This is a genomic window from Gordonia sp. JH63, from assembly GCF_009856645.1.
Taxonomy (GTDB): Bacteria; Actinomycetota; Actinomycetes; order Mycobacteriales; family Mycobacteriaceae; genus Gordonia; species Gordonia hongkongensis.
Window position 1 is genome coordinate 2,411,696 of record NZ_CP047235.1, and the last position, 461,373, is coordinate 2,873,068.

387 protein-coding genes, 1 tRNA gene, 12 pseudogenes and 3 riboswitches (1 of these 403 running past the window's edge) are annotated in these 461,373 nt (G+C 67.0%); of the genes and pseudogenes, 223 read left to right on the forward strand and 177 right to left on the reverse strand.

Annotated features, from left to right (window positions below; genetic code table 11):
- Positions 1 to 486, forward strand: the 3' portion of a protein-coding gene (locus tag GR168_RS10925) for an adenine phosphoribosyltransferase (protein ID WP_159371898.1). It extends 90 nt beyond the left edge of the window; 486 of the gene's 576 nt are visible here — the last part of the coding sequence; its start codon lies off the left edge, out of view; it ends in the stop codon at positions 484 to 486.
- A gap of 107 nt (positions 487 to 593) precedes the next feature.
- Positions 594 to 2,978, forward strand: coding sequence for a RelA/SpoT family protein (locus GR168_RS10930; RefSeq protein WP_159370715.1), 2,385 nt, complete (start codon positions 594 to 596; stop codon positions 2,976 to 2,978).
- A gap of 186 nt (positions 2,979 to 3,164) precedes the next feature.
- Here the strand turns inward: GR168_RS10930 and GR168_RS10935 are convergent, their stop codons facing one another.
- Positions 3,165 to 4,085 carry a peptidylprolyl isomerase gene (locus tag GR168_RS10935; protein WP_058250323.1) on the reverse strand — a complete coding sequence of 307 codons (921 nt, stop codon included), beginning with the start codon at positions 4,083 to 4,085 and terminating at the stop codon, positions 3,165 to 3,167.
- 186 nt (positions 4,086 to 4,271) lie between these two features.
- On the opposite strand from GR168_RS10935, the gene GR168_RS10940 reads away from it, so the two are divergent.
- Together GR168_RS10940 and hisS are read left to right on the forward strand one after the other, a co-directional pair.
- A complete protein-coding gene (locus GR168_RS10940) occupies positions 4,272 to 5,012 on the forward strand; it encodes an MBL fold metallo-hydrolase (protein WP_068972466.1) in 741 nt (246 codons plus the stop codon).
- Positions 5,009 to 6,274, forward strand: a complete 1,266-nt coding sequence (gene hisS / locus GR168_RS10945; RefSeq protein WP_159370716.1) for a histidine--tRNA ligase — start codon at positions 5,009 to 5,011, stop codon at positions 6,272 to 6,274. The genes GR168_RS10940 and hisS overlap by 4 nt, the downstream gene beginning before the upstream one ends.
- 111 nt (positions 6,275 to 6,385) lie before the next feature.
- On the opposite strand, the gene GR168_RS10950 is transcribed toward hisS, so the two are convergent.
- Together GR168_RS10950 and GR168_RS10955 are read right to left on the reverse strand one after the other, a co-directional pair.
- Entirely contained in the window at positions 6,386 to 8,065 is a 1,680-nt protein-coding gene (locus GR168_RS10950; RefSeq protein ID WP_159370717.1) for a DUF885 domain-containing protein, read from the reverse strand.
- Entirely contained in the window at positions 8,062 to 8,919 is an 858-nt protein-coding gene (locus GR168_RS10955; RefSeq protein WP_058250327.1) for a neutral zinc metallopeptidase, read from the reverse strand. The genes GR168_RS10950 and GR168_RS10955 overlap by 4 nt, the downstream gene beginning before the upstream one ends.
- A gap of 141 nt (positions 8,920 to 9,060) precedes the next feature.
- On the opposite strand from GR168_RS10955, the gene aspS reads away from it, so the two are divergent.
- The 14 genes from aspS (at position 9,061) to aroB (ending at position 30,424) form a co-directional block, all read left to right on the forward strand.
- Positions 9,061 to 10,893 carry an aspartate--tRNA ligase gene (gene aspS, locus GR168_RS10960; RefSeq protein ID WP_159370718.1) on the forward strand — a complete coding sequence of 611 codons (1,833 nt, stop codon included), beginning with the start codon at positions 9,061 to 9,063 and terminating at the stop codon, positions 10,891 to 10,893.
- 169 nt (positions 10,894 to 11,062) lie between these two features.
- Positions 11,063 to 14,563, forward strand: coding sequence for a transglutaminase family protein (locus GR168_RS10965; RefSeq protein WP_159370719.1), 3,501 nt, complete (start codon positions 11,063 to 11,065; stop codon positions 14,561 to 14,563).
- Complete coding sequence (locus GR168_RS10970; protein ID WP_159370720.1) at positions 14,560 to 17,295, forward strand: circularly permuted type 2 ATP-grasp protein; 2,736 nt, start codon at positions 14,560 to 14,562, stop codon at positions 17,293 to 17,295. The genes GR168_RS10965 and GR168_RS10970 overlap by 4 nt, the downstream gene beginning before the upstream one ends.
- Positions 17,292 to 18,197, forward strand: coding sequence for a transglutaminase family protein (locus GR168_RS10975; RefSeq protein WP_068971406.1), 906 nt, complete (start codon positions 17,292 to 17,294; stop codon positions 18,195 to 18,197). The genes GR168_RS10970 and GR168_RS10975 overlap by 4 nt, the downstream gene beginning before the upstream one ends.
- A 147-nt stretch (positions 18,198 to 18,344) precedes the next feature.
- Positions 18,345 to 19,538 carry a hypothetical protein gene (locus tag GR168_RS10980; RefSeq protein ID WP_068971407.1) on the forward strand — a complete coding sequence of 398 codons (1,194 nt, stop codon included), beginning with the start codon at positions 18,345 to 18,347 and terminating at the stop codon, positions 19,536 to 19,538.
- 7 nt (positions 19,539 to 19,545) lie between these two features.
- On the forward strand, positions 19,546 to 20,931 hold the full coding sequence (locus GR168_RS10985; RefSeq protein WP_058250333.1) for a replication-associated recombination protein A: 1,386 nt from the start codon (positions 19,546 to 19,548) through the stop codon (positions 20,929 to 20,931).
- A 137-nt stretch (positions 20,932 to 21,068) separates the two neighbouring features.
- The gene (alaS, locus tag GR168_RS10990) at positions 21,069 to 23,744 is read left to right on the forward strand and encodes an alanine--tRNA ligase (protein ID WP_065632122.1); all 2,676 of its coding nucleotides are present in this window, start codon (positions 21,069 to 21,071) and stop codon (positions 23,742 to 23,744) included.
- Positions 23,744 to 24,205 (forward strand): Holliday junction resolvase RuvX, encoded by a 462-nt coding sequence (ruvX, locus tag GR168_RS10995; RefSeq protein ID WP_065632123.1) that lies wholly within the window; start codon positions 23,744 to 23,746, stop codon positions 24,203 to 24,205. Before alaS ends, ruvX begins: the two co-directional genes overlap by 1 nt.
- A complete protein-coding gene (gene mltG / locus GR168_RS11000) occupies positions 24,192 to 26,087 on the forward strand; it encodes an endolytic transglycosylase MltG (RefSeq protein WP_159370721.1) in 1,896 nt (631 codons plus the stop codon). Before ruvX ends, mltG begins: the two co-directional genes overlap by 14 nt.
- A gap of 17 nt (positions 26,088 to 26,104) precedes the next feature.
- The gene (locus GR168_RS11005; protein ID WP_159370722.1) at positions 26,105 to 26,974 is read left to right on the forward strand and encodes a shikimate dehydrogenase; all 870 of its coding nucleotides are present in this window, start codon (positions 26,105 to 26,107) and stop codon (positions 26,972 to 26,974) included.
- Positions 26,975 to 27,063: 89 nt separating this feature from the next.
- Positions 27,064 to 27,468, forward strand: coding sequence for an A24 family peptidase (locus tag GR168_RS11010; protein ID WP_159370723.1), 405 nt, complete (start codon positions 27,064 to 27,066; stop codon positions 27,466 to 27,468).
- Positions 27,469 to 27,519: 51 nt separating this feature from the next.
- Positions 27,520 to 28,728, forward strand: coding sequence for a chorismate synthase (gene aroC, locus GR168_RS11015; protein WP_065632127.1), 1,209 nt, complete (start codon positions 27,520 to 27,522; stop codon positions 28,726 to 28,728).
- The gene (locus GR168_RS11020) at positions 28,725 to 29,282 is read left to right on the forward strand and encodes a shikimate kinase (protein ID WP_058250340.1); all 558 of its coding nucleotides are present in this window, start codon (positions 28,725 to 28,727) and stop codon (positions 29,280 to 29,282) included. Before aroC ends, GR168_RS11020 begins: the two co-directional genes overlap by 4 nt.
- Before the next feature lie 17 nt (positions 29,283 to 29,299).
- On the forward strand, positions 29,300 to 30,424 hold the full coding sequence (gene aroB / locus GR168_RS11025) for a 3-dehydroquinate synthase (protein ID WP_159370724.1): 1,125 nt from the start codon (positions 29,300 to 29,302) through the stop codon (positions 30,422 to 30,424).
- A gap of 108 nt (positions 30,425 to 30,532) precedes the next feature.
- Here the strand turns inward: aroB and GR168_RS11030 are convergent, their stop codons facing one another.
- Positions 30,533 to 31,039 (reverse strand): B-4DMT family transporter, encoded by a 507-nt coding sequence (locus GR168_RS11030; protein WP_137808793.1) that lies wholly within the window; start codon positions 31,037 to 31,039, stop codon positions 30,533 to 30,535.
- A gap of 114 nt (positions 31,040 to 31,153) precedes the next feature.
- Here GR168_RS11030 and GR168_RS11035 point away from each other — a divergent pair, with 114 nt between their 5' ends.
- The 10 genes from GR168_RS11035 (at position 31,154) to pyrF (ending at position 42,289) form a co-directional block, all read left to right on the forward strand.
- Positions 31,154 to 32,263: an aminopeptidase P family protein gene (locus GR168_RS11035; RefSeq protein WP_159370725.1), complete on the forward strand. Its 1,110-nt coding sequence runs from the start codon at positions 31,154 to 31,156 to the stop codon at positions 32,261 to 32,263.
- A gap of 21 nt (positions 32,264 to 32,284) precedes the next feature.
- On the forward strand, positions 32,285 to 32,848 hold the full coding sequence (gene efp / locus GR168_RS11040; protein WP_058250342.1) for an elongation factor P: 564 nt from the start codon (positions 32,285 to 32,287) through the stop codon (positions 32,846 to 32,848).
- Between the two features lie 3 nt (positions 32,849 to 32,851).
- The gene (gene nusB, locus GR168_RS11045; protein ID WP_058250343.1) at positions 32,852 to 33,337 is read left to right on the forward strand and encodes a transcription antitermination factor NusB; all 486 of its coding nucleotides are present in this window, start codon (positions 32,852 to 32,854) and stop codon (positions 33,335 to 33,337) included.
- 118 nt (positions 33,338 to 33,455) lie between these two features.
- The gene (pyrR, locus tag GR168_RS11050; RefSeq protein ID WP_058250344.1) at positions 33,456 to 34,040 is read left to right on the forward strand and encodes a bifunctional pyr operon transcriptional regulator/uracil phosphoribosyltransferase PyrR; all 585 of its coding nucleotides are present in this window, start codon (positions 33,456 to 33,458) and stop codon (positions 34,038 to 34,040) included.
- Entirely contained in the window at positions 34,040 to 34,990 is a 951-nt protein-coding gene (locus tag GR168_RS11055; protein WP_159371899.1) for an aspartate carbamoyltransferase catalytic subunit, read from the forward strand. Before pyrR ends, GR168_RS11055 begins: the two co-directional genes overlap by 1 nt.
- Positions 34,991 to 35,021: 31 nt before the next feature.
- Positions 35,022 to 36,329 carry a dihydroorotase gene (locus GR168_RS11060; RefSeq protein WP_137808796.1) on the forward strand — a complete coding sequence of 436 codons (1,308 nt, stop codon included), beginning with the start codon at positions 35,022 to 35,024 and terminating at the stop codon, positions 36,327 to 36,329.
- Positions 36,326 to 36,961 carry a hypothetical protein gene (locus GR168_RS11065; RefSeq protein ID WP_137808797.1) on the forward strand — a complete coding sequence of 212 codons (636 nt, stop codon included), beginning with the start codon at positions 36,326 to 36,328 and terminating at the stop codon, positions 36,959 to 36,961. The genes GR168_RS11060 and GR168_RS11065 overlap by 4 nt, the downstream gene beginning before the upstream one ends.
- Positions 36,958 to 38,127: a glutamine-hydrolyzing carbamoyl-phosphate synthase small subunit gene (gene carA, locus GR168_RS11070; protein ID WP_137808798.1), complete on the forward strand. Its 1,170-nt coding sequence runs from the start codon at positions 36,958 to 36,960 to the stop codon at positions 38,125 to 38,127. Before GR168_RS11065 ends, carA begins: the two co-directional genes overlap by 4 nt.
- Positions 38,127 to 41,462 carry a carbamoyl-phosphate synthase large subunit gene (carB, locus tag GR168_RS11075; RefSeq protein WP_159370726.1) on the forward strand — a complete coding sequence of 1,112 codons (3,336 nt, stop codon included), beginning with the start codon at positions 38,127 to 38,129 and terminating at the stop codon, positions 41,460 to 41,462. The genes carA and carB overlap by 1 nt, the downstream gene beginning before the upstream one ends.
- The gene (pyrF, locus tag GR168_RS11080; RefSeq protein WP_159370727.1) at positions 41,459 to 42,289 is read left to right on the forward strand and encodes an orotidine-5'-phosphate decarboxylase; all 831 of its coding nucleotides are present in this window, start codon (positions 41,459 to 41,461) and stop codon (positions 42,287 to 42,289) included. The genes carB and pyrF overlap by 4 nt, the downstream gene beginning before the upstream one ends.
- A 105-nt stretch (positions 42,290 to 42,394) precedes the next feature.
- On the opposite strand, the gene GR168_RS11085 is transcribed toward pyrF, so the two are convergent.
- From GR168_RS11085 to GR168_RS11105, 5 genes are all read right to left on the reverse strand, one after another.
- Entirely contained in the window at positions 42,395 to 42,970 is a 576-nt protein-coding gene (locus GR168_RS11085; protein ID WP_159370728.1) for a hypothetical protein, read from the reverse strand.
- Complete coding sequence (locus GR168_RS11090) at positions 42,967 to 43,185, reverse strand: hypothetical protein (protein ID WP_159370729.1); 219 nt, start codon at positions 43,183 to 43,185, stop codon at positions 42,967 to 42,969. Before GR168_RS11090 ends, GR168_RS11085 begins: the two co-directional genes overlap by 4 nt.
- A 140-nt stretch (positions 43,186 to 43,325) precedes the next feature.
- Positions 43,326 to 44,930, reverse strand: a complete 1,605-nt coding sequence (locus tag GR168_RS11095; protein ID WP_159371900.1) for an IS1182 family transposase — start codon at positions 44,928 to 44,930, stop codon at positions 43,326 to 43,328.
- 65 nt (positions 44,931 to 44,995) lie between these two features.
- Positions 44,996 to 45,751, reverse strand: a complete 756-nt coding sequence (locus tag GR168_RS11100) for a hypothetical protein (RefSeq protein WP_159370730.1) — start codon at positions 45,749 to 45,751, stop codon at positions 44,996 to 44,998.
- Between the two features lie 64 nt (positions 45,752 to 45,815).
- Positions 45,816 to 45,980: a hypothetical protein gene (locus tag GR168_RS11105; protein WP_159370731.1), complete on the reverse strand. Its 165-nt coding sequence runs from the start codon at positions 45,978 to 45,980 to the stop codon at positions 45,816 to 45,818.
- A gap of 615 nt (positions 45,981 to 46,595) precedes the next feature.
- Here GR168_RS11105 and mihF point away from each other — a divergent pair.
- The 8 genes from mihF to GR168_RS11145 all read left to right on the forward strand — a co-directional run bounded on the left by mihF (position 46,596) and on the right by GR168_RS11145 (position 54,859).
- Complete coding sequence (gene mihF / locus GR168_RS11110; protein ID WP_004021989.1) at positions 46,596 to 46,910, forward strand: integration host factor, actinobacterial type; 315 nt, start codon at positions 46,596 to 46,598, stop codon at positions 46,908 to 46,910.
- A gap of 40 nt (positions 46,911 to 46,950) precedes the next feature.
- Positions 46,951 to 47,580 carry a guanylate kinase gene (gene gmk, locus GR168_RS11115; RefSeq protein ID WP_137808803.1) on the forward strand — a complete coding sequence of 210 codons (630 nt, stop codon included), beginning with the start codon at positions 46,951 to 46,953 and terminating at the stop codon, positions 47,578 to 47,580.
- 41 nt (positions 47,581 to 47,621) lie between these two features.
- Positions 47,622 to 47,921: a DNA-directed RNA polymerase subunit omega gene (rpoZ, locus tag GR168_RS11120; protein WP_159370732.1), complete on the forward strand. Its 300-nt coding sequence runs from the start codon at positions 47,622 to 47,624 to the stop codon at positions 47,919 to 47,921.
- Positions 47,922 to 47,933: 12 nt separating this feature from the next.
- Positions 47,934 to 49,205 (forward strand): bifunctional phosphopantothenoylcysteine decarboxylase/phosphopantothenate--cysteine ligase CoaBC, encoded by a 1,272-nt coding sequence (gene coaBC, locus GR168_RS11125; RefSeq protein WP_068971593.1) that lies wholly within the window; start codon positions 47,934 to 47,936, stop codon positions 49,203 to 49,205.
- An 83-nt stretch (positions 49,206 to 49,288) separates the two neighbouring features.
- Entirely contained in the window at positions 49,289 to 50,500 is a 1,212-nt protein-coding gene (gene metK / locus GR168_RS11130; RefSeq protein ID WP_226514223.1) for a methionine adenosyltransferase, read from the forward strand.
- Between the two features lie 64 nt (positions 50,501 to 50,564).
- Positions 50,565 to 52,529 carry a primosomal protein N' gene (locus GR168_RS11135; RefSeq protein WP_159370734.1) on the forward strand — a complete coding sequence of 655 codons (1,965 nt, stop codon included), beginning with the start codon at positions 50,565 to 50,567 and terminating at the stop codon, positions 52,527 to 52,529.
- Positions 52,530 to 53,489: a methionyl-tRNA formyltransferase gene (fmt, locus tag GR168_RS11140; protein ID WP_159370735.1), complete on the forward strand. Its 960-nt coding sequence runs from the start codon at positions 52,530 to 52,532 to the stop codon at positions 53,487 to 53,489.
- Complete coding sequence (locus GR168_RS11145) at positions 53,486 to 54,859, forward strand: transcription antitermination factor NusB (protein WP_159370736.1); 1,374 nt, start codon at positions 53,486 to 53,488, stop codon at positions 54,857 to 54,859. Before fmt ends, GR168_RS11145 begins: the two co-directional genes overlap by 4 nt.
- Positions 54,860 to 54,866: 7 nt before the next feature.
- Here the strand turns inward: GR168_RS11145 and GR168_RS11150 are convergent, their stop codons facing one another.
- Both GR168_RS11150 and GR168_RS11155 read right to left on the reverse strand, forming a co-directional pair.
- Positions 54,867 to 55,343, reverse strand: coding sequence for an SRPBCC domain-containing protein (locus GR168_RS11150; RefSeq protein ID WP_159370737.1), 477 nt, complete (start codon positions 55,341 to 55,343; stop codon positions 54,867 to 54,869).
- A complete protein-coding gene (locus tag GR168_RS11155) occupies positions 55,340 to 55,675 on the reverse strand; it encodes a metalloregulator ArsR/SmtB family transcription factor (protein WP_159370738.1) in 336 nt (111 codons plus the stop codon). Before GR168_RS11155 ends, GR168_RS11150 begins: the two co-directional genes overlap by 4 nt.
- A 190-nt stretch (positions 55,676 to 55,865) precedes the next feature.
- Between GR168_RS11155 and GR168_RS11160 the strand changes: the two genes are divergently transcribed.
- From GR168_RS11160 to ppc, 18 genes are all read left to right on the forward strand, one after another.
- Positions 55,866 to 57,125 (forward strand): DUF222 domain-containing protein, encoded by a 1,260-nt coding sequence (locus GR168_RS11160; RefSeq protein ID WP_238995088.1) that lies wholly within the window; start codon positions 55,866 to 55,868, stop codon positions 57,123 to 57,125.
- Between the two features lie 95 nt (positions 57,126 to 57,220).
- On the forward strand, positions 57,221 to 57,529 hold the full coding sequence (locus GR168_RS11165; RefSeq protein WP_159370739.1) for a hypothetical protein: 309 nt from the start codon (positions 57,221 to 57,223) through the stop codon (positions 57,527 to 57,529).
- Positions 57,529 to 60,054 carry a hypothetical protein gene (locus tag GR168_RS11170; RefSeq protein ID WP_159370740.1) on the forward strand — a complete coding sequence of 842 codons (2,526 nt, stop codon included), beginning with the start codon at positions 57,529 to 57,531 and terminating at the stop codon, positions 60,052 to 60,054. The genes GR168_RS11165 and GR168_RS11170 overlap by 1 nt, the downstream gene beginning before the upstream one ends.
- An 808-nt stretch (positions 60,055 to 60,862) precedes the next feature.
- Positions 60,863 to 61,567, forward strand: a complete 705-nt coding sequence (gene rpe, locus GR168_RS11175; protein ID WP_068971586.1) for a ribulose-phosphate 3-epimerase — start codon at positions 60,863 to 60,865, stop codon at positions 61,565 to 61,567.
- A gap of 5 nt (positions 61,568 to 61,572) precedes the next feature.
- Positions 61,573 to 62,598: a bifunctional diaminohydroxyphosphoribosylaminopyrimidine deaminase/5-amino-6-(5-phosphoribosylamino)uracil reductase RibD gene (gene ribD / locus GR168_RS11180; RefSeq protein WP_159370741.1), complete on the forward strand. Its 1,026-nt coding sequence runs from the start codon at positions 61,573 to 61,575 to the stop codon at positions 62,596 to 62,598.
- An 82-nt stretch (positions 62,599 to 62,680) separates the two neighbouring features.
- Positions 62,681 to 62,837, forward strand: a riboswitch (FMN riboswitch).
- Between the two features lie 44 nt (positions 62,838 to 62,881).
- Positions 62,882 to 63,520 (forward strand): riboflavin synthase, encoded by a 639-nt coding sequence (locus tag GR168_RS11185; protein WP_058250564.1) that lies wholly within the window; start codon positions 62,882 to 62,884, stop codon positions 63,518 to 63,520.
- Between the two features lie 20 nt (positions 63,521 to 63,540).
- Entirely contained in the window at positions 63,541 to 64,869 is a 1,329-nt protein-coding gene (locus GR168_RS11190) for a bifunctional 3,4-dihydroxy-2-butanone-4-phosphate synthase/GTP cyclohydrolase II (protein WP_058250565.1), read from the forward strand.
- Positions 64,866 to 65,378: a 6,7-dimethyl-8-ribityllumazine synthase gene (ribH, locus tag GR168_RS11195; RefSeq protein WP_058250361.1), complete on the forward strand. Its 513-nt coding sequence runs from the start codon at positions 64,866 to 64,868 to the stop codon at positions 65,376 to 65,378. The genes GR168_RS11190 and ribH overlap by 4 nt, the downstream gene beginning before the upstream one ends.
- Positions 65,375 to 65,863, forward strand: a complete 489-nt coding sequence (locus GR168_RS11200; protein ID WP_058250362.1) for a PH domain-containing protein — start codon at positions 65,375 to 65,377, stop codon at positions 65,861 to 65,863. Before ribH ends, GR168_RS11200 begins: the two co-directional genes overlap by 4 nt.
- Positions 65,864 to 65,873: 10 nt before the next feature.
- Positions 65,874 to 67,931, forward strand: a complete 2,058-nt coding sequence (uvrC, locus tag GR168_RS11205; RefSeq protein WP_065632150.1) for an excinuclease ABC subunit UvrC — start codon at positions 65,874 to 65,876, stop codon at positions 67,929 to 67,931.
- Positions 67,924 to 68,856: an RNase adapter RapZ gene (gene rapZ, locus GR168_RS11210; RefSeq protein ID WP_065632222.1), complete on the forward strand. Its 933-nt coding sequence runs from the start codon at positions 67,924 to 67,926 to the stop codon at positions 68,854 to 68,856. Before uvrC ends, rapZ begins: the two co-directional genes overlap by 8 nt.
- Positions 68,853 to 69,881 carry a uridine diphosphate-N-acetylglucosamine-binding protein YvcK gene (gene yvcK / locus GR168_RS11215; RefSeq protein ID WP_058250364.1) on the forward strand — a complete coding sequence of 343 codons (1,029 nt, stop codon included), beginning with the start codon at positions 68,853 to 68,855 and terminating at the stop codon, positions 69,879 to 69,881. The genes rapZ and yvcK overlap by 4 nt, the downstream gene beginning before the upstream one ends.
- Before the next feature lie 73 nt (positions 69,882 to 69,954).
- Entirely contained in the window at positions 69,955 to 70,932 is a 978-nt protein-coding gene (gene whiA / locus GR168_RS11220) for a DNA-binding protein WhiA (protein ID WP_174316851.1), read from the forward strand.
- 159 nt (positions 70,933 to 71,091) lie between these two features.
- Positions 71,092 to 72,111 carry a type I glyceraldehyde-3-phosphate dehydrogenase gene (gene gap, locus GR168_RS11225; protein WP_058250365.1) on the forward strand — a complete coding sequence of 340 codons (1,020 nt, stop codon included), beginning with the start codon at positions 71,092 to 71,094 and terminating at the stop codon, positions 72,109 to 72,111.
- Positions 72,112 to 72,144: 33 nt separating this feature from the next.
- On the forward strand, positions 72,145 to 73,356 hold the full coding sequence (locus GR168_RS11230; RefSeq protein WP_058250366.1) for a phosphoglycerate kinase: 1,212 nt from the start codon (positions 72,145 to 72,147) through the stop codon (positions 73,354 to 73,356).
- Between the two features lie 3 nt (positions 73,357 to 73,359).
- Positions 73,360 to 74,148 (forward strand): triose-phosphate isomerase, encoded by a 789-nt coding sequence (tpiA, locus tag GR168_RS11235; protein ID WP_065632152.1) that lies wholly within the window; start codon positions 73,360 to 73,362, stop codon positions 74,146 to 74,148.
- A 106-nt stretch (positions 74,149 to 74,254) separates the two neighbouring features.
- Positions 74,255 to 74,491, forward strand: coding sequence for a preprotein translocase subunit SecG (secG, locus tag GR168_RS11240; RefSeq protein WP_010841002.1), 237 nt, complete (start codon positions 74,255 to 74,257; stop codon positions 74,489 to 74,491).
- Between the two features lie 55 nt (positions 74,492 to 74,546).
- A complete protein-coding gene (gene ppc / locus GR168_RS11245) occupies positions 74,547 to 77,378 on the forward strand; it encodes a phosphoenolpyruvate carboxylase (protein WP_065632153.1) in 2,832 nt (943 codons plus the stop codon).
- Positions 77,379 to 77,385: 7 nt separating this feature from the next.
- Here the strand turns inward: ppc and pgl are convergent, their stop codons facing one another.
- From pgl to tkt, 5 genes are read right to left on the reverse strand one after another with little or no spacing between them, the layout of a single operon-like run.
- The gene (gene pgl / locus GR168_RS11250; protein WP_058250369.1) at positions 77,386 to 78,123 is read right to left on the reverse strand and encodes a 6-phosphogluconolactonase; all 738 of its coding nucleotides are present in this window, start codon (positions 78,121 to 78,123) and stop codon (positions 77,386 to 77,388) included.
- A complete protein-coding gene (locus GR168_RS11255) occupies positions 78,120 to 79,052 on the reverse strand; it encodes a glucose-6-phosphate dehydrogenase assembly protein OpcA (protein WP_065632154.1) in 933 nt (310 codons plus the stop codon). Before GR168_RS11255 ends, pgl begins: the two co-directional genes overlap by 4 nt.
- Positions 79,053 to 79,101: 49 nt before the next feature.
- On the reverse strand, positions 79,102 to 80,655 hold the full coding sequence (zwf, locus tag GR168_RS11260) for a glucose-6-phosphate dehydrogenase (protein ID WP_065632155.1): 1,554 nt from the start codon (positions 80,653 to 80,655) through the stop codon (positions 79,102 to 79,104).
- A 6-nt stretch (positions 80,656 to 80,661) separates the two neighbouring features.
- Positions 80,662 to 81,783, reverse strand: coding sequence for a transaldolase (tal, locus tag GR168_RS11265; RefSeq protein WP_065632156.1), 1,122 nt, complete (start codon positions 81,781 to 81,783; stop codon positions 80,662 to 80,664).
- A 27-nt stretch (positions 81,784 to 81,810) separates the two neighbouring features.
- The gene (tkt, locus tag GR168_RS11270) at positions 81,811 to 83,889 is read right to left on the reverse strand and encodes a transketolase (protein WP_159371902.1); all 2,079 of its coding nucleotides are present in this window, start codon (positions 83,887 to 83,889) and stop codon (positions 81,811 to 81,813) included.
- A 371-nt stretch (positions 83,890 to 84,260) separates the two neighbouring features.
- Between tkt and GR168_RS11275 the strand changes: the two genes are divergently transcribed.
- Complete coding sequence (locus tag GR168_RS11275) at positions 84,261 to 85,256, forward strand: heme o synthase (protein WP_065632157.1); 996 nt, start codon at positions 84,261 to 84,263, stop codon at positions 85,254 to 85,256.
- 7 nt (positions 85,257 to 85,263) lie between these two features.
- On the opposite strand, the gene GR168_RS11280 is transcribed toward GR168_RS11275, so the two are convergent.
- Complete coding sequence (locus GR168_RS11280) at positions 85,264 to 86,238, reverse strand: quinone oxidoreductase (protein WP_159370742.1); 975 nt, start codon at positions 86,236 to 86,238, stop codon at positions 85,264 to 85,266.
- 32 nt (positions 86,239 to 86,270) lie between these two features.
- Here GR168_RS11280 and GR168_RS11285 point away from each other — a divergent pair, with 32 nt between their 5' ends.
- Positions 86,271 to 86,657 (forward strand): hypothetical protein, encoded by a 387-nt coding sequence (locus tag GR168_RS11285; protein ID WP_065632159.1) that lies wholly within the window; start codon positions 86,271 to 86,273, stop codon positions 86,655 to 86,657.
- Positions 86,658 to 86,670: 13 nt separating this feature from the next.
- Here GR168_RS11285 and GR168_RS11290 read toward each other — a convergent pair whose 3' ends face one another.
- The 4 genes from GR168_RS11290 to mptB form a co-directional block, all read right to left on the reverse strand.
- Positions 86,671 to 87,729 (reverse strand): COX15/CtaA family protein, encoded by a 1,059-nt coding sequence (locus tag GR168_RS11290; RefSeq protein ID WP_065632224.1) that lies wholly within the window; start codon positions 87,727 to 87,729, stop codon positions 86,671 to 86,673.
- Positions 87,726 to 88,487 (reverse strand): ABC transporter permease, encoded by a 762-nt coding sequence (locus GR168_RS11295; protein ID WP_238995089.1) that lies wholly within the window; start codon positions 88,485 to 88,487, stop codon positions 87,726 to 87,728. Before GR168_RS11295 ends, GR168_RS11290 begins: the two co-directional genes overlap by 4 nt.
- 65 nt (positions 88,488 to 88,552) lie before the next feature.
- Positions 88,553 to 89,575 carry an ABC transporter ATP-binding protein gene (locus GR168_RS11300; RefSeq protein WP_065632161.1) on the reverse strand — a complete coding sequence of 341 codons (1,023 nt, stop codon included), beginning with the start codon at positions 89,573 to 89,575 and terminating at the stop codon, positions 88,553 to 88,555.
- Positions 89,576 to 89,641: 66 nt separating this feature from the next.
- On the reverse strand, positions 89,642 to 91,462 hold the full coding sequence (mptB, locus tag GR168_RS11305; protein WP_065632162.1) for a polyprenol phosphomannose-dependent alpha 1,6 mannosyltransferase MptB: 1,821 nt from the start codon (positions 91,460 to 91,462) through the stop codon (positions 89,642 to 89,644).
- 133 nt (positions 91,463 to 91,595) lie between these two features.
- Here mptB and GR168_RS11310 point away from each other — a divergent pair, with 133 nt between their 5' ends.
- The 8 genes from GR168_RS11310 (at position 91,596) to GR168_RS11345 (ending at position 98,588) form a co-directional block, all read left to right on the forward strand.
- A complete protein-coding gene (locus tag GR168_RS11310) occupies positions 91,596 to 92,438 on the forward strand; it encodes a metalloregulator ArsR/SmtB family transcription factor (protein WP_058250378.1) in 843 nt (280 codons plus the stop codon).
- Complete coding sequence (gene sufB, locus GR168_RS11315) at positions 92,435 to 93,883, forward strand: Fe-S cluster assembly protein SufB (protein ID WP_058250379.1); 1,449 nt, start codon at positions 92,435 to 92,437, stop codon at positions 93,881 to 93,883. The genes GR168_RS11310 and sufB overlap by 4 nt, the downstream gene beginning before the upstream one ends.
- Positions 93,883 to 95,070, forward strand: coding sequence for a Fe-S cluster assembly protein SufD (sufD, locus tag GR168_RS11320; protein ID WP_065632164.1), 1,188 nt, complete (start codon positions 93,883 to 93,885; stop codon positions 95,068 to 95,070). The genes sufB and sufD overlap by 1 nt, the downstream gene beginning before the upstream one ends.
- A gap of 55 nt (positions 95,071 to 95,125) precedes the next feature.
- Positions 95,126 to 95,899: a Fe-S cluster assembly ATPase SufC gene (gene sufC, locus GR168_RS11325; RefSeq protein ID WP_065632165.1), complete on the forward strand. Its 774-nt coding sequence runs from the start codon at positions 95,126 to 95,128 to the stop codon at positions 95,897 to 95,899.
- A gap of 45 nt (positions 95,900 to 95,944) precedes the next feature.
- Complete coding sequence (locus GR168_RS11330; RefSeq protein ID WP_065632225.1) at positions 95,945 to 97,222, forward strand: cysteine desulfurase; 1,278 nt, start codon at positions 95,945 to 95,947, stop codon at positions 97,220 to 97,222.
- A gap of 3 nt (positions 97,223 to 97,225) precedes the next feature.
- Positions 97,226 to 97,693, forward strand: a complete 468-nt coding sequence (sufU, locus tag GR168_RS11335; protein ID WP_058250382.1) for a Fe-S cluster assembly sulfur transfer protein SufU — start codon at positions 97,226 to 97,228, stop codon at positions 97,691 to 97,693.
- Positions 97,690 to 98,094, forward strand: coding sequence for a metal-sulfur cluster assembly factor (locus GR168_RS11340; RefSeq protein ID WP_082652858.1), 405 nt, complete (start codon positions 97,690 to 97,692; stop codon positions 98,092 to 98,094). The genes sufU and GR168_RS11340 overlap by 4 nt, the downstream gene beginning before the upstream one ends.
- A gap of 101 nt (positions 98,095 to 98,195) precedes the next feature.
- Positions 98,196 to 98,588 carry a DUF1992 domain-containing protein gene (locus GR168_RS11345; protein WP_159370743.1) on the forward strand — a complete coding sequence of 131 codons (393 nt, stop codon included), beginning with the start codon at positions 98,196 to 98,198 and terminating at the stop codon, positions 98,586 to 98,588.
- On the opposite strand, the gene GR168_RS11350 is transcribed toward GR168_RS11345, so the two are convergent.
- Positions 98,589 to 99,716 carry a lycopene cyclase family protein gene (locus GR168_RS11350; protein WP_159370744.1) on the reverse strand — a complete coding sequence of 376 codons (1,128 nt, stop codon included), beginning with the start codon at positions 99,714 to 99,716 and terminating at the stop codon, positions 98,589 to 98,591.
- Between the two features lie 58 nt (positions 99,717 to 99,774).
- Positions 99,775 to 100,587 (reverse strand): SDR family oxidoreductase, encoded by an 813-nt coding sequence (locus GR168_RS11355; protein ID WP_159370745.1) that lies wholly within the window; start codon positions 100,585 to 100,587, stop codon positions 99,775 to 99,777.
- Positions 100,588 to 100,687: 100 nt separating this feature from the next.
- Here GR168_RS11355 and GR168_RS11360 point away from each other — a divergent pair, with 100 nt between their 5' ends.
- Positions 100,688 to 102,316, forward strand: a complete 1,629-nt coding sequence (locus GR168_RS11360; protein WP_068971572.1) for an ABC-F family ATP-binding cassette domain-containing protein — start codon at positions 100,688 to 100,690, stop codon at positions 102,314 to 102,316.
- Here the strand turns inward: GR168_RS11360 and GR168_RS11365 are convergent.
- The 6 genes and pseudogenes from GR168_RS11365 to GR168_RS11390 form a co-directional block, all read right to left on the reverse strand.
- A complete protein-coding gene (locus GR168_RS11365) occupies positions 102,300 to 103,361 on the reverse strand; it encodes an aminotransferase class I/II-fold pyridoxal phosphate-dependent enzyme (RefSeq protein WP_068971603.1) in 1,062 nt (353 codons plus the stop codon). The two genes, GR168_RS11360 and GR168_RS11365, sit on opposite strands and share 17 nt — an antisense overlap.
- Complete coding sequence (locus GR168_RS11370; protein WP_159370746.1) at positions 103,358 to 104,386, reverse strand: 3-oxoacyl-[acyl-carrier-protein] synthase III C-terminal domain-containing protein; 1,029 nt, start codon at positions 104,384 to 104,386, stop codon at positions 103,358 to 103,360. The genes GR168_RS11365 and GR168_RS11370 overlap by 4 nt, the downstream gene beginning before the upstream one ends.
- Positions 104,383 to 105,047: pseudogene (locus tag GR168_RS11375) on the reverse strand (SRPBCC family protein). Before GR168_RS11375 ends, GR168_RS11370 begins: the two are co-directional and overlap by 4 nt.
- Positions 105,044 to 106,761, reverse strand: a pseudogene (locus GR168_RS11380) (thiamine pyrophosphate-binding protein). The pseudogenes GR168_RS11375 and GR168_RS11380 overlap by 4 nt, the downstream one beginning before the upstream one ends.
- 218 nt (positions 106,762 to 106,979) lie before the next feature.
- Entirely contained in the window at positions 106,980 to 108,542 is a 1,563-nt protein-coding gene (locus GR168_RS11385) for an AMP-binding protein (protein ID WP_159370747.1), read from the reverse strand.
- Between the two features lie 113 nt (positions 108,543 to 108,655).
- Positions 108,656 to 110,220 (reverse strand): annotated as a pseudogene (locus tag GR168_RS11390) (GMC oxidoreductase).
- A gap of 191 nt (positions 110,221 to 110,411) precedes the next feature.
- On the opposite strand from GR168_RS11390, the gene GR168_RS11395 reads away from it, so the two are divergent.
- Positions 110,412 to 111,284, forward strand: a complete 873-nt coding sequence (locus tag GR168_RS11395; protein WP_065632171.1) for a hypothetical protein — start codon at positions 110,412 to 110,414, stop codon at positions 111,282 to 111,284.
- Positions 111,285 to 111,286: 2 nt separating this feature from the next.
- Here GR168_RS11395 and GR168_RS11400 read toward each other — a convergent pair whose 3' ends face one another.
- Together GR168_RS11400 and GR168_RS11405 are read right to left on the reverse strand one after the other, a co-directional pair.
- Positions 111,287 to 111,853 carry a TetR/AcrR family transcriptional regulator gene (locus tag GR168_RS11400; protein ID WP_058250388.1) on the reverse strand — a complete coding sequence of 189 codons (567 nt, stop codon included), beginning with the start codon at positions 111,851 to 111,853 and terminating at the stop codon, positions 111,287 to 111,289.
- 15 nt (positions 111,854 to 111,868) lie between these two features.
- The gene (locus GR168_RS11405) at positions 111,869 to 114,670 is read right to left on the reverse strand and encodes an aconitate hydratase (RefSeq protein ID WP_058250389.1); all 2,802 of its coding nucleotides are present in this window, start codon (positions 114,668 to 114,670) and stop codon (positions 111,869 to 111,871) included.
- 382 nt (positions 114,671 to 115,052) lie between these two features.
- Here GR168_RS11405 and GR168_RS11410 point away from each other — a divergent pair, with 382 nt between their 5' ends.
- From GR168_RS11410 to GR168_RS24250, 9 genes are all read left to right on the forward strand, one after another.
- Positions 115,053 to 115,664, forward strand: coding sequence for a DUF6676 family protein (locus tag GR168_RS11410; protein ID WP_065632173.1), 612 nt, complete (start codon positions 115,053 to 115,055; stop codon positions 115,662 to 115,664).
- A 372-nt stretch (positions 115,665 to 116,036) separates the two neighbouring features.
- Positions 116,037 to 117,551 (forward strand): NlpC/P60 family protein, encoded by a 1,515-nt coding sequence (locus tag GR168_RS11415; RefSeq protein ID WP_065632228.1) that lies wholly within the window; start codon positions 116,037 to 116,039, stop codon positions 117,549 to 117,551.
- 185 nt (positions 117,552 to 117,736) lie between these two features.
- Positions 117,737 to 118,936: a MoxR family ATPase gene (locus tag GR168_RS11420; RefSeq protein WP_065632174.1), complete on the forward strand. Its 1,200-nt coding sequence runs from the start codon at positions 117,737 to 117,739 to the stop codon at positions 118,934 to 118,936.
- A complete protein-coding gene (locus tag GR168_RS11425; RefSeq protein WP_058250392.1) occupies positions 118,926 to 119,864 on the forward strand; it encodes a DUF58 domain-containing protein in 939 nt (312 codons plus the stop codon). Before GR168_RS11420 ends, GR168_RS11425 begins: the two co-directional genes overlap by 11 nt.
- A gap of 4 nt (positions 119,865 to 119,868) precedes the next feature.
- Positions 119,869 to 120,837, forward strand: coding sequence for a VWA domain-containing protein (locus GR168_RS11430; protein WP_068971571.1), 969 nt, complete (start codon positions 119,869 to 119,871; stop codon positions 120,835 to 120,837).
- Positions 120,838 to 120,924: 87 nt separating this feature from the next.
- Positions 120,925 to 121,659 carry a 3-oxoacyl-ACP reductase FabG1 gene (gene fabG1 / locus GR168_RS11435; RefSeq protein WP_065632177.1) on the forward strand — a complete coding sequence of 245 codons (735 nt, stop codon included), beginning with the start codon at positions 120,925 to 120,927 and terminating at the stop codon, positions 121,657 to 121,659.
- Positions 121,660 to 121,747: 88 nt separating this feature from the next.
- Positions 121,748 to 122,587 (forward strand): NADH-dependent enoyl-ACP reductase InhA, encoded by an 840-nt coding sequence (inhA, locus tag GR168_RS11440; protein WP_065632178.1) that lies wholly within the window; start codon positions 121,748 to 121,750, stop codon positions 122,585 to 122,587.
- On the forward strand, positions 122,584 to 123,708 hold the full coding sequence (locus GR168_RS11445) for a ferrochelatase (protein ID WP_065632179.1): 1,125 nt from the start codon (positions 122,584 to 122,586) through the stop codon (positions 123,706 to 123,708). Before inhA ends, GR168_RS11445 begins: the two co-directional genes overlap by 4 nt.
- Before the next feature lie 413 nt (positions 123,709 to 124,121).
- A complete protein-coding gene (locus GR168_RS24250) occupies positions 124,122 to 124,505 on the forward strand; it encodes a hypothetical protein (protein ID WP_343213056.1) in 384 nt (127 codons plus the stop codon).
- Between the two features lie 163 nt (positions 124,506 to 124,668).
- Here the strand turns inward: GR168_RS24250 and GR168_RS11455 are convergent, their stop codons facing one another.
- Entirely contained in the window at positions 124,669 to 125,523 is an 855-nt protein-coding gene (locus GR168_RS11455; RefSeq protein WP_159370748.1) for a serine/threonine protein kinase, read from the reverse strand.
- A gap of 149 nt (positions 125,524 to 125,672) precedes the next feature.
- Here GR168_RS11455 and GR168_RS11460 point away from each other — a divergent pair, with 149 nt between their 5' ends.
- The 3 genes from GR168_RS11460 (at position 125,673) to GR168_RS11470 (ending at position 128,289) form a co-directional block, all read left to right on the forward strand.
- Complete coding sequence (locus GR168_RS11460; protein WP_159370749.1) at positions 125,673 to 126,500, forward strand: DUF3097 domain-containing protein; 828 nt, start codon at positions 125,673 to 125,675, stop codon at positions 126,498 to 126,500.
- A gap of 82 nt (positions 126,501 to 126,582) precedes the next feature.
- Positions 126,583 to 127,011 (forward strand): NfeD family protein, encoded by a 429-nt coding sequence (locus GR168_RS11465; protein ID WP_065632182.1) that lies wholly within the window; start codon positions 126,583 to 126,585, stop codon positions 127,009 to 127,011.
- Between the two features lie 45 nt (positions 127,012 to 127,056).
- Positions 127,057 to 128,289 carry an SPFH domain-containing protein gene (locus tag GR168_RS11470; RefSeq protein ID WP_065632229.1) on the forward strand — a complete coding sequence of 411 codons (1,233 nt, stop codon included), beginning with the start codon at positions 127,057 to 127,059 and terminating at the stop codon, positions 128,287 to 128,289.
- 7 nt (positions 128,290 to 128,296) lie between these two features.
- Here GR168_RS11470 and GR168_RS11475 read toward each other — a convergent pair whose 3' ends face one another.
- The 3 genes from GR168_RS11475 to GR168_RS11485 form a co-directional block, all read right to left on the reverse strand.
- Complete coding sequence (locus GR168_RS11475) at positions 128,297 to 128,935, reverse strand: hypothetical protein (protein ID WP_159370750.1); 639 nt, start codon at positions 128,933 to 128,935, stop codon at positions 128,297 to 128,299.
- Positions 128,932 to 129,537 carry a hypothetical protein gene (locus GR168_RS11480; RefSeq protein WP_159370751.1) on the reverse strand — a complete coding sequence of 202 codons (606 nt, stop codon included), beginning with the start codon at positions 129,535 to 129,537 and terminating at the stop codon, positions 128,932 to 128,934. Before GR168_RS11480 ends, GR168_RS11475 begins: the two co-directional genes overlap by 4 nt.
- Before the next feature lie 82 nt (positions 129,538 to 129,619).
- Positions 129,620 to 130,402, reverse strand: a complete 783-nt coding sequence (locus tag GR168_RS11485; protein WP_159370752.1) for a TVP38/TMEM64 family protein — start codon at positions 130,400 to 130,402, stop codon at positions 129,620 to 129,622.
- Positions 130,403 to 130,547: 145 nt separating this feature from the next.
- Here GR168_RS11485 and GR168_RS11490 point away from each other — a divergent pair, with 145 nt between their 5' ends.
- Genes GR168_RS11490 through meaB form a run of 3 tightly spaced genes read left to right on the forward strand, consistent with a single transcriptional unit; the run spans position 130,548 to position 135,774 of the window.
- Entirely contained in the window at positions 130,548 to 132,494 is a 1,947-nt protein-coding gene (locus GR168_RS11490) for a methylmalonyl-CoA mutase family protein (protein ID WP_065632186.1), read from the forward strand.
- Complete coding sequence (gene scpA, locus GR168_RS11495) at positions 132,491 to 134,761, forward strand: methylmalonyl-CoA mutase (RefSeq protein ID WP_159370753.1); 2,271 nt, start codon at positions 132,491 to 132,493, stop codon at positions 134,759 to 134,761. The genes GR168_RS11490 and scpA overlap by 4 nt, the downstream gene beginning before the upstream one ends.
- Positions 134,761 to 135,774 carry a methylmalonyl Co-A mutase-associated GTPase MeaB gene (gene meaB, locus GR168_RS11500; RefSeq protein ID WP_159370754.1) on the forward strand — a complete coding sequence of 338 codons (1,014 nt, stop codon included), beginning with the start codon at positions 134,761 to 134,763 and terminating at the stop codon, positions 135,772 to 135,774. Before scpA ends, meaB begins: the two co-directional genes overlap by 1 nt.
- A 157-nt stretch (positions 135,775 to 135,931) precedes the next feature.
- Here the strand turns inward: meaB and GR168_RS11505 are convergent, their stop codons facing one another.
- On the reverse strand, positions 135,932 to 136,882 hold the full coding sequence (locus GR168_RS11505; RefSeq protein WP_159370755.1) for an LLM class F420-dependent oxidoreductase: 951 nt from the start codon (positions 136,880 to 136,882) through the stop codon (positions 135,932 to 135,934).
- A 4-nt stretch (positions 136,883 to 136,886) separates the two neighbouring features.
- On the reverse strand, positions 136,887 to 137,957 hold the full coding sequence (locus GR168_RS11510; protein WP_159370756.1) for a nucleoside hydrolase: 1,071 nt from the start codon (positions 137,955 to 137,957) through the stop codon (positions 136,887 to 136,889).
- Between the two features lie 112 nt (positions 137,958 to 138,069).
- Here GR168_RS11510 and GR168_RS11515 point away from each other — a divergent pair, with 112 nt between their 5' ends.
- Together GR168_RS11515 and GR168_RS11520 are read left to right on the forward strand one after the other, a co-directional pair.
- The gene (locus tag GR168_RS11515; protein WP_159370757.1) at positions 138,070 to 139,332 is read left to right on the forward strand and encodes a M23 family metallopeptidase; all 1,263 of its coding nucleotides are present in this window, start codon (positions 138,070 to 138,072) and stop codon (positions 139,330 to 139,332) included.
- 93 nt (positions 139,333 to 139,425) lie between these two features.
- A complete protein-coding gene (locus tag GR168_RS11520; protein WP_065632191.1) occupies positions 139,426 to 140,355 on the forward strand; it encodes a mechanosensitive ion channel domain-containing protein in 930 nt (309 codons plus the stop codon).
- A gap of 66 nt (positions 140,356 to 140,421) precedes the next feature.
- Here the strand turns inward: GR168_RS11520 and GR168_RS11525 are convergent.
- Positions 140,422 to 140,510, reverse strand: a tRNA-Leu gene (locus GR168_RS11525).
- 120 nt (positions 140,511 to 140,630) lie between these two features.
- Here GR168_RS11525 and GR168_RS11530 point away from each other — a divergent pair.
- On the forward strand, positions 140,631 to 141,965 hold the full coding sequence (locus GR168_RS11530) for a M20/M25/M40 family metallo-hydrolase (protein WP_137810570.1): 1,335 nt from the start codon (positions 140,631 to 140,633) through the stop codon (positions 141,963 to 141,965).
- Positions 141,966 to 142,071: 106 nt separating this feature from the next.
- Positions 142,072 to 142,617: a YbhB/YbcL family Raf kinase inhibitor-like protein gene (locus GR168_RS11535; RefSeq protein ID WP_137810571.1), complete on the forward strand. Its 546-nt coding sequence runs from the start codon at positions 142,072 to 142,074 to the stop codon at positions 142,615 to 142,617.
- 54 nt (positions 142,618 to 142,671) lie between these two features.
- On the opposite strand, the gene GR168_RS11540 is transcribed toward GR168_RS11535, so the two are convergent.
- The 3 genes from GR168_RS11540 to GR168_RS11550 all read right to left on the reverse strand — a co-directional run bounded on the left by GR168_RS11540 (position 142,672) and on the right by GR168_RS11550 (position 145,299).
- A complete protein-coding gene (locus GR168_RS11540) occupies positions 142,672 to 143,808 on the reverse strand; it encodes a quinone-dependent dihydroorotate dehydrogenase (RefSeq protein WP_159370758.1) in 1,137 nt (378 codons plus the stop codon).
- On the reverse strand, positions 143,802 to 144,149 hold the full coding sequence (locus GR168_RS11545) for a DUF5703 family protein (RefSeq protein WP_159370759.1): 348 nt from the start codon (positions 144,147 to 144,149) through the stop codon (positions 143,802 to 143,804). The genes GR168_RS11540 and GR168_RS11545 overlap by 7 nt, the downstream gene beginning before the upstream one ends.
- A 70-nt stretch (positions 144,150 to 144,219) precedes the next feature.
- Complete coding sequence (locus GR168_RS11550; protein WP_159370760.1) at positions 144,220 to 145,299, reverse strand: hypothetical protein; 1,080 nt, start codon at positions 145,297 to 145,299, stop codon at positions 144,220 to 144,222.
- A gap of 101 nt (positions 145,300 to 145,400) precedes the next feature.
- Between GR168_RS11550 and GR168_RS11555 the strand changes: the two genes are divergently transcribed.
- The 6 genes from GR168_RS11555 (at position 145,401) to GR168_RS11580 (ending at position 150,341) form a co-directional block, all read left to right on the forward strand.
- The gene (locus GR168_RS11555; RefSeq protein WP_058250412.1) at positions 145,401 to 146,243 is read left to right on the forward strand and encodes an undecaprenyl-diphosphate phosphatase; all 843 of its coding nucleotides are present in this window, start codon (positions 145,401 to 145,403) and stop codon (positions 146,241 to 146,243) included.
- A 67-nt stretch (positions 146,244 to 146,310) separates the two neighbouring features.
- Complete coding sequence (locus tag GR168_RS11560; RefSeq protein ID WP_058250413.1) at positions 146,311 to 147,072, forward strand: MSMEG_4193 family putative phosphomutase; 762 nt, start codon at positions 146,311 to 146,313, stop codon at positions 147,070 to 147,072.
- Positions 147,073 to 147,097: 25 nt separating this feature from the next.
- On the forward strand, positions 147,098 to 147,832 hold the full coding sequence (locus tag GR168_RS11565; protein ID WP_058250414.1) for a DUF3090 domain-containing protein: 735 nt from the start codon (positions 147,098 to 147,100) through the stop codon (positions 147,830 to 147,832).
- Positions 147,804 to 148,658 (forward strand): SCO1664 family protein, encoded by an 855-nt coding sequence (locus GR168_RS11570; protein ID WP_058250415.1) that lies wholly within the window; start codon positions 147,804 to 147,806, stop codon positions 148,656 to 148,658. The genes GR168_RS11565 and GR168_RS11570 overlap by 29 nt, the downstream gene beginning before the upstream one ends.
- A gap of 66 nt (positions 148,659 to 148,724) precedes the next feature.
- Positions 148,725 to 149,978 (forward strand): cysteine--1-D-myo-inosityl 2-amino-2-deoxy-alpha-D-glucopyranoside ligase, encoded by a 1,254-nt coding sequence (gene mshC, locus GR168_RS11575; RefSeq protein WP_159370761.1) that lies wholly within the window; start codon positions 148,725 to 148,727, stop codon positions 149,976 to 149,978.
- Positions 149,979 to 150,032: 54 nt separating this feature from the next.
- Positions 150,033 to 150,341 (forward strand): hypothetical protein, encoded by a 309-nt coding sequence (locus GR168_RS11580; protein WP_058250417.1) that lies wholly within the window; start codon positions 150,033 to 150,035, stop codon positions 150,339 to 150,341.
- A 28-nt stretch (positions 150,342 to 150,369) separates the two neighbouring features.
- On the opposite strand, the gene GR168_RS11585 is transcribed toward GR168_RS11580, so the two are convergent.
- Complete coding sequence (locus GR168_RS11585; RefSeq protein WP_058250418.1) at positions 150,370 to 151,248, reverse strand: PAC2 family protein; 879 nt, start codon at positions 151,246 to 151,248, stop codon at positions 150,370 to 150,372.
- Between the two features lie 51 nt (positions 151,249 to 151,299).
- Between GR168_RS11585 and metH the strand changes: the two genes are divergently transcribed.
- The gene (gene metH, locus GR168_RS11590; RefSeq protein ID WP_159370762.1) at positions 151,300 to 154,890 is read left to right on the forward strand and encodes a methionine synthase; all 3,591 of its coding nucleotides are present in this window, start codon (positions 151,300 to 151,302) and stop codon (positions 154,888 to 154,890) included.
- A gap of 38 nt (positions 154,891 to 154,928) precedes the next feature.
- Positions 154,929 to 155,696, forward strand: coding sequence for a crotonase/enoyl-CoA hydratase family protein (locus GR168_RS11595; protein ID WP_159370763.1), 768 nt, complete (start codon positions 154,929 to 154,931; stop codon positions 155,694 to 155,696).
- A 465-nt stretch (positions 155,697 to 156,161) separates the two neighbouring features.
- On the opposite strand, the gene GR168_RS11600 is transcribed toward GR168_RS11595, so the two are convergent.
- The 3 genes from GR168_RS11600 to GR168_RS11610 all read right to left on the reverse strand — a co-directional run bounded on the left by GR168_RS11600 (position 156,162) and on the right by GR168_RS11610 (position 160,370).
- Positions 156,162 to 157,517 carry an IS110 family transposase gene (locus tag GR168_RS11600; protein ID WP_203235919.1) on the reverse strand — a complete coding sequence of 452 codons (1,356 nt, stop codon included), beginning with the start codon at positions 157,515 to 157,517 and terminating at the stop codon, positions 156,162 to 156,164.
- A 65-nt stretch (positions 157,518 to 157,582) separates the two neighbouring features.
- Positions 157,583 to 159,229, reverse strand: a complete 1,647-nt coding sequence (locus GR168_RS11605) for an HNH endonuclease signature motif containing protein (protein ID WP_159370765.1) — start codon at positions 159,227 to 159,229, stop codon at positions 157,583 to 157,585.
- Between the two features lie 217 nt (positions 159,230 to 159,446).
- Positions 159,447 to 160,370, reverse strand: coding sequence for a manganese-dependent inorganic pyrophosphatase (locus GR168_RS11610; protein WP_159370766.1), 924 nt, complete (start codon positions 160,368 to 160,370; stop codon positions 159,447 to 159,449).
- A gap of 137 nt (positions 160,371 to 160,507) precedes the next feature.
- Here GR168_RS11610 and GR168_RS11615 point away from each other — a divergent pair, with 137 nt between their 5' ends.
- Positions 160,508 to 161,938: an MFS transporter gene (locus GR168_RS11615; protein ID WP_159370767.1), complete on the forward strand. Its 1,431-nt coding sequence runs from the start codon at positions 160,508 to 160,510 to the stop codon at positions 161,936 to 161,938.
- Here the strand turns inward: GR168_RS11615 and GR168_RS11620 are convergent.
- Positions 161,851 to 162,705 carry an alpha/beta fold hydrolase gene (locus tag GR168_RS11620; RefSeq protein ID WP_068970058.1) on the reverse strand — a complete coding sequence of 285 codons (855 nt, stop codon included), beginning with the start codon at positions 162,703 to 162,705 and terminating at the stop codon, positions 161,851 to 161,853. The genes GR168_RS11615 and GR168_RS11620 overlap by 88 nt on opposite strands.
- A gap of 118 nt (positions 162,706 to 162,823) precedes the next feature.
- On the opposite strand from GR168_RS11620, the gene GR168_RS11625 reads away from it, so the two are divergent.
- The 5 genes from GR168_RS11625 (at position 162,824) to hisG (ending at position 166,106) form a co-directional block, all read left to right on the forward strand.
- Positions 162,824 to 163,294 (forward strand): CinA family protein, encoded by a 471-nt coding sequence (locus GR168_RS11625; protein WP_068970059.1) that lies wholly within the window; start codon positions 162,824 to 162,826, stop codon positions 163,292 to 163,294.
- A 64-nt stretch (positions 163,295 to 163,358) separates the two neighbouring features.
- Positions 163,359 to 164,159 (forward strand): helix-turn-helix transcriptional regulator, encoded by an 801-nt coding sequence (locus tag GR168_RS11630; RefSeq protein WP_159370768.1) that lies wholly within the window; start codon positions 163,359 to 163,361, stop codon positions 164,157 to 164,159.
- Positions 164,160 to 164,239: 80 nt separating this feature from the next.
- Positions 164,240 to 164,911, forward strand: coding sequence for an HAD family phosphatase (locus GR168_RS11635; protein ID WP_159371903.1), 672 nt, complete (start codon positions 164,240 to 164,242; stop codon positions 164,909 to 164,911).
- Complete coding sequence (locus tag GR168_RS11640; protein WP_014926729.1) at positions 164,908 to 165,171, forward strand: phosphoribosyl-ATP diphosphatase; 264 nt, start codon at positions 164,908 to 164,910, stop codon at positions 165,169 to 165,171. The genes GR168_RS11635 and GR168_RS11640 overlap by 4 nt, the downstream gene beginning before the upstream one ends.
- An 89-nt stretch (positions 165,172 to 165,260) precedes the next feature.
- On the forward strand, positions 165,261 to 166,106 hold the full coding sequence (gene hisG / locus GR168_RS11645; RefSeq protein ID WP_065632205.1) for an ATP phosphoribosyltransferase: 846 nt from the start codon (positions 165,261 to 165,263) through the stop codon (positions 166,104 to 166,106).
- Between the two features lie 78 nt (positions 166,107 to 166,184).
- Here the strand turns inward: hisG and GR168_RS11650 are convergent, their stop codons facing one another.
- A complete protein-coding gene (locus GR168_RS11650; RefSeq protein WP_159370769.1) occupies positions 166,185 to 167,030 on the reverse strand; it encodes a thioesterase family protein in 846 nt (281 codons plus the stop codon).
- A gap of 67 nt (positions 167,031 to 167,097) precedes the next feature.
- Positions 167,098 to 167,982 carry a RecB family exonuclease gene (locus GR168_RS11655; RefSeq protein ID WP_159370770.1) on the reverse strand — a complete coding sequence of 295 codons (885 nt, stop codon included), beginning with the start codon at positions 167,980 to 167,982 and terminating at the stop codon, positions 167,098 to 167,100.
- Positions 167,983 to 168,185: 203 nt separating this feature from the next.
- Between GR168_RS11655 and GR168_RS11660 the strand changes: the two genes are divergently transcribed.
- From GR168_RS11660 to GR168_RS11670, 3 genes are all read left to right on the forward strand, one after another.
- The gene (locus GR168_RS11660; protein ID WP_159370771.1) at positions 168,186 to 169,016 is read left to right on the forward strand and encodes a tRNA (adenine-N1)-methyltransferase; all 831 of its coding nucleotides are present in this window, start codon (positions 168,186 to 168,188) and stop codon (positions 169,014 to 169,016) included.
- A gap of 201 nt (positions 169,017 to 169,217) precedes the next feature.
- Complete coding sequence (arc, locus tag GR168_RS11665; RefSeq protein WP_058250428.1) at positions 169,218 to 171,035, forward strand: proteasome ATPase; 1,818 nt, start codon at positions 169,218 to 169,220, stop codon at positions 171,033 to 171,035.
- A 117-nt stretch (positions 171,036 to 171,152) separates the two neighbouring features.
- On the forward strand, positions 171,153 to 173,687 hold the full coding sequence (locus GR168_RS11670; RefSeq protein WP_068970066.1) for an FHA domain-containing protein: 2,535 nt from the start codon (positions 171,153 to 171,155) through the stop codon (positions 173,685 to 173,687).
- Between the two features lie 151 nt (positions 173,688 to 173,838).
- Here the strand turns inward: GR168_RS11670 and GR168_RS11675 are convergent, their stop codons facing one another.
- Positions 173,839 to 174,153, reverse strand: a complete 315-nt coding sequence (locus tag GR168_RS11675; RefSeq protein WP_238995073.1) for a nitroreductase family deazaflavin-dependent oxidoreductase — start codon at positions 174,151 to 174,153, stop codon at positions 173,839 to 173,841.
- 102 nt (positions 174,154 to 174,255) lie between these two features.
- Entirely contained in the window at positions 174,256 to 176,850 is a 2,595-nt protein-coding gene (gene glgP / locus GR168_RS11680) for an alpha-glucan family phosphorylase (RefSeq protein WP_159370772.1), read from the reverse strand.
- Between the two features lie 67 nt (positions 176,851 to 176,917).
- Between glgP and dop the strand changes: the two genes are divergently transcribed.
- From dop to GR168_RS11735, 11 genes are all read left to right on the forward strand, one after another.
- A complete protein-coding gene (gene dop / locus GR168_RS11685; RefSeq protein WP_058250430.1) occupies positions 176,918 to 178,417 on the forward strand; it encodes a depupylase/deamidase Dop in 1,500 nt (499 codons plus the stop codon).
- 194 nt (positions 178,418 to 178,611) lie between these two features.
- Entirely contained in the window at positions 178,612 to 178,803 is a 192-nt protein-coding gene (locus GR168_RS11690) for a ubiquitin-like protein Pup (RefSeq protein WP_004019064.1), read from the forward strand.
- Positions 178,800 to 179,681: a proteasome subunit beta gene (gene prcB / locus GR168_RS11695; RefSeq protein ID WP_159370773.1), complete on the forward strand. Its 882-nt coding sequence runs from the start codon at positions 178,800 to 178,802 to the stop codon at positions 179,679 to 179,681. The genes GR168_RS11690 and prcB overlap by 4 nt, the downstream gene beginning before the upstream one ends.
- Positions 179,678 to 180,469 carry a proteasome subunit alpha gene (prcA, locus tag GR168_RS11700; protein WP_159370774.1) on the forward strand — a complete coding sequence of 264 codons (792 nt, stop codon included), beginning with the start codon at positions 179,678 to 179,680 and terminating at the stop codon, positions 180,467 to 180,469. Before prcB ends, prcA begins: the two co-directional genes overlap by 4 nt.
- A 75-nt stretch (positions 180,470 to 180,544) precedes the next feature.
- The gene (gene pafA / locus GR168_RS11705; protein WP_004019052.1) at positions 180,545 to 181,903 is read left to right on the forward strand and encodes a Pup--protein ligase; all 1,359 of its coding nucleotides are present in this window, start codon (positions 180,545 to 180,547) and stop codon (positions 181,901 to 181,903) included.
- Positions 181,904 to 181,971: 68 nt separating this feature from the next.
- On the forward strand, positions 181,972 to 182,964 hold the full coding sequence (locus GR168_RS11710; protein ID WP_159370775.1) for a WYL domain-containing protein: 993 nt from the start codon (positions 181,972 to 181,974) through the stop codon (positions 182,962 to 182,964).
- Positions 182,964 to 183,935, forward strand: coding sequence for a WYL domain-containing protein (locus GR168_RS11715; protein ID WP_065632213.1), 972 nt, complete (start codon positions 182,964 to 182,966; stop codon positions 183,933 to 183,935). The genes GR168_RS11710 and GR168_RS11715 overlap by 1 nt, the downstream gene beginning before the upstream one ends.
- Positions 183,936 to 184,018: 83 nt before the next feature.
- Entirely contained in the window at positions 184,019 to 184,291 is a 273-nt protein-coding gene (tatA, locus tag GR168_RS11720) for a Sec-independent protein translocase subunit TatA (protein ID WP_065632214.1), read from the forward strand.
- 93 nt (positions 184,292 to 184,384) lie between these two features.
- Entirely contained in the window at positions 184,385 to 185,302 is a 918-nt protein-coding gene (tatC, locus tag GR168_RS11725) for a twin-arginine translocase subunit TatC (protein ID WP_091344258.1), read from the forward strand.
- Positions 185,299 to 188,109 carry a DEAD/DEAH box helicase gene (locus tag GR168_RS11730; RefSeq protein ID WP_159370776.1) on the forward strand — a complete coding sequence of 937 codons (2,811 nt, stop codon included), beginning with the start codon at positions 185,299 to 185,301 and terminating at the stop codon, positions 188,107 to 188,109. The genes tatC and GR168_RS11730 overlap by 4 nt, the downstream gene beginning before the upstream one ends.
- Positions 188,110 to 188,320: 211 nt before the next feature.
- Positions 188,321 to 189,223 carry a DUF4333 domain-containing protein gene (locus tag GR168_RS11735; protein WP_159370777.1) on the forward strand — a complete coding sequence of 301 codons (903 nt, stop codon included), beginning with the start codon at positions 188,321 to 188,323 and terminating at the stop codon, positions 189,221 to 189,223.
- Positions 189,224 to 189,293: 70 nt separating this feature from the next.
- Here the strand turns inward: GR168_RS11735 and GR168_RS11740 are convergent, their stop codons facing one another.
- Entirely contained in the window at positions 189,294 to 190,250 is a 957-nt protein-coding gene (locus GR168_RS11740; protein ID WP_159371904.1) for a 5'-3' exonuclease, read from the reverse strand.
- 54 nt (positions 190,251 to 190,304) lie between these two features.
- On the opposite strand from GR168_RS11740, the gene GR168_RS11745 reads away from it, so the two are divergent.
- Positions 190,305 to 191,471 carry a Xaa-Pro peptidase family protein gene (locus GR168_RS11745; protein ID WP_159370778.1) on the forward strand — a complete coding sequence of 389 codons (1,167 nt, stop codon included), beginning with the start codon at positions 190,305 to 190,307 and terminating at the stop codon, positions 191,469 to 191,471.
- Between the two features lie 21 nt (positions 191,472 to 191,492).
- Here the strand turns inward: GR168_RS11745 and GR168_RS23920 are convergent.
- A pseudogene (locus GR168_RS23920) lies at positions 191,493 to 191,798 on the reverse strand (HNH endonuclease); the annotation flags it as partial.
- Between the two features lie 46 nt (positions 191,799 to 191,844).
- Positions 191,845 to 192,246, reverse strand: a complete 402-nt coding sequence (locus GR168_RS11750) for a PPOX class F420-dependent oxidoreductase (protein WP_078112421.1) — start codon at positions 192,244 to 192,246, stop codon at positions 191,845 to 191,847.
- A gap of 63 nt (positions 192,247 to 192,309) precedes the next feature.
- Here GR168_RS11750 and GR168_RS11755 point away from each other — a divergent pair, with 63 nt between their 5' ends.
- Genes GR168_RS11755 through GR168_RS11770 form a run of 4 tightly spaced genes read left to right on the forward strand, consistent with a single transcriptional unit; the run spans position 192,310 to position 195,924 of the window.
- Positions 192,310 to 193,107 (forward strand): SDR family NAD(P)-dependent oxidoreductase, encoded by a 798-nt coding sequence (locus tag GR168_RS11755; protein WP_159370779.1) that lies wholly within the window; start codon positions 192,310 to 192,312, stop codon positions 193,105 to 193,107.
- A complete protein-coding gene (gene cbiE / locus GR168_RS11760) occupies positions 193,104 to 194,390 on the forward strand; it encodes a precorrin-6y C5,15-methyltransferase (decarboxylating) subunit CbiE (RefSeq protein WP_159370780.1) in 1,287 nt (428 codons plus the stop codon). The genes GR168_RS11755 and cbiE overlap by 4 nt, the downstream gene beginning before the upstream one ends.
- Positions 194,387 to 195,163 (forward strand): precorrin-4 C(11)-methyltransferase, encoded by a 777-nt coding sequence (gene cobM, locus GR168_RS11765; protein ID WP_159370781.1) that lies wholly within the window; start codon positions 194,387 to 194,389, stop codon positions 195,161 to 195,163. Before cbiE ends, cobM begins: the two co-directional genes overlap by 4 nt.
- On the forward strand, positions 195,160 to 195,924 hold the full coding sequence (locus tag GR168_RS11770) for a cobalt-precorrin-6A reductase (RefSeq protein WP_238994884.1): 765 nt from the start codon (positions 195,160 to 195,162) through the stop codon (positions 195,922 to 195,924). Before cobM ends, GR168_RS11770 begins: the two co-directional genes overlap by 4 nt.
- Here the strand turns inward: GR168_RS11770 and GR168_RS11775 are convergent.
- From GR168_RS11775 to cobG, 3 genes are read right to left on the reverse strand one after another with little or no spacing between them, the layout of a single operon-like run.
- On the reverse strand, positions 195,877 to 197,475 hold the full coding sequence (locus GR168_RS11775) for a precorrin-2 C(20)-methyltransferase (protein WP_159370782.1): 1,599 nt from the start codon (positions 197,473 to 197,475) through the stop codon (positions 195,877 to 195,879). The two genes, GR168_RS11770 and GR168_RS11775, sit on opposite strands and share 48 nt — an antisense overlap.
- Before the next feature lie 11 nt (positions 197,476 to 197,486).
- The gene (locus GR168_RS11780; RefSeq protein ID WP_159370783.1) at positions 197,487 to 198,110 is read right to left on the reverse strand and encodes a precorrin-8X methylmutase; all 624 of its coding nucleotides are present in this window, start codon (positions 198,108 to 198,110) and stop codon (positions 197,487 to 197,489) included.
- Between the two features lie 13 nt (positions 198,111 to 198,123).
- On the reverse strand, positions 198,124 to 199,284 hold the full coding sequence (gene cobG, locus GR168_RS11785; RefSeq protein ID WP_159370784.1) for a precorrin-3B synthase: 1,161 nt from the start codon (positions 199,282 to 199,284) through the stop codon (positions 198,124 to 198,126).
- 60 nt (positions 199,285 to 199,344) lie between these two features.
- Positions 199,345 to 199,422, forward strand: a riboswitch (cobalamin riboswitch).
- 71 nt (positions 199,423 to 199,493) lie between these two features.
- Here cobG and cobN point away from each other — a divergent pair.
- The 5 genes from cobN to GR168_RS11810 all read left to right on the forward strand — a co-directional run bounded on the left by cobN (position 199,494) and on the right by GR168_RS11810 (position 208,212).
- A complete protein-coding gene (gene cobN, locus GR168_RS11790) occupies positions 199,494 to 203,303 on the forward strand; it encodes a cobaltochelatase subunit CobN (protein WP_159370785.1) in 3,810 nt (1,269 codons plus the stop codon).
- A gap of 163 nt (positions 203,304 to 203,466) precedes the next feature.
- Entirely contained in the window at positions 203,467 to 203,976 is a 510-nt protein-coding gene (locus tag GR168_RS11795; RefSeq protein WP_058250590.1) for an FxsA family protein, read from the forward strand.
- A gap of 108 nt (positions 203,977 to 204,084) precedes the next feature.
- A complete protein-coding gene (locus GR168_RS11800) occupies positions 204,085 to 205,719 on the forward strand; it encodes an amidohydrolase (protein ID WP_159370786.1) in 1,635 nt (544 codons plus the stop codon).
- The gene (gene lnt / locus GR168_RS11805) at positions 205,716 to 207,410 is read left to right on the forward strand and encodes an apolipoprotein N-acyltransferase (protein ID WP_159370787.1); all 1,695 of its coding nucleotides are present in this window, start codon (positions 205,716 to 205,718) and stop codon (positions 207,408 to 207,410) included. The genes GR168_RS11800 and lnt (GR168_RS11805) overlap by 4 nt, the downstream gene beginning before the upstream one ends.
- A complete protein-coding gene (locus GR168_RS11810) occupies positions 207,394 to 208,212 on the forward strand; it encodes a polyprenol monophosphomannose synthase (RefSeq protein WP_058250447.1) in 819 nt (272 codons plus the stop codon). The genes lnt (GR168_RS11805) and GR168_RS11810 overlap by 17 nt, the downstream gene beginning before the upstream one ends.
- Before the next feature lie 80 nt (positions 208,213 to 208,292).
- Here GR168_RS11810 and GR168_RS11815 read toward each other — a convergent pair whose 3' ends face one another.
- Positions 208,293 to 208,637: an RNA polymerase-binding protein RbpA gene (locus GR168_RS11815; protein WP_058250448.1), complete on the reverse strand. Its 345-nt coding sequence runs from the start codon at positions 208,635 to 208,637 to the stop codon at positions 208,293 to 208,295.
- Between the two features lie 391 nt (positions 208,638 to 209,028).
- On the opposite strand from GR168_RS11815, the gene GR168_RS11820 reads away from it, so the two are divergent.
- The 6 genes from GR168_RS11820 to GR168_RS11845 all read left to right on the forward strand — a co-directional run bounded on the left by GR168_RS11820 (position 209,029) and on the right by GR168_RS11845 (position 213,075).
- Complete coding sequence (locus tag GR168_RS11820; RefSeq protein WP_058250449.1) at positions 209,029 to 209,310, forward strand: hypothetical protein; 282 nt, start codon at positions 209,029 to 209,031, stop codon at positions 209,308 to 209,310.
- Positions 209,307 to 210,443 (forward strand): DUF475 domain-containing protein, encoded by a 1,137-nt coding sequence (locus GR168_RS11825; protein ID WP_159370788.1) that lies wholly within the window; start codon positions 209,307 to 209,309, stop codon positions 210,441 to 210,443. The genes GR168_RS11820 and GR168_RS11825 overlap by 4 nt, the downstream gene beginning before the upstream one ends.
- A gap of 200 nt (positions 210,444 to 210,643) precedes the next feature.
- Positions 210,644 to 210,865 (forward strand): DUF3263 domain-containing protein, encoded by a 222-nt coding sequence (locus GR168_RS11830; protein WP_065632045.1) that lies wholly within the window; start codon positions 210,644 to 210,646, stop codon positions 210,863 to 210,865.
- Between the two features lie 36 nt (positions 210,866 to 210,901).
- On the forward strand, positions 210,902 to 211,225 hold the full coding sequence (locus tag GR168_RS11835) for a hypothetical protein (protein WP_137810802.1): 324 nt from the start codon (positions 210,902 to 210,904) through the stop codon (positions 211,223 to 211,225).
- Positions 211,222 to 211,968: a VOC family protein gene (locus GR168_RS11840; protein WP_159370789.1), complete on the forward strand. Its 747-nt coding sequence runs from the start codon at positions 211,222 to 211,224 to the stop codon at positions 211,966 to 211,968. The genes GR168_RS11835 and GR168_RS11840 overlap by 4 nt, the downstream gene beginning before the upstream one ends.
- A gap of 99 nt (positions 211,969 to 212,067) precedes the next feature.
- Positions 212,068 to 213,075 carry an oxygenase MpaB family protein gene (locus GR168_RS11845; RefSeq protein WP_058250453.1) on the forward strand — a complete coding sequence of 336 codons (1,008 nt, stop codon included), beginning with the start codon at positions 212,068 to 212,070 and terminating at the stop codon, positions 213,073 to 213,075.
- A gap of 19 nt (positions 213,076 to 213,094) precedes the next feature.
- On the opposite strand, the gene GR168_RS11850 is transcribed toward GR168_RS11845, so the two are convergent.
- Positions 213,095 to 214,327, reverse strand: a complete 1,233-nt coding sequence (locus GR168_RS11850; RefSeq protein WP_159370790.1) for an NAD(P)/FAD-dependent oxidoreductase — start codon at positions 214,325 to 214,327, stop codon at positions 213,095 to 213,097.
- Positions 214,328 to 214,355: 28 nt separating this feature from the next.
- Between GR168_RS11850 and GR168_RS11855 the strand changes: the two genes are divergently transcribed.
- From GR168_RS11855 to GR168_RS11880, 6 genes are all read left to right on the forward strand, one after another.
- Complete coding sequence (locus GR168_RS11855; protein WP_068970052.1) at positions 214,356 to 215,585, forward strand: sugar phosphate nucleotidyltransferase; 1,230 nt, start codon at positions 214,356 to 214,358, stop codon at positions 215,583 to 215,585.
- A gap of 11 nt (positions 215,586 to 215,596) precedes the next feature.
- The gene (locus tag GR168_RS11860; RefSeq protein ID WP_159371906.1) at positions 215,597 to 217,261 is read left to right on the forward strand and encodes a phospho-sugar mutase; all 1,665 of its coding nucleotides are present in this window, start codon (positions 215,597 to 215,599) and stop codon (positions 217,259 to 217,261) included.
- Between the two features lie 18 nt (positions 217,262 to 217,279).
- The gene (locus GR168_RS11865; RefSeq protein ID WP_058250457.1) at positions 217,280 to 217,711 is read left to right on the forward strand and encodes a helix-turn-helix transcriptional regulator; all 432 of its coding nucleotides are present in this window, start codon (positions 217,280 to 217,282) and stop codon (positions 217,709 to 217,711) included.
- A gap of 19 nt (positions 217,712 to 217,730) precedes the next feature.
- Positions 217,731 to 218,141, forward strand: a complete 411-nt coding sequence (locus GR168_RS11870) for a VOC family protein (RefSeq protein WP_058250458.1) — start codon at positions 217,731 to 217,733, stop codon at positions 218,139 to 218,141.
- A gap of 206 nt (positions 218,142 to 218,347) precedes the next feature.
- The gene (locus GR168_RS11875; protein WP_238994885.1) at positions 218,348 to 220,756 is read left to right on the forward strand and encodes an excinuclease ABC subunit UvrA; all 2,409 of its coding nucleotides are present in this window, start codon (positions 218,348 to 218,350) and stop codon (positions 220,754 to 220,756) included.
- Positions 220,757 to 221,057: 301 nt separating this feature from the next.
- Positions 221,058 to 222,434 (forward strand): IS1380 family transposase, encoded by a 1,377-nt coding sequence (locus tag GR168_RS11880; RefSeq protein WP_343213061.1) that lies wholly within the window; start codon positions 221,058 to 221,060, stop codon positions 222,432 to 222,434.
- A gap of 541 nt (positions 222,435 to 222,975) precedes the next feature.
- Here GR168_RS11880 and GR168_RS23925 read toward each other — a convergent pair.
- Positions 222,976 to 223,398 (reverse strand): GNAT family N-acetyltransferase, encoded by a 423-nt coding sequence (locus GR168_RS23925; protein ID WP_275406223.1) that lies wholly within the window; start codon positions 223,396 to 223,398, stop codon positions 222,976 to 222,978.
- Positions 223,399 to 223,791: 393 nt separating this feature from the next.
- Between GR168_RS23925 and GR168_RS11890 the strand changes: the two genes are divergently transcribed.
- The 4 genes from GR168_RS11890 (at position 223,792) to GR168_RS11905 (ending at position 228,649) form a co-directional block, all read left to right on the forward strand.
- Positions 223,792 to 225,063, forward strand: a complete 1,272-nt coding sequence (locus GR168_RS11890) for a reverse transcriptase family protein (RefSeq protein WP_159370791.1) — start codon at positions 223,792 to 223,794, stop codon at positions 225,061 to 225,063.
- A 134-nt stretch (positions 225,064 to 225,197) separates the two neighbouring features.
- Positions 225,198 to 225,647: a globin domain-containing protein gene (locus tag GR168_RS11895; protein WP_159370792.1), complete on the forward strand. Its 450-nt coding sequence runs from the start codon at positions 225,198 to 225,200 to the stop codon at positions 225,645 to 225,647.
- Between the two features lie 211 nt (positions 225,648 to 225,858).
- Positions 225,859 to 227,133 (forward strand): glycosyltransferase 87 family protein, encoded by a 1,275-nt coding sequence (locus GR168_RS11900; protein WP_159370793.1) that lies wholly within the window; start codon positions 225,859 to 225,861, stop codon positions 227,131 to 227,133.
- 100 nt (positions 227,134 to 227,233) lie between these two features.
- Complete coding sequence (locus tag GR168_RS11905; RefSeq protein ID WP_203235846.1) at positions 227,234 to 228,649, forward strand: cytochrome P450; 1,416 nt, start codon at positions 227,234 to 227,236, stop codon at positions 228,647 to 228,649.
- 628 nt (positions 228,650 to 229,277) lie between these two features.
- Here the strand turns inward: GR168_RS11905 and GR168_RS11910 are convergent.
- The 13 genes from GR168_RS11910 to GR168_RS11970 form a co-directional block, all read right to left on the reverse strand.
- Positions 229,278 to 229,886: an FKBP-type peptidyl-prolyl cis-trans isomerase gene (locus tag GR168_RS11910; RefSeq protein ID WP_159370794.1), complete on the reverse strand. Its 609-nt coding sequence runs from the start codon at positions 229,884 to 229,886 to the stop codon at positions 229,278 to 229,280.
- Positions 229,887 to 229,915: 29 nt separating this feature from the next.
- The gene (locus GR168_RS11915; RefSeq protein ID WP_203235847.1) at positions 229,916 to 230,380 is read right to left on the reverse strand and encodes an SRPBCC family protein; all 465 of its coding nucleotides are present in this window, start codon (positions 230,378 to 230,380) and stop codon (positions 229,916 to 229,918) included.
- Positions 230,380 to 231,414: an LLM class F420-dependent oxidoreductase gene (locus GR168_RS11920; protein ID WP_159370795.1), complete on the reverse strand. Its 1,035-nt coding sequence runs from the start codon at positions 231,412 to 231,414 to the stop codon at positions 230,380 to 230,382. The genes GR168_RS11915 and GR168_RS11920 overlap by 1 nt, the downstream gene beginning before the upstream one ends.
- Positions 231,411 to 231,821, reverse strand: a complete 411-nt coding sequence (locus tag GR168_RS11925) for a nuclear transport factor 2 family protein (protein WP_159370796.1) — start codon at positions 231,819 to 231,821, stop codon at positions 231,411 to 231,413. The genes GR168_RS11920 and GR168_RS11925 overlap by 4 nt, the downstream gene beginning before the upstream one ends.
- Positions 231,787 to 232,788 carry an EamA family transporter gene (locus GR168_RS11930; protein WP_159370797.1) on the reverse strand — a complete coding sequence of 334 codons (1,002 nt, stop codon included), beginning with the start codon at positions 232,786 to 232,788 and terminating at the stop codon, positions 231,787 to 231,789. The genes GR168_RS11925 and GR168_RS11930 overlap by 35 nt, the downstream gene beginning before the upstream one ends.
- The gene (locus tag GR168_RS11935) at positions 232,785 to 233,921 is read right to left on the reverse strand and encodes an MSMEG_0565 family glycosyltransferase (RefSeq protein ID WP_159370798.1); all 1,137 of its coding nucleotides are present in this window, start codon (positions 233,919 to 233,921) and stop codon (positions 232,785 to 232,787) included. The genes GR168_RS11930 and GR168_RS11935 overlap by 4 nt, the downstream gene beginning before the upstream one ends.
- Positions 233,918 to 234,766 carry a carbon-nitrogen hydrolase family protein gene (locus tag GR168_RS11940; RefSeq protein ID WP_159370799.1) on the reverse strand — a complete coding sequence of 283 codons (849 nt, stop codon included), beginning with the start codon at positions 234,764 to 234,766 and terminating at the stop codon, positions 233,918 to 233,920. Before GR168_RS11940 ends, GR168_RS11935 begins: the two co-directional genes overlap by 4 nt.
- Before the next feature lie 52 nt (positions 234,767 to 234,818).
- Positions 234,819 to 236,249: an MSMEG_0567/sll0787 family protein gene (locus tag GR168_RS11945; RefSeq protein ID WP_159370800.1), complete on the reverse strand. Its 1,431-nt coding sequence runs from the start codon at positions 236,247 to 236,249 to the stop codon at positions 234,819 to 234,821.
- 1 nt (position 236,250) lies between these two features.
- Positions 236,251 to 237,306, reverse strand: a complete 1,056-nt coding sequence (locus tag GR168_RS11950; protein ID WP_159370801.1) for an MSMEG_0568 family radical SAM protein — start codon at positions 237,304 to 237,306, stop codon at positions 236,251 to 236,253.
- A 376-nt stretch (positions 237,307 to 237,682) separates the two neighbouring features.
- On the reverse strand, positions 237,683 to 238,954 hold the full coding sequence (locus tag GR168_RS11955) for an MSMEG_0569 family flavin-dependent oxidoreductase (protein WP_159370802.1): 1,272 nt from the start codon (positions 238,952 to 238,954) through the stop codon (positions 237,683 to 237,685).
- A complete protein-coding gene (locus GR168_RS11960) occupies positions 238,951 to 239,331 on the reverse strand; it encodes an MSMEG_0570 family nitrogen starvation response protein (protein ID WP_159370803.1) in 381 nt (126 codons plus the stop codon). Before GR168_RS11960 ends, GR168_RS11955 begins: the two co-directional genes overlap by 4 nt.
- The gene (locus tag GR168_RS11965) at positions 239,324 to 240,235 is read right to left on the reverse strand and encodes a carbon-nitrogen hydrolase family protein (RefSeq protein WP_159370804.1); all 912 of its coding nucleotides are present in this window, start codon (positions 240,233 to 240,235) and stop codon (positions 239,324 to 239,326) included. The genes GR168_RS11960 and GR168_RS11965 overlap by 8 nt, the downstream gene beginning before the upstream one ends.
- A gap of 54 nt (positions 240,236 to 240,289) precedes the next feature.
- Complete coding sequence (locus GR168_RS11970; protein ID WP_004019804.1) at positions 240,290 to 240,814, reverse strand: MSMEG_0572/Sll0783 family nitrogen starvation response protein; 525 nt, start codon at positions 240,812 to 240,814, stop codon at positions 240,290 to 240,292.
- 642 nt (positions 240,815 to 241,456) lie between these two features.
- On the opposite strand from GR168_RS11970, the gene GR168_RS11975 reads away from it, so the two are divergent.
- On the forward strand, positions 241,457 to 242,143 hold the full coding sequence (locus GR168_RS11975) for a ZIP family metal transporter (RefSeq protein ID WP_159370805.1): 687 nt from the start codon (positions 241,457 to 241,459) through the stop codon (positions 242,141 to 242,143).
- A gap of 257 nt (positions 242,144 to 242,400) precedes the next feature.
- On the opposite strand, the gene GR168_RS11980 is transcribed toward GR168_RS11975, so the two are convergent.
- Positions 242,401 to 243,516: an alpha/beta hydrolase gene (locus tag GR168_RS11980; protein WP_159370806.1), complete on the reverse strand. Its 1,116-nt coding sequence runs from the start codon at positions 243,514 to 243,516 to the stop codon at positions 242,401 to 242,403.
- 124 nt (positions 243,517 to 243,640) lie between these two features.
- On the opposite strand from GR168_RS11980, the gene GR168_RS11985 reads away from it, so the two are divergent.
- The 5 genes from GR168_RS11985 to GR168_RS12005 all read left to right on the forward strand — a co-directional run bounded on the left by GR168_RS11985 (position 243,641) and on the right by GR168_RS12005 (position 252,332).
- The gene (locus GR168_RS11985) at positions 243,641 to 245,155 is read left to right on the forward strand and encodes a DUF3375 domain-containing protein (protein ID WP_159370807.1); all 1,515 of its coding nucleotides are present in this window, start codon (positions 243,641 to 243,643) and stop codon (positions 245,153 to 245,155) included.
- Positions 245,152 to 246,042, forward strand: coding sequence for a DUF4194 domain-containing protein (locus GR168_RS11990; RefSeq protein ID WP_159370808.1), 891 nt, complete (start codon positions 245,152 to 245,154; stop codon positions 246,040 to 246,042). Before GR168_RS11985 ends, GR168_RS11990 begins: the two co-directional genes overlap by 4 nt.
- A complete protein-coding gene (locus tag GR168_RS11995; protein WP_159370809.1) occupies positions 246,039 to 249,383 on the forward strand; it encodes an SbcC/MukB-like Walker B domain-containing protein in 3,345 nt (1,114 codons plus the stop codon). Before GR168_RS11990 ends, GR168_RS11995 begins: the two co-directional genes overlap by 4 nt.
- A 273-nt stretch (positions 249,384 to 249,656) precedes the next feature.
- Entirely contained in the window at positions 249,657 to 250,214 is a 558-nt protein-coding gene (locus GR168_RS12000; protein WP_159370810.1) for a hypothetical protein, read from the forward strand.
- Positions 250,215 to 250,355: 141 nt separating this feature from the next.
- Positions 250,356 to 252,332 carry an SIR2 family protein gene (locus tag GR168_RS12005; protein ID WP_159370811.1) on the forward strand — a complete coding sequence of 659 codons (1,977 nt, stop codon included), beginning with the start codon at positions 250,356 to 250,358 and terminating at the stop codon, positions 252,330 to 252,332.
- 156 nt (positions 252,333 to 252,488) lie between these two features.
- Here the strand turns inward: GR168_RS12005 and GR168_RS12010 are convergent, their stop codons facing one another.
- The 4 genes from GR168_RS12010 to GR168_RS12025 all read right to left on the reverse strand — a co-directional run bounded on the left by GR168_RS12010 (position 252,489) and on the right by GR168_RS12025 (position 260,588).
- Complete coding sequence (locus GR168_RS12010; RefSeq protein WP_238994886.1) at positions 252,489 to 255,725, reverse strand: UvrD-helicase domain-containing protein; 3,237 nt, start codon at positions 255,723 to 255,725, stop codon at positions 252,489 to 252,491.
- The gene (locus GR168_RS12015; RefSeq protein ID WP_159370812.1) at positions 255,722 to 258,535 is read right to left on the reverse strand and encodes a PD-(D/E)XK nuclease family protein; all 2,814 of its coding nucleotides are present in this window, start codon (positions 258,533 to 258,535) and stop codon (positions 255,722 to 255,724) included. Before GR168_RS12015 ends, GR168_RS12010 begins: the two co-directional genes overlap by 4 nt.
- 449 nt (positions 258,536 to 258,984) lie before the next feature.
- Positions 258,985 to 259,096, reverse strand: a riboswitch (SAM riboswitch).
- Between the two features lie 31 nt (positions 259,097 to 259,127).
- Positions 259,128 to 259,631 carry a DUF3293 domain-containing protein gene (locus GR168_RS12020; RefSeq protein ID WP_159370813.1) on the reverse strand — a complete coding sequence of 168 codons (504 nt, stop codon included), beginning with the start codon at positions 259,629 to 259,631 and terminating at the stop codon, positions 259,128 to 259,130.
- Between the two features lie 3 nt (positions 259,632 to 259,634).
- Complete coding sequence (locus GR168_RS12025; protein ID WP_159370814.1) at positions 259,635 to 260,588, reverse strand: hypothetical protein; 954 nt, start codon at positions 260,586 to 260,588, stop codon at positions 259,635 to 259,637.
- Between the two features lie 292 nt (positions 260,589 to 260,880).
- Here GR168_RS12025 and GR168_RS12030 point away from each other — a divergent pair, with 292 nt between their 5' ends.
- A complete protein-coding gene (locus GR168_RS12030; RefSeq protein WP_159370815.1) occupies positions 260,881 to 261,921 on the forward strand; it encodes a hypothetical protein in 1,041 nt (346 codons plus the stop codon).
- 383 nt (positions 261,922 to 262,304) lie between these two features.
- Here the strand turns inward: GR168_RS12030 and GR168_RS12035 are convergent, their stop codons facing one another.
- The 6 genes from GR168_RS12035 to GR168_RS24255 all read right to left on the reverse strand — a co-directional run bounded on the left by GR168_RS12035 (position 262,305) and on the right by GR168_RS24255 (position 275,196).
- A complete protein-coding gene (locus GR168_RS12035) occupies positions 262,305 to 263,669 on the reverse strand; it encodes a hypothetical protein (protein WP_159370816.1) in 1,365 nt (454 codons plus the stop codon).
- 177 nt (positions 263,670 to 263,846) lie between these two features.
- Positions 263,847 to 269,345, reverse strand: a complete 5,499-nt coding sequence (locus GR168_RS12040) for a DUF3320 domain-containing protein (protein WP_159370817.1) — start codon at positions 269,343 to 269,345, stop codon at positions 263,847 to 263,849.
- A gap of 478 nt (positions 269,346 to 269,823) precedes the next feature.
- Positions 269,824 to 272,517, reverse strand: coding sequence for an AAA domain-containing protein (locus GR168_RS12045; RefSeq protein ID WP_238994887.1), 2,694 nt, complete (start codon positions 272,515 to 272,517; stop codon positions 269,824 to 269,826).
- A 636-nt stretch (positions 272,518 to 273,153) separates the two neighbouring features.
- The gene (locus GR168_RS12050; RefSeq protein ID WP_159370819.1) at positions 273,154 to 273,594 is read right to left on the reverse strand and encodes a hypothetical protein; all 441 of its coding nucleotides are present in this window, start codon (positions 273,592 to 273,594) and stop codon (positions 273,154 to 273,156) included.
- Positions 273,587 to 274,648, reverse strand: coding sequence for a hypothetical protein (locus GR168_RS12055; RefSeq protein WP_159370820.1), 1,062 nt, complete (start codon positions 274,646 to 274,648; stop codon positions 273,587 to 273,589). The genes GR168_RS12050 and GR168_RS12055 overlap by 8 nt, the downstream gene beginning before the upstream one ends.
- Before the next feature lie 95 nt (positions 274,649 to 274,743).
- Positions 274,744 to 275,196, reverse strand: a complete 453-nt coding sequence (locus GR168_RS24255) for a hypothetical protein (RefSeq protein ID WP_343212987.1) — start codon at positions 275,194 to 275,196, stop codon at positions 274,744 to 274,746.
- A 504-nt stretch (positions 275,197 to 275,700) separates the two neighbouring features.
- On the opposite strand from GR168_RS24255, the gene GR168_RS12065 reads away from it, so the two are divergent.
- From GR168_RS12065 to GR168_RS12075, 3 genes are read left to right on the forward strand one after another with little or no spacing between them, the layout of a single operon-like run.
- On the forward strand, positions 275,701 to 276,843 hold the full coding sequence (locus GR168_RS12065) for a DUF6361 family protein (protein WP_159370822.1): 1,143 nt from the start codon (positions 275,701 to 275,703) through the stop codon (positions 276,841 to 276,843).
- Positions 276,830 to 278,608, forward strand: coding sequence for a phospholipase D family protein (locus GR168_RS12070; RefSeq protein ID WP_159370823.1), 1,779 nt, complete (start codon positions 276,830 to 276,832; stop codon positions 278,606 to 278,608). The genes GR168_RS12065 and GR168_RS12070 overlap by 14 nt, the downstream gene beginning before the upstream one ends.
- Complete coding sequence (locus GR168_RS12075) at positions 278,601 to 281,849, forward strand: helicase-related protein (RefSeq protein ID WP_159370824.1); 3,249 nt, start codon at positions 278,601 to 278,603, stop codon at positions 281,847 to 281,849. The genes GR168_RS12070 and GR168_RS12075 overlap by 8 nt, the downstream gene beginning before the upstream one ends.
- A gap of 181 nt (positions 281,850 to 282,030) precedes the next feature.
- Here the strand turns inward: GR168_RS12075 and brxL are convergent, their stop codons facing one another.
- The 10 genes from brxL to GR168_RS12125 all read right to left on the reverse strand — a co-directional run bounded on the left by brxL (position 282,031) and on the right by GR168_RS12125 (position 299,579).
- Positions 282,031 to 284,178: a BREX system Lon protease-like protein BrxL gene (brxL, locus tag GR168_RS12080; protein WP_159370825.1), complete on the reverse strand. Its 2,148-nt coding sequence runs from the start codon at positions 284,176 to 284,178 to the stop codon at positions 282,031 to 282,033.
- Positions 284,178 to 286,682: a BREX-1 system phosphatase PglZ type A gene (gene pglZ / locus GR168_RS12085; protein ID WP_159370826.1), complete on the reverse strand. Its 2,505-nt coding sequence runs from the start codon at positions 286,680 to 286,682 to the stop codon at positions 284,178 to 284,180. The genes brxL and pglZ overlap by 1 nt, the downstream gene beginning before the upstream one ends.
- Positions 286,683 to 286,726: 44 nt before the next feature.
- The gene (gene pglX / locus GR168_RS12090) at positions 286,727 to 290,170 is read right to left on the reverse strand and encodes a BREX-1 system adenine-specific DNA-methyltransferase PglX (RefSeq protein WP_159370827.1); all 3,444 of its coding nucleotides are present in this window, start codon (positions 290,168 to 290,170) and stop codon (positions 286,727 to 286,729) included.
- Positions 290,171 to 290,213: 43 nt separating this feature from the next.
- Positions 290,214 to 293,738: a BREX system P-loop protein BrxC gene (gene brxC, locus GR168_RS12095; RefSeq protein ID WP_159370828.1), complete on the reverse strand. Its 3,525-nt coding sequence runs from the start codon at positions 293,736 to 293,738 to the stop codon at positions 290,214 to 290,216.
- Positions 293,739 to 293,740: 2 nt separating this feature from the next.
- A complete protein-coding gene (locus GR168_RS12100) occupies positions 293,741 to 294,364 on the reverse strand; it encodes a DUF1788 domain-containing protein (protein ID WP_159370829.1) in 624 nt (207 codons plus the stop codon).
- Positions 294,361 to 294,993, reverse strand: a complete 633-nt coding sequence (locus GR168_RS12105) for a DUF1819 family protein (protein ID WP_159370830.1) — start codon at positions 294,991 to 294,993, stop codon at positions 294,361 to 294,363. The genes GR168_RS12100 and GR168_RS12105 overlap by 4 nt, the downstream gene beginning before the upstream one ends.
- 468 nt (positions 294,994 to 295,461) lie before the next feature.
- The gene (locus GR168_RS12110; protein WP_159370831.1) at positions 295,462 to 295,839 is read right to left on the reverse strand and encodes a hypothetical protein; all 378 of its coding nucleotides are present in this window, start codon (positions 295,837 to 295,839) and stop codon (positions 295,462 to 295,464) included.
- A gap of 113 nt (positions 295,840 to 295,952) precedes the next feature.
- A complete protein-coding gene (locus tag GR168_RS12115) occupies positions 295,953 to 296,681 on the reverse strand; it encodes a hypothetical protein (protein WP_159370832.1) in 729 nt (242 codons plus the stop codon).
- Between the two features lie 57 nt (positions 296,682 to 296,738).
- A complete protein-coding gene (locus GR168_RS12120; RefSeq protein ID WP_159370833.1) occupies positions 296,739 to 298,214 on the reverse strand; it encodes an ADP-ribosylglycohydrolase family protein in 1,476 nt (491 codons plus the stop codon).
- A 93-nt stretch (positions 298,215 to 298,307) separates the two neighbouring features.
- A complete protein-coding gene (locus GR168_RS12125; RefSeq protein WP_159370834.1) occupies positions 298,308 to 299,579 on the reverse strand; it encodes a VWA domain-containing protein in 1,272 nt (423 codons plus the stop codon).
- Positions 299,580 to 299,979: 400 nt separating this feature from the next.
- On the opposite strand from GR168_RS12125, the gene GR168_RS12130 reads away from it, so the two are divergent.
- The gene (locus GR168_RS12130; RefSeq protein WP_159371913.1) at positions 299,980 to 300,471 is read left to right on the forward strand and encodes a nuclear transport factor 2 family protein; all 492 of its coding nucleotides are present in this window, start codon (positions 299,980 to 299,982) and stop codon (positions 300,469 to 300,471) included.
- 59 nt (positions 300,472 to 300,530) lie between these two features.
- On the opposite strand, the gene GR168_RS12135 is transcribed toward GR168_RS12130, so the two are convergent.
- The 5 genes from GR168_RS12135 to GR168_RS12155 all read right to left on the reverse strand — a co-directional run bounded on the left by GR168_RS12135 (position 300,531) and on the right by GR168_RS12155 (position 304,641).
- The gene (locus tag GR168_RS12135; protein WP_159370835.1) at positions 300,531 to 301,136 is read right to left on the reverse strand and encodes a class I SAM-dependent methyltransferase; all 606 of its coding nucleotides are present in this window, start codon (positions 301,134 to 301,136) and stop codon (positions 300,531 to 300,533) included.
- A 72-nt stretch (positions 301,137 to 301,208) separates the two neighbouring features.
- Complete coding sequence (locus GR168_RS12140; protein ID WP_159370836.1) at positions 301,209 to 301,640, reverse strand: hypothetical protein; 432 nt, start codon at positions 301,638 to 301,640, stop codon at positions 301,209 to 301,211.
- A 238-nt stretch (positions 301,641 to 301,878) separates the two neighbouring features.
- Positions 301,879 to 302,508 carry a uracil-DNA glycosylase gene (locus GR168_RS12145; RefSeq protein WP_159370837.1) on the reverse strand — a complete coding sequence of 210 codons (630 nt, stop codon included), beginning with the start codon at positions 302,506 to 302,508 and terminating at the stop codon, positions 301,879 to 301,881.
- Positions 302,509 to 302,517: 9 nt separating this feature from the next.
- A complete protein-coding gene (locus tag GR168_RS12150) occupies positions 302,518 to 303,771 on the reverse strand; it encodes a hypothetical protein (RefSeq protein ID WP_159370838.1) in 1,254 nt (417 codons plus the stop codon).
- Positions 303,772 to 303,993: 222 nt separating this feature from the next.
- Complete coding sequence (locus GR168_RS12155) at positions 303,994 to 304,641, reverse strand: DUF3558 family protein (RefSeq protein WP_238994889.1); 648 nt, start codon at positions 304,639 to 304,641, stop codon at positions 303,994 to 303,996.
- A gap of 691 nt (positions 304,642 to 305,332) precedes the next feature.
- Here GR168_RS12155 and GR168_RS12160 point away from each other — a divergent pair.
- The 11 genes and pseudogenes from GR168_RS12160 to GR168_RS12200 all read left to right on the forward strand — a co-directional run bounded on the left by GR168_RS12160 (position 305,333) and on the right by GR168_RS12200 (position 316,839).
- Positions 305,333 to 305,725 carry an SseB family protein gene (locus GR168_RS12160; RefSeq protein ID WP_159370839.1) on the forward strand — a complete coding sequence of 131 codons (393 nt, stop codon included), beginning with the start codon at positions 305,333 to 305,335 and terminating at the stop codon, positions 305,723 to 305,725.
- Positions 305,722 to 306,366, forward strand: coding sequence for a hypothetical protein (locus GR168_RS12165; RefSeq protein WP_159370840.1), 645 nt, complete (start codon positions 305,722 to 305,724; stop codon positions 306,364 to 306,366). The genes GR168_RS12160 and GR168_RS12165 overlap by 4 nt, the downstream gene beginning before the upstream one ends.
- Positions 306,367 to 312,015 carry a putative T7SS-secreted protein gene (locus tag GR168_RS12170; RefSeq protein WP_343212988.1) on the forward strand — a complete coding sequence of 1,883 codons (5,649 nt, stop codon included), beginning with the start codon at positions 306,367 to 306,369 and terminating at the stop codon, positions 312,013 to 312,015.
- Positions 312,016 to 312,232: 217 nt separating this feature from the next.
- Positions 312,233 to 312,367 (forward strand): annotated as a pseudogene (locus tag GR168_RS24260) (RHS repeat-associated core domain-containing protein); the annotation flags it as partial.
- A gap of 129 nt (positions 312,368 to 312,496) precedes the next feature.
- Positions 312,497 to 312,835, forward strand: a complete 339-nt coding sequence (locus GR168_RS23930) for a hypothetical protein (RefSeq protein WP_238995115.1) — start codon at positions 312,497 to 312,499, stop codon at positions 312,833 to 312,835.
- Between the two features lie 11 nt (positions 312,836 to 312,846).
- The gene (locus GR168_RS12175; RefSeq protein WP_159370841.1) at positions 312,847 to 313,278 is read left to right on the forward strand and encodes a hypothetical protein; all 432 of its coding nucleotides are present in this window, start codon (positions 312,847 to 312,849) and stop codon (positions 313,276 to 313,278) included.
- Positions 313,279 to 313,408: 130 nt separating this feature from the next.
- Positions 313,409 to 314,173, forward strand: a complete 765-nt coding sequence (locus GR168_RS12180; RefSeq protein ID WP_159370842.1) for a hypothetical protein — start codon at positions 313,409 to 313,411, stop codon at positions 314,171 to 314,173.
- Positions 314,166 to 314,459 carry a hypothetical protein gene (locus GR168_RS12185; protein WP_159370843.1) on the forward strand — a complete coding sequence of 98 codons (294 nt, stop codon included), beginning with the start codon at positions 314,166 to 314,168 and terminating at the stop codon, positions 314,457 to 314,459. Before GR168_RS12180 ends, GR168_RS12185 begins: the two co-directional genes overlap by 8 nt.
- A 130-nt stretch (positions 314,460 to 314,589) precedes the next feature.
- Complete coding sequence (locus GR168_RS12190; RefSeq protein ID WP_159370844.1) at positions 314,590 to 315,129, forward strand: hypothetical protein; 540 nt, start codon at positions 314,590 to 314,592, stop codon at positions 315,127 to 315,129.
- Positions 315,130 to 315,902: 773 nt separating this feature from the next.
- Entirely contained in the window at positions 315,903 to 316,334 is a 432-nt protein-coding gene (locus GR168_RS12195) for a hypothetical protein (protein ID WP_159370845.1), read from the forward strand.
- Positions 316,321 to 316,839 carry a hypothetical protein gene (locus tag GR168_RS12200; RefSeq protein ID WP_159370846.1) on the forward strand — a complete coding sequence of 173 codons (519 nt, stop codon included), beginning with the start codon at positions 316,321 to 316,323 and terminating at the stop codon, positions 316,837 to 316,839. Before GR168_RS12195 ends, GR168_RS12200 begins: the two co-directional genes overlap by 14 nt.
- A 181-nt stretch (positions 316,840 to 317,020) precedes the next feature.
- On the opposite strand, the gene GR168_RS12205 is transcribed toward GR168_RS12200, so the two are convergent.
- The 4 genes from GR168_RS12205 to GR168_RS12220 form a co-directional block, all read right to left on the reverse strand.
- A complete protein-coding gene (locus GR168_RS12205; protein WP_343212989.1) occupies positions 317,021 to 317,734 on the reverse strand; it encodes an MFS transporter in 714 nt (237 codons plus the stop codon).
- A 286-nt stretch (positions 317,735 to 318,020) separates the two neighbouring features.
- The gene (locus GR168_RS12210; protein ID WP_159370847.1) at positions 318,021 to 318,506 is read right to left on the reverse strand and encodes an SRPBCC family protein; all 486 of its coding nucleotides are present in this window, start codon (positions 318,504 to 318,506) and stop codon (positions 318,021 to 318,023) included.
- Between the two features lie 33 nt (positions 318,507 to 318,539).
- The gene (locus GR168_RS12215; RefSeq protein WP_159370848.1) at positions 318,540 to 319,163 is read right to left on the reverse strand and encodes a TetR/AcrR family transcriptional regulator; all 624 of its coding nucleotides are present in this window, start codon (positions 319,161 to 319,163) and stop codon (positions 318,540 to 318,542) included.
- A gap of 146 nt (positions 319,164 to 319,309) precedes the next feature.
- A complete protein-coding gene (locus GR168_RS12220) occupies positions 319,310 to 320,065 on the reverse strand; it encodes a M23 family metallopeptidase (protein WP_159370849.1) in 756 nt (251 codons plus the stop codon).
- A gap of 166 nt (positions 320,066 to 320,231) precedes the next feature.
- Here GR168_RS12220 and GR168_RS12225 point away from each other — a divergent pair, with 166 nt between their 5' ends.
- The gene (locus GR168_RS12225) at positions 320,232 to 320,525 is read left to right on the forward strand and encodes a hypothetical protein (RefSeq protein ID WP_159370850.1); all 294 of its coding nucleotides are present in this window, start codon (positions 320,232 to 320,234) and stop codon (positions 320,523 to 320,525) included.
- Positions 320,526 to 320,528: 3 nt separating this feature from the next.
- Here GR168_RS12225 and GR168_RS12230 read toward each other — a convergent pair whose 3' ends face one another.
- Entirely contained in the window at positions 320,529 to 321,134 is a 606-nt protein-coding gene (locus GR168_RS12230; protein WP_159370851.1) for a TetR/AcrR family transcriptional regulator, read from the reverse strand.
- A 356-nt stretch (positions 321,135 to 321,490) separates the two neighbouring features.
- On the opposite strand from GR168_RS12230, the gene GR168_RS12235 reads away from it, so the two are divergent.
- From GR168_RS12235 to GR168_RS12255, 5 genes are all read left to right on the forward strand, one after another.
- Positions 321,491 to 322,726 (forward strand): ABC transporter substrate-binding protein, encoded by a 1,236-nt coding sequence (locus tag GR168_RS12235; protein ID WP_159370852.1) that lies wholly within the window; start codon positions 321,491 to 321,493, stop codon positions 322,724 to 322,726.
- A gap of 66 nt (positions 322,727 to 322,792) precedes the next feature.
- Positions 322,793 to 325,576 (forward strand): branched-chain amino acid ABC transporter permease/ATP-binding protein, encoded by a 2,784-nt coding sequence (locus GR168_RS12240; RefSeq protein ID WP_159370853.1) that lies wholly within the window; start codon positions 322,793 to 322,795, stop codon positions 325,574 to 325,576.
- Positions 325,573 to 326,295: an ATP-binding cassette domain-containing protein gene (locus tag GR168_RS12245; RefSeq protein WP_159370854.1), complete on the forward strand. Its 723-nt coding sequence runs from the start codon at positions 325,573 to 325,575 to the stop codon at positions 326,293 to 326,295. The genes GR168_RS12240 and GR168_RS12245 overlap by 4 nt, the downstream gene beginning before the upstream one ends.
- A gap of 225 nt (positions 326,296 to 326,520) precedes the next feature.
- Positions 326,521 to 326,835, forward strand: a complete 315-nt coding sequence (locus tag GR168_RS12250) for a helix-turn-helix domain-containing protein (protein ID WP_203235849.1) — start codon at positions 326,521 to 326,523, stop codon at positions 326,833 to 326,835.
- Entirely contained in the window at positions 326,832 to 327,236 is a 405-nt protein-coding gene (locus GR168_RS12255; RefSeq protein WP_159370856.1) for a VOC family protein, read from the forward strand. The genes GR168_RS12250 and GR168_RS12255 overlap by 4 nt, the downstream gene beginning before the upstream one ends.
- On the opposite strand, the gene GR168_RS12260 is transcribed toward GR168_RS12255, so the two are convergent.
- The gene (locus GR168_RS12260) at positions 327,237 to 328,412 is read right to left on the reverse strand and encodes a DUF2235 domain-containing protein (RefSeq protein ID WP_159371914.1); all 1,176 of its coding nucleotides are present in this window, start codon (positions 328,410 to 328,412) and stop codon (positions 327,237 to 327,239) included. It lies immediately after the preceding gene.
- A 103-nt stretch (positions 328,413 to 328,515) separates the two neighbouring features.
- Between GR168_RS12260 and GR168_RS12265 the strand changes: the two genes are divergently transcribed.
- The 4 genes from GR168_RS12265 to fadD5 all read left to right on the forward strand — a co-directional run bounded on the left by GR168_RS12265 (position 328,516) and on the right by fadD5 (position 332,977).
- Complete coding sequence (locus GR168_RS12265) at positions 328,516 to 329,022, forward strand: M15 family metallopeptidase (protein ID WP_065630008.1); 507 nt, start codon at positions 328,516 to 328,518, stop codon at positions 329,020 to 329,022.
- Between the two features lie 544 nt (positions 329,023 to 329,566).
- Positions 329,567 to 329,944 (forward strand): YciI family protein, encoded by a 378-nt coding sequence (locus GR168_RS12270; RefSeq protein ID WP_065630007.1) that lies wholly within the window; start codon positions 329,567 to 329,569, stop codon positions 329,942 to 329,944.
- Complete coding sequence (locus GR168_RS12275; protein WP_159370857.1) at positions 329,941 to 331,176, forward strand: DUF6596 domain-containing protein; 1,236 nt, start codon at positions 329,941 to 329,943, stop codon at positions 331,174 to 331,176. Before GR168_RS12270 ends, GR168_RS12275 begins: the two co-directional genes overlap by 4 nt.
- A gap of 190 nt (positions 331,177 to 331,366) precedes the next feature.
- Positions 331,367 to 332,977 (forward strand): fatty-acid--CoA ligase FadD5, encoded by a 1,611-nt coding sequence (gene fadD5, locus GR168_RS12280; RefSeq protein ID WP_159370858.1) that lies wholly within the window; start codon positions 331,367 to 331,369, stop codon positions 332,975 to 332,977.
- Between the two features lie 42 nt (positions 332,978 to 333,019).
- Here the strand turns inward: fadD5 and GR168_RS12285 are convergent, their stop codons facing one another.
- The 10 genes from GR168_RS12285 to GR168_RS12330 form a co-directional block, all read right to left on the reverse strand.
- Positions 333,020 to 333,820 (reverse strand): crotonase/enoyl-CoA hydratase family protein, encoded by an 801-nt coding sequence (locus GR168_RS12285; RefSeq protein WP_159370859.1) that lies wholly within the window; start codon positions 333,818 to 333,820, stop codon positions 333,020 to 333,022.
- Between the two features lie 4 nt (positions 333,821 to 333,824).
- Entirely contained in the window at positions 333,825 to 334,550 is a 726-nt protein-coding gene (locus GR168_RS12290) for a hypothetical protein (protein ID WP_159370860.1), read from the reverse strand.
- A gap of 55 nt (positions 334,551 to 334,605) precedes the next feature.
- The gene (locus GR168_RS12295) at positions 334,606 to 335,724 is read right to left on the reverse strand and encodes an FAD-dependent oxidoreductase (protein ID WP_159370861.1); all 1,119 of its coding nucleotides are present in this window, start codon (positions 335,722 to 335,724) and stop codon (positions 334,606 to 334,608) included.
- Positions 335,721 to 336,653: a DUF1295 domain-containing protein gene (locus GR168_RS12300; protein WP_159370862.1), complete on the reverse strand. Its 933-nt coding sequence runs from the start codon at positions 336,651 to 336,653 to the stop codon at positions 335,721 to 335,723. The genes GR168_RS12295 and GR168_RS12300 overlap by 4 nt, the downstream gene beginning before the upstream one ends.
- Positions 336,653 to 337,129 (reverse strand): glutathione peroxidase, encoded by a 477-nt coding sequence (locus GR168_RS12305; RefSeq protein WP_159370863.1) that lies wholly within the window; start codon positions 337,127 to 337,129, stop codon positions 336,653 to 336,655. Before GR168_RS12305 ends, GR168_RS12300 begins: the two co-directional genes overlap by 1 nt.
- Positions 337,130 to 337,189: 60 nt before the next feature.
- Entirely contained in the window at positions 337,190 to 337,906 is a 717-nt protein-coding gene (locus GR168_RS12310) for a ferredoxin reductase (RefSeq protein ID WP_068971369.1), read from the reverse strand.
- Positions 337,903 to 338,499: a sulfite oxidase-like oxidoreductase gene (locus GR168_RS12315; protein WP_058250515.1), complete on the reverse strand. Its 597-nt coding sequence runs from the start codon at positions 338,497 to 338,499 to the stop codon at positions 337,903 to 337,905. Before GR168_RS12315 ends, GR168_RS12310 begins: the two co-directional genes overlap by 4 nt.
- Positions 338,500 to 338,677: 178 nt before the next feature.
- Entirely contained in the window at positions 338,678 to 340,021 is a 1,344-nt protein-coding gene (locus GR168_RS12320; protein WP_058250516.1) for a permease prefix domain 1-containing protein, read from the reverse strand.
- Positions 340,018 to 340,377 (reverse strand): helix-turn-helix transcriptional regulator, encoded by a 360-nt coding sequence (locus tag GR168_RS12325; RefSeq protein WP_137810621.1) that lies wholly within the window; start codon positions 340,375 to 340,377, stop codon positions 340,018 to 340,020. Before GR168_RS12325 ends, GR168_RS12320 begins: the two co-directional genes overlap by 4 nt.
- Before the next feature lie 74 nt (positions 340,378 to 340,451).
- A complete protein-coding gene (locus tag GR168_RS12330) occupies positions 340,452 to 340,655 on the reverse strand; it encodes a DUF2945 domain-containing protein (protein ID WP_004018570.1) in 204 nt (67 codons plus the stop codon).
- 97 nt (positions 340,656 to 340,752) lie between these two features.
- Here GR168_RS12330 and GR168_RS12335 point away from each other — a divergent pair, with 97 nt between their 5' ends.
- Entirely contained in the window at positions 340,753 to 341,718 is a 966-nt protein-coding gene (locus GR168_RS12335) for an ABC transporter ATP-binding protein (protein WP_159370864.1), read from the forward strand.
- A gap of 4 nt (positions 341,719 to 341,722) precedes the next feature.
- Positions 341,723 to 343,312, forward strand: coding sequence for a multidrug ABC transporter permease (locus tag GR168_RS12340; protein WP_159370865.1), 1,590 nt, complete (start codon positions 341,723 to 341,725; stop codon positions 343,310 to 343,312).
- Between the two features lie 293 nt (positions 343,313 to 343,605).
- Here GR168_RS12340 and GR168_RS12345 read toward each other — a convergent pair whose 3' ends face one another.
- The 3 genes from GR168_RS12345 to GR168_RS12355 form a co-directional block, all read right to left on the reverse strand.
- Positions 343,606 to 344,466 carry an LLM class F420-dependent oxidoreductase gene (locus GR168_RS12345; protein ID WP_159370866.1) on the reverse strand — a complete coding sequence of 287 codons (861 nt, stop codon included), beginning with the start codon at positions 344,464 to 344,466 and terminating at the stop codon, positions 343,606 to 343,608.
- Positions 344,467 to 344,520: 54 nt separating this feature from the next.
- Complete coding sequence (locus GR168_RS12350; protein WP_238994890.1) at positions 344,521 to 345,408, reverse strand: hypothetical protein; 888 nt, start codon at positions 345,406 to 345,408, stop codon at positions 344,521 to 344,523.
- A gap of 104 nt (positions 345,409 to 345,512) precedes the next feature.
- A complete protein-coding gene (locus GR168_RS12355; protein ID WP_159370867.1) occupies positions 345,513 to 346,706 on the reverse strand; it encodes a beta-ketoacyl synthase N-terminal-like domain-containing protein in 1,194 nt (397 codons plus the stop codon).
- A 292-nt stretch (positions 346,707 to 346,998) separates the two neighbouring features.
- Here GR168_RS12355 and GR168_RS12360 point away from each other — a divergent pair, with 292 nt between their 5' ends.
- The 3 genes from GR168_RS12360 (at position 346,999) to GR168_RS12370 (ending at position 352,101) form a co-directional block, all read left to right on the forward strand.
- The gene (locus GR168_RS12360; RefSeq protein ID WP_238995091.1) at positions 346,999 to 349,398 is read left to right on the forward strand and encodes an EAL domain-containing protein; all 2,400 of its coding nucleotides are present in this window, start codon (positions 346,999 to 347,001) and stop codon (positions 349,396 to 349,398) included.
- 222 nt (positions 349,399 to 349,620) lie between these two features.
- Complete coding sequence (locus GR168_RS12365) at positions 349,621 to 351,087, forward strand: sugar porter family MFS transporter (protein ID WP_065630031.1); 1,467 nt, start codon at positions 349,621 to 349,623, stop codon at positions 351,085 to 351,087.
- The gene (locus GR168_RS12370) at positions 351,088 to 352,101 is read left to right on the forward strand and encodes a nitronate monooxygenase (protein ID WP_159370868.1); all 1,014 of its coding nucleotides are present in this window, start codon (positions 351,088 to 351,090) and stop codon (positions 352,099 to 352,101) included.
- 31 nt (positions 352,102 to 352,132) lie between these two features.
- On the opposite strand, the gene GR168_RS12375 is transcribed toward GR168_RS12370, so the two are convergent.
- Positions 352,133 to 352,891 carry an SDR family NAD(P)-dependent oxidoreductase gene (locus tag GR168_RS12375; RefSeq protein ID WP_065629993.1) on the reverse strand — a complete coding sequence of 253 codons (759 nt, stop codon included), beginning with the start codon at positions 352,889 to 352,891 and terminating at the stop codon, positions 352,133 to 352,135.
- Positions 352,892 to 352,992: 101 nt separating this feature from the next.
- On the opposite strand from GR168_RS12375, the gene GR168_RS12380 reads away from it, so the two are divergent.
- The gene (locus GR168_RS12380; protein WP_137809429.1) at positions 352,993 to 353,844 is read left to right on the forward strand and encodes a helix-turn-helix transcriptional regulator; all 852 of its coding nucleotides are present in this window, start codon (positions 352,993 to 352,995) and stop codon (positions 353,842 to 353,844) included.
- Positions 353,845 to 353,862: 18 nt separating this feature from the next.
- Here GR168_RS12380 and GR168_RS12385 read toward each other — a convergent pair whose 3' ends face one another.
- The gene (locus GR168_RS12385) at positions 353,863 to 354,333 is read right to left on the reverse strand and encodes a MarR family transcriptional regulator (RefSeq protein WP_159370869.1); all 471 of its coding nucleotides are present in this window, start codon (positions 354,331 to 354,333) and stop codon (positions 353,863 to 353,865) included.
- Positions 354,334 to 354,447: 114 nt separating this feature from the next.
- Here GR168_RS12385 and GR168_RS12390 point away from each other — a divergent pair, with 114 nt between their 5' ends.
- From GR168_RS12390 to GR168_RS12400, 3 genes are all read left to right on the forward strand, one after another.
- Complete coding sequence (locus tag GR168_RS12390; RefSeq protein ID WP_137809427.1) at positions 354,448 to 354,912, forward strand: DoxX family protein; 465 nt, start codon at positions 354,448 to 354,450, stop codon at positions 354,910 to 354,912.
- 121 nt (positions 354,913 to 355,033) lie between these two features.
- Positions 355,034 to 355,390, forward strand: a complete 357-nt coding sequence (locus tag GR168_RS12395; protein WP_065629989.1) for an SMR family transporter — start codon at positions 355,034 to 355,036, stop codon at positions 355,388 to 355,390.
- Between the two features lie 2 nt (positions 355,391 to 355,392).
- A complete protein-coding gene (locus tag GR168_RS12400; RefSeq protein ID WP_137809426.1) occupies positions 355,393 to 355,713 on the forward strand; it encodes an SMR family transporter in 321 nt (106 codons plus the stop codon).
- A 39-nt stretch (positions 355,714 to 355,752) separates the two neighbouring features.
- On the opposite strand, the gene GR168_RS12405 is transcribed toward GR168_RS12400, so the two are convergent.
- From GR168_RS12405 to GR168_RS12430, 6 genes and pseudogenes are all read right to left on the reverse strand, one after another.
- On the reverse strand, positions 355,753 to 356,766 hold the full coding sequence (locus GR168_RS12405; RefSeq protein ID WP_065630030.1) for a YihY/virulence factor BrkB family protein: 1,014 nt from the start codon (positions 356,764 to 356,766) through the stop codon (positions 355,753 to 355,755).
- A gap of 135 nt (positions 356,767 to 356,901) precedes the next feature.
- Positions 356,902 to 358,236, reverse strand: coding sequence for an NAD(P)H-binding protein (locus tag GR168_RS12410; protein WP_159370870.1), 1,335 nt, complete (start codon positions 358,234 to 358,236; stop codon positions 356,902 to 356,904).
- Between the two features lie 206 nt (positions 358,237 to 358,442).
- Positions 358,443 to 358,880 carry a nuclear transport factor 2 family protein gene (locus GR168_RS12415; protein ID WP_068972504.1) on the reverse strand — a complete coding sequence of 146 codons (438 nt, stop codon included), beginning with the start codon at positions 358,878 to 358,880 and terminating at the stop codon, positions 358,443 to 358,445.
- A gap of 129 nt (positions 358,881 to 359,009) precedes the next feature.
- Positions 359,010 to 359,352, reverse strand: a pseudogene (locus GR168_RS12420) (uracil-DNA glycosylase family protein).
- Between the two features lie 8 nt (positions 359,353 to 359,360).
- Positions 359,361 to 359,849 (reverse strand): annotated as a pseudogene (locus GR168_RS12425) (hypothetical protein); the annotation flags it as partial.
- Positions 359,850 to 359,905: 56 nt separating this feature from the next.
- Positions 359,906 to 360,222, reverse strand: a pseudogene (locus tag GR168_RS12430) (glutathione-dependent formaldehyde dehydrogenase); the annotation flags it as partial.
- A gap of 190 nt (positions 360,223 to 360,412) precedes the next feature.
- Between GR168_RS12430 and GR168_RS12435 the strand changes: the two are divergent.
- The 4 genes and pseudogenes from GR168_RS12435 to GR168_RS12450 all read left to right on the forward strand — a co-directional run bounded on the left by GR168_RS12435 (position 360,413) and on the right by GR168_RS12450 (position 364,916).
- A complete protein-coding gene (locus tag GR168_RS12435; protein WP_078113858.1) occupies positions 360,413 to 361,207 on the forward strand; it encodes a PfkB family carbohydrate kinase in 795 nt (264 codons plus the stop codon).
- Positions 361,208 to 361,327: 120 nt separating this feature from the next.
- Positions 361,328 to 362,861 (forward strand): annotated as a pseudogene (locus GR168_RS12440) (thiamine pyrophosphate-dependent enzyme).
- A gap of 45 nt (positions 362,862 to 362,906) precedes the next feature.
- The gene (locus GR168_RS12445; protein ID WP_159370871.1) at positions 362,907 to 363,347 is read left to right on the forward strand and encodes a DUF1622 domain-containing protein; all 441 of its coding nucleotides are present in this window, start codon (positions 362,907 to 362,909) and stop codon (positions 363,345 to 363,347) included.
- An 84-nt stretch (positions 363,348 to 363,431) separates the two neighbouring features.
- Positions 363,432 to 364,916 (forward strand): NAD(P)/FAD-dependent oxidoreductase, encoded by a 1,485-nt coding sequence (locus tag GR168_RS12450; protein WP_159370872.1) that lies wholly within the window; start codon positions 363,432 to 363,434, stop codon positions 364,914 to 364,916.
- Positions 364,917 to 364,945: 29 nt separating this feature from the next.
- Here the strand turns inward: GR168_RS12450 and GR168_RS12455 are convergent, their stop codons facing one another.
- From GR168_RS12455 to GR168_RS12490, 8 genes are all read right to left on the reverse strand, one after another.
- A complete protein-coding gene (locus GR168_RS12455; RefSeq protein ID WP_078113861.1) occupies positions 364,946 to 365,764 on the reverse strand; it encodes a DUF1206 domain-containing protein in 819 nt (272 codons plus the stop codon).
- Between the two features lie 79 nt (positions 365,765 to 365,843).
- Positions 365,844 to 366,935, reverse strand: coding sequence for a YihY/virulence factor BrkB family protein (locus tag GR168_RS12460; protein WP_137809410.1), 1,092 nt, complete (start codon positions 366,933 to 366,935; stop codon positions 365,844 to 365,846).
- 69 nt (positions 366,936 to 367,004) lie between these two features.
- Positions 367,005 to 367,730: a 1-acyl-sn-glycerol-3-phosphate acyltransferase gene (locus GR168_RS12465; RefSeq protein ID WP_159370873.1), complete on the reverse strand. Its 726-nt coding sequence runs from the start codon at positions 367,728 to 367,730 to the stop codon at positions 367,005 to 367,007.
- Between the two features lie 77 nt (positions 367,731 to 367,807).
- Positions 367,808 to 368,851, reverse strand: coding sequence for an NAD(P)-dependent alcohol dehydrogenase (locus tag GR168_RS12470; protein ID WP_159370874.1), 1,044 nt, complete (start codon positions 368,849 to 368,851; stop codon positions 367,808 to 367,810).
- Between the two features lie 305 nt (positions 368,852 to 369,156).
- On the reverse strand, positions 369,157 to 369,528 hold the full coding sequence (locus tag GR168_RS12475) for a TraR/DksA C4-type zinc finger protein (RefSeq protein WP_159370875.1): 372 nt from the start codon (positions 369,526 to 369,528) through the stop codon (positions 369,157 to 369,159).
- 25 nt (positions 369,529 to 369,553) lie between these two features.
- A complete protein-coding gene (locus tag GR168_RS12480) occupies positions 369,554 to 371,131 on the reverse strand; it encodes a YdiU family protein (protein ID WP_159370876.1) in 1,578 nt (525 codons plus the stop codon).
- Positions 371,132 to 371,152: 21 nt separating this feature from the next.
- A complete protein-coding gene (locus GR168_RS12485) occupies positions 371,153 to 371,356 on the reverse strand; it encodes a zinc-ribbon domain-containing protein (protein WP_078113866.1) in 204 nt (67 codons plus the stop codon).
- A gap of 56 nt (positions 371,357 to 371,412) precedes the next feature.
- On the reverse strand, positions 371,413 to 372,123 hold the full coding sequence (locus GR168_RS12490; RefSeq protein ID WP_343212990.1) for a GNAT family N-acetyltransferase: 711 nt from the start codon (positions 372,121 to 372,123) through the stop codon (positions 371,413 to 371,415).
- Here GR168_RS12490 and GR168_RS12495 point away from each other — a divergent pair.
- On the forward strand, positions 372,095 to 372,886 hold the full coding sequence (locus tag GR168_RS12495; RefSeq protein ID WP_159370877.1) for a DUF1542 domain-containing protein: 792 nt from the start codon (positions 372,095 to 372,097) through the stop codon (positions 372,884 to 372,886). The genes GR168_RS12490 and GR168_RS12495 overlap by 29 nt on opposite strands.
- Positions 372,887 to 372,926: 40 nt before the next feature.
- Here the strand turns inward: GR168_RS12495 and GR168_RS12500 are convergent, their stop codons facing one another.
- Entirely contained in the window at positions 372,927 to 373,766 is an 840-nt protein-coding gene (locus GR168_RS12500) for a helix-turn-helix transcriptional regulator (protein ID WP_159370878.1), read from the reverse strand.
- Between the two features lie 116 nt (positions 373,767 to 373,882).
- Between GR168_RS12500 and GR168_RS12505 the strand changes: the two genes are divergently transcribed.
- Positions 373,883 to 374,824, forward strand: coding sequence for an SDR family oxidoreductase (locus tag GR168_RS12505; RefSeq protein ID WP_159370879.1), 942 nt, complete (start codon positions 373,883 to 373,885; stop codon positions 374,822 to 374,824).
- A 132-nt stretch (positions 374,825 to 374,956) separates the two neighbouring features.
- Here GR168_RS12505 and GR168_RS12510 read toward each other — a convergent pair whose 3' ends face one another.
- A complete protein-coding gene (locus tag GR168_RS12510) occupies positions 374,957 to 375,100 on the reverse strand; it encodes a hypothetical protein (protein WP_159370880.1) in 144 nt (47 codons plus the stop codon).
- A gap of 202 nt (positions 375,101 to 375,302) precedes the next feature.
- On the opposite strand from GR168_RS12510, the gene GR168_RS12515 reads away from it, so the two are divergent.
- Positions 375,303 to 376,073 (forward strand): DUF6319 family protein, encoded by a 771-nt coding sequence (locus GR168_RS12515; RefSeq protein WP_159370881.1) that lies wholly within the window; start codon positions 375,303 to 375,305, stop codon positions 376,071 to 376,073.
- Between the two features lie 349 nt (positions 376,074 to 376,422).
- Here GR168_RS12515 and GR168_RS12520 read toward each other — a convergent pair whose 3' ends face one another.
- From GR168_RS12520 to GR168_RS12530, 3 genes are all read right to left on the reverse strand, one after another.
- Positions 376,423 to 377,754: an IS110 family transposase gene (locus GR168_RS12520; RefSeq protein ID WP_159370882.1), complete on the reverse strand. Its 1,332-nt coding sequence runs from the start codon at positions 377,752 to 377,754 to the stop codon at positions 376,423 to 376,425.
- A 149-nt stretch (positions 377,755 to 377,903) separates the two neighbouring features.
- Positions 377,904 to 378,989 (reverse strand): ribosome small subunit-dependent GTPase A, encoded by a 1,086-nt coding sequence (rsgA, locus tag GR168_RS12525; protein WP_058250546.1) that lies wholly within the window; start codon positions 378,987 to 378,989, stop codon positions 377,904 to 377,906.
- A gap of 256 nt (positions 378,990 to 379,245) precedes the next feature.
- A complete protein-coding gene (locus tag GR168_RS12530; protein ID WP_238994891.1) occupies positions 379,246 to 381,729 on the reverse strand; it encodes a LuxR family transcriptional regulator in 2,484 nt (827 codons plus the stop codon).
- A gap of 188 nt (positions 381,730 to 381,917) precedes the next feature.
- Here GR168_RS12530 and GR168_RS12535 point away from each other — a divergent pair, with 188 nt between their 5' ends.
- On the forward strand, positions 381,918 to 382,736 hold the full coding sequence (locus GR168_RS12535) for a methyltransferase domain-containing protein (protein ID WP_159370883.1): 819 nt from the start codon (positions 381,918 to 381,920) through the stop codon (positions 382,734 to 382,736).
- Positions 382,733 to 383,257 carry a hypothetical protein gene (locus GR168_RS12540; protein WP_159370884.1) on the forward strand — a complete coding sequence of 175 codons (525 nt, stop codon included), beginning with the start codon at positions 382,733 to 382,735 and terminating at the stop codon, positions 383,255 to 383,257. The genes GR168_RS12535 and GR168_RS12540 overlap by 4 nt, the downstream gene beginning before the upstream one ends.
- Positions 383,258 to 383,316: 59 nt before the next feature.
- Here the strand turns inward: GR168_RS12540 and GR168_RS12545 are convergent, their stop codons facing one another.
- A complete protein-coding gene (locus tag GR168_RS12545) occupies positions 383,317 to 385,119 on the reverse strand; it encodes an ABC transporter ATP-binding protein (protein ID WP_159370885.1) in 1,803 nt (600 codons plus the stop codon).
- A gap of 110 nt (positions 385,120 to 385,229) precedes the next feature.
- On the opposite strand from GR168_RS12545, the gene GR168_RS12550 reads away from it, so the two are divergent.
- Together GR168_RS12550 and GR168_RS12555 are read left to right on the forward strand one after the other, a co-directional pair.
- On the forward strand, positions 385,230 to 385,805 hold the full coding sequence (locus tag GR168_RS12550) for a TetR/AcrR family transcriptional regulator (RefSeq protein ID WP_058250550.1): 576 nt from the start codon (positions 385,230 to 385,232) through the stop codon (positions 385,803 to 385,805).
- 114 nt (positions 385,806 to 385,919) lie between these two features.
- Positions 385,920 to 386,279, forward strand: a complete 360-nt coding sequence (locus GR168_RS12555; RefSeq protein ID WP_223258902.1) for a hypothetical protein — start codon at positions 385,920 to 385,922, stop codon at positions 386,277 to 386,279.
- A 106-nt stretch (positions 386,280 to 386,385) separates the two neighbouring features.
- On the opposite strand, the gene GR168_RS12560 is transcribed toward GR168_RS12555, so the two are convergent.
- Positions 386,386 to 386,973, reverse strand: coding sequence for a hypothetical protein (locus GR168_RS12560; protein WP_175401093.1), 588 nt, complete (start codon positions 386,971 to 386,973; stop codon positions 386,386 to 386,388).
- Positions 386,974 to 387,211: 238 nt separating this feature from the next.
- Here GR168_RS12560 and GR168_RS12565 point away from each other — a divergent pair, with 238 nt between their 5' ends.
- A complete protein-coding gene (locus GR168_RS12565; RefSeq protein WP_065629966.1) occupies positions 387,212 to 388,153 on the forward strand; it encodes an NADP-dependent oxidoreductase in 942 nt (313 codons plus the stop codon).
- A 137-nt stretch (positions 388,154 to 388,290) separates the two neighbouring features.
- Here GR168_RS12565 and GR168_RS12570 read toward each other — a convergent pair whose 3' ends face one another.
- Positions 388,291 to 388,752: a hypothetical protein gene (locus GR168_RS12570; RefSeq protein ID WP_238994892.1), complete on the reverse strand. Its 462-nt coding sequence runs from the start codon at positions 388,750 to 388,752 to the stop codon at positions 388,291 to 388,293.
- Positions 388,753 to 389,182: 430 nt separating this feature from the next.
- On the opposite strand from GR168_RS12570, the pseudogene GR168_RS23935 reads away from it, so the two are divergent.
- Positions 389,183 to 389,696, forward strand: a pseudogene (locus GR168_RS23935) (transposase); the annotation flags it as partial.
- A 119-nt stretch (positions 389,697 to 389,815) separates the two neighbouring features.
- Here the strand turns inward: GR168_RS23935 and merB are convergent.
- From merB to merA, 3 genes are read right to left on the reverse strand one after another with little or no spacing between them, the layout of a single operon-like run.
- Positions 389,816 to 390,457 (reverse strand): organomercurial lyase MerB, encoded by a 642-nt coding sequence (gene merB / locus GR168_RS12575; protein WP_005179592.1) that lies wholly within the window; start codon positions 390,455 to 390,457, stop codon positions 389,816 to 389,818.
- Complete coding sequence (locus tag GR168_RS12580) at positions 390,399 to 390,950, reverse strand: MerR family transcriptional regulator (protein ID WP_005179589.1); 552 nt, start codon at positions 390,948 to 390,950, stop codon at positions 390,399 to 390,401. The genes merB and GR168_RS12580 overlap by 59 nt, the downstream gene beginning before the upstream one ends.
- Before the next feature lie 24 nt (positions 390,951 to 390,974).
- The gene (gene merA / locus GR168_RS12585; RefSeq protein WP_007240196.1) at positions 390,975 to 392,411 is read right to left on the reverse strand and encodes a mercury(II) reductase; all 1,437 of its coding nucleotides are present in this window, start codon (positions 392,409 to 392,411) and stop codon (positions 390,975 to 390,977) included.
- Positions 392,412 to 392,535: 124 nt separating this feature from the next.
- Between merA and GR168_RS12590 the strand changes: the two genes are divergently transcribed.
- Positions 392,536 to 392,913 (forward strand): metalloregulator ArsR/SmtB family transcription factor, encoded by a 378-nt coding sequence (locus tag GR168_RS12590; protein WP_159370887.1) that lies wholly within the window; start codon positions 392,536 to 392,538, stop codon positions 392,911 to 392,913.
- A gap of 612 nt (positions 392,914 to 393,525) precedes the next feature.
- On the opposite strand, the gene GR168_RS12595 is transcribed toward GR168_RS12590, so the two are convergent.
- Together GR168_RS12595 and GR168_RS12600 are read right to left on the reverse strand one after the other, a co-directional pair.
- Positions 393,526 to 393,750, reverse strand: a complete 225-nt coding sequence (locus tag GR168_RS12595) for a hypothetical protein (protein WP_223374213.1) — start codon at positions 393,748 to 393,750, stop codon at positions 393,526 to 393,528.
- Positions 393,751 to 393,882: 132 nt separating this feature from the next.
- Positions 393,883 to 396,138: an MMPL family transporter gene (locus GR168_RS12600; protein ID WP_039994351.1), complete on the reverse strand. Its 2,256-nt coding sequence runs from the start codon at positions 396,136 to 396,138 to the stop codon at positions 393,883 to 393,885.
- A 115-nt stretch (positions 396,139 to 396,253) separates the two neighbouring features.
- Here GR168_RS12600 and GR168_RS12605 point away from each other — a divergent pair, with 115 nt between their 5' ends.
- The 6 genes and pseudogenes from GR168_RS12605 to GR168_RS12630 all read left to right on the forward strand — a co-directional run.
- Positions 396,254 to 396,643: a metalloregulator ArsR/SmtB family transcription factor gene (locus tag GR168_RS12605; RefSeq protein WP_005179570.1), complete on the forward strand. Its 390-nt coding sequence runs from the start codon at positions 396,254 to 396,256 to the stop codon at positions 396,641 to 396,643.
- Complete coding sequence (locus GR168_RS12610) at positions 396,640 to 398,604, forward strand: cation-translocating P-type ATPase (protein WP_159370888.1); 1,965 nt, start codon at positions 396,640 to 396,642, stop codon at positions 398,602 to 398,604. Before GR168_RS12605 ends, GR168_RS12610 begins: the two co-directional genes overlap by 4 nt.
- Entirely contained in the window at positions 398,601 to 399,131 is a 531-nt protein-coding gene (gene lspA / locus GR168_RS12615) for a signal peptidase II (RefSeq protein WP_005179567.1), read from the forward strand. Before GR168_RS12610 ends, lspA (GR168_RS12615) begins: the two co-directional genes overlap by 4 nt.
- The gene (locus GR168_RS12620; RefSeq protein WP_005179563.1) at positions 399,082 to 400,659 is read left to right on the forward strand and encodes a DHA2 family efflux MFS transporter permease subunit; all 1,578 of its coding nucleotides are present in this window, start codon (positions 399,082 to 399,084) and stop codon (positions 400,657 to 400,659) included. The genes lspA (GR168_RS12615) and GR168_RS12620 overlap by 50 nt, the downstream gene beginning before the upstream one ends.
- 93 nt (positions 400,660 to 400,752) lie before the next feature.
- Positions 400,753 to 401,343 carry a cadmium resistance transporter gene (locus tag GR168_RS12625; protein ID WP_005179560.1) on the forward strand — a complete coding sequence of 197 codons (591 nt, stop codon included), beginning with the start codon at positions 400,753 to 400,755 and terminating at the stop codon, positions 401,341 to 401,343.
- Positions 401,344 to 402,674: 1,331 nt separating this feature from the next.
- Positions 402,675 to 403,886 (forward strand): annotated as a pseudogene (locus tag GR168_RS12630) (IS1380 family transposase); the annotation flags it as partial.
- Positions 403,887 to 403,949: 63 nt separating this feature from the next.
- Here the strand turns inward: GR168_RS12630 and GR168_RS12635 are convergent.
- Positions 403,950 to 405,335 (reverse strand): IS256 family transposase, encoded by a 1,386-nt coding sequence (locus tag GR168_RS12635; RefSeq protein WP_159370889.1) that lies wholly within the window; start codon positions 405,333 to 405,335, stop codon positions 403,950 to 403,952.
- A gap of 53 nt (positions 405,336 to 405,388) precedes the next feature.
- Here GR168_RS12635 and GR168_RS12640 point away from each other — a divergent pair.
- Positions 405,389 to 405,580: pseudogene (locus GR168_RS12640) on the forward strand (transposase); the annotation flags it as partial.
- 157 nt (positions 405,581 to 405,737) lie between these two features.
- Here the strand turns inward: GR168_RS12640 and GR168_RS12645 are convergent.
- The 4 genes from GR168_RS12645 to GR168_RS12660 all read right to left on the reverse strand — a co-directional run bounded on the left by GR168_RS12645 (position 405,738) and on the right by GR168_RS12660 (position 410,542).
- Positions 405,738 to 406,868, reverse strand: a complete 1,131-nt coding sequence (locus tag GR168_RS12645) for a PIN-like domain-containing protein (protein ID WP_137809386.1) — start codon at positions 406,866 to 406,868, stop codon at positions 405,738 to 405,740.
- A gap of 58 nt (positions 406,869 to 406,926) precedes the next feature.
- Complete coding sequence (locus tag GR168_RS12650) at positions 406,927 to 407,958, reverse strand: nucleotidyl transferase AbiEii/AbiGii toxin family protein (RefSeq protein WP_159370890.1); 1,032 nt, start codon at positions 407,956 to 407,958, stop codon at positions 406,927 to 406,929.
- The gene (locus GR168_RS12655; protein WP_159370891.1) at positions 407,958 to 408,626 is read right to left on the reverse strand and encodes a type IV toxin-antitoxin system AbiEi family antitoxin domain-containing protein; all 669 of its coding nucleotides are present in this window, start codon (positions 408,624 to 408,626) and stop codon (positions 407,958 to 407,960) included. The genes GR168_RS12650 and GR168_RS12655 overlap by 1 nt, the downstream gene beginning before the upstream one ends.
- Positions 408,627 to 408,751: 125 nt before the next feature.
- Entirely contained in the window at positions 408,752 to 410,542 is a 1,791-nt protein-coding gene (locus GR168_RS12660) for a DNA cytosine methyltransferase (RefSeq protein ID WP_231381006.1), read from the reverse strand.
- Positions 410,543 to 410,626: 84 nt separating this feature from the next.
- Here GR168_RS12660 and GR168_RS12665 point away from each other — a divergent pair, with 84 nt between their 5' ends.
- From GR168_RS12665 to GR168_RS12675, 3 genes are all read left to right on the forward strand, one after another.
- A complete protein-coding gene (locus GR168_RS12665) occupies positions 410,627 to 411,004 on the forward strand; it encodes a hypothetical protein (protein ID WP_137809384.1) in 378 nt (125 codons plus the stop codon).
- A 125-nt stretch (positions 411,005 to 411,129) separates the two neighbouring features.
- Positions 411,130 to 411,366: a helix-turn-helix transcriptional regulator gene (locus GR168_RS12670; protein WP_035755500.1), complete on the forward strand. Its 237-nt coding sequence runs from the start codon at positions 411,130 to 411,132 to the stop codon at positions 411,364 to 411,366.
- 1,118 nt (positions 411,367 to 412,484) lie between these two features.
- A complete protein-coding gene (locus tag GR168_RS12675) occupies positions 412,485 to 413,441 on the forward strand; it encodes a M56 family metallopeptidase (RefSeq protein WP_035755572.1) in 957 nt (318 codons plus the stop codon).
- Positions 413,442 to 413,497: 56 nt separating this feature from the next.
- Here GR168_RS12675 and GR168_RS12680 read toward each other — a convergent pair whose 3' ends face one another.
- Positions 413,498 to 414,166 carry a DUF305 domain-containing protein gene (locus GR168_RS12680; RefSeq protein ID WP_035755501.1) on the reverse strand — a complete coding sequence of 223 codons (669 nt, stop codon included), beginning with the start codon at positions 414,164 to 414,166 and terminating at the stop codon, positions 413,498 to 413,500.
- A gap of 252 nt (positions 414,167 to 414,418) precedes the next feature.
- On the opposite strand from GR168_RS12680, the gene GR168_RS12685 reads away from it, so the two are divergent.
- The gene (locus tag GR168_RS12685; protein ID WP_343213062.1) at positions 414,419 to 415,288 is read left to right on the forward strand and encodes a M23 family metallopeptidase; all 870 of its coding nucleotides are present in this window, start codon (positions 414,419 to 414,421) and stop codon (positions 415,286 to 415,288) included.
- Between the two features lie 51 nt (positions 415,289 to 415,339).
- On the opposite strand, the gene GR168_RS12690 is transcribed toward GR168_RS12685, so the two are convergent.
- The 5 genes from GR168_RS12690 to GR168_RS12710 form a co-directional block, all read right to left on the reverse strand.
- Positions 415,340 to 415,663 carry a metal-sensitive transcriptional regulator gene (locus GR168_RS12690; RefSeq protein ID WP_035755503.1) on the reverse strand — a complete coding sequence of 108 codons (324 nt, stop codon included), beginning with the start codon at positions 415,661 to 415,663 and terminating at the stop codon, positions 415,340 to 415,342.
- Positions 415,664 to 415,697: 34 nt separating this feature from the next.
- Positions 415,698 to 417,917, reverse strand: coding sequence for a heavy metal translocating P-type ATPase (locus tag GR168_RS12695; RefSeq protein WP_035755504.1), 2,220 nt, complete (start codon positions 417,915 to 417,917; stop codon positions 415,698 to 415,700).
- Entirely contained in the window at positions 417,914 to 420,259 is a 2,346-nt protein-coding gene (locus GR168_RS12700) for a heavy metal translocating P-type ATPase (RefSeq protein ID WP_035755513.1), read from the reverse strand. The genes GR168_RS12695 and GR168_RS12700 overlap by 4 nt, the downstream gene beginning before the upstream one ends.
- A 47-nt stretch (positions 420,260 to 420,306) precedes the next feature.
- On the reverse strand, positions 420,307 to 421,275 hold the full coding sequence (locus tag GR168_RS12705) for a hypothetical protein (RefSeq protein WP_035755515.1): 969 nt from the start codon (positions 421,273 to 421,275) through the stop codon (positions 420,307 to 420,309).
- Positions 421,276 to 421,365: 90 nt separating this feature from the next.
- Positions 421,366 to 421,572 (reverse strand): heavy-metal-associated domain-containing protein, encoded by a 207-nt coding sequence (locus GR168_RS12710; protein WP_035755517.1) that lies wholly within the window; start codon positions 421,570 to 421,572, stop codon positions 421,366 to 421,368.
- A gap of 434 nt (positions 421,573 to 422,006) precedes the next feature.
- On the opposite strand from GR168_RS12710, the gene GR168_RS12715 reads away from it, so the two are divergent.
- The gene (locus GR168_RS12715) at positions 422,007 to 423,986 is read left to right on the forward strand and encodes a cytochrome c oxidase assembly protein (RefSeq protein ID WP_238994893.1); all 1,980 of its coding nucleotides are present in this window, start codon (positions 422,007 to 422,009) and stop codon (positions 423,984 to 423,986) included.
- Here the strand turns inward: GR168_RS12715 and GR168_RS12720 are convergent.
- A complete protein-coding gene (locus tag GR168_RS12720; RefSeq protein WP_127963960.1) occupies positions 423,924 to 426,173 on the reverse strand; it encodes a heavy metal translocating P-type ATPase in 2,250 nt (749 codons plus the stop codon). The two genes, GR168_RS12715 and GR168_RS12720, sit on opposite strands and share 63 nt — an antisense overlap.
- A 162-nt stretch (positions 426,174 to 426,335) precedes the next feature.
- Between GR168_RS12720 and GR168_RS12725 the strand changes: the two genes are divergently transcribed.
- Together GR168_RS12725 and GR168_RS12730 are read left to right on the forward strand one after the other, a co-directional pair.
- A complete protein-coding gene (locus tag GR168_RS12725; RefSeq protein ID WP_005199796.1) occupies positions 426,336 to 426,707 on the forward strand; it encodes a BlaI/MecI/CopY family transcriptional regulator in 372 nt (123 codons plus the stop codon).
- 4 nt (positions 426,708 to 426,711) lie between these two features.
- Positions 426,712 to 427,644, forward strand: coding sequence for a M56 family metallopeptidase (locus GR168_RS12730; RefSeq protein ID WP_127963958.1), 933 nt, complete (start codon positions 426,712 to 426,714; stop codon positions 427,642 to 427,644).
- Between the two features lie 384 nt (positions 427,645 to 428,028).
- Here the strand turns inward: GR168_RS12730 and GR168_RS12735 are convergent, their stop codons facing one another.
- From GR168_RS12735 to GR168_RS12745, 3 genes are all read right to left on the reverse strand, one after another.
- Entirely contained in the window at positions 428,029 to 428,304 is a 276-nt protein-coding gene (locus GR168_RS12735; RefSeq protein WP_159370892.1) for a hypothetical protein, read from the reverse strand.
- Entirely contained in the window at positions 428,301 to 430,091 is a 1,791-nt protein-coding gene (gene ctaD, locus GR168_RS12740; RefSeq protein WP_055476897.1) for a cytochrome c oxidase subunit I, read from the reverse strand. The genes GR168_RS12735 and ctaD overlap by 4 nt, the downstream gene beginning before the upstream one ends.
- A gap of 229 nt (positions 430,092 to 430,320) precedes the next feature.
- Entirely contained in the window at positions 430,321 to 431,184 is an 864-nt protein-coding gene (locus GR168_RS12745; protein ID WP_223258965.1) for a M23 family metallopeptidase, read from the reverse strand.
- A 323-nt stretch (positions 431,185 to 431,507) separates the two neighbouring features.
- Here GR168_RS12745 and GR168_RS12750 point away from each other — a divergent pair, with 323 nt between their 5' ends.
- The 3 genes from GR168_RS12750 (at position 431,508) to GR168_RS12760 (ending at position 434,261) form a co-directional block, all read left to right on the forward strand.
- Positions 431,508 to 432,263: a TlpA disulfide reductase family protein gene (locus tag GR168_RS12750; protein WP_343212993.1), complete on the forward strand. Its 756-nt coding sequence runs from the start codon at positions 431,508 to 431,510 to the stop codon at positions 432,261 to 432,263.
- Positions 432,260 to 433,072 carry a cytochrome c biogenesis CcdA family protein gene (locus tag GR168_RS12755; RefSeq protein ID WP_127964027.1) on the forward strand — a complete coding sequence of 271 codons (813 nt, stop codon included), beginning with the start codon at positions 432,260 to 432,262 and terminating at the stop codon, positions 433,070 to 433,072. Before GR168_RS12750 ends, GR168_RS12755 begins: the two co-directional genes overlap by 4 nt.
- A gap of 247 nt (positions 433,073 to 433,319) precedes the next feature.
- The gene (locus GR168_RS12760) at positions 433,320 to 434,261 is read left to right on the forward strand and encodes a cation diffusion facilitator family transporter (RefSeq protein WP_127964025.1); all 942 of its coding nucleotides are present in this window, start codon (positions 433,320 to 433,322) and stop codon (positions 434,259 to 434,261) included.
- 98 nt (positions 434,262 to 434,359) lie between these two features.
- On the opposite strand, the gene GR168_RS12765 is transcribed toward GR168_RS12760, so the two are convergent.
- Both GR168_RS12765 and GR168_RS12770 read right to left on the reverse strand, forming a co-directional pair.
- A complete protein-coding gene (locus GR168_RS12765) occupies positions 434,360 to 434,932 on the reverse strand; it encodes a vitamin K epoxide reductase family protein (protein ID WP_159371922.1) in 573 nt (190 codons plus the stop codon).
- Positions 434,933 to 434,997: 65 nt separating this feature from the next.
- Positions 434,998 to 435,642, reverse strand: coding sequence for a thioredoxin domain-containing protein (locus GR168_RS12770; RefSeq protein WP_127964021.1), 645 nt, complete (start codon positions 435,640 to 435,642; stop codon positions 434,998 to 435,000).
- A 217-nt stretch (positions 435,643 to 435,859) separates the two neighbouring features.
- Here GR168_RS12770 and lnt (GR168_RS12775) point away from each other — a divergent pair, with 217 nt between their 5' ends.
- On the forward strand, positions 435,860 to 437,362 hold the full coding sequence (gene lnt, locus GR168_RS12775) for an apolipoprotein N-acyltransferase (protein ID WP_159370893.1): 1,503 nt from the start codon (positions 435,860 to 435,862) through the stop codon (positions 437,360 to 437,362).
- 16 nt (positions 437,363 to 437,378) lie between these two features.
- On the opposite strand, the gene GR168_RS12780 is transcribed toward lnt (GR168_RS12775), so the two are convergent.
- The 4 genes from GR168_RS12780 to GR168_RS12795 all read right to left on the reverse strand — a co-directional run bounded on the left by GR168_RS12780 (position 437,379) and on the right by GR168_RS12795 (position 442,146).
- Positions 437,379 to 439,571: a cation-translocating P-type ATPase gene (locus GR168_RS12780; RefSeq protein WP_159370894.1), complete on the reverse strand. Its 2,193-nt coding sequence runs from the start codon at positions 439,569 to 439,571 to the stop codon at positions 437,379 to 437,381.
- The gene (locus GR168_RS12785; protein WP_011161129.1) at positions 439,564 to 439,983 is read right to left on the reverse strand and encodes a metalloregulator ArsR/SmtB family transcription factor; all 420 of its coding nucleotides are present in this window, start codon (positions 439,981 to 439,983) and stop codon (positions 439,564 to 439,566) included. Before GR168_RS12785 ends, GR168_RS12780 begins: the two co-directional genes overlap by 8 nt.
- A gap of 115 nt (positions 439,984 to 440,098) precedes the next feature.
- Positions 440,099 to 441,271 carry an Ig-like domain-containing protein gene (locus GR168_RS12790; RefSeq protein ID WP_011161128.1) on the reverse strand — a complete coding sequence of 391 codons (1,173 nt, stop codon included), beginning with the start codon at positions 441,269 to 441,271 and terminating at the stop codon, positions 440,099 to 440,101.
- A 284-nt stretch (positions 441,272 to 441,555) separates the two neighbouring features.
- Positions 441,556 to 442,146 carry a class I SAM-dependent methyltransferase gene (locus tag GR168_RS12795; RefSeq protein ID WP_311199297.1) on the reverse strand — a complete coding sequence of 197 codons (591 nt, stop codon included), beginning with the start codon at positions 442,144 to 442,146 and terminating at the stop codon, positions 441,556 to 441,558.
- An 80-nt stretch (positions 442,147 to 442,226) separates the two neighbouring features.
- On the opposite strand from GR168_RS12795, the gene GR168_RS12800 reads away from it, so the two are divergent.
- Both GR168_RS12800 and lspA (GR168_RS12805) read left to right on the forward strand, forming a co-directional pair.
- Positions 442,227 to 442,631, forward strand: coding sequence for a metalloregulator ArsR/SmtB family transcription factor (locus GR168_RS12800; RefSeq protein ID WP_074848398.1), 405 nt, complete (start codon positions 442,227 to 442,229; stop codon positions 442,629 to 442,631).
- Positions 442,562 to 443,125: a signal peptidase II gene (gene lspA / locus GR168_RS12805; RefSeq protein WP_238994894.1), complete on the forward strand. Its 564-nt coding sequence runs from the start codon at positions 442,562 to 442,564 to the stop codon at positions 443,123 to 443,125. Before GR168_RS12800 ends, lspA (GR168_RS12805) begins: the two co-directional genes overlap by 70 nt.
- Positions 443,126 to 443,151: 26 nt before the next feature.
- Here the strand turns inward: lspA (GR168_RS12805) and GR168_RS12810 are convergent, their stop codons facing one another.
- Positions 443,152 to 444,384: an Nramp family divalent metal transporter gene (locus tag GR168_RS12810; protein WP_137809380.1), complete on the reverse strand. Its 1,233-nt coding sequence runs from the start codon at positions 444,382 to 444,384 to the stop codon at positions 443,152 to 443,154.
- Positions 444,385 to 444,777: 393 nt separating this feature from the next.
- Between GR168_RS12810 and GR168_RS12815 the strand changes: the two genes are divergently transcribed.
- Complete coding sequence (locus GR168_RS12815) at positions 444,778 to 446,427, forward strand: cytochrome c biogenesis protein ResB (RefSeq protein WP_074848417.1); 1,650 nt, start codon at positions 444,778 to 444,780, stop codon at positions 446,425 to 446,427.
- A gap of 123 nt (positions 446,428 to 446,550) precedes the next feature.
- Entirely contained in the window at positions 446,551 to 446,865 is a 315-nt protein-coding gene (locus GR168_RS12820) for a DUF4229 domain-containing protein (RefSeq protein ID WP_011161122.1), read from the forward strand.
- A gap of 275 nt (positions 446,866 to 447,140) precedes the next feature.
- Here GR168_RS12820 and GR168_RS12825 read toward each other — a convergent pair whose 3' ends face one another.
- Positions 447,141 to 447,806, reverse strand: a complete 666-nt coding sequence (locus GR168_RS12825; RefSeq protein WP_099047831.1) for a M23 family metallopeptidase — start codon at positions 447,804 to 447,806, stop codon at positions 447,141 to 447,143.
- Positions 447,807 to 448,707: 901 nt separating this feature from the next.
- Here GR168_RS12825 and GR168_RS12830 point away from each other — a divergent pair.
- Positions 448,708 to 449,676, forward strand: coding sequence for an endonuclease/exonuclease/phosphatase family protein (locus GR168_RS12830; protein WP_011161120.1), 969 nt, complete (start codon positions 448,708 to 448,710; stop codon positions 449,674 to 449,676).
- A 129-nt stretch (positions 449,677 to 449,805) separates the two neighbouring features.
- On the opposite strand, the gene GR168_RS12835 is transcribed toward GR168_RS12830, so the two are convergent.
- The 3 genes from GR168_RS12835 to GR168_RS12845 all read right to left on the reverse strand — a co-directional run bounded on the left by GR168_RS12835 (position 449,806) and on the right by GR168_RS12845 (position 451,871).
- Entirely contained in the window at positions 449,806 to 450,465 is a 660-nt protein-coding gene (locus GR168_RS12835; protein ID WP_011161119.1) for a hypothetical protein, read from the reverse strand.
- Positions 450,466 to 450,726: 261 nt separating this feature from the next.
- Positions 450,727 to 451,347 (reverse strand): TetR/AcrR family transcriptional regulator, encoded by a 621-nt coding sequence (locus tag GR168_RS12840; protein WP_223258858.1) that lies wholly within the window; start codon positions 451,345 to 451,347, stop codon positions 450,727 to 450,729.
- Positions 451,344 to 451,871, reverse strand: a complete 528-nt coding sequence (locus GR168_RS12845) for a GNAT family N-acetyltransferase (RefSeq protein WP_065631669.1) — start codon at positions 451,869 to 451,871, stop codon at positions 451,344 to 451,346. Before GR168_RS12845 ends, GR168_RS12840 begins: the two co-directional genes overlap by 4 nt.
- Positions 451,872 to 452,278: 407 nt before the next feature.
- Between GR168_RS12845 and GR168_RS12850 the strand changes: the two genes are divergently transcribed.
- Both GR168_RS12850 and GR168_RS12855 read left to right on the forward strand, forming a co-directional pair.
- A complete protein-coding gene (locus GR168_RS12850) occupies positions 452,279 to 453,040 on the forward strand; it encodes a hypothetical protein (protein WP_139104661.1) in 762 nt (253 codons plus the stop codon).
- Between the two features lie 54 nt (positions 453,041 to 453,094).
- Positions 453,095 to 453,400 (forward strand): hypothetical protein, encoded by a 306-nt coding sequence (locus GR168_RS12855; protein WP_068970442.1) that lies wholly within the window; start codon positions 453,095 to 453,097, stop codon positions 453,398 to 453,400.
- A 51-nt stretch (positions 453,401 to 453,451) separates the two neighbouring features.
- On the opposite strand, the gene GR168_RS12860 is transcribed toward GR168_RS12855, so the two are convergent.
- The 3 genes from GR168_RS12860 to GR168_RS12870 all read right to left on the reverse strand — a co-directional run bounded on the left by GR168_RS12860 (position 453,452) and on the right by GR168_RS12870 (position 456,130).
- On the reverse strand, positions 453,452 to 453,832 hold the full coding sequence (locus GR168_RS12860) for an SRPBCC family protein (RefSeq protein ID WP_065631666.1): 381 nt from the start codon (positions 453,830 to 453,832) through the stop codon (positions 453,452 to 453,454).
- 148 nt (positions 453,833 to 453,980) lie between these two features.
- Positions 453,981 to 454,886: an RNA polymerase sigma-70 factor gene (locus GR168_RS12865; RefSeq protein ID WP_065631665.1), complete on the reverse strand. Its 906-nt coding sequence runs from the start codon at positions 454,884 to 454,886 to the stop codon at positions 453,981 to 453,983.
- A 29-nt stretch (positions 454,887 to 454,915) separates the two neighbouring features.
- Complete coding sequence (locus GR168_RS12870; protein WP_065631664.1) at positions 454,916 to 456,130, reverse strand: FAD-dependent oxidoreductase; 1,215 nt, start codon at positions 456,128 to 456,130, stop codon at positions 454,916 to 454,918.
- Between the two features lie 461 nt (positions 456,131 to 456,591).
- On the opposite strand from GR168_RS12870, the gene GR168_RS12880 reads away from it, so the two are divergent.
- The 3 genes from GR168_RS12880 to GR168_RS12890 all read left to right on the forward strand — a co-directional run bounded on the left by GR168_RS12880 (position 456,592) and on the right by GR168_RS12890 (position 459,101).
- Positions 456,592 to 457,032 carry an SRPBCC domain-containing protein gene (locus tag GR168_RS12880; protein ID WP_068970444.1) on the forward strand — a complete coding sequence of 147 codons (441 nt, stop codon included), beginning with the start codon at positions 456,592 to 456,594 and terminating at the stop codon, positions 457,030 to 457,032.
- Between the two features lie 189 nt (positions 457,033 to 457,221).
- Positions 457,222 to 457,812: a dihydrofolate reductase family protein gene (locus GR168_RS12885; protein WP_065631663.1), complete on the forward strand. Its 591-nt coding sequence runs from the start codon at positions 457,222 to 457,224 to the stop codon at positions 457,810 to 457,812.
- 986 nt (positions 457,813 to 458,798) lie between these two features.
- The gene (locus GR168_RS12890; protein WP_068970445.1) at positions 458,799 to 459,101 is read left to right on the forward strand and encodes a hypothetical protein; all 303 of its coding nucleotides are present in this window, start codon (positions 458,799 to 458,801) and stop codon (positions 459,099 to 459,101) included.
- 25 nt (positions 459,102 to 459,126) lie between these two features.
- Here GR168_RS12890 and GR168_RS12895 read toward each other — a convergent pair whose 3' ends face one another.
- Positions 459,127 to 459,531: a DUF1801 domain-containing protein gene (locus GR168_RS12895; protein ID WP_068970457.1), complete on the reverse strand. Its 405-nt coding sequence runs from the start codon at positions 459,529 to 459,531 to the stop codon at positions 459,127 to 459,129.
- A 276-nt stretch (positions 459,532 to 459,807) separates the two neighbouring features.
- Here GR168_RS12895 and GR168_RS12900 point away from each other — a divergent pair, with 276 nt between their 5' ends.
- Complete coding sequence (locus GR168_RS12900; RefSeq protein WP_065631660.1) at positions 459,808 to 460,248, forward strand: SRPBCC domain-containing protein; 441 nt, start codon at positions 459,808 to 459,810, stop codon at positions 460,246 to 460,248.
- A gap of 113 nt (positions 460,249 to 460,361) precedes the next feature.
- On the opposite strand, the gene GR168_RS12905 is transcribed toward GR168_RS12900, so the two are convergent.
- Entirely contained in the window at positions 460,362 to 461,249 is an 888-nt protein-coding gene (locus GR168_RS12905; protein ID WP_065631659.1) for a DUF5996 family protein, read from the reverse strand.
- Positions 461,250 to 461,373: the final 124 nt, after the last annotated feature.

Here is a 461,373-nt window from a genome sequence, read left to right on the forward strand (position 1 = left end):
CCGGCTCCCGGAATCGCTTTCAAGGACCTGACACCGGTCCTCGCGGACCCGGAAGGGCTGTCGACGATCGTCACCGCGCTCACGCACGGCTGTTCGTCGATTGACCTCGTGGCCGGTATCGACGCGCGCGGGTTCCTGCTGGGCGGCGCGGTCGCGCGTGAGCTCCAGGTCGGGGTGCTGGCGGTCCGCAAGGGCGGCAAGCTGCCGCCGCCGGTCCTCGCCATCGACTACAGCCTCGAATACGGACAGGCCACGCTCGAGATCCCGGCCGACGGCCTCGACCTCACCGGCCGGCGTGTCCTGCTCGTCGACGATGTGCTCGCCACCGGCGGGACGGCGGTCGCCGCAGCCGAACTGCTCCATCGTGCGGGTGCGCACGTCGTCGGGGTCGCGGTGATCATGGAACTCGCGGGTCTCGGCGGCCGGGACACGATCGCCCGCGGCCTCGGACCGGACGTTCCCGTCCATGCGGTCGCACTGGACTGACGGCGTCGACCCGGTCGTGGGCGGGCCGCGACTAGAATCGGCTGAGCCCGCCCGGTAGGCCGGACGGGTCACCGTATGCCGACAGACAACCGTGAGGAGGACCGCTGATGCCCGATGAATCCGACACGGCGCAGCGTGGCGTGACCCCCGCGGGTACCCCGGACGCCGGAGCGACGTCGGCCGAGACCGCCGACCGGCCGAACGCACCGGCCGCCGTCGGCTCCATCCAGCCGGGTGCGTCGGCCTCACGCCGGGTGCGCGCCCGCCTCGCGCGCCGCATGACCGCGACCCGCAGTCAGGTCCGGCCGGTCCTCGAACCGCTGGTCACTCTGCACCGCGAGATCTACCCGAAGGCCGACGTGGCGTTGCTGCAGCGCGCCTACGACGTCGCCGACGAGCGGCACAGCGGCCAGAAGCGCAAGTCCGGCGATCCCTACATCACCCATCCGCTGGCGGTCGCGACGATCCTCGCCGATCTGGGCATGGACACCACGACCCTCATCGCGGCGCTGCTGCACGACACGGTCGAGGACACCGGCTACTCCCTGCAGGCGCTGGAGAAGGACTTCGGACCCGAGGTCGCACACCTCGTCGACGGCGTGACCAAGCTCGACAAGGTCGCCCTCGGCAGCGCCGCGGAGGCCGAGACCATCCGCAAGATGATCATCGCGATGGCGCGCGATCCGCGCGTTCTCGTCATCAAGGTCGCCGACCGGTTGCACAACATGCGCACGATGCGCTTCCTGCCGCCGGAGAAGCAGGCGCGCAAGGCCCGCGAGACCCTGGAAGTCATTGCGCCACTTGCTCATCGACTCGGCATGGCGACGGTCAAATGGGAACTCGAGGACCTGTCGTTCGCGATCCTGCACCCCAAGCGCTACGAGGAGATCGTGCGGCTCGTCGCCGACCGCGCGCCGTCCCGCGACACCTACCTCGCCCGGGTGCGCGCCGACATCAACAACGCGCTGGCCGGTGCACGAATCAACGCGACCGTCGAGGGCCGGCCCAAGCACTACTGGTCGATCTATCAGAAGATGATCGTCAAGGGGCGCGACTTCGACGACATCCACGACCTCGTCGGGATGCGCATCCTCTGCGAGGAGGACCGCGACTGCTACGCCGCCGTCGGTGTCGTGCACTCGCTGTGGCAACCCATGGCCGGGCGCTTCAAGGACTACATCGCCCAGCCGCGGTTCGGCGTCTACATGTCGTTGCACACCACCGTGATCGGACCCGAGGGCAAACCGCTCGAGGTGCAGATTCGCACGCACGAGATGCACCGCACGGCCGAGTTCGGGATCGCCGCGCACTGGCGCTACAAGGAGAACGGCTACCGCAAGTCGGGCAAGAAGTCCGACACCGCCGAGATCGACGACATGGCCTGGATGCGCCAGCTGCTCGACTGGCAGCGGGAGGCCGCGGACCCGGGTGAGTTCCTGGAGTCGCTGCGCTACGACCTCGCCGTGCGCGAGATCTTCGTGTTCACCCCGAAGGGCGACGTCATCACGCTGCCCGCCGGGTCGACCCCGGTCGACTTCGCCTACGCGGTCCACACCGAGGTCGGGCACCGTTGTATCGGCGCGCGCGTCAACGGCCGGCTGGTCGCGCTCGAGCGCACGCTCGAGAACGGCGAGGTGGTGGAGGTGTTCACCTCCAAGGCGCCGACCGCGGGTCCGTCGAAGGACTGGCAGACGTTCGTGGTCTCGCCGCGCGCCAAGGCCAAGATCCGGCAGTGGTTCGCCAAGGAGCGACGCGAGGAGGCCCTCGAGGCCGGCAAGGACGCGATCGCCAAGGAGGTCCGCCGCGGCGGGCTCCCGCTCCAGCGGCTCCTCAGCGCGGAATCGATGTCGGCGATCGCCCGCGAGTTGCGCTACACCGACGTCACCGCGCTCTACACCGCGGTCGGTGAGAACCATGTCTCCGCACGGCATGTCGTCAACCGGCTGGTCGCCTCACTGGGTGGCATCGAGGACGCCGAAGAGGCGATCGCCGAGCGGTCGACGCCGTCGACGATGCCCACCCGGGCACGCCAGGGCGGCGACGTGGGCGTCATGGTCGACGGCATCGACAACGTCGTGATCAAACTCGCCAAGTGCTGCACCCCGGTGCCCGGCGACGACATCCTCGGTTTCGTCACCCGCGGCGGCGGGATCAGCGTGCACCGCACCGACTGCACCAACGCCGAATCGCTTCGGCAGCAAGAGGAACGAATTCTCGACGTGTCCTGGGCCCCGTCGCCGGAATCGGTGTTCCTGGTGGCGATCCAGGTGGAGGCGCTCGACCGGCACCGGCTGCTGTCGGACGTGACCAAGGTGCTCGCCGACGAACGCGTCAACATCCTGTCCGCGTCGGTGACGACGAGCCGGGACCGGGTGGCCATCAGCAAGTTCACCTTCGAGATGGGCGACCCGAAGCATCTCGGGCACGTGCTCAACGTGGTGCGCAACGTCGAAGGAGTCTACGACGTCTACCGGGTGACCTCGGCGGCGTGATCGGGAGGCTCTGTTCTGATTCGCCAGCCCACTCCCTCTGCTCCCTGAGGTGCGAGCGAAGCGAGCCACGAAGGGCCGGGTGAGCTGCCTCGCCAGGCCCTTCGTGGCTCGTCGCTCGCGCTCCTCGCACCTCAGGGATCACGGGTTTCGAGGTTCTTTTGCATTAGGGATTAGAGTTCCCGGCGCCTAGTTGATCGTGGCCGTCTCGATGGTCACCGGGAGCTTCGGCTCGCCGTCCCCGGGCTGACTGCCGATCGGTCCGGGGTTGATGCCGCCGGCGTAGACCTTGTCGAGCACCGCGAGTCCGGGTTCGTCGACCTTGCCGACGATCGAGTAGTCCGGGCCCAACTGGCTGTCGTTGATCACGATGAAGAGCTGGCTGGACCCGGTGTTCGGGTTCTGCCCGCCCTGGCTGCTGTTGGCGATCGCGATGGTGCCGCGCGGGTAGATGACGGGCTGCGAACCGGTCGTCGGATCCGGCTGCCCGACCGTCTGCAGATCGGTCGGCGGCTCGTCGGGGCTGGTCCAGCCGGGCCCGCTCATGCCGGTGCCGGTGGGGTCGCCGCACTGCAGGATCTTCAGCGTCTCGCTGGTGGTCATGCGGTGGCAGGTGGAGTCGTCGTAGAACTTGTTCTCGATCAACGAGGTCACCGCCGCGGTGTTGCACGGCGCGCCATCGCGTTCGAGCGTGATCGGCAGGGTGCCCTGGGAGGTGACGAACGTGGCCTTCTCGGTGCCCGACTTGAGGACGCGCTCATCGGGCTTGGGCGAGGTCCGCTCGTTCTCCGCGGCCGCCTTCAGCTCGTCGAGTTCGGCTTGGTATTGCGCTCGCTGATCGGCCGGGACGTTGTCGGGCACCTGATCGGGCAGCTGGTCGAAGCGGCTCGGGGAGTCCTCGTAGGCGCAGGTCGTCCAGCGTGCGGCCTCGCGGTCGTCCATGATCTTCTTGACCACGACGGCGGTCACGCCCGCGACCACGGCGACCACGACGGCGGTCGAGACGGAGGCGATGACGATCTTCCGCTTGCGCCGGGCGAGGCGCTCGGTCTCGAGGCGTTCTTCGAGCTTCCGCTTCGCCGCCTCGCGGCGCTCCTCATTGGTGGACACGCGGGTGGATCCTCCTGAAACCTCGGCATGGCTGTGCCGACATCGTCGTGGATGTCACTTACTCGGGGGCAAGTGTGCCAGTTGTACCTGAGAACGGGGTGCGGCGGGTCGCGAGCCCTGGCGCCTACGCAACAATGGAGACCGACGTGTGTGCGTCGTCCTGTCCGCGCCGACCCGAGGAGCAGCATGCTCATCACCGGATTCCCCGCCGGGATGTTCCAGACGAACTGCTACATCGTCGCCGCCGAGGCGGGATCGGAGGCGGTGATCATCGATCCGGGCCAGGATGCGGCGCCGCGGGTGCGGGAACTGCTCGCCGAACACGACCTCACCCCGGTGGCGGTGCTGCTCACGCACGGTCATCTCGACCACACCTGGAACGCGACGGAACTCTGCGACGAGTACTCGATCCCGGCCTACATCCATCCCGCGGATCGTCCGATGCTCGCCGATCCCGGTCTCGGCATCGGACGGGCGTTGGGCGCGATGATCGGCGACCAGGTGTTCACCGAGCCGGAGAAGGTGGTCGAGTTCGCCGACGGCGAGTCGGTGGAACTCGCCGGGGTCGCGTTCTCTGTCGATCTCGCGCCCGGGCACACACAGGGCTCGGTGCTGCTCGGGGTCGACGTCGACGTGCCGGACGAGGCCCGGGATCAGGCCGGGCCCGACACGCCGTCGGTGGTCGGGGTCTGCTTCTCCGGTGACGTATTGTTTGCCGGTTCGATCGGCCGGACGGATCTCCCCGGGGGCAACCATCAGCAGTTGCTCGACTCGATAGCGGCGAAACTCCTGCCGCTGCCCGCGGAGACGCTGGTCCTGCCCGGCCACGGACCCCAGACCACCATCGGCCAGGAGAGTGCGAGCAATCCCTTCCTGGCCGGCCTCGAACGCCAGAGCACTCGACCGAAGGGACGACACGGACTGTGAGCGGAGCATTTCAGGCCCCCCGGGGCATCCCGGACTACCTCCCGCCGAACTCGGCGGACTTCCGGAGGGTCCGGGACACGCTCACCAACGCGGCGCGTCGTGCCGGCTACGGCCACATCGAACTGCCGGTGTTCGAGGACACCGCGCTGTTCGCACGCGGGGTCGGGGAGTCGACCGATGTCGTGAGCAAGGAGATGTACACCTTCGCCGACCGCGGCGACCGCTCGGTGACGCTGCGTCCCGAGGGCACCGCGGGCGTGGTGCGCGCGGTGATCCAGCACGGTCTCGACCGCGGCCAGCTGCCGGTGAAGGTCTGCTACGCCGGGCCGTTCTTCCGCTATGAGAAGCCGCAGACCGGCCGGTATCGCCAGCTGCAGCAGGTCGGCGTCGAGGCGATCGGTGTCGACGACCCGGCGCTGGACGCCGAGGTCATCGCGATCGCCGACGAGGGTTATCGCCGCCTCGGCCTGACGGGGTTCCGGCTGGAGATCACCTCGCTGGGTGACGACGAGAGCCGTCCGCGCTATCGAGAGGCGTTGCAGGAGTTCCTGTTCGGGCTAGACCTCGACGAGGCCACCCGGATGCGCGCCGAGATCAACCCGCTGCGTGTCCTCGACGACAAGCGGCCGGAGATCAAGGCGGCGACCGCAGGCGCACCGCTGCTCATCGACTATCTGTCCGACGACGCGAAGGCGCACTTCGACCTCGTCCTGGCGCACCTGGACCGGCTGGGTGTCGTCTACGAGATCAACCCGCGTCTGGTGCGCGGCCTGGACTACTACACGAAGACCACGTTCGAATTCGTCCACGACGGTCTCGGTGCGCAGTCGGGCATCGGCGGCGGCGGGCGCTACGACGGTCTGATGCGGCAGCTGGGCGCCAAGCAGGATCTGTCGGGCATCGGGTTCGGGATCGGCGTCGACCGGACGATGCTGGCGCTGGAGGCCGAGGGCGTCGCGGGCACCGAGGCGGCCCGCTGCCAGGTCTTCGGAGTGCCGCTGGGCTCGGCGGCCAAAGCTGAACTCGTCGGTGTCGCAGGCGCTCTGCGCGCCGCCGGGATCAATGTCGACCTGGCCTACGGCGATCGTGGCCTCAAGGGTGCGATGAAGGCAGCCGACCGTTCGGGGGCGCGGCTGGCGCTGGTGCTCGGGGAGAACGAACTCGCCGAGCGCCGGCTGGAGATCAAGGACCTGAGCAACGGCGAACAGCACCGGGTCGCCCTGGACGACGTGGTCGCCGAGGTCCGTCGCCTCCTGGGCTGAGCCCGCCGCACATTCCGCCGCTGAGAACCGCCCCGCACAGCTCGACCGACGACGATGTGCGGCCGGCGGACCTGTAATGGGCGGTTTTCGGCGCCCGCCCTCGGGGAGATCTCACCCGGAGGGCGGGCCGGCGACCTCGGCCACGAGGACGTCCAGCGAGACACCGCCGAGAGCCAGTGCGCGCGAATGGAAGTCCTTGAGCGTCCAGTCCGGGTGCCGGCGGAGGGCGGCGGTGCGCGTCTGCTCCCACACGCGCTGGCCGAGCGCATACGAGGGCGCCTGGCCGGGCCAGCCCAGATAGCGGTCGAGTTCGAAACGCAACACGGCGTGGTCCATCGCGACCGACGAGGTCAGGAACGTCCAGGCCTTGTCGGCGTCCCAGATCCCGCCGCCGAGGGACTCCGGCGCGGGCAGGCGGCAGTGGACGCCGATGTCGACCACGACCCGCGCGGCCCGCAGCCGCTGCGAGTCGAGCATCCCCATGCGGTCGCCCGGGTCCTCGAGCCAGCCGAGCTCGTCCATCAGGCGTTCGGCGTAGAGCGCCCAGCCCTCGCCGTGTCCGGAGGTGAACGACGCGAGCTTGCGCCAGGCGTTGAGGTCGGGGTCGACGATCGCCGATCCGAGCTGGAGATGATGCCCGGGCACGCCCTCGTGGTAGACCGTCGTCTTCTCCTGCCAGGTGTGGAAGACGGTCTGGTCGTCGGGCACCGCCCACCACATCCGGCCCGGGCGGGACAGATCCTCGCTGGGCTGGGTGTAGTAGATGATGCCGGTCGACGACGGGGCGAGCCGGCACTCCAGCCGGGACAACCGGGCCGGGAGGTCGAAGTGCGTGCCCGCCAGACCGGCGACCGCCGCGTCGGACGTCGCCTGCATCCAGTCGACGAATTCCGCGCGATCGTGGATCTGGTACTGCGGCTGACGATCCAGCCATGCGAGCGTCGCCGCGACCCCCTGTCCGGGGAGCAGACCCTCCGCGATCTCCTGCTGCTCGGCGACGATCTGCCGCAACCGGGTCATCGCCCAGGCATAGGCGTCGTCGGGATCGGCGTCGGCGCCCAGGTAGGCCGGCAGGTGCAGCAGGTAGCGGTCGCGGCCGACCGCGTCGTCGTCGACGGCCTGAGCGAGAACGCCGGTGCGCAGGTAGTGGGCGAAGGTCCCGAACGAGGTCCGCGCCGCGTCGAGCGCGGTGGCAAGGGTGCCGGCCAGCGCCGGGTCGGCCGCGATCGGTGCGGTGTTGCCGGCGATGGCGTCGGCCGCGGTGTCGGCCTGCCGGGCGACCGCCGCCACCTGTCGACGGGCCGGCGGCGGACCGTGACGAAGCCGGTGGGCGAGGCCGTCGACGACGTCGGTGAGCGACGCCGGGATCGCGGTGAGGCGGGACAAGAAGGTCTCCCGCTGCTCGCGGGTGTCGGTGGGCATGAGGTCGAAGACGTCGCGCAGCGCCTGCAACGGTGACGCGATGACGTTGCAGTCGCCGATGTGCTCGCCCGCGTCGGTGAGTGCGAGCTCGCGACGCAGCGAGGCGCTCATGGTCGCGACGGTGACGCGGTCGATGGCATCGACGACGTCGGCGCCGCCCAGGGCGGAGAGGGTGCCGGCGGCGACCTCGGCGCGTTCGGCGCACCCCTGCGCGGAGAAGTCGGTCAGCCGGTCGTCGTGCCCTCCGCGTCCGATCTCGGTGGCGAACAGCGGATCGAGCGCGCACAACCGGTCCAGGTGCGCCTCGGCGATCGCGTCGACGGCGGTGGGCCTGCGGGGTCCGGTCCCGCCCGAGTCGGTGGCGTTCACAGGTCGTCGGTGGCGAAGGTGTCGCAGCGATCCGGATCGCCCGACTGGTAGCCGACGGTGAACCACCGCGTGCGTTGGGCGGCCGAACCATGAGTCCAGCCCTCGGGATTGGAGCCCGCGCCCTGGATGGTGTCGTCGCCGATGGCCTTCGCGGTCTGGATGACCGTCGCTATCTGCTCCTCGGTGATGGGCGCTAGGAGGGCGTCTGGGCCGTCGTCGGCGTGATGGGCCCACACCCCGGCGAGGCAGTCGGCCTGCAATTCGACCCGCACCGAACCCGATCGCGGTCCCTGCGAACCCATCCGCTGACCCTTGGCGAGGGCGCCGGTGAGGTTCTGCACGTGGTGTCCGTACTCGTGGGCCACGACGTACTCCTGCGCGAGGGGCCCGTCGCTGCCGCCCATGCGACGCAGCTGGGCGAAGAACGTCGGATCGAAGTACGCCGTCGAATCGGCGGGACAGTAGAACGGGCCGGTCGCCGAACTCGCCGCGCCGCACCCGGTGTTCACCGCGTCGGAGAAGATGACCGTCTGCGGTGGCTCGTACTCGGGCCACAGATCCGACCACACCGTGTCGACGCTGACGGTGGTCGCCTTGATCCGGCAGATCGTGTTCTCGTTGGCCATCTCATAGGTGCACTCGTCCAGTTGCTGCTGGATCTGCGCGGCGTCCGACGAGGTGCCGGGAGCGGGGCCGCCGGCGCCGAGCAGATCGCCGGGGTTCACCCCGAAGAACAGCGCGACGATCGTGATGAGGAGTCCCGCGCCGCCGCCCAGCGCGATCCGGCCCCCACCGCCTCCACCGCCGCCGGAGACGCTGCCGGTGTCGATCGATCCGCTGCCTTGGAAGGTCACGCGGCCATTCTGGCACGATCGGCACCCGCCCTCGGCGCAGTCGCGGAGGTATGCGATTGACGCCCCGGGGCGTGGATACGGCACCATGGACACCTGGTCTGCGTTTCCGCCGACCGATTTCGACTCCTGGAAGGATTCTCAGTGCTCCGCACGCATTCCGCAGGTTCGCTGCGCCGCGCCGACGCGTCGCAGACCGTCACCGTCGCCGGGTGGGTCGCACGCCGACGCGACCACGGTGGCGTGGTCTTCATCGACCTGCGCGACGCCACCGGACTGGTCCAGGTGGTCTTCCGCGACGAGTCGGTCGCGCCGGCCGCCCACCGTCTGCGCGCCGAGTACTGCGTCACCGTGACCGGCGTCGTCGAGGTGCGTCCCGAGGGCAGCGAGAACCCCAACCTGAGCTCCGGCGAGATCGAGATCAACGCCGTCGAGCTCGAGGTCCTCAACGAGTCCGCGCCGCTGCCGTTCCAGCTCGACGAGTCGCCGGGCGAGGAGGCGCGCCTGCGTCACCGCTACCTCGACCTGCGGCGTGCGGGGCCCAGCGCGGCGCTCCGCCTGCGGTCCAAGGCGAACGCGGCGGCGCGCGGCGTGCTCGCCGCCCACGACTTCACCGAGATCGAGACGCCCACGCTGACCCGGTCGACGCCGGAGGGGGCACGTGACTTCCTGGTTCCGGCGCGCCTGCAGCCCGGCACCTTCTACGCCTTGCCGCAGAGCCCGCAGCTGTTCAAGCAGCTGCTGATGGTCGCGGGCATGGAGCGGTACTACCAGATCGCGCGCTGCTACCGCGACGAGGACTTCCGCGCCGACCGGCAGCCGGAGTTCACCCAGCTCGACATCGAGATGAGCTTCGTCGACCAGGACGACGTCATCGCCGTCGCCGAGGAGATCCTCGTCGCGCTGTGGAAGCTCATCGGCGTCGACATCACCACCCCGATCCCGCGGATGACCTACGCCGATGCGATGCGCCGATTCGGTTCGGACAAGCCGGATCTGCGCTTCGGTATCGAACTCGTCGAGTGTGCCGACTACTTCAAGGACACCCCGTTTCGCGTGTTCCAGGCACCGTACGTCGGAGCGGTCGTCATGCCCGGCGGTGCGTCGCAGCCGCGCCGCCAGCTCGACTCATGGCAGGAATGGGCGAAGCAGCGCGGGGCACGCGGTCTGGCGTACGTCCTCATCGCCGAAGACGGGACCCTCAGCGGGCCGGTCGCAAAGAACCTCTCCGAGGAGGAGCGCTCCGGTCTGGCCGCCCATGTCGGCGCGGAGCCGGGTGACTGCGTGTTCTTCGGTGCGGGAGAGGTGAAGTCGACCCGCGCCCTGCTCGGTGCCGCGCGCGGTGAGATCGCCTCGAAGCTCGGGCTCATCAAGGACGGGGACTGGGCGTTCACCTGGGTGGTGGACGCGCCGATGTTCGAGCCGGTTGCCGACGCGACGGCGTCCGGCGATGTCGCACTGGGACATTCGGCCTGGACCGCGGTGCACCATGCGTTCACCTCGCCCAAGCCGGAGTCGATCGACGCCTTGGAGTCCGATCCGGGTTCGGCCCTGGCCTACGCCTACGACATCGTGTGCAACGGCAACGAGATCGGCGGCGGATCGATCCGTATCCATCGGCGGGACGTGCAGGAGCGCGTCTTCGAGATCATGGGCATCGGCCACGACGAGGCGCAGGAGAAGTTCGGCTTCCTGCTCGACGCCTTCGCCTACGGCGCTCCGCCTCACGGCGGCATCGCCTTCGGTTGGGACCGCATCACCGCCCTGCTCGCCGGCGAGTCGTCCATCCGTGAGGTCATCGCCTTCCCGAAGTCGGGTGGCGGCGTCGACCCGCTGACCGACGCCCCCGCGGCGATCACCCCGCAGCAGCGCAAGGAATCGGGGATCGACGCCAAGCCCGCACCGCGGGGCGGCGCCGACCAGAAGGACGCCGAGCAGAAGGGCGCCGACCAGAAGGACGCCGGGAGCACTGCCTGAGCCGAAAAGCGGTGGACCGAAGTGAGTTCGGCCACCGTGTTCCCGGCGCGGTGCTCGTCACCCGGCGCCTGGAGGTCATCTGTGATGAGATCTCCACCATGGCGCACAGCGGTGGGATCGAGTCGGCTGCCGGAATAGTGGTGACGGGCCCGGGCGGGGAGTTCCGCCGGTGACGATCAAGGTTGCCCTCGAGCATCGGACGGTGTACTCGTTCGACCGGCCGACCAAGATCTACCCCCACGTCGTCCGCCTGCGTCCGGCGCCGCACTCGCGCACACCGATCGAGGCGTACTCGCTCACCGTCGACCCCGGTGAGCACTTCCTGAACTGGCAGCAGGACGCGTTCAGCAACTATCTGGCGCGCCTGGTGTTCCCGGAACCCTCGACCACCCTCGGGATCACCGTCAGTCTGGTCGCGGACCTCACCGCGATCAATCCGTTCGACTTCTTCATCGAGGAGTGGGCCGAGTTCTACGGGTTCGACTATCCGGCCGAGCTGCGGCGCGACCTCGAGATCTTCCTCCGGCCGGCCGGGGTCACCGACGGTGAATTCGCCGGTGCGCCGGTGCATCCGGAGATCGCGAGGTTCGCGGCGAAGCACCGGCCGGCCGGCCGCACGCGGGTCATCGACTTCCTGGTGCGCCTCAACGCCGCGGTGCGCGACGCCGTCGGCTATACCGTCCGCCTCGAGGCCGGCGTGCAGTCGCCGGAGTACACGCTCTCCAGTGCCATCGGTTCCTGCCGGGACTCGGCCTGGTTGCTGGTCGCCCTCCTCCGCGAACTCGGGTTCGCGGCACGCTTCGTGTCCGGATACCTCGTCCAGCTGACCTCGGACGTGAAGTCGCTCGACGGTCCGTCGGGTCCCGACGCCGATTTCACCGACCTGCACGCGTGGACCGAGGTGTACCTCCCCGGGGCCGGTTGGGTTGGACTGGATCCGACGTCGGGTCTGTTCGCCGGCGAGGGGCACATCCCCTTGGCGGCCACCCCGCATCCGGTCGGCGCCGCACCGATCACCGGTTCGACCGGCCCGTGCCACGCCACTCTGGATTTCACCAACACGGTCACGCGGTTCCACGAGGACCCACGCGTCACGCTGCCCTACACCGCGGAGCAGTGGGGCCGGGTCACCGATCTCGGCGCGCTGGTCGACGAACGGATGGAACGCAACGACGTACGCCTGACGATGGGCGGCGAGCCGACGTTCGTGTCCATCGACAACCAGACGGACCCGGAGTGGCGCACCGCCGCGGACGGTCCGCACAAACGGTTGCTGGCCGGGCGGCTGGCCGACCGCCTCATGACGGCGTACGCGCCGGGCGGCCTGATGCGGCGCAGCCAGGGCAAGTGGTATCCCGGTGAACCGCTGCCGCGGTGGCAGCTCGAACTGATGTGGCGCGCCGACGGTCTGCCGATCTGGCGGAATCCGAATTTGCTCGCCGACCCGTGGGCGACGCCCGACGATTGTGCCGCGGCGATCGACCGCGAGACCCACGGCCCGAACCCCGACGACCTCGGCGACGCCGGCCCGGCACGGGAACTGCTCACCGCCTTCGCGACGCGACTGGGACTCCCGGTCGGTCAGGTCGTGCCGGCCTATGAGGACCCGCTGGTCCGGATGCGGGAACTCGCCGCGATGCCGCCCGGTGACCCCGGAACCGACCCCACCCTGCCCGCCGCACGGTCGTTCACGCAGGCCGAGATCGCCGTCGACGCCGATTCGGCGGACGGCGACGACGACGAGAGCCTCGCTCCGACAACGGATTCCGTCCGACGCAGACGAGCCCTGATCGAGCGGCTCGACGCCGCCGTCACCCAGCCGAGTGCGCACGTGTTGCCGCTGAGCCGCTCGGAGGACCGGACCGCGTGGCAGAGCGCGGTGTGGACGACCCGGCGGGGACGGATCGTGCTGACCCCCGGCACCTCGCCGGCCGGCTTGCGGCTGCCGCTCAACTCGCTGTCGTGGGGTCCGGCCCCGACGCTGTTCGAAGCCGATCCGTCCGCACGCCACGACGACCTGCCGACCGACCCGTCGGCGGCGCTGGGGCACACCGTCCGCGAGGTGGACCCCGCGCAATTCCTGCCCCGGACCGCCCTCGTCGCCGAGGTCCGCGGCGGCGTGCTCCACGTGTTCATGCCGCCGACCTCGACCCTGGAGGAGTATCTCGCGATCGTCGAACTCGTCGAGGACGCCGCCGCCACGGTGTCAACGCCGGTCGTCGTCGAGGGGTACGGACCGCCCGCCGACCCGCGACTCGTCTCGTTGTCGGTGACCCCGGACCCGGGGGTTGTCGAGGTCAACATCCAGCCGACCGGGAGTTTCGCCGAGCAGTCCGAGCTGCTCGAATCGCTCTACGACCATGCCCGACAGGTGCGGCTGGGCACCGAGAGCTTCGACCTCGACGGGAGCCACGGTGGCACGGGCGGCGGCAACCACATCACCCTCGGCGGCGTCACGCCCGCCGATTCGCCGATGCTGCGCCGCCCCGACCTGCTGGTGTCGATGCTGACCTACTGGCAACGTCATCCCGCGCTGTCGTACCTGTTCTCCGGCCGGTTCATCGGCACCACCTCGCAGGCGCCGCGTGTCGACGAGGGTCGGGAGTCCTCGCTCTACGAGCTGGAGATCGCCTTCGCCGAGATCGACCGGCTCGCGGTCAAGAATTGTGGCGACGGTGCCCGGGCCGGCGGACGCTTCGACGGCGCGCCCCCGAACCCCTGGGTCACCGACCGGGCGCTGCGGCATCTGCTCACCGACATCACCGGCAACACGCACCGGGCCGAGTTCTGCATCGACAAGCTCTACAGTCCCGACTCGGTGCGCGGCCGGCTGGGCCTGCTGGAGCTGCGGGCTTTCGAGATGCCGCCCCACCACCGGATGGCTATGGTGCAGTCGCTGCTGGTGCGGAGCCTGGTGTCGTGGTTCTGGGAGAAGCCCTACCGGGCCCGGTTGATCCGCCACGGCGGCGACCTACACGGCAAACACCTGTTGCCGCACTACGTCATCGCCGACATCGCGCTGGTCGCCGAGGAACTCCGCGAGGCCGGCTATCCGTTCGAGACCGCCTGGCTGGACCCGTTCACCGAATTCCGCTTCCCGCGTCTGGGGACCGTGCAGATCCGGGACCAGGAGATCGAGCTGCGCGGTGCCATCGAGCCGTGGAACACGTTGGGGGAGGAGGCAACCGGAACGGGAACGGCCCGGTACGTCGACTCCTCTGTCGAGCGCGTGCAGGTGCGCGTCCTGGGTGGTGAGGACGATCGTTACCTGTTGACCTGCAACGGTTTCCCGATTCCACTGCGCGCCACCGGTCGCACCGGTGAACGCGTCGCCGGCATCCGGTTCCGGGCCTGGCAGCCGCCGAGCTCGCTGCACCCGACGATCACCATCGACACCCCGCTCACCTTCGACCTGATCGACACGGTCAACGGCCGGTCGGTGGGCGGTGCCACCTACCACGTCGTGCATCCCGGAGGACGTGCCTACGATCGGCCGCCGGTGAACGCGGTCGAGGCCGAGTCCCGGCGCAACGGGCGGTTCGAGGCGGCCGGTCACACGACCGGCACCGTCGACGTCGGGCTGTTGCGCGAACGACAGTCCCGGCAGGCCACCGACTTCGGGGTGCCCGGGATCCTCGACCTCCGGCGGGCACGTACAGTTCTTCGGTGACCTCTTCGCCGGGCAACGCTTCCGCGGTGTTCGACCGCTACCGCGCCGAGGGCCACACTCTCTTCGATCCCGACCGTCTGACCCGTCTGGCCGCATCCGCGGACCGGCCGGCCGACTCCTACGACGAGCTCCTGGAAGCCGACGGCGCGATCCGTCCGGCGTGGGCCGACCTGGCCCGCATCTACCAGCTGCGCGGTCCGGACCGCCTCCGCGACTCCGCGGCCCGGCTGGCCGCAGCCGTCAGCGACGACGGCGTGGTCTACAACGAGTTCGACGGTCAGCACACCGTGACCCGCGACTGGGATGTCGACGCGGTGCCGCTGGTGATCGACGGCGTCGAATGGGCCGAACTCGAGAAGGCCATCACGCAGCGGTCGATGCTGCTCGACCTGCTCCTGCGTGACCTCTACCGCGATCAGAAGACGATCGCGGCCGGACTCGTCGCGCCCGAGATGGTCTTCGGCCATCCCGGTTACATCCGCAAGGCCGCCCGACTGGAGGTCGCCGGGCCGCACGCGCTGTTCCTGCACGCGGTCGACATCTCGCGTACCGCCGACGGCCGGTTCGTCGCCTACCGGGACCGCACCCAGGCGCCGTCGGGGATCGGTTATGCGATCGTCGGGCGGCGGCTGATGTCGAAGACCTTCCCCCAGCTGTTCCAGGCGTGCGCACCGCGGCCGATGACCACCTTCGCCGGCACGATGCGGCTGGCACTCACCGAGTACGCGCCGCCCGGGGTCGACGACCCGACGGTGGCGGTCCTCAGTCCCGGCAGCATGTCCGAGACCGCCTTCGACCAGGCCTACCTCGCGTCGGTGCTCGGCTTCCCCCTCGTCGAGGGCGCCGACCTCACCGTCCGGGACGGCGCGGTCTACATGCGCTCGCTGGGTCGCTACAAGCGGGTGGACGTCCTGCTGCGACGGGTCGACGCCGCCTACTCCGATCCACTGGACCTGCGGACAGACTCCCAGCTCGGCGTCGCCGGGCTGGTCGAGGCGATCTCGCGCGGCACGGTGACGGTCCTCAACACCCTCGGCTCGGGGGTGCTGGAGAACCCGGCGCTGCACACCGTGCTGGAGCGTCTCGCACCCGTCCTCCTCGACGAGGACCTGCGGCTGGGCTCGGTCACCACGTACTGGTCCGGAGATCCGTTGCAGCGCAGTCTGATCCGTGATCGACTGGACACCCTGGTCCTGACGAACACGAGTACGGGGGAGGAGTTCATCGGCCCGTTGCTCGCGGCGTCCGATCGCGCCGACCTCGCCGCCCGGATCGAGGCCCAGACGTGGCAGTGGGTGGCCCGCGAGCTCGAGGCGTTCTCGGTGGCCCCGACGATCACCCCCGGCAGCGGTCCCGTTGAATCGATCGCGACGCTGCGGGCGGCGCCGGTGTCGGTGCGCGCGTTCAGCGTGGCGCAGGGTCCCGGGTACGCGGTCATGCCGGGCGGCCTGGGGGCCGTTCTCGCCGACGGGGTCGCCGGCGCCGCCCACCACGTGGTGGCCGCCAAGGACGTGTGGGTCACCAGCACCGAGGTGGGCGGGCACGTGTCGCGGCGTTCGGAGACACGCGGTGAGCCGGCCGGGGAGGTCGTGGCGGGCACGTCGGCGGGTCGCCCGGTGACCCGGGAGTACTCCGACGTCGCGGCCGCGGCCAGTCCGCGCGTCCTGGCGGACCTGTTCTGGCTGGGCCGCTACGGGGAGCGCACCGAGCTCGTGACCCGCCTGGCCAAGGTGTCCCGCGAGCGTTATCAGGACTTCCAGTACCGGCCGTGGATGTCGGGCACGCCGGCGGTGCCGCTGCTGTTGCACGCGGTCGCCACGGTGACGGGCACCGCGCGCTATCTGGACACCGCCGACCTGCTGTTGCCGGGTTCGGACCGACCGCCGTCACCCGATCAGGTCAATGAGGCGATCGAGAAGATCGCCGACCTGACCGTGTCGCGATCGGTGCCCGGGACCATCGCCTACTCGGTCGACCGGCTGATCAGTACGGTCCGGGCGGTCCGTGACCAGATGTCCACGAGCACCTGGATGGTGCTTGCGCCGGTCGAACGGATCATGGCGAGCACGACCCGGCTGGTCCTCCGGTCGCGCGCGGACGCCGGGGCGGGCGACGCCGCGCTGGACCTAGGACCCGATCTGGCCCGCGCGCACGACGAGATCTTGCACGGCGTCCTGGCGCTGACCGGGCTGCAGGCCGAGTCGATGGTGCACGATCCGGCCTGGATGTTCATGGACGTCGGCCGACGCATCGAACGGGCCGTCACCCTCGCCGACCTCACGCTCGCGATGTTCGCCGACGCGCAGGACACCGACGTCGAGCAGGCGCTGCTGGAGTCGTACCTGGTGGCCAACGAATCGTCGGTGATCTACCGTCGCCGCAACCGCGGGCTGTATCAGGCGGCCAGTGTCGCCGAGCTGCTGCTGTTCGACCCGACCAATCCCCGGTCGATGATCTTCTGCCTCGACAAGATGAACGCCGACCTGTCGTCCGTACCGGAGACCCTGCGGTCGGCCGGCGCCGAACGGGCCGTGCAGGACATGATCGCCGAACTGCGCCGCGGCGACCCCGCCGACCTCGTGCGGGTCGACGCCGACCGGAGGCGCCCGGAACTCGTCGAACTGATGACAACCCTGCGCACCGGGGCGCGCGAACTCTCCGATCTGCTCACCCGGACCCGCTTCGCCACCCCGCGCCAGGCGCGACCGATCTGGGCCGGTGGGGAATCGTGAGCACGCGCGTCTATCGTGTGCTGCACCGGACCAGCTACACCTACGACGACGACGTGTCGTCCTCGTACGGGCGCTGCCATCTGACCCCGCGCGACCTGCCCGGCCAGCGCGTGCACTCGACGTCGGTCGAGATCGACCCCGAACCCGACGACCGGTCGACGGGGCTCGACGTCTACGGCAACCACGACAGCTATTTCCACGTCCGGACCGCGCACCGCGAGCTGACCGTGACCGCGCAGTCGGTCGTCGAGGTGGATCCCGTGGACCCGGGCGTCCTCCTGAGTCCGGCGGCCCGGGGTCCGTGGGAACAGGCGCGACCGTGTGTGGTCGACGGGCGGGACAGCGCCCTGGCCGCCGAGTTCGTCCTCGATCTCGACCCGCCGGAGATCACCCCCGCGGTGCGCGACTACGCCGCCGGCATCTTCACCCCCGGTCGGCCGCTGGCGGAGGCGGTCATCGATCTGACGTCGCGGATCTTCACTGACTTCACCTACCGGTCCGGGTCGACGGCCATCTCCACCCGGGTCGACACCGTCCTGCAGCGTCGCGAGGGCGTCTGCCAGGACTTCGCCCGGATCGCGATCGCCTGTCTGCGGTCACAGGGTCTCGCCGCGCGGTACGAGTCGGGATATCTCGCGACCGAGCCGCCGCCCGGCAAGGAAAAGGTCTTCGGTGCCGACGCCAGTCACGCCTGGGCGGCCGTCTGGATGCCCGACGGCCGCTGGCTGTCGTTCGATCCGACCAACGACAAGCTGGTCGACGAACGCCACGTCACACTGGCGTGGGGGCGGGATTACGACGACGTGCCGCCTCTCCGAGGGGTCATCTACACCGATTCCACGAAGAGCCGGATCGACGTGTCGGTCGACGTCCGGCCGACAGATGACCTCACCGCGGGCTGAACCGGGCACATCGGACTCGCCTGCTCGGTAAGTCGCTGTGCCACAGTGTTTTCGGCGCGCGTTTTCGGGCTATACCGGTAACGACGTGGTACAGATGGACGAACGCGCTGTTGCGACAACGTTGCAACGGGTAGGTTGGTTGGCGACATGACGGTCATTACGGAAAGCCGCATCACCAGCGTGGTGCGGGCGGCAGAGGCGCTGCTGTCACACCGCGCCGGATCAGCAGTGGTTCTCGACGATCCCGAGGACCTCGGCGGCAGCGGACGCACCACGGTCGTTCGGGTCCGCGTCGCCCAGAACCCCCTCAGCCTGGACCGCTCACTGGTGATCAAGGCCCTTCCCGAACACGAGGACCCACAGGCCTTCCACCGGGAGATCGCGTCGTACAAGTACGCGACCGCCCTGCCGAACGAATCGCGCCCGGGGCCGCAACTGATCGCCTCCGACACCGATCTCCGCATCATGGTGCTCTCCGACCTCGGCCACGGCCGGACGATGCTCGAGTACCTGGCCGGCGTCGACCCGGTCGAGACCTCACGTGCTGTCAGTGCCTGGGGCCAGGCACTCGGCCGGATGCACGCGGCGACGGTCGGCGGCGAGGGCGACTTCCTCGCGCTGCTGCGGCGCGGACCGTCGGGTATGCAGGGACGCGACATCCTGCGCGACGAGGCGTTGCGGTCGATCGACTCGGTGGTGGGGCACGCGGCCGCGCTCGACGTCGAGGTCCCCGAGCAGGTGGTGGAGTCGTTGCGTACCGCGGCGACGCTGTTCGACGAGGGCGATCACCGCGCATTCAGTCCGTCGGATGTCGGGCCCGAGAACATCCTGCTCAACGACGACGGCGTGCAGTTCATGGACTACGAGTGGGGCGGCTTCCGCGACGCCACCCTCGACATCGCCTACGCGCTCGTGACCATCACCGCGCAGCTTCCGCCCCGGACCACTGCCCGGGCCACCGACCTCGAGGTCTCGATGGTCGACGCCTGGCGCTCGGAGGTGCACTCGATCTGGCCGGCGCTCGCCCATGAGCGGGAGATGCAGCGCAAGGTGCTGCTCGCCCGTCAGCTGTGGGTGTGGCTGTCGACGGTGTGGATGCTGCCGAGCGACCCGCTGGCTCCCACCGGCCCGGACGCGGACGTCGAAGCGCCCGACTTCGAGCCGGCCGACGTCACTGCCGCCGGCTTCACGCATGACTGGGCGCTGCACACGAACGACCCCCGCGTGATCGTCAGCCGCTGGACCGACCTCGCCGCCGCCGCGGGACGCGCGGGCGACGAGGAGATCGCGGTGTTCGCGACCGCGATGGGCGTCGCGCTGCAGCGCATCTGGCTGGCCTGACACGCTCGTGGACGGACTGTTCGACCCACCCGACGATCCTCGGGCCGGCTCCGACGGGCATGGCAACGCCGGTGGTCTCACCGCACCACCGGCCCCGACCGCACCCCTGGCGGTCCGCATGCGGCCGCAGACCCTCGACGAGATCGTCGGACAGCAGCACCTGCTTGGTACCGGTTCGCCGCTGCGCAGGCTGATCAGTGGCTCGGGCGCGGCGTCGGTGCTGCTCTACGGGCCGCCCGGAACCGGCAAGACCACCATGGCCTCGCTCATCGCGCGCGCCACCGGCGGCCGCTTCGAGGCCCTGTCCGCGCTGTCGGCGGGGGTCAAGGAGGTGCGCGCAGTCATCGACGTGGCCCGGCGCCGGCTCATCGGTGACGGCAAGAACGGCGGTCAGCAGACGGTCCTGTTCATCGACGAGGTCCATCGGTTCTCGAAGACCCAGCAGGACGCGTTGCTCGACGCCGTGGAGAACCGGATCGTGCTGCTCGTCGCGGCCACGACCGAGAACCCGTCGTTCTCGGTGGTCGCGCCGCTGCTGTCGCGGTCGCTGGTCCTGCAGCTGCGGTCGCTGACCGATGCCGACATCCGGGAGGTGCTGACTCGTGCGGTCGCCGACCCGCGTGGGCTCGACGGCAAGGTCGAGGTGACCGACGCCGCCTACGACCACCTCGTCGCGGTGTCCGGTGGGGACGCGCGCCGGGCGCTGACCGCGCTGGAGGCCAGCGCCGACGCCACCGACCGGATCGACCTCGCCGATGTGGAGACCGCGATCGACCGCGCCGCCGTCCGGTACGACCGGGACGGCGACCAGCACTACGACGTGACGAGTGCTTTCATCAAGTCCATCCGGGGTTCCGACGTCGACGCCGCCGTCCACTATCTCGCCCGCATGATCGCGGCCGGGGAGGACCCGCGGTTCATCGCGCGGCGCCTCATGATCCACGCCAGCGAGGACATCGGCATGGCCGACCCGACGGCCCTGCAGACCGCGGTCGCGGCCGCTCAGGTCGTGAACCTCGTCGGGATGCCGGAGGCCAAACTCGCGCTCACACAGGCCACCATCCACCTCGCGACGGCACCGAAGTCGGCGGGCGTGGTGTCGGCGATCGGCGCGGCCCTCGCCGATGTCGGGTCGGGCAAGGCCGGCGCGGTTCCGGCCCATCTGCGTGACAGTCACTATCCGGGGGCCAAGAAGCTCGGTAGCGGTGTCGCATACCGATATCCGCACGATGATCCCGACGGGGTTGTGCCGCAACAGTATCCGCCCGACGACCTGGTCGGCCGGGACTACTACGAGCCCACCGACCATGGGCTGGAACGCGAAATCGGGCCGCGGGTCGCGAAGTTGCGATCGATCGTGCGTGGCGCGGTGTCGCGGCGCCGGTCGCGCTGACCGTCCGTGGGGCGTTTCCCCAGTGCAGAGTCCCTGCGCCCCCGGCGACTCGCCGACGGTAGGCTGGGATGTCGCGACAAACAACGGCCGCTACCACCGAACGGCTGGGACCACCAACGGCTAGGACGAAACCCACAGTGCAGACGCATGACATCCGGAAGCGCTTTCTGGACCACTTCATCAAAGCCGGGCACACCGAGGTGCCGAGCGCTTCGCTGCTCCTCGACGACCCCAATCTGTTGTTCGTCAATGCCGGCATGGTCCCGTTCAAGCCGTTCTTCCTGGGTGAGCAGACGCCCCCGTACTCGCGGGCGACCAGCGTGCAGAAGTGCGTCCGCACCCTCGACATCGACGAGGTCGGCATCACCACCCGCCACAACACCTTCTTCCAGATGGCGGGCAACTTCTCCTTCGGCGACTACTTCAAGCGCGAGGCCATCACCTTCGCCTGGACGCTGCTGACCAACAGCGTCGACGACGGCGGTTTCGGTATCGACCCGCAGAAGCTGTGGCCGACGGTCTATCTCGACGACGACGAGGCCGAGGCCATCTGGCGCGACGAGATCGGCGTGCCGGCCGAGCGCATCCAGCGACGGGGCATGAAGGACAACTACTGGTCGATGGGCGTCCCGGGTCCCTGCGGGCCGTGCTCGGAGATCTTCTACGACCGCGGACCCGAGTACGGCGTCGAGGGTGGGCCGGAGGCCGACGAGGACCGCTACATCGAGATCTGGAATCTCGTCTTCATGCAGAACGTCCGCGGTCCCGGGGGCGGCAAGGACAACTACGAGATCCTGGGCCCGCTGCCCAAGCAGAACATCGACACCGGCATGGGCGTCGAGCGCGTGGCCTGCATCCTGCAGGGCGTCGACAACGTGTACGAGACCGACCTGTGCAAGCCGATCATCGACCTCGCCGCGGAACTGTCCGGACGTGCATACGCCGCCGGTTCGCATGCCGACGACGTCCGGTTCCGCGTCGTCGCCGACCACGCGCGGACCTCGGCGATGCTGATCGGCGACGGCGTGCTGCCCGGCAATGACGGCCGCGGTTACGTCCTGCGCCGCCTGCTGCGTCGGGTCGTCCGGTCGATGAGGTTGCTCGGCGCCGGTGACAATCAGCCGACCATGGGCACGATCATCGGCAAGGTCATCGACCTGATGTCACCGTCATACCCCGAGCTGGAGACGCAGCGCCGGCACATCGTCGACGTGGCCGTGGGCGAGGAGACCTCCTTCTCCAAGACCCTGGCCGCGGGGTCGAAGCTGTTCGCCGACGCGGCGACCGCCACCAAGAGTGCGTCGCGTACGACCATCACCGGTTCCGACGCGTTCACGCTGCACGACACCTACGGCTTCCCGATCGACCTCACCCTGGAGATGGCCGCCGAGGCCGGTCTCTCGGTGGATCAGGAGGGCTTCACCGCCCTGATGGCCGAGCAGAAGCAACGCGCCAAGGCCGACGCGACCGCCCGCAAGACCGGGCACGCCGACCTGAGCGTCTACCGGGACTTCCTCGATCGCGGGCCGACCGAGTTCACCGGCTTCGACGAGCTGGTGTCGGAGGCACGGGTGCTCGGCCTCGTCGCCGACGGCGCACGGCTGCCGGCGGCGTCGGCCGGCCAGGAACTGACGGTCGTCCTCGACCGCACCCCGCTCTACGCCGAATCCGGTGGGCAGATGGCCGACGTCGGCACCATCACGACCGGGTCGGGAGTGCGCATGTCGGTGACCGACGTGCAGAAGGTCGGCAAGTCGGTGTGGCTGCACAAGGTCCGCATCGACGAGGGGGAGATCGAGGAGGGCGACGAGGTCCTCGCGGCGGTCGACACCGCGTGGCGTCACGGCGCCACGCAGGGCCATTCCGGCACCCACATGGTCCACGCCGCGCTGCGCGAGGTCCTCGGCCCCGGCGCGACGCAGGCCGGTTCGCTGAACCGTCCCGGTTATCTGCGCTTCGACTTCAACGCCAGCGGCCCGGTGACCGAGGCCCAGCGTCGGGAGATCGAGGAGATCAGCAACGCCGCGGTCGAGGCGAACTATCAGGTCAACACGTTCGAGACGGGTCTGTCCGAGGCCAAGGCGATGGGCGCGATGGCGCTCTTCGGCGAGAACTACGGTGACGTCGTCCGCGTCGTGGAGATCGGCGGGCCGTTCTCCATGGAGCTGTGCGGCGGCACGCACGTGGCGTCGTCGTCGCAGATCGGACCCATCACGCTGATCGGGGAGTCCTCGGTCGGTTCGGGTGTCCGGCGCGTCGAGGCTTACGTCGGCATGGACTCGTTCCGGTTCCTGTCGAAGGAGCGTGCGTTGCTGGCCGGCCTGGCGTCGTCGCTCAAGGTCCCGTCGGAAGAGGTGCCCGGCCGCGTCGAGCAGCTCGTCACCAAGCTGCGTGACGCGGAGAAGGAACTCGAGCGGGTACGTGCCGAGGCGGCCCGGGCCGCGGTGTCCGGTCTCCTCGACACGGCGACGACCGTCGGTGCCACCCTCGTCGTCGAGGGACGGGTGCCGGGCCTCGACGCCAACGGGTTGCGCTCGGTGGTGACCGACCTCCGCGGCCGGGTCGCCGACCGCCAGGCGGTGATCGCGCTGTTCTCGCCGAACGGTGACGGACCGGATGCCAAGGTGCCGTTCGTGATCGCCACCACGGCGGCTGCCCGTGACGCCGGGGTCAAGGCCGGTGACCTCGTCAAGGAGGTCGCGCCGTTGGTGGGCGGTCGTGGCGGTGGCAAGCCGGATCTGGCCCAGGGCGCGGGCACCGATCCCGCGGGGATCGACGCGGCACTGACGCGAATCCGCGAGTTCGTCGCCTGATGCCGCATCCGCACACCCGGGCCGACGGTCACCAGCGGACCCGCGGGCGACTCCTCGGGATCGACGTCGGGAGCGTCCGGATCGGCGTCGCCGTGTGCGACCCCGACGGCATCCTCGCCACACCGGTCGAAACGGTGCGTCGAACCCCTTCGCGCACAGACGATCTCGACCGCATCGCGGCGCTGGTCGTGGAGTACGAGGCTGTCGGCGTCGTCGTGGGGCTGCCGAAGACGCTCAAGAACACCGCGGGGGCGGCGGCCGAGACCGCACAGGAATTCGGGGACCGTCTCGCGACCCGGATCGACCCGGTGGCCGTGCACTGGCACGACGAACGTTTCACGACGGTGACCGCACAGCAGGCACTGCACGCCAGCGGCCGGACGGTGAAGTCCTCGCGCGCGGTCATCGACCAGGCCGCGGCGGTCGCTATTCTGCAGGGGTGGTTGGATGCGCGACGGTGAGTCAGGGGAGCCTCCGGTGACCGATGATCGGCGTCGCACCCGGCACCGAGACGGCCAGGGACGCCGTGCCGAGGGCATGGATCCCGAGCGTCTGCGGTACTTCACGCAGTCGGCCGACGGGTCGCCCCACACGCGGCACCGCCGCCGGCGCGCCGGTGGCGAGAATGCCGAACCGGCTCCCCGGCGCCCGGCCCCGCCGAATGTCCCGCCCGCCGAACAGGCGCGGCCGGTATCCGGCACGCCCGGCCCCCGCGCGACGCCGGTCCGCATCCCGCCGGGGCAGCCGCCCACCCCGCCGCCGCCGGTGGCACCACCGCGGCCCGGTCCGCCGCAGCCCGGTCCATCAACGGCTGCCGGGGGTCCGGTCGAAGACGACGTCGACACCGACTTCACCATGGCCCGTCCGGCCGCTCCGGCGCCTCCGGACCGGGGTCCTCGCCCCGACGAATCTCGTTCTTTCCCGGACGATCACGCCGCGGAGGAGTTCACCGCTGCCGACTACGAGCCGGCGGGTCACGCGGCAGAACGCCACGACGCCGAGCTGTACGACACCGGTGGCCACGAGACCGGGCGTTACGAGACGCCGGGCACCGCACGCCCGATCCGCGACGACGATCGCGTCGCCCGACGAGGCCGGCGGATCGACGAGCACGACGAGCACGACGACTGGTGGCCCGGCGCCGACGACACCGAGCCCGACCAGCAACAGCGCCGTACGCCGCGCCGCAAGCGCAGCCGGGGCAAGCGTCGTGCGGTCCTCGCCGTCGCGATCGTCTTCATGCTCGCGCTGATCACCGGGGTCGGCTACTACGGTGTGCGCGCCACCGGCCTGCTCGAGTCGCGCAAGGACTACACCAACGCCGCCGGTTCCGGCGATGTCGTCGTCGACATCCCGGACAACTCCACGCTCGCCGACTTCGGCCGCATCCTCGTCGACGCCGACGTGGTGGGCAGCGTGCGGGCGTTCGTCGACGCCGCCGGTGGACAGCCGATGTCCGGCGGCCTCTACAAGATGCGCACCCAGATCCCGGCCACCACGGCCGTGGAGATGCTGACCGCCGACGGCGCAGTGCACCGCGTCGGGCGGGTGGTGATCCCGCCGGGGCTGCAGCTCGATTCGAAGACCGGTATCGATGGCAAGGTCACCCCGGGCATCTTCCAGCTCATCGAGAACGCCACGTCGTTCTCGTTCAACGGGCAGCAGGAGGGGGTGACGGTCGCCGACCTCGAGAAGGCCGCCGCCGAGACCACCCCGGCCGAGCTCGGTGTGCCCGAGTGGGCCGAACAGAACGTCGCCGAGATGACGGGCGATCACCGCCGGATCGAGGGGCTCATCGCGCCGACCACCTGGGAGCGCATCGAACCCGATCACACCGCCACGCAGATCCTGCGGGAGATGATCTCCAGCAGCGCGACGATGTTCGAACAATGGGGACTGCTCGACCGCAACAACTCCGGACTCGAGCCGTACGAGACCCTGATCGCGGCGTCGATCGTCGAGCGCGAGGTCCGGCATGTCGAGGATGCGCCGAAGGTGGCGCGGGTCATCCGTAACCGCCTCGACCGCGACCAGCTGCTGCAGATGGACTCGACGCAGAACTACACCGCGGACATCACGAACATCGATGTCCACGGCGAGGCGTACAAGAACGACAACGAGTGGAACACCTACCGGTACAAGGGGTTGCCGCCCACGCCCATCGCGGCGGTCGGGGTGCCCGCCCTGGAGGCGATGCTCGACCCGGCACCGGGCGGATGGCTGTACTTCGTCACCGTCGACACCGCCGGGACCACGTTGTTCGCGAACACCTTCGAAGATCACATCCGCAACCGCCAGGTCGCCTGCCGCAACAAGCTGGTGGCCACCGGCTGCAGCCAGTGAGCAGCAGCGGACCCGCCATGAACACCGTGCCCGCCGGCATCCGCTCACCGCACGGTGACCGCCGTCGGGCCGCGGTTCTGGGGTCGCCGATCACGCACTCGCGCTCGCCGCGCGTCCATCTGGCCGCCTACCGGGCACTCGGGCTGGTCGACTGGCGGTACGACCGGATCGAGTGCACCGCCGACCGTCTGCCCGAGATCGTCTCGGGAGCCGACGTCGACTTCATCGGGTTCTCGGTCACCATGCCCAACAAACGCGCTGCCCTCGAGTTCGCCACCGAACGCACCGAACGCGCCGAACTGGTCGGGTCGGCGAACACCCTGGTGCGCGTGGCGACCGGTTGGCGCGCGGACTGCACCGACATCGACGGCGTGTCGGGAGCGCTCACCGACCTCGCGGTCGACGCGGACCTCGCCGCCGGGACCTCACCGGTCGCCGTGGTCGTCGGAGCGGGTGGCACGGCACTTCCGACCATCATGGCGCTCGCCGAGACGGGCATCACCGACGTCACGGTGGTCGCCCGCGACGCCGGCCGGGCCGCGCCCGTCCTCGAACTGTGTGAGCGGTTGGGGATGAACGGAGACGTCGTGCCCTTCGAACCCGCCGAGGCGCTGGCCCGAAGGTGTCGCGAGTCCGCGGTCGTCGTGTCGACGGTGCCGGCCGACGCGGCCGCGGTCCTGACGCCCGCCGTGGCGCGGGCACGCAAGGTCGTGGACGTGATCTACGACCCCTGGCCGACTCCGCTCGCGTCCGCGGTCGACGCGGCCGGTGGAACCGTGGTCGGTGGTCTGGTCATGCTCGTCAACCAGGCATTCCGGCAGGTCGAGCAGTTCACCGGGCTGCCCGCACCCCGCGACGTGATGGTCGCGGCACTCACCGCCGACTGATTCCCGGGGGAGCTCCGAGTCCGTCCACAGGACGTGCCGGTTGTGGACAGGCGAACAGTACCGATCAACCACCCCGACATGCTCGACGGATGGCCGAGTGCGTGATCCTGATCTGGCTGTCGGTCGTCGCGATGACCGACGCCGACACCCGCCGGATCCCGAACGTGCTCGTCTGGCCCGGTATCTGCGGTGCGGTGGGCGCGTGCGCAGTCCACCCCGGCGCGGCGGTGGCCGCGCTCGTCGCCGCGGCCCCGTACGCGCTCGCCTTCGGGATGCGATGGTGCGGCGGTGGGGACGTCAAGCTCGCCATCGCGTGCGGTGCGCTCGCCGTACGGTGGGACGCCGCCCTGCTCGTGGTGGCGCTCGCCTCGGTCATCGCGGTGGGCACGGTGGTCGGGCATCGCGTCGGTCGCCGGGACCCCGCCGGCCGCGGGTCTCATCCGCACGGACCCGCGCTCGTCGCCGCCTCGATCGTGGTCGCCGATCTCTTGTGACGCGTGCTACGCGTGGTTCGGCGGCGCCGCCGTCGGTCCGGGCTCGGCAGCATGGAACAATCGATCACTGTGTTGCGCTGGATAACTGCCGGAGAATCTCACGGTCCCGCCCTGGTCGCCATCGTCGAGGGCATGGTGGCCGGTGTCGAGGTCACCTCGTCCGACATCGCCGGGCAACTGGCACGCCGCCGGCTCGGCTACGGCCGCGGTGCGCGGATGAAGTTCGAGGCCGACCAGGTCACCGTGCTCGGCGGGGTTCGTCACGGCCAGACCATGGGCGGCCCGGTCGCGATCGAGATCGGCAACACCGAGTGGCCCAAGTGGGAGACGGTGATGGCGGCCGATCCCGTGGACGCGGCCGAACTCGAGGGGAGTGCCCGTAACGCACCGCTGACGCGTCCCCGCCCCGGGCACGCGGACTACTCGGGAATGCTCAAGTACGGCTTCGACGACGCCCGTCCGGTGCTGGAGCGCGCGAGCGCCCGGGAGACCGCGGCGCGTGTCGCCGCGGGCACGGTCGCTCGCAACTTCCTCCGCCAGGTACTGGGCGTCGACGTCATCTCCCATGTCATCTCCATCGGCGCGAGCGATCCCTACGTCGGCCCGCCGCCGCGCATCTCCGACCTCGAGGCCATCGACGCCAGTCCGGTCCGGGCGTTCGACGCCGATGCCGAGACGTCCATGATCGCCGAGATCGAGGCGGCGAAGAAGGACGGCGACACCCTCGGCGGCGTGGTCGAGATCGTCGCCACGGGGGTGCCCGTCGGCCTCGGCTCGCACGTCAGCGGCGACACCCGCCTGGACGCCAAGCTGGCGGCCGCCCTGATGGGCATCCAGGCGATCAAGGGCGTCGAGGTCGGCGACGGCTTCACCACCGCCCGCCGGCGTGGCAGTGAGGCCCACGACGAGATGGTGCCCGGTGCCGACGGTGTCCTGCGATCGACCAACCGCGCGGGCGGACTCGAGGGCGGCATGACCAACGGCGAGGACCTGCGCGTCCGCATCGCGATGAAGCCGATCTCGACGGTGCCGCGAGCGCTGTCCACGATCGACATGTCGACCGGGGAGACGGCCAGCGCCATCCATCAGCGTTCCGACGTCTGTGCCGTGCCGGCGGCGGGCGTCGTCGCCGAGGCGATGGTCGCGCTCGTCGTGGCCCAGGCCGCTCTCGAGAAGTTCGGCGGCGACTCGGTGACCGAGACCGGCGCGAACCTCGCCGCCTACCGGGCTGCCGTCGACGCGCGTCCGCCCCGGGCATGACCCAGCCCCCGGCACCCCCGACCCCGACGCGTCCGACGACCGGTCGCCGCCCGGCGGCCGTACTGATCGGTTTCATGGGAGCCGGGAAGTCCACCGTCGGTCGCATGCTCGCCGACCGGCTCGGCGTCGACTTCATCGACACCGACATCGAACTCGTCCGGCGCACCGGCCGCAGCATCCCGGAGATCTTCGAATCCGACGGTCTCGAGGGATTCCGGACGATCGAGGCCAACGTCGTCACCGATGTCCTGGACAACCATGGCGGGGTGGTGTCGCTCGGCGGCGGGGCGGTGACGACCGCCGGGATCCGCGAGGCACTGGCCGACCAGCGCGTCGTGTACCTGCGGGTGTCGGCCGAGCGCGGGTACGAGCGCGTGTCGGGTACCGACCGTCCGCTCCTGGCGACAGCCGACCCTGCCGCTCGGTACGCCGAACTGCTCGCCGAGCGGACACCCGTCTACGAGGCGGTGTGCACCTTCGACGTCGACGCCGACCCCGACCCCGACGCGGTGGCCGACGCCGTGGTCGTCCAACTCGCCCGTGAACTGATGTGAGGAAGCCGAGTATCACCGTGAACGAACAGGCAGCGAACGAACCCATCGCCATCCGGGTCAACGCCGGCGCACCGTACGACGTGACCATCGGCCGGGGACTCCTCGGTGAGGTGGCCGCGGCCGCGCAGGGCGCCGACCGCATCGCGATCCTGTATCAGCCGCCGCTGGCCAAGACTGCCGAACAGATCCGAGAGTATTTGGCGGAGAAGGGGTTCGACGCCCATCGCGTCGAGATCCCCGACGCCGAGGCCGGCAAGGACCTGTCGGTCGCGTCGTTCTGCTGGGAGGTGTTCGGCCGGATCGGCCTCAAACGCAACGACAAGGTCATCAGCCTCGGCGGGGGAGCCGCCACCGACCTCGCCGGGTTCGTCGCGGCGACCTGGATGCGCGGCATCGGGGTCATCCACATCCCGACGACCCTGCTGGCGATGGTCGACGCCGCCGTGGGCGGCAAGACCGGCATCAACACCGAGGCGGGCAAGAACCTCGTTGGTTCGTTCCACGAACCCGACGCCGTCCTGATCGACACCGGCACGCTGGAGACCGTCCCGCGCAACGAGATCGTCGCCGGACTCGCCGAGGTCATCAAGACCGGGTTCATCGCCGATCCGACGATCCTCGACATCATCGAGGCCGACCCCGAGGCCGCCCTCGACCCGACGTCGCCGGTACTGCCCGATCTCATCCGGCGCTCGGTGCAGGTCAAGGCCGACGTGGTGTCGGCCGACCTCAAGGAGTCGTCGCTGCGCGAGATCCTCAACTACGGGCACACGCTCGGCCACGCGATCGAGCGCCGCGAGCGTTACCGCTGGCGTCACGGCGCGGCGGTGTCGGTGGGTCTCGTGTTCGCTGCCGAACTCTCGCGCCTGGCCGGCCGCCTCGACGACGCCACGGCGGATCGGCACAAGGCGATCCTGGATCTCGTGGGGTTGCCGACGACCTATGACCCGGATGCGTTCGCCGATCTCCTGCAGGGGATGGCGGGGGACAAGAAGAACCGTTCCGGCGTACTGCGTTTCGTCGTGCTCGACGGACTCGCCAAGCCGGGCCGGCTCGAAGGGCCCGACCCCGGTCTGATCGCCGCTGCCTACTCGGCAGTGGCGGGCGGCCCGGCAGCGAAGAGTACGTCGGTGCTGCTCTAGTCAGCGCTGCACAAACCCACCCCTTTTCCACAAACCCAGCCCAGTCCGAGCGTGGTGACTTTGTGGAAAGGGGGTGGGTTTGCGGGTAGACGGCCGGTCAAGACAACGTCAGCGGATCTCCCGAGTCGGGGCATCCGTGTCGGCATGACGATCCTCGTGCACCGACCAGTCGTCGTCGGCTGCGCCCTTGTTCTGGTCGCGCCGGACGAGGAAACGGCCGATCGCCGCGCCGACGAAGGCCGGGACGAAGACGAGCAGTGCGGTGAACGACGCCCCGGCGATCAGCTCGATGAACAGGCTGGCCTGCCCGATGCCGGCCAGGACGACCGTGCCGAGGATCCAGGAGATCAACCCGGCGACGACGCCGGCGAGGACACCGGCCTGCAGCCAGCGCACGGTCAGATCCTCGTAGTCATCGGGATCCGGGTTGGCGCGGGCGTCGCGGATGCCGTCGTAACCACCCCACACCAGGGCGATGAGCACGACGACCGCGATCGCGATGGTGCGCCAGATCGTCGAGTTCAGCGGCGCCTGCACCACGGCGAATCCCAGCAAGACGCGGGCGAGGACGTGAACTGCGGTCATCGTCAGACCGCGCACCAACCACGAAGACATGCGCGTCATCTTACGCACGGGGGTGGAGACAGCGGACACACCTGGTCGAAGTGGCCGGGTTTCGCGGGTCGGGCGGGTTCGCGCGGCTGGGGCGCCGGCCGTAGCGTGGCCAGGGTGCCGATCAACCATGACACCGCAGGCCGCCGCGCCCGGCTGCGTGCCGAGCTGCGTACCGCGGACGACCCGGTCTCGTTCCTCGTCGTCTCCGACCTCGTCAACGTCCGCTACCTGACCGGGTTCACCGGCTCCAACGCCGCCGTGCTGATCGACGTCGACGATCCGGCCGGCGACCGGATCGCCACCGACGGCCGGTATCTCACCCAGGTCGCCGAACAGGTGCCCGACGTCGAGCCGATCATCGAACGCTCGGCGGCGCGTGCCCTCGTCGACCACGCCCGGGCCGCCGGGGCGGGTCGCGTCGGCTTCGAAGCCGACACCGAGACCGTGGCCGGGCACCGAGCGCTGTCCGCGGCTGTCGGGGACTCCGGGATCGAACTCGTCAGCACGACCGGTGTCGTGCGGAACCTGCGCGCGGTCAAGGAACCGGGGGAGATCGAGCTGCTCCGGGCGGCGTGCGCGATCGGGGATGCGGCCCTGGCGCAGATCATCGCCGACGGCGTCCTGCGGGCCGGGACGACCGAGCGGCAGGTCGCGCGAGCGCTCGAGTGGGAGATGTACCGCCTCGGGGCCGACGGGATCGCGTTCGAGACCATCGTGGCCGCCGGCGCGCACTCGGCGATCCCGCATCACCGGCCCACCCACACGGCTCTGGCGGACGGCGATCTGGTCAAGATCGACTTCGGCTCGGTGGTCGGCGGGTATCACTCCGACATGACCAGGACCTTCGTCCTGAGGCGCGCGGCGTCGTGGCAGCGGGACCTCTACGAACTCGTCGCCACCGCGCAGGCCGCCGGCCGCCGGGCCCTCACGCCCGGGGCCGACCTGCGGGCGGTCGACGCCGCGGCCCGCGACGTGATCGCCGACGCCGGCCACGGCGAGAACTACGTGCACGGTCTCGGTCACGGAGTGGGACTGGAGATCCACGAAGCGCCGGGAAGCGGCAAACTCGCGGCGGGTACACTGCCATGCGGTGCTGCGGTCACCGTGGAGCCCGGTGTCTACCTACCCGGATGGGGTGGGGTCCGGATCGAGGACACATTGGTGGTCACCGACGGCGACCCCGACCTGCTGACCGCCACCGACAAGACATTCACCGTCATCTGACTGCAAGGGAACGAAAACCACATGGCATCCACCGCCGACTTCAAGAACGGCCTCGTGCTGCGCATGGACGACCAGCTCTGGCAGATCATGGAGTTCCAGCACGTCAAGCCGGGCAAGGGTCCCGCGTTCGTGCGCACCAAGATCAAGAACGTGCTGAGCGGCAAGACTGTCGACAAGACCTTCAACGCGGGCGTCAAGGTCGAGACCGCGACGGTCGACCGTCGCGACATGACCTTCCTCTACAACGACGGCACCGACTACGTGTTCATGGACGCGCAGGACTACGAGCAGTTCTCCCTGCCCCCGGCCACCGTCGGCGACGGCGCCCGCTTCCTGCTGGAGAACATGACCGTGCAGGTCTCGCTGAACGAGGGCAACCCGTTGTTCGTCGAACTGCCGGTCACGGTCGAGCTGATCGTCGCCCAGACCGATCCCGGACTCCAGGGCGACCGTTCCACCGGCGGCACCAAGCCCGCCACGCTCGAGACCGGCGCCGAGATCCAGGTTCCGCTGTTCATCAACACCGGTGACAAGCTCAAGGTCGATTCGCGCGACGGCAGCTATCTCGGCCGCGTCAACTCCTGACCTGTGAAACAACCCGGAACCCGACACAAGGCGCGGCGGCGCGCGGTGGACCTGCTCTTCGAGGCCGAGGCCAAGAAGGTCAGTCCCGCGCAGCTCGTCGCCGAACGTCGTGAATACGTCCGCTCGGACGAGAGCGTCGGCTCGATCCACGACTACACCGCGACCGTGATCCAGGGACTCGCCGAGGACCAGGGTCAGGTCGACGCGGTCATCTCGTCGTATCTGCGCGACTGGACCCTCGAACGTCTCCCGGCCGTCGATCGCGCCATCATGCGACTGGCGACGTGGGAGCTGTTCAACTCTCTCGACGTCGACACGATCGTCGTCGTCGACGAGGCGGTCGAACTCGCCAAAGAACTTTCGACCGACGACTCGCCGGCCTTCGTGAACGGCGTGCTGGCCAAGATCGCCGAGCTCGCGCCGCAGGTCCGCGCAGCCGCTTCCGCCGAACCCGGTGGGGCCGCACCCGGACGGCCGGAGCCCAACTGATCCGCACCGGGTGTGGCGTACGTCGCGGGAATTCGTCGGCGTCGCCGCCCGGTGTAGAGTGTCGCGAGACAGACATCCTTTAACGATCCGTCCTGCGAGGCGGAGAAGGAGGTCGGCCTTGGCCAGCCCCGCTCCCAGGGTGCTGCTCGATGCCGCCGACGTGTCGCGCACGATTGCCCGTGTCGCACATCAGGTCATCGAGAAGACTGCTCTGGACTCGCCCGACGCACCTCGCGTCGTCCTCATCGGAATCCCCACTCGCGGAACATCTCTCGCCACCCGGCTGGGTGCCAAGATCAGCGAGTTCGCGGGGGTCGACGTGCCGGTGGGTTATCTCGACATCACGCTCTACCGCGATGATCTGCGCGGCAAGCCACACCGCCCGCTCGAGCGGACGATGGTGCCGGCCGGTGGCGTCGACAGCGCCATCGTCATCCTCGTCGACGATGTCCTCTACTCCGGACGGACGGTCCGTGCCGCGCTCGATGCACTGCGTGATCTCGGTCGTCCTGCGGCCGTGCAACTCGCGGTCCTCGTCGACCGTGGCCATCGCGAACTCCCGTTGCGCGCAGACTATGTCGGCAAGAACATCCCGACGGCCCGCGACGAGCAGGTCTCGGTTCACCTCGTCGAACACGACGGCATCGACGAGGTCGTCCTCGCTTCCGCGTCGAGTTCGGTTGCCGCGGAGAGTGATTCATGATGCGGCATCTGCTGTCTACGCAAGACCTCAGCCGTGACGATGCCACCGCCCTCCTCGACGACGCCGAACGTTTCGAGCAGGCCCTGACCGGGCGTGAGGTTCGCAAACTGCCGACGCTGCGCGGTCGGACTGTGATGACCGTGTTCTACGAGAACTCCACCCGCACCCGGGTCTCCTTCGAAGTCGCGGGCAAGTGGATGAGTGCCGACGTCATCAACGTCAGTGCCTCCAGTTCCTCTGCGGGCAAAGGGGAGTCGTTGCGCGACACGGCCAAGACCCTGCACGCGGCGGGCGCCGACGCGCTGATCGTCCGGCATCCGGCGTCGGGTGCGCCGGCCCAGATCGCCGACTGGACGACCACGCCCGACGGTGACGGTCCCGCGGTGATCAACGCCGGCGACGGAACGCACGAGCATCCCACGCAGGCGCTCCTCGACGCGCTGACCCTGCGACAGCGGCTCGGTTCGCTCGAGGGCAGGCGGATCGCGATCGTCGGCGACATCATCCACTCCCGCGTCGCTCGGTCGAACGCCCACCTGCTCTCGACGCTCGGCGCCGAGGTCGTACTGGTGGCGCCCCCGACGCTGCTGCCGGTCGGGGTGGACCAGTGGCCGGTGAGCGTCTCGGGAAGTCTGGACGCCGAACTGCCGGCCGTCGACGCCGTCATGATGCTCCGCGTCCAGGCCGAACGCATGAACGGCGGGTTCTTCCCGAGTGCCCGCGAGTACTCGGTCCGCTTCGGGCTCAACGACCGGCGACTGGGATTGCTGCACGACGACGCCGTGGTCCTGCATCCCGGACCGATGTTGCGCGGTATGGAGATCGGCTACTCGGTGGCCGATTCGCCGAAGGCGACCGTGCTGGAGCAGGTCCGCAACGGCGTTCACGTCCGCATGGCGGTTCTGTTCCGGCTGCTGGTCGGTTCCGATTCCGCGGGTGCCCACCTATGACCGCCCATGACATCGTGTCAGGAGATGTGAAGTGACCGCCCGCACCGGATCCGTTCTTCTCCGCGCCGTTCGTCCATACGGCGAGGGTGACCCGATCGACGTCCTCGTAGTCGACGGCATCATCAGCGAGATCGGCCATCAGGTCACCGCACCCGAGGACACCGACGTCCTCGACGGCAAAGGTGGCGTGCTGCTGCCGGGGTTCGTCGACCTCCACACCCACCTGCGGGAGCCGGGCCGCGAGGACACCGAGACCATCCGGTCGGGTTCGGCGGCCGCCGCGCTCGGCGGTTACACCGCGGTCTTCGCGATGGCCAACACCAGCCCGGTGGCCGACAACTCGACCGTCACCGACAACGTGTGGCGGTCCGGACGTGAGGTCGGACTCGTCGACGTGTACCCGGTCGGCGCCGTGACCGTGGGTCTGGCCGGCAAGCAGCTCGCCGAGATGGGCATGATGGCCGCCGGTGCCGCGGGCGTACGGATGTTCAGCGACGACGGCAAGTGCGTCGACGATCCGCTCCTGATGCGCCGCGCGCTCGAGTACGCAACCGGGCTCGGCGTCCTCATCGCACAGCACGCCGAGGAGCCGCGACTGACCGTCGGAGCCGTCGCCAACGAGGGGCCCACGGCCTCGCGCCTCGGGCTGGCGGGCTGGCCGCGTGCGGCCGAGGAGTCGATCGTCATCCGCGACGCCCTGCTCGCACGCGACGCGGGTGCGCGCATCCACATCTGTCACGCCTCGACCGAGGGCACCGTCGAACTGCTGCGCTGGGCCAAGGACCAGGGGATTGCGATCACCGCCGAAGTGACCCCGCATCACCTGCTGCTCGACGACTCGCGGCTCGAGACGTACGACCCGGTCAACAAGGTGAATCCGCCGCTGCGCGAGGTCCGCGACAAGCAGGCATTGCGACAGGCGCTGGCCGAGGGGATCGTCGACTGTGTGGCCACCGACCACGCCCCGCACGCCGCGCAGGAGAAGTGCTGCGAGTTCGCCCAGGCCAAGCCCGGGATGCTCGGCCTGCAGACCGCATTGCCGATCATCGTCGAGACCCTCGTGAAGCCCGGCCTGCTCGACTGGCGCGGCGTCGCGCGTGTGATGAGCGAGCGGCCCGCGCAGATCGTCGAACTGACTGATCAGGGCCGTCCGATCGAGGTCGGCGAGCCGGCGAACCTGGCCGTCGTCGATCCGGACACGTCCTGGGTGGTGCACGGTCCCGAGCTGGCAAGCCTCTCGGACAACACCCCGTTCGAGTCGATGACCATGCCCGCCACCGTCACCGCGACCGTGCTGCGTGGCGTGGTGACGGCCCACGACGGGCAGGTGACCCCATGACCGCGAGACCCAGGCGTGGACTGGTACCGGCGATCCTCGCGGTGCTGGTGGTCGCCTCGGTGGTCGCGTCGCTGCTCGGATACGGCAAAATCGTCTTCAACGCCTGGTTCATCGGCGTGGTCGCACTGCTCGCCCTCGGGGTGGCGTCGGTGTTCTACCTGCTGGCAACCGGGAATCGGAAGAAGACCGCGGCGCAGGCCGACGTGATCGGCACGCTTCCGACGATCCCCACCGAGCCGGGCGCGGTACTCAGAGGTCCAGATACCGGCCTCTACCTCGGCAGCACCATCGCGCCGAGCTGGCAGAACCGGGTGACCGTCGGCGACATCGGCGACCGGGCGTCCTCGGTGCTGACCGAGTTCGAGAGGGGCATCCTCATTGCGCGTCAGGGAGCCAGTGACCTCTGGATTCCCCGGGAATCGATCACCGCGGTCCGGACCGAACGCGGCATCGCGGGCAAGGTGATGACCGCCGACGGCGTCCTCGCCATCCGCTGGGTCCTGCCCAGCGGCACCGAGATCGACTCCGGGGTGCGCGCCGACGACAAAACGATCTACCCCGGCTGGGTGAGCGCCTTCGCCGGGACGCATGACAGTGGCCACGGGCCACAGGGACAAGGGGCACAGGAATGAACACAGCGGTCTTGGTGCTGGAGAACGGCCAGGTGTTCACCGGCCGGAGCTTCGGCGCAGTCGGCGAGACCCTTGGCGAGGCGGTGTTCTGCACCGCGATGACCGGCTATCAGGAAACCCTGACCGATCCGAGCTACCACCGGCAGATCGTGGTCGCCACGGCGCCGCAGATCGGCAACACCGGCTGGAACACCGAGGACGGCGAGAGCACGGGCAGCGCCGGGAGCACCGGAGTCGACGGTGACTCGGGCAAGATCTGGGTCGCGGGGTATGCGGTTCGCAACCCCACCCGACGCGTCTCCAACTGGCGCGCGACGACCTCTCTCGAAGAGGAGCTGGACCGTCAGGGCATCGTCGGGATCGGCGGTATCGACACCCGCACCGTGGTGCGCATCCTCCGCGACCACGGGTCGATGAAGGCCGGGATCTTCTCCGGCCCGGCGCTCGCCGACACCGACGAACTCGTCGCCCGCGTGCGCAACCAGCCGGACATGAAGGGCGCCCGGCTGGCCGACGAGGTCACCACCGACAGCGGTTACGTGGTCGAACCCCTCGACCAGCATCGGTTCACGGTGGCCGCCATCGACCTGGGCATCAAGACCAACACGCCGCGGATGTTCGCCGAACGCGGCGTCCGCACCCACGTGCTGCCCGCGACCGTCGCGCTCGACGCCATCGCCGACCTCAAACCCGACGGGGTGTTCCTCTCGAACGGTCCCGGCGACCCGGCCACGGCCGACGACATCGTCGAACTCACCCGCGGGGTGCTCGGCCAGGACATCCCGCTCTTCGGCATCTGCTTCGGCAACCAGATCCTGGGCCGCGCGCTCGGCCGGTCGACCTACAAGATGAAGTTCGGCCACCGGGGCATCAACATCCCGGTCGTCGACCACGCCACCGGCAAGGTCTCGATCACCTCGCAGAACCACGGCTTCGCGCTCGAAGGCGAGGCGGGCGAGGAGTTCGACTCCGACTTCGGCCGCGCCCGGGTCAGCCATGTCTGCGCCAACGACGGCACCGTGGAGGGCGTCGAGCTGCTCTCCGGTCGCGCCTACTCGGTGCAGTACCACCCCGAGGCGGCCGCCGGTCCCCACGACGCCGCGTATCTGTTCGACAAGTTCGTCACCCTGCTCGAAGGGGACAAGTCCCAAGGAGCGAGTGCCTGATGCCGCGCCGCGAAGACATCAACCACGTCCTGGTCATCGGGTCCGGGCCGATCGTGATCGGTCAGGCCTGCGAGTTCGACTACTCCGGCACGCAGGCCTGCCGGGTCCTCAAGGCCGAGGGCCTGCGGGTCAGCCTGGTCAACTCGAACCCGGCCACGATCATGACCGATCCGGAGTTCGCCGACGCCACCTACATCGAGCCGATCACGGCCGAGTACGTGGAGAAGGTCATCGAGGCCGAGCGCGACGCCGGGCATCCCATCGACGCCGTGCTGGCGACCCTCGGCGGTCAGACCGCGCTCAACACCGCTGTCGCACTGCACGATCGCGGCTCGCTGGAGAAGTACGGCATCGAGCTGATCGGCGCCGACTTCGACGCCATCCAGCGCGGCGAGGACCGGCAGATGTTCAAGGACATCGTCGAGAAGGTCGGCGGGGAGAGCGCGCGGTCCCGCGTCTGCCACACGATGGACGAGGTGCGGGACACCGTCGCCGAGCTCGGGTTCCCGGTCGTCGTCCGGCCGTCGTTCACCATGGGCGGTCTCGGCTCGGGCATGGCCTACGACGACGAGGACCTCGACCGGATCGCGGGCGGCGGTCTCGCCGCCTCCCCGACGGCGAACGTCCTCATCGAGGAGTCGATCCTCGGGTGGAAGGAGTACGAGCTCGAGCTCATGCGCGACAACCGCGACAACGTGGTGGTCGTCTGCTCGATCGAGAACCTCGACCCGGTCGGCGTCCACACCGGTGACTCGGTGACCGTCGCCCCGGCGATGACGCTCACCGACCGCGAGTACCAGATCATGCGCGACCTCTCCATCGACATCCTGCGCGAGGTCGGCGTCGACACCGGCGGTTGCAACATCCAGTTCGCCCAGGACCCCCGCGACGGCCGCCTCGTCGTCATCGAGATGAACCCGCGCGTGTCGCGGTCGTCGGCGCTCGCGTCGAAGGCCACCGGCTTCCCGATCGCCAAGATCGCCGCGAAGCTCGCCATCGGGTACAGCCTCGACGAGATCGTCAACGACATCACCAAGGAGACGCCGGCCTGTTTCGAGCCGACGCTCGACTACGTCGTGGTGAAGGCTCCGCGGTTCGCGTTCGAGAAGTTCCCGGGCGCCGATGACACGCTGACCACCACGATGAAGTCGGTGGGCGAGGCCATGAGCCTCGGCCGCAGCTTCGCCGAGGCGCTCGGCAAGGTCATGCGGTCGCTGGAGACGAAGGCCGGCGGCTTCTGGGCCGAGCCCAACCGCCCTGACCCGGCGACCGTCGACCTGCCCGCACTGCTCGAGGACATCAAGACCCCGCGCGACGGCCGGTTGTACAAGCTGATGCTCGCCTTCGAGGCCGGCGCGACGATCGAGGACCTCTACGAGGCCACTGCGATCGATCCCTGGTTCCTCGCCGAGATCGGCGGGATCGCCGCGCTCGGAGCGGAGATCCGCGACGCCGACACACTGGACGAGCCGTTGCTGCGCGAGGCCAAGTCCACCGGCTTCTCCGACCGTCAGATCGCCGCTCTGCGTTCGGATTTCGCCGACGAGGCAGCCGTTCGCGCCCACCGGATCGGGCTGGGCGTACGGCCGGTCTACAAGACCGTCGACACCTGCGCGGCCGAGTTCGAGGCGAAGACGCCGTACCACTACTCGAGCTACGAACTCGACCCCGGGGCGACCAGTGAGATCGCGCCCCAGACGGAGCGCCCCAAGGTCCTGATCCTCGGTTCGGGCCCCAACCGCATCGGTCAGGGCATCGAGTTCGACTACTCGTGCGTGCACGCCGCATTGACCCTGTCGGACGCCGGATACGAGACCGTCATGGTCAACTGCAACCCGGAGACGGTGTCCACCGACTACGACACCGCCGACCGTCTCTACTTCGAGCCGCTGACGTTCGAGGACGTCCTCGAGGTCTACCACGCCGAATCGGAGTCGGGCACCGTCGAAGGTGTCATCGTCCAGCTCGGCGGCCAGACGCCGCTCGGTCTCGCGCACCGTTTGGAGGAGGCCGGGGTGCCGATCGTCGGCACCAGCCCGGCGGCCATCGACCTCGCCGAGGATCGCGGCGAGTTCGGCAAGGTGCTGACCGCCGCCGGACTACCGGCCCCGGCGTTCGGTACCGCGACGAGCTTCGACGAGGCCCGCGACACCGCCGCCCGGATCGGGTACCCGGTGCTCGTCCGGCCGTCGTACGTCCTCGGTGGACGCGGCATGGAGATCGTCTACGACGAGAAGTCCCTGGAGGACTACATCTCTCGCGCGACCGAGCTGACCCCGGACCACCCGGTACTGGTCGACCGGTTCCTCGAAGACGCGGTGGAGATCGACGTCGACGCCCTCTGCGACGGCGACGAGGTCTACATCGGCGGCGTGATGGAACACATCGAAGAGGCCGGAATCCACTCCGGAGACTCGGCGTGCGCGTTGCCGCCGGTCACTCTCGGCCGCGCCGACCTCGAGATGGTGCGGACCTCGACCGAGGCGCTGGCCAGGGGCATCGGCGTCAAGGGTCTGCTCAACGTCCAGTACGCGCTCAAGGACGACATCCTCTACGTGCTCGAGGCCAACCCGCGTGCGAGCCGGACGGTCCCGTTCGTCTCCAAGGCCACCGCGGTGCCCCTGGCCAAGGCGTGTGCGCGCGTCATGCTCGGCGCGTCGATCGCCGATCTGCGGGAGCAGGGCATCCTGCCCGCCACCGGCGACGGCGGAGAGGCTCCGGCGACGGCGCCGATCTCGGTGAAGGAAGCGGTCCTGCCGTTCAATCGGTTCCGTCGCCATGACGGCAGCGGGGTCGACAACCTGCTGAGCCCCGAGATGAAGTCGACCGGCGAGGTCATGGGCATCGACGCCGACTTCGGTCGCGCATTCGCCAAGTCGCAGACCGCCGCCTACGGCTCGCTCCCGACCAGCGGCAAGATCTTCGTGTCGGTGGCCAACAAGGACAAGCGGGCGCTGATCTTCCCGGTGAAGCACCTCGCCGACCTGGGGTTCGACATCCTGGCCACCGAGGGGACCGCGGACGTGTTGCGCCGCAACGGGATCAAGTGCGAGACGGTGCGCAAGCACTTCGAGGCCGCCGAGGGTCAGCGCACGATCGTCGACATCATCCGCGCCGGCGAGGTGACGATGGTGATCAACACCCCGTATGGCAACTCGGGGCCCCGCGTCGACGGCTACGAGATCCGGAGCGCCGCGGTGTCGGTGAACATCCCGTGTATCACCACGGTGCAGGGTGCCTCGGCCGCCGTGCAGGGCATCGAGGCCGCGTTGACCGGCGACATCGGGGTGCGGTCGCTGCAGAACCGGCACGCCGACCTGGCCGGCCGCTCGTGACGGACGCGTCCGGGTTCGGCGGCCGCTACACGAAGGCGGTCGCCGAGCGCGGGCGTCTGTGCGCCGGGATCGATCCCCACGCCGCGTTGCTCGAGGAGTGGGGCCTCTCGGTGGACATCGACGGCCTGTCGGCGTTCGCCGACATCTGCGTCGAGGCGCTGGGTCCGGTGGCCGCCGTCATCAAACCTCAGGTCGCGTTCTTCGAGCCGTTCGGTTCCGCGGGTTTCGCGGTACTGGAACGCGTCATCGCGGGCTGCCGCGAGGCGGGCGCCCTCGTCATCGCCGACGCCAAGCGCGGTGACATCGGTTCGACGATGGCCGCCTACGCGCAGGCCTGGTTGTCCGAGTCGTCGCCGCTGTGCGCCGACTCGGTCACCGCGTCTCCCTACCTGGGATACGAATCCCTGCGCCCTGCACTGGATCTCGCGCGGTCCGGCGAGCGCGGCGTCTTCGTGCTGGCGCGGACGTCGAACCCGGAGGGCGGCGAGCTCCAGCGGGCGCAGGTGGGGGAGCGGACGGTCGCGCAATCGATCGTCGACGCCGCGGCCGCCGAGAATACGGACGGGACCGCGACCGTCGGTCTGGTCGTCGGGGCGACACGTGAGCACGGGCTCGATCTCGCCGGCCTCCGCGGCCCGATCCTGGCCCCCGGGCTGGGTGCCCAGGGTGCGACGGCCGCCGACCTGCCGATTGTGTTCGAGGGGGCCGACCCGGCCTGGGTGCTGCCCGCCAGTTCGCGCGGCGTGCTCCGAGCCGGGCCCGATCCCATCGCCCTGCGCGACGCTTTCGTCCGCGCCCGGGACGAGGTCGAGGCCGCGCTGGGCTGAGGTGCGGTCAGGAGTCGCGGGTTCGGGAGACAACCGGCGGTCGCCACGGCGAGGCCCGCTCCGGCGACCGCCAGTATCGACGACGATCGAATCGATCGATGCGGATCACTGCCCACCGGCGATAACTCTCCGCAGCACCGGCCGTTTGATCGACGTATCCGAATAGAGGGTTTCGTCACGACCGAGCGCTGCGATCTCATCGGGCGCGATGACAGGCTGGGATCCCGCACCTGCCGTTTGTACCGGATTCGGTCCGTTGAAGAAGACGTAGTAGCCGTCCGAGCCGCGGTCGGGATCGCTCGTACTGAACCCTCGGTAGCAGATGTTGGTCGTACCGGCCGCGGCGTTGAGCACTGAGCTGTCACTGGACATTGCGATGTAGATGAGGCGGTCCCAACGTCCGGATGGGGACCAGCCCGCGCGTCGGGCTATGTCGTCCAGACTTGTCGTGATGCCGGCGGTCGCTGCGAGTTCGTCAGCCACCCTGAAGAAGTCGGCCGACGGACCCAATGGGGCATCGTTGCTCCACAGGAAGAACTCGCGCGAGCACTCCTCCTGGGGCTTTTCGCCGAGCCTCGGGATCGGAAGGCACGCGGCCGCACCCAGGGCGGTCATCACAATGACGACGACGAGTGTCACACTGCGGATGCGTTGTGCAGTGAGCGTAATCTGCCCGGTCACGTGGTCGGCGCCGGCAACGGGATGTCTGTCTTCAACGCAATTCCTGTCTCATGTTTCGCGACCTTGTCGCTCCACTCGATCTCTCCGTTCTCGTCCAAGACGACCGTGCGGCCTTCGGTTATGGCTTTGTCCACCAGCTCGGCGAGCCTTTGCGGGTCTGCGTCCGGATTCTCGGTCGCGATCCGTCGTCCCACCTCGTTGTTGTAGAGATCCATGGCCTCACGGCTGGCTGGGTTTCCGCCTAGGAGCCTGCTGAATTAGGGTCCAGCCTGGGTTGAGGTTCCTGCTGCGGGGATGTGTCGGTTCCGGGGTGTGGTCGTGGTGATCGATCTAGGTGGGGCGGCGGTGCCGCGGTTCAGGCGGTGGCCAGTGTCCAGGTGCCGTTGGTGGTAGTCAGTCCGAGGGTGATCAGGCGGCGTAGGTTGATCGCGGCGGCGCGGTGGTGCAGCCAGTTGTTGTTGCGTTCGATTCCACGGTAGGGCACCCGCCGGTTACCGCGGGTGAGCCAGGCAATCGTCCGTTCGACCATGGGTCGATGCTGGCGGTAGGTGTCGGCAATAGTGTTGTCAGAGAAGTGTTGTCGGTGTTCGCGCTGGAGTTGGTGGTGTTCGCCGAAACTGATTTTGCGTCCACGAACCGCGGTGGTGCACCGTGCCCGAAGTGGGCAGTCTTGGCAGGCCGCACCGTAGGTGACGTGGCCTTTCGCGCTGACCGGTCGGGTCAGGTTGTTGGGGCAGGTCAATGTGTTCGAGTCGGCGTCGAAGGTGAAATCGTCGACGACGAAACCACCAGCAACCGCCGGCATGTGTGGCTTGGGTTTGATCACCGCGTTCCATCGTGTCCGCGCCAGCGTGGCCAGCATGTCACCGGAGGCATACGCTGAATCACCCAGCACCTCACGATCGTCGGCGTCGTCGGCGACGGTCGGATCGCTCAGCAACAACCGTGCCCCGACTGCTCCGTCGGAAGTGTCCGGACCAGCGGCTTTGGTCATCTCGATCGCGGTGACCAACCCGGTCTCCGGTTCATTGACGATGTGGCCCTTGAACCCGTCCTGCTGGCGTGCCCGGGTTTTGTGGGCGTGCCGGGTGTCGGTATCGACGGTGGAGATCACCCGGTCCGGGGCGGTCCGGGGCGCGATGCGCCAGCGTCCGTCGGTGCCATCAGAACCTGGTGCCGGTTCCACATCCTGGCCGGTCACCAATGCCAGCAATGCCACCGCCTGCGCCTGGGCCTGGTTACTCGGTTCCTTGTCGATGGCCTCGAGGTCCAGACCGTCGAGCACGGCCAACCCATCTTCGACAAGGGCGCTGATCAGGTCCTGTTGAGCACACTCATCATCCCAGGCGATCCGCGGCTTGCCGGGCCGGTCATAGCCGCCGCCGGTCAACGCGGCCAGACGAGTCGCGTGCTGCTCGACCACCACCGCACCACCGTCGACCTCTCGGGCGACCCGCCGGATCGCCGCGATCACCTGGGTGATGGCGTCCTGGCGGGCCACCGCGTCATCGAAGATCGTCGAATCCAGCGCTCGACGACTCTTACCCGCGAGCACCCCGGTGGTGGTGATGACCTCGCGTACCACCTCGAAAATGCGGTGCGGCCGATCGCTGGCTGCCAGTCGCCGACGCCAGTACGTCAGAGTCGACGGATGAAAACCTTTGTTACCCAACACGAATCCACACGCCGCTTTCCACCGCAGATCGAAAGTGACCGCATCAGCGGCTTCGCGATCGGACAAACCCTGCAGCGTTTGCAGCACGATCACCGACGCCATCGTGGCCGGCGGGATCGACGGACGGCCCCGGCCGCTGGGAAACAGGTCCGCGAACATCTCCGCAGGAAACAACTGCTCGCGATGAGCAGCCAAAAACGCGAACACACTGCCCTCGGCCAGCAAATGCCCGACGACCGAGTTCACATCCAGAAACTCACCCTGACGATCCGGCTCACCCTGCATACCCACCAGGATCCCAGCCCACCAGGCAAACCCGCTCACCCCACACCGAAACGACACCGACTATTTCAGCAGTCTCCTAGGCCTTCATGAGCAGTCGCGAACCTCGTCGTCCACTCCTGACCGAAACGGTCGGTCATGAGCGCGTTCCAATACGTGTGGCGGAACGCGTCACCGTGGCCGTCTGCCAGTGAGTTCTCCCGCCTGTCACGATTCGGATGCCGTGCGGTGGCAACGGCATCCGCCTTCCACTGGATCTGGAAGAAGTCGTAGACGGCTCGCCAGCCCGTCACCGGTGTCGCCCCCATCTCGGCGAGCATGGTGACTTCCTCGGGCGTCATGAGGGTGGGCTTGCACGTCGGATCGAACCTGCGGATCGTGTCGAGCAGGTCGCCCGAGGGCCACAGTCGCGCTCCGCCCTTGGACGCGTCGACCTGATACTCGCGCAGGATCTCGGCGAGCCGGGGATCGGAGTGGTGACCCGCCGCTCCTGCTTTCATGGAGTCGGGGAGTTTCTCGAGGATCCGTCGCAGCCCTTCGGACCCGACCTTGTCGATCTCGTCGATGCGCCGCAGAGAACCGCGGATCTCCTTAATGAGGTAGCTCTCCAGTGACTCCTTCTGCACGATCTTGACCTGGTAGGCCAACTTCCAGGTCTTCAGCCATTCGAGGTTCGACTTCGTCGAGTAGACCTCCCCGTCACCGGCGACGGCGAGTTCGAACTCCGAGCCGAGTGCCTCGGCCTTCTTCGACCTCACGTTGGCGATCTCGCCCTCCATCGACGCCAAGAGGGAATCGAACTTCCCGGCCAGCGACTCGATCACGGTGGCACTGCGATCGGCAGCGTCCGCGTGCGCGTTCGACGACTCCCGGGCGTCCCGTCCGCCGTCACTGCGCCAGGTACTCCAGTGAGCCGTCGAAGGTCGTTGCAGCTGCTCTGGCCGTACCCCTCAAGTCGGCGGACTTCGACGTCAACCGGCCACTGACCGTCTTCGCGCTGCCGAAGTCCCACGCCAGCACCTTCTCGACGGTGTACGCGACTTCATCCGACACCGCTCAGCCTCCCGCACGCATCTTCTCGCCCAGTTCGCGCACCCGCGCCGGAACCACCTTCATCAACCGCCCCCGATCAGCTACTTCCCCGAAAGTCAGATCATGCTAGCCGCGTGCACCGACGACGGCGGGCAGCTCTCCCCAGGGATGCCGTGGGACCGCCCGCGACACGCGCGGTGCCTCGGCCCAATCCCAGAATTTCCGGCCACATCACTGGTGTCACACGCGTCTCAGTCGAGGGACGTCCGGGCGAGAGGTCGTTCGCTTTGCTATCGACCACCTTGTCGCACGATGTTGCCCTGACCTGCGAGAATGTCACGAAACACGTAGTCAGCGCGGTGGGGGAGGCACTGAATCGGTGCTGTGCTCCCGTAAACGCACACGAGGCCCTACAACATGAGAAAACGCTCCGAAAACGGGGGGTCGCACTCGCAAATGCCTGCTCACGTGGGTACGGTCGCATTCGCCGCCAACATTTTGATGGCGTCGGCCGGGTGCAGACCCGGCTGACAGGCCGGCGATGGCGATCCAGCCGCGGTCGCACGGCAACAGAGCCTCGGACGCCCCCGGGCGAACGATGCAGTCCCACTCGAGAACGAAAGACGGAGGAACCCCGTGGCCCTTCCCCAGTTGACCGATGAGCAGCGCGCCGCTGCGTTGGAGAAGGCAGCTGCCGCTCGTCGCGTCCGCGCGGAGCTCAAGGAGCGCCTCAAGCGCGGTGGCACCGATCTCCAGCAGGTGCTCAAGGATGCCGAGAACGACGAGATCCTGGGCAAGATGAAGGTCTCGGCCCTGCTCGAGGCCCTGCCCAAGGTCGGCAAGGTCAAGGCGCAGGAGATCATGACCGAGCTCGAGATCGCCCCGACCCGCCGCCTGCGTGGTCTCGGCGACCGTCAGCGCAAGGCTCTGCTCGAGAAGTTCAGCTCCTGAGCGTGAGCAACCGAACCGGATACGGCAGCGGAACGAACCCGTGGACGCGGCGGTGAACCACCGCCCGGACCACGAGGGAACCGGACGCACGAGGGGTCGACTGATCGTTTTGGTCGGCCCCTCGGCCGTCGGCAAGTCCACCGTGGTCGCGAGGGTCTGCGCCGCGGTACCCGATGTCTACTTCAGCGTCTCGGCGACAACCCGGGACCCACGGCCCGGCGAGGTCGACGGCCGCGACTACCACTTCGTGTCCGCGGGCGACTTCGACAAGATGATCGCCGCCGACGAACTCCTGGAATGGGCCGAGATCCACGGCGGGCTGCAGCGCTCGGGCACCCCCATCGCCCCTGTGCTCGCCGCTCTGGAAGCCGGCAAACCGGTTCTGGTCGAGGTCGACCTGGTCGGTGCGCGCAACGTGGTGGCCCGGCTCCCCGAGGCGATCACCGTCTTTCTCGCGCCGCCCAGCTGGGACGAACTCGTCGCCCGCCTGACCGGGCGGGCCACCGAGACGCCCGAGGCGATCGAGCGCCGACTCGCCACCGCGCGCACCGAGATGGCCGCGCAGGACGAGTTCGACCACGTCATCGTGAACAGCGAAGTCGACCGCGCCGTCGATGAGTTGGTATCCTTGCTGGTCGGACCTGAACAGCCGGCCGCATCCGCGACCTGACCGGCCCTTTCCGACACCCAGACCTCGACGCAGGAGTTCGTGTGAGCACCCCGACCAATTTCGACATCACCGAGATCGCCGACGCACCGGCCTACGACACGCCGCTGGGGATCACCAATCCGCCGATCGATGATCTCCTCGACCGCGCGTCGTCGAAGTACGCACTCGTCATCTACGCAGCCAAGCGTGCGCGCCAGATCAACGACTACTACAACCAGCTCGGCGACGGCATCCTCGGGTATGTCGGCCCGCTGGTCGAGCCCGGCCTCCAGGAGAAGCCGCTGTCGATCGCGATGCGTGAGATCCACTCCGACCTGCTCGAGCACACCGAGGGCGAATAGTCGTCGTCGGTGATGACCAAACCGACCGGAACCCGGCGACGCATCCTGATCGGCGTCGGCGGCGGGATCGCGGCCTACAAGGTCTGCTCGGTGATCCGACACTTCACCGAGTCCGGCCATGACGTCCGCGTCGTGCCGACCCCGGCTGCGCTCGAGTTCGTCGGCAAGGCGACCTTCGAGGCGCTGAGCGGTAACCCCGTCTCCACGACCGTGTTCGACGACGTCGACGAGGTCGCGCACGTCCGGCTCGGGCAGGGGGCGGACCTCGTGGTCATCGCCCCGGCCACCGCCGACCTCATGGCCCGCGCCGCACAGGGGCGTGCCGACGACCTGCTGACCGCGTCGCTGCTGACTGTGCGGTGCCCGGTGCTGTTCGTGCCCGCGATGCACACCGAGATGTGGGAGCACCCCGCCACGCAGGCCAACATCGCAACGCTGCGGTCGCACGGCTCGGTCGTGATGACACCCGCGTCGGGCCGTCTCACCGGCACCGACTCGGGCCGCGGTCGTCTACCGGATCCTCAGGAGATCGCCCTGGTGGGCGAGCTGTTGCTCGATCGCGCCGACGCACTCCCGTACGACCTTGCCGGCGTCCGCGTGCTCATCAGCGCCGGCGGCACCCGGGAACCGCTCGACCCGGTCCGGTATCTCGGCAATCACAGCTCCGGCAAGCAGGGCTTCGCGCTGGCCCGCGCCGCGGCCCAACGCGGCGCGAGCGTCACCGTCGTCGCCGGGTCCACCGCCGACCCGGGCGACCCGGCCGGGGTCACCATCGTGCGGATCTCGACCGCCGAGCAACTCGCCGACGAGATGACCAAGCGCGCCGCCGACGCCGATGTCGTGATCATGGCCGCCGCGGTCGCCGACTTCCGACCGGTTGCGGTCGCCGAGTCGAAGATCAAGAAGGGCGACGAGGGGCCGGCGCCGATCCACCTCACCACCAATCCCGACATCCTGCGCGGACTCGTCACCGCACGCGACGAGGGCCGCATTCCCACTGCCACCGTGATCGTCGGGTTCGCCGCCGAGACCGGCGACGAGACCGGCGGTGTCCTCGACCACGGCCGCGCCAAGCTCGCCCGCAAGGGCTGCGACCTCCTCGTCGTCAACGCCGTCGGCGACGGCAAGGCCTTCGGGACCGAGGACAACACCGGCTGGTTGCTCGCCGCCAACGGCGACGAGACCGCCTTGCCCTTCGGGTCGAAAACACTCATGTCGAGTCGGATACTTGACGAAGTGCGGCAACTGGTGCCTGATGGTCGAGGAGCTCGACCGACCGATTAGGTTGGAAACATCCCCGGCCAGTCGGACTGGCCGACACCGCCAGCGGCGCGGCGACCATCGACGCGCGTAGATCTCGAGAGGATCTGATGACCACCTCGTCACGCCTGTTCACGAGCGAATCCGTCACCGAGGGACACCCCGACAAGATCTGTGACGCGATCAGCGACTCGATTCTCGACGCCATCCTCACCGACGATCCGAAGGCGCGTGTCGCAGTCGAGACCCTCGTGACCACCGGACAGGTGCACGTCGCCGGCGAGGTCACGACCACCGCCTACGCCGACATCCCCAAGATCGTTCGCGACAAGGTCCTGGAGATCGGGTACGACTCGTCGACGAAGGGCTTCGACGGCGCATCGTGCGGCGTGAACGTCGCCATCGGTGCGCAGTCCCCGGACATCGCGGGTGGCGTCTTCAACTCGCACGAGAGCCGCAGCGGCATCTCGGAGGACGAGATCGACAGCCAGGGTGCCGGCGATCAGGGCCTCATGTTCGGCTACGCCACAAACGAGACCCCGGAACTCATGCCGGTTCCCATCGCGCTGGCCCACCGCCTGTCGCGGCGCCTCACCGAGGTGCGCAAGAACGGCACGCTCCCGTACCTGCGCCCCGACGGCAAGACGCAGGTCACCATCGAATACGACGGTGACACCCCGGTCCGCCTCGACACCGTGGTCCTGTCGACGCAGCATGCCGCCGACATCGACCTCGACAATCTCCTCGCGCCGGACATCAAGAAGCAGGTCGTCGACGCGGTGCTCGCCGAGATCGATCTGCCGACCCTCGACACCACCGACTACCGTCTGCTGGTCAACCCGACCGGCAAGTTCGTCCTCGGCGGCCCGATGGGTGACGCCGGCCTGACCGGCCGCAAGATCATCGTCGACACCTACGGCGGCATGGCCCGTCACGGCGGCGGCGCGTTCTCCGGCAAGGACCCGTCGAAGGTCGACCGCAGCGCGGCCTACGCGATGCGCTGGGTGGCCAAGAACGCCGTGGCCGCGGGACTGGCGAACCGCATCGAGGTCCAGGTCGCCTACGCGATCGGCAAGGCCGCACCGGTCGGCCTGTTCGTCGAGACGTTCGGCACCGAGAACGTCGATCCGACTGTCATCGAGCGGGTCATCACCGAGAACTTCGACCTGCGTCCGCTCGCGATCATCCGCGACCTCGACCTGCTGCGCCCGATCTACGCACCGACCGCCGCGTACGGCCACTTCGGTCGCACCGACGTCGACCTGCCGTGGGAGCGGACCGACCGCGCGGAGAAGCTGCGGGCCGCCGCGGGTCTGTAGACCCTCTGCGGAAGTACTCTCACTGACACCCAAAGGAGCACGGGTCCCGGCCGCCGAGCTGCCGGTGGCCCGTGTTCTTCCTGTTCTGGGGCTCGCTCACCTCGACCGTCCCTTCGATTACCTGATCGACGTCGACCAGGACGAGGACGCGCAGCCCGGTGTTCGTGTCCGCGTGCGATTCTCGGGTCGGCTCGTCGACGGCTACCTCCTCGAGCGCATCGAGAAGAGCGATCATCCCGGCAAGCTGGGCTGGCTCGACCGGGTCGTGTCCGCCGAGCCGGTACTGACCCGGCAGCTGGCGACGCTGTGCCGTGCGGTGGCCGATCGGTACGCGGGCACGATGGGCGACGTCGTGCGCCTGGCCATACCGCCGCGGCATGCGCGCACCGAGAAGGAGACGACGCCCGACCCGGCCGCTGTCGTCGAATCGCCCGGCCTCGCCGACTGGCATCGGTATGCCCTGGCCGACTCCTACGTGGAGAACCTGGCCGACAGTCATCCGCGGGCCGTCTGGCAGGCCCTACCGGGGGAGGACTGGCCGCGCCGTCTCGCCGAACTCGCCGCGGCGACCCTCGCAGGGGGACGCGGGTGCATCCTCGTCGTTCCCGATCAGCGTGATCTCGATCGGGTGTGGGCCGAGTGTGAGCCGTTGATCGGCGACCGTGGGGTCGCGCTGTCCGCCGGACTCGGACCCACCGCGCGCTACCGCCGATGGCTGGCCGTGCGCCGCGGTGCCGCGCAGCTGGTGATCGGTACCCGAAGCGCGGTGTTCGCGCCGGTCAAGGACCTGGGCCTGGTCGTCGTGTGGGATGACGGCGACGACAGCATGGCCGACCCACGGGCGCCCTACCCGCATCCCCGCGAGGTGGCGGTGCTGCGGTCGCACCACGAGCGGTGCGGCCTGCTGCTCGGCGGGTTCGCCCGGACCGCCGAGGCGCAGGCGCTGGTGGTCTCGGGCTGGGCGCACGACCTCGTCGCCGACCGCACGACGGTCCGCACCCGCAGCCCCCGTGTCCAGGCGATCTCCGACGACGACCGGCAGATCGCACGCGACCCCATGGCCCGGTCGGCGCGCATCCCCGAAGTCGCGTTCGACGCGGCGCGGTCGGCGTTCGCCGCCGATCGTCCGGTGATCTTCAGCGTCCCGCGCCGGGGTTACGTGCCGTCGCTCGCATGCACCCGCTGCCGCGAACACGCGCGGTGCCGGGCCTGTCACGGACCGTTGCAGCTCGATGCCGACCAACGACTGAGCTGCCGCTGGTGCGGACGGCCCGAACGGTCCTTCCGGTGCCCGGAGTGCGGCAACACCTCGGTGCGCGCGACGGTGACCGGTGCACGCCGGACCGCCGAGGAGCTGGGACGAGCCTTCGCCGGCGTGCCGGTGCTGACCAGCGGCGGCAATACGATCCTCGACGAGATCGAACCCGGCGCACGGCTCGTCGTCGCGACGCCCGGCGCGGAACCGGTGGCCCCGGGCGGATACGGCGCCGCGATCGTCGTCGACACTTGGGCACAGCTCGACCGGGCCGACCTGCGTGCCGAAGAGCACGCGGTCCGGCGGTGGATGGCGCTCGCCGCGATGGTGACCCCGCACGGTGACGGTGGGCGAGTGGTGATCGTCGCCGATTCGGCGCTCGCACCCGTGCAAGCCCTGATCCGTTGGGACCCGGTGGGTTTCGCCTCGATCCAGTTGCAACAGCGCGTGGAACTCGGATTCCCCCCGGCGGTGACGATGGCCTCGGTCGACGGGCCGACCGGGGTGATCACCGACTTCGTCGAGCACCTCGAGTTACCCTCCGACGCCGATGTTCTCGGCCCGGTGCCGTTGCCGCCCGGCGTCCGCCCACCGGCCGGCAGTGCCGAGTGGGAGGCCGCCGCGGACGACGAGATGGATCGCATCCTGGTGCGGTTGCCGCGCAAGCACGGACGGCTCCTCGCCGAGGCGCTCGTCGCGGGCCAGGTGCGCCGCAACACACATCGACAGACCGGGCCGATCCGGGTGCAGATCGACCCGCCTACGATCGGATGAATGCGCATCGTTTTCGCCGGGACCCCCGAGGTCGCCGTGCCGTCGTTGCAGGCCCTCATCGACTCGCCATCGCATGAGGTGGTCGGGGTCATCACCCGGCCCGACGCCGTGTCCGGCCGCGGCCGCAAGGTGATGCGGTCACCGGTCGGACAACTCGCCGACGAGCGTGCGCTCGAGGTGATCACCCCGCGCCGGTTGTCGGAGCCGGAGGTCGACGACGTGCTCCGGCGCTGGGCTCCCGACTGCGGTGCCGTCGTGGCCTACGGCGGGCTCGTACCGCCCGGACTGCTGGACCTGCCATCCCACGGTTGGATCAATCTGCACTTCTCGGTGCTGCCCGCCTGGCGGGGTGCCGCTCCGGTCCAGGCCGCCATCGCCGCCGGCGACGAGGTGACCGGGGCCAGCACGTTCCGGCTCGAGAAGGGTCTCGACACCGGTCCGGTCTTCGGGGTGCTCACCGAGACCATCCGACCCACCGACACCAGCGGTGATCTACTCGGGCGTCTTGCCGATGCCGGGTCGGGACTGTTGCTGTCCACGCTCGACGGCCTCGAGGCCGGTGAACTCGCCCCCGAACCGCAGCCGACCACGGGGGTGAGCCACGCGCCCAAGGTCGAGGTCGAGGACGCGCGGATCCGCTGGGAACTGCCGGCACACATCATCGATCGCCTGGTTCGCGCGTACACACCAGCACCCGGACCGTGGACCAGCCTCGACGACGCGCGGATCAAGGTCGGGCCGGTGTCGGTCGCGTCGGCCGACGATCCCGGTCTGCCCGATGCGGCGCGGGACGGCGGCCTGGCGCCCGGTGCACTCGCCGTCACGAAGAAGGCGGTGTTCGTCGGAACCGGTTCGCAGCCGGTCAAACTCGGCACCGTACAGCCGCCGGGGAAGAAGCCCATGCCCGCCGCCGACTGGGCTCGTGGCGCGCGCCTGACCGACGGGACGGTCCTGGGATGAGCGGCAAGTTCCGGCAGAAGGACCTCGATCCCGCGCGCGTGGCCGCCCGCGACACCCTCCGCGCAGTGCGCGAACGCGACGCGTATGCCAACCTCGTCCTGCCGAAGATGCTGCGCGACAGAAAGATCGAGGGACGAGACGCTGCCTTCGCCACCGAGCTGGCCTACGGGGCCGCGCGGGCCCAGGGTCTACTCGACGCGGTGATCTCCTCCGCCGCGAAACGGCCGGTCGCCGACATCGACGGCACGGTGCTCGACGTCCTGCGGCTCGGCACCTATCAGCTGTTGCGGACGAGGGTCGGCGCACATGCGGCGGTCTCCACGTCGGTTGACCTGGTGCGCGCCGAGAACGGGATGGGGCCTTCGGGTTTCGTGAACGCGGTGCTGCGCAAGGTCTCCCAGAAGGACGAGGACATGTGGGTGGAGGAGCTCGCACCGTCGCCCGCGGACGATCTCGTCGGCTATCTCGCCTTCCAGTACGCACATCCGCGCTGGATCGCGGAGGTGTTCCGCGACGCTCTCGGTGGTTCGGCGGGACAGCTGCAGGCGGCACTCGCCGCCGACGACGAGCGGCCGCCTGTGCATGTCGTCGCTCGTCCGGGGTTCATGACCGCCGAGGAACTCGCCCTCACCAGCGAGGGGGAGGTCGGCGACTACTCCCCGTACTGCGTGTACCTGCCTGGTGGCGATCCCGGCGACGTCGCCGCAATCCGTGAGGGGTACGCGGGTGTCCAGGACGAGGGCAGTCAGCTGATCGCCCGTGCGGTGACCGTGGCCGAGGTCGCCGACGACGGTGGGCGGTGGCTCGACATGTGCGCCGGCCCCGGCGGGAAGGCCGCCCTCATCGGTTCGCTCGCCGAGATCGACGGTGCCCGACTCGATGCGATCGAGGTGTCCGAGCATCGCGCCGGCCTGATCCGCAAGGTCGTGTCCGACCTCCCGGTCACCATCCATGTCGCCGACGCCCGGTCGAGTGGGCTCGACGCCGGTTATGACCGCATCCTGCTCGACGCCCCGTGCTCGGGGCTGGGCTCGCTGCGCCGACGTCCCGAATCCCGCTGGCGCCGGACCACTGCCGACGTCGACGAACTCGTCGTCCTGCAGAAGGAGCTCCTCGCCGAAGCGCTGCGCCTGGTGAAACCCGGTGGCATCGTGGTCTATTCGACGTGTTCACCGCACCCGGCGGAGACGACGGCGGTGGTGGCCGACGTCCTGGCGTCGACGGACGGTGTGCGCCAACTCGATGCCCGCCCCTTGGTGACGGTGGGCAAGCTCGGCCCGGACCTGTTGGGCGACGGACCCCACGTTCAACTCTGGCCGCATGTCCACGGCACCGACGCCATGTTCCTGGCGGCGTTGACGCGGGACTAGTTCCGGGTCAGGACGTTCTGCTTTCCACGAGGGTGGCGAGCGCAGCGGTGACCGAACCCCAGCCGTCGTAGAACCCGAGCTCCTCATGGCGGTCACGATCGGACGGACTCCGATGGCGCACGACGACGCTGTACTCGGTTCCGTCTGCGTGCTCGGCCACAGAGATCTCGGCGGTCATGGGGACCGGAGCCGGTTCGGCAGGGCGCCACGAACTGTCGACGGCATTCGTGAACACCAGGCGCTCGTGGAGATCGACGACGAGGAAGACGGCATCCATGTGTGGTACGAAAGTGGTTCCGTCGTCGCTCATCCGGGTCACGAGCCCACCGCCCGGTTCGGGCTCGAGGCGGTCGACGCGGGTGACCGTCGGAGCCGGCGTCCACCATTTGGCGAATTTCTCCGGCTGGGTCCACGCCTCCCAGATGCGTTGTCGCGGAGCACCGATCACCCGGTGCAGGGTCAGGTCGAGTTCTGGGTCGATCATGGTGTCTCCTCGGTGTCGGTCACGAAGTCTTCGAGACGGTCGGTGCGTTCGGTCCACACGGTGCGCTGATGTTCGAGCCACGTCGACAGACGGCGCATACGGCGCCTGTCGAGGGTGCACATCCGTGTGCGTCCGACCTTTCTGGTCAAGACGAGCCCGCTGTCCTCGAGCACGCGCAGGTGCTTCATGAACGACGGCAGGGTGATGGGGAAGGGTTCGGCGAGCTCGCCGACGCTGGCCGGCCCACGCCCCAGGCGTTCGACGACGGCGCGACGCGTGGGATCGGCGAGCGCGCCGAAGATCTCGTCGAGTGCGACCGAACTGTATGCCATGTGGCTAAGTGTTGCAGGTCCCATCGCTTAACTCAATGGCTAAGTGCAAATCTGGCGTCCGCCTTGTGGAAAGTGCACCATCATGTGCTGCTTTTCCGGTACCATCGAATGTATGTACGACGTCGCTTCAGACGCAACTGGCCTCTTGGCTACCGAGCATCTACGGTCCATCGTGGGTGGGCTGTCGGCAATGCCCGTGGGTCTCGAGGAGGCGGAGTCGGTGGATCGGCTCACTCTGCTCGAGGAGATCAAGTCGGCATGCACGGCGGCCCAGGTGCGTGAGACCGCGAATCTCGACGCGCTGCGCGCAGCCGACGAAGCAGCACGGAACGTACCGGAGCGCCGGCGCGGTCGCGGACTCGCCGCCGAGATCGGTCTGGCGCGCAAGGTCTCGCCCCGAAAGGGAAGCCAGTGCCTCGGATTCGCCCGCGCCCTGGCGCACGAGATGCCCCATACGATGGCGGCACTGACTTCCGGTGTGCTCACCGAGTGGCGGGCCACGATCCTGGTACGCGAAACCGCTTATCTGACACGTGAAGCGCGTGAGGAGATCGACCGCCGGATCTGCGCCGATCCCGCAGCTCTGGTGGGGGTGTCCGACCGCGAGATCGAAGCATCGGCCAAGCGCCATGCGTACGAACTCGATTCCGAAGCGGTGGTGGCACGTAAATCGAAGGCCGAGAAGGACCGCCGCGTCAGTGTGCGACCCGCGCCGGATCTGATGACGAAACTGTCGGTGCTGCTGCCGATGGCGGACGGGATCGCGGTGTACGCCGCGTTGAAGAAGCACGCCGACTCAGTTGTCGGACAGGACGACCGAAATCATGCACAGGTCATGACCGACACCCTGGTCGAACGTGTCACCGGACGCGCTGTCGCAGAGCCGACACCGATCGCGCTCAATGTCGTTCTGTCCGACCGGTCCTTGTTCGGCCTAGACGATTCGGCCGCCGACGTCCACGGATACGGACCGATCCCGGCGACGATCGCGCGGCTGCTGGTGGCCGATTCGGTGTCGCCCGAGGGGGAGACCGCCTCGACGATGCGGAAGTTGTACGCGAGACCGTCCGATGGCGCGCTGGTGGCGATGGAGTCACGGGCACGAGCTTTCCCAACCGCTCTCGCCCACTTCATCCGGATGCGTGACCAACGGTGTCGGACTCCCTACTGCGGTGCACCGATCGTCGAGATCGACCACGCCACACCGCATCGGCGCCACGGCCCGACGAGCGCGGTAAACGCTGATGGAACCTGCGTCCTGCACAACCGCGCCAAGGAGGCCCCCGGTTGGTTCTACGACGTGAAGATGGTCGACGGCGTCCGCGTCATCGACGTGATCACCCCGACCGCGCTACGACACCGCAGTGTCGCTCCACCCGCGATGGGGCATCAACCGCCAGGACGCAGCGGCGTCGAAACCAGCCTGATCCAGATACTCGCAGCGTCGTGATTGTGGATGGCGAACGCATAGTCCGGTGATGCTGTACTAGGTTGTTCGTCGTGGCGGTCCGCCACGTCGTTGTCGGTGCAAACTCGGGGGTTTGTATGGCTGAGCGGTTCGGTGTCGAGGAGCTGGGTGTCATCACCGGCGTGGGCGATGCGCTGGCTCGATGCTCATCGGAGACACGAGCTCTGTGGACCGGGAAGTCCGCCTTCGACGATGCGTCGGCCGCGATGCCGGCGTCGGCGATCGGCGCTGCGTGCGCCGGCAAAGACGGCACCGTCCGTTCACTGCTGGGCCGCGCGGCGGCGAGGATGGACCAGGTGTCGCAGACCTGCTACCAGGCCGCCGGTGACGTCGCTGATACCGAGGAGTCCCTGGCCAGCGGCTTCCGTGCCATCAGCGAGTTCTGATGTCGCGACCATCGCGGTCTGTCGTCAACGGCTGGGACCTGATGTCTCTGGATGCGGCCGCGTCTGCGCTCGACGCGGCCGTGGATGACCTGAGCGATCTCACCCAGAGGATGGCCGAGGCGCCGATGAAAGCGGGCGACTCCAAAGGGTGGGTGGGGGACTCCCAACGCGGTTGCGAGACTCGCACCGACTCCGATCGGACCGAGATCAACAAACTGGGGTCCGACCTCACCCGCGCCGCCACTGTCCTGCGGGATACGTCATCTGCAATCAGTCCGGATCGCACCACCGCGCTGATCCGAGCGCTCGGACTGGAACGGGACGAGTTCAGCGTCGGCGACGATTGGACGGTACGAGACACCCGAGACTATGCGGCCGAGCTCACGGGCGTGGAGGCCGGAAGCGCGACGGAGCGCTCGATTCTCGACGCTCAGGCCGCCCGGGCGGAGGAGGCGAAGACGGCGACCCTCTCGTTGCACTCCCTGGCCGATCAGATGGGGGAGGACGATCGCAACGGGGCCAGAGTTCTCGCGGCAACCTTTGGTGATGCCGAAGGTAATGCGCCTCTCGCGTCGAGCTACTCGCCCGGCCAGGCGAGCATCGATGTCCAGGCCATCATGAGTGGTAGTGCCACGAAGGAGCAGAGAGATCGGTTCTTCCGTGCGACCAGCCTGACCGCGGAACAGCGGGTCGCGTTGGCCCGCGGGGACTTCGCGGAGATCTCTAAGGAGCAGTTCGATTACCTGAAAGCGATCTACACACCGAGTTGGGGTGGCGGACCCGAGGGGCAGCCGCTGTCTCTTGATGCGCTGAAGTCGTTCGGCGACAGATACAACGGCGCAGAGCGAGAGAACCTCAAACGAGGCCTCGGCGACGGCGTCTATCTGTTGGGGAACCCGAACCTGCGGACCAGACAGGCCGATTCGAATTCGATCGCCGAAGTCTTGGGAACGAATACGCCAGTCGTCACAGGAGGATTGAACCAACTCCCAGCGCCGATACGGGACCTTCTGAGTGGTCCGGCAGCTACGAAGGCGAGCATCTCCAACGATCCGTATGGCGTAGACGGAAGCCGGATGATCGATGTCACACGGCTCGATTCTGTTGACGACTTCAACGACCTCATAGATGTCCTGGAACACCGCTCAGAGGACTCTGGTCTCGCCTCGTACGGGTCGCAATCTGTTCAGCTGGGGAGCGACGTCGACAGGGCGATCATTGCTCGTGCGAGCGAGATTGCCGGCGGGGACGTAAACGAGCGTTACGTCACCGACCGGAACGAAACCATCTCGCACCCGTCCGTCGAGAGGCTGCTCGACAGAATGCTGGGAGTCGCTGGGTCCGACCACATTGCCGTCCACGATGCGGTGGTGGGGGCCACAGGCGGCTCGCACTCGTCGATGCCGGCAGTTCACAGTCTTGATGGGGGCGAGAAGCCCTACGACCCATCGCTGGCAATGAAAGAGCTATTCCAGTTCGACTGGGCAGACAAGGCAGGACGTGAACACGACGGGATCAACCGGTTGTTCAATTGGATGCCCGAGGTCGCCAGCACCCCAGATGGTGTGTCTGCCGAGCGCATGGCCGACGGCGTCAGATCCGGTCAGATCGCGAGCGAGCTGGCAAGGATCATCGCCGAGAACAAGAGTGACTTCGAAGACATGAACGGCGGGTCCGCTTCATTGGGTGAGGTCAACCCCGAACTGACGAGAACGCTTGCGCGAGCAGTCAGTCCGTATCTGGCCGAACTGGCCGAGGTGGACCCGACGCTGTTCGACACTCGCGGTGTAACCGCCCTCGGCGAGGCGAATCAGTTCAAGTCGTTGTTCCAAATCCTCACCTCGGACCCGGAAGCCGGGCGCGTGATGAACACAAGCGCGCTCTGGCAAGCCAATGTGCTTGAACAGGTGTTCGGTAGCGACCCAGAGCGGACTGATCTCGGGGAAAAGGTGGCTCGACTACACGGTGGAATGACCGCCGGTATGAACGCGATGCTAGACGAAGATACTGCCGACCGGCGTTATGACGCGGCGCGCGACTACGCCCTGCACGGCGCCGCGTTCGATTCCGTGAAGTCGCTCGCAACAGGTATTCCCGGCTTGAGCCCGGCTATCAAGGGTGCGATTGACATAGCGGCTCCCTCGCTCAAGCTCGATGTCACCGGCTTACCGCCGAATCCTGAGGATGTTGGTTCAGCGACTGAATTCGCTTCTTTGCGCGCTAGCTTGTACAAGAACACAGACCTGGACCTGGTGTACCGAGAGATGCTCGAGGGCTACATATCCAGTCATCCGGAGTTTCTCGAGACGGATTCGTTCCGGTCCATCTATGGATCTCAAGCCTATGATCAGGATTTTCTGGACTCAGTTGCAAAGGACGGCCTACCGCCAGGCTGGGACGGAATCGCTCTCAAAGCGGTTGTTCAGGAGCTTGTCGGAGCCCGCGGCAGCTATTTCTTCACCGACTACAACAACCAACTGGCAAGGATGAACGATAAAAACTTCGCGGACGGCGCGGGCTGGTGAGGCGATCCGCGCCACCCGCTGCAGTTGGCATGGCCGTGATGATGGCCCTCGCAATCTCGTCTTGCGGTTCGAGCGACAGTCCGGATGTGGGCGTGACCACGCCCGCGCATAGCGCTGTTCGGCCACCCGGATTCGATGTCACCTTCCGCTGGGTGGGGAACGACGAGTTCGATCCACTCTCTGCTGAAGGAACCTTCGTGCGCGCGTACGTGGAGTCGTTCTACCTTGCGCGAGAGGGGCAGTCCACGAAGTGGGCGTATCCGGGGTTCGTGAACGCATCGGCACCGGGGATTGAGCAACGAGTTCGCGCGATCCCGAGTGAAAGCGCTGAGGGCGGTCTCGTGGGGACGTCCGTATTCGTCGCGTCCAGGCGGGAGCGACTGGGTCAGCAAGACGAGATCGTTCTGTGCGAGTACGGTTACGCCTCTAGTGACAACTCAGGCGGGGCGGGAGCCTGGACCACTTACCCAAAAAGTGCAGTCCCATCCGTGATCACCTTCACTCGGTCGGGACAGGCGCCGCCCGCTCGGCAGCGTGGCGCCGCTCGTGAGGCACGACTGGACGTATTCGGGGGGTGGCGAGCCGACCACTTCGAATTCGCAGCCGTCGGGCGCGACAACTCTGCGGAACTGGAGATCTGTCGAACGCACCCGGTCCCCGAAGGTGTGCTGCCTGAAGACGCGGTTAGGGGAACCGGCCCAACCCCGCGCCCGCCTGAGCCGCCGTCTCCCGGCTGGCCGGCCAACGGTCTCTGAGACTCCCGAGCGCTTTCGTCCGTAGTGGAACCCGCGCCCTACACTTGTCGACCATGTGCACCGCCGGTACCGCGCCCATGATCGCCCCGTCCATCCTGTCCGCGGACTTCGCGAATCTCGCGGCCGAGGCCGCTGCGGTGGCGCAGCCGGGGGAGACCCGCGCCGACTGGCTGCACGTCGACGTGATGGACGCACACTTCGTGCCGAACCTGACCCTCGGACTCCCGATCGTCGAGAGCCTGTTGAAGGCCACCGACATCCCGCTCGACTGCCATCTGATGATCGAGAACCCGGAGCGGTGGGCACCGCCATACGCCGAGGCCGGAGCACACAACGTCACCTTCCATGCCGAGGCCACCGAGAACCCGATCGGCGTCGCCCGTGACATCCGCGCCGCCGGGGCCAAGGCGGGCCTGTCGATCAAGCCCGGTACGGCGCTCGAGCCGTACCTGGAGATCCTGCGCGACTTCGACACCTTGCTGATCATGAGCGTCGAACCGGGCTTCGGCGGTCAGAAGTTCATCCCCGAGGTCCTCGAGAAGGCCCGCGCCATCCGGAAGTTCATCGACGCCGAAGACCTGCGGCTCCTCGTCGAGATCGACGGCGGCATCAACGCCGACACCATCGAGGAGGCCGCCGAGGCCGGCATCGACTGCTTCGTCGCCGGTTCGGCCGTCTACGGCGCGGACGATCCCGGACAGGCCGTCGCCGCACTCCGCGAGTCGGCCGCCGCCGCACGGGCGCAGATCCAGGCCTGACCCCGATGGACATCGCCGCCGCCATGGAACGCGCCATCGGCGCGTCCCGGGAGGCGATGGGAATCAGTTCGCCCAACCCGCCCGTCGGCGCGGTCATCCTCGCGGCCGACGGCACCGTCGCCGGCGTCGGGGCGACGCAACCACCCGGCGGGCCGCACGCCGAGGTCATGGCGCTCCGAGCCGCAGGCCGGGCCGCGCGAGGCGGCACCGCGATCGTCACCCTCGAACCGTGCAACCACATCGGCCGGACCGGCCCGTGCGCCCAGGCACTCATCGAGGCCGGGATCGCCGAAGTCCAGTACGCGGTGAGTGACCCGAACCCGGTCGCCGCCGGTGGTGCCGAGACGCTGCGGGCTGCGGGGGTCCGGGTGACCGGGGGAGTCGCGGCCGGCGCTGTCGAGGACGGGCCGCTACGGCCATGGCTGACCCGCCAGCGTCTCGGTCGTCCGCACGTCACCGCCAAGATCGCGTCTGGCATTGACGGCCGGATTGCGGCGCCCGACGGCACCAGTCAGTGGATCACCGGCCCGGAGGCCCGCGAGCACGCGCACACACAGCGCGCCCGGATCGACGCCATCGTCATCGGTACCGGTACTGCGCTGGCCGACAACCCCACGCTCACCGCGCGCACCGCCGCCGGCGCACTGCACCCGCACCAGCCCGCACGCGTGGTCCTCGGTCACCGCGACATCCCGGCCGACGCCCGGCTCCGGGATCCGGCCGGCGGACCGCTGGTCCGCATCGACTCCCACGACCCCGCCGACGTCCTCGCCGCGCTGCCCGACGCGCTGTGGGTGCTGGTCGAAGGCGGGCCACACATCCTCGGCGCGTTCTTCGCGGCGGGCCTCGTCGACGAGGTGCACGCCTACGTCGCCCCGCTGGTGCTGGGTGCCGGTCGCAGTTCGGTCGAGATCCCGGGCGTGACCACCCTCGACGACGGCCAGCGGTTCAGCACGAGATCGGTGACCCGACTCGGGGAGGACGTCCTCGTCACACTGTCGCGACCGTCGACCACCCCGCGCGACAGCTGAGCGGGACGACATGCCCCCGATGCATTTCGCTCACCGGAATCGCAATGCGACTGACATCGCCGACCGTGCTAGCGTCGATGTCACCAGTTCTCGGGGCGGGGTGGAAATCCCCACCGGCGGTGATGAGGATGCGGTGGATCCGCATCGTCCAGCCCGCGAGCGCCTGCCACCAGGCAGGGACAGCAGATTCGGTGCGAATCCGAAGCCGACGGTCACAGTCCGGATGCGAGAGAACAGGCGACACGAGGCCGCCCTGTCTGCTCCGAGCGAGCAGGAGGAGTGCGTGTTCACCGGAATCGTGGAAGAACTCGGCGTCATCGCCGACCGCGAGGATCTTTCCGACGCCGCCCGATTCACCGTCCGCGGGCCCGTGGTCACCGCCGACGCCGGTCACGGCGACTCCATCGCCGTCAACGGCGTGTGTTTGACGGTCGTCGACCTCCGTCCCGGTGAGTTCACCGTCGACGTGATGGGCGAGACCCTGCGCCGGAGTTCGCTGTCGGATCTCGCCGCCGGAAGCACCGTCAACCTCGAACGCGCAATGCCCGCGAACGGTCGCTTCGGCGGCCACATCGTGCAGGGGCACGTCGACGGCACCGGCACGATCGCCGCGGTCAACCCGTCGGAGAACTGGACGGTCGTACGGATCGCCGTGCCCGCGGCGCTCACCCGGTATCTCGTCGAGAAGGGTTCTATCACCGTGGACGGGGTGTCCCTCACCGTGTCCGCGGTCGGCGGGTCCGGCGACGACTCCTGGTTCGAGATCTCCCTGATCCCGACGACCCTCAACGAGACCAACCTCGGCGCCGCCCGACCCGGCACCGTGGTCAACCTCGAAGTCGACGTCATCGCCAAATACGTCGAGCGCCTTCACCTGGGTTCGGACACGACTGGTACTCCTGATGTAGCGGGGGCGAAATGAGCACAACGAGTGAGGTTCTGATGAGCGAGTCACCGCGCGAGGGGAACGACGCGACGGCAACCGAGGGTGGCGGCGCCGTCGCCTTCGACACGATCGAGCGCGCCATCGCCGACATCGCCGCCGGCAAGGCGGTCGTCGTGGTCGACGACGAGGATCGTGAGAACGAGGGCGACCTGATCTTCGCGGCGGAGAAGGCGACCCCCGAACTGGTGGCGTTCATGGTGCGCTACACCTCCGGCTACCTGTGTGTCCCGCTCGACGGCGACGCCTGCGACCGGCTCGGCCTGCCGCCGATGTACTCGATGAACCAGGACAAGCACGGCACCGCCTACACCGTGACCGTCGATGCCCGGGAGGGCATCGGTACCGGTATCAGCGCCGCCGACCGCGCCACCACCATGCGTCTGCTGGCCGACCCCGACGCCGCGGCGGCCGACTTCACCCGACCCGGCCACGTCGTCCCGCTGCGAGCCAAGGAGGGCGGCGTGCTGCGTCGTCCCGGGCACACCGAGGCCGCGGTCGACCTCGCCCGCCTGGCCGACCTCGCCCCGGCCGGCGTGATCTGCGAGATCGTCAGCCAGAAGGACGTCGGCTCGATGGCGCAGACCGACGAGTTGCGTGTGTTCGCCGACGAGCACGATCTCGCACTGATCTCGATCGCCGACCTCATCGCGTGGCGACGCCGTCACGAGAAGCACGTGGTCCGCGTCGCCGACGCCCGGATCCCCACCCGGCACGGCGACTTCCGTGCCGTCGGCTACTCCAGCGTCTACGACGACGTCGAACACGTCGCGCTCGTCAAGGGAGACGTCACCGGCGAGGACGGCGAGGGCCACGACGTCCTCGTCCGGGTGCACTCGGAGTGCCTGACGGGCGACGTCTTCGGGTCGCTGCGCTGCGACTGCGGCCCGCAGTTGGACGCCGCGATGGAGATGGTGGCCGACGAGGGCCGCGGGATCATCCTGTACATGCGCGGGCACGAGGGTCGCGGGATCGGGCTGTTGCACAAACTGCAGGCCTACCAGCTGCAGGACGCGGGGTCCGACACCGTCGACGCCAACCTGGAACTGGGCCTGCCCGCCGATTCGCGGGACTACGGACTCGGTGCCCAGATCCTCGTCGACCTCGGCGTACGGTCGATGCGTCTGCTGACCAACAACCCCGCCAAGCGCGTGGGGCTCGACGGATACGGTCTGCACATCGTCGACCGGGTCCCGATGCCGGTGCGCGCCAACGCCGAGAACCTGCGGTACCTGCGTACCAAGCGCGACCGGATGGGCCACGATCTGATCGGGCTCGACGATCACGTCCAGCCCACCGACGGCGCGTCCGAAGGAGCACCTGCATGAGCGGCCACGGAGAGCCGACCCTCGAACTCGCCGACGCCGGTTCGCTGCGCCTGGCGATCGTCTCGTCGCAGTGGCACGAGGTCGTCTGCGGCGCGCTCCTCGACGGCGCCATCCGGGCCGCGCGCGACAACGGCGTCGTCGACCCGACCATCGTGCAGGTGGCCGGCGCCATCGAGCTGCCCGTCATCGTGCAGGCACTGGCGCGGACGCACGACGCGGTCGTCGCGCTGGGCGTCGTGATCAAGGGTGAGACACCGCATTTCGAGTATGTGTGTGACGCGGTGACCGCCGGCCTGACACGGGTGTCGCTCGACGAGTCGACCCCGGTCGGCAACGGAGTCCTGACCGTGCTCACCGAGGACCAGGCGATCGCGCGGGCCGGACTCCCGGGCTCGACGGAGGACAAGGGCGCACAGGCGACGGTCGCCGCGCTGGCGTCGGCGCTGACCCTGCGCGCGCTCGCGCGTGGCGAAACCCTCCCGGTGGCGGTCGGAGGAGCATCGGCGTGAGTCCCGCGGACACCCCGCCGACCGACTCCACCGGCTGGGACCTGGTCTACCGGCCCCGCAACCTACCGCGGTGGGCCATCGCCGCCGCCGTCGTGGTGATGGCCATCCACATCACGTTCGGTCTGCTGCTCACGATCGACGACGTCGGAGTCCGCAATCTCGGCGGTTCCGACCAGATTGCGATCATCCTCATCGGCGTGCTCATCTCGGCAGCCATCCTGCTGTTCACCCGCCCGCGACTGCGCGTCGGAGCCGCCGGCGTCGAGGTGCGCAACCTGGTGTCGGCGCGGCTCTTCGAATGGGACCGTGTTCTCGGCCTCACCTACCCGGAGCAGGGTTTCGGGGCGTGGCTGCTCTTCCCGGCCGACGAACACATCACCGTCCTGGCCGTTCAGGCCGGTGACGGTCAGCGCGCCATCGACGCGATGGGTCGATTCCGCGAGCTCGAGGAGCGCTACCGCGGGACTGTCCGGCCCGGACACTAGCCTGGAACACGTGGCCGACCCGACTACCTACCGACCCGCCCCGGGGTCCATCCCGACCGATCCCGGGGTGTACAAGTTCCGCGACGAGCATCGTCGTGTCATCTACGTGGGCAAGGCCAAGAACCTCCGGTCGAGGCTGACGTCGTACTTCGCCGACATCGCCTCGCTGCACCCCCGCACCCGTCAGATGGTGACGACGGCCGCCTCCGTCGAGTGGACGGTGGTCGGCACCGAGGTCGAGGCGCTGCAGCTCGAATACAACTGGATCAAGGAATTCGACCCGCGCTTCAACGTCCGCTACCGCGACGACAAGAGCTACCCGATGCTCGCGGTCACCCTGAACGAGGAGTACCCGCGCCTGTTCGTGTACCGGGGTCCGCGCCGGCGCGGCGTGCGCTACTTCGGTCCGTACGCGCATGCGTGGGCGATCCGCGAGACGGTCGACCTGCTGACCCGGGTCTTCCCGGCCCGGACCTGCTCGGCCGGTGTGTTCAAACGGCATCGGCAGATCGACCGCCCGTGTCTGCTCGGCTACATCGACAAGTGTTCCGCCCCCTGCGTCGGGCGGGTGGATGCCGAGGAACACCGGGAGATCGTCGAGGACTTCTGCGATTTCCTCGCGGGCCGCACCGACCTGATGATCCGCAAGATGGAACGGGACATGAACGTCGCGGCCGAGGAGCTCGACTTCGAGCGTGCCGCGCGGTTGCGTGACGACATCGGTGCGATGCGACGCGCCATGGAGAAGCAGGCGGTCGTGCTCGGCGACGGCACCACCGCCGACGTGATCGCGCTCGCCGGCGATCAGCTCGAGGTGTCGGTCCAGGTCTTCCACGTCCGCGACGGACGGGTGCGCGGCCAGCGCGGATGGGTGGTCGAGCGCAGCGACAACGGCACCGACGGCGATGTGGTGGGGGAGTTCATCACCCAGTTCTACGGCGCCCAGGTCGATTTCGACGCCACCGTCGACGTCGGGACCGATCGGGCACACGGGGAGTCGATCCCCCGTGAGGTGCTGGTGCCGGAGTTGCCGTCCGACGCCGAGGAGCTCGAGGAGTGGCTGTCCGGTCTCCGCGGCAGCCGGGTGCGGTTGCGGGTGCCGCAGCGCGGCGACAAGAAGGCGCTGTTCGAGACCGTCGCCCGCAATGCCGGCGAAGCCCTTGCGCAGCACAAACTCCGACGCGCGGGCGATCTCACGACCCGATCGGCGGCGCTCACCGAGCTGCAGGAGTCGCTACTGCTCGATCAGGCGCCGCTGCGCATCGAGTGCGTCGACATCTCGCACGTGCAGGGCACCGATGTGGTCGCCTCCCTCGTGGTCTTCGAAGACGGTCTGCCGCGTAAGTCCGACTATCGGCACTACTCGATCCGGCACGCCGCCGGCGAGGGCCGATCCGACGACGTCGCGTCCATCGCCGAGGTCACTCGACGCCGGTTCCTGCGCCACCGCACCGACCGCGATGCGCCGCCACCGGTGTCCGGCGAGATCAGCGCGGCGGCCGACACCACGGCGCAACCGCGGAAGTTCGCCTACCCGCCGAACCTCTTCGTCGTCGACGGCGGTGCGCCCCAGGTGCACGCCGCCGCGGCGGTCCTCGACGAACTCGGCATCACCGACGTCTCGGTGATCGGGCTCGCCAAACGCCTCGAGGAGGTGTGGGTGCCCGGCGACGACGACCCGATGATCCTGCCGCGCAACAGCCAGGCACTGTTCCTGCTGCAACGGGTGCGCGACGAGGCCCATCGGTTCGCCATCACGTTCCACCGCAGCAAGCGCAGCAAGCGCATGACCGAGTCGGTGCTCGACGGGGTCCCCGGCCTCGGCCGAACCCGCCGCACCGCGCTGGTGACCCACTTCGGTTCGGTTGCGCGCCTGCGCGAGGCATCGTTGGATGAGATATCCCAGGTGCCCGGGATCGGCCTCACCACGGCGCGTGCGGTCCAGACCGCGCTCTCCGGCGAGGTGGCGGCGCCCGACCAGACCCCGAACCCGGCCCCGATCCCGGAGCGGGCCGAGAAGGAGATGACGGTGGCGACCGGTGACGCGGGACGAGGTGCCGATGAGTGACCACACCGAAGTGCAGAGCGCGGCGATCGCCGAGGCGAACGACACCGACTTCACCGTCCTGTTCGTGACGGGGATGTCCGGCGCGGGACGCTCCACCGCGGCGAACGTGCTCGAGGACGACGGCTGGTACGTCGCCGACAACGTGCCTCCCTCGCTGATCTCGACGATGGTCGGGATGGTCCGCGAAGACGATCCGGCGATCACCCGGCTCGCCATGGTCTTGCGCGCGTCCGACGCCAACCTGGCCCATCAGCTCGAACAGCTGCGGGACCGTCTCGAAGAGTCCGGGATCCGGACCCGGCTCCTCTACCTCGACGCCAGCGACCAGGTGCTGGTTCGCCGTTTCGAGCAGGTTCGTCGCCGACATCCGTTGCAGGGCAAGGAAACCCTCGTCGAGGGGATCGCCCGCGAACGGGCGATCCTCGCCCCGATCAAGAACGTGGCCGATCTGGTGGTGGAGACGTCGGCGCTGACCGCGGCCAAACTACGCGCGATCGTCGAGGGCGTCGCGCCGGGCGACACCGAACCGCGGCTGTCGATCGCGGTGCAGTCGTTCGGCTTCAAGTACGGTCTGCCCATCGATTCCGATCTCGTCGCCGACGTCCGCTTCCTGCCCAATCCGCACTGGATCGACGAACTGCGCGATCACAACGGCCGGGAGGCGCCGGTCCGCGACTATGTCCTCGGCCAGCCGGACGCCGACGGATTCCTCGACCTCTACACCGGCCTGGTCTCGATCGTCGGCCGCGGTTACCTGCGGGAAGGCAAGCGCTACATGACCATCAGCGTCGGCTGCACCGGCGGCAAGCACCGCAGTGTCGCCATCGCCGAGGAACTGTCGGCTCGGTTGCGCCGCGCCGTCGACGACGCCGGCCACGCGTCCTATGACGTCCGGGTCATGCATCGTGATCTGGGGCGCGAATGAGTTCCCGGGAGCCCCGGATCGTCGCGCTCGGCGGCGGTCACGGCCTGTACGCGACGCTGACCGCGATGCGCTATCTGAGCGCCGACATCACCGCGGTGGTCACCGTCGCCGACGACGGGGGGTCGTCGGGACGGTTGCGCGCCGAACTCGGACTCATTCCACCCGGTGACCTGCGAATGGCGCTCGCCGCCTTAATGAGTACGCCCGACGGCTTGCCGGACGCACAGGCCGCCGACGGCCCGGCGGCCCGCCGCCGGCACGAACTGTGGGCCGAGGTGCTCCAGCACCGCTTCGGCGGCCGTGGGGCGCTCGCCGGGCATCCGATCGGCAATCTGCTCCTCGCCGGACTCACCGAGGTGCTCGGCGACACCGTGGGGGCCCTCGCCGAGTTGCGGGAGATCTTCGGCATCACGGGGCACGTGCTGCCGATGTCGACCGTGCCCCTCGACATCGAGGCCGACGTGTCGGGACTCGAGGCCGATCCACGCATCAGTCGCGAGATCCGGGGACAGGTCGCGGTGGCCACCACGCCCGGCAAGGTGCGCCGCGTCCGGCTGTTGCCCGGCGACCCGCCGGCCTGCGAATCGGCGCTGACCGCAATAGAATCGGCCGACCTGCTGATGCTGGGGCCGGGCTCCTGGTTCTCGAGCGTGATCCCGCACGTGCTCGTGCCCGAACAGTTGAAGGCCTTGCAGCGCAGCAGCGCTCGCAAGGTGCTCGTGGTCAATCTGGCCCCCGAGCCGGGGGAGACCCCGGGGTTCTCGGTCGAGCGTCACCTCCATGTGCTGCACGCCCATGCGAACACCTTCCGCGTCGACCACGTCCTCGTGGACGCGTCGTCGGTGCCCGCGGGACGGGAGCGCGATCACCTCGTGCGTGCGGCCGGATTGTTCGGCGCGGAGCTGAATGTCGGAGACGTCGCGGTGCCGGGCCGGCAGGTCCATGACCCGGCGAAAGTCGCCGCCGTGGTGAACGAACTGTGCGAAGGTGAACTGACCCGTTACTCTGACCGAGCGGACGCCTGATTCGGGCGATGTCTCCGCGATTTTCACTCGAGGGACGTGTGGTCTGTTGACAGGAGGACAGGTACCGGTGGCGATGACGGCGGCGGTGAAGGACGAACTCAGTCGCCTGTCGGTGACTCAGGTGAGTTGCCGGAGAGCCGAGGTGTCCGCGCTGCTGCGTTTCGCCGGCGGTCTGCACATCGTCGCGGGTCGCGTGGTGGTCGAGGCCGAGGTGGACATGGGCAACGTGGCGCGCCGGTTGCGCCGCGAGATCCACGACCTCTACGGCTACGCCTCGGATGTCCACGTCCTGCGCGGTGGCGGGCTGCGGAAGTCGGCGCGCTACATCGTGCGGATCACCAAGGACGGCGAAGGCCTGGCACGACAGACCGGGCTGCTCGACCTGCGCGGCCGCCCGGTGCGCGGCCTGCCCGCCCAGGTCGTCGGCGGTAGTGTCGCCGACGCCGAGGCCGCCTGGCGCGGAGCATTTCTCGCGCACGGCTCGCTCACCGAACCAGGCCGGTCGTCGGCCCTGGAGGTCAGCTGTCCCGGGCCGGAGGCGGCGCTCGCCCTCGTCGGCGCGGCCCGACGCCTCGGTGTCACGGCGAAGGCCCGCGAGGTCCGCGGAGCCGACCGCGTCGTCATCCGCGACGGCGAGGCCATCGGGGCGTTGCTGACCCGGATGGGGGCCCACGACACGAGGCTCGTGTGGGAGGAACGCCGGATGCGGCGCGAGGTGCGCGCCACCGCCAACCGCCTGGCCAACTTCGACGACGCCAATCTGCGTCGATCGGCGCGTGCGGCGGTCGCCGCCGCGGCCCGCGTGGAACGCGCGCTGGACATCCTCGGCGACGAGGTGCCCGACCATCTGATCGCGGCCGGTCAGCTCCGGATCACCCACCGGCAGGCGTCGCTGGAGGAGCTCGGTCAGCTCGCCGACCCGCCGATGACCAAGGACGCCGTCGCCGGGCGCATCCGCCGCCTGCTGTCGATGGCCGACAAGAAGGCCCGCCAAGACGGCATCCCCGACACCGAATCCGCGGTGACCTCCGAGCTGCTCGACGAGGCCTGACACGGACCTGCGGTGTGCCGAGCAGAGGGTCGCCTACTAGGCTGGTGGCGACGTGGGCGGAGGCGTGACCACTCAGGTGTGCTTCGCTGACCGCTCACGCGCGGCCAGACCGGGCTTGACCACCAGGCCCGACCATGAATACCGCTAAGGAGCACAACTGTGACTGTTCGGGTAGGCGTCAACGGATTCGGCCGGATCGGCCGCAACTTCTTCCGTGCCGTCGAAGCGCAAAAAGCTTTGGGCACCACCGACATCGAGATCGTCGCGGTCAACGACCTGACCGACAACGCGACCCTCGCGCACCTGCTGAAGTTCGACTCCATCCTCGGTCGCCTGTCCGACGACGTCACCCTCGAGGGCGACGACACCATCGTCGTCGGTGAGCAGAAGATCAAGGCCCTCGAGGTCAAGGAAGGTCCGGCCGCCATCCCGTGGGGCGACCTGGGCGTCGACGTGGTCGTCGAGTCGACCGGCATCTTCACCGCCCGCGCCAAGGCTCAGGGACACCTCGATGCCGGCGCCAAGAAGGTCATCATCTCCGCCCCCGCCTCGGACGAGGACATCACCATCGTGATGGGCGTCAACGACGACAAGTACGACGGCAGCCAGAACATCATCTCGAACGCCTCGTGCACCACCAACTGCCTCGGCCCGCTGGCCAAGGTCCTCAACGACGAGTTCGGCATCGTCAAGGGCCTCATGACCACGATCCACGCCTACACCCAGGACCAGAACCTGCAGGACGGCCCGCACAAGGACCTGCGTCGCGCCCGCGCCGCCGCCATCAACATCGTGCCGACCTCGACCGGTGCCGCCAAGGCCATCGGCCTGGTGCTCCCGGAGCTGAAGGGCAAGCTCGACGGCTACGCGCTGCGTGTCCCGATCCCCACCGGTTCGGTCACCGACCTCACCGCCCAGCTGTCGAAGACCGCCACCGCCGAGCAGATCAACGCCGCGCTCAAGGCCGCTGCCGACGGTCCGCTCAAGGGCATCCTGAAGTACTACGACGCACCGATCGTCTCGTCCGACATCGTCACCGACCCGCACAGCTCGCTGTTCGACGCCGGCCTGACCAAGGTGATCGACGACCAGGCCAAGGTCGTGTCCTGGTACGACAACGAGTGGGGCTACTCCAACCGCCTCGTCGACCTCATCGGTCTCGTCGGCAAGTCGCTCTGACCCACCCCCAACGACCTTAGGAGTAAACGCCTCATGGGTGTTCCCACTCTGAAAGACCTTCTGGACGAAGGTGTTTCGGGCAGGGGTGTGCTGGTCCGGTCGGATTTCAACGTCCCGCTCGACGGGTCGACGATCACCGATCCGGGTCGCATCCTCGCGTCCCTGCCGACGCTCAACGCGCTCATCGACGCCGGTGCCAAGGTGATCATCACCGCGCACCTGGGTCGTCCGAAGGGCGAGCCGGATCCGAAGTTCTCGCTGGCACCGGTGGCCGCCCGCCTCGGTGAGGAACTCGGCCGCAACGTGCAGCTCGCCGGTGACGTTGTCGGCACCGACGCGCTGGCCCGCGCGGAAGGACTCACCGACGGCGACGTCCTGCTGCTGGAGAACATCCGCTTCGATCCGCGGGAGACCGCCAAGGACGACGCCGAGCGCGAGGCGCTCGCCAAGGCGCTGGTCGAGCTCGTCGGCGACGACGGCGCGTTCGTCTCCGACGGCTTCGGAGTGGTGCATCGCAAGCAGGCCTCGGTCTACGACGTCGCCAAGCTGCTCCCGCACTACGCGGGCGAGCTGGTGGCGGCCGAGGTCGACGTGCTGTCCAAGCTCACCGAAGAGGTGACGCGACCCTACGCCGTCGTCCTCGGCGGATCGAAGGTGTCGGACAAGCTCGGTGTCATCGAGGCGTTGGCCCCCAAGGTCGACACGCTGGTCATCGGCGGCGGTATGGCGTTCACCTTCCTTGCCGCACAAGGGCATTCGGTGGGGTCCTCGCTGCTGCAGGAAGATCAGATCGACGTCTGCAAGAGCCTGCTCGAGCGGTTCGGTGACGTCATCCACCTGCCGGTCGACGTCGTGGTGGCCGACAAGTTCGCCGCCGACGCCGAATCGGACACGGTGGCCTCGGACGCCATTCCCGACGGCTGGATGGGTCTGGACATCGGGCCGGAATCGGTGAAGCGGTTTGCCGCGGTCCTCTCCGGCGCCAAGACCATCTTCTGGAACGGCCCGTCGGGTGTGTTCGAGTTCGAGAAGTTCTCGGCGGGCACCCGCGGTGTCGCCGAGGCGATCGCCGGTGCGACGGGCAACGGTGCGTTCACCGTGGTCGGTGGCGGCGACTCGGCGGCCGCGGTCCGCACTCTGGGTCTGCCCGACTCCGATTTCTCGCACATCTCCACCGGAGGTGGCGCATCGCTGGAGTACCTCGAGGGCAAGGAACTCCCCGGACTGAAGGTTCTGGAGAGCTGATCCATGGCGACTCGTAAACCGCTCATCGCGGGCAACTGGAAGATGAATCTGAACCATCTCGAGGCCATCGCGCTGGTTCAGAAGATCGCCTTCGCCCTCCCGGCGAAGTACTTCGACAAGGTCGACGTGACGGTCATCCCGCCGTTCACCGACATCCGCAGCGTGCAGACGGTCGTCGACGGCGACAAGCTCCTGCTCACCTACGGTGCGCAAGACCTGTCGGCGCACGACTCGGGCGCCTACACCGGCGAGATCAGCGGTGCGTTCCTCGCGAAGCTCGGCTGCACCTTCGTGGTGGTCGGGCACTCCGAGCGGCGCACCCTGCACAACGAGACCGATGAGGTCGTGCTGGCCAAGACCAAGGCCGCGCTCAAGCACGAACTCACCCCGATCGTGTGCATCGGTGAGGGGCTCGACGTCCGCGAGGCCGGCGACCACGTGGCCTACAACGTGGCGCAGCTCAAGGGATCGCTCGCCGGTCTGTCCGCGGCCGAGATCGCTCAGACCGTCATCGCGTACGAGCCGGTCTGGGCGATCGGCACCGGCCGGGTGGCGAGTGCGGACGACGCCCAGGAGGTGTGCAAGGCGATCCGTGAGGCGCTGGTCGAGATCGCCGACGCCGAGACCGCGGCATCGGTGCGGATCCTCTACGGCGGATCGGTCAACGCCAAGAACGTCGGCGACATCGTCGGACGTCCCGACGTCGACGGCGCCCTGGTCGGCGGCGCATCGCTGAAGTCCGACGAGTTCGCGACGCTGTCGGCGATCGCCGCGGGTGGCCCCTTGCCCTGACGGGTCGCACCCACGCGTACACTGTGGCAGGTTGGCCTCTTTTCGGGGGTTGACCTGCCACAGCTGTATGTAGGGGCTTTACGGAAGGGCGTTGCGACTCGTGACTGTGCAAGGTGCACTCGACATCGGATTGATCGTGACCAGCGTGTTGCTGATCGTGCTCATCCTGCTGCACCGCGGCAAGGGTGGCGGTCTGTCGTCGCTGTTCGGCGGCGGTGTCCAGTCCAGCCTCTCGGGCTCGAGCGTCGTCGAACGCAACCTGGACCGGTTGACGATCTTCGTCGGGCTCATCTGGGTGATCTTCATCGTCGGCGTGGGCGTCGACATCAAACTGTCCGGCTAGCCACCGTACGCGCCTCGGGATGCCGCGCCCGTGAGTTGCCGGGATACTTGACGGCATGAGTGAAACCGTTCCCGCGCGGGGAGTCCCGGACTGGCGCCCATCGATCTCCATCGTCGACCACATCGTCGTCGACGACGAGGGCCGAGCACTCACCGAACCCCTACGGGAGGACATCCGCCTTCTCGGCGGGATCCTGGGTGACGTCGTCCGCGAGCACTCCGGCAGCGACGTCTTCGATCTCGTCGAAGCCGCCCGCGTGGCCGCATTCCGGGTGCGCCGCAACGAGATCGACCGCACCGAGCTCGCCGACATGTTCGTCGATCTGGACATCTCCACCGCGGTCCCGGTCATCCGCGCGTTCAGCCACTTCGCCCTGCTGGCGAACCTGGCCGAGGACATCCACCGTGAGCGGCGCCGCGCCATCCACGTCCGGGCCGGAGACCCGCCCCAGGACAGCAGCCTCGCCGCCACCTACCGCAAGCTCGCCGAGGCGGGACTCGGCGACGACGAGGTCGGCCGGGCGCTGGCCGATGCCGCCGTGGTGCCGGTCATCACCGCTCACCCCACCGAGACCCGCCGACGCACCGTCTTCGAGGCCCAGAACCGCATCACCGAGCTGATGCGGTTCCGCGGCCGGACCGAGCTGATGCCGGACGAGGACGCGGCGGTCACCGAGTCGATCCGGCGGCAGATCCTGACGCTCTGGCAGACCGCCCTCATCCGGCTCGAACGTCTCACGATCCAGGACGAGATCCGTTCCGGGCTCCGCTATTACGACGCCTCGTTCTTCGAGGTCGTGCCCGCCATCAACACCGCGGTACGCACCGCGCTGCGCTCGGCGTACCCCGACGCCGGACTCGCCGACGAACCGATGATCCGGATGGGGTCCTGGATCGGCGGCGACCGCGACGGCAATCCGTTCGTGAACTCCGAGGTGGTGACCCTAGCCACCACGCTCGCCGCGCAGACCGCAGTCGGACATCACCTGGCCGAACTCGAGAGTCTCGCACAGGAACTCAGCATGTCGGCCCGGCTCATCGACGCCAGCGACACCCTGTTCGACCTCGCCGGGGCCGACGCCGACGACCCGGGGGCCGACGAACCCTTCCGGCTCGCCCTGCGCGCCATCCGGTCCCGTCTGGTGGCGACCGCCCGGGAGATGTTCGACGACGACTTCCTCACCTCGAGCGACCTCTTCCTCATCGACGGGAAACAGCCGTACGGCGACGCCGCCGAACTCCTCGCCGACCTCGATGTGATCGACGGCGCGCTGCGCGCGAACAACGACGACACGATCGCCGACGACCGGTTGCTCGCCCTGCGAGAAGCCGTGCGCACCTTCGGGTTCCACCTGTCCGGACTGGACATGCGGCAGAACTCCGACATGCACGAGGAAGTGGTCGCCGAGCTGCTCGCGTGGGCGGGTGTGCATCCGGACTATGCGTCGCTCGACGAGTCCGAGCGCGTCGAGATCCTCTCCGCGGAACTGCGTGCGCGTCGACCGTTGACCAGTCCCGACGCCGAGCTGAGCGAGCTGGCCACCAAGGAACTCGGAATCGTCCGGGCCGCCGCCAGGGCGGTCGCGACCTTCGGTCCCGCGGCCGTGCCCAACTATGTGATCAGCATGTGCACGTCGGTCAGTGACATGCTCGAGGCGCTGATCCTGCTCAAGGAGGCAGGCCTCTACGACGCGAATGACGGTTCTCCACGCTGTACGGTCCGCGTGGTTCCGCTGTTCGAGACGATCGAGGATCTCCAGCAGGGCGCAGCGACCCTCCTCGCCGTTCTCGACGTCCCGTTCTATCGGGCGATGGTCGAGTCCCAGAACGGGATTCAGGAGATCATGCTCGGCTACTCGGACTCGAACAAGGACGGCGGCTACATGGCCGCGAACTGGGCGCTCTACCGCGCCGAGCTCGATCTGGTCGACGTGGCGTCGCGGTCGGGCATCAGGTTGCGTCTGTTCCATGGGCGCGGCGGGACCGTCGGGCGCGGCGGTGGTCCCAGTTACGACGCCATCCTGGCCCAGCCGCCCGGCGCGGTTCAGGGCTCGCTGCGCATCACCGAGCAGGGCGAGATCATCGCCGCGAAGTACGCCGAACCGGTCACGGCGCGGCGCAACCTGGAGACGCTGCTCGCCGCGACCATCGAGTCCTCACTCCTGGACACCGAAGGCCTCGGCGACGAATCCGACTCGGCCTACGAAATCATGGACGACATCGCGGCGAAAGCGCGAGCCGCATACAGCCGGCTGGTTCACGAGACACCGGGATTCGTCGAGTACTTCACCACCTCGACGCCCCTGTCGGAGATCGGTGCCCTCAACATCGGCAGCCGGCCGGCGTCGCGCAAGCAGACCGAGAAGATCTCCGATCTGCGGGCGATCCCGTGGGTGCTCTCGTGGACGCAGTCGCGCGTGATGCTGCCCGGCTGGTACGGCACGGGCTCGGCGTTCGAGGAATGGGTCGGGGACGATCCGGAGCGGCTGGAGACGTTGCGGCGGTACTACGCCAAGTGGCCGTTCTTCCGCACCGTGATGTCGAACATGGCTCAGGTACTGGCGAAGTCGGACATGGGCCTGGCCCACCGGTACGCGCAGCTGGTGCCCGACGAGGAGCTGCGCGAGCGGGTGTTCGGCATGATCGTCGACGAACACGAGCGGACGATCGCGATGTGCGCGAAGATCACCGGCACCGACGACCTGCTCCACGACAACGCCGCGCTGAAGCGGTCGGTCTACAACCGCTTCCCGTATCTCGAGCCGCTCAACCTGCTGCAGGTCGAGCTGCTGCGGCGCTTCCGCGCGGGGGAGGACACCCCGATCGTGCGGCGCGGGATCCAGCTCACCATGAACGGCCTCGCCACCGCGCTGCGGAACTCGGGCTAGCGGACGGTCACCGGATGTCGGCGGCGGCCGCGTCGTCGAGGAACCAGATGGTCTCCTCGGTGCCGCGCGCCCCGGCGGCGGGCCAGTCGGCCGGGTCCGCGCCACCGTGTGCGGCACCGACCGCCTCGGCCTTGTCGGCGCCGGCGACCAGGAACCACACCTGCCGGGAACGGTTGACGACGGGCAGGGTCAGGGTGATCCGGCGCGGCGGCGGCTTCGGCGAATCCTCGACGGCGACCACCGACTTCGTGGTCTCCGCGGTGGCCGCAGTGTGCGGGAACAACGAGTTGATGTGTCCCTCACCGCCCATGCCGAGCAGATGGAGATCGAACTCCGGCGCCACGCCGTCGCTCGACCGGCCGGCGAGAATCGCGGCGTAATCCGCGGCGGCGGCCTCGATGTCGTCGCCGAGCGGTCCGTCCGACGGCGCCATCGGGAACACCCGCGACGGGTCGACGGGCACGGTGTCGAGCAGCGCCTCGCGCGCCTGACCCGAATTGCGTTCCGGATCGTCGGCGGGGACGAAACGGTCGTCGCCCCAGTAGATGTCGACCTTGGACCAGTCGATGGTGCCGCTGTCGGCGGCGAGCGCCGACAGCAGGCCGATCCCGTTGCTGCCGCCGGTCAGCACCACACTCGCGACGCCGCGTTCGGCTTGGGCTCGGGTCACGAGATCCACGAACCGGGTCGCGGCGGTCTCGACGAGTTCCTGCTTGGAGTCGAAGACGAGGGTCTCGGTGGTCATCGGGCGGCAACTCCTTCGGTGTCATCTGTGAACTCGACCTCGGGGACACCCTTGAGTGCTTCGAAGTACACCTCGTCGGTGTCGAGTCGTCGTAGCTCCTCCGCGATACACGCGGGAAGTTCACGCCGGCCCATGGCGACGCGTCCATCGGGTTTGCCGGGCATCGTCAGCACGGCGTTGTTCTCCTCGTCGACGGCGAGGATGGTCGGACCCTCGTCGCGGTGGAGTCGGATCTCGAAACTGCCGCGGCGGCGTCGCGTCGGGACGTTCAGGGTGGACCGCAGCCAACCGGCGATCAGGTCCACCGAGGGCGAGTTCTGCGACCCGGTGACCACGACCTCGGTGATCGGGGTGTGCGGCGGTCGGTCGACCGCGGACGCGAGGATCGCGCGCCAGTGGGTGATGTGGGTCCAGGCGAGGTCGGTGTCGCCGGGGGAGTAGGTCTCGAGGCGCTGCGCCAGCACCGTGAGCGAGTCGCCCGCCTTGCTCGCGTCGACGATGCGCCGGTGCCCGAGTTTGCCGAGCGGATCGTCGGCGGGGCGTCGTGGTCCCTTGCCCGGCCACCAGGTGACGACCGGGGTGTCGGGGAGGAGGAAGGGGGTCACCACGCTGTCCGGATGGTCGGCGAGTTCGCCCTGCAGCGACAGCACGACCACCTCGGAGGCGCCGGCATCGCCGCCCACGCGGATCTGCGCATCGAGCCGTGAGTCGCCTTCACGCACACCGCGATACACGACGATGACGCGGCTGGGGTGCTCGCGGCTCGCGCCGACCGCCGCCTCGATGGCCCCTTCCATCGGCTCACCGAGTTCGACGCACACGACCAGGGTGAGCACGCGACCCAGACTCAGCGCGCCGCCTGCGGCGCGCACCTCGATGATCTTCTTGGCGACCTTTCCGGTCGACGTGTCGGGCAGTTCGACGATCATCGGGAGGCCTCCTGAACGGATCGGACGGTGCGGGCGTACGGACGTCTCGTCACGGCCGGCGCCACGCGCGACCGGTGCGGGCCATCATCTCCTCGGCCGAACGCGGCCCCCACGTCCCGGACTCGTAGGTGTCGGGCGACCCCGACTCGGCCCAATGGTCGAGCACCGGATCGAGGATGCGCCACGACAATTCGACTTCCTCGTTGACGGGGAACAGCGAGGGTTCACCCAGCAGGACGTCGAGGATGAGACGCTCGTACGCTTCCGGCGAGGCCTCGGTGAAGGCGGTGCCGTAGCTGAAGTCCATGTTGACGTCCCGGACCTCCATGCTCGACCCGGGGACCTTCGACCCGAATCGGAGGGTGATGCCCTCGTCCGGCTGGACCCGGATCACGAGCGCGTTCTGGCTCAGTTCCTCGGTCATGGTCTGGTCGAACGGCAGGTGCGGAGCGCGCTTGAAGACGAGTGCGATCTCGGTGACGCGACGGCCCAGGCGCTTTCCGGTGCGCAGATAGAACGGGACCCCTGCCCAGCGGCGGGAGTCGACCTCGAGGGCGATGGCGGCGAAGGTCTCGGTCTTCGAGTCCTTCGCGAAACCCTCCTCCTCCTTGAGGCCCGGCACCTTCTCGCTGCCCTGCCAACCCGGTCCGTACTGACCGCGGGCGGTGTTCTCGTCGATCGGCAGGACGTTGCGCGTCGCGGCGAGGACCTTGATCTTCTCGGCCTGTAACTGCTTGGGCTCGAAGGAGATCGGCTCCTCCATCGCGACCAGGGCCATGAGCTGCAGCAGGTGGTTCTGGATGACGTCGCGCGCCGCGCCGATCCCGTCGTAGTAACCCGCCCGGCCGCCGAGTCCGATGTCCTCGGCCATGGTGATCTGGACGTGGTCGACGTAATGCGAGCTCCACAGCGGGTCGAAGAGCTGATTGGCGAACCGCAGGGCCAGGATGTTCTGGACGGTCTCCTTGCCCAGATAGTGGTCGATCCGGAACACCGACGACTCGGGGAAGACGTTGTTGACGATCGCGTTGAGTTCACGCGCGGACTCGAGATCGTGGCCGAACGGCTTCTCGATCACCACCCGTCGCCAGCTGTCGCCAGTCGGCGTGGCGAGACCGCTGCGCTCGAGCTGCTCGCAGACCGTCGGGAAGGCCCCCGGCGGAATCGACAGGTAGAACGCGTGATTGCCGTCGGTCCCGCGTTCGACGTCGAGTGACTTGAGCGTGTCGCGCAGCCTGTCGAAGGCGGCGTCGTCGTCGAATGCGCCCTGCACGAACCGGAATCCCTCGGCGAGGCGTTCCCACACCTCTTCGCGGAATCCGGTCCGTGCGTGTTCGCGGACGGCGTCGTGGACGATGGCGCCGAAGTCCTCGTCGGTCCAGTCGCGCCGAGCGAAGCCGACGAGGGCGAACGACGGTGGCAGGAGGCCGCGGTTGGCGAGGTCGTAGACCGCCGGCATCAACTTCTTGCGGGCGAGGTCGCCGGTGACCCCGAAGATGACCAGGCTGCACGGTCCCGCGATGCGCGGCAGCCGTTTGTCCTGCGGGTCACGGAGCGGATTGGTCCACGAACCGGTCCCGGTTGACTCCTCGCCTCCCGCCACCTGCGGTCAGCCCTTGTTCGCCGCGGACAGTTGCTCGGCGGTCGCGCTGAGCAGATCGTTCCACGCGTCCTCGAACTTGCTGACGCCCTCGTTCTCCAGGACCAGGAAGACGTCGGTCAGGTCGACGCCCACCGCGACGAGCTTGTCGAAGATCTCCTGCGACTCGGCCGCGAGACCGATGATCGACTCGGTGTTGACCCAGCCGTGGTCGGCGAAGGCGTCCATCGTCTTGCCCGGCATCGTGTTGACCGTGTTGGGCGCGACGAGCTCGCTCACATACAGGGTGTCCGGGTAGTCGGGGTTCTTGACGCCCGTCGACGCCCAGAGTGCGCGTTGCGGGCGGGCGCCCTTGGCGAGCAGCTCGGGGAACCGCGACTCGACCTCGAAGACCTGCTGGTAGGCCGAGTAGGCGAGACGTGCATTGGCCAGTGCGGCCTTGCCCTTGAGCTCGGTGGCCTCCGGGGTGCCGATGGCGTCGAGTCGCTTGTCGATCTCGGTGTCCACCCGCGACACGAAGAACGAGGCGACGGAGTGGATGCGGGAGAGGTCGTGGCCGGCCTGGGCGGCGGCGTCGAGGCCGTCGAGGTAGGCGGCGATGACCTTCTCGTAGCGCTCGACCGAGAAGATCAGCGTCACGTTCACGCTGATGCCCTCGGCGATGACCTTGCTGATCGCGGGGAGCCCGGCCTCGGTGGCCGGGATCTTGATGAGCAGGTTCGGCCGGTCGACGATCTTCCACAGCTCGACGGCCTGTGCCACCGTGGCGTCGGTGTCGTGGGCGAGGCGCGGATCGACCTCGATCGACACGCGTCCGTCGACGCCGTCGGTCGACTCGTAGGTCGCGGCGAGGACGTCACAGGCGTTGCGCACGTCGTCGGTGGTGACCGTCCGGATGGTGGCGTCGACGTCGGCGCCCCGTGCGGCCAGTTCGTTGACCTGGTCGTCGTAGGCATGGCCCGACGACAGCGCGGCCTGGAAGATCGACGGGTTGGTGGTCACCCCGACGACCGACTTGGTGCTGATGAGTTCGGCAAGGTCACCTGAGCTGATCAGGTCCCGGGACAGGTCGTCCAGCCACACCGAAACTCCGGCGGCGGACAGTTCGGCGAGCTTCTCGTTCTGGGTCACGATTCTCTCCTTGTGGGTTGTTGGCGCTCAGCCCGCGACGACGCGCTCGGCGGCCGCGGTCACGGCCTCGGCGGTGATGCCGAACTTGGTGAACAGCACCTTGTAGTCGGCGGAGGCCCCGAAGTGTTCGATCGACACGATCTCGCCACCGGCGCCGACGATGCGGTACCACGGCATGGCGATACCGGCTTCGACGGCGACGCGCGGAACCGACGGCGGCAGCACGTGGTCGCGGTACCCCTGCGGTTGCTCATCGAACCACTCGACACAGGGCATCGAAACGACTCGCGCCTTGATTCCCTTCTCCGCCAGCGCCTTCTGTGCATCGACGGCGAGGTACACCTCGGAGCCGGTGCCGATGAGCACGACGTGGGGATCACCCTCGGAGTCGCTCAGGACGTATCCGCCGTTGGCGACGCCCTGCGCCGAGGTGCCCTCCAGGATCGGGATGTTCTGGCGGGTGAGCGCCAGGCCGACCGGATGGTTCCGGCGGGTGAGCAGGTGCTGCCAGGCGTATGCGGTCTCGTTGGCGTCGGCCGGCCGGACGACGTCGAGGTTCGGGATCGCGCGCAGCGCGGCCAGGTGCTCGATCGGCTGATGGGTCGGGCCGTCCTCACCCAGACCGATCGAGTCGTGGGTCCAGACGTAGATCGGATCGATCTCCATCAGCGCCGCGAGGCGGACCGCGGGACGCATGTAGTCGGCGAACTGCAGGAAGGTACCGCCGTAGGCGCGGGTCGGCCCGTGCAGCGCGATGCCCGACAGGATCGATCCCATGGCGTGCTCACGGACACCGAAGTGCAGGGTGCGGCCGTAGGGGTTGGCCGACCACTTCTTGGTGCTGATCGAGGTCGGTCCGAACGACGGCTCGCCGTCCATGGTGGTGTTGTTGGAGCCGGCCAGGTCGGCCGAGCCGCCCCACAGCTCGGGCAGCACGGGCGCGAGCGCGCCGAGCACCTTGCCCGATGCGCTGCGGGTCGCGACATCCTTGTCGCCGACGTTCCAGCTGGGCAGCACGTCGGTCCAGCCCTCGGGCAGTTCGTGGGCGGTGAGCCGATCGAACAGCTTCTTGGCGTCGGGGTTCTTCTCCGCCCAGGCATCGAACGACGACGTCCACGCCGTGCGTTCCTCGGCACCGCGGTCGATGAGCTTGCGGGTGTGGCCGATCACCTCGTCGGTGACCTCGAAGTTCTTCTCCGGGTCGAAACCGAGGACCTTCTTCGTCGCCGCGACCTCGTCTTCGCCGAGCGCCGCGCCGTGGGCCATGCCGGTGTTCATCATGTTGGGGGCGGGGTAGCCGATGATGGTGCGCAGGCAGATGATCGACGGCCGGTCGATGACCTGCTGGGCCGCCTCGATCGCCGCCTCGATGGCGACGATGTCCTCGCCGCCCTCCACGGTCTGCACGTGCCAGCCGTAGGCCTCGTAGCGCTTCGCGACATCCTCCGACAACGCGATGTCGGTGTCGTCCTCGATCGAGATCTGGTTCTGGTCGTAGAACACGATCAGGTTGCCGAGCTGCTGGGTGCCTGCCAGCGAGCTGGCCTCCGACGTCACGCCCTCTTCGATGTCGCCGTCGGAGGCGACGACGTAGATGTAGTGGTCGAATGGGCTCTGTCCGGGCGCCGCATCGGGGTCGAACAGGCCGCGTTCGCGTCGGGCGGCCATCGCCATGCCGACCGACGAGGCGAGGCCCTGACCCAGCGGGCCGGTGGTGATCTCGACGCCGCGGGTGTGGCGGAACTCGGGGTGGCCCGGCGTGAGAGAGTCCCAGGTCCGCAGCGCCTCGATGTCGGACAGCTCGAGACCGAACCCGCCGAGGTAGAGCTGGATGTAGAGCGTCAGGCTCGAGTGTCCGCACGAGAGGACGAAGCGGTCGCGCCCGGCCCAGTCGGTGTCGGTCGGGTCGTGACGCATGACTCGCTGGAACAAGGTGTAGGCGAGCGGAGCAAGGCTCATCGCGGTACCGGGGTGTCCGCTTCCGCACTTCTGCACTGCGTCGGCCGCCAGGATCCGGGCCGTGTCGACGGCGCGGGTGTCGAGGTCGGTCCAGTCGTCCGGGTGGCGGGGGGTGGTCAAAGCGCGGATCTCGTCTGTGTCGGCCACGATGCTGAAGGTCTCCTGTGCCTGCTCGGTGCGATTCGTACTCGGTCGGAGGTCGTAGAAGGGGCGATGGGTACCAGGGCGACCGGTACCAGCGTGATCGGTGTAGGCGTTGATCGGTATCGGCGCTGACCGGTGTCGGCCACCGACGATCGTCGGCGCGTACGCGTCCAGAGTAATCGGCGCCGGCCGCGCGTTGCGCGCCGACCGATGGTTACCGGCGAGTTCTGGCGTCATCGCCGGTCGAGAGCTCGCGCATGGCGGTGCCATGCCTCGATTCACGGTTCGCAGAGGCAAACGTCTACCATGCTCCGTAGTAGCCCGCGGGCGTCTGTGCGGGCGGACGAGGAGTGTTCGTGAGGATAGGGGAGCGTGTGAGCGGGAACAGTTCCGCCGCATCTCACTCGACCGACACCGCATCGAATCCGCAGGTATCGACCGAAACGGTCGCACCGGCCGATCAATCGTGGGCCGGGCGTGTGCGTGCGACGGTGCTCGCCTACATCGCGCTGACCAAGCCGCGTGTCATCGAGTTGCTTCTCGTCGCCACGATCCCGGTCATGCTGCAGGCCGACCGCGGCCACGTCGACATCGCGGTCATCGCCTTCACCCTCATCGGTGGCTGGCTCGGCGCCGGCAGCGCCAACACCCTCAACATGGTGGCCGACGCCGACATCGACAAGAAGATGAAGCGCACGGCTCGGCGTCCGCTGGCCCGCCGCGCGGTCGCGCCGCGGAGCGCGCTCATCTTCGGTCTCGCGTTGTGGGCGGCGTCCTTCGCGGTCCTGTACTTCGCCGCCAACCTCCTCTCGGCGCTGCTGGTCTCGGCGACGATCCTCTTCTACGTCGGCGTCTACACGCTGATCCTCAAGCGTCGGACCTGGCAGAACGTGGTCTGGGGCGGCGCCGCGGGTTGTATGCCGACCCTGGTGGGTTGGGCCGCGGTCACCGGGTCGCTGAGCTGGCAGCCGATCGTCCTCTTCGCGGTCATCTTCTTCTGGACGCCGCCGCACACCTGGGCGCTGGCGATGCGCTACAAGGAGGACTACAAGGCGGCCGGTGTGCCGATGCTCCCGGTCATCGCGACCGAAGAACGCGTCACCCGCCAGATGCTGATCTACACGGTCCTCACCGTGGTGACCTCACTGCTGCTGATCCCGGCGACGAGCTGGATCTACACCGTGATCGCGCTGACCGCCGGTGGCTGGTTCCTGGAGCGGGTGACCAAGCTGTACCGCGACACCAAGCGCGGTGCCGAGGTGGCACCGCTGAAGGTGTTCCTGCAGTCCAACGAGTACCTCGCCATCGTGTTCTGCGGACTCGCGATCGACGCGGTCGTCGGACTGCAGACCATCTCGTCCTACTTCTGAGCGCGGCTCACGTCCCGGCCGGCAACAGCACCGTCGAACCCGTGGTGACACGTGCCTCCAGGTCGGTGTGTGCGGCAGCCGCATCGGCCAATCGGTAACGCTGGCCGACGCGCACCTCGACACTGCCGTCGACGATCGCCTCGAAGTACTCGCCGGCCCGGCGGTTCAGTTCCTCGGCCGTGTCGGTGAAGTGCGCCAGTGTCGGCCGCGTCACCGACAGCGATCCCGCCGCGTTCAAACGTTGGAGGTCGAACGGCGGAACCGGCCCGCTCGCCGCCCCGAAGAGCACGATGATCCCCCGGACCGCGGTCGAGGCCAGTGACTGCTCGAACGTGTCGGCGCCGACGCCGTCGTAGACCACCGGCACGCCGCGTCCGTCGGTGAGGTCACGGACGCGGGAACTCAGGTCCTCCCCGTAGCGCAGGACGTGATCCGCCCCCGCGGCGCGCGAGAGTTCCGCCTTCTCGTCGGACGAGACCGTCGTGATGACCGTCAGTCCGCGGCGCTTGGCGAGCTGGGTGAGGATCAGGCCGACACCACCGCCACCGGCGTGCACCAGGATCGTGTTGCCGGCTTGGGGATGAGCACTCCCGTCGAGGAGGTAGTGCGCGGTGAGACCGCGGAGAAGCGACGACCCGGCCACCGCGTCGTCGACCGCGTCGGGTACCGGGACCGCTTTCGAGGCCGGGACCGCGACAAGCTCCGCATACGAACCGGGGGCCGCACACCACGCCACCCGCTGACCTTCCTGCAGCGACGTCACATCCGAGCCGGTCGCGACGACGATGCCCGCGCCCTCGGTGCCGGGGATGTAGGGCGGTGTGGAGGGATAGAGGCCCCGGCGCAGATAGGTGTCGATGAAGTTCACGCCCACCGCTGCGGTCCGGACGATCACCTCGTCGGAGGCGGGGATGGGATCGTCGACGCTGCCGAAGGTCAGGACGTCGGGTCCGCCGTGGCGGGTCACCTGGATAGCTCGCACGACACCGTTCTACACGCCGGAATCGCCCCGGTATGCTGACCCCCATGACGAACACCACCGACGGCGAGAACTCGGGCACGCAGCAGAAGGTCGAGGCACCCACCGAGGTCGTCGCCTCGGTACGCAAGTTCGTCGAGCGCGAAGGTGGCAGCGCGAAGGTCGTCCTCCAGGCGATCGGGGACGCCGGTGTGCGGATCACGCTCGTCGGCGACGCCAACGGCATCCTCGGGGACCGGGTTGTGCCCGATCTCGCGACCGCGCAGGCCGTGGTCGACGCCGTCGACGGTCTCGAGATCGCCGAATGGGACCGTGACCTCACCTCGGAGACCACGGTGTCGACGTCGCACTACCGCAAGATGGCGGGTTGGGTCGCGCGGCAGAAGCGCTTCCCGCGTGCGCGCAACCGCGCCATCCTCTGAGGCCGGAGTTCGATCAGGCAGACTCGCGCAGCGGGTCTGCCTTTTTCGTCGCCGGATCCTTGACGATCGGGTTCCGCGCGATCAGGAGCTGCCAGGTGGCGCCGATGAGCAGGACCGCACTGCCGAACATGTGCGCGATGACGAGGGCGATGGGCAGATCGGTGGCGAACTGCACGAACCCGATCAGGCCCTGGAGCAGCAGGAGCAGCATGAACACCACTGCCGAGCGCTGTTGCGGCCGCGCGAACACCCGTGCGTAGACGAGGGCCGCGATCGCGAGCCCGACGAGGGTGAAGACGGCGTCGGCGTGCAGCTGTGTCGCGTTGCCGGGGTCGAGACCGTTCCGCGGGGCGTCCACATCGCCGGCGTGCGGGCCGGAGCCGGTCACGACCGTGCCGAGGTAGATCGTGCCCCAGGTGACGAGATAGACCAGCCAGGCGAGGTAGATGCCGAGTCGGCGTGTGGCGGTCGAGGGAGCGTCGGCGTCGTGCGATCCGGGCGCGGTCGGCGTCGGATACGGACGCATCCGGTAGACGAGCACGGTGGATGCGGAGACCAATGCCATGGACAGCAGGAAATGCAGCGCGACGACCCACGGGTTGAGCTGGGTCAGGACCGTGATCCCGCCGATCACCCCCTGGAACGGGATGCCGAGCGCGATGAGGGTGACCAGCCACTTGTCCCGGCGCGCCGCTCCGGCCAACCGCAGGACGGCGACCCAGGTCGCGATGGCGATGACGATCAGCACGAAGGTGAGCAGACGGTTGCCGAACTCGATCGCGCCGTGCATGCCCAGTTCGCCGTGCGGCACGAACGACTCGTCGGTGCACCGCGGCCAGGTCGGGCAACCGAGGCCCGAGGCGGTCACGCGCACGGCGCCGCCGGTGGCCACGATGCCCACGTTCGAGACGAGCAGGGCGATGGCCCAGCGATGCACGAATCGTGCCGTCGGCCGGCCGAAGCCGGGGACGAACCGCCACGGACCGGTCAGCGGCCGGCGCGCGTCGCCGGCGGCCGCGGGATGATCGCCCGACCGGGCCGTCGCCGGGGCGTTCGAAGTATCGGATGTCATCGGAATCGGAACCACCTCACCGCCAAGGTGCCGGCCACCGCGGCCCACACCAGCAAGACACCCACCCCGAAGGCGTCGAACGAACCTTCCGAGGCCATCTCGAGCGCCTCGCTCAATGCCCCCGACGGGATGCACCGCGCGATCCAGTGCACGGCGTCGGGGATGTTGGAGTCGACGACGACCAGACTGCCGAGGCCGATGAACGCAAACCACAGCAGGTTCGCCAGTGCCAGCACGACCTCGGCCTTCAAGGTGCCGCCGAGCAGCAGCCCGAGAGCCGCGAAGCACGCGGTGCCGACCGCGAGGACCACCGCACCGATGAGCAGACCGAGGGGGCTCGGTCGCCAGCCGAACGCGGCGCCGATTCCACCGAGGATCACCGACTGCAGCGCGACCACCACGAGGACCGCGATCGACTTGCCGGCGATGATGCCCCAGCGCGGTATCGGCGTCGCGCCGAGGCGTTTCAGCGCGCCGTAGCGACGGTCGAACCCGACGGCGATCGCCTGTCCGGTGAACGCCGTCGACATCACCGCGACGGTCAGGATCGCCGGGACGAACAGCGCCGCCCGCTCGGCGGGGCCGTCGCCGAACCCGGTGTCGATCGGCAGCAGGCACAGACCGACGAGCAGCGTGATCGGGATGAACATCGTGAGGAGCAACTGCTCGCCGTTGCGCAGCAGGAGCTTGAGTTCGAGGCCGCTCTGCGCGGCGATCATCGCCGGCAGCGACGCCGCCCGGGGAGCGGGGCGGAACAGACCGTCGGGGAATGTTCCGGCAGCACGGTCGGCGGGGCGGGGGAGCCCGGTGGGTGCGGATGAGGTCACGGTCGAAGGGTCCGTCCGGTGAGATCGAGGAAGACGTCTTCGAGGCTGCGGGTCTCCACGCGCAGATCGGTCGCGAGGACGTTGATCTTGGCGCACCAGGCGGTCACCGTGGCCAGCACCTGCGGCGTCATCGGACCGATGACCAGATACGAGCCGGGGGTGGCCTCCGTGCAGTGGTAGTCCTCGGGCAGGGCCAGCACCAGCATCGACAGGTCGAGTCCACGTGGTGCGGTGAAGCGCAGTTCGTTCTCGGCGCCGGTGCTGGTGAGATCGGCGGGTGTCCCGTCGGCGACGACGCGGCCGTGATCGATGATCGCGACGTGGTCGGCGAGTTCCTCGGCCTCGTCCATCAGATGAGTCGTGAGCAGGACGGATGCTCCGTCGGCCCGGAGCCGGTCGATGAGTTCCCACACGACGAGGCGGGCGTGGGCATCGAGGCCGGCGGTCGGTTCGTCGAGGAAGACCAGTTCGGGGCGGCTGACGACCGCGCAGGCGAGGGCTAGGCGCTGCTGCTGGCCACCGGACAGACGTCGGTAGGACGTACGACGCACCTCGGTCAGGCCGAGAGCGTCGAGCAGGAATTCGGGATCGATGGGATCGGCCGAATACGCGGCCACCAGGCGCAGCATCTCCTCGGCCCGGGCTCCCGGGTAGGCGCCACCGCCTTGCAGCATGACGCCGATGCGGCGCCGGAGCGCGTCGTTGTCGGCGATGGGATCGAGACCCAGGACGCGGACGCTGCCGGCGTCGGGTGCGGTGAAGCCCTCGCAGATCTCGACGGTGGTGGTCTTGCCCGCGCCGTTGGGACCGAGCAGGGCGAGGATCTCGCCGCGTTCGAGGGTGAGATCGAGCCGATCGACCGCGGTGCGGTCACCGAAGCGCTTGACCAGACCGCGGACCTCGACGGCCGCCGCAGTGGCGGCCGGGGTGCCGGCGGAGGCGGCTGACCCGGGATCGCGGAGCCGACGATCGTTCACCCGATCGTCGTCGTTGATCTGCCGAGAGGTCGTGCTGCGCACACTGGTCAGACTAGGCGCTCGGAGCCCAGGGACGAAAAGCGGTGACCGGGCACACGGCGCATGCGCTCATCGTCGTGCCGACGCCGACCCGGCCGTGGCCTCGTCGTCGTCCGACACGGGCTCGCGGCGGCGTCGACGACGGGGCGCGCGGTCCTCGAAGAACAGGGCGGTGAGAACCGCGACCATGATCACGCCGGCCAGAAGTCCTTGTGCCAGAACCACTCCGCTCGTGTTCGAACTCGTGGGCATCACCACGATGGCGATGATCGCCGACGCCGCGATGGTGGAGATCCGGAACCAGGCGCCGGTGGCCCACGCGGCCAGCGGGATCACGGCCCACAGGAGGTACCAGGCCTGCACGAACGGGAAGAACAGCACGACTGTGGCCATCGACACACCGAGTGCGCCGAGTGGGTGGAGCCGGCCGCCGAGGGTGGCGAGCATCCACCGGACGATGAACAGGGCGGCGACGAGCTGGCCGATGGGACGGGCCACCTCGAGGATCGCCTGCGTGTGCTCGCCGAGGCCGAGGGTGACGCCGATCCGGCCGGTGGTCACCGACAACAGGGTCGGCATCGACATCCACGAGCGGACAATCTCGCCCGTCGACAACGTGCCCGTCCAGCCGAAGCCGAGCCCGGTGCCGAGGGAGATCCCCATCATCACGATGCCCAGGACCACCACGTAGAAGGCCGCCGACGCGCTCAGCATGTACACCGACCACCGGGAGCGACCCCACCATTCCCGGATCGGCGTGTGCCGGAGCACGGGCAGGGTGGCGCCCCACCGCATGGCCAGGGCGATGCCGACGAAGCCCAGGGCGAGCATCGAGGTGACCTTGATCATCGCCGAGGCTGCGAGCACCGCACCGCCGCCGATGAGCAACCAGCCCGCTCGGGTGGGGACGAGGGTCCCGGGTCGGCGGAGTCGTTCGGCGCCGTAGATGGCGCGGAAACTCAACTCGAGACCGACCAGCATCAGGCCGAGCATGAGGGCCTCGTTGTGGATGCCCCCGACGAGATGCAGGATGACCAGCGGGTTCATCGCGCCCAGCCAGAGTGCGGCCACCGACGAGACCCCGCAGCGGCGGGCCAGGCGGGGGAGTGCCCAGACGATGAGCGCGACGCCGATCAGTGCGACGACGCGGTGCAGGAAGATCGCGGCGGTGATGTTGTCGCCGGTGACCTTGGTGATGCCCTCGCCGATCCACAGGAAGAAGGGGCCGTAGGGCGCGGGGGTGTCGCGCCAGAGGTTGGGCACCGACCTGGTCAAAATGTGGTCCACGCCGAGTCCGCGGACCGGACTGACCGAGTACGGATCCATGCCCCGGAAGGCGATGGCGCTCTGCGCGAGATACGAGTAGATGTCCTTGCTCAGCAGCGGCGGCGCCACGATGATCGGGGCGATCCACAGCATGAGGGTCCGGTCGGCCTGGCGGCGGCTCATGCGGCGCTCCGGGCTCCGGCCGTGGCGGACCTCGACGCTGAACCGGCCGACTGCGAACCGGCCGAGCAACAACCACGCGACGACCAGGGTGATCGCGCCGCCGATGGAAAGCGCGAGGGCGGTGCCGAACATGCGTGACGGCAACGACAGGACGCGCATCCCGGCAACGGGGTTCTGCAGTACGGGTACCGCACCGGTCCCGAGGGCGCCGATGAGGATCAGTACCGAGCCGGTGGCGCCGAAGAGCTTGATCCGGCGGAGCCGGCGGGTCTCCTCGGCGTTGAGCGGGCCGACCTCGCGCTCGTCGTCGTGCAGGCGGGCCACGGTCTTGCCGTAGTCGCCGGGTTCGGCGCCGGCAGCCGCAGGGCGCTGTTTGCGCAGTCCGAGATAGTCGAGCAGGGCGACCAAGCGGGTCCACACGAGTCCGAAGTAGTCCGGCACGCGGCGCGGAGCTGTGGTTTCGGGCACACGACGACTGTAATCGCCGGACGTGGTGGCCTCACGACCCCCTGCGATAAGGGCACCCTTGCTGGCAGCAGGGAAGTAATTACGTCACACTCGTGTTGTGAAAACCATGCGGAACGATGTTGTGCTGCCTTCTGGCAGTGCCGGCGCCGTGCCCTCCGCTGGTACGGGTGCCGGAGTGACCGGAGGTGTCGACGCGCACCACGACGGTCAGACCCGGGAGGCCGTGGTCACCCTGCTCGTCGAAGACGGCCCGCTCACCGCCGGCGACATCGGCGAGCGGCTCGGCATCTCGGCGGCCGGCGTCCGTCGCCATCTCGACGCCCTGACCGGCGCCGGGGACATCGAGGTCGCCTCGCCGGGGTTCGGCCAACGCGGCCGGGGCCGACCCGCCAAGTACTTCCAGCTCACCGCTTCCGGACGCGGCAAGATGCGCCACGCCTACGACGACCTGGCCGGTGCGGCGATGCGTAAGCTGCGTGATCTCGGCGGCACCGACGCGGTCGCCGAGTTCGCGCGCGAGCGCGTCGAACGCATCGTGGCCGGTGTCCGTCCCAGCACCGGTCCGGTGACCGTCGCCGACACGGTCGACGAGATCGCCGACGCGCTCACCAGCGCGGGGTACTCGACCAACACGCGTCAGGTCGGGACCGGCATGCAGATCTGCCAGCACCATTGCCCGGTGGCGCACGTCGCCACCGAGTTCCCGGAGCTGTGTGAGGCGGAGACCGCGGTCTTCACCGAACTGCTCGGCACGCACGTGCAGCGTCTGGCGACCATCGCCAACGGTGACTGCGCCTGCACCACCCATGTGCCGATCCACCCACCGCCGGGTGGGACCACCGAAGACCGACCCGGGGCCGTCGCGGACCCCGATACGCAGCCCGTATCGCCCCGCGCCACCCCGAACCAGACACCGACCGCCACGACAACCCGAAAGGCCACGCGATGACTGTCACCGATCCGGCCACCCCGACCCCAGCGGCGCCCCTCACCCAGGAGGAGACGATCGCCGCCCTCGGCAAGTACGGCTACGGCTGGGCCGATTCCGACGTCGCGGGCGCGAGCGCCAAGCGCGGACTGTCTCCGGCGGTCGTCGCCGACATCTCGGCGAAGAAGAGCGAGCCCGAGTGGATGCTCGAGCAGCGCCTCAAGGCCCTCAAGATCTTCGACAAGAAGCCCATGCCCGGCTGGGGTGCGGGGCTCGAGGGCATCGACTTCGACAACATCAAGTACTTCGTGCGCTCCAGCGAGAAGCAGGCCGCCACGTGGGACGACCTGCCCGAGGACATCAAGAACACCTACGACAAGCTCGGCATCCCCGAGGCGGAGAAGCAGCGTCTCGTCTCCGGTGTCGCGGCGCAGTACGAGTCCGAGGTCGTCTACCACTCGATCCGTGAGGACCTCGAGAAGCAGGGCGTGATCTTCCTCGACACCGACACCGCGCTCAAGGAGCACCCGGAGATCTTCCAGCAGTACTTCGGGACCGTCATCCCGGCGGGCGACAACAAGTTCTCCGCGCTCAACACCGCGGTGTGGTCGGGTGGGTCCTTCATCTACGTGCCGCCGGGTGTCCACGTCGACATCCCGCTGCAGGCCTACTTCCGGATCAACACCGAGAACATGGGCCAGTTCGAGCGCACGCTGATCATCGTCGACGAGGGTGCCTATGTGCACTACGTCGAGGGCTGTACCGCGCCGATCTACAAGACGGACTCGCTGCACTCCGCGGTCGTCGAGATCATCGTGAAGAAGGGCGGCCGCTGCCGCTACACGACCATCCAGAACTGGTCGAACAACGTCTACAACCTGGTGACCAAGCGCGCGAAGGCCGAGGCCGGCGCGACCATGGAGTGGATCGACGGCAACATCGGTTCCAAGGTCACCATGAAGTACCCGGCGGTCTGGCTGACCGGCGAGCACGCCAAGGGCGAGGTCCTCTCGGTCGCGTTCGCGGGTGAGGGCCAGCACCAGGACACCGGCTCCAAGATGGTCCACCTCGCGCCGAACACCTCGAGCAACATCGTCTCGAAGTCGGTGGCCCGTGGCGGTGGCCGGGCGTCGTACCGCGGTCTGATCAAGATCAACAACGGTGCGCACGGCAGCCGGTCGACGGTGAAATGCGATGCGCTGCTGGTGGACACCATCTCGCGCAGCGACACCTACCCGTACGTCGACATCCGCGAGGACGACGTGACGATGGGTCACGAGGCGACCGTCTCGAAGGTCAGCGACGACCAGCTCTTCTACCTGATGAGTCGCGGTCTGACCGAGGACGAGGCGATGGCCATGGTGGTCCGCGGCTTCGTCGAGCCGATCGCCAAAGAACTGCCGATGGAATACGCGCTCGAGCTCAACCGCCTGATCGAGCTCCAGATGGAAGGAGCTGTCGGCTGATGGCCGATCCCACATTGCCCGTGACCACTCCCGGCTCGGCGGCGCCCGTCGTCAACAAGGGTGAGATGTTCACCTCGTTCGACGTCGACGCCTTCGAGGTGCCGAGTCCCCGCGAGGAGGCGTGGCGGTTCACCCCGTTCCGTCGTCTCCGCGGGTTGCACGACGGGTCCGCGCAGCGGTCCGGCGAGGCGACCGTGGAAGTGACCGGAGCGTCCGAGGGCGTCGAGGTCGAGACCATCGGTCGCGACGACAAGCGCCTCGGCGAGGGCGGCGTGCCGTTCGACCGTGTTGCCGCGCAGGCGTATTCGTCGTTCACGCAGGCGACCGTGGTGACCGTCGGCCGCGAGGTCGAGCTCGCCGAGCCGGTCACCGTCACGGTCACCGGCCCCGGCGAGGGCGAGACCGCCTTCGGCCACACCCAGATCCGGCTCGAGGCGTTCGCGCGCGCCGTCGTCGTCCTCGATCAGAAGGGCAGCGGCACGTTCGCGGAGAACGTCGAATTCGTCGTCGGCGACAGTGCCGCACTGACCGTCGTGAACATCCACGACTGGGAGGACGACGCCGTCCACGTCGCGACGCATCACGTGCGCGCCGGCCGTGACTCCGTGGTCCGCCACTTCGCGATCAGCTTCGGCGGCAACCTGGTTCGGCTGTCGCCGATCGTCCATTACGACGCGCCCGGCGGCGACGTCGAGATGTGGGGTCTGTACTTCGCCGACGCCGGTCAGCATCTCGAGCAGCGCCTCCTCGTCGACCACAGCCAGCCGCACTGCCGCTCGAACGTCGTCTACAAGGGCGCGCTGCAGGGCGACGTCTCCGGCGATCGCAGCCGTGAGGCCCACACCGTGTGGGTCGGCGACGTGCTGATCCGCGCCGAGGCCGAGGGCACCGACACCTTCGAGCTCAACCGCAACCTGGTGCTCACCGACAACGCGCGCGCCGACTCGGTGCCCAACCTCGAGATCGAGACCGGCGAGATCGTCGGCGCCGGACACGCCAGTGCCACTGGACGTTTCGACGACGAGCAGCTGTTCTACCTGCAGGCCCGCGGTATCCCGGAGGATCAGGCCCGCCGCCTGGTTATCCGCGGCTTCTTCGGCGAGGTGATCGCGAAGATCGGTGTGCCCGAACTGCGCGAGCGTCTGTCCGCCGCGGTCGAGCAGGAACTCGAACTCGCCGGCGCCTGACCGCCGGACATCAGCCACACGAACTTCCCCAGCCCGGAGAAAGAATTCTAAGACTATGACCACACTGGAAATCCGCGATCTGCACGTCGACGTCGCGCAGACCGACACCGACGCCGAGCCCATCCACATCCTCAAGGGTGTCGACCTGACCGTGAAGTCGGGGGAGACCCACGCGATCATGGGCCCCAACGGTTCCGGCAAGTCGACGCTGTCGTACGCCATCGCCGGCCACCCCAAATACGAGGTGACCTCGGGCTCGATCACCCTCGACGGTGAGGACGTCCTGGAGATGAGCGTCGACGAGCGCGCCCGCGCCGGGCTGTTCCTCGCCATGCAGTACCCCGTCGAGGTGCCCGGCGTCTCGATGTCGAACTTCCTGCGGACCGCCGCCACCGCCGTGCGCGGTGAGGCGCCGAAGTTGCGCCACTGGGTCAAGGAGACCAAGGAGGCGATGACCTCGCTCGACATCGATCCGTCGTTCTCCGAGCGCAGCGTCAACGAGGGTTTCTCCGGCGGTGAGAAGAAGCGTCACGAGATCCTCCAGCTCGATCTGCTCAAGCCGCGGATCGCGATCCTCGACGAGACCGACTCGGGACTCGACGTCGACGCCCTGCGGGTGGTCAGCGAGGGCGTGAACCGGTACAAGGAGCGCGACAACGGCGGGATCCTGCTGATCACGCACTACACGCGCATCCTCCGCTACATCAAGCCGGAGTTCGTGCACGTCTTCGTCAACGGTCGCGTCGTCGAATCCGCCGGTCCCGAACTCGCCGATGAGCTCGAGGAGAAGGGTTACGAGCGTTTCACCTCGGCTGCCAAGGCCGGCTGAGACCGCCCGACCGATCCGAGCCGACCAGCACAGGAGGTGTATCAGGTGACACTCTCGACAGAGGTTTCCACCGCCCTGGACGTCGATTCGCTGCGCGCCGACTTCCCGATCCTCTCGCGCACCGTCCGCGACGGAAAGCCGCTGGTGTACCTGGATTCCGGGGCGACCTCGCAGCGTCCGGTCCAGGTGCTCGACGCCGAACGGTACTTCCTCACGCACCACAACGCCGCGGTGCATCGCGGCGCGCATCAGCTCGCCGAGGAGGCGACCGACGCGTATGAGGACGCCCGGGAGGTCATCGCGGCGTTCGTGGGGGCGTCCGCCGACGAGCTCGTGTTCACCAAGAACGCAACTGAGGCACTCAACCTCGTGACCTACACCCTCGGCGACCCGCGGTCTGCGGATCTCCTCGGGGGTTCGGCGCTCGGCCCCGGCGACACCGTCGTCATCACCGAGCTGGAGCATCACGCCAATCTCGTTCCGTGGCAGGAGCTCTGCGGCCGCACGGGCGCGACGCTCCGCTGGTTCGGGGTGACCGACGAAGGTCGAATCGACCTGGATTCGCTGACCCTCGACGAGTCGGTGAAGGTCGTGTCCTTCACACACCAGTCGAATGTGACCGGGGCGGTCGCCGACGTGGCCGAGCTGGTCTCCCGCGCACGCGCGGTCGGCGCACTCGTCGTGCTCGACGCCTGCCAGTCGGTGCCGCACATGCCGGTCGACTTCCGTGCTCTCGACGTCGACTTCGCCGCCTTCTCCGGGCACAAGATGTTCGGACCCAGTGGCGTCGGAGCGCTGTACGGCAAGTCCGATCTGTTGAATGCGTTGCCGCCGTTCATCACCGGCGGCTCGATGATCGAGACCGTGACCATGGAGGGGTCGACGTACGCTCCGCCGCCGCAACGGTTCGAGGCGGGCGTGCCGATGACCTCGCAGGTCGTCGGACTCGGTGCCGCGGTGCGTTACCTGACCGTTCTCGGCATGGACGCCGTCGCCGCGCATGAGCATGCGCTGACCGCGCGGGCGCTGGAGCAGCTCGGCGACATCGAGGGTGTGCGGATCATCGGGCCGTCGACCCCGGAGAGCCGCGGCGGCGCCGTGGCCTTCCTCGTCGACGGCATCCACGCCCACGATCTCGGGCAGATCCTCGACGACGAGGGCGTGGCCATTCGGGTGGGTCACCACTGCACGTGGCCGCTGCACCGGCGCTTCGGCGTCGCCGCCACCGCACGTGCGTCGTTCGCCGCGTACAACACGTTCGCCGAGGTCGATGCGCTCGCCGCCGCGATCGTCACGGCGCAGAAGTTCTTCGGGACGGTCTGAGCCATGCGGATGGAACAGATGTACCAGGAAGTGATCCTGGACCACTACAAACACCCACACGGGCGCGGACTCCGTGAACCGTTCGGTGCCGAGGTCCACCACGTCAACCCGACCTGTGGTGACGAGGTCACCCTGCGCGTGGCGGTCTCCGACGACGGTTCGAGCATCGACGACGTGTCCTACGACGGGCAGGGATGCTCGATCTCGCAGGCGTCGACGTCGGTGTTGCACGACCTCATCGTCGGCCGGCCGGTCGGGGAAGCACTGGCCACCGTCGAGTCGTTCAACGCGATGATGACCTCCCGCGGCAAGGACGCCGGTGACGAGGACGTCATCGGCGACGGGATCGCCTTCGCCGGGGTGAGCAAATACCCGGCACGCGTCAAATGCGCGCTCCTGGGCTGGATGGCCTTCAAGGACGCACTCGCGCAGACGATGGACAGCCACGAGACACGAGCGGAGACAGCATGAGTGACGACACTGCCACCACGGACACACCGACGACCGCGGCCACCGACACCGGCGTGACGGGGACACCCGCCGCGCCCGCGACGTCGCTGCCGGCCATCGAGGACGTCGAGGAGGCGATGCGCGACGTGGTCGACCCCGAACTGGGGATCAACGTCGTCGACCTCGGTTTGGTCTACGGCATCGAGGTGACCGACGACGCGGTCGCGAAGATCGACATGACCCTCACCTCGGCGGCCTGTCCGCTGACCGACGTGATCGAGGACCAGTCGCGCGGTGCGCTGGTCTCCAGCGGTCTGTGCACCGACATGGAGATCAACTGGGTCTGGCTGCCGCCGTGGGGCCCCGACAAGATCACCGACGACGGTCGCGAGCAGCTCCGCGCCCTCGGCTTCACCGTCTGACCGACGATCGGACACACCACTGCGCCGGCCCCGGTCATGATCGACGACCGGGTCCGGCGCTTGTTCGCCGGTAGGGCACTTCCGTGCGGGGAGTTGATCGCATGAGGCGTTTCGAGTCGCGGGTCGAGCGGATGATCCGAGAGGCCACCGAACGCGGCGAATTCGACAACCTACCGGGCGCGGGGAAGCCGTTGGATCTGACCGACAGCGACGATCCCGACTGGTGGGTCAAGCGCAAGATCCGCGAGGAGAACCTCGACTCGTCGGCGTTGCTCCCCGCGCCGCTGCTGTTGCGCCGGGAGGCACAGGATTTCCCGGAGTCGCTGCGCCAGATCGCCGACGAGGACGCGGTCCGCGACATCCTCGTCGACTTCAATCGCCGTGTGCGCGAGGCACATCTCGCCGCCCGCCAGATGGCGCTGCCGCACAGCGTCGTCGCGCACACCGTCGACGTCGATGACGTGATCCGACGCTGGCGGGCTCTGCGGCGGTGATCAGCCGGCGTCGCCGACCCACGCCGGGGTGGACATCGCACCCCGCGCCACCACGACGCGAGTACGCATGTCGACCGCGGCGATGACCCTGGTCATCGCGCTCATCGTGCCGGTGAGATCGTCCCGCTTGCTCAGGTAACTGCGTTGTGCGGTAAGGGGCATCGTGAAGAACGCCTCGAAGAACGCGACCGTTTGCGACGGACTGAGCCCCAGCAGGGCGCTGAGCCCACGGAGGCGCAGGTTGTGTACCGCACGGGTGGACGGCGGCCACAGATCCGCGGCGGGGTCTCGACCCGCGGCGAGAGCGGCCACCACGGCGTCGGTGCACATCAACGATGTCGCGACGCTGTAGCCGGTCGTCGGGTTCTTGAATCCGCCCGCGGCGCCGAACCGGAAAACCGGATCGCGCCAGGGGTGTGGTGACGAACCGGTCAGCGGGAAGTCGACGTGCTCGACCCGCCGGATCCCCGACGGCATCCCACCGAGCCGCGCGGCCAGGCGGCGCTCGAGTTCGTCGAGACCGAGGGCGGGATGCCCGGCGAGGCAGGTCTCCTCGAGGAGGTACTCGCCCCCGCCGAGCGGCACGACATACAGAAAGGACGGCAGCGCCCGGCGGTCTGTCGCGCCACCCCGCCAGTCCATGAGCAGTGCCTCGTGCCCGTCCAGCACGGGTGCGGCCACCTCCGCGTCGACGACGATCCCGTACGCCGTCTGTCGAGGTGCGTCGTGGGGGAGCGCACCGCGACAGTCGACCACGGCATCGCCGGTCAGGACCGAACCGTCATCGAGATGCACACGCGCGCCGTCGATCTCGACCACCCGAGCGGAACGGGTCGGAACCCCGTCGAGGGTCAGTGACCGTTGCAGGCCGGGGGTGTCGAAGACGGTGTACCCGCGGGCCACCTCCTCGAGTTCGCGGCCCGCGATCCCGATGCGCGCGGTCCGGGCGGCGACGGCGGACTGCTCGACCCACTCGGGCAACTCGTCGGACCAGCATGCGAACGTGGACCGCCAGACCCGGTCGGGGGACGGATCGACCAGGGTGACCGGTACGCCGGCACGGGCCAGGCGGTGGACGAGGGCGCGGCCGGCCGGCCCGGCCCCCGCGACGATGACTCCGGAACTCACATCCTGTCCTTCGGCGCGGGCGGCGATCCGGACGGTGACGTGTCGTCGGGCAGGGACGTCACGAACCGCCGGTGGCGAGCATGCCACCGTCGACGGCCAGGGTCTCGCCGGTGATCCACGCCGACTCGTCGCTCGCGAGGAAGGCGACCGCCCGGGCGACGTCCTCGGGTTCCCCGATCCGCTTCATCGGGTACGAGTTCGCCGCGCGGGCCTCGTTGTCGCCCTCGGTGAACACGGATGCGAACTTGGTCCGCACGATGGAGGGGGCGATCGCGTTGACGCGGATCGCCGGACCGAGTTCCCAGGCGAGTTCGGCGGTGAGACGGATCAGCGCCGCCTTCGACGTGCCGTACGCCGCGATCACGCCCGTCGACCGCAGGCCCGCGACCGAGGAGATGTTGACGACCGACCCGCCGGTGTCCTTCATGCCCGCCCGGTAGGCCTCCTGGACGAACCCGAGCGCGGCGACGACGTTGGTGTCGAACGTCTTGCGGTACGCGGCGAGGTCGGCCCCCATCAGTGGGCCGGCCAGCGGCGCGATCCCGGTGTTGTTGACCATGATGTGGATGCCGCCGCCCTGTGCGACGGCCGCGTCCACGGCGGCCGCCCGGTCGTCGGCGTCGCCGGTGTTGCCCGCACACGCCGAGACCGTCGCTCCGGGCACCGCCGTCCGGATCCGGCCGGCCGCCTCCTCGAGTGGCTCGGCCTTCCGGCTCGTGATGACGACCGAGGCGCCGCGACGGGCCAGTTCCGTCGCGATCGCCTCACCGATGCCGCGACTGGCACCGGTGACGAGCGCGGACCGGCCGGTCAGGTCGGAGGACTGCGGGAAGTTCTGCGGAATCGTTGTGGAGTGCGTCACGTCCCACACCGTATCGGTCCACCGTGACGGGGGTGGTCGACTCGGCCGCACGGCGCCGGGGTCCGCACGTGGAAAAAGCAGTGGCGTGGCACCGGTAGAATCGACCGTCGTGATCACCGCGACCGACCTGGAGGTACGAGCGGGCGCTCGGACCCTGTTGGCGGCGCCCGGCGACGCCTTACGCATCCAGCCCGGCGACCGGATCGGCCTCGTGGGCCGCAACGGTGCCGGCAAGACCACCACGCTGCGCATCCTGGCCGGCGAGACCGAACCCTACGGGGGATCGATCCGCCGGTCCGGTGAACTCGGTTACCTCCCGCAGGACCCCAAAGAGGGCGACCTCGACGTCCTGGCCAAGGACCGGGTGCTCTCCGCGCGCGGTCTCGACGAGATCCTGCGCGACATGGAGAAGCAGCAGGCGCAGATGGCCGAGGCCGCCGACGACAAGCTGCGGGACAAGGCCGTGGCGCGGTACGGCCGCCTCGAAGAGCGCTTCGCCGCCCTCGGCGGATACGTCGCCGAATCCGAGGCCGCGCGGATCTGCAACAGCCTGGGTCTGCCCGATCGGGTTCTCGAGCAGCCGCTGCGGACACTCTCCGGCGGTCAGCGCCGACGGATCGAGCTCGCACGCATCCTGTTCGCGGCGTCCGACGGCTCGGGGAAATCCGACACCACCCTCCTGCTCGACGAACCGACCAACCACCTCGACGCCGACTCGATCGCCTGGCTCCGTAGCTTCCTGCAGAACCACGAGGGGGGTCTCGTCGTGATCAGTCACGACGTCGACCTGCTGGCCGACGTGGTGAACCGGGTGTGGTTCCTCGACGCGGTGCGCGGTGAGGCCGACATCTACAATATGAGCTGGAAGCGGTACCTCGATGCCCGGGCGACCGACGAGCAGCGCCGTCGTCGCGAACGGGCCAATGCCGAGAAGAAGGCGTCCGCCCTGCGCGCGCAGGCCGCGAAGCTCGGTGCCAAGGCCACCAAGGCGACCGCCGCGCAGAACATGCTCAAGCGCGCGGAGCGGATGATCGACGCCCTCGACGAGGAACGGGTGGCCGACCGCACCGCGCGGATCAGGTTCCCCGAACCGGCCGCATGCGGCAAGACACCGTTGATGACGTCCGGACTCTCGAAGAGCTACGGCTCGCTGGAGATCTTCACCGGGGTGGACCTCGCGATCGACAAGGGCAGTCGCGTCGTCGTCCTCGGCCTCAACGGCGCGGGCAAGACGACGCTGCTGAGAATGCTTGCCGGAGTGGAGAAGCCGGACACAGGGTCGATCGAGCCGGGATTCGGTCTGAAGATCGGCTACTTCGCGCAGGAACACGACACCCTCGACGACCGGGCGTCGGTGTGGGAGAACATCCGGCACGCTGCACCCGACGCGGGCGAGCAGGACCTCCGAGGCCTGTTGGGCGCGTTCATGTTCAGCGGCGCCCAGCTCGATCAGCCGGCCGGCACGCTGTCCGGCGGTGAGAAGACCCGGCTCACGCTGGCCGGGCTGGTGTCCTCGGCGGCGAACGTCTTGCTCCTCGACGAGCCGACCAACAACCTCGACCCGATCTCGCGCGAACAGGTCCTCGACGCCCTGCGCAGCTACACCGGGGCCGTCGTCCTGGTGACGCACGATCCGGGCGCCGCCGCCGCGCTCGATCCGCAGCGTGTGATCCTGTTGCCCGACGGCACCGAGGACCACTGGAGCGAGGAGTATCAGGAGCTCATCGAGCTCGCCTGATCGCCTCGATGAGCCGATCGGTGCCGGCGCGGTCGGGCACCGTCAGCGGGTGACCGTGTCCGGCGAACTCCCGGCCGACGACCCCCGCGTCCCGCAGTCGCCGCCCGAACTCGATGCCGTCGGGGCCCGGCACGAACACGAAATTCGCCTCGCTCGGCAGCGCCGGGTGGCCCGAGTCGCGCAGCGCGTCGGCGATTCGATCGCGTTCGCGGCGCATCGCCGTGACCCGTCCGGCCAGCTCGTCGGACGCGGCAAGTGCCACTGGCGCAGCGTGTTCGGCGCCCGCGGTGATCGAGAAGGGGACCTCGTGACGGCGGGCACCGCCGACGGACGTCGCCGACCCGATCGCATATCCGACCCGCAGTCCCGCGAGACCGTGGGCCTTGGAGAGGCTTCGCACCGCGATCAGGTTGGGGTACTCGTCGACCAGCGTCCGGACATCGGGTGCGTTCCGGCAGTACTCGACGTACGCCTGGTCGAGGATCACCGGGATCGCCGGGTCGACAGCCGTGAGCAGTTCACGAATCTCCGCGTCGGAGAGGACCGATCCGGTCGGGTTGTGCGGGCTGCAGACGATGACGGCCGCGGTGTCCGGACCCGCGGCCGCGGCGAGCGCACCGACATCGGGACGCCCGTCGTCGAACAGCGGGGTCGTGTCGATCCCGAGCCCGATCATCTCGGCGAGCAGCGCGAAACCCTCGAATGTCGGTGCAGGGGTGACAATCCGAGGTCCGGTACGACCCCTGGCCCGGGCCCGTGCAGCCGAGTCCTGCAGGATCGCGGAGAGTACGGCCGTCGCCCCGGCGCCGACGCTGATGTGCGCTGCCTCGACACCGGTGTGCTCGGCGATCGTCGCGCGCAGACCGTCGGGACGAAACGACGGGTAGCGGTGGGCCGATGCCGCCGTGTCGCGCAGCGCGGACACGACCGCGGGCAACGGGGGATAGGCGGACTCGTTCCGGTCGCATCGCACGACGACGTCGGTGCGCACGCCGGCGAGGTCCGTGGCGCGCTCGGAGACCGGAGCCGGCAGCAGAACCGTCACGAACGCCCACTCCACCGGATCGCTCCGGCAGCGGCGAAGTCGCCGGCATGGGCGAACGCCGACATCATCACGATGTCACCGGGACGCACGCGCCCGTCGTCGATCGCCGCGTCCAGAGTCATCGGAATCCCGACCGCAAACAGGTTCCCGCAGTCGTCGAACGTGTCCGGGTGTCGCGACTCGGGCAGTTCGAAGGCCTCGCGCCAGTTGCGCAGGAATATCCGGTTGGGCTGGTTGGTGACGAGCAGGTCCAGGTCGGACGGACGTACCCCGATTCGATGAGCAAGCGCCGCAGCCACTTCCGGGACCATCCGGTTCCCGCGTGCGAGTACTTTCGCGATCTTGGCCTCGGTGAAGCCGACATGGATCTGACCCGGGCCCGCCTCCCAGTACTTGCGTTCCGGCTGTGCGACGGCGGTCATGTCCGCCGAGAACTGGCCGAAGGACCGGCATTCGGTCCCGAGCACCGGGTTACCCGCGTCGCCGAGAGTCAGGATCGCCACGGCCGCGCCGTCACCGGGTATCGCGGCCTGCGCCTTCATCCGTACCTGCTCCTGGGTGAAGATCTGTCCGGCGCTGTTCTGCGCCAGCGCGATCAGGGCCTTGCGGCCTCCGTTCGCGCGCAGTAGCGCTCCGGCGATCTCGATGAGGTGGACGAAGGCCGCACAGCCGCCGTTGTGCACGTCGAGCACGGTTCGCGGGGCGAGGCCGAGGCGGTGTGCGACCTCGCCGACACACCCGCGGACCGGGACCTCCGGCAGCTGGCTGTGGGTGAGCACGACGTCCACGTCGTCGAGATATCCGTCGCCGTGGCGCTCGACGAGACGCCGTGCGGCGGCGACGATCATGTCCGCCGACGTCTCACCGTCGGCCGCGTGGTGGCGGAAGGACGGAGCCCGGAACATGACGTTGCCGGCGAGTTCGTCGTCCTCGGCGTACTGCGCGAAGAACTCCGCCGGCACCCGGGCGGCCGGGCGGTAGGTGGCGAGGTCGGCGAGCGAGACGGCGGGGGCGTCGGCGGTCATGAGCGCATCCATTCGGGGGTCAGCGGAAGTCCGTGGCGATGGCGGTGTTCGGCGATGGCGGTGAGGTTGTCGAGTTCGATCTGATGTCCGGCACCGAACATGTCCCACAGGTCGCCGACCCACTCCTCCCGACCGGCCGGTGCGGTCTCGGGAAAGGGGTTCTCGTCGTAGAACGGGTGGTGGCAGTTGTTCCACAGACCACCGAACCCGGACGGTCGAGAACGAGTTGCGCGTCGACGACGCGCATCAGGTAGATCATCCAGAGGTGCTTTCCCTGATCCCAGGCACAGTGGTAGTCGACGGTCATCGCGTCGGCGTTCGCCACGGTCCGGACGTAGATCTTGGTGTCCTCGTTCAGGCGGTCGTATCCGACCCACAGGTCCGGCTCCCCGGCCGGCTCGAAACCGCGTGTGCTGTAGGTCCATTCCTCGAGCGAGCGCGTGTCGGCCAGCCATTCGTACAGTTCGCGCGGCGGTGCGTCGACGTAGCCCTGCACGGGGCAGAAGTCGCCGAACACCTGGTGATGGGGATACACCGAGCGGACCTTGTCGACGACGAGTGCCGTGTTGGCGGAACGGGGGTGGGTCTCCACCCGGACCACGCCGTCGAGCGTGGCCGCGGTGTCCCCGAGATCGGACAGCGCGGAGGTGTGCGTGGTCATGGGGTACCTCTCGAGATCAGTGGGGCGAACGGGGGTTCTTCGTCGGGATCCACTTCCACGATGAGGCAATTCGGTCCGGTGTGTGAGAACAGTTCGTCGCATGCCGAGCGCAGGGTGAGGAGATCGCCGGCGGTGCGCACCGGGAGGCCGGTGAACATCGCGGCCAGCCCGCCCGCGATGTCGGTGTGGCGGAACCGGTTGACGCTCGGCGCGCCGGGGAAGAATCGCGCCTCACGTGTGACACACATGCCGTGCGCGTCGTTGTTGAGCACGATGAGGGTGATCGGCGCATCGTGTTCGATCGCGGTGTGGAACTCCATGCCGTGCATGAGGAACGAGCCGTCACCGGCGATGACGACGACCCGACCGTCCGGAAGGGTGTCCTGCGCGGTGATCGCGGACCCGATCCCCGCCGCGATGGCCCATCCCATCCCGCCCATGCCCAATGCGACGACGAACCGCCCGTCGCCGAACGGGAGATGGTGGATCGCCGCCGCGCCGGTGTTCCCGGCGTCGGCGAACACCGCGCACCCCGCGGGCAGGGCGGCGCCGATGGTGACGAGCACGTCGCGCATTCCGAGGGCGTGAGCCGAGGGTGCGACGGACAGGTGGTCGAGCGGGTGGACCCGGGGTGGGCGGCGTCCGGGGAGCCGGTCGGCGAGTGACCGCTGGAGCGCCCCGAGGGTCTCGGTGAGACGTGCCGTCCCGATGTGCTCGACGTCGGCCGCGGGGTGCGCGGCGGCGCGCTGCCGAGATGCACGACCGGGATCGCTGCGAGGGCGTCGTCGAGGCCGGCGCGATCGGTCATCGACATGCGGCAGCCGATCACCAGGATCAGCTGTGATTCCCGCACGGCCCGATGGGCCGACGGGTGCCCCATCACCCCGGTGACCCCGGAGCAGGACCCGCGGCCGATGTCGCGACCGCCCGGTGAGACCACGACCCCGGCGCCGAGGAGGTCCGCGAGATCCTCGACGGCACTGTGCAATCCGAGCCGCGATGCCTCCTCGCCCGCCCAGATGCACACCGACCCGCCGTCGCGCGCCACCCCGACGAGTCAGTCGGCGAGTCCGTCGACGACCGCCGGGGGCACCGACCGGAGTTCGGTCGGTGCCCCCGACCGCGACGGTGTGGCGTACCCGGGTGAGGACTGCACGTCTTTGGGCAGGATCACCGCGGCCGGCAGACCTCGTGCGAGGGTGGCGAACGCCTCGTCGAGGACCTGATCGAGACGAGCCGACTCGTCGACGAGCCCGCAGAATCCGACGACGCCGGACATCACGGCACGCAGGTCCACGGTGTCCGGCGGGTCGAGCATGTCCTGGAAGCCACCGCGCCCCACCGCGGCGGTCGGCGCCGAACCGATCACGGCGAGCACGGGTACGCGGCTGTCATAGGCCTCGCCCAGCGCCGGGATGACGTTCAGCGCACCGCCACCCGACGTCGTCAGGACCGCGGTCGGCTCGGCGGTGAGCCGTGCGTGCCCATCGGCCATCGCGCCGGCCCCGAACTCGTGTTTCGCGACGACCGGGGTGAGCAGCGGGTGCCGCACCGCCGCGTCGAAGACGTCTTCGATGTTGGCCCCGTGAACGCCGAAGACGGTCCGCACCCCGGCGTCGACGAGTCGCGCGACGAGGAGGTCGGCCACCGGCACGGCCGCCCGTCCCGGATCGTCATCGGGCACAAGCCCGCCTACCGCGTCCAAACCCTGCATTCCCCAGCTCCGAACAGCGGTGCGGCGCCGGCCGATTCGCCGGTGTCCGTAACCGGACCAACTCAGTGTGAGTTAGCTTAGCGTAAGCTAACGTTCGGCGGCAGGGGGTGGTGGTCTGGGCAAGCGGTCGGGTCACCAGGTGGCTTCGACTCGGCTCCTCGCTCCGCTCGGTGCCGGCTCAACCAGCGGTGGGGCGGCTCGACCAGCGGTGGGGCGGCTCAACCAGCTGACGGGCTCGGTGTCTCCGGCCAATACCGCTTGCGCAGATCGCCTTTCACGAGCTTCCCGGTGGGCGTGCGCGGCAGGTCGTCGACGAAGTCGACCGACCGGGGCGCCTTGTAGGCCGCGATGTTCTCGGTGGTGAACGCGATCAGCTGCTCGGCGAGCCGATCGGTGGGTTCGTGGCCGTCGGCCAGCTGCACGCAGGCCTTCGCGACCTCGCCGAGGTCGGGGTCGGGGACACCGATCACCGCGACGTCGAACACCGCCGGGTGATTGATGAGGACGTTCTCGGCCTCCTGCGGGTAGATGTTGACGCCGCCGGAGATGATCATGAACGCCTTGCGGTCGGTCAGATACAGATAACCCTCGTCGTCGACGTATCCGACATCCCCTGTGGTGGACCAGTTCTCGTGTTCGGGGTGCTGGGCCTTGCGGGTCTTGTCGGGGTCGTTGTGGTACTGGAACGCCACGTCCTCGCGTTCGAAGAAGACCTGGCCGACCTCGCCGGTCGGGAGTTCCTTGCCGTCCTCGTCGCAGATGTGGACCACGCCGAGCAGCGGTTTGCCCACCGAGCCGGGATGATCGAGCGCCTCCTGCGGGCCGATGAACGTCGCGCCGGCGGCCTCGGTCGATGCGTAGTACTCGTGGATGACCGGGCCCCACCACTCGATCATCGCCCGCTTCACCTCGACCGGGCAGGGCGCGGCGGCGTGGACGGCGATCTTCATGCTGCTGACGTCGTACTTCGAGCGGACGTCCGCGGGCAGCTTCAGCATCCGGATGAACATGGTGGGCACCCACTGGCTGTGGGTCACGCGGTACTTCTCGATAGCGGCGAGGGCCGCTTCGGGATCGAACCGGTCCATCATGACGACGGTCCCGCCGACCGAGTTGGTCATCCCGCAATAGCGCAGCGGCGCCGCGTGATACAGCGGCGCGGGGGAGAGGTAGACCGCGGAGTCGTCGTAGCCGTACATGGGTGCGAAGATCGCGGTGTAGGCGTCGGGCACCTGGTCGACCTGCCCTTCGGGCATCGGTGTCTTGATGCCCTTCGGACGGCCGGTGGTCCCGGAGGAGTAGAGCATGTCGGTGCCGCGCGGCTGGTCGGTGCGGGGCTCTGCCGACGCATTGGCCAGGACCTTGTCGTAATTCTCGAAGCCGTCGAGATCGCCACCCCACACGATGCGGCGACCCGGGCCGGCAAGGGCCTCGATCTCGCCGGCGGCCGACACGGCCTCGACGACCGAGGCGCCGGCGAACAGGACCTGCGCGTTGCAGTCGGAGAGAATGTAGTTGGTCTCCGCCGCGGTGAGGTGGTGGTTGACCGCGGTCACGTACAGACCGCTGCGCAGGGCCGCCCAGTACACCTCGAAGACGTGGAAGTCGTTGGCGGAGACCACGGCGATGTTGTCGCCGCGTCGGAGTCCGAGGGAGTCGAGGTAGTTGGCGAGCCGGGTCGAGTTCTCGTCCAGTTGTCGGTAGGTCAGTACCTCGCCGGTAGCGGCCCGGATGACGGCCGGCTTGTCGGGGGTGTATTTCGCGAAGACTCCAGGAAACAAGAGTGACGCTCCTCGTGACGAAGGGGATGGCCACCCCGAACGATCGTATCTAACGCTCGTTCGGGGTGTTGCGAGTCACAGTACCCTAGCGTCGTGTCCGATTTCGCAGTTCCTCAGTGCGTCGAGAGAAACCTGTCCATGGTTCGCTCCGCGAGCGCGGTGATCGTCAGCGCGGGATTCACCAGGCCGACTGCGCCGGGGACGAAGGAACCGTCGACGACCCACAGGTTGTCGTAGCCCCGGATTCCGCCGTCAGCGTCGGCCGCGGCACCCATGACGACGCCGCCGAGCCCGTGATAGGTACTCGCGGAACCGAATCCGAGCGCGCGAGACGACACGTGGGTTCCGTTGGCGGCGAAGCCGAAACGGCCCTCGGTGCGTTCGTGGAAACGCTTGATGAAGGCGTTGCTGCGGCGGTCGAGGTCGTTGCGGTCGGCGGGGTGGGGATAGTTCAGTTGCGCCCGCCGGGTGCGATGGTCGTAGTCGATCGTGCCGCGTTCGTCGGTGTGGGCCTGCACGAGGTGGGTGGTCGCGGCCTTGCCGAGCGGTGCCGGCAGCGGGGTGGCCTGATAGACCATCGAGACCCGTCCGCCGGGCAGGTTGTCCTCGTAGATCCGTGCGTAACCCGGTCCGCCCTGGACGGCGCCGAAATCCTCGCGGGGGTTCGCCCGGATGGTGAGGAAGTCGCCGTTCACGCCGAAGCCGTCGCCGATTCGCGGTGACAGTCGCGGCAGGCGCCCCTGCGCGCGCGCTTCGACGAGCAGCCGGGTGGTGTGGAAGGAGCCCGCGGCCATGAAGAGGTGATCGGCCTCGGTGGTCACGGTGCGTACCGTGCGGCCCTGCTCGTCGAGAACCCGTGCGGTGACGACGAATCCGGCGCGGCGCGAGCGAGGCCGGATGTCGAAGACCTCGTGCATCGGCTTGACGGTGACGTTTCCGGTCCGTTCGGCGGCGAGGAGGTAGCTGCGGTCGAGAGACTTCTTGGCGCCGCTGTTGACGCCGTAGCTCAGTTCGCCCGCGGTCACCGACGGGGTGGCTCGGCCGGCCAGTTCGTCGCGGACGATGTCCCAGTCGATGGCGAAGTCGAAGAAGTGCGGTGACGCGCCGTAGCGCTCGATCACCTTCAGCCGGGACCGGGCCCCGACGTACTCGGGGTGCGCGAGGATGTCCGCGGGCAGCGGCAAGACGCCGAGCCCGGCCTTCGCGCGCGGGAAGTTGGTCTGGGCGAGCTGCGCGTAGTCGGCGGCCGCCGGGACATGTGCTCGAAGTCCTGTCGGCGGGGGACGGGCGTGAAGGAGCCGAACACGAGCGACCCGCCGCCGACGCCTGCGCCGTACACGGCCTCGACGCCGTTGCCCATCACATGGTCGAGCACGCCGGGATACGGCTCCACCGGGAGGCCGCTCGCCGCACTCGCGCCGGCGGGGCTGCCGAACCACGCGGCGCGCTTGTCCGGGGTGGTCGTCGTGGCGAAGGTGTTGCCGTCCGGCCGGATCGGCCACCGGCGCCCGTGCTCGAAAACCGTTGTCGTGTAGCCGGCCTCGCCGAGGCGACGTGCCGCCACCGCGCCGCCGAAGCCGGTGCCGATGACGATCGCGGTCTGCCCCGGTGCCGCCTGCGCCGGGGTGACGGTCGCGCCGAGCGCGGCGAGGGCGCCGACGCCGGCCGCAGAGCGCATGAGGGTCCGGCGAGAGACGGCGGGACCGGGTTTGTCGAGTCTCACCCGGGAACCTTAGCGTGAGCTAAGTAAGGTTAGGCCTTAGCGGCAGCAACTATGTGGGATGGATCACGGCCGGCTTGATCCGGCCCGGCAGCCGCGGTGCGCGATCGGCGAGTCGGCCGGGGCCGCGGGACGTTAGGCTCCGGGGTGTGACGGCTGCGCTGCAGATCGAGGTGGACCGCGACAGCGTGGCGATGGGGGATGACGTCGCTTCCCACGCACACTCACTCCTTGTGGAGCCGGGTACGGCGCTGAGTGTCGTCCTCGCCGCGGCGGCGCCCGAGATCCGTTCTCGGGGCTGGTCCTGGGTGGCCGACGTCGACGGCCGGGTCGCCGCCGTCTGGTCGGCCGACCACGGTGTGCAGATGCTCGTCGGGGACGGACCGGTGACCGCGGACGACGTGCCGTGCCGGATTCATTACCGGTATTTCCTGCAGATCGACCCGGCGTGGCTGCATCGGCGCCTCGCCGAGGGGGCCGCGGCGGACCGGGGCGCCCTCGAACGCGAGTACCGCCCGATCGGTGATCGGCGACGCGAGGAGGACGAGCGTCGCCGCGAACGCGATTCGGCGACAAGGTATCTGACCGGCGAGTGCACCGCGGCGCTGCGCGGCTTCGGTGCGGAGTTCGATCTGCACAACGACCGGATGGCACGGTTCGACCTGGTCGGCTCGATGTGGCGGGTACAGCGCGCCGACACCATGACCATGACCTTCGACGGTGCGAATCAGGTCCTGTCGTCGATCCGACCCGTCGGCGTCGCCGAGTGCTGGCTGGTCGCGGCCGTCGGAATGCGTATGCGACAGGTGCAGGGACTCACGCCGGTCCCGAACGACCCCCGTTTGCCGGTGCCGGAGCTGCGGCCGATGGGATCAGGGGTGGCCGGATCGCCACGCTGGACGACGAGAGGTACGAGAGGCGATCCCGTCGTCCAGCTGACCGGCGATGAGGCGGTGCGGGCCTACCGGTTGTCGGCGAATCGTTCGATCGACGAGGTCGTGTCCCTGCTGGCCCCGGACTGAGGTCAGTCGTGTGCGCGCACGGACTCCTCGACGAGGTCGAGCACCGCGTGCAGATCGTCGGTGGGCTGGCCGGTGGCCAGCCGGGTGATCAGACCGTCGAGCACGAGGTCGAGGTAGTTGAGCAGAACGTCGGTCGGGACGTCGTCGCGCAGGCGCCCCGCCTGCCGACCCCGCTCCAGCCGACTGAGTGTCGCCTGCTCGACCTCGGCCGCGTAGGACACCCACTCCGCGCGGAAGCCGTTGTCCGTCCGTAGTTTCCGCGCGATCTCCAGGCGCGTGCCGAGCCAGTCGAAATCCTGAGGCCGCGTGAGCATGTCGCGCATGACCTGCACCAGGCCCTGCTCGGCCGCCACGTCGGCCATGCGCTCGGCATCTTCCCGCGCGAGCGCGAGGAACAGCGCCTCTTTGTCCCGGTAATGGTGGAAGATCGCACCCCGGGACAAGCCGGTGGACTCTTCGATCCGTTTGACGGTCGCGCCGTCGTATCCGTACTCCGCGAAGCAATGCCGCGCGCCGTCGAGAATCTCCCGACGACGCGCGGCAAGCCGGTCATCGCTGACCTTGGGCACGTCGAGTGCCTCCTGTCAGCTCTTGATCATGTTGCGCAGCACGTACTGCAGGATGCCTCCGTTGCGGTAGTAGTCGGCCTCACCCGGGGTGTCGATGCGGACCTTGGCGTCGAACTCCACCGTCGAGCCGTCTTCCTTGGTGGCGGTGACGTGCACGGTCGACGGCGTCGTCCCGTTGTTGAGCTCCTCGATGCCCGCGATGTCGTAGGTCTCGGTGCCGTCGAGGCCCAGCGACTTGTGCGACTCGCCCTCGGGGAACTGCAGCGGGATGACGCCCATGCCGATGAGGTTCGAGCGGTGGATGCGCTCGAAGCTCTCGGTGATGACGGCCTTCACGCCGAGGAGGCTGGTGCCCTTGGCCGCCCAGTCACGCGACGATCCGGTGCCGTACTCCTTGCCGCCGAGCACGACGAGCGGGATGTTCTGCTCGGCGTAGTTCTGCGCGGCGTCGTAGATGAACGACTGCGGTGCACCCTCCTGGGTGAAGTCGCGGGTGTAACCGCCGGTCACACCGTCCAGCAGCTGGTTCTGCAGGCGGATGTTGCCGAAGGTCGACCGGATCATCACCTCGTGGTTGCCGCGGCGGGCGCCCAGCGAGTTGTAGTCCTTGCGGGCCACCCCGTTGGCATCGAGGTACTGCGCGGCGGGGGTGCCGGGCTTGATCGTCGACGCGGGGGAGATGTGGTCGGTGGTCACCGAGTCGCCGAGCTTCGCGAGCACGCGTGCGCCCTTGATGTCGGAGACGGGCGACGGCTCACGCTGCATGCCCTCGAAGTACGGAGGCTTGCGGACGTAGGTGGACTCGTCGTCCCACTCGAAGGTCTTGCCCGACGGGGTCGGCAGGTTCTGCCAGCGCTCGTCACCCTTGAAGACGTCGGCGTAGTCCGAGGCGTACTGCTCCGGCGAGATCGACGAGGCGATGGTCGCCTCGATCTCCTCGTTGGTCGGCCAGATGTCCTTGAGGAACACGTCGTTGCCGTCGGTGTCCTTGCCCAGCGCGTCGGTCTCGAAGTCGAAGTCCATCGTGCCGGCCAGGGCATAGGCGATGACCAGCGGCGGCGACGCGAGGTAGTTCATCTTCACGTCGGGGTTGATGCGACCCTCGAAGTTGCGGTTGCCCGACAGCACCGCGGTGGCGGTGAGGTCGTTGTCGTTGATCGCCTTCGAGATCTCCTCCGGCAGCGGGCCGGAATTGCCGATGCACGTGGTGCAGCCGTAGCCGACGAGGTAGAAGCCGAGCTTCTCCAGGTACGGCCAGAGACCGGACTTGTCGTAGTAGCCGGTGACGACCTGCGAGCCCGGTGCCATCGACGTCTTGACCCACGGCTTGGACGACAGGCCCTTCTCCACGGCCTTCTTGGCCAGGAGCGCCGCGCCGAGCATGACCGACGGGTTGGAGGTGTTGGTGCAGCTGGTGATCGAAGCGATGGTCACGATCCCGTGGTCGAGGATCATCGATCCTCGTTCCTCGGAATCCACCCGGACCGGATTGGTCGGCCGGCCCTCGGCGCCGTTGGCGGCCGAGTGCAGCGGCTCGGCGTCGTCGTCGGCGAAGGACAGGGTCGCGGGGTCGGACGCCGGGAAGGTTTCCTCGACCGCCTCGTCCAGCTTGGTCTGCGGAGCGGAGTTGCCGTTCTCGACGTAGTTGTGGATGTCCTTGCGGAACGCGTTCTTCGCGTCCCACAGCTCGATGCGGTCCTGCGGACGCTTCGGGCCGGCGATCGACGGGACGACGTCGGCCAGGTCGAGCTCGAGGTACTCCGAGTACACGGCCTCCTCGGCGTCCTTCTCCAGCCACATGCCCTGTTCCTTGGCATAGGCCTCGACGAGCGCGAGCGTCTCCTCGCTGCGCCCGGTGAGTCGGAGGTAGTTGACGGTCTCGCCGTCGATCGGGAACATCGCGCAGGTCGAGCCGAACTCGGGGCTCATGTTGCCGATGGTGGCGCGGTTGGCGAGCGGGACCTCGCCGACACCGTTGCCGTAGAACTCGACGAACTTGCCGACCACGCCGTGCTTGCGCAGCATCTCGGTGATGGTGAGGACCACGTCGGTCGCGGTGACGCCCGGCTTGGTCGCGCCGGTGAGCTTGAAGCCGACGACGCGGGGGATGAGCATGGAGACCGGCTGACCGAGCATCGCGGCCTCGGCCTCGATGCCGCCGACGCCCCAGCCCAGGACGCCGAGGCCGTTCTCCATCGTGGTGTGCGAGTCGGTGCCGATGCAGGTGTCGGGGTAGGCGACGCCGTCACGGACCATCACCGAGCGCGCGAGGTGCTCGATGTTGACCTGGTGCACGATGCCGGTGCCCGGCGGCACGACGCGGAAGTCGTCGAAGGCGCCCTGACCCCAGCGGAGGAACTTGTAGCGCTCCTCGTTGCGCTGGTACTCGATCTCGACGTTGCGCTCGAACGCCTGGGCATTGCCGAAAGCCTCGATGATGACGGAGTGGTCGATGACCATCTCGGCCGGCGCGAGCGGGTTGACCTTGTCCGGGTCGCCGCCGAGTTCCTTGACGGCGTCGCGCATGGTCGTGAGGTCGACGATGCAGGGCACGCCGGTGAAGTCCTGCATGATCACGCGGGCAGGCGTGAACTGGATCTCGACGCTCGGTTCGGCGTTCGGGTCCCAGTTCGCCAGGGCCTCGATGTGCTCCTTGGTGATGTTCGCGCCGTCCTCGGTGCGCAGGAGGTTCTCGGCGAGGACCTTCAGAGCGTAGGGGAGCTTGGCGGTGCCCTCGACAGCGTTCAGACGGTAGATCTCGTAGCTGTTGTCACCGACGTCCAGCGTGCCGCGGGCGCCGAAGGAATTGATACTCACGTCTAAATCCACTCTCCTCGTGTGCCGGCGGGCTGCGCCGGCGATTACTCGATGATCCACTTGCGGTCGGGCGGGGCTGGTCGATCCGGCGCAGTCGTGCCGCACCGGCTGACGTTCTGCACCGGCGGGCTGCGCCGGCACCATCGGATGTCCGCGAGGGCCACCCGCGACAACGTCGTCCAGTCTAACAGTACGAGCGTACTGTTACCAAGCTCGGGCCGGGACACGCCGGATCGGACCTGCCGACACCGGAATACCCAGACGAGTCCATTGTGTCGTACGGTGCAGGGCGGGGTTCGGCGAGGAGACACTCGACGCCGGCGCGATACCGCCCGTCAACGTGCACGCAACCCCGGGTGATCTCGAGAGGCAGGGGTGGCGGATGGGTCCGCAGGCGACGACGCTGGTGCTGGCAGCTCCCGCGGAGAACAACGAACTCACCGGACTCGTCGGGGTCGACATGGGTGAGCTGTCGCGGGACATCGCCGACGACGGCGTGGCGGGGGCGACGCCCGAACAGTTGCCCGGCATGCTCGAGGTCGTCGAATACGCCCAGTCGAAGGGCCATGACGTCAGCTTCGTGGTCATCGACCAGGTTCAGCCCCGGTTCACTCTCTACCGCGACGTCGCGAACCAGTTGCAGGAACAGGTCGGCGGCACCGTCATCGTGCTCGGCCCCAACTCGGTCGGCAGCTCGTCGCCCGAATTCAGCCGGGTGGTGCAGGAACAGGCCACCGACGGCCTGACCCTCACCGACCCCGCGGGTGCGGCGCGACAGATGATCGACACGATGACCGGTCCCAACGTGGACTGGACGATCGTGGGCCTCCTGCTGATCCTGGTCGTCGCGGGCGGAGCCGTGCTCGCCCGGCTCCGGCAGGTCCGCACCCGCAAGAACCTGGCCGCCGGTCCGCTGGGACCCGTGCGGGCCACCGCCGCGGAGTCGGATGACTCGTCGGCACCACGTCGCGAGCCGACCGCTTCCGGCCGGTAGTACGCAGGCCAGGGCCGCCTCGGCCGGCCGGCGATGCGGCGGGCGGGCCCGGCTCCTGGCACCTCGTTCTCGCGCGGCGGGGACCCTTCACGGCGTGTCTTCCGGTCTGTTGCCAATTCGAGACCTTGACGACCGTTCGATCTTTCGCCAGTTCACGGCATTTTCGCAGGTAATCACGCCTTTGTAATTCGCGAACACGGTTTTCTCGTGTGGTTGATGTGACGTACGGTTCTGATGTCGCGTGTGATGCCTGTGTTCTCTACAGGGTCCGATGTGGCGGAAGTGCAGTGCGTGATCGCCGCGGGTTCAGACACCCCGGACGGTCGCCGGACCGGGGATCGGAAGATCCCCGCGAATCGCGAGGAGTTCCAGGTGAGGCGAGGAAGAACTGGTGCGTCATGGCCGGCGCGCGTCTCGGCGGCCCTTGCTGTCGCACTCGTCTGCGCGGTCGGCGCGGGTCATGCCGACGCGGCGCCCAAGAAGACGCCCGAGTCGCCCATCTCCGGTCTGATCAACCGGATCGCGACGGTCAACCAGGACATCGCCGACCTCGACCAGGCGCTCGCGTCCCGCCAGGAGAACGTGAACCGATCGATCGTCGACTTCCAGAACTCGCTCGCGCAGCAGCGCCTCGCCACGGTGGCCGCGCGTGGAGCACGCACCGAACTCGACCGATCGAGCAAGGCCGTCGTCGACGCGCAGAAGGAGTTCGACCGGTTCGCCCGCCTGGCGTACCAGCAGGGGCCCGAGCAGGGTTCGATGTCGAACTACGTTGCCTCCGAAGACCCGCAGGGCGTCCTCGACCGCATGAAGCTGATCGATCAGGTCGGCAAGAAGCAGCAGGAGATGATTCGACGGCTGCAGGTGGCCCGCAACCAGAAGGCCAACCGACTCGCCGCCGTCGAGGCCACCCGCCGGCAGGCGTCGTTCGCGGCCAAGAGCGCCGAACAGCGCAAGACCGACGCCATGGCGGCGGTCACCGAGGCGAAGGCCGCCATCGCTTCGCAGCAGAAGCGCAAGGCCACCCTGATCGGGGAACGCGACCGGGTCCAGAAGCGCCTCAACACGATTCGCGGATACGTGCCGAAGAAGACGGTCGAGGGGCCGTCGGCGAGCGATCTGCTCTCGAACCTGTTCCCGACGGAACCGTCGGCCGAGGGGGCGCTCAAGGCGCTACCCGCCACGCCCGCCACCGACAACCAGGCACTGGCCGTCGCGGCGGAGGCCGCCGCGCGCCTCGCCATCGACGTCGGTTCGTCGATCCTCGCCGGTCTGGTCGGGCAGCAGCAGTTGCCCCAGTCCGAGTTGCTGAACGAGCTCGGCATCGGTGGTGCGGACATCACCGGCAGCAGCGGTGGCGACACCCTCAGTGCGCGACTCGGTTCGGGAAGCCTCGGCTCTCTGTTCGGCAGTTCCTCCGGCGGCGGCGGGGGCGGGGGCGGCGTCGTCCGACCCGGGCTGCGCGGTCCGCAAGCCGTCGAGATCGCCGTCAACCGTGCGCTCTCGCAGCTGAACGTGCCCTACGCCTGGGGCGGTGGCGACGCGAACGGCCCGACGCAGGGAATCCGCGACGGCGGTGTGGCCGACAGCTACGGCGACTACAACAAGATCGGTTTCGACTGCTCCGGCCTGATGATCTACGCGTTCGCCGGCGTCGGGATCGAACTGCCGCACTACACCGGTTACCAGTACACCTCGGGACCGCAGTTCCCGCTGTCACAGATGCGACGCGGCGACATGATCTTCTACGGCCCCAACGCGAGTGCGCACGTCGCGCTGTACCTCGGCGACAACAAGATGGTCGAGGCACCGCAGTCGGGTGACGTGGTCAAGGTGTCCCCGCTGCGCACCAACGGTGCGATGCCGAACGTGGTCCGTCTGCTCTGAGGCGTGGTGGTTCCGGCGGCAGCTGTGAACGACCGACACCCGTCGAGTCTTCTTGGCACCTTTTCAGCCGGCACGGCTAGGCTGGCACAGACACGCGGGGTCGACGCCTGCGCGCTGCGCGTTCGCGCCGCCCGTGGGCCCTCGCGGTTCGACGGAACAGCAGTTCAGAGGAACAGGAGCACGGGTTGACCGAATCGCACTCCCTCGGCAAGGCGGCCACGGGGGATCCCGCGGCGGCAGGAGCGGACGGCTCGGTGCTGAGCGACGCCGACGTCGCCCTGCTCGAGCGGGCCATCTACGAGGTCAAGCGCGTCATCGTCGGCCAGGATCAGCTCGTCGAGCGCATTCTCGTCGGTCTCCTCGCGCGCGGACACATCTTGCTCGAGGGCGTGCCGGGTGTCGCGAAGACGCTCGCTGTCGAGACGTTCGCCCGCGTCGTCGGCGGGTCGTTCTCGCGAGTGCAGTTCACCCCTGACCTCGTGCCCACCGACCTGATCGGTACGCGTATCTACCGTCAGGGCCGCGAGGAGTTCGACACCGAGCTCGGCCCGGTGGTCGCGAACTTCCTGCTCGCCGACGAGATCAACCGCGCACCCGCGAAGGTGCAGTCGGCACTGCTCGAGGTGATGGCCGAGCGGCACGTCTCGATCGGCGGCAAGACGTACTCGATGCCGGATCCGTTCCTGGTCATGGCGACGCAGAACCCGATCGAGAACGAGGGTGTCTACCCGCTGCCCGAGGCGCAGCGGGACCGCTTCCTGTTCAAGGTCCTCGTCGACTACCCGTCAGTGGAGGAGGAGCGCGAGATCGTCTATCGGATGGGCAACGTCCCGCCGACCGCCTCCCAGGTTCTCGACCCCGCCGCGATGCTGCGCCTGCAGCGGACCGCGGCGAACGTCTTCGTCCATCACGCGCTCGTGGACTACGTCGTCCGGGTCATCAACGCCACCCGCCGGCCGGCCGAGCTGGGCCTGAACGACGTCGCGTCGTGGCTGTCCTACGGCGCGTCGCCTCGTGCGACGCTGGGCATCGTGGCCGCGGCCCGCGCCCTGGCGCTGGTCCGCGGACGCGACTACGTGATCCCGCAGGACGTCGTCGAGATCATGCCCGACGTGCTGCGGCACCGCCTCGTGCTGTCCTACGACGCACTGGCCGACGAGATCGATGCCGACCAGGTCATCGCCCGCGTCCTGCAGACCGTCGGACTGCCGCAGGTCGGCGCGCAACCGGTGCCGCAGGGGCAGTACCCGCCCGGACAGCAGCACGCGCCCAATCCCGGACACGGGCCGAATGGGTATGCGGGACAGCAGGTCCCGCAGTCCGCCGGTCCGATGGACCCGAATTCGGCCCCGGCGAACCGGAATTCACCTCAGTATGGCGGCTAATCGGGACCTACCGCGTCTCGGCGCCGGGCTGCTCGACGAGGCGCAGCTGACGGCGGCGCTGAAGATGCTCGAGCTCACCGTGCGGCGCAAACTCGACGGCGTGCTCCAGGGCGAGCACCTGGGTCTGATCCCCGGACCGGGTTCGGAGCCGGGGGAGGCGCGGGCCTATCAGCCGGGCGACGACGTCCGGCGGATGGAGTGGTCGGTCACCGCACGCACGACCCAGCCGCATGTCCGGCAGATGATCGCCGACCGGGAACTCGAGACCTGGCTCGTCGTCGACGCCTCGGCCAGCCTCGACTTCGGCACCGTCGACTGCACCAAGCGCGACCTGGCCGTCGCCGCGGCCGCGGCTCTGGTCCACCTCACGACCGGCGGCGGCAACCGGCACGGCGCGCTGGTGGTGACCGGTGACGACGTGGTGCGGGTACCGGCCCGTGCCGGGCGCGCGCACGCCCAGAACCTCCTCAAGACCATCGCCACCACGCGACGCAGCTCGCCCGGCGTCCGGGGTGACCTGAAGGCGGGGATCGAGGCGCTCCGACGGCCCCAGCGCCGTCGCGGCCTCGCGGTCGTCATCAGTGACTTCCTCGGCCCGATCGACTGGGAGCGCTCGCTGCGCGCCATCGGCGCACACCACGAACTCCTCGCGGTCGAGGTCCTCGACCCCCGCGATCTCGACCTCCCGGCGATCGGGGAGGTCACCCTGGCCGACGCGGAGTCCGGGGAGATCCACGACGTGACGATCACCGACGACCTCCGGCGCGACTTCGCGGCCGCGGCGCGCGCACACCAGCAGCGGGTCCACCGCACTCTGCGCAGCTGTGGCGGCGCGATCCTGACGTTGCGCACGGATCGGGAGTGGATCGCCGACACCGTCAAGTTCGTCGCACAACGCCGCCGCGGTCTCGCGGCGGGGGTGGGGTAGGTCGATGCTGTCCAGTCCCTGGTGGTTGCTCCTGCTCCTGGTCGTGGCGCTGCTCGGCGCCGCGTACGTCTACATGCTGCGCCGGCGGCGGCAGCGTGCGCTGACCTTCGCGAACCTGGACCTGCTGAAGTCGGTCGCGCCCGCGGACCGTAGTCGTCTGCGGCACCTGCCGATCGCACTGCTGATCGTCTCGCTGATCCTGTTGACGGTCGCGCTGTCCGGGCCGCAGGCCGATCGCAAGGTGCCGCGCAACAAGGCGACCGTCGTCCTGGTGATGGACGTGTCGCGGTCGATGAACGCCACCGACGTGTCGCCGTCGCGGATCCGCGCGGCGCAGGAGGCGGCGAAGAAGTTCGCCGACGAGCTGACCGAGGGCATCAACCTCGGACTGATCTCCTTCGCCGGTACCGCCGCCAGCCTTGTGTCGCCGACGCCGGATCACAACGCCACCAAGGTCGCGGTGGACAAACTGCGGCTCGACGACAAGACGGCAACCGGGGAGGGCATCTTCGCGGCCCTGCAGCAGATCAGCACGTTGAACGCGGTGCTCGGCGGGACCGAGGGCGCACCACCTGCGCGGATCGTACTGCTCTCCGATGGTAAGGAGACCGTCCCGGACGACCCCGACGACCCGCGGGGTGCCTTCACCGCGGCCCGGAAGGCCAAGGAGGAGAAGATCCCGGTCTCCACGATCTCCTTCGGTACCCGGACCGGCACCGTCGAACTCGAGGGCGACCGGGTGCCGGTGCCGGTCGACGACGACTCGCTGCGCAAGATCGCCAACCTGTCCGGTGGCGACTTCTTCACCGCGGCCAGCCTCGACGAGTTGAACAAGGTCTACGAGCAGCTCCAGGACGAGATCGGTTACGAAACCCGTCGAGGGGACAATTCGAAGCCGTGGCTGGTCGCCGGTACGTTGTTCGCGCTGGTGTCGGCGTTCGCCGCGCTGGCCATCAACCGCCGGCTGCCCTGACGCGGACGTGTCCGGGGTGTGCCGCCGTGCGCCCCGCCCCCCGACCGCGTGTCACCCCCGCAACGAGAACGGATAAGTTGAACACCCATGACGGCAGCTAGCAACGAAGCGCAGAATCCCTCCCGCTCGGTCCTGGTGACCGGCGGCAACCGCGGAATCGGCCTGGCCGTGGCCCAGCGACTGGCAGCCGACGGTCACCGGGTGGCGGTGACGCACCGCGGTTCCGGAGCCCCGGACGGACTGTTCGGCGTCAAGTGCGATGTCACCGACTCGGAGTCGGTCGACCGCGCCTTCGCCGAGGTCGAGGCGCATCAGGGTCCCGTGGAGATCCTCGTCGCCAACGCGGGGATCACCGAGAACATGCTCCTCATGCGACTGTCCGAGGAATCCTTCGAGAAGGTCCTCGACGCGAACCTCACCGGCGCGTTCCGGTGCGCCAAGCGCGCCACCAAGGGGATGCAGCGCGCCAAGTGGGGCCGGATGATCTTCCTCGGCTCGGTGGTCGCGATGTCCGGCATCCCCGGCCAGGTGAACTACGCGGCCTCGAAGGCGGGCCTGATCGGGATGGCGCGCTCGATTGCGCGTGAGATCGGCTCGCGCAACATCACCGCGAACGTCGTGGCGCCCGGGTTCATCGAGACGGACATGACCGCGTCGATGGAGGACCGCTACATCGAGATGGCCAAGCAGGCGATCCCGCTCGGCCGAACCGGCAAGCCCGAGGACGTCGCGGCGGCCATCAGCTTCCTCGCCTCCGACGAGGGCGGTTACATCTCCGGTGCGGTCCTGCCCGTCGACGGCGGGATGGGCATGGGGCACTGAAACTGCCGAGCGCGGTCGCACGGCTACTGACCCGCACAGCGCAGTCGTAAGGCACGTCAATCAACGTCGAACTCAGGAGCACATCTTCGTGAGCGGAATCCTGGACGGGAAGACCGTCCTCATCACGGGCATCATCACCGATGCGTCGATCGCCTTCCACGCCGCCGCCATGGCGCAGGAGCAGGGCGCCACGGTCCTCATCACCGGCATCCCGGAACGGCTCCGGTTGATCGACCGGATCGCCAAGCGGTTGCCGAAGGAGGTGCCGCCGGCCATCGGGCTCGACGTCACCAACGAGGGCGATCTCGGCGCGCTCGCCGGGAAGCTCGCCGAGCTGGCGCCGCAGGGCATCGACGGCGTCATGCACTCGATCGCCTTCGCGCCGCGCACCTTGATGGGTCCCGAGGCCAAGCCGTTCCTGGAGGGGCCGGGCCCCGACGCCGCCAAGGCCTTCGAGATCTCGGCGTGGAGCTACGCCTCGCTCGCCCGCGCCGTGCTCCCCGCCATGAACGAGGGCGGCTCCATCGTGGGCATGGACTTCGATCCCCGCACCGCGATGCCGTACTACAACTGGATGGGTGTGGCGAAGGCCGCGCTCGAGTCGGTGAACCGGTACGTGGCGCGCGAAGTGGGCAACGCGAAGAACATCCGGTCGAACCTGGTGGCCGCCGGCCCGATCAAGACCCTGGCCGCGAAGGCGATCGCGGGTACCGCGACCGATGACGCCAAGCAGCTCAACATGCTCAACGAGTACTGGGACGGCGCGTCCCCGATCGGCTGGGACGTCGACGATCCCACCGTCGTCGCGAAGTCGGTGTGTGCGCTCCTCAGCGACTGGCTGCCGGCGACCACCGGTTCCATCGTCTACGTCGACGGTGGCGCCAGCCACAACACCTGGTTCCCGGAGGGCATGACCACCGGCTCATGAGTTCGCCAGCACCGGGGGACACCGCGCCCGTCGATCCCGCTCCGTTCGATGCCGTCCTGTTCCTGTCGTTCGGCGGACCGGACGGGCCCGAGGACGTGATGCCGTTCCTGGAGAACGTCACTCGCGGTCGGGGAATCCCGCGCGAACGGCTCGAGTCGGTGGCCGAGCACTACCTGCACTTCGGCGGCGTCTCACCGATCAACCGGCTCAACCTCGAGATGATCGATGCCCTGCGTGCCGAGCTCGACCGACGTGGTGTCGACCTCCCGGTGTATTTCGGCAACCGCAACTGGCACCCGATGGTCGAGGACACCCTGGCCGAGATGTACCGCGCCGGTCATCGCCGGATCCTCGTGTTCCCGACCTCGGCGTGGGGCGGCTACTCGGGGTGCCGGCAGTATCACGAGGACATCGACCGGGCGGTGACGGCGCTTGCCGACCGTGAACCGACGAGCCGCGAACCCGACGGTGCGGTGGTGCTCCGCAAGCTCCCGCAGTACTGGTCGCATCCGGCGTTCGTCGCGGCCGGGGCCGACGCGGTGAGCCGCGCTCTGGACGCACTCGGGCCCGGCGAGGAGCCGCCACGGCTGGTGTTCACCGCCCATTCGGTCCCGACCTCGGCCGATGAGGCGTCGGGTCCGGCGGCCGACGGCGGGAAGCTGTACTCGCGCCAGGTGCTGGCGGCGTCGCAGGCGGTCGCCGACGAGCTCGGCGTCGCCGACTTCGATCAGGTCTGGCAGTCACGGTCGGGTCCACCGCAGATCCCGTGGCTGGAGCCGGACATCTGTGACCATCTGGAGAGCCTTGCCGCGGAGGGTGTTCGACGGGTGGTCGTCTACCCGGTCGGGTTCATCTCCGACCATCTCGAGGTGATCTGGGATCTCGACAACGAGGCCGCGGAGGTCGCCGAGCGCCTCGGCCTGGACTATGTCCGCGCCGACACCGTGGGTCCCGATCCGCGGTTCATCTCGATGATCGGCGAATTCGTGGAGGCCTACGCCGGGGGCTTGGGCGACCTGTCGGCGATGGGATGCGGAGACAACGGCAGCACCTGTCGAGACCGGTGCTGTGTGCCCGCGGCGCGGCCTAGATCTGCGGCGAGGCCATCTGACCGCGCGTAGATTCACTGGCTTTGTTTGCCTTCATAACGATTTGATATAGGAACGGTCCATAATGTGATCTGCGCCTCAGTCGAAATGAAACTCTCGTGGCACGCGCATCTGAATCGGGGTGCGAACGTGAGAGAGAAATTTCCATGGCAGAAGGACCACTGAGGCTCGAGATCGATTTCCTCGGACCGATTCTGAAGACACTTTCCACCGGCTCCGCGGACGGTAGCAGCGAGCCCGTCAACTGAGATCCGTTTCCGCTGTGGGCTGCGTTGACGACGTAGCCCACAGCGGCGTGATCTCTCCTTTGTGCGCGTGTATCAACAGTGTTGACCGCGGAACGACTACTCATCCCAGTTGATCTCCGACCTGCTACGCAGCTACTCGCACGAGCGGTCGAGGACATTCCGTTGTATCGATGGGTGTTGGGTGACCACCTCCCGGATCTCACGCTGCGGGAATGGTTGGCCGAGATCTTGGTGCGGCCTTATCTCAACGCCGGCTGCGTATTGGGTTCCTTCCAGAACGAGCATCTCGTCGGAATTCTGATCTGGCATCCCCACGATGTCGAATTGTCGCCCGACGGCGAACCGCCGCTCGGCCCGGCTGATTTTGTCCGGGTCGCGGCCATTCCCGGACTCCGCGAACGGCTGATCGAGTTCCTCACCAGCCCACAATTGCCCTCCCCGGCATCGGATGCCGTCGATGTGCGGATCGCGGCGATTGTTCCCGAAGCTCGTGGTGGCGACGCTCTCGTTCGCATGATGCGCGAAGTGGAACGGTTCTGTGTCTCTGCGGCCCGGCCGTAGTACGCCTGGACCGGCTCCGCTCGGCTGCGGGACTGGTTCGTCCACGAATGGGGGGCGACGTTGTTCGCCACCGAACAGCGGAACGGACTCGATCTGTACGGCGTCGTGTCCGACCGTCCGCCGCGGCTCCGGGAGTGACCTTCCGGCGGTGGCGGCCCGGGTCCTAGCGTCGCAGTAGCTCGAGGATCGTGTGATTGACCGCCGCCGCCCGTGCGGTCCGCGTCAGCGCCTGGAGGCCCCGGAGCGTCGCGTCGCCGGAATCCCATTGTCCGGCACTGTCGCCGATCTCCACATTGCGCGCTCCGGCGAGGTCGACGATCGCCTCGACCTGTGCCGCCGTGTCGATCAGGCGGGTGGAGCGCGCGTCGAGGAGGTGCGGGGGCAGGGCGACCCGATGCCTCGAGGTGAGCGCCGCGAGTTCCGTACGGAGGTCGCTCGCGTCGGCCGACCGGCGTCCGCCGAGCCCGCCGATGATCGTGGTCGCCTCTCGAACTGCTTGCCGCAGCTCGTATTCCAGATCACCGGCACTGGGTCCCGCGGATACGAGATGACCGAGGTCGAGGGTCGCGTCGTAGCGGTAGGCCGACCACGTGCACGTGACGAACGGTGGATCGGCGGTGTCGGCGGCGAACTCCGGTACGAGCGCGAGCGTGCCGGCGCCCGCCGCGTCGTCGACGAGCAGCACCTCGCCCGCGCCGAGTGCGGCCGACGTCGCGACATGCGGTGGGAGTCCCTGCGGATCACCCGTGGAGGGCAGGCGGACGACGAGGCGTCGAGCGGGTCGCAGCAGCGCGAGCAGATCGAGCACCCCGTTCGCCGAACCCGTTGCGGGCGAATTCTGTTCGGCCCCGGCGACCCCGCCGTCGGGCCAGTGCAGGAGGTGCCGGTCGGCGGATTCCGCCAGGGCTTCGATCACGTCGTCGGGGGAGCACCGGCCGGTGATCCAGGCGGCCGACCACGCGCCGAGGGCGCACGTCGGCCACGCGACGGTGGCGGAGAGCAGGCGGCTGCGTTTCATCAAGAAGCCAGGATACCGGCGAGGCCGGTGGGAGCCGGGCGTGGCAACCCCGCGGGCGGGCCCGCGGGGCATACGGTGTGTGCGCCGCCCGACCTGTCCATCGCGGCGGCGTGATCACGAGATGACCGATCGAGAGATGGTGGTGTGCGATGGATGACCGCTACGGACGCGATGTGCTCTCCCAGCCCCGTCGGGCGAAGCCGCGTCCCGCGGAGGTCGCCGCGGATCGCGATCTGGTCGTCGAGGACGCCGCCACCGGCTTCTGCGGTGCGGTCGTCGGGCTCGAGAAGAGCTACGCCGGCGATCTCGTCCGGCTGGAGGACCGGCGAGGTCAGACGCGGGTGTTCCTGATGCACCCCGGCGCGTTCCTCATCGACGGTCGGCCGGTGACGCTCGTACGGCCGCGCACCAGGGGCCCGCAGCAGCCGGCCATGACGGCTTCGGGATCGCGAGCCGCACCTCGCGCCCGCGCGCGGACCGCGCGCGCCAGCCGGCTCTTCGTCGAGGGCGTGCACGACGCGACACTCCTCGAGCGCGTGTGGGGTGACGACCTCCGCGCGGAGGGCGTGGTCGTCGTCAGCCTCGACGGCCTCGACAACCTCGAGGCGGCACTCGACGAATTCCAGCCGGCACCGCATCGCCGGGCCGGTGTCCTCGTCGACCATCTGGTGGCGGGTTCCAAAGAAGCACAACTCACCGCCGAGGTCGGGGAGCACGTCCTCGTGTGCGGGCATCCCTACATCGACGTCTGGGAGGCGGTGAAGCCGGCGTCGGTGAAGATCCCGGCGTGGCCGCACATCCCGCGGGGCACCGACTGGAAGACCGGGGTGTGTGCCGAGCTCGGCTGGGGGGACCCTCGTGACGGCTGGCGCCGGGTGTTGGGCGGGGTGAGCAGTTTCCGGGATCTCGAGGTCGATCTGCTGCGGTCGGTGGAAGAACTCATCGATTTCGTGACCGCGGCCGAAGAGCCCAGGTGACGCACACGGCCTGACGCCCACCGGGGCCCACCCGCGTCGTGAGCGCCGAAGGCGGTTCGGACATCTCTGGCAGACTGGACCCATGAGCGCCCTGCTGTGGTTGGCGGCCGCGATCGTCCTGGTGGTCGCGGAGATGTTCGGTGGCGAACTCGTCCTGCTCATGCTCGCCGGGGGCGCATTCGCGGCCGCCGGTGTCGATTTCGCGTTCGAGACGCCGCTGTGGGTCGAGGGGCTGGTCTTCGCGCTCGTCTCGGTGCTGCTGCTGGTTGCGGTCCGTCCGATCGCCCGTAAGCACATGCTGAACCGTCCGGCGGTCCTGATGAACACCGAGGCGCTCGAGGGTCGGCCGGCGGTGGTGACCGAACAGGTCGACGCCCGTGACGGACGCGTCAAGATCGGCGGCGACGTGTGGTCGGCCCGCACGATGGACCCGACCCAGGTGCTCGAACCCGGAACCCACGTGACCGTCGTGGAGATCGACGGCGCGACCGCGGTGGTGTGGCGCGCCTGAGTGTGCCGCCGCGACACCGCCGAACGACAACGCTGGAAGGTGACCATGGAGTACGAGATCTTCGGCCTGACCGTCATCGTTTTGCTCGTGTTGCTCGTGGTGGTGATGCTGGTCAAGTCCGTCGCCCTCATCCCGCAGGCGGAGGCCGCGGTCATCGAGCGACTGGGCCGCTACACCCGCACCGTGTCCGGCCAGCTCACCCTGCTGTTGCCGTTCATCGACCGCATCCGCGCCCGCGTCGACGTCCGTGAACGAGTGGTGTCGTTCCCGCCGCAGCCGGTCATCACCGAGGACAACCTGACGCTGTCCATCGACACCGTCGTCTACTTCCAGGTCACCAATCCCCGCGCCGCCGTGTACGAGATCGACGACTACATCGCCGGCGTCGAGCAGCTGACGATCACGACGCTGCGCAACGTGGTCGGCGGGATGACGCTCGAGGAGACCCTGACCTCCCGCGATTCCATCAACGGCCAGCTACGCGGAGTCCTCGACGAGGCGACCGGCCGCTGGGGCCTCCGGGTCGCGCGCGTCGAGCTGAAGTCGATCATGCCGCCGCCGTCGATCCAGGAGTCGATGGAGAAGCAGATGAAGGCCGACCGCGAGAAGCGGGCGACGATCCTCTCGGCCGAGGGCCAGCGCGAGTCGGCGATCAAGACCGCCGAGGGAAACAAGCAGTCGCAGATCCTCGCCGCCGAGGGTGCCAAGCAGGCCGCGATCCTTGCGGCCGAGGCGGATCGGCAGTCGCGCATCCTGCGGGCGCAGGGCGACCGCGCCGCGTCGTACCTCAACGCCCAGGGTGAGGCGAAGGCGATCGAGAAGACCTTCGCGGCGATCAAGGCGGCCAAGCCGACCCCGGAACTCCTGGCCTACCAGTATCTGCAGCAGTTGCCCGAGATGGCCAAGGGCGAGGGCAGCAAGGTGTGGGTGGTGCCGTCCGACTTCGGTTCGGCCCTCCAGGGTTTCGCGAAATCCTTCGGTGTCCAGGGAGACGACGGCGTGTTCCGGTACGAGCCGGCCGACTCGCCGCCCTCGCCGATCGACGACTCGGAGACCGAGGACTGGTTCTCGATGGCCTCCGATCCCAAGGTCGCCCAGGCCGTCGCCGAGGCGGAGGCGGTGGCCCGCACCCCGGTCGCGCCCGAGATCACCGCTCGTGCGTCGCGCGCGTCGCGCCATGCGTCGCCGGTGGGGTCCGAGCCGGCCGAGCTCACCGATGGTGCGTGGTCCCAGCCCGTACAGCCCGAGGAGCCGGGGCCGGCCGAGCCCACGACCTGAGAACGGCTCAGCGGATGAGGTGCTCGACGCCCGCCATGCCGACCGCCCACATCACCGAGGCGAAGGTGCCCATGATGAACTGCTCGGCCGCATGCGGGGCGCGCAGCTCGGGGTAGCGGGCGAGGCTTTTCACGGCCAGGATGATCGCGAGGCCTTCGGGCCACCCCGCCATCAACGTGGTGACGACCGCGAGGCGTTCGAGGTATCCGATCACCCGGCCGCCGCGCAACGGCCCGGCTTCGGCTGGGTCGGCCGGGTCGGCCGGGGCGGGCGCCGGGGAGTCGGGCGCGTCGGTGTCGTCCCCGGATCCGTCATCCGGCGACCCCTCCGGATCGGGTCCGAGCCCCGTGCGCTGGCCGACCCCGCCGGCGACGAGGACCGTCCGGACCACGGGTCCGCCGCCGGTGACCGCCGCGAGCGCGGCGACGACCGGGACGGCCGAGGCGAGGAAGCCCGTGGCGGGCGCGGCCACGGCGGCGAGGACGGCGGTCACCCCGGCCAGGACCAGCAGGACGACGGCTCCGATGACGTCGAGTCTGCGTACGACGGACACCGGCGCGTGGTTGCGCTTCTTCCGCGTCGCGAGCGCCCAGGTCGGCGTCGCCAGCGCGGTCAGGAGAAGAAGGGTGATCGCTGCGGTGGTCATGCCGATCCTCCGGACGGGCTGTGTCGGTCGGCCTCGGCGAGCGCGTCGGCGACGAGGCCGAGGGAATCGGATTCCAGATCCCACGCCGCGGTCCGCAGCCGCTGACTCATGGCCTGTGGCGTGATGTCGAGTTCGGCGGCGGCCTCGACCTGGGTGAGGCCGCGGCGCATCAGCTCCACCGCCTCCCGGCCGGCGGCACTGCGCGCGGTGATCACATCGGCGATGAGACGGCCGGCCGTCTGGGCGTGACGGGACCAGCGAGTCTCCGGGCCGCGGACACAGAGGGGGACCCGCTGCCGCTTGGCGGCCTCGACGGCGTCGCGAGCGTGGACGAAGGCGGGCCCGCGCCCGGCCCGGGTGGACGGGGGGAGAGGCTCGTCGACCGGTCCGGCGCCGATGCCGACACTCCAGTGACCCTCGGCGGTGAGTTCGACGGCCAGTCGGGCGGCCGTCACCGGATCGGCGAGGACTCCCTGGATCTCGTCGCCCGCGGTACGTTCGAAGGCCCGTACGGTCTGGACCGTTGCGAGAGCGGTGAGGATGGCGTCCACCCGGTCGATGTCGCGGCGACTTCCGCGTTGGTCGACGGTGAGTACGAACATCACTCAAGGCTATGCACTTGATCGCTGTGAATCAAGTCCCCTGACTGGATGGGATCGCGCTGGGTGGCTTGATCCCCACGGATCAAGTCGCTGCGCTTGTTGCGTTCGACGACGAGACCGGCAGGCGGGAGTCGAGCACCAGACCGGCGATGCCGATCGCAAAGAGGCCACCGGTGACCGCGAGCTGGAGGGGATGCGTGTCACCGGTCAGGGAATCGCCCAGCATGACCACCGCTGCGGTGCCGGGGGCCATACCGAGGATGCTGGCAATCGCGTACGGCGCGAGAAGCACCGAGGACAGAGCCGAGCAGTAGTTCGCCACCGAGAACGGGCATGCCGCGATGAACCGCAGCGACCCGACCGCCAACCAGCCACGACGCTCGAGCCGGTACTCGACGGCACGGACCACCGGTGCCTTCAGATACGGCTGCACGCGGTCGCGTCCGACGCGGCGGACCAGGACGAAGGCTGCCACCGCCGCCACCGACGAGGCGATCATCGCCCCCGCGAAACCGACCAGCGGTCCGAAGAAGATCCCGGACATGACCGTGAACGTCGACCGCGGGATCGGGGCGATGGTGACGACCGCGTAGGCGAGGAAGAACAACCACACGAAGGCCGGTCCCAGATCCGCGCCCCAGTCGCGGACGCTCGAGATCGAGGGCAGCGGGACGAAGTAGGACGCGGCCAGGACGGCGGCGAGGAGCACGGCGGCGACGAGAGCCCGGCGCAGGATCCGTCGATCGGCCCGACGACGGCCCGACATCGGCGGGTGACCGTCTCCGGCGCTCGCCGCGTCCGCGATCTCCGCGTCGGCCGCGGTCGGGCCGGCGACATCCTCGCTGACAGTGGATCGATCGGGCACCCGGACACTCTACGCTGGGCCCAGCGGTGTATCGGGTCCCCGAGTGCGCCACGTCACGCCGACCTCGACGCCGAGCCGAGCGAGCGATCGGCTAGTGTCGTGTACGCGCTCATCACAGTGCATTCACGGAGGTGTGCTTCCCCACATGCCACAGCAAACTGACCAGCCCAAACCCGAGTCAGAACTCGACGACGCCTACCAGGCGTGGTCGACGGCCGCCGCGGCCGTTCTGGCGAAGTCGCGACGCGTCGACGTCGACGAGCTGCCCGACACACCCGAGGCGCTGCTCTCGACCGACACCGCCGACGGGCTGACCATCCGGCCGCTCTACACACGTCGCGACGAACTCGCCGAGCCCGGTGTCCCCGGTCGCTTCCCGTTCGTCCGCGGCGCCGACCCCGCGCGTGACGTCACCACCGGCTGGCGCGTCACGGAACGGTTCGGCGACGACGCGACGCCGGCGGCGGACCTCAACGAGCTCATCCTGGAGGCGATGGCCAACGGGACGAGCGGTCTCTGGCTCTCGGTGAGCAGGCCCGGTGACGGGCTGGGGGTTGCCGACCTCGCGACGGCGCTGCGCGGCGTCTACCTCGATCTGGTGCCGGTGACCCTCGATGCGGGCACCGAGGGTATCGCGGCGGCCCGCGAACTGCTCGGCCTGAAGGAAAAGGCCCAGGCCGCTCCGGTCGCCGCCGCTCCGACGGCGGCCACCGTCCACTCCTTCGGCCTGTCGCCGCTGACGGCCGCGTTCTCGGGCCGGGCGACCGTCGATCCCGACGAGGCCACGGCCCTCGCCGCATCCGGGCTGCCCGACGGGGTCCGTACCTTCCGGGTGGACGGCAGCGACTTCGCCACCGCCGGTGCCGACAACGGCCTCGAACTCGCACTCACGGTGGCGGCCGCGGTCGCCCACCTCCGTGATCTCACCGCGGCCGGCCTCTTACCCGAGGCCGCGCTGCGTCAGATCACCTTCGGCGTCTCCGCCGACGACGACCAATTCGCCACGATCGCGAAATTCCGTGCGCTGCGCAAGATCTGGGCTCGGGTGGCCGAGGTCGTCGGCGCACCCGAGGTCGGCGGAGCGCTGACCCACGGCGTGACCGATCTGTCGATGTACTCCCAGCGGGACCCGTGGGTCAACATGCTGCGCAGCACCATCGCGGCATTCGGCGCCGGGGTCGGCGGCGCCGACCAGCTGACCGTCCTGGGCTACGACGCGACCATCCCGGCGGACAAGCGCACCTCGAGCGCGTCCTTCTCGCGACGCATCGCCCGTAACACCCAGCTGCTGCTGCTCGAGGAGTCCAACATCGGACGCGTCCTCGATCCGGCCGGCGGCTCGTGGTTCGTCGAGTCCCTGACCGACGATCTCGCCACGAACGCCTGGACGGTGTTCACCGAGGTCGAGGCCGCCGGCGGTTACCGTGTCGCGCTCGACACGGGCTGGATCGCCGAGAAGGTCGACGCCTCCCTCGCTCGCCGCGACACCGAGGTCGCGCATCGCCGCATCTCGGTCACCGGCGTCAACGAGTTCCCCAACATCGACGAGCGCGCACTGTCGGAGACGACGGGGGCCCCGGCTTCCGCGGTCACCGACGTTGTCACCGGTACGCCGCGCCTCGCGCGGATCGGACGCGCCTTCGAGGAACTGCGGGACCGGTCCGATGTCGTGCTCGCCGAGCACGGTGCACGGCCGTCGATCCTGCTCATCCCGCTCGGCAGCGTCGCCGAACACAACGGCCGCACCACCTTCGTCGCGAACTTCCTGGGTGCCGGCGGCATCACCGTCGTCAACCCCGGTCCGCTGACCGCGGACAAGGTCGGCGACGCGGTGGCCGGGGCGAACACCCCGATCGCGGTCCTCTGCGGAACCAAGGCGCGCTATGCCGAAGAGGGGCCCGCCGCACTCGCGGCCGCTCGCGCGGCCGGTCTGTCGACAGTGCTCCTCGCCGGACCGGACAAGGAATGGCCCGAGGGCGACGATCGTCCCGACGGTTCGCTGCGCGTCGGCATCGATGCGGTGAGCACCCTCGGCGACCTTCTCGACCAGCTGGTCTCGACATCCCCGAAGACGGCGGGAGCAACGGCATGACCCAGACCGAACCCGATCTGACACAGACGATTCCGAACTTCGCCGGAATCGGTCTGACATCGGACGACGCCGGTGCGACGACCGCTGATGGTGCCGCGGTCACCGAGGAACTCGCCTCGGCGCACGGCTACTCGGTGGACCAGGTCACCTGGAGCACCCCGGAGCAGATCGACGTCACGCCGGTGTACACGCGCGCCGAGCGCGACGCCGTCCTCGACGATGCCGAACATCCGTACCCGCTCGACTCCGTTCCCGGTGCCGCACCGTTCATCCGGGGCCCGTACCCGACGATGTACGTCAACCAGCCGTGGACCATCCGCCAGTACGCCGGCTTCTCGACCGCGGCCGAATCCAACGCCTTCTACCGCCGCAACCTCGCGGCCGGCCAGAAGGGACTGTCGGTCGCATTCGACCTCGCGACCCACCGCGGCTACGACTCCGACCATCCGCGCGTCGCCGGTGACGTCGGCATGGCCGGTGTGGCGATCGACTCGATCCTCGACATGCGTCAGCTCTTCGACGGGATCGACCTCGGCAGCGTGTCGGTGTCGATGACGATGAACGGCGCGGTGCTGCCGATCCTCGCGCTCTACGTCGTGGCCGCCGAGGAGCAGGGTGTGCCGCCGGAGAAACTGGCCGGGACCATCCAGAACGACATCCTCAAAGAGTTCATGGTCCGCAACACCTACATCTATCCGCCGAAGCCGTCGATGCGGATCATCTCCAACATCTTCGAGTACACCAGCCAGAAGATGCCGAAGTTCAACTCGATCTCGATCTCCGGCTATCACATCCAGGAGGCCGGGGCGACGGCCGATCTGGAGCTGGCCTACACGCTCGCCGACGGCGTCGAGTACATCCGCGCCGGACTCGAGGCCGGCCTGGACATCGACAAGTTCGCCCCGCGACTGTCGTTCTTCTGGGGCATCGGCATGAACTTCTTCATGGAGGTCGCGAAGCTGCGTGCGGCGCGTCTGCTGTGGAGCGAGCTCGTCGCCGAGTTCGGTCCGAAGAACGCGAAATCGCTGTCGCTGCGCACACATTCGCAGACCTCCGGCTGGTCGCTGACCGCCCAGGACGTGTTCAACAACGTGGCCCGCACCTGCGTCGAGGCGATGGCCGCCACGCAGGGCCACACCCAGTCGCTGCACACCAACGCCCTCGACGAGGCCATCGCGCTGCCGACCGACTTCTCGGCCCGCATCGCGCGCAACACCCAGCTGCTCCTGCAGCAGGAGTCGGGAACCACTCGTCCGATCGATCCGTGGGCCGGTTCGAACTACGTCGAGTGGCTCACGCATCAGCTGGCGCAGAAGGCGCGCAAGCACATCCGCGAGGTCGAGGAGGCCGGCGGCATGACGCAGGCCATCAACGAGGGCCTGCCGAAGCTGCGCATCGAGGAGGCCGCGGCGCGCACCCAGGCGCGTATCGACTCCGGCCAGCAGCCGTTGGTGGGCGTGAACAAGTACCAGGTCGCCGACGACGAGGAGATCGAGGTCCTCAAGGTCGAGAACTCGAAGGTGCGCGCCGAGCAGCTCGAGAAGCTGGACCGTCTTCGCGGACAACGCGATTCGGCTGCGGTCGAGGCGGCCCTGGCCGATCTCACCCGCGCCGCCGCGTCGTCGGAGGGCGGCCTGGAGAACAACCTGATGGCGCTGGCCATCGAGGCAGCACGGCATCAGGCGACGGTCGGTGAGATCTCCGAGGCACTCGAGAAGGTCTATGGTCGCCATCAGGCGGAGATCAAGACGATCAGCGGGGTGTACCGACATGAGGCGGGCGAGGTGAGCAACATCGACGCGGCGATCGAGGCCGTGCGCCAGTTCGCCGAGGCGGAGGGCCGCCAGCCGCGTGTCCTGGTCGCGAAGATGGGCCAGGACGGTCACGACCGCGGCCAGAAGGTGATCGCGACCGCGTTCGCCGACCTCGGCTTCGACGTCGACGTGGGCCCGCTGTTCGCCACGCCGGAGGAGGTGGCCGCGCAGGCCGCCGACAACGACGTGCACGTGGTGGGTGTGTCGTCGCTGGCCGCCGGGCACCTGACGCTGGTCCCGGCCCTGCGTGAGGCGCTGCGCGAGGTCGGCCGCGAGGACATCATGGTGGTCGTCGGCGGCGTGATCCCGCCCGGCGACTTCGCCGAACTGTACGAGGCCGGCGCCGCCGCGATCTTCCCGCCCGGATCGGTCATCGCCGACTCGGCCGTGGAACTCATCGGCAAGCTCGCCGACACCCTCGGCCTGGAACTGCCCGGGGCGACCGCGAACTGATGGCGGTCCAACCGCGACGTCCCATCGACGTCGACGCGCTGGCCGACGCTGTCCTGGCCGATCGCCGCGCCGATCTGGCGCGTGCGATCACGCTCGTCGAGTCCAAGCGCGCCGATCACCGGGCCGCCGCCCAGGAGTTGTTGCTGAAGCTGACGCCGCACGCGGGCAAGTCGTTCCGCGTCGGCATCACCGGCGTCCCCGGCGTGGGCAAGTCGACGACGATCGAGGCGCTCGGCATGCACCTGCTGGAGCTGGGCCACAAGGTGGCGGTGCTCGCCGTCGACCCCAGTTCGACGCGCACGCGGGGCTCGATCCTGGGCGACAAGACCCGAATGGGCCAGCTGTCGACGGCCGAGAACGCCTACATCCGGCCGTCGCCGACGTCGGGCACGCTCGGCGGCGTGGCCAAGGCCACCCGCGAGAGCATCGTGCTCGTCGAGGCGGCCGGCTTCGACGTCGTGCTGGTCGAGACGGTGGGCGTCGGGCAGTCCGAGGTGACGGTCGCGAACATGGTCGACACGTTCACGTTCCTCACCCTGGCCCGCACCGGGGATTCGTTGCAGGGCATCAAGAAGGGTGTCCTCGAACTGGCCGACGTGGTCGTGGTGAACAAGGCCGACGGCAAACACCTCAACGAGGCGAAGAGCGCGGCACGCGAGTTGAAGAACGCGCTGAAGCTGATCTATCCGCACGACGCGCTGTGGATGCCGCCGGTGCTGACCATGAGCGCGATCGAGAACACCGGCGTCGACGAGTTCTGGAAGACCGTGGTACGCCACAACGAGACACTCACCGCGGCAGGGGAGTTCACCGCCCGCCGCAACCAGCAACAGATCGACTGGACCTGGGCGATGGTCAACGACATCGTGTTGTCCCGGCTCGGTGACTCACCCGCCGTGCGCGGGATCCGCGGCGACGTGGAGCAGCAACTGCGGGACGGGTCGCTGACCCCGGCCCTCGCCGCGCAACGGATCGTGGACGCGTTCGACGAGCGCTCTCACTCTGCTCCCTAAACCGCAAGAACGACCTACTCCTGCTCCCTGAGGTGTGAGCGAAGCGAGCCACGAAGGGCTCGCAAGGTGCCTCACCAGGCCCTTCGTGGCTCGTCGCTATCGCTCCTCGCATCTCAGGGACCAGTGCTTGTGCGGTTCTTCGGATGAGGGGGAGGGATCAGCCGATCAGCGGTGCCAGTGTCTCGCCGAGTAGCGAGACCCGCCCCGGCACATGGCCGTTGGCGGGAGCGTTCACCGTGACACCGTCGACACCGGTTGCGAGCAGCTCGGCGTAGCGGGCGGCCACCTCGTCGGGATCCCCGACGATCGTCGACCCGCGGCGTGACTCGGCCGCCGGTGTGCGCTCCAGGTAGGCCTCCAGCTCCGCGGTCGCCTCGGCTGCGGTCGGCGCCACGCAGGCCGACGTCTGCACGGTCACGGTGATCTCCGAGCGGTCCCGGCCGAGTCGTTCGCAGTGTTCGGCGAGGGCGTCGAGTTTGCGGGGGATGTCGGCGGGTGTGCACAGCAGGTTCGATTCGTCGGCGTACTGCGCGACCATCCGCAACGTCTTGCGCTCGCCGCCGCCGCCGATCATCACCGGAATCTTCGACAGCGGCGCAGGCACATTGAGAGCCTTGGTGACCCGATAGCGGTCACCGTCGAGGCTGGGTGCCTCGCCGGCGAGCATGCCGAGGATGATCTGCAGCGCCTCCTCGAGGCGCTCGAACCGATCGGTGAACGTCCCGAACTCATACCCGAGCGAATCATGTTCCAGCTCATACCATCCCGCACCGATGCCGAGCTGGGCCCGACCACCCGACACCACGTCGAGGGCCGTGACCGTCTTCGCGAGCAGCGTCGGGTTGCGGTAGGTGTTGCCGGTGACGAGCGACGACAGACGGACCTTCGAGGTGTGCTGGGCGAGTGCCGCGAGCAGGGTGTAGCACTCGATCATCGGGTCGTCGGGCTCACCGAGCATCGGCAACTGATAGAAGTGGTCCATCACGAGGACGGTGTCGAAACCGGAGTTCTCGGCTTCTTGCGCCTGCGCGACCACGGTGGGGAACAACTGGTCTGCGGCGACGCCGGGGTAGGTGAAGTTCGGGATCTGGTAACCGAGTCGAGTCACCCGTTCAGAGTAGTCCGGTGGACTCCTCCGGCGCGGTGCCGACGATTTCGGGTGCGCGACTGCGTGCGAACGCGCCGATCGTCTCGATCAATTCGTCGAACACGGCGTCGACGTCGGTGGAGGTCGCGATGCGGGCGTTAGGTCCGGGTGCGGTCATCGCGCGTTCGTCGGCCACGGTCATGCCCCGCGTCAGCGTCCCGGCGAGTTCGACGTCGACGCGCGCCGGGCGGGTCTCGACCGTGTCGGGGGCCAGCGCGACCAGTGCGGCGAACGGGTCGTGCAGGTGGGCGATGTAACCCTCGTCGTGATCGTCGTGGAACTCGAAATAGAACCGCAGCGCGTCGACGAGATGCCGGATGATCTCGTTGTCGGCGACCGAACGGAGTCCGCGTTCGTCGGTCGGGTCCGGGCACTCGACGGGTGTGCTGCCGGCCGCGGCGGCGAGCCGGACCACGTGGTCGGGTGTCAGGACGACCGACTCGGTGAGGTCGAGCGCGCAGACGATCGGTTCCGGGGCGCCCGCGGTGCCGAAGGCGGTGAACACCTCGGCGGCCGCCTCCGGGTCGACGGCCACATTCCACTCCGAGGTGGGCGTCGTGTTGCCGTGGGTGTGGAAGGCGCCCCCCATGATGACCAGGCGCCGCAGGCGCGCCGGCAGGTCCGGGTCGCGTCGGATCGCGGTCGCCAGGGACGTGAGGGGGCCGGTCACCAGGCCGACGAGTTCGCCGGCGTGCGCCTGCGACGCCTCGATCCAGGCGTCGGCGGCGTCGAGATGGCTCGGCGTCGTGGTCGGGGCCGGCAGTTCGGCGTGTCCGACGCCCAGCGGACCGTGGGTGTCCTCGGTGGTCATCAGCGCGGCGACGAGGGGAGTGGCCGGGCCGGTGTGGACGGGCACCTCGGGGCGTCCGCACAGCTCCAGCCACGAGAGATTGTTGGCCGTCACGACATCGACGGGCACATTGCCGGCCGTGGAGGCCACTCCGACGAGGTCGACGTCGGTGCGCGCGAGCAGATAGATCAGCGCGAGTGAGTCGTCGATGCCGGTGTCGCAGTCGAAGAACAGGCGCTGGGTCACCGCACAATTGTGCCGGGTCCGCTGCGAACGCGGGTCCACCACCCCGTCGGGACCCTAGGCTCACGGCAGCCGGGGCGGACCGTCGTCGGCCCGATGAGCCCCGGAGGAACCGATGGCCCCGACACGACACACGCTGGCCGCCCTGGGTGCCGGTGCGGTCCTCCTGGTGAGCGCGTGCGGCGCGAACAGCGCCGAGCCCGAGGCTTCCTCGACGAGTGGTTCGGCCGGCGCGAGCGGTACGCCGTCGGCTCCCGTCGTCACACCGGTGGTCGGGTCGGTGATGTTCGCGCCGACACCGTTCGCCGGTTCCGACGGCGACAACCACCTCGTCTATGAGATCTCGCTGACCAACTACATGCGCACACCGGTGACGGTCGCCGGAGTCGAGGTGCTCGACGCCACCACCGACCGCGAACCGCTGCTCACACTCGACGACAACGGGGTCCGCGACCGGCTCAAGCCCACCGGCGCCCCGTCGGTGCCGCCCGGTCCGGGCGCACCCGAGGGGTACTCCGACGTGCTGGCGCCGGGACAGAACGGCGTCCTCTTCCTCCACGTGACCTTCTCCGGGAATGCGCCGAAGCAGCTGATCCACGAGATCTCCGTGCGTGCCGACGCGGCGCCACCGGGTATGCGGGATGTCGACGAACGCCTCGCGCCCGTCACGGTGGGCGATTCAACTGTCCCGGTCCTGGGACCACCCCTGCTCGGTGAGCACTACATCGCCGCCGACGCGTGCTGCGACGCCGTCCGGCACACACGCGCGCTTCTCCCACTGAACGGATCACCGGTCCTCGCCCAGCGGTACGCGGTGGACTGGGAGCAGGCCGGTGCCGATGGTCGGATCTTCGTCGGCGACGCGAAGAATCCGGCGAGCTACCGGATCTTCGGCGATGACGTGCTCGCCGTCGCCGACGGCACGGTCGTCGCGAGCCGCAACGATCTGCCGGAGCAGACACCGGGGACGTTCCCGCCGGATCTGGCCATCGGCGACGCCGACGGCAACAACCTCGTCCTCGACATCGGCGACGGCTTCTACGTGAACTATGCGCACATGCAACCCGGGTCGGTCCGCTTCGCCCCTGGCGACCGGGTGCGCCGGGGTGAGGTCATCGGCAAGGTCGGCAACACCGGGAACTCGGTGGCGCCGCACCTGCACGTCCACGTCATGAACGGGCCGGAGTTCCTCGGCTCGCAGGGTGTGCCCAGCGTGACCGAGGAGTTCACGATCACCGGCCGGGTGGTCGACACCGCGGCGTTCGACGCCTCGGAGGCCACCGGGGTGCCGTTGCGGCTCGCCCCCGGCGTGACGGAGAGCACACACGAGAAGCAGATGATCCTCGATCAGAACATCGTCACGTTCACCGCAGGCTGACAACGGTTTCCGGCGTCACCACCTCCCAACCGGCACCCAACACGGGGTCGGTCACGACTGGACAACGATCTCATCATCCGTACGGTCGGACCCATGTCGATTCAGGACTCTGCCTTCGAATGGACGGAAACGAACCGCGAATGGCTGATCGAGAATCCCGCTCGCATCGTCGCCTACGTAGCCGTGGCGTTGATCGTCCGCTTCGTGATCCACCGTGCCATCGACCGCGCCACCCGGCCACGGACCGCCGGCGGGGAGCCGGGCCGCGGCTCCGCTCTCATGCGCGGACTGCGGTCGAAGTCGGCCTCCACCGAGCGCAACGCCCAGATCGCCGCACGCCGTGCACAGCGGGCCGCGACGATCGGGTCGGTGCTCAAGTCGACGGTGTCGATCGTGCTGCTCGTCTGGGTGGTGCTGTCGGTCCTGAGCGTCCTCGGCGTCAACATCGCGCCGTTCATCGCCTCGGCCGGCATCGTCGGCCTCGCCATCGGTTTCGGTGCGCAGAACCTGGTGCGCGACTTCGTGACCGGCGTCTTCATGCTGCTCGAGGACCAGTACGGCGTGGGTGACATCGTCGATCTCGGCGAGGCCGTGGGCGAGGTCGAATCGGTGGGGCTGCGCGTCACCACCCTGCGCGACATCGACGGCACTCTCTGGTACGTCCGCAACGGCGAGATCGCCCGCGTGGGCAACATGAGCCAGGAGTTCGCGGTCGCGCGCGTCGACGTCCCGGTGGCGCCCGGCGCCGACATCGACAAGGCGCAGCAGGTGGCCGACGAGGCGGCCCGCACCGCGGTGGAGGAGGACTCGACTGACATCCTCGGCCAGATCGAGATGCTCGGCGTCCAGGAGGTGTCGTCGGATCAGGTCGTCCTGCGTCTGACGGTGAAGACCAAACCGAACGGCCAGTGGGCGGTGCAGCGGCGACTGCGTCGGGCGATCCTGCGGGCCTTCGTGGAGAACTCGATCGATCTGCCGTACTCGCGGGCGTGGGCGGCGCTCGCGGATTCGGTCGCACCCTGACGCGGAGATCGCCTGCGGCACAACGAGAAGAACCCCGGCGGTGAGCCGGGGTTCTTCTCGTTGTTCTGGTGTCCGAGGGGGGACTTGAACCCCCACGTCCGTTAATAGGACACTAGCACCTCAAGCTAGCGCGTCTGCCATTCCGCCACTCGGACCTGCGTGCCGCGGTGAGCGTCCGGCGATCTCCCGCCGGTGGTCTCTCGACCCCGTCTCGCTGCAGCGGGATAACCCTAACCGAGGTTGCCCGAGTATCCCAAATCCCGTAGGAGTGAGGGGTGTCTTCACAGTCTGCGACCGACGAAGTGGTCGATCTGGTCAGCCAATTGATCCGTTTCGACACCTCCAACACGGGCGAGCCCGAGACCACCAAGGGCGAGGAGGAGTGCGCCAAGTGGGTGGCCCAGCAGCTCGAGGAGGTGGGCTACACCACGCAGTACGTCGAGTCCGGCCGTCCCGGCCGCGGCAACGTGTTCGCGCGCCTTGCCGGCCCGCCCGACTCCGATCGCGGCGCGCTGCTGATCCACGCCCACCTCGACGTCGTGCCCGCCGAACCGGCCGACTGGAGCGTGCATCCGTTCTCCGGTGCCATCAAGGACGGCTACATCTGGGGCCGCGGCGCGGTCGACATGAAAGACATGGCCGGAATGGCCCTGGCGCTCGCGCGTCAGTTCAAACGAGACGGCACCGTGCCGCCCCGGGAGCTGGTGTTCGCGTTCCTCGCCGACGAGGAGGCCGGCGGGGCGTGGGGCGCGCACTGGCTCGTCGAGAACCGGCCCGACCTGTTCGAGGGCATCACCGAGGCCGTCGGCGAGGTCGGCGGCTTCTCGCTCACCGTCGACCGGCCCGACGGCACGCAGAAACGTCTCTATCTGGTCGAGACGGCCGAGAAGGGGCTCGCGTGGATGCGGCTCACCGCCGAGGCGCGGGCCGGGCACGGATCGTTCCTGCACGACGAGAACGCCGTCACCGAGGTCGCCGAGGCGGTCGCCCGGATCGGTCGGCACACGTTCCCCCTGGTGATGACGGAATCGGTCAGCCAGTTCCTGGCCGAGGTCAGTGCGGAGACGGGCCTGGACCTGAGTCCCGAGGCCCCCGACCTGGAGACGTCGCTGTTCAAGCTGGGCAACCTCGCGCGGATCATCGGCGCGACCCTGCGTGACACCGCCAATCCCACGATGCTCAAGGCCGGCTACAAGGCCAACGTCATCCCGCAGAAGGCCGAGGCGGTCATCGACTGCCGCGTGCTCCCCGGGCGGCAGGCCGCGTTCGAGAAGGAGATCGACGAACTCATCGGCCCCAACGTGCGGCGGGAGTGGATCACCCATCTCGATTCCTACGAGACGACCTTCGACGGTGACCTGGTGGATGCGATGAACGCCGCCGTCCTCGAGCACGATCCGCAGGGAAAGACGGTGCCGTACATGCTCTCCGGCGGCACCGACGCCAAGGCGTTCGCGAAGCTGGGCATCCGGTGCTTCGGGTTCGCGCCGTTGCGGTTGCCGCCCGAACTCGACTTCGCGGCCCTGTTCCACGGCGTCGACGAGCGAGTGCCCGTCGATTCGGTTTTGTTCGGCACCAAGGTCTTCGAGCACTTTCTGCGGCACAGCTGAGCACACCACTACAGTGGGCGGCACGGCCTTCCCGCCGATCCGGGCGCACCGGTTCGGAGGGTGACCGGCACTCTTCCGACGCGCGAAACGTGAGAAAGGTGAACACATGTCGTCATTCGACCCGTACTCCCCGCTGCCGAGCCTTCCCGGTTTCACCCTGACCTCGGAGAGCTTCACCGACGGGGCCGCACTCGCCAACGGGCAGGTGAGCGGGATCATGGGTGCGGGTGGCGAGGACCTCTCCCCGCAGCTGAGCTGGTCCGGCTTCCCCGCCGAGACCAAGAGTTTCGCCGTCACCGTCTATGACCCCGACGCTCCGACCGCCGCCGGGTTCTGGCACTGGGCCGTCGCCGACATCCCCGCCTCGGTCACGAGCCTGCCCGAGGGCGCCGGCGACGACGACGGGTCCGGGCTCCCCGACGGCGCGGTCACCCTCACCAACGACGCTTCGCTACGCCGCTACATCGGTGCCGCACCGCCTCCCGGACACGGAGCGCACCGCTATTTCGTCGTCGTGCACGCCGTGGACACCGAATCGCTCGGGCTGCCGGAGAACGCGACACCGGCCTACCTGGGTTTCAACCTGTTCTCGCATGCGATCGCGCGTGCGACCCTCGTCGGCACCTACGAGCAACCAGCCGAGAACGTCTGAGTTCACGCACGGCCGATCGCCCGGTGCGCCTGCGTGCGGGGCGATCGGTGGCCGTCAGGGCTGGTTGCGGGCCGCGCAACCGACCGCGTCGGAGATCGAGGCGAAGCCACCGTCCCGGGCGCGCCGGGCGAGTCCGGCATGGAGTTCGGCGAGCCACACCGGGCCGCCGTAGATGAAGCCGGTGTAGACCTGCAACAGGTCGGCACCGGCGCAGATCCGCTCCCAGGCCTGGTCGACGGTCTCGATGCCGCCCACGCTGACGAGCGCGACACGTCCGCCGACGCGGTCGTAGAGGCGACGCAGCACCGTCAGCGACCGAGCGGCGACCGGCGGCCCGGACAGCCCACCGGCACCGATCTCGTCGACCTCGTGCGACGCGGTGCGCAGACCCTCGCGGCCGATCGTGGTGTTGGTGGCGACGATCCCGGCCAGGCCGAGCTCCACGGCCAGGTCCGCCACGGCGTCGACGTCGTCGTCGACGAGGTCGGGGGCGATCTTCACCAGCACCGGGACGTCCACGGCGGCGAGTACCGCGGCCAGGATCGGTCGCAGTGAGTCGACGGCCTGCAGATCACGCAGTCCCGGGGTGTTCGGCGAACTCACGTTGACCACGACGAAATCCGCGAGCGGTCCGAGCAGTTCCGCCGAACGCCGGTAGTCGTCGATGGCGTCCTCGACCGGGACGACCTTGGTCTTGCCGATGTTGGCTCCGATGGGGACCGACACCGGCCCCCGTCGTACCTCGGTCAGGTGCTGCGCGGCCACCTCGGCACCGGGATTGTTGAAGCCCATCCGATTGATCAGCGCACGGTCCGCGGGCAGCCGGAACAATCGCGGCGTCGGATTCCCGGGCTGCACCTGGCCGGTGATCGTGCCGATCTCGGCGAACCCGAAGCCGAGCTGACCCCAGGTGTTCACCGCGCCGGCCGTCTTGTCGAACCCGGCCGCCAGACCGATCGGGGCGGGGAAGTCGACGCCGAACACCCGCGTCCGCAGGATCGGATCATGCCGGGCCAACAGCCTCGCGGTCAGGAACGCCAACGGCGAAAACCGCCCGACGACGCGCAGCACCGAGAACACGATGTGATGGATTCGCTCCGGATCGACGCGGAACATGATCGAGCGCAGCAGGGGATAGCACCACCGGTTGAGCACGGGAAGTACTCGGGTGGTGCTGCGGGACATCAGCATGCGCGGACGCTCCGTGGGTCGTTGTCGTCGAATCCGGTGGACCGGTCGCCGGTCGGGTCGGCGGTGTCGGGCCCGCGTGAACCTCGCGGCGGCCGGCGCCGTTTGAGCAGCACCTTGCGGGTTCCGTCGGAGTAGAGCCGCACCCGGGACAGCTCCCAACCGCCGAACTCCGCCTCGAGGGCCAACCGCATCGAGGCGGTCACCCGGGTGACGTCAGGGGGAAGACGCAGCAGGATGCACTCGACATCCTCCGAGGTGACCTCCCACCCGTCGGGATAGCGCGAACCGAGGCGCGCAGCAGTACGCGCACTACGAGCGTGCGGACGCCGGTCAGTATTCATTCGGCCCGCTCGCTTCGCTCCCGGCGCCGGGATTCATTCGGCCCGCTCGCTTCGCTCTCGGCGCCGGGGTTCATTCGGCCCGCCCGTCGTCGGGAACCACCTGGAGTCCGCCGTTCCGCGCCGAGAGCACGTAGACGGTGCCCGATCCGTCGACCACGATGCGGTCGGGCTGTACGACCGAAGCGAACCGCCGGACCTCGGTGGGTTCACCGTCTGCCAGGTCAAATGCCACCACCTCGTTGTCGCCGGTCGTCGAGACCCAGAGCAGGTCTCGGGTGTCGTCGTAGTCTACGGCGTACGGTCCGCCGGCCACCGGGTAGCGAAAGCGCATCACCAGCGGTGATCCGAAGAAGCCGAGGATCTCGCCGTCACGGGTGTTGGCGACCAGCACGCGTCCGAACTCGTCGACGGTCGAGTTGGTGGCCCCGTTGCCCGCACGCAGCGCCGGCCCCAGTTCACCGGATTCGGGGTCGACGGGGGTCACCGACGACTGCGCCCGATCCAGGACGACGACCTGGCCGTCGAGGCCTTCCGCAGACTCGGGCGCGGCCGTCACCGAGTCCACCCGTACGAAGCGATCGACGTCGTGCTTCTTCGCGAAATCGTTGTCGTACACGAGGACTCGTCCATCGGCCGTGCCGACGACGAGCAGCCCGGCCGTGGTCCGGGCGATCGCCGTCGGCTGGTCGGACTCGAGGTCGCCCGTGCGGACCCGCCCGTCGGCATCGACGACGACGAGCGCACCCGGGCCCGCGCCGACGAACTCGCCGTCGTCGCCGGCGGCCAGGGCGGTGAGGCCCGGGACCGCGATCGTCTGCGGCGGGGTCGTCGGCGCCCCGGCGTCGAATCGGAGGATCTGGTTGCCGTCGGCCGAGAGGACGGCGACGCTGCCACCCGACGCGGCCAGCGCACGCGCCCCGGCCGGGGCGGGCACGACGGTGCCCGCGGGAGCCGTCGTCGAATTCGCCGGCGCCTCCGGCGCGGTCGCGGGCACGACGGTCGGTACGTCGGGGGTGCCGTCGTCGGAGCCGCACGCGGTGATCATGCCCACACCGATGACCAGTGCCACCGTGGCCGCGATCGGACCCCGTAGCCGCGACACGCCCGTGTGGGGCTGGTGACTTGGGCGTGAAGGTCGCGGGAAGTGCATGTCCCCATCTTGCGCGACCGCTTCCGCGCGCCGCTCAGGCGGGTCGGGGCCGTGTCGTCGTGTCGGGTCGGCTGCGGCGGTCCCAAGTAGCATCGGGCGCCGTGACCGACACCATGACGTGGACCCAGTCGATCGTCCTCGGGGCGTTGCAGGGCCTCACCGAGTTCCTGCCGATCTCGTCGTCCGGGCATCTCCGGATCGCCTCCGAACTGATGTTCGGCGAGGACGCCGGGGCCTCCTTCACCGCGGTCACGCAGCTCGGCACCGAGGCCGCGGTCCTCGTCTTCTTCGCCCGCGACATCGTCCGCATCATCACCGCGTGGTTCCGCGGGCTCCGTCATGCCGACGAGCGGAACGTCGACTACCGGATCGGCTGGTACGTGATCTTCGCGACCATCCCGATCGGCCTGATCGGCTTCCTGTTCAAGGACGAGATCCGCACCACCGGACGCAATCTGTGGCTCGTCGCCATCATGCTGATCGTGTTCGCCGGCGTGTTCTGGCTGGCCGAGCGCTACGGGCAGAAGCAGCGGAACCTCGAACAGCTCACCCTGCGGGACGGCCTCGTGATGGGTGGCGCCCAATGTCTGGCGCTGATCCCGGGCGTGTCGCGCTCCGGTGCGACCGCGAGTGCCGGCCTGTTCCTCGGACTCGAACGCGAAGCCGCCTTCCGCTTCTCGTTCCTGCTGGCCATCCCCGCGGTCACCGCATCCGGCCTGTTCAGCCTCCCGGACGCGTTCAACCCGAGCGGGGAGGGCATGGAGGCCAGCGGACCCCAGCTGCTCGTCGCGACGCTGGTCGCGTTCGTCGTCGGTTATGCCGCGATCGCCTGGCTGCTCAAGTTCGTCAGCGCGCACTCCATGAACTGGTTCGGCGCCTATCGCATCGTGCTGGGCGTCACGCTGATCATCCTGTTGTCGACCGGCGTCGTCTCGGCGACCTGATGCCACGGCCGCGGCGCCGGGCGGTCGCGCCGTGCGGTCCCGCCGGGCCGGTGCCTATGGTTGTGGGATGACCGTGATCCTTCTCCGGCACGGCCGTTCGACGGCGAACACCTCAGGGGTGCTCGCCGGTCGCAGCGCCGGCGTCCACCTCGACGACCGCGGGCGCGCCCAGGCCGATGATCTGGTTCGTCGTCTCGGCGACCATCTCGGGTCCATTCGCGCGGTGGCGCGTTCGCCGCTCGATCGGTGCGCCGAGACCGTCCAGCCACTGCTGGCGGCGCTGGCCGCGGACGGGCAGGCGCCACCCGAGATCGTCGTCGACGATCTCGCCGAGGTCGATTACGGCGGGTGGACCGGGCGTCCGATCTCGGAATTGTTGACCGAACCGCTGTGGAAGGTCGTGCAGCGGCAGCCGTCGGCCGCGATCTTCCCCGACGGGGAGGGACTCGCCGACGTGCAGGCACGGGCCGTACGCGCCATCCGCGAACTGGACCGCGTCCACGGCGGCCCGGACGGTTCCGGGGTGTGGATCGCGTGCTCGCACGGTGACGTGATCAAGTCGATCATCGCCGACGCCATGGGCAGCCACCTCGACGCCTTCCAGCGCATCGTCGTCGAACCGGCGTCGATCAGCGTGATCCGCTACACGCCGTCGCGTCCTTATGTCCATACGGTGAATGCGACCGAGTTGCTGTCCATCCCGAAGCCCCCGCCGCCGGCGCAGGACGGGCAACGACCGTCCGACGACGCGGTGGTGGGCGGCGACACGGGCGCGGATGTAGCGCCGTCCGCCAATGGTGCCGCTACGATCCCGGCGACATCGGGATAATGAACCAGACGACGAAGGAGGTGTGATGTCTCGAGCGATACACGTGTTCCGGAGCCCGGACCGCTTCGTGGCGGGCACGATCGGGCAGCCCGGTGACCGCACGTTCTACCTCCAGGCGGTCCACGAGGCCCGCATCATCAGCGTGATGCTGGAGAAGCAGCAGGTCCAGATCCTCGCCGACCGGATCGGTGCCCTGCTCGACGAGATCCACCGACGCTTCGGCACGCCGATCCCGCCGGAGACCGACCGGGTCGGTGACCTGAGTCCGCTGGTGATGCCGGTCGACGCCGAGTTCCGGGTCGGCACCATGGGTCTCGGCTGGGACGCCGAATCCGAGGCGGTGGTGGTCGAGTTGCTAGCCATCACCGAGGGGGAGTTCGACGAAAGCGTGGTCCTCGACGACACCGACGAGGGCCCGGACGCGGTGCGGGTCTTCCTGACGACCGCGGCGGCCCGCGAGTTCGCCGCCCGCTCGTCGAGGGTGATATCCGCGGGACGACAGCCGTGCCCGTTGTGCAGCGAACCGCTCGACCCCGAAGGTCACCTGTGTATCCGGACCAACGGATACAAACGGGATGCGGAGTTGAGCAAATCCCTCGACTTCATCGACCCCGATGTCTTCAACAGCCTTGCCGCACAGAGTGATCCGGGCCTGGCGGCCGATGACGACCCCTTCGGCCAGGCGGGGGACACCCCGCCGTCCGGTGACCCGGACGACCCCGACGAGCCCGGTGACGCCGGCTCTTCCGCACGTGACTGACGAGCCCGCGGTCGACCACGTCCTCCGCGACGGCGAACTCACCATCCTCGGCCGGATCCCCTCGGCCAGCAACGCGACGCTCGTGTGCGATGCGGTGCTCGACGACCGGACCTCGGTGCGTTGTGTCTACAAACCGGTGCGCGGTGAGGTCCCGCTGTGGGACTTCCCCGACGGCACGCTCGCCGGACGGGAAGTGGCGTCGTACCTGATCTCGGAGGCGCTGGGGTGGGACACGATCCCGACCACAGTGCACCGCGACGGCCCGCTCGGGCCCGGGATGGTGCAGCGCTGGGTCGAGACACCGGACAACACCGATCACCCGATCCCGGCGACCGAACCGCGGGTCGACCTGGTCGACCTGTGCCCGGTGGGCGCGGTACCCGCCGGCTATCTCGCGGTCCTGCAGGCCTACGACCCGTACGGCGACCCCGTCGTGCTGGTGCACGCCGACGACCCGCGGTTGCAGCGCATGTCGGTGCTCGACGTCATCCTCAACAACGCCGACCGCAAGGGCGGTCACGTCCTGGAAGGTCTGGACGGCACCGTCTACGGGATCGACCACGGCATCTGTCTGCACGAGGAGGACAAACTGCGGACGGTGCTGTGGGGCTGGGCGGGCGAACCGGTACCCGGGCACCTCGTCGCCGATGTCGCCGAACTCGCGGAGCGGTTGGAGACCGACGGCTCGGCCCTGCGCGCACAGCTCGCCGAACACATCACGCCCGACGAGATCGAGTCGCTCGCGATCCGCGCGATCGTGGTCGCCGAGAGCGCGACCATGCCGCACCCGCCCGGTCACCGGCCCATCCCGTGGCCGCCGTTCTGAGCGAATGCGCTCCGTCCCGGACGAGGCCGTGAAGGGCCTGCGCGCGGTGGGCAATACAGTGGACGCATGCAGTCGTGGCCCGATCTCGAACTCCCCGCCGTACCGGGCAGTGGACCCGCCCTCCGTCTCTACGACACCGCCGACCGTGCGGTCCGTCCCGTCGCCCCCGGGGCCACCGCGACCATGTACGTGTGCGGCATCACCCCCTACGACGCGACCCACCTGGGGCACGCCGCCACCTATGTGACCTTCGACCAGGTCAACCGGATCCTGCGCGATCAGGGCCACGAGGTCCATTACGTGCAGAACGTCACCGACGTCGACGACCCGCTGTTCGAACGGGCGGACCGGGACGGCGTCGACTGGCGTGATCTCGGGGCGCGGGAGACGCAGCTGTTCCGCGACGACATGACCGCTCTGCGCGTCCTGCCCCCGCGCGATTACATCGGCGCGGTCGAGTCGGTCAACGAGGTCGTCGAGGTCGTCGGCAAGCTGCTGGCCTCCGGGGCCGCCTACACCGTCGATGACGCGCAGTTCCCGGACGTCTATTTCCGCACCGATGCCACCGAACAGTTCGGCTACGAGTCGGGGTACGACCGCGAGACCATGGAACGGTTCTTCGCCGAGCGCGGCGGCGATCCCGATCGTCCCGGCAAGCGAGATCCGCTCGACGCGCTGCTGTGGCGCGCCGAACGTCCGGGCGAGCCGTCGTGGGAGTCGCCGTTCGGTCCGGGCCGGCCGGGCTGGCACATCGAGTGTTCGGCGATCGCGCTGAACCGGCTCGGGATCGAGTTCGACATCCAGGGCGGCGGCAACGACCTCATCTATCCGCACCACGAGTACTCGGCGGCCCACGGGGAGGCCCTCACCGGTTCGCGGCGGTTCGCCCGGCACTACGTGCACACCGGAATGGTCGGGCTCGACGGCGAGAAGATGTCGAAGAGTCGTGGCAATCTCGTGTTCGTGTCGGTCCTGCGACGCGAGGGCGTCGACCCCGCGGCCATCCGACTCGCACTGCTCGCCGACCACTACCGCGGTGACCGGATGTGGACGGACGCGGTCCTGGACACGGCCGTCGAACGCCTCGGTCGCTGGCGTGCGGCGCTCGGCGCGAGTACCGGACCCGACGCCGAACCGGTCATCGCACGGCTCCGCCAGCATCTCGCCGACGATCTCGACACCCCCAAAGCGCTTGCCGCAGTGGACGGTTGGTGCGCGGATGTCCGCAACGGAATCGGTTCGTCGACGAGGGCGCCCGCCGAACTCGCGGCCGCGGTCGACGCGCTGCTGGGAATCCCGCTCGTCCCCGACGTCCGATAGGCGTTGTCCCCACACCCGGATGTCCGCGCGCCGACGTCTGGGTAGAGTGCTGACGTGGCGCGCGTGCAAGAGATCCGACCCGAGACCGACGCCGGGGTGTACACCGTCGTCACCCGGACGTCGACCTACCTGCTGGATTTCACCGAGATGACGCTGCTCCGGGCCCCCGGGGTCGGCGGCACCGAGAACGAGGACTGGACGGTCAGCAGGCTCCGACGCGACTCCGAGGACATCCCGCTGCTCGGGGTGAAGTCCTGTCGCCTGGGGGAGTCCGCGCAGTTCTGGGTGCGCGCCGCCGACGATCCCGACGTCCGCACGTGGCGGATCACCACCCCGGTGGTGTCCATCGAGAAGATCGGCTGACGACCCGGATTCCGGCCGGACGCCTGGTTCAGGGTCCGAACGGTCCCTGGCCGCGACGTTTGAGATACCGCTCGAACTCCGCGGCCAGCGCGTCGCCGTCGATCTTCGCCATGACCTCGTCGGTGTCGACCTCGGCGTCCCCGCGCTCCTCGAGCCCGCGCACGTAGTCGGCGATCTCCTCGTCGTCCTCGGTCATCTCGGTGACCGCGCGTTCCCATTCCTCCGCCTGCTCGGGGAGGGTGCCGAGCGGCACCTCTATGTCGAGGACCTCCTCGACCCGGGTCAGCAGCGCCACCGTGGCCTTCGGGTTCGGCGGCGTCGACACGTAGTGGGGGACGGCCGCCCAGAACGAGACGGCCGGCAGACCCGCCTGGACGAAGAGATCCTGGAGGACGCCGGTGATGCCGGTCGGTCCCTCGTAGCGACTCTCCGCGAGGTTGTACCGGGCCGCGGACTCGCTGCTGTAGGCCGCGCCGGTCACCGGCACCGGGCGGGTGTGCGGGGTGTCGGCGAGCAATGCGCCCAGCATCACCGTGGTCTCGACACCGAGCTCTTGCGCGAGGTCGACGATCTCGGCGCAGAACGCCCGCCACCGCATGTTGGGTTCGATGCCGCGGACCAGCACGATGTCGCGGTCGGCGCCCCGCGGGCTGCAGTACGAGATCGACGTCGTCGGCCAGTCGATCCGGCGCGTGACCCCGTCGATCTGATTCACGGTGGGGCGATTGACCTGGAAGTCGTAGTATTCATCGGAGTCGATGTCGGCGAGGGGTCGGGCGTCCCATTCGAGTGCCAGGTGCTCGACAGCGCTGCTGGCGGCGTCCCCGGCGTCGTTCCACCCCTCGAAGGCCGCGAGCAGAATGGGTCTGCGCAGCTGGGGAAGGTTCGACGTCTGCTCAGCGTTCACCGATCCAGCCTACGACCGAACACGCAGAGAGGGCGAACTACGCTGTCAACCATGTCCCCTGACTTCTCCGGAACCGATCCACGCGATTTCGACACGACATTTCTGTCGGCGATGTCGCGTCGGGTACTGATCGGCGACGGGGCGATGGGCACCATGCTGCAGGCCGCGGATCTGACGCTCGACGACTTCCGTGGCCTCGAGGGTTGCAACGAAATCCTCAACGACACCCGGCCCGACGTCCTCGAGGGCATCCACCGTGCGTACTTCGAGGCCGGCGCCGACGCTGTGGAAACCAACACCTTCGGGTGCAACCTGTCGAATCTGGGCGATTACGACATCGCGGACAGGATCCGGGAGCTGTCGTACAAGGGAACGGCGATCGCGCGCGGCGTCGCCGACGAGATGGGTCCCTCGACCGACGGCACCGACCGTTTCGTCCTGGGTTCGATCGGGCCGGGCACCAAGCTGCCCAGCCTCGGCCACACCACGTACGCGGTCATCCGCGACGCCTACCTGGAATGCGTCATCGGCATGCTCGAGGGCGGTGCCGACGCGATCCTGATCGAGACCTCGCAGGATCTGCTGCAGGTGAAATCGGCGGTGGTGGCCGCCCGCCGTGCGATGGAGCGGGTGGGCCGCAAGATCCCGATCATCTCCCACGTCACGGTCGAGACGACCGGCACGATGCTCCTCGGCTCGGAGATCGGTGCCGCGCTGACAGCGCTGGAGCCGCTCGGTATCGATCTGATCGGCCTGAACTGCGCCACCGGTCCCGCCGAGATGAGCGAGCACCTGCGGTACCTCTCCAAGCACGCGCGCATCCCCGTGTCGGTGATGCCCAACGCCGGTCTGCCGGTCCTCGGAGCCAACGGTGCCGAGTACCCGCTGACGCCCGAGGAACTCGCGCAGGCCATGTCGCAGTTCGTGGGGGAGTTCGGTCTGCAGTTCGTCGGCGGTTGCTGCGGCACGACACCCGAACACATCCGGCAGGTAGCGGACGCGGTGTCCGAGGTGACCCCGGCGACCCGGACCCCGGAACACGAGTCGGAGACGTCGTCGCTGTACTCTGCGGTGCCCTTCGACCAGGATGCCAGCTTCCTGGTGATCGGTGAGCGCACGAACACCAACGGCTCGAAGGCCTTCCGCGAGGCGATGATCGCCGAGGACTACCAGAAGTGCCTCGACATCGCGAAGGACCAGACCCGCGACGGCGCCCACATGCTCGACCTCAACGTCGACTACGTCGGTCGCGACGGGGCCGCCGACATGACCGCTCTCGCCAGCCGGTTCGCGACCTCGTCGACGCTGCCGATCATGCTCGACTCCACCGAGCCGGAGGTCATCCGAGCCGGTCTGGAGTCGCTGGGCGGGCGCTGCGCGGTGAACTCGGTCAACTACGAGGACGGCGACGGACCGGACTCGCGGTTCACCAAGATCATGCAGCTGGTCGTCGAGCACGGGGCGGCGGTCGTCGCGCTCACCATCGACGAGGAGGGGCAGGCGCGTACCGCGGACTGGAAGGTCCGGGTGGCCGAGCGGCTGATCGCCGACATCACCGGCAACTGGGGACTCGCCGAAGAGGACATCATCCTCGACACGCTGACCTTCCCGATCTCGACGGGTCAGGAAGAGGTCCGACGCGACGGCATCGAGACCATCGAGGCCATCCGCCGGCTGCACGAGGCCCACCCCGACGTGCACTTCACGCTGGGCATCTCGAACATCTCCTTCGGGCTCAATCCCGCTGCGCGACAGGTGCTCAACTCGGTCTTCCTGCACGAGTGCGTACAGGCCGGCCTCGACACCGCGATCGTGCACGCGTCGAAGATCCTGCCGATGGCCCGGATCCCGGAGGAGCACCGCGAGGTCGCCCTCGACCTCGTCTACGACCGGCGACGCGAGGGCTACGACCCGCTGCAGAAGCTCATGGAGCTGTTCGAGGGTGTCTCGGCGGCCTCGGCGCGTGAGTCGCGGGCCCAGGAACTGGCGAAGCTGCCGCTGTTCGAGCGCCTGGAGCGCCGGATCGTCGACGGCGAGCGCAACGGTCTGACCGACGACCTCGACGAGGCGATGACCCAGGTCCCGCCGCTGTCGATCATCAACGACACGCTGCTGGCCGGGATGAAGACCGTCGGCGAACTCTTCGGTTCGGGCCAGATGCAGCTGCCGTTCGTGCTGCAGTCCGCCGAGGTGATGAAAACCGCGGTGGCGCATCTCGAGCCGCACATGGAGGCCACCGGCGAGGACGGCAAGGGACGCATCGTCCTCGCCACCGTCAAGGGCGACGTGCACGACATCGGCAAGAACCTCGTCGACATCATCCTGTCCAACAACGGCTACGAGGTCGTCAACATCGGCATCAAGCAGCCGATCGCGACCATCCTCGACGTCGCCGCGGACAAGCGGGCGGACGTCATCGGGATGTCCGGGCTGCTGGTGAAGTCGACCGTGGTGATGAAGGAGAACCTCGAGGAGATCAACTCCCGCGGGCTCGCCGACGAGTACCCGGTCCTCCTCGGCGGCGCCGCGCTCACCCGCTCCTACGTCGAGAACGACCTCTCCGAGACCTACGAGGGCGACGTGCACTATGCGCGTGACGCTTTCGAGGGGCTGCGCCTGATGGATGACATCATGGCGACCAAGCGGGGCGGGGGACCCGACCCGGACAGCGACGAGGCGAAGGCCGCGGCGGAGAAGGCGGCCGAACGCAAGGCTCGGCACGAGCGATCGAAGCGCATCGCGGCCAAGCGCAAGGCCGCCGAGGAACCCGTCGAGGTGCCGGCCCGCTCGGATGTGGCTGCCGACAACGAGATCCCGACCCCGCCGTTCTGGGGGTCGCGGATCGTCAAGGGCGTCCCGATCGCGGACTACATGCAGCTCCTCGACGAGCGCGCGCTGTTCCTGGGTCAGTGGGGTCTTCGGGGCGCCCGCGGTGGTGACGGGCCGTCGTATGAGGATCTCGTCGAGACCGAGGGTCGTCCGCGACTGCGGTATTGGATCGATCGCCTGTCGACCGAGAACATCCTGCAGCACGCCGCGGTGGTCTACGGGTACTACCCGGCGGTCAGCGAGGGCGACACCGTCCACGTGCTCACCGAGCCGGAACCGGATGCGCCGGTGCGGTTCAGCTTCACGTTCCCGCGTCAGCAGCGGTCGCGGTTCCTGTGCATCGCGGACTTCATCCGGTCCCGCGCCGACGCGAAGGCGGCCGGCAAGGTCGACGTGCTGCCGTTCCAGCTCGTCACCATGGGACAGCCGATCGCCGACTTCGCCAACAAGCTGTTCGCCGACAACGCCTACCGCGACTACCTCGAGGTGCACGGCATCGGCGTGCAGCTGACCGAGGCGCTCGCCGAATACTGGCACCAGCGGGTGCGCAGCGAACTCGCGTTCGGCGACCGCACGATGGCCAGCGAGGACCCGGAGAACGCCCAGGGCTTCTTCGATCTCGAATACCGCGGCGCGCGTTTCTCGTTCGGTTACGGCGCCTGCCCCGACCTCGAGGACCGCGCGAAGATGATGGAGTTGCTCGAGCCAGGGCGGATCGGCGTCGAACTGTCCGAGGAGTTGCAGTTGCATCCCGAGCAGTCGACCGACGCGTTCGTGTTGCACCATCCGGAGGCGAAGTACTTCAACACCTGACGTACTTCGCCACCGGATCGAGGGACGGGGGACAGGCGATGACGGTTCTGGAGCGGTCCGAGGGGCCGGTGCGGATCATCGGGATCGACCGGCCGGATCGGCGCAACGCCGTCGACCGCGCGACCGCCGATGCGCTGGCGGATGCCTTCCGGCGGTTCGACGCCGACGACTCGGTGTCGGTCGCGGTGCTCTACGGCGAAGGCGGGACCTTCTGCGCCGGAGCCGATCTCAAGGCCATCTCGGACGGTGACCCGAATCGGGTGGCACCCGACGGTGACGGCCCCATGGGTCCGACCCGGATGACGTTGTCCAAGCCGGTCATCGCGGCGATCTCCGGGCACGCCGTGGCCGGCGGACTGGAGCTGGCGCTGTGGGCGGACCTGCGTGTGGTCGGCGACGACGCCGTCTTCGGGGTGTTCTGCCGGCGCTGGGGCGTCCCGCTGATCGACGGCGGCACGGTCCGTTTGCCCCGTCTGATCGGCGAGAGCCGGGCCATGGATCTCGTGCTGACCGGCCGGGCGGTACCCGCCGATGAGGCCCTGTCGATCGGGCTCGCCAATCGCGTCGTGCCGTCGGGGACTGCGCTACCGGCCGCGATCACGCTGGCCACCGAGATCGCCGCGTTCCCGCAGACGTGTGTGCGGCAGGACCGGTTGTCGGTCCTCGAGCAGGACGGCCTGAGCGCGGATGCGGCCATCGCCAACGAACTCCGACACGGCATGGTCTCGCTGGCGTCCGACACCCTGGCCGGCGCAAGCAGATTCGCCGGCGGCGCGGGCCGCCACGGTGAGGGCGTGGGGAGCTAGACGATCCGAAGAATGCGGAACGTCTCGACGCGCCAAGCTACTCACCAGCCCCTGCTCCCGGATCCGAAAGAACGCCCTGCCCCTGCTCCCTGAGGAGCGCCCGGAGCTTGCGGAGGGCGACGGCCGACCAACCCCGCTCCCTGAGGAGCGCCCGGAGCTTGCGGAGGGCGACCAACCCCGCTCCCTGAGCAGCCTATGAGGGTTTGTGTCAACAGGGTCCTGTGATGGGTGTGGGCGTGGGGGTGTGGCCCGGCGGCCGGTGGTGGCTGCGGGATGGATGATGGTGGGGTTTTGGATGGCCGGGGTCGTTGCCTGGCGCGGGCTCTACCTAGCGGTCAAACGGGTTGGTACCCAACAGCCTTCATTCGAGCTTGGTTCGCGCCGGGGTGGGACTGCTCAGGCTCAGGGTCGGGCTTATGTGCCCAAGGAGCAGCGAGCTTGTCCCGGCCGGAAGGGGTTTAGGGGTCAGGCGGCGGTCCTTTCTACGGGTCGGGTACGGCCGGCAGCGATGTCAGGGTTCCACGGCGTGGCGGTGGTGATGACGACGTATAGCTGCCGCAACAGAGCCGCGGCGATCGCTACCCGGGCCTGGTTGGGGTTGAGGCGGTTTGCTTCTCGGCTGGTCAGGTGCCGATAGCGGGCGGCGTATACCTCGTTGTGGGTCAACGCCGCGAACGCCGCTCGCCAGGCGGCGACCCGCAACAGCGGCCGGCCACGACCACTGATGCGGGTGGCGCCGCGGTAGGCGCCGGAGGAGTTCTCCCGGGGGCATAGTCCGGCATGTTTGACTACCGCCCGCGCCGAGTCGAAGCGGGTCAGGTCACCGGTTTCGGCGAGGATCGCCGCCACCGAGACCGCCGATACTCCGGGAATGGATCCGGCGAGTTCGTGCAGGCCCAGCCCGGTGAGGACCTCGATCATGGCCGCCTCGACCTGCTCGCAGGCGGTGCGGGCGTGGTGAAAGTCGGCCAAGGCGTAGCGGGCCCGTTCCAGCGCACCGGCCTCGGCGGTGATCGTGGTCTCGGTCTGGACGGCGAAAGCGGCATCGACGATCGCGACCAGGATGCGGGTAGTGACCCGACGCCCACCCCAGCAGGGCAGTTCGGCGCGTACGTGTTCGCGGAGCCACGCCACCGCCTGTTCCCGGCTGCCCTGGGCGGTCAGGGGTGTCGGGTCAGCGCCGATGACGGCCATCGCGGCCAGCCAGGTCACCGATTTGAACGGTTGCCCGGCGCAGTCAAGGGCGTGGGGCCAGGCGCCTTCGAGGAGGTCGCGGGCTTGTTGCTGCGCCGCACCACGGCGGGTGAGTTGCTGGGATCGGCGTACGCCGAGGTGACGTAGCCGGGTCCATTGCTCGTCGGCGTGTTCGGGCAGATAGATATGAAGTTGGGTGGTCAGCCGTGCGATCAGCAGGGCGTCTTTGTCATCGGATTTGTCGTGGGTGAAGTCTTCGGTCTCTCGGGCCCGTGCCACCGCGATCGGCTGCACACACACCATCTGCACCCCGACCGCCGCGGTCAGGTCTCGGACCGTTTTCCAGCGATGCCCGGTCGGTTCACACGCGATGACGATGCCGGCAAACCCGGCAGCAGCAGCGGCGGTACGGCTCCACTCGATCGCGGTGGCCAACTGTGGTGGCGCGCAGTGAAACGTGCGGCGCGCCACGATGCGGGAGTCGTGATCGACCACCGCGACGACTTGTTTGTTCGATGCCAGATCGATCGCTGCGACCGCGTGGTCGCGGCGCACGATGCCCCGGAACCGGGTCAACCGATCGTTCCGACGCTTGTCTCCACGACTCAAACGACTAGCCTTAGACATTGACATCCTCCTTTTGTGGTTGGGATAACCAAGCCCCTTATGACCACATCAGGAGGATGTCCCAGTTACCAGCCCTTCCAGCTATTACTAGCAGCGCCCGGAGCTTGCGGAGGGCGACCAACCCCGCTCCCTGAGGGTTGGAGCTGTCGTTGGCCGGGTCGGGTTGGTCTCACGTCGATGACGTGGCTGGTTCTCGACCATGAGCGACGCGCGTCGTCGTGGTGCCGGTTGTTCGGGCGCGCGTGATCACCGGACCGCGTTGGTGGTCCGTGGATCTGTTCGCGCACGGTGTTCAGGTGTTGTGTGAATCGCCGGGGTATGTCGGGTCGGCGGTTGAGGCGTTCGGGGTTGGGTGGTGCGCCGGGTTCGGCGTTGAGTCGCCAGAGGCAGCGGCCTTCGTCGGGTCCGGACCGGGCGATGCGGGTGGTGTACTGCCCGGGTTGGTCACCGACCATGCGGTTATGACGGGGACAGGCTGGGGCGAGGTCGTCGATGTCGGTGAGACCACCCTTGGCCCAGTCCTTCTGGGCGTGATGAAGCTCGACGTGGGTGGCGGGCTGATCACACCCGGGCGTCGAGCACACCTCGCCGTCGGGGCGGGCGAAGGAGACGAGGCGTTGTTCGCGGGTGGCGAGTCGTTTCCCGCGCCCGAAGTGCAGCGGGACGGCGGTGGCGTTTTTGAAGATCGCCAACCACGGTTGGACCTCACCGGCCATCGCGATCAGGTCCGGGATGGGCAGCACGGTGCCGGTGGCGGTGGTCGCGAGTCCGGCTTCGCGGATGAGGTCGTTGAGGTCGGCTTTGACGATCAGTTGCACGGGCAATCCGCGGTGCGACTTTCCAAGGGTCCCGTCGGCGAAACCTGCGGCCAGGGCGGCGTCGAGCGCGTCGTGATTGATCTGCGCGGGAGTACGGCTGTCACGGTCGGCTGCGGTGGTCAGGGCGTCGGGGTCAGCGGTCCCGGCGGGTCCGGACGGTGAGTGGGGGTCGTCGGGGTTGTTGAGTCCGGGTTTACCCCAGACCGCGAACATCATCGTCAACCGGGCGGCGAGTTCGGGGGTGAGGGTGCCCGAGATCTTGGCGGTGCCATCGGCGCGTTGCCGACCGATCCACAGGTTGCGGCGTCGTTTCTGGTCGGTGTCATCAGCCAATGTGCCGTCGGGATCGAGGTGTGCCAGCAGCCGGGCACCGAGTTGGGTGATGTCGGCGGGTGTGTGGTCGGTGGCGATCTCGGCCATCTGTCGCTCGGCCGCGACTTTCACGTCGTGGTCGATTCCGTGGGGAATCTGGTCGAGGACATCGAGGGCGGCCTGCACGTGCGCGGAACCGACCGCTCCTGCGGCGAAAGCCTCAGCCAGGGTCGGGTTTTCGGGTTCCAGTATGTCGCCGCCGAGGCTGGTGCGGGTCGCGGTGGCGTCCATTTGCTTACGGCGTCGCATCGGGTTCGACACTCGTAGCCGGTGGGTCATGTACTGCATGAGTGTTCGGCACCCGGCTTTGCGGGGCAGGTCGCGGGCCTCGACCTGATCGATCTGCCGGTCACCGGCAACAGTCAACCGTGCGATCGCTTTCTCGGTATCGGCTGCCACTTCGGCCAACTCGGCATCGGTGCACGGCCCCAGGTTGACCGTCTGCAACTCGTCCACGATGCGGTGGAGGTCGGCAATCAACTCGACGGCACGCGGCTGCGGCGTCGCTGATCCGTCAGACATGGCCACCCCCCAAGTACCGTAGCTGCGAATGTACGTTCGAGTTTACACCACAGCCGGCATCTCGCAACCCGAAAGTTTCTGTTGTGCAACGGTATTCGTCGGGACAACTTGTCGGTGCTGTGTGGTAGATGGGGGGCGCCTGTTTGCGTTGTCCTCGAATTATGTTGTTACGAGTCCTCTCTCGACAGCGGATGTGCGCGGGGAGGCCAGAGACCGCTCAGACGTCCAGCACTTCGGTCAACTGCGGGACGATCTGCTTCTTGCGCGAGACGACGCCTTTGCCGAAGGCATGGCCGTCCGCCACGGTGACCCCGAGTGCCTGTTCGACCGCCGAGGCGGGTTCGCCGACCACCAGCAGATCCGAGTCGGCCTTGATCACATCGGTGATGAGCAGGAGGTAGAGGTCGTAGCCGGCTGCCTCCTTCTCGGCGGCCATCGCCGTCAGGAACTCGTCGCGGCGTGCGAGCACCTCGGCGGAGTCGACCGTGGTGATCTGCGAGACCCGCACCGTCTTCGGCCCCATTTCGAAGCTCTTGGAGTCCCGTCCGATGATCGCCGACACCGGCTCGTCGCCGAGCGCGGTCCCGGCCCGTAGAAGCGCGTCGCCGTACTCGTCGACGTCGACGCCCGCGATCGCGGCGAGCTCCGCGGCGGCGGCACGGTCAGCGTCGGTGCAGGTGGGGGAGTTGAACAACAGGGTGTCGGAGATGATCGCCGACAGCATGATGCCCGCCTCTGGGCGCGGGATCTCGACCCCGTTCTCCGCATACATCCGGGTGAGGATCGTGCAGGTGCATCCGACCGGTTCGACGCGCATGTACAGCGGCGCAGCCGTCTCGAAATTGGCGATCCGATGGTGGTCGATGACTTTCAGGACGGTCACGTCGGTGATGTCGGCGACGCTCTGCTGGCGCTCGTTGTGGTCGACGAGCATGACCTCCGCCGGCGCGGCCGTTTCGATGACGCGCGGTGCGTCGAGTCCGAAATGGTCCAAGGCGAAGGCGGTTTCGAGACTCGGCCGGCCCAGGGCGACGGCCTCGACATCGCTGCCCAGCGCGGCTTCGAGGTGGGCGAGGCCGATCGCAGCCCCGATGGCATCGGTGTCGGGGTTGCGGTGTCCGAACACCAGGATCTTCGACATGGGACCTCGGCTTTCTCCTCGGCGGTGCGCGTGGGCCCAGACTACGACGATCCCGGCGCCTCGCGGTCTCGTTCCCGGTGGGCATGATCCTCACCGGGTCGGCGCCTGCCCCGGGGTCGGCGTTCTACATTGGCTCCATGTCCACGACCGGGCGTCGATGCGTCATCCTGGTCGTCTGCTGTCTGAGCATGTTCCTCGTCGGCCTCGACATCTCCGCGGTCAACGTGGCGCTGCCGTCGATCGGTGCCGATCTCGACGCCACGCCGTCTCAGCTCCAGTGGGTGGTCGACTCGTACACGCTGGTCGTCGCGAGCCTGCTCATCCTCGGCGGCACCACCGGCGACCGGCTTGGTCGCAGACGCATCTTCGGGGTCGGCCTCGCGATTTTCGGAACCGGGTCGGTGCTCTGCGCGGTGTCGCCGACACCGGAGGTGCTCATCACGGCCCGGGCCGTCCAGGCGGTCGGTGGCTCGATGCTGAACCCGGTGGCCCTGTCGATCGTGACCACTGTGTTCACCGAGCCGAAGGCGCGTGCGCGGGCGATCGGGTTGTGGGGAAGTGCATTCGGGGCGAGTCTGGCCTTCGGCCCGGTCGTCGGTGGTGCGCTGGTCTCCGGCCTGGGCTGGCAGGCGATCTTCGTGCTCAATGTCCCGGTGTGCGTGCTCGCCCTCGTTCTCAGCCGGCGGTACGTCCCCGAGTCGAGGGCGCCACAGCCTCGACGGGCCGATGTGGTGGGTCAGCTGTTGATCCTCGTGCTGTTGGGAACCGTGACGTTCGGGATCATCGAAGGGCATGTGCTGGGCTGGGGGTCCGGCGTCATCGTCGGCTGTTTTGCGGTCGCTGCGTGCTCGTCTGTGGTTCTCGTCTGGTACGAGTTGCGCCGCGACGAGCCGCTCCTGGACCCGCGGTTCTTCGGCAGTGTGCCGTTCACCGTCGCGGTCGTGTGCGCAGTCATCGCGTTCGCGGCGACCGGCGGGTTCCTGTTCCTCAACACCCTGTACCTGCAAGAGGTACGCGGACTGAGTCCGCTCGGCGCGGGTCTGAGGCTGATCCCGATGGCTCTGGCCGCCGCGTGCTGCGCGCCGGTCTCGGGACGCCTCGTCGCCGCGCGGGGGTCCCGGCCGCCACTGTTCGCGGGCGGGATCGGGATGGCCGCGGGCGGAGTGCTTCTCCTCGGCGTCGGACCGGATACCCCGTTCACCTACCTCGGCTCGGCCTACCTCGTGTTCGGCATCGGCTTCGGACTGGTCAACGCGCCCATCACGAATGCCGCGGTGTCGGGCATGCCGCGGACCCAGGCGGGACTCGCCTCCGCGATGGCCTCCACCGGGCGCCAGGTCGGGACGGCGCTGGGCGTGGCGGTGTCCGGTGCCATCGCGTTCTCTGGACGGGTGGGAACGGTGGCCGACGACCTGAGCGCCACCGCACGACCGTTCTGGATGGTGGTGTCACTGTGCGGCATGGCGATCGCCGTGCTGGCCTATCTCGCCACCGGCGCCTGGGCGGAACGAACCGCCGTGCGCACACGCGACCGCGTCGAGTCCCGATCGGGCTCCTGGACGGCGTGAGATTCCCACCATCGCGCGATCAGCTCGACGATCCCGTCAGGCGTCCGCGTCCATCCGAGGTGCGTCGCGACGCCCCCGGCCGGACCGTCGGAGGCCCGGTAACACAGTGTCGACATCGCGTCCTTGTCGAACGCCGCGTCGTAGGCGTCCGCGGCGCGGCCGGACACCACCTCGTCGTCGTGCAACCGGATCGACAACGCTCGCACCGCGATTCGGGAGTCGAGTGCGAACGGCGCCCACCCGGTCAGCACCATGCGCGCCCATTCCCGCATCAGCGTGCGCGGCGTCGGACCGCCGAAGCCGCGTCGTGGCCACCGGCCGAGCACCGCCGCGACCGGCGTCACCGACGCGGCCAGTGCGGCGAGCGGGATTCCGCGTGCGCCGTAGTGTCGGAAGTGGGGGACCGAGGCGCCGATCGCCACGATCCCGTCGGGAGCACGATCGGTCCGTGACGTCACGATCGCTGCCAGCTGTGCACCCAGGCTGTGACCGAGCACCAGGACCCTCGTCTCCGGGGTTTCGGTCCGGGCGGCGGTCACGGCGTCGGCCAGGTCGTCCGCCTCGTCGGCATAGGACCAGTCGGAACGTCGAGACGGTGGCTCGCTTCCCTCCTCGATCCCTCGCCGAGGGACGATCACGACGTCGAATCCGGCTCTGCTCAGGGCCTCCGTCAAGCGCCGGTACACACGCGCCGGCACTCCCATCGCCGGCGAGATCAACACCGTCGTGTGCCGTGTGCGAACGGGGTCGTTCTCGATGCGGGTCATGTCCCCAACGTCTCGCACCCGCGCCGCCGGCACCACTACCTACCAGGTAGTCGTTTCACGGCGCGGCCCTGTGGATACCAACCAGGGATGGTCGACGCGGACACGGAGGGAGCGACAGATGTCGGATGTGAGTGACTTCTCGGAGACCTGCAAGCGCGTGGCGGACGCCGCGATGGAAGCGGGCGTTCGGATCGCGGTCGCCGAATCGCTGACCGGCGGGAACCTGGCAACCGAACTGAGCAAGGCGCCGAACGCGGGTACGTGGTTCCGCGGCGGGGTCGTGGCCTACCACAAGGACGTCAAGTACGACCTGCTCGACGTGCCCGAGGGGCCGGTCGTGAGCGAGACCGCGGCGCGCGCGATGGTGGCGTCGACCGCCCGGTTGTTCGACGCCGACCTCGTCGTCGCGGTGACCGGTGAGGCCGGTCCCGAACCCGACGAGGCGGCACCGGGAACGGTGTGGTTCGGACTGGATCACCGCGGCCGCGTCAGCGCCTCCCGGGAAGTGTTCGACGGTGAACCCGAAGAGGTCCTCGCCCAGACGATCGGACACTCGTTGGAGTTGCTCGAGTCCTGTCTGCGGTCTTGATCGCCGGACGACCGTTACCCGTGAGGTAGTCGCCGCGCTCCCGCCCGGGACCTACCATGACCCCATGACCGTCGAGGTGGGAAGCATGCTGCGGCAGTGGCGCTCTCGCCGCTCGCTGAGCCAGCTGGATCTCGCCTACGAGGTCGGTGTCTCGCCGCGTCACCTCAGTTTTGTCGAGACCGGCCGGTCACGCCCGAGTCCGGCGCTGCTCGAGGCGCTCTCCGAGCGGCTCGATGTTCCACTGCGAGAACGAAATTCGCTGCTCCTCGCTGCGGGGCACGCACCCCGCTACAGCGAGGAACCGCTCGACTCGGACACGATGGCCCACGTCCGGTCGTCTGTCCAGCGATTGCTCGACGCCCACAACCCGAACATGGGCATGGCGCTCGACCGGACCTGGAACGTCGTGCTGGCCAACGACACCGCGCTCACCCTTCTCGAGTTGTTGCCGCCCGAACTGCAGACCGGACCGGTCAACCTGTTCCGGGTGTCGCTGCATCCGAACGGATTCGCGCGGGCCACGCACAACTTCGACGAGTGGGCGACCTACCTGCTCGAGTTGCTCCGGCGGATGGCGCGGATCACCGGCGATCCGCGCCTCGCCGACCTCGAACGGGAGGTCTCGGGGTATCCGACCGTCGCCGCACTCGACGGACGCCTCGCCCGCGACCGTGCCGGAGTCGGGGGACAACCGCAGTTGCTGGTGCCGTTCCGGCTCACCCTCGGCGACCAGGTGCTGTCGTTCTTCAGCACCCTCACGACGTTCGGCTCCCCACGCGATGTCACCCTCGAGGAGCTGACCATCGAGCTGTTCTACCCCGCCGACGAGCCCACCGAGCGGTGGGTTGCGATGATGCAGGGGTGACCGACACCGCCCCCGACGTCTCCACCGCCGGCCCCACCTCACCCTCGGGTGCGCGCCTCCCCGCTGCCGTGCTGTGGGACATGGACGGCACGCTGCTCGACTCCGAACCGATCTGGGACGTCGCGATGGCGGAACTGGCCGCACGGCACGGCATCGTCATGTCACCGGAACTCCGCGAATCCACTCTCGGGAACTCGCTGCCGGACGCATTGGCGAAGGTGCACGACGCGGCCGGTCTGTCCGCCGCGGAGCGCGATCCGGAGGCCGACGGACGCTGGACCCTCGATCGGGTCGCCGAACTGTTCGCCGACGACCTGCCATGGCGTCCCGGTGCACCCGAAGCACTCGACCTGGTGGCCGGGGCAGGGATCCCGATGGTGCTGGTGACGAACACGGTGCGGGAGCTGACCGAGGTGGCCCTGGAGACCATCGGGCGTGAACGCTTCACCACGACGGTCTGCGGCGACGAGGTGGCGGTGGGCAAACCCGCGCCCGACCCCTACCTGCGCGCGGCGGAACTGCTCGGTGTCCCGTCGGCCGACTGTCTGGCCGTCGAGGACTCGCCGACCGGCGCCCAGGCGGCATCGGCGGCCGGATGTCCGACGCTCGTCGTCGAGTCCGCGGCACCGGTCGAGCCGGGTCGGCTGCGCGTCTTCCGGACCAGTCTGGTCGGGCTGGACCTCGACGATGTCGCCGGTGCATGGACCGGCGGTCTCGCGCGCATCTCGACATGCAAAAATGAGGAATCGTGAAGACTTTCGAGGAGCTGTTCGCCGAACTCAGCGACAAGGCGCAGAGCCGTCCCGAGGGTTCGGGTACCGTCGCCGCCCTCGACTCCGGTGTCCACACCCTGGGCAAGAAGATCATCGAAGAGGCTGGTGAGGTCTGGCTCGCCGCCGAACACGAATCCGACGAGTCGCTCGGCGAGGAGATCTCGCAGCTCGTCTACTGGCTGCAGGTGATGATGATCAAACGGGGACTGACGCTGCAGGACGTGTACCGACATCTGTGACCGGTTGACCCGGTCCGGACTCAGTCCACACGACACAGTTCTGCTCCATCCCCGCGCCCGCAGGCGCACTCCACGAAAAGGACAACGAGATGCTGAGAGTGGCCGTACCCAACAAGGGTGCGCTCTCCGAATCCGCGTCGGCCATCCTCTCCGAGGCCGGCTATCGCCGCCGGACCGACGCCAAGGACCTCACGGTCCTCGACAACAACAACGACGTCGAGTTCTTCTTCCTGCGTCCCAAGGACATCGCGATCTACGTCGCCTCCGGCCGGCTCGACCTGGGCATCACCGGACGTGACCTCGCCCGCGACTCCGGTGCCGAGGTCGGCGAACAGCTGGCCATGGGCTTCGGCTCGTCGACCTTCCGTTACGCGGCTCCGGCCGACCAGCAGTGGGCAGTGGCCGATCTCGCGGGCAAACGCATCGCCACGTCGTACCCGAACCTCGTGCGCGAGGACCTGGCCGGTCATGGCATCACCGCCGACATCATCCGGCTCGACGGTGCGGTCGAGATCTCGATCCAGCTCGGTGTCGCCGACGCGATCGCCGACGTCGTCGGTTCCGGTCGCACGTTGCGTCAGCACGGCCTGGTGGCGTTCGGTGAATCGCTGTGCGACTCCGAGGCGGTCCTGATCTCCCGACGCGACGCCGACCTCACCAAGGCCGAACGGCAGTTCGTCGCCCGAGTGCAGGGCGTGGTGTTCGGACAGCAGTACGTGATGATCGACTACGACTGCCCCCGTTCGCTTCTCGATCAGGCGTCGGCGCTCACGCCGGGCCTCGAGTCGCCGACCGTGGCGCCCATGGCCGACCCGGACTGGGTCGCGGTCCGCGCAATGGTGCCCCGCAAGGACCACCAGAACCTCATGGACGAGCTGTCCGAGCTCGGCGCCAAGGCCATCCTGGCGACGGACATCCGGTCCTGCCGGTTCTAGCGGAGGCAGATCCACCCATTTTCGGCAAACCCACCAGCTGCGAGCTGGTGGGTTTGCCGATTAGTGGTGGGTTTGTGGCTATTGCACCGCGCTGAGCATCACCGTCTGGGCCGACCGGCCGATGTGGCCGGAGGCGTCGTAGAGGTCGGCGAAGGTGCTGCCGAACCCGTCCGGACCGGCGATCATGTGGGCGTCGATGCCGACCCACGGTCCGCTCGGGACGCGCGTCAGGTGCACGGTGGTGTCGGTGTTCATCCACGTCCACCGATTCGGGCGGAGTCGGGTGCCCAACCCGTTGGCGACGTCGATGACGGTGAACATCGACTCCAGGTCCTCGGTCTTCTCGTCGGCGACGAGCGGGATCGCCGGCCGCAGCCACACCGCGGGAGTCGAGCCGTTGCGCCCCTCGGCCCGGACCGACTCGATGGTGCCGATGAACCCGAGGGTGCCCCAGTCGACCGCCTCGCCGTTGTCGTCGGAGAAGCCGATCACCGCCTTCGACTCGTCCGGTCCGGGCGTCAGGGGATCGGGACCGTTCGCGATCTCGGCGGTGTCGGCGACGCGGAGCCGCCACCCCACCGAGCGGGCGGCGGCGCGGAACGTCCCGTCGGCCTGCTGCACCTGCAGTTCGGTCTCGACGAGGCTGATCTGGCGGCCCGGCCGCACGACCCGGGCGACGACCCGGTTGACGCCCAGCCCGACCGGGCCGAGGATCTCGGTGGTCACGCGTGTGAAGTGCTGCGCCGGGTCGGGCTGGCACCGCAGCAACGACCGCATCAGGAGGGCCGACGGGGGACCACCGTGCTGCATCGTCGGCGACCACACGCTCAGCGTCGCCTCGGTCGGGCGGAAGTACTCGAAGTCGCCCTCGTCACGGGCAGCATCCGACGGGGCATCGATGGGTTCGTAGTACGAGTTCTCCACCCGAGTCACTCTATGACTGCCGACATAATGGGTCGGGGCGGGGGCGTCCCGCGGACGTCGGGGCTGCTCAGGCCGCGAAACCCGCCGGGGGACCGGGGTACGGCGGGATGACGCCCCCGAACTCCGGACACCGGGCGCGGTGCTCACAGAACTTGCACGACCACGACTTCTTCGGCCGGAAGTCGCCCGAGGCCACGGCCGTGCGGATCGCCTGCCAGATCGCGCGCAGGGTGCGCTCGAAGCGGAGCAGCTCGTCACGGTCCGGGCGATAGATCAGCTGTTGCCCGTCGGAGAGGTACATCAGCTGCAACCGGGCGGGAACGACTCCGCGGGTGCGCAGGATCGCGAGCGCGTAGAACTTCATCTGGAACAACGCCTTGGCCTCGTACGCCTCACCCGGCGACCGCCCGGTCTTGTAGTCGACGACGCGTATCTCGCCGGTCGGCGCGACGTCGATGCGGTCGATGAACCCCCGCATGAGCATGTCGTCGGCGTCGATCTCGACGTGTTCCTCCACCGCGTCGGCGTCGAAGGCGGTCGGGTTCTCCATCGTGTAGTAGGTGGCGATCAGCTTGTGCGCATCGGCGAGGAACGCGGCCTGGCCGCCTTCGCCGATGACCTTCGCAAGCTCGGGGTCGCCCTCGCACATCGCGGCCCAGGCGCCTTCGACCAGCAACTCGGCCGAGTCCTGCGTGCGGAGCTCGGCCGGGAGGTCGAACAGATTCTCCAGCGCGGCATGGACGACGGTGCCCCTGGTCTGCGCGGTGGTGGGGGTCTCCGGGAAGCGGTCGATCGCACGGTAGCGGTAGAGCAGCGGGCACTGCTTGAAGTCCGCGGCGCGGGACGGCGACAGCGCCAGCGGGCGCCCGACGATCCCTCGCGCATCCGCGTCGGGGCCGTCCGGGGTCCCTGTCGGGGTCGTGCTGGGGGAGGCGTCTCCGACTCCGGTCATCGTGCTCACCCTTCGCAGGGTAGGCGCCGGGCCCGACAGTCCGAGGTCCCGACACTCGGGTCCGCTCGCCGGCCACCCGGGCGGCGCCCTCCCCGCAGCGACACGAGGCAGGACCGGGCCACCTCGTCGGGTAACGTCCACACGGCCCACGAACCCCTGCGCCGAGTCGCGCGGGTTCGGATCGTTCACGAGAGGAAGCACCAGTGCCCACCACCGGACCGTTCGTCGTCGGCGACCGGGTTCAGCTGACCGATGCCAAGGGGCGCAAGTTCACGGTGCTGCTCGACGAGGGAAAGCAGTTCCACACCCACCGCGGTGCCATCTCCCATGACGACCTCATCGGTTCGCCCGAGGGCAGCATCGTCTCCGCGACCAGCGGTACCCAGTATCTGGCGCTGCGCCCGCTGCTCGTCGACTACGTGCTCTCGATGCCGCGCGGGGCCCAGGTCATCTATCCCAAGGACGCCGCCCAGATCGTCCTCGAGGGCGACATCTTCCCGGGCGCCCGCGTCCTCGAAGCCGGTGCCGGCTCCGGCGCGCTGACGTGTTCGCTGCTGCGCGCGGTCGGTGCCGACGGAGAGGTCGTCTCCTTCGAGATCCGGGATGACCACGCCGAGCACGCGATCCGCAACGTCGAGACCTTCTTCGGGGGACGGCCGGACAACTGGCACCTCACCGTCGACGATCTGGCGAACGTGGATCGGAACGAACGGTTCGATCGCGTCATCCTGGACATGCTCGCGCCCTGGGAACCGCTCGACGTCGTGCGGACCGTGTTGAAACCAGGCGGGGTCTTGACGGTCTACGTGGCGACCGTCACCCAGTTGTCCCGGGTGATGGAGGCCCTGCGCGAGCAGGAGTGCTGGACCGAGCCCCGGGCCTGGGAGACGCTCCTCCGCGAGTGGAGCGCGGTGGGCCTCGCGGTGCGTCCCGAGCACAAAATGCAAGGCCACACGGCTTTTCTGATCACGGCCCGGCGCCTTGCCGACGGCACCACCACACTGCGTCCGCAGCGCCGTCCGAGCAAGGGCTGAGCCCGGTCGCGGAGCAACGGCCCGTCGCCGAGCTGTGCGGTGAAACATCGCGAATACGTTGCGAAGACGCACATTTAACACACCGTCAACACCGGCGATTGCGCGGTGGACGGCGATTCGCCGTCTCGGCCGGTAGCGTAGGGATACGGCGCGAGCATTCCGATCGAGGGATCGGGTGATTGCCGGCGAGAGGAGTCAGCAATGACCGAATCTGACCGCCACGACGCACTGGGGGACCGCGCGGTTCCCGAGGGCGCCAGTGCATCCGACGAGGGCTTCGTCCCCGCCTACACTCCGCCCCCGCCGCGGAGCGGCACCGAGTCGCCGCTGTCGCGGAGCGGCCCGGACTCGTCTGCGCGCGGCGCAGCCGGCCGGCCGGCCGGGGATCTACAAGAGCGGGTGGACAGCCTCACCGCACGCAACGCGAAGCTGCTCGACACCCTCAAAGAAGCCCGACAGCAACTCGTCGCTCTCCGCGAGGAGGTCGACCGTCTGGGTCAGCCGCCGAGCGGGTACGGCGTCCTGCTGGACGTGCACCCCGACGCCACCGTCGATGTGTTCACCTCGGGCCGCAAGATGCGCCTCACCTGTTCGCCCAACATCGACACCGACCTGCTGACCAAGGGTCAGACCCTGCGTCTGAACGAGGCCCTGACCATCGTCGAGGCCTGTGAATTCGACACCGTCGGCGAGATCAGCACGCTGCGCGAGGTGCTCGGTGACGGCAAACGCGCCCTGGTCGTCGGTCACGCCGACGAGGAGCGGGTGGTCTGGCTGGCCGAACCGCTGCTCGGCGAGGTCGACGGTGAGGACGGTTTGCGTCGCAAGCTGCGTCCCGGCGACTCGCTGCTCATCGACACCAAGGCCGGGTTCGCGTTCGAGCGGGTGCCCAAGGCCGAGGTCGAGGATCTCGTCCTGGAGGAGGTCCCGGACGTCGGTTACGAGGACATCGGTGGCCTGGGCCGCCAGATCGAGCAGATCCGCGACGCCGTCGAACTCCCGTTCCTGCACAAGGACCTGTTCCGCGACTACCAGCTGCGTCCCCCGAAGGGCGTGCTGCTCTACGGTCCGCCCGGCTGTGGCAAGACGCTCATCGCCAAGGCCGTGGCCAACTCCCTGGCGAAGAAGATCGCGCAGGTGCGGGGCGACGACGCCAAGGAGGCGAAGTCGTACTTCCTGAACATCAAGGGCCCCGAGCTGCTCAACAAGTTCGTCGGTGAGACCGAGCGGCACATCCGGCTGATCTTCCAGCGGGCGCGCGAGAAGGCTTCGGAGGGCACGCCGGTCATCGTCTTCTTCGACGAGATGGACTCGATCTTCCGCACGCGCGGATCGGGCGTCTCCTCGGACGTGGAGACCACCGTCGTCCCGCAGCTGCTCAGTGAGATCGACGGCGTCGAGGGCCTCGAGAACGTCATCGTGATCGGTGCGTCGAATCGCGAGGACATGATCGACCCCGCGATCCTGCGCCCGGGGCGCCTCGACGTGAAGATCAAGATCGAGCGTCCCGACGCCGAATCCGCGATCGACATCTTCTCCAAGTACCTCACCGAGGAGCTGCCCATCCACGCCGACGACATCGGCGAATTCGGGGGCGATCGCACGGCCTGTGTCAACGCGATGATCGAGAAGGTCGTCGAGCGGATGTACGCCGAGAGCGAGGACAACCGGTTCCTCGAGGTCACCTACGCCAACGGCGACAAAGAGATCATGTACTTCAAGGACTTCAACTCCGGCGCGATGATCCAGAACGTCGTCGACCGGGCCAAGAAGTACGCGATCAAGTCGCAACTGGACACGGGTGCACCGGGTCTGCGCGTCCAGCATCTCTTCGACTCCATCCTCGACGAGTTCGCGGAGAACGAGGACCTGCCCAACACGACCAACCCCGACGACTGGGCTCGGATCTCGGGCAAGAAGGGCGAGCGGATCGTGTACATCCGCACGCTGGTCACGGGCAAGAGTGCGGGCGCGAGCCGGGCCATCGACACCGAGACGAACACGGGTCAGTACCTGTAGCGACAGTGGTCTCGACCGAGCAGACAGCCGACTCCCACGGGGTCGGCTGTCTGCTCGACAGAACCGCGTGAACAGCGCCGTCAAGCACTAGAGTTGTCGGCGATGAACAGCACATCGATGGCGCGTGGACGAGTGATCGTCGACGGTGGGGCGCCGCATCCACTGGGCGGCGCTCAGCGCATCACCCTGGGGCGTGAGCCCGACAACGACATCGTGATCAACCATCCGATGGTGTCGCGTCGGCATCTCGCCATCGAGTGGCGCGGTACGGCCTGGTGTCTCGTCGACATCGGCAGCACCAACGGCTTCTTCGTCAACGGCCTGCGGATGGCCGAGTTCATGGTGCCCGGTACGACCCAGGTACGCCTCGGCGACGTGAACACGGGTCCGGTCGTCGACCTCGTGGTCGACGTGCCCGCATCCGGCGGCCGACCGCCCTCGAGTGGTCCCGGACGCAGTGTGCCGTCCCGGCCGGGTCCGCCGGTCTCGCGTCCGATGCAGTCGGGCTACCCGCCGTCAGGTCCTCGCTCGGCGGGGTTCCCGGGCGCGCCTGTCCCGGCCTCAGGCCAGATGCCGGCCCATGCACCGGGCGGGCGACAGTACCGAGTGGACCCGATGCCGCAGGAAGTCCTGAGCGCGCCGCATCTGCAAGCGCTGCAGCAGAACGTGTCGGCGGTCTACCGCCTGCCCGGCGCGCCGACACCGCCCGAGCGCGAGTCGATCTCGCTCCGCGGAGTCCAGCGGATCGGACGCACGCCCGACAACGACATCGTCGTCAGCGACGTCCTGGCGTCCCGGCACCACGCACAGGTGTCCAGCCGCGGGGCGGCCCTCGTGATCGAGGACCTCGGCAGCGTCAACGGAACCTTCGTCAACGGCCGGCGGGTGTCGAGCGCGCAACTGACCGACGGCGACGTCGTCACCATCGGCAACAGCGACTTCGTGGTGTCCGGCGGCACGCTGATGCGCGGGCAGGAGAGCGCCGCGGTCGCCGACGGCCTCCACGTCCACGGTGTGAGTCTCGTCGTGGACGGCGGGAAGCGTCTGCTCGCCGACGTGGACTTCAGTGCCAGTCCGGGCACGCTGACCGCGGTGATCGGCCCCTCGGGCGCGGGTAAGTCGACGGTGTCGAAGATCGCGGCCGGACTCAACTCACCGACGAGCGGCCTGGTCACATTCGAGAGCCGCAACGTCCACGCCGAATACGACGCTCTGCGCACCCGCATCGGTATGGTGCCGCAGAAGGACGTCCTGCACCACAAGCTCACGCTCCGGCAGGCATTGCGCTACGCCGCGGAACTGCGCCTGCCACCCGACCTCTCGAAGGCCGATCGGGACCGGGTCATCGACGGGGTGCTCAGCGAGCTGCAGCTGACCGAGCACGTCGACACCCGCGTGGAGAAGCTGTCCGGCGGGCAGCAGAAGCGCGCATCGGTCGCGATGGAGTTGCTGACAGGTCCGTCACTGCTCATCCTCGACGAACCGACCTCCGGTCTCGACCCCGCACTCGACCGGCAGGTGATGGCCACCCTCCGCCGGCTCGCCGACGCCGGGCGTGTGGTCCTCGTGGTCACGCACTCGCTGACCTATCTGTCCATGTGCGACCAGGTGCTGCTGCTGGCGCCCGGCGGCAAGACGTCCTTCTGCGGCCCGCCCGGACAGGTCGAGGGGGAGATGGGCACCTCCGACTGGGCAGAGATCTTCGCGTACGTCGCCGATCAGCCGGACACCGCTCACATGCGGTACCTGGACCGGCACCGCCGAGCGCCGAATCCGCCGCCGCCCCAGCGTCCTCCCGGTCCACCGATACCGGTGCCGCACACGAGCTTCACCCGCCAGTCGTCGACCATCGCCCGACGCCAGGTACGGCTCATCTTCGCCGACGTCGGCTATCTCGTCTTCCTCGTGCTGCTACCCGTCGTGCTCGGCCTGCTCACCTTGGTGATCCCGGGTTCGAGCGGGTTCGCCCGCCTCGAGGTGATCCCGAACGCGCCGCCACCGAAGGACGGCGCGGAGGCGATCCAGATCCTCGTCGTGCTCGTCGTCGGGGCCGCGTTCATGGGGGCCGCGCTGACCGTGCGCGATCTCGTCGGGGAGCGCGACATCTTCGAACGCGAGCGCGCCGTCGGGTTGCGGCCCGGCGCATACCTTTTCGCCAAGATCGTGGTGTTCTTCGTCGCCGCGGTGCTGCAGACGATCATCATGGTCGGCATCACCTTCGCCGGTCGGGGGCTGCCCGACTTCGGCGGTCCGATCCTCCCGCCGCCGCTGGCGTTGCTCGTCGCGGTGGCCGTCCTCGCCTGCGTGAGCACGCTCGTCGGTCTCGCGATCTCGTCGGCGGTCAAATCCAACGAGCAGGTCATGCCGCCGCTGGTCATCGTCGTGATGGTCCAGTTGGTGTTCTGCGGCGGCCTGTTCAAACTCGACGGCATCGGACTCGAACAGCTGTCGTGGATCTTCCCGTCGTTCTGGGGGTATGTCGCCGCGGCCGGCAGCGTGGACCTCTACAACATCAATGTGGCCGCGCCGCAGCGCATCACGCTGTGGGAGACATCGGTCGCGCACACCGCACTCGCCTACGGGGTGCTCGCGGTGATCAGCGCGCTGCTGCTCGCCTTCACCTATTCGCGGCTGCGATTGAAGAAGCGGTGACGCGCGGCGGCTGACCAGCACTGACGGGCGGTCCGCTCCGTCAGACGTCTCGCATGACGGCGCACAGCACCTTCCGGTCGTCGACGAGGCTGTCGGGGAGGGGTGCGCCGCTCCGCGACGCCGGCAGCACGCGGACGTCCCCGATCTGCCATCAACGACCGCGGTGTCGGATCGAGGCCCCCTGCGCCGCGAGCACGTTCGCCACCCAGTCCGACCCGGCGCCATAGTTCAGGACGACCCAGAAATCGCGACCCGACGCCAGCGCCATGACCGGCGTCCGGTAGCGGCGGCCACTGCGTCGACCATCGTGTTCGACGACTGCCATACCCGGGACGCGCCCGGCCCACAGCAGCACGATCCGGTTGGTCACGTGCTTGTTGAGCACCGCCACCAACCGCATGCGTCGCTCACCCAGCATCGAAGCGATCTGCGACGCCGTCCTCGCGACCGTCGACGACACGGTCATCCGGTCCTCCCGTCACTGGCTCTGTTCGACCAGTGTGACGTGGCGAGGGTGGCGACGGCATCCGGGAAGACCCTGAATCACCCTCGGGGATGGACGGAATAGTCAACCGGTCGTCGCCGGAAAGCGTACGAACCCGAGTTCGGACTCCGACGACAACTGCGGATGGCGGGGCAGGACCCGGACGGTGTAGCCGAGATGACCAGAGGCCGACGGCGGCACCAGTGCGGTGAACACCACTCGGCCCGACGCATCGCGGTCGGGACCGGGGGTCATGTCGGTGAACGTCGGTGCCAGGATCTCGCCGTCGTCGCCGACCCGGCCGAGTACCACCTGCACCGCGACCGACTCGGGCGCGAGGTCTCCCAAGGCCACATGGGCGGTGATCCAGAGTCCGTCCTCGCGACGCTCGTCCTCCACACCGGCCACCAGTACCGACGACCATCCGGTCTCCAGTGTGCGCCGATAAACCGCGAGGTCGCGTGCGCCTGCGTAGGAGTCGGCGCATGCGGATTCGTAGGCGCGGGCGGCCGGGCAGTAGAGGTCGGTCGTGTAGTCGCGGACCATCCGCGAGGCGAGTACCTGCGGGCCGAGCCGGGTGAGCGTGTGCCGCATCATCTGCACCCACCGGCTGGGCACACCGTCGTCCGCCCGGCGATAGAAGAGCGGGATCACCGTCTCCTCGAGGAGCGTGTACAGCGCCTGCGCCTCCAGATCGTCGCGACGATGTTCGTCGGTGATTCCCTCCGCGGACGGGATCGCCCACCCGTTGTCGCCGTCGGCCATCTCGTCCCACCAGCCGTCCAGGATCGACAGATTGAGTCCGCCGTTGAGCGCCGATTTCATCCCCGAGGTCCCGCAGGCCTCCATGGGACGGACCGGATTGTTCAGCCACACATCGCAACCGGCGTAGATGAAACGCGCCATCGAGATGTCGTAGTCGGGGAGGAACACGATGCGATCGCGCAGTTCCGGTTCCTCGGTGAACCGGACGACCTGCTGGATCAGGGACTTGCCTCCCTCGTCGGCCGGGTGGGCCTTGCCCGCGATGACCAGCTGCACCGGCCGGTCGGGATCGGTGAGGATGGTGCGCATGCGATCGGGATTGCGGAGCATCAGCGTCAGGCGCTTGTAGGTCGCCGCTCGCCGTGCGAATCCGATGGTCAGCACGTGCGGGTCGAACAGGTCGGCGGTCCATGCCAGTTCGGCGTGGGTGAAGCCGCGGTCGAGGCCGCTGGCTAGTGCTCGCCGCCGCACCTCGTCGACGAGTTCCGCGCGCAGCTTCTCGTGTGTTCGCCAGATCGTCTCGTCGGACAGGTCCGCGTACACCTCGGGCGCGGAGTCCTCGTCCCCGTCGGCGAAGTCGCGCCACGCCGGGGCCACCCAGGTCGGTCCGTGCACGCCGTTCGTGACCGCGCCGATGGGCACATCGGCGGCGTCGAAACCCGGCCACAAGTCGGCGAACATCTCCCGACTCACCGCACCGTGCAGCTGCGACACCCCGTTGCTGCGTTGCCCGAGCCGAAATCCCATGTGCGCCATGTTGAAGACGCCGGAGTCCGCCTCGTCGCCGAGTTCGGCCACCGTCGCCGCGGCCAGCCCGGGCAGCAGGCGGGATTTGCCGTCGGAGTCGGCGTCGAGGTAACGGGCGACGAGGTCGGCGGGGAAACGGTCGATACCGGCCGGGACCGGGGTGTGGGTGGTGAACACGTTCGAGGCGCGGACCACCGCCTCCGCGGTGTCGAAGTCGAGCCCGCCGGCCACCAGCTCGCGGATGCGTTCCACGCCGAGGAAGCCCGCGTGTCCCTCGTTCATGTGGAACACCGTCGGCTCGGGCCGGCCGGTGATCCGGACGTACTCGCGGAGCGCGCGGACACCGCCGATGCCGAGCAGGATCTCCTGTGCGATCCGGTGTTCCTGATCCCCGCCGTAGAGCCGGTCGGTCACCGCGCGCAGGGCGGCGCCCTCGGGCTCGACATCGTTGCGATCGATGTCGGAGTCGAGGAGCAGCAACGGGATTCGGCCCACCGACGCCACCCACACCTGGGCCGACAGGGTCGCCCCGCCGGGCATCGCGACCTCGACGATCACCGGCTCCGCGCCGTCGCCCGGGGCGAGGAGCGTGAGGGGCAGGTCGGCGGGATCGTTCACGGGATACCGCTCGATCTGCCAGCCGTCGTGATCGAGGCCCTGGCGAAAATACCCGGAGCGGTACAGCAATCCGACGCCGATCAGCGGCAGCCCGAGGTCGGAGGCCGCCTTGAGATGGTCACCGGCGAGGATGCCGAGGCCGCCGGAGTAGATCGGCAGGACCTCCGAGACGCCGAACTCCATCGAGAAGTACGCGATTCCCGAGGGCACCACCCGGTCGTGCGCCGAACCGTCCTGTACGGATGACTCGGCCGCATACCTCTGGAACCACTGCGGTGCATCGAGATACTGCTCGAGGTCGGCGTGTGCCTCGGCGACCCGTGCCACGAAGTCCTCATCGTCGGCCAGCTCGACCAGACGGGTGGGGTCGGTGTCGGCGAGAACCCGGACCGGATCGCCGGTCGACGACCACAGGCGCGGGTCGATGGTGGCGAACAGCTCCTGGGTGGGGGTGTGCCAGGCCCAGCGCAGGTTGTGCGACAACGGCGCGAGGTCGGCGATCCGGTCGGGCAGCGGCACTCGAACGGTGAACCGGCGGAATGCTTTCACGGCGTCGACCGTACTCAGCACGTGCGGTGGTTGCGACCGGTGCCAAGTGAACATCTACCCTCGAAGGATGCAGCGAATCATCGGGACCGAGGTCGAGTACGGAATCTCCGCGCCCGGCGACCCGACCGCGAACCCGATCATGACGTCCACCCAGGCGGTTCTCGCCTACGCCGCGGCCGCCGGTGTGCCGCGCGCGAAGCGGACACGCTGGGACTACGAGGTGGAGTCACCGCTTCGCGACGCCCGAGGTTTCGACCTCGGCCGCGGGGCCGGACCCGCACCGATCATCGACGCCGACGAGATCGGCGCGGCCAACATGATCCTCACCAACGGGGCGCGGCTGTACGTCGACCACGCCCACCCCGAGTACTCCGCACCCGAGGTCACCGACCCGATGGACGCGGTCATCTGGGACAAGGCCGGGGAGCGCGTGATGGAGGCCGCGGCCCGTCACGTGGCGAGCGTCCCGGGTGCTCCGAAACTGCAGCTGTACAAGAACAACATCGACGGCAAGGGCGCTTCCTACGGCACCCACGAGAACTACCTGATGGCGCGGGAGACCCCGTTCACCGCCGTCATCGCCGGGCTCACGACCTTCTTCGCGTCCCGGCAGGTGATCACCGGTTCGGGACGCGTGGGTATCGGCCAGTCCGGCGACGAGGCGGGCTATCAGCTGTCGCAGCGGTCGGACTACATCGAGGTCGAGGTCGGGCTGGAGACCACGCTCAAGCGGGGCATCATCAACACCCGCGACGAGCCGCACGCCGACCCCGAGCGATACCGCAGACTCCACGTCATCATCGGCGACGCCAACCTCGCCGAGACCTCGACCTACCTGAAGGTCGGGACCACCGCGCTCGTCCTCGACCTCATCGAGGCCGGTGTCGACTTCTCCGACATCGAGCTCGCGCGGCCGGTGCAGGCCGTCCACACGATCAGTCACGACCCGTCGCTGACGGCCACGGTCGCACTCACCGACGGTCGCGAGCTCACCGGCCTCGCTCTGCAGCGCGAGTATCTGGAGCGTTGTCAGAAGTTCCACGACCAGGAGCACTCCGACGACCAGCGCGCCGCACACGTCCTGCAGACATGGGCGGACGTGCTCGACCGCCTTGAGCGCGACCCGATGGAGTGCGCCGACATCCTCGACTGGCCCGCGAAACTGCGCATCCTGGAGGGCTTCCGCCAGCGCGAGAACCTGTCGTGGTCGGCGCCGCGTCTGCAGCTAATCGACCTGCAGTACTCCGACGTCCGGCTCGACAAGGGGCTGTACAACCGGCTCGTCGCGCGCGGGTCGATGAAGCGTCTGACCGACGAGAACGACGTGCTCGCCGCGATCAGCGAGCCGCCGCGGAACACGCGCGCCTACTTCCGCGGCGAGTGCCTGCGCCGGTTCGGCGCCGACGTCGCGGCGGCGAGCTGGGACTCGGTCATCTTCGATCTGGGCGGGGACTCGCTGGTCCGTATCCCCACCCTCGAACCGCTACGCGGCACCGCGGCGCACGTCGGCAAGCTCCTCGACTCGGTGGACTCGGCCGCCGAACTGGTGGATCAGCTCACCACCTGACCGGCCGCGGCGCCTCGCCGTCTCCGACGGCATGTGCTTCGTTCCGCCACAGTTGTCGTCCCCACAGGTAGTGTGGGAGCACACGATTCCGCAAGGTCGAGACACCGGATCAGCGCCGCGACAGCGACACCCGATCCCGACTCCCTCGACTGCGGTAGCCCGCCAAGGGGCGATCGGTTTCAAGGAGGCAGCAGATGGCGCAGGAACAGACCAAGCGTGGTGGCGGCGGCGACGACGAGGGCGTGGGCCCCGATTCCGGCGCCGGACAGGAACGTCGCGAGAAGCTGGCCGAGGACACCGACGACCTGCTCGACGAGATCGACGACGTGCTGGAGGAGAACGCCGAGGACTTCGTGCGCGCCTACGTCCAGAAGGGCGGCCAGTGAGCGACAGGTTCGGTTCACTGCCCCCGCTGTCCCAGTTCCGCCCCGGCGCGTTCGCCGGCGCCGACATCTCGTCGTTCACCGAATTCCTCCGGACGCATGCGCCGGAACAACTCCCGCAGGCCCAGGTCGACCGGGTGGGGTCGTTCGCCGGCGGCGCCGACGGCGCTGGTGACATCCCGCACGGCACGACGATCGTGGCCGTGTCATACCCGGGTGGGGTCGTCCTCGCCGGGGACCGCCGGGCCACCATGGGCAACCTCATCGCCACGCGCGACGTCAAGAAGGTCTACATCACCGACGAGTACTCGGCGGCCGGGATCGCCGGCACCGCCGGGATCGCGATCGAGATGGTCCGGCTGTTCACCGTCGAACTCGAGCACTACGAGAAAATCGAAGGCGTCCCGCTGACCCTCGACGGCAAGGTCAGCCGGCTGGCCTCGATGGTGCGGGGCAACCTCGGCGCGGCCCTGCAGGGTCTGGCGGCCATTCCGCTGCTCGTGGGCTACGACATCGACCACGACGATCCGAACGAACGTGGACGCATCTTCAGCTTCGACGTCGCGGGCGACCGGCACGAGGAGTTCGGTGGCTACACCGCCATCGGCTCGGGGTCGGTGTTCGCCAAGTCCTCGCTCAAGAAGCTCTACCGACCCGATCTGACCGCCGACGAGGCGCTCGCGATCGCCGTCGAATCGCTGTACGACGCCGCCGACGACGACTCGGCGACCGGCGGGCCCGATCTGGTCCGCAAGATCTTCCCGATGGCCGCCATCGTCGGCGCCGACGGGGCCCGGGAGGTGGACGCGACCGACATCGAGGCGGCGGCACGTGCCGTCGTCGAACGCCGGAGCGCCGAGCACGAGGGGGGTGCCCGATGACCTTCCCGTACTACGCCAGTGCCGAGCAGATCATGCGCGATCGCTCGGAGCTCGCCCGGAAGGGCATCGCCCGGGGTCGCAGCGTCGTGATCCTCACGTTCGCCGACGGTGTGCTGTTCGTCGCGGAGAACCCGTCGAACACGCTCCGCAAGACCAGCGAGATCTACGACCGGATCGGTTTCGCGGCGGTGGGCAAGTACAACGAGTTCGAGAGCCTGCGCAAGGCCGGCATCCAGATCGCGGACATGCGCGGCTACAGCTACGACCGTGCCGACGTGTCCGGGCTGTCGCTGGCCAACACCTACGCCAACGCGCTGGGCAGCGTCTTCACCGAGCAGGCGAAGCCGTTCGAGGTCGAGCTCTGCGTCGCCGAGGTCGCCCGTCCGGGCAAGCCGAAACGGTCGCAGCTGTACCGGATCTCCTACGACGGGTCGATCACCGACGAGACCCGCTTCCTGGTGATGGGCGGGGCAACCGAGCCGATCGCGGCGGCCCTCAAGGACAGCTACGAGCCCGACATGGAGCTCGGCCGGGCGATCGGCGTCGCGGTCACCGCCCTGACGGCGCCGGCCGACAACGGTGGCGGGACCCCGACCGAACGCCGGGTGCTCGCCGCGGGCGATCTCGAGGTCGCGGTCCTCGACCACAACCGTCCGCGGCGCGCGTTCCGGCGCCTCACGACGTCCACGGTCGAAGGGCTCCTCCCGCAGGCTGCGGCGGCCCAGTCCACGGATACACCGTCCGAGGCGGACGAAGCCCCTGGTGAGACGCCATCCTCCGAACAGTGACGAGAACGCCGCGGCGCGCGGCGGCCGGTGCGTGTCGACCGGTCCGCCGCGGTCCGCGCGAGTAGGGTTGGTCAAGTGCAGCGACGAATCATGGGCATCGAGACCGAGTTCGGTGTCACGTGCACCTTCCACGGCCACCGCCGCCTGAGTCCGGACGAGGTCGCGCGGTACCTCTTCCGCCGGGTCGTGTCGTGGGGCCGGTCCTCGAACGTCTTCCTGCAGAACGGCGCTCGCCTCTATCTCGACGTCGGATCGCATCCCGAATACGCCACCGCGGAGTGCGACAGCCTCATCCAGCTGATCAACCACGACCGCGCGGGCGAACTGGTTCTCGAGGACCTGCTCGTCGATGCCGAACAACGCCTGGCCGACGAGGGCATCGGCGGCGACATCTATCTGTTCAAGAACAACACCGACTCGGCCGGCAACTCCTATGGATGCCACGAGAATTATCTCGTCGTGCGGGCGGGCGAGTTCTCCCGCATCTCCGACGTCCTGTTGCCGTTCCTCGTGACGCGCCAGCTGATCTGTGGTGCGGGCAAGGTTCTGCAGACCCCCAAGGCCGCGACCTTCTGCCTGTCCCAGCGCGCCGAGCACATCTGGGAGGGCGTCTCCTCGGCGACCACCCGGTCGCGCCCGATCATCAACACACGCGACGAGCCGCATGCCGACGCCGAGAAGTACCGCAGGCTGCACGTCATCGTCGGCGACTCGAACATGTCGGAGATGACCACCCTCCTCAAGGTCGGTTCGGCGGCTCTCGTCCTGGAGATGATCGAGGCCGGTGTCGCGTTCCGGGACTTCGCGCTCGACAATCCGATCCGCGCCATCCGCGAGGTCAGCCATGACCCGACGGGGCGACGCCCGGTGCGCCTCGCCGGCGGTCGGCAGGCCAGCGCCCTCGACATCCAGCGCGAGTATCACGCACGCGCCGTCGAGCACCTCACCAACCGCCGGCCCGACCCCGAGATGGACATGGTCGTGGACCTGTGGGGACGGATGCTCGACGCCGTGGAGAGCGACGACTTCGCCAAGGTCGACACCGAGGTCGACTGGGTCATCAAGCGCAAGCTGTTCCAGCGCTACCAGGACCGGTATTCGATGGAGCTCTCGGATCCGAAGATCGCGCAGCTCGACCTGGCGTTCCACGACATCAAACGCGGCCGCGGCGTGTTCGACGTCCTGATGCGCAAGGGGTTGGTTGCCCGGGCGACCACCGACGAGGCCATCAAGACCGCGGTCAACGAGCCGCCGCAGACCACCCGCGCCAAGCTCCGGGGCGACTTCATCTCGGCCGCGCAGAAAGCCGGGCGTGACTTCACCGTCGACTGGGTTCACCTCAAGCTCAACGACCAGGCCCAGCGGACGGTGCTGTGCAAGGACCCGTTCCGCAGTGTCGACGAGCGCGTCGATCGCCTCATCGCCTCGATGTGAGCGCCGGGTCACCGGCGAACCCAGCGTGCCTCCGCACGCGGTGAACGGCCACGTTCTAACCTGACTCGGTGGCAACCCCCAAAGTCGAGCGTCTGCTCAACCTCGTGATCTGCCTGCTGTGGACGCGGCAGTACGTCACCGCCGACTACATCCGCCGCAACGTCGCGGGTTATTCGGACGACGGGCAGTCCGACGAGGCGTTCAACCGGATGTTCGAGCGGGACAAGAACGAGCTGCGAGATCTCGGGATCCCCCTCGTGACGGGCCGGTCGCCGATGGCGGCCGGCGCCGAGGGATACCGCATCGACCGCGACTCCTACGAGTTGCCGGAGATCTCGCTGGAGTCCGACGAGGCCGCGGCGATTGCCATGGCCGCCGCGCTGTGGGACACCCCCGAGGTCTCGACGCTGTCACAGACGGCGATCCTCAAGCTCCGGGCCGCCGGGCTCGATGTCCGCTCCGAGGACGATCTGGGGATCACCTCGGGCGGGTCATCACGATCGCTCGGTTCCGAAGAGGTCATCGCCGGCCTGCTCGCCGCGGTCCAGGACCGCCGTGCCGTCGAGTTCCAGCATCGATCGTCTGCCGCGGCCGCCCCGACCACCCGACGCGTCGAACCGTGGGGGGTCGTGTCGCATCGGGGCCGCTGGTACGTCGTCGGCCACGATCGCGACCGCGACGCCACCCGGACCTTCCGGCTGTCGCGGATCACGGCGGTCGCCGCGGTCGGTGCCGCCGACGCGGTCGTGGTCCCGGCCGGCACCGATCTCCAGCAGATCGTCTCCGCGGCGGTCGATTCCGCTGCCGGTTCGGACGGACGGACCGCGCGGATCTGGGTCGCGGCCGACCGCGCATTCGGCCTCCGCCGGGCCGCGACGACGACCGATCCCGCCGACTTCGACGGCGAACCCGGCGACATCGTGACCCTCGACGTCCACTCGCTGACGGCGGTGGCACGGATGGTGCTGGGTGTGGGCCCAGATGCGGTCGTCCTCGACCCACCCGAGCTGCGCGAGCTCGTCATCGCGAGCCTCGACCGTCTGATGGGGGTGAACGTCTGATGGCCGCGGCAGCGCCGTCGAGACTCAACCGGCTGCTGGCGATGGTCCCGTACTTCCAGGCGCGGCGGGGCATTTCGGTTGCTCAGGCCGCCGACGAACTCGGGGTCACGCAAGCGCAGCTCACGAAGGACCTCGAGCTGCTCTTCGTCTGCGGGCTTCCGGGCTATTACCCCGACGACCTGATCGAGCTCGAGTTCAGCGAGGGTTACGTCACGGTCGGGTTCACCGCGGGCATGGACCGGCCACTGCGGCTGACGACCGTGGAGGCGAGTACGCTCCTCGTCGCACTGCGGGCGCTGGTCGAGACCCCGGGCGTCGTCGACGTCGCGGCGGCCAGGCGGGCGATCGCCAAGATCGAGCAGGCGGTGGGTGCGACGGTGCCGGGGCTCGCAGGCGCGTCCGACACACCCGCCGGCCCGTCGGGGGAGAACCCCACGTACACGACGATCCGGGAGGCCACCAAGAAAGCGCGGGCATTGCGGCTGCGCTACTACTCGGCCGGACGCGACAGCGTCACCGACCGCGTGGTCGACCCCATCCGCCTGCAGGTCATGGACCAGCACACCTATCTCGAGGCCTGGTGCCGGATGGCCGAAGGCGTGCGGTTGTTCCGGTTCGACCGCGTCGACACCGCGACCGCCCTCGACGAGCCGAGTCGTCCGCCGGCCGAGGCGGCGGCGTCGAATCAGTCGGTGCTCGTCGCCGAGGACCCCGACCTCCCGGCCGTCGAGATCGAGATCGACGCCGATCACCTGTGGATTCTCGATTACTACCCGCTCGAACCCCTCGAGACCGTCGAGGACCGGCCCGATCCAGGTCTCCCCGTCCGCGCCCGGTTGGTCTACGGCTCGCCGGAATGGCTCACCCGATTCCTGCTCGGATTCGCCGGCGCCGTGCGGGTCGTCGATGACCCGGCGGTCGCCGCCGCGGTCGCCGACACCGCGGCGGCCGCCCGCGGACGTTATCGCTGAGACCGGCCACGGCTGGGCCCCTCCGGCTCGGCGTGTGTCGGGTAGCATTGGACACTGTCTGCTCCGAACTGAAGGGTGATCTCATGGGCTTCACGTCATGGTGGCACTGGGCGATCGTCGCCATCGTGCTGCTGATCCTGTTCGGCTCGAAGAAGCTGCCGGACGCCGCCCGTGGTCTGGGACAGTCGCTGCGCATCTTCAAGAGCGAGGTCAAGGAGATGCAGAAGGACGACGACAAGGACGCGCCGGCCACCACCGACGCGGCAGCGAACGATCCGGCACGACGCGAGCTGCCCGTGGGTGACTCGACCCAGCCGGCCACGCAGCGCGACGCCGACGCCAAGAAATCGGCTTAGGGGCGCGTCGGAGCATCGCCAGTGCGCACTCTCCCGATTCCCCGACGCCTCGACCCGCGGCAACGCAAGCGAAAACTCAATCCCGACGGCACCATGTCGTTGGTCGAGCACCTGTACGAGTTGCGCACTCGTATGGTCATCTCGCTGCTGGCCATCATCGCCACCACCATCTTCGGGTTCGTCTGGTACAGCCACGGCTTCCTGGGCATCCCGTCGCTCGGCGACGTGCTGCGCGGGCCGTACTGCGATCTGCCCGCGTCGTCGCGCGCGACGCTGACCCCGGATGATTCGTGTCGCCTTCTGGCGACCGGTCCGTTCGACCAGTTCATGCTCCGGTTGAAGGTCGCGCTGACCGCGGGTGTGGTTCTCGCCTGTCCGGTGTGGATCTACCAGATCTGGCAGTTCATCACGCCGGGTCTGCACGCCCACGAACGTCGCTACGGCATCATGTTCGTCGCTATGGCGACGACCCTGTTCGTCAGCGGCGCGGTGCTTGCCTATCTGGTGGTGGCCAAGGCCTTCGACTTCCTGCTCACGGTCGGCAACGAGGTCCAGGTCACGGCACTCGCGGGTGACCAGTACTTCGGCTTCATGCTCAACGTCCTGGTGATCTTCGGCGTCAGCTTCGAACTCCCGCTCCTGATCATCGCGCTGAACGTCGTCGGCGTGCTGACCTACGCCCGGTTGAAGAGCTGGCGCCGCGGGCTCATCTTCGCGGTCTTCGTCTTCGCCGCCATCGCGACACCGGGCCAGGATCCGTTCACGATGCTCGCACTGGCCCTCGCGCTCACCGTGCTGCTCGAGTTCGCGATCCAGTTCGCGCGGATCTTCGACCGACGCAAGGCGAAGAAGGCGCCCGCATGGGCGGGCCTCTCCGATGACGAGGCCAGCCCACTGCCGCCGACGAAACCGATCGCCCCGGCATCGCCGATCCCGGCGCCGGCGAACGCGGTCGCCAACGCCACCCGTACGTCGACGCGGGCACGCGAGACCTTCGACGACGTCCTGTGACCCAACTCGACTCGTTCACGTCGAGACTCGCTTTCCGCCTCGACGACTTCCAGCGCCGCGCGTGTGAGGCGCTCGAGGGCGGCCACGGTGTGCTGGTGTGCGCACCGACCGGCGCGGGTAAGACCATCGTCGGCGAGTTCGGCGTCCATCTGGCCCTGGCCGGTGGCTCGAAGTGCTTCTACACCACGCCGATCAAGGCGCTCAGCAACCAGAAGTACAACGATCTCGTGGCCGTCCATGGGCACGAGTCGGTCGGGCTGCTGACCGGCGACAGTTCGATCAATCCCGATGCCCCGGTCGTCGTCATGACGACCGAGGTCGTCCGCAACATGATCTACGCCGAATCACGGGCCCTGGACGGTCTGTCCCACGTCGTCATGGACGAGGTCCACTTCCTGGCGGACCGGTTCCGCGGGGCGGTGTGGGAAGAGGTGATCCTGCACCTCGAACCGTCGGTGCGGGTCGTCAGTCTGTCGGCGACGGTGAGCAACGCCGAGGAGTTCGGCGACTGGATCCAGACGGTTCGCGGTGACACCTCGGTGATCGTCGACGAACACCGTCCGGTGCCGCTGTCCCAGCACATGCTCGTCGGGCAGCGACTGTTCGACCTGTTCGATCCGGCCGACACCGGTCCGGCCCGCAAGGCCGGAACGCGACCGCGCGTCAATCCGGAGCTCAAACGCCAGATCCGGCACCGGATCCTGATGGCCGACGACGAGCGGGAGTCGTCGCGCGGCCGTGGCCGAGGACGTGGCGGCGCGCCCCGTCGACGCGACGGACGGGGACCCGCGCTCTCCCGGCCGAACCTCGTCACGCGACTCGACCGCGAGGGGCTGCTCCCCGCGATCGGTTTCATCTTCTCCCGTGTCGGTTGCGACGCCGCCCTGGCGCAGTGTCTGCGATCCGGGATCTCGCTTCTGACTCCCGCAGAGATCGGCGAGGTCGACGCGATCGTCGACCGCCACCTCACCGAACTGGCGCCGGCCGACCTCGACGTGCTCGGGGTGCATGAGTGGCGTGAGGGGCTGCGACGCGGACTGGCCTCGCACCATGCGGGGATGCTCCCGACCTTCCGGCACACGGTCGAGGAACTTTTCGTGCGCGGCCTGGTCCGGATGGTGTTCGCCACCGAGACGCTCGCGCTCGGCATCAACATGCCCGCTCGCTCGGTGGTTCTCGAGCGTCTCGTGAAGTACAACGGCGAATCGCACGTCGACCTGACGCCCGGCGAGTTCACGCAGCTGACCGGTCGCGCCGGCCGTCGCGGGATCGACGTCGAGGGTCACGCCGTCGTGGTGTGGACACCCGAGGTGGTGCCGGAGGAGGTCGCCGGCCTCGCCGGCGCGCGGACGTTCCCGCTGCGGAGTTCGTTCTCCCCGGAATACAACATGGCGGTCAACCTGCTCGGCCGATTGGGCCTGGACGGCGCGCGTGAGCTGCTCCATCGGTCGTTCGCCCAGTTCCAGGCCGATCGATCGGTCGTCGGTCAGGCGCGGAAGCTGGACGAGGCGCAACGGGCGCTGCGCAAGCTCGACGGCGAGCTGGCCCGCGCCGCACAGGCGCGGGGGGTGGAACCTGGTGGCGCCGAATCGGATTCGGACGACGGTCCGTACGCGGGCTTCCTCGGTTACATCACTTTGCGCGAGGACATCCGCCGCCGCGAACGAGATCTGAAGTACCGCAAGCGGGTCAATACACACGACGCCATCACCGCTGACCTGGCCGCACTCAAACGCGGTCATGTCATCGGCGTACCCGTCGGCCGGCACCGCGGTCTGGCTGTCATCATCGAACCGGCCACGCAAGCGCAGGATCCGAAGCCGCTCGTACTGACCGAGGACGCCTGGTGCGGACGCGTCGGTACCCGCGATTTCGTCAACCCGCCCGAGGTGCTGGGCAACATGCGGATGCCGAAGAACGCCGACCGACGCAGCGGGCGCGGTCGCCGCGACCTGGCGTCGGCGTTGCGATCGACCGGCATCGAGATGCCGCGCGGACGTCAGAAGAAGCGCGCCGACGCCGCCGACGACACCGAACTCGCGAACCTTCGGCGAACCCTGCGCGCGCACCCGGCACATCAGCTGTCCAACGGTGACGAGCTGTTCCGGCTCGCCGAACGCCGTAACCGGCTGGTGCGCGACATCGTCAACGCCGAGCGGAGCATCGGGGAGCGGACGTCCACCCTCGGGGTCACCTTCGATCACATCGTCGGCGTCCTCAGCGAGCTGGGATATCTCGAGCGCGTCGCCGAGTCGACCGAGTCCACCGGGCACACGATGATGGTGACCGATTCGGGCAAGCTCCTCGGCCGTATCTACAGCGAGAGCGACCTGGTCGTGACCGAGTGCATCCGAGCCGGGGTCTGGGACGAGTTGTCACCCGCCGACCTCGCCGCAGTCGTCGCCGCACTCGTCTACGAGAGCCGGCGCGACAGTTACAGCGGGGTCGACGCCCTGCCCGGCAGCAGCTCGATGCGTGCGGCGATGGCCGCGACCGTCGAGATCTGGTCGCGGGTCACCGCGGTCGAGCAGCGTCATCGGGTCAGTCCGACACGCGAACCGGACACCGGTTTCTCGGTCGCCGTGGCCACGTGGGCGTCGGGTCGTTCGCTCGGCGAGGCCCTGTTGCTGGCGGGCGAACGCGGACAGCTGCTCTCTCCGGGCGACTTCGTGCGATGGAACCGGCAGGTCGTGGACCTGCTCGAACAGATCCGACTCGGGGTGGGCTCCGACACGCGCCTCGGTGGGACGGCGCGGGCAGCGGTCAAGGCCATCCGCCGCGGCGTGGTCGCCGCCGAGCTCGGCTGAACCGCGCCGTCGACCTCCGCCGACGAGTGTGGGCCGGTGTCGGTTCACCGGACGACGCGACGCCGGGCCACGCGCGATGTTCGCTGATAGTCCCAGGCCGCTGAGGTAACGTTCATCCCGCATTCGGTGTCGGCGTGTCCTGCCCCGATACTGCCGCGACGTCACAGTTCGCCGGCACCCGTCCGGGTGAACGGCCGAGTGGGAGGGACTCATGACCGACCCGTACAACCCCAACCCGTCCCAGCCGAATCCCTCCGGTGATCAGTCCGGTCCCGACGGCAAGACCGAGATCGTGAACCTCCCCGGCGCCACTCCGACGGGCGCCCCGCAGGCCGACCCGACCACGATGGCCCCCAACCCGGGCTCCGCCAACCCCGGGTCACAGAACCCGGGTTATGGTCAGCCGCAACAGAATCCGTACCAACAGAATCCCTACCAGCAAAACCCGTACCAGCAGCCGGGTGGGCCGACGGGCCAGCCGCCCCAGTCGGCCCCGTCTCAGTCCCAGCCGACTCAGGTCGGTCATCCCGGCGGACAACCGGGGCAGTACGGACAACCGGCCGGTCAGCCCTACGGGCAGCCCGGCGGTCAGTATGGCGCCGAGCAATATGGAGCCGGTCAGTACGGGAGACCGGGTCAGTACGGGGCGGGTCAGTACGGGGCACCCGGACAGTACGGCCAGCAGCCCGCCGGCCAGGACCCGTACGCCCAGAACCAATACGGGCAGAACCAATACGGGCAGAACCAGTACGGGGGCGGCGACCAGTTCAGCGGGATGGCGACCGGGAAGTCGAACAAGACCGCCCGGACGCTGATGTTCGTCGGCGGCGGGGCGCTGCTCCTCATCGCCGCGATCGTGCTGATCACCGCATTCCTCTTCCCCGGATGGGCACCGAAGAACCTCGATCAGCAGGCGGCGCAGGACGGCGTGCAGAAGATCCTCACCGAGGACTACCAGGCCAGCGACGTCTCCGACGTCCAGTGCCCGTCGGGGCAGCGGGTGGAGACCGGAGCGTCGTTCACGTGCTCGGTCACCGTCGGCGGGCAGCAGCAGCAGGTCACCGTCACGTTCATCGACGACGACGGCCGCTACGAGGTCTCGCGCCCCAGCTGACTCGACCGGCTGTGACGTCCGGCCTCAGCAGGCTGTCACGTCCGGCCTCAGCCGGCTGCTACATGCGGCCTCAGCCGGCCTGGGGCCAGCCGAGAGCCTTGGCCAGCCTCCCCACCGACGCTCCGATACCCAGCTCCTCGACGAGTTCCGCGAGGGCCGCGGGGTCGGCGGGCTCGGCCGGGAGGATGTCCGAACCGCTGTCGATCGTCTCGGCGTCGGTGCGCACGGAGACGACGGTCCGCGCCGCCTGCAGGTACTCGACCGAGGCGAGCAGTGCTTTGCGGCTCCGCGTCGGAACCGACGACGACGGGTCGGCGGCAGCCGTCTCCAGGGCGTCGAGGCTGCCGTACTCGGTGATCAGTTTCGCCGCGGTCTTCTCGCCGATACCGGCCACGCCCGGCAGACCGTCCGAGGGATCTCCGCGCAACATCGACATCTCCGCGTAGCCGATACCCGCGCGCTCGACCGGCACGCCGTATTTCTCGGCGACCTCCACCGGGCCCATCATCTCGGCCTTCGCCAGACCGCGGCCGACGTACAGGATGCGCACCGGGACGGGATCGTCGGCGACCACCTGCAGCAGGTCCCGGTCACCGCTGACCACGATCACCGGATCGTTCGCCTCGTCGTAGGCGAGCGTGCCGATCACGTCGTCGGCCTCACAACCGACGGCGCCCGAGGTGGCGATGCCCGCTGCCGCGAGAACGGCCATGATCATGTCGACCTGCGGGGTGAGGGTGTCGGGTACCTCTTCGACGTCGATGTCCCGGCCCTCGACGTCGGTCCCACCGTCGGGGACCGCGACGCGATGGGCCTTGTAGGTGGGGATCAGGTCGGTGCGGAACTCGGGGCGCCAGTCGAGATCGAGGCACACCACCAAGCGTGTGGGGCGTTCGCGCACCACGAGATTGGCGATCGTGTCGACGAAACCGCGTACGGCGTTGACCGGTCGCCCATCCGGGCTGGTCATCTTCTCCGGCAGCGCGAAGAACGATCGGAACCACAGGCTGGCGCCGTCGAGCAGCATCAACGAATCCGTCACCCCCACACTCTGTCATGAGTCGGCGGTAGTGTTCGTCGCATGGCATATGGGAGTGGGGCAGCACGGGTCGCGACGGCGGGCGAGGGGACCGGAGCCGGGCCACTCTTCGAGGCGCAGGTCTATCGCGACCGGGTCCGCCGCGCCGCCGAACTCACCCGCGCCGCGGAGTTGGACGCGCTGGTCGTCGCCCCCGGGCCGGACCTGCGGTACCTCATCGGTTCCCGGGCGGAGACCTTCGAACGGCTCACGGCGCTCGTGATCCCCGCGACCAGTGATCCCCGATTGGTGATCGCGCGGCTCGAGGTCCCGTCGCTGTCGTCCTCCGCGGTCGGTGATCTCGACATCGAGGTGGCCGACTGGGTCGACGGCGACGACGCCCACGCTCTCTCATTGGCCGGATTGCCGTCGCAGCCGCGGATCGCGGTCTCCGACTCCATGCCCGCCCTCCACGTCATCCCGCTGGCCCGACACACCGGCGCCACACCGCAATTGGCGACCGACGTGCTCCGCGAACTGCGAATGATCAAAGACGCCGCGGAGGTCGACGCGCTCCGCCGCGCGGGTGCCGCGATCGACCGGGTGCACTCGCGGATGGGGGACTGGCTGATCCCCGGCCGCACCGAACGCGAGGTCGCCGCCGACATCGCCGCCGCGATCCTCGAGGAGGGACACACCGAGGCGGCCTTCATCATCGTCGGGTCGGGACCGAATGGAGCCGATCCCCACCACGAATTCTCCGACCGGGTCATCGAGCGGTCCGACATCGTCGTGATCGACATCGGCGGCCCGGTAGAGCCGGGCTACAACTCCGATTCCACGCGCACCTACTGCTTCGACGATCCGCCCGCCGACATCGCCGACGCCTACGCCGCCCTGCTCGCGGCCCAACGCGCGGCGGTGGCCGCCGTCCGGCCGGGGGTGAGCGCGTCCTCGATCGATGCGGCGGCGCGTGATCTTCTCGCCGAGCGCGGCCTGGCCGATCGGTTCATTCACCGGACGGGCCACGGGATCGGGCTGTCGGTACACGAGGAGCCGTACATCGTCGGCGGCAACGACATCCCGTTGCGCACCGGCATGGCGTTCAGCGTCGAGCCGGGGGTGTACGTGCCCGGTCACTGGGGTGCCCGCATCGAGGACATCGTCGTCGTGACTGATGACGGCTGCGAGTCGCTGAACAACCGCCCGCACGAACTCGTCCGGTTGTAGGCGAAATTCGACCGGTGAACCTCATTTCGACTGCTGGACTTCGATCGAGGTCCAGCAGTCGAGTTGAAGTTCGCTGGTTGGCGGGTTTGAATCCGGGGGCGCGTCACGAAGGGTCCGGCGACCGAGCCTGCCAAACCGTCGGGTGGTAGGTCCGTGGATCTCATCGCGCCCGGTGTTCAGATGTTCTGCGAACCGTCGGAGTATGTCGGGTCGGCGGTTGATGTGTTCGGGGTTGGGTGGTGCGCCGGGTTCAGGGTTGAGTCGCCAGGCGCAGCGGCCTTCGTCGGGTCCGTTGCGGACCACCCGGGTGGTGTATTGGCCGGGCCGGTGCCGGACGGCTCCGCAAGAAGCATCCGACTTCCGACGCGCGTCACTAGCTGAACAGCGACGCCGAACCCAGCACCCGGCTCACGCTGATCTCGATCACGACGCGGCGCGGGTTCGGCCTGGGCTCCCGGTATCGCTGCGCGTAGCGCTGCTCGGCCTCGCGCACGCGCTCGGGCTCACGACTCACCGTCGCGGGTCCCTCCAGGGTCAGCCATCGCGGGCCGTCGACGTTGGTGACAGCCGCGTAGCCACCACGCTCGGTGTTGCGGACCTTCTGATTGCCGTCCGAGGTGATGACCCTCGCCAGGCCGGCGTCGGGATCCCAGGTGAAGCCGACGGCCACGGCGTGGGGGGTGCCGTCGGCGCGCAGCGTGGTGAGGGTCCCGAGGTGGCGTTCGACGAGGAAGGCGAGCGCATCGGGCCCGAGATCGGCGGCGGTACGAGGCATGACACCAAACTAGCCGCGACGCCGCACACGGTCGGTCGCGGGGCCGATGCGATACTGGCAGCCATGGCGTCACGCAGCAGAGGGGCATCAGCGCGTCCGGACACCGACCCGTCCGGTGCCCTCGTGCTGTTCGGCGGCCGCAGCGAGATCGGCGTCGCCACGGCGGCGCGCCTCGCACCCGGGCGGACCGTCGTCCTGGCGGCCCGCCGTCCCGACGACCTCGTGGTCGAGTCCGCACGACTGCTTGATGCCGGTGCAACCGAGGTACACACCGTCGCCTTCGACGCGAACGACACCGACAGCCATCCAACGCTGGTCGCGTCGCTGGCCGAACGACACGGGCCGATCGGGATCGCGATCATCGCGTTCGGCATCCTCGGCGACCAGGCCCGCGCCGAAACCGATGTGGCGCATGCACTTCAGATCGCCCACACCGACTACTACGCCCACATCAGCGTGCTGACCCCGCTCGCTTCGGTACTGCGCACGCAGGGCTCCGGAACCATCATCGTCTTCTCCTCGGTCGCCGGTGTCCGGGTGCGCCGCGCCAACTACGTCTACGGGTCGACCAAGGCGGGCCTCGACGGATTCGCGAGCGGACTCGCGGATGCGCTGCACGGCACCGGCGCTCGCCTGCTGCTGGCCCGCCCGGGCTTCGTGATCGGCGCGATGACCCGCGACCTGATGGCGTCCGGGGTGAAGCCGGCCCCGCTGTCGCGGGATGCCGAGCAGGTCGCCGACGCGGTGGCTCATGCCTTTCGCAAGGGCCGCGGCGAGGTCTGGATCCCGGGGACCTTGCGTCCGTTGTTCTTCGGGATGCGACTGCTGCCGCGTGCCGTGTGGCGGAGACTGCCCCGATGACCTCCGCGGAATCCACTGCGGTGGCGTCCGCATTCGTCGTGGTGGGTATCGGCGCCGACGGTTGGTCCGGTCTGGGCGAGACCGTCCGCAACGAACTTCGGCGCGCTCGCGTGATCTACGGCGCTGCGCGGCAGTTGGCGCTCCTCGACGGCGCGGTGCCCGAACTGGACGCCGAACTGCGACCGTGGCGGTCGCCGATGTCGGAGCACCTCGCAGAAGTGGTCGAGAGCGAGGACGCGGACGCCGTTCACCCGGACACGATCCACATCCTGGCGAGCGGCGACCCGATGTTCCACGGCGTCGGTGCGAGCATCATCGCGCGCGTCGGTGCCGACCGGGTACGGGTGTATCCGGCCGTGTCGAGCGCGAGCCTCGCCTGTGCGCGTCTGGGCTGGGACCTCGCCACGACCCGGATCGTCAGTGCGGTGCGCGCCGAGCCGGGCGTGGTGCTCGGCGAGGTCACCGATGGGGCTCGCGTACTGGTCTTGAGCCGCGACGAGACCACACCCGCCGCACTCGCCGGCATCCTGGTCGACGCCGGTTTCGGCGCGTCGACGATGACCGTCCTCGAGCAGCTCGGTGGGCCGGCCGAACAGATCGCCACCGGTACGGCCGAGACCTGGCGCCGCCGGGCCGGCGACCCGCTCAACATCGTCGCCGTCGACTGCGTCGGACCCCGCCGGTCCCGGCTCCCGGGCCGGCCGGACGACACCTATGAACACGACGGCCAGATCACCAAGTCGACGATCCGTGCCCTCTCCGTGTGCGCGTTGGAACCGGCCGGCGCGCAGCTCCTCTGGGACATCGGGGCCGGGGCGGGCAGTGTGACGATCGAGTGGTTGCGCGCGGACGACCGGGGAGTCGTCGTCGCCTTCGAACGCGATCCCGATCGCGCTGATCGGTTGCAACGCAACGCCGCCCGGCACGGGGTGGCGCATCGGCTCTCGGTGCGGGGCCCGGCTCCCGACGGCCTGTCCGACGCACCGCAACCGGATGCCGTCTTCATCGGTGGCGGACTGGACGAGGAGATCCTCTCGCTCGTCTGGACCAGGCTGCCGGACTCGGGGCGGCTCGTCGTGAACGCGGTGACCGTGGAGAACCAGACGCTTGTCACGCGCTGGCACGCCCGACACGGCGGTGACCTACGACGCCTGTCGGTCGAAACCGTGGCACCGCTCGGCACGATGCACACCTGGCGCCCGGCTCTGCCGATCGTGCAGTGGGCCGTCGCGAAGACGGCACCCCACGCTGCCGCCGCGGATTCGACGGAGGCGCTCCGTTGACCGTCTACTTCATCGGGGCCGGCCCGGGTTCGCCCGATCTCATCACGGTGCGCGGAGCGCGGCTGCTGGGGGAGTGTCAGACCTGTGTCTATGCCGGGTCACTGGTGCCCCCGGAACTGCTCGACCTGTGTCCCGACGGTGCCGAACTGGTCGACACGGCCCGGATGCCGTTGTCGGACATCATCGATGTCATCGCGGCGGCCGTCGGTAAGGGGCACGACGTGGCCCGCCTCCACTCGGGTGACCTCTCGGTGTACTCGGCGATGTCCGAGCAACAGCGTGAGCTGACCGCGCGCGGAATCGATCATGAGATCGTGCCCGGTGTCCCGGCGTTCGCGGCTGCCGCGGCGGCACTCGACACCGAACTCACCATCCCCGGTGTCGGCCAGAGCCTGCTGATCACGAGGGTCTCCACCCTGTCGACGGACATGCCTCCGGGGGAGGACCTCGCGACCCTGGCGCGGACGGGGGTGACGCTTGCGCTGCATCTCGCAGCCCATCGGGCCGAGGAGATCGTGGCGGCGCTCACCCCGCACTACGGCAATGACTGCCCTACCGCCACAGTCGCTTTCGCCAGTCGGGAGAACGAGCAGATCGTGCGGTGTCCGCTCAACCGGTTGCCCGAGGCCCTCGACGCCGCCGTCATCCGGAGGACCGCGGTCATCTTCGTCGGTCACGTGCTCGGCCCGCGCCGGTCGGACGTCACCGACAGCTATCTGTACTCGCATGCGCGAATGACCAAACTGCGCGCTGATCGCCACTCGACGTCGTGACCGACCAAATCCCTCCGGATCCAGTCCCGCACGTCCTGATCCTCGGCGGGACCGGGGAGGCGCGAGCGCTCGCGTCGACCCTCGCCGGCACCGACATCGCGTTCATCAGTTCCCTCGCCGGCCGGGTGAAACACCCCCGCCTACCGGTCGGTCCGGTGCGCATCGGCGGGTTCGGCGGACCCGCCGGGCTCCGGGAATGGTTGCAGAGCAACCGCATTCAGGCAGTGGTCGACGCGACCCATCCGTTTGCCGCGACGATCACCCGTAGCGCGGCGCGGGCCGCAGCCGATGCGGGTGTGCCGCTGTTGCGCCTGCGCCGGGACCCCTGGGTGCCCGGCGACACCGACACCTGGATCTGTGTGCCCGACCTGCCCGCTGCCGCTCGTGAAGTGGCCGCCCGCGGCAGACGTGTCTTCCTGACCACCGGGCGCCAGGACGTCGGTGTCTTCGCGGGGATCGATTCGGCGTGGTTCCTGATCCGGGTCGTCGACGCCCCGACCGGAGCGCTTCCGCCGCATCACGAGGTGCTGCGCTCGCGGGGTCCCTATGACCACCCGTCGGAGCGAGAGCTGCTGCGGAACAACGACATCGATCTGCTGGTCACGAAGAACAGCGGCGGAACGCTGACCTCGGCCAAGCTGGCGGCCGCGTCCGAACTCGGGATCGAGGTCATCATGGTCGACCGGCCCGCCGAACCCGACACGCCGGTCGTCTCAGATGTCGGTGCCGCCCGGAACTGGCTCGAGGAGCTGTCCGGCTGAGTGGTCGGCGGTGTGATCGTCGCTGTCGACCGGGTGGTGACTGCGCGGCGTGAACACCAACGTTCCGGCCGCGCGCGACACGACCTTTGTCGCCGACGACCCGATGATGATCATCGTGCGCATGTCGACGACCGCGGGATCGAAGTCCGCGACCGTGGTGGTGGTGAGTTGCTGCTCCGGACCACCGACGTCCCGTCCGAGGACGACGACGCGATCGGGCGACACCGTCTGGGAGAGAGTGTGTTTGAGGGCTCCGACCTGCCAGGTGCGGCTCGCCGAGCCCGGGTTGTAGATGGCGATCACCAGGTCGGCGCCGAGTGCGGCTCGGATGCGCCGTTCGATGACCGACCACGGCTTGAGCCGGTCGGAGAGCGAGATGATCGCGAAGTCATGCCCGAGGGGCGCTCCCACGGCTGCGGCAACCGCGGTCGCCGCCGTGACACCGGGCACGACGCGGACGGGCACTTCGTGCCACCGGGGCTGCGCGGCGACCTCGGCAACCGCGGCGGCCATCGCGAACACACCGGGATCACCGGACGAGACGACGACGACGCGAGCGCCGCGTCGAGCCAGGTCGAGCGCGAACTCGGCCCGCTCGGCCTCGACCCGGTTGTCGCTGGCGTGTACTCGCTGCCCCGGCCGCGGGGTGACGCGCTTGAGATAGGTGGTGTAACCGACGAGATCGGTGGCCGTGACCAGCTCGGCGCGGACCTCCGGGGTGGTCCAGCTGTCGTGACCCGGTCCGAGGCCCACGACGACGAGCTCACCGGGGACGGGCTCAGGTTCGAACCTCGGATTGTTTCGGCGTCCGGGGACGACGAGGATCGAGAAGTACGGCACCTCCGCGGGATTCACGTCGGCGGCCGGCAGCACCCGCTCGACGGTCGTCGACGCGCGTTCGACGTAGAAGGCCTCGTCGAGGCGCCCGGCCTCGCGGAGAGCGTCGCGCACCCGCTCGAAGGTCCGACCGAGTTTCATGACCACGATCGCGTCCGCGGACCGGAAGCGGAAGAGCAACTCCGAGGTCGACGCGGTACCGGGCACGACGGTCAGCGTCTCCTCGCCCTCGACGAGCGGGACCCCGGTCGCCGCGGACGCCGCGCTGACCGAGGTGACGCCGGGCACGATCTCGGCGTCGAAGTGCGGCGCCAGGCGCTTGTGCATGTGCATGTAGGAGCTGTAGAAAAGCGGATCGCCCTCGGCGAGCAGGACGACATCGCGGCCCGCGCGCAGGTGCACCGCAAGACGTTCGGCACTCTCGGCGTAGAAGTCGTCGAGCGCGCCCTGATACCCGCCGGGGTGGTCGGTCGTCTCGGTGGTGACCGGGTACATGAGACGTTCCTCGGTCTGGCCGTCGCGCAGGTAGGGTGCGGCCACCGATCGCGCGATGCTGTTGCCGTGTCGCGCAGAGTGATACGCGATCACGTCCGCGGTGCTGATCAGGCGGGCGGCCTTGACGGTCATCAGCTCGCTGTCACCCGGGCCGAGTCCGATGCCGTAGAGCGTGCCCGGCCCTGACTTCTGTTCGGCCGTGGTGCTGTCAGAGTGCATGGAGTCCACCATCATTCCTGCGGGGTCGCGAGCGCGTTGACCGCAGCCGCGGTGATCGCCGATCCGCCGCGCCGGCCCGTGACCGTGATGAATTCGAGGTCGTCGCGTTCGGCCAGTGCCGCGCAGGATTCGACCGCGCCGACGAAACCGACGGGTGCCCCGACGATGGCGGCGGGACGCGGTGCGCCGTCGTCGATCATGTCCAGGAGCGCGAACAGTGCGGTCGGCGCGTTGCCGATCGCGACCACCGCACCTTCCATGCGCGGCCGCCAGAACTCCAGGGCCGCAGCGGTCCTCGTGGTTCCCATCTTCTCGGCAAGAGCCGGGAGAGTGGGTTCCGACAGGTAGCACAGCACCTCGTTGTCCGCGGGGAGACGCTTACGCGTGATCCCGGACGCCACCATGTTCGCGTCGCAGAGGATCGGGGCGCCGGCTTCGAGGGCTCCGCGCGCGGCGGTCACGACGCCGGGCGTCGCGACCACGTCGCGCGTCAGGTCGGTCTGGCCGCACGCGTGGATCATGCGGACGACCACGGTCGCGACGTCGGGCGCGAAGGCGGAGAGGTCGGACTCGGCGCGGATCGTGGCGAAGGACTGGCGGTAGATCGCGGCGCCGTCACGCAGGTACTCGGTCATGGTGGGAACGAGCCTAACGGCGCCGCCGTTCGTATCCGCCGTCGGGCGTGGCCTGCACCGACAGGTGCGATTCGGCCGGCGACCCGCAGCCACGGGCGCAGCCCACCCAGTGTTCACGCTCCTCGACGGGGTCGCCGTCCTGCACCCGGGCCATCAGGTCGTCCCGGACCGGCGCGTGCGCGGACGAGCAACCCGGGGCTCCGGCACAGCAGCTGACCTGCGCCCATGGCGAAGCGGCGTCGAAGATCAGACCCATCGGTGCGAGCACGCGGACGACGGTCTCGGCCACCCCTTCGCCGAGGTCGCACAAGAGGATCTCGCGGTCGGGGGTGAACACGACCGGCGCCTGCACGGCCGCGATGAATTCCGCCAGCCGGGCCGGCAAGCGTCCGAGCTCGACGACCGCGCCGAGCAGCACCGCGCCGTCGTCCTGGTCGAACCAGCCGACGATCGGTTCCCCCGAGGCGACCGGTGCCGCGTCCGGGTCGGCCCCGAGGACGGGATCCAGCGTCGGGGCGATGAGTTCCGCGAGCCGGAGCCGGGAGTCGTCGTCGAGGTCGCGGACCCGCCAGGCGCCGGGCGAGACCTCGCCCAGACCCGCGGCCACCGCGATGAGCGCGCGTACGATCGCCTCCGTACCGGTGGCCGATCCGACGGCCGTCCCGCCGGTGAGCACATCCGCGGCCAGGGGAGTGCCGCCCCGGATCTCCGCGCACGCGTCGGGTCGTCGTCCGGCGATGTCACCGCGCCCGTCGTCGATGCCGAACAGGAACCGGCCGGACAGGGTGGCCGCGGCCGGGTCGGCCCGCAGGGCGTCGTCGAGGGCCGCGGCGAGCGGACGCGCATCGGCGACGCCGCCGATGCGGCCGGTCAGAGGGCTGAGCTCGATGTTGCGCACCTTGTCGTGGCTGCTGCTCGGCGCGAGCCCGGCGGCGACGACGGCCTGCGCGACGGCTTCGACGTCGGTGATCCCGCGCAGCTGAAGGTTGCCGCGCACCGTCAGTTCCAGGTGCCCGTCGGCGTGGTCGGCGGCTGCCCGGGCGAGCATCTCCAGCTGGTCCGGACGGATCCGTCCGCCCGGCAGCCGGACGCGGGCCAGCGCGCCGTCGGCCGCCGGGTGCGTGTCGAAGACGCCTGGGCAACGGTCGGTGGCGGCCCGGGCTCGCTGGTTCATCCCACCAGCCTACGACCGGCGGGCGCGGTGGCCGTAGGCTGAACGCACCGCGAGCGGGCTGAAGCCGGTGCGATTCCGGCGCGGTCGCGCCACTGTGACCGGGGGTCGGCATCGGCCGCACATCCGGAAGTCAGACCAGACCCTCGCACTGCACCCGCCACCCACGGCACCGACACGCACCGGGCGCGACAACCCGGCGAGGAGACACGATGATCCTGCTGCTCTCGACCTCGGACACCGACCTGCTCACGGCCTCGGCGGCCGACGAGGGCAACGCGTCGCCCGACGCGTCGGTGTCCTACCGCGGCGCGAATCCCTCTCGCATCCTGATCGAGGACATCCCGCGTCTCGCCGCCGACGCCGACCTCATCGTCGTCCGCATCCTGGGCGGCGTACGCGCCTGGGAGGACGGGCTGGCTGCGGTCGAGGCGACCGGCAAGCCGCTCGTCGTCTGTTCCGGTGAGCAGCAGCCCGACCCCGATCTGATGGCGCACTCCACGGTGCCCTCCGGCGTCGCCGCCCAGGCCCACGACTATCTCGCCGCGGGCGGCGTCGCCAACCTCGTGAACCTGCACCACTTCCTGTCCGACACCATCCTGCTCACCGGCAACGGTTTCGAACTCCCGCAGCAGACGCCCGCGTGGGGCGTGCTCGAACGTTCTCCGGCCGCCTCCTCTCCGCTCCCTGAGGAGGCCCGGAGCTTGCAGACGGCCGCCTCCTCTCCGCTCCCTGAGGAGGCCCGGAGCTTGCAGACGGCCGCCTCCTCTCCGCTCCCTGAGGAGGCCCGGAGCTTGCGGAGGGCCGTCACGAAGGGTCACGCCAGCCATCCAAACGACGACGCCCCGACCATCGCGGTCCTCTACTACCGCGCCCAGCACCTGGCGGGCAACACGCGGTACATCGCCGCGCTGTGCGATGCGATCGAGGACCGCGGGGCCCGCGCGCTGCCGATCTTCTGCGCGTCGCTGCGGACCGCCCCCGACGACCTGCTCGAGCTGCTCGGTACCGCCGACGCCCTCGTGGTCACGGTGCTGGCCGCCGGTGGCGCCACCCCGGCCACCGCTTCGGCCGGCGGCGACGACGAGGCGTGGAACATCGAACGGCTCGCCGCCCTCGACATCCCGATCCTGCAAGGTCTCTGCCTCACCGGGTCCCGCGCGGACTGGGAGGACAGTGATGACGGCCTGTCGCCACTCGACGTCGCCACCCAGGTGGCGGTGCCCGAGTTCGACGGCCGCATCATCACCGTGCCGTTCTCCTTCAAGGAGTTCGACGACGACGGATTGCCCTGGTACCAGCCGGATCTCGAGCGCTGCGCACGGGTGGCGGGGATCGCCACCGCGCACGCCCGGCTGCGTCGGACCCCGGCCGCCGACAAGCGGATCGCGGTCATGCTGTCGGCCTACCCGACCAAGCACGCGCGGATCGGCAACGCCGTCGGTCTCGACACGCCGCGAAGCCTGCTGCGCCTGCTCGCCGCGATGCGCGACGCCGGCTACGACATCGGCCCGGAGTCCGGTCCGGACGCGATTCCCGGTCTCGCCGACGATGATTCGGATGCGCTGATCCACCAGATCATCGCCACCGGTGGCCAGGATGCGGACTGGCTCACCGAGGAGACCCTCGCCGCCAACCCGATCCGGCTGTCGGCGCGCGATTACCGCGAGTGGTTCGACACCCTGCCCGAAGGGTTACGCTCGGCGGTCACCGAACACTGGGGTCCCGCACCGGGCGACCTGTTCGTCGACCGCACGCACAACCCCGACGGCGACATCGTCATCGCGGCATTGACCTTCGGCAACATCGCGATCATGGTGCAGCCGCCGCGCGGGTTCGGCGAGAACCCGGTCGCGATCTACCACGATCCGGATCTGCCGCCGTCGCACCACTATCTGGCCTCGTACCGGTGGATCGCGGCGCACGACACCGGCTTCGGCGCCGACGCCATCGTGCATGTCGGCAAACACGGCAACCTGGAGTGGCTGCCCGGTAAGAACCTCGGCATGTCGGCGGACTGCGGGACCGACGCCGCCCTCGGCGACCTCCCGCTCGTCTACCCGTTCCTGGTGAACGACCCGGGCGAGGGGACGCAGGCCAAGCGCCGCGCTCATGCGGTTCTCGTCGACCATCTGATCCCGCCGATGGCACGCGCCGAGTCCTACGGCGACATCGCCCGGCTGGAACAGCTTCTCGACGAGCACGCCAACATCTCCGCCCTCGACCCGGCGAAGCTGCCCGCGATCCGCCAGCAGATCTGGACACTGCTGACCGCGGCGAAGATGGACTCCGATCTCGGGCTCACCGAACGGCCCGACGAAGAGGTCTTCGACGACATGCTGCTGCACGTCGACGGGTGGCTGTGCGAGATCAAGGACGTGCAGATCCGTGACGGGCTGCACGTGCTCGGCGAGCCCCCGCGCGACGACGCCGAGGTCGACCTGGTCCTCGCCATGCTGCGTGCGCGCCAGCTCTGGGGCGGCACGTCGGCCCTGCCCGGCCTGCGCGAGGCCCTCGGACTCGTCGAAGACGGCTCGGCCGAACGCGGTTCTGTCGACGCCGTCGAAGCGCAGGCCCGCGAACTCGTCGCCGCCTGCGCCAAGGACGACTGGTCGACCGAAGCAGTTGCCGCGGCCACCGTGGGACTGCCCACCGCGGTCGGGGATGTGCTCACCTTCGCGGCGACCGAGGTCGTCCCGCGCCTGCGTCAGACGACCGGCGAGGTTCCGCGGGTGCTGCACGCACTGGACGGCGGGTTCATCCCGGCCGGACCGAGCGGGTCACCGCTGCGCGGGCTGATCAACGTGCTGCCGACCGGACGCAACTTCTACTCGGTCGACCCGAAGGCCGTGCCCTCGCGGCTGGCGTGGGAGACCGGCCGCGCGATGGCCGACTCCCTGATCGAGCGCTACCTGACCGACCACGGCGAATACCCGGCGTCGGTGGGGCTGTCGGTGTGGGGGACCAGCGCCATGCGCACCTCGGGTGACGACGTCGCCGAGGTGCTCGCGCTGCTCGGGGTCATGCCGGTGTGGGACGAGATGTCGCGGCGGGTCTCCTCGCTCGAGCTCATCGGCCTCGAGGAACTCGGACGTCCCCGCATCGATGTCACCGTCCGCATCTCCGGCTTCTTCCGGGATGCCTTCCCGCACGTCGTCACGATGCTCGACGACGCGGTCGCGCTCGCCGCGGCCGCTGACGACGAGTCCGACGAGCAGAACTTCGTTGCGGCACACGTGCGCGCCGCGATGTCCGAGCACGGCGACCGGCGTCGGGCCGTGACACGTGTCTTCGGTTCCAAGCCCGGCACCTACGGCGCCGGCATCCTGCAACTCATCGACTCACGGGACTGGCGCAGCGATGAGGACCTGGCCCGCGTCTACACCGAGTGGGGCGGTTACGCCTACGGACGCGACCTCGACGGGGTGCCCGCGGTCGACGACATGCGCGCCGCGTACAAGCGGATCGCCGTGGCGGCCAAGAACACCGACACCCGCGAACACGACATCGCCGACTCCGACGACTACTTCCAGTACCACGGCGGCATGGTCGCGACCGTTCGCGCTTTGACTGGTTCCTCGCCGGAGGCCTACATCGGCGACAGCACCCGCCCCGACTCCGTCCGCACCCGCACGCTGTCGGAGGAGACCAGCCGGGTGTTCCGCGCCCGCGTCGTCAATCCGCGCTGGATCTCGGCCATGCAGCGCCACGGATACAAGGGGGCCTTCGAGATGGCTGCCACCGTCGACTACCTCTTCGGTTACGACGCCACCACCGACGTCGTCGCCGACTGGATGTACGAGAAGCTCACCGAGTCCTATGTCCTCGACGAGACGAACCAGCAGTTCATGCAGCAGTCCAACCCCTGGGCGTTGCACGGCATCGCCGAACGTCTCCTCGAGGCCGTCGAACGCGACATGTGGCGCGAACCGCCGGCCGAGCTCCTCGACGCCCTCCGCACCGTCTACCTCCAGACCGAGGGCGACATCGAGGGCCGCGGCGAGGACGCCTCTGCCGGCTGAGCCGCCCGCCGCCGGCTGAGCCGCCCACCGCCGGCTGAGCCGCCCAGCGCTGGTTGAGCTTGTCGAAACCACCCCCCGGGACAAAACCGCGTCGTCGTTCGTTGTCCACGCAGACCCTGACGTCAACGGGTGCCGAAGGGCACCGAAGGACAGGTGAAGCATGATGGCTCTCCGCTGGTTCGCGGCCTATGCCGTGCTGGAGATCGCCGCATTCGTCGCGATGGTCATGACCCTCGGATTCGGCTGGGCGGTGTTGATCAGCCTCGCCGCAGTGGTCCTCGGATTCGTCGTCCTGCGCTGGCAGGGCGGCAAGGTCTTCGACGAGCTGCGCCGCGCGTCGAGAAACGAGGTCGACGCCCGCGCCCCGCTGGCCGACACCGCGCTCGTCGCCGTGTCGACCATCCTTTTGGTCGTTCCGGGCGTCGTGTCGACCGTGGCCGGGACCCTGCTGCTGTTCCCGCCCACCCGTCGGGTGATGCGTCCGGCCGTCGCCGCGGTGGGTGCCCGCCGTGTGGCGACCGCGATGGACCGGGCCGGGATGTACGCCACCGGTGTCTACGGCGCAGGACGTGGCGGAACCGTCGTCGAGGGCACGGTCGTGGAGTCCGACACGCCCGAGCCGGGATCTTCGTCGTCCCCGTACGGGACCCGAGGTCTGCCGCAGGGCCACTGAACAGGTCCTGATCTGCGCCCGAGCGCAGCACAACCCACCGCGGTCCCGGAACACACGCACCCGGACCCCTCGCCACCCTCCTCCGACGGCAAGGCACACTGAACGATCGTGGCAACCCAACTGCTTCTCGGCGGCGCCGTGTACTCGCCGGCGGCCCCCGACGCGACCGCGATGGCCGTGACCGACGGAATCGTCGTCTGGGTCGGGACCGACGACGTCGGCCGCGCACTCCATCCCGACGCCGAGGTCATCGACCTCGCCGGACACTTCGTCAGTCCCGGGTTCGTCGACTCCCACGTCCACCTGACGTCCACCGGGCTCGGACTCGACGGCCTCACCCTGAACGAGGCGTCGAGCCGCACGCACTGCCTGCGGCTGGTGGAGAAGGCCGTGGCCGCCGAATCCGCCCATGACGGAGGCGACCTCATCTGGGGTCTCGGCTGGGACGACTCGACCTGGGCGGGCGCCGAACCCGACGACGGTCGCTTCCCGACGACCACCGAGCTCGACGCCGTCGTCGGGACCAGGCCGGTCTACCTCGCCCGGATCGACGAGCACTCCGCGGTGGCTTCCACCGCGCTGCGACGCCTGATCCCGGACCTGGCCGACGCCGTCGGGTATCACCCGGAGGAGCCGCTGGTCGCCGAGGCCCACCATCTCGTCCGCGGCGCGGCCCGCCTGCTGGTCACCGCGGCGCATCGTGAGCGTGCACAACGCCGCGCGCTCGACGGGGCCGCCGCCCACGGGGTGGTGGCCGTGCACGAGAACGGCGGACCGGACATCAGCGGCATGGACGACTTCCTCGCGCTCGCCGAACTCGACCATCCCGTCGAGATCCGGCGCTACTGGGGCCAGGCCGTCACCGACGCCGACCACGCCCGCGAACTGATGTCGATCACCCGGGCCGATGCCCTGGGCGGTGACCTGTTCATCGACGGTGCCATCGGCTCCCACACCGCGTGGCTCTCGGAGCCCTACACCGACGATCCGCACACCAGCGGTATCAGCTACCTCGACGCCGAGGCGATCCGCGATCACCTGCGCGCCTGCACGATCGCAGGCATCCAGGCGGGCTTCCACGTCATCGGCGACGCCGCGACCGGTGTGGTCGTCGGCGCACTCGCCGAACTCGCCGACGAACTCGGCACGCCCGCGCTCGCCCGCTGTGCGCACCGGCTCGAACACGCCGAGATGGTCACCGCCGCCGACGCCGAGGTCCTCGCCCGCTGCGGCGTCATCGCCAGCATGCAACCGTTGTTCGACGCCGAATGGGGCGGTCCCGGCGACCTGTACGACGCCCGTCTCGGGGCGAGCCGCGCGGCCACCCTCAACGACTTCGCGATGCTGGCCAAAACCGGTGTCGCCCTGGCGTTCTCGTCAGACGCGCCGGTGACGGCCATCGACCCGTGGTCGACCATCCGGGCCGCTGTGCACCATCATCAGCCGACCAACGCGATCTCGGCGCGCGGCGCGTTCGCCGCGACGACCCGCGGCGGCTGGCGGGCCGGGGGAGTCAACGACGGTGTCGCCGGGACCCTGACGCCCGGCGCCCCGGCGAGTTACGCGGTGTGGGAGGTCGACGAGCTCGTCGTCGCCGGATCCCACGAGAAGGTCCAGCGCTGGTCGACCGATCCGCGGTCGCGGGTGCCCGCGCTGCCGGACGTCTCACCGGGGGCCGCGCTGCCGCGCTGCGTACGCACCGTGCACCGGGGCCGGACCCTGTACGACCGGGACGCCGGGTGAGTCCCCCGCGGGTCTCCCGATCCCGGATCTCACGGTCCTGGCTCGCACGTACCGGGACCGTCGCCGCCGCGGGTGTCGCGATGTGGGCCGCGTTCCCACCCCGCAACTGGTGGTTCCTCGCGGTCCTCGGCCTCGGCCTGTTGTTCGCCGCACTCTTCGTCGGGTCGCCCCGGGTGCGCACCGGCGCGTGGATCGGCTTCGTCTTCGGGCTGGCGTTTTTCGTGCCGCTGTTGCCGTGGATCGGCGTGTACGTCGGTCCACTCCCGTGGCTCGCCCTGGCCGCGGTGCTCGCCGTCTATCTCGCGCTGTTCGGCGCGATCGCCACCCTGACGATGCGGCTTCCGGTGCCTCCGGTGTGGTTCACGCTGTCGTGGGTGCTCGTCGAAGCGCTCCGTTCTGCCTTTCCGTTCGGCGGGTTTCCTTGGGGGAGAACCGCATTCAGTCAGGTCGACGGACCGCTGCTGCCGCTGGCCTCGGTGCTCGGCGCGCCGGGGTTGTCAGCAGGTGTCGCGCTGTTCGGCTCCGCGGTCGCCTGGCTGCTCGTGATCCTCACCCGGGCGTACCGGCGCACGACGACCGTCTCCGACCCCGAGCACGCCGACGGCCCGGGGCCGTCCACCGAACGTTCCTCGGGCGTGGTGCGCATCGCGACCGCCGCGGTGGCCATCGCGCTGCTCGCACCGATCGCGGCCATCGCGGCGACCCCCGCCAGCCTCGACCGCAACATCGCGACGTCCTCGGCCCGGATCGGTGCCATCCAGGGCAATGTCCCGCGACTGGGTCTGGATTTCAACGCCCAGCGGCGCGCTGTCCTCGACAATCATGTCCGCACCACGATGTCCTACGGCCGGGCGATCGACACCGGGCAGACAGAGCAGCCCGACTTCGTCCTGTGGCCGGAGAACGCCTCGGACATCTCGCCGCTGGACAACGCAGACGCGGCCGCCGGGATCACCGCGGCCTCCGAGGCCGTCGACGCGCCGATCCTGGTCGGCACGCTCATCCGCAACCCCGATGGCCGACCCACCAATTCGGTCCTGGTCTGGGACGGCGCGCAGGGCCCGGTCGACCGCTACGACAAGCACATCGTCCAGCCGTTCGGCGAGTACCTCCCGTGGCGGCCGTTCTTCCGCCTCTTCTCGTCGTATGCGGACATGGCCGGAGACTTCCGCCCCGGCACCGGACCCACGGTGGTCGATGTGCCCGGTCGCTCGGGGACGGTGACCGTCGGTGTCGCGACCTGCTGGGAGGTCGCCTTCGATCGGGCCGCTCGGCAATCCGTCCGGGACGGCGCGCAGATGCTGTTCGTTCCCACCAACAACGCGACCTTCGGCCGGACCGAGATGACGTATCAGCAGTTGGCCATGTCACAGGTCCGGGCCGTCGAACACGGGCGGTCCGTGGTCGTCGCGGCCACCAGTGGGGTGAGCGCCGTCATCGAGCCGGACGGATCCATCAGCCAGCAGTCCGGCATATTCACCGCGGACGTGCTGACCGGGCGTCTGCCACTCCATGAGGACATGACCCTCGCGACCCGCCTGGGCCCCTGGCCGGAGGTGATCGCGATCATCGCGGCGGTGGCCGGGCTTTTGTTTGCGCTGCGCTCGCGTACTAGGTTCTCACTCAGGCCACGCAGGGTCGCCGCACGGGCGACCGGTGACACGAAGGAGCTCGATGGCATCGGGGATTGACGCCACGGCAGGGCAGCGGCGGCCCGACGACGCGCCGCAACGCGTGGTCGGCGCCGACGGCACGGGCGCACTCGTCGTCGTGCCGACGTTCAACGAGCGCGACAACCTGCCGCTCATCATCGGACGTCTACAGGACGTGCTGCCGGGAGCGCATGTCCTCGTGGTCGACGACTCGAGCCCGGACGGCACGGGCGACGTCGCCGACGACCTCGCCCGGGCCGACGCGGCGACCCGGGTCCATGTCATGCACCGCGTCGACAAGGATGGCCTGGGCAAGGCGTACCTCGCCGGATTCGCGTGGGGACTCGACCGCGACTATGCGGTCATCGTCGAGATGGACGCGGACGGCAGCCACGCGCCTGAGCAGCTGCACCGCCTGTTCGACGCCGTCAACGACGGCGCGGATCTCGTGATCGGGTCCCGTTATGTCCCGGGCGGCAAGCTGGTGAACTGGCCGAAGCGCCGGGAGTTCCTCTCCCGCGGTGCCAACACCTATGCCCGTCTGGCTCTCGGTGCGGGCGTCCACGACATCACCGCCGGGTTCCGCGCCTATCGCCGCATCGTGCTGGAGAAGATCCAGCTCGACACCGTCGAGTCCGCGGGTTACTGCTTCCAGATCGACCTGGCGTGGCGCACGGTGCGTGCCGGCTTCGACGTCCGGGAGGTACCGATCACCTTCACCGAACGTGAGATCGGGGTGTCCAAGATGAGTGGCGGCGTGATGTCCGAGGCGTTCACGATGGTCGCCCGCTGGGGAGTCCAGAGCCGCCTCGAGCGCTGGGGACTCGTCCGGACGCGATGATCCGCTGAGCAGACGAACAGACCCGGCAGGGATGTCCTGCCGGGTCTGTTCGGTTCCGGGCGTCGGGCGCCCGGCGGGTGTCAGTTGGTGATGCCCTTGCGCCGCTGCTTGAGCAGGTCGAGGCGCTCGTTGAGCAGCACTTCGAGCTCTTCCTCGCTGCGACGCTCGAGCAGCATGTCCCAGTGCGTACGCGGCGGCTTGGTCTTCTTCTCCTCGGGCTCGGCGCCCTCGAGGATGGTGCCTTCCATGCCGTTCTTGCACGGCCACTTCGACGGGACCTCCGCGTCGTCGGCGAACGGCACGTCGAAGATCTCGCCGTTGTCGGTGCGGTACTGGACGATGCGTCGTGGCGCGAGGTCGTGGTCACGATCGGTCTCGTAGCTCACCGCGCCGAGGCGGCTACCCCGAAGTACTCGATCTGCCATGAAGGGTTCCTCTCAACTTCGTCGGATCTCCCGGTCTGCCGGGAGATCTCTGTTGCATTCCAGGGTCGCGCGCAACGCTGCGCACGACTTTCGGGTCGTCAACAGGAACATTCTACGCGCATTCCTGCGTGGGTTCGCCACCGGCGACGACCCGTGTTGTCCACCGCGGTCCGCGGGGCCGCCGCCGGGAGCGCAGCGAGCGGGGCGAGTGTGTGCCGCCGCCGGGAGCGCAGCGAGCGGGGCGAGTGTGTGCCGCCGCCGGGAGCGCAGCGAGCGGGGCCGGTCGTGACAGCGGTACGGTCTCGGTGTGGAACCAGGCACTACGCACGGCGTACAAACGGGCGCATCGCGTCGGCGTCGGCCGTACGCCTGCGCCTGGTGCGGCCGCACGATGGTGGACTCCGAGATGGGGCGTCGGCGGAAGTACTGCAAGCGATCGTGCAGGCAGCGTGCTTACGAGCAGAGAACGCTGCTGGAGGGCACATCCATTCCCGACGACGCGGTGATCCTCTCCTCGGCCGAGGCCGCCGACTTCGGCGACCGGATGTTCGCGCTGCGGTGCGCCGCGGAGGACCTCGGCACCGCGGTGGCCGAAGGTGCCGGACACGACGTGCTGGCCGACCTCACCGACACGCTGCTCGAACTCGCGCGGGAAGCCGAGAAGCTGCGGTGACCGCGCGCATCTTCGCGCCCTCGCTCGTCGTCACGCTCGTGGCGCTGGTCGTCGCCTACCTCTACCTCGGCTGGACCGGCCTCGCCCTGTGCGCCATCCTCGGCGTGCTCGAGGTGTCCCTGTCGTTCGACAACGCGGTCATCAATGCAACGATCCTCGAACGGATGAGCGCGTTCTGGCAGAAGATGTTCCTCACCGTCGGCGTGCTCATCGCCGTGTTCGGCATGCGTCTCCTGTTCCCGCTGGTCATCGTGTGGATCACCGGAGGTCTCAACCCCGTCGAGGCGCTCGACCTGGCGATGAACCCGCCGCCCGAAGGGCAGACGCATTTCGCCGATGGTCAACCCAGCTACGAAACGATCCTCACCGAGGCCCACCCGCAGATCGCGGCGTTCGGCGGCATGTTCCTCCTGCTCCTGTTCCTCAACTTCGTGCTCACCGAGCGCCCACAGACCTGGCTCACGTGGCTCGAGAAGCCGCTCGCCACGCTCGGCAAGCTCGACCAGCTCGCGGTCGTACTGGCCGCCCTCGCGCTGGTTCTTACCGCCGAGTTGCTGGCGCCGGACGAGAGCCGCGCGACCGTCCTGATCGCCGGGATCCTGGGCATGGTCACCTACATCACCGTCGACGGGCTCAGCTCGCTGTTCATGGCCGAGCCGGAATCTGACGGGCCGGAATCAGACGGGCCCGACTCACACAGGTCCGGATCGAACGGCTCCGGTCCGCACCCGGTCACCGTGGCCGCCGGCAAGGCCGGGTTCTTCCTGTTCCTCTATCTCGAGCTCCTGGACGCGTCGTTCTCCTTCGACGGGGTGATCGGCGCCTTCGCCATCACCTCCGACCCGATCATCATCGCGTTGGGGCTCGGATTCATCGGCGCGATGTTCGTGCGGTCCATCACGATCTACCTTGTCCGCAAGCGCACGCTGGGGGAGTACCGCTACCTCGAACACGGTGCGCACTGGGCCATCGGCGCGCTGGCCGCAATCCTGTTGATCAGCATCGAGATCGAGATCAACGAGGTGATCACGGGGCTCGTCGGCGTGGCGTTCATCGGCGCGTCGCTCGCCAGCAGCATCCGCGCGAACCGGCGCGAAGCGCGTGCCGGGACCGGCGATCGACTGGCGGTCTGAGCTTCTCCGCGGCCGTCCTCGAACGTGCGATGAACATCTGCGGGACCTTTGGAATCAGCATGGGCCGCCTGCTGTCTTCTGTCGGTCGACAGGTGTAGAAATGACGACGTCGGTGACGTGTGTCACGCAGGAGCCGAAGCCGAGTGGCTCCGCGGCACAAGTCCGGGTTTCAGGTCGAAAACGCAGATTCGGTGGTCTTCATGGACAGCAAACAGCAGCAGATGATCCAGTTCGAGACGGACTGGTACTCCCTGGGCGGGGGCTCCTCCCGGCAGATCGTCGAGGAGTTCGGCCTCACCGATCGGGACTTCTTCTCCCAGGTCGACCGCCTCGTCGACACCGACCCGCCGTCGGGATTGACCGCTGCGGAGCTGCGCCGCATGCGCCAGGTCATCCGCCGTCGGCTGTGGATGGCCCGCTGATCCCAGCCCGCGCGCGGCTCGGGGGATAATCGACGGGTGCCCTTCTCCGATGACGATCTCGAAGCGTTCTATCGCGATGTCGAGGCACGCACGGCGTTCCGCGAGCAACCTCGACGGCGGCGCCGCGCCGGTGTCGACTATCCGGCCTGCCCGACGCCTGACAAACTGCCGTTCGCCTCGCCGGCCGACGCTCGCGAGGGCATCGATCGACTCCGGCGCCACCTCGTCGGTACCGCTCCGGAGCTGCGCTACTACGAGTGCTCCTGTCGCGCTTGGCATATCACCAGCTCGGCGCAACTGATCCATCGACGGGTGCCGCCGGCGCCGGCTCGTCGTCGGAAGGGTAAGAAGAAGCGGTGACGATTCCGCCCGCCGGCCCGCACGCACTCGTCGACCTCGCGAGCGACGACCCGTCGATGACCGCCGAGACCTACCAGCGGTTGCTCGGACACAAGGTCGGTACGGGCGCCGACGGCCGGCGAGTGGTGAACCTCGGCAACGTCGCCCTCTCGATCCGGCCGTCGGGCGGCGAGCCCGACACCCACGACGTGTACTTCACGGTCGACGACGTCGCCGCGTCCCGGCGTCTACTCGGCCGGCGCGGGTATCCGCTCGCGGACACCGTCCTCGGAGCGCTGGGTGAGACCAGTCCGGTCGGGATCGCCGAACGACACGAATCCGGAGTCGCCGCCGACGGCGATCTGACCGGCCTCGACCATCTGGTCTTCACCTGCGACAACCGCGATGTCGCCGTCGCGCTGTTCGCCGGTACCTTCGGCCTCGATTTCCGTCTCGACCAGCCGATCGGGCAGGACGCCCGTCAGCTGTTCTTCCGGCGCGACGACCTGATCGTCGAGGTCGTCGCCGCGCCCCGCCCGCCGGCCGACCCGGTGCCGTCGTCGCCGGTCTTGCTCTGGGGTGTGGCATGGCGGTCGACCGATGTGGACACGACCCACGCGCGTCTGACGGCCGACGGACTCGATCTCAGCGAGGTCCGCAGCGGACGCAAGAAGGGCACGCGGATCTTCACGGTTCGCCACCGCGAACTCGCCACGCGGACCGTGGTCATCGGCCCCGACGCCCGAGCCGACTCGCTTCAGTAGCCGAAATCCGACAAAAGGTGGGTTTTCGGGAACGCCTGCGCTAATCTGACTACGAATGTTGTCGAATTAGTAGTATCCGAGACCGATGTTGGGGGCACCATGACCGCGGTACACGAAGAACGGACAGCGTCCGAACCCGCAGCGAGTGACTTCGTGGCGGGCGAGCCGCTGCTCAACCACCGCGACGACGAGATCGAACTGATCCCGCCGGACTCGCTGACCGCCAAGCTCACCGGCATGTACACGTTCCTCCCGATCAACGGGGCGGCGTTCGTGATGCAGGTGATGCACCCCGTCATCGGCGATGTCGTCGACAAGTATTCAGTCTTCCGCACCGATCCCGTGGGACGTGCGATCCGCTCCGCCGACTCGGTGCTGCGCTGGACCTACGGCGGTCAGGAGGCTCTCGAGGAGGGCAAGCGTCTCCGCAAGCTGCACCAGCCGCTGCAGATGCGCAACTCGGAGGGCAAGCACATCAGTGCACTCAACCCGGAGGCGTACGCCTGGGTGATCGCCACCGCGCTACCCACGATCGAGACCGCCGCGCCGCTGGTGCTGGGCCGGCACTTCACCCTCGAGGAGCGCAAAGAACTCCTGCGGGACAACCGCCGCATCGCCAAGATCGTCCAGGTACCGATGAAGAACTACCCCGAGACCCTCGAGGAGTTCGACGAGTACTTCGACGATTTCATCGAGAACAAGCTCGTCCGGCACCCGGTCGCGCTGGAACTGATCGGTCAGATGCGCGCCGCGCCCGTCGTCCCGAAGTCGGTGCCCAAGGCGTTGCGCCCCGCCGTGAAGAAGGCCGCTGCCACCGCGTCGGTGCCGTTCCAGAACTTCAACTACCTGACCACCGTCGGCGTCATGGATCCGCGCGTGCGGGAGATCCTGGGCCTGAGCTGGTCCGACGCCGAGCAGCGTCACCTCGAGCGGATTCATCGCAATCTACGATTCGCCTACCGCACCCTGCCGGAGCGGCTGACGTACTTCCCGCTGGCCTATCACGCCCGGCGTCATCACGACGCGATCCAGGCCATGAAGGTTCGCGAGAAGGCAAGCGCTGCCTACCAGTACCACCCCAAAGAGGGTGCGGCGCACCAGGGCTGAGCGCTCCCGGTCGGTCTGGTCACGTCGTCGGGGGCGTGACCAGACCGACGACATGGTCGGCAATCGCCAACGATGACGTGATGCCCGGCGACTCGATACCGAAGAGGTTGACCAGGCCCGCGATGCCGTGTGACCGCGGCCCCTGGATCACGAAGTCACCGGCACCGGCACCCGGCCCGGCGACCTTAAGCCGGATCCCGGCGTAGGCGGGCACCAGGGCGTTGGCCGGCAAGTGCGGCCAGTACGTGCGGATGGCTCGTTCGAATGCGTCGGCGCGCGCCTCGTCGACGGCGTAGTCGAGTACCTCTCCGGCAATCGTCTCGTCGGGGGACGAGTTCAGCCATTCGACGTCGGGGCCGAATCGGGCCTCGCCGGCGAGATCCATCGTGAAGTGCACGCCCAATCCGCCGTCGGCGGGGATCGGGTAGACGAGGTGACGGAACGGCGCCCGGACGCCGGACAACCCGAAGTAGTTCCCCTTGGCGAGGAAGCGCGGCGGGATCCGGCCGCCGAAGCCGGCCAGCGCCCGGGCCACCTCCCACGCGCCGATCCCGGCACAGTTGACGAGCGTCCGGGCGGAGGCCGATTCGCCGTCCGATGTCTGCACGGTGACGCCGTGTGCGTTGATCTGTCCGCCGATCACTCTGCTGCGCAACGCGATCGCGCCACCGTGTGCCTCCAGGTCACGCACCAGTGCACGCACCACACCGTCGACGTCGACGATCCCGGTCGACGGTGAGAACAGTGCCGCGACGCCTTCGACCGCCGGTTCCCGGTCGCGCAGTTCGTCCACTCCGATCCGTCGAAGGTCGGAAACGCCGTTGGCCAGACCGTGTCGGAGCAAGACGTCGAGGCGTTCGCTCTGGGTGCCGTCGGTGGCGACGATGAGTTTGCCCGGCCGCGCCCACGAGACGCCGTGCTCGTCGCAGAATCGGGTCAACTGCTCGCGACCGCGGACGCACAGTTCCGCCTTCAGGCTGCCCTCGGGGTAGTAGATGCCGGCGTGGATCACCTCCGAGCTCCGCGAGGTCGTCTGCGCGCCAACCGAATCGGTGGCCTCGAGAACGACGACGTCGCGTCCTCGCCGGGCGAATGCCCGCGCCACCGCCAGCCCGACGATGCCGCCGCCGATCACGAGGCAGTCGACCTCCACACGCTCCGTCGTCGCGTGCTCGGCCCGGTGGATGTGCGTCACTGCTCGTACCTCCTCGTCGCTTGTCGTCGAGTTCCGTCGGCCACGGTATCCGGGCAAACCCGGCGGCGTGGGGCAGACTGGGGTGATGCGGTATTCGGAGGTTCTTGCGATCGTGCAGGCCGGTGGACGTGGTTCGCGGATGGAGGTGCTGACCGATCGGCGGGCGAAACCCGCGTTGCCGTTCGCGGGCAACTATCAGCTCATCGACTTCCCGCTCTCCAACCTGCACCACAGTCACATCGACGACGTGTGGTTGTGCGTGCAGTACGAGGCCGAGACCATCACCCAGATCGTGGCGGGTGGCCGTCCCTGGGATCTGGACCGTACGAGCGGCGGGTTGCGCGTGGTGATGCCGGAGCAGACCGACGCCCCGGAAACCGAAGACGGCTTCGCGACCGGCAACGCCGACCTGCTGTATCGCATCCGCGGCCGCATCGCCGCCCACGCACCGGCCGAGGTCATCGTCATGAGCGCCGACCACGTCTACGACTTCGACTTCCGCGACGCCATCGAGACCCACCGCCGCCATGGCGCCGAATGCACTGTGGTCACCACGACGTGTCCTCTCGAAGAGGCTGCGCAGCACGCCACCGTGAAAGCCCGCCGCGACGGGACCGTCCGCGAGTTCCGCTACAAACCCGAACGCGCCACGACGCGCACGATCGCCACCGAGATCTTCGTCTACGACCCGGCCGTGCTCATCGAGGGCCTCGAGTACCTGGAGAGCCGGACGACCGAGGGGTCCCCGAAGGACGACACCGGCCTGGGCGACTTCGGCGAACACCTGGTGCCCTGGTTCGTCGACCGCGGCAAGACGGTGGCCCACGCGATGCCGGGGTACTGGATCGACGCCGGCCGTCCTGAGACCTACCTGCAGGCGCACCGCGACCTCATCTCCGGGTCCCTCGACGTCTTCCGCGCCGACCGGCCGATCCTCACCAATCAGCCGCAGCGCCCGGCCGCGCGTATCGAGAGCGGGGCGGTCGTCGAGGACAGTCTCGTCAGCAGCGGCGTTCACGTGCACGGAACGGTCCGACGCAGCGTTCTCGGACCGGGGGTGGTCGTCGAAAAGGGTGCGGTCGTGGCCGATTCGGTGATCTTCGGTGACGTTGTCATCGGCGCCGGCGCGTCGGTCGCATGGTCTGTCCTCGACGAACGGGTGCGCGTCGGCCCGAACGCGGTGATCGGCGGGCACCCGCGGACACGCCCGGTCCCGACCGAGAAGATCACGTTGGTCGGGATGGATACGCAGATCCTGCGCGGTGCCCGGGTGGCATTGGGAGACCGCGTCGAGCCGGGTCGCCGCATCCGGTGACCCGGGCCGACCTGTTCGCGACCGCGCGGCACTGGCGGGACCACGATCCGGACCCGTCGACCCGAGCCGTGCTGACCGATCTGATCGACGCGGCCGTGACCGGTGACGTCGCCGCCGCCGACGATCTCGCGGCCCGCTTCCACGGACCGCTGACCTTCGGCACCGCCGGCCTGCGCGGCGAGGTCGGTGCGGGCGAGTCACGGATGAACGTCGCCGTGGTCACCCGCGCCACGGCCGGTGTCGCGCGGTATCTGCTCGACACGGTCGGTCCCGACGCGCGCGTCGTGGTCGGGTGCGACGCCCGGCACGGATCGGCCGAGTTCTTCGATGCGGCAACCGAAGTGCTTGCGGCGCAAGGGCTCACGGTGTTCGCGCTGCCACCCCGGTTGCCGACGCCGGTCACCGCTCATGCGACGCGTGCGCTCGACTGCGACGCCGGGGTGATGATCACCGCCTCGCACAACCCACCGGCCGACAACGGTTACAAGGTGTATCTCGGCGGGCGTGTCACCGACGATGCGGGCAGGGGAGTGCAGATCATCTCGCCGGCCGACGCCGACATCGCGGACCGGATCGCGCAGGCGCCGCCCGCCGACGAGGTGCCCCGCGACTCCGCGGCAGTCATCCACCTCGATGACGAGACGGTCCGTACCTATGTCGAGCGCACCGCGCGGCTACGACCCGTCGGCGGTCCGTCGCCGGTGCGCGTCGTACTGACGCCGATGCACGGGGTCGGGGGTGCGGTCGCCCGAGACGTGTTGCGGGCCGCGGGAATCGGCGACGTCCACGTGGTGGCGGCGCAGTCCGCTCCCGATCCGGACTTCCCGACGGTGCCGTTCCCGAACCCGGAGGAGCCCGGTGCCCTCGACCTCGCACTCGATCTCGCACGCGACGTCGACGCGGACGTCGTGATCGCCCTCGACCCCGACGCCGACCGCTGCTCGGTGGCGACGGTCGGTCCCGATGGGCAGTGGCGACAGCTCACCGGCGACGAGATCGGCGCGCTGCTGGGGGAGCAGGCGGCACGGGATGCGACGCGCCCCGGTGACACCCTGGCGTGTTCGATCGTGTCGAGCCGGCTGCTCGGCCGGATCGCCGCGGACCACGGGCTACGGTTCGCGGCGACGCTCACCGGATTCAAGTGGATCGCCCGGACTTCCGGCCTGCGTTTCGGTTACGAGGAGGCGATCGGCTACTGCACTGACCCCGACACCGTCCGCGACAAGGACGGCATCGGTGCGATGGTCCGGGTCATCTCCCTCGTCGAGGAACTCGGGAGGGATGGCCGCACGTTGACCGACGAGCTCGACCGGCTCGCCCGTCGCCACGGCCTGCATGCCACCGCACCGTTGACGATCCGCGTCGAGGACCCCGCGCTGATCGGCGAGATGATGCAGCGCCTGCGTTCGTCACCGATCGAACGACTGGCCGGCTCGCCGGTGGTGGAGAACCGCGACCTGGCACATGGATCCGCTGATCTCCCGCCGACCGACGGCGTCCTGGTGCGGACGGCCGCCGACGACCGCGTCGTCGTGCGTCCCTCCGGCACCGAGCCGAAGCTGAAGTGCTATCTCGAAGTCGTCCTCGACTGCTCGGACGGCGCCGTACCGCGGGACGAGGCCGCACGCCGTCTCGACGCCCTCGGTGCGGACATCTCGGCGGTGCTCCGGGTCTGAGCGCACTACGATCAATCCGTGCCGCGAACCGATTCCGATCAGCGCCTGCGCGACCTGACCCTGCTGCGTCAGGTCCGCGACCGGATCGACCGCGAGTACGCGCAGCCGCTCGACGTCGAGGCGCTCGCGCGCGGGGTGAACATGTCGGCCGGTCACCTGAGCCGCAAGTTTCGCCAGACCTACGGCGAATCGCCCTACTCGTACTTGATGACTCGCCGCATCGAACGGGCGATGACGCTGCTGCGGCGCGGCGACCTGACCGTCACCGAGGTCTGCTTCGAGGTGGGCTGCTCGTCGTTGGGCACCTTCAGCACCCGGTTCACCGAACTCGTCGGGGTACCGCCGACGGTCTATCGCGAACAGTCGGCCGACGCGACGGACGGCATACCGGCGTGCCTGGCGAAGAACATCACGAGACCGATCAGGAATCGAGAAGCACAGCGCGGGTGAGACTGCCTAGCCTGATCCCATGAACATCACGATCCAGTACACCTTCCTCCCACACACCGATGGCGACGCCGCCTTGGGCTTCTACCGTGACCTCCTCGGTTTCGAACTCCGCAAGGATGTCGGCTACGAGGGCATGCGGTGGCTGACCGTCGGCCCGCCCGGACAGCCGGGCACGTCGATCGTCCTGCATCCGCCGGCTGCCGATCCCGGTATCTCCGAGGAGGAACGCCAGACGATCCTCGAGCTGATCGCCAAGGGGAGTTACGGCGCGCTGACGCTGGCGACCGACGACCTCGACGGGCTGTTCGACAAGTTGCAGTCAAGCGGCGTCGACATCGTGCAGGAGCCGATGGATCAGCCGTACGGCGTTCGCGACGCCGCCGTTCGTGACCCGGCGGGCAACCTCATCCGTATCGACCAGGCCGGCTGAGAGATGTGCGGCCCCGGTCGATACCCGCCCCCGGAAGCACTCGGCGCGGTCATCGACCGACAACACCCCGCGCCGGCGCCCGCCACCCTGGTTAGATCGACCGGGAGTCCGCGCACCGACCTCGCGGCAACGGACCTCCGGAATGACACGAGCACCCCGAACGCCGACGACCGCCCGCCCGCGGTCGCCACATTGATGGAGAGACGATGAGCCGAACCGCCACCCGTCCCGCACGGAAGGTCGACGCCGTGCGGGCCGACGGCATCCACCCCGCCGACACGCACGACATCATCCGCGTCCACGGCGCCCGGGAGAACAACCTCAAGGACGTCAGCGTCGATCTGCCGAAGCGTCGGCTGACGGTCTTCACCGGGGTGTCGGGTTCCGGGAAGAGTTCACTGGTCTTCAGCACCATCGCGGCGGAATCCCAGCGCCTCATCAACGAGACGTACAGTGCGTTCGTCCAGGGATTCATGCCGTCGATGGCTCGTCCGGACGTCGACATCCTGGAGGGTCTGACGACGGCGATCATCGTCGACCAGGAGCGGATGGGTGCCAACGTTCGGTCGACCGTCGGCACGGCCACCGACGCGAACGCGATGCTGCGTATCCTGTTCAGTCGCTTGGGAACTCCGCATATCGGTTCGCCTCAGGCCTTCTCGTTCAACGTCGCCTCGATCAGCGGGGCGGGTGCGGTGACCATCGAGAAGGGCGGGCAGAAGGTCAAGGAGCGTCGGAGCTTCTCCATCACCGGCGGGATGTGCCCACGATGCGAGGGCCGCGGCGACGTCTCCGACTTCGACCTCACCGCGCTGTACGACTCGTCGAAGTCGCTCAACGAGGGCGCGCTGACGATCCCCGGCTACTCGATGGACGGCTGGTACGGCCGGATCTACCGCGGCTGCGGCTTCTTCGACCCCGACAAGCCGATCACGAAGTACACCAAGAAGCAGCTCAACGACCTGCTCTACAAAGAGCCCACCAAGATCAAGGTCGAGGGCATCAACATCACCTACGAGGGTCTGATCCCGAAGATCCAGAAGTCGATGTTGAGCAAGGACCGTGAGGCGATGCAGCCGCACATCCGTGCCTTCGTCGACCGGGCGATCACCTTCGCGAAGTGCCCGGACTGTGAGGGCACCCGCCTCACCGCCGAGACCCGTTCGTCGAAGATCAAGGGCATCAGCATCGCCGACGCATGCGCGATGCAGATCAGCGATCTCGCCCAGTGGGTGGCCGAACTCGACGATCCGTCCGCGGCCCCGCTGATCACCGCGCTGCGAGACCACCTCAACGCGTTCGTCGACATCGGACTCGGCTACCTGTCCCTGGAACGCCCGGCCGGCACTCTGTCCGGCGGAGAGGCGCAGCGCACCAAGCTGATCCGGCATCTCGGTTCGTCGCTGACCGACGTGACCTATGTGTTCGACGAGCCGTCGATCGGTCTGCACCCGCACGACATCACCCGGATGAACGATCTGCTGCGCGCATTGCGGGACAAGGGCAACACGGTGCTGGTGGTCGAGCACAAGCCGGAGGTGATCGCGATCGCCGACCGCGTCGTCGACATCGGCCCGGGAGCGGGCACCGACGGCGGCACGATCGTGTTCGAAGGGACCGTCGACGAACTGCGGGCCGCGGACACGCTCACCGGGCGCCACCTGGAGGACCGCGCCGCCGTCAAGGACGAGGTCCGCACGCCCAGTGGCCATCTCGAGGTCCGCGGGGCCGACGCCAACAATCTGCGCGACGTCGACGTCGACATCCCGCTCGGTGTGCTGGTCGTGCTCACCGGCGTCGCGGGCTCGGGCAAGAGTTCGTTGATCAACTCGACGGTCGCCAAGGAGGACGGGGTCGTCTCCATCGACCAGAGCGCCATCAAGGGGTCGCGGCGTTCCAATCCGGCGACCTACACCGGTCTGCTCGAACCGATCCGCAAGGCGTTCGCCAAGGCCAACGGCGTGAAACCGGCCTTGTTCAGCGCTAACTCGGAGGGCGCCTGCCCCAACTGCAACGGTGCGGGTGTCGTCTACTCCGACCTCGCGATGATGGCCGGCGTCGCCGCACCCTGCGAGGTGTGCGAGGGCAAGCGTTTCCAGGCCGAGGTGCTCGACTACACCTTCGGCGGCAGAAATATCAGCGAAGTCCTCGAGATGTCGGTCGCCCAGGCGGAGGCCTTCTTCGCCGACGGCGACGCGAAACTCCCGGCAGCGCACAAGATCCTGCACCGGATGGTCGACGTCGGGCTCGGTTACATCAAGGTCGGTCAGCCGCTGACCACCCTGTCCGGCGGCGAACGCCAGCGCCTGAAGTTGGCCAGTCACATGGGGGAGAAGGGCGACGTCTACATCCTCGACGAGCCCACCACGGGCCTCCACCTCGCCGACGTGGAACAGCTCCTCGGGCTGCTCGACCGTCTCGTCGACTCCGGGAAGTCGGTGATCGTCATCGAGCACCATCAGGCCGTGATGGCCCACGCCGACTGGATCATCGACCTCGGCCCGGGCGCCGGCCACGACGGCGGCCGGATCGTCTTCGAGGGCACGCCCGCCGACATCGTCGCCAACCGATCGACCCTCACCGGTGAGCACCTCGCCGAGTACGTCGGTGCCTGACCCTGGGGTGCGGGCGAGAAGCGGCGCCTCCCACTGCTCCCTATCCGAAGGAGCGCCCCCGCTGCTCCCTGAGGTGCGTAGAGCGGTAGCGACGGCCTTCCAACGCTCCCTGAGGTGCGAGGAGCGATAGCGATGGCCTCCCAACCGCTCCCTGAGTCTGGATATTTCACTGATGTTGCTGGTGTTCGGCGTGTGATACGCGAAAGTGCCTGTCTGCCTTGTGATTATTGATTCACCACAAACAAATAGTCACAAGAAGAAAGGCACCTCGCAGGTGAAGAATAACGTGTATCCCGAGTTGATGGTGGACCCCACGCGCACTGAGTCGGTGCTGACAACCTCGGGAGCGGTGTTGCTGACGAAAACCGTGCAGGTCTCGAGCCTGGGAGCAGACCTGACCGCGGCGATGGCGCCGTGGCGGACCGCGGCCACGGTCCATGATCCGGCCAAGATCGTGCTGGATCTGGCGCTCACCTTGGCGACCGGTGGTGACTGTGTGGCCGATGTGGCCACAGTCCGGGCTCAACCACAGTTGTACGGGCAGGTGGCCTCTGATCCCACGATCTCGCGGGTGATCAGCCGGCTGGCTACCGATATCGAGGCGGTCAGTACCGCGATCAGCGCGGCTCGCGCCGCGGCGCGGGAACGGGTGTGGGGCATCGCCCGCCCGTTGGAGGGCACCGCGGGCAGCATCGATGGCGGGCTGGTGATCGTTGATCTCGATGCCACGACCGTGACCGCAGGATCGGCCAAAGAACAGGCCCAGACAACGTATAAACGGGTGTTCGGGCATTCCCCGATGTGTTCGTTCATCGACCACGGCGCCTTCGGCACCGGGGAAACACTGAACCTGGACCTGCGGCGTGGAGGTGCCTCACCCAAAGGTGCGGACATGCACATCGCGGCCACCGACTCGGCGTTGGCCCAGCTGCCCGCCGCTGAACGCCCCCAGGTGCTCATACGTACCGATTCGGCCGGGTGTGCCAAAAAGTTCCTGGCCCACCTGACCGAGCAGAATCTGCAGTACTCGGTCGGGTTCACCATCTCCGAGCTGGTCAAAGACGCATTGGACGTGCTGCCTGAGGCTGCCTGGGTGACCGCGATCAACACCGACGACGCCGATCCACGAGCTGATGCCCAGGTCGCCGAGATCACCGACCACATGCCGCGCTCGGTCCGTGACACCGAAACCGCCTACGAGCCCTGGCCACCCGGGATGCGGCTGATCGCGCGCCGCGAATATCCCCACAACGGAGCCCAACACCTCATCACCGACATCGAGGGCCGCCGCTACACCGTGTTCGCCACCAACACCCGCGGCCGCGGCTGGACACTGCCGATCCTGGAACTGCGTCACCGTCAACGTGCCCGCGCCGAAGACCGTATCCGCTGCCTCAAAGACACCGGCATGGCCAACCTACCGTTCGACTCATTCGCCAAAAACCAACTGTGGCTCGATATCGTCGCCCTGGCCTCCGACCTGCTCGTCTGGACTCAAACCCTCGGCTACCACCGCCACGACCCCATCCGCCGCTGGGAACCCAAACGCTTGCGCCACCGCCTGTTCACCGTCGGCGGCAAGATCATCACCCACGCCCGCACCACCACCCTGCGACTACCCACCGACTGGCCCTACAACCACCACATACGCCACGGCTGGCAACGCCTCACCGCCTAACCAGCCCCTCGGTCACCGCGCCCCGTCACCGCCGCCCACCCCACCTCAGAACCCGAACAACCAGCGAACCCAACGCTGGCGATCCACCCTGCCCACACACCAGCACCAACCATCAAAAGGCGACACCGACAACCGATCGGCGAAACCCTACCCACCCGTGAAAGATTCAGGCTGAGGTGCGAGGAGCGATAGCGATGGCCTCCCAACCGCTCCCTGAGGTGCGAGGAGCGATAGCGACGAGCCACGAAGGGTCCGGCGACCGAGGCTCCCAAACCCTAAGTGACGAGCCCCGTTCCGCTCCCTGAGGTGCGAGGAGCGCAAGCCGCCGGGCCGAGCAAGCGACGAAGGAGCGCGTCGAGGTCGACGAGCCTCGAAGGGTCTAGCAACCAGCCCCCGCGACCGACAGACTTCAACTCGACCTATGGACTTCGATCGAGGTCTACCGGTCGAGTTGCAGTCTGTCGGTCAACAAGCGAGCAGGATCGCGCGAGCAGTACCGGGGTTCAGGTGCGCCAGTAGGTGGCTGTTGGTCGGGCGGTCATCACTGTGCGTTGTTCATGCGTACTTCGTGACAATCCCAGCCGGAGTCGTGACGTGTGGCCCCGTCGGGTTCGAATCCGTGTTTGCGATAGAAGGCCACCGCCCGCGCGTTGTCGCGTGCAACCCAGAGGTAGGCCGGGATATCCGTTCCGCCGAGCACTGCGGTCATCAAGTCCACCGCCACACCGGTGCCGTGATGGCGGAGAACGACATTCAGAGACCACAATTCGGTCGGTGCGGGAGCGTCGTGGTCGCGAGCCGGGCCGCTTGCTGCAAAACCGACCATCTCCTGCGTGTCGAGTGAGGTCGCGCACCGGATGCGGATGCCGTGCCCAGCATGGCCTGCGAGGTCTCCGACAGTCTGTCGCCAGCGTGAGGCCGACTCCGCAGGAGTGAGCGCATCGAGCCGGTCGTGAGCTACCATTCCCGCATACGTGGCCTTCCAGATGGCGGTGTGCAGGCTCGAGATCTGATCGATGTCGCCTGCAACCACCGGCCGAATCTCATAGCTACCCACAGACACCGGGTCTACCAGACCTCGACCTCAGTGCGAGCGACGTCGGTGAACCCGCGCAGATCTGCGTCCTCGCCTCGGCTGTCTCACCGCCGTGGCACCATGTCGGTTGATGAACGACGGGCAAGGTGAGAGTGGATCGTCGCGATCCGTCTCAGGGGTAACCCCTGGGTGCACTTCACAGCTGGTCCCTGCGTCCGACGCCGGCGCGCACGCTGCACGTGCCACACGGCGCCGCTGCACAGTTCTGGTCACCCCATCCGTCGTTCATCACCACGACAGCCCACGACGCGACACGGCGCCGTGACCGAACCGTTCCTGCAACCGCATGAGGCAGCGGAAGTCGCTGCGGCCTTCTCGCGCACGTATACCGCCTGGACGTGGCCGGAGATCCTGGCGGCAGTGAGAGCGGTCCTGCCCGCTGAGGTCACCTCCGAAGTCGCCGCCCGCATCATCGAACTCTCGCCTCACGAACCGCGACATCCCGCGACCGTGATGATCCAGGCCCTCGCGCCGTGGACCCACCCGGCACACGTAGCCGCTCAACCCGTCATCGTGCACGAACCACGTTCCGCGGGAACGGTGTCCGACGCTCTGCCCGATCTCTACGATGTCGAGCAGTTCGCGCACTGGCTCGACTTCACCGTGCCCGAGCTCGAATGGTTCGCCGACCGCGGCCAATGGCTACGAACGGCGCGCCCGCCGTTGCGTCACTACCGAATCTGGCGGCGTGAGAAGCGGGACGGTGTCCGGGTCATCGAAGCTCCGAAACCCCGTATGCGCGAGACGCAACGGCGCCTGCTGCGACGGTTGATTGAGCGCATTCCGGCCCATCCCGCGGCGCGCGGCTTCATACCCGGGTCGTCACCGGCTGCTTTCGCCTGGCCGCACACGGACCGTCCCGTGGTACTGCGCGTCGACCTCCGGCATTGCTTCGAGACGATCACCGTACCGCGCGTCCGAGCAGTGTTCCGGCAGGCCGGCTACCCGCCGCACATCGCCCGCCTGCTCGCCGAATTGTGCACCACAGCAACGCCTGTGGACGAACTCCGCGGTATCGATCACACGCACGCGGCACTCCTTCGGGAACGACACCTGCCGCAAGGTGCGCCGACCTCGCCGCATCTGGCGAATCTCGTGATGCGGCCGCTCGATCGGCGGCTCGACGGGTACGCCCGCCGTCACGGCCTCCGATACACCCGCTACGGCGACGACCTCGCGATCTCGGGCGACGCGATGAACGCCGACCGCGTGCTGTGGACGGTGCTCCGCATCGTCGAAGACGAGCGATTCACCGTGCACCCGGAGAAGGTCCGGATCATGCACAGCCATCAGCGCCAACACCTCGCCGGTCTCGTCGTCAACGACCGTCCGCAGGTCGCCCGATCCGACTACGACAACCTGCGAGCCCTGCTCCACAACGCCCGCCGGCACGGGGCGTCGTCGCAGAATCGCGACGAGCACCCGGATTTCCGTTCACACGTCTACGGGCTCATCGCGTGGATGGGTGCGACGGGGGAGACGCGCCGACGCCGGTTGTTGGACATGGCCCGCACGGTCGACTGGGACAGCTGAAAACCTCTGAGAACGGACCAAACGCCCGAACAATCCCGAACCTCACACCGGCTGCGGTTCGCTGTGAGACCACTGTTACCTCGGCCTTCCCCGCAGCGCGCCCAGTCGCAATGCCGGTGGACCAAGGTCCGTGCATGGACAAACAACTGCTCGAACGCAGCCTGGCACTCGTCGACCTTCCCGACGCGGGCCTCACCGTTCGCTTCTACGAGATCCTGTTCGACCGCTATCCCACCGTTCGCGCCATGTTCGGCCGCGACACCAGGGCCCAGGCCGAGATGTTGCGCAGCGCCGTCGCCTCGGTCGTGGAGCATCTCGACGACGCCGAGTGGCTGACGACGACTCTGCACGCGTTGGGGCGGCGACACGCCGGTCTCGGCGTCACCAGACCGATGTACACGGCGGTCGCGGAATGCATGATCGCCGCGATGAGCGAGATCGGCGGCGAGTCCTGGACCCCGGCCATGACGCTGGCCTGGGACCGCGCACTCGGCGCGGTCGCGACGATCATGCTCGACGGCTATCCGGACGACGGCGTTGTCGACATCATGCCGGCCGATCGACGCAAACCCGGAGCCGCCTGACCCGCCCTTCGCCCGATCCCGGCGACGCCCGATCACTTCGACTCGCCACGGTCCCATCGACCGACCCCACCGGAGAATGCTCGACCAGCCTTCGACTGTCGACGACCGACGAGTCCACGTGCGACCCGCACCGCCCGACTACACGGCCACGGCCCGGCCACCCTGAATCGCACGCCCTCCGCGATACGATCCCGCTCGGAAGTGAGGGCTCGTGACTGCTGCTGTAAACCCGCGACGTGCGCTGGATCGATACCTGGGATCAGCCCGGGCCCGGTGGGCGACACTCGCCGTCTTCCTCATCAGTTCGGCGGTCGCCATCGTCGTGCTGCCGAACCAACCGCCTGCCCCGTATCGCATCGATTTCGACGTCTACCGCATGGGCGGACAGGTCCTGCTCGACGGCGGCGACCTGTACGGCATCCTGCCCCGGCTCGCGGAAGGCTCGTACCTCCCGTTCACATATCCACCGCTTGCCGCAGCGCTGTTCTCGATCTTCACGGTCGTCCCACTCGGCCTCGGTCAGGCCCTGTTCACCGCGATCTCCATCGGCTGCCTGCTGGTGGTGTGCCGCATCGTCCTGTCCTGCCTCGTCGAGCGGCCTGCTCACCAGTTGTGGTGGCTCGCAACGACCGCCGCGACGGTCGGCCTCTGGCTCGAACCCGTCCGCGACACCCTCAACTTCGGACAGATCAACATCGTGCTGATGACGCTCGTCGTCATCGACGTCCTGCTCGGCCGCGGTAAGTGGTGGAACGGGCTGCTCGTCGGACTCGCCATCTCGATCAAGCTCACCCCCGCGGTGTTCCTGCTGTTCTTCTTCGTCCGCCGGGACTGGCGCGCACTCGGCGTGGCCGCGGCGTCAGCGGTCGCCTACGCCGCCCTCGGCCATCTCCTGACACCGAACGACTCGCGCACCTACTGGACATCGACCCTCTTCGACACCGACCGCATCGGGAGCCCACACTTCGCGAACAACCAGTCGATCAAGGGTGAGCTCGGCAGGCTCGGCATCGAGTCCGACGTCGCGTGGTTCCTCGTCTCGCTGATCGTCGGCCTGTTCATCGCCTGGGTCGCGTGGCGTCTGCTGTCGGTTGCACCGGCAGGTCCACAGCCTTCCGGGCCGCGCGACGTCGCGGCACTGATGGCAGTCGCGTTCGCCGCGCTGTACTGCTCGCCGGTCGCGTGGGACCACAGCTGGGTCTGGGTGGTCCCGCTGCTGATCCTGTTGACCTTCCTCGCGACCAGGCCCGCAGCGTCGGCGATGTGGTGGTGGCTCGTCGGTTCCGGGCTCGTCATCTGCGCCGTCGCGCCGCATCAGCGAATCCCGCAGCGGTACGACGCCGAGTTGTCCTGGGTCTGGTGGCAGCATCTCGTCGGGTCGTCGTACCTGCTCTGGGGTCTGGCGGTGCTGGTCGCGCTGGGGGTCTCGGCTCCCCGCGTGCTGACGTCCCGACGGTCGGCCGACACGCTCGCACAACCTGCGTGAACACCCCGTCTGCAGACCCCCCTTGAAACAGACGCTAAAATCCGTTCCAATGGTGCATAGTGATGTAACGCACATCGGAACAACGGGGAGTGGCAGGTTCATGACGAGTCGGAAAAAGCAGATCCAGAGCGTGCTGGCGAAGGCGAGCAGCATGTACCCGAGCTCGGAGCGTCCGCTGGCCGAGCCGCCCGCCGGATCCGATCTCAAGCCGGTGATGGGTGACCCAGGGGTTCCGTGGCTCGGCAACACCCTCGAAGCGCTCGTCGACCCGCTCAAGTCGGCCATGGAACGGTTCGAACGCTACGGACAGGTCTCCTGGTCGGGTGCGCTGGGCATGAACATGGTCACCCTCGTCGGTCCGGACGCGATCGAAGCGGTGTGGATGAACCGCAAGAAGGCGTTCTCGAGCGAACTCGGCTGGGAACCGATGATCGGCCCGTTCTTCCGCCGGGGCGTGATGCTGATGGACTTCGACGAGCACATGCAGCACCGCCGCATCATGCAGCAGGCGTTCAGCCGGCCCCGCCTCACCGGCTACCTCGACATCATGACCCCGCACATCGAGAAGACCCTCGCCAACTGGGAGGTGGGCAACGGCTTCAAGATGTACTCCCGCACCAAGGACCTCACCCTGTCGCTGGCGACCGAGGTCTTCATGGGTGCCCACGTCAGCGAGGCCGAGGCCCACCGACTGGAGCACGCCTTCGAGGCGGCGGTTCGCGGCGGTCAGGCGATCGTGCGCAAGGACGTCGGCAACTGGACCTGGGCCAAGGGGCTCCGGGGTCGCGAGGTGCTGCAGGAGTACTTCCGCTCCGAGATCCCGCTGCGACGAGGCAACGACGCCGACGACCTGTTCAGCGTGCTCTGCAACGCCGAGAGCGACGAGGGCGAGACGTTCTCCGACGAGGACATCGTCAACCACATGATCTTCGTGATGATGGCTGCGCACGACACCAGCACCATCGCGCTGTCGATGATGACCTACTTCCTCGGCAAGCACCCCGAGTGGCAGCAGCGTCTGCGCGAGGAGTCCCTCGCCCTCGACAAGCCGACTATCGACTACGACGACGTCGACAAGCTCCCCAGCATGGAGCTGGCCTTCAAGGAGACGCTGCGCCTCAACGCCCCGGTCGGGATGCTCTTCCGAATGGCGATCGAGGACACCGAGGTCTGCGGCCATTACATCCCGAAGGGCACGCTGCTCGGCATCCACCCGTGGGCGACGATGCTGCGCAAGGAATGGTGGCCCAACCCCACCCACTTCGACCCCGAACGCTTCTCGCCGGAGCGCCGCGAGGACAAGGTCCACCGCTTCGCATGGGCACCCTTCGGCGGCGGCGCACACAAGTGCATCGGCCTGTATTTCGGTGGCATGGAAGTGAAGTCGATCCTGCACCAGATGCTGCAGCGCTTCGAATGGGACGTCCCGGCCGGCTACCGCCCGGAACTCACCTACGGCACCGGTCCGACCCCCGCCGACGGCCTCCCGATCAACCTGCGGCACCGCAAGATCTGACGATTCCTTCACACCCGAGGAGCGAGCCGCTTCACCGCTCCCCGGGTGCGAGTAGCGCAAGTACCAGCCCACCGCTCTCCGGGGTGCGAGCAGCGCAAGCACCACCCACCGCTCTCCGGGGTGCGAGCAGCGCAAGTACCAGCCCACTGCTCACGGGGGTGCATGTAGCGCAAGTACCAGCCCACTGCTCACGGGGGTGCATGTAGCGCAAGTACCAGCCCAACGCTCCCTGAGGTGCGAGGAGCGATAGCCGCCGGGCCGAGCAAGCGACGAAGGAGCGCGTCGAGGTCGACGAGCCACGAAGGGTCCCAGTCGATCTCACGGCTGGGGCCTTCGCGGTTCGCTGCTCTTGCAACTCAAGGTCAGGAGTAGACAGGCGCAAGAAAATTCTCGTCCCCCTGAGCACGATCGAAGGGAAGTATGCCCTTCGATCACGCTGAGAGGGACGCGTTTTGGCACGCCAGAGGTCCAGCTGTATGCAACCGCAGACCCCAACGGGTGAAGAGCGACGGCGACGACCTCAGCAGAGCCCCTCCCCGCTGATTGAGCCGGCACCGAGCGGAGCGAGGAGCCGTGTCGAAATCACCTGGTGACCCGAAGTCACCAGGTGATTCCGCGCTACAACCTCCTACGACGCCCCGAGAATGCTGATCTCGAAGACGAGGGTGTCGCCGACCTCGATGTTCGCCTGCGGATTGCCCTGCGCGTAACCGTCGGCCGACGTCATCGCGACGCCCACCTTCGACCCGACCTTCTGTCCCGCGATGGCCTTGCTGAACCCGGGGATCACGCCGTCGAGCGGGAAGGTCACGGGGGAGCCGTTCGCGTAGGCGCTGTCGAAGGTCTCGCCGGTGCGGCCGTTCACGCCGACGTAGCAGACCGACACAGACGCGGTGTCCGGCACGACGGCGCCGTCACCCTCGACGAGCGTCTTGACCTGGGTCTCGTCGACGCTGAACGGGTTCTCGACGGTGATGTTCGGGGCCTCGGTCGCGGTGGACGCGACCATCTGCAATCCACCGGTGGTGCCCTGCTCGGTCCACTGCGGCGTGGCATCGGCGTTCGCCGGGGCGGTCGGGCAGCTCTCAGCTGCTGCTGCGGGTGTCTCGCTCGCGCCGGTCGCTGCAGTCGCCGTGGGTTCGGTTGTGTCCGAACCGGAATCGGAGTCGGAGCTGCAACCGGCGACAGCCAGGACGAGAGCGGTGCCGAGGGCGAGGGTCACGTTCTTGATGTTCACCCTCGGAACGCTACCCGAGGCGCGGCCCCTCACCGAGAGCCTCGACCGGCCAACAGTCGAGCAGCGCGCTCGAGATCGGCCCGCACGGCTTGCGCGGCCGGCCACCGCGTCGCGGTCAGCACCAGCCCACCGATCGCGGGCACCGTCAGCACCGCCTCGGCGTGCACGTCGGTGCGGGCCTCGCGTTCAGCGAACGTCAACGTCAGGACCGCGTCAACGGACCGCCACCGTCCGATCTCCTGCCACCGTCGACGAGACTCGCAGGCGGTCACCTCCATCCGCGGTGACACCCCGGGTACGACGGTGACGTCGGTCCAGCTGGTGCCGACGTCACCCGCCCGGTCACCGATCGGCCGCAGGTCGTCGATGCGGCGCAGGCTCGACTGCCATTCCGGTCGGTTCGCCGGGTCGGCGAGGTAGTCGAAGGTGACCTCGATCGGGGCGTCGAACGAGACCACCGTGTCGATGACGGTGACGCGGGCGGGGGAGAGCATCAGTGGATGAGCCCCGCGAGCTGCTCGACCTCGGCGACGCTGCCCGGCGACACGAGCATCATCGTCACCCCGCACGACTCCCAGACCTTGATCTGTTCACGCACGTGGTCCAGGTCGCCGACGATCGCCGAGTCGTCCACGACGGCGTCGGGAATGATCTGTGCCGCCTCGTCTTTACGGTTGCTGCGGAAGAGTGCAGTCACCTCGTCGACGACATCGGAATACCCCATCCGGCGGTATACCTCGGCGTGGAAGTTGGTGTCCTCGCTGCCCATTCCGCCCATGTACAGCGCCAGGAACGGTTTGATCGCGGCGTAGGTGCCCTCGCGGTCATCGGTGACGACGATCTGGGCGGTTGCGCACACCTCGAAGTCTTCGCGACTGCGTCGTGCACCCGGGCGGGCGAATCCCTCGTCGAGCCACTCGTTGTAGGTGTCGGCCATCCGCGGCGTGTAGAACAGCGGCAGCCAGCCGTCGGCGATCTCGGCGGCCAGCGCGACGTTCTTCGGCCCCTCGGCACCGAGCATGACGGGGATGTCGCTGCGCAGCGGGTGTGTGATCGGCTTGAGCGTCTTGCCCAGTCCCGATGCGCCCTCCCCGTCGAACGGCAGGGGATAGTGCGGTCCGGCGCTGTTGACCGGCGCCTCGCGCGCCCACACCTGCCGCATGATGTCGATGTACTCGCGGGTCCGGGCCAGCGGCTTGGCGAACTTCTGCCCGTACCAGCCTTCGACGACCTGCGGACCCGAGACGCCGAGCCCGACGATGTGCCGACCGCCGGACAGGTGGTCGAGAGTCAGCGCGGCCATCGCGCAGGCGGTGGGGGTGCGGGCCGAGAGCTGCAGCACCGAGGTCCCGAGACGGACGCGTTCGGTCGACGACCCGAGCCAGGCCAGCGGGGTGTAGGCGTCGGATCCCCAGGCCTCGGCGGTGAAGATGCTGTCGAAGCCGGACGCCTCGGCCGCCGCGACGGTCTCGGCGTGGTGGGTCGGCGGTTGCGCGCCCCAGTAGCCCAGTTGCAGACCGAGTTTCACTGGCTGACCCCCTCGGACTCCGCAGCGGCCTCGGCGGCGATCTGATCGAACTGCGCCCCCATCGCCGCGGCGACGGCCTGCGCTCCCGACAGCGGCCGGACCATGACCATGAGGTCGTCGATCTTGCCGTCGTCGTTGACGTGGATGAAGTCGCAACCGGTGATCTTCTTGCCGCCGACCACGGCCTCGAAGACGAGCGCCGAGTCGTGCCCGTCGGCGTCGTTGATCTCTCGGATGTACCGGAAGTCCTCGAAGACCCGCAGCACGCCCCGCAGGATGGCCGACGTGATCGCCTTGCCCGGATACGGCTTGAACGCGACCGGACTGGTGAAGACCACATCGTCGGCGAGCAGCGCCCTCATCGCCTGCTCGTCACGCGCCTCGACGGCCTCTCGGAACTGCTTCATGCGTCGACCTCCCTGTCGATGATTCTGCTTCGACGCTAGTGGATGCCGGGCCGGTTGCGGACGGAAGGCGAGGAGCCAGCAGGACGACCAGCGCCGTCGCCAGCATCGCGATACCCACCCAACCGATCGCGGTGATGGATTCGGAGAGCACTCCGACGGCCAGCGCGGTCGCGACAGCGGGCTCGATCAGGGTGATGGTGGTGGCGGTCGAGCTGTCGATCCGACCGAGTCCGCGACTGAACAGGACATACCCGAGGAACTGCGGAACAAGGACGAGGTAGGCGAGAACGCCGAGGGTCTCGGGGTGCGCGACCACGGCCGGTACCCCGACCGCGACGACCGGCAGTAGGAACACCCCGCCCAAGCCCATGACCGTCCCGGCCGCGGCGCCGCGCGGCACCGACCTGTTCATAAGCCGACGCATCGCCCACGACAACCCGGCGTAGGTGATGCCCGCGAGCAGGCCGAGGCCGACACCGAGCGCCGACGACGAACTCCCGCCGAGTGCGTCCGCATGCGACGACTCGCTCCGCGACACGGCCAACGCCGCACTGCCGACGATGCCGAGCGCGCACGCGATGGTCCACTGCAGGGTGAGCCTCCGCCCGTCGGCCACGCGCTCGATGACCGCCGACACCAGCGGAGCCGACGCCAACGACACGACTGTTCCGAGCGCGACGCCGCCGACGCGCATCGACCCGAAGAAACAGAGGGGGTAGATCAGCACGCAGACCCCACCGAGAAGAGCGACCCGCCACTGTGCCGTCACCGACGACCACGCGGCTCGAATCCCGCGGGCGTTGACCGCCGCCTGCAACAGGCCGCCACCGCACATGGCTACGGCGCCGACGGTCACTGCACTGAGCTCGGGCGCCATCGCCGCGGCGGTACCCGAGGTGCCCCACAGGATCGCGGTGAGGGCGACCGCCAGCATCCCGATGCGTTCGGTCCGGCGGGACTCGCTCATCCGTGGGTGCCGACCGGCGACGCCGGATGGGGGTGTCGCGCATAGAACTCGAGGTGCCGACGTGCCGCGTCGTCCCACGTGAGAGACGCGGCCAGGGCACGCCCGGACGCAGTGCGATCGGGGTCGGGCACGAGAGAGGCGTCGAGGGAGTCGGCCAGTTCGGTGACGGTCGAGGCGTAGGCGACGGTCTCGCCGAACACCTCACGCAGGATGGGGAGGTCTCGCGCGACGACGGGACGCCCCGCGGCGAGGGCTTCCATGGCGGCCAGGCCGAAGCCCTCCTTCACCGATGGGAAGGCGAACACGTGGCAGGCGGCGACCAGTGACGGCAGGTCGTCGTCCGGCACGTTGCCCAGCACGACCGGTTCGACGTCGAGTTCGGCTCGCCGACGGTCGAAGTCGGCACGGTAGTCACGGTAGTCGAACAGGGTCTCGCCGCCCGCCAAGACGAGCGTCAGGCCCGGGTGGCGTTCGCGCAATACGGCATACGCCTCCAGGAGGTCGATGCTGCCCTTGCGCGGTTCGATCCCCCCGACGGCGAGCACGTAGTCGCCCAGCTGACCCGACCAGCGTCGTCGTGCCTCGAGGGACTCAGGGGAGTCCGACGCCGCGCCGGCGAAGCGTTCGTACGCAACCCCATTCGGGATCACCGTCGGATGTAAGTCCCAGCGCTGCTCGACCTCGTCGGCCACGGCACGCGACACGCAGATCCGGGCGTAGGGGTTGACGACGGCCTTCTCGTGGCACTCGACGAGGATCGGCGTCGTGAACTGGTCGAGATGGTGGATCGTGCGGATGCACGTCCCGACGGCGTTGGCGCTGATGCAGTCCTGGGCGTGCACGATGTCGAAGTCTGCCGGGTCGAAGGCGGCCCGCAAGGTGTCGATGGACCGCACGATGCGTTGGGTGATCGTCTCGTTCTCCCGGTCGGGGAACGGGACGAGCCGCACCCGCACAGTCGGATCCACCGCGCGGAAGAAGCCCTCGTCGCCACCGCGGGCGAGCGACCACACCGTGACGTCGGCGCCGAGCCGGGCCATCGCCTCGGCCAGGTTCAACGTATGGACCACGCCGCCACGGGGTTTCGTCGAATAGGTCAGGAGAGCGATGCGCAGACTCGGCGCGCCGCTCATCGCTGGTCCGCCGGCGTCGTCGACCGGTAGGTGTCCGGCCGGAGTTCCGCGAGGTGACTCAGGACGCGCCGCGCCCGGTCGACTTCGGCATCGACATCGACTGTCACCGTGGCCATTCCGCCTTTCGATCGGGTGGTCGCCAGAATGTCACCGCCGGGTCCGACGACCTTCGCCTGACCGAGGAAGCGTAGCGACCCCATCACTCCGGTCTGGTTCGACGACACGACGAACACCTGGTTCTCCGCGGCGCGGGCGCAGTCGTACAGGTCGAACAGGCGGGACTGGCGGTCGGCGGGCAGGCGAGCGGCGCGATCGGTGACGCTGGCGGGCCACGCGGACAGTGCCGCGATGATCCGCGCGCCGTCGAGGGCGAGCGTGCGCGCCGACTCCGGGAACGTCTTGTCGTAGTCGATCAGCATGCCCAGACGGCCGACCGGGGTGTCGAAGGAGCCGAACTGATCGCCCGCCGCGTAGGCGAGCGCCTCGCCGGCGGGTTGATGGACCTTGCGGTGCGTGCCCAGGACCCCGTCCCCCGTGACACAGACGGCCGTGTTGAACCGCTGGTCGTCGACGGCTTCGGTGTACCCGATGCACACGGTCATGTCACCGGCGGCGGCCGCGATCGCCGCGAGTTCCGGACCGTCCGGTTGCAGCGCCGGCGGCAGTTCGGCCGGGTCGGGATGTCGAAGATCGCCGAGGTAACCGCCCAGTGAGGCGTCCGGGAAGACGAGAAGGTCGACGCCGTCGCGCGCCGCGGATTCGACGATGCCGACCGCTTTGGCGACACCGCGTTCCACGTCGCGTCCGAAGTGCGCGGCGAGGGCGCCGAGGGTGACCGTCCTCATGGGCGAAGGGTACCGGTCGGATCCGTGGGCGAGTCGGGTCGCTCGAGATCTCTCATGCGATACCCAGCCCGGTCACCGTCGACGCGACGGCGACAGTCGTCTCGCCGTCGGGCCACCGCAGCCGCACGCCCGGCTCCGCGGTCAGCCGGCCGCAGTCGGCGGTCGTCACCGGCTCGGGTGCAGGAACGTCGCGTCGAGCACCTGCACGGTCGGTGCTGAGCATCGCGTATCCCGGGAAGCAGGTGAGCCAGGCACCCATCGACGCGTCGTCGGGCCGCGGCACTGCTGTCACGTCCACCTCTCCACCGGTTCCCGACGCTTCGGCGAGCATGCCGAGCGTGCCGACGATCCCGGCCATGCTGACGTCTTTGGCCGACTCTGGGCGAACGTTCGCGAGGTGTGATGCCATGGCGCACAGTTCGTCACTGCTGCGTGAACTCGTCGAGTCCCACTGACGGTCGTGATAGCCGGGTCGCCAGGAGCCGCCGAGGTCGGCGTGCAGGGTGACGGTGTCGCCGACCCGGCCACCGCCGGCGGGCAGGGGACTGGGCGTCGTGCCCAGCGCAGTCACCGACAGAGCCGACGGCACACCCACCTGGGTGTGACCGCCGAGCACGGGTGTCCGCCACGCCGCTGCGGCCGAGCTGATCCCGCGGATGATGCGGGTGAGATGCGATGTCGTGGGCGCGCCGACGGCGTCGAGCAGGCCGAGCGGTCGGGCACCCATCGCGCTGAGGTCGTTGAGGTTGACGAGCACCGAACACCAACCGGCCCACTCGGGATCGCGTTCGATCATCGACGGGATGATCGCGTCACAGGCCGCGATCACGTCGGTGCCGGGCAGCGGTACGCCGTCGTCGCCACGGAATCCGGTAGCACCGAGACCGCCCGGTTGGTCTGCGAACGGCGCGAGTGCCTCGGCGAGAACTGCTTTCGTCCCGTCGACTGTGCGTTGAATTCGGTTGAGTGGGTAGCCCATCTCCCGATGCGACCGCTCATTGATCACCGGGCCTGGCCCGCGGTCCTGCCAGCCGAGCCTCGAGAACATCGGTACGAACCGATCCTGGACGGTGGCGTCGAACCGCAGAGCACCCAGTTGTTCGACGTGCGCGCACGCCGCCCGCACGAGCGCCGGCCCGATCCCGGCTGCGTTGCCCGGATCGCCGACGACGAGCCGCGACCCGAACCACCATCCGATGTCGGTATGCGCGGACCCCGCCCACGGCGTGGGGGCGATTCGCACCCCACCCGCGATCGTCCCGTCGGGCAGTGTCGCGACTAGGACGGTGGTGCGCGGGTCGTCGTCGATGTCATCGACGTCGGAGCGGTCGAAAAGCGCCTGCCGCTCAACGAATTCGCGGTACCGCAGCACGCGATACGCCGCATGCTCCCGCGGGCTGTCCGCGACGGTGATCAGGAACTCCGACCGCGGCGTCGTGCGCGGAAGCCCGGACAGGATCGATAGTTCGCCCCGTGACAACACGTCAGCCCCCGACCGTCGGCAGGACGCTACAGGCACCGCAAGCCGCGCATCCCGCACGCTGCTCCGACCCGGACATCCCGATGAAGCTCAGATGACCGGCCACCTCGCGAGTGATCTTCTCGACGATCGTGGGGTCGGGTGCCGGGGCGTTGTCGACGTCGACGGCGAGGGTCCCCGCGTGACGCCGGAACGGCACGATGAAGGGATACACGCCCATGTCGGCGAGTTCTTTGGCGCCGGCGATCATCTCGTCGGTGTCCTCGCCGAGCCCGACGAGCAGGTAGGTCGACACCTGGTTGCGCCCGAACACCCGGACCGCCTCGGCCCACGCCGCCCGGTACTCCGACATCGGTACCGTCGATTTGCCCGGCATCCAGCGCCGCCGCACCTCGTCGTCGAGGGATTCGACGTGGATGCCGATGGCGTCCGCACCGGCCTCGCGGAGTTCGCTCAGGACGGCCAGATCGGCGGGCGGTTCGCACTGGACCTGGATCGGCAGTTCTGGCACCGCCGTCTTGACCGCCCGGACGCACCGGGCGAGGTGACGAGCCCCTCGATCGCGTCCACCGCTGGTGCCGGTGGTCATGACCATGTTGGTGACGCCGTCGAGATCGACAGCCGCACGGGCGACTTCGGCGAGTTGCTCGGGCTTCTTCACCGCGATCGTCGAGTCGGACTTCAGCGACTCCTCGATCGAACAGAACCGGCACCGCTGGTCCTCGGCGTAGCGGATGCAGGTCTGCAGGACCGTCGTCGCCAGCACATTCCGGCCGTGGAGGCGGGCGATCTTCTCGTAGCTCACCCCGTCCGCGGTCTGCAGGTCGTAGAACCGGGGACGTCCGATCGCGCTGACCTCGACACCGATGTCGACGCCGTCGTACAGCACACGATCACCGTCGAAGACGAACGGACTCTGCGGGTTACGCGGGATCGCGGCATGCAACCCGTCGACCATGAGGTGGCCGTCGTCGCTGGGTCCCGCCCCGCCGGTGCGCTGCACCGGCGGCTCCCCGCGAATACCGAGCAACGCCAGATCAACTCGTGTGGATACCGTCATGGGTACTCCTTATCCTTTGCTCCCTGAGGTGCGAGGAGCGATAGCGACGAGCCTCGAAGGGCTCGCAAGTTCCACTGCTGGTTGAGCCGACCCCGAGCGAAGCGAGGCGTCGTGTCGAAGCCACCTGGCGACCCGCCCCGTGGTTGACCTGACACCCGACCCCGACCCCCGCTGGTTGAGCCGACCCCGAGCGAAGCGAGGCGTCGAGTCGAAGCCACCCGGTGACCCGGCCGCATCAACGCAACCCACCGCTGGTTGAGCCGACACCCGACCCCCGCTGGTTGAGCCGACCCCGAGCGAAGCGAGGCGTCGTGTCGAAGCCACCTGGTGACCCGACCTCCACAATGCAACCGCGCTCCACATCGAAACCCGACACCTACTGCGCAACAACCAACTGCGCGCGTCCACCACAAACCGCTTCAACTACGTGCTCAGCCACATACCTCGCGTCGCGGTCGATACCGAGAAACCGCCCCGACCCCCACGTATGCATCCACGGCAACCCCACGAAGCTGAGCCCGGGGACTTCGGTGATCCCGCGCGTCTGCATCGGCCGGCCACCGCCGTCGAAGGCGCTGGCCTCGATCCACCGATAGTCGGGTCGGTAGCCGATGGCCCAGATGATCGAGGTGACGCCTTCGGCCGCGAGATCGAGTTCGGTCGGATCGACCTCGGGCGCCCACACCGGTTCGTACCGCGATGCCTCCGGCGCCTCGATACCCAGTTTCTCGATGTGTCGGTCGATGTCACCGCAGATCGAGTTGTACACGGCGTCGGCCCGGTCGAGGGCGGCCGTCAGCGTCGGCGCGAACCGCAGCGTCGAGTCCTTACCGTCGCTGAGCACGCCGTACAGCTTCATCCCCTCGACGGCAAAGCGCCGGAGGTCGATGTCGCGGCCGCCGTCGCGGCCGGTGACGTAGTGATTCGTCTTCTCCTGCGCGGCACGGCCACCGGGGTACTCCTGGGTCGGTGTGTCGTAGAGACCCATGTCCGACAGCCACGTCATGCAGTCGCGGCCGCGATAGAACCGAGCGACTCTCGGCGCGTTGCCGATCGCGAGATGCACCTGCCGGCCGGCGAGGTGCAAGTCCTCGGCAATCTGCGTGCCCGACTGTCCCGACCCGACGACCAGAACCGCACCGTCGGGTAGTTGCTCGGGGTTGAAGTACTCCTCGGAGTGCACCTGGTGCACGGCCGGATCCAACGACGATGCGAACGGTGGCACCACCGGCAGGGGATACCCGCCGGTTGCGATGACGGCCTGGTCGCAGGTGAGCGACCGCATTCCGTCGGGGCCGTCGAGGGTCAGCTCGAACCGATCACCGGACAGACGTTGCAGACGGGTGACTTTAGTGTGCTCGACCAACGGTGGCTCAAAGGTCTTGAGCCACCCGTGCAGCCACTCCACGACCTCGTCGCGCGTCATGAATCCGTCCGGATCCGGGCCGTCGTAGGAGTATCCGGGGAGCTTGCAATGCCAGTTGGGCGTCACCAGCGTGAAGTTGTCCCACCGCTTGTCGGCCCACGCATGGACCGCGGTGTCGGCTTCGACGACGAGATGTTCGACGCCCGCCTGCCCGAGGTACCAGCTGACCGAGAGGCCGGCTTGTCCGCCGCCGATGACGACGACAGGCACGTGTGTGTTCATGACAGCTCCTCGCTGCTGGTTGAAGCGCCCCCACTGCTGGTTGAGCCGGGCCGGAGCGAAGCGACGCCCCGAGTCGAAGCCACCTCAGCACCCGGTAACGGCGGGTACATCGACACCACCTCGACCTCAGCCGAATCCGAATGCCGCGCAGCGTCGATGGCGATCTCCTCCGCCGACGCCGCGGCCGAGGTACAGGCGAACCCGTACTTGGCACGGACACGCGCGCTGGCCTCGTCGAGCGCCGTGGTGGCCCGCGACCGGAAGTCGTCGACGCGGTACGTACCCGGCGCGAGGTGGTCGTGCAGTACGAGGCTGGGGGAGTAGTACTGGCGAAGCAGGCCGTCGGGCCAGCGCACCTGGACGGTCATCTCAGGCATGGGCGAGGTCCCGCCATGCGAAGGCCGCCGAGGCATCGGGATCGGTATCGGCCTCGACGAGCATCCCGTATACCTCAGGCCGACGGTCCCTCAGATGGAACATGCCGGCCCGCATGGCGGTGAAGCTCTCCGCGATGTCCACCTCGGCGACGGCCAGGCCGCTCCCGAGAAGTGTTGTGTCGAGGATGTTCCCACCGGGATCGACGATCTTGGCATTGCCGACGTAGCGCAGCGACCCGAAGGTACCGCTCTGATTGGCCGCGACCCAGAACACCTGATTCTCCAGCGCACGGGCGGTGTCGAAGAGGTTGAACCGGTAGGTCCAGCGGTCTTCTTGCAGGTTCTCCGCCGTCGCGGTGCGGGCCGCCGGCCAGGCGGAGAGGCTGGCGATGATCTCGGCGCCCTGGAGCGCCATGATCCGGGCGGCCTCGGGAAACGCCTTGTCGTAACAGATCTGGAGGCCGATCCGGCCGACGGGCGTGTCGAAGACGTCGTACCCGGTGCCCGACGAGTACGACATGTTCTCGCCGAGCGGCTGATGCACCTTGCGGTAGCTGCCGTAGATGGTGTTGCCGTCGAGGACGGCGGCCGCGTTGTAGCGGGTCTCGCCGTCCTCGCCGAGTTCGCAGAACCCGATCGCCACCACGAGATCTCCCACGATGGACTGCACCCGGGCGATCTCGGGTCCGTCGAGGGAGATCGCCGGCGGCAACGACCGGGCGCTGTTCTTTTGGGTGTCGCCGTGATTACCCAGGGACGACAGGTATCCGCCGATCGCCGCCTCCGGGAACACCAGGAAGTCGACGCCCCGCGTCCGTGCTTCGGCGACGTACTGTTCGATCGTCGCGTAGTTCTGCTCGAGATCGCGGGTGAAGTTCGCCGCGACGGTTCCGATGGTGGTCATATGTGTCCCGGATTCGGTGGTCGGAAGATGCTAAGAGGGATGGTGATTGGTGCGTCAGACCATGTAGGTCGAGTTGATGATCGCTCCCTTGCGTGCGTAGTGGATGAGTGCGTCCTGGACGTCGAGCGGGTGTGCCGGGATGACGCCTTCGATCAGGTCCTCTTCACGTCCGCCGTGCAGCGCGAGGCCGAAGCGGCAGCAGAACACGGTGCCGCCTTCGGAGATGAAGGTCTCGAGCGAGTTGTTGATGTTCTGCTCGCCCGGGAATCCCGAGTCACCCGTCGTCGGGAAGCCCCGTGTGGCAAGGCAATTGATGGCACCGGGTCCGTAGAAGTACATGGCCGATTCGAAGCCCTTACGGAGCGCGCGAGTGGCCTGCAGAACGGCGACGAACGACACCGACGACTCGTGGGCGATGCCGTGCACGAGCGTGAAGTACGACTCACCGTTCTCGGCCTGATAGTCCGGGAAGATCTTGGTGCCGCCATAGATGTTGGAGCCCTTGGGAAGTGAGGGGTGCGGGATCTCCGCCAGCGACGCGGCGATGTTCTCGGTGATGGTTTCGTCGAAAGAAGGCACAAGAACTCCTGGGATGGCGAGACGAGACAGTGTCTGTGAGTGATCGGCCGCATGGCGGCTCGACGTGCGGGAGGTGGATCGGGCATCATTGCCCAGAGTGGTTCGACCGGAGATCCGGTCTCATCGAGTAGCTATTGCTTGCTACGACACTCAGTTCACTCGCCATCGATTACCGAATGGTTTCCGGCGGAATAAAGAAAACCCGGATTCGCGTAACACGACCCTGGTCGGTCGACCGACTCGACCAGACATGCCCGCATATGAAAAATCCGACGAACCGGTCGGGTCGGGGGTCTGACCGGTTCGTCGGACGAGACCCAGTGTATCCCTCGCCCCTGACGACGGTCCATCGAGGTATCCGCAATTCTGTGACCTGTCGGATTGCAGATACTTCAGCGTGCTCGCTGCCTGAGGAGCGAAGCGACCCCCACTGATCCCCTGGCGAGGCCCGGAGCTTGCGGAGGGCCATGCACCCCCCGCTCCCTGCGGAGGCCCGGAGCGTGCGGAGGGCCATGCACCCCCTGCTCCCTGAGGAGGCCCGGAGCTTGCGGAGGGCCGTCACGAAGGGTCTCCCCAACCCACCCACCACACCTCTGCGCGCCACACTCGCCATCGCCCGCGACACGTAGCAACCTTGTCCATATGCTCACCGCGGTTCTGTACGGCCTCGCGACTGCCATCCCGATCGCAGTCGGTGCTGCGATCGGTCTGCGCTGGAATCTGCCGAATCCGATTCTGGCGACGCTGATGGCGTTCGGCGCGGGCACGATGATCGCCGCCGTCTCCACGGAACTGTTCGACCCCGCCTTCACCCAGGCCGGCCCGGGGGTGGCGGCGCTCGCGTTGTTCTCCGGGACCGCGGTCTACGTCGTGGCCGACCGGCTCGTCGAGACCAAGCTCGGATCCACGGCGATCGGTCCCGCACTGATGATCGGCGTCTTCCTCGACGGCGTGCCGGAGAATACCGCGCTCGGTGTCTCGCTGACCGCGGGTGGTTCGCTCGTGCTGGTGGTGGCCATTGCCGTCGGCAACGTCCCGGAAGCGGTGAGCGGCGCGTCGTTGATGCGCCGCGAGCACGACGCTTCGGGCCGCTCGGCGCTCGCGATGTGGACGTTCACCGCCGTCGTCCTGGTCGCGGTCACGGTGGGCGGTTACGCGATGGCCGACGCCATCCCGGCGACCGCGATCAGCGTCGTCCAGGCATTCGCCGGCGGTGCGACGCTCGGCGTCCTCGCCAATTCGCTGATGCCGGAGGCGTACCGCGAAGGTGGCTGGTGGGTTGGCCTCGCGACCGCGGGCGGGTTCCTGCTCGCCTTCGTCCTCGGCTGACCGCCTTCTGCTCCCCGATGATGGCGTACCTCATGCTCCCTGAGGTGCGAGGAGCGCAAGCGACGAGCCACGAAGGGCGCCCGCACCCCACCGCTCCCTGAGTCTGAGGAGGCCCGGAGCTTGCGGAGGGCCGTTAACCCCCTGCTCCCTGAGGAGGGCCGGAGCTTGCGGAGGGCCCTCACCCCCTGCTCCCTGAGGAGGCCCGGAGCTTGCGGAGGGCCGTCACTAAGGGTCCCGCCCACACCGAGCCGAACCAATCAGTGCGTCTGCGCAGCCTCCGGGTCTCCTTCGACATGCCCATCTGCCAACTCCGACAACGCCCGGAACACGCGTTTCGACGCTTCAGCCCACGGCATGAGGATGGGGAAGACGTGGAACATGCCGTCTTCTTCGATGGCGTGCGTCGGCACCTCCGACGCCTCGAGCCTCGCCGCGAAGTCGCGTATGCCATCACGGAACATCTCGCACCCGCCCCAGCACACGAACGTCGGCGGGAACCAAGACGGATCGGGTTCGGCGTTGACCGGCGACACCCGGGCGTCGTTCGGCTGGACGCCATGCAGGTACGGCGTGACCGGAATGCTCCACGGGAGGATGTCGTACGGGGCGTTCTCGGTGATCGACGGATGGTCGAGGTCGAGGTCGATCTCGGGGGAGAACAACGCCAACGCGCCCGGGCGCGGTAGGTCGTGGTCCCGAAGGTAGGCCACCAGCGACGCCGCGAGCCCACCACCGCCGGAGTCGCCGGCGACGATGATGTGGTCGGGGTCGACGCCGCGTCCCAACAGCCCGCGGTAAACATCCGCGGCGTCGTGAACGCCTGCGGGGAAGGGAAACTCGGGCGCCATCCGGTAGTCGGCGATGAACACCTCGTGCCCGGCGATCCGCACGAGCGACGACGCGAACGCCGAGTACATCATCGGCGAAGTGCCGATGTATCCACCGCCGTGCAGGTAGAGGATCGTCGCGCCGATCTCCTCCTTCTCGCAATCGTCGTCGACGTAGGCGTCGGTGCTGGCCTTGGCGCGACACCACAGCCCGGGCACGCCGCCGACGATGTCGTCGGTGAGTTCGACGCCGTCGGTCAACTCGACGAAGGGTGGCATCACGACGCGGCACACGTCGTCGAGGATCTTCTCCATCGACCGGAACTCCTCGATCGGCAGTCCCATCGAGTAGCCCATGAACGCGCGGATGGTCTGGCGGGTGACCGACTGCCCGAGATTGTCGAGCAGTCCGGACGGGCCCGACCACGGCTTGCGGAACGGCACCCGCGCGAGGCCGTTGACGATGCTCTGCGCGAGCCCGACGACGGTCAGCGCGGTCACCGGCGCCGACGCGGTCTGGACCTCCGGACGATCAGCCATCACCATGCCGCTCAGAGTAACGAGAGCGTCGATGCCCGGCTGGACACGCGACCCACCGGGTGGGGCGGCAGCCGCCAGGCGTGGCAGACTACCCGGGTCCTCTAGTCCCCGAGATCCCCGTGAGGCGGCGATGGAGTTCTCAGCCTTCCCGGCTCCGGTCGAGGCCCCCGGCGCATCGAGCGCCGCCGAGTCCGTGCAGCTCACGCTGGCCGACGCGTGGGAATCGAACCGCTCGATCCAGAAGTCGGCGGTCGGCCGACTCTTCGCGGCCACCAACTCGGCTCTCTACGTCACCTTGATGGAACGGCACCTCGACTACGGCGCCAAACTGTCCGAGACCGAGCTGACCGTGCGCCTGGACCGCGACCTCGCCGACCTCGACCTCACCGATCAGGCAACCGGCCTCGACCTGGTCAAACTCTGGGCTCGGCAGGGCTGGCTGCACCGCGTCACCGACACCACCGACCCGCACGCCCCGAACCTGTGCCACCTGACCAGTGAGGCGCGGTCGGTCCTGGACTTCATGCGGCGTCAGCGTCGCGAGGACTCGATCGCCACCGGCGGCTCCATCACCGGTATCGCCGCCGAGCTCCGACGCGTCGCGGGTCAGGTCAGCAACGACCCCGACCAGATCCGTTCGGAGATCGAGGCGCAGATGTCCGACCTCGACGCCGAACTCGCCGACCTCGACGCCGGCCGACGCCCCCCGGTCGACCTGCGCGTGGCCGAGGACGCTGCCCGCACAATCGGCTACCAGATGGAGCAGATCATCTCCGACATCGGGCAGTACGGCGCGATGCTCGACCGCATCACCACCGCGCTGCTCGACGACCCCGGCGACTCCGACCACGCCTACCGCGATCGCCAGCGTCAGCTATTCGACGACTACGAGGCGCTCCTCGACTCGCCGCAGTCCGCGTCGTACCAGGCGTTCTCGCACCTGATCCAGGATCCGGAGCGTCGCGCGCGCCTGAAGTCCGATATCGAGACCATTATCGACAGCTTCCCGGGCATTGACGCAGGCCTGCGGTCGGTGATGGACAACTTCTTCGGCCTCGTGACCCAGCAGATGGCGGAGGTCGGCCGAACCCGGCAGCGGTGTGCACGCCGTATCCGACGCTTCGTCGCGTCCGGCACGCTCGAGCAGAGCCGCGGTCTGGCCCGCCAGCTCAACGACGCCCTGGCCACCGCCAACGAACTGCTCAAGACGTCACTCGCCGATCGTCGCATCGGTTACGAGCTACCCCTGGCCGCGCCGACGGTGAACTCGATCGGCCGACTCGCCTTCGAGATCCGCGAACACGTGCCGCCCGCGCCGGCGCTCCCGGCCGCCGTCGACGCCGATCTCACGTCGTTCGCATCGCTGTCGGGCCAGGTCGACACCACCGAACTCACCGACACCGTGAATGCCGCGGTCGCCACCGGGCCCGTCGCCCTCGCCGACGTCATCGACGGACTCGAGGAGCCATACCTAGCGCACGTCATAGTCCTCTGGTCGTGGGCGTCGAAACAGCAAGCGGCAGGGGAGAAGGTACCGATGACCACCGTCCGCTTCCGGTCCCTCATCGGCGACGACCACGCCATCGAAGTGCCCGACCTGACGTTCACCGAACCGATTCCGACTGCGGAGGTCGACGCCGAATGACCACCACCGACGAGACCAACCCCGGCTCCGGCGAGATTCCACCCCCGCTCCCTGAGGTGCGAGCGCAGCGAGCCACGAAGGGCGAGCCCAAGTCCGACGCTGCGACGAGCGCCCCCACCACCCCCGACGAATTCGCCGGCTTCGACGATCTGCCCACCGTCGCGAACCGTGCGGCAACCCACACGCCCAACGCACCGCGCTTCGACGGCGACGTCAGCGAGCTGCCCGACCGCGCGTGCTGGGCGCTGCAGAACCTGTTGACCCGCCGCTACATCAGCGGTGACCGGCAGCCGCAGCTGTGGTCATGGGTGGCCGAGTACCAGGACGTGCTGCGCGGCCGCCTCTCCGAACTCGACCTCCGGCTGCGCATCGTCGACGAACTGCAGGTCGCCTTCGTCGAGCAGGCCGGATACGACTCCCGCTGGGGCCGAAAGATCCTCAAGCGCGAGACGATTCACACCTACGACGCCATCCTGGCGTTGCACCTCGCCAAGTACGTGCGCGCCGCCCGTGATGAGCCGGTGCTGATCACCCGCGAGGAGATCCACGAGCTCTTCGCCGGTGTCACCAACACCATCGACCGCGACCTCGCGCTCTTCGACAAGCGCATCGAACGCGCCCTCGACAAGATGGAGGAGCTCGAGTTCCTGCGCAAGCAGCGCGACGACGCCGACACCTTCGTCGTCAGCCCGGTGATCTCCGCTGTGATGACGGCGTCGGTGATCACCGACCTGCAAAGGCAATTCGAGCAGTTCATCGGCTCCGGCGACACCGGGGAAGTGCCCCCGGAGGACCTCGCCGACGAACCTGCGGACCGCGACGACGACCCAGCCGACCTCGACGGAGACAACGCGTACGGCGAGAACGATGAAGGAGACGACTGGTGAGCGGGCAGGTCGACCAATACCACCTGTCCCGGTTGCAGCTGATCAACTGGGGCGTGTTCGACGGGTATCACTCGATCCCGTTCAGTCCCAACGGTTCTCTGATCACCGGGTCGTCGGGCAGCGGCAAGTCGTCGTTGCTGGATGCCATCTCGCTGGCGTTCCTGCCGGATCATCGACGCAACTTCAACGCCTCGGGCGATGCGACGGCGGCCGGATCGTCCAGCGGCAAGCGCACGGTCGGCAAGTACGTGCGCGGCGCGTGGGGTGAACGACGCGACGGCACCAACGCCCACCGCGAGATCATGTATCTGCGTGGCACCGGCCCGGCGTGGGCGGCCATCTCGGTCACCTACACCTCCAGCTCCGGCGAGGCCATCACCGGCCTGGTGCTGAAATGGCTTGCCGCGGGCAAGATGACCGACGCGCACAGTTCGTACTTCATCTACGACGGCGACGCTGACATCGTCGAGGCCTGCAACGAGTGGGCCGCCAACAACTACAACTCGGCCAAGTTCCGCGACCGCGGCTGGCGCGGCGGACCCGGCGAGGGCAAGTACCTCTCGACGCTGTACTCGCTCATCGGCATCCGCGGTTCCGACGCCGCGCAGCAGCTCCTCGGAAAGGCCAAATCGCTCAAGAGCGTCGGCGGCCTCGCGCAGTTCGTGCGGGAGTTCATGCTCGACGCCCCGACCAGCATCGTCGGCATCGCCGACGCCCTCGACCAGATCGACCCGCTCGTCGAAGCCCGCGAACTGCTCGACGTCGCGCGCCGCAAGCGCACCATCCTCGGCAACATCGAGGAAGTGCACCAGCGGTACGCGGGGGAGGCGGCCACCTTCTCCGTGCTCGACACCATCGACAACACCACCATCCGCAGCTACGTCAACAACCTGCGGATCCACAACGCGCAGCCCGAGGTCGCCGACCTCGACGACCAGATCACCCGCCTCGACGGTGATCTCGCCGCGCTGACCACCCAGCACGACCAGCTCCGCCAGGACCACAGCCTGCTGCTGTCCCGGATCGCCACTTCCACCGGCGACCTCGCCCCGCTGCGCGAACAGCTCGGCGGCGCACAGAAACTCAGCACCGAGGTCACCGCCCGACGAAACGCGTACGAGGACAAGGTCTCCGCGCTCGGCTTCACCCCGCCAACCCGGGCCGAGGGATTCTGGCTGCTCCGCGAGGAACTCACCGAGGAGGCCGCCAAGATCGACGGTCAGCTTGACGCCGGGCGCGCCCACTATGCCGAGGCACTGGCCAGCGAGGTCGCCGCGCGTACCCGCCGTGACGCAGCCATGGAGGAGCTCGGCCGCGTCGAGAACGCCGGTTCCGCGCTGCCGCGCACCGAGCACGAGATGCGCCGCGCCATCGCCCACGGACTCCAGATCGACGAGTCCGAGCTGAAGTACGTCGCCGAACTCGTCGAACTCGACCCCGACGAAGAGCGCTGGCGCCTAGCCGTCGAGAAGGTCCTGCGGAACGTCGGCCTGCGCCTGCTGGTGCCGGACAAACACTTCCGCGCCGCCCTGCGGTTCGTGAACTCGCACGACATGCGGGGCCGGATCCAATTGCACCAGGCCGACTCTCGCCCGATGCCAGTCCTGGAACCGGGAACCTTGGCGTCGAAGCTCCGTCCCGTCGACGCCTCGCACCCGTGTGCCGCCGAGGCGATGACGGTGCTGTCGAAGCTGGGCAACCACATGTGCGTCGACAGTCCCGGTGAGTTCTCCCAGCATGCCAAGGCCGTCACCGACCAGGGCCTGCGCAAGGATTCGGCGAAGCTCGCGGTGAAGGACGACCGCCAGCAGCTTCGTCGGTCGCAGTACATCTTCGTCGGCGACGTCGCGTCGAAGATCGCGGCGCTGCGCGACGAACTCGAGTACGAGGAGCGGGCGTTCGAGGATGCCCGCCAGGACTGCGCCGAGCTCGACCGTGAGCGCAGCGCCAAGGAACGACGCCGCGACGCGTATCGCCGTGTGTGCGAGCAGTTCACGCAGTGGAACGAGATCGACGTCGACTCCGTCGATGACCGCGTCGACCAGCTCACCGACCAGTACGACCTGCTGATCGAGGAGAATCCCGACGTCGAGGCGTTGCAGCGCAAAGCCGAGGACCTGTGGGAGCAGGTCCGCAATGCGATTTCGCAGGCCGCGCTGGTCAAGGACAAGATCGCGCGCCAGGATTCCCGGCGTACACAGCTACTGGACCTCATCGACCGGTTGAAGCCCGAAGCCGTTCCTGCCCAGGCGGAGAAGACGCTCGACGGGTTCCGCGAGGACCTCTCCGCGACGCTCGACGTGCTGAACCCGGAGCCGTACCGACAGGAGATCGTCAAGGCCGCGAGCCGTGAGCGCGACCGCATGCGGTCGGATGCCCGACGCTCCCGCGACGAGCTGGCCCGCATCCTCGACACCTACGACGAGGAATTCCCGGACGCCATCCCGAACGACAGCGACGACTTCGACGAACGTCTGCACGACTACGTCGCGGTCTGCCGCCGCATCGACGAGCGTGAGCTGCCCGCCGCCTACGAGCGGATGCGTCGTCTGATCACCGAGCAGGCGCCGGGCGCGATCCTCGGTTTGCACATGGCCGCCGACGCCGAGGAACGACGAATCGTCGAGCAGATCGAGCGCGTCAACACGGGCCTTGGTGCGGTGGCGTTCAACCGCGGTACACGCCTCCGGCTGCGTCCGGGCCGCAAGAAGCTCGCCGCGGTCGAGGAGCTGACCGAGAAGGCCCGGCATATCTCCAATCGAGCGACCGCGGTCAGCTTCGGCGACGAGCAGGCCATCCTCGAGCAGTACTCCGACATCCTGCTGCTGCGCGAACGCCTCGCCGGCAACACCCCGGAGGACCGCCAATGGACCCGGGACGCCCTCGACGTGCGCAACCGCTTCGACTTCTACTGCGAGGAGCACGACGCCGAGTCGGGGGAGACCATCCGCACCTACTCCAACGCCGGCGACAACTCCGGCGGTGAGCAGGAAAAGCTGATGGCCTTCTGTCTCGCCGGCGCGCTGAGCTTCAACCTTGCCAGTCCGCACGGCAACGACAACCGGCCCATCTTCTCCCAACTGATGCTCGACGAGGCGTTCTCCAAGTCCGACCCGCAGTTCGCCCAGCAGGCGCTGTCGGCGTTCCGCAAGTTCGGATTCCAGCTGATCATCGTGGCTACGGTCCAAAACACCAGCACGATCCAGCCGTACGTCGACAACGTCGTGATGGTGTCGAAGACGGAGGCTGGGCCTGACTTGCGGCCGGTTGCTACGGCAACGTCGACGGGGATCAAGGCGTTTTCGGAGCTGCGGCGGCCGGGGAGTCAGTTGCCGGTGTAGGGCTGTGCTAGTTAGCAAATCGACGAGTGTCCCTTCGCCGTCTTGAGCCACCCTCGACGAGCCCACACGCTGGTTGAGCCGTCAACAAGCGCCCCTACTGCTGGTTGAGCCGTCGACGAGCGCTAGCGAGGAGGCGTGTCGAAGCCACCTGGCGACCAGACCTCGGGCGGTGACACCCTCGAGCCGAAAGGCACACCTACGGCACGTGGGGACGCGATGGTGCAGTTTGTATGTGCCTCCGGGCTTCCGCGTGCGCGCGACTAGGTTGGTGACATGTCCGACTACTGGGTCGAGTTCATGAGCCTCGACGCTGACGAGAATCAAGCGTCAGATCTCGTTGACGCGCAGATCAATTGGCTGCTCGGCCAGGAGATCATCGCCCCATCAGCGAAGCCGGACAGGTTCTATGGGACTTTCCGCGATGGCCCGCGATTCGCCGATGCCATGGACCCGGAATGGGTTGCACCCGCAGCCGTCGCCGAAGGTCGGTACATCTTGTTCGGTGTGCGGATCAAGAAGGGCTGGCAGATGTCGCACAACATGGGCGGCTTCGAGGGGCCCCCGTGCCCTCGATGCGGACATCAGTCGTTCGACCACGGCGCCGCGGGTGGACTCATGTTCGACTGGTACGAGTCGCGGGCGGAGCCGACCGTGACCTGTACGAACTGCGGACACATCGATCTGATCGGGAACTGGCCCCACGAGCTTTTCGGTTACTGCAACTATGCCTCGCTTTCGTTCATCAACAGTCCGCCGCTCGCAGGGGAGTTTCGAGACGAGCTGCTCAGTCGTTTCGGAAACCGTCCTCGGGCCATCCATGTAAGGCTGTAAACACCGACTCGCGCATCGTCGAGATATCAGACGTTGTGCAACGCTTCACGGCCACTTTGACGGCATCTAGCGACTACGACTGAACAAGCGAGTTCGGACACACGCTGACCTGCCGCGTCAGGTGTCTGATTAAGTGACTCTATGAGCAACGCCGCCAATGCATCCGGCCATCTTTTCGTCGTCCACGGACGGATTGAGGCCCTGGGCGCAGATGCAGTCGTGGTGCCAACGGACGCAGACTTCGAAGTCGAACCGCACTGGTACCCGTTGTTCGGCGGTGAGCAACCTTCGAAGCCTGATACCTGGGACGAGTCTTTCTGTCGCGACGCCCCGGGCGGGCACAACTGGTTCGTGAACGTCATCGACAACTCCGCAGCCGTTGGCGCCGAGTTGGCCGATCGCCTCCGAGCTGTCCTGGCCGACGTAGCTCGCGCGTTCGAGCCGAGGGGACCACGTCCACCAGTGGTGGCGATGCCAGTCTTCGGCGTAGGCGGAGGAGGGAAAGAAGGTCTCAAGGGGCTCGTGATCAGAGACCTGGTCACGTTGCTGCGGACCGTGGCGGCCGATCTCTCACTCGACGTGGCTCTGGTGACCCCCGACCGGTCCGTCTACAGCGCACTTCAACATTTCCGGAGATCAGAGAATGCTGATCATTGGCAGCTCACCCCCGGACAGGTCCGCGTCGCGCAGGATCTCGGTGCCCGGGCACGCGATGGCGACCTCGCGCTGTTCCTTGGTGCAGGCGTCAGCATGTCTGCCGGGCTTCCGGGCTGGAATGACCTCCTTGTAGAGCTGGGATCGAGGGCCGGCGTTGACGCCAAGACACTGATGAATCTAGAGAACAGTCCGCTCGACCAGGCGGAGTTGATCTCTATGCGGCTGGGCGACGAGTTGGGTAGCGAGATCACACGGATAGTGAGACGCGCCAAGAGAGTGTCACTCGCGCATTCCCTCCTGGCGGGACTTCGTTGTCGCGAGGTGGTGACCACCAATTACGACGAGCTGTATGAGAATGCGGTCGAGGCGACAGGTGAACTGCGGCCCACGGTGATCCCCTGGGAAGCGGTCCAACCCCGGCGACCGTGGGTGCTCAAAATGCATGGCGAAGTCGGTCGACCTGAGTCCGTCGTACTCACCCGCCGGAGCTTCGTGCGGTATGACGCAAACTTTCGGCCTGCGGGCTTACTTATGCAAGCTCTGATGATGACCCGGCACGTGCTTGTCGTCGGCACATCCATGTCCGACGACAACGTCATCAGATTGGCGGTCGAGGTCGACGACTTCTTGAGCCGCGATCACTCGTTCGGTACGTTCATAGACGTTTCTGAGTCGCCGGCCCGAGCCGAACTCTGGGACGCCCGCTTTCGTTGGCTACATTGCGACGCCGACGGCATTGTCGCACGCGTGCGAGCCATGGAGATCTTCCTCGACGCCGTGGCAATGTACGCCGCACAGGACGAGTCGTGGCTGCTTGATGAGAGGTTCCGCGGGCTGCTTCAAGCTAGTGATCAGAGCGCCGCCACTGAAGTTCGCGGTGTCCTCGGACGCGTTCAATCCACCCCGCGGACCCGGCTTCGCCCACTTCGCGACAAGCTCGCCGAGCTCGGTGCAGACCCGCACTGGGACGAGTCACGAACGCTCCTAACGGAACTAGAGCAGCTCGTGCGTGCATCGAAGAACGGGCGACGCGCCACGTACAAGTACGTCGTCCTGTTGTGGGCAATCACCCGGGCCGAGCAAGGACACGGGCGACTGACTAGCTACGAGCATGCACGCAGCCAGCTGGCCAATTTGCTGTCGCCGTTCCGTATAGCGGAGAGCGCCCCCAAGCCGCTGGATCCGTGGTTTGCACTGCGCACATCGTCGTGGTGGGAGATCCGCGATCTGCCGAGCTCTCCCACGGCGCAGGATGTAGTTCAACGGAATGCACGTGCCGGTCTGTCGGTCAATGTTCACAATCTGGTGCGCCGGGATTCGGTTTTCGCCGAAGAAGCCGTCGAGCAACTGGTCAAGCTGATTGCGCACGACGTCGAGAGTTCAGTCACTGTACGGGATTTGATGACTCAGCTGTCGCCGAAGGGCGCGCGCTGCTGGACTATGAGTGACCGCCGGCCATGAAGATTTGATCCCGATCTGGGCAACCCCTCTCGGGCGAAAGTACTACTGACAGTGTTTCGATTCCACTGTGGTGTGAGGTCGTAGACAAGCGCCTGATCGGGAACGGTCACGAGTTTCCCTCTCTGATTCAGTTCGCTGGCGAAGATGCGGCAGAGATCATTGCTTCAGTGTTCGCGACAGCACAGACGATCCACCTGCGCGGCAGAACACCAACTGCAACTTGGAGACCCGCTCACCGGCAACGGTTCGGAGCAGGTGCGCGTAGATCGACAACTGCGCCCAGTAAGCCTCCAATGTGGCCGCGGACACTCCCACGTTCGTCTTATAGTCGACGATCACCAACGACCCGTCATCCTCCCGGAAAACGAGATCCGCGATCCCCTCGATAGCCGAGGTGCCGACAGGTCCTATCCCCGCGAGCTGCATCTCACGCCAGTGCTCGCGTTCGGCAGCTCGCCGGACCGGTTCTGACGCCAGCGCCGCTCGGACCATCGAAACGAAATGCTCGACATCGACAAGTCCCGCCGCGGAAGCGGCAGCACGCGCAGACTCTTCCACCAACTCGGGTTCGGCATCGAGCGCAACGCTCTCCAGCGCCGCATGCAACGCCGTCCCTAGCGCAGGCCCACTGTCGACGCTCGCCAGTCCGGCCGGAATAACCTCGAGTCCGGCGGGGGAGAACAGCAAACCAGCGTCTCGGTAGCCCGCCAGGATCGCGACACTCGCATCGGACTCGTCGTGCACGATCTTCGTGACTGAGTGGGAGGCCCGCACCATCGACGCACGTCGAACAACTGCGCTTTCGGTTGTCCACTCATCCCACGACTGCCGCAGCACCTCCTGCACCGCCTCGTCGTCGCGGCGGACGGGATCGACGAGTTCAGGTATCTCGTTCGGGAGGGTGGCGACGACCGGCGCGAGCGTTGCGCCCCAGCACTGTCCCCGGGGAGCGACATATCCGGAGACAGCGAGGTGGCTCTCGGCGCGCGTACATGCCACGTAGAGGAGGCGCACCTTCTCCGCATCGTCGTGGACCTTCTCCACGGCCTTCAGTGCGTTGTAGCCCTTGGACTTGGCGTCAACCGAGATGTATGCGTGCAGCTTGCCGGCGTCGTCCCACAGAGCATGCTCGGGTTGGGAGCGGAAACCGCCACTCATCCCCGCGACGACGACCATCGGGAACTGCAGGCCCTTGGCGGCGTGAATCGTCATTATCCGCACCGCGTTGACACCGATCTCCGGCAGCACGGTCTCCGTGACACGGGCATTCTCATCGGCCTGTGTTGCTGCCCAATCGATGTAGTCGCGCAGCGAACCTCGATCTTCGACGTACCACGCCCGAGCTTGGTCGATCACGAACCGGAGGCGACGCCACACGTCGCGGTGCCGCGGCGAATCCATCGACACCTCGAAGACGCGCCGGTCGGTGGCCAGTCGGCTGACCAACGAGGCCGGATTCAGGGTCCCGAGCTCCAGCCAGACGGTGTGTAGGTAATCCAATGCCGCGGCAACCGGTGAATCCGCCAGTTCTTCAGGGGCATCGGCGAACAAGCTCCATCGTCCGCCGGCGGTTTTCCAGCGCAGCAGGTCGTCGTCCCCGCAACCGAACAACGGTGTGCGCAGTGCACCGACGAGAGCGGCCTCATCCGCGGTGTTCGACAGCGCCCGGCAGGCGAGCAACAGGTCATGCACCTCCTGGGTGGAATACACCAGGCTCGATGCCTCGGAACGGAATTCGATCCCCGCCGCGTCGAGGCTTTTTTCAAGGAACGGCAACACGGTCCGGGAGGGGATGAGGATGCAGATGTCCTTCCACTCCAGCGGAGTGTGCTCGTAGACGGTGCCGGTGAATGTTTCCTTGTACCACGGTGTTTCGACAGCGGACGCGATGATCTTCGCGACATCACGTGACTCGCGTGCACGCGCCACATCGGACGCAGTCAAAGACTGCTCGTCGTTGACGGGCTCGTCCTGGTCGGTGAACACGAACGGCTGCGGCCCCCATTCGAGGTCCCAGGACGGTCGCCCCGGTGCAGCCTCCAGCGGCACGTAGTCGGGCTGAACATCGGGGATGGGTGCCATGAACTGCCCGAACACCTGATTGACCCATCCGATCACCGGTCGAGTCGACCGAAAGTTGGTGGTCAGCTGGACAATGTCGGGATCGAGAGCCTGCTCGCGGGTCTGCATGTAGACCGCGATGTCGGCACGACGGAACCGATAGATCGACTGCTTCGGGTCACCCACGGTGAACAGTCGGCCCGCCTCATCGGGGCCGGCGACGATCTGTTTGGCCAGTTCGATCTGCAACGGATCGGTGTCCTGGAATTCATCGAGCAGCACACGCTGAAACCGTCCATGCGCGGCCGCTGCCACGTGGGGCTTGCGCAAAACGTCCCGGGCGAGCACGAGCAGATCATGGAACTCGAGCTGTCCACTGCGGCGACGGTTCTCGGCTTCGTCTAGCACGATCTCCGTCAGATGCCGCACGACGACTCGGACAGCACCGTCGATGTAGGTGTCGACGATGTCGGGGAAAATCTCGTCGCGCAGTGCTGCCGCCGCGGCCTTGATTTCCTTGCACCGTGCGGTGCCTCCACGCCACGCCGCCGCGCGTCCAACGTTGCCCATCTTCGGGCAGAGTTTGATCATCGGAATCCAGCCGAACGCATCACGCTCCGCCGCTACGAGGATTCGCCACTCACGCAACTCCTCGAGCTTGACCGCAAGCTTGTCATCGGGGTCGAGGCAGTCCTGGAGATTGTCGATGACCAGGTCGGTCTCGCGGAGGATGCGGTCGATGTCGGCAGGTGCGATGCCTTGTGGGTCGTCGTCGAGGGTAAGGCGATCCCAGTTGCGATCGAGTGCGTCGGCGAGGTTGCGGATCTGGTCGAGCGACGTGCCGGTCGCCATGATGATGGCCATGGCGTCGACCAGGATCCGTGGTGCCTCCTCGGTGAACAGGCGCGTCCGCATACGTCGCCAGCGACGTTCGAAGGACAGCTGGGAACCCATCGCGTCGACGACGTCGATGCGCGGTGGCACACCGGCTTCCAACGGATGCTGGCGGATGACCCTGGCGGCGAATGCGTGAAGCGTTTCGATCGCCGCGGTATCGACCTCCTCGAGGGCGGTGCGTGCTCGGTCGGTGTCGTCACGAGCGAGTTCGACTCGGACGCGTTCGCGGAGTTCGGCCGCGGCCTTCTCGGTGAAGGTGATGGCGGCGATCGCGTCGAGTTCGATGCCCTCGTGCAGAACGAGGTGGCAAATCCGCTTGACCAGCGAATGTGTCTTACCGCTGCCGGCACCGGCTTCGACGAAGAGACTGGTTGCGGAGTCGGTGGCGATGCGATCCCGTGCGTCCTGGTCGGCCAGGGCGGGCAAGGTGGTCACACTTGGCCTCCGTACTTCTGGACGTAGTCGGTGAGTTGGTCGACGTTCTCGAGATTGGCCCAGGCACGACGCAGACCCGCACGTCCCAGCAGATCGATAACTGGCAATTCCCAGAACGTGTCGGCGACCTTCGGCGGGAACTGGCCGGCGGTGATGCACCGATGCACGAGATCGATGTCGGCGACGAGGGTTGCGATCACGGAGTCGGTCACCGGATATCCAACTGACTTGAACTCACCCTTCCGGGTGATGAACCAGTAGCGTGCTTCGACATCGTCGCCCAGAGTGCGGGCGAACAGTCCGTAGACCGGAAGCTGGAACTGCTTGCCGCCGCCGGTGGGGGTATCTGCAGTGATGTCGTTGTAATTCTTGCTGACTTTCCCAGTCTTGTAGTCGGTTACGCGTACACGGCCATCGCGATGGGTGTCGATCCGGTCGATCTTTCCGCGGAATCGGATCATCGTGTCGCCGAGGGCAAGCGTCGTTTCGGGTTCGGGGTCGGTGCCGAACGGCTTTTCTACGCGCGTCGGATGCCATCCGTTTGTAAGGTCGTCGCGGTCGTGCTCAAACCAGTCGGCAAGGTCGCGGACGATGATGCCGCGGTCCTTCGCCCAGAGGCGTTCGAGCCAGCCGGGATTGGTGGCCGTTGCGTCGTCGAGCATTTCCTGGGCGATGAGACTGAGCCGAGCGAAGTCCAGCACTTTGCCGTCGATGGTGCCGAGTACATAGCGTTCCAGGATGTCGTGGACGAGGGTTCCTCGCGTGAGGGCGTCGATCTGCGCGACCTCGTCGGGGTCCTCCAGCGCTTTGAGCCGCAGTACGTGCTCGAGGAAGAACTGGTAGGGGCTGGCCACCCAGGTCTCGAGTCCCGTCGGCGACACCGGCTTCTCGAAGGTGGAGATAAGTTCGCGAACATCACCGAGGTTGCCGTTGAACCGGGTGAAGCGACCGTTGAGCCGGTCGCTGCGCATGTGCATGCCCAGATCGATGATCGGGTCGTCGAGGGCACCTCTGCGCCGGTTCGCTGGTGCTGCGGCGAGTTCGCGGAGCCGCCATTCGGTTTCAGAGGCTGCGGACGAACCGATACGTGGATCTCCCTGTTGTGCAGCGACGTCGAAGGATTCGACGGCCACAATCGTCGGGATGGCTTGTGTCTGTCGCTGCCAGTCGACGACATCGACGTCGCTGCCAGCAAGGCGCACCAGCGCTGGTACGAGCCATCGTGACGGCACTTTCTCTGCGCCTCCTCGCAGATTGCCTCGTGGGAAGGTGACGATCCGCTCTGCACTCCCGGCGCTCACGGCGCCCTCGAAGGCGCGCAGCTGGCGCTGGTTGTGTTCGCGTGGCGTTGTGCCGACGAGTTCGGCTGGGAGGAGTGGATTCTCGGGGCGCGGCCTGGGAACCATTCCCTCGGCAGCGCCGACGACGATGCTGACGTCGAAGTCGCGCCCGACGCCGGCGGAGATCGGTGTCACCGCGACTCCGGCACCTGAGGTTCCAGTGATGCCGCGACGGCCTTCCAGACGGATCGACAGCGCGTCATAGACGCGTGCCGACGACGGCGGGGGTGCGATGCTGTCCATCAGGGCCAGCTCCGAGCACTCGGATCGAATGACGGCCAGGTCCGCACGGTCGACCTCGGACTTCGGTTGGCGGAAGTACTGATCGAGTAGGTTTGTGAGTTCCTGTGCCGCAATTGCCCAGTTCTGTGCGTCGACGGTGGCCTCGAGGCGGCGCTGCAGTCGTTTCACGAATTCGAAGAGCGCGACTGCGCGGTCATGGTGGGCGTCGGTCGGGACGACGCCCGGCAGACGGTCCCAATCGCTGCCCCCGACCACCGGAACCTGGCGCCGGGTGAGAAGCTCCAGGCGGCGTTGCGAGATCGACTCGCCGTTGCAGGCAGGTCTCTTGAGGGCGCCTTCGGCGAGGAGCATCAACAACTCTCGTCGAGGCATCGTCCTATGGTCGAGTTCGAGCAGACCGAGCAACGTGCGTGCAATCGGGCGGTCGACGAGAGTGTGAGATTCCGGCGCAATGTAGGCGATGTCCCCGCCGGTCACGTGCTCGTGGAGGAGCGGGAGATAGGGATCCTCGGCCGGGTAGAAGATACCGATCCGATGGCCGGGGATGCCGTTCGCCAGGTGCCTGCGCACGAGACGCACCACTGCGCGGACCTCCTCGTCGGCGTCCGAGGTGTGAATAACCTGCGTGGGCTCGGCGACAGACTGACTCTCGATTGTGTCCCCATGGCTTTTCACAGTCTCGATGAAGGACTTCTCGGCCGACGACGCGGGATTCAGCTGGTAGGCGATGAGGTGACCCGCGTCCGAGAGGCCCTGTGTTGCAGCCGCATAGGCCTCGTGTGAAAGAAAGTAGCGTTCGGCAAGCCGTGGGATCGCGGTCCGATAGACCCGCAGAAGGTCGGCGACCATCGGCGTGGCGGTCTCCAGTTCGGGTTGGTCGATCGCGGCAAGCTCCCAGGCCGCGGCGGACAGGGCTCGAGCCGTGACCGGTTGATCGGCGACCTTCTCGAACTCGCCGGGGTTTTCCGTCAACACTTGCTGAACGGCCGCCTCGAGAAGGGGATACGGCAACGGCAGGCGTGGCGAGAGGACTGGCGCGGCGAGTTTGTCGACCAACTGCGGCATCGTCAGGACAGCGGTGTTCGCCACGCCTCCGTTCCGGGCGAGGTGGTGCAAGACGTCGCGGCCCGAACCGTGGTTCGGAACGACGATCGTGACCTGAGCGAGTGGGTTGCCGGCCTTCGCTTTGATGACCGTGTCCGTCAGCTGGCCGAGCGGTCGCGTCACGGGCGCACCACCTTTGGCGAGGTGAGCCCTCCGTTGGGCTGCAACGGTCTATTCACGTGTCCTCCATCTGTCCCGCGCGTACCGTCCCGACCTTCGTCGGGGAATTCGCACGAGGTGCGATGATCAGGCCGCGCGAGGCTGAACATACTGCCGCTGACGACCAACACGTCGTACTCGGGGACCCAATGGGCACGATCCATGACACCTCGGTGGTGGGTGAGCGCGGCAGGATCGTGGGTCCACATCGTGAGGTCGAAGTCGTCACCGTGAATGTCGACAAGCCCGTCGTCGTGAACCGTCGTAGACACTCTGGTCGGTCGCCCGTCCAACTCCGATACTTTGCGTGCCTGGGTGTAGTGCATGCGATGCCCGCGGGCACGGCGCACACACTTGTTTGCTGTCTCGCTCGACTTCGACAACGCGATCGATCCTCACTTCGGCCTCTGCAGGAGGCGTTCTTGCCCGAGGCGGTAGGTGCGGACCGCTTCGTCATCCGGGCCACCCGTGAACGTCGGGTTGGCGTGCCGTTCGGCCGGTGCCTTCGAACGACCGCTCATGAAGTTGCACAACCATAACGACGAGCTCTGACAATCTAGAGAGACAACGACGGGCCGCCGGGCTCCCAACGCCAGGCGCGATCCGTCCGTCGACCGTTTGCGCATGCGATCAGCGAGAACTTTTGGCCCTTCAGCGAGAAGACAGCGACCTGCCCAAAGCGGGCCCCGAGTGAGCGGGCACCATCGTCTGTCAGTCCGAATACCGCGCGGCTGACCTCGCGGTACTCGTCGTCGAAGCTGGAACCGACGGCAGACGTCGAACGGATCCCGGCCGCGTGGAGTTCGCTGTCAAGGAGTTCGAGCCGCGCTGCGTTGTCAGCATTGGTGGGGTCAGAGTCGGGCTGGATCGTGGTGATCACGTGAAACGGCTCCAACGGCGTCTCGTCGTTGGAGCCGTCCGACGGCCACACCGTTCCAATTGCGGTTGCGATTTCAACGAGGACCTTGGTGCTCAGGTAGTTGTTCCACAGCTGGTCGTCGCATGCGTACTCGGCCAGTTTGGTGAGACTCGGCCACGAAAAATCGGAGTGCGTAGGCATGGTTCAGTCCGCCGACAGTCCGAGGCCGTCGAGCAACTCGCGGCGTTTCTGTCCCGCAGACGATTCCGGATCGCGAGCCGCTTCGACGATGTCCGCGACTTCGGGATCACCGGCGGCCAGGAGGTCGAGAGTCAACGTGAGGGCCTCTGGTGAGAGATTCAGGTCTAAGGACCAGCGAGCGCTTGGCCCAGAGCCGACCTCACCTTCATCGGCGAACCTGGCGGCCAGGTAGTTGCCCCATCGGACGGTCTCTGTACCGCTTGGATCGACCGCGGCGTCGACGAACAGTTGAATCAGCATCTCAGATGATGTGGTCAAGTAGTCGACCAAGCCGTTGTTGGTGAGCCAGTCGACCACGACCCGGGCATCGTCTCTCGCGTTCTCACGTCTCCACAGCTGTACCGGCACGTCATCAGCGCCGACGAGGGGATCCAGCTCCGTGACTGCGGCCACCACGCAGGGGGTCACAAGACCCAGAGTTGCGACATCGGTTCCCGACGTCATGCTGTCGGTCTCGATGAAACTGACCGATACCCAGGAGGTGTCGAACGCAACCCCTGAGAAGCCGTCATCGGGGAGCAGGCGATAGGCGCCGGCTCCGGTGGCATACGGACTATGCGATGCCCCGTTGATAGTCACCTCCCACTCGTCACGGCCCAGGGTTTCGTCTTCGACGCCCTCGGCCTGCAGGACGAGGGGGAGGTGTGCCGCGAGCTCAGGTTCCGCTGTGATGGTGGTGGACTCATGTGCGTGCACTGTGCGTAACCGCGGATCTCCGGTGATGACCGACTCTGGCTGTCTTGAAGCTGGAATGGGCTTGTCGGCTTCTCCGGTGACTGTTCGAACCAGGTAATCATCGTGCCGACGGAGTGTTGCCCGGTCGATGAGATGCGGACTTTCGTGATCGTCTGTGTAACGAGCGATTTCGTACACCATCGTGTCCGCCACTTCGGTCACCCTTCGATAGTCTTGTCGTCACCTGGTCACGTGCGCTCCCGTTACGGCGACAGCAGTGAACGATCGACAACGACGCCGGCGCTGGGATTCTATCCGCAGGAATCCCCGCCTGGCATCGTCCGAGTGGACCAACTTACGGCCGTAGAACGCATACCGCGGTGGTGCGGTTCTCTCGAGTCAAGCATCGCGACTCACCTCCGATCGGAGACATCTGGCAGAACCCTGTGCCACAGGTGGGCACGTCATCTAACTTGCTGGGCGGATTCGTGGACCGGTCACGTACAGTCGCGGCTTGGGCCGCAAGGCCCGCAGCGTCGTCGAAGGAGCTCACATGGTAGACATCGGGTTGCGGCTCTTGGAGAGCTTGTACCGGCAACTCATGGTCGATGATCAGTGGGCGCTTCGTCGCGAGCGCGGGTTCACGTGGTGGTCGTACCGACTTGCTCAGCACATCGAGGTAAGCCCGCCCTTCATGTCGCAGGGAATCGAGGCCTCGCAAGTCCGAATTTGGACAGAGACCGTTGGTGCCGTCGATCCGAACTCCGACCCCGCTCGAGTCGTCGCGTCGCTCAACATTCAGGCGACGCTTGATGCCCTTGTATGGCAATCCGACAGAGCGATGATTTCGCGGTGTAGCACCGCCGTCGTGCACGACCACAACTTCGGATGGATCAGCAAGGTTCTGGCAACAGCGGCCACCTTGCAGAATGACGCAGCGCACAACCAGGCACATGACCTGGCTCACGCGCTCGGAGGCGAGCCGGCCGCGTCGAATCATCCGTTCAGTGGGGTTCGTAATGAGCGTGACGACATATTGAACGTTCCCTCACAAGTCGTTGTGCGCGAAGGTTCTCATGAGTCGCGCTTCACCGGTCCGGCGATGGCAAACGTCGCCCGCTTCCTGGTGGAGAGGAACTGTCTTGGGTCCGCGGACGATACCGGCCTGACGTGCGAAGTTCCGTTCTCCCGCAACGAGCCTGTCGCCGTTACCTCGTTGGCCGGTGGCGATCAATTGCATACATCACTGGTCCAGATCTATACCGACGTCGCACATCCGGAAGCGGGCTCCGGGATGTTGGTGACGTTGAAACTGCCGGTGAGTCCCCATCCCACCGAGGTGGCTGCGATCGCCAATGGACTCAACGGCGCCGAAGCTCGAGGTGAATCATCGGCGAATCTGCTTGGCGCGTGGTGCTTAGACCCGACCTCCGAACGAACAGTGGCGTTTTGTTCCTTCGTTCCGAACCTGCTGTCGCACCATGTGCGGCCTGAGAATGTAGTGCTTGACCTGGCCGTGCGTTCGAGATTCGCGTGCGGCTTTCTTGGTGGTTGACGCGGACTGAGAACGGGAACCGCTGACAGCTGATTGTCTGGAACCCCAGCCTTTCGATTAGGACGTGAGTACGCGCGTCTTGTAACACCCCGGTGGGTCGGTGGTTGTCACGGTGCAGAACACCAGTACGACCCAGTCGTACGCCGACAACGTTGTGATGGTGTCGAAGACGGAGGATGGGCCGGAGATTCGGCCGGTTGCCACAGCCACCTCGACGGGGACCAGGGCGTTCTCGGAGCTTCGGCGGCCGGGGATCAGCTGCCGGTGTAACCCGCCGTGCGTGGGCTTCTTGAGAGGCCTACTCCCTCGGCACCTGCATTCCTCGCGGCGCGTTGTAACGCCTGCGGCATGAACGAGACCCTGCCGCGGGTGTGTGTCCACGTCTAGAGTGGATCTGAAATTCGTATGATTGCTCGCGCCGGCGGACTGACGAAGATGTCTGAGTCGAACTCCTTGTCCACAAACCAGGTTGCGTTGCGGGAGGGTCCGCGGCAGGACTTGTCAACTGGTACTGCCATGTCTACATCAAGTTGTTCGCTCCACAAGTATGAACCATCTGAGGCGACGAATTCGTACTCAACCGTAGGTGTTCGTATTTCAAACGGCGCTTCTGACCGCATTGGCGCATCTGTGTCTACGTACAGATTCTGACTCTGGTAGTCGACCCAGAGTGACGGGACACGCCCGACTATCAGTGAACCGGTCATAAGAATATTGCCGTGAACTTCGTTGTAGTCCGTCTGGGAACGATGCATAAGGATGTCGCATGAATTGACGGAGAACTGAACTCCTCTGAGGGAAGAGGTGTTCATGATGGTGTGCGGTACCGTGACCGGATCCAAGGGCAAGCGCGACATTCCGCCGTCGTAAGCATCGAAGCATTTAATCTCAATATCGACCTTGGAGTGGTCCAACGGTTGGTATGTATCAAACATGATACCAGTGCTAGAAAAGTTCCGGCGTGCGCTGAGATTGTCATAATCGGGAAAGAATGCCTGAAACGATGACGAGTACGTCGACAGCCCGTCCGCCCTGACGATTGCAACTACGTCGACTGGCCACCCATCGAGGGTGCTGAATGAATCCCGCCGCAGCGGTGCATTGAACCCGTGGCTACCGGTCAGTTCCACTCTGTGTGAATACTGGCCGCGACCAATGTACTTGCTCTCCAGCATTGCGTTTACATCTCGAATATCCCAACCATGAAGCTTGAGGAGGGAGTGGTCGATACGCGGATTAAGCGATGTAGTGATGTCACCTTGCTCCTGAGGCTGCTTGAGGGAACGCGTAGACACGCGGTCTGCGGGGGAACGCTGGACTTCGAGTGCTATTGGAGGCGGGCCGGGAACTGCAGTTTCCGGCTCTGCTGTCGCAGATATCTCGTTCAAGATCTGGCCCAGCAGGGCTTCGGGGATTCGACCTTCATGGTCGATGCAATAGACGAGGGTGTTTGTGTCGACACCGTGCTCGCGTGCACGAGAAAGAATGCATGAGATCGTTGCGGCCTGAGTGCCCGGACGGTCGATCAAGTTAGCGTCAATCAGGTGGTTGAAGCCCCAGCCTGTCGCTAGTAACAACCCCGCCGGTGTCATACCCTCAGCTCCGTATGCGGCCAAGCTCGACGCTAGCACGGCATTCATTGCAGTCCCGTACGACGACTTCAAGAAATCTGAGCTCAGATCAGAAGCGATCTCGTGTAGCGTTTCAACGGATGAGATTGCTAGGTCGTGTGCGTCGAACTCAATCATTGTTTGCACCTTTTTGGATAGCGTCCAACTTCTTCATAGTCAGTCTTAAACCCGCTCCAGTAGCACGTTTGGTACGACACATCTTCTTGGGCGACGAACCGGGCGCCCGCGTTGAAGGAGAGTGCACCGCGCCTGTTAGTAGATTGACTTTCAATGGTTCAAGTTGCGGTCCTTCACTTACTCGTGACTTGTCACGCTCAGGTCGCTGTGTCCATCGAGGCTCAGTGCTCCAGCCTTCAGCAGCCGCTTGATCGCTTGACCGAGCACGTCCTCGATGTCGGGACCCACACGGCGCCAACCGAAGACACCAGCCGCCTGCTTCACGAGAGCCCGCTCGTCGATCGTCACTGCGTCGAGCACGATCAGTTTCAGCGCGAGTTCAAGCTCCTCCGGCGGGACCTGGGCGGCCTTACGCTCTCCACATCCGTCGTCGGGCACTCGAACGTTGAGGGGAGACGGATTGTCGAGGCGGAAGAAACCTCGACTGTCGGGACCCGTAGGATGTGCCCGCTTCAGTGCTTTGTCGATCGCACCGCGGATTTGGTGTCCCACCCGGGCGGTACCCCACACCGACTTGAACCGATCGTTGAGGAGATCGCGGTGTACTGGCGCCTCGACCCGGATTGCGTTGAGGAAGAACTCCGACATGTCCTGGATTCCCTCGAGCGTCTTGGGATCCCTCGTCCGAGCCGGCCTCACCGTGTAGTCGGAGTACGAACGGGTCCAGTCGCGCTCCACGATGTCGGGCACCTCCACGAACTCCGGAGTGCTGGAGTGGGTTTCAGCGGGAGTGATGTATGTGGATGTCCGCGTCGAATCGATGCCGTTGATCGCATCCTCGATGGCGAGACGAAGTCGATCTTCCTGGGCCGAACGATCGCGCCACCAGCTCAATCCCCAGATCCTGTGCATCCGCCAGCCGAGCCCCTCGAGCACCTGCTGGCGCAGGCGGTCACGGTCGCGGGCGGTCTGCGCAGAATGGTATGCAGCGCCATCGCATTCGATTCCGAGTACATACTCGCCCGGTCGCTGCGGATGTCGGACCGCCATATCAATTCGGTAGCCGGCGACACCTACTTGGGGGACCGCGTCGTAACCCCACGATCTGATCTTGGCGAGGACCTGCTCCTCGAAGACGCTCTCCGGGCCACCCTCACCGCTGCTGACGTCGATAGCGAGGGCAGCGTGCCCACGCGCCGCGAAATCGAGGTATCGCTGGAGGTGGAGGAGCGAGCTATTGGACGTTGACGGCATCTGCCCCGCGGTGAACGACGACACGATCTCGATGCGCTTCCGTGCGCGAGTGACCGCGACGTTCAGGCGGCGCCACCCGCCGTCGCGGTTCAGGGGTCCGAAGTTGGCTGTGAACTTGCCGACCTCGTCGGGTCCATACCCGATGGAGAACAGGATGATGTCGCGCTCGTCGCCCTGAACGTTCTCAAGACTCTTCACGAAGAAACCATCGAGACGATCGTGGTCGGTGAGCAGTCCTTCGAGTGCGGGGTCCTGCTCAGATAGGGCTTCGATCTCCTGCGTGATTCTGTCCGCCTGTGTGCCTGAAAATGTGACAACCCCCAACGAAGCGCTCGGATAGTTGGCCCGGAACCAGGCCACCCGTTCCGCAATCTTCGCGGCCTCGATCGGATTGTCCCGGCTGGACCCTCGCTGGTAGACGCCGTCGACCGGTATATGTGCAATGCCGAGATCATCCGCCTCGAACACTGCGCTTGGAAACGTCAGCAAGTCGCCCTGGTAGAAGCTGTGATTCGAGTAGGCGATGAGATCTTCATGGCGGCTCCGGTAGTGCCACTTCAGCGGCAGTGAATGAAGCCCGCCGGCACCCTTGGCGAGGTCGAGGACCGACTTGAAGTCCGATGCTTCGTTGTCTTCGTCGCCTTCGTCCTCCGCAATACTGAAAAAATCGGTTGGCGGTAGCTGCTTTTGGTCTCCAGCAACGATCAGTTGATCGCCGCGGTAGATGCAGTTGAGGGCGTCCTGCGGCAGTACCTGTGACGCCTCGTCGAAGATCACGACGTCGAAGCGGATGTCCGACGGCAGGTACTGCGAGACCGACAGCGGGCTCATCATGAAGCAGGGTTTCAGCTGCTGGACTAGCGACGTGGTCTCAGCGAGCAGTTCTCGAACCGGTTTGTGCCTGCTCTTCTTCTCACCCTCACGTTTGATGACCTGAGCAGCGCGACTGGCCAGGCTGATAGGTGCACGCTCGTTGCAGCGCCGCACCACCTTCGCCCTCGCGTTGCGGATCAGAGCGCGGTCGAGCTCCTGGAACTCGCGCACCAAATCGTCTCGCGAAGCCGCCTTGTAGTCCTGGAGTCTGGACTCCGTCTCACAGCGGGAGTCGGCCCACGCTTCGAGAACGACGTACTCGATGGCGGCCTCGATGTCAGCTTGAGTCCGTGGCAACCGTTTCAGACCTTCGATCGTCGAGTGCAGGTCGAGGGAGTGGGCCCAGGTGAGCTCCCGATGCGCAGTACACCAATCTTCGATCTGGGATGACGCGGTTTCCTCCATGTCCAGCATGAGCTCGACCTGCTCGTCAATCCCTGCGTCGCACTCTGCCCTGAGTTCGCCGGCGCGCTCAGAAGTAAAGAGGTTCAGGATTTCGTCAACGCGTGAGGTGTTGTCCTGCACACGGTCTGCCAGGTCAGCACGAGTTGCGGTGCACTCTGCCAGCGTCTGCGCCAACACGTGGTCGATCGTGCCCGGGTACAGCCCGCGCACGCGACGCGCGTTGTCGATTCCGGCCGTGAGTAGCTCGAAATTCGTCTCGTCGGTGAGGAGGGCACCGAACGATTGCGTGTCGGACTCAGAGTGCGCCTGATGAAGATCCTCGAGATCGAGAGTCTCGGCGACGTTTGCCGCCAAATGAGAGCCCGCGCTCACGGTGAGATCCCGTTCGGCAATCGAGGCCGCCTGTGCGAGGGCCTTGCTCACGTTGTGTGCGGTGTTCCTGGCATCGGCTGCGGTTTCGGCGATGGCCTCGACAGGTGAGGTGTCGTCGACGATGGTGCCAAGACCTTCGGGGAGGTTGTGAACCACACCGCGAAGAGTGCTGACTGTCGACTCGATGCGCTGCGCAAGTGGAATCAGCCGCTGATCCGGAGTTGCATGCGCGGACAGCTGTTGGGCGAGCGCCGCTGCGTCGGAGTCCATACCCGCGAGGTTCATCGCTTCGCGAGCGTTGTCGAGGGCGAGCCGAAGCGAAGCGAACTCGGTGCTTTGTCCCTGATAACGGGATCCGAGTTGTCCGGCGTGGACCGTTTCGGCCTTGCGCACATCTGCGACGGCATGCTGCCAGCTGGCAGCTTCGTCCAGCTGGGCGAGCACCTCCTTGTCACACCGTCCTGATACCGACACGGACTTGATCAGCTTCCGATCGCTGCGTGCAGCGCCCGAGAAGCGCTTCAGCCCCTTGTGCGTCTGCCGGAATCGCACGATGAGGGACGGCAGGTCGAGCTCCAGAACTTCCGGCGTGAAGACCTCGCGAAGCGCATCTTGTCGCCGGTTGGCGTGCTCGACGACCGCGTCCATGACGTTCAAGCACTCAGAGACGCGGGCGATGACGGCCGAGTTGAGCCACTCGGGCTCTGGTCGGTGTGCTTCGGCCGCGAGCATGGCCAAACGGGCCACGTCGGAAGCCTCCTGGATAGTTGACGGCATGGTGCGCAGACCGAGGAGCTGTGCCAAATCTGCTGCGTCCTGCTTCAGCGTCGCCAGGTGCGATGTCAACGCGTCGAGAGTCGACACCAAGCCGTCCAGCTGGCTTGCCGTTGCGGTACTGGGTACCAGCGGGTGTTCGACGCCCGGAGACAGCGCATCCTTGAGTCCGCGTGGGACCTCCCGCCAGCGGCGGATGCCAGCAGACTCCAGTGCCTGGACATGACCCGCGATCGTTCCGAGGCGGGTCTGCGCTTCACGAAGTCGCTCGTCAAGGGCCTCGAGGTGATCGCAGTCAAACCACACGGGCACACCTTGTGGCCGGTCATCCAGCGCCCCGAGCAGATCCAGACGCTGTTGAATCCCCTTGACGTCCGCTGGCACTGAGAGTTCCAGCTCGGCGTCGATCGCTGCGACCCGTTCACGAACGAGACGCGCACTCTCTAGGGCTCTGGTCGCGTAGCGGCCATACTGGCGTGCTTCGGCAGGACCGAGTTGGTCGCTGGTGAGGTCGCGCCACAGGTATGAATCTTCATCGGCAACCGCATCCCAGACCCGCCCGAGAGCCGACGCGTGCTGACGGATCTCGGAAAGGTCCGCTTCCGATACCGACGCCCATCGGCGATGCGATGGCACCGACGCATCGATACCACGGTCGAGCTCGCTGAGACGGCCGAGCACGGTGAACAGGCTCCACCCCAGGTTGGGGTCGATCTCGTTCATCGCAGCTGAGAAGTCGGTGAGCTGCTGCCGGTCGCGAGCGAGGTTCCGCTCGTCCTGACCACTGAACGTTGAGTCGGCTTTGACTCGATTTCGCAGCGTCTTGGACAGCTCGGCAGCGACCTCTTTACGTGTCGCAGCGTGGCTGTGCAGCTCGAACAGGAAATGCTGCAGTCCTTGATTGGTCAAACGGTCGCGAACCACGTCAAGTGCCGCGGCTTTCTCACTGACGAAAAGCACTGACTTGCCGATCGCCATGAGCTCCGCGATCATGTTGGCGATCGTCTGGCTCTTACCGGTTCCAGGGGGACCGTCCATGACGAAGCTCTTGCCGTCTGCGGCGCACAGGATGCACCGGCGCTGACTCGAGTCGGCGTCGAGGATCGTGAACATCGACTCCGGCGGCTTGTGCTCGTCGAGACCCTCGAGTGACGGCTCGTCGAAGCCGTAGGCATCCGACGAGGGAGCATCGGGACCTAGTGCGAGGAGCTGGACCATGTCGTGGCCGGCGATACGGTCAGCGTTCTCGAGGAGGTCCTGGTACATCGCCTCCTTCTGGAACGTGAAATTCGCGAGCACCATCCGCGATTCGACACGCCACTGAGGATGCTGAGAAATTGACCGCTCGAGCTCAGAGCGGAACCGCTCCAACGAGACGTCGTCGGGATCGATCGTCGGGAGTTCGACGCCGAATTCGGTCGACAACTTCAACTGCAGCACCGGATTGACGGTGATGTCGTCATCCGTCCGAGAGATCACGTACGGCGAGTCCGCACCAGTCTTCTCGACTTGAACGGGTACCAGCAGCACGGGGCTGTCGATCTTGGCGGATGTGTCCTTGGGGTCTGCCCAGTGCACCATGAGGACGCCGAGATACAGCGTCCACACGCCCCTGTCGGCGAAGGCCTGCTTGGACTGTTGGTCGATGCGACGAAGTGACGATCGGAGTGTCTCGTCCGTCTTGTCCTTGACGTACAGAACGCGATCAGAACGCGAAGTCCCGGGCTCAGGTACCGGACGGACGGGGACAGATGTCGAGGCCAGTGTCGCCAGAGTTGCGAGTGGCGACGCATGGTCGAATTCGAGAGTTCCGGCCTTCAAGTGCTTGAAGTAGAGCAGCCGTTGCCGCTTGTCCATGGCCAGGAGCTTGTCGCGCCACGCGGTTAGGGTGCTGTCAAGCTTTCGCGCAATCGCGGGCGCCATCTCGAGGCCGTTCTCCGGCGTCAGGCCCAAACCGGACTCACCCTCATCTGCTGAACTACTGACGTCGACGGCCATTCTGATCCCCATTACGCTGAGCCGGCCCCCACGGCAGTCTCCACTGACGGCGGGAAGCCAGTGTCTGACTTCGATCCCGCGATAGAGAGTATGACCGAGCCCCGACAAATGGATCGAATCGGCCCCGCTGTATTGCACTGCGAGTAAGGGCATTCCGGAAACGTGGGCAAAGCTGCTCAATGTCAATCACCTGAACGGACGAAACTGAGACGATTTTCGGAAGCGAGAGAGTTGCACCTCTAGGATCGGCGGGCGGGACTGAGGGCCGAACCCGACGGAGGTTGAGGGGTCCGGTGGGCAAGGCTGCCTCGATAACCTCGCATTCGATCGAGGCGCACCCGACTACGGCTGCGACTCGGTCGCACCGAGTTGTCTGTCAGCTTCCTGGAACACTCGGGCGCGGGAGATTGCCTCGCTTTATCAGTGACACCCCTAGCCTCGTTCGCGCTGCACAGTCACCTGTAGGTGAGCTTTGGTGTCATACAACTCGTCGTCGAGTCCGCGGTGGTGTTCGTCGGTCCGAAGGCTCGCAGTAAAGGCAGATCATCTCGGGTGCACGTTTGAACTCTTCGACTCGGGCCAGAGGTCGTCCGCACTGGCAGCGCTCCGCTGGTAGGTCACTGCCCTGCGCGAGACCTGTCGTCCGACGCCGGACCACCATCCGAGCTGCGTCTGCGAGACCTGCATGATCCGTTCGGAGCCACACCCCGGGCCCATCGGACAACAAGGGCCGTGCCGAGGACCACACGATCGACCCGACGACGGCCATCGACTCGTATACCGGTCTCGCTGGACGGAGGTAGACGTCAGAGCGGGTGAGGTGTGTGAGTGGAGTCGGGAGGTCACCGTTGAGTTCGGGGCTGAACCAGATTGAGACCGGCACGCGTTGCGATGCCTCCCGAAGTGGCGCGAGCAGACCCATCACCGCTGTGGGGGAAACTGTGGCGCTACGAATTTCGACGGGATCGTCGGCGTTCGCAATGTCCGTGGCGAGCTGATCGAGCGTCTTGTGAATGGTGGTCGGTGAGGAGTCATTCGCGACCGCGTCACGCCAGCTGACGTGTTCGGAATGTTCGAGAAACTGACGCATGAACTTGTACGTGGCGTCGACCACGCTGCGCTGCCTGTGAACGCGACCAAAGTCAGCAAGTAGGACGAGCTGTTCGCGTGCGCGGCTGGCAGCAACGTTGACGAGCCTGGCTCCGGTGCCGCCGGCACCGCCGTTGGCAAACCAGTCGTGGAGCCGAAAATTGCTGCCGCCGGCGTCGACGCAGTCGAAGACCACAAGATCGGCTTCCCCGCCCTGAAACTTGTGGACTGTGGATGCCTCACCTCGGGCGAGATCGGCTGTGAAGGGCCGCAGCAGGGACGCTTGACAATTGAAGGGCGTGACGAATGCTGCGTCGACATCGGTGCTGGCCGCTGCGATCGATGCGGCGACCTGTGCGTGCATGAGATTGAAGCGCGATCGCAGACCGCCTCGGCGGCCCATCCAGGCATGCAATTCCGAGGTGTCGATGGCAATGAGTTCGCCGGCTCCGAGCGGAAGCTGAGGGCGCGGTCGTTCGGTGACGGAGGTGGCTGTTACCAGCGGACTCTCGGAGTAGAAACCAGAACTCACAGCGTCGGAGATGCCTGTCCGCATGCGATGTTGGGTCGTCAAAGCGATGAGGTTCGGCGGGATCTCTCGACGAAGGACGCTCGCTGCCACCCCCGATGCCTCGAATGGACTGTCATGCAACCACTTATGTGACGAGGGCGTGTCTGACACTGCGACTGGGCTCAGCTGACGAAAGTCTCCCGCGACAACGGTGTGGCCTCGTCCGAGACCGGCCACAAGCATCGCGAGGGTTGCGGTCAACATGCTCGCCTCGTCAATGACAACCGTGTCGAAGCGTTGGTCGTCGAGTAGCTCCAGGGTGCATTGGTGTGCTGTCGCGGCAACGAGCGATGCCTCCCTGACAACCTGCCGGCGGACATCCCCGAGCGCCGTATTCAGTTGGCTGATCATCTCTTTGACTTCTGCGAGACGCCGCTGTAGCCGTAACCGCGCGTTGGAGGAGCCAGGGGCCTTAGCGGTCTCCTTGATTCTCGTCCCTAGCTCGGCGGATTCATTCCGCAGATCCACCAGGCGTTGCGCAATTTGCTGCCCACGGGCGGCTGCGATCTCTTCCACCAAGACCGGCACTTCACGGTTCGACAGCCCCTGATTCACTGGCTGGCCGATTCGCACGACACGGCCGGCGTCGTAGGTTTTCATACGACCTAGCGCGCCCGTCAGGGCTACGTCGACGGCCGTGTTTGTAGGAGCGCACAGAAGGACCCGTTTATTAGCTGCGACCAGGTCCCGAATGAGGACGGACAGGGTAGTGGTCTTACCCGTTCCGGGAGGACCCCACAGCCACGTTAGTTTGCCCGACATCCCATGTCGCACGGCGAGGTTCTGTTGCACGTTGAGTGCGGTGTCGTTGGGATGCGGTGGCAGCGTGGTCGGTGCGAATGATGCCTGGCGTGTAACGACCGCAAGGGCCGCCGCCGTGTCGAAACGCTCAGGTTGTCGCATGAGCTCCTGTAGGCGGGTTCGCTGCTTCGCGATGATCCAAGTGAGGTCTATGCGCAGCTTTGCGGACGGCGCGTGTGGCATCTGAGCGGGAACAGACAAGGTGAGCTCGGTGCCGAAGAGGGATACCACCTCTACTTCGAAGCTCTGGTTAGCGGTTTCGCGTCCGACGACCAATGTTGCGGAGCTTCCCTCACGGACCTGCAAACTGTCCTGCATCTGGTAGATGACGAGGTCGCGAATCTCGGTCGCCGAGTGGCGACGACCGTTCTCGAGATGGATCTGCTGCTCCGCGACCTCTCGGACAGCTTGCGAGTATTCGTCACCCAGTCCGCGGATCGCCTGCTGTGCGATGTCGTTCCATCTCGGATCCACCGGTTGAACCGCGGGCGCAGGGGCGAGGACACCTGCGGCGGGTAGTCCGGCGCGTTCGCGAAGATTCGCTACCTCCTTTCGTCCTGCATGCGTCAGCGGATTTCGGGCGGAAGCACGACTTTGACGACTGCTTGGAGAAGCGGGTGCGGCGCCAACCGGCAGCCAGGACTGACTAGGCTCGTCGAACTGTGCGACCGGGCGCTCATGATTGAGGAGGAACAACTCGCCGTCGGTCACGCCGCGCACTCCTCGGCGATCCAACTCCAGCAGGACTGTGTCGCGCCCGATCGGTCCCTCGCGAACGAGCCTCTCGAGCTCGATCAAGATGGTCTTCGACCGACCAGCCGCCACAACGCCACCGTCCCTGCTACCCAAGCCCCGAACCCGTTAGCGATAGAAACACACAGGTCGGACATTCCGGGCGGTCGGGTCCGGAATTCGTTTGAACGGACCAGTGGCTCGGCTGGCGTCCGAGCCACGCCCACTGCGATTCGAGTGCTGCGGTGTATCGGGTTCCGCGGGCGGAAAATGGCATCTTCGGTCCTGCACTAGTGCCCGAGGTGGGTGGGCGAGGTCGTCGTTGCGCAGTGAAGCGACACTGCTCAAGAGCTACTCAACGGCTGTTCGACACTCAGGTGTCTAAACCCGGCCATGACGCGATCGAGGACGCTGTCGACACGAGTCGAGCGTGGATGGCTCAGTACAGCTCAGAAGTGTTTCGGGCTTGCCGCGCCCTGCGCACTTAGCGCATGTACATGCAGTAGACCGGCTCAGACCACCACTCTTCCCGCCGGCGACGATGCCCGGCGGCCAGCATCGGAACGCAAGCTCGTATCTGTTCTTCCTACAAGCAGGGCCTCGAGCCCGGTTGGATCACAGATCCCAAACTTGGTCCGGGTCGTCGAGCGCTGCGCGAATCTGGCCGAGGTCGCCAAGGTCTGCAAGCGGCGAGCTTTTCGCGATGTCGACGACTCCGTTCACGACATCGCGTATCGCCTGTGAATCGCCAGAGTCGAGTGCCCTGTCGAGTCGCTCGAAGAGAGCGGCAAAAGTGGTGCGGCGCTCTGCGAACGTCGCATCGAAGTACTGCCGAAGTACGCCTTCAGCCGCTTTGATACGAGCGACCTCGGTGCTCTCGTAGGCAGCAATTCGGGCCTGCTTGGTGTTCTCGGTTGCGTGAACGGTGATGCACTCGCGAGCAGCGTCGACGAGCTGATTGAGTGCGGCCAGACCGTCGATACCAGCCGGCACTCGTAGCCCCGTATTCTTGGGCCGCAGCACGTCTCCGGTCAGTGGCTTCTTGCTGTCAGACATCTGGTGTCTCGGTTCCCTCGATCGCAGTATCGGTCGCAGCCGCGTCATCATTGGCTGATGAAGGGGCGGCCTCGGGGTTTCTCGTATGCGCGGGCCGGTACTTCACAGTCAACGCGTGACCTGCGTCCGTGAGCTCGCCACCTTCGTCGAGTACCGGCGTTGTGGCGATGTCCATGACGCCCTTCACCAGGATCATGGCCTGTTGAAACACGGGGGCGTGCAGTTCTGGGTTGAAGGGATCGGCTTCGAGTTCGTCGAGTGCAGCTGTCGCCTTTTTCGACATACCCGCCAGCAGCTCGCTCAGTTCGTCCACCCGCGCCTCGACTGCTGTCAACGCGCTGTCAGCGACGCTGAGCTTCTCGATCTCAACGGCGATTTTCGCCTGGTACTCGCGAGCCTGGGTGCTGGCCTTCTTTCCCTTGCCGTTGATGACGAATCCTGCTGCAAGTAGGCCAGGGCCGAACGTCACAAAGTTGAGCGCGAGCGCACCCAGGGCGACACCGCCACCCCCGGCGGCGAGAGCACCGCCACCCAGCCACGCCAACGTAGCGCTCTCGGCTGCCGCGCCCGAGAGGCCGGAGATCGCGGCACCTGTGCTAGCAACCCCGAACGACGAGATCGCGCTGGTAGTAGCCGCGCTGGTGCCGACCCCAGTCGCAACCGAGCTGATCACACCACGCACCCATTCAGCCGCCGAAAGATCCAGCGAGCCCTTGCCGGCCACCAGGTTCACGGTGGCCTCGAGTCCGTCAGCGAGCAACTTCTCGTTGTCGCGCACCTTCTTCTCATTTCGAATCAGGAAGTCGTGCATGCGTAGAACGACATCCTGGAGCGCCGTCTCTTGCTCGGTCCCGTAGCTGACGATTCGATCGTTGACGGCGCCCACGAGCGCCTCGCTCTCGGCACGGCGCGATTCGTAAAGGCTTCGAGCGGCGTCGAGCTCGTTCTTAGCCTTCTTGATGTCGAAGGCGCCCTTACCGCCGAGCGCGACGCCGCCGCTGCCGGCCGCGGCGCCGACAGCGATAGCGACCAAGGGGATCAATGGCAGGACCATAGGAGACCTTTCTCGATGTGGCCATGAGTGTTGCACAGAAGTCGGACAAGTCGGATGGTTGTGCGTGAACGTTCGACTACCTCGATGCGAGGTGACTAGCGTCCATACGCCCGAGCATCCGACCACATCGCATGGTCGATCTCCCACGCCGTAACGTCCCTGCCGAGCTCGCCTGAAACCCGGGCCACCGCGTCAAGAATCAGCGTCTTGGCTTGCAACGGGTCGACGTCGAAACCGATTCGCGACAACCAACGAAGGACCATCCGGTCTGGCTTGATCTTCTCGTCGTCGCCGATGAGCATCCACAGATAGCCTCGCCGCACTCCAAACTGGCCGTCACCTGGCACGTTTGCCAACGCGTCGTCGACGACCTGCAAATCTTTCGAACGGCTGAGCAGCGCCATGCCGTCGTCGAGTGTCTCGACCTGGTAAGAAGCGAGGATCTGTGCGTAACGAAGAACGGCTTCGGCTTTCACTATGCCGCCGCGGGTTGAGGTCCGCTGACGGTTCGTTACTCCGAGCAGTTCTACGACGTCCAACGAGGCCAAATGTCGAAGTGGAAAGGACTCAGGGGGCAGGGGGGCTTCGATGGGAACAAGCGGCTGCGGTACCGCGTACGCCGCCGCGAATCTGTGCACCAAGGGAGTAACGACGCTGTCGTAGTTTGCTCCGATGCTCCACACAGCATCGAGAACGCAGAGCGAGATACTGCTCCAACGATGGGTCCGGGGCGAAGGTTCGAGTGCGACGATCGCGTCAATCAGCCGATCGATTGAATTAGCCTGCCCCGACAATGAATAACTCCTCGTAGACGCCCGATACACAGTCGATGTCGGTATCGGTGAGCTCCCACGCGGCGTTACCAAGCGAAACCGTCCGGGCCGTCGGCGGGAGCAACTAAGGTGCACTCGAGATCTATGCAGGAGATGCTCGCGTCGGCGTAACGCGGAGGCAGTAACGGGCAACAGGACCATGGACCGTGAATTGAGTTACCGCGATGGCGCCCATCGGGTCTCGTTTCACCGGCTAGGCCCACGGAAAGGGGTACATCAATGTCGAGTCTCGCCTGGCTGGACACGTCCCCGGACGATGAACGCCGCATGCGTGAGATCGTCAAGATGTTCAGCGACACCAGCACCCTCGACGACCTCGGCATCGGCCAGGTCCGAGACGGGCTCGCCGACCTGCTGTTTCCCGGAACCTCCACGGTCCACGCTCGGCCACGCTACTTCCTGATCATTCCGTGGATCTTTGAGCGAGCAGCGGCCAAACACACAGGAACGATGGTCGTCTCCAAGGCAAACGACGAGGAACGCAAACTCATCGAGGTCCTGCGTTCGCCGTCACCGATACGCGGCATGATCGGCTCACGAGCGGGCAAGACCGTCCAGAACCTCCCGTCGAACATCTACTGGTCCGCACTGCAGCGCTATCAGATCCTCACGAATGCGAAGGCTCTGCGCTGGGATGTCGGGGTCCGCGCTCCGGCCGACTTCCCCAAGTTGCTCGCAGGCGGACTCGACCTCACCCACGACGAAGCCGAATGGCTCCGTGAACGCATTATGGTCGCCGCACCGGGCACATACCTCGCGTACCTCCTTGCCAACGGACTCGAGACCGAACCCGACGACGCGGGCCAAGCGTGGCAGCACCCCGCACTCGCCATCGCGCCAACCGACCTCAGAGACACAGTCGAGCACGCGCGCCTGTTCTCTCTGGTCGTCAACGGCGCCACACTTATCTACAACCTGCTGATCGCCGAACGCTTCGACGCCGTGGCGGCAGATGATGGAAGCTGGGTCGAGCACTACACCGAACGCCTCACCGACTGGGCCGACGAAATCGAACGCAACCGGATCGAACTGACCAAGTGGGATCTCGACGCCTTCTGGGCTACCGTCCTCCTCGGCAGAAACAGCAACTCAGTCGCGCCGGCCACGATGATCTTCGTCAACGAGTGGATCGGCCAGGTTCATAATCGCGACCCGTACATCATGCCTGCCGATCCAGATATCCGGCGGATGATTGCCGCGCGGGAACGCAAGAACAAGGGCGAGCAGTCGCGCCTGAACAACGAACGGCAGATCAAGAACTGGGGTGGCTCGTCTGGCTCAGCGCGGCTCAATTTCCGTTGGCCAGTCGTCCAGACTCTGCTCGCTGACATCAAGGACGGACTCGCCGATGCTCCCGCCTGACAGCCGCACCACCCTGCTCAAGCAGCTTTTGCCACCGCCGGGCTTTTCATTCGACCACCTCGTCGCGACCACCTTCACCCTCGATCTCGAGAGTGCACTCCTCCCATGCTTGGCGCTCGCCGGCAGTGCCAAGGTCGAATCCGCGGACAGCGTCGAGACCATCGCAGCGATCCGCGCGAGCATCGCCAGGATCGATATCTTCCATCAGACCGGGCAGGTCGTAGTACCCCGAGATCGGGCGCGCCTATTCTCGCTTCTCGAAAACTCGATCCACGGCATCACCCGTACCCGCGGCCTGTTCCACCCCAAGATCTGGCTCGGTGTATATACCAACGGCGACGGCGAGCGCCTTGTCCGCCTCATCGTGCTCAGCCGTAACCTCACCAAAGACCGCTCTTGGGATGTGGCCCTCAATCTCGACGGCTGGATCACCACGCGTCCGGACGCGACCAACAAACCCGTCGCAGAACTATTGCGCTACTTGGCAACCGCAGCGCCTGTCAGCTTGAAGGCGGCACGTCAGAATCGACTCATGGAGCTCGCCGAGGCCGTCCGATACGCCGAGTGGGACTTCCCACCGGACGTGACCGACCTCGGCTTCCACGTGTTCGGACTCCCGAGCCGCCCGCAGCCGAAACCGGACTTCAGCGGCTATAAGCACCTGCTTGTCTCACCATTTCTGCAAGACGACGGAATCGAACGCCTGGCCGCCACCTCGAAGGACTCGCTGTCGGTCGTGTCTAGGCAAGAATCGCTCGACGGCCTCACCGCAGGGTGGGCCGACTGGATCGACCATCCCTTCGTCTTGAGCCCCACGGCAGGCATTCCGGCAGACGACGAAGAATCAGCAACCGGCACAACGCTCTTCACCGGCTTGCACGCAAAGCTCTACGCCATCGAACGAGCGAGACGCGCGCACTTGTTCATCGGCTCCGCCAACGCCACACGCGCCGCCTTCGAAGACAACGTCGAGATCCTGGTCGAACTCACCGGCCGCACCAAGACCTATGGCGTCGACGCGTTGTTGGGAACCGATGGGTTTGGCTCGATCCTCGAAGCGGCGGAGATCAGCCCCGGCGCCGACAACGAGGACGATCCGCAAGTCGCGCTTGAGTCATTCCTCCGCTCGGTGGCTGCGGTGGCACTCACCGCGCACCTGTCCCTCGACGACGACTATCGCGCTCGTCTCGACATCAGCAGCACCGATCCTTGGCCCCACAACCCGGACGTCGCCAAAGCATCGATGTCGCTCCTCACCGACGCATCCACCGCGACGACGGTGTCCACGGGCGCCCAGGTGAGCGTCGCGTACTCAGACCTGCACCTGAAGGACGTCACCGCGTTTGTCGTCCTCGCTGTGGAGGATGCTCAGGGTCGACGCAGCGCCACGGTTGTCAAAGCCGACCTGATCGGAGACGTCGGCAGCCGACTCGACGAGATCATCACCCACGAGATCAGCAGCCCCGAAGCATTTCGGCGCCTGCTCTCGTTGCTGCTTGCTTTCGGCAGTCCGGCAGGAGACGGCACCGACATCGACGACGCGAGCTCCGGGCAGAGCGGCCGGTGGACTCAACTCGAACAGGGGCTGTTCGAGCAGATGCTGAAGGCATCCGTCGCTCGCCGCGAGATTCTGGATCAGCTCTCTGGGGTGGTCACCTCAATCATCGCCAAAGGCGACCCACACCAAGTACTTCCCGAAGGCTTCGAGCACTTGTGGTCGTCGATCGTCGCTGCGACGGAAATGGAAAGTGGTGCCAGTGTCTGACTCCCGATTCTCCGCCGCACCGTATCTCGCTGAGCTGCGCCCGTTTCAGCGAGCCAGCGTCGATCAAGTGGTCGATGTGCTCTACCGCAGCAAGACGGGGACCCGGTACTTAGTCGCAGACGAGACCGGCCTCGGCAAGAGCATGGTTGCTCGCGGTGTGATCGCTGCCGCGATCGAAGATCTCCAGGACAACGACGAAGTCGATCGGATCGATATCGTCTACATCTGCTCCAACGCCGACGTCGCACGACAGAACGTCAAACGCCTCGACATCCTCGGCACCAAAGTCAACTTGTCGACCCGGCTGAGCATGCTCGCCACCGCGACCCATCAACTCAACACGCCAGTCACCTCGGTGGGCAAGCCCGTCAACCTTGTTTCGCTCACCCCGCGAACATCGTTCCCCGACAGGGGTTGGCGCACCGGCACTCGTGACGAACGATCGCTGCTGTTCCTGATCCTGCGAGGCGAACTTGACCTTCGAGGAGCCCGCGCCACGGCCGCCTACCGCATCCTGCGCGGGACCATGGATTGGACGCGTTTCAAAGAGCACACCCAATGGTTTGAGCGGACTTTGGACGACAACGCCCCTGCTGGTGGGCCACCGCTAGACCGAACAGTGGTCTCCAAGTTTCTCGAGATCGTCCAGATACCCGACGGAAATGGGTCCTCGGTCCTCGACCAATTCACCGAACTCCTCGACGACACGGTCGGGAACACCGACGTCCCCGGCGGCTTCACTGCTGCTGCCGACGTGGTGATTGCGCTACGACGCACGCTTGCGCGCGCTGGTGTCGAGGCGCTACAACCCGACCTCGTGATCCTCGACGAGTTCCAGCGATTCACCGACCTACTCCAAGACGATCTACCGGTCAGCGAGTTGGCCCAGGAGATGTTCAATTACTCGACCGCGCGAGTGCTGTTGCTGTCTGCTACCCCCTACAAGCCCTTCGACATCGACGACCCTGCCGACGGAACGGACTCGACGAGCAAGTCGTCGAAGGGGTCGCACCGCGAACAATTCATGGGCACGCTCGATTTCCTCACGAAAGGCCGCGCAGATCCGGGCGAGGGAACTCGCGGAATCACCAAGCTATTGAGCGAGTTCCGCGATGCGGTGACGCGCGGGCAGGACCCGTCGGAGCTTCGAGACCGACTGCGCGAAGAGTTGCTCACAGTAATGTGCCGAACCGAGCGCCCGTCGACAGCGAAGTCATCGATGGTCAAGGAACGTCGAGTGCCCGCCTCAGCGGTCACCGCCGGCGATGTCAGCCAGTTCATCAAGTTGACCGAACTTGCTCAGTACGTGGGTACGCATCTTCCGATGGACGTGTGGAAGTCGGTACCGGCGCTGGTGCACTTCATGGATGCTTACCAGCTCGGACGGTTCGTTAACCGAGATGCCGAGGACCCCGAGGTGCAGCGAATGCTTCGCGGCCTGCGGCGCCTTGACCTTCAGGCGATCGAGTCCTATGACGCCCTACCGCAACAGAACCCACGCCTACAGACTCTCATCGATCAAACCACCGGACTGAACTGGCAGCAGATGCTGTGGATGCCGCCGTCACAGCCGTACCTCAGGCCAGGCGGACCGTACGAGAACTTCCAAGCACAAACGATGACGAAGAAGCTGGTCTTCTCCCAATGGTCGGCGACGCCCACCGCAGTGGCTTCCCTTCTGAGCCACGAGGCGAGCCGGAGCATCGCGAGAAGCGGGACTGCAGCGTCAAGGAATATCACCACAACCAACGAGAATGTGTCGCAACGACTCCAGTTCACTCGAAGGGGCACAGACCTCTCCGCGATGGCGTCGTTCATCGCCTTCTTCCCGCTACCCGGCCTCGCTGACCGGGCCGATCCGCTGGCGAGTGCAGGCCAGAGCGGCGACTCGACCGAGCGCGAACGAGCCGAGGCGCAACTCGCCGAGCAGCTCGCGTCAGGTCTACCCACGGGTGCCCGGGAATCGACCGCCACCGAGAGCGCGTCAGTGTTGTGGCGATGGCCTCTCATGATCGCCGACGGGGTTCTCGACGAGGCACTGGCCAGCACGGCGGCCGGATTGACGCCCGAGGCGGCGATGGCAGGTCGCGTCCACGACCCCGACGATCCCGAGGCGCCCGAGCACCAAGAACAAACGTCGGCGCTCACCGAATACGTTGCGCAGGCCGCGGCTGTGCATCGTAGTGAACGGCAAGGGGATCTGACCGTCATCCCGCCCAACCTCGCCCTCCGTACCGCGCAGTTGGCGATGCACTCACCGGCGAATTGCGCGTGGCGTGCGCTCGGTCGGCTGTCCGTCGACACCTCCAAGGTGACGGTTGCCGGTAGGTGGCGTGCTGCCGCAGTCCTCGCGTCCGGGCTGCGCACGCTGTTCAACCGCTGGGAGTCGTCGCTCATCCTCGACGAACTGTACCGAGACGACATTTCATACTGGCAGAAAGTGTTGCGCTACTGCGCAGATGGAAATCTGCAAGCAGTACTCGACGAGTACCTGTACCACCTCGCCGCAGTCGAAGGTGACAGTTCGATGACCGACGAGAAGCTCGTCCGGTTCGCTTACCACGCGGCCCAACCGCTCAAGCTCAGCACCGCAATCTACAAGGGTAAAGACCCGCTGGGCGGGTCGGACATCGACTTCCGCTGCCGGTTCGCTATGCGCTACGGCGACTCCAAACAAGACGACCAATCGGTTCGCTCGACCGACATCCGTGAAGCCTTCAACTCGCCGTTCTGGCCGTTCGTTCTGGTGTCGACGAGTGTTGGCCAAGAGGGCATCGACTTCCATCCGTGGTGCCACAACCTTGTGCACTGGAACGTGCCCGGCAACCCGGTCGACTTCGAGCAGCGTGATGGGCGTGTGAACCGTTTCCGTGGACATGCGGTGCGGAGAAATATCGCGCAGAAGCATGGATCAGAGATGCTGCGGTCGGCGAACCCGTGGCGAGAGGCTTACGAGCTTGCGGGTACCGATGCGCCGCACCCAGAGGTGCCAGGCTTGGCGCCGGACTGGGTGTACCCAGGACCGCACAAGGTCTTTCGTGATGTGCTGCCGTATCAATTGAGTACTGATGAAGCGCGGATCGAGCGGGTAAAGAAGCGGGTTGCCTACTATCGGCTCGCTTTTGGGCAGGCTCGGCAGGAGGACCTGATCTCCGTCGTCGCCGCTTCTGGTATGACCGCAGATGACGCAGCTACGTGGAGGGTGGATCTGCGACCAGGCGCCGGCCCGAACGGCGATTGAGGACGCGGTCAAATACCGCGGTGTGAACGGCGGGGGAGTAGCCGCCAAGCATGTAAGCGCCGCATGCGGAGCTGGCTAATTCAGTTGGCTGAAGCTAGCGGACTGGCGTGGCTACTGTGGGTCCCGAGAACGGTTGTGACAGGATATACGGCGTGAGAGCTCGCCGGCCGTTGTCGTTGCATCAGTTTGCTTCTTGGATATAGGTAACGCCGAAAGCCCTGACTTGGCGGAACTCCTGGCGGGTACTGCCAAAGTCTAGCCAGCCACCTTCTTGCTTCTGAAAGATATCTAGGCCGCGGCCGAGGTTGATTCGCCAACCGGTGTCCGCGCGGATCCAACGATCGTGGCCTCCAGGGTCCTTGGCGACTTCAACTTTGATTCCCTGCTGTGCGGCACCTTGTATAATCTGGCCGAGCATCTGCAGCTGCTTTTTCTGGTACTCAGGATCGTTTTCTAGGAGAGTGAATAGCTTAAATGTCACCTCGTCGGCTGGGTCTTTCGCCGAGGCAATTAAGGCCAGCAACTCGACGAGGTTGCGGCCCTGGTGACTCATTCGAATGTACGGATCATGCAGCTCGATCTCTGTCGCGCCTCTGATGTACGGCATCAGAATGGCGTCATAGGAAATTCCGCGCTGGTTTTCGACGAAGTCTCGATGCCCCTGGAACAGCGGTTCCTGGCTCGGCCCGGGGTTTGCCGCAGCCTCTGGTGTGGCGGCACCCGGCGTGGCGTCAACAAGATCGATAGGCTCTTCGTTGTCGACCACGGTGCCAGGTCGGCTGCGGTGATAGTGCCTGGGATACTCGTCCTCCTCCAGGGTGGTGACCGCCGTCCAGTCGCCCGCGAGAGACTCGTATCCAAAGTTGACGGCGGCCATCGTGTCGTCGATGCGCAGGATCTGGTCCTTGACGCGCTTGCGGCCTTCGATCGCGAAGCGCAGGATCTCCTCGATTTCAACAGTGGAGGCCTGCTCGTGCGGGTAGAGCAGCTTCATCAGGCCGGAGAACGTCTTGTGGATGCCGTCGCGGTCTCGAGTGGAGATGTCCGAGCCGAGGGTGAAGTACCGCTGGTAGCGATCGGAGTAGTCGAGATTCCGCATCGACTTCAGGACTTCGGCGATGTAGTCGACGACGAAACCGTAGCCGCTGGAGAACATCTCGCCGCGGATCGTGTCGACTTCCCAGCCGGGAATGTAAAAGTGCAGCCGGTCGAGGTAGGCCGAGTCGTGGTAACTCTCAGGAAGCTCGTCGAAGAGATCCGAGTGTTTGAGCATGTACGGCACGGTGTGCGAGGTGTTGCCGACGAATACCATCGACGCTTCCGCGCCGAGCGTCTCGACACCGCGGGAGAACGACTTGTTCGCCATGTAGTTCTTCATGATGTCAACCAGCGCCTTGTCGGTGCGCTTGTTCTTGCCTGCGAACTCATCGAACGCGACGACGTCCCAGTAACCGACAAGGCCGATCTTCCCGTTGGCATTGTTCACGAACAGCTTCGGCACGGTAATCTCTCCGCCGGAGATCAGCATGCCGTGGGGCGAGAACTCGGAGTAGATGTGCGATTTGCCGGTGCCTTTCGGGCCGAGCTCGACGAGGTTGTAGTTGCGTTCCACAAATGGGATCAGCCGGGTCAGCTGAAGCAGCTTCGCGCGTCGGCCGAACATCTCGGGATTGAATCCGATCGACTGGATCAGCAGGTCGATCCATTCGTCGGTGGTGAACTCGGCCCGGGCGTCGAGATAGCCGACGTAGTCGAAACTCGACATCTGGATCGGCTGCAATCGGCCTAGAATCCAGGGCACCACGCGGGAGTCGTCACTGTGGAAGTACTCGATGTCGCACAAGCACCACACGCCGCCCACCAGTAGTTTCTGGTTCGCGGTCACCGTGCTCGAATCCACAAGTACCCCGTTGATGCCGAGGTTCGCGAACGATGCCTGATAGACGTCGTCCTTCTCGTTCAGCGTCACGCTGACCCGGTCGATGATCCGGAAGCGGCCCTTCTCGCGGATCTTCGACTTCACCAGTTCCGACTCATTACGGTGCACGTAGTGCTCGGCGAGGATCCGGCGCACCTTCTCGATGCCCTCCTGGATCGTCGCCTCGTCGTCGGTCGCGGCGAACTGCCCGAGCAAGTACTCGAGAACGTACGACGGCACGATCGCGTTGCCTTTGACGGCCTTCACCAGATCCTTGCGCACCACCGCTCCCGGGAAGTGCGCGTTGATCTTGCGGTCCAACTCAGTTGGCTCCGCTACGGGATCGGCGGGGCCCTCGTCGGGTGTCTGCTCAATGAGGGCCGCTTCGGTCAGGTCGATGTGGTCGGTCATCAGAAATCCCATCCGTCGTCGCTGGCGAAGGCACGTTTGATCTTGTAAGGCGCGCTTTTGTACTTCTTCCACTGGTCGGTTCCCTCGATCGGCTCCGAGAGCCGGAACTCGACGCTGTGATTGTTGGCCTCGTCCGCTGCTTTGCTGAGAAGCAGTGTGACGCTTTGAAATCGGTCACGGCCCGCGTCGCTGCTCGAGTCGAAGGTCATCTCCTGCTCGTTGGAGATCAGCGTGTCGCCGAAGTAGAGGCCGGCACGCAGGCGCCGCGCGGGCTTGTGGGGCTCCACCCTGACCGATTGGTACAGCTTGACCACGATCTGCCCGGTCGTGATCCGATCCGACTCGGGGTGGATGTCGACGTTCACCGGCTCCACGGTGTCGCTGCGGCTTTTGTTAATCTGGATCACCGGTACCACGATCTCCTGCAGCGAGGCACCACCATGCACGAACTGGTATCCGGCTCCGGGCTGCACAATTCGCTGGATTGAGTTCGGCACCTGCACTTCCAGATCGCCCGACAAGCCCACCTGGTCGGGTTGGAACGTGGTGAACGCAGCGTCCTTCTTCAAGCCTCGCCCCAGCACGTAGCGGCGCTTGGACTTCACGATCTGCTCGCCCTGCGGTTTCACCGTGAGGTTGAACTGCTCGGCCAGCTTGGAACGCTGGTAGAGGAAGCCGTGATCGGCGGTGACGATGATGTTTGTTGCGTTTGCGCTCGCGAGCTTCTTGACGATGTCGATCAGCTCGCGGATCGCGTCCGCTGCCGCCGTGAAGGTTCTGTGCTCGGAGACGGCTTTGTCGCCGGTTGCGTCGATCGTGTCGTGGTAGACGTACAGCACCTGATTCGACGAATACAGGTCACGACGATCGGCCGGCTTCATCTCGATGAAATCCGTCGCCTGGATCGCCGTCCCGCCGACTGCGCCGAGAATCTTGCTGCGGTTCGCGGTACCGTCGGACTTCTGCCCGTCGACCAGCACCGAATCGCCTTCTGCCGAATGCGCCAGCGTGGCGTGCGGGAGCAGTGCCGCCATTCCGAGTTGCGTGTAGGACGGCAACACCCCGAGCACGGCGTCGATCGATGCGGAGAATTTGTTCTCACCGCGGATTCTGGTGCTCAGTTCGTCGGCTACCTCGTAGCGGAGTGCGTCGGAGACGATCACGACGGCCTTCTTGCGGCCCGTGAGGGTTGGGGCGACATAGTGGCTGTAGAACGACGTTTGCGAGGTCAGTCCGACGGTGCGCCACTGCGCGACCGTATCGATCTGCTGCTGCCACGCCACCCCGAGCGGGGCGAGGAAATCGGTAACATAGGCCTTCTCGACGAGCTCGGCCAGCGCCTCGATCGGCTGCTTGAACTCGGCTGTCAGATAGGCCTGGGTGAACTGTCGATAGCGCTGGTCGATGCGGAACCACTCGTCGCGATACCGCGTCAGGCCCTCGTCGAAGCTGGTTACGTGAAGCACGGCGTTCCGGATCGCCGGAATAAGCTCGGCTGCGGCGCTCAGCCCCTCGTACAGGGTCGCGTAGTCGTCGAACCAGAAGCTGTCGCGGCGCCTGACGCCAATCGCGTCGGCGATGTCGCGGTACGACATCGTCTTCGCGTTGATTCCTTCGACCAAACGCCGGATCACCTCACGCTCACTGGCGTCGAATACGTCAGTTTTCTTTAGCGTCTCCCATGCGATCCCACCGACGTGATCGGAGTAGTCGAGGCTGCGCTCGACGATGCGGGCCAGCGACTTCATCGCCGCGCTGCTGCGCTTGGAGTCTCGGAAGCCGCGGAAGTCGAGCGCCAGGTTCCGTACCTTGTTCGACTCGCTGACGTCGAATCCGCCGACGGCACGCTGGAACATCCACAGCACCAGCCCCGCCACCGTCGGCGCTTGCGACGTGAACCCGTAGATACCGGAGGCGCCGGCCCAGTAGAAGTCCGCCAGGCCGTGGGAGGCGAGCGCGTCGAATCCGGTGGTGTCGCCGTCGGCGTGCTGCATCAACAGCGTGCGGGTGAGTTCCGAGAAACTGTGTTCCTTCTGGTTCAGAAGCACGGCACACATCTGCGCCTGCACCGCCGTCAAGTCGTCAGAGATTAGCGGCATTGCCTTGAGGCTCGTCACCAGCTTCGCGTCACCAAAGAAGGATGAGTACCGGGCGATCAGGTCCTCGGAGCCCGACGCCGTGAGCCCGAGATCGGACCGCATCATCGCACCACGATCGGCGGTGAACACCGGGCCGTAGGCCAGTTCGATGTCGAGGAGCCAGTTCCCGACACCCTCGGGCACACTGCCGGATCGGTAGATCAAGAACTTCGCTGCCTGCTCTGCGCGCAGTACCCGATGCTTGATCGCGAACTCGTTGTCGGCGACGCGTAGCACCGTCACGTCATTCGGTGCCAGCGACTCGAGTTCAGTTATATAACCGCCGTCGAGGTCGTGCCATATGACGATGCGCTTGGATTCGAAACGAGTGACGATATGGTCGGCGACCGTGTGTGTTTTACTCATTCGTCGTCCTCATAGTCACCGCAGCGTGACGCGCCGTCATGACCTCACTCATCGCTGGCCTCCAGGCCGGCGATCTTCTTCACCGCCGGGTAGAACTTCGGATAGTTCACCTTCACACCGTCGTCGAGATCGATCTCGACCTGCTGGGTGGCAAGCGGATACAGCACGTCGTGCTCGTAATCACGCAACTCAGCGAGGACCTTGCGGAGCCTGTCCGCTTCCTTCTGATCCTTCGCCGACGAACCGCCAGCAGTCGCCACCTCCGCCCGTTCGAGGGCCTTCCGCAGCTTGTTCTCGTACTCCCGCAGGTACTCGTTGAGCACAGTCGAGACCGTCGACGGCGAGTATCGGTGCAAGTAGATCAGCGCATTGAACGAGCCCTTGGGACTGGAGAACATCCAGTAGATCGGACGCTTCTTGTAGCGCTTCACGTGATCGTCGTAGAACTTCGACCTACCCGACTTCGTGATGAAGTAGTCACGCAACGTCTTTACGCCCAGCGACTCCTCCACGAACCGCAGGTTCTCCTCGAAATGCTCCGCACCGAACGCAACCTTCAGGAACTGCCGGAAGCGTTCGACGATGTCGTCCTCGAACCACCCGTCATCGACGAAGGGGATTACGTTGTCAGCGTCTGGCATGAATGTGGGCGAGGGGACCATCGTGAAGTAGTCTTGAAGCGTCGCGCCCTGATCGGCGAGGAGCAACCCCGGCTGATCCAGACTATAGCGGCCAAAAATGCATCCGATCGCGAATGACACGACTTCCTCCATGTCCTCTTCGTATGATTTTAGCTTCACCGGTCGTGGAACAAACGGAGGAATAGTCGCCGAATCCGCTTTGGATAGGTCGGCTATCCTTTTAGCCCAGTGCGTATTGCTCGCATGTTCAAGCGCTTCGACTGTTGCGGCCCGTGCGGACCGCTCATCACGAAGGGCAGCGCACGCCCGGGCCACCATATTTTCCGCGACCGAAATGAGTGGATTCGAACGAAATTCGTGTGCCGTCTCAGATTGCGCCCAGTCTGTACGGGACAATTGGACGAGCTCCGAGACTCGCTCAGCATCGCCCGTTCCGAGAACAAGTGGCATTCTCGCAACGTCTCCAGCCTGATAGTTCAGCGTTGGTGCCAGCACATCCAGCGTCCTGCGAGCTACCGCTGAGTTGAGGTAGCCAAGAAGCTCTAGCTTCTCTCGCTCATCATCCACAAATAGCGACATTCCTGACACGTCAAACACAAACCCAGCCGGTAGGTATCTGAATCGAGCTCCGCCATAGCCGATGTTCGACCATGTAATAGACGGGCGGAAGTAGTACGACGTGTTCTTGATCGTTCGGCTGGCACTGCCCCATTTTGCAGCAGCTTCTTCAATCACCTCTGCGCCGTCATCGGCCCAGTTAATCACGTGTTCCTGATTTCCCCACCAAGGCATTGGCGTCCCACCCTTGTTGTAGGGAAACCACGTGCAGCCAGTACTTCGAGATTCCTCGCGTGACGCGACTCTGAATGCAATACGATTCCGAGATACTTCCCACCACTGTCTCAGAAACTTCGAATTGTTTCCGGTTGCGAGCCCTTGTCTAGAGTCGTGTGCATCTCCGATTGTACCTGATATTTTGTAGAATTCGAGCATTGGCAGTGGCATATCGAAATAAAAACCACCGCCGGGGACCTCTGTAAACTGCTCTATTTCAACCAAATGGACTACAGAATCCGACGGAGGTAAAGAATCGACTTTACCGTATGCAATCTGCTCTTCCGTGACTCGGAAGAACTGCGAACGCCGCTTTCCATTGGAGCGCTGGAACACCGTGGCAGCAGTGTTTAGGCGAACACGAAATGCAGCCTTATCAATGCAGGCAGTAACTACCGGTCTACCGAAACTCAGTATCGACAACCGAAATTCTTCAAACCTCGAGTTAAAAAGCCACGACTCACTCACGACCAGCGCCGCAGCCCCAGCGGGTGAAGCGAATGCGAGCGCACGCTCAATGAACATTGTGCATAGATCAGCCGCGGCGTTCGGAAAAACTGCTTCAGCAAAGGCCCGAAGTTCGTCGCCCATGTTCCTCGCGCCCATGTATGGAGGGTTCGCTGTGACCACCGAGTATCGCCGGCTCAACACCTCCGCCTGCGTAACAACCCTGCGTGCGCGAAGGAGCGTGTCGAAATAGAGCGTCGCTTTCAGGTCCTTCAGTCTGTCCAAGACCACGGTAGCCTGCGCGGTCGCGTCCGCCTCCGCCTGAATCAGCGAACCCAGTACGTCAGCATCGCGGAATTGATTCCAGAACGCTTCCTCCGCGTCACGGTCGCCGTCTGCACTTACGAGCAGGTCCAACTCGTCCGGCGTGAACGAGATCGGCTCGACCACACAGATCTTCGGATCAACCTCCGAACGGCTGAAGAAGCGGCGATCCTTCGCACGCGCCTTCATCGTCAGCGCAAACGCCGCCAGAGCCCCGGCACGAGGATCGATCTCGGTGCCGTGAAGATTGTGGGTGAGGATCAGGCCCGGGATCTCCGACGGCGCATAACCCTCCTCCTCGTAGATCGCATACAACAGATCGAAGGCATAGGTAAGCATGTGCCCCGAACCACAGGCCGGGTCGATCACCGTCAACTCCTCCGGCCCCGACACCTCGAGGAAATCGGTCTCTTCGTCGATCGGCGCGATGTAGTAGTCCATCTGCTCGACCAGCCGTGACGTCGGCCGGTTGAGCATCCACAGCCGACCGAGCGAGTTCTCCAGAAGGTACCGAACAATCCAGTGCGGGGTGAACAGCTGTGTAGCGGCAGGAATCTCGTCGGCACCGGCCTTCTTGTTCTTCTTGAACCCGGCGAAAACCTCGTCCTTCCGCTCGGAGATGTAGAACTGGTAGAGCCAGCCGATCACCTCGACGTCGTCACAGACGTCCGCGGTGAGCACCTCACGAGCACGGGATAACAACGCTCCCTCGGCAAGCAAACCCGCCGGCACAAGCAACTCGGTGTACGCACCCTCGGCCTCGAACATGAACGACATAGTCCGGTGCCAATGCCGGCAGTACTCGGTGAGCAGCAGCGCATACGCCTCACCCTCGGGGTCGGTGCTGCGACGACTGCCGTCCAGCAAACCCAGAATCGCGTCGTAAGCACCGGCCTTGCTGACGACCTCCGAGTCGAGGACCCCGCGTTTCGCGTCTGCCAGGATCTCCGGCTGACCATGAGCGTGGCCCGATGCCGGCGACACGACCCCGGCATCGGTGTAGCCCCGGGCATCCATGAAACGCAACGCAATCAGACGGTTGAACCACGTGTAGGCCACCCTGTCGACCACATGCCCACGACCATGCTCCGCGATGTCCGCCTCCAGCAGGCGCACAGTATCCGCGCGCTCACTGCGCGCAACAGATCCGGCGGCGAGCACCGCCGACACCCGCGCCTCCACAGCGACCATCAGCTCACGACGGGCAGCCTTCGCGAAACTCTCAAGCGGCTTGACATCCATGCAGCGTCCTTAAACTCGAGTCGTGTGAAGAGGTACGGGCCCGTCAAAGGGTGATGCGCTTGTTGTCGTTGATCGTCGCAACCAGCGCGGCACGAAGCTGATCCAGGTACGCATCGATCTGGTCCTCGGTTTCGAGCACCTCACCGGCGCCCGGCAGCGAGAGCTTCTTGATCGAGATGCTCTGCTTTGCCGGAGCGGCAGGCGGCTTCGGAACCTTCGGTTCGTCGTCGCCGGAGGTCTCCGGCTTGGGATTCGGGACAGCGCGCGCGGCTTCGAGTTCGTCGAGGATCGCGGGGTACACGGTGTCAACGAAATGTGCAGCGAGATTGCGGATGGATGGGATCTGCGTCTCCTCCTGAACCCGCACCCGGACCTGCTCGGCCTGCTGCCCAACTGACCGACGGGCCGCCTCGGTGGCCGCTTCGTACGATGCGCTGGCCGGCACCTGCTCCCAATAAACGTCAATCTTGGTTGTGGCTTCGTCCCGCTCAGTCGCAATGACGCCATCGAGCTGCTCTTTCACGGCCGCGACCGCACTGCCGAGCTGCGTGGTCTTGTTGCCACGGAAGATCTGGACGTCGTCGAGCGCCGTCTCGATCCCGTCGGCAACTCCGGCAGGCAGATATGCGATGTTGGTGCTGTTCGTCTGCATGAACGCGCGGGCGCCGTCGTAGATGGTGCGCTGATTGCCGTTGAGGAACGCCTTGATCGGGTCGATCGTGTTGTCCTTGGCATCGAGCAGATCGTCGGCACCGGCGAACTGCTCGACGAACCAGGCCGCCGGATGGCTGCTCAGTTCGGTGAGTAGTCCGATCGGTTCGTCGAACTGATTGATGAATGGGTAGGTGGCGGCACCAGAGCGCAGCGCCTTCAGTTCGGCGAGTTTTGCTTCGAGGTGTTCCTTGCCGACGCGGCCGAGTTCGGCGGCATCCTTCGTGATGCCGCCGTCATCGGTGAACTCGATGACGAACTTGCGGAACTGGTTCACGATCTTCTGGTCGTAGACACGCTGCGGGGCGACGATCAGATTTGGGTACTGCTGCGTGTTGCGCAGTGCCCCGGCGATCTCCGTCCGGGTGAGAGTCTTGCCGTTCAACTGGATCTCGATCTGCGACTGCCCCGCGAGATAGGCAACCACGGCGGCGACGGACCACTGGTCCCAGCCAAACGGCTTGGTGGTGTAGCGCGCGACGAGTTGCTTCATCGTGACCTGCTCGTGCCGCTTGCCGCGCAACTCCAGATGCCCGAGCACGTCGCCCGCGGGGACATCGAGGAGGCTGCCGGTCTCCTCGATGATCCCCTCGGCCGGGTTCACCAGCCCGTTCAGGCCCTGCTCGCTGTAGGTCTTTCCACCGAGCATGCTGAGGTTGGTGTACGTGGCGGCAATGACCTTGCCGAAGCCGTCATTGATCCGCGTCTGGGCATCCGAAGCGGTCACGTCGAGATCCCCGGCATTGTGGATCAAGGGCGACGCCCCGACGGCTGCCCGGAGACGTTCGACGATTTCCTTCTCCCGTTCGGCGTTCTGGGAGCCCTTCTCACTGAGAATCCGCGTCTCGATCGCCGTGCGGCTGGACCCCTGAGCGCGCTTGATGTATCTCTCCGTCTTCAAGAGAAGACGCAGGTCGGCGAGGATTCGGTTCGCTTCCACCGGGAGCGCAACTCGGAGCTCGTCCAAACCGGCGCTCTGCATCTTGATCTGCTCCAGACTGAAATCTGTCTCGGGGCTGATGAAGTGCAGCGACAGCTCGTACTGCTTGCCGTACGGCACACCGTCGAGTTTGTATCCGAAGGGAAAGATCTGGCCATTCTTGGCGGTGGCCTTCGTGGACTTCACGACCGACTCGGACAGCAGCTTGTTGAGTTTCGAGGAGACGTCAGAGCTGTCGATGTCGACGTCCTTAATCTCCTGCTCGATCTTCTGCTCTTCATTGGTCAGGTAGTCGTACAAGTCGCCGTTACGCTGAACGTAGGTCTGGGCCTCCAGTTCGTTCAGCGCCTCGACGACATCCTTGCCGAGCTGTGTCAGGTCAGTGCCGAAGCGGTCGTAGACCAGCACCGTGACATTGCGGGGCGTGGCTTTGAAGCTGTCGACGTACTTCACCAGGAACAGTGCTTTGAGCAGCCGGACCGCAAGTGGACTGAGCTTGCCGCCGTCGCGGGCGTTCTCTGCGTTGAGAATCGCGCGCTGGTTCGCCGATTTCAGCGATGCCCGGATGCCTTCGAACATCCGGTCGAAGGACGCGAGGGTGCCGAGTGGCTGGTCTGCGAGGCCGGTAGCGACGTCCTGGACGACGCCGAGCATCGAGCGTTCACCGACCGAACTGTTGCGGCCTTCGAAGATGTTGTGGTCACTGATCGATTCAATTGCCGCCTGGAACAGCGGGAACTGGTAGCTCACGAACGGGTAGGTGCCGACGAAGTGCCGCTCGTCGCGGTAGTTTGGATAGTGACGGCCCTCGACGAAATCGAACAGTGTTTTGAAGTTCGCATGCTCCGCGTCGTAGATCGCCTTGACCTTGGTGCTCGCACCGTCGGTCTTGGCCAGGAGACGTTTGCGAATGACCTCTTCGACGTCCTGGCTCGTGAGTTTGACCGGTTTCAAGAACCGTGCCTGGATCTTGGAGAAGTCGTTCGCCTGCTGCTTAGTGCGGTCCCCGCCGACCTTCTCCATGTCCTCCTGCGAGGTGACAAAGATCCACGACCGCCCACGGCACTTGGTGGCAAGCGATTCAGCGATGGTCTGGAGATTCAGCATGAGCTGGGTGTTGGTGCCGATGAACTGGCCGACCTCGTCGACGAAGAAGTTCAACCGGTAACCGTCAGGTTGTCGGTCGAGCCAGGCTGCGACCTCGTCGGCGAAGTCCTCGATCGAGACCGAATAGTTCGCACTGTACTGACGGATTATCCCGGGGCTTTCGGAACCGTTGACCTCGGCGAAAGCCGTGTCGATGTTGCCTGCTTCGAGCGCCGCCTGCTCGCGGCCCTGGGTCCACGGGACTCCCGCGATCCGCTCGAAGGACTCCTGGAAGGCGGCGTACTGGCCTCGGGAGTCGAGGTCGCGCTCAAAGCGGGCGATGTGGCCCTGGTTGCCGTAGTAACCGCGAGACTCGTCGAAGATCTTGACGAAAACCTTCAGCAATGCGTCCTTCTGATCCTTCGAAATCAGCGTCGCCTTTTGGTCAATGTTGAACAACAGGCTCTTCGCCGCGATTCGTTCGGCCTTGTCCATCAACCCGGTCAGGAGCTCGTCATCGGTGACCTTTGCGCGGAACTGCGCACAAACCTGGGCGCGCGGGTAGTCATGCCCGTCGATGTCGCCGAGGAGGTGCGCCAGCATCTTCAACAGGTGCGACTTACCGGAGCCGAAGAAGCCGGAGATCCAGACGCCGTTGGCGTTCGTGTAATTCGTGTACGTCTGTAGCACCTGATCGACGCCCTTGGCGGCCTCGTTGGTGAGGACATACTCCTCGACCTCAGTCGCGAGGTGGTCGGTGTCATCGGCCTTAATGACACCCTCGATCGAGCGGTCGATGGGTTTGACGAAGATCTCGTTGATCGCGGTCATGCTCATGCCTCCTGCTCGAGAATGTCCTTGGCCCGGTAATAGCTGTCGCTCGCGCCAAGGTTCAGCGCGCGGAGCTGGTGTCCGGCCGACTGTGTGAACTCGTATGTCCCTGGAAACCACGTCAGCAGCGGGCGGCTGACCACCACACTTTGCAAGTTCTCCAACACGGTGTGCGTGCGAACGAACGGGAAGACTTCACCAATTCCCGTGAGGAAGACGACGGTCGTGTTGGACTTCGCCGGCGGCTCGGCGTCGAGCCGGGCGCGGATTGCCGGGGCGAGGTGATCGTGCGGATCTAGCATGCCCTGAAGCATCTCGCGGAAGTCCGCCTTGTCCATCGTCGGCTCAGCTATGAGAACGCGGTCCCAGACGCCCCGGTCGGTGAGGAGCTCGACGGCGAGATCGTAGAGATTAATCTCGACTACGTTTATGCCGTCGTCGCTCCGAAGCTTCGTGCTCACTCGGTCGCGCATTCCATCTACCTCAAGGGCCCAGCCGGGCGGAAAGTGGTAGATGAAAAAGGGTACTTCCTTGGAGAGACCTTCCATCCTCAGGAACCGATTACTGCGCAACACGTCATAGACATGCTTCTCATCATGATTGAGGTTTCGTTGGGCTGTTTTCATCGCTGCACCTGGTCGCCTGGAGATGTGACTGCTGTGGTCGCTGGGAAATACCGGATGTCGCTAGGTGTGCGGCGGTCGAGCACCTCGGCGACGCGCTCGGATATCACTGCGGGAACGATGTCGCCTGCGTCGGTTCGCAGACCTGCCTCGCCGAGCATCCGCAACAACGTCTGCCGAAGCTTCTGTCGAGTTGACGGTCTCATGCCCTCGAGCTCGGGGTGCCACAGGCTCTTACCGGTGATGAACCGTTCGAAATCCTCAGCGTCGAGCGTTGGCGTCATCAGAAGGAAGCGCTCGCGCAGCACCTCCTCGGCAAAGTCGCCGATCAGCGCGTAACGCCGGCAGGCCGCGGCCCACATCAGGTGGAGCTGTTCCGTTGGGCTGCCCTCAGCCAGCAGCTCGATCTCGTCATCGCTCAGTACCGCCAGTCGCTGAACGGTCTCGCGTGCGAGTCTGATCAGCGAAGAGATGGTGCGAGCCTGCAGGAGATTGCTATCGACAACGCGGGCACGGGTCGCTTGCCAGTCGCGAGAGTCGAGGTAGACCGCTGCGACGACTCGACCCTCGCGAGCTAGGAGGGCGCCACTGGTGAACGACAAGGCGTAGCGCGATTGCGTTTCGTCGGTCACGTCGCGTAGAGACCTCTCTTTCTGGCACGGAGCAGCGGTCAAGCTATCGAGAGACTACGACAACCCTGCTACTCTGCCCGCAGTCTGACACGCGCCAGAAGATGTAGCGCACGTCTCCGATAGTCTGAGCTGGGTGAACGTCCGCAGGCCGGTTCAGCTTGGACCCCTGACGACCGTCCCGGAAGTCACGTCGGAACGTACACCGCGGACAAGGCAGCCTGGGTCATCCGCAGAACCCAGCCTCAGCCTCTGCAGCCCCTACCTAATGCGGTTGCGCTGCGCCTCGAATGCAGATGTCGGGAAGAACCGCTGTGAGACGAGCCCCTTCAAAGGGAAGGGACGCGGATCGCAATCCGCGCCAGGCCGAGGACGGTTCGGTCCTCCCCAGTTCCGGGACCCGCACCGTGTGCTGCTGGCGGCTATTTGCCTCGTCTCTCTGAAAGCTTGGTCAACTATTGAGAGCGAACGTTACCGTCGCTCCTGCAGCTTCGTGTCGACGCGCTTGCCCAGCACTTTGAGCACGGAGTGGCTTGTCACATCGTCCAGCGTGAGCAGCCGTTCCGGGTGCGTGATCCGCGCTAGGTCCTCTTTCGTGGGCTGCGGCACGTCAAGCGCAATCCTCTGGGCGTATGTGGAATGAATGTCCTCGAAGGACAACCCACTATCTTCAGTCGACCACGCTTCGCTGACGAACCAGTTCGCTATAAAGATCCTGGTGCTGGGAATGAGTGTCCACACGGTCGCACGGCTAGCTGCAGTACGTCCGGTGGGTCGTGTGGCGCCGAGCCAACGCAGCTCGCCTTCACCGTCTGTCACTTCCCAGAATTGCCACCCGGACGATGCCATACGGCGAGCCTATCGCTACTGGGACATCAGAGGTGATTGCGTCAGCCTGACGTGGCGACTCGGCTGTGCGGGCGCGTTGCGCGCCGACACAACGTCCGGAGCGGTGAGGGATCTCATGATCGGAGCGCGACGTATCGCAGCGCCCCACGCAAATCGGCTGCAGTCTTCTCCCAACCACGAGTTTCGTGCAAGCATGCCTCGGCTTCCTCGCCGTCGCCCTCCGAAGCCGCGTTGTCTGCCCGGTTTCGCCAGTTGATCATCTGCTCTTCGACCGTCCGGATGTACTCGAGGATCTCGTCGGTGTCGTGATGACAGATCCGTGCGACGTCCTCGGGTGACAAGGTTTCGTCGCCGTTACTGTCGAGCTGGATCAAGATCTTGACGGCTGTGGGCAACTCGTCGTCATCATCGGAGTTCGGCGAGTCAGCATCCCAGGCGAAACGACCGCCTACGTCGTGCGCGATGTCGGCGCCGTCGCCCATCACTGCTTCGAACTCGGCAAGGCATCGCACAAGATGCGACTCGATCGGCGGGTCCGCATACAAGACTGCGCGGACACGAATCGTATCTCCGACCAGAAAGAACTTGAGCTGCAGACTGTTTCGGTTGAGGGTCTGGACCACAAACGCCGCGTAGTCGGTCTTGACCACGTCCTCCACCAGGGTCGAGAACAGATGTATCGTCCGCTCGTTCTCTACTGCGCGGATGAAGACCAGACCCGCCTCGAACCGGATCGGGAAGTCACCGTCATCGTCAGTAACAGCTTCATGACCGACGACCGGCTCGAGCGCCGCACTTATCCATATCCGCAGATCAGCCGCGGACAATGTTCCTCCGGACATCACAGACCCCTCTCTTGTGTATCTAGCCAGGCACCAGTGGTGCCCACGTATCCGTCCTCAGGGCCGAGGCTCGCCCGCTGCCAACCAGACAACGCCGCGTCCGCGTGCACCAGGCATAGCCTCAAGCACAGCGGCACGCACCTTCTCAACCGAGTGTCCGAGCATCACGCCATACTCGACCGCGACGCTCGGCGTCCGCTGGTGTCCGGCCACGCAATGGAGAAGCACCGTCTTGCCCTCGGCGCGCAAGCCACGGACGGCATCGGCCGTGTCCGCAAGGACGAACTCGAGATTCGGGTTCTCCGCGGGATCGCCTGAGTCCACGAGCCGCGACGCGACGAACTCGGTTGCCTTGCCGAAACACGCTTGGCGCCGTCCGACCCGGCACATCGACACCACTGCGTCGGCGCCATGGTCGACAGTCGCGTGCGTCCCGAGCAGCACACCATCGTCGAACGGGTGGGGGACCGCGTCGGTGAATGCGTGCTCGGAGTACGGAACGTCGTCGACCAGCGGCCAGTTCTTGCCGTCGGCCTCGCCGCCGCGCACCGCGAGGGTTGCCAGCGCGACCAGGTCGTGCGAGTCGCTGGGTCGTCCGTCGCGTTCCGGCCAGCCGTGAATGGCGCGACGCCAGAACCACGGGACCGCACTCGCACCCCATCGGGCGCCGAGCAGGCCGCCGGCGATCGCTGCCACCGTGTCGGTGTCGTTGCCGATCCGGATTGCGGTGTCAAGTGCGCTTTGCAGGTGACGGCATGGCATCGCGTCGGGGATTGGGGTCTGCGTGATGGCCGCGACCGCTGCCTGGAGCGCAGTGACGGTGAACCCATTCGGCGAGAACGACTTCGGAGGCTCCGATGCAGCGGCGTCGAGCCATGCCGGCCACTGGTCGGCTCGCTCGTCGGGTAGTAGGTCGAGTCCGGCGCGGACGTCGAACTTACCGTCCAGAACCGCCACCCGGATCGCCTCGCACCACAAGACACAGGAATCGCCGGCGAGGGGGTCGGCGTGGGTAAGTCCAGCCACCAGCCGCGCAGCGTCGGCGAGCCCGTCCCGATCGTCGAGGTGCGCGAGCGCGACGGGTGCGGTCCTCATCAACGCACCGTTGCCCGCCGAGTGCGGATGCTGCTCGGCGTAGGAGTTCGCCTCCTCGCGCATGATCGCGCCCGCGCCGACTCCACCGCGGCTGAGCCGCCGCCTCGTCGCGCTGAGAACAGCCCGGGTCTGGATGCCGATGTCGGCCGGGCCGCCGTCGAACCAGCGCAGGAAGTTGTCGGCGATGGCGTCGAGCGCCTCGTCGCTGGCGAGGTCGGCACCGGTCGCCGCGACGTCGGCGATCGCCATCGCCATGGACGTGTCGTCACTCCATTCGCCGGGAGCGAAGTCGCCTAGACCTCCGCCGAGCATCTGGGGCGCCTCGTCACCGCGCAGGACGCGGGACTCGAACTCGTACGGAACGCCGAGCGCGTCACCAGCGGCTGTCCCGAGGAGAACACCTGCGGCGCGGTCGAGTTGGGCGGTGGTGAGGTGCATATCGTTCTTCCTGGTGAAGAGTTCGGTCGCGCTCGACGCGGTCGGTCGTCCGCGTTGAGGGCAAACCTGGGGACAGTGTCATCGAGGACGAGCTCAGTCCCGGCGCCGACCACGCTTCCGGTTGGCGAGATGATACGAGTCGCGGGTCGCCTTGGACACGTAGCCGGCACCTGTCGTACGGACATCGGCAGCGAGCACGTCAAGCGCGCCAACCTCCCCATCGATGGCCTCGCGGTCCTCGGGCGGGCAGAATGAGGCGGCCTCCGTCAGGCGCGCCCGAGCGACACCGAGCGCGGACTCGCCACCCTCGATGTCTCCACGCTCGAAGGCCTGCGACGCCCGGAGTTTCTCGGCCTGACCTTCTTGGTAGAGCTTTTCGGACTGCACCTTTGGATCGGGTATCCGATCACCCAGCTCATCGCCCGGCACCACGTTGACCGAGATGGGCAGCGTGACCGTGTGCTCGGTGAGCGTGGCCGTCTCCACGTAGCGCAACTCCAGATCGGCGACTTGAGTGACCCCAAGCGCAGCCAGTCCATCGACATTCATCTGCAGCAACAGCTTTCGCTGCTCCAGCGCATGCAGGTCACCGAGCTCGATCATCAACTCGCGCTCAGCGGTCTTGTGGACTGGGAGGTCGTTGTACAGGGCCAGCTCCTGCACCTGCGGCACGAAACGCACGGTCAGGGTGACGGCCTGAGCCGATTTGGCCAGCAACCCGTCCACCTCACCTGCGATCGCCGCCCCAGCGGCATCCGGGTCGTCGGCGAAGATGTGATTCCCATTGCCGGCCTTCGCCATCGCGGACAGCAGCGTCTCGTCGTACCCGCGGCCGTAGCCGAGCGTCGAGGTGACGATGCCGTCAGCGGCGGCTTTCGCGGTGACGCCGGCGAGGGCGTCGACGTCCTGGATCCCTTGATTGACGTGACCATCGCTGACGATCAGGACGGTCCCGCCTCGAATACCTGCCGCGGTCGTTCCGCGTCGCAGCTCCTGCAGAGCTCGTAGGTAACCGGATGACAGGTCGGTGAGGCCACGGGCGTCAATGCGAGCAACGGCATCGGTCGCGCGCTGCTTGTCTGTCAGAGGCCCGGCGGGGACCACGACGTCGGCCGCGTCGTCGAAGGTGACCAGCCCGAATACATCGGTCGGGTCGAGCTGGGTGACCACGCTCGTCAGAGCTTTCCGTGCGCCGGTGAGTGGGGCGCCGGACATCGACCCGCTCCGGTCGAGCACGACCTGGAACGCTGTCGGTGTCCGCTTGGTGACGGGCCCGGCTGGCGCCTGCAGTTCGAGCAGCACGGTCACCTCGTCGGTGGCTTCGTGGGCGACGACCTCGACATCGAGCGCAGCAGAGAGTTTCATCCGTCTTCCTTCCTCCAACCCGCCTCGATCGTGTTGTCACCGAAGCCGTAGGCGACGACGCTGCTTTTGGTGCGAGAGAGCGACGGCGGTAAGGCGACTGACGACGAACGCAGACCTGGGGCGAGAACCCCTTATGACTCACTGATGTTCGCACCGACCACTGACAGTTTCGGTCGGCCTTTGGGGATGCGGGATAACGCCGCACTGTTGTGGCGTCCGCGGGGCCAACGTGCCCCAACTCGCGGCAACGTCGCGAATCCTCAGGGCGAGCGCTGCCTTCCGCAGACCAGCCCGTCGGGTGTCCGCGAAGCGACGTGAGGTCGGAGCGAGCGGACATAGGCTGCCCGTGATGCCCGAGCGGACCGAGGAGCGGGGCCTGTGCAGCGGAGAACGGATGACGATGACGACTGATTCGGAGCACGAGCACGTCGCTGCGATCGAGCGACTCAAGTACCGCTACTGGCGAGCGTCAGATGCCAAAGACGCGGACGCATTTCGCGGCTGCTTCGTCCGCGCCGGCGCGCGGATCGACTACGGGCCGATGGGCACCTTCGACGATGCCGACGCCCTGACAAACATGTTTCGGCGGGTCGCACTGCACAAGGTCGACGGCCGGTTCGCCATCCTCGACATGCACCACGGCATGCATCCGGACATCACCCTCACCAGCGAGACGACTGCGACGGGGCGGTGGTCGTTGCGCTTCCGACAGGTGAACCTGCTCGACCGGACCGAGACGGTCATGCTGGGGGAGTACGACGACGAGTACGTCGTCGAAGACGGCGAGTGGAAGATCGCCGTGTCGAAGCTGACTGAACGCTGGCGGATGCGGCAGCCACTATCGCCGAACGTCGAGATCACTGAGGGGACGTTCGGGACCGCCGACGGCTGATTCGCCTGCCGTTCAGGGCTCTTGACGGTTGGGCTCAGATGCCGACATGTAGTTGCGTTCTACGCGGGCCGCAGGACCGCTACGAGGAACTCCGACTTCTGTGTGAACGGGCGGACGTCCCACGACTCCAGAAGAAGATCTTGAGCGAAGCCCGCGGTGGTGGCGTTCTCGAGGAACTCGTCGAACGCGTAGTCCCGGCCTGCGCCGAACCCGATCACCGCGCGGCCGTCGTCGCGCAGATGTGCGCGCAACCGCTCGAGGACGGTGACACGGGTGCTCGGCGCGAGGAATGCCATCACGTTGCCGGCCGAGACGATCAGGTCGAACGGTTCGTCGATGCCGCGGGCGGGGAGGTCGAGTTCGGCGAGATCGTTCACCAGCCAGCGCGGGCCCGGATGGTCTTCTTCGGCGGCCTGGATGAGGACCGGGTCAACGTCGACGCCGACCACATCGTGTCCGACCTCGGCGAGGTACCCGCCCACGCGTCCTGGGCCGCACCCGGCGTCGAGGATGCGGGACCCGCGCGACGCCATCGTGTCGATGAGCCGAGCCTCGCCGACCAGGTCGTTGCCCTCACGAGCGAGGGCGCGGAAGCGCTCGACGTACCAGCTCGAGTGGTTGGGATCCTCGGCGGACTTCTGCATCCAGATGCTTTGTTCGACCATGCCCGCATTCTGCCAAATGTTCCGGAGCATCGACCGTGGCGAAACGCAACGGGGCGTTGGCCGACTGTCAGGTCACTTCTGGCGGAAGTGGGGCGCTGAACGCGGATGCCAAAGGAGACTCAGTACAGCGACTTCGATGACCAACAGCACGACGTCGAGCGTGCTGGTCACTGACCTGTCATAGGTTGCTACGGACGTGATCCCGGAGACGATGCCTACCGCGCCGATGGCGGTGGCCGCCACGCGTGCCCAGCGGAAACCGCGCAGGTTGGCGTACGCAAGCAGTAGCCAGAGTCCGGCAAGTGCGAGGCAGGACGCGACGATCAAACCGGTCGCGACGTTGGTCCCGGTCTCGCTCGCGACATCTAGTGCGTCAGAGCTCCGATACGTCGATCTGTCACCGAGGCGAACGGACTGCCGCAGACGTGCTTCTTTCCTGACTGCGTCGACCAACGAGAGCGCGTGGAACATGCCGATGAGCTGGATGCTCGCTCCGGTGATCATCAATCCGGTGGCTAGCCACACCGTGGACGGTGTGGACGCGGAGCGTGTTCGCAACACTCGTTGCGCACCATGCGTGTCAGTCGTCATGCGATGACAGTAGGGCGGTTCGACGGCAGCGAGAGATTCTGTTGCACAGCGCATTGGCCCATGCTGGTCGGAACCGTGTGGGCGTCTCTAAGCTACGACTGCAGCCGGTGGCCGAACGTCGCCGCAGTCCTCATCCGTTCCAGGCAAGTGCTCAGGCCAGCATGAGTCTCGTCGATACGTCGGCTATCGCGGCTTCGAACCGCTCGCGCCCGCCCGCGGTGTTCAAGCCGCGCATCGAACAGTGCGGAATCTTGCCTGCCGGCACGTAGATGCCGGCGCGCGTGATGGCTGCACGACGCCAACCATCGCGAGCGGAACCACCGAGAAGCAGGACGATCTCGAGATTCGGGAGCAGGTTCACCACTTCGCGGGTCCAACGTGCCCCGCGCGCCCGCTCCGTCGGGGTCGATCCACCGTTCTTCAAACCGGCAACCGGGAATGGCACCACATTCCAGTGGACGACATCGCCCCAGTCGACTCCGTGGCGCGCGTACGCCTCCCGGCAGTTCCGCGCGGTCCGGTCGTTGTTGTCCAGGCTTAAAAGGCCCGACCCGCTTGTCGATTCGGCCTTGGTGGACGGGTTGTCCAGCAGCACGAGCATGCGGGCGTTGATACCGCCGGTGTCGGGGTCGACGTAGGGCACCTCACCTCGGTGTAGTCCTTCGGCATCGGCGACCCGATCGGCGAGTTCGTTGAGTGGCGCAACGTGGGGTTCACGAATCCGCGCCAGCTTCGCCGCGACCACGTTGGGGTCCGCGTTGCGTCCGTTCGCCGGCCCCATCGTTGACCTCTACGAGGCGATCGCAGGAAAGACGATCACCGAACCGTCCTTCTCCTGGACCATGTCGATGGTGACCTCCGACTGCCGTCCGGCAATCTGCACCGCCTGCCCGAGATCGCGCAGTCGACGCGTTGTGTTCAGCAGTTTGTCCACCTCGCCGGAGGAGAACATGATGTCGCGGATGCCGTGAGACCGGTCAAGTTGCAGCGCTGACAGGCGAAGCAAGACGCCGTCAAGGCGGCGATCGATTGCTTCGATATCTTGTTGCTCCTTATGCAGCACCGCAGCGAAGCGTTCGAACGGGTTCCCTTCCGACAGTTGCGCGTGCTCAACCGCTTGCAGCACGATGACTCGCCGCTTCATCGCGATAGCAAGCCGGGCTAGCTGGACGTGCACGTAGAACTCGCTGCCTTCGGCCTCTACACCCGGGATCGCCCCGACTAGTTTGTTGAGTTCGACCTTGTCGCTGTCGAACGTCTGCAGTGCCTTCTCCCACTTAACGATTCGGGACGACGCTTTGGACACGGCGCTGTCGATCGCAAACACTGCGGAGTCAAGTCCCAGGGACACCCCTATTCGCCCCTCGTCCAGGACGATGGAGGTCGCCTTCTGAATAGCACCCCGGCATGCCTCCAGCGCGTGCTGTTCGGACTCCAGGTTGTCAGCAACAAGCTTCTCGAGTAGTTCAGTGATCCTCTCGAGGGTTTTCTGACGCTGCTGGTCGGCGTGTGCGCTTACGCCAACGGCCACGGCCATCAGGACCAAGGGCGCCGCGACAGTCAGTGCCGCGGCGCCGGCACCGGCAGCGGCTGCCTTTCCCGCGGTCACAGGAACCATCGTTGCTTGACCCACGATCTTTGATCCGTTGGTCAGCGCAGTGTGCACTCCGCCCGAAGCAGTCGACGCCGCCATCGGCTTAACCATCCCGCCTGCGACCTGTGCCGCAAACTTTGCCGGTACCTGCATTCGGTAGAGCGTTTCGCCACCGTCGGTGAAGACCTGCGGCGTGTTCTTTACAAGCTGTGAGAGCTGCTGCGCCAACGGACTCACACCGTGCAGGTGGATACCCTTCGACCGATCGAGGGACTCGGGTGCCGTATGAGCCTCCAGCGTCGTCAGGGGCGTCTCGCTTAACTCGGCGAGCGCGCGTCGAAGCCCCGCGAGTCGATCAGGAGTTAGCGCTGTGTCGCTCAGAACAGCGGGGATGTCCGCCTCATCCGTTGCCAGCGTCCACACCGGCACCTCTACGAGCTCCTTGGCCATCGAACCTCCATCTGCGTGGTGACCAAACGAATGTAGCGGACAAGGCGGACACAATCGCAGTTCGTCTGAACGGGGGACAGAACCCACTCCTACTGAACAGACACGAGATCCTCGGGCTACGGAAGGCAAAGTGTGCACGCGTGATCGCGCAGGCTAGCTTTGCACTTCGGGTCCGATCACACCCACGTCGTTGATCAATTGCCCATAAACAGGTTTGGAAATCTACTCCGGGATCCGGCTGATCGTACTCTTCAAGAAGTCTGCAGCCTCGCGACAAATCTGAGCCGTAGAGGGGGCGTCGCCGCCAAACTTGATAACTGATGTGACTACGACTGCATCTCCGGAACGCACATAGACTGCGCAGTCGGACGGTGCTATCGAACCAACAAGTACTCTACGGCCCTGCATTACCAGATCTGAAAACCATTCCGTTCCTGAGCTGTTCAGGGCCTTATGTCCGTCCAACCCATCCTGTGGGTGCACAATGTCGCCGACGTACTGCGAGATAGCTGACAGGTTATCGTCGACAAAAGTCCATTCACAACCGCGAGCTGTCTGGAAGTCAGACGCAGCAGCGTCACTGACAGATGATGGGTTAAGGCCAAAGTTGCGGAGCACTTCCGTCGGTACTTGAGTGCACGGCTCATATGGACTTCCATCGTTGTTGATACTCCAGCGATTTGGGAAGTCGGTATCGAACGGAAGCCTCAGTCCTGCATCGTCCGTCTGCCGAATGGTCTGTATCGGAGTCGAAGAACTAGGTGACGATGTGATGGCTGCCGGATCGCCATTGGTAGAGCATCCACTGGCCAGGCTGGCCGCAACGACACAAATCGAGAAGCGACCTACAGCCCTCGCGATGTCACGCACCAAGGCCTACCGCACCCTCGTTATCAACACCCTCGATCCTGTCGGCCGCCAGTCGGCACTGCTCACTTAGGCTGATTGTTCGGTTCACTTGCTCAGTGAGAGTCTCTGACAGGCGCTCAAGCGACCCTCTTAAGGCTTCGTGAAAAGAACGACCCTCGACGCAGTCGCCGAACCAATTTGCTCGAGCGGCGGGATCCAAGGATCTCGCCGCCTCCGCTAGCTGCGATGCCGCTGAATTCGCCGCAGCAGCCCTTCGCTCCCAATCAGCGCGCTCAGATCGCAGTACCGTTGCGCGACCGTGCGGGCTGACCGGCATTTCCGGGACGGCCTGGGGCAGCAGTGAGTCGTCGGCGAATGGCGTGCTCATGGGTCCCCCTCCCGGTGACGGACCCGTGCTGGGGCCGACTCGTCGAACAGACTAGTACGACGCGGGGTCATTGTGACGGGGGCCGCCGAGTTGTGGACGAACTCGCGACATGTGCGTAGTGGCGGATTCTGATTCCACCCAGCACGGGGGCTTGAAGCAGAAACGACATTCCGGAGTCTTCGCCGGGCGGAAATGGGACGGCACGCAACCTGGCGTGTCACCGCGAATACGGGTTCAGCCGACCTGTGGACACCACCGCGAGAACTCGAGCTTCATGATCTAGCATCAACCGGCACACGGTGATGACTGCGGGGGAGTCCGGTGATGACGACATATGTCGATGAGGTGCGGGCGTATTTGTCCGGTTTCGGCGATCCACCTCGGCTCTACGATGCCCTCCGCGATGCCACCCTCGCGGTTCCTCTCGACCTCCACGGCCGCCTGTTCACGCTGGTGGAGGCCGGTATCCCGTGGATGCTGGCGTTCACCACACCGGAGCGCCTACGCGAATTCGCCGAGCTCACCGATCGCGACCTGGACGAGGTCCGCTACCTCGACGTTCCCGGGCATGCGCTGATCGACCGCGTCCTCGATCAAGCCCCTGAACCCACCGGCCTCGTCGTCGATCCCGCGACACCGTCGACGATGACGATCCCGCCATCCCGCGAGCTGACACCGCACTGTTACTACGACGACGAGGGCGAGGTAGTCCGATGACTGAAGACCTGCACGTCGAGCCCTCAGCCCTCGACAAAGCCAGCGCCGGCATCAACGGCGTGATCAACGGGCTCGCCGACACCGGGGTCGGTTCGGACTACAGCGCCGCGCTCGGTCGCGGATACGGCGACCTCGACCTCGACGGCCGAACCATCGGACATGCCGACCCGAAGAGCGGACTCGAGGACTACTGCGACCGCTGGGAGTGGGGTGTTCGAGCCCTGGTGACCGGGGCGGCTGAGTTGTCGAAAGGACTCGGACTCGGAGCGAGCCACTACGAACGTGAAGAGAAGTGGGCGGGTGACCAGCTCAAGAACTTTGCGATGGACGTGTTCGGCGACCCGAGCCTCACCCCTGACGAGATCAAGGACATGTCGTGGGGCGATCTGTGGGAGCACAACAAGAACGCCATCACCGATCCGCAGTGGGCCCTGACGCCGGAAGAGATGCGGAAACACCAGGAGCTCGGTGAGCAGCTCCGAGGGACGGTGGTCGAGGACCTCGAAACCATCGCACGCCACCAGGTCGATCCGTCATCGCTCGTCACCGACACGATCGACGGCTTCGAGCGTGACGGGTTCACCGCCGACTCACCGGGCTCCGCTGAGAGCGAACCAATTGGCACGCCGGAGACGAAGTAAGTGGGGCTTTTCGACGCCCTCGAGGGTGGCAAGGAGGTCGTCGGGGGACTCGTCGACGGCGCCACGGAGCTCCTCGGCGGCGGTTTGCGCGCCGTCGGCCTCGACAGCATCGCCACCAACGTCGAAGACTTCGGTCACGACGTCGCCAACTCGTTGGGCGCCATGCCCGACGAGAAGAATCTCGACGAGACCAGAGACCCCAGGGAGCTGATCCTTGGTGATCCGGCCGGAATCACCTCGCTCGCTGCGAAGTTCACGGGTTTCGCCGGGAACTTCGTCACCGCAGGCGAGGGCCTGCGCGCCATTTCGGTGGACGACTGGTCGGGCGACGGCGCACAAGAGTTTGCCGATGCGATCGGCCGCCAGGTTCCGCCATGGTTCGCCGCCGGCGACGCCGCGGCCAAAGCCGCTGCAGCACTCACAGGTTGGGCCGGCGTCGTCACCTTTGCGCAGCAGAAAGCCGCCGAGGCCGTGCGCATCTGGGAAGAGGGCGAGCGCAAACGGGACGAATGGGTCACCAACGCCAGCATCTACAACGACGAACTCGACGACTACAAGAACGATCGACGCGACACCCCGCCCACCCATCCTGGACCCGACCCGTGGCCCGGTTACAAAGCCGAGGCGGAACGAGTCCTCAAAGTCGGCCGCGACCACCGCAACTCGTCGGCCCCGGGCGTCAAGGCCGAACTGAGCGGCGCCGCGAACATGGCACCGCCGATGCCGTCCGCGTTCGATCAGGCGCGCATGACCGCTACCGATGTCGGGACCGCCGCCGTCACCGGCTTCAACCACTTCGAGGCAGGTCTCATCGGGTCGGTCACCGAGGTGGTGAGGGGGCTGAACACGATGCTCCCGCAGAACCCGTACAACGTCGCCAATCCGCACAACTACATGCGCAACTCGGCGACCATGGTGGCGGGGATCGTGCACCAGGTCGCTCATCCCGACGAATTCGTCCGGAACTTCGCCGGATCCGGGTGGTCGACCGATCCGTCCCAGGCACTGGGCAACGTCATCGGCAACACGGCCATGATGATCGCCCCGGGTCCGAAGGGCGGCGGTATGTTGACCGGCTTCATGAAGGCCGGTCGCCACATGCCGTCGACGCCACCAACCCCACACATCAACCCGACACCACGTCACCCAGGCGCCCCGCCCGCGTCACCACACCCGACGCCCGCGCCACACGGATCGTCGCCGAACACGCCTGGTGCCAGTCCCAGTGCCGAGGTGCCCGGACGACAAGGTCCCGACCTCGGTGTCGACCACAACGCGCCTCCGGTCCCCAGAGCCGACGGTCCCGCACCGGAGGCCCCGGCCCCCGAGTCACCGGCGCCCGCCGGCTCACCGAATCCGGCGCCCACCCCCGACGCCGGCGCACCTTCGCCGGATGCCGTCGACACTCCGCCCAGCGGGGGAGCACCAGAACCGCCCACACCACGCCCTAACGCAGCGTCCCCGGACCAGCCCGTCGCCGGCGGACCTGTCGACGGTACCGGCCCACTCGCGCCCAATCCGGATACGCCGGCACCCACTCCGAAACCTGAGCCCGCTTCCTCGCCCGTCTCCGACGGACCGGGATCTCCGACGCCGGGACCTGCGGACAGTGCCTCGGCACCACGAAACCTAGGTGACGACGACCCGCCCGGACCCAACCGTGGCGACACCACCACTCCCGCAGCCGCACCCAGTGGCGACCACTCACCCGGCCAGTCCACTCCCGGACACAACGCCGCCGACCGCGATGGCGCACCGAACCCGACGCCCCATGAACCGTCGGCGCCCAAGCCCGACGAGCCCGTCGTCGACCGGACCCCAACCCGGCACGACGAGCCGATCGGCGGGCACCCACCCAAAGCCGACGAACCAGCAAGTCCCACAACACCTCACACGCGACCCGACCCAGACGCGCCTGGTCCACGCCCCACGCCGGCCTCGATCCATCCCGACGCGCCGACAATTCGACCCGACGTCGTCGAAACCCCAACGCGCACGCCTGACCACGCCGACACGCCCGCAATGGGACCCGTAGCGCCGGTCGCCGGGCACCTTCCGGTGTCGACGCCACATGCCACACCCGATCCCGCGCAATCGAAACCCGCTCCGACGTCGGCTGGTCCCGGCGCCCCGGCGCGTGCGGATGCTCCCACGACACCGCCGCGCGCACCCGATCAGACCCCGGACCGCACGCCGCCTGCGCGCACCAATCCGGAATCGACGACACCGCGCGACCTGGACCGCGGCCGTCCGGTTCAGTCGAACACCCATCACGTGCCCGAACCCACCGTGCGGAACACGCCGGACACAACACCTAACCCGGCGCGCACCGGACCCGACGACCGTCCGATCGCGCCGACAGTGATTCCCGACCGCCCGTTCACACCGGAACGCCCGTCACCGGCCGGCCCACGTCCGGCGAGCCCCGATGCACCGTCGTCGCCGCGCGACCCCGCCCCAGATAATCGACCCGACGGCGACAACCCGGACGTCGATAACTCCGCCCCGGACAACGACACCGGCGAACCGATCGACCCCGCTCACCCCGAACGCACCGACGCGGGCTCGACGGAACGTGCCGACACCAGCGAGGGCAACGAGACGCCCGAGCAGTGTCGGAGCAACGGCGAACCCGTCAACGTCGCGACCGGCGAATACTTCCTTCCCCTGACCGACGTCGACCTTCCCGGCGTCCTGCCGCTCCGACTGACCCATCGACATCGGTCGCGGTATCGGTGGGGTCGATGGCTCGGACCGACGACACCGTCGACCTTCGACGCCCGCGCCATCGTCTCCGACGACCTGGTGACCGTCGTCGACGCAGACGGCACGATGACGAATTTCCCGAAGCCGCAGGATGACTCCGTGTCGCGGAGCGTGAACGACACCGACTGGGAACTGCGAGCAACGGCGACAGACGGCTACCAGCTGACCCATGTCCGCACGCTCATCAGCTGGTTCTACATCCCCATCCCGGAGCTCAACGGCGTCGACGTCGCGGCCGGGAGCATCGCCGTCTCCGCGATGACCGACCGGCATCACAACCGCATCCGCTTCGTCTTCGACGAGCACGGAAGACCCTCGGCGGTTGAGCATTCCGCCGGTTACCGTATCGATGTGCAGTGCGACGGCGCTCGGATCCTTGGCTACCGCCTGGCCGCCGGGGTGGACGGGGTTCCGGTCGACCAGCAACTGTGCACCTTCGCCTACCACCGCGGTCATCTCGCAGCGTCGAGCAACGCCGTCGGTGCGACAACGCATTTCGGCTACGACGACGCCGGGCGGATGACTTGGTGGCGTGACTCGATCGGGATGGAGTACTGGAACCGGTACGACGACCTGGGTCGTGTGACCATCCAGTCCGGCATGAACGGAGTGTGGTCCGGGCGGTTCGACTACAGGCTGCGGACGGCGGACCCCGGGTCGATGACGACCTACACCGACGCCGTCGGCGCGACGACGCTGTACGGCATCGATGCAGACAATCGGGTGCGGCAGGAGATCGACGCGCTGGGTCGGATCACCAGGATCGACTACAACGACAGTCGACAACCTATGGTGCTCACCGGTGCAGATGGACTCTCGACACGACTGCACTACAACGCTTTCGGTGATGTCGAGCGGATCGTCGGACCCGACGGCGCAGCGACGGAAGTGAGTTACGCGGGTCCGGGACGGCCGGATCGGATCGTCGAACCGGGCCCGGTCACCACGCGTATCGCGTACACCGACAGTGGAAGTCCGCTGACGGTGACCGACAATGCCGGCGCGGTCACGTCGTATACCTACGACGAACACGGCGCACTGACGTCGCTCACGGATCCCGACGGCGTGACGGTTCGGTACCGCAACAACGCGGCCGGACTACCCACCGAGATCATCGACAAGCTCGGCAACACGACGCGGATCGCGTACGACGCGTTTGGGCGGCCGGGCGAGGTCGTCGACGCCGAGGGCGCCAGAACCACCGTCGGGTACGACGCGATGGGCAACCGGACCAGTCTCATCGCTCCCGATGGTGGACAGTCGCGGTGGGAGTACGACGGCGAGGGCAATTGCGTCGCCTACGTCGATCCGGTCGGCGCGACCACGCGTTGGGAGTACGGCCACTACGACCTGCCGGTCGCGCGGATCGATGCTGATGGTTCGCGGACGGAGTTCACCTACGACACCGCACGCCGGCTCGTCGCGGTCACCAACCCCGACGGTCTGGTGTGGAGCTACTCATACAACCCGGACGGGTCGTTGCAGTCCGAGATCGACTTCAACAACGCGACAACCACCTACACCTACGACGCGGGCGGGCGGCTCGCCACGCGGACGAACGCGGCCGGGCAGACTGTAGCGTTCGAGTACGACGCGGCCGGTCGTGTTGTCGCCGAACGTAGTTCCGACCCGCTCAACCCCGTCTTCGACGGAGAGGTCACCGAGTACAGCTACGACCTCGCCGGGTGGCCGGAGAGTGTCGTTGGCCCGTTCGGACGGTGGCACGCGACGTATACGGCGGCGGGCATGCCTCTACTGACCGGCGTGGATGACGGATCCGCCGACTGGGTGATCGAGTCGGGGTGGACGGGCGCGGGCCGTCTGGCTGCGGTGACGACGCCGACGGCGGTGCACACGCGCTACGGGTATGACCCGCGCGGCGTGCTTGACTTCATTTCGACGGCGGGTCGTACCTGCGACATCACCACCGACGCCTCCGGTCGCGAGCAGCGTCGACGCTTCGAGGGCACGGCCATCGATTCGTCGTGGGATTCGGTCGGACGGCTCATCGGGCGGTCGATTGCGACGGTCTCTGCCAATCCGGCGACGCTGAACCTCGGTTCGAGTGGATCGGCCGGCGGGGGACCGGAACGCACCGTCGCACGAGCCGAGTACACCTACCGCGCCGACGGCATTCTCACTGCTTCGACGACGACACTCGCCAATCGTGGCCAAACCGACTACCAGGTCGACGCGCTCGGACGGATCACGGCGGCGGTCAGTCCCGCCGGCACAGAGCAACTGACCTACGACGCGACCGGCAACATCACCGCCTACGGGATCAGTGGCTCGCGTCCGGGGACCGCTCAGCCCCCGTCCCCTGAGCTGCGAGGCGGCAGTCAGCCCCTGCTCCCTGAGGTGCGAGGCGCTAGCCAGCCCCTGCTCCCTGAGGTGCGAGGCGGCAGTCAGCCCCCGCTCCCTGAGGTGCAAGGCGCTAGCCGAGCCTCGAAGGGTCCCCGATGGCGATACTCCGGCACCCTCCTCGTCGATGACGGCCGCACGTCGTACCGCTACGACCCCGCGGGTCGCCTCACCTCGACGAGCCGCAGGCGACTGTCGCGCAAACCTGAAGTGTGGCGGTACGTCTGGGACGCTCACGATCGGATGCGTAGCGTGACCACTCCCGACGGGACGACGTGGTCGTATACCTACGACCACCTCGGGCGACGCGTGAGCAAGACCGATACGGCAACTGGGGCAATCACCAGGTTCCACTGGCACGGCGAGCAGATGGTCGAGCAGACAGAGGCGATGTCACACGCGCCAGACGAACGGTCCATCGCCGGCCTCGCGGCGACTAGCTGGACGTTCGCACCAAACGCGTACACACCTCTTGCGCAGACGCGCAGTACGGAATCGATCACGCCGTCAGGGCAGCGTTGAGCACAAAGAGAGTGCGCCTGACGGGGAGGTGAGCCTCAACCTGGGCGCGCCTACGTATGCACCGTCCAAGCCGGTCGAGTGGACGCAGACCGAGGTGGACCGAGAGTTCTTCGCGATCGTCACAGACCAGGTCGCGACGCCAACTGCACTGGTCGACCCGCACACCGGCGAAGTCGCCGGGCATGCCACACGAACGCTTTACGGCGAGAGCACTTGGGTGGGCTCGTCGACGCCATGGGCGTTTCCCGGCCAGTACGTCGACTCTGAGAGCGGGCTGCACTACAACCGACATCGTTACTACCACCCGGGCACGGGACGCTACGTAAGTCCAGACCCGTTAGGGTTGGCACCCGCGCCGAATCCCCATATATATCCCACAAACCCAGCTATTAGTTGCGACCCTGCCGGACTCGCACCTTGCTCGAGCGAGGAGATCGTCCGCCGATACGGCCCGCATGAACAGGGCCCATTGAAGGAAAGTATGGCGGAAACTTTCCGCGGCAGTGGTTACACAGAAAAGGTAACTACGGCGCCAATGACTCTCTATAGAACCTACACCGAAGGACAATTCCCTCTTGGGCAGTTCTGGTCACGCGACCGTCCACATGGACCAATGCAGGCTCGCATCGACAGCGCCCTGAACCCAGAATGGGGTAACGAGGCAACGGCTATCAGTGCCATCGAGGTTCCGGCAGGAGTGCGGTTCTTCGAAGGAGCAGTTGCGCCGCAGGATATCTACGGTGGCGGTGTTCTGCTCGGAGGGGGGAATCAGATCGTCTTCGAACCGGATTTCTTTGTACCTATGGACTGGCTACGTTAGTTAATTTGTGAATGACAGAAAGAGATTCAATGCTTGATAATATCTGCGATCTGGCCCGCCGGGGCTTGACGGAATTCTTCACCACCTACTCGGAGTCTACAGTAATATATATCGAACTGCCGGACACTCCTCGCGGCAGGTCACTCGACACCTACTTCTTTTTGGAGTCAATAGAGATTCGCGAGAAGAACGCGATCTACGCTGACCTAGGCTATACGTGGTACTTCACGGCGCGCCCGACCCGCGTGGAGCTGTCTGACGACCTCTTCGCGCTAACCATCGAAGGCGACAATCTACAATTCGGATCCTCCAGCATGGAGCGCTTCTACGAACAGGGGTTTATTAGGTTCTACGTCACCCCAGATACACCCACTACCAAACAAGCGCGTGAACGCGAAGAAGGAGTCAGACTGAGGAACCTGCTAGCCGAGCTCAACACGTGACGTTCTGTCAGTCGAAATGGATCCGCTCGGTCGACTGTGCAGGCTTCGAGCAGGTCAGAAGGGCCCGCGGCATCCCGGTCGGGGGCATCGCCTGGTGCGGCACCTCGACCCAGACCACGTCCTTTCCCCCGTGACGACCCTCGAGATCGTCAGACACGCACTGCCGCTGCGCATAGCGCGATGCGAGTTGATCGACTACAGCTTGCATATCGGCGGCACGGAGTGGCATCTGAACGCCACGTGTCCGTATACGATCGCCACGGCTGAGGGATATTTCAGCGATGACTCCGCGCTGAGCGAACTCGAAGAGCTGTCCAGTCGACTGATCGGCGCGACGGTGACGGCCGTCGAATCGAACAGAGACATGGACGATCCCACGTTCTCACTGGCCGGTGGCATCCGGATCTCGCTGACAGCGGATCCCAACGATTCGTACGAACCCTGGACGATGCGGGTGCCGGGCATCCTCCTGATCGGGAGTTCGCCGTCCGAGATCGAGCATGTCCGCACCACAACGCGGGTGGTCGAACCTGGAGAGCTCAGTGACCTCGGCGAAGTGCGTACCGTGCGGAGCTTCCCACCGGGATGGTCTGTGTCAACCGACCAGTGGACCGTGCTGGTTGCGTGCCCCTGGCAGGTCGGTCCACCGGTGGGATACTCCCGCCATCTAGCCGGCCCGGTACCGGCGACTGTCGGCATGCAGCTAGAACGCGTCCAATACTCAGCTCGCCAGTGCGTCTTGGAGTTCCGCGACGCGCATCACGTCATTGTGACGTCCGATGCCGGACGAGCCCCATGGTTCATCAGCAATCGCAGAGCGGGCGTCTCCATCGTGGGCTTACCACTCGAGCCTCGAGCTGCCCGCCAAGCCATTGACGGAGCCGCCGGTGCCTGATTCAACAGCGGAAGAAGTGCCGATCCTGATCGAGGAGGCCCGTTCGCTGATCGCGGCGTACACAGCGGGCAGTCTGTCTGTTGACCGGCTCGCCTGGCAATTGAAATCGGCCGTCAATGCTCTCGGAGATGCCGGCTGGCCGCGGTACTACGATCTCTGGGAGGTCTGGGCGGAGATCGAAATCGAAAACGCGGTGTGTCTCGATAGGAATCTGAACCCTAATCAGGCACTTCTCGGATCGCTCTTCGCAGACTTCGAGGCGGTGCTCGATGATTCTCGTCTGTAACGACCTATACCGTCCGGACGCCCTCAGCGGCACTGCCGGATTCGCGCTGACTGAAGGACATCGTTATACGTGTGTAGCCCACGCTGTGGTCAACAAGTCATCGCGGTTCCTCACAGTCGATGACCACGGCGTGATCGGATGGATCGATGGGCGATACTTCGACACCATCGAAGTCATTCGTCCTTTACCGCTTTCGTCGGCGTGGGGTGTGGCCGCAGAGCACTTCACGAGTGACTGGTGGCGGGTCAGCATCGCGCACCGAACGCTTTTGCCGCTTATGGACCGACTCTACGACGGTTTCAGCGTCGGGGACCCGGACTTGGTCGCAATGGTGAAGTTCGCCGTCCGAACCGAGTCTGCACGCGATGCGATCGTTCTCAGATTGGCCTGGTTCGAGGGCGGGTACTACGGTTGGACGGAACTCTCGAGTTGGGCGCTGGACCAGTTGAATGAGTCGTCCAGCAAGGCCTTCTGGATTTTCTCCGACGAGCAGACAATGGTTCTGGCAGAGATCAGCGCGCGCGTGGATGCGCCCACTGACACGGAGGCATTCGTCGAAAGCCTCTTTCTGCGTCTGCACAGTGCTTTCTCTTGCTTCCGCCCAGAACCGGATATTCACCCAGCGCCCCGTGACAAGGAGCTCTATGACCATTTAGTTCGAGACCACTGACGCAAGCCGATGGCCGGGCTTCGCTGAACTCGGGCTGCCTGATCTATGTGCACTCGAGGTTCTCTACCGCAGGTCAGCGCCGTCCGAGCCGACAGGTGTCGACTTGATCGTCGGACACCTCACCGCACGCTTGGGGACGAACCCAGCATGGACGTGGCAGCTCCGCGTCTTCACTGGCGCGGCGAAGCCGCCAAACCGTCTCGCGGCCCTCCGATTGCACAAAGACGGACCCTGGTTGATGTTCTCTGGGCTTGACGACACCGGAGGCCAGAGAACGACCTGGATCCGCGAATATGACGACGGAACCCAACAAGCGCTGGGCTTCGCAGACATGCCAGGCTCAGCAGCGTACTTTGCGGCGCTCAGATGATCACGGGCCATAGGGACGGTCAGGCCACGGGGAGTTCCAGATACCGCTCGTGCCGCATTTCGCCGTCAGCCGGTTCAGCTGCAGAGCCTACTGATGTCATCGCTACAGACCACTGGGCCGGAGGAGCTCGTCGTGGGGTCTTTCGGCGCATTCGACGACGTCGAACACGGTTTCCAGTTCCTCGGACAGCGCGAAGCTGTTTCGGCTCTTGGCAACACACTGTCAAGGTTCAAGATCGTCGGAGGAGAGCAGTGACACCGGCAGTCACCGGCCGAGCACGCGGTGCAAGTCCAACCTCGCACGTCGCCGAGGTCTTGCGTCACACTGCCCGTAACGGGACGACTCTCCCGACGAAACTGAAGCTTGTGCGGAAGGCGCGGCCGGACGAGAGTGCTGGGCTGGGATGACGAACGAAGAGATATGGCAGTCCTTGCCGGAGGTCAAGGAGACCGGTGGCCTCGATCCCGAATCGTACCTGTATAACCTCGGCAAACCGCCGACTGCGATCGCGATTGCAATGATTCATGCGCGACAGTTTCGTATCTACCGCGATTGTCTGGTCCGATCGGATGCGGACAACGACAGTATCGATAGTTGGATCAGGACACTGGGCGACCTCGAGAGCGTCGAGAAAGTCGTCAATCACCTCCATGTCTGGGACATCCTGGACGTGGACGGACCAGCTGCAGAGTTTGTTGGACAATGGATAACCGCCGGATGGAGCCGGCAAGCCCGTTCCCAGTTCCCCGAACTGCGAATCGAGTCACGCTCTGAAGAAAACACTTACGGTGTCGAAGTGACGGTATGGAGTAGTCACCAAGATGCCAGGCGATGATTCGGAGTCTATCAATCTCTTGCGCCGTTCCGTTGGGAGGACGGTACGCGGATTCAGTTGTTATGACTGGTCCAGCAGCGCTGCTGCGCAGTTCTCAGTCAAGAATCCGGCGCTGTTCGAGACATTTTGGCCCGTACTTGTTCATTTCGACGACGAAACCTGCTTGCGCATCTACAGCGAGGTCTCAGCCACAGTCCGGCTGACAGTCGAGTCCGTCGACGAGCCATTTCCTCCGTCCATTCAATCGTCAGGCAAGGTCGCGACTGTCCGAGTTGCCACCGGGCAAGTCTCTCTCCTCGAGGTGAGGGAGACACTGTGGGCGGCAATGTTCGTTTTCGACCACACGGAGCCTCTCGGCGTTGCACTTGGCGAGACCAATCGCAACGGCGACATCGAGATGATTCCGGATTCCTTCGTCGTGATCCGCGACCGGGAAACCGCCGAGCGCTACTTTTTCGACGGCAGTCCGAGCGGAGCCTGGGGCAAGCCCTTACCGCCGAACTAGGTTGCAGTACCGGCTCTCCGAGGTAGTTCTCTGACAGTGCGGCCAGCATCGGCGCCGTCGTTGAAGACTCTGACCGGTGCAGCACTCTCGGGGGAATCGGTGGCCGATGACGACTCGATCGCGGGACTTCCTCACGCATCTTGGTCCCGACTGATCGCACACCAACCGGCGAGGCACGAACCTACCTCGCCGGCTGCAACTTTGAGCCAAGGCCCCGCCTACGCAAGGAAGCGCAGACTTGCTGGTCTCCAGAATGGCGACCAACGTGACCGTTCCAATCAGGCAGACACCGACGACCCAGTAGGCCGGTGACATGGCGTTGCCGGTCGATTCGACGAGCTGAGCCGCCACATAAGGCGCGGTCCCGCCCGCGGCGATGGTGCCGATGTTGAACCCCAGCGAGACGCCCGTGTAGCGGGTGGCCCGGGGGAACAGTTCGGTGAACAGCGGACGCGAGCACCGGCACCACGCCGTTGAGCGTCATGTACACGAAGCAGACCAGTCCGACAACCACGATGCTGCCGGTGGCACCAACGATGATGAAGACCGGGAATGCGATCACGATGTAGGCGATGCACCCGACGAACAGAACGGGTCGTCGTCCGAAGCAGTCGGCCATCATCCCGCTGATCGGGATCGTGGCACACGCCAGAACAATGGCGATCGCCGACGTCCGGTGGACGGCGACCTTGCCGAAGCCGAGGTCGTTGATCAGGTAGGCGTTGAAGTACATCAATCCGATATAGCCCGAGCCGTTCATGGCGATCGCGATGCCAACCACCTTGAGCACCGACTTCGGGCTATTGCGCACGACGTCGGACAGTGGGCTCGTGGCGACGTCCTGGCTCTCGGCCATCTCCTCGAATTCCGGCGTGTCCTCGAGCTTCACGCGCACGCGGAGACAGATCGAGGCGAGCGGGAGTGCGAGCAGGAACGGGATACGCCAGCTTCACGGCGGAGAATCCCAGGGCGTAACAGCTGGCACCAGCACGATTGGGCGCCAGGACGCCGATCGACGTGGGGGTCAGCAGATCGCCGTGGATTCGGACGGCGGACGATCGCCGTGGTTCGTTCGCAATAGCCGCACAAGGAGCGACCATTGTGGGCGTTAGTTTGAGGAGGGGGGCTAAGAGAGGGCGTGTGCTCGGACGTGAGCCGAACCGATTTCAGCTAACTCTCCCTCAAACCCGCTGCCGATGAACCACTTTCGCGAGTCGTTCGAGCGTGTCCGTCATGCCCGCTCGCAGGTCGGACTTCCGATCCTTGAGTCCATAAACCGGCCCGATCACGAACCACCCGAACAAGCTCAGCGGTCGGGTCACCTCGTACGACTCGGTGACCAAGGTGCCGCCTTGCTCAGGCTCGAATCGGTAGCTCCACCGAAGCGTGCCGGCGATCTTCTCCGTGCGTTCGAAGGTGAATTCGCGCCCGCGGTCTGCCACGGTGACAACCGGTTTGTTGTGCCAGTCGGGTCCACGGCCAACGCTGTTCCGGGCACGGAATCGGGCGCCCACAGCGGGGCCGGTGGCGCCGTCCAGCCACTCGACATGGGCGATCTCCGAGGACAATTCGGGCGTGCGCGTGACGTCGGAGACGATGTCGTACAGTTCATCGGGACTCGCGTCGATGTGCCGCGAAACCGAGTCGCTCGTGAGTTCTTGCCGCATGACAGTTCCTTTCCTGAGTGCCCCGAGGCCGCCTCAGGGCGAGTAGTGGCGCACCCACATCTGCAGGGCGTCGTCGAGTAGCTGCGTGAAGATGCCTGACTCATAAGTGGTGCCCGGCTCGTTCGACATCTGCTGAGAACCGATGCCCGATACGACAGCGGTCAGCAATCTGAAGGCTTCTATCGAATCGGCCGCCGGGCTCAGCTCACGTTGTGCGACGGCGGTCGCCAGATCCTCGCGGGCCTGGTCCACTATCGCGACAGCGGGCGCGAACGCCGCCTCGCTCGGCTCAAATCCCGGCACCGGGCGCCAGAACAGCAGCGCAGCCAGGCCTGGCTCGAGCATGGACCAACGGACGATCGCACGCGACTGCTCGAGGAGTCGGTCGAGCCCCGGGGCATGGTTCTCGCGGGCCGCGTCGACATAGCGGGACAGCTCACGATTGCCAGTCTCGAAAAGGCTGTCGTACAACGCATTCAGCGACGGAAAGTACTTGTACAGCGAGGGAGGTCGAAGTCGCATCCGACGAGCCACCTCGGAGATGGACACCGCGCCGGCCCCGTTCTCGGCCATGATGTCGCGGGCATGCCGGATGGCCTCGTCGATGGTGATCTGACGACGCTCGGTTCGCCGACTAGTGCTATACCCCGTAGCCATAGCTACAGGGTATAGCCGCACACGTAGACAGACAAGGGCGTTGCGTGAGAACCGGTGGCAAACTCCGTCGACTATCGCCCCAGCACATAAAACGATCCCCACCGACGCTGTCGGTGGGGATCGATGTCAAACCAGGCGCACTACCGTCACGGGTGAACGCCGCGCTTGTTGAGCCAGGCCTGCGGATTGATTTTGGTGCCGTTGGCATCCCAGACCTCGTAATGGAGGTGGGGGCCGGTGGACTGGCCGCGGTTGCCGACGGTGGCGATCTTCTGACCGGCGCGCACCTGCTGGCCGGGGTGGACGAAGCTCTCGTTGACATGCCCGAAGACGCCGACGGTGCCGTCGTCCTGCTTCACGCGGACCCACTGGCCGAAGCCGGAGGCCGGGCCGGACTCGAGGACGACGCCGTCGGTCACGGCGTAGATGGGCGTTCCGATCTTGTTGGCGATGTCGACTCCGTTGTGGTGGGTGCCCCAGCGCGGGCCGTAGCCCGAGGTCACGGTGCCGCTGACCGGCTTCACTGCCTTCTTGATCCCGGGGAGGTCAGAGCTGCCCGGACCGAACACCGACGGCGGCAGGACGTCGCGAGCGAGATCGTCGATCTCGGGCGGCAGGACCAGGCCGGCCGGCAGCTTCACGTTCTCGGGAAGCGCGATCTTCGGCGCAGGCGGGGGAGCGGGCTGCGCCGCTGCCTGCGCGGCTGTGCCGGCACTCAGGCCGACCGCACCGACGAACGCGGCGAACGCGCCCGTGCGCAGGGCCGTGCGGGCGGTGGAGTGCGACGTGGCACGATGGCGGCCAGCCCGCCGGGTGCGCCTGGTCGAGTCGAGCAGGGCGCGAGTGGCGGGGCGCGTCGAAGAGTCGGTGTTCAGTCGGTGAAGAGGCAAAGCGTTGTCCATCTCAGATTGGGTAACAGTTCGGTATCGGCAAGGACACGGCGAAGTTACCTTCCCTGACATAAGCAGACACTGAGAGTCAGCCCAGGACTGCCGCAAAGCTCCAGGTGAGACCCCAAACGAGATCCCGGTCACACAAGGCGGCACAACGGCATGGCACCTTGGAAACATGCCCGAGCCCGAGCACACCCCGGACGGCCACCACATCATCGTGAACGGCCGCAAGTGGCGGGCGACGGATCCGCTGATCCCCGACGAGCGGCGGTCCGAATTGCAGTCGATCCTCATGGCGTGGCGTCGAGACGTGAAGCGCACGAAGGGCGCGCCGGAGTCACGCCAGGGCGTCCAGGCGGCGAAGGTCGCGCTGGGAGAGCGCGGCACCCCATGGTGGGAGCAGACCGACGACGAACGTCGCGAACGCTGGGAGACCCACGTCGCGCGACCCGACGACCAAGACCGATAAGCGCTACCGCGGCAGCAGCGACTCCGCGGCGTATCGGCCGGCACGTTCGAAGCTCTCGCTCACCTCGAAGCCGGGATCGATCTGCCAGTACCGCATGCTCGACACATAGATCGCCGCGACCATCTGGGCGAGGAACTCCGGCGGATGATCGGTCCGTACATCCTGCTGTTCGACGCCGCGCTCGATGAGCCGCAGCACCTCTGAGGTGAACACGTGGCTGCGTTCGCCGAGTGTCCCCGACATCGACGAGATCCGTTCGATCTCGCTGGTCACCGTCCGCATGTAGTCCGGGTCGGCGACCGACGACCGCGCGAAGTCGACGAACACACCCACCACGCGCTCGTACGTACTCAGCGGCTTGCCGAGCATCGCGTCGACGACATGCGAAAACGTCCCCATCAGCTGGGCGTACAAATCGGTGAGCAGGTCGTCTTTGCTCGGGAAGTAGTTGAAGAACGTGGCCCGCGACACCTCGGCGCGCTCAGCGATCGACTCGACCGTCGCGGCGCTCCCCTCGGAGGCGAGCAGTTCACGCGCAGCGATCAGCAGGCGTTCGCGCGTCTGCTGCTTGTTGCGTTCCCGCCGGCCCATGGCCGGAGCTTCGGTCACAGTGGTGCCTTCCGTGTGGGCGGGGCGACCCCGACCGACCAATTCTTGCATTCCGCCCCCAAAGTTTGGATGGGCGTCTAACTTTTTGCTCTGAGTCCGGTGTGAGGTCGTCGATCCATCAGACGACGTCACGCGAGTCGACCGCGGGGGGATCTTCCGGCGCCGGACCGACGACTTGTGCTGCCATGCGCACCGGCCGTCAACCGAGCCGAGACTCATTGCAGGACAGAATATTTCGAATCCAACTGACGACCGCGACCTGCAGGTTACAGTCGGCACCGAGTCAGCAAACCCGACATTTCGTCCGTCTCCGCAGCGGGGCGGCGACTTGTCGAATCACGATCGAAGGGGATCGCATGAAATCACCCAGTGCACTCAGGCGTGTGCTTCGGACCGCGACGGTGATCGGCTGTTCGGGGGTGCTCGCGCTCGGAGCGCTGACGGCCTGCGCCGACGACAGCTCGGAGAGCTCCACCGCCGGCGAGACCAGCCAGCTCCCCAGCAACCCGGCCACCGGCGACCCGGTCAAGGTCGGCCTGATCGTCCCCGAGGGCGGTGCGGTGACCACGCCGATGGTGCGCGAGGGCAGCGAAGCCGCCGTCGAATACCTGAACAACAACGGCGGCGGCATCGGCGGTCACCAGATCGAACTGGTGGTGTGCAAGCAGCAGGAAGAGCCCGCCTCGGCCACCAAGTGCGCGAATCAGATGGTGGAGCAGCAGGTTTCGGTCGTGGTCTCGCCGCTGGGCGCGCAGGGTGCGGTCATGCTGCCGATCATCGCCGGCGCCAAGATCCCGTTCGTCGCACAGGCTCCGGTGTCACAAGCGGAGATGGCGACCCCCGGCTCGTTCATGCTCTCCGGCGGCATCGTGGCGGTCCTCGCGGGACAGGCCGCGACCGCCGCCAAGGACGGACTCAAGAAGGTCACCCTGATCATCGGTGACTCCGGTGACGCGGCCGCGTCGGTGAAAGCACTGGGCGATCCGATGTTCCAGCGTGCCGGCGTCGCGCTGAACGTCGTCACCGTGCCGGTCGGCGCCGCCGACCTGACACCGCAGATCACCGCGGGTCTCGCCGACAACCCGGATGCGGTCAGCATCCTCGGCGACACCCGCCAGTGCATCTCGGTCCTCAAGACGCTGCAGACCGTCGCCCCCGACGCTTCGAAGTACCTCATCGCCAGCTGCCTCGACAAGCCCGTCCTCGACGCCGTCGGCAACGACGCGGTCTCCGGCGCCAAGGCGTTCACCACGGTCAACCTCAGTTCCGACGACCCGAGCGTCACCCAATACCGCAGCGTCATGGCGCAATACGCGCCCGACACCGACCCGGCCGGCCTCGCCTACATCGGCTACCAGGTCATGACTGCGCTCGGCGAGCTGAACGGTCTCGAGGGCACCGTCGACGCTCAGACGTTCACCACCGCACTGTCACAGGCCAAAAACGTCCCGCTCCCGGCCGCCCCCGGCATCACCTTCACCTGCGACGGCAAGGCCTTCCCGCCGCTGACGTCGCTGTGCAGCAAGGCGATCCTGGTCAGTGACGTGACCGCCGACGCCAAGCTCGACAACACCGTCGTCACCAACAACTAGTTCTTCTCCAGATCGGGGGTCGCGTCCGCGCGGCCCCCGATCCCCTCACTTCCCAGTGGGAGTTCCATGACCGACCATCTCGCCTTCCTGGTCCTCGGCCTCGGCAACGGAGCCGTCTTCGCCGCACTCGGCCTCGCGCTGGTGATGACGTTCAAGAGTTCCGGCGTCGTCAACTTCGCGACCGGCGCGGTGGCGCTGTACGCCGCCTACACGTACGCCTTTCTGCGCCAGGGGGAACTCCTCAACCCCATCCCAGGCTTCCCGGCGACCATCTCACTCGGCTCCGAACTGGGAGTCGCTGCAGCGCTGCTCATCTCCGTGGTCGTCGCCGCGATCCTCGGTGTTCTCCTCTACCTACTGGTGTTCCGCCCGATGCGGGCCGCCCCGGCGCTGGCCAAGGCGGTCGCTGCGATCGGTCTGATGCTGGTCATCCAGGCGCTCATCGCGCTGCGGGTCGGCGAGAACGCGCCCAGCGTCGGACCCATCTTCAAGGTCGACACATTCACGATCGGCTCCAGTGCCGTTCCGACGGACCGTCTGATGTTGGCCGTGGTCATCGTCGGACTCGCGATCTGCGCGGGACTCGTGTTGCGCTACACCCGCTTCGGCGTGGCGACCGAGGCGGCCGCGGAATCCGAGAAGGGTGCACTCGTCACCGGCCTCTCACCGGACCGGATCGCGGTCGCCAACTGGGCGTTGTCGTCGGCCACCGCCGGACTCGGCGGCGTGCTCATCGCCCCGATCGTTCCACTCAATCCCGTGGCCTACACGATGTTCATCGTGCCGGCCCTCGCGGCGGCGCTGGTCGGCAATTTCGCCGCGATCTCGATCACGGTCGGCGCCGGACTCGTCATCGGCATGCTGCAGTCCGAGGCCACGAAACTCCAGACCACCTGGGACTGGATGCCCGACGCCGGTGTGGCCGAAGCGGTCCCGCTGATCCTCATCATCGGCTTTCTCCTCATCCGCGGGCGTCCATTGCCGGGCCGTGGCGCGGTCACCCGCAACGACCTCGGCCGGTCACCGCGTCCGAACCGTCTGGTGATCCCCGGCATCGTCGGTGTCGTCGTCGCGGTACTGGCACTCGTCACCACCTCCGGCAGTCTCCGGCTCGCCGTGATCGCCACGATGATCTACGCCATCATCGCGCTGTCCCAGGTCGTCGTCACCGGGTACGCGGGCCAGGTGTCACTGGCGCAACTGACGCTCGCCGGCGTCGGCGCCTACGCGCTCAGCCGACTCACCAACGACCTCAACATCCCGTTCCCGCTCGCCCCGCTGCTCGCAGCCTGCGCGGCGATGGTCATCGGCGTGATCGTCGGTCTGCCCGCTCTTCGGGTGCGCGGGTTACCGCTCATGGTCGCGACGCTCGCTCTCGCCGTGTTCTGCGAGGCGTTCTGGTTCCGCAACCCGTCGCTCAACGGCGGATTGCAGGGTGCGCCCGTCGAATCCCCGTCGATCTTCGGCATCGACCTGGGAATTGGTGCGGGCGAGGGATATCCGCGGATCGCCTTCGGCATCCTGTGCCTCGTGGTTCTGACTCTGGTGGCGTACGGGGTGGCGGCTCTGCGTCGTAGTGGGCTCGGCGCGTCGATGCTGGCCGTGCGTGCCAACGAGCGATCCGCAGCTGCAGCCGGGATCAACGTCGGCGCAACCAAACTCATCGCCTTCGCTATCGCATCGTTCCTCGCCGGACTGGGCGGATCGCTGCTGGCGTACCAGCAGACCCTCGCGACTGCCGGTAGTTACGCCGTCTTCGCCGGCATCGGGCTGTTCGCGGTCTTCTACATCGCCGGCGTCACCTCGATCTCCGGGGCCGTCCTCGCCGGCATCATCGCGCCTGGTGGGCTGATGTACTTCGCTGCGGACAAGTACGCGTCGTTCGGCGACTACTACATGCTGGTCAGCGGAATTCTGCTGGTGCTCACCGTCGTCACGAGTCCCGACGGCGTGATCGGGTATCTGCACAAGATCTCGATGCCGGCTCGACGTCGTGCACCCCAATCGGCTCACGACGACGCTCAGGCCGCTCCGTCTACGCCGGTCACACCGCCCAGCGGCAAGGTTCTGCTCTCGGCTCGCGACGTCACGGTGCGCTACGGGGCGGTGACCGCCGTCGATGGCGTCAGCTTCGACCTCCGCTCCGGCGAGATCGTCGGCCTCATCGGACCCAACGGCGCCGGCAAGACGACCCTCATCGACGCGATCAGCGGTTTCGCGGCATCGTCCGGAACAGTGACTCTCGGCGGCACGACCCTCAACGGCCTTGCACCACATCGGCGTAGCCGTGAAGGACTCGGCCGAACCTTCCAGGACATCGAGCTCTACGGTGAGCTGTCGGTCGCCGAGAACCTGGCGATCGCCGCGCGCCGTGCGCCGGGAGATACAGCCGAGAACGTCCGCGACGTCCTACGGATGCTGGAGATCAGCCACCTCAGTGATGTTGTGGCCGCTGATCTCTCGCAAGGTCAGCGTCAGCTCGTCGCGGTAGCTCGCGTACTCGCCGGCCAGCCGGAAGTTGCGCTGCTCGACGAGCCGGCCGCCGGACTCGACAGCACCGAAAGTCGATGGCTGGGCGACAGGTTGCGGGCCGCACGGGCACACGGGGTTTCCATGGTCCTCGTCGACCACGACATGGATCTCGTACTGAGCCTGTGCGACCGGGTCATCGTCCTCGACCTCGGAGCCGTCATCGCCGAAGGCACCCCGGACGAGATCCGACGCTCACCGGCAGTCGTCAACGCCTACCTCGGCACGCCGTCGTCGGCGGTCGCGGGGTCCGAGGATTCTTCGCCACCGGACAGCGCTGTCTCCGAGACACATTCGACGACCAAGGAGATGACACCGTGACAGTCCTCGAATGCCGCGGTCTCGACGCCGGGTACTCGCGCGGCAAAGCCTGCGTCCACGGCCTCGATCTGTCCGTCGAAGCAGGGGAGATCGTCGCTCTCCTCGGACCGAACGGGGCAGGAAAGACGACGCTGCTCACCACCCTTGCCGGTCTGCTGCCGCGACTCGACGGCAAGGTCAGCGTCGGCGGTCACGCAGTTCGGTCAGGGGATGCGCGTGCGGCCGTGCGTGCCGGACTCGTCCTGGTTCCGGACGACCGGTCGCTGTTCAAACAACTGACGACACGGCAGAACCTCCAGCTGGCCATTCGCCGACGCGGGGCGGCTCGGACCGACGCCGTCGACCGGGTACTCGACCACTTCCCGGCCCTCCGCGCACGGCTCAAGGTCGCAGCGGGCGAGCTGTCCGGGGGAGAGCAGCAGATGCTCGCGATCGGGCGTGCGCTTTTGCAGCAGCCGAAAGTGCTGCTGATCGACGAACTGAGCATGGGACTCGCACCCATCGTCGTCGAATCGATCCTGCCCGTCCTGCGGGATGTCGCCGACACCGAGGGCACCGCGGTGGTTCTCGTCGAACAGCATGTTCGGTTGGCGCTCGGGATCGCGGATCGGGCGGTGGTGCTGGTCCACGGCGACATCGCTCTCGCGGACTCCGCGGCCTCGCTTGCCGGTGACATCGGGCGGATCGAGGAGGCGTACCTCGGGAGTGCTGCTCACTAGCGTCAGGGAGTTGCCGTCCCTACTCCCGCCTCCCTTTGCTCCCTGAGGTGTGAGGAGCGATAGCGACGAACCACGAAGGGCATCGCGAGGCGCCTCACCAGCCCTTCGAGGCTCGTCGCTCGCGCTCCTCGCACCTCAGGGGGCAAGGGGTGGACACCGCAGGGAGCGGTGGGGGTCGCTCTTGCGGCTCGGGGAGCAATGGCGAGCGCGGCGTCCACCATTGACATGCAAGTAACGACTTGCCTATTGTCAGGTGTGGCCGACGTGTTCCATGCACTCGATGACTCGACGAGGCGAGCAATCCTCGACGAGCTGGTCGAACGGGACGGCCAGACGTTGTTCGAGATCTGCGGTCGTCTCACGTCTCGGCGTGGGCTCAACCTGAGCCGACAAGCGATCTCGCAGCATCTCGGCGTGCTGGAGACGGCCGGACTGGTCCACACCGAGAAACGCGGACGCTCCAAATTCCACTTCTTCGACCCCACACCGCTAGGCGAGATCGCCGAGCGGTGGCCTGCCCCTCGAAAGGACCTCCCATGAGAATGACACTGATGTCTGTCGTCGTCGACGACCAGCGCAAGGCACACGAGTTCTACACCGAGATACTCGGATTCACGACCCGCCATGACATTCCGATGGGCGAGAACACGTGGTGGTTGACGGTGGTCTCCCCGCAAGATCCCGAGGGGATGGAACTCCTTCTCGAACCGTCTGGCCACCCCGCAGTCAAGCCCTACCGGGACGCGCTCATCGAAGACGGAATCCCGTTGGCGCAGTTCGCCGTCGACGATGTGCAGGCCGAGTACGAGCGGCTACGCGGCCTCGGCGTAAAGTTCACCCAGGAACCGACCGATATCGGACCTGCGGTCGTCGCGGTCTTCGACGACACGTGTGGAAACCTCATCCAGATCGCTGCGACGAAAGACGTTGCCCCGCAGTGACTATTGCTGTGGAAGCAGCGACTCAGACCCGGGGGATGCCGGTTGTCGGGTAGTCACCGGCGCCTCGAGCGGAGGAATGTCGACCGCGCGGACCGATAGGTCCTTGATCAGCTCTTCCCACGCGCCGATGTTCGTCGCCCTCTTCTTGCGTGACCCGATGTCGTCAGTCCACCGAGTGAGCGCGGGCGCGGCTATGTACAGCGGCCTTGCTGGATCATTCTTGTTCGCCTCGAGCAATCGCGACTGACCCTTGTGACGCACGGTTTCTCCGCGCATCCGCAGCGGGCCGAACGCGAGCTTGAAGATGTTGACGATGCGGTACGCGGCGTTCATCGACTTGTTGGTCGCGTACTTCTCGTTCGACGGGTCGATGGGGAAGCTGATAGGCGTGAATCGCTTGTAGCAGAACTGCAGGCCGGCAAGTTCCGCCTCGCGCACCATCCAGGACAGACTCAGTTCCGAGGGTTCAGTGACCGCCAGACCACCGCCGATGTCGGAGTGGACCCTTTCGAACCACACCTGTTTGACGTCGATCTCGCCCTCATCTGCCTTGTCGACTTCCCAGACACAGGGATCGAATGTCAGCCGACGTTCGTCGATGGCGAGCGCCTGCCTGGCCACCGCGACGTTCTTGCCGAGCTTCACGTCGTGGAACTTGTGCTTGACGCGGGTGATGCCGGGAACGCCGAGGGCGCCGACGGTGTCGAAGACCCCGATGAACTTGACCGGCACCGGGGCGCCTGGGGTCTTCGCCGGACGATCCTTCCGCTTCATCCGGTAGTACCGCAGGACTGTTTCGAACAGGTTCTCGGTCGGGTGCTGCGCGAGTTCGAGCGGGGTGACAAGGCCGATGTGCCAGATCATGCCCCCGAGACTCCTCGCGGTGTACGCGCCGCGACTGAACCCGAAGATCTCATCGCCGGGCTCGTAGTTCAGGGCGAGGAATCGGTAGGCATCGATCAGGTTGGCATCGAGGCCGCGACCGAACGCCCCGCCGATGACGCGGTCGGACCAGCCCGACCCGGTTCCCACGCCGTTGACGTAATGGACCAACTGGACAGCGCCGTCGTCGGCATCGGTGGTGACGGCTCGGGCTATCTTCTCGACATTCGAAATTCGGGGGTCCTTCGACGACTTCCACGTGCCGTCGCAGCACACCACCAGACGCTTCTTCATTTTTCCGACCCTCCACAGGCTCGCACGCGGCCCACCCGCAGTAAACGGTAGTAGCTCCGATGGTTCGATGCGATAGGCGTCGGTCGTACGGTTTACTGCGGTCATGAGGTTCATCGACATCGCGGCCCGTCGAATCACGGTCATCTGTACCGCCGTACTCGGGGCCCTGCTGCTATCCGGACTCGGCGGCGTGCCGGCGAATGCCGCGCCGCCCACCGCCGGCCTCGATCCTGCGCTGGCGACGGCCTACCAGCAGGCGTCTAACAGCGCACGCGCACAGGGGGTCTCGTTGTGGATCACGTCCGGTAAGCGGACAGACGCGGAGCAGCGTCAGATGTGGCGCGATGCGATCGCGACCTATGGCAGCCCGGAAGCTGCTCGGCGGTGGGTCCTGCCGGCGGAGGAGTCGCCACATGTGAGCGGCCACGCCATCGACGTCGGCCCTCGGGAAGGCGCCGCTTGGCTCGAACGAACCGGTTACCGCTGGGGTCTTTGCCGAACCTTCGCCAACGAGTGGTGGCACTTCGAGCTCGCGACGGTACCCGGTCTTCCGTGCCCTGCGATGTGGCCCGATGCCGCGGCCCGCGCTGACCGGCTTGGCCGTTCGTGATGGCCCTGTTCGATGACCCTTCGTGACGGCCCTCCGCAAGCTCCGGGCCTCCTCAGGGAGCGAAGGGGGCTGCTTCCGCAAACTGCGGGCTCCTCAGGGAGCGGGGGGACACGGCCCTCCGCAAGCTCCGGGCCTCCTCAGGGAACGGGGGGAGACGGCCCTCCGCAAGCTCCGGGCCTCCTCAATATCTGCGGCCTGGCGGCCATCGTGACCAATAAAACAGTCGTGAACGTCCCAAAGGAATGCTCCCTGAGGTGCGAGCGAAGCGAGCCACGAAGGGTGTGGCAACTTGTCTCGCCGGGCCCTTCGTGGCTCGTCGCTTGCGCTCCTCGCACCTCAGGGAGCAGAGGGAGGGCATCGCTTGCACCCTACGGACCAGCGGTTTTGTGGTTCTTCGGATCAGGGAGCAGGGGTTATGCGCTCCTTCTGATTAGGGGCAGCGGTAATCGAAGAACGATGTGCCGAATGTGTCGAATGGCGTCCGGCACGCTCGTCATCACTGCACACGGACCGACGAGCGGCCCGCTGAACGAAAGGCCAGATCATGCATTACTCGCTGCTGCTGCACTACCCGGAGATGGACGCGTCGACCCTCGGTGAGGAAGCGATCGCTCAGGGACAAGCCGCCTTCGCCGCCTACACGACGGCCCTCCAAGACGCCGGCGTGCTCGTGAGTGCCGAAGTCCTACAGCACTCGGACGTCACGACGACGCTGCGCAAGGTCGACGGCCGGCTCGTCGTTCAGGACGGCCCCTTCGCCGACACCAAGGAACAGCTCGGCGGAACCGTCGTCATCGATGTCGACGATCTCGACGCCGCCATCGAGTGGGCGCGTCAGGCACCGCCGATCGAGTGGGGTGTCGTGGAGATCAGGCCCGGCGCGACCTACACCGTCGATGGTGCGTGGACACCCAACGCATGACCCGACGAGAAGCGCACACCGCCGCCGAACATGCTGCCCGCGAGTCGTATTCGCGGCTGGTCGCGCTTCTCGCCGCCGCGTCAGGGGATCTCGCGCTCGCGGAGGATGCACTGGCAACCGCCTTCGAACGTGCGCTCACCTCGTGGCCGTCAGATGGGGTACCCGCGAACCCGGAAGGCTGGCTGCTCACGGTCGCACGCAACCAGCAGCGCGACGTCTGGAAGTCGGCGGCGCACCGTACGTCGAAGATCCTCGACGACACCATCTCTCCCGGAGCAACCACCGTGACTCCCTTCGACGACGTAGACCCCGACGCCATTCCCGACAAGCGCCTCGAGTTGTTGTTCACCTGTGCGCATCCGGCCATCGACGCAGCCGCCCGCACGCCTCTGATGATGCAGTCGGTGCTCGGCTTCGAGGCCGCCGACATCGCCACCGCCTTCGCGGTCGCCCCCGCAACGATGTCGCAGCGTCTCGTGCGAGCCAAACGCCGGATCCGCGACGCCCGGATACCGTTCGTCGTTCCCGACCGCGCGGCGATGCCGGAGAGACTCCCCGCTGTGCTGGAAGCGGTCTATGGGTGTTTCGCGATCGCGTGGCACGACGCCGACGGGACCGATCCCGACACCGTCGAATCAATGGCGGGGGAGTCGCTGCACCTGGCCGTAACGCTCGCCGCGCTGCTCCACGAACCGGAGGCGTGGGGACTCGCTTCGCTGATCGCGCTATCGTTGTCGCGGGCGCCGGCACGGACCGGCCCGTTCATCCCGCTCGAGGAGCAGGATCCGGCCACCTGGGATGTCGCGCTCATCCGGGACGGGGAAGCGATGCTTCGACGCGCATCGGCGTTCGGCCGGCCGCACGGTCGGTTCCAGCTCGAGGCCGCGATGCAGTCCGTCCATGCCGACCGCGCACGCACAGGTGCCGTCGACTGGGCCGCATTACAGTCGCTGTCGTCCGCGCTCATGGCCGTGGCGCCGACGCTTGGTGCGCGAATCGCCCACGCTGCGATCGTCGGGCGGGCGAGTTCTCCCGCAGATGGACTATGCCTGCTCGACGAGTTGGGCGGTGACGCCGCGGGTTTCGGCCCGTTCCACGCGGCGAAGGCAGATCTGCTGGTTCGGGTCGGGCACTCCGACGCGGCGCGTAAGCACTTCGAGCGGGCCGCCGAGCTCACCGGCGACGAGCGAGCGCGAAAGTATCTGCGACGACGTGCGCGCGAGGTTGAGTAGGCATCGTCGCGAGCCCGACGGAAAACGACGCACGGTCGAGGGTGGCGCCGGCCGGGTGTCACCAAACGGCGGGAATGCCTGATTCTGGCAACACGGACGACCTGATGTGTGACTCGGGACACAACAGTGGCCGGACCCTCATCGAGGGCTTCACTACGGGTCGAGCCTCGCTCGACGAATGGAGGCAGTCATGACTGCAAGTGCCGAGGTCACGAACGATCTGACCACCGAGCCGTACCGCTCGCGCCGCAATCACTGGAACAACCAGGTCCGCCGGCACGCCATGATGACCCCGGACCACACGGCGATCACCTACCTCGACAAGAACACGACGTGGAAGGAGCTCGACGACCGGTCGCGCGCCTTCGGTGCGGCACTCCATAGGCGGGGGGTCCAGTTCGGTGATCGGGTCCTGATGGCACTGCTCAACCGCACCGAGTACATCGAGGCGATTCTCGGGGCCACTCTCATCGGCGCCATCCCGGTGCCGGTCAACATCCGCATGAGCCCCGCCGAGGTCGCCTACCTCGTCACCGACAGCGGTGCGAAGGTCGTCGTCACCGAGACTCTCCTCGCGCCGATCGCGGACGCGGTCGCGGGGTCGACCGGTCAGATCGAGACCATCATCGTCGTCGACGGCAGCGACAACGCCGACCACCTCGACTTCGAGACCCTGCTGGCCGAGGGCGCGTCGGACCTGCCGGAGGTCGACGTGCCCGAGGACACCGTCGCCGCCATCATGTACACCTCGGGCACCACGGGAAAACCCAAGGGCGCCATGCTCACCCATCAGAACATCCAGGCGCAGGCGGTGACGACGATCGCCACGGCCGGGGCACAGTCCGGTTCCGATGACGTCGCCTCGATCGTGCCGCCGCTGTTCCACATCGCGGGAATCGGCGGCTTCGCCCCGATCTTCTACCGCGGGATCCGCGCGGTGCTCCACCCGCTCGGCGCCTTCGATCCCGACACCATGCTCGACACGCTGGAGCGTGAGGGCGTCACGTCGGTCTTCATGGTCCCGGCTCAGTGGCAGGCCGTGTGTGCCGCGCAGAAGGCGCGTCCCCGGAAGCTCAAGCTGCGCACGATGAGTTGGGGCGCGGCCCCTGCGTCGGACACCGTGCTGAACGCGATGAACGAATCCTTCCCGGAGGCCGCCAACATGACCGCGTTCGGTCAGACCGAGATGTCGCCGGTGACGACGATCCTCGAGGGCAAGGACGCACTGCGCAAGCTCGGCTCCATCGGCAAGGTCGTCCCGGCGGTCACCGCGCGCATCGTCGATCCGCTGATGAACGACGTCAAACCCGGTGAGGTCGGCGAGATCGTGTATCGCGGGCCCAATATGATGATCGGCTACTGGAACAAGCCCGAGGCGACCGCAGAAGCCTTCCGCGGCGGCTGGTTCCACTCGGGCGACCTGGTGCGCCAGGATGAAGAGGGCTTCCTCTACGTCGTCGACCGCGCCAAGGACATGATCATCTCGGGCGGCGAGAACATCTACTGCGCCGAGGTCGAGAACGTCCTGTTCAGCCATCCGAGCATCACCGAGGCGGCGATCATCGGTCGGGCGGATGAGAAGTGGGGCGAGGTGCCGGTCGCCGTGGTCGTGCTCGCCGAAGGCGTCGAGGACCTCACCCTCGCCGATCTCGAGCCGCACCTCAACGAGAACCTCGCGCGGTTCAAGCACCCCAAGGACCTGGTGATCATCGACGAACTCCCACGCAACGCCGGCGGGAAGGTCGTCAAGCCACGACTCCGAGATGCTTACGGCAGCAAGGACGCCGGCCTGAAGAACTGAGATCCGCTGCCGGCCCGGCACACGTACCGGGCCGGCAGCCGGTCACTCCGGGTCGGCGAAGTTCGCTTCGCGTCGCGCCATCCCGGCGTGTACCGCCTCCATCTGATTGGGGGATCCCATCAGTCCGACCTGGAGTTCGCTCTCCAGCATCAGCGCCGCGGCCGGATCCCTGCCCGCCCACGATTCGTCGTAGAGACGCTTGGCGGCACGGACCGCGTGCGGCGACTTCGATGCGATCTCGTGCGCGAGATCCAGTGCGGCGGTGAGCGGATCGTCGACGACGCGGGTGATCAGCCCGAGTCGTTGGGCCTCGGCGCCGTCGACGATGCGTCCGGTGAACGTGAGTTCCTTTGCCACATCGGCGGACACGAGTCGCGGGAGCGTCTGGGTGATGCCCATGTCGGGCACCAGACCCCATTTGACCTCCATGATGGACAGGCGCGCGTCGGGGGTCGAGTAGCGGATGTCGGCGCCCAGCGCAATCTGCAGGCCACCGCCGAAGCAGTTGCCGGTGATGGCCGCTATCACCGGTGCCGGGATGCGGCCCCAATCCAGCGACACCCGCTGCGCGTGGTTGCCGAGCACGCCCGGTTCTCGTTCCAGCAGCGAGTTCACCCCGCCACCCTGACCCAGGCTCGACACGTCCAGGCCGGAACAGAAACTCTTGCCCGCACCGTGCACCACCACGGCCCGGACGCGGTTGTCCTCGGCGAGGGTGCCCGTCACGTCGATGAGGGCGTCGAACATCGCCGGATCGAGCGCGTTGTGTTTGTCGGCTCGGTTGAGCGTCGCCGTGGCGACACCGGCGTCGTCGATGTCCACGACGATCCGCTGCTCGGTCATGTATCTACTTCCGATCTGTTGTGGCCGGGTGTTTGATCTCGCGGAGCTGACGTCCGCGGCGCTGGTAGCGCCAGATGAAGTAGCCGACGCCGATTGCCAGAACGACACCGATGATCACGCCCCACGCGGTGGCGGCGCGAAAGCCGGGCGCTTCGACGTCGAAGATGCGCTCGCCGGCGTGTGCGCCGTTCCCACCGCCGGCGACCACCGTGAGGGTGAGCAGGTTGGGGATCGCGACGAGCACGCCGAGAACGGCGAACATGATCGTCGGGACGTTCTTCATGCGGCTGCGGTTGACGAACGCCAACGTGAAGAACAGCACGGGCAAAAAGGTGCACACGATGCCGAGAACGAGGCCGGTGCCGATGCCGCGGCTGAACGACCCTTCGACGCGCTGCCCGATCTGACCGGCCCACCAGCGCGGCAGGAACGCCTCGAGGATGAAGTAGGTGACGACGAGCAGCGCGGCGATGACGAGCCCGATCACCACCTTCTTCACCACGGAGTTCGCGCGTTCGGCGGCGGTCGGTTTGACCGGGGTCGTCCCATCGGCCGTCGAGTCGGTCGGCGCGACGCCGGGCGTGGTCCCGGCGGAATACTGGGAGGCTTCCGGTGGCGGCGCGGCGGGAGGCACCGCTCCCGACGGGTACGCGCCGGAGGGCGTCTGTCCGGGCCCGCTCGGGGTCGGCGGCTGTCCGGATGGATTGGCAGAGAACGGTTCGTTGCTCATGGGCCGAGTGTATGCGCGGACCGCTGCCCGTCCGCCCGGAAAACACCCCGTGCACTCACGGCTTCCGGATGCCGCCGTAGATTCCGCGACGGACGATCCACGGTTGCAGGATCGTGTCGACCGACCACGCCGGGAATCGGAACGGGCGCCCGTTGGGCGCGAACACCTGCAGACCGTCGGCCTGGACACCGAGCACCGAACCCCAACGCCGCCGTGGGGGAGCGTAGCGCCGCACACGGCCCGGCCGCCCGGTGAGGTCGGATCGGATGTTGTGTGCGAGCAGACGATTGGCACGATTCCGAGCGGAGCTGCGGAGGTCGTCGGTTGCCGCGACGTCGCCGATCGCATAGACGAATTCCGCGCCGGGTACGCGCAGTTCGGCCGTCACGCGCACGAAGCCCGACGGATCGAGCACCTCTCGCGGAAGCCAGTCCGTGTTCGGTCTCACCCGGCCGATGGCCCAGAGCACTGCATCGGCCTCCACCGGCGGCTGCCCCGTCGAGAACCTCACCGGCCCCGGAGTGATCTCGTCGCAGGCGAATCCGTCGGGCACGACCGCACGATGGCCGCCGTGCACGCCGACGCCGAGCCGGCGCAACCGCGCCAGGACGATGGCCCATGTCCGCGGATGATGCTGCGGCAGAGCACGTTCGCCCGGGTGATACAGGTCGATTCGCTTGCCCGGCCAGGTCTGCGCCAGGTTGGCGGCGGCACTCACCGCCGCCGCACCGCCACCGATCACCGCGATGGTCTCGGCGTCAGCGAATCGCGCATGAGCCGAACGCAACTCGGCGTCGACGTCGGCCTCCGACTGCAGTTCCGGATGTCGCCAGAACCCATTCCGGACGCCGGTGGAGACGACCAGCGCGTCGAAACGCTCGACCCGCTCGGAGCCGTTGGCATCGACGACGGTGACGGTGCGGTCACCGAGGTCGGCACCCGTCAGTGTGCCGTGGACGGTCCGGATGCCGTCGAGTTTCCGGAAGCGTCCGAACGGAATCCGGTAGTCGCGCGCCCACGCATCGGGCCGGCTGATCCGCAGCCCGAGTTCCTGGCCGCTGACCAGGCCCGGCTTCGACGAGATGCCCACGACGTCGGCATGCGGGGCGAGATGGATCGCGGTCAGTACTCCGGAATCACCGAGACCGGCGACGACGACGCGTGGTCGGCTCACGCAGTGACCTGATCCGGCGGATGTGCGGCCGAGCGCGGGGGCCGGGGGACGAAGCGCGGCACCCGGTCGATGACGTCCTGGTAACCGGGGCGCCGCTCGAGGCTGCGCTTCTCCATCATGGGGATGCTCGCGCCGAGGAACATCGCCAGCATCAGGACCGCGCCCACGAACAGCCACCACCAGTCGCCGGGCGAGGCGGCGAGCCCGAACAGCGCCATCGACACCCAGAACAGGACCTCGCCGAAGTAGTTCGGGTGCCTCGACCACGCCCACACGCCGGTGTCCAGGACGGCGCGCGGTGTCCGGTGAGTGGCGAACCGTCGCAGCTGCCCGTCGGCGACGTACTCGAGCGCCGTCGCGGCGAGTCCGACGACGGCCGCAACCGCGGTCAGCCAAGCAAGGACGCCGCCGGTGTGGGTGACCGCGACGTAGATCGGGATCATGCCGAGGAACACCTGGATGGTGGGGAACACATGGATCGCCATCAGGTCGACGGGCAGTTCGGCGCGTCCGGCCCCGGACTTCAGCATCGGGTACCGCCAGTCCTCGTGGTGGAGACCCGGCCAGCCGATCGCCCAGTTCGCGGTCAGACGGATCGCCCAGGCGCCGATGACGACGGCGATGACCCAGCAGTGCACCGCGTCGATCCCGACGTCGCCGGCGGCCCACCAGTAGATGAACAGCGCGGGCGGCACGACGCTCCAATACGCGTCGTAGAAGCTCGAATTCCCGTAGAACCGGCTGAATGCGAAGATCACGAGGGTGGCGAGCAGATCGGCGATCAGGGTGTCGAGCCAGAGGTAATCGGTGGTCGGACCCCAGATGAGCCAGGCGGCGGCGACCGCGAAGGCCAGCACGTAGGCGATCGTCACGCGGACGAACGCACCGGTCCGGCTGATGGTGTTGTCGGTGCTCACGGGCGTCTCCATCACAGCTGTTCTTCGATGGATCCGGCGAGTTTCTCCGGCTTGGTCGTCGGCGAGTATCGCGCGACGACGGACCCGTCCCGTCCGATGAGGAACTTGGTGAAGTTCCATTTGATCCGGCCGCCGAGCACGCCGGATTTCTGGTCCCGCAACCACGCGAACAGCGGGTGGGCGTCGGGACCGTTCACATCGACCTTCGCGAACATCGGGAAGGTCACGTCGTAGGTCAGCGAGCAGAAGTTCTTGATCTCCTCCTCGTCGCCCGGCTCCTGGTGCCCGAACTGATCGCACGGGAAGCCGAGCACTCGCAGACCCTTGTCGGCGTAATCCCGGTGCAGTGCCTCCAGACCGCGGTACTGCGGGGTGAACCCGCACTGCGAGGCGGTGTTCACGATGAGCAGGGGAGAGCCCTGGAACTGCGAGAGTTCGACGGGATCGCCGTCGATGCCGGTGGCGGTGAAGTCGTACGCAGAGGTCATGCCGCTACGCTACGTGCCGATCAAGCACTTGCTTGGGAAAATCGTCGAAGCGTCCCGGGGTCACTCACCGAATCGCTCGGTCCGGATGCGGGTGCGGTCGTGTCCGGCCTCGACCATCCACTGTGCGCAGTTCTCGACGAACCGGTTCGGACCGCAGATGAACACGGTCGGCGAAGTGGCCGGATCCATGGTCAGCGCGGCGAGTTCGTCGGCGGTGAGACGTCCCGCGGGCCGCGGCGCGTCGTCGGGTGCCACCCGGGTGTGGATCAGGTGAACATCCATGCGGCGGTGCGCGATCAACTGCCGGATCTCATCGCGGTAGTAGACGCGTTCGGGACTGCGGACCGAGTACACGAGGGAGAAGGGGGTCTGCGGCGCCTCGACCTCGCGGCTGCGGATCATCGACATGAGTGGCGCGATCCCGGAGCCACCGCCGATCAGTTGGACGGGACGGTCGTCGCCGGACGGCCAGGTGAACCAGTATCCGTGCGGATCGCTGATCTCCAACGGGTCGCCGACCTCCACCATGTCGACGAGGTAGGGCGACACCTCACCGTCCTCGAGTCGTTCGACGGTCACCTCGATCGACCGGGTCTCGCGGACGTCGGACAGCGAGTAGGCGCGCGCGGTGGAGTAGCCGTCCTCGGCGGTCAACCGGATGTCGACGTGCTGGCCGGGCAACGCATGCACTGCTTCAGGGAGGGCGAGGCGCAGCGCTCGCGCGGTGGGAGTGAGGTCGACGACCGCGGTGACCGTCGTGAGATGCCAGGTCGTCACGAGTAGCGCTGTTCGCGCCAGGGGTCGCCGTACATGTGGTACCCGCGTTCCTCCCAGAATCCGGGCGCGTCTTCGGCCATGAAGCGAAGTCGCCGAACCCATTTGGCGCTCTTCCAGAAGTACAGGTGGGGCACGAGGAGGCGAGCCGGGCCGCCGTGCTCGGCGGACAGGGGTTCGCCGTCGTAGGTGTCGGCGATCCACCCGCGGCCGTCGACGAGGTCGGCGAGCGGCACGTTGGTGGTGTACCCGCCGTGGCAGTGCGCCATCACGAACGGGGCCGGTTCCCACGGCAGCGCCTGCAGCAAAGTGTCGAACGAGACCCCGCGCCACCGGGTGTCGAATTTCGACCACCGTGTGACGCAGTGGATGTCGGTGGTGATGTCGTCGTGCGGAAGTTCCTGGAACTGGTCCCATGTGAACGTGGCGGCCCGGTGGTCCGCGGACTGCACGGCCAGCATCCAGTCGTTCGGGACGATCGCGGGTGTCGGCTCCGCGGACAGGACCGGGAAATCGAGTGTCGTGTACTGACCGGGAGGGAGACGCCGCGCGTCGCGGTCGCGGCGCCCCACGAACCCTCGGTTGACGATCGCCATGGTCGCGGAGTCTACGCGGCTCGCTTCTATTCGGCCCGCTCGCTCCGCTCCCCGGCGCCGGCATCAATTCGGCCCGCTCGCTTCGCTCCCGGCGCCGGCATCAATTCGGCCCGCTCGCTTCGCTCCCGGCGCCGGCATCAATTCGGCCCGCTCGCTTCGCTCCCGGCGCCGGGTGCGGTCAGGCGAAGTCGAACAGCATCGGTACCACGACGACGACCGCGGCCGCCCAGAGTGCGAACACCGGCAGATAGTCGGTCTGCCAACGCTCCGTCGCATCGAACCCGCGGCGGCGGCGGACGAAACCGAAGAGCAGGTACGCGGCCCACGACAAGTTCACCAGCAGGACGAGATTGAGACCGAGCGCCACCGTCTTGTTGGCCGTGAACCCGAACTCCGCGATCCGCGACGCCATGATCGTCAGCATCACCGCGTCGACCGCGAGCGCAGTCACGACCAGAATCAGCTGCAGGCGGTCAAAGAGCTCCGGGCGTAGATGCGGATCGCGCGCGGAGATCGCGTACAGCAGCAAGCCGAGCACGACCACAAGGATCAGGTCCACCAGGATTAGCAGTTCACGGTCGACGTCCACGACGTCGCCACTGGTCACCATCGCGATCAGCAGCACGACAAGCATCACCGCGGTGACGGGCGTGAAGACCTTGGTCAACACCGGTGCGATGTTCTCGACCACGCTCTGCTTCGCCTCCACCAGCCATGCCGCCAGCAGCACGATGCCGGGCGCGGCGATGGGCGCCAGCCACTGGGAGATCACGGTGTCGACGTCGATGTCGAGCGCACCGAATGCCCCCGCGGTCAGACCGGTGAGGACTCCCGCACCGAGGCCGAGAAGCGTTGCATACACGACCCATTCGCCGGTGAACCGGATGAAGTCCATCCGACGCGGTCCGGACGTCCAGCGGCCGCCGACGTAGGTCACCCCCATGAGGAACCACAGGACGATCGGCGCGTGGATCGCGACGATGGCCTGGGTGGTGCCGTCGTCGACGAACGGGTAGACGTTGACGACGATTCCGGTCACGACGAATGCACCGATCACCGTGAGCGCGGTTCGCGTCGAAACGCGGCGCTTCCAACCGAAATACAGTGCCATGAAAGGAAGTACGAGCAACGCGGCATTGCGGACGAGCACCCATTCCGGCATGACCTCGACGGCGACGCGGACGGTCGTGGCGGCCGCGACGACGAGGCCGATCACGACTCCGAGTTCGTGACGTCGTCGGCCCAGATCGCCGGATGGTTCCGCGGTCAGCACCAGCTGCTTCCACAACCGGTCGGAGTGCTCGCGGGCGAACTCACGCGACAACGCATCGACGCGGCCCATGCGCTTGACGGCGACCAGGAACGCTTCGTCGTCGTCGAGGCCACCGGCGGCGAGGTCGGCGATCTGCCCGCGGAGGTGGTCTTCCATCTCGTCGGCGTCGGTGGTGGCGATGGCTTGGTGTCGGAGAACGTATCCGCGCCATCGGTCGATCTGGCTCTCGAGCTCGGTCTCCGCGGTCATGCCAGGCCCTCCGCGGTCGGCGGCAGGGCGACCGTCCGCCACACCTGGTCGAGCGCGTCGGCCACGACCTCCCACTGCGACCTCCGCTCGGCGAGCGCGGCCAACCCCGATGCCGTGATCGAGTAGTGCTTGCGACGCCGCCCGGTGTCGGCTGCACCCCAGCTCGCCTCGACGTGGCCGGCGCGCTCCAAACGGTGCAGAAGGGGATAGAGCATGCCGTCGGTCCACTCCATCCGACCACCGGACATCTCTCGGACCCGCTTGAGGATGGCGTACCCGTACGACTCGCCCTCGGCGAGAATCCCCAGCACCAGCGGGGTCGCGGACGCGGCCACCAAGTCCTTCTCGATATACATAGCACTCCTATACCTAGAACTGCTAGGAGCATAGCAGTTCTAGGTATAGGAGTCCTCGGACCGGCGTGTGCCGATTACTTCTTCGACAGGGACGACTCCTTGTGGGCGGCCTTCGAGCCCGTCTTCGACGACTTGACGATCCAGTACGGCTCGTCCTCGCTGGCCTTGAACTTCTGCCCCTCGAAGGTGAATTCCTTGGTGCGCTTCTCTTCCGCAGTGCCCTCGGTCTCGCCCTGAGAGGTGTTCCAGCGGACGGTGTCGTTCTTCTTGATCGCCATGGCGGCAGTGTGCCCCGACGGCGTCGACGGTCAAACCTTCTCCGCTGCAAGAGTCGCTGTGGAACGATCATCACGTCGTGTCGAGCCGGAGGTACGCATGAGCGTCGAACGTTCCGAGAACCCGCAGAGAACCGAGCCCGCCATCGACGTCCGGGGTCTGCGTAAGTCGTTCGGTAGGTTCGAGGCGCTTCGCGGACTCGACCTCGAGGTCGCGCGAGGGGAGGTCCACGGCTTCCTCGGGCCCAATGGCGCGGGCAAGTCGACGACGATCCGGGTCCTGCTGGGTCTGTTGCGCGCGGACGGGGGAGAGGTCCGACTCCTCGGCGGCGACCCCTGGCGTGACGTCGTCGAGCTGCACCGCCGGCTGGCGTACGTACCCGGCGACGTCGCGTTGTGGCCGACGATGACCGGCGGGGAGATGATCGATCTGCTCGGCTCGATGCGCGGCGGACTCGACGAGGGGCGCCGGGCCGACCTGGTCTCCAGGTTCGAGCTCGACACGTCCAAACGTGGACGGCAGTACTCCAAGGGAAACCGGCAGAAGGTCGCGATCGTGGCGGCGCTGGCGTCGGACGTAGAGCTGCTCATCCTCGACGAGCCGACGTCGGGCCTGGACCCGTTGATGGAGAACGTCTTCCAGGAGGTCGTGGGGGAGGCCACCGCTCGCGGTACCACCGTGCTGCTGTCGAGTCACATCCTCGCCGAGGCGGAGACCCTGGCGGACCGGCTCAGCATCATCCGCGACGGGGCCGTCGTGGCGACCGGCTCCTTGGCCGAGCTGCGCGGGCACACCCGCACTTCCGTTCGCGCCGAACTGGATTCGGCGCCGAGCCCGGACCTTCTCGCGCAACTGCACAACGCCGAGGTGCACGATATCGATTCGCACGACCACGACTCCGGCGGGCTCCGACTGAGCGCGACCGTGGACTCGGATCAGATCGGTCCGGTGATGTCAGCGCTGACCGCCTGCGGCCTGCGGTCGCTGACGGTCGAACCGCCCTCGCTGGAAAGCCTGTTCCTGTCGCTCTACGAAAAGGCCGACCAGCCGGCAGGGGAGCGGTGAGGCGATGACTGCATCGACGATCGGTACGCCGCCGCTGTTACGGGCCTCCCTGCACCACGAAGGTCGAAGCTTCGCGCCGTGGATCGTCTTGCCCACCGCACTGGCCGTGTCGTCGGTCATCGCCTACCCGTTGCTGTTTCCCGACGCCGCGGAACGCGCCGCGTTCGCCACGACGATCGGCTCGAATCCCGCACTCGGGCTGATCTTCGGACCCGCTTACGACCTGGCCACGGTCGACGGATTCGTCGCGTGGCGCAGCCTCGCGCTGGGCGGTTTCATCGCCGCGCTCGGTGCGATCTTCATCGTGGTCAAAGCCGCACGTGGACAGGAGGATTCCGGCCAGGCCGAACTTCTCGCCGCGGGGGTGCTCGGACGTGCCGCCCGACTGTCGACCGCGTTGATCATGGCCGGCGTGTGCTCGATCGCCATCGGCATCCTGGCGGGTCTGGCGACGTCGCTGTGCGGTGGGGCCTGGGGGTCGTCGTTCCTGCTGGGCGCCGGGTTCACGGTCACCGGTTGGATGTTCGGCGCCATCGCCGCGGTCAGCGCCCAGGTGGGTTCCGACGCCAGGGCCGCCACCACGATTGCCGTGTCTCTGCTCGGCGTCCTGTTCGTGCTGCGCGGGTTTCTGTTCTCGGTGGACGCACCGACGTGGACCACATGGGTCAATCCGCTGGGATGGATTCAGGAGACCAGACCCGCGACCGGCGATCACTGGTGGCCGTTGCTGATCGGCGTCGCGTTCGCGGTCGTCGTCGGTGCAGCGGCTTTCGCATTGCAGCGTGCACGGGATTTCGGTCAGGGACTCATACCGGCCCGGCCGGGCCCGGCACGGGGCCGCATCGGCTCGCCACTGGCGCTGGCGATCCGCCTCAACCGGGCGCCGATCGTCGCGTGGACGGTCGCGTTCGTCGGACTCGGTGTCATCTTCGGCTACTTCACCCGGTCGGTCCGCGGCCTGCTGACCGCGAATCCCGCCATGGCCCAGATCTTCGCCTCCGGCGCGGCGTCGCCCGCGGACCTGGTATCAGCCTTCGTCACAACGATTCTCGGCCTGGTCGGGATCGTCGCATCCGTGGCCGGGGTCCAGATCGTCAATCGCATCCGGACCGAGGAGCTCGACGACCGAGCGGAAGCGGTGCTCGCGACCGGCGTCAGCCGTCCGAGGTACTTCGGCGCCGTCACCGGTGTCGCCCTCGTTGTCCCCGCCGCCCTCGTCACCGTTGCCGGGCTGGTCGTCGGCGTCTTCGCCGCCACGGCCGATCTCGGCCTCGGCTTCGGCGACGTGTTCCTCCAGTCCATCGCCACGATCCCCGCCGTGTGGGCGGTCGTCGGCATCGCCGTCGCCGTCATCGGCGCCCGACCCCGCGTGCGGCCCGCGATCTGGCTGGGCGTCCTGGTGTCTTTCGTGCTCACGATCCTGGGCCCGAGCTTCAAACTCCCGGACTGGGCGCTGGGCTTCAGCCCGTTTCATCACGTACCGGATGTGTCTGCTGCCCAGCCGGATTGGTGGGGACTGGTCTGGGTGGGGGTCGTCGTGGTGCTGCTCGTCGCGGTGGGGTTCGCCGGCTTCCGCCGGCGGGACATCCCGTGACGACGTCGCCCGTTACTTGGGAGCGAGCCCGACCCCCGCTCCCTGAAGTGCGAGCCCGACCCCCGCTCCCTGAAGTGCGAGCTTGCGCAGTCCCACCCCTGCTCCTTGAGGGGCGAGCCCAATAACTGGTCCCTGAGGTGCGAGCGAAGCGAGCCACGAAGGGCTCCGCAACCTGTCTCACCAGGCCCTTCGTGGCTCGTCGCTGGCGCTCCTCGCACCTCAGGGAGCAATGGTCATGTCGTTCCTTCGGATGAGGGAGCAGAGGGTGGCTCGCACCGCAAGGACCGTACGCATCAGCCCAGCGCCGCCGCGAGGCGACGCCACTGCTCGCGCGGGAAGCCCCGGTGGTCGGCTTGGAGCACCTGGACGCACACGTGATCGGCACCAGCCGATCGATGCTCGTCGATTCGCTTGAGGATCGCCGCGTCGTCGCCCCAGACGATCAGAGCGTCGAACAGGCGGTCGCTCACCGAGCTCAGGTCGTCCTCGGAGAACCCGAGGCGTCGAAGGTTGTTCGCGTAGTTCGGCATCGCGAGGTAGCCCTTGAGCCACTTCGTGCCGACGGCGCGCGCCTCGTCGCGGTCGGCGGCGAAGATCGCCGTCTGTTCCGGGGCCAGCAGCGGACCGTCGCCCAGGGTCTCCCGGGCGACCTTGGTGTGGTCCGGGGTCACCAGGTAGGGGTGGGCTCCTGCGGTCCGGTCGGCCGAGAGTTGCAACATCTTCGGCCCGAGGGCGGCCAGTACTCGTGCATCGGCCGGCACCGGCTGCGGTGCGTCGTCCAGACCGTCGAGGAACGCCTTCGTGGTCGCGAGCGGCTTCTGGTAGCGACCGGCTTCCTGGGCGTCGATCAGCGGTGCGTGGCTGATCCCGAGGCCCAGGAGGAAGCGAGGACCGAATTGCCCGGTGAGGCGCGCGTGCGCGGCGGCGACATCGTGCGGCTCGTGCATCCACATGTTGAGGATGCCGGTGGCGACGACGGCCTTCCGTGTCGCGCCGAGCAGATTCTCGACCGAGTCGAGCACCGGACCCCCCACATCGGGGATCCAGAGGGCCGTGAATCCCAGGTCGTCGAGCTCGGCAGCCGCTTCGGCGGCCTCCCCGGTGTCTCCGTACCGTAGCGGTGAACTCCAGATACCTACGCCGTCGAGTTTCATGTCGTCGACACTACCGATCGAGCGATCGGGCCGCGCCGAGGCGTCCGACCGGGGTCAGCTCTGTGCCGGTCGTCCCGCCGTCGCCTCCAGCCGTGCGTCCATGGCGGCCGTCATGCGCTTGAACACGTTGATCGCGACGACGCCCGCGACGATGAGGACGACACCGGCAACTGTCCCGAGGGAGTCGGTGACCAGTCCGGAGATGCCGATCGCGAGAACGTAGATCGGCACCCAACCGAACAGATGCATGATGCTCTCGGGCTTCTCGTCGGTGGCCCACCCCTCACGAACCGCAGCCCGGTAGGTCGCGTAGTCGGGATAGAACTCGGTGAAGGCGATCGCGAAGATCGTGCCGCCGATCTGGATGATCCATCCGGTCCAGAAGTTGTTCGGGTCGTCCAGCACCAGATCGCCGAATGCGCCCGAGATCGCGGCGACGCCGAAGCCACCGACCCACGCCCAGGTGATGACGTAGTTGATGTGGATGAACAGCGGGCTGTCCCAGAATTCTTTCTCGGTGGTCTCCCGTGCGTACTGAAGCGTGAACGGCTGGCGCACAAGGATCGACCCCAGCGCGAAGGAGACCAGCGCGATGTTGGTCATCTCTCCGCCCCAACGCTCCAGCCAGTCGATGACGTGGTCGGAGGCGAACAGCGCGATGATCGCCATCGCGCCGAAGTACGTGACGTCGAAGACCTCGAGGAGTTTGACGCTCGTACCGCGCTTGTGGCCACCGATGACCAGGAGGAGTGACAGCGCGAACGCCGAGGCCGCGGCCTCCTCGAATCGACCGGGCCCCGCGAGCAGCGCCATCAGGATCCACGGGGACATGCCCGCGAACGGTGAGTTGAGGAACAGCGTCAAGGCGTGGCGGGCACCCGATGTCGGCGGCGGATCAGTCCGCGTCGAATCGCCCACCGGAGGATCGGGTTCGTTGCTCATTGCTGAATTGTGGGACGCGACGCGGTATTCCGCAGCATTTCCGGTTCGATGCGGCCCGAGCGGCGAGCCCGGGCCGCATCGAGGTCAGCGGTTCGTCACACCATTCACGCATTGGGCGCGAGGACGACCGCCGCGTTGTGTCCGCCCATTCCGAGGGAGGTCTTGAGGGTCAACCCGCTGACCAGATCGGTTCGTCCGTCGAGCAATTGCGGGATGATCGCGTCGGCGACCCGCGGGCTCGCCGGGATCTCACCCCGCTCGTAGCCAAGTAATGACGCCGCGAGTTCGACAGCTCCGGCAGCGCCCTGACAGTGACCGGCAAGCGGTTTCACCGAGAACACCTCGGCGTTGGGCACCATCTGCTCGGCGATGGTCGCCTCCGCGCGATCGCACTGGCGGGTCCCCGGCCCGTGCGCATTGAGGTAGCGGATGCTCCTGCCGTCGACGCCGGCCATCGTGAGCGACTGCTCCACGCACGAACGGACGCCGGTCAGCTTCGGATCGATCGACGTGACGTGGAAGGCGTCGTGGGACATCGACCCGCCCAGCACATCTGCGTAACCGTTGGCGGCACGGTTGGTCATCGTGAACGCGATCGCCGCCTCGCCGAAGGTGAATCCGCGGCTGCCCTCCTGGAACGGGCGGCACGCGTTGAGCGTATCGGTGTCGGTGATGGCGACACCGAGCTGTACGAACATCGCCACGACCTCGGGCCGGGCCGACAGGTCGGTCGCCACCACGACGACGTCGTCGACGAGATCGGAGTCGAGCCACGATTTCGCGGTGACGATGGCCGCCGAGCCGGAGGTGCACATGGCCGACACCGTGATCGCGGGTCCGTGGAAGCCGTATTCCTGCATCAGCAGAGACACCGGCGTCGACGGGGTGACCGAGAGGTACTGCCGTCCGGTGTACTGGCCGACGCCAGAGGTGACGATCGGGTACATGTCGAGGTCGCCGAGCACGCAGGCGTGCACGAGTCCCACCCTCGACCCCGGGGTCCAGCCGCGCGCCATTGCGTCCTCGATGGCCTCACGAGCCGCGGCACGCATCGCGCGCGAGAAGCGGGTGCGACCGTCGGACTGCTGCCCACCGTCGGGCACCCGCACGATCCACCCGGGCTCTGCGGTGTCGTCAGACGCCTCGGCACCGGTCGTCTGACCACCCGTGAACCCGAAACCCTGATGGAGTGCGGCCGCCGACTTGCCGGAGAGGAGACCGCTCCAGAGTGCGTCGCGGCCCCAGCCGTACCCCGTGACGGCTCCCAGGCCGGAGATGGTCGAACGTTGAATCGTCATGATCGTGAACCTTCTGTGTGATATGCGATGGGGTGAGATCCATCGCGGCAGCCCTCGTGGGCGACCCGCCCTCAGGATCCCGCGCAAACCCGACATTTGACCAGTTCACGCAGGTATTCGACGCTCGAATACCCAGTTGGCGCACACTTGCATCACGCAGCGCCCATATTTCGAAGCCGCGTGGGGGAGGATGGGCATCGGGGGGATGACGATCGGAGGGGGCGGCGCGGTGGGACGACCGAGGGCTGACGGCGATGACCGGCCCGGACTCGTCGCGCCGGATGCCGAACCCATGGCCCGTCCCAGTGACGCCGCCGTCGCCGAGCGGTATCGCCTACTCCTCGAGTTGAGCCCGGACGCCATCGCGGTCCATCAAGACGGCCTGATCGTCTACGTGAACTCGGCAGCGCTGGCGTTCGCTCGCGTCGACGAACGCGACGCCATGCTCGGACGGTCCATCGCCGACTTCGTCCATCCCGACGAACTGCCACAGATGCTCGATCGGATCATCGGCATGGGGGAGGAGGCCGGCGCGTCGACCGTGCCCGAAGAAGTGGTGATGGTCGACGCGCACGGGGTCACCCGCCCCATGGAGGTGACGTCGGTGCGCACCGTCTGGCAGGACAAGCCTGCGTATCAGGTGATTTTGCGGGACATCACAGCTCAGAAAGCGATCGAATCGGCCCTGCGACGACAGGCGGCGCTCCTCGACCACGTCAGCAACGCGGTGATCGCCGTCGACAACCACATGACGGTCACTTCCTGGAACCCGGCCGCTGAGCAGATGTACGGCCTGCGGGCGTCCGAGGCGATCGGACAAAATATCGACGACGTCGTCGGAGCGCACGTGGACCCGCACGCGGCGGTGTCGTTGGGCGGCACCGTCGATCAGTTGCACCGCCGTTCCGACACCGGGCGATCGTTTCTCGCCCACACCTCGGTGACGACGATGGATGACGGTTTCCTCATCGTCGCCGAACCCACCCGTCGTCCCCTCATCGAGCGGCTGGGGACGATCCTCGCCGCGCTGCACCAGGCGGTCATCGTCGTTCGCGAGGACGGCGACATCGAACTCGCCAACCCGGCCGCGGGGACAATGCTCGGTTCCGAAGCGGTCCCGGGTGCCCGGGTCCACGAACTGCCGCTGGACTTCGACGGCGACGAATCACCGATCGCACGTTGCCTGCGCACCCGTGAGGCGGTCACCGACGCGACCGCGACGATCACCACGCCCGCCGGCGAGCGTTGGCTCTCGTGCAGTTGCCGGCCGATCGACGACGACGGCGCCGAGGTGGTCGTCCTGGTGTCGTTCGCCGACATCACCGACCGTTACCGCGAACGCACCCAGCTGGCGTGGGAAGCCGTACACGATCCGCTGACCGGTCTGTACAACCGCTCGGGGATCATCCGCGAACTCGAGTCGCACATGGCCGGACTCGACGACGGAAACAACGCCTGCTGCGTCGCGATCTTCTACATCGATCTCGACAATTTCAAGCTGGTCAACGATTCGCTCGGCCATGCCGTGGGTGACGAGGTGCTGCACACCGTCGCACAGCGATTGGCGGCGGCAACGCCCGACGAGGCCTCGGTCGGCCGGATTGGTGGGGACGAATTCGTTCTCGTCGCCACCCTGGGGATCGCCTGTTCGGCCGACGAGATCGAGCAGCAGATCGACAAGATCCGGGGGACGGTGTACGAGCCGATCGCGGTGAGCACCCGCACCGAACCGCTCAAGGTGGAGGCGAGCATCGGCGTGGCGACGGTCAAGGCCGGTGACGACTACACCGCCACCGACCTGCTGCGCGATGCCGACATCGCGCTGTATCAAGCACGCAAGGCTTCTCGTGCGCGCTACGTCCGCTTCCAGACGCAGCATCGGGAGGAACTGCAGCGCCGGCAGCGCATCGAAGAGGAACTGCGGCGCGTTCTCGACACCGACACCGATCAACTCGAGATCCACTATCAGCCGATCGTGTCGACCGTCGACGGCGCCCTGGTGGGCCTGGAAAGCCTTCTACGCTGGCGTCACCCGGAACTGGGGTCGATCTCGCCCACCGAGTTCATCCCGCTCGCAGAAGGATCCAATCTCATCGACCGGGTGGGCAACTATGTGCTGGAGACAGCGGCCGCCGAGGTGGCCGCTGTCGCCGAACTCCGTCGGGTGATGCTGTGCGTCAACGTCTCCCGACGGGAGCTCACCAATGGCCAGTTCCCCGACCGGCTCCGGGACACGATCACCCGCTCGGGCATGGACCCCGCCGCGTTCTGCCTGGAGATCACCGAGAGTGCACTGGACCCGCTCGACGGAGACCTGCTCACCCTGTTGCGCAACGTGCGCGAACTCGGAACACACGTGTCGCTCGACGATTTCGGGACCGGTGCGTCGTCGTTGAGCGAGTTCTACCGCCTGCCGGTCAGTGTCCTGAAGACCGCGAAGTCCTTCGTCGACGCTCTCGACGAGCACCCGAGCGCCACATCGATCCTCGCCGGCATCGTCACCATGGCGCACGCGGCCGGGATGCGGGTGGTCGCCGAGGGAGTGGAGACGGAGTCGCAGGCCGCCACGGTCGCCGAGGTCGGTTGCGACCTCGCGCAGGGCTATCACTTCGGGCGTCCCGCCCCGCTGGCCGACGTGATCGGGTCCGGAGTCCGGATCCGGGCGAATCCCGGTGTCTGGGAGACCGGCTGACCTGTCCGCGCCAGACCAACACTGTCACCGAGGCGTCCCACGCCATACCGTGGGGCGTATCTGCGCTATGCATGCGACTGTGTCCGTTACCGTCAGACTCGGCGATGCACGCGAGTAGATTGATCGCCACGTCGATCACCCGGCGTCCATGCAACCGGACAGCGAGGTCACGGACATGACACACATTCTGCGGTGGACTCCTGCAACGCTCTGGACGGCGTCATGACCGACGCGGAGCGGCAAGTCGCCGAGCAACACACGGCGAAGGTCATCGGTGTCACGGTCGCCGCGGCGGTCGGTGGCTTCCTGTTCGGTTTCGACAGCTCGGTCGTCAACGGCGCCGTCGACTCGATCGAAGCGGACTTCGGCCTCGGCAAGCTGATGACCGGCTTCGCCGTCGCGATCGCGTTGCTCGGCTGTGCGCTCGGCGCATGGTTCGCGGGCCGATTGGCCGACGTGTGGGGCCGCAAGCGCGTGATGCTGCTCGGCTCCGCGCTTTTCATCATCAACTCGATCGGCACCGGTTTCACACAGACCATCCCGGACCTGCTCTTGTGGCGTGTGCTCGGCGGTATCGGCATCGGTATCGCATCGGTGATCGCTCCCGCATACATCGCCGAGATCGCTCCGGCCCGCTTCCGCGGCGCCCTGGGGTCTCTGCAGCAGTTGGCGATCACGATGGGCATCTTCGCGGCGTTGCTGTCCGACGCTCTCCTCGCGGACAGCGCGGGCGGCGCGTCGAACGACTTCTGGTGGGGCCTCGAGGCGTGGCGGTGGATGTTCCTCGTCGGTGTCGTGCCCGCCGTCGTCTACGGTGTGCTGGCGCTGCTGATCCCGGAGTCGCCGCGATACCTGGTGGGCCGCAACCGTGATGCCGAGGCGGCCCGGATCCTGCAGGAGGTGACGGGCGAGGAGAACCCCCTCGAGCGGGTCAAAGAGATCAAGCTGACGGTCAAGCGCGAGGCGAAGTCGTCGATCAGGGACATCGCCGGACCGTCATTCGGGCTGCACCCGCTCGTCTGGGTCGGCATCTGGCTGGCAGTCTTCCAGCAGTTCGTCGGTATCAACGCGATCTTCTACTACTCGACGACGCTGTGGCAGTCCGTCGGCTTCTCCGAGGCCGACTCGTTCAAGACATCGGTGATCACCGCCGTCATCAACGTCGTCATGACCTTCGTGGCGATCCTGTTCGTCGACCGCATCGGGCGGCGGAAACTGCTGCTCGGCGGTTCGGTGGGCATGTTCATCGGCCTGCTCATGGCGTGTATCGCGTTCACCCAGCAGATCGGCGAGGGCGAGAACATCACGCTGCCCGACCCGTGGGGTGTGGTCGCACTGATCGGCGCCAACCTGTTCGTGGTCGCCTTCGCCGCGACGTGGGGCCCGGTGATGTGGGTGATGCTGGGCGAGATGTTCCCCAACCGCATCCGCGGTGTCGCCCTGGGTGTCTGCACGGCCGTGAACTGGGTCGCGAACTTCACCATCTCGATGCTGTTCCCGCCGATGACCGAAGCCGTCGGACTCGGAATCATCTACGGCTTCTTCGCCTTCTGCGCCGCGGCCTCGTTCTTCTACGTCCTCCGGAAGGTCGAGGAGACCAAGGGGATGGAGCTCGAGCAGATGGATTCGGTGGCAGAGGCGCGACTGTCGCAGTTCACTGCGGTCCGTGCGGCGAAGGACAAAGCCTGAATGTTCGATCTGCGTGAGCTCTCCAGCCGCGTCGTCGCGGCCCCCATGGCCGGTGGTCCGAGCACCCCGGAACTGGTGGTGGCCGCGGCATCGGCCGGCGGTGTCGGCCAGCTCGCCGCGGGGTACCTGACCCCCGACAAGGTGCGCGCCGACATCGCGGCCGTGCGGACGGCCGGCACCGAGGTCTTCGGTGTCAACATCTTCGTTCCCGAGGCGGAGCCGGTGAACCGCGACGACCTCGCCCGCTACCGCGCCGAACTCGTCCCGTATGCGCGAAGTCTGGGCGTGACGCTTCCCGAGGTCGAGGACCTGGGCGAGGACGATGACCACTTCGACGACAAGATCCGGCTGGTGTGCGACGAGCGAATCCCGCTCGTGTCCTTCGCGTTCGGGTGTCCCGCACCCGAGGTCGTCGCCGAATTGCACCGGCACGGGTGCAGTGTCGGGGTCACGGTCACCACGGCCACGGACGCCGAGATCGCCGGCCGAGCCGGGGCCGACTGGCTGTGCGTGCAGGGTCCCGACGCCGGTGGCCATCGATCGGTCTTCGACCGCCGGAGCACTCCTCCCACAGAGCCGCTCGACGACTTGATCCGCGCGGTCGGCGACCGGGTGCCGCTGCCCATCGTCGCGGCGGGTGGGATCTCCACGTCGGCCCGGGCAGACGAGGTCCGATCCGCGGGACCCGTTGCGGTGCAGGTGGGTACGGTTTTGTTGCGGACCACCGAGGCCGGCACCAAACCCGCGCACGCGGCGGCACTCGCCGATCCGGACCGAACCGACACCGTGGTCACCTGGGCGTTCAGCGGCCGACCGGCACGCGCCCTGCGAAACCTGTTCACCGACAGGTTCTCCGACGCCGCGGTGGCCGAGTACCCGGCCGTCAACACGTTGACCGGCGGCATCCGACGCGCCGCCAGCAACGACCCCGACGGAATCAACCTCTGGGCCGGGAGCGGATACCGCGACGCCGTCGAGGAGTCGGCCGTCGATACCATCGCCCGGCTCGGGTGATCGGGAGCGAAGGGGTCGCGCTCCTCCCACCTCAGTGCGGGTCCTGCTCGTTCAGCGTCGCCACGACGTCGGCGTAGTCGCCGCGCGCCTCACCCCACCGCAGGAACTTCACCCGCTCGACGAGCAGTTCGGTGGCGGCGGGTTGCGTGCCGATGAGATGGACGACCTCATCGACGAATTCGTCGAGGGGCATGGCGAAGTCGCTGTCCCGTTGTCCCGGCAGCAGGTCGGTGCGAACCGCCGGCGGCACGAGTTCGACGACGTCGACTGCGGTATCGGCGAACTGTAGGCGCAACGATTCGCTCAGCATGTGGATCGCCGCTTTCGTGGCGTTGTAGGTCGGCGCCACCCGGAGCGGGGCGAATGCCAGACCCGAGGACACGGTCATGATCGTGGCGGACGGTCGAGACCGCAGGTGGTCGATGAACGCGCCGATCAGACGGATCGGACCGAGGAGATTGGTGGTGACCATTGCCTCCGCAGCATCGAGGAAGCCTTCCGGGGACGACCAATCCTCTACCCGCATGATGCCGGCCATCGCGACGAGCACGTCGAGGTTCGGGTGTTCGGCGATGATCTTCCGTGCGGCGGACTCGACACTGGCCGGGTCGGCGACATCGATCGCGACGGTGTGCAACCCGGGGTGTTCCGAACGGATACGGTCGAGGAGTTCGGTGCGCCGCCCGCCGACGATGACGGTGTTGCCCTTGTCGTGCAGGCGGGTCGCCAGCGCCAAGCCGATCCCGCTGGTCGCTCCGGGGATGAAGATGGTGTTTCCGGTGAGGTTCATGTCATCGAGTCTCGGATCCGGCGGGCGAGTCATCCAGAGCGCAACCATCCGGGGATCGCCGATCCCTGGCAACGCGGTACCGACGCCGTGATACTGGCCTGATGGATCGTGATGCGCTGGCCGGGTTCCTCGTGAGCCGACGCAACAGTCTGCAACCATCGGATGTCGGTCTGCCGGGGGGCGCCCGGCGACGCACGACGGGTCTTCGACGCGAAGAGGTGGCGCAGCTCGCCACGATGTCGACCGACTACTACACCCGACTCGAACAACGACGCGGCCCACAACCGAGCACCCAGATGTTGGCGGCGCTCGCTCGCGCACTCCGCCTCACGGCCGATGAGCGGGACTACCTGTTCCGGGTCGCCGGACACAGCGCGCCGGACCGGATGGCGGCCTCGGACCACATCGCGCCCGGACTCCTGCGAGTACTCGACCGGCTCACCGACACCCCCGCCCTCATCCTCTCGGCACTGGGGGAGACCTTGGTGCAGAATCATTGCGCGCGAGCGCTGTTCGGCGACACCGACCATCTCGTCGGAATGGACCGCAGTGCCATCTACCGGTGGTTCGTGTACCCCGACGAGGAACGCGGCCGCTACCCGGCTGACGATCACGAGCGGCAGAGCCGTGCGCAGGTCGCCTCGCTCCGTGCCGCTTACGGCGTCATGGGCGCCGATTCCCGTGCCGGAGCAATGGTCACAGAGCTTCGACGCCGCAGCAGCGAATTCGACGCGCTCTGGGACACCCACATCGTCAGCCGACGCTTCGAGGACCACAAGATCCTGATCCATCCCGAGGTCGGCGCGATCGAGGTCGACTGTCAGGCGCTCTTCACCGAGGACGAAACCCAGGTGTTGCTCGTGCTGACCGCAGCGCCGCGAACGGACGCAGCGGGAAAGATCGAATTGCTCAACGTGCTCGGCACACAGCAACTCGGACTCGATCCACGTTGACCGTCTGGCGCCGGGGGATTACGTCGACCCGGTCTCACGAGTGTTGATCCGCCTTCCGATCGCGGCCACCTGGCGAAGCTGCGCACGCGTGAGGCGGTCGATGACGAGCTCACGCACGTTGGTCACATACCCGGGAGCGGTGGCCACCACTTTCTCCCAACCCGACTCGGTGAGAACGGCATTCGTGAATCGACCGTTCTCGGGGCACGGATGGCGCCGAACCCATCCCCGCTTCTCGAGTCTGCCGACCACATGCGAGAGCCGGGACAGCGATCCGTAGGAAAGTTCGGCGAGCTGGCTCATCCGCAGGGTGCGGTCAGGGGCCTCGGACAGCGCTGCCATCACCTCGTACTCGAAGTGGGTGATCTGGGCGTCACGGAGAAGCTGGGCGTCGAGGGCGTGGGGGAGACGGGCGAGCGCGGCTGCCACCTGGATCCAGGCGTCCATTTCCTCGTCGTCGAGCCAGTTCGGCTCTGGGGCAGTGGACATCTGCGCAGTGTATACGAAGTGAACACGTCCGTGATCAGGTTGACGCATCAAGTGTCAACACCTAGCCTTCACTTGATACTTCAAGTCACAACCATCTAGTGAGGCGGCTCAGTCATGACCAACCCCATCGTCCGCAGTGCGGGCATCCTCATCGGACGCGTCGCTCTCGGCGTCATCTTCCTGGCCCACGGCCTGCAGAAGTTCCAGCAGAACGGCTGGACGGGACCGCAGACCGGGTTCGACATGATGGGTGTTCCGGCCGCGTCCTTCTCGGCGTTCGTCGTCACGTGGCTCGAAATCCTCGGTGGCATCGCCCTGATCGTCGGGCTGCTGACCCCGATCGTCGCCGCCCTGTTCACGCTGGACATGATCTGCGCGCTGTTCATCGCACACGTCGACAACGGCATCTGGGTCTCCGACGGTGGTTACGAGTTCGTGCTCGCCCTCGGTGCCGGCGCACTGCTGCTGGCCGTGATCGGCGCCGGACGTTTCAGCGTGGACGCCGTGCTGGGGTCGAAGGTCCGCTGGCTCGCCGCCGACGACACCCGGTCGCGCGACCTGGTCGGCACCTCGCGCTGACCCCGCTCCGCTACCGGCGCCCGGTTCATGCGCCCCGGTCCGCCCACCCTGCGGACCGGGGCGTTCGCTGTCCGCGGTCCTCGCCTACAGTCCCAGTAGGGCGTCGAGTGGAATGAGAGATATGACCTGGCTGATGCTGATCGCGGCGATCGCCTCGGAGGTCGCGGCGACGTTGTCACTCAAGGGTTCACAGACCGAACCGATGCTGTACGCGGTGGTCGCCGTCGGTTACACGTTCGCGTTCATACTCCTGGCCGCAGTCCTGAAGCGCGGCATGGGCATCGGCGTGGCCTACGGCATCTGGTCGGCGTCGGGCGTCGCACTTACCGCGGTACTGGCGACCTGGATATTCGACGAGCCCTTCGGATTCCTGATGGGAATCGGCATCGTGTGCATCATGATCGGGGTTCTCCTCGTCGAGACCGGCCACCGGCCACCCGTCGACGAGGGCGCCGACTCCGCCGCTTCGGGGGTCTGACCGTGGGATATGTCTTCATCGTCGCCGCCATCGTCGCCGAGGTCACCGGGACCCTCGCGCTGCGTGCCGCCGCGACCGGTCGACCGACCTTCTACGGAGTCGTCGTCCTCGGGTATCTGACGGCGTTCGTCGCGTTGACCCTCGGGCTGCGGCACGGCGTGCCCCTCGGTGTGGCGTACGGCATCTGGGCGGCGGCCGGGGTCGCAGCCACGGCCGTCGCCGCACACTTCCTGTTCCGCGAACGCCTCAACCGACGCATGGTCGCCGGCATCGGGGTGATCATCGTCGGTGTGCTGCTCGTCGAATTGGGCGCGCTGCACTGAGTTCCGGCGTCGCTGATGTCGCGCCGCGAGCGCCGACTGTCAGCCGCGTTCTGGACCGGGGGAGCGCTGGTCCACCTCAGCGCCGGACTCGACGTCACGCGGGTTGTCGAAGGAGACGTCGATCTCCTGAAAACCCTTGTTGCGCTGCGCGAGAACCTGCGCCGAGTACGCCGCCTCGTCGCCCTTCGTCAGACTGACGTTGTCGGTGAACGGGGTGAGCAGCGAACGTGGATAGAGCCGGTCGACGCGAACCGCGTTGGTCTCGAGACAGATGACGATCACGATCGACGACACGTAGAGGAAGGCGAGCAGGCCCAACACGATCGCGAAGACGCCGTTGGTGGAGCTGGCGTTACCGATGACGTGCTGCACATAGACCGCGCCGAAGGTCTGGATGACCTGCCAGCAGACCGCCGCCCCGAAGGCGCCCGGCAGTACGTCCCGGATCGACACGTCGCGCGCCGTGCCGATCCGAAAAGCCACGGTGAACACCAGCGTGCTCAACGCCACCGATCCGAGGATCGCCAGCCAGCGTCCGACGATGCCGAGTTCGAAGGCAGCCGAGACGCCGTTGACGACGGTCAGGCCGATGACCGCAACACCGATCGTGGACAACAACAGGAGGCCACGCAAACGGGCGAAGATCGGGTCGGGACGCTCGTTGCGCGGCACTGCCCAGATCGTGTTCATCGCGTTCTGGGCGGCGACGGCCACTCCGAGGCCTCCGTACAGCGACACGACAACCCCGATGATGATGGCGGTGGCCCCGCCGCTGAGCTTCTCGGGTTCGCCCAACTGCCCACCGATCACCGGGATCTGGCTCATCGCCGAGTCCAAGATGCGGTCTTGGAGGTCGGGGTTGTCGGCCAGGACGATCCCCAGCACGGTCGCGAACAGCAGTAACAGCGGAAACAACGAGATGAACGCGTAATAGGCACAGAGCGCGGCCAGGTAGGCGCCCTGATCGTCGACGAACTTGTAGATGACGGCAAGCGGGAAGCCGGTCGCCGGATGACGCCGCTGAAAACGGTCGACCCTCTCGGTCAACGACACCCGATCATCCTTCTCCTCGCCGGCCCGTGCCTGTTCCCCGTTCCGTTGAACGAGTCGTTCACCGGGAGTTACCACGGTGGTGCCGAATTTAACCCGAGCACGAGTCGATTCGGGACACGTCATCGGATCGGGGGTTCACCGGAACGGATCGAAACCCGGGGTGCCGAGGGCGCGGAAGGGTGTTCCCAGACGCCAATAGGCCAGCCCCGCCAGCCCGCGCGGGAAGTAGCGTTCGGTGGTCGTGACCGTCACCGACCCGTCCGCGTCGTCCGCGGCCTGGAGGCGGTAGTCGCGATACGATCTGCCGAATCGGTTGTCGCGCAGACGAATACGAAGTCGATCCGGTCGTTGCGCGAGCACGATCTCACCGCGGTGCCGCGCATCCCGCTCGAGCCGCTCCCAGACCGTCGCACTACTCGCGCGCTCACTGACCCGGGTCTCCGATTCGAACATCTCCTCACCGGCCCACCGTGGATCGGTGGGAAGAGGTTCGGCCGGCGACACGTCTACGGACGCGTTGGCCCACGAGGCACGGCCATCGCCGCGCGCCGAGCGTTCGAGCGTGTGGGCAACCGCCTCCGAGTAGGAGGTCAACCCCCCTTTCGGACGATCGATGATCGCGTCGACGGCCCGGTCGCGACAGACGGCGTCGCATTCGAGGGACTCGATCAGCGGTCGAGCGATCTTGCCGCGGATCGGCGTGACGAACCTTACCCAGCGGCTCGCCAGCGCAGGCGTGAGATACGGCAGTACCACCATGATTCGAGGTCGAAGACCCGCGACCTCGGCATACACCTGCATCATGTCGCCGTATTCGAGGACGTCGGGACCGCCGATGTCCCAGGTCCTCGACGACGGGACGGCGGCGGTGGCGGCTTCCACAAGGTAGTGCAGGGCGTCGTCGACCGCGATCGGTTGGATCTTGTTGTGCACCCACCGCGGCGTCGTCATCGCGGGCAGTCGCTCGGTGAGGTGCCGGATGAGTTCGAACGAGGCCGACCCCGAGCCGATCAGCGTCCCGGCCTGCAACGCGATGGTCTCGATCGGTGAGTCGATGAGGATGTCGCCGACCTCGGCGCGTGAGGCCAGATGTTCGGACAGGTCGGTGCCCGACGGATGGAGACCGCCGAGGTAGACGATGCGCGACACGCCGTTCTGCTGAGCCGCGGCCACCACATTCTCCGCGGCACGCCGCTCTTCGGCCGCGAAGTCCGCGTCGGTGCTCATCGAGTGGACCAGGTGGTAGACGACATCCACACCCGCGAAGGCCTTGACCAGCGAATCGCGATCAGACAGATCACCCCGGATCACCTCGGCCGTCGGATCAGACAACCACGGTGCGTCGGCGAGCTTCTCCGGTGTCCGCGCCAGTGCGCGCACACGGTGCCCGCGTGCCAACAGCCGGGGCGCCAATCGGCCGCCGACGTAACCGGTCGCTCCGGTGACCAGACAGGTTCGCGACTCGTCCACCTGACTCCTCCGCTCTCGGGTGTGCCTCCCAGGCTAGGGAGCGAAGCCGCTCGGCGCCGTAGCCTCGGCGCGGTCGGTGCCGGATCGTTCTCCGTGGCCACGATTCGATAACGGCACGTTTGGCCGACACCGAACTCAGACCACCAGACCTGAATTCGACGGCCGGACCTCGATCGAAGTCTGGCGGTCGAGTCCAGGTCTGGCCGTCAGCTGTCGTTTGCGTCCGCCGGCGAATTCTCGAACCACAGGCACTCTTCCAGGAGGCCCGCGCTCTTCCAGCCCTCCGCGGTCCGGACCATCGAATGGTGGTAGTTGCCGCCGCAGGTGCTGAGTTCGGGCATGCCGACGAAACGCATCGGGTTGTAGAACATGGCGCGCACGTCGGCCCGGTCTCCGTCGAACGTGTACTCGATGTTGGTGATGAAGTGCTGACTCACCGACACGAACGCGAAACTCTCCTCCAGCCACGCGGCGATCTCGTCCCGAGTGCCCGCCTGACCGTAGGGCGTCGACGAGTAGTCGACCACCGCCTCCGGGGTGAACACCGAGCGCCAGAGTTCCCAGTCCTTGGTGTCGACCGCTCGTGAGTACCGGTACAACGTGTCCGCGATGCCGAACCGGTCGCTGATCTCCTGCAGGTCCATCGTTCTCCCGTCCACCGGTATCTGTACGGGCAGCCCGTCGTGGCAGCGCCGAGACCGGCCGTCGCCGCCGACTATAGACACCAGTCCAGACGCTTGTCAGCGAAACCGCACCGGAGCGGGTGCCGCAAGTCAGGTCGATGCTGCGAGGTCGCGGACGACGCGGAGGTCGGCGACGAAGGCGTCGAAGGCCCGCTCGCGCTGATCCGTGGGTCCGCGGAGAATCGACGACGGGTGCACGGTCGCCACCACGGACTCGGAATGGTCGGGGCCGAGGTCTCCGTCGGCGCCGAGATCGAAGCGCTCGCCACGGTGTCGGGTGAGCCGGAAGTTGGTGCCCAGCAAGGCCTGTGCGGCCGTGGCACCCAGACACACGACAGCGGCCGGCCGGACCGACGAACGGTTCGTCGGCACGATCCTTCTGGTCACCGGGCTGTTCGCCGATGAACATGATCGTCGAACCGGGCGCGCCCACCCCACCGCGACACCCGCCGCGGCCCCGGTGATCACCCGCGGCCCGCCCACCAGCAACGGGTCGAACCGGGAGTGGTTGCCGTCGACGCGTTTCCGGCCACGGCGGGACGACCATCCGTGGTGGGAGAGTTCGGACCGGATGCCCGTCTCGGTCACCGGGTTGTCGGGCCGACCGGTCGCGAACGACGCGAGGTGCGCCTCGATGGACGCCACGCGATCGGCGCCCAGCAGGATCAGCCAATGCGCCGCGCGCCCCTCGCTGTAGCGGGACGCGGAGCGTCGGATCACCCCGGACAGCCCGCGCGGCGGCGTGGACGTGCCGAAAACCGGTGGCAGAAAGGCATGTTCGTTCGATCGCTCGCGGGGCTGACGCTCGGGCTGGTCTTCGGGGACGGTCCAGTGGACGCCCGGGGCCGGTTCGACGGGCAGTTCGCGCGGAACCGCGGGGCGGTTTGCGGGATCCAGGTCGACGCCCCATCCGGGTATGCGGTCGACCAGTGCGGCGGTGTCGGGGTCGTGGGGGCGGTCTGCGGGAAAGCGGGCACGGGTCCTCCTCAGCCGGCGTCGGCAACGATGATGGGCTTGATGCAGTCGTCGAGCTCCTCGGAGAAGATGCGGTAGCCCTCAGCGATGTGCTCGAAGCGGAATTCGATGCGTGACAATGTGTGAAATAGCCGTTGCGGATGTGGCCGAACAGTCTCGGCCACTGCCGTTTGACCGGGCACTGGGTGATGTCCGGGGTGAGTCCCTTGTTTATGGCGTCGCCGAACATGACCGCGCTGAACATCGGTCCGTACGCACCCATGACCGAAACGGTGCCGCCTTTGCGGACCGCATCGATGGCCCAGTTGAGGGCGATCGGTGACCCGCCTGCAGCTAAAACTTGGCCGCGGGGCCGCGGTAGACCATCGCGCACATCGTGTCTGGACTCATGCGCGTTCGGGTACCCCACAAATGCGGTACTAACCGCGCCGGCGGCGCGGTGCGCGCAGACCGGTGTCACGCGCGGGGGTGTAGAAAAGGAACCCGAATCCAGGACAGTCCTCGGGAGGAGATCGTCGATGTCAATGGTGTCTTATGTGATCGCCGGTTCGGAGGCCAGCGGGGGAGCGGGCATCCAGGCCGACCTGCGCACCTTCGCACAGCTGGGTACCTATGGTGTCGGGACCATCACCTGCATCGTGTCCTTCGACCCGAACAACGAGTGGTCCCATCGGTTCGTACCGATCGACTCCGGGGTGATCGCCGATCAGATCGAGGTGGCCACTGCCGCGCACGAACCCGAGGTCGTGAAGATCGGCATGCTGGGCACCCCGGCCACCATCTCCACGGTCGCGCAGGCGCTCGGCTCCCGACAGTGGCGAGATGTCGTCGTCGACCCGGTGCTGATCTGCAAGGGTCAGGAGCCCGGCGCCGCACTCGACACCGACAACGCCCTCCGCTCCGAGATCTTGCCGCTGGCCACCGTGGTGACCCCCAATCTGTTCGAGGCCGCGACCTTGGCCGGCATGGACGAACTGACGTCCACCGACGACCTCGCCGAGGCGGCGCGGCGAATCCATGATCTCGGGCCGAAGGTCGTCGTCGTGAAGGGCGGGGTCGGACTCCCCGGCGAGGAGGCGATCGACGTCGTCTTCGACGGCTCCGAGGTCACCGTCCTGCGTGCCCCGAAGGTGGGCGACGAGCGGGTCTCCGGAGCCGGCTGCGTGTTCGCGGCCGCCACCACCGCCGAACTCACCAAGGGCGCAGGGGTCCTCGACGCGATCCGGACCGCCAAGCAGTTCACCCACGACGGCATCGTCGGCCGTCTCGCCTCGAACGCACCGTTCGACGCCGTGTGGCACGGATCGAGGTGACCCACGGGCTAGTGCTCGGTCGGCCCAGCCCGTCGGGTGTCGGCGGGCTTCTCCCCGGGTAGTCGAGCGACAGCCCGGCGGTCTCCGTCACCGTCCGGGACGTCGTCCCGAGGAGAACCCATGTCCGAGACCGTCGCCGACATCGTGCTGCAACGCCTTCGGGAGTGGGGGGTCCGGCAGGTTTTCGGCTACCCCGGCGACGGCATCAACGGCCTGCTGTCGGCCTGGGTTCGCGCGGAGAACGATCCGCAGTTCGTGCAGTCGCGCCACGAGGAGATGAGCGCGTTCCAAGCCGTCGGATCGCGCTCGCCGAACGCGCGCCGACGGCCCTGATCTTTCCCTCGGATGTTCTCGACCTGACCTACGAGCCACCACAGCAGGCCTTCAAGCAGGTCCCGTCCAGCCTCGGGGTCACGTCGGCGACCCCCGTGCCGGACCCGGACGCGGTCGCGCGAGCCGCCGAGATCCTCAACTCCGGGGAGCGAGTCGCGATGCTGGTCGGCCAGGGCGCACGGGGATGTGCGCCTGAGCTCATCACGGTTGCGGACATCCTCGGCGCCGGTTGCGCGAAAGCCCTTCTCGGGCGAGATGTCCTCCCCGACACGCTGCCGTGGGTCACGGGATCCATCGGCCTGCTCGGCACGACTGCCAGCCATCGATTGATGACCGGCTGCGACACCCTGCTGACCGTCGGATCGAATTTCCCGTACTCGCAGTTCCTTCCGTCGTTCGGACAGGCCAGGGGAGTGCAGATCGACCATTCACCCGAGGTGATCGGCATGCGCTACCCGAACGAGCTCAATGTCGTCGGCGACGCACGCGCCACGCTGCAAGCTCTCATCCCGCTGCTCGAACCCAAGACCGACCGCTCGTGGCGCGACAAGGTCGAAGCCGACGTCGAGCGCTGGTGGACGAATGCGGCCGGCCAGGCGATGACCGACGCGGATCCGGTCAATCCGATGCGCGTCTTTCACGAGTTCTCGCCACGCGCCCCGTCGAATTGCATCATCACCGCGGATTCGGGCAGTGCCGCCAACTGGTACGCACGGCACATCGTCTTCCGCGACGAGATGAGGGGGTCGCTGTCCGGGACGCTGGCCACGATGGGGCCGGCGGTGCCGTATGCCATCGGCGCCAAGTGGGCGCACCCCGACCGGCCCGCGGTCGCCTTCAAGGGCGACGGTGCGATGCAGATGAACGGCCTGGCCGAGATGATCACCGTGGCGCACTACTGGCAGCAGTGGACGGATCCGCGGCTCGTCGTCGTGGTGTTGCACAACAACGACCTGAACCAGGTCACGTGGGAACAGCGCGCGATGTCAGGATCGCCGAATTCGCCGCCTCACAGGAACTCCCCGACGTCGACTACGCGGCCTTCGCGCGGGGGATCGGACTCGTCGGGATCAACGTCGACGACCCGGATGGTCTCGGTACCGCATGGGACACCGCCCTGGCCGCCGATCGACCGGCGTTGCTCGACGTGCGTTGCGACCCGACGGTGCCTCCCGTCCCGCCGCACGCGACCCGCGAGCAGGTCCTCGCCCTCGGCGAGGCGCTGGTCAAGGGTGACGACGATGCATGGGCCGTCGCCAAGAACGCAGCCAGACAGGGAATCCGCCAGTTCCTACCCGGACGGCAGTCCGACAACGACTGACTACACGGGACACCGGCTGCGCCCCGGTCCCGTACTCTCCACCGCATGAGCGGTGAGGAACTCTTCACAGCGGTAGCGGTCGGGTTCGAGGCAGTCGGAGCCTTCGCGATGATCGTGGGAGCGATCATCGCGTGCGTGCTGGGCGCACGTTCGCTCCGTCGGGGAGAGGGTGGCAACACTGCCTTCTCGGTACTGCGCAACACACTCGGAGCAGCCATTCTCCTGGGGCTGGAAGTCCTGGTCGCGGCGGATCTCATCCGCACCATCACGTCCAAACCGTCGATCGAGGATGCGCTCATCCTCGGGCTCATCGTGCTCATCCGTACCGTGTTGTCGATGTCCATCCAGATCGAGATCGAGGGCGTGGCGCCGTGGCGTCGAGCGTTGCTGACCAGCGGTGGACAACTGCTCGGTGCAGCGGTCGCGAACGACGCAGCAGCTGCGCGACCGACAACCGAAAGCACCGCGCGACGCGTCGACGGGTAGTGTCGCCACCCGGTCTGGCGCCGACAACGACCGGCGAGTCATCCTGGATGCCGATCACCGACAGACCGACCGAAGGAGTGCCGGGTGACAACGATCCCAGACGAAGTCGATGTCCTCATCGTCGGTGCCGGGATCTCCGGCATCGGTGCCGCCCGCTGGGTGCGAACCGAACACCCTGGCAAGTCGATCGCGATTCTCGAGGCCCGGAATACCGCCGGCGGTACGTGGGACCTGTTCCGCTACCCGGGGATTCGGTCCGACTCGGACCTGCACACCTTCGGGTACGACTTCAAGCCCTGGACCGATCGACAGGCGATCGCCGACGCCCCGCGAATCCTCGATTACCTCCACGAGACGATCGACGAGAACGATCTCGCTCCGCTGGTCCGGTATGGGCATCGTGTGGTGGCGGCCGTGTGGTCGTCGGACACCGCGCGGTGGACGGTCGACGTCGAACACACCGACACCGGAACGCGAAGCCAGATCAGTGCGCGATGGATCTTCTGTGGCTCGGGCTACTACGACTACGACGCGGGGTTCGCGCCGGAGTTCGCCGGCACCAAGACCTTCCGTGGCGAGATCGTGCATCCGCAGCACTGGCCCGAGGACCTCGATTACGCGGGCAAGCGGGTCGTGGTCATCGGCAGCGGCGCAACGGCGGTCACACTGCTTCCCGCGATGGCGGGACAGGCCGCGCACGTGACCATGCTCCAGCGCACACCGACCTACATCCTCCCGCTGCCCCGCGAGGACGCCATCGCCAACACCCTCAAGAAAGTGTTCGGCACCGAACGCGGATACGCATTGACCCGACACAAGAACGTCGCGCAGCAGCGGTTGCTCTTCGAACTGTGCCAGCGATTCCCATCGGTCGCTCGTCGGCTGATCCGCAAGATCAACGAATCTCAGCTGCCCGAGGACTATCCGGTGGACACGCATTTCAATCCCCCGTACAACCCCTGGGACCAGCGGCTGTGTGTGGTGCCCGACGCCGACCTGTTCCGGGCCATCCGCTCCGGGAAGGCCTCGATCGTCACCGACCGGGTCAACACCTTCACCGAGAACGGCATCCGGACAGTGGGCGGGGAGGAACTCGAGGCCGACATCGTCGTCACCGCGACCGGGCTCAACATCAAGATCATCGGCGGCATCGAGCTGAGCGTCGACGGTGAACCGGTGTCCCTTCCCGACACCGTCGTCTACCGCGGGATGATGCTGTCCGGTGTGCCGAACTTCGCGCTGGCGATCGGTTACACCAATGCGTCGTGGACCCTCAAGATCGGACTGTTGTGCGAATACTTCTGCAAACTTCTGGCGCACATGGATTCTCACGGATACGACAGTGTGTGGGCGGTCGCGGACCCCGATATGCCGACTCGGCCACTGCTCGACTTCGGGGCCGGCTACGTCCAACGAGCCCTCGACACCCTGCCCAAGCAGGGAGCTGAGGAGCCCTGGGTGATGTCGATGAGCTACTACGCCGACCGCAAATTGTTCCGTGGTGACGTCGCCGACGACAACGTCCGATTCGCGCGGGCGGGGGAGCGGGTGCGGTCGACGGTCGGGTAGCGGTGACGACTCGCCGGACGGCGGCTGAGTCACATCCGCGCGAACCGCACCAGCCAGTAGCAGTAGACGCCGTAGGCCGCGATACCCACCGCGGCCAGGATCATCAGCACCTGCCCGGCGGGCAGGCCGGCCAGTGTCTTGACCGCGCCGTCGATCCCCGTGGCCTTCGACGGATCGGCAGTCGCAACAGCCACGATGACCAGGATGCCGGTGCCGGCCAGAACGACACCCTTGCCGCAGTAACCGATCACGCCCGCGATTGTCGCCGCCTTGTCGTCGGAGATCTTGAGATCGTCGAGGAACGACCGGCTGGCTCCCTTGTAGACGTGGTAGACGCCGACGCCGATGATGATCAGGCCGGCCGCGACGAGGACGAACTTCCCGCCACCGGACTGCAGGAGTCGCGCTGTCAGTCCGGCGTTCTCCTGACCACTCGACTTCCCTTGGCCGGTCGCGAAACGTATTGCCGACCAGGCGAACCCGACGTAGACCACGGCGAGCGACAACGCTTTTCCGCGATCGAACCACTGCTCGGCGCCATCACTGTCCTCGCCCGGTTCGGTGGCGTGGGGTCCGACGACGGCCTCGGCGAGTCGCCACAGCGCCAGTGCTGCGAACGCGACCGCGGCCACCCACAGGACGACGCGGCCGCCGGACGAGTCGGCGAAGATCCCCAACGCACCCGACTGGTCGGCGTTCCCGCCCCCACCGAAGGCGAGGCGCAGGATGATGTAGGCGATCAGCAGATGGAGCAGGCCGCTGACGGCGTGGCCGGCACGCGCCAAGCGTTCGAACCAAGGGCTGTCGGTGGCGCGGTCGACCGCGCCGGTCACTTGATTGCGGCTCATCGCGCCACGTTCCTTCCGCCGTTCGACCGAGCTGGTGCCCCGCCGGTTCCACTGACGTTACGGGGTGCCGGCCGGTCGCTCACTTCCCCTGCGAGTTACGAAGGGCCCGAGCCTGTTCGATGTACTTCTGGTCCTTCTCGTCGTTCTTGTCCGACGCCGTGGTGTCCCGAGGCGGCAGTTGCAGGTGCTCTTCGGCCGGCATCCCCGCCTGTAGCTGTCGGCCACGTTCGAGTTCGGAGTCGAACTCGGCCCCGAACAGCAGCGCGAGGTTCGTCAGCCACAGCCACAGCAGGAAGACGATGACTCCCGCGAGTGCGCCGTAGGTCTTGTTGTAGCTGCCGAAGTTCGAGACGTACAGCGCAAATGCCGCCGACGCGACGATCCAGGTGACGATGGCCAGCACCGCACCGGCGCTGATCCACCGGAACTTCGGCTGCTGCACGTTCGGGGTCGCCCAGTACAAGATGGCGACGATCAGGATCACGAACAGCAGGAGGATGGGCCATCGAACGATGTTCCAGACGGTCAGCGCGGTCTCGCCGAAACCGATGGCGTCTCCGATCGATTTCGCGATCGGTCCGCTGACGGCCAGCATCAGTGCCACGGCAGCGGCGAGCACGAGTGCTACGAGGGTCACGAGCAGCATGATCGGCCGCAGCTTCCAGATGGGACGGCCTTCGTCGATCTCGTACATCCGGTTCATCGCGCGTCCGAACGCCCCCACGTAACCCGACGCGGACCAGAGCGCGCCGAGCAGACCGAGTACGAGGGCGAAACCGGCGCTGGGGGCGGCCACGAGTTGTTCGACGGGGCCCCGCAACGTGTCCACGGCCGACGACGGTCCGAGGTCGTCGACCATCTGCAGGACGGCGTCGGTCGTCTTCTCGCCCTGGCCGAACACACCGAGCAGCGAGACCAGCGCGAGCAGCGCCGGGAACAGCGAGAGCACGGAGTAATAGGTGAGCGCCGCTGCCAGATCGGTGCACTGATCGCGCGAGAACTCCCGCGCGGTCTTCTTCAGCACGAAGAGGAGGGACGGCTTGGTCAGGTCAGTGGGGGAGTCCGGCTTGCGCGGATCATCGGGGTCGGCCGATTCGGGGTCGTCGCGAACGTCCGGTTCAGCTGAGGCCGGATCCTTGTCCGCTCGTTCAGCGGCGTCATCTCGTTTCATCCCCTGCGCTTAACCGGCGAACACGCAAGCCAAACCCGGCCGACGTCGGCGCACCCGTCACCTGTGGGGTCAGCGCACGTGGCCGCAGGCGTCGTCGACCGCCCCCTGCAGATCTCGCTGGATCCAGCGGGTCACGGCGGCGGGTGTGTCGTCTCGACGGGCGCCGAGGTCCACCGGTTCACCCAGAGCGACAACGGGCCGGCCACCACCGGCCGGGTAGGCGATCCCGGCGGAGACCAACCACAGTCCGACACCGTCTCGCAGGGCTCGATGGGCGATGTGGCCGATCCCGGTGCCGAGCCGCTGAACCTCCGTCGGGTCGCCCTCGTTGCAGGTCCCCTCAGGAAACACCGCGATGCTGTCCCCGCGTGCCATTCGTTCGACGCAGACGGCGATCATCTGACGCCCGGCGTCGGCCGCAGCTCGCACTCCGTGGTCCTTGCTGCGAAACACCGGGATTCCGCCCAGAGTGTCGATCTTCTTCCGCTGATCCGCGTCTTGGAACAGCTCGTCCTTCGCGAGGACACGCAGGCTGCCTATCCGGCGCCGCAGCGGTGACCGGAAGCCCGCAGCTGCGAGGACCAACGGGTCGCGCTCGGAGACATGATTCGCCGCAATGAGCAGCGGAGCCCCGCTGCGCACGGCGCGGACGATCGCCTCCCGCGAACGAAAGCGCACGACCGGCCGGATTCGGGCGGCGAGCACCGCGTACATCATTCGCGCCCGGGCGCGGTCCTGCTGATGGGTCCGGTAGTGCTCGTATACCGCCTGTGCCTCGGACAGCTCGACCTTCACCTAAGTTACGGTACCGTAGGTTGCGGCGCCGCGGTGCCGCAACGGGACTCCGCATGACAGCCCGGGTAGCTCCGAGGTCAGTCGGGGACGACGACCGCCCGGCCACGCAGTTCGTTCGAGGCCAACCGACGGTAGGCCTCGAGCCCGTCGTCGAGGGAGAACTTCTCGACGGCGACCTCCAGGACACCGTCGCGCGCGAGGTCGAGGACCTCGATCAGTTCGTGCCGCGCACCCCAGTACGGCGCCCGGACCGACACCTCGTAGGGCTGGGTGAAGAAGCCGACCTTCGCCGCGGCGACACCGTCACCGATGCCGACGATCACGACGTCGCCCAATGTGCCGACGATTCCCATCGCGGTGTCGATGGTCGGCTGCAAGCCGACGAAGTCGAATACCGCGGTGGCGCCGTCGTTTCCGGTGATCTTCCGGACATTCGCCACGGCGTCGGCATCGCTGAGAACGGTCTCATGGGCGCCCACCTCGCGTGCGAACGCTAGCTTGTCCTCGCTGAGGTCGAGGGCGATGATGCGCGCCGGGGTCAGATGGCGCAACAGCTGAATCCCGATGTGCCCCAATCCGCCCGCACCGATGACGACGGCCGTGGTGCCGCCGACGAGCTTCGGCAGCGACGGTTTGATCGCGTGATACGGCGTGAGCCCCGCGTCGGTGAGCGGCACCGCTGCGATCGGGTCGAGGTCGTCGAGCGGAACGAGGTGCCGGGCGTCGTCGACGATCATGTAGTCGGCCATCGCACCTTCGTTGCCGAGCCCGGGTGGAGTGATGCCGAGTTCGGCCGCACGACTGCAGTAGTTCTCGAACCCACGTGAGCAGAAGTGACAGGTCCCGCAACCCCAGGGGCCGTAGACCGCCACCGCGGTTCCCTCGGTCAGCGACGTCACACCACTGCCGATCTCGGCGACCACACCGGCTCCCTCGTGCCCGAGCGTCATGGGTAACGGATAGGGAAAACCCTCGGCGGGCATGTTGAGCACGAAATCGTCGGAATGGCACGCACCGGCGGCAGTCACCTTCAACAACACCTGGCCGGGGCCGGGTGTCGGCTTGTCGACCTCGCGGAGCTCGGGCGGACTTCCTGGCTTGACGATCTGGATGGCTTTCATGCCGGACACCTCTCGGTTCGAGTCGTTTGCGTGCTCTCCCGCCCTCCGGTCTACCCGCGTATGGCGATACGCGCATACGTCGGCGGGAAACCAGACGCGAATTCCTGCTGAACCGCGGCATAGGTGGACAAGCCGATCAGAGCCGGGACGGACCACGGAGTTCGATGTCGCAGCGTGTCAGGCGTGCCGACGGGTGCGTCAAACATCCTGTGGCAGAGTCGGTCAGCCGAGACAAGAGCCGGAGGCGGAGGAGGACCGGGTACATTCTGGAGTACGGGTGGACCGGACAACGTTGCGACTCCGGGTCACCATCGTCGCGACTGATTCCGAGCGGCGCACCGCACACACTGCCGGGTGGCCGGCAGGACTTCGAGGCGGTCGGCACCGATGGGTTCGCCACAGTCCTCGCACCGGCCGTAGGCACCCGCGCCGACCCGGTCCAGGGCGGCACCGATCTCGTCGAGCCGGACTCGCGACCGTTCCAACTGGGCAACCAGATGGCCGCGTTCCACTGCCAGGGTCGAACCCTCCGGATCGTGCTCGTCGTCGGCCGCCGCGTCGCTGGTCGCCTCGAGTACCGCGGCCAGCCGGGACGACAACGATTCGATCAGCGCGGCGGTTCGTTTCCGTTCTGCGAGGAGCGCATCCCGCGACTCGTCGTCTTGGTTAGAGGTCACCGTGGGCCCACCGACGTCGTCTCGCTCAGGTGCCGCAGAAGGTCTGAAAGCTGTCGCTGAACGCCTGCGGGGCCGGCGCCGCGTAGTGAGCCCATTCGGTGCGGCGTTCGAACGGATGCGTGACGGGATCCATCAGCCGCGTGAACGGTTCCAGATCGCCGTCGGTCGCGGCGCGCAGAGCGGCGTCGACCTGATGGTTGCGCGGGATGTACACCGGGTTCACGGTGTCCATCGTCTCGGCGACCGCACCGGGCTCGCGACCGAGACGGGCGAGTTCACGGCGCCATCGTTCCAGCCAAGGACCGATCTGCTCGCGCGGCATGAGGCTGATGATCGGGACCTGATCTCCGCGGAGTTCGTCGGCCAGCGCCCGGAAGGTGCCTGTCCAGTCCGCACGATGATCACGCATCAGGGTCAACAGGTCGGCGACCAGTTCGGGTTCGGAAAGCGATTCTGTCAGACCGATCTTCGACGCCATGCCGGTGGCGAAATGGTGTTCGTACCGCGCCTCGTACGTGGCGAGCACGTCCGACGCCGCAGCGATCGCCTCATCGGGTGTCGGGGCCATGAGCCTGAGCAGGGTTTCGGCGAACCGCGCCAGATTCCACTTCAGGACGGCGGGCTGATTCCCGTAGGCGTATCGGCCCGCGTGGTCGATCGAGCTGAACACCGCCGACGGGTCGAAGGCGTCGAGGAAGGCGCAGGGCCCGTAGTCGATGGTCTCACCCGAGATCGTCGTGTTGTCGGTGTTCATCACGCCGTGCACGAACCCCACCAGCATCCACTGGGCCACCAGTGCGGCCTGACGTTCGAGTACGGCTTCGAAGAACGCGAGATACCGGTTACCGTCGCCGGCCTCCGACGCTTTCGCGAGCTCCGGATAGTGGCGGCTGATCGCGTAGTCGGCGAGTTGTTGCGTCAGGTCGGTGTTCCGGATTGCGTACTCGAAGGTGCCGACACGGAGATGGCTGGCGGCGATCCGCGCCAACACCGCGCCGGGCTCGGCCCCGGTGCGCTGAATGTCTCGCCCCGTGGCCACGACCGACAGCGAACGCGTGGTCGGGATCCCCAGGGCGTGCATGGCCTCGCTGATCACATACTCGCGCAGCATCGGCCCGACCACCGCGAATCCGTCGCCACCTCGGGAGAACGGAGTACGCCCGGAACCCTTGAGCTGTAGGTCGACTCGTCGACCGCCGCGGTCGATCAGCTCCCCGAGCAGCAACGCCCGGCCGTCGCCGAGAAGCGGTGTGTACCCGCCGAATTGATGCCCGGAGTAGGCGGTGGCGACAGGGACGGCATCGGCGGGCGCGGCCGCACCCGACAGAAGTGCGACACCGTCGTCGGATGTCAGTGCCGCGATGTCGAGGCCCAGGTCGTCGGCGAGTGACTCGTTGACGACGAGCAGTCGGGGGTCAGGCGTCTCGGCACCCTGCCACGGCACGGTGAAAGGCGTCAGCTCGTCGACGAAGGTGCGCTCGAAGCCGGTGATCGCGGCGCTCGTGCGGGCGGGAGTATCGGGAGAGACGGACACCCCTCGAGGGTAACCAGTTTCCGGACCGGCAAACCGGCTGCGCAGAAGGGGCGAGGGAGGAGTGTCCATCCCACTCGCCCCGGACGGCGATCAGGCCGCCAGCGCCGCGCCGCAGATGCCGCAGGCCTCGAAGTTGCGCCGGTTCCACCGGGCGATCGGGATGAAGAACACGCTGAACTGGCTGTATTCACGCATCCGCGCCCACTGGGTGGTGTTGTGGCAGCGGGGACAGGTACGGGTCTGACCCGCACCGAGAGGCTTCTGCCTACGGCCATATCCGAACAGGAAGAACACGCCGCCATCGTAGAGTTCGCGGCTCGCGGCGGCCGGTCATGCGCCGCGGTAGTCGATCACGGGCGGCGGACCGTGAGGTCGTTCTCGGCTGTGAAACCGCATTGTTTGTACAGGTCTGTCGATGCTTCGGTCGGGTTGAGCACCACCTTCGCGTATCCACGGCCGTCCGCGGTCGCGACGGTATGCCGGACCAGTTCACGTCCAATCCCGGAACCGCGGAACGCCGGGCGGACGTACAGATGACCGAGATAACCCCATCGGCCGCCGGCGCCCTGCCGGGGACTCGGCATCCGGGCGTGTTCGGTCAAGCACACCATTCCCACGGTCATGTCGTCCGTGCCCGCGGTCCAGACCGTTCGTCGCTCATCGTCCAACCAACTCGCAACCGCGGCGGCGAAGGCGGTATCGCCAAGCCACGGCCCGACGGAGCGATCGTCTTCGTACGCCCACTCCCAGCGGAGCTCGGCCACAAGGTGGGAGTTCTGCGAAGGTTGAATTCGTACCGCGTGTCGACCGGTCACCCACCCAGGGTGACCGATGACGGTCGGCGGCTGCGCGTGCGGCACCGCCGAAACTCCGCGACCACCGCCGGCCTCGCGGAGAATGGACGAGGCCGGAGGTGCTCGCCATCTGTCGAGACGCATCGGGTCGGCGGGCATCGGTACGCTCGGTGGTGTCCGTTTTGTCGGCCTGACGTCACCGCCACCGGGCTGCGGACTCGCGAAACCGGAGGGAAGCATGGAAGCACTGATCCTGATCGCCGTCATCGTCGTGATCGTCGTCGGGGTGGTGGTGTTCGCCCAACAGCGTTCCGGCGCCAACGCGGCCCGCACCCTCGAGGACGCGAAAGCCGACGCACGACAGGTGATCGAACGTCTGGGCGGCCAGGTATTCATGCTGGTCGGCGACGGCCCGGCATCGAAACAGGCGCTGGCCGACGCGGGGGAGCGATACACCGCGGCGGGGTCTCAGATCGAGCAGGCCAATTCGCCGGTTCAGGCGCGGCTGGCCAAACAGACTGCGATCGAGGGGCTCTACTACATCCGTGCGGCTCGGGCCGCCATGGACCTCGACCCCGGTCCGGCGATCCCCGAGCTCGACGGGCAGAAGAGTGCCGGTGCGGTCACCGAGGACCGGACCGTGGAGTTCGAGGGACGAAAGGTCGCCGCATCGCCCAACCCGTCGGAGCAGACGCCCAACTACTATCCCGGCGGCCGCGTCGCCGGCAGGCCGGTGCCCGCCGGCTGGTACTCCGAGCCGTGGTGGAAACCGGCTCTGGTCGCCGGCGCCTGGGGACTCGGATCGATGTTCCTGTTCTCGGCGATGTTCTCCGGCATGGCGGGCGTCCCCTATGACGCGCAGTCCTTCGAGAGTGGCGCCGGCGACGGTTCCGACGGTGGCGCCTTGGAAGGCGGTGACTCCGGCGACTTCGGCGGTGGTGACTCCGGCGACTTCGGCGGCGGAGATTTCGGTGGCGGCGACTTCGGCGGGGGAGCCGACTTCGGCGGTGGCGACTTCGGGGGGTTCTGAGCGGCCGCCCTCCGCGTGACTCGGCTTCGCTTGCCGGGTGTCAGGTCGCCGTGGGTGCCGCGACGACGGACAGCAACCGGAGCTTCTCGACACTCGCACTGCCCGGGGTCGCGGTGTAGACGAGCAGCGAATGCGAACACCGCGGGTCGACCAAGATCTGGCAATTCAGCTCGAGCAATCCCACGTCGGGGTGCACGTACCTCTTGATCTCGCGAGGCGCTATACCCACTTCGTGCCGTGCCCAGATCTCGCGGAACTCTTCGCTCTCGCCTGTGAGCCGTTCCGCGAGCGACGCCGCATACGACTGCGGGCCTCGTAGCGCAGCCACTCCTCGTAGTCCGGATACGTACATACGTGAGTAGAAGTCGTGGTCGTCGGACGGGTGCAATTGGCGAGCCCGCGGATCGGTGAACCACCGATAGCCGATGCTCCGCGCCGGCCCGTCGAACCGCATGAGGTCGCCGACCAGTGACGCCCCGAGTCGGTTCTGGCGCAACGTCTCGCCGAGTTCGGTGACGATCTCGGCCGGGGTGTCGGCGAGCCTGTCGAAGATCCGCATCATGCCCGGGGAGATGTGCTCGCGGTCGGGTCCGCGCATGGGCGGCCGGTAGCCGGCGAGGTGGAACAGGTGGTCTCGCTCCTCGACGGAGAGGTGGAGGCCCTGAGCGATGGCGGCCACCATCTGTGGCGACGGTTGCGGGCCGCGCTCGCGTTCGAGTCGTGAGTAGTAGTCGGCGGACATGTGACACAGGGCAGCCACCTCTTCGCGACGGAGTCCACCTGTGCGACGGCGCTGTCCGCGAGGCAGTCCGACGTCTTCGGGCTGAAGGGCGGCACGCCTCACCCGAAGGAAGCCAGCGAGACCGGGTCGATCGATCATTCGGCCATTCTTGCGCGCCCGGAACCGCGGAGCCACGGATCGACAGGCCGTGGATAACGGTGCGGACCGCCACAAGACTGGAAGCGAGAACATTCCGAGTCCGTCAGGAGCTCCGCATGACACGAAACAGCAGATACAGCCTGTCCATCCCCGATCTCACGGGCCGTCGAGCGGTCGTGACCGGCGCGAGTGACGGCATCGGGTGGGAGATCGCGAATGCGCTCGCCGGCGCCGGTGCGGAAGTGGTCGTGCCGGTGCGTGATCCGACCAAGGGGGCGAGGGCGGTCGAGCGCATTCGTGATCGTCACCCCGCCGCCACACTCACGATGGAGGACGTCGACCTGTCATCGATGGCATCGGTCGAGGCGCTTGCCGGCAGGCTCCGGGCGGACGGCACACCGATCGACATCCTGATCAACAACGCCGGGATCATGACTCCGCCGAAACGCCTGACCACAGGCGATGGATTCGAGGTCCAGTTCGGCACCAACCACCTAGGACACTTCGCCCTGACCGTCGCGGTGCTTCCGCTGCTCCGGTCCGGGAAGGCACGGGTGGTCTCGCAGACGAGCATCGCGGCAAAACGAGGCTCGATCAATTGGGATGATCTGAACTGGGAGCGCCACTACGACGCAATGAAGGCCTACCGCCAGTCCAAGATCGCGTGCGCGCTGTTCGGACTCGAACTCGGACGCCGAAGTCGCGCTGCCGGTTGGGATGTGACGAGCGTGATCTCCCATCCGGGCGTCGCCCCGACCAGCCTTCTCGCCGCTCGTCCTGAGGTCGGCAGGACCGCGCCGACGAGCGGCCGGCGGGTGATCGAGTGGATGTCGCGGCACGGCGTCGGTGTGGGCACCGTCGAAACCGCTGCCCTCCCAGCCCTGATGGCGGCGACGCAGCCGGAGACGCCCGGTGATGCGTTCTTCGGACCACAGTGGCCCGGTGACGCTGGCGGGCCACCCGGATTACGGCAACCCTGGCAACCGTTCCGTGATCACGAAGCAGCATCGCGTCTGTGGGCGGTGTCTGAACAGCTCACCCGGGTGACAGCGGGCTGAAGACGGGCCTCCTGGCGCCGATGTGCGATCGTCAAGTGGTGTGTGCCACCTGCGGACCGAAGTCGACGCGGGTGACACACCGGCAATGAGCACTTGTGGTGCTTTCCACTCGAAGTCTGAGGGACGGCAGGTTCAGGGGAAGAGCGTCAGGAATGTCGCTGCCGAGGTCGCGCACAGCAGCGCCGCGATCGTGACGCCTGCATACGCGTGATCGGCAATCGGGGTCTCGCGTGCCTTGACCGACGATGTGCGTGTCGGGGTGCTGGCCTCTCTCACAAGTTGTCCCTCCGAAGACCCGTTACCGTCCCCGAGAACATTAGGGCCGCGAACGTTCACCCGAGACCCGCCGGCGACGTTCGAGGCCACAACGATGCTGTGGGTCACGAAACGATAACGGTCGCAAGTACTAGGTTTCAACTGCACGAACGGTGAAGCGCCGACGGCGCGACGCAGTGATGGGTAACGCGGATTCGCACGCATGTGCGACAATGGCGCGGTGAGTTCACAGACGAGGGCCGGCTTGAGTCCCGACGACCTGGAGTCGCTGTCCGCGGCACTCGCGGCCGGTAAGCGAGCCACGGTCTATCTGCGCGATGCGATGCCATCGCTGAACCTGGAGGCCGGCGCCTCGGCGCGAGTCGTGTCGATCGACGGTACGACAGTGACGGTGAGCCCGAGGGGCGTCGACGACCAGTTGCCCTTCGAAGCCGACGAACTGCGACGTAACCGACCGGCGGCCGCCACCACTGCGACCGCTGCGGTTCGTCGACGCACACCGGAACCGGCGCCCCCGAAGCCACAACCGACGTCGTCATCGAAAACAGTTGTCGAGGAATCGAATTCCGCACGCCCGTCCCGAAAGGCGCGTCCTGCGACGGATGCCCCACCGCGGGCGACGGAGTCGGCGCCGGCGCCTGCGACGACCAGGCCGTCGCGGAAGGCCAAGGCGCCGACCGCGCCGACCACGGTCACCATCACCGCGGCAGGGGAGAGCACGTGGACACTGTCGGTTGCGGTCGGAACCAGAAAGCTGGCGAAACCCGTCGAAATCACCGCCGACCGGGTGGCCCGGGCGATGCGGGAGCTCGATGACGAGACCGCGATCGCCGCGGTCGACGTCGTCATCGAATCGGCCCGAACGGCCGCGCAACGCCGCATCGACGAACTCAGTCAGGAACTCGAAGCCGCGCGGGCCGCGCTGGCCAACCTCGACGGGTCCGTCGACGACCAGCGCGGCCTCGCTCGCTGAGGAGCGCCCGGAGCTTGCGAGGGCGACGCACCCTGCCCCCTAATCCCAAGGAACGACCTACCCCCTGCTCCCTGAGCAGCCTATGAGGGTTTGTGTCAATGGGGTCCTGTGATGGGTGTGGGCGTGGGGGTGTGGCCCGGCGGCCGGTGGCCTGTCGGGATGGGTGTGTGGGTGGGTTCGAGCGGGCCGGGGTCGTGCCGGGCGCGGGCTCTACCTAGCGTTCAAACGGGTTGGTACCCAACAGCCTTCATTCGAGCTTGGTTCGCGCCGGTGGGGACTGCTCAGGCTCAGGGTCGGGTTTGTGTGCCCAAGGAGCAGCGAGCTTGTCCCGGCCGGAGGGTGTGAGGGGTCAGGCGGCGGTCCTTTCGGCGGGGCGGGTACGGCCGGCAGCGATGTCGGGGTTCCACGGCGTGGCGGTGGTGATGACGACGAACAGTTGCCGCAGCAGGGCGGCGGCGATCGCTACTCGGGCCTGGTTGGGGTTGAGCTGGTTGGTTTCTCGGCTGGTCAGGTGCCGGTAACGGGCGGCATAGACCTCGTTGTGGGTGAGCGCGGCGAACGCCGCCCGCCACGCGGCGACCCGCAACAGCGGCCGGCCACGCCCGCTGATGCGGGTGGTGCCGCGGTAGTTGCCGGAGGAGTTCTCCCGCGGGCACAGCCCGGCGTGTTTGACCACCGCGCGGGCGGAATCGAAACGGGTCAGATCACCGGTTTCGGCGAGGATCGCCGCGACCGAGACCACCGAAACCCCCGGGATGGACTCGGCGAGGGCGCGTAGGCCCAGCCCGGTGAGGACCTCGATCATGAGGTGTTCGACCTGCTCGCAGGCGGTGCGGGCGTGCCCGAAATCGTCGAGGGCGTAGCGGGCCCGTTCCAACGCACCAGCCTCGGCGGTGATCGTGGTCTCGGTCGCGAAGGCGGCGTCGACGAGTGCGACCAGGATGCGGGTGGTGACCCGACGCCCACCCCAGCGGGGCAGCTCGGCGCGCACCTGCTCCCGTAGCCACGCCACCGCCTGGTCGCGACTGCCCTGGGCGGTCAGGGGTGTCGGGTCAGCGCCGATGACAGCCATCGCGGCCAGCCAGGTCACCGATTTGAACGGCTGCCCGGCGCAGTCGAGCGCTTCTGGCCAGCTGCTCTCGAGCAGATCGCGGGCTTGTTGTTGGGCTGCGCTACGGCGGGTGAGTTGCTGGGATCGGCGCACACCGAGGTGGCGTAGCCTGCTCCACTGCTCGTCGGCGTGTTCGGGTAGGTAGAGGTGGAGTTGGGTGGTCAGCCGGGCGATCAGCAGGGCGTCTTTGTCGTCGGATTTGTCGTGGGTGAAGTCTTCGGTCTCCCGCGCGCGGGCCACCGCGATCGGTTGCACGCACACCATGTCCACGCCGACCGCAGCGGTGAGGTCTCGGACTGTTTTCCAGCGATGCCCGGTCGGTTCACACGCGATCACGATGCCGGCAAACCCCGCAGCAGCAGCGGCGGTACGGCTCCACTCGATCGCGGTGGCCAACTGTGGTGGCGCGCAGTGAAACGTGCGGCGCGCCACGATGCGGGAGTCGTGATCGACCACCGCGACGACCTGTTTGTTCGATGCCAGATCGATCGCGACGACCGCGTGGTCGCGGCGCACGATCCCCCGGAACCGGGTCAACCGATCGTTGCGACGCTTGTCTCCCCGACTCAAACGACTAGCCTGAGACATTGACATCCTCCTTTTGTGGTTGGGATAACCAAGCCCCTACGACCACATCAGGAGGATGTCCCAGTTACCAGCCCTTCCAGCTATTACTAGGAGCGCCCGGAGCTTGCGGAGGGCGCGTCACGAAGGGCCCGTCAGGCCTGCCGGTCCCGGAACCGGTACATCGCGCGAATGTCTCGCGTGATCGCTTTGTCCCGCTTGCTCCGTTTGCTCGCCTGTCGGGCGTCGCCCCGAGCGGCCGACCACTCACTTTCCCTCAGCAGCTTGCGATAGCGTTCCAGCCGGCCGGCGTCGAGTCGGCGGTCCCGGATCGCCTCCTGTACGGCACATCTCGGCTCACTGCGGTGTTCGCAATCGCGAAACGCGCACTCACGAGCCAGCTCTTCGATGTCGGCGAACGTACGGCCGGCCGCCTCGGCGACATCCTGCACCCCGATCCCACGCAGGCCAGGTGTGTCGATGAGTACCTTGCCTCCCGGCAGGAGCAGCAGCTCGCGGTGCGCCGTCGTGTGCCGACCCTTTCCGTCGACCGCCCGAATCTCGTTGGCCGCCATCTGTTCACGACCGAGTAATGCGTTGGCCAGGCTCGACTTGCCGGCGCCGGACGAGCCCAGCAGGACGGCGGTGCCGGTCATGGTGGACTCGAGGAGATCAACGCCTGCGCCGGTGATCGTGCTCGTCGTCACGATGTCGGCGCCCGGAGCGACCGCGGCGACCATCGCCTCACCCGGAAGAGGATCGTCAACCAGATCCGACTTGGTCAACGCGATGATCGGCCGGGTGCCGGCGTCGTAGGCCAAGGTCAGCAGGCGTTCGACGCGACCGACATTCACCCTGTCCGCGACCGACACCGCGATGATCACCGTGTCGACGTTGGCGGCGAGCACCTGCCGTTCCGATGTCCGATCCGAACTCGCGCGCGCGATCGCCGTCCGGCGCGGCAACAGGTGCACGATCCGGGCCTGCCCGTCGTCTCGGCGCAGCACCACCCAATCGCCGGTGCAAACGGACTGTTCGCGCTCCGCAGTCCGCCCGACACCGCGGATGGCGCGGACCGGACCTGATGCGGTGATGGTGTCGCACCCGCCGCGATCCACCCGCACGATGCGAGCTGGTAGCTCGTCGTCGGACGCGCGGTCGGTGTACAGGGTCGAGAAATGCTCGTCCCAGCCGAGAGCGGCGAGCTCGACGGGAAAAGACGAATTACTTGCAGAATTCACTGTTGGGGACTTTCGAGGAAAGCCCGCGACCCCAGGAGTCATCCGACTCGCAACTCAGTCGGTCGTGCGAGAACGGTGTTCGAGGATCAGCAACGGGCTGGAGGAACAGGGATGGTTCGGATGCTGACGATGCCAGCGATCTCGACGGCAACCATCGACTCACCTCCAGGTCTCGTGCTGCCCCCTCCGGACAGAGCGGCTCACGCTAACACCGTCCGGCGATGCCCACCACTCCTTTTTCTTCCGCGGGTTCGCGCTACCGGAGCCCCAACGCGGCGCCCTGCGCGAGCACCTCACGACGCGACGTCATCCCCAGCTTCGCCAGGACCGCGGACACGTGATGGTCCGCGGTTTTCGACGAGATGTACAGCCGCTTGGCGATCTCCGAATTCGATAGTCCCTCCGCCACCAGGCGGGCGACCTCGAGTTGCCTGTTCGTCAGGCCACCGGGGTTCACGCGTGTCGTGGGCCGAGGGCGCTGCGGGACGGTGGCGCAACCCCGTTCGCGCATCAACGCACGCGCACGATCGGCGGTACCCGCGGCGCCGAGTCCGTCGAGCATCGTCACACCACGGGCTGGTTCGTCGGAATCCAACCAGCACATCGCCGATGCGAACGGATCACCCGCGTCTGACCACCAGCGCGCGGCATCGGCGTGCCGACCGTCGAGCGACAATCGGTACGACGCCGCGATCGGCCCGGTCTGCGTCGACAACCCGAGCCTCGCACGCCAGACGGCGAGACTCCCTGAGCCCCACTCTGTTCCGTCATCGTCGAGGGTATGCGCCGCGGTGACCCGGGCGTCCTCGGTCCCGGTCATCCAACTGATCTCCGCCAGGGCGGTCAGGACCGCGAGCCGTCGGAGGGGTTCATCGATCTGGTTGGCGAGGGTCCAGGCGTTCTCGATCTCGTCGATGTCGAACGACGCGCCGCATCGGAGCGGCACCAGCACGGTGACCAGGAGCGGCCACAGCGTGGCGATCGGCATCCCGTCGGCGTCGATGACCGCCCCGGCGTCCTCGAGGGCTCCGTTCCAGTGTCCGCGGGTCAGATGCAGGCGACTCCGCACCGCGGTCTGCCAGTGGCGACAGATCTGGATGTCGCGCTCCACCGTGAACGGGAGACCCGCGTCGAGGATCCGGTCGGCAGCCCGGTACCTTCCCTGTTCGACATCGAGACTGGCCACCTGTGAATAGACGGTTGATGCGAGTTCGTCGAAGCCGAGGGTGCGGGCGGTTTCCATGTGATCGAGAAGTCTTCTGCGAGAGTCGACTTCGCCGGTGGACAGCGCAGCCGAGTCCGAGACGACCTTGTTCCACAGCCGCAGTTCCTCGTCGGATGCCGACGCGGTGTCGGCCAGCAGGGACGCCGTTCCCGACACGTCGCCCCGCATGAACGCGAGAAACGCGCGGTGGATCTGCGCCTCGCTGTACACCGCCGACGCCCCCGTCCCGTTGGCGATCTCCGCGGCACGACCCAGGTGCGATTCCGCGCTCTGCCGATGCGCGCTGTAGTACTCGTAGACCCCGACGGCCACATGTGCCGTGGCCAACCCGGTGTCGTCACCCAGTTCGGTCCACAACGGGAAGGTCTCGTTCACACTGGCTATCGCATCGCGCAGTCGGCTGACCATGTACTGCTCGTTGGCCAGCGCCAACAACAGTTCGGCACGCTCGCGAGCCGGAGCATTGACTTGGTGCTGCTTGGCGATCTCGTAGTACGCGACGGCCTCGGTGTGCGCTCCGCCGCGGATGGCGTCCTCGGCTGCGGCGCAGGCATGACGGACGGCGCGGTCGAAGTCCCGGGCGGCGACGGCGTGGTGGGTCAACACCGACGGGTGCACGGTGACCAGCTGCTCGAGTGCGTCCAGGAGCTGCGCGTGCAGATGGGCCACCCCACCCGGCGGAATCGTGGATTCGATTGCCCGACGGGCCAATTCGTGTCGGAAAAGAGTGCCGTCGGGCCCCCATTCCAGAAGTCCCGTGTCGGCGAGACGCTGCAGAGTGGGGTAACCGATCCGCAGGACCGGCAGCGCGGTGTCCGACACCCGTTCCGGCGACGCCGCAATCAGTTGAAGGGCTTCGAAATCGGCCGCGCTGACCTTGGTCGTCCGCGCCAGGACCGCATCGCGCACCGACGACGGGATCGGCAGGTCGGGTTCGCGGGAGACCTCGGTCGCGAAGTAGGGGTTACCTCCGGTCGCGGCATGGACCCGCACGGGATCGAGACCCGTACCCTCGACCAATTCCGCGATCGCCTCGACACTGAGCGGCGGCAGCTCTATCCGGCACACGCCCTCGGCGAGCAGGGCACGCGCTGCCGCCTGGGGCTCGAGCTCTCGATGCGTCAGGAGCAGAACGAGCGGCATCGACTCGATGCGTCGACACAGGAACCTCAGCACATCGGTCGACGCGGCGTCGACCCAGTGCAGATCCTCGACCACGAGAAGCGTCGGTTCAGCCCCCAGATGAGCGAAGGCGGCTTCGCACACGTCGGCGAGCATCATCGGTTGCACACCGATGCCCAGGTCTTTGACGGGACCCAGTGGACGTGGTGTGTCGAGTGGATCGCAGGCCACCCGCAGCACACGCACGTCCCGGGCGGTCGCACACACCTGCGCGATCAGCGTTGTCTTGCCTGCACCGCTCTCGCCGGCGATGGAGAATGCCGAACCCACCGGCAACCGGTCAAATGCCGCGCTGATCTGCGACAACTGCTCGGTTCTCTCCAACAATCGCACCGTCCGAGTGTAGGCCGCCCGTCGCTCGAATAGGTGGGTCTACCCATTCATGGGAAGGACGTTCGGCGAAAGATGGGAGGTCCTCACCGATGCCGTCCGTATGCCCGGTGACCGACTGTTGTGGTGCGCCGGTACCGACAACGGTCACCGACGGCCAGTCGTCCCACCACACAGAAATGGACAATCCGATGACGACATCTCTCTCACCAGACCTGGTATCGCTGCGGGAGAAGCAGCAGAAGGTCTGGAGCAGCGGCGATTACAACCGTATCGCCGCGCTGACCGTGCCGGTCAATGAAGCGACCGTGGTCGCGGCATCGGTCATCCCCGGCGAACGCGTCCTCGACGTCGCGACCGGCACCGGCCACTCCGCGCTCGCCGCTGCCCGCCAGGGTGGCGACGTCACCGCGATCGACTACGTGCCGGCACTACTCGACATCGCCCGGGGTCGGGCAGCCGCAGAACATCTCGACGTCGACTTCGTGGAAGCCCCGGCCGAGGTCCTGCCGTTCGGCAACGCCGCGTTCGACACCGGTATCTCGTCGATCGGCATCATGTTCGCCGCCGATCACGAGCAGGCCGCGCGCGAACTGACCCGAGTCGTCCGCCCGGCCGGAAAGATCGTGGTCACGAGTTGGACCGCAGACGGTTTCGTCGGTGGAATGCTCGCCGCGGTCGGCCGCCACGTGACGCCGCCGCCGGGCGCGCGTCCCGCCACCCGGTGGGGCGATCAGCAGTACGTCGCATCGCTGTTCGGCGATCGTGTGCACTCGGTCGATTCGCACACCGCCGTGCTGACCGTTCGGTTCGTCGACGCGGCCGCTTTCGCGGACCTGTTCCTCGGCTACTACGGTCCGACGTTCTCCGCGGCGTCGAAGCTCGACGAGGGCGGCAAGCACGCACTGCGTGCCGATCTGATCTCCCTCGCCGAGTCTCGGCAGCAACCGGTCCCCGGCGGGATCTCCATCGACTGGGAGTACCGCGTCGTCGAGGCGGTGCGGTCATGAGCGCGCCCCGGAGTCGTGGCAAGGTCATCGCTCGCCTCGGCGCGACACTGTCGATCGCCGCGGCCATCGGCGTCGCCGCGCCGCTTGCGACGACGGCTTCGGCAGCACCCGCGCGCACACCGGGCGCGACGCTGACGATCGTCGACCAGAACATCACCGGCGCCGGCAAGAACCGCATCATCATCCAGGGCCTGTATCCGATGACACGAGCGGACGCGGTCGGATTCGTCACCCACATCAACGATCGGGGTTGCGGTGGAATGCACTACATCGTGCTGGGCGACGACGGCCGGGAGCAGTACCTCTACGACCGCAACTTCCCGGGCACCTCGGTCGGGACCGAAGGGTTCCTCCGGGCTTCCGACCGCGGGCTCGAGTATCTCCGGGAGTTCGTCGTTCCGAGCTCGGTTCTCAACGAGGACCGGGACGGTGCCGACGAGGTGTTCACCCGGGTCCGATTCACCGACGGCGACTGCCGGGCACGGGTCCAGACCACCAACGTGGTCGTCGGGCGGTTCTGACCCGACCCGCCGGCCCGACACCCGCCCACCCGGCCTGTGCCGGGTGGGCGGGTGTCGGATCAATTCAGCTCGGCAGCGTCCACGTCGATGTCGATACGCATGGCGGCCACCAGTTCTCGGTAGAGCTCATCGGTGGCGAGCAGGCTCCGATGGTTGCCGACCGCCCGCACCCGACCGGCTTCGAGGACGACGATCTGGTCGGCGTCCATGATCGTCGAGAGCCGATGCGCGATGGTGACGACGGCTCCGCGAGTGGCCTGTCGACGGATGCCCTCGGCCACAGCCGCCTCGGTCAACCCGTCGAGTTGCGCGGTCACCTCGTCGAGCAGGAGGAGTTCTGGGTCGACCACCAGCGCGCGGGCGAGCGCGATGCGTTGCCGTTCCCCGCCCGACAGCGTTGACGTGGTCACGTCGGTGAGTAGGCCGTCGGGCATGGAATGGACACGCTCATCCATCCGTACGGCCGACAGGGCACGCCACACCTCGTCGTCTGTCGCCTCGGGCGCCGCGTAGACGAGGTTGTCGCGGACCGTTCCGGGGACCAGAGGGGTGTCCTGCTCCACGTAGGCGATGCGTGCTCGCAGGTCGTGGAGTGTCCACTGGTCGAGCGCCCGGCCGTCGAGCACGATCTCGCCGCGATCCGGTCGTAGGAACTTCAGGAAGAGGGAGAAGATGGTCGTCTTCCCGGCACCCGACGGTCCGACGATGGCAGTGTGTCCGCGGCGCGGGATCGTCAGGTCAATGCCGTTGAGCGCAGCGGGGGAGTCTGGTGCGTATCGGTACACCACGTCGCGCAGTTCGAGTGCGGACGCGGTCCGGTCGACCCGATCCGACGTGCGATTCGCCACCACCTCGTCGTCGGATTCGATTCGCAGGTCGGAGATCTCGGCAATCCGCGCAGCCGCGGCCAATCCCGACTGTAAGGCCGTGACACTCTGGGTGAGCAGCGAGACAGGCATCATCAGTTGGAATCCGTAGAGCAGGAATGCGATCAGAGTACTGACGGCCATCGAACCGTCGGCGACGCGCCAGGCCCCGAACGCCAGGACGACCATCACCGCCAGATTGATCCCGGACCCGGTGATCGTCCAGGCCCATGCTTCGATACGCACGGCCCGGATTCCCTTGCTCGCCGACCGGTGCGCGAACTCTCCGATCCGGTCGGATTCCCGCGCCTCGGCCCGACTCGCCTTGACGGTGCGAATCGATCGAAGGATCCCCTCCAATCGGCCACCCAGGAAACCGATCTCGGCCTGCGCGTCCTGCTGCGCTTTCGCCAACCCCGGCATCAGTACGGCGGCGGCGATCCCGACCATGACCACGACGACCATCGTGGTCGCGAACAGCGGGAGGTCCAGAAACGCCATCAGTACCAGCGCGCCGACCATACCGACGAAACCGTTGACACCGTTGACAATGCTCGACGTCGTCGCTTCGCGGATCAGCAGGGTGTCGGACGTGACGCGCGCGACCATCTCGCCGCTCGACCTACGGGCGAGCTCGGGGACCTCGACGCGGAGCAGGTGTCCGATGAGTCCGGTGCGGGTGGCGAGGATGATGCGTTCGGCCAGGGTCCCCAGCATGATCGTCTGGATCAGACCGATCACCGACCCGGCGACGAGCAACACGGCCAACACGGTGATCGGCGCCGCCAGAGATTCCGACACGGCAAGACCGTCGAGCACCCACTTCGTGACCAGCGGGGTCGCGAGTTCGGCAGCGGTGCCGAGCAACCCGAGGACGACGCCCACGGCAAGGACGCCCCGGTAGGGGCGTATGTAGTCCCAGAGGATCACGAGTTTGGCGCGCATGGGCATATCCGGGGTCTGCCCGGGATCGGCCGCGGTTGTCGAAGTCGTCATGGTGTGAGCCCTCCCGAGCGGAACATGCAAGCTCTACAATGACACATTGATGTCCCATTTTCAATCAAGTGTGTTGCAGAGACCCGAGTGTGGTGGATAGTCTCGGCCAGGTGAACGATGCGCCGGAACCGGCTGCCGTCTCGGGCGTGCGCCTGCGCACCCGACAGGCCATAGTGTCAGCCGCCATCGCGGCGTGGGCAACTGATTTCTCGACGTCCCTGGGCGACATCGCCGACCGGGCGGACGTCAGCCGCAGCACCTTGCACCGCCACTTCCCCGACCGTCAGTCTCTCGTCGATGCGGCGCTCGTCGAGGCGAGGAGCGTTCTCGAGCGGCAGGCGAGCGAAGCGGTCGACGGGTGCGAATCGGCTCGCGCAGCACTCGAATCGCTGATGCGGGTGATCATCGGCATCGACGACGTCATCGTGTTCCTGTTCGCCGACCCACACCGGTTCGACGGCCACCCGGAGTGGGCTGAGGAAGAGGACCAGATGCTTCCGGAGGTCCTTTCTCGGGCGCAGAAAGACGGTGCCATCGCCGGTGATCTCGAAACGAGATGGCTGGCCGGGGTGTTCTATTCACTCTGTTTTGTCGGTGCGGTCTCGATCGCCGGCGGGGTGATGTCGCGTCGCCGCGCCGCCGATGTCGCCGTCCGGACGTTCTTCTCCGGAGTCGGTGCCGACTGAGAAGCCGACGCACGCGTGGGCTTTGGGTCGGGGCAACACTTCTACCACCGATGAGTGTTGTATCGGGGTGGTGTCAGACCCTGCACCTACCGATCGGATGAGACATTGGGCAGCGTGAACGTACTGGCGTGCGTGGCCGCAGCGGTCGCCGCGTTCCTGGTGAGCGGTGTGTACTACGGCGTCGTGGGTGCACCCGCCGCGGCGGAAGTACACCGACCGACCTGGGCGACGCCGGTTGTCGAACTCATCCGCAACGCACTGCTCGTACTCCTCGTCGCCGGTCTGGTCGCGCAACTCGATCCGGATGCCACCGGTGCACTTCTGCTCGCCGCGGGGCTGTTCCTCATCCCGTTGGTACTGTTCGCGGGCGCGGTCTTCCACGAGGGAACGGCCCTGTCCGCGGCAGCTGTACACCTCGGGGATTGGGCCCTGAAGCTGCTCACCCTCGTCCTGATCGTGTCGCTGTGGCGGTGACGGTGGAATCGCTGTGGACCGCACAATCCCCGTTCGCTACTCCGTGAGGAGGATCGGGTGACGGTTCATCGCCTTTCGGATCACAACCGTCCTGGCACGTGAGAACTCAGGCCGGCTCCAGGGCCCGCTTGGCCTTTTCCAGAGCGGCGAGCGTACGCAGCACCGAATCGCGCTTGGCGGTCAAGTCGGAGACCTTCGCCTTGCCACTCAGGCCCGAGTCCGCCTGCGCGACTGCCAGCCGTTCCTCGATCTCGGCGAGCTGCGCCAGCAAGGACTGCGCACGGCTCATGAGCTCCTCGTGGTCGGGTCGGGAGACGTCCGCAGGGCGGGCGCTTCCGGCCCCGACGTTCTTGGCTTTGCGAGCCGTTGTGCTGCCGTCCTTGTTTGTGGTGGTGGACGCGGATCGTGTGACACCGCGCCGGCTGGACCGGACGCGCGGTGGGGGCTGTGTGCGGGTCCGATTCAGCACTGCCCAGGCGTCACGGGCCGCCACCCGGTGTTCGCGTTCTTCGTCGTCGTCCGAGGTCATTGACGCGCCCAAGGGTCGCAGACCATAGAAGCCGACGAACTCGCGGGCCGCCGCTATGGTCTGTTCTGCCGCGCGGCAGCGCCCGCACCGCGGTTCGCCGCGGAGTTCGGCGATGTCGTCGCTGGATGAGCACCACACGCAGGCGTGGGTAGTGGAGTCGGTCACGATGGCGTCGGCAGCAGCGAAATTCACGGGTGAAAACACTACGGCACAATGTTTTTCATGCTGCGACCGGGCTTCGTCCAGCAGGCTCGGGCCGGGATTGCGCTGGTTGCTCCCGCGATGGACCACGTCCCGGCCTGCCGGATAACGGGCGCATTCGGTACGCATCACGACGATGGGACGTCAGCAGACATCGCCGAGCTGTTGGAATCATTCCGACGAGCGTCCCGTTGGTGCCACCATGCGAGCAATCACTTATGACCGCTTCGGGGGTCCCGACGTCCTGGAACTGACCGACCTGCCCACGCCCAAAGTCGGACCCGACTCCGTGCTGGTGCGCGTCCGCGCCTCCAGTGTGAATCCCGTGGACTGGAAGGTTCGCGAGGGCTATCTCGCCGAGATCATGGACACCGTCTTCCCGGTGGTCCCGGGCTGGGACGTCGCGGGAGTGGTCGAGCAGGTCGGCCTGGACACACCTGAGTTCCAGGTCGGCGACGAAGTGTTCGGTTACGTCCGTAAGGACGTCGTCGGTGGGGAAGTGGCGGGCGGGACGTTCGCCGAGTTCGTCGCCGCCCCGGTGCGCACCCTGGCACACAAGCCGTCGAACTGGTCCTTCGAAGAGGCTGCGGCGCTCCCGCTGGCCGGTCTCACCGCTCTGCAGACCATCCGCCGGGCAGGAGTTCAGTCCGGAAACACCGTGCTGGTTCACGCCGCCGCGGGCGGAGTCGGAACGTTCGCCGTGCAGATCGCCCGGTCCCTGGGCGCACGCGTGATCGGGACGGCCTCGGAGTCGAACCACGACTATCTCCGCAGTCTGGGCGCCGAGCCCACGACGTATGGCGAGGGCCTCACCGACCGGGTACGGGCACTCGAGCCCCAGGGTGTCGACGTCATCCTCGACTACGTGGGCGGCGACGCACTCGACTCGGTCGAGGACGTGTTGCGCGACGGCGGCACGGTCGCCTCGATCACCGACGCGCGGGCGCGCGACGAGTTCGGCGGCCACTACGTCTGGGTGCGTCCCGACCCCGCGGATCTTGCCGAACTCGCCCGACTCGCCGACGCAGGCGATCTCACGCCGGAGATCGCGGAGGTGTTCGATCTCGCTGATGCCTCCGACGCGCACGAGCGGAGCCAGTCCGGTCACGTGCGCGGCAAGGTCGTCATACGCGTCGCGAGCTGATGACAGCACAGGTCATCTAGTCGAGGTTCGCCTCTGCACGTAGGTGCGTTCGACCCCGCTGGGCCCTCGCAGTCGGTCCCGTGTGCAGGTCGTCATCCAACACGACAGGCGGCTCGCGGTCACCGTGTGACCACCGATCAAGGCATCTCCATTGTCTGGGTGCGACGAATCTCGTCCACAGCTCGGGTCACGTACTCCATCGGGTCGACATCGGCACGTGCCGTGAGGTCGGTGATGACCACGAGGGCAGCGGCGGTGGTCTCGGCGTCCAGTAGGCCGGCGGACGGCAGCGCATCGGGGTCGGCGGTGTCGCCCACTCCCAACGCGCCGGTCAGCACGAGGGCTACCGCTGCGGGACTGACGGCGGAAGTCCACGAGGCGGCGGCACGGCTGGTGCTGGTTATCACCTCGGACACATCATCGCCGGTCAGACCATCGGGGAACACGGTCTCGAGGAGTTCGCGCAGCGTGATCGCATGCACTTCTCGCGACTCGGGGTGCAACGCGAGAAGGTCGGTCGCGGCACCGAACGCCTCGGAGTCGTGGGCGCGCGCCGCGCGGATGGCTTCCCCGGTGGTCTGGGCGACCCTGTCGGCCATCGGCGACCGTTCGGACCGTGACTCATTGTGCGGCATAGGAATTACCCTCCATGTGTGTGTTCGGCAGCGAAAGCTCACCGTCGAAACCGGTAGCGCTGGCGAGTGCTGACGGCAGCAGTCTTTTGATTTCAACGGAATTCGGGTTCGTGTGCGGACACACGGCCGGCGGACGAGGACGAACGGTGAACCAGACCGACCACAGGCATGGTAGGTCATCCTGGTCGCCGACTGTCACATCGCTCGACAGACTCCGGATGCTGTACTTCGACAAAGCCTGTCGGGTGGTTCGCCGCAACGCGCGGCCACACATCCGTTTCGTCACACGTGACGAAAGACAACATGCGGTCATGTTGACGACATAGGCAAGGAATCGGCCTAAGAGCGGCTAGCGTCGGGTTCGGCGGACAAGACGCCAAATTGTTCGTCACGCCTTCTCGCGCTGCTGGGTGGCGTCGATGCTGAATGCGCCGCCGTGGATCAGCTCACCGAGGCCACTACCGAGGCATTCCAGCAGTACCCCGACTACGCGGTGATCACCAGTTTTCCTGGCCTGGCTGACCTCTCCGGCGCTCGGGTGCTCGGCGAGATCGGCGACGACCGCGAGCGGTTCACCGACGCCCGTTCGCTGAAGGACCTACGCCGGTTCTGTGCTGATCACGCGGGCCTCCGGGCGCAGCATCTCGATTACCCGCCGCGTGGTGAAGAACAACCGACTCAACGCTGCAGGATTCCTTTGGGCGTTCGCCGCGATGGCGAAAGCCGGCGCACCCCAAGACCATTAACGCCGAGGACGCGACCGCGGCGATCGGCACGCCGCTGCGCTTCGGCACCTCTTCGACCGCTTGCTCGGGCAGCTCCACTACTGCTTGCAAACCGGTCAGCACTACGACCCGATCAAGGCGTTCGGGCCCGCTCAGGACGCGTCCTTCGAGATCGCGGCTTGACCTCTTGGTGTGATCGGAGGTCTTCTTCGGCGCGTTCAAGACCGATATCGACGCCGAACTCGCCCAGCTCGGCCCGACCGGGTACCGGCCCTTGTGGGTGCGCGACACCCTGTTCTGAGTCAGCAGCACGGCGCCTCGCCGGCCGGGTCGATGAGCGCCTCGGCCAGTGGGCGTGCGAGCTGGGTGTAGGCGTCGGCGACCGGTAGCACGGTCATCCCAGGATGCTCGGATCGCCACTGCTCGGCGGCGTCGGGAGTGGCCAGGAACATCTGCGGATTGCAGCAGGTGGCGCGGACCTGCCCGCCCCGGATCCCGGCGGGGTCGACGAAGGCCACCATCGCGGCGGCCGGTTGCAGGTCGGTGACTCCCGTGACTGGATCGACGGTCAATCGCACGGCGCTGACGGTAACCGGGCACTCGGATTCGACGTGTGCGCTCGCCCCGATCACGGCGGGGAAGACGAGCGTGTCGGGCGCACACCAGGTGTAGAGCTGATGGCCTGCGACGGTGAATCGGTGCGGGGTCGGATTCAGGGTCAATCCCCACCCGAGGACCCGGCCCTGCTCGTCGTATTCGATGTCGGCGCCGATCGGTGTCTCTTCGAGATCTCCGGCGTCGACACCGGCTGCGGCCGCCAACTCCGTGACGGTGACCGGCGCTCCGTGGGCCAGCAGCCGCAGCGCGGCCCGCAGCAGCGCCCGGTCACGGTCGGCTGGTGCGATCGTGGCGAAAACGTCGGCGGGAATGGAGTCGGTGCTCATGAGAGTCAGCCTTTCCGAGAATGCGTCGGGTGCGATGTCGATGACGGTAGGGTCTGCCCCCGGGGGCAGAGTCAAGCCCGCGTCGGGCATCGGCACGGACCTCGGTCCAGCACACATCGTCGGCGGCCCACCGCGCACGGTGGATGCTGGTGAAGTCGTCGATGCGGTCGAGGATCTGCTGGGCGTCGCTGATCCGGCGGTGCAGCCGCTGTCGCGACCGCTCCAGTAGCTCGGCCAGACGCGCGCCGACCGCTCCGTCTCCACTATCGACGGCGTCATCGGTGAGCTGGCAGATCTCGGCGATGGTGAGCCCAAGCCCGCGCAGCTCGCCGATGAACCGCACACACCACAGTGCGTCATCGGTGTACAGGCGGTAGCCGGCCGCGCTGCGCCCCAGGGTGTGGATGAGCCCGAGGTCGGTGTATTCACGCAACGCCTTCACCCTCACCCCGGTCCGCGCCGACAACACGCCGATCGTCATGTGCCCGTTCATCTCGGCCTTTCCTGGAGGAGATCGTCAGCCTGCGCAGCAGGACAGTTTCGTCACGTCGGTGGTGAAGGTCTGGGCGGTCAGTTTCAACGCTTCGGCCATGGTCAGATACGGCGCCCAGCTGTGGGCGAGCCGGTCGACGGTCATACCCGCGGTCATCGCGTATCCGGCGGCGGTGATCAGGTCTCCGGCACCCTCGGCCAGCGCGTGCACGCCCAAGATCCGGCCGGTATCGGCGTCGGCGACGATCTTGGCCAGGCCACGGGTATCGCGATTGACCAGCGCCCGCGCCACACTCGACAACGCCAGCGTCCGGCACCGGCACCGGTATCCGGCCGTCACCGCCTCGGCCTCGGTGAGCCCCACGGCGGCGATGGCGGGGCTGGTGAACGTCAGCCGCGGCACTGTGGCGTAGTCCAGGACCCGATCCGCGTCGGCGAACGCGTTGTCGGCCACCAGCGTTCCCTGCGCGGCGGCCACATACACGAACTGCGGGCCCCCGGCCACGTCCCCGGCCGCCCAGATCCGGGCATTGTCGGTGCGCTGACGGTCATCGACGATCACCGCGCCGCGCCCGTCGACACCGACCCCGACCGCCTCCAGGCCCAGCCCCGCGGTGTTCGGGCGGCGACCGGTCGCGACCAACACGTGTTCGGCCCGCAGCTCGCTGACCCCGGCCCGAGTGCGCACGCTCACCAGCTTGTGGCCGCCACCGGCCAGGACCTTCTCGACGGTGGCCGCGGTCAACACGGCGATATGCTCATCGGCGAAGACAGCCTCGATCGCGGCCGAGATTTCCGGTTCCTCGCCCGGCGCCAGCCGCCCCAGGGCCTCGATCACCGTCACCCGGGTGCCGAGGCGGGCGAACAACTGGGCTTGTTCGAGCCCGACAGTGTTGCCGCCGATCACGATCAGCGACTCCGGGAGCCGCTTCAGGTCCATGGCGGTGGTCGAGGTCAGATACCCGGCCTCGACCAGACCGTCGATCGGCGGGATCCACGGCGTCGCACCGGTCGCGATCAGGTAATGGCCAGCCTCGATCACCCGGGTCCCGCCGTCGTTCGCTCCGACCCGCAACCCCGGCGCCGCACTCGTGCCGTCGAACACTGCCGTGCCGGAGACGATCTCCCACCCGTACTCGCCCGCCAGCTCGATGTACTTGTTTGCCCGCAGCTGCGCGACCAGCGCGTCCTTACCGGCGATCAGGCCCGGAAAATCCAGCGGCACCGCAGCGGCACCCAGGCCGGGAAACCGGTCGGCGGCGGCTGCGGCGTGGCGGGCCTCCGCGGCGGCCAGCAACGTCTTCGACGGCACACACCCGACGTTCACGCAGGTGCCACCGACGGTGTCGCGCTCGATCATCACCACGGACCTGCCGTGGCCGACCGCGGCGATAGCGGCGGCGAACGCCGCCGAACCGGACCCGACGATCGCCAGATCCGGACGGGATTGTGTCGTGGCCACGCCTGCCTCCTGAGGGGTTGAGCAACCGCGTCGCCAGCCAACGGCTGCTATTCGCATTGACGAATACCTACAGGGCTCATACTATGCGCTTAAGCGAATAGTTCAAGTGGTGTGGAGGTGCCCCATGTCCCGGTCCACGACCGCCGTGCCCGGCGACGAGCTGGCGTGCACACATCTGGATACGACGGCGAAGTTCTTTCGCGCCCTGTCGGATCCGACCCGGTTGAAGCTGCTGGAATACATCCTCACCGGCGAACGCACCTCGGCCGACTGCGTCGCCCACGCCGGCATCTCCCAGCCGCGGGTGTCGGTGCACCTGTCGTGTCTGGCCGATTGCGGATACATCGTCGCGCGCCGCGACGGCAAGAAGCTGCGGTACACGGTCGGAGACCCGCGCGTGGCCGAACTGGTGCTGCTCGCCCGGTTGCTCGCGGCCGACAACGCCGCCGCCCTGACGTGCTGCACCCGCATCGACGAGGTACCGGACGGTGACCGGACATGAACGCCCTCGACAGCCCTCACGTCTCGGCAGCCGCTCACCGTCGGCGGGTTCACCGCGGCTGGGACTGGGTGTCAAGCTCGCCGAGGTCGATGCCGAGCTCGCCGAACTCACCGCGGTCCGGCGACACCCTGGCCGCCGCGCTGGCGGCCGGACGCGAAGACCTGCTCGAGCGCAGCGAATCCCCCTGCTGCCCTGTCCCATCGACACCGAACCCAGCGCCAGGCAGCGGTGGCTCGGCGAGCTGCGGGGGAGGCCGTTGTGGCTGCTGCGACCTAGACACGCCGCTGGCGGGCTTGCATCGGGACCGCGGCACTGCTGCCTGGGCTGTTGCGCGGTGGTGCCCCGCTGCTGATCGCGGCCGTAGCACTGAGCAGCGGCACGCTGCTGGTGAGCCTGTCATGGCTCCAACCGCTCGGATTCGCCCATCGGACTCGGGCTCCTCGGACTGATCTGGTCCCGCCAATGACTCGCGCCCGCGGCTGCGATGAGGGCTGCGCAGCCACACCTTCCGGCGACGCGGGCACTCCGGCCCGCACCACCGCCGCGACCTGGCTCAGGCCGTCACCGAGTTTGGCGCCTGCGAGGCCACCACGGTGATCAGCACCGTAGCCATCAACGGCGCCATCGCCGGTGCTCACCGCGCGCCGAGACCCGCTGCCCGGTCCCGGCGCGCGGTACACCTGGGGTGAGCCACGCCAGCGTCAGTGGGATGACGATCAACACGAGGAACGCTTCCAGGAACGGTCCGGCCTCCACGAACTCGGCCAGATCCGACGTAGAGCCGCAGCTGGTGGCAGGGACACCGCTCCGCCGCGCCAGCTGGGTAATACGCATCATCACCACCCCGCGACCCTGAACCTTCGACTCGACTCGAAGGTCAGACCGGCCGTGACGGTTGCCCCCGAGGGCGGTGTGGCCCCGGCGGCCGGTCCCGTGTCCGCGACGAATCAACCTGGTCTGATCGCCGCGCTACTCAGCGGCGGCCCGTGGTGCGCGAGTGTTGGGTGGGCGAAACCTGAGGGCGGGCAGCCACCAGTTCCAGCCGCCGAGCAGGCGCATGAGGGCGGGGACGAGGACGAGGCGGATGAGGACGGCGTCGATGGCGACGGCGACGGCAAGGGCGAGTCCGAGTTGTTTGAGTTCGAGGATGTCGGCGGTGAGGAAGCTTGCGAAGATGGCGATCATGATCGCGGCGGCCGCGGTGATGGGGCGTGCGGTGTGGGTGAGCCCGGCCGCGACGGCGCGCTGGTTGTCGCCGCTGGCGTCCCAGTATTCGCGGATGCGACGAATCAGGAACACCTCGTAGTCCATCGAGAGCCCGAACAGTAGCGCGAACACCACGGTGGGTAGGTAGACCTGCACGAATCCGGGGCTGGTGAAGTCGAGGACGTTCTCGCCCAGACCCCACTGGAACACCGCGACGGTGATACCGAGGGCGGCGCCGGTGGCGAGCAGGTTCATCGCGATGGCCTTGAGGGGTAAGGCGATACTGCGGAAAGCGGCGATGAGGAAGACCAGCGAGGCGGTCAGCACCAGGGCTACGACCAGCGGAAGTTTGGTGGTCATTTCGTCGGAGAGATCGACGAATTCGGCGGTGCTGCCGCCGATGCGGATCTCGGCTCCGGCTGCGCCGGCGGCTGTGTTGCGCAGGTCGCGGACGAGGTCGGTGGCGGCCATCGAGTCGAAGGTGACCGAGGGGATCGCCATCGCGAGCATTCGACCGTCATTGAGCTGGGCGGGCAGGACGGTGTCGATGCGGGCGTCGCCGTCGATCTCGGTCAGGAATCGGTTGACCCGTGCTTCGGCGTCTGCGGTGAGTGGGGTGTCGCTGGGGCCGGTGGCGATGATCTCGACCGGGGAGAGTGCTCCGGGCGGGAAGTTGGTGTTCAATGCGGTGCTGGCGCGTCCGGTCGGGGTGTCGTCGAGGGCGGTGGTGCCCATGTCGAGGCCGTAGCGGATCCCGAATACCGGCAGCGCGGCGAGGACCAGCACCGCTGCGGCCGCGGTGCCGAAGAGGACGGGTCGGCGCATGACGAGATACGCCCAGCGCGCCCAGCGGCCACCGAGAACGCCGGGAGCGTCGGTGGCGCTGTCGGCAGGGCGCCAGCGGGCCGGGAGACTACCGCGGTTGACAGCCGGGCCCAAGGCGGCGAGCAGGGCGGGTAGCAGGGTGACGGCGACGGTGAGCATACTGGTGACGGCGGTGGCGACGCCGATGGCGATGCCACGGAAGATCGGTGCCTGGATGATGATCAACGCGCACAGCGAGATCATCACCACCAAGCCCGAGACCAGAATCGTTTTGCCTGCTGTGGCGAGGGAGCGACCGACGGCGCCGCTGATCGCGGCATGGTCTGGCCCGGTGTGGTGGGTGAGTTCTTCGCGGAAGCGGCTGACGATGAACATCGCGTAGTCGATACCGACGCCGAGGCCCACCATGGTGGCCATGGCCACGGTCAGCGAATCGAACGCGGTCACAGCAGTGAGGGTGAACAACACTCCGACCGCGGTCAGCATCCCGGCGATGGCCACTGCGATCGGGACCGCCGCTGCGGCCAGGGCGCCGAGGGCGAGGACGAGCAGGACCAGCGCGACCGGGATGCCGATTGCCTCGGCGCGGGCCAGGTCGGCGTTCTGCAGTTCGGTGGCCGCGTTCTGTACCGCCGAGTACCCGGTGACCCCTACGTCGATGGAATCGTCGCCGGTGGTGGCGATGGCGTCTTGCAGGTCGCGCGCGACTTTCGCGCGTTCGGCCATGTCGCCGTCCATGCCGGCGAGCGCGATCGCGACGTGACCGTCGGCCGAGATCTGGGATCCGGGCAGCCCGTCGTAGGGGCCGACGACGTCGACCACGCCCTCGACCGCGGTGGCGGCGGTGATCGTGCGAGCCACCGCTGCACGGAACTCGGCGTCGGTGGCGGTGACCGCGCCAGACTGCAGCACGATGACCGCCTGTTCCGTACCGAACTGCGGGAAGTGCCGGGCAACCAGGCGATCCACCTCGGTGGACTCCGAGCCCTCGACACCGAAATCCATCGCACCGAGCCGGTTCTCGAGCAGCGGGTAGGCCACCGCGCACACCACCAGCAGCAGTCCCCAGACCGCCAGGACCGCACGTCTGCGCCGGGCCATCAGAACGCCCCACCGATATAGCACTCCGGGCGAGCCCGGCGGCGATGGTTGCTGAGGCGAGTTCTCGACGACGGCGGACTTCTGCTGGTTCACGCGTCCTCCCTCCGTAGCGACCACGAATTGATCGCCATATCACGATGTAATCGTTGAAACGAGATTAATCACACTCTCACTCGATATCAATAGCTTTCGCCGCTATCATCGCTTTATGGCGATTAATGATGGCGGGGGTTGCCTCGTCGAGACGCAGGGGTTGGATCCGGCGGTGGCCCTGTTCCACAGCCTCTCCGATGCGACACGGTTGGCGATCGTGCACCGGCTGGCGTGCGGGGAAGCGCGGGTCTTGGACCTGATGGCCGGGCTCGGACTGGCTCAGTCAACGGTATCGGCGCACGTAGCGTGCCTGCGCGACTGCGGGCTGGTCGTGGGCCGCCCGCAAGGGCGGCAGGTGTTCTACAGCCTGGCCCGCCCGGAGTTGATGGACCTACTCGCCTCGGCAGAGACCTTGCTCGCGGCGACAGGCAATGCGGTGGCGTTGTGCCCGAACTACGGCACCGACTCCACCACCGAGACGGAGAGCGCGGAGGTACGAGCATGAGCGACGCATGCGGCTGCGGCCACGACGAACCCGCCGGTGACGGCGAGGCCGAGGAACGCGAACCCGAAAAGCTCTGGGAAGTCAGTGAACTGCGCGCCGCCGCGGTCGCCGGAGTGCTGCTGGTCGCGGCACTGATCGTCGGCTGGACCGGCGGCCCACGCGCCGTCGAGTTGGGGTTGGAGATCGCCGCACTGCTCGTCGGTGCATACACCTTCGTCCCCTCCACGCTCAAACGGCTGGCCAAGGGCAAGATCGGTGTCGGCACGCTGATGACGATCGCCGCGATCGGCGCGGTGATCCTCGGCGAGGTCGGCGAAGCCGCCATGCTGGCGTTCCTGTTCTCCATCAGCGAGGGCCTCGAGGAGTACGCGGTCGCGCGCACCCGCCGCGGGCTGCGCGCCCTGTTGAACCTGGTACCGGACCGGGCCACCGTGCTACGCGACGGCACCGAAACCGTCATCGCCCCTGCCGAGCTGCGCGTCGGGGATCGGATGCTGGTGCGCCCCGGTGAGCGGGTCGCGACCGACGGGGTGATCGTCGACGGGCGTAGCGCGCTGGATGTTTCGGCGATCACCGGCGAATCGGTACCGGTAGAAGCCGGGCCGGGCGCGGAGGTGTTCGCCGGGGCGATCAACGGCACCGGTGTGCTGACCGTCGAGGTCACCACGACCGCCGAGGACAACTCCCTGGCACGGATCGTGCGGATCGTGGAGGCCGAGCAGGCCCGCAAGGGCGACGCTCAACGCTTGGCCGACAAGATCGCCAAACCGCTGGTGCCCGGCATCATGATCGCCGCCACAGCCATCGCGGTGATTGGCGCGCTCTTCGGGGATCCGGTCACCTGGATCGAACGTGCGCTGGTGGTGCTGGTCGCCGCCTCACCGTGCGCGCTGGCGATCTCGGTGCCGGTGACCGTGGTCGCCGCGATCGGTGCGGCGAGCAAGCTGGGTGTGCTGGTCAAGGGCGGTGCCGCACTCGAGGCGATGGGCCGGGTGCGCGAGGTCGCGCTGGACAAGACCGGCACGCTGACGGCGAACAAGCCTGCCGTCGTCGAGATCGCCGCCACCGGCGGTGTGCACGGGGACCGGGTGCTGGCGGTCGCGGCCGCGCTGGAATCGCGCAGTGAACATCCCCTCGCCCGCGCCATCCTCGCCGCCGTCGACACCGTCACTCCCGCCACCGACGTCGAGGCGGTCACCGGTGCCGGGTTGACCGGCCGCGTCGACGGACGCCGGGCGCGGCTGGGCCGTCCGGGCTGGATCGAACCGGGTGTTCTGGCCGCCGATGTGGAACGGATGCAGCACGCGGGGGCGACCGCGGTGCTGATCGAGCTCGACGGCCAGGTGATCGGTGCGATCGCTGTGCGCGACGAACTGCGGTCCGAGGCACACGAGGTCATCGACCGATTGCACGCGCTGGGAATCCGGGTCTCGATGCTCACCGGTGACAACGCCCGCACCGCCGCCGCTCTGGCCGCTGAGGCGGGGATCGAGGACGTGCACGCGGATCTGCGCCCGGAGGACAAGGCCCACATCGTGGGCGAACTGCGCAGCGACCGGTTCACCGCGATGGTCGGCGACGGCGTCAACGACGCCCCCGCACTGGCAACCGCCGACCTCGGTGTGGCGATGGGCGCGATGGGCACCGATGTCGCTATCGAAACCGCGGATGTGGCGTTGATGGGTGAGGACCTGCGGCACCTGCCGCGGGCTCTCGAGCACGCTCGTCGGGCTCGCCGGATCATGTTGCAAAACGTCGGTTTGTCGTTGGGGTTGATCACGATCTTGATCCCGCTCGCGCTGTTCGGGATTCTCGGGTTGGCGGCGGTGGTGCTGGTGCACGAACTCGCCGAGATCGTCGTCATCGCCAACGGTGTCCGCGCCGGACGCACCAAACCCCTGGCCTCGCTGACCGATTCGGCGGCAAAGCCCGCACCGGTACTGGCCGGAGCGCCCGCGTGACCGCCACCGCGTCGTCTGCTCCCACCGTGTCGCGGTGGGGGCGGCGACTGCGGTGGGTCGCTGCCGCGGCCGCGCTGGCCGGTATCGACCTCACGCTCAAAGCGTGGGCGCAGACCACGCTGGCCGGGGCCCCGATCGAGGCGGGTCCGGTGGACCTTAAGTTGGCGTTCAACCCGGGAGCGGCGTTCTCGATCGCCGCCGACGCACCGAGCTGGGTGATGCTCACGCTCACCACGGTGATCACCACCGCGGTCGCGGTCGGCGGATGGGTGGTCGCGCCGCGCGCGAACCTGCTCACCCGCGTCGCGCTCGCCGCGATCCTGGGCGGTGCCGCCGCCAACGTCATCGACCGGGCCCCCGACGGTGTGGTCACCGACTACCTGCACACCGGCTGGTGGCCCACCTTCAACCTCGCCGACACCTTCATCGTGCTCGGCGCGACCGCCCTCATCATCGCCACTCTGATCGGAAACTCCGATGAGCGAGAACCACTCTCACCCGAACACCACGCCGACGACCGGGACTGAGCCGGGCCCGTCACGTCGGTGGGCAGGGCTGGCGGCGCTGGTCGTCGCCCTGCTCACCGTCGGGCTGGACCTGATGGTTCTCAACGTCGCCCTGCCCACCCTGGCCCAAGACCTCGGCGCGAGCACCACCCAGTTGCAGTGGATCGTCAACGCCTACACCCTGGTCTTCGCCGCGCTCATGCTGCCCGCCGGCGGCTTCGGTGACCGCTACGGTCGCAAACGGCTGCTGCTGATAGGTTTGGTCGCCTTCGTCGCCGCCTCGGCCTGGGCCGCTTTCAGCGGGTCCACCGGCTCGCTGATCGCCGCCCGCGCGGTCATGGGCATCGGGGCCGCGATCATCGTGCCGCTGTCGCTGGGGATCCTGCCGACCCTGTTCGGCCCCGACCAGCGTCGCCGCGCGATCGCGGTGTGGGTCGGTGCACTGGGTGTCGGGTTGCCGCTGGGGCCGATCGTCGGTGGCTGGCTGCTGCAGCATTTCTGGTGGGGCTCGGTGTTTCTGATCAACGTCCCGGTCGGTGTCGCCGCCCTGGTTGCCTGTGTGGTGCTGTTGCCCGAATCGGTCGACCCGCATGCACCGGCGTTGGACTGGCTCGGGATCCTCACCGCCGTGCCCGGTACGGCGGCGCTGGTATTCGGCATCATCCAGGCTCCCGCGTACGGGTGGACCGATCCCGTCGTGCTCGCGGCTCTGGCGGCCGGTGTGTGGCTGATCGCGGGATTTCTGGTGTGGGAAAGCCGTGCCCGCGACCCATTGGTCGATCTGGCACTGTTCACCAATCCGGCCTTCACCTGGCCCACCCTGGCCGCAACCGCGGGCACCTTCACCCTGGTCGGCGTGCTGTTCGTGCTGCCGCAATACCTGCAGATACTGCGCTACCACGACGCCTTCGGCACCGGCCTGCGCTTGGTGCCTCTGGTGCTGGCGATCATCGTCGCCGCAGCCGCTGTGGACAAGATCGTGACCCGACTCGGCGCCAAAATCCCGATCGCCACCGGCATGGTGATCGCCGCGGCCGGATTCGTGCTCGCATCCCGCATCACCGTCGACTCCGGCTACGGCTTCGTCGCGGTGTGCCTGGCGACCGTGGGCCTGGGAGCCGGGCTGGCGTTGGCGCCGGCTGTCGACGCGGTCATGGCGAGCCTGCCCGAGCATCGCAGCGCCGCAGGAGCTGGGTTGCTGATGGCCATTCGACAGGTCGGTGCCGCGTTCAGCGTCGCGATCCTGGGCACCCTGCTCACCGTCGTTTACACCCGCGACCTCGACCCCCACCTGAGCGGCCTGCCCGAACCAGTGGTCAGCGCGGCGCGTGACAACATCGCCGGAGCGCAACTTGCCGCGACCCAGATTCCCGGCCCAGCGGGCGCCGATCTGGCCGCGTCCAGCGCCCACGCCTACAGCCACGCCATGTCCGCAGTGTTCCTTGCCAGCGCCGCCATCAGCGCACTACTGGCCGCGGCCATCGCCGCCAAACTCCCCAACCACACTCCTGCGCCCGCGCCGACATCACCGGCGCGTGATCGAAACTGAAATAGCCACTCCCATGACAGCGGCTACGGCACGCGACACAACTGCGTGTCAGCCGAGCAGCAGTGCACTCCCAGAGAAAGGGCATCCGCCGGAATGGTTACCTCGATCCTGCAGGCCATCGGACTCTTCCTGGTGACCAACATCGACGACATCATCGTGCTTTCGCTGTTCTTCGCCCGCGGCGCGGGAACCCGCGGAACAACGGCCGCCATCGCGACCGGACAATATCTCGGTTTCGGAGCGATCCTCGCCGCGTCGGTCCTCGTAGCGCTGGGAGTCACGGCGCTGCTGCCCGAAGAAGCCATCGCCTACTTCGGGCTCATTCCTCTGCTGCTCGGTCTGCTCGCCGCCTGGAGAGCATGGCGCAACAACGGCGACGACGATGAACGGTTCGAGGGCAAGAAGGTCGCGGTCTGGACGGTGGCGGCGGTGACCTTCGCCAACGGCGGCGACAACATCGGCGTCTACGTCCCGGTCTTCGCGACCGTGGGTACAGCGGCGATCGTCGCCTACTCGGTCGTGTTCCTGCTCTTGGTCGCCGTGCTGGTGTTCACCGCGAAGTTCCTCACCACCCGCAAGGCCATCGCCGAGATCTTGGAACGGTGGGAACACATCCTGTTCCCGCTCGTGCTGATCGTTCTCGGAATCGTCATCCTCGTCAGCGGCGGCGCATTCGGCCTCTGACCGTCGTCCCGGTCTGCACGGCCCAGATCACGGAGGACAGCGGCGATCGGCTCCAAAGAATGAAGTGCTATTCGAGGCCGTAACCGGTAGACAGCCGTCCTTCGGTTGGTCCATGGTTGTGCTCAGGGGCGCTGCACCGTTGTGGCACTACTACCACTGTGGCACTACTACCATCGACGTAGTTCAAGGCCTCCGGCAACGTGGGGCTTCTACCGCGCCTAGCGGGGTCGCTCGTGCAAACGCTTTAGTCGGGCGCTGTCATCGTTGCGAACTGTTTCCGCCCCAGCGCATAGCCCTGACCCACTGGTCAACTTAAAACGCTGATGGAACCGTGAGGGGCGCCGGTTCGGCGCGCCCGCGCGGAGAGAAACTAACCCACGTAGTAGTAACCTGTTCGTGGCTCGTTTGATATCGATCTGTTCCATCCGGGACGACTCTTGGACTGAAGGACCTTCCTTGGCACGGCATCGCAAAGCTGACCCCAGCCCGCTCCCCATTGGTATGCACACGTCCCCTCGCGGTGCCTCGGCGGCCTTCACCCTCGGAGCCACGGGGCCGCAGCCTTCGGGTGTCGCGCGTGCGGCGGGGCGACATCGGATGCCTCCCTCCCCCGAAGCTGTGGTCAGGTCCATCCGGCCCGCTACCTCTGTTCCCCCGCGCGCGTCGCACGCTCGGTCGGGGGGTGCGCCCGGGACGTCTTCATCTTCATATCTACCTCGCGATGGCCGTCCATACACGTCTCGCTCGCATGATGTATGGCCGCGCGCAGCCCGGTTCGATCATAGGGGTTTCGGGCCACCGCGCACACCGCGCACGGTCGATCTCGGCAGGAACCCAGGGCCGCAGCGCCTACTGCTCCATGGGAGCGGGCGTCCGGTCTCGATTGCCAAGGCAGTCAGCAAGTTCGATCTGCTTTTCTCGACGTGCTCGACGACGAGAAGGTCTCGGGCGCATCAGCCAGGTCGACGGCCGTTGCCGGGCTGAGTGGATCGCTCGTGGCCGCGGTGGTTCTCTGTGTAGCCGGCGGGGCCGCGGCCACCGCGCTCGCCGATCGTCACAATCCAACGAACACCCCAGCGCTCATGGCTGGCGTGTCCGCCGACGACCGATCCGCAGCAGCGCCACGACCTGTAGCCCCCGGATCGGTGGACGAAGAACAAGGCACCACTCTGGCAAGGGCATCGTCACGCGATGAGCTGTCCGCGGCCGTGCGGGAGCTAGCCTCGTGCTTTCACGCTGATTCCGTGTCGTGAATGAAGAATGGTGCCCTGACCTGGGATGATTGAGATTGCGAAGTCATCAATCGGACCAGATCGAGGAGCACCATTCAGGTGAGTAAGTCTACGTCGCCCTATCCCGTGCTGTCTGCAGATGGCACCGGAACCGGGGTAGTGTCGCAAGCCGGCGCCACGGTGTTGCTGCGGACAGCCGAGAAAACGGGCCTGACCACCGATTTATCGGACGCGTTGACACCGTGGCGTAAACCCCTGGCGACCCACGATCCAGGCAAGATCATCACGGATCTGGCCGTGGCAGTCGCGATCGGCGGTGATTGTCTGGCCGACATCAACCAACTGCGCGCCGACCCCGCCGTATTCGGTCAGGTCGCCTCTGACCCCACGGTGTCACGACTGATCTCGGCGTTGGCCGCCGACGCCCCAGCGGCATTGACGGCCATCAACTCCGCCCGCGCTGCTGCCCGGGCAGAGTGCTGGTCAGCAGCCGCCACGTCCGCCCCCGATCACGACGCCGATACTGGCGATCCCCTGATCGTCGATCTCGACGCAACCTTGGTGACCGCGCACTCGGAGAAACAGGATGCGGCACCAACCTACAAGCGCGGGTTCGGTTTCCACCCGCTGTGTGCGTTTGTCGATCACGGTAGCCAGGGCACTGGCGAACCCCTGGCCATCCAATTGCGGCCCGGCAACGCCGGCGCCAACACCGCCGCCGACCACATCACGGTCACCGCCGCCGCACTCGAGCAGCTACCGACGGTGCAGGGGTATCGGGTCGGCAAGTCGGTGCTGGTACGCACCGACTCGGCCGGCGGCACCCACGAGTTCCTCGGCTATCTCACCCGCCGGCGCCTGGCCTATTCAGTGGGATTCGGGCTGACCGAGACCATCGCGGCCGCAACCGACCGGATCAGTCCCGAGGCGTGGACCCCGGCCTACGATGCCGACGGCGTGCAACGCGACGGGGCGTGGGTGGCCGAGTTGACCGGGTTGATCGACCTATCGGGCTGGCCGCAGGGGATGCGTGTGATCGTCCGGAAGGAGAGGCCGCACCCGGGTGCACAATTGCGGTTCACCGACCGTGATGGGTTGCGGCTGACCGCGTTCGCCACCAACACCGTCCGTGGCCAACTCGCTGATCTGGAGCTGTGTCACCGGCGGCGGGCTCGATGTGAGGACCGGGTCCGTACCGCCAAAGACTGTGGCCTGACGAATCTCCCGCTGCACGGCTTCGATCAGAACCGGATCTGGTGCGCGATCGTGATGCTCGCCTGCGAGTTGATCGCCTGGACGCAGATGCTCGCGGAGCTTGTCAAGACGTCTGTGTAAGAACGTGACTCCTGGGTTTCCTGTGGTTGCTGGTTGGGTCTAGTTGAGGTGGGGTTCGATGCGGTCGGGGTAGGCCAGGGCTAGTTGCCCGAGGGCCTGTTTCCAGTTCGTCACGACTTGGCCCTCGACGAGTCTGCCGGGGGCTCTGCGCGTGGCGGCGGGCTTGCCGCGTTCCTTCTCGCGTTGCCGGGCCCGTTTGTCCTCGATGTCGCAGATCGCCAGCCACAGCAGTTTGCGCGCCGCGAGATCGTTGGGGAAGTGTCCCCGATTCTTGATGACCTTGCGGAGCTGGTAGTTCAGCGACTCGATCGAGTTGGTGGTGTAGATGACTTTGCGGAGCTCGGGCGGGAACGCCAAGAACGGAATGAACCGGTCCCACGCTCGATCGAAAGCTGCTGCGGCACTCGGATATTTGGTCCCCAGTTCCGAGTCTCGGAAGGCTTCCCATTCGCGGCGGGCGGTCTCGGCGTCGGGGGCGGTGTAGATCGGTTTGATCGCCCGCGCGACCTCTTTGCGGTCCTTGTAGTTCACGAACCGCATCGAGTTGCGAATCAGATGCACCACACACGTTTGCACCGTGGCCAATGGCCAGGTCGCCTCGATCGCCTCGGGGAACCCGGTCAACCCGTCGCAGCACACGATGAGCACGTCCTTGACGCCGCGGTTGGCCAGATTCGCACACACCCCGGCCCAGAACTTCGCGCCTTCCTCGGCCTGAATCCAGATGCCCAGCACGTGCTTGACGCCGGCCATGTCGACACCAATAGCGATGTGGGCGTGCCTGTTTCGGACATGACCGCCGTCTTTGACCTTCACCACCAGGGCGTCGAGGTAGATGACGGGATACAACGCCTCCAGCGGCCGGTTCTGCCATTCATCGACCGCGTCGAGGACCTCGTCGCAGATCTTCGAGATCGTCTCATGCGACAGATCGGTGCCGATCGTCGAGGCCAGATGATGCTGAATGTCGCGCAACGTCATGCCACCGGCATACAGCGAGATGATCATGTCGTCGAGCCCGCCGAGCCGGCGGGAACCCTTCGGTACCAGGCGTGGGGTGAACGTGCCGGCACGGTCACGAGGAACGTTCAACTCGACCGGCCCGGCCGCGGAGTCCACCGTTTTCGGGCTCGACCCGTTGCGGGCGTTGGGCAGTTGCCGACCGGCCGGATCGCCCTTGGCATAGCCGAGGTGATCGGTCAGCTCGGCCTTCAGGCCGCGTTCGAGGGCGAGTTTGATCAGACCCGGGATCAGGCCGCCGTCGCCGGTGATCTGGACCTGGCCGGTATCGATCTGGGCCAACAACTCATCGACCATGCCCGAGGCCTCCAGCGCCTCGGCCACCTCCGCGGTCGAACGCGGCTCAGCCAACTCAGGCAGCTGCTGACCGTCGTCGTGCTGCTTATCGTCTAACGCCATGCTCATAGATTGTCCTCTCACTGATGAGCACTGGACTTACACAGACCATCTGACACCCCCTGCTCGCGTTCACCGATCACCCTGCTCGCCGGTGGGAACCCAAGCGACTGCGCCACCGCGTGTTCTCGATCGCGGCCAAGATCAGCCGCCACGCCCGGCGAACCCGCATGAAGCTGGCCACCCACGCTCCGCACGTCGATCTGCTACTCGACGGGCTAGCAAGGCTTGCAGCACTTCCAGCGCCGGCCTGACCACCAGGCCGACCAACCTTCGATCCAGAAAGGACATTCACACCTCGGGGCCGTGAAACCCGACGCACACCGACGCCTCGGACAACACCACACGGCCCACGCCCGAAATCCGGTCCTCAGACCACCCAACCGGGCCACTCAACAAGGGACCGCCACCTCACGAAACATCGAGGTTAGATGCCGGATTGCCTGGCCCGTACATAAACTTCTGGAACGACTTAGATGCGGGATTGTCTTCCCCGTACATGAAGTTCCGGAACGCCTCGGAGCGCAGCGTCGTGTCAAACGCCTCGTTGGTGCGAACCCATTCCCTCAGGCGCTCCATAGTCTCTTCGGGCAGAACGATCCTCGAACCAGAATCGGAGACAGAAATGCGTGCATTCTTGACCTCGTCGATCACATCGTTGTCCACATCGGCGTCGAGATAGGTGTTGAGGTCTTCGAGGAAGGTGTCCGAGTTCACGTGGTGGTATCGCTGGCCGGTTTCGTCAGCGAACTCACGCAGAAGGTCAGGTAGAGGCCCGAAGTCCTTGTCGTCAACGATCTGACGCCAGTCTGCCTTCATGTCGTCGCTCACAAACAGCACGTCCTGCTCGACAGCTCGGGCCAGGTCCATCATCTCCATCCAGATGAGTGGGTCACCGATCCCGCCGTCCCGCTTGGACTCATCGACTCCGGTCCCGGGGGGCATGGCAGCGGCGAGCCGAGCACGTGCCTGGTCCTCCCATGCCCGGAGGTCGGTCGATGTCCGCCGACGACCGATCTGACCGGCATCGGTGAACAGCTTCTCGATACGATCCCGGATTGGGTCATCTGTCTGAATTTGTTTGGGGTGGAGGATATTCGACTCACGCTCTGCCCGTATCGCTCCGTCGATGGTAGTCGCGGCTTCCTTGAATGCCGTGTCCGCCGCGTCGAGTAGTCGTTTCTGTACTCCGGTGTCCTTGACTTCCCTGATAGCCGCGCGAAGTTCCTGCAGGAGCTGACTATTGACGCCTTTGCCCTTGACTCCCGAGATGATGTTCGTCGCTCTGGTGTATTGCTTGGCGTGATCGGCTGCGACGGACAGTCGTTGACGGTGGTATTCGAAGCCGGCGCGGTAGGGAAGGAAGAGGCGCGGACGGATATCGTCCCGTTCGAGCTGGACGAGGATCTTCTCGCGGGACTCCTTCGATATCCGGTACAGGCCCAGCAGGACGTTGGCATCCAACGCGATTCTGGCCTTAGTGACGAAATCGCGGCGCTCATCGTCGCCATCGGAGTACCACTCACCGAACACATCACGCATCGCGTCCTCCTGCCTTCGCTGCGCCATTCCCGCTTTGCGGCGGGGCCGCTGGTCAAATCTAAAGCTCGGGTCCGTGGTCGCGGGAGCGTTCTGTGCTACGCGACGATGGCCGCGGGGAGGTCCCCGGTGCCGGTGTGCGCGGTGCCGCCTGTGCAGCACGGGTGTCGGCGAGCAGTTCTCCAATCGAACGTGGCCTGTCCGAAGTCCAGACACCGTCGTCGGGGTTCCACTGGCCGTTCTCTGTCGCGCCCGTCAGGATCGGTTCGATGAGGCTGTTGGCGGCCGTGAGCGCGGCGTCGGCCTGGTGCAGGTGCGCCGGCAAGCCGCTGTGCGCGGCGCGCTCTGGGTAGTCGCGCTCCCAGGTCGGGTTGGGCAGCACCAACGGCGCAGGGATCGTCAGGTCGCGGCGCTGTTCTTGGTGGCAGATCGCAGCATGCAGCTGCTCGGCGTCGAACGACTGGGTGCGGGCGAGGATGACGAGGTCGACCAGGTCGTGGGCGCGGGTCGAGGGGCTGTCGCCGTGGGTGCCGTGCAGCTCGTAGAGGGCCGCGACCTTGTCGGCGACTGCCTCGGCGGCGGCCTGCATCCGGATCACGGGCATGGGGTCGAGTTCGTCGAGCGCGAGCACCGGGCGCGGGCTGATCGTCTCGGGCGGTAGCAGCATCTCCCGGTGGGTCGCGAGGTCGAGCGTGGCGTCGGAGAACCGTTGTCCGGCAAGGTTGTAACGGATACGCCCGGCGAACAAGCCCGGGCTACGAGTCGCGGTGATCGTGATGTCGAACTCGCCGAAGTCGCCGGGTCCGGGGTGGGCGGCCTGGCGCAGCGAGTGCTGCATGTGTTCGGCGTCGAGGCGGGTCGCCAGGTCGGCGTCGGCGGTGGGGCGGGCCTGGGTCGGTGCCCGGAATTGCAGGGCGGTGCCGCCGGTGAGGATCCACTGGTCGGCGTCGGGGGAACGGAACAGCCGGGCCAGGAACAACTGGAGGGTCACGGTCTGAGCGAGCTCGTCACGGCTGAACCTGCTCGTCCGAGCCTCGGCGGACAGGCGGGCTTTCAGCCCGGCGCGGAAGGCCTCTTCGGACGCATACGCCATCAGCCGACCAGCACCGGTTCGGCCGGCATCTGGGCCTGATCGAGCAACGAGGCGAACAGGTCAGCACCCGAGGCGTACTTCCAGCGCGGCGCGGCCCGATCACACGCCGCGATCAGCTCGTCGGCGTCGACCAGCGATTCGGTCAGGCAGGTGTGCAGCGCGGTCCCGAGGTGTCCGCCGTCGCCGTGGGTGAGGAGCAGGTCGACCACGGTGCGCGCGGGTGTGGTCACCGGTAGTCCGTCGACGAGGTCCCAGTCGCGGCCGCGGTCACCGATCGACCGGCGCCAGGTGCGCACCGACGGGTCGCGGACGTTGATGCGATGCGGGCTGCTCAGCTCGAGCCCGGATGCGGTGATCGTGCCCAGGCGCAGGACTTGGGCGGCGGCGGCGTGGCTCACGACGCTGTCGGGGCGTGTGCGGCGTTCCTCGATGTCGGCGGCGGGGTGGAGCGCCAACCATTGTGCCGCCCAGTCGCCGAGGGTTGTCCAGGCCGTGGACTCGGGGATCTCGTAGACGCCGTGGTGGACCCGGACGATGGCCTCACGGGCAGCGAGGCGGGCCAGGACGTAGGGCGCGACGCCGAGGTTGCGGGCTTGGGCGGTGGTGAACAGGCCGAACTGGCGATCCGCCAGCCCGCGGATCGCGCCCCACCGGCCAGCGTCGATCATGCAGCAATAATAGCAACGGGAGTGATCGGTGAGGCTTTCCGAGCTGTCCGAGCGCGGCCCGTCCGTGCAGACTGGCCCGCGTGCCCCGGCACAGTGGTCACGGTGTGCCGGGGCGGTCGACGTCGTCATCCGCTGGTGGGGTGCAGGACTTCGCGTAGGCGGGTGCCGATCCATAGCGGGACTGGTGGGGTGACGGCGTTGCCGTAGCCGTCGATCTGGTCGCGGCCTTTGCCCCACACGGTGAAGGTGCCTTTGTGGTCGCCGAAGTCGGGGTCGAATCCGCAGCCGCGGCCGACCTCGTGCGGGGTCATCATGCGGAAGAAGCACTCATCGAGCGGGATGTCGGCGAGGGCGTCGCGCCAGTGGGAGGCCAGCAGGGCGGTGGTGTCGCGGCTGGTCAGGGTGCCCAGTGGGTCGGTGAGCGGGTGCGCGGCGGTTTCGGTGCCGGTGCTGCCGTTCTGTTTGAACCAGCCTGCGAGCAGGGCGGGGTCGCCGGTCGCGGTGAGCAGGCCGGGGGTCTGTTCGGCGGTGATCGTCGGCATGGCCTGGGCATGGCTGGTCGGGGTGGTGTGCTTGCGGAAGGGCACCACACCCGAGGACACGATGCTCAGGGTCTCCGAACCGCCCTGGGTGGGCAGCGCCTCGTCGAGGCCGCGTGGTGCGCCCTGGAAGTTGTTGATGGCCATCGCGACCGGGGGAGTGAGCAGGCCGGTAGTGTTGGTGGCGGGCTGGGTCCACAGCGGCTGACCCAGGGTCCGGGTCCGGCACTGCGATCCGGGGCGCTCGAAGGTGTTTCCGGCGGCGACCATGATGGCGCCGGTACTGAGCAGCGCGGTCTTTTGCTGCGAGGTCTGGGTGGCCATCGGTTGCAGCGGATGGCGTTCCACGCCGCGTTGGGCCTTGGCCGGCATCAGCACAGCGGGGAACTCGGCGAACTTCTGGCGGCACCGCTCGGCACGGGCCATGGTCGCCGGGGCCAGCGGCTTGGTCCGCTCGCCGATGCGGGTGCCCAGGTGGGTGAGGTCCAAGGCCGTCAACGACGGTGTGGCGGTGGGAGAGACCTCACCGAAGCAACGCGGGCAACGGTAGTTGTACTGCTTGCCGTAGCGCACCGATCCGCTGGCGGGCACGCCGGTCTTCCACGCCCACATCGCCTCGACAGCCTCATCGCAGGGGCCACACCACGCCTGGGGGCGGTGATCGAGGTCGGGAGCGGGCAGCGTGCGGTCCCAGAACACGATGTAGAGCCGGTCCCGGCTCTGGGGGACGCCGAAGAACATCGAGTTGAGGTAGAGCACCTTGTGCTCGTAGCCGAGCTTGGTGATCTCGCGCAGCCACCACCGATACGTCGACCCGTCGCCGACCTTGCGTCGCCCGGGCACCGCTGGTCCCCAAGACTGCAACTCGGTGGTGCATTCGACCAGGATCAGCAGCGGGTGGTGCTGATCGGCGTAGTGCAGCACGCAGTTGGCCGTTGCGCGGTCCCGCTCGGATCGGGTGGCGCGTTCCTCGAACTCGGGGTCGTCGAGGTCGAACAACGTCAGACCCTGTTCGTAGGCACGTTGGGTGTTGGCCTGGGAATGGTTGGTGCAGGTCACCCCCGCGACCAGCAGATCGGCCGCCGGGAGTTCGCGCACCGAGTGGTAGGTGTCGGAGTCGGTGTTGATCAGATCAGCGATCCAGTGCTCGACGTGCGGGTGGTTGGCCTCGTGCACCTCGACCTTGTAGCGGTTGTGGTTGGCCCCGACGATGGTGTCGAATCCTGCGGCCTCGATGCCCTGGGTGAATCCGCCAAATCCTGAGAACAAGTCCAGCGCGGTCGGGTTGTCGTGACGGAATCGTCTGCGACGCAGCGCCGGTCGATGTTCCGCTGTCTTCGAGATGATGTGCCCCATGATCGTCGCTTCCTCGCCCATTCCATCCGTGGTGGTTGCCTATAGACTACCATCAGCGGTAGCCTATAGGCAACCATTACGGCACGGCGTAAGAAGGAGCAGCACATGGCAACGACCACCGAAAACACCTGCGCGGCAACACCGATGAGCGTTCATGCGCGAGCGATCGCCGCAAGCATCGAGCAGTGGCGCCGAGCCTGCGACCTCGCAGGCAGTGTCGACGCTGAACATGACGCGGCTGCCGCCCTTGTCGGGCTGGTCGAGCAAGCGATGCCCGAGCTGGCGCGCACCGAGGTTGTCGAGCGGTCGTATCTGGTCCGCCGGGTGCAGCGCTACGTCGGCCCGCTGCCTGAGCAGTGGGCGGCGATGGACGATTCCGGCCGCGACCAGTACTACTGTGACCACTGGCTGGCTGTCGAGGAGTTCGACGAGCACATCGACGACGACCAGCTGACCCTGACGATCGTGAAACCCGCGCAGTGAGCAGCTGTCCCGCGCCGACCGGGCGCACCGCCGTCGTAGTGCCGCCCGCGGCGACCTCGCCGGTAGGCTCAGCCACGCCGAGTGCGCCCGCCGACCTGGCGGGCGATAGGGGAGGAGGAGCCGTCATGGCCGTCGACATCGACGAACCTGCGTTGCTACGCGCTCTCGGAGAAGCGATCACGACCCGCCGCGAGGAACTGGGCCTCAGTCAGCGGGCCCTGGGTCTCGAGGCCGGCGTCGAGCGCAACATGCTGCGCGGCGTGGAAGACGGATCGCGGCGAGCAACCATCATCACCCTGGCGCGCATCGCCAAAGCTCTGAAAATGCCGGCCTCGCAGCTACTTCATAAGATCGGGCACTGACCTTCCCTGCATGGGGTGACACGCGGCCTCGGACCCAGGACGGAGGGGAGAGGGACTGCACAGTAGGGGGCCTCACCGCCCTCCCCTCCGATCCTGTGAGAACGGTCTTCGGCTGGGTGTGGCAACTCAGAAGAACGCGTCGCCACATTAGCAAACCGGATCTTTGCTGTAGTCGACAACTGGGCAAGCATGTTCGCGGCGCGCGAGCCAGCTGCGGTCAGACGCAGTCACAAGTAGCCAAAGCTGCTGGCGTGCAACGAACAACATCACCATCGGCGCGCTCTAAGAGCCACCAATGTGATCCGGTTCGCTGTTGCAAATGTACATCAGCCGGGGCGTTCGGCCCCGTGATTCCCGTTCACTATCGTCACTGGTGACGAAAGATAGTGCTATACACCGCAATTCGCCGAAAATGTACCTTACGACGTCGTAGCTGGTGATCCGCTGTGCTGCCGCTCCGCCATCAGAGGTAGCGCGGGGGATCGACTCTTGGGTCGTCGTCGACGGTATCGATCCTCGAGTCGGCAAGGGTGTCGGTGATTGCGGCGGCACTGGCACCGATGGTGGCGAATTGCGGGTCGGCGACGCACCATGCACGATCGGCCAGCCATGTCACCTAGGGCAGGCTCGAATCTTGGCGGCAACGCCAATTGCTGCGGCCGTGTGGTGTATCGATCCTCGATTGTCGCCGAGTTTCGCCAGCTGGCGCGCCATGCCTAGATGAGCGGTGACGTGCCGTCGGCGGTTCGTCGTGCAGAGGCCATGTGCTTCGGCGAAGAAAGTGTGCGCTGAGTGGGGTGTTGGCGCCCGCCGGACCTCTCGCATGGCCTTTCGGTACCGCCGCTGCTCATCATCGACGTGCTCGAAACCTGTGACCACCCGAAACGCTCCCTTGTCGGCGAGGTTCACTATGACCCCTGTCCACATCGACTCTAAATACTATCTCCGTTAGTAGGGAGCGTTCTAGGGGTTGCGGTGCCGAGTTTCTTGGGGCATGCAGGCGTGTGTTCCGGTCATACTTGGGTGCAGTGCCGTGTGGCGAGGGAAGAAGGATTGATGGAGAACGGTCCCAGCGAGTTGAACACCGTCGGCGCCTGGCGCGAGATGGGTTGGCGCTGATGAGCATGGCGGTGGTGCTGGTGGCTGCAGCGGCTCTGCTGGGTTGGTGGTGGCCGCGGTGGATGGTGCGTATCCAGCCACGCATCGATGCTCGGTGGGTGTTGGTGGCGTGGCCGGCCGCCCAGGCGATGTTCACGGCGTTGTGGGTCGCTGCGGTGTCGGTGCTGGTGGTGCCGAACCACTTCGGCGTGCATAAGTTGTCGGCGGTGGCCTCCTGCCTGCGTGTGTTGTCTCATGGCGCGCCGGCCCAGGTGGAGACCGTGGCTGGGGCCGCGGTGCTGGCCAGCACGGTGGCGGCGGCCGTTTGGGTGGTGTCCTTGGTGGCACGTGCTGCGGTCGCAATGGGCCGGGCACGCGAGCACTATCTGCAAGCGTTACGTCTGGTTGGCCAACGTTGTGATCGGTTTCCTGATGTGTGGTGGCTCAGCGATCAGCGGCCGATGGCCTTCTGTTTGCCGGGCCGCAACGCGGGGATCGCTGCGACGACGGGTTTGCAGGACGTTCTGACCGGCGCTGAACTGAATGCTGTGATGGCTCACGAACGCGCACACCGACGCCAGCGGCATCACGCGATCGTGTTGCTCGCTGGGGTTCTGGGCCGAGCGTTGCCGTTCATTCCGCTGTTCGCTCGCGGTGCTGATGAGGTGGCGACACTTGTCGAGCAGGCCGCTGATGCACGGGCGGCCGAACAGGTCGGCACCCGGACAGTGTGCTCGGCGTTGGGAACGCTGGCCCGATCGGCCGGGTCGTCGGATTTTCCGGCGGGGGCGTTGTCGATCAGTGATTCTGCGAGTGTGACGCCGCGTTTGCACCGGCTCTATGACGGTCGGCGATGTGTGTCACGTGGTCACCACGCAATGGCCGCTGCCACGGTTGCAGGGGTTGTTGTCCTACCTACCGTCGTCACCGCCACCGGCGCCGTGTCGGCGCTGGTGGCGGTAGCTTGCCTGCTGTGATGGTGAAAGCGAGCGTGTCATTTGCTCGAGGCCGTCGGGCGGGTGCGGCTGGGCCACTACAGGCCGGCGAGTAGTCGCTGCATCTCGGCGATCTCCGATTCCTGGTCGGAGATGATCTTTCGCGCCAGTGCGATGGCTTCGGGGTTCTTCCCGTCCTGGATCTCGGTCTTGGCCATGGCGACGGCGCCGCGGTGGTGCTCGATCATCTGTGTGAGGTAGAGGCGAGCCGCCGCGGTTCCCTGGGCCTCGCGCAGCTGTTGGAACTGTTGTTCGGTCATCATTCCGGGCATGTCGTGACCGCCCATTGACGGCGACATCGATTCCCCGGCACTCATCTGACTCATGTCGTGGCCCTGCGAGCTCGAGCTCATCGAAGCTCCCCACGTGGTCACCCAGGACTTCATCTGGTCGATCTCGGGCTGCTGGGCGGCTTTGATCTGCTGGGCCAGTCGGACGACCTCGGGATTGATGTCGTTCTTGTCGAGCAGGATGTTGCTCATCGTGATCGCTTGTGAGTGATGGGAAATCATCTCCTGGGCGAAGGTCATGTCGGCCGCGTTGTGCTCGCCCATGTCGGCCACAGAGGATGGTGCCGCTATCGAGGTGGTGGTGACCATTCCCGTCATCGAGGAGTGGTCTTGTCCCTCGGAGTCGGAACAGCCCGCCAACACCAGCAGGCCCGCCGCTGATGCCCCGATGATGATGCGCGCGCGCTTTGTCGACATCTGTCCTCCTTGTTTCAGACGCCCCGCAAGGTGGCGCTTCGATAACAATTCTACTAGCCACGATAGTAGTTCGGTGCGGTTCGGGCCCTTGCCTTTCCCCTACTGACCTGCGGGAAGCATGTCTCGCGACGAAAATCACGGCTGCAGTCGTGGGAACTTGTGTGACTGGTGGGGCTGGTGGTGTGCGTGGTGTGATGCTGGGCGTCGCTCTCTCGGCGTGGACTTTCGGCATCGATTCGATCCGCCCGAGTGGTGGTCGCGGTGGCGACGGCAGTGGGTGTGGCGTGGGCGCCGGTGCTGCCCGCGGCGGCCGCACCCGATGACCATGTCGCCCGGGAGCTGGTGGTTCTCGTGCAGGACACGGTCAAGGCGGCGCTGGGCGGTGCGGCGGCAGCGAGCTTGGGTGAGCCGATCAAGCATGCGTCGTCGTGTTTACGTGATCATGCGCAGTCCGGGAGCAGCGACAGCGGCAGTGTGGCCGCGTTGGAGTGTTTCGGCGCGTTTGGTTCGACTGTCGATCCGCTCAGTGGCTTTCGCATCATCGATGCGTTGCCGCTGGCTCGTCTGGTGGCAACGTTGGTGGCGGCGTTGGTGCCGCACGATCCCAGCGTCCCGCATGGGCCGCAACCACAACCGGGGGCTCCGGGTGCTGCGGTGCCGGGGAGCGGGGGTGCGGTGGCGCCTACTGCCGGCTCGATCACCTCGACGTTCGGGGATGGGCGCGGCCATCAGGGCATCGACATCGGCAACGATCTGGGTGCTCCGATTGTCGCGGTGGCCGATGGGGAGATCATCACCGCCGGCCCAGCGCAAGGCTTCGGCTTGTGGATGCGGATCCGCCACGATGACGGCACGATCACCACCTACGGCCACAACGATGAGAATCTGCTCGAGCAGGGCACCCGGGTCCGGATGGGACAGATCGTGGCCACGGTGGGCAACCGCGGTGTGTCGACCGGCCCGCACCTGCATTTCGAGGTTCTCGATCCCGCCGGGGTGAATGTCGATCCCGCACAGTGGCTGGCCGAGCGTGGGGTGGTGCTGGCCGTTGATGCCGAGGCCGAACGCCCGGCCCCGGGCGGGCCGGTGGTGCCGCAGTGGGTGCGACAGCCACGGACGTGAGCGGATGCGTCCGCGCCGAGGGTCGGGCGTGATCGGTTGTGCGGGTGGGGATCAGGAACGGACGAGTCGGGCGATGGCGGCGGAGGCTTCGGCGATCTTGTCCTCGGCGGTGGCGCCGCCGGCCTGGGCGGCGTCGAGGACGCAGTGTTTGAGGTGGTCGTCGAGCAGGCCGAGCGCGACACCTTCGAGCGCCTTGGTCAGCGCCGATATCTGGGTGAGGATGTCGATGCAGTATTGCTCTTCATCGACCATGCGGTGGATTCCGCGGGCTTGGCCCTCGATGCGTTTGAGTCGCGCGAGGTAGCGGCTTTTGTCACTGATGTAGCCGTGCGCGGTATGTGCGCACTCGTTCTCCGGTGCGGACGATGTCGTCATCGGACAATCATCTCCTTTTCAAGGGTCTGTTTCCTTACCCAGTGCTGGCTGTGGGGCGGGTGTCGTGCAGCGCGTGGGTGGTGCTGGTCTGCGGGCGTAGGTCCAGGCGGCGCAGGAGCTGGGCGTTGAGAGCCACGACCACCGTGGACGCCGACATCAGGATGGCACCGACCGACATGGGCAGCACGAATCCGATCGGGGCGAGGATCCCGGCAGCCAGTGGCACCGAGATCAGGTTGTATCCCGCTGCCCACCACAGGTTTTGCTTCATCTTGCGGTAGCTGGCCTTGGACAGTTCGATCACCGAGAGCACCGAACGCGGGTCATCGCTGGCGAGGATGACTCCGGCCGAGGCGATCGCGACGTCGGTGCCCGCGCCGATGGCGATGCCGACGTCGGCTTGAGCGAGTGCGGGGGCATCGTTGACGCCGTCGCCGACCATGGCGACTTTGCGGCCCTCGCGCTGCAACTCGGCGACCTTGTCGGCTTTGTCCTCAGGGCGCACCCCGGCAAAGACCCGGTCGATACCGAGCTCTGCGGCGACGCTGTGCGCGACCGCTTCGGCATCACCGGTGATCATCACTACCGCCACGCCCACTTGGTGCAGGGCGTCGACGGCTTGGCGGGACTCCGCACGTACTTCGTCGGCGAGTTTGATCGCGCCGACGACCTCGTCGTCACGCACGACGTGCAAGATGATGGCCCCGTCGGCGCGCCACTGCTCGGCGATGGCGAGTTCGTGCCGGCGGTGCTCCTCGAGCATGCGCGGCCCGCCGACCCGCACGACCGTCCCTTCGACATGGGCGCTGACCCCGACCGCGGGTGAGGAGGTGAACTCGGTGGCCGAGGGGATCTGCAGGGCCCGGTCTCGGGCGGCGGCGACAATCGCCCGGGCCAGGGGGTGTTCGCTGTCCGCTTCGGCGGCGGCAGCGGCGGCCAGCACGTCCTCGGCGTCGCTACCAGGGGCGGGCTCGACGGCGATCACAGTCGGTTCCCCCTTGGTGAGGGTTCCGGTCTTGTCGAACAGCACTGCGTCCACGGTGCGCATAGCTTCCAGGGCGAGGCGGTCTTTGATCAGCACTCCCCCGCGGGCAGCGCGTTCGGTGGCGATGGCGACCACCAGCGGTATGGCCAGCCCGAGTGCGTGCGGGCAGGCGATGACCAGCACGGTGATCGTGCGGATGACCGCGTCATCGGGTTGACCGATCACCGTCCACACGATCGCGGTGATGACCGCAGCGGTCAGTGCGAACCAAAACAGCAGCGCGGCCGCGGAATCGGCGAGGCGTTGCGCACGTGACGACGAATTCTGGGCGTCGGTGACCAGCCGCTGGATACCGGCCAACGCAGTGTTCTCACCGGTCGCGGTGACTTGCACGCGTAGACCGGAATCGGTGGCCACCGTTCCGGCGACGACCGGATCACCTACGCCACGGCGGACGGTGCGCGATTCACCGGTCACCATCGATTCGTCGACCTCGGCGGTTCCGTCGATGACGCGGCCGTCGGCGGGAACGCTGGCACCAGGGCGCACGATCACCACATCCCCGACCTGCAACTGCGCCGGGGCCACAATGCTGATCTGTTCACCGTCGACGCGTTCGGCCTCATCGGGCAGCAGTGCCGCCAACGAGTCCAGCGCCGAGGTCGTCTGGGCCAGCGACCGCATCTCGATCCAGTGCCCGAGCAGCATGATGACGATCAGCAGGGCCAGTTCCCACCAGAAGTCCAGTTCATGGTGCACAACCTCGAGACTGGCTCCCCACGAGGCGACGAAGGCCACCGTGATCGCCAGAGCGATCAGCAACATCATGCCCGGTGTGCGCGAGCGTAATTCACTTACGGCCCCCGACAGGAACGGACGCCCGCCCCAGGCGAACATCACCGTGCCCAGTACCGGGGAAATCCATTGGACCACTCCGGTATCGGGCAGCTGATAGCCGATGAGCATGGCAAACATCGGTGAGAACGCGACGACCGGCACTGCGAGGACGAGCATGATCCAGAACAACTGCCGGAACTGGCCCACATGGTCACCATGCCCGCCGTGCCCGTGACCGCCGTGACCGGCATGACCACTGTGACTGTCGTGACCGGCGTGGTCGTCGGAACCGTGATGGCGTTGTCCGGCAGAGGAATCGGGGTGGTGATGTCCGGTGTGATCGAGCACCGCCTCGTGGTGCTCAACCTGGCCGTGGTGGTGCTGATCGGCGGCCGTGTGACCGGCGTGTTCAGCAGAGGTGTGCTCGTTCATGACGCCACCTTATACCCCTGGGGGGTATGTGTCGAGGGTGTGTGGGAGGTGCGGTTGTCGTCACCGGGTGTGGTGCGTGAGGTGAAGGCACGAAGCCGCAGGCTGTTGCTGACGACGAACACGCTGGAGAAGGCCATCGCGGCGCCGGCGAGCATGGGGTTGAGCAACCCGAGTGCGGCGAGGGGGATGGCGGCGACGTTGTAGGCGAAGGCCCAGAACAGGTTGGTCTTGATCGTCGCCAGCGTCTTGCGGGCCAGGGCGATCGCGTCCGCGGCGGCGTTGAGGTCGCCACGGACCAGGGTGATGTCGGCGGCTTGCATGGCCACGTCGGTGCCGGTGCCCATGGCCAGGCCGAGGTCGGCCGAGGCCAGCGCTGCGGCGTCGTTGACCCCGTCGCCGACCATGGCCACGACTTTGCCGTCGTTCTGCAGTGCGGTGACGGCCTGGACTTTGTCGGCGGGTAGGACTTCGGCGATCACGGTGGAGATGCCGACCTCGCGTGCGACGTGTTCGGCGGCCTTCTGGTTGTCACCGGTGAGTAGGACCGGAGTCAACCCCATGGCCTGCAGTCGGGCGACGGCTGCGGCGCTGGTGGGTTTGATGGCGTCGGCGACGACCAGCACCGCACGGATCTGTCCGTCCCAGGCCACCATCACTGCGGTTTGTCCTGCGGCTTGCGCGGATTCGCGGGCAGTTGTCAGATCGGGATCGTCCAGCGACAGTCCCCAGTCGGCGAGCAGGCTGTCGCGTCCGACGAGGACTGCATGGCCCTCGACGGTGCCCTGCACTCCCATACCTTCGATGTTGGTGAATTCCTCGACCTCGGCCAGGGCGCCGAGCTCGGTGCGTGCCGCGTCGGCGATGGCGGTGGCGATGGGATGCTCGGAGGCGTCTTCGAGCGCACCGGCGAGGGCGAGTACTTCGCGGTCGGACGTGTTGGCATCGGTGTGCACGTGCAGCAACGTCATCTGACCGGTCGTGACGGTGCCGGTCTTGTCCAGGACCACGGTGTCGATCGTGCGGGTGGTCTCCAAGACTTCCGGTCCCTTGATGAGGATGCCGAGCTGGGCTCCCCGTCCGGTACCGACCAGCAGGGCGGTCGGAGTGGCCAATCCCAGCGCGCAGGGGCAGGCGATGATCAGCACGGCCACCGCAGCAGTGAACGCTGCCTCGATGGGATAACCCGCCCCGATCCAGGCGCCCAGGACCGCGACAGCGATGGCGATGACCACGGGCACGAAGATGCTCGAGATGCGGTCGGCCAGCCGCTGGGCATGGGCCTTGCCGGACTGGGCGTGTTCGACCATGGTGGCCATCTGGGCTAGCTGGGTATCGGCACCGATGCGGGTGGCGCGTATGCGCAGCCGCCCGCCGGCGTTGACCGTTGCCCCGGTGACGGTATCGCCCGGACCGACTTCGACCGGCAGCGATTCGCCGGTGAGCATGCTGGCGTCGATCGCCGAGGTGCCCGACACGATCTCACCGTCGGTGGCGATCTTTTCTCCCGGCCGCACGATGAACTCCTCGCCGACCGACAACTCGTTGATCGGGATCCGTTGTTCGTGGCCGTCTTTGATGACGGCGACCTCTTTGGCGCCGAGTTCCAGCAGCGCCCGCAGCGCTGCACCGGCCTGCCGTTTGGAGCGTTTCTCGAAGTAGCGGCCCGCGAGTACGAACATGGTGACCCCGGCGGCCACCTCAAGGTAGATGTTGCCCGCTCCGTCGGAGGGCGCCACGGTAAAACTGAAGCCATGGGTCATCCCGGGTGTGCCGGCGGTACCGAAGAACAGGGCGTACAACGACCACAGCAACGCCGCACCGGTACCCACTGAGATCAGGGTGTCCATGGTGGCGGTGCCGTGACGCAGGTTCACCCAGGCCGCGCGGTGAAACGGCCACGCCGCCCACACGATGACCGGGGCGGCCAGGGTCAACGAGGCCCACTGCCAATAGGTGAACTGCAGCGCCGGGATCATCGCCATCGCGATGACCGGTACCGACAGCACCACCGCGCCGATCAGACGAGTGCGTAATGCCTGCAGCTCGGGGTCGCTGGCGGCCTCATCGGTCGCCGCTGCGCTCGCATCGTGATCGGTCTGCGCCGACGGCGGAAGCGTGGCCTGGTAGCCGGCGTTCTCGATCTCGGTGATCAGCAGCTGCGGATCCAGATCACCCGAGGTGGTGATACGCGCCTTCTCGGTGGCGTAATTGACTGTGGCACTGACACCGTCGAGCTTGTTGAGTTTGCGCTCGATACGCATCGCGCACGACGCGCACGTCATTCCGCTGACGGCGAGTTCGATGTCTGACCCGGCCGAGCGGGACGGGGAGGTGGTGGTCATGAGGACTCCAAGACGTGGGTTGAGCCGGCGGGATGGATGACGGGCGGTCAGTGCCCGGCGTGCTCAGGCGGGACCGACGCAGACGACGCCGGAGACGACGAGGATGTCGCGCTTGCTCGAACACGCTCTGCAGCGGTGTCGACGACGAATGTCGCGGTGTGTACCTGTCCGTCGACCTGGAAGTCGAGATAGAGCAGGTAGCGGCCCGGTGTCGGTGCGTTCGTCGCGAACCTCACCTGCGGCCCGGACAACTGCCCTGGCGTGGGTGTCGAGCCTTCGGGATGCACGTGCAGGTAGGCCAGGTCGCCATCGCGCAACGCCACCAGATGCCCGAAGGCACCCAGATACGGCTGCAAGGTGGTGACCGGCTGACCGTTGCGACTCACGGTCGCAGTCAGCTCTGAGTCGGTGCCGGCGTGCAGCTCACCGGTCAGCTCGACCTGGAACCCGGCCACCTCCGACCGCCGCGACTCACCGGCTGGTGGGCGGGGTTGATAGTCGCCACCCACCTCGAGAGTGCGTGTCAGCGTCAGGGTTTCACCGGTCGCTGCCGGAACGAAATCGGCATACACCCGGTAGGTGCCGGCCGTCTGCCACTGCCATGGAATCGACCACCGCCCAGCAGCATCCACCGTGGGGTGCACGTGGCGGAATGCGGTGCCGTCAGACCGGACCACGATCAGGTGCAGTTGTTTGTCGTGTTCCACCGTGTAGTCGGTGACCGCCGAACCGGCGGGGTCGGTGATCGAAAACGTCAACACGCCCGCCTGGCCGGTCTGCGCGGGCGCTGCGAGTCCGGAGAGCAGATAACCCCCCGACCCGACGGTGACCCCGCGCACACCCGGCGTCGCGGCGGCAGACGAGGCCGGTGCGCTCTGGTGTCCGGCGTGCGCCGGTGAGTCCGACCCAGTAGCGCCTGACCGGTCCGGGGCCACCGCGGCTGCCACGGTGTAGGCGGCCACGAAGACCACCGCCAGCGCACCAGCGAAAAGGCCCAGCTTAGAAGGGACGTTCATTGTCATGTTCCTGTCTGTCAGGAGATCGCCCAGCGACGCTGCGCTGCCGAGGAGAGCCGGGCCACCACCGGGGCGGCCCGGCCCGCGACCTCACTCAGCGAGTTGATAACCGGCTTCTTGCACCGCGCTGCGGATAGCGTCACGCTCCAGCGGAGCGGAGCTGTCGATGGTGACCTGGCCGCTGGCCACGTCCACGGCGACATTGGTTACACCGTCGAGGGTGCTGATCTCTTCGCGTACCGACGAGGCGCAATGTCCGCAGGTCATCCCGGTGACAGTGACGGTAGACGTACTCATAGCGATGCTGCCCTTCCCTTCTGGCGATACCCCGGACGGCCGTATCCCGACCCCACCCGCGGCAGTGACAACTGAGCCACTCCCACCTTGGTACCATACCCCCCTAGGGTAATCAACGTCCGACGCTGGTCCGACACTGATCTCGAAGGCGGACCAGCGTCGCGGCGCACCCGGGGGAGCGGACAGACCGGGGATGAGGAGTGGGCGCCCGAACCGATCCTGCGAAAAATTAGGTAGGGGCCCGCGCGGACGCGGCCCCGCAGCGAACCGAGGCGGTGGCAAGCAAGCCGAGAATCAGCCGCGACTACCAGTTCTTCAGTCCGTGCGCCGTAATTACTATGCGCAGTAGTAGCATGTAGGTGGTGGGTGATATGAAGCCGTCGACGGAGGCGACCGCACCGTCAACTCCGCACGGCGTAGCCGTACCCCGGTTGATGGCTGCACTGCTGGTCGGTGGGCTAATTGTGGCGCTGGTGATCTACGCCTGGATCTCCGGCGCCGCTCGCTACGTCGAGAGTGCGGATCCATATCCTGGGGTGGGCACAGCTGTGGCCGATGTGGTGGGCAATTTTGCTGGCTTTGCATTAGCTGCGGTGATGCTCGGGGGACTGGTCTCGATGGTGCTCACGGCCGTGCCTGACTCGCAGAGTTACATCGACGCTGCGGTCTATCCAGTGTTTCGCCGCGTCCGTCGCGCCGCGGGGTGCTCCGTGGTTGTTGCGCTATTCATGGCTTTCACCGCGGCCGCGGACACCACCGGTGTGTCCGTGGGCGCGATGGTCTCGAGCGGCAAGGTCGGTTACGCGTTCAGTGTGAGTTTGCCGGCGCTGGCGTGGCTGGTGGTGGCGACAGCGGGTGTCGTGGTGCTGATCGGTTCGGTGTCGCTGCGGTGGTCGATGCAGGTGGCGCTGGTGGTTCCCGCGGCGGTTTGTGTGCTCGCCCTGCCCGTGGTCGGCAATGCCGCGCAGGGACCTGACCACGATTACACGACCGGCGCGGTCATTGTCTTCGCGGTGAGTTTGGCGTTGTCGGTGGGGCTGCGGTGGGCTGATCGGTACCGGGTTCGTGGTCTGGGGTCGGCGACCATCGACGAGGCGGCCGACCGGCGTGTTGGCTATGTCGTCCTGGGCGCCGATATGTCGGCACTGGCGGGCGCGGTGGCTGTGACGCTGCTGCTGCGGACTCCCGATGTGTGGTCGTCGGCGTTCGGTCGCGCCACGGGGCTGTTGGTGGCTGTACTGACGGTGCTGGTGGTTGCCGACCTTGTGCGCCTGCGCCGGGGCGTGTCGACGTCGGCAACTTCTGTCCTTGCCGCGTCGACCGCACTGGTGGCCGTGGCCTGCTGGGCGGTGATGGACACCAGGGTCGCACCCGGGTTGATTGCCCACCCATTCACGGCCTGGGATGTCTACCTGGGCTATTCCCTTCCTGGCCCGCCCGATGTCGGATCACTGGTCTCGCTGTGGCGAGTTGATCTCGTCGTGGGTGTGGCGGCGGTGGTGGGTGTCGTGAGCTATCTCGTCGCCGCCCGGCGGGAGCGGGCAAGTGGACACCGGTGGCCGATCCGGCGAACGGTGTCGTGGGTCGCGGGGTGCGCTGTGGTGGTGGTGTCCACCAGCTCTGGGCTGAAGGCCTACGGCAACGCGTTGTTCAGCGTGCACATGGCCGAACACACGGGTTTGACCATGATCGCACCCATCCTGCTGGTGGGTGGTGCACCGATCACCTTGCTGTTGAGGGTGCTGCCGACGACCGGAACCACCGGTGGCGCGGCGTGCCGGCGGGCGCTGCTGATCGTGCTCAGCTCGCGGGGCCTGCAGCTGCTGCTCAATCCGATTGCCGCGTTCGCGTTGTTCGTGGGCTCGTCGTATCTGGTGTACTTCACACCGGTGTTCGACGTCCTCGTCCGCTACCACTGGGGGCACGTCGTGATGAGCGTGCTGTTCCTGGCCACCGGCTACCTGTTCTTCTGGGTGACTGTGGGGATCGATCCTGGACCCAAACAGTTACCGTTTCTGGCGCGGCTTGGTCTGCTGTTCGCCGTTATGCCTTTTCACGCCTTCTTTGGTATCGCGCTGATGACCTCCACCACGGTGATCGGGGAGTCCTTCTACAGCCAGTTGCAGCTGCCGTGGAATCCCGATCTCGCGCGCACACAATGGGTGGGCGGTGTGGTGGCTGCGGTCATCAGCGAGATTCCGATGGTGCTGGTTTGCCTGGTGCTGTTGGCGCAGTGGGTGCGAGCCGAACGCCGACCCGATCGGTCCGAATCCGCCGACATCGATGCCGGCACCTCCCACACCGTCGCTGCGATGGTCTCGCAGTTGGCCCAGCCCCAGCCTCTGTCACCCTCAGCGGTCTATACGCGCGAAGTTCTGCAAACGCAGGCTGTTGGAGACGACGAAAAACGATGACAACGCCATTGCGGCCCCGGCGATCAGAGGATTGAGCAATCCAGCGGCAGCCAGCGGCAGCGCGGCGAGGTTGTAGCCGAACGCCCATGCCAGATTGGTGCGCATCGTGCGTCGCGTGGCCGAGGCGAGTTGCAGCGCCAGAGCGACGGTGGTGAGGTCATCGCGCACTAACACGATGTCGGCGGCGCCGATAGCAACATCGGTACCGCGTCCGATCGCAATGCCCAGATCAGCCGATGCGAGTGCGGGCCCGTCGTTGATGCCGTCGCCGACCATCGCCACACCGGCGCCACTACTGCGCACGTTGTCGATGATGGCCACCTTCTCGGCCGGGAGCACCCCGGCGATCACGTCGTCGATGCCGACGTGCTCCGCGGTGCGCTGCGCTGCGCCGGCGTTGTCACCGGTGACCAGGAACGTGCGAATTCCCATGCGGTGCAACTCATCGACCGCCTGGCGGGCAGAGGGTTTGATGCCATCGCGAATGTCGATCAGGCCCCGGACTGCATCATCGGCTGCGACATAGACTGCGGTGCCCCCAGAGCGCTCGATGTCAGCGCGCCGCGCGTCGATCACGGCGGGCACCACGGCGCTACGGGCGATCCATGCCGGGGAACCCACCTGCACCGTCACACCGTCGATCACCCCTCGCACGCCGCTACCAACGTCGGTGACCACCTCGTCGACCGGTGCGGCAAGCGACTGCGGACCGGCCGCGGCAGCGATAGCGGTGGCGATGGGGTGGCTGGTGTGCTGCTCGAGTGTCGCCGCCCAGCCCAGGATCAGCTCGGCACTGTCGTCGTCGACGGTGTACACGCCGGTGACGTGTGGCTGCCCGTTGGTGAGGGTGCCGGTCTTGTCGAAGACCACCACATCGATCGTCCCGGACAGTTCCAACGCGGCGTGTCCCTTGAGGAAGATGCCCAGTTGGGCGCCTCGCCCGGTAGCGATCACCAGCGCCATGGGCATGGCCAGGCCCAGCGCGCACGGACAGGCGATGACCAGCACGGCCACCGCGGCACTCACGGCGTGCTCCCATGACGCCCCGGTGAGCGACCAACCCACGACAGTGGCTGCGGCTAGGGCGATGACACACGGAACGAAGATCGCGGCGATACGGTCGGCGACGCGTTGAGCGCGAGCCTTGGCTGTCTGCGCGCTGTCGACGAGCGCGATCATCTCGGCCAGGCGGGTGTCCTCACCGACTGCGGTGACTTCGACGCGTAGTCGCCCGTCGAGGCACGTCGTGCCCCCGACGGCGGTGGAGCGTTGCTCGGCTGACACCTGAACCGGCGTCGTCTCACCGGTCATGGCGCTGAGGTCCACAGTGGCGGCGCCCTCGATCACCTGCCCATCTGATGGAATGGTCTCTCCCGGCAGCACGATGAGTCGTTGCCCCACTTTGAGTTCCGCGAGGGGTATGAGCATGGTCGTGTCCCCTGCGCACTCGACTCGGGCGTCGGTGGCACGCAGGGCGGCCAGCGCTGTCAGTGCTTGAACGGCCTGTGTCCGGGCACGCGCCTCGTAGTAGCGTCCTGCCAGCACGAAGACGGTGACACCGGCGGCAACTTCGAGGTAGATGGAGTCACTGGAGAAGATTGCTGACCACACCCCCTGGCCTGCGGTCGAGGTCGCCTCGGCCGAGAACATCGAGTACACCGACAGTGCGGTCGCGGCCAGCACTCCCAGCGAGACGAGGGTGTCCATCGTGGCCACGCCGGTCCGCAACGTGCGCACCGCGGTGCGGTAGAAGGGCCACGCGCAGTAGGTCACGACCGGCGCGGCAAGCGCCACCAACACTGCTTGCCAGCCGGGGAAACGAAGGTCGGGGACGACAGCAAGCAGAACGGAGAGGTTGGCCAGGGGCACGAACAGGGCTAGCGCGACGATCAGCCGGGTGAACAGTGCCTTGGCAGTCGCTGAGTCTTCGTTGACGGCAGGGGCCTGCTCGGACAGTTCCGCAGCCGCATACCCTGCTGTGTGCACGGCGTCGATAGCATCGGCGATGTGTGCGTGGGTATCGAGTTCCACGGTGGCTCGCCGAGTGGCGTAGTTGACCGAGGCGCGCACGCCGTCGAGTTTGTTGAGTTTGCGTTCCACCCGAGCTGCGCACGCACCGCAGGTCATTCCGCTCACATCGAGTTGGATGCGGCGTGTCGGGTGCGTGTCGTCAACGAGGTCGGTCACGGGTGGGCGCTTTCAGTAGGCGGTGAGGGCGCGGCACCGCAGGAGATGCGAGAGCCCCCGGTGGGGCAGTGGCAGCAGGGCTGAGGCAACCAGGCTTCGGCTACTAAGCAGGGTAGTTTGTTCTAGACTGGCAGCAAATACGAGGCAATCAGGCAGGCGACGGTGACTCAGTTGGGTTCGTTGGAACGCGCGGTGATGGACGTGCTGTGGGGCGCTTCGGCGGCGATGAGTGTGCACGACATCGTCGATGCGCTGGCCGACCGCGACTTGGCGTACACGACGGTGTTGACCGTGGTCACCAATCTGCACAAGAAGGGCTTCGCCGGTCGCGAGAAGATCAGCCGCGCCTATCGGTACTTCCCGTTGCAGTCGCGGGAGGAGGCGACGTCGCAGACACTGCGGCAGGTGCTCGACGCCAGCGGCGATTCGACGGCGGTCTTGATGCACTTCGCCCGGATGGTCACTCCCGAGGAGCGCGCGGTCCTCAGCGAACACCTGTCCCGGACGCGGACGGATCGTCCGAGGAAGCGCTGAGAGTGTGAGCGTCGCATTGGCCCACCTGGTGGGCGCGGCCGTGCTGGGCGTGTTGGGTCCCTACGTTCTCGACCGACTGCCCCAACGATGGTCACCGCGGGTACTGATCACCGCATGGGTCAGCAGTATCGCCACGGCGGTAGGATTGTTGTTTCTATCGGCGCTGTCGGCGTTGTGGCCGGACCCGCCGCCGGCCGAACGCTTCGTTGACACCCTGGCTCGGTGCGCGGGAGCTGTCCTGCACGCGGTGCGCGACGATTTCAGCCAGGTGTACGGCATTGCCGTCGCCGTGGTGCTGACCGCCGTGGTAGCTCGCACCGCGATGTCGTGCGCTCGTCACACCCGCGATGTGCATCGCGTGCACCGTCTTCATCGCGACGTCGTTGCTGTGGTGGGCAGTACCGAACCCGACACCCCCGACGTGCTCTGGATCGATCACCCCCGCCCCATGGCGTACTGCGTCGGTGGTCGCAGTGGCTTCGTCGTGGCAACAAGTGCGCTGCGCACAGACGTGCCTGCCGAGGCGCGGGCCGCAGTACTAGCGCACGAGTTCGCCCATCTGAGGTCCCGGCACGACCGCGTTCTGGCGGTCTGCGATGTGATGGCACGTGCTCTGCCCTTTGTGCCGCTGTTTCGCCGGGCGCCGGCGGCAGTCGCGACCTTGATCGAAGCAGATGCCGACATGTCGGCTGCTCGGGTCACCAGCACAGCTGCCGTGCGCAGCGCACTCGCGCATGTGACCAGTCAGGGCGTAGGCCCCGAGACCCCCATGCCACGCTCGACGCGCTACCGATTGCTGATGCTCGAGAACGGCGCGATCGAGCCAACGAAGTCGACCTACGCTGCGGCGAGCGTGCTGCCCCTTCTGGGTGCTGCGCTGTGTACGGCTGCGGCACTTCCGGTGTTGTCAGTTCTCGTACATGGACTCACCGCGTAAGTCCCCGTCACGCCATATTCGCTCGACAGGCGCTGCTGCTGCTCGACACCCACGAGCGTCGCGTCAGTCTGCGCCACCGAGCGGCGGCCGTTGACCGGTGCTCGTCTCAGCGTGTCGATCGCACCCCGCGCGTGCCTTCGCTAGAGATACACCCAAGCCGGTCGTGTTATCGCGGCACCCTGCGTGATCGGTACATAGTGCATGGCGCGGTGCTGCGCAGCGCCACCTGGGCCCTAGGCCGAGGACCGTTACCCCTGGTGCACCAGCTGATGGTGGTCTCGGTCAGGCCCGGTGATCTTGGGAAGCCCTGGTGGCTGCGGGTCTCGCCGCCGCGGCGGTGCGACGGGTTTCTCTGCCGCCGGGGATGGTGGTGAGTTTCTTCGCCTACGGTCGCACCGCACGGCCTCGTGCTGGCCGCATCGCGCGGGCCGCGACCGCGGCCGCACCGCGGGCCACACACGTTGCCGCGGTCGCCGCGATCAGCCACAGCAGCAGGGGAGTGCCCTGAGCGAGGACAGAACCTGCGAGCAGGGTCAGTGCGAATGTCATCACGGCGGTGTAGCCGACTGCGAGGATGGCGAACCATCGAGGAACGGTCAGCGGGCGGCGCGATCGCGGGACGGCGGCCTGGTCGAGGGCAGGGAAGGGGGAGTTGTTCACGGTCGGCTCTCCGGGTCGGGATCTGTAGATGCTTCATGGTCTCCGGTGGTCAGCGGCGCACGGCGGACTTCTTCTGCGGTCTCGCTGGGTTCACCGTGCCGTGTGCCGACGTGAGCTTCGGCGCGCATCCGCTCCACCATGTGCGGGTAGTGCAGTTCAAACGCTGGACGCTCCGACCGGATGCGGGGGAGTTCGGTGAAGTTGTGGCGCGGCGGTGGGCAACTGGTGGCCCATTCCAGGGAGTTGCCGAAGCCCCATGGATCGTCGACGGTGACGACCTCGCCGTAGCGGTAGCTGCGGAAGACGTTCCACAGGAACGGCAAGGTCGAGATGCCGAGGACGAACGCGCCGGCGGTGGAGATGATGTTGAGCGTGGTGAAGCCGTCTGAGGGCAGGTAGTCGGCGTACCGGCGGGGCATGCCTTCTGCTCCGAGCCAGTGTTGCACCAAGAAGGTGAGGTGGAAGCCGATGAACGTCAGCCAGAAATGGATCTTGCCCAGGCGTTCGTCGAGCAGACGTCCGGTCATCTTCGGGAACCAGAAGTAGATGCCGGCGTAGGTGGCGAACACGATGGTGCCGAAGAGGACGTAGTGGAAGTGGGCCACCACAAAGTAGCTGTCGGAGAGTTGAAAGTCGATGGGTGGGCTGGCCAGGAGCACACCGGTGAGTCCGCCGAAGAGGAAGGTGACCATGAAGCCGACCGAGAACAACATCGGTGTCTCGAACGTCATGTGGCCCCGCCACATTGTGCCGATCCAGTTGAAAAACTTTACGCCCGTCGGCACCGCGATCAGGAACGTCATGAAGGAGAAGAACGGCAACAGCACGGCGCCGGTGACATACATATGGTGTGCCCACACCGCGACCGATAGGGCGGCGATGGCGAGGGTGGCGTAGACCAGTCCTGAGTACCCGAACAACGGTTTACGGCTGAAGACCGGGAAAATCTCGGAGACGATGCCGAAGAACGGCAGCGCGATGATGTAGACCTCGGGGTGGCCGAAGAACCAGAACATGTGCTGCCAGAGAATGGCGCCGCCGTTGGACGGATCGAACAGATTCGCGCCGAATTGACGGTCGACTTCGGCGCCGAGCAGTGCCGCGGTGAGCAGCGGGAACACCAGCAAGATCAGGACACTGGTGACCAGGATGTTCCACGTGAAGATCGGCATGCGAAACATCGTCATTCCCGGTGCGCGCAGACAGATGACCGTGGTGACCATATTGACCGCGCCCAGGATGGTGCCCAAGCCGGACACTGTCAGTCCGAGAAACCACATGTCCGAGCCGACGCCGGGTGAGTGAATGGCATCGCTGAGCGGGGTGTAGGCGGTCCAGCCGAAGTCGGCGGCACCACCGGGGGTGATGAAGCCGGCGATCGCGATGGTCGAGCCGAAGACGAACAGCCAGAAGCCGAGGGCGTTGAGCCGCGGGAAGGCGACGTCGGGAGCGCCGATCTGCAGGGGCAGTACGAAGTTGGCGAAGCCGATCACGATGGGGGTGGCATACATCAGCAGCATGATCGTGCCGTGCATGGTGAACAGCTGGTTGTACTGCTCGGTCGAGAGGAACTGCATGCCCGGCGTCGTGAGCTCGCCGCGCATCAGCAGCGCCATCAGGCCGCCGATGAGGAAGAACGCGAAGCACACGACGATGTACATCATGCCGATCAACTTGTGATCGGTCGTGGTCAGCAGCTTGTAGATGAATGACCCTCTGGACTTGCGCCGCTCGGGGTAGGGCCGCGTAGCGACCACCTCGGGTGGGCGCGGGGACACCGCGGTCATCAGGCCTCCATCTGAGTCGGACAAACGGTGGCCCTGATCGAGCAACACGCGCATCCTGCGTGCGACTTCCCGGGCCGTAACTACGGACTGTAGTCGATTAACTACTAGGTAGCATAGTTGGGCCCGGAATCCCGAATCTCGGGCGAGTACCGACATGGCGGCAACGAAAAGTCGGCTCCCTCACCAATATCAGGCGCGGAGGGTCATCGCGGTTACGCGGCGCTGCTCCCTACCGCCAGAGGTCTGCACTTCCGCTGCTCGGCGGTTCGTTGGGAGGGATAGTAGGTTCGCCGTCGGCGGGCAGACGGACGCCGCGTTCGGCGAGCCAGCTCACCGGGTCGAGGGCAGCACCGGATGCATCGGCCACCTCGAAATGCAAGTGGGGGCCGGTTGAGTTACCTCGGTTGCCAACCGTGGCAATGGGTTGGCCGACCGTGACCGGAGCCGCTACCTCGATGAGGTTGTCGTCGTTATGGCCGTAGGTGGTGACTGTTCCATCGGCATGTCGGATACGTACCCACAATCCGAAGCCTTGGGCAGGGCCGGAGTTGATCACTTCGCCGTCGGTGACCGCGAAAATCGGCGCGCCGAGGTCGTTGCCGATGTCCATGCCCTGATGACCTCGACCGTCACCGAAGGTGGAGGTGATTCGACCATTCGTCGGAGCGACTACGGACCCCGGCGACGGCGACGAATAGACGGGTGGACCGTTCGGTGCGGGATGCGGGGTCGCAGGATCGTGGGGACGCATCTCAAATGCCAGCAGCGCCAGCAACCGCCCGATCGGTAGCGCGTCGACAACCAGTTCGGCGGCTGCTCGTCCCGCACTGAGAACGGCGGCAAAGCAACCCACCGCAGTGATGGGGTCATCCGTTGGCTCCGACGGCTCGACTGGGCGCGCACGATCGGCCAGACATGTGCTGACGGTCCGGATCTCGTCGGCTAGTTCCCCCATCGCCGGCCCCCCCAAGGATGCCGAGATCGTCTCGGCGACCAGTTGGGCGAACTGCTGGGCCACATGGGTGTCATCTGCGTCGGCGCGCGCTCGAGCGTCAAGCGAGAGGCTCAGCAGAACCGCAGCAACAATTCCCACGGCCCCCAGCCTCAGACAGGGCCGTGCAACGCCGCAGCGGCGAATGAGGGACGACATAGGCATGCCAGCGAGACCTTCCGGAGACGGGCGCGACGCACTGACGTTCAGCACCGCACGCCAGGTGCACATGAGGCCCCGATTGGCAGCCCTCCGTTCGAACCATAGGCCCCACAGGTCACAGCAGTAACACGATCCGGTTGAGCGTCAGTCGCAACTGGCGGCCTCTATTACTAGGGAACGTAGTTGCAGATAAGCAATGATGCCCAGCCTCGGGACCTCGACCGAATCAAGCGTAATCACAGCTGAGCGCACCGATACGTCAGATGAACGCGGCAGAACCCTCGCCGCGGGACGTGGGCCTACGGGCCGGTGCAGATCGCAAAAACTACGGCTATGTTGACAACGCGAACGTTAATCTACCACGCTGCGTAGTAGATCAAGGTCAAGGAGCGCTGGTGCAGCAGGAGAGAAGGCGGGTATCCGCGGTGCGGGCGGCGGTCCTGGCGCTGATATGCGTGGTGCCGTGGGTAGCGACGGGTTGTGGTAGCGCGGGCGACGACGCCGTTGCGCAGGGGGGAACCTTTCAGTTCGTCTCGCCCGGCGGGCAGACGGTCATCACCTACGACCCGCCCGCGAGCCGTCAGAGGATCGCTGACGTCTACGGCCCTGACGTGGTGACCGACCAGACCATCGGACTCGACGACTTCGCAGGCAAAGTCGTCGTCATCAACGTCTGGGGTTCGTGGTGTGGACCCTGCCGGGGAGAAGCCGACGACCTCGAACATGTCTACGCCCAGAACAAGGCCTCGGGAGTCGAGTTCCTCGGTATCAATCTGCGCGACAACCGGCAAGCGGCGAAGGACTTCATTATCGACAGAAAGGTCGCCTTTCCCTCGATCTACGACTTTGCCGGTCTGACCCTGGCTGCGCTGACCACCCCAACGTCGGTGGTGCCGACCACCATCGTGCTCGACCGCGACCACCGTCCGGCCGCGGTGTTCCTCAAGGCCATCACCGCCGACGAACTCGGGTCAACAGTTCAGCGAGTTCTCGCTGAGCCTGTGGCACAACCCCAATGACCCCACAGTCGGTCGAAGTGCAGGCTGCGGTCGGCGAGACGTTTGCCGACCTTGTCGCCAGCGGTCCGCTCCTGCTGGCGCTGCTCGCGTGCGTGATCGCCGGGCTGGTGTCGTTCGCCTCACCGTGCGTGGTCCCCCTCGTTCCGGGGTATCTGTCGTATCTGGCTGGCGTGGTCGGCGCCGAGGCGCCTGCGGTGTCGGTGGGGGAGTCGAACAAGCGGGGTCGTTCGCGTGTGGCGCTCGCCGCAGGCCTGTTCGTCCTCGGTTTCACCGTGGTCTTCGTGGCAGCGACCGCCACCGTACTCGGAGTCACCACCACTTTCGTGGTGAATCGTGAAGTCCTCCAGCGCATCGGCGGCGTGGTCACCATCATCATGGGCCTGGTGTTCATCGGGATGGTGCCGACACTGCAACAGGAACGACGGTTCGCCCCCCGCCGCGTCTCCAACATCGCCGGCGCTCCGCTGCTCGGCGGGGTCTTTGCACTCGGGTGGACCCCATGCCTAGGGCCCACGCTCGCGGCGGTCATTGCTACGGCCAGCGGCACCGAAGGTGCCACCGCAGCCAAGGGCGTCGCGCTGATCGTGGCGTACTGCGCCGGCCTGGGTATTCCTTTTGTCGTGCTTGCGTTTTCCTCGGCATGGGCGTTGCGCAGCCTCGGCTGGTTGCGGACCCACGCCCGCATGATCCAGATCGTCGGCGGCGCCATGATGATCGCGGTAGGTATCGCCTTGATCACCGGCCTGTGGGATCAATTCATCGTGTGGGTCCGCGACGCGTTCATCACCGATACCCAACTACCCATCTGAGGCCCGTAGTGGCGGCGCCGGTTCGACGGTCGCAGCGGCCACAGGTTTCCGGTCACCGCACCGTCACGAGACCCACCACCACCGGCATCACGCCGCCGACGTCGGGCCATCTCAGCACATCCCGATTCAGTCGTGACGTGATCCGCCGGTTCCGTTCCGCCCCGGTCTGTCATATAGTCACATGCGCATGTATTGATGTATGTGGACAGCGTAGCCATCTGGGTGTGGATGAGAGGGAGTACGACGCATGGGAGCCGGACACAATCACGGACCAACCGACCCCGCATCCAGCGACTCGTCGCTGCGTGTCCGGCTGGCGATCGCGTTTGCTCTGACGGGGATCATCGTCGTGGCCCAGCTTGTCGGGTCGGTGATCACGGGAAGTCTTGCGCTGCTGACCGACACCGCACACGCCGCGACAGATGCGATCGGTTTAGCGGTTGCGCTCGTCGCAGCAACCGTGATGCACCGCCCGGTCAGCAAAACCCGCACCTGGGGACTGCGGCGCATCGAGGTCATCGCCGCTCTGGGGCAGGCCTCGCTGCTGCTCGCTGTGGGCCTCTACGCTGCTGTCGAAGGCGTACGACGACTGTTCTCGCCACCCGAGGTGCCCTCGACCGAACTCCTGCTCTTCGGAGTCATCGGACTCGTGGCGAACATCGTCGCCATGCTCGTGCTCGCCTCGGGACGCGGCGCCAACTTCAACATGCGAGCGGCGTTTCTGGAGGTCCTCAACGACGCACTGGGATCGCTGGGTGTGATCGTCGCCGCAATCGTCATCGCTACCACCGGTTTCCAACAAGCTGACGCGCTGGCCGGGTTGTTCATCGCCGCGCTCATCGCACCCCGCGCCCTCAAACTCATGGCCGAGACGACGCGGGTGCTGATGGAATTCACCCCGAAAGGGATCGATCTCGACGACGTCAGGGCCCACATCCTCGAGATGGACCGTGTGCACGACGTGCACGACCTTCACGCATCGACGGTGGCCACGGGCCTACCGATCATCAGCGCTCACATTGTGGTCGATGACGACTGCTTCCAGGACGGCCACGCCCCCACCATCTTGGATGACATCCGGACCTGCGTGGCGACTCACTTCGCCATCTCCTTCGAGCATTCCACCTTCCAGCTCGAGACCAGCGCCCAGCGCCACCACGAGGAAGCGTTAGCCACCCATCACCCGTGAAGGATCACATCGGCGTCACACCACACCTGCGGTCTGGGCGAGTGCAGATCTCTGCTACACGAGTCTGCCGTCTCGGGCCGGGCGCTACCGCGGAGGTGTCACATCAGCGTCGACCAGTACCACCAGAAACGGTGGGCGATCAGGGCGATCACTGTCAGCACCCACACCAGCGGTACCACGGTGTGCACCGTGAGGATCGCATCGAGGGCTCGGCGCGCTGCCCCGGGTGGGCAGAAATGGTCGGCATTGCGCAGGCTCACATACCAAAAGGCAACCACGACAACCACCCACACGGCCATGCAGTACGGACAGAGCGCGTTGATTCGGTACAGGCTCTGGAGGATCAGCCAGTGGACGAACACCACCGCACCCGTCAACCCACTCTGCAGCCCGATCATGACCCAGGTGGGCGGTCGGCTCCCCATCAGGACCGCGACAGCAATCAGCGCGGAGAAGCCGGCAATTCCGAGCAGTGAGTTGGGAAACCCGAAGACGACCGCCTGGGGGGTGTCCATCACCGATCCGCAATTGACGATCGGGTTGATACTGCAGGTCGGTGTGTACGCCGGATCGGTTGCCAGTTCGAACTTTTCAACCGTCAGCGTGAACGCAGCGATGAGCCCGATACCTCCGCAGACCGCAAGTATCCACCCGAGCAGTCGCGGAGACACGGGGAATCGTGTCACTGGCGCCGAGGGTGAGGATGGCGAGGCCTGGCGGGGTGGTGGTGGGACGGTCACTGGCGTATTGCGGATTCGAGCGCCGAGCTCAGATCGTCATAGCTCTCGGGTTTGATCAGTTCATCGTTGATGAAGAAGGTGGGTGTACCGGTGACACCCAGCGCTTTGCCGTCAGCGACATCGCGGTCGACAAGTTCGCGGGTGGCCTGCGAGTTGTAGTCGGCGGCGAATCGATCCATGTCCAGACCGAGCTCCTGGGCATAGGAGAAGAACAGATCATCCAGCGGTACCCGCTGCTCACCCCAGCTGCGTTGGGTGTCGAACATCTTGCGGTACATCGGTTCGAACTGGCCTTGCTCGGCCGCGGCAGCCACGGCCCGTGCCGCGCGGTCAGCGTTGAAATGCCCGGGGAGCGGGAAGTAGCGGACCACGAAAGTGACCTGATCGCCGTATGTTTGGCGAAGCTGCTCCACCGCCGGGTATGCCGCCCCGCACCCTTCACATTCGAAGTCCAGGAATTCCACGAATGTTGCCTTGGACTCGGTCGGAGTCGATAGACGTGGGGAATCATCCCGTACCGTCATGCTCGCCTGGGCGGCAGCCTGTTCGCTGTCGGCGGCCCGGGACACCACGAACACCACTGTCAGCGCCAGGCAGAACACGAACACCACGGCGAGTGAGATCTTGACGGTGCGGCTCACCGGGGCACCCTCGACTCGAGTCGAATCTTCAGCGCTTGACCTGCCACGATGTTCACTCCCGTCAAACTACTACTACGTTAGCTAGTAGTTTACAGGCGCACGGCCCCGACCGGGCGACCGCGGGCGGATCGGTGCGCTCGACAAACTTCGGTGAGGGGTGCGGTGCGCGGTGGCGAGTTCTTCGGGTGCTCAGCGGGCCGGTGCGTCGTTTCCACCGATGCTTCATCCGGTGCTGCGCAGCGCTGCTGCCGTCGGCGCCGGCGGCATGCTGTACCTGAGTTTCCCTCCGCGTCAGCTGTGGTTCCTCGCCCCGTTGGCTATTGCGGTTCTGGTGGTGACGCTGCGGGGGCGGTCGTTGTGGGCGGCATCCGGCTATGGCTATCTGGCTGGGCTGGGGTTTTTCGTGCCTTTGCTGCCGTGGGTCGGCATCTATGTGGGTGCGGTGCCGTGGCTGGTCTTGGCAGCAGTCCAGGCGGTGGCGTTCGGGATCTTCGGGGCGTTGGCAGCAGCACTGGGCAGATGGCGCGGCGCGCCGGTGTGGTTGGCAGGCGCCTGGGTGGCAGTCGAAGCTGTTCGTTCCCGGATACCGTTTGGCGGTTTCCCCTGGGGCCGAATCGCATTCGGTCAACCGGACGGGTTGCTCCTGCCGTTGGCGGCGCTGGCCGGCGCGCCGGGGTTGTCGTTCGTTGTGGTGCTGCTCGGCGCGGCCCTGGCCGCGGCGGCGGGGGCCGTGGTCCGCCGGCAGCCTCAGACGTTGGCCGGGCCTGCGGCCACGGTTGCCGTGATTGGACTGCTGGTGTGGACGATGACGCCCGCGGGGGGAGGCGATGACGCGGGGGAGCGGGCGGTGACGGTGGCAGTGGTGCAGGGCAATGTGCCGCGGCTGGGGTTGGATTTCAATGCTCAGCGACGCGCAGTCCTCGACAATCATGTCCAACGCACCCTCGACCTGGCAGAGGAGATCCGCTCTGGGCGGGTCGTGCGTCCCGATGTGGTGGTGTGGCCGGAGAACTCATCCGACATCGACCCGTTCGGTAACCGCGATGCTGCGGCGCAGATTGATCGTGCCGCGCGGGCGATCGGGGTGCCGATCCTGGTGGGAGCGGTGATCGCCGGGAGCAACGGCACGTCCCGCAACACATTGGTGGTGTGGGATCCGGTTACCGGTCCTGGTCAGGAGCACGACAAACGTCAGCTGGTGCCGTTCGGGGAGTACTTGCCGCTGCGGGAACTGATGACACAGCTGTCGTCCTACGCCAGCCGGGCCGGCAACTTCGTTCCTGGCACAGGCAATGGTGTCGTCGATCTTGCAGGTGAACCGGTGGCGGTAGCGACCTGCTACGAAGTCGCGTTCGACGATCTGGTGACCGAATCGGTGCGCGCCGGCGCGCAACTGATCGCCGTACCGACCAACAACGCGACGTTCGGGCGCACCGAGATGACCTACCAGCAACTCGCGATGTCGCGGGTGCGGGCAGTCGAGCACGGTAGGGCGGTAGTCATCGCAGCAACCAGTGGGGTGAGCGCGGTCATCGAGCCTGATGGGACCGTTGCACAACGCACAGCGCTGTTCACCCCCGATGTCCTCATCGCGCGGGTGCCGCTGAGGACAACGACGACCCTGGCGACGCGGATCGGAGCAGCAGGAGAAGGGATCTGTGCTGCCGCGGTCCTGGCGGCACTGGTTGTACGCACGTGGAGATCACGCCAACGAACCTGACGCGGCCGTGGTGCCCTCAGTGGCGTTCGCGATGAGACGTTGGCGAGCTACTCGGTGTGTCATCGGCGTCATCCGACGGGCTCGAACAGCAGCTGCACCCTGGTTCTGTTGTGGCAGCACAACTCGTGCTGGTCGCCGCGCCGCGGAATCGTGGAGTCGGCAGCAGGGGCGCCTCGGGCACCGGCCGTGGTTGATCGGTGGTGGTGGCTGATACCGGGGCGCAACAGGCGTCGCCTGTGTCGTGGTAGGCCGCCACCGAGATGTTGAGCTTGCCGGGGGTTACCCGGGGCACGGCGCCAGCGCCTGGCAGTGCTTTCGTCCGGGCGGCGCGAATCGCGTTGGCGATCACCAGCACTTCTGCGAGTTCGTGGACGAAGACCACTGTGGCCAGGCCGAGGACGCCCGTGGCGGCCAGCGGAATCAGAACACCGATGATGGCCAGAGAGAATCCTATGTTCTGCACCATGATTCGGCGTGCGCGCCGAGCGTGGGACAGCACTTGCGGGAGATGGCGGAGATCTTCGCCCATCAACGCCACATCGGCGGTTTCGATGGCGACGTCGGTACCCATCGCTCCCATCGCGATTCCGACATCGGCGGTGGCCAACGCTGGGGCGTCGTTGACGCCGTCGCCGACCATGGCGATCGCCTGCCCGCGCGCCAGCGTGGGCAGCAAGTCGGCTTTGTCTTCGGGAAGCAGTTCGGAATGGACGGTGCTGATTCCGGCCGCCGTGGCCAAGGCGTGTGCGGTGCGATCGTTGTCCCCGGTCAGCATGACCGAGTTGACACCCAGCGCCGTCAGCTGAGCGACCGTTTCAGCGGCCTCGGGGCGAAGCTCATCGCGGACGGCGATGGCGGCGACGACGGTGCCATCGCGTTCGATCAGCACGACGGTGGCACCGTCGCTCTGCAACCGGGTGACCTCGCCGGCGAGCGCGCCAGGATCGAGCCACCCGGGTTTGCCCAGGCGCAGTTGCTGTCCGCGTATCTGGCCGGTGAGTCCGTGACCGGCGATCGCGGTGACGTCCTCGGCAGGTGAGTCCAGGGCAGGTGCGGCCGCGAGAATGGCGCTCGCCAGCGGGTGCTCGCTGCGTGCCTCGAGCGCGGCGGCATAGGACAACGCGTCTTCGCGGGTGATCTCGGGTGTGCTCACCACGGCGATGACCTCCGGAGTGCCGCGGGTCAAGGTGCCGGTCTTGTCCAGTGCGACGACGCGGACCCGTCCCAACTCCTCTAGTGCAGCACCGCCTTTGACCAGTGCGCCATGGCGGCTGGCGGCGCCGATCGCGGCGACCACCGTCAGCGGCACCGCGATCGCTAACGCACACGGGGACGCGGCAACGAGGACTACCAGGCCGCGTTCGAGCCACAGCAGGGGATCACCGAGCAGCGCACCGATACCTGCCACGAGCGCCGCGAGCACCATGATGGCGGGGACCAGGGGGCGGGCGATGCGGTCGGCGAGACGTTGGCCGGCGCCTTTGCGTTCCTGCGCTTGCTCGACGATGTGAACGATGCGGGCCAGGGAACTATCCGCGGCGCGGGCGGTCACGCGGACTTCGATCGCACCGCCACCGTTGATGGCGCCGGCGTAGAGCAAGTCGCCCGGACCCGCCTCCACCGGAACAGATTCGCCGGTGATCGCCGACATATCCACGCTGGTAGTGCCCGCGGTGATCGTCCCGTCGGTCGACGCGCGCTCACCGGGACGCACCACCAGCACATCGCCGATGATCAACTCATCAGGGGACACGGTGATCTCGCGACCCTCACGAATCACCGACGCGGTCGGTGGAACCAGCGCGAGCAGTGCCCGCAGCCCGCGCCGGGTCTTGGTGACCGCGTAATGCTCGAGTCCTTCAGCGACCGAGAACAAGATTCCCAGCAGCGCAGCCTCGGGTATTTGGCCCAGCGCCACAGCCCCGATCGCGGCGATCGTCATCAGCGTTCCGACACCGATGCGCCCGTGGCGCAGCGACCTCAGCGTCGACGGCACGAACGTTGAGGCAGCGACGACGACCGCGACCAGTTCCACGACGATGCCCGCGGTCTCTGACAGAGAGCCTCCGATGATCCAGCCGAGCGCGAGGAACACTGCTGCGGCGGCGGCGAAACGCAGCTCGCGCACCTGCCACAACCGAACCGGGCCCTGATCGACCTCGGCGTCGAGGTCGGCGGGATCTGATGGTCCGCAGCATGCGTCAGCCATGAGCTCGCCCCTGCACTGTGGCCGCCGCCGATGACGTCGTCGTGGCTGGTACGGAGACACATGCAATCGCTAGAACGGCTGTCACGAGAGCGTGGCCGGAGGGGGTCAACGCGTACATCACCAACCGTCCGTGCCGGCGCCCGGTCACCAGGCCGGCGCCCTTGAGTAAGCGCAGATGGTGCGAGACAAGGTTCTGCGCCAGGCCTACCACCCACGCGAGGTCGCAGACGCATAATTCCTCGCCCGACAGCAACGCCGTCGCTACACGTAGCCGGGTGGGATCACCGAGTGCGCGAGCTCCGGCGGCGGCACGGTCGACCGCGGTCACCTCGGGTAGCGCAGTCCGGATAGTTTCTGCGTGCGGCAGATCGAGGCACAGCAGGTCGCATGTGTCCACCGACTCCTGAGTCATATCAACATCCTTACGTTCATTGATATGGCCCATTGTAGGCGCGCCGGCGCGAATACCTCAACACCCATCGATATGGCGAGTTGGCGTCGACAAGCTCCAGCCCGGCGGGGGGCGCCTAGGTGTCGGTGTTGCCCTTCTTCCACTGTGACCACGGGATGTTCCAGTCGCCGAGTCCATCGACTCCCGAGAGCGTGTCGGCGTTGGTGTTCTTGACCGTGACGGGGTCACCGCGCAGGGTGTTCTTCACGAGCCATTCCGCGTCTGCGGGACTCAGGTTTGGGCAACCGTTGCTGACGTTGCTGTTGCCTTGCGCCGACATCGACCACGGTGCGCCGTGCATGTAAATGCCGCTGTAGGACATTTGCACCGCCCATTGAACGGGTGTGCGGTATCCCGCTGCGGACTCGACAGGCACTCCGTAGGTGGACGAGTCCATGATGATGTGCTCGACGCGATCTCCGATCATGTAGATGCCGCGGGGCGTCGGAGTGCTGTCTTTGCCGAACGAGGTCGGCATCGTGCGGATGACCTTGCCGTCTCGTTTGACGACGATCGTTTTGGTGTTGTCGTCGGCAACGATTTCCTGAGCTCGGCCAATCGTGAAGTCGTAGGACAAGTTCTCGTCGCCGTAGAGCCCGTCGCCGAGATCGACTCCGTAAATGTTGACGGCGACACTGACTTTGGTGCCCGGTGTCCAGAAGCGTTCGGGCCTCCACCGGACCTCAGAGTCGCTGATCCAATAGAACGCACCCTGCATCTGGGGGTCAGACGACACGGTGATCGCCGCCTGTGCCTTCTTTCGGTCAGGGATGGGATCGGCGAACCGCACGCCGATCGTGTGGGCGATCCCGACGGTTTTCTCGCCGAGAATGGCCGCGCTGGTCAACGATTCCGGTGAGGTCGTGGTGAAACGCTGCGAGACGACCGATCGACCGCCCACGCCCACGGCCTCGGCTTGAACCACGTATCGCTTCGAATACCCCAGGGGCTGGGTGCTTGTCCACGTTGAGCCGTCCTCGCTCAGGGAGCCCGCCAAGGGACGGCCGCTGGCTGTGGGAATACGGACGTTAGTCAACGCGCCGCGACTGGCCGTGACAACAATAGGAAGCCCAGGTTCGACAACCGCGTTGGGCGCAAGTCGCCCGCCACCTTCAGTGGCCACAGCGATGGAAGGGTGTGTGATGTCGGCGAAGCTGTCAACGGCCCGAATCTCGTTGCTGTAGACGGCACCTCCGGTCGAGCTGCACGAGGTCAACACCATCACCACCGCCGTCAGCGTTGCGAGCATCAGCAGTCGCGGGATACCGGACCGGACCGACCCGCGGCATTCACGAGAGCCCGAGCACTGCGGCTGCCCACCGTGAGTCGATCGGCGATCACGTGGCTCTTCGGTAGCTCGAGTCCCTCTTACGCGGCCCATCGATTGTCGAACCCTCCCACTCGGCGCTGGACTAGCTTTACTAACCACGATAGTAGTTGAAGGCTGTGCGCTCCTTTACCCGCTGCACCGCGTGAGAGAAGGTTCGAAACGTCTTCGTGGTGGGCCACCGCCGAGCCACCACGTCGACCTCACTATTGCCGTGTGGCGACACCCAACAGGTAATCCCCGCCGATGCGTGTTTGCCACCGCTCGCCGACGTCGAGACCGTGGTGGGACAACTCGTGCAGGAATTCACCGGCGGTGAACCGATCCTCGCTCGGATGGTCAAACAGCACTTGGTAGGTCGGCCGAGCAAGGGCGGTCGCGGTGACCTCGTCAAAGAAGAACCGCCCACCCGGTTTGAGTACGCGGGCCACCTCGTCCAAGGCTTCCCGCCAGTTCGGGATGTGGTGAATGATCGCGAAGTCGAAGACTGCGTCATAAGTACCGTTCTGCCCTCCGCCGACGTCGTGAAATGCTGAACGCAGGTCCGTTGCGCTACCTCGGGCGAGGTGTGCCCTGCCGGTGTGTCGGCGCAGGCGGTGGCGAGCGCGAGAAATCATCGCCGGATCGAGGTCTACCGCGTCGACGCGCGCGGCGCCGAACTCGTCGAGGATCAGCCGGGTGCCGTAACCCGACCCGCACCCCAGCTCAGCAACGTGCGCTCCCGGGGTCCGTCCGCCCAACGCGGTCAATACACGCGCCTCGTAGCGCTGCAGCCACCGCCGGGGCGGCGAGTTCACCAGAACAGTCTCCACGCGGTTCATCAACATTGTTGACCACCCTCCCTCATTCATCGGCGGAGACCGCTTATTATCGTCTGGTGACGATCAATAGCATGGATGGGTGTCCCACGTCGAGAGCCGGAACGAATGTGGACGCGGCGGTGGCGTTGTTTCACAGCCTGTCCGATAGCACCCGTTTGTCGATTGTGCGTCGTCTTGCCGGCGGGGAGGTCAGGGTCGCCGACCTGGTAGGGGAGTTGGGTTTGGCGCAGTCGACAGTGTCGGCGCATGTGGCATGTCTGCGCGACTGCGGGCTCGTTGAGGGACGCCCACAGGGTAGGCAGGTGTTCTACCGCCTCACTCGGCCCGAGTTGATGGATCTGCTGGCCTCGGCGGAGACCCTGCTGGCGGCCACTGGTAGCGCGGTAGCGCTGTGCCCGAACTATGCCGGCGACGCCGCCGCAGCGTCAGCGAGTTCTACCCCGGCTGGAGCATTTACGTGACCGACGCGACGCCGGCAGTGACGAAAACACTCCACCCCCGAGGCGTTCTCTTGGTCCTGGTTGTCGTGGTGACCTCCGTCGGGCTGGCAGTCAACTCCTTCGTTGTCAGCCGACTCACCGAGGGCAGTACGGCCGATCTGGGAGTGCTCCAATTGCGGTTAGCGTTCAACCCCGGTGTTGCATTCAGCCTCGGTGATCAGCTGCCCAGCTGGGCCATACTCGCCGTGGCCGGGTTAATCACCCTCGCACTGGCCGGCTACGCAGTGCACGTCGCACCCGACGCGGGGGTCGCCGGCCGGATCGGATTTGCTGCAGTCCTCGGCGGCGCACTCACCAACCTGATCGACCGCGCCGCCGACGGCGTCGTCACCGACTACTTCCATACCGGCTGGTTCCCCACGTTCAACCTCGCGGACACATTCATCACCATCGGCGTCGTCCTGATCGTGCTAGATGTGTTGCGGCAAGAATGGTCAGCTCCGCGCGACGCCTAGGGGATCGAACCGTCGCGCGGACTCGCTTAACCGGTGACTGTCAGGTAGATCAAGGCGACGTTGAGCACGATGATGACCGCTGCAGTCAGCCAGGCCAGCGACGTGGTGAGTCGATTGTTCACATCCTCGCCCATCAGCATCCTGTCGCTGGTGAAACGCACTAACGGAACCAGTGCGAAGGGGATGCCGAAGGACAGAACGACCTGCGAGACAATCAGAGCTCGGCTGGGATCGATTCCGATGGCCAACACTGTGATGGCAGGTATCAGGGTGATCAGGCGTCGGAGTATGAGCGGGATCCTGCGCTGCAACAGCCCGTCCATGATCATCGCGCCGGCGTACGCCCCGACCGAGGTTGATGCCAGCCCCGAGGCAAGAAGCCCCAGCGCGAACAGCAACGCCACCACTTGCCCCAAGGTGTCGGCGACCGCCGCATGCGCTCCGTCGATCGAATCGACCCCTTCACGGCCACGCAAAGTGGTTGCTGCCACCAGCAGCATGGACAGGTTGACCGCGCCCGCCAGCAGCATCGCCAGACCGACATCGATCTTCGTCACACGCAACAGCCGCGACCGGATCGGCCCCTCCGGTTGATGGCCGTGTCGATCCCGCACCAGACCTGAATGCAGATACACCGCGTGAGGCATCACCGTCGCACCCAACATGGCGGCCGCGATCAGCACGCTTTCCGTGCCATCGAACCGCGGCAAGAGGCCCCCCACGACAGCCCCGGGGGGAGGTGGTGCCACCACGGTGCTTGTCAGAAAACCGATGGCAATGACAGCCAGCAAGCCAATGATCACCCGTTCGAACGGTTGCTGCCCTCTGCGGTCTTGGACAAGAAGCAAGACCATCGACACCGAACCTGTGATGACGCCACCGATGAGCAACGGCAGGTCGAAGAGCAGATTCAGCGCGATAGCTCCGCCGACCACTTCGGCGAGATCGGTTGCCATAGCGACAATCTCAGCCTGCACCCAGTAGGAGAGCCTGGCGGTCCGCGACGCGCGCAGACGCACCGTCTCCGGCAATGACCTGCCCGTGACCACCCCGAGCTTGGCAGAAAGGAACTGCACCAACCCCGCCATCACGTTCGCAACCACGATCACCCACACGAGGAGGTAGCCGAACTGGGCGCCGGCGCTGATATTGGACGCGACATTGCCGGGATCAACATAGGCGATGGCTGCGACGAAGGCCGGACCAAGCAGTAGGGACCCAGACCGAGCTCGCGCGAGCCGCGGACGAGCCGAAGCCATGACCTCTCGCATTGCCGCCCCTCAATCACAAAGTTCGGTCTACCGAATAAAACTATTCGATACACCGTAGTTCATGGGTCGGCACATGACGAGACTTGGGGAGCTTGGTTGGTGGGGCGAGGTCTTCGACGGCCTGTAAGTGCGAGTGCGCCGCAGCGGGGCGCATCACTGCTTGTCATCTGCGTGCCGAAATACTACGCTACGTAGTATTTCAATGTGGGCAGGAAGAGCAGGTGGGACCCGGATGGCGATGCGGGCGAGGAAGTCCCGGCGGCCGATGGTGCTGGGAGTCGACTGGCAGACAGCTCAGGATCACGTCGCCGACCGCGCACTCTGTTCTCTCGCGAGGGATGACGACCTCCCGGGTGCGGCGTTACCCATACGACGACGATGATGCACACCGACACCATCGAAGCGCCGACGCCGCGACGACCACGCCGCCGGCTTAGCCCCCTACCCAGATTGTGGCGCTCGCTGACGTCGATGAAAACAGCACTCATGCTGCTGTTCCTGTTGGCCGCGGCGGCAATCCCGGGCGCTCTGCTGCCGCAGCGCCCACTCAACGAACAGAAAACAACCCAGTACATTGTCGACCGCGGCGCCCTCGGCACGTGGATGGACAGACTGCAGCTCTTCGACGTCTTCGCCAGCTCGTGGTTCACCGCGATCTACGTCCTGCTGTTCGTGTCACTTGTGGGATGCCTCACTCCCCGAATCCTCGAGCATCTGCGCGCGGTCCGAGCCCGTCCAGTTCCCGCGCCGCGCAACCTCACCCGCCTGCCGCGGCACCTCGAGGACACCGTAGAAGGAACACCCGAAGAGGTTGTTGCCCTCATCAACGCCAACCTCCGGGGCTGGCGCCGAGCCACCACCACACGACCAGCGACTACGCACCGACCCACCGCAGCCGTAGAGATCTCCGCGGAAAAGGGTTACCTCCGCGAGTGGGGCAACCTCGTGTTCCACTTCGCCCTACTCGCCTTGCTGATATCGATCGCGGCCGACAAACTTTACGGCTACGAAGGCACCCGCAGTCTCGTCGCCGATGGCACACAAGGGTTGTGCAACACCTCGACCGCGGTTTATGACTCATTCCGCGCAGGCAGCCTCGTCGATGGCACCGATCTCTCACCATTCTGTGTCCGCGTCGAGGGCTTCGATGCCCGGTTCCTGCCGAGCGGTCAGCCCGACATGTACGAAGCCGACGTCACCTACACCGGGGACGTGCGACAGTCCGATCCCGATACGTGGAGCACCGCACGCGTCCGAGTGAACGAACCGCTGCGAGTAGCAGGCGACCGCGTCTATGTCCTCGGCAACGGCTTCGCACCGACGTTCACTGTGACGTTCCCCAACGGTGAGCAACGCACTCAGACAGTACTGTTCATTCCCGACAACTTGCAGACGATGCTGTCCTCCGGCGCGGCCCGTTTCGATACCCCAGCCGGCCTCTACCCCGACCCAGACGAACGTCGCAATCGACAGATCGCGATCGAGGGCCTATTCGCGCCCACCGCAGCATTCCAAGGAACCCTGCTCACCTCATCGTTTCCCGTGCCGAATGATCCGTATGTGGCGATCAGGATCTACCAAGGCGACACCGGACTGGATACCGGTCGCCCGCAGAATGCGTACTCCTTGAACCGAGCGCTCATCGAGCAGGGTCGGCTCCAGCAGCGGGCACAGGTCAATCTCAGCCCGGGACAGACTCACACCATCGCCGATGGCACCGTGGTGCGCTTTGATGGGTATGAACGCTTCGTGTCCATGCAGGTATCACACGGGCCGGCACAGAACTGGGTTCTGTTGTCGGCGACCGTGATGCTGTCTGGGTTACTTGTGTCTCTATTTATCCGGCGTCGCCGAATCTGGGTGCGGCTAGTGCCCGTCGGAGTCGACGGCCAACGCACCGCAGTAACAATCGCAGGTCTGGCCCGCACCGATCAGGCCGGGTGGGGCGAAGACTTCGACCAGCAGGCGCGGCGATGGCTGACCCAGCCAGGGCCGACAAACCGCCGACCACGGCGCGCACATCAGCCATGAGATCTCACATCCGTACAGATCTCATCTCATTGAACCGCCCCCCCTGCAGGACGCGGCACCGAACCAACTGTCACGTCACAATCCATCCCGATCGCATTCACGCCACACGGAGGCCCATAGACCATGCGCAGAAACACTTCTCACGGCGCCGCCACCACGCCGGCCTCTTCGGCCAGATCCCTCATCGCCATCGCGCTGCTGTACAACATCGCGCGCCTAGCACTCGCTGCTGCGCTAACTGGACTAATTCTGCTGGTCGCCTACCTAATTGACGTGGACGTCCCGTTCTTCGTAACCGTCGTGCTCGCCGTGATTCTCAGTAGTCCAGTCTCGATGATCGCCCTCAAACCCCTACGAACTCGTATCAATTACCGGGCCGAAGCAATGGACTCCCGCCGAGCAACCAAGAAGGGACTCGCCAGACCGGACGCGACATGAGTTGGCATCAGGCCAGCAAACATGATCAGCCAGGCCCGACTGTCCTGCCGAACATGCAGTGCGGTCTGCCGGATCGGTGAAACCAGCGCAGTTCACCCTCGATGACCACCGACCCGCACCGTTCCTCTCAATCGATCGGGCTAGGCGTCAACTGTGTGGCCGTCGAACCGATCACTGGCCCGCGCGGATTTGGCCCGACCTAGTCTCGTCTCGAGAGCTCGCGACACCTGAGCGGGACCAACTCGTCCTCATACCTCCCGCGCCGATACGGCGGGTCATCCGACGACGTAGACGCCCCGGGTTCTCAGCCACTGTGCAGGATCGAGTTTGGGTCCATCTTGCTGCCAGACCTCGTAGTGCAGGTGTGGGCCGGTGGAGTAGCCGCGGTTTCCTACCGTTGCGATTTGCTCGCCGGCCTGGACTCGCTGCCCGACGCTCACCAGTGTCTCGTTGATGTGCCCATACACGCCGATCGTGCCGTCGTCTTGCAGCACTCGTATCCACAGCCCGAACCCATCAGCCGGACCGGATTCGATAACCTGCCCGTCGCTGGTCGAGACCACCGGTGTGCCAATCGTGTTGGCGATATCGAGGCCATAGTGCGTGGTACTCCAGCGCGCTCCGTAACTCGAGGTCACGGTGCCGTAGGTCGGTGCCGCCGACCGTGGCCGTTGTGGCACCGGGGGTTCAGAGGGCCGCGCGCGATCTGGCTGTGCCAGTTCTCGCATAACCGAGGTCAGCTCATCGCGTGACGATGCCCCTGCCGACGTGCGGTTTCGCTGTGCGTCCACCGATCCGACGGTTACAGATCGTGGGGCTGCTGCGGACTGGACGTCGACGGGCACGCCAGTCTGGGTCAGGGGAGTGATCGTTGGGTTGTGTTGATCGGCGAGCGCGGTGGCCGCGGTCCCGCCGGCAGCGCATAGAACCACCGCGGCCATGAGTGATCCACTCAACCCGGCAGCGGCCGCCGACCGAGTGGAGGTGTCCGAGACCTCTTCGCCGTCAAGAACCTCGAAGAAGCCTGACTGAGCTTGCTCGCTGGACTGAGGTTCAACGACACACAACGCCCGCTCCCACGGTGCGGTAGGTGCTGCCGATGAATGCCTGCCGAGGTCGAGCGGGCGCTGCGAGCGAGGCGGCCCGAAAGATCGATGGGCACGCCCGGCTTGGCGGGGTAGGGCGGTGCGCGAGCGCGCGGTGTATGGACGGCCACTGCGAGGTGGGTATGGCGGCGCCGCCCCGGGCGCCGTCGTCGATCGAGCATGCGGCGAGTAGGAGGGCACCGGGGCGCCCGAGATGATGGGCCGAGTGAACCCGGCCGGCACCTCGGGTTGGAGAGGCATTCGGTGTCGCCCGGCCGCATGCACGACGTGTGCATGCTCGGGCCGTGCGAGTCCAGGGGTGAGGCTCGCTGATGCGTCGCGCCGGAACGCAGAGATACCAGCGGAGGGCGGGCTGGGATCAGCTTTGCGATGCCGTGCCAAGGGGAGTCCTTCAGTCCAAGCGTCAGTCCGGATGGAAACAGTTCGATATCGAACGAGCCACAGACAGGTTACTACTATCCCGGTTAGTTTCTCCCCGTTGGCCCCAGGATCGATCCTTCGGGCTCTGCGAAGCTCCGATGGTGCGTTTGGTTGACCAGCGGGTACGTTGTGGCCGACTACGGGTCGGCGTCCATGCGTTCGCCAGTTCCCGCCTGGGCAACTGCGTCGGCAACGAAGCGTCCGGCTCGTAACGGTCACCATAGATCGAAACGACTGGGGGCTAGGCTGACAGCCCCTGTCGCCGACAGCCTGCACTCGACGATCACCCGCCAGAGAGCGTGACGGCGGTCCTGGCATGATCGGCCGCATGCGTGGACTGCTACGAGCGCTCGGGTGGGGTGCGGTCCTCGCCGCTACTGCCGGGATTGCTGCCCACTATTCTGGCCTGGTCAGCAATCTCGCGTCCCGGCTGGCGGCGTTCACGCCGGTGCTGATCATCGTCGGCGTCGTCGGTCTGCTGCTGTTGCTCGCTGCGCGCGCCTGGCTCTCCGCGGCAGGAGCTGTGCTCGTCATCGCCGTGGGCGTGACGGCGCAGGCCCCGCTGTATCGGGGGGCGGACGAACAGGTCTCGGACTCGGACCTGACCGTGATGCAGGCCAATATCTATCTCGGGCAGGCTGATCCGGACGCGCTAGTGTCGCGGGTGCGCGACTCAGGCGTTGACGTCCTGACGGTGGTCGAGCTGACGTCTGAGGCGGTGGGAGCCCTCGAGCGCGCCGGGTTGCGCCAAGCCTTGCCGTTCGTGTTTCTTCGTCCCCGAGACGGTGGAGGTGGAGCTGGCATCTATGCGCGGGCCCCGCTGACCGACGGGCAACTCTTGCGTGGGTTCGAATTGTCGAATCTTCGTGCGCGACTGCTTCTTCCGAACCGCACGCCCATCTCGATCTATGCACTGCACCCATTGCCGCCGTATCCCGAACCGTCGTGGCGCTGGGATGCCGAGCTCCGCGAGTTGCGCTCGATCCTCTTCGCCGACACAGATCCACTGATCATCGGCGCCGATGCGAACTCGACCTACGATCACCGCTCCTTCCGGCAGCTACTGTCGGGACCGCCGGATTCGCCCCAGCTGACCGACGCCGCCGAGCATCTCGGATCGGGCGTCGTCGCGACCTATCCTGCCGGCCGGCCCTACCCGTCGCTGCTTGCGCTCGACCGGGTGCTGACACGCAATGGCCCGACACCGACATCGTTCCGGCGGATCGATCTGCCGGGCTCCGATCATCACGGGGTACTCGCGAGCATCCGGCTCAGCGAAGGATGACGTCCCCGAGTAATCTCGAACCATCGGAACACCTCGGTTCGTGACCGACAGCCTTATGTCAACTCGATCGAGCCTGGCAAGATATCTCCCCCAACGCTTTCCATATGCCGCCACTCGCTACTTCATGATTCAGCCGGGTGGCGCCGGTGAGGGTGGAGGTGGGTTGCGGTCGCCGGGTTGGGGTATCGGGAAGGTCATCGACGGGCTCGGTGGGTCCGGTGGTGCGAGCCGGCTTTGGGGGTTGGCGCGCACCGCGGCCTCAGCCCCGGCCAGGGGCGCGGAGGCTCTGTCGCGGGCTTGTTGTTCGGTCACCGGTTTGCGGCCGTCAACCGGGATGAGGGTGTACCACTCTTCGGACTCGAGGTAGCGGGTGGCGAACAGGTACCACTGGCCGACCTTGAGGGGTGTGTCGCCGTTGACGGAAATGTAGACACCGTCTTTGACTCCGCCTTGCTGGTTGACTACCACGCTCTCGAAGACTTCGCCCTTGATCGCTGTTTTGGTGAGCACGCTGTACTGAGTTTCGGGGAGCCGCCCGAGCGCCTTGGCGCCAGCAGCTGATTCGACACGGCCGGTGAAGACGTGTGTGGAGATCGCCATCAGATTACGTAAGTCAGAGGTGTCGGTGATCGAGTCCGCATGGGCGGTCGAGGTGGCCGTGGCCGATTCGAGGGGTGGGATGCCCTCATTGACGGTTTGTTCGCCGCACGCGGCCAGGGTGGCAGCGGCGAGGATGCCGGCGATGCCGAGCGTGAGGGCCGCCGGTCGTGTTGCTCGGTGGTGGGTCATCAGAATCCCCACTTGTTGTGGTACAGGTCGCGGGTGAGCCGGTGGGTGTGTAGGACGTTTCGCGGGCCCCGTCATTATCTGCCATCAGGTCGTTGGAGCAGGTGTGGAACAGCCCCAGTGCGTGCCCGACCTCAGTCCAAGTTATGTCACTTTCTAGCAAAAGTTCCTGTCCCCCAGCTGTTTTAATGTGCCGATAACGTATGTTATGTCAAGTAGATGATTGCATACTCATCTGCTGTATTAACCCGCGCCGATCACCCACTACTGCGGGCCCTCGGGCACGACTCGTCCAGCCAGAGAGTCCAGAGCCATGTGGACAGCGGTTGTGGTTCGTCGGACGTCGCCGGTTGCCAGCAGGTCGAGGAGACCGCCACGGAGGACGGCGAGAACAGCCGTCCGTTCACTTTCGGCCTTCGACGTTTGCCGGACGCCTGTCGGTTGCGCCTCGGCGAGCATCGTCAGCCAGTCGTCGACAGTCCCCTGCGCGAACAGGCTCCACGGGCCGTCGGGGTCGGTGAGCGCTCGACCGTAAGCCTCGACCCACAATGCCAGTACCGGTCGTTGCGAAGGCGTGGACAGCCATTCCCACACCGCTCGTGCAACGGCGAAGATATCCCGTGCAGCAGGCTGTTTTGCGAGGACTACGCGCCCCGCCATCGATTCCATCTGGTCGGCGCGAGCGTGCTGCAGCAGTGCCTGGATGAGTCCATCCTTGCTGCCGAACAAGTACAGCAGCACACGCGGACTCGACCCGATCGCGGTCGCCAACGGTCGTAGCGACAGGGAGGCTGCCCCGTTGTCGACGATGTAGGCGTATGCGGCGTCGAGGAGCTGGACTCGACGGGCAGAGCCTGTCGCCAGCTCAGGCCGTGGCGCGCTCACAGAGTTTGTGACCAGGTCTGTTCGACCAGATCTTTTCCGAACAGGCGGCTCGACCACTCGGTGTCCAGCGCGAATCCGGCGTCAATGTAGACGCGACGAGCTGAAGTCAGGGAGTCGACCGTCCAGAGTTCCATCCGCTCATAGCCCGCTCGCCTCGCGAAATCGACGCTGGTCCCGACCAGACGTCGACCCAGCGAGTGCCCTCGCGCCTTCGGATCGACCACGAGCACTCGCAGCTTGGCGGTGCGCTCATCCTGTCCACGAGTGCAGAACACCGAGCCGACCCGCGCGCCGTCGAGTTCGGCGACCCAGCCGGCCTCGGTGTCTTCGTCGTGGTTGCGGGCAAAGGCGGCAACGATGTCGGCGACCAGCGTCTCGATCGTTATGTCCCAACCGAACTCGCGCGCGTACACCTCGCCGTTGGTCTGTACGACCCACCCGAGGTCGCCTGGCTTGCCGAACGGACGGAGCACGACACCACCGGACGGCGGGGTCGACCACGCCGCTGCTGTTCCCTGGGTCATCGCGACCTCCGAGTAATCTCACTGAAACGAGTGTTTCAGTACGGTAACACACGCTGCGCGAATTGAGCCGTGCGACGGCGTTCACCCTCTCTACGTCGGCGGCGACCACGCCGTCGTCACCCGGACGTACAGAGCCCTGGCTGTGGTGACGCGCAGTTCCGACGACTGCTACCTCGCGATCTGGGCCGGCCATTCAGCGTGTCGTGTCTCCCCCACCGGGTGGGCCTCGGATGTACACCCCGAGCTGCGACTACCACCTCTACACCAACAGCTCTCACCACGAGAACGTCTGTCGTGCAGAGTGATACGTGGCCGGTTGGCCGGAAACTGCCGTCAAGCTCTGAAGACGTGAAGGCTGACCGATCACATCCGGTGGTTTCCGTGTTCTACTGGTCACAGGTGACCTCATGCCCGACGGCGTCGACCGTCGGTTTGCCGAGTGCATGGGGATCGAAGTGAGTCTGTACCACGAGGACCGTCTCCTCGAATCCCGCTTGCACCGTGCTGTACCTCTCGCCCAGGTCGACCTGCTACGCCGGAGCGTCCCGTTTGCCCGTGACGTATTCGACCAATTCATCTATTCCGTCACCCAGTACTCAATCGTGGAGGGAACGTGGGACACGTTCGTCGGAGAGAGCCTCCGGTACCTCGCTTTCACCAGTGACGAGCCGGCGAACTCTGTCCCGCCGCTGATCCCCCCGGAGATCGCCGCCACGGTCGCCGACATCATGTCCAGATTTCGCCGCCGAGCACCCGGCGAACCGGTCATCGACGGGCATTCGATGACAACCGTTCATCAGCAGCAGCTCGGTGAAGAGTTGATGTTCGCCCTCGGCGGCGACCACGACGACGGAGTTCATGCTGCGGGCACGCGCGCCTACAGCAAGATGATGTCGGCCCGAATCGGTGACGGTTTTGTCCACCCAGTCGTCGGGAGTCATTTCTGGAGCGACATATACGCTGCGGAGTCCCGCCACCCAACGATGGGTCCACACGTGACCGTGCTTCCCACGATCGCCGCCGCCGTCGAACGATGGCACGCCTCCCCCGCCGACCGCCCGCGATGCGAACGCATCATCTGCGACCGTGCCCACTCCCGCGGGTGGAAAGACCTACCACCCAGCGATGGCCGGTGGGTGGCCGTGACACCCAGTGGACTGCTCTCATGATGGCGTCGGTCCGGGGCACTGATATTGGGCGACGGTCGCTCGTACAGTGAGGCGATGACGGACTCGCGGCTTCTGCGCTCACTGTCGACACTGATCGGAATCCTCCTGGTCAGTGTTGCGGTCGCGGTACCGACAGCGGTCGCTCTGGCGTGGCCGCTGATCTATCTGTCCGAGTCCGTGCTGCACCTGGGCTGTTCCTCGACCACGATCGATGGGCAGCAGGTGTGGGTCTGCCCCGACGGGATAGGGTACGTGATTCCGGGGGTAGCCCTGGTCGTGCTCTTGACCATCGTCGGCGTCGTTGTCGGTATCTTCGTTCAGCGCGATGCCCTGAGGCCGCCGGCAGCGGCAATCGACTGACGCGGCGGGGCCGGTGTCATCACATCTCTGACGCAGCAGCGCCTTTCGAGGTCAGCTTCCGAGACCAGACGCGATCCGTTCGATCCGCGGCAACGCGATGGCCAGTACCGGCAGATACGGTACCGCCCAGACCGGCGCACCGAAGCTGAGAATGCAGCCACCCGCCACCGGGATCACCTCGTGCCGCGTCGCGTTCACACCCGCCACCTTCCACGCCCACAATCGTCCGTCGACGAACTCGGTGATCTCGAACGGCACGGGTACCCCCGCGACAGTCGTGATCGTTCCGCGTGTCCCAGAGGCCAACTCGACGTCACCGTCTACCTGCGCCCCGAAAACCGTGGGTCCCCATGACGGCCAGGCGTTCACATCGGTGATCGTCGCCCACACTGCGTCAGGAGCCAGATTCATCCGCAACTCTGTCGTCGGCATGCCATGCCGAAAACCAGTGCGAACTCGCAGCACCGACCTGAGCGATGCGGGAGTCGACAAGTTGTGCAACATCGGACCATCGTCGCAGAACAAGGCCCGGCGCGGCCCTCATCGCCTTGTTCCCGCATAGAAACGTGCCGGGTGAACGTCACCGTGCGATCGTTCGCGGTTCCTCGACCCCGGCGAGCTTGTCGGGATTGCGCATCGCGTAGATCTGGTCGATCACGCCGTCGACAATGTGGAACGTGAACACGCCCTGCAGTTTTCCGTCGAAGTACACGAGCATGCCGGGCTCGTGATTGAGCACCGCCACCTCCGCGCGATAGTCGTCGATCGTCGTCCCGAGTCGCGCGAATCCGGTGAGCAGGCGCGCCACCGGCAGCGAACCCTGAATGGGCCGTTTCACCGCCGTGGCCTTGCCGTCACTGTCGGCGGTGAACACGACGTCGGGCGACAGCAGCGCCATGAGCGATTCGACCTCACCTGACTGCGCGGCGGCGAGAAACTCCTCGACAACCGCTCCGGCGCGTTGGGCGTCGACCGGCTCGAACCGGGGCCGCCGCGACTCGACATGCGACCGGGCGCGGTGCGCGATCTGGCGCACCGCGGCCGACGACTTCGAGACCATCGATCCGATCTCGGCGTAGGAGAACCCGAACACCTCGCGCAACACGAACACTGCACGCTCGTCCGGACTCAGCGATTCCAGCACCACCAACATCGCCGTGGACACCGACTCGGCGAGTACGACGTCGTCGGCGAGGTCGCGGTCGTCGAGCAGGATCGGCTCGGGGAGCCACGGGCCGACGTACTCCTCACGACGCCGCGAGCGCGACCGCAGGGTGTTGAGTGCCTGGCGTGTGACGATCTTCGCGAGGTAGGCCTTCGGGTCGGCGACTTCGACGTCGTCGACCTCCGCCCACCTCAGGTAGCTCTCCTGCAGGACATCATCCGCGTCGGCGGCGGAACCGACGATCTCATAGGCGACGGTGAACAGCAACGGCCGCAGTTCTGCGAATCGTGCTGCGCGACGGTCGAGTTGACCGCCTGTCATAGCTACTCCGTTCGTCGACGGGCCGTTCGTCATCGTCCGACCGGTTCACGCTCGGCGGTCGCGCTCTTCGCTGCACCGAACCAGCTGAACTTACCGGGCCGCGCGGCCTCACGCCGGATGTTGGCCACGGTTTCTCGGCACACCAACTCCTTCGTCCAGGCTGCGAGACGACCGGTCACCACCGCCGGCGTCGGCGAATCGTCGCGGCGCGTGAACTGCAGGGTGGCCGCATGTCGGCCGATGCTGGCACACTGCGCGACGAAGCCCTGGTCGACAGGGCTCGGCTGCTCACCGGCGATCTTCGCGAGGACCGCGTCGGCGGCCTGGGCGCCCAGTGGTTCAGCGGCCTGACAGCTCATCCGCAGCGTCATGCCATCAACAGCCACCGCGTCACCGGCGCCGATGATCCGGTCGTCGTCGATGCTGGCCAGGGCGGCGTCGGCGCGCAGGCGGCCGATCTCGTCGGTCTCCAGGCCGCTGGCGGCCGCGAGTTCCGGCGCCTCGAAGCCGGTCGCGAGAACCGTTGCCGCGCTGGGTAGCACGATTCGTTGACCGTCGATGTCGACGGTGACGGTCCGCTCCCCGAGCTCGACCACACGTCCCTGGTCCATGACATCGACACCCAGTCGATTCAGCTGCGTCTCCGTGGCGCGTCGAGCCCGGGCGCTCACCGAAGCCGCGAACTCACCGCCGCCCACCAACCGGACGCTGTGTCCGCTCTCGGCGAGTTCTGCCGCAACCTCGATCCCGGTGAGTCCCCCGCCGATGACGGTGACCGTCTCGTGCGCCGCCAGATCCTCGACGCGTTCGCGCATGCGTTGTGCACTCTCCCAATCGGCGATGAACAGCGCATGGTCCGCGGCCCCTGGGATCTCGGGGGTGCGGTGGCGGGTGCCGATCGCGTAGATGAGGTAGTCGTAATCGAGGTGCGCGCCCGACGCCAGATGGACTCGCCGTGCGTCGGCGTCGATGCGCGTGGCGGTGTCGGCGAGAACGCGGATGTCGTCGGCCAGCACATCGTCGAATGCGATCTGCGGATCACCGGTCCCCGAAACGAACTGGTGGAGCCGTATGCGCTGTACGAAGAACGGCTGTGGGTTCACGACCGTGACGTCGACCGCACGATCACGCCGGAGCCGGTTGGCCGCCATCGCGCCGGCGTAGCCCGCACCCAGTACGACAACGTGCGTCCGCTCCCCGTCAGCCTTGTCGTCGCCGATCTGGTTGATGTCGGTGGTGTTCATGGTCCCGCCTTCCGTGGTGGTGTTCGATAGTGCTCGCCCTCGAGACACCGGCGGCGACGAGAATGTGACACCCGGGCCGAATCCGCTGGTCAGCGGCCACCCTCGGCGCCGACCTGCGCCCGACACGGTAGTGGCTCTCATCGGGGTGATCACCGGTCTCGTCGCAGCTGCCCTGGGATCGGCGGCGGTCCTGCGGCAACCGCCGTGGCCTCGGATGATCGTCCGGCCGGACCATCTTTCCGATCCGCCAATGCGGTCGACCACACCGCGCTGAGAACAAAGGCGTCTAGGCGGCAAACGCTCCATCCTGATGCGGATCGCCGACTGGACCCATCCAGCGCTTCCGTCGTCCGAGCGCCGATGGGTTCCCGCCGCGCCGGGAGTCTGCCCGGGTGGGACGAGACCGTCCGCACCGAGCCACCGATGCCTGCAGACATCGACGACGACAAGGCAGGATCACCATGATCGACACAACCGGAGCAACCCTCACCCACACCGTCGACGCCTCCCCCGACGCCGTCTTCGACGCGTGGACGACGCCGCAACTCTTCGCCGCCTTCTTCGGCGGTGCCACGAATGAGGTCCCCGTCGACTCGGTCACGCTGGACGCCCGACCCGGAGGCACCTGGACCGCAACCATGATCGCCGACGCGGAAATGCCCGAGTTCCATTGGCGCGGGGAGTACATCGAAGTGCAGCGACCGAGCAAACTCGTGCTGACGATGACCGACGAGCCGGGCGACGCACGTGAACTTCTCACCGTGGACCTCATCGCAGTCGACGCCGGCACCGAGCTCCGCTTCAGCCAAACCGGCGGAAACCTCACCGATGAGCAGTACGAGTACGCGACGGCCGGCTGGCACGCGGCGTTCGAAGCGCTGAATGCTGTGCTGTCCGGGTAGTCCCGAGGCGCTGTCGCATACGCGGAACGGAAAGCGCAACCGTCCCGACCGGAGCTATCCGGGCGAGGAGTTCACAAATACCGCCTATCGGGGCCACGAGCCCCCCATCGTCGCCAGGACGTGCAGAGCCCTGGCTGCGGGACGCGCAGCTCCGATGACTTTTCGGGCCCAGAGAAAGAAGCAAGGATCGTGAGCAGACTGATCATCAGCATGTGGACCACTCTCGACGGTTATGTCGCTGGCCTCGATGACTCCATGGACTGGCTACTCGCCGATTCCGACCTCATGAACTACGAACTCGCCCTCGTCGAGCACGCCGGCGCGCTCCTGCTCGGCCGGATCACGCACGCCGACTTCGCCTCCTACTGGCCGGCTGTCGCCGCCGGAACGATCGACGCCGACGACGGCAATCGGCGTTACGCCCGTCGCCTCGACCAGCTCGACAAGTTCGTCGCCTCCCGTTCCGGTGACATCGCCGCATGGCCGGTGACCCAGCACGTCACAGAAGTGACCGCCAGCGAGATCCAGCGCATCAAGGATCGCGCCAACGGCGATGTGGTCGTCTACGGCAGCCTCAGCTTGATCGCGACACTCAATGCGATGAACGCGGTCGATGAGTTCCACCTCATCGTCAACCCGATCTTGCTCTGCAAAGGCAAACCCGTCCTCGACGCACACCAGCCTTCAACCCGACTGGAACTGATGGAATGCCGACCCTTCTCCTCTGGCGCAGTCTTGCTCAGATACGCCGCCCTGACGACACCCGCGACTCATGAATGAAATCGAATCACCTCCCCGCAGGCACGGTGCTAATGGACACGAACGTAGGGTGGCACGGGAGGTGCAATCGACTGACCGGCGACGCGGCTGGTGACATCACATCGCGTTTTCCGAGGCCAGCTCTCCGAGACCGGTCGCAATTCGTTCAGTCAGCCGTTTCCTATCCGCTCTCGTGTGCGCGACGCCGCGAGAACCCGCCACGCCCGCGGACTGATCACGTACATCGCGCGGGATCGTCTACTGAAGTGCGACGGATTCGTGATGCACCAGCGCCGGGCGATTGCCGCGACCGGTTGATGAGCGGTCTCGGCGCGAGGTCATCATGCGCGCCCTCGAGTCGACTCGTGATGATCCACTGCTCGAGACTCGTGCCGGCATCGGCGAGGAGCTGGAACAGTTTTCGGACGGTGATGCCGTGCGCCCGCGCGATCGACACCGGCGACAAGTCCGGATCGCTGAGGTGCATGCGAACGTGTCCGCGGGTCCTGGGAAGCAACACAGCAGCTGACCGACGCCGGCCTGTCGGCCGAGACGATCGCCGCGGCCCACAACGTGTCGACCCGGGAGCTGTACGCCGACTGGCCCAGTTCCGAAAGGCGGCTGATGGATCACGTCATCCGACGCCGCCTCGACCGTGCCCGTGACGCCATGATCGCCCGCGCTCATGGGTTCAGCGACTCAACGCATTTCACCAAGCGGTTCCGAGCCGCTTCGGGGTGACCCCGTGACAGTCGCGGCGCGACAATCTGAACTCGTGACGACAAGCCGCCCGGTTGCACGGCGCCGCGACCTCGTGACCACCCACCGAACGCTAAGGAAACTGATGCCGCGCTGGCATCGCCTGCGGTCTCGCGTCGACCACCGCGGCCGCGGATGACCCCGGGCCGGATTACTTTCCCGGCCACTGATCACCACTCAGAGTCACGCCCCCCCGTTTGCGGGAAAATGCCATGCGAGTACTGCTGTGAGTCTTTAACGTCCCACGAATGATTGCGCAACAGAACGATGACTGGCGCCCGGCGCCGGCTGACTGCCCGGTCGATCTGGTCGTCGACGGAGAACTGTTTCAAGTGACAGTCCGTGCCGACGGTGGGTATTCAAGCAAGTGGACGTCGGGCCCGAACCCTGGGTACGGCTTCGGCTCCAGCGGGCCGCGAGTTGCGTGGCAGAGCGACGACGGGCTCCCGCCCGCCCCGCTGCCACTCCCCCTGCCGACGATTCGCGACCACCGCGAGTCGATCAGGGAGTTCCTCTCGAACATCAACCCGGAGACCGGATATCTCGATTGAGCGGGATACCGGACCCGCGGTGATCTCAACCTCCGTGGGACGAGCGTGTCTGCGCCAACGATCGTTCGAGAAGCGTTGTCAGCACTGCGAGATCGACATCTCGGAGCCGAGTGACGTGGAGGCACGACTTGGCGACGCGACACTTTCCCAGCCGGTCGATGAGATCTGGCCACTGCGTGGCGAAGTCGCTGACCAGGTAGATGGTGTGATTCTTCGGGCCGGGCGCGAAAGCGAGTTCCGGCGCCCGACCGCCATGCCCGCTGGCGTAGCGGTACTCGTACTCGCCGAAGCCGATCATGCGGCCGGCCCAGAGGACGGGCCGGTGTCCGGAGATCTCACCGAGCAAGGCGACCAGTTCATCGGCCTCGTCCCGACGTGGACCGACTGCTCGGTCGAGCACTTCCTCGATCGGCGCCTCGGACGGCCTCATCGCGGGCGCCTTGCCGCCGGCTCGCGGTTCTTCGTTCACAATCGATACCCACCGGTTCTCTTCGCCTGGAATGGCACGTCGCCGAGAAACTAGCAGACCTGATTGGTAGATCGGCACCGATCAGGACTCGCCCGACTGCTTCTGCCCAACCGCACCCTCCCCGCCGTGAGCCCGATGAGTTCTGCGAGCAACGAGGGTCTGCCCTCCTGCGGACCGAGCCGTCCGCGGCGAAACATCGATGTCGGCCGACGTCGACGACCAGAAGGCAGTCACACCATGACGGACGCAACCGGGGCAACCCTCACCTACACACTGAACGCTTCTCCCGCCGCCGTGTTCGACGCGTGGACGACGCCGGCTCTGTTCGCCGAGTTCTTCGGCGGCAGCGCGAACCAGGTCCCCGTCGAATCGGTATCGCTCGACGCCCGACCCGGGGGCACCTGGGCAGCAACAATGATCGTTGGGGGCGATTTCCCCGAAGTCCATTGGCGCGGTGAGTACGTCGAGGTCAGCCGACCGAACAGACTCGTACTGACGATGACCGACGAGCCGGGTGATGAACGTGAACTCCTCACCGCTGACTTCATGGCAGTCGACAACGGCACCGAGATCCGTTTCAGCCAAACCGGTGGCAACCTCACCGACGAGCAGTACGAGTACGCGGCCGCCGGCTGGCGCGCGGCGTTCGAAGCGCTGGACGCTCTGCTCGCCGGATAGGCTCGGGGGTTAGGTGGCGAGCGGCGCCGCTGAGCGAGATTGCAACCGGCCAGGACGAACGATGAACAGACCTCGACGTCTGGACGTCGGAAACGTCCGCCGCCGGCTCGCGTCTAGTCCCAGCCCGCCGTCTCCGCCGCCGCTCGATGAGTCTGCTCGAGGAACTTCAGGACCACGGCGTCCGGGTCCGGCGATTGGCGTACAAGCTGATACGGCAGGATGTACTCGCCCAGTGCGGCATCCCACCGCGCCGGAGCCTCGACCGCCGGGTGCGTGTCGTAGCCCTCGGGATGTGGGTAGGCGTAGGCGTAGAAGGCCCCCTCCTCGGCGCCACCCGGCCAGTAGCCCGCGCTCGACACCTCGTCGCTGTAGGCCTCGTGCATCACCCAGTCGGGGCAATTCGGCACCCCACCCGGATGCTGGGGTGCACTGCGTCCCGAGAACCGTGTGACGGCCAGATCGAAAGCGCCCCAAAAGAAGTGGACCGGTGACGACTTGCCGCGGAAGCGGCCGCGGAACTCCGACAGCACGCGGTGCGCACTGACGAGAGACCGCCAGAACCGAGACACGGCGTCGGCGTCGTACGACGAGTGGGCGGTGTCCTCGGCGAACGGGGTCGCATCAGGCAGTTCGACGGGGGTACCGACGATGGCGATGTCGAAGCCGAGGTCGGCGAGGTGAGCGGTGTACTCCGCGTAGAAATCGGCGACCGTCCGCGGTTCCAGCTTCATCTGACGGGTGCTGCCATCGGTGACGAGGAAGAGCAGCTGGTGGTCCAGAAAGTCGAAGCGGATCTCGAGGCCGCGGTCTCCGACGGCCATCAGGGACGTGGTCAGGCCACGCGCGTCCACATACAGCGGTACGCCCCACCAGTGGTTGACCTCGGGTCCGAGAGCGAGACGCGTCTTGCCGACGATCTGGGTCCACAACTGGACGGTGTCCCTTGTGTCGACCCACGACTCCACCGGTAGTGCGGGCCAAGCCTCGTATTTGGTTTCCATGTCGCCAATGATCCCGGACGCGTCAACTCGAACGTGCCGATGAGCCGTCGGCCCTGTGAAGTTTCGACGGAGACACCGACGAACACCTGCGTAACCTGTCGCGGAGACGGCAGTCGGACACGAC

What these genes read in the sequence shown, in the direction of transcription:
- GR168_RS12490 (WP_343212990.1), bottom strand. Translation starts at nt 372,123, where the DNA reads ATGACGGCGATCAGGATCAGTGCTTCCATGCTTCCCTCCGGTTTCGCG.
- fabG1 (WP_065632177.1), top strand. Translation starts at nt 120,925, where the DNA reads ATGACGGCAGCTAGCAACGAAGCGCAGAATCCCTCCCGCTCGGTCCTG.
- GR168_RS12135 (WP_159370835.1), bottom strand. Translation starts at nt 301,136, where the DNA reads ATGGTCGAACAAAGCATCTGGATGCAGAAGTCCGCCGAGGATCCCAAC.
- GR168_RS12655 (WP_159370891.1), bottom strand. Translation starts at nt 408,626, where the DNA reads ATGATCGACGCTGGCCGGTGGGGCGCGATCCGCGGGCTGGCGGATCGC.
- GR168_RS12850 (WP_139104661.1), top strand. Translation starts at nt 452,279, where the DNA reads ATGCCCGACGGCGTCGACCGTCGGTTTGCCGAGTGCATGGGGATCGAA.
- meaB (WP_159370754.1), top strand. Translation starts at nt 134,761, where the DNA reads ATGGCGGTCCAACCGCGACGTCCCATCGACGTCGACGCGCTGGCCGAC.
- GR168_RS12660 (WP_231381006.1), bottom strand. Translation starts at nt 410,542, where the DNA reads ATGGGCGAGGAAGCGACGATCATGGGGCACATCATCTCGAAGACAGCG.
- GR168_RS11255 (WP_065632154.1), bottom strand. Translation starts at nt 79,052, where the DNA reads ATGATCGTCGAACTGCCCGACACGTCGACCGGAAAGGTCGCCAAGAAG.
- GR168_RS12340 (WP_159370865.1), top strand. Translation starts at nt 341,723, where the DNA reads ATGACTGCATCGACGATCGGTACGCCGCCGCTGTTACGGGCCTCCCTG.
- GR168_RS12365 (WP_065630031.1), top strand. Translation starts at nt 349,621, where the DNA reads ATGACCGACGCGGAGCGGCAAGTCGCCGAGCAACACACGGCGAAGGTC.
- GR168_RS11310 (WP_058250378.1), top strand. Translation starts at nt 91,596, where the DNA reads ATGCGGAACGATGTTGTGCTGCCTTCTGGCAGTGCCGGCGCCGTGCCC.
- GR168_RS12370 (WP_159370868.1), top strand. Translation starts at nt 351,088, where the DNA reads ATGTTCGATCTGCGTGAGCTCTCCAGCCGCGTCGTCGCGGCCCCCATG.
- GR168_RS12570 (WP_238994892.1), bottom strand. Translation starts at nt 388,752, where the DNA reads ATGGCCGACAGGGTCGCCCAGACCACCGGGGAAGCCATCCGCGCGGCG.
- GR168_RS11410 (WP_065632173.1), top strand. Translation starts at nt 115,053, where the DNA reads ATGGGTCCGCAGGCGACGACGCTGGTGCTGGCAGCTCCCGCGGAGAAC.
- GR168_RS12715 (WP_238994893.1), top strand. Translation starts at nt 422,007, where the DNA reads ATGGCTGCACTGCTGGTCGGTGGGCTAATTGTGGCGCTGGTGATCTAC.
- GR168_RS11950 (WP_159370801.1), bottom strand. Translation starts at nt 237,306, where the DNA reads ATGACGGTATCCACACGAGTTGATCTGGCGTTGCTCGGTATTCGCGGG.
- GR168_RS12445 (WP_159370871.1), top strand. Translation starts at nt 362,907, where the DNA reads ATGAGCGGTGAGGAACTCTTCACAGCGGTAGCGGTCGGGTTCGAGGCA.
- GR168_RS12565 (WP_065629966.1), top strand. Translation starts at nt 387,212, where the DNA reads ATGCGAGCAATCACTTATGACCGCTTCGGGGGTCCCGACGTCCTGGAA.
- GR168_RS12710 (WP_035755517.1), bottom strand. Translation starts at nt 421,572, where the DNA reads ATGAGTACGTCTACCGTCACTGTCACCGGGATGACCTGCGGACATTGC.
- GR168_RS11190 (WP_058250565.1), top strand. Translation starts at nt 63,541, where the DNA reads ATGAGCGAGTCACCGCGCGAGGGGAACGACGCGACGGCAACCGAGGGT.
- rpe (WP_068971586.1), top strand. Translation starts at nt 60,863, where the DNA reads ATGTGCACCGCCGGTACCGCGCCCATGATCGCCCCGTCCATCCTGTCC.
- GR168_RS11445 (WP_065632179.1), top strand. Translation starts at nt 122,584, where the DNA reads ATGAGTTCGCCAGCACCGGGGGACACCGCGCCCGTCGATCCCGCTCCG.
- GR168_RS12330 (WP_004018570.1), bottom strand. Translation starts at nt 340,655, where the DNA reads ATGGCGATCAAGAAGAACGACACCGTCCGCTGGAACACCTCTCAGGGC.
- GR168_RS11975 (WP_159370805.1), top strand. Translation starts at nt 241,457, where the DNA reads ATGCTCACCGCGGTTCTGTACGGCCTCGCGACTGCCATCCCGATCGCA.
- GR168_RS12670 (WP_035755500.1), top strand. Translation starts at nt 411,130, where the DNA reads ATGGCCGTCGACATCGACGAACCTGCGTTGCTACGCGCTCTCGGAGAA.
- GR168_RS11465 (WP_065632182.1), top strand. Translation starts at nt 126,583, where the DNA reads ATGAGCGCCCTGCTGTGGTTGGCGGCCGCGATCGTCCTGGTGGTCGCG.
- GR168_RS11740 (WP_159371904.1), bottom strand. Translation starts at nt 190,250, where the DNA reads ATGCTGCTCGACGGCGCCAGCCTGTGGTTCCGATCGTTCTTCGCGCTG.
- GR168_RS12595 (WP_223374213.1), bottom strand. Translation starts at nt 393,750, where the DNA reads ATGATGCGTATTACCCAGCTGGCGCGGCGGAGCGGTGTCCCTGCCACC.
- GR168_RS12195 (WP_159370845.1), top strand. Translation starts at nt 315,903, where the DNA reads ATGACGAACGAAGAGATATGGCAGTCCTTGCCGGAGGTCAAGGAGACC.
- GR168_RS11875 (WP_238994885.1), top strand. Translation starts at nt 218,348, where the DNA reads ATGAGCCGAACCGCCACCCGTCCCGCACGGAAGGTCGACGCCGTGCGG.
- fmt (WP_159370735.1), top strand. Translation starts at nt 52,530, where the DNA reads ATGCGCATCGTTTTCGCCGGGACCCCCGAGGTCGCCGTGCCGTCGTTG.
- GR168_RS12785 (WP_011161129.1), bottom strand. Translation starts at nt 439,983, where the DNA reads ATGACTCAGGAGTCGGTGGACACATGCGACCTGCTGTGCCTCGATCTG.
- GR168_RS11605 (WP_159370765.1), bottom strand. Translation starts at nt 159,229, where the DNA reads ATGTCTGACGGATCAGCGACGCCGCAGCCGCGTGCCGTCGAGTTGATT.
- merB (WP_005179592.1), bottom strand. Translation starts at nt 390,457, where the DNA reads ATGAGCACCGACTCCATTCCCGCCGACGTTTTCGCCACGATCGCACCA.
- GR168_RS11515 (WP_159370757.1), top strand. Translation starts at nt 138,070, where the DNA reads ATGGCCCCGACACGACACACGCTGGCCGCCCTGGGTGCCGGTGCGGTC.
- sufU (WP_058250382.1), top strand. Translation starts at nt 97,226, where the DNA reads ATGCGGATGGAACAGATGTACCAGGAAGTGATCCTGGACCACTACAAA.
- GR168_RS12150 (WP_159370838.1), bottom strand. Translation starts at nt 303,771, where the DNA reads ATGGCCAAGGAGCTCGTAGAGGTGCCGGTGTGGACGCTGGCAACGGAT.
- GR168_RS12360 (WP_238995091.1), top strand. Translation starts at nt 346,999, where the DNA reads ATGGCCCGTCCCAGTGACGCCGCCGTCGCCGAGCGGTATCGCCTACTC.
- GR168_RS11475 (WP_159370750.1), bottom strand. Translation starts at nt 128,935, where the DNA reads ATGACCACCGCAGCGATCACCCTTCTTCTCCTGACCGCGCTGGCGACG.
- GR168_RS12455 (WP_078113861.1), bottom strand. Translation starts at nt 365,764, where the DNA reads ATGAGCCGCAATCAAGTGACCGGCGCGGTCGACCGCGCCACCGACAGC.
- GR168_RS11160 (WP_238995088.1), top strand. Translation starts at nt 55,866, where the DNA reads ATGCCCGTGGGTCTCGAGGAGGCGGAGTCGGTGGATCGGCTCACTCTG.
- sufB (WP_058250379.1), top strand. Translation starts at nt 92,435, where the DNA reads ATGACTGTCACCGATCCGGCCACCCCGACCCCAGCGGCGCCCCTCACC.
- GR168_RS11345 (WP_159370743.1), top strand. Translation starts at nt 98,196, where the DNA reads ATGAGGCGTTTCGAGTCGCGGGTCGAGCGGATGATCCGAGAGGCCACC.
- GR168_RS11795 (WP_058250590.1), top strand. Translation starts at nt 203,467, where the DNA reads ATGGCTCTCCGCTGGTTCGCGGCCTATGCCGTGCTGGAGATCGCCGCA.
- GR168_RS12635 (WP_159370889.1), bottom strand. Translation starts at nt 405,335, where the DNA reads ATGAGCATGGCGTTAGACGATAAGCAGCACGACGACGGTCAGCAGCTG.
- GR168_RS12345 (WP_159370866.1), bottom strand. Translation starts at nt 344,466, where the DNA reads ATGAAACTCGACGGCGTAGGTATCTGGAGTTCACCGCTACGGTACGGA.
- cbiE (WP_159370780.1), top strand. Translation starts at nt 193,104, where the DNA reads ATGACCTCCGCGGAATCCACTGCGGTGGCGTCCGCATTCGTCGTGGTG.
- GR168_RS12690 (WP_035755503.1), bottom strand. Translation starts at nt 415,663, where the DNA reads ATGACGACATCGTCCGCACCGGAGAACGAGTGCGCACATACCGCGCAC.
- GR168_RS11905 (WP_203235846.1), top strand. Translation starts at nt 227,234, where the DNA reads ATGACGAGTCGGAAAAAGCAGATCCAGAGCGTGCTGGCGAAGGCGAGC.
- mshC (WP_159370761.1), top strand. Translation starts at nt 148,725, where the DNA reads ATGCAGTCGTGGCCCGATCTCGAACTCCCCGCCGTACCGGGCAGTGGA.
- pglZ (WP_159370826.1), bottom strand. Translation starts at nt 286,682, where the DNA reads ATGAGTAAAACACACACGGTCGCCGACCATATCGTCACTCGTTTCGAA.
- GR168_RS11560 (WP_058250413.1), top strand. Translation starts at nt 146,311, where the DNA reads ATGACCGTGATCCTTCTCCGGCACGGCCGTTCGACGGCGAACACCTCA.
- GR168_RS11020 (WP_058250340.1), top strand. Translation starts at nt 28,725, where the DNA reads ATGACCCAGCCCCCGGCACCCCCGACCCCGACGCGTCCGACGACCGGT.
- GR168_RS12750 (WP_343212993.1), top strand. Translation starts at nt 431,508, where the DNA reads ATGAACGCGGCAGAACCCTCGCCGCGGGACGTGGGCCTACGGGCCGGT.
- GR168_RS12435 (WP_078113858.1), top strand. Translation starts at nt 360,413, where the DNA reads ATGTCAATGGTGTCTTATGTGATCGCCGGTTCGGAGGCCAGCGGGGGA.
- GR168_RS11290 (WP_065632224.1), bottom strand. Translation starts at nt 87,729, where the DNA reads ATGACATCCGATACTTCGAACGCCCCGGCGACGGCCCGGTCGGGCGAT.
- GR168_RS12675 (WP_035755572.1), top strand. Translation starts at nt 412,485, where the DNA reads ATGAGCATGGCGGTGGTGCTGGTGGCTGCAGCGGCTCTGCTGGGTTGG.
- brxC (WP_159370828.1), bottom strand. Translation starts at nt 293,738, where the DNA reads ATGACCGCGATCAACGAGATCTTCGTCAAACCCATCGACCGCTCGATC.
- metH (WP_159370762.1), top strand. Translation starts at nt 151,300, where the DNA reads ATGTCCCCTGACTTCTCCGGAACCGATCCACGCGATTTCGACACGACA.
- GR168_RS11425 (WP_058250392.1), top strand. Translation starts at nt 118,926, where the DNA reads ATGGCGGCTAATCGGGACCTACCGCGTCTCGGCGCCGGGCTGCTCGAC.
- GR168_RS12760 (WP_127964025.1), top strand. Translation starts at nt 433,320, where the DNA reads ATGGGAGCCGGACACAATCACGGACCAACCGACCCCGCATCCAGCGAC.
- GR168_RS12665 (WP_137809384.1), top strand. Translation starts at nt 410,627, where the DNA reads ATGGCAACGACCACCGAAAACACCTGCGCGGCAACACCGATGAGCGTT.
- ribD (WP_159370741.1), top strand. Translation starts at nt 61,573, where the DNA reads ATGGACATCGCCGCCGCCATGGAACGCGCCATCGGCGCGTCCCGGGAG.
- GR168_RS11815 (WP_058250448.1), bottom strand. Translation starts at nt 208,637, where the DNA reads ATGGCAGATCGAGTACTTCGGGGTAGCCGCCTCGGCGCGGTGAGCTAC.
- GR168_RS12780 (WP_159370894.1), bottom strand. Translation starts at nt 439,571, where the DNA reads ATGGCTGACGCATGCTGCGGACCATCAGATCCCGCCGACCTCGACGCC.
- GR168_RS12140 (WP_159370836.1), bottom strand. Translation starts at nt 301,640, where the DNA reads ATGATCACCGGAGCGAGCATCCAGCTCATCGGCATGTTCCACGCGCTC.
- GR168_RS11155 (WP_159370738.1), bottom strand. Translation starts at nt 55,675, where the DNA reads ATGGCATACAGTTCGGTCGCACTCGACGAGATCTTCGGCGCGCTCGCC.
- GR168_RS12590 (WP_159370887.1), top strand. Translation starts at nt 392,536, where the DNA reads ATGTCCCGGTCCACGACCGCCGTGCCCGGCGACGAGCTGGCGTGCACA.
- prcA (WP_159370774.1), top strand. Translation starts at nt 179,678, where the DNA reads ATGACCTTCCCGTACTACGCCAGTGCCGAGCAGATCATGCGCGATCGC.
- GR168_RS12680 (WP_035755501.1), bottom strand. Translation starts at nt 414,166, where the DNA reads ATGTCGACAAAGCGCGCGCGCATCATCATCGGGGCATCAGCGGCGGGC.
- GR168_RS11690 (WP_004019064.1), top strand. Translation starts at nt 178,612, where the DNA reads ATGGCGCAGGAACAGACCAAGCGTGGTGGCGGCGGCGACGACGAGGGC.
- GR168_RS11830 (WP_065632045.1), top strand. Translation starts at nt 210,644, where the DNA reads ATGGACAGCAAACAGCAGCAGATGATCCAGTTCGAGACGGACTGGTAC.
- efp (WP_058250342.1), top strand. Translation starts at nt 32,285, where the DNA reads ATGGCATCCACCGCCGACTTCAAGAACGGCCTCGTGCTGCGCATGGAC.
- GR168_RS12255 (WP_159370856.1), top strand. Translation starts at nt 326,832, where the DNA reads ATGAGAATGACACTGATGTCTGTCGTCGTCGACGACCAGCGCAAGGCA.
- pglX (WP_159370827.1), bottom strand. Translation starts at nt 290,170, where the DNA reads ATGGATGTCAAGCCGCTTGAGAGTTTCGCGAAGGCTGCCCGTCGTGAG.
- GR168_RS12415 (WP_068972504.1), bottom strand. Translation starts at nt 358,880, where the DNA reads ATGGACCTGCAGGAGATCAGCGACCGGTTCGGCATCGCGGACACGTTG.
- GR168_RS12855 (WP_068970442.1), top strand. Translation starts at nt 453,095, where the DNA reads ATGACGGACTCGCGGCTTCTGCGCTCACTGTCGACACTGATCGGAATC.
- GR168_RS11430 (WP_068971571.1), top strand. Translation starts at nt 119,869, where the DNA reads ATGCTGTCCAGTCCCTGGTGGTTGCTCCTGCTCCTGGTCGTGGCGCTG.
- GR168_RS11895 (WP_159370792.1), top strand. Translation starts at nt 225,198, where the DNA reads ATGGACAAACAACTGCTCGAACGCAGCCTGGCACTCGTCGACCTTCCC.
- GR168_RS12200 (WP_159370846.1), top strand. Translation starts at nt 316,321, where the DNA reads ATGCCAGGCGATGATTCGGAGTCTATCAATCTCTTGCGCCGTTCCGTT.
- GR168_RS12300 (WP_159370862.1), bottom strand. Translation starts at nt 336,653, where the DNA reads ATGGAGACGCCCGTGAGCACCGACAACACCATCAGCCGGACCGGTGCG.
- GR168_RS11480 (WP_159370751.1), bottom strand. Translation starts at nt 129,537, where the DNA reads ATGTTCGTACTCACCGTCGACCAACGCGGAAGTCGCCGCGACATCGAC.
- lnt (WP_159370893.1), top strand. Translation starts at nt 435,860, where the DNA reads ATGCTTCATCCGGTGCTGCGCAGCGCTGCTGCCGTCGGCGCCGGCGGC.
- GR168_RS12495 (WP_159370877.1), top strand. Translation starts at nt 372,095, where the DNA reads ATGGAAGCACTGATCCTGATCGCCGTCATCGTCGTGATCGTCGTCGGG.
- GR168_RS12830 (WP_011161120.1), top strand. Translation starts at nt 448,708, where the DNA reads ATGATCGGCCGCATGCGTGGACTGCTACGAGCGCTCGGGTGGGGTGCG.
- GR168_RS11925 (WP_159370796.1), bottom strand. Translation starts at nt 231,821, where the DNA reads ATGAAGCAGTTCCGAGAGGCCGTCGAGGCGCGTGACGAGCAGGCGATG.
- GR168_RS12625 (WP_005179560.1), top strand. Translation starts at nt 400,753, where the DNA reads ATGGTTACCTCGATCCTGCAGGCCATCGGACTCTTCCTGGTGACCAAC.
- GR168_RS12870 (WP_065631664.1), bottom strand. Translation starts at nt 456,130, where the DNA reads ATGAACACCACCGACATCAACCAGATCGGCGACGACAAGGCTGACGGG.
- GR168_RS12210 (WP_159370847.1), bottom strand. Translation starts at nt 318,506, where the DNA reads ATGCGGCAAGAACTCACGAGCGACTCGGTTTCGCGGCACATCGACGCG.
- GR168_RS12480 (WP_159370876.1), bottom strand. Translation starts at nt 371,131, where the DNA reads ATGGACACTCCTCCCTCGCCCCTTCTGCGCAGCCGGTTTGCCGGTCCG.
- GR168_RS12385 (WP_159370869.1), bottom strand. Translation starts at nt 354,333, where the DNA reads ATGTCCACTGCCCCAGAGCCGAACTGGCTCGACGACGAGGAAATGGAC.
- GR168_RS10930 (WP_159370715.1), top strand. Translation starts at nt 594, where the DNA reads ATGCCCGATGAATCCGACACGGCGCAGCGTGGCGTGACCCCCGCGGGT.
- sufC (WP_065632165.1), top strand. Translation starts at nt 95,126, where the DNA reads ATGACCACACTGGAAATCCGCGATCTGCACGTCGACGTCGCGCAGACC.
- GR168_RS11370 (WP_159370746.1), bottom strand. Translation starts at nt 104,386, where the DNA reads ATGACCGCCGACGCCCCCGCCGTCTCGCTCGCCGACCTCGCCACCTAC.
- GR168_RS12535 (WP_159370883.1), top strand. Translation starts at nt 381,918, where the DNA reads ATGACGACATCTCTCTCACCAGACCTGGTATCGCTGCGGGAGAAGCAG.
- GR168_RS23930 (WP_238995115.1), top strand. Translation starts at nt 312,497, where the DNA reads ATGGCGGAAACTTTCCGCGGCAGTGGTTACACAGAAAAGGTAACTACG.
- GR168_RS12125 (WP_159370834.1), bottom strand. Translation starts at nt 299,579, where the DNA reads ATGAAACTCTCTGCTGCGCTCGATGTCGAGGTCGTCGCCCACGAAGCC.
- GR168_RS12160 (WP_159370839.1), top strand. Translation starts at nt 305,333, where the DNA reads ATGACGACATATGTCGATGAGGTGCGGGCGTATTTGTCCGGTTTCGGC.
- GR168_RS12905 (WP_065631659.1), bottom strand. Translation starts at nt 461,249, where the DNA reads ATGGAAACCAAATACGAGGCTTGGCCCGCACTACCGGTGGAGTCGTGG.
- GR168_RS11285 (WP_065632159.1), top strand. Translation starts at nt 86,271, where the DNA reads ATGCTGACCCCCATGACGAACACCACCGACGGCGAGAACTCGGGCACG.
- GR168_RS11755 (WP_159370779.1), top strand. Translation starts at nt 192,310, where the DNA reads ATGGCGTCACGCAGCAGAGGGGCATCAGCGCGTCCGGACACCGACCCG.
- pgl (WP_058250369.1), bottom strand. Translation starts at nt 78,123, where the DNA reads ATGACCACCGAGACCCTCGTCTTCGACTCCAAGCAGGAACTCGTCGAG.
- ribH (WP_058250361.1), top strand. Translation starts at nt 64,866, where the DNA reads ATGAGCGGCCACGGAGAGCCGACCCTCGAACTCGCCGACGCCGGTTCG.
- ppc (WP_065632153.1), top strand. Translation starts at nt 74,547, where the DNA reads ATGAGTGAAACCGTTCCCGCGCGGGGAGTCCCGGACTGGCGCCCATCG.
- GR168_RS12220 (WP_159370849.1), bottom strand. Translation starts at nt 320,065, where the DNA reads ATGGACAACGCTTTGCCTCTTCACCGACTGAACACCGACTCTTCGACG.
- scpA (WP_159370753.1), top strand. Translation starts at nt 132,491, where the DNA reads ATGACCCAGACCGAACCCGATCTGACACAGACGATTCCGAACTTCGCC.
- cobG (WP_159370784.1), bottom strand. Translation starts at nt 199,284, where the DNA reads ATGAACCAGCGAGCCCGGGCCGCCACCGACCGTTGCCCAGGCGTCTTC.
- GR168_RS12835 (WP_011161119.1), bottom strand. Translation starts at nt 450,465, where the DNA reads ATGACCCACCACCGAGCAACACGACCGGCGGCCCTCACGCTCGGCATC.
- GR168_RS12500 (WP_159370878.1), bottom strand. Translation starts at nt 373,766, where the DNA reads ATGATCGATCGACCCGGTCTCGCTGGCTTCCTTCGGGTGAGGCGTGCC.
- GR168_RS12650 (WP_159370890.1), bottom strand. Translation starts at nt 407,958, where the DNA reads ATGGCGTATGCGTCCGAAGAGGCCTTCCGCGCCGGGCTGAAAGCCCGC.
- GR168_RS11880 (WP_343213061.1), top strand. Translation starts at nt 221,058, where the DNA reads ATGGTGGACCCCACGCGCACTGAGTCGGTGCTGACAACCTCGGGAGCG.
- GR168_RS11595 (WP_159370763.1), top strand. Translation starts at nt 154,929, where the DNA reads ATGACGGTTCTGGAGCGGTCCGAGGGGCCGGTGCGGATCATCGGGATC.
- GR168_RS12275 (WP_159370857.1), top strand. Translation starts at nt 329,941, where the DNA reads ATGACCCGACGAGAAGCGCACACCGCCGCCGAACATGCTGCCCGCGAG.
- GR168_RS12580 (WP_005179589.1), bottom strand. Translation starts at nt 390,950, where the DNA reads ATGAACGGGCACATGACGATCGGCGTGTTGTCGGCGCGGACCGGGGTG.
- GR168_RS11635 (WP_159371903.1), top strand. Translation starts at nt 164,240, where the DNA reads ATGGACGGCACGCTGCTCGACTCCGAACCGATCTGGGACGTCGCGATG.
- carA (WP_137808798.1), top strand. Translation starts at nt 36,958, where the DNA reads ATGAACACAGCGGTCTTGGTGCTGGAGAACGGCCAGGTGTTCACCGGC.
- GR168_RS12020 (WP_159370813.1), bottom strand. Translation starts at nt 259,631, where the DNA reads ATGCCTACGCACTCCGATTTTTCGTGGCCGAGTCTCACCAAACTGGCC.
- GR168_RS12470 (WP_159370874.1), bottom strand. Translation starts at nt 368,851, where the DNA reads ATGAAAGCCATCCAGATCGTCAAGCCAGGAAGTCCGCCCGAGCTCCGC.
- GR168_RS11810 (WP_058250447.1), top strand. Translation starts at nt 207,394, where the DNA reads ATGGCATCGGGGATTGACGCCACGGCAGGGCAGCGGCGGCCCGACGAC.
- GR168_RS12810 (WP_137809380.1), bottom strand. Translation starts at nt 444,384, where the DNA reads ATGGCTTCGGCTCGTCCGCGGCTCGCGCGAGCTCGGTCTGGGTCCCTA.
- GR168_RS12215 (WP_159370848.1), bottom strand. Translation starts at nt 319,163, where the DNA reads ATGGCTACGGGGTATAGCACTAGTCGGCGAACCGAGCGTCGTCAGATC.
- GR168_RS12825 (WP_099047831.1), bottom strand. Translation starts at nt 447,806, where the DNA reads ATGGCCGCGGTGGTTCTATGCGCTGCCGGCGGGACCGCGGCCACCGCG.
- GR168_RS23925 (WP_275406223.1), bottom strand. Translation starts at nt 223,398, where the DNA reads ATGGTAGCTCACGACCGGCTCGATGCGCTCACTCCTGCGGAGTCGGCC.
- dop (WP_058250430.1), top strand. Translation starts at nt 176,918, where the DNA reads ATGCAGCGAATCATCGGGACCGAGGTCGAGTACGGAATCTCCGCGCCC.
- GR168_RS11535 (WP_137810571.1), top strand. Translation starts at nt 142,072, where the DNA reads ATGTCGTCATTCGACCCGTACTCCCCGCTGCCGAGCCTTCCCGGTTTC.
- GR168_RS11090 (WP_159370729.1), bottom strand. Translation starts at nt 43,185, where the DNA reads ATGGATCTCTACAACAACGAGGTGGGACGACGGATCGCGACCGAGAAT.
- rapZ (WP_065632222.1), top strand. Translation starts at nt 67,924, where the DNA reads ATGAGTGACCACACCGAAGTGCAGAGCGCGGCGATCGCCGAGGCGAAC.
- GR168_RS12610 (WP_159370888.1), top strand. Translation starts at nt 396,640, where the DNA reads ATGAGCGACGCATGCGGCTGCGGCCACGACGAACCCGCCGGTGACGGC.
- GR168_RS11620 (WP_068970058.1), bottom strand. Translation starts at nt 162,705, where the DNA reads ATGACCCGCATCGAGAACGACCCCGTTCGCACACGGCACACGACGGTG.
- arc (WP_058250428.1), top strand. Translation starts at nt 169,218, where the DNA reads ATGACCGAATCTGACCGCCACGACGCACTGGGGGACCGCGCGGTTCCC.
- GR168_RS11780 (WP_159370783.1), bottom strand. Translation starts at nt 198,110, where the DNA reads ATGACCGAGTACCTGCGTGACGGCGCCGCGATCTACCGCCAGTCCTTC.
- coaBC (WP_068971593.1), top strand. Translation starts at nt 47,934, where the DNA reads ATGACCAAACCGACCGGAACCCGGCGACGCATCCTGATCGGCGTCGGC.
- GR168_RS12350 (WP_238994890.1), bottom strand. Translation starts at nt 345,408, where the DNA reads ATGAGCAACGAACCCGATCCTCCGGTGGGCGATTCGACGCGGACTGAT.
- GR168_RS11150 (WP_159370737.1), bottom strand. Translation starts at nt 55,343, where the DNA reads ATGATCGACCCAGAACTCGACCTGACCCTGCACCGGGTGATCGGTGCT.
- GR168_RS11670 (WP_068970066.1), top strand. Translation starts at nt 171,153, where the DNA reads ATGGCGCGTGGACGAGTGATCGTCGACGGTGGGGCGCCGCATCCACTG.
- GR168_RS11675 (WP_238995073.1), bottom strand. Translation starts at nt 174,153, where the DNA reads ATGACCGTGTCGTCGACGGTCGCGAGGACGGCGTCGCAGATCGCTTCG.
- GR168_RS12620 (WP_005179563.1), top strand. Translation starts at nt 399,082, where the DNA reads ATGAGCGAGAACCACTCTCACCCGAACACCACGCCGACGACCGGGACT.
- GR168_RS11455 (WP_159370748.1), bottom strand. Translation starts at nt 125,523, where the DNA reads ATGAAACGCAGCCGCCTGCTCTCCGCCACCGTCGCGTGGCCGACGTGC.
- GR168_RS12250 (WP_203235849.1), top strand. Translation starts at nt 326,521, where the DNA reads ATGCAAGTAACGACTTGCCTATTGTCAGGTGTGGCCGACGTGTTCCAT.
- GR168_RS11145 (WP_159370736.1), top strand. Translation starts at nt 53,486, where the DNA reads ATGAGCGGCAAGTTCCGGCAGAAGGACCTCGATCCCGCGCGCGTGGCC.
- GR168_RS12050 (WP_159370819.1), bottom strand. Translation starts at nt 273,594, where the DNA reads ATGTCTGACAGCAAGAAGCCACTGACCGGAGACGTGCTGCGGCCCAAG.
- GR168_RS12695 (WP_035755504.1), bottom strand. Translation starts at nt 417,917, where the DNA reads ATGAACGAGCACACCTCTGCTGAACACGCCGGTCACACGGCCGCCGAT.
- GR168_RS12165 (WP_159370840.1), top strand. Translation starts at nt 305,722, where the DNA reads ATGACTGAAGACCTGCACGTCGAGCCCTCAGCCCTCGACAAAGCCAGC.
- GR168_RS12515 (WP_159370881.1), top strand. Translation starts at nt 375,303, where the DNA reads ATGTGCGACAATGGCGCGGTGAGTTCACAGACGAGGGCCGGCTTGAGT.
- GR168_RS11775 (WP_159370782.1), bottom strand. Translation starts at nt 197,475, where the DNA reads ATGCACTCTGACAGCACCACGGCCGAACAGAAGTCAGGGCCGGGCACG.
- GR168_RS12645 (WP_137809386.1), bottom strand. Translation starts at nt 406,868, where the DNA reads ATGCGTGATGTGTTCGGTGAGTGGTACTCCGATGGCGACGATGAGCGC.
- GR168_RS11610 (WP_159370766.1), bottom strand. Translation starts at nt 160,370, where the DNA reads ATGTCGAAGATCCTGGTGTTCGGACACCGCAACCCCGACACCGATGCC.
- GR168_RS12175 (WP_159370841.1), top strand. Translation starts at nt 312,847, where the DNA reads ATGACAGAAAGAGATTCAATGCTTGATAATATCTGCGATCTGGCCCGC.
- GR168_RS12065 (WP_159370822.1), top strand. Translation starts at nt 275,701, where the DNA reads ATGTCGAGTCTCGCCTGGCTGGACACGTCCCCGGACGATGAACGCCGC.
- GR168_RS11845 (WP_058250453.1), top strand. Translation starts at nt 212,068, where the DNA reads ATGACCGCGGTACACGAAGAACGGACAGCGTCCGAACCCGCAGCGAGT.
- GR168_RS12285 (WP_159370859.1), bottom strand. Translation starts at nt 333,820, where the DNA reads ATGACCGAGCAGCGGATCGTCGTGGACATCGACGACGCCGGTGTCGCC.
- GR168_RS11095 (WP_159371900.1), bottom strand. Translation starts at nt 44,930, where the DNA reads ATGCAGGGTGAGCCGGATCGTCAGGGTGAGTTTCTGGATGTGAACTCG.
- GR168_RS12380 (WP_137809429.1), top strand. Translation starts at nt 352,993, where the DNA reads ATGGATCGTGATGCGCTGGCCGGGTTCCTCGTGAGCCGACGCAACAGT.
- GR168_RS11565 (WP_058250414.1), top strand. Translation starts at nt 147,098, where the DNA reads ATGTCTCGAGCGATACACGTGTTCCGGAGCCCGGACCGCTTCGTGGCG.
- GR168_RS11930 (WP_159370797.1), bottom strand. Translation starts at nt 232,788, where the DNA reads ATGAGCGAGTCCCGCCGGACCGAACGCATCGGGATGCTGGCGGTCGCC.
- GR168_RS11010 (WP_159370723.1), top strand. Translation starts at nt 27,064, where the DNA reads ATGGCCGAGTGCGTGATCCTGATCTGGCTGTCGGTCGTCGCGATGACC.
- GR168_RS12395 (WP_065629989.1), top strand. Translation starts at nt 355,034, where the DNA reads ATGACCTGGCTGATGCTGATCGCGGCGATCGCCTCGGAGGTCGCGGCG.
- GR168_RS11750 (WP_078112421.1), bottom strand. Translation starts at nt 192,246, where the DNA reads ATGCCTCGTACCGCCGCCGATCTCGGGCCCGATGCGCTCGCCTTCCTC.
- sufD (WP_065632164.1), top strand. Translation starts at nt 93,883, where the DNA reads ATGGCCGATCCCACATTGCCCGTGACCACTCCCGGCTCGGCGGCGCCC.
- aroC (WP_065632127.1), top strand. Translation starts at nt 27,520, where the DNA reads ATGGAACAATCGATCACTGTGTTGCGCTGGATAACTGCCGGAGAATCT.
- GR168_RS12540 (WP_159370884.1), top strand. Translation starts at nt 382,733, where the DNA reads ATGAGCGCGCCCCGGAGTCGTGGCAAGGTCATCGCTCGCCTCGGCGCG.
- GR168_RS11870 (WP_058250458.1), top strand. Translation starts at nt 217,731, where the DNA reads ATGAACATCACGATCCAGTACACCTTCCTCCCACACACCGATGGCGAC.
- GR168_RS12335 (WP_159370864.1), top strand. Translation starts at nt 340,753, where the DNA reads ATGAGCGTCGAACGTTCCGAGAACCCGCAGAGAACCGAGCCCGCCATC.
- fadD5 (WP_159370858.1), top strand. Translation starts at nt 331,367, where the DNA reads ATGACTGCAAGTGCCGAGGTCACGAACGATCTGACCACCGAGCCGTAC.
- GR168_RS12705 (WP_035755515.1), bottom strand. Translation starts at nt 421,275, where the DNA reads ATGAACGTCCCTTCTAAGCTGGGCCTTTTCGCTGGTGCGCTGGCGGTG.
- GR168_RS11460 (WP_159370749.1), top strand. Translation starts at nt 125,673, where the DNA reads ATGGATGACCGCTACGGACGCGATGTGCTCTCCCAGCCCCGTCGGGCG.
- GR168_RS11820 (WP_058250449.1), top strand. Translation starts at nt 209,029, where the DNA reads ATGGTGGACTCCGAGATGGGGCGTCGGCGGAAGTACTGCAAGCGATCG.
- GR168_RS11985 (WP_159370807.1), top strand. Translation starts at nt 243,641, where the DNA reads ATGGAGTTCTCAGCCTTCCCGGCTCCGGTCGAGGCCCCCGGCGCATCG.
- GR168_RS11470 (WP_065632229.1), top strand. Translation starts at nt 127,057, where the DNA reads ATGGAGTACGAGATCTTCGGCCTGACCGTCATCGTTTTGCTCGTGTTG.
- GR168_RS12845 (WP_065631669.1), bottom strand. Translation starts at nt 451,871, where the DNA reads ATGACCCAGGGAACAGCAGCGGCGTGGTCGACCCCGCCGTCCGGTGGT.
- GR168_RS12145 (WP_159370837.1), bottom strand. Translation starts at nt 302,508, where the DNA reads ATGGGGCCGGCGAACGGACGCAACGCGGACCCCAACGTGGTCGCGGCG.
- GR168_RS12235 (WP_159370852.1), top strand. Translation starts at nt 321,491, where the DNA reads ATGAAATCACCCAGTGCACTCAGGCGTGTGCTTCGGACCGCGACGGTG.
- GR168_RS12375 (WP_065629993.1), bottom strand. Translation starts at nt 352,891, where the DNA reads ATGAACCTCACCGGAAACACCATCTTCATCCCCGGAGCGACCAGCGGG.
- GR168_RS12000 (WP_159370810.1), top strand. Translation starts at nt 249,657, where the DNA reads ATGTCCGACTACTGGGTCGAGTTCATGAGCCTCGACGCTGACGAGAAT.
- GR168_RS11745 (WP_159370778.1), top strand. Translation starts at nt 190,305, where the DNA reads ATGGCATATGGGAGTGGGGCAGCACGGGTCGCGACGGCGGGCGAGGGG.
- GR168_RS12240 (WP_159370853.1), top strand. Translation starts at nt 322,793, where the DNA reads ATGACCGACCATCTCGCCTTCCTGGTCCTCGGCCTCGGCAACGGAGCC.
- ruvX (WP_065632123.1), top strand. Translation starts at nt 23,744, where the DNA reads ATGCCGCATCCGCACACCCGGGCCGACGGTCACCAGCGGACCCGCGGG.
- GR168_RS12820 (WP_011161122.1), top strand. Translation starts at nt 446,551, where the DNA reads ATGCGCAGAAACACTTCTCACGGCGCCGCCACCACGCCGGCCTCTTCG.
- GR168_RS12545 (WP_159370885.1), bottom strand. Translation starts at nt 385,119, where the DNA reads ATGACGACTTCGACAACCGCGGCCGATCCCGGGCAGACCCCGGATATG.
- GR168_RS11655 (WP_159370770.1), bottom strand. Translation starts at nt 167,982, where the DNA reads ATGACCGGAGTCGGAGACGCCTCCCCCAGCACGACCCCGACAGGGACC.
- yvcK (WP_058250364.1), top strand. Translation starts at nt 68,853, where the DNA reads ATGAGTTCCCGGGAGCCCCGGATCGTCGCGCTCGGCGGCGGTCACGGC.
- GR168_RS11855 (WP_068970052.1), top strand. Translation starts at nt 214,356, where the DNA reads ATGCGGTATTCGGAGGTTCTTGCGATCGTGCAGGCCGGTGGACGTGGT.
- GR168_RS12325 (WP_137810621.1), bottom strand. Translation starts at nt 340,377, where the DNA reads ATGTATATCGAGAAGGACTTGGTGGCCGCGTCCGCGACCCCGCTGGTG.
- GR168_RS12270 (WP_065630007.1), top strand. Translation starts at nt 329,567, where the DNA reads ATGCATTACTCGCTGCTGCTGCACTACCCGGAGATGGACGCGTCGACC.
- GR168_RS12225 (WP_159370850.1), top strand. Translation starts at nt 320,232, where the DNA reads ATGCCCGAGCCCGAGCACACCCCGGACGGCCACCACATCATCGTGAAC.
- GR168_RS12305 (WP_159370863.1), bottom strand. Translation starts at nt 337,129, where the DNA reads ATGACCTCTGCGTACGACTTCACCGCCACCGGCATCGACGGCGATCCC.
- mltG (WP_159370721.1), top strand. Translation starts at nt 24,192, where the DNA reads ATGCGCGACGGTGAGTCAGGGGAGCCTCCGGTGACCGATGATCGGCGT.
- GR168_RS12605 (WP_005179570.1), top strand. Translation starts at nt 396,254, where the DNA reads ATGGCGATTAATGATGGCGGGGGTTGCCTCGTCGAGACGCAGGGGTTG.
- GR168_RS11540 (WP_159370758.1), bottom strand. Translation starts at nt 143,808, where the DNA reads ATGCTGATGTCCCGCAGCACCACCCGAGTACTTCCCGTGCTCAACCGG.
- GR168_RS12265 (WP_065630008.1), top strand. Translation starts at nt 328,516, where the DNA reads ATGAGGTTCATCGACATCGCGGCCCGTCGAATCACGGTCATCTGTACC.
- GR168_RS11630 (WP_159370768.1), top strand. Translation starts at nt 163,359, where the DNA reads ATGACCGTCGAGGTGGGAAGCATGCTGCGGCAGTGGCGCTCTCGCCGC.
- GR168_RS12100 (WP_159370829.1), bottom strand. Translation starts at nt 294,364, where the DNA reads ATGAAAACAGCCCAACGAAACCTCAATCATGATGAGAAGCATGTCTAT.
- GR168_RS11520 (WP_065632191.1), top strand. Translation starts at nt 139,426, where the DNA reads ATGTCGATTCAGGACTCTGCCTTCGAATGGACGGAAACGAACCGCGAA.
- GR168_RS11935 (WP_159370798.1), bottom strand. Translation starts at nt 233,921, where the DNA reads ATGAGCGGCGCGCCGAGTCTGCGCATCGCTCTCCTGACCTATTCGACG.
- GR168_RS10940 (WP_068972466.1), top strand. Translation starts at nt 4,272, where the DNA reads ATGCTCATCACCGGATTCCCCGCCGGGATGTTCCAGACGAACTGCTAC.
- GR168_RS11990 (WP_159370808.1), top strand. Translation starts at nt 245,152, where the DNA reads ATGACCACCACCGACGAGACCAACCCCGGCTCCGGCGAGATTCCACCC.
- GR168_RS11545 (WP_159370759.1), bottom strand. Translation starts at nt 144,149, where the DNA reads ATGAATACTGACCGGCGTCCGCACGCTCGTAGTGCGCGTACTGCTGCG.
- cobN (WP_159370785.1), top strand. Translation starts at nt 199,494, where the DNA reads ATGATCCTGCTGCTCTCGACCTCGGACACCGACCTGCTCACGGCCTCG.
- GR168_RS11005 (WP_159370722.1), top strand. Translation starts at nt 26,105, where the DNA reads ATGAACACCGTGCCCGCCGGCATCCGCTCACCGCACGGTGACCGCCGT.
- brxL (WP_159370825.1), bottom strand. Translation starts at nt 284,178, where the DNA reads ATGACCGACCACATCGACCTGACCGAAGCGGCCCTCATTGAGCAGACA.
- GR168_RS11030 (WP_137808793.1), bottom strand. Translation starts at nt 31,039, where the DNA reads ATGTCTTCGTGGTTGGTGCGCGGTCTGACGATGACCGCAGTTCACGTC.
- GR168_RS12355 (WP_159370867.1), bottom strand. Translation starts at nt 346,706, where the DNA reads ATGACGATTCAACGTTCGACCATCTCCGGCCTGGGAGCCGTCACGGGG.
- GR168_RS11230 (WP_058250366.1), top strand. Translation starts at nt 72,145, where the DNA reads ATGGGTGTTCCCACTCTGAAAGACCTTCTGGACGAAGGTGTTTCGGGC.
- GR168_RS11490 (WP_065632186.1), top strand. Translation starts at nt 130,548, where the DNA reads ATGCCACAGCAAACTGACCAGCCCAAACCCGAGTCAGAACTCGACGAC.
- GR168_RS12790 (WP_011161128.1), bottom strand. Translation starts at nt 441,271, where the DNA reads ATGCTCGCAACGCTGACGGCGGTGGTGATGGTGTTGACCTCGTGCAGC.
- GR168_RS11940 (WP_159370799.1), bottom strand. Translation starts at nt 234,766, where the DNA reads ATGAGGACGGTCACCCTCGGCGCCCTCGCCGCGCACTTCGGACGCGAC.
- GR168_RS12005 (WP_159370811.1), top strand. Translation starts at nt 250,356, where the DNA reads ATGAGCAACGCCGCCAATGCATCCGGCCATCTTTTCGTCGTCCACGGA.
- GR168_RS11960 (WP_159370803.1), bottom strand. Translation starts at nt 239,331, where the DNA reads ATGCCTGAGATGACCGTCCAGGTGCGCTGGCCCGACGGCCTGCTTCGC.
- GR168_RS12890 (WP_068970445.1), top strand. Translation starts at nt 458,799, where the DNA reads ATGATTGCGCAACAGAACGATGACTGGCGCCCGGCGCCGGCTGACTGC.
- GR168_RS12460 (WP_137809410.1), bottom strand. Translation starts at nt 366,935, where the DNA reads ATGAAACGAGATGACGCCGCTGAACGAGCGGACAAGGATCCGGCCTCA.
- GR168_RS12110 (WP_159370831.1), bottom strand. Translation starts at nt 295,839, where the DNA reads ATGGCATCGTCCGGGTGGCAATTCTGGGAAGTGACAGACGGTGAAGGC.
- GR168_RS11625 (WP_068970059.1), top strand. Translation starts at nt 162,824, where the DNA reads ATGTCGGATGTGAGTGACTTCTCGGAGACCTGCAAGCGCGTGGCGGAC.
- GR168_RS12865 (WP_065631665.1), bottom strand. Translation starts at nt 454,886, where the DNA reads ATGACAGGCGGTCAACTCGACCGTCGCGCAGCACGATTCGCAGAACTG.
- GR168_RS11915 (WP_203235847.1), bottom strand. Translation starts at nt 230,380, where the DNA reads ATGCTCTCCCCCGCCCGCGTCACCGTCATCGACACGGTGGTCTCGTTC.
- GR168_RS11965 (WP_159370804.1), bottom strand. Translation starts at nt 240,235, where the DNA reads ATGACCACCATCGGAACCGTCGCGGCGAACTTCACCCGCGATCTCGAG.
- GR168_RS12755 (WP_127964027.1), top strand. Translation starts at nt 432,260, where the DNA reads ATGACCCCACAGTCGGTCGAAGTGCAGGCTGCGGTCGGCGAGACGTTT.
- tatC (WP_091344258.1), top strand. Translation starts at nt 184,385, where the DNA reads ATGTCGTTGGTCGAGCACCTGTACGAGTTGCGCACTCGTATGGTCATC.
- hisG (WP_065632205.1), top strand. Translation starts at nt 165,261, where the DNA reads ATGCTGAGAGTGGCCGTACCCAACAAGGGTGCGCTCTCCGAATCCGCG.
- ctaD (WP_055476897.1), bottom strand. Translation starts at nt 430,091, where the DNA reads ATGACCGCGGTGTCCCCGCGCCCACCCGAGGTGGTCGCTACGCGGCCC.
- GR168_RS12320 (WP_058250516.1), bottom strand. Translation starts at nt 340,021, where the DNA reads ATGACCGCGGAGACCGAGCTCGAGAGCCAGATCGACCGATGGCGCGGA.
- GR168_RS11955 (WP_159370802.1), bottom strand. Translation starts at nt 238,954, where the DNA reads ATGAACACACACGTGCCTGTCGTCGTCATCGGCGGCGGACAAGCCGGC.
- GR168_RS12035 (WP_159370816.1), bottom strand. Translation starts at nt 263,669, where the DNA reads ATGATTGAGTTCGACGCACACGACCTAGCAATCTCATCCGTTGAAACG.
- GR168_RS12120 (WP_159370833.1), bottom strand. Translation starts at nt 298,214, where the DNA reads ATGCACCTCACCACCGCCCAACTCGACCGCGCCGCAGGTGTTCTCCTC.
- GR168_RS12315 (WP_058250515.1), bottom strand. Translation starts at nt 338,499, where the DNA reads ATGGCGATCGTCAACCGAGGGTTCGTGGGGCGCCGCGACCGCGACGCG.
- tpiA (WP_065632152.1), top strand. Translation starts at nt 73,360, where the DNA reads ATGGCGACTCGTAAACCGCTCATCGCGGGCAACTGGAAGATGAATCTG.
- GR168_RS11980 (WP_159370806.1), bottom strand. Translation starts at nt 243,516, where the DNA reads ATGGTGATGGCTGATCGTCCGGAGGTCCAGACCGCGTCGGCGCCGGTG.
- GR168_RS11715 (WP_065632213.1), top strand. Translation starts at nt 182,964, where the DNA reads ATGGCCGCGGCAGCGCCGTCGAGACTCAACCGGCTGCTGGCGATGGTC.
- GR168_RS11550 (WP_159370760.1), bottom strand. Translation starts at nt 145,299, where the DNA reads ATGCACTTCCCGCGACCTTCACGCCCAAGTCACCAGCCCCACACGGGC.
- GR168_RS12700 (WP_035755513.1), bottom strand. Translation starts at nt 420,259, where the DNA reads ATGACCACCACCTCCCCGTCCCGCTCGGCCGGGTCAGACATCGAACTC.
- GR168_RS11615 (WP_159370767.1), top strand. Translation starts at nt 160,508, where the DNA reads ATGTCCACGACCGGGCGTCGATGCGTCATCCTGGTCGTCTGCTGTCTG.
- GR168_RS11735 (WP_159370777.1), top strand. Translation starts at nt 188,321, where the DNA reads ATGACCGACCCGTACAACCCCAACCCGTCCCAGCCGAATCCCTCCGGT.
- GR168_RS11340 (WP_082652858.1), top strand. Translation starts at nt 97,690, where the DNA reads ATGAGTGACGACACTGCCACCACGGACACACCGACGACCGCGGCCACC.
- GR168_RS11165 (WP_159370739.1), top strand. Translation starts at nt 57,221, where the DNA reads ATGGCTGAGCGGTTCGGTGTCGAGGAGCTGGGTGTCATCACCGGCGTG.
- GR168_RS11170 (WP_159370740.1), top strand. Translation starts at nt 57,529, where the DNA reads ATGTCGCGACCATCGCGGTCTGTCGTCAACGGCTGGGACCTGATGTCT.
- GR168_RS12290 (WP_159370860.1), bottom strand. Translation starts at nt 334,550, where the DNA reads ATGAGCAACGAACCGTTCTCTGCCAATCCATCCGGACAGCCGCCGACC.
- GR168_RS12390 (WP_137809427.1), top strand. Translation starts at nt 354,448, where the DNA reads ATGACCAACCCCATCGTCCGCAGTGCGGGCATCCTCATCGGACGCGTC.
- GR168_RS10980 (WP_068971407.1), top strand. Translation starts at nt 18,345, where the DNA reads ATGACGGTCATTACGGAAAGCCGCATCACCAGCGTGGTGCGGGCGGCA.
- GR168_RS12260 (WP_159371914.1), bottom strand. Translation starts at nt 328,412, where the DNA reads ATGAAGAAGCGTCTGGTGGTGTGCTGCGACGGCACGTGGAAGTCGTCG.
- GR168_RS12895 (WP_068970457.1), bottom strand. Translation starts at nt 459,531, where the DNA reads ATGAGGCCGTCCGAGGCGCCGATCGAGGAAGTGCTCGACCGAGCAGTC.
- GR168_RS12115 (WP_159370832.1), bottom strand. Translation starts at nt 296,681, where the DNA reads ATGTCCGGAGGAACATTGTCCGCGGCTGATCTGCGGATATGGATAAGT.
- GR168_RS12055 (WP_159370820.1), bottom strand. Translation starts at nt 274,648, where the DNA reads ATGGTCCTGCCATTGATCCCCTTGGTCGCTATCGCTGTCGGCGCCGCG.
- GR168_RS12070 (WP_159370823.1), top strand. Translation starts at nt 276,830, where the DNA reads ATGCTCCCGCCTGACAGCCGCACCACCCTGCTCAAGCAGCTTTTGCCA.
- GR168_RS12880 (WP_068970444.1), top strand. Translation starts at nt 456,592, where the DNA reads ATGATCGACACAACCGGAGCAACCCTCACCCACACCGTCGACGCCTCC.
- tatA (WP_065632214.1), top strand. Translation starts at nt 184,019, where the DNA reads ATGGGCTTCACGTCATGGTGGCACTGGGCGATCGTCGCCATCGTGCTG.
- GR168_RS12860 (WP_065631666.1), bottom strand. Translation starts at nt 453,832, where the DNA reads ATGCCGACGACAGAGTTGCGGATGAATCTGGCTCCTGACGCAGTGTGG.
- whiA (WP_174316851.1), top strand. Translation starts at nt 69,955, where the DNA reads ATGACGGCGGCGGTGAAGGACGAACTCAGTCGCCTGTCGGTGACTCAG.
- GR168_RS11055 (WP_159371899.1), top strand. Translation starts at nt 34,040, where the DNA reads ATGCGGCATCTGCTGTCTACGCAAGACCTCAGCCGTGACGATGCCACC.
- GR168_RS12130 (WP_159371913.1), top strand. Translation starts at nt 299,980, where the DNA reads ATGACGACTGATTCGGAGCACGAGCACGTCGCTGCGATCGAGCGACTC.
- GR168_RS12815 (WP_074848417.1), top strand. Translation starts at nt 444,778, where the DNA reads ATGCACACCGACACCATCGAAGCGCCGACGCCGCGACGACCACGCCGC.
- GR168_RS11600 (WP_203235919.1), bottom strand. Translation starts at nt 157,517, where the DNA reads ATGTCTAAGGCTAGTCGTTTGAGTCGTGGAGACAAGCGTCGGAACGAT.
- GR168_RS12505 (WP_159370879.1), top strand. Translation starts at nt 373,883, where the DNA reads ATGACACGAAACAGCAGATACAGCCTGTCCATCCCCGATCTCACGGGC.
- GR168_RS11065 (WP_137808797.1), top strand. Translation starts at nt 36,326, where the DNA reads ATGACCGCGAGACCCAGGCGTGGACTGGTACCGGCGATCCTCGCGGTG.
- carB (WP_159370726.1), top strand. Translation starts at nt 38,127, where the DNA reads ATGCCGCGCCGCGAAGACATCAACCACGTCCTGGTCATCGGGTCCGGG.
- GR168_RS12040 (WP_159370817.1), bottom strand. Translation starts at nt 269,345, where the DNA reads ATGGCCGTCGACGTCAGTAGTTCAGCAGATGAGGGTGAGTCCGGTTTG.
- GR168_RS12900 (WP_065631660.1), top strand. Translation starts at nt 459,808, where the DNA reads ATGACGGACGCAACCGGGGCAACCCTCACCTACACACTGAACGCTTCT.